This window comes from Pseudomonas sp. PvP009, assembly GCF_017832995.1.
Taxonomy (GTDB): domain Bacteria; phylum Pseudomonadota; class Gammaproteobacteria; order Pseudomonadales; family Pseudomonadaceae; genus Aquipseudomonas; species Aquipseudomonas syringae.
The window spans coordinates 668,796-1,130,168 of record NZ_JAFIBG010000001.1 but is presented as its reverse complement, the minus strand read 5'-3'; the positions used below and the strand labels follow the sequence as shown (position 1 = coordinate 1,130,168).

Here is a 461,373-nt window from a genome sequence, read left to right as displayed (position 1 = left end):
ACCCATCAGCCAATCATTGCCATCGCCGCCTTGCAACTGGTCATTGCCCGCGTTTGCATTTAGAAAGTTGTCACTGGCGTTGCCTATCAGCGTATCTGCGCCTGCACCAGTTATGGCGTTCTCGATAACCGTACCGCGCGCGATTGCAATATTCGATAGACCGCCGTATAGGCTGGAAAAAGCTTCACTTCTCAGATCGACTGTCTGAGCGCCGACATAGGTGCTGACGTTGATCGTGTCGTTGCCGCCCGAATCATAGATCGTGGCCACCAGGCCGGGCACGAAGTCGGTTCCGGTGTTGATGGAAGTCTTGTTGAAACTGTAGGTATTGTCACCTGTGCGGGTAGCGGCGGTGCCGTACAGTGACTGGATGGCTACGATGTCCGCCAGCATGGGGGTAGCGACATAGCCGAAAGAGGCATTGGAATACGTATTCTCGTCCTGGCTGAAGTAGGACATCACCGAGTATTTCCAGCTGTCCTCTTGATAGAAGGCATTGTTGGGGAAGGTCGCGCTCCCGTTATAATTGCCCGCATGGCCCAACCCCAGCGCGTGGCCGATTTCATGAATGTAGGTTTGCTGATAATACAAACCGTATTTCACCCAATCGGAAGCGATGTTGACGCTGCTGTCCGAGATGATGCTGCCCGCATAATTGGAGTTGCTGTACGCACCGCTTTTTTGTTCGCTGAAATTGATCGCAGCGGCAGCGGTGGTTTCCACAAAGTTTAGGCCGCTGACATTGGTCCAGGTTTGCAGCGCATATCGAGCAACAACCTGAGCGCTTGCGCTCAAACTTGCCAGGTTGACAGTGAGCGACCCTCCGGCGTGCACGTCAAAATGGTGCTGGGAACCGCCATAGGCGTCGTGCCAATAGCCATCAGTAAGGTAGTTGGCTTGTTGGTCGAGCGTCAGGTGCCCAAGCGCCGCTTGGTTGGTGGCTGTCTGTTTAGCCGCACCCTGGCCAGTCGCTCCTTCGTCCCAAAGTTGGGTAAGTGCATCGCACATCGAACACATGTAGAAACTCCGGGGCAACGGATGCCTGGCCAAGTTAATTACGCAAGAATCGGGGACGGATAGGGAATGAGTTCAAGCCGCTGAGACGGGTTTGAAAGCTGGCTTCATGACCTTCACGCGCGTTTGCTCCGCCTTGATCTTGATGATCGTGTTGCTCTTCGAGAAGGTACGCCAGGACGCGGTCGAAGACCGTCAATCTCATTGCTGATGAGGTTGTCGGCATGCTTTCTTGCGACTTAAGGCGGTGTTTCCTGGAACCGATGAAATACAGCTGGAGGAGGCTGGAGTAAGCGTTCTGGCTGGGCAGGCGGGCAGGCCGCCCGCCGTTCGAGCGGAATCTACGTCCTTCTCATCACTGTCCCGGCTCGCTATCGCGTTCAATCGGGTCAAGACAAATTCACACATCCACCCGAACCACTGATCTCCGCTCAGCGAACGCTGCAGCAGTGCACACAATGGAGCGGTGGCATTCATGCGTAAAGCCCATTACTGGTGTGCTTGAATATCCTGAAGCGGTAGCAGATCCATGACGTCACAGAACAACTGCCGGTGCTTCCAGTCGTTTCTGTCGCCAATCACATAGAGGCGTCGCTTGGCACGCGTCGCCGCCACGTTCAGCAGGTTAGGTTCTGAAACAGCCCAGTTGCGAGCACCCGCTCCGGCAGTGTTGCCGCCCAATACGACGATGACGATCGATGCTTCCTTGCCTTGCATCGTGTGGATCGTGCCCGACACCAGCTTGCCTCGGAGTATGCGCTTGAGGTTTTGCTGCACAGCCTTGAAAGGCGTGATGACCGAAATATCTGTCGCCTCTACGCCATCGCCATGCAGCCGCTTGAGCAGGTAGCGTAAGACCTGGCCTTCCGCAGGCACCCAATTTCCTTCGGAAGACCCACTGACATGTATCCACCCTGTCGGCAGACTGGCGAGGGTTTCTTTGTCGGCGCGCGGTGCAATCGTTCCATACACCATTGCTCCGTCGTAGGCGATACGGTTGGCGAGTGCATACATAGGCTTGTCGCAGCGGCGATGCACGACCAGTGGCAATCCTACCCACGTCTTGCCGCCGGCAGGCCCGGCCATGCGTCCCCAAGGAGTGGCTTCGTCAGCCAGCACCTGTGCGGATTTTTGATTGGGAATCCAGTGCGCATCAACCCCGTAACGTGTACGCATGTGCTCCAGCACCGCATCGGATACGGTAACGATGGGCTTGAGTTGCAGCGGGTCCCCCACCAGCAACGCGCGTCGGGACCGCCATAGTGCGCCGACTGCCTGTTGCGGAGCGGCCTGACCTGCCTCATCCACGAGTAACCAGCCAATCTCACTGGCACCCAGCGAGCCAAACGAACGGGCGAATGATGCGAAGGTGCTGCTCAACACCGGAACGACCATGAACAAAGAAGCCCACGCCGAACGGATTGCATCGCGCGACAACCCTTGGAAACGCGAACCGGTCAGCAGACTATTGATCATGAATAAATTGGAACGCAGTCTTGACGCCTCAAGCTCGAAGAACGTCTGGTGGAGCTTCAGTGCCTGGATGAAAACCCGCGCACGTGCCTTCCGCCAGCCTTCAATGCGCCAGGGTTCGGCCAGTTCAATGGCATCCCCATCCCCGATAGCGTTGTCTTTTAACCAAGCAAGCAAATGGTCAGCCTGATGAGTGGTTGCCAGTTCCCAGGCATCGCGCGTAAGCGTTTGGTCCTGCTGCTGCGATCCCTGAAGCACTCGGCGCGCGTCAGTGATTTTTCTTTCCGCCTGGACCTTATCGATATCGAGTTGTTGAGTAAGGCGTGTGATCCGCGCGAACTCGGCCTTGGCAACGTCACGTTGGCTTTCCAGCAGTGCCCGAGCGGCATTCCAGTCGCGTCGAGCATTTCCCAGACTGAATACATTTGACCAGAAACCGGGTCTGGGTGGGAGCATCCCAAGCGCGTCAAGACACTTCTTCAGTGCCGTATTGGCGGGACCACCTTCCTCGTTATCCAGGCGCGAGAGTTCATTGGCTACCTCAATCAGCGACTGTTCGAATGACCTGAGTTTTTCGGAGTCTTCGGCAATCTTCTTCCTGGCCTCGAGGATGGCCAGGATCAACTCACGAATCCGACTGGCGTCACGGCATGCTTTGCGTTCTTGCGCCTTGACCGCCTCGTAGTCAGAGACTGCTTGCTGCCACAACGCTTGACGTTGCTCTGGTGAACGGACCGCATTCACCTCGGCACTCACATTGAGCCACCCCCAAAATCCCTTCGGGCCCTTCTCTTCCTCGGGTGGAGCATCTTCGCTCTGGCTCTCGCTGTCGTCAGCGTCTTCCATCTCGGCAGAGGAGGCCGAAAAGAGTGCTTCCACGATGTTGTCGACTTCTTCATCAGGGTCGACCTCCGTCTCGTCTTCTACCTGCGCCGCAGCCTTGTCTTCGCTGCCAAACGGGCGCTGACCATAGAAGTAACGATCTACGAATTTGTTGCGACGCGCCTTACTCCCCAATGCACCGGAAATCAGTCCCCACGCAGGCTTATCCGAGACAAGTTCCCCCAGCTCGGCGAAATACTCTGCTTCTGGCAGCCAACTTTCGTCAATCTTGTCTCTCTGCGGCAGTTCCAGTGTCACATTTTCCACGGCACCGTTGTTGGACGAAGCGACTACGATTTCGAAGCCATACAGTGCGGGGTTGAGCCTGAAACTGTATTGCTGCCTGCCACCGTCGTTGGCAGCTTCGCGTCCGTCGCTTGCGAATGCATCGGAAGCACGGCGTAGCTTGGCAAACGCATCGGCGCGGCTGGTGATAATCGCTGCAATAAGGTCGCGCAACAGCGTCGTCTTGCCCGTTCCAGGTGGGCCGTTGACGCCAAGCAGCCCTTGACCATCGGCCAGGGTGGACTGGATTGTGTTGACGGCCAGCTGCTGGGAATGCACCAGGCCCAAATGGTGCTCGGTGGGCCAACAGCTACTGGCGTAGGCATCCGGCATCAGTCGCCCCATCAGTGGCAACGATGCACGCTTATCATCCATATGCAGGCGAAGCTCGGGATCGTGATAGCGCAGGTACTGGTCCAGTGGTTCGCTTTTCACCCCTCTGGAGATCGCATCGGCGACATCGGCAAGATCGTCCAGCAAAAAGCTGTTCAGTGGATCGTCTTCCGACTCGGGCTTGTCGGGCTTGACGGGTTGTGAGCGAAAGCGAAAATGGTGGTGGTCCATCTCACCAAAAAAGTCCCCCAGCCCCAGAAACTGGAGGGTCCAGTGAGTCAGTTCACGCAAGTCTGCGCTTGATACCTCACCTTCGAACAGGCTGTTAGCACGCTCCCTGACGGTCTTTTGGTCGGTCTCGAACCCTCTGGTCCAGTCCTTGCCGGTCAATACCCGCCCTAGAAACCACGCTTCACTCGAAAGCACGAGGCTGTCATCGACCAGTCGGCCCGCCATCGTGAATTTTGCCGCAAACACGGCTGACTCGCGAAACCCGGGCTCCTGGTAGCCCTGATCGGCGCCGTACATCGCATCGAGCTTCTCGGCAACGAGACGGCTGTCGTAAAGATGAGCATAGAGCGTGTGGCTCCATATGCGCTTCTTGGGCAGTTCCTGTGCACTGACGCTACTTTCCGGGGTCCACGGAAGCAGCGGGCGCTGAATTGACGTGTCATGGATAAACGCTTCGTATCGATTAGCGCGTTTTTTCAGCTTGGGTGCTGATTGTGGTTGCAACAACTCGACCGCATGCCAGTACCGGACGATGCTTTCTTGATCCATCAAAATGACTTCCCCTGACTCACTGATCGGGCCTTTTTAGGTGTTAGAAGGCGCGGTATTGCGTGATAGTAAAACGATTGGGTACCGGTGAATGCAACTCAAACATCGAAGTCATTGCAGTAGACCGGTACTGACTTTCCCCACCCCCGCCTCTCCCGGCACCCGCGCCTTGGCTTCCTGCGCCGAAACGGGCATCACCAGATACTGCCGATACTCCCTGAACGCCTCCAGGGCAGAGGCATCCCGAGGGCGATAGTCCTCGCCACTGCTGCGCTGCTGATTCACGACACAGGTTCTGCCTATCGCGCTCATACACGCATCATTGGCGGCTTTTGAGACCGGATCGAACAAGGCGAACGCCGTGCCTGGCTGGTCCACATCGTTATACAGCGGATGAGCCACGTTCTCGAAGTCGTTTCCCTCGACCAGCAGCTGTGACGATGAGGTACGCGACATGATTGCGCCTTGATAGGTCATGCGCTGGAAAACGTTGTTGACCAGTTGGGCACGAACCTGCGCATTGTTCATGCCGCCTGAATGGGGTGCTCTGCCAGAGGTATCGTGTACATAGTTTCTCGACAGCGTCAGCGTGTCCTGACTGCCGAGGAACAGCCATACCCAGTAATGATGGCCATCGCAGGTAGACGAGTAAGGCGTTTGGCCGTCGAACTCATTGCTGGAAATGGTGACGTGTGACGCAGTGCCCCAGCCCGTAACAATCATCTGTCTGCCGATCCGCGCAAAGGTGTTGTGATCGATCCACACGCCATCAGCCTTGTTCAGGGTCAGCGCATCGCCGCCCCATACGACACGTGGATTGATATCCGAAAGCGTCAGGTTGCGAACGATCACGTTATGCGCGCCGTCGCCAATGAACAGCCCAGCGCCCTGAATGCCTGCCTTGTCGCCGAGCCCGATCAATGTCTTGTTGGAGCCGACTTTCAGTGGTTTCAGCCCCGCGTTGTCGTAGGTCACCATGACACGTGGCCTTGATTGGCAGAAGTTGTTGGCGCCATTCAGTGCAAGTTGCTCACCACCCTGCGGGCACGGCTTCACTACGCAGCCAGGCTCGGTGGTTGTGGTATTGCCGTTGGCAATCACGCTCGCGCGGAAGTCGAACGTGTGGTCCAGGACAATCACTCGCGGTGTGTCATCGGTGCAGGCACCGTGCGAGTCATGCGACGCACAGAGTGCTGAGCGAAGTTCATCCAGCGTGGAGGGATGCACGGCAGCCGCGGAGCCTCCGCCGGTCACATCCTTGGCGAAACCTTCAGGAATGTCTGCTGCCCGCACGCATTGCGCGCCTGAAAACAGCAGAACCAGAGTGGCGGCGATCTTCAGATAGCCGCTTTGCAAAAGAGATTGCAGGGGCGTCATCGGTTGAGCTTCCCGTCATGCTCGCGGGATTCGCGAGGACAATCTGGATGCTAAACGGACTGCGGCATGGTCTGCTCCGGTTCCATGGTGCTGGTCAGCCTCTGTTCAGGCACCCTGGCTCACGAAAACACCCGCTCCATCCTGACGCTGTCAATCCCGCGCCCACAACACTCATGATCTTCAAGGGTGTACGGCCAAAGCACGTCCATGGCGGGCCTGTTGTGCAGGAATGATTAAAGTGCCTGGCGAAATATGTCCTGAATCTGCTCGAGATCGGCAGGACGCGGATTGGTCAGGCCACAGGCATCTTTCAGGGCATTAGTGGCCAACAGTGGGAAGTCTTCCTCCTTGACGCCCAGCGCAGCAAGACCTGCCGGAATTTCCACGGCAGCCGACAATGCATGAATGGCGTCGATGGCGGCCTGCGCGCCTTCTTCTGGAGACAGCCCACGGATATTGCTGCCCATGGCGTGCGCAACGTCGGTCAGGCGGGCAGCGCTGACGCTGGCGTTGAAGCGCTGCACATGGGGCAGCAATACGGCGTTGCACACACCGTGGGGCAAATCATAAAAGCCGCCCAACTGGTGCGCCATGGCATGCACATAGCCCAGTGACGCGTTATTGAACGCCATGCCGGCCAGAAACTGGGCATAGGCCATGTTCTCGCGGGCGGTGATGTTTGCCCCGTTGTTGAATGCGTCGCGCAAATTGTTGGCGATCAGCGCCATAGCCTGTAACGCACAGGCGTCAGTGATCGGGTTGGCAGCCGTGGAGACATAGGCTTCGATTGCATGAGTCAAGGCATCCATGCCAGTGGCGGCAGTCAGCGACCTGGGCATGGCGACCATCATGTCGGGATCATTCACCGACAACAGCGGCGTGACGTTGCGGTCGATGATCGCCATTTTTACGTGCCGCGCTTCATCGGTGATGATGCAGAAGCGGGTCATCTCACTCGCGGTTCCGGCGGTGGTATTGATGGCGATCAGCGGCAACTGCGGTTTAGCCGAACGGTCGACGCCCTCATAGTCACTGATGTGCCCTCCGTTGCTGGCGCACAGGGCAATACCTTTTGCACAGTCGTGGGGCGAGCCGCCGCCAAGCGATATGACGAAATCGCACTGGCGCTCCTGCAACAAGGCAAGACCGTTCTCGACATTGGCGATGGTCGGGTTGGGGCGGGCACCGTCGTACACCACCGAGTCGATGCCCTGCTCCACCAGCAGCCCGGCGACCTGACTGGCCACTCCGGCCTTGGCGAGGCCTGCATCCGTGACGATCAGCGCCTTGCGAAATCCGTATTTGCGTATGGCGAGCATGGCTTCGTCAATGCAGCCAGTGCCGATGATGTTCACAGCGGGGATGAAAAAAGTGCTGATCATGACGGACCCTCGTGGGTAGCGCGGATGCTGGGGTGATAAACCAAGCATCCGCCTGGCGCGAGGTACAACCATTGACCCAGCGCAACAAAGCAGTCAAACGCCAGACCGTTGGTCGCAGACTCTTCGCCACTGCGCACAGAACGGCTATTTTCAGCCAATAAAGCCGTCGCTCTTGAGGAGCGTTTCCAGGCAATGCTCGCTAAGGCCGTAGAACGTCTTGAGCTCCTGAATACGCGCCAGCAACTGAGCCGGATCGACCGGCTCGGTACGCTTGACCGCGAGGATCATCTTGTTTTTGTTGGTGTGCTCCAGCGAAATGAACTCGAACACTTTGGTCTCGTAACCACATGCCTCCAGCAACAGCGCGCGCAGGCTGTCGGTGACCATTTCTGCCTGCTGGCCCATGTGCAGACCGTATTGCAGCATCGGCTTCAACAGCGTCGGGCTCTGGATCTGCAAGCGGATCTGTTTGTGGCAGCACGGCGAGCACATGATGATCGAGGCGCCGGAGCGAATGCCCATATGAATGGCGTAGTCTGTCGCGATATCACAGGCGTGCAGCGCGATCATCACGTCCAGCGCGCTGGGCGCCACCGTACGCACGTCACCCTGCGCAAAGGTCAGCCCCGGATGATCGAGCTTCGCCGCCGCCTCGTCGCACAAACTGACCATGTCTTCGCGCAGTTCGACACCGGTCACCTGCCCTTGCGCCTGCAAGGTGTTGCACAGGTAGTCGTGGATGGCGAAGGTCAGATAACCCTTGCCTGAGCCGAAGTCCGCAACCTTGATCGGCTGATCGAGCTTGAGCGGCGATGAGCTCAGTGCATGGGAAAACACTTCGATGAACTTGTTGATCTGCTTCCATTTGCGCGACATGGCCGGAATCAGCTCATGCTGGCGATTGGTCACACCCAAGTCAGTCAGGAATGGCCGGGTAAGCTCCAGGTAGCGTTTCTTCTCGCGGTCATGCCCGGCCGAAGGAGCCTGGCGCTCCTGCTGAGCCTTGCTTTTGAACAGCGTCGTCTTGCCCTTCTTGCTGAACTCCAGCTGCACCTCGTCGGTCAGCGACAAAAGGTGCGCGTTCTTGAAGGACGCCGGTATCAGGCTGGCAATGACAGCCACCGCTTCAGCAAGCGAAAAATTCTTGGTGATGTCGCGAGTCTTGTAGCGATACACAAAGCTCAGGCACGGTTGTTCCTTGACGGTCAGCGGCTTGATGATGATCCGCTGCAGATCAGCCTCGCTGCCCACGTATTTGGCCAGGACCAGCTTGATCAGCGAGTTCTGCGACAGGCTGGTCTCCAGCAGGCCGAGGAACTGCGCGAGATGATCGGTCGCAGCGATGGGTGACGTGGAGGTAATGACTGACATTGAAAATGTGCCTCAAGCGTCCCGTCCGGGACTCGAAAAATCAGGCCTGTATTTTAGGCGTGTCAGCGCGTCATGGGCACCCCTATTTTTCAGGGACTACACACACTGTTCGCACGTGCCTACATCCCCTGAAGAAACGCACATAAACGGTAAAGTAATCCTTGCCAAAAACGATGAACCGCTACTTGCGCGGCATAAAAACATCTTTATAGTCGGTTTGGCTGATTATAAATAATCAGACCAACCCTCTAGAGCTTTTTGCTCGACTGAAATAACTCGCACAAGGAACGTGCATTATGTTGACTCCAGCAGCACTTTTGGAAAACGAAGACATCGCACGGGTTACCTTGAAACCCGTCGAATACCTGAACGTTATCTTTGATGATGAAAAAAGTGGTGGCCGTAGCGCCGGCCTTGTTCTGACCAAGGAAGACATTCTTAGTCTGAAACGCTACGAACGACACGCCCTTAATATTCCCACGTCACTTTCGCGCGTCGAACAGCAATTGGGTTTTACCAAAAGTGGCATTCCCGGGCTTGAGCCTGAAGACATGCTCAAGACCTACAAGGCCATTAACAGTCACGGCAAAAGCTGGTCGGGGATCGAGGATGGCATCAAGCGTACCGGGTTCAATATTGACCTGTTTGCCGCGCAGTTCTCGGTACAGGGTCAGCAGATCATCGACCGCATTGAAAAGATGGATTTTGCCAGACAGATTGATCTGACTGTTGCCGATTTGATCATTGAAGAGGTCCGCAACACACCTCCGGTACCCCTGGAAAAAAACGATCAAAGGGTCTGTAGCACGCTGGCTGAATTTCTGAAGAAAACGGCGTCACAAATAAAAAACCATCAGCACGCTGCCGAAACACTGGAGCAACACATCGATACGTTCAGCTCCGTATTAAGCGTCACGCTCATTCCCGGCATCAACGACAAAGTGAAACTGGCTGCGCGCTCAGACCTGGACCAGCAAATCAAGGAGCTGGAAAAAGATATCGAACAACTGACGACGGACATCGAGCAGAAAAACAAGGAGCATAAAACCGCACTGAATACTATTGCCTGGGGTGGTTTCGGCGGCCCCATCGGGGTCGCTATCACAGGAGGTATTTTTGGCGCCAAAGCGGAAAAGATCCGAAAAGAAAAAAATCGTATGGTTGCTTCAAAGGCTCAGAAAGTTCAACTGCTCAAGGAAAAAGTTCCTTTGACAGCCGCCGTGCGCAGCCTGCAACTCATGTTTGATGATATGTATATTCGTATGTTGGACGCTCACAAAGGCGCCACCCACCTGAAAGACCTCTGGTTACTGTTAGCCACGTACATAGAACGTTCCGCACATGAACTGGCGGCCATCAAAGACGATCAGGCACTGCTGATTTTCGCCATGCAGTTTCAAGGCGTCGTCATGCCGTGGCTGGAAATAAAAGGTAAAACGACTGAGCTATTAAAGATATTTGATAGCGCGCTGGACCAGTTTAAACGCGAACAGCAACCCGCCATTGGCATAGGACGATAACCATGAGCACTGAACGCCTGGATGAGCTGTTAATCCTCACCCCCCCTGACAATGAAGTCATGGAAACAGCCCGTCAGAATATTCTTGCGCAAGTGACCGCGCTGAAGCTGGACTTTTTGCCGGTCATGAAAGAAAAAATGCTGCCGCTTCAGGCCGCATTGATGAGTGCAGACAAGGTCTATGGCCAGGAACTGGCCACTGTCACCGTACAGTTGAATAACATAGACCTGAAGCCGATCAATCAGAAACAACAACTGATTGAAGCCGACGCAAGGCTCAGCGACACACAGAAACAACAAGCGATCAGCCTGCTGAACGGGCAGCGCATTCGGCAGGTATCGAATCTCACAGACGTCGTGCGCCGCAGCGCTCAAGCCATTGCCGAACACAGCGATGATGTGGCGCAGATAAACCTGACGCTGGAAAGCAACCGTTTGCTGGAAACACTTCAGCAACAGATCGACAGCATGACCCAACGCTCAGCCACGCAGGAAAGCGCAATGGCGTTAATCGCTGCAGACCGGCGCCTGCTTGACACAACGATCAAGACATTTGAAAAGTACAACATCGCCGATCAGTTCAAGGAAATGCTGCCTACTCCAGAGGAACTCAAGCTGGTCACCATGACCTCTCCGGAACTCGCGTTGATCAACGCCGGGATTGCCAGACTCGGAAAACTGCTCGACAAGGTCAGCAGCGCCCTGAACTACCTTGACCTCGTTGAAGAACGCGACAGACTGAGGTCTCGCTATAACGCTCTGCTTGACGATTCCCGCACGGCTCTCCGAGAAGCACAGGCAACCCGAGAAAAACTCGACGAGTTGACAGCGCTCGCCGGCGTTGCTCAGAGCAAAACGCTTTGGGTACAAGAGGCGAAAAAGGTTTATCAATCGCTCTACCATTTTCTGGATCAGATAACGTCGCCAGCTGATACTTCGACGTCGATCAGCCAGCAGGTCGAACACCTGCAGACTTACATAAAATCGTTTTACAACGTAAAGCGTATCGTCTGACCCGCAAGGGTTTCAAGAAAGGCAGGTGTCGTTGAACTCGACGCCTGCCTTTTGGCCTTACCCCAGCACCACCAGCCGATTGGGCAGCTCATTTCTGCCGTGGGTTACCGGAACGTGATCGGCAAGCAACTCGCCGCAGGCGTGAATACACCCCAGAAATCCCTGCAGAATCTGCCCGTCTCGAACCTGTTGAGTGAACACGTCGACCATCGCTTTCCAGGTGTCGTCGTGCAGACGACTGGCGATGCCATGATCGACCAGAATTTCGACATAACGCTCGGCCTCGCTGATAAACACCAGAATGCCGGTGCCGTCATGGGTCTTGTGCAGGTTCTGTTCGAGGAACTGCCGACGCGCGAGGTTGCCGGCCCGCCAGCGCCGCACCGAAAGCGGCACCAGCAACGCTGAGACCTTCGACAGGTGGCACACCAGCGCCACAATAATGAACGTGCTCATCTGCGCCAGCATCAACTCGTCCGCGCTCAGCCATTGAAGGCAGTAATTGATCGTGCCCGGCAGCAACAGACCGATCAGCCCGGCCCAGATCAGCGGCATGTAGGCATAGTCGTCAGCACGAGCGGCCAGCACCGTGACCAGCTCGGCGTCAGTGCGCTGCTCGACGCGGTCAATCGCTTCGGCAACCTGCCGCTGTTCGTCTTTGTTCAGTAAAGCCATGGTTCCCTCATTCCGAATCAATCAACTACCAGTTGCCTGAAGCACCGCCGCCGCCGAAACGTCCGCCACTGCGATCAGCGGCTCTTTCACGGGCAGGCCGGGTGGCGCCGCCGCGTCTGACACTGATGATTACAATCCCCAGCACGATGAGGGTCAACACGATTCCGATCAGCCAGACCTGGTCGTCATTGGTCTGCTCGTCAACTTCGGACATCTGTCTTTTCGGTTCAGGATAATCGGGTATCTGCCCGCCCAATGCCGCGATAACCGCGCGCGTACCGCGCTCTATACCGACGGCAAACCGGTTGTCGTCAAACTCGGGGGTCATCAGCATGTCGATGATCAGAGAGGCCTGGGCGTCATTGAGACGATCCTTCAGCACATCGCCGACCTCCATGAACACCTTGCGCTTGTCGCGATAGACCACCAGCAGAACACTGTCATCCTTGCCATGCAGCCCCAGGCCCCAGGCGTCACCGAGTCGAGAGCCGAACTCTTCGATGCTCGTGCCCTGCAGATCAGCGAGGGTTACGACCACCACCCGCTCCCCGGTCGCCTTTTCATGGGCGCTCAGAAGTCTGGCCAGACGAACCGTAGTCTGGCTGTCGAGCATTTGTGCGGCGTCCACCACACTGCCGGTCATCGGCGGAAAAACCAGTGCTGATGGCTCTGCCTCGGCACGCAATACCCCTCCCAACAGCATCACCACGTACAACAACCACTGTGAAACAGACTTCAAAATCCAGACCTCCGGTGTTTTTTTGAATCCATTGAAACGACGCGCCTTAGCCAAAACACAAGTTCCCCGGCATAATCCATCGCCAACACCTGATGCGGTCATTATTTGATCGAACAGGGTCTGTACAAAAATCAATCAAACCGCCATTTTCGTACACACCTTGGGGAGACTTCGTACAGTGAAGCGGATGGCAACTATCCTGGCATCCCGTGCGAACCATAACGCCAAAGGTCCATAACCCAAAAACTGGCTGTCGGACATTAAACGCGAGTTACTGACAAAAGCCTTGAGAAATCATTCATGAATAAGCTGTGTTTATTAGGTTTGCTGGTCGGTATGGCCAGTCAGTCGGTGATGGCCCAGAACGCTGCCGCCACGGACAATACAACGCTTCAGGCCAAGAATGCCTTCATCGGCAAACTCATGAAACAAATGACTCTGGACGAAAAGATCGGTCAGTTACGACTCATCAGTATCAGTTCGGAAATGCCACAGCCGCAAATTCTCAAGGAAATTGCCGCCGGAAGAATCGGCGGCACGTTCAACTCCATTACCCGTTCGGAAAATCGTCCGCTGCAGGAAGCCGCAGTCGCCAAGAGCCGTCTGAAAATTCCGATGTTCTTTGCCTATGACGTGGTTCACGGCCATCGCACGATTTTCCCGATCAGCCTGGGCATGGCCGCAAGCTGGGACATGGACGCCATCGCACTGATGGGCCGGGTCTCGGCCAAAGAAGCCAGTGCCGACAGTATCGACATGACCTTCGCCCCCATGGTGGATATTTCCCGCGACCCTCGCTGGGGCCGCAGTTCCGAAGGGTTCGGTGAAGACACCTACCTGGTGTCACGCATTTCCGATGTGATGGTCAGGTCCTTCCAGGGCAAGAACGTCGCAGCCAACGACAGCATCATGGCCGCCGTCAAACACTTCGCCCTGTATGGCGCGGTAGAAGGCGGACGCGACTACAACACCGTGGACATGAGCATGACGCGCATGTACCAGGACTACCTGCCGCCCTACAAGGCCGGCATCGATGCCGGCGCCGGCGGCATCATGGTCGCACTCAACTCGATCAACGGCGTGCCGTCGACCTCCAACAAATGGTTGATGCAGGACCTGTTGCGCAAGGACTGGGGCTTCAAGGGCGTGACCATCAGCGACCACGGCGCGCTCAAGGAACTGATCGACCACGGCGTGGCCAAGGATTTCCGCGAGGCCGCCAAGCTGGCGATCAAGGCGGGCATCGACCTGAGCATGAACGACGCGGCCTATGGCGAGCAGTTGCCCGGTCTGGTGAAAGACGGCGAGGTTTCCATGAAGGAAATCGACAGCGCCGTGCGTGAAGTGCTGGGTGCCAAGTACGACATGGGCCTGTTCGCCTCGCCTTACGGTCGCATCGGTGTCGCTGCCGAAGATCCGGCCGACACCTATTCCGATGACCGCCTGCACCGTGCCGAAGCTCGAGATGTGGCGCGCAAGACGCTGGTGCTGCTGAAAAACCAGAACGAGACACTGCCACTGAAGAAGCAAGGCACCATCGCAGTGATCGGCGGACTGGCGCAAAGTCACCTCGACATGCTCGGCAGCTGGTCGGCAGCGGGTCGTCCCAACCAGTCGGTGACGGTGTATGAAGGGCTGGCCAACGCAGTCGGCGACAAGGCCAAGCTGGTTTACGCGCGCGGTGCCAACGTCAGTGACAACGAACACGTCCTCAACTACCTGAACTTCATCGAGAAGGAAGTAGAGATCGACCCGCGTCCGGCCCAGGAAATGATCGACGAAGCGGTCAAGGTCGCCGAGCAGGCCGATGTGATCGTTGCCGTGGTCGGCGAGTCGCGTGGCATGTCGCATGAATCGGCCAGCCGCAGCAGCCTGAACATTCCGGGCAAACAGCGCGACCTGATCAAGGCGCTCAAGGCCACTGGCAAACCACTGGTGCTGGTACTGATGAACGGCCGTCCGCTGGTTCTGGTCGACGAACAGGAACAGGCCGACGCCATGCTCGAAACCTGGTTCCCGGGCACCGAAGGCGGCAACGCAGTGGCTGATGTGCTGTTCGGCGACTACAACCCGTCGGGCAAGCTAGCCATGACGTTTCCTCGCTCGATCGGTCAACTGCCGGTCTACTATGCGCACCTGAACACCGGCCGTCCGTATCACGAAGGCAAGCCAGGCAACTACACCTCGCACTATTTCGAGGAGCCCAATGGCCCGCTGTACCCGTTCGGTTATGGTCTGAGCTACACCCAGTTCGACGTCTCGGACATCACGTTGTCGGACGCCAACATGACCCGCAAAGGCAAGCTGACTGCCAGCGTGACCGTGAAAAATACCGGCAAGGTTGCCGGTGCAACTGTTGTGCAGTTGTACCTGCATGACGTAGCGGCGTCGATCAGCCGTCCGGTAAAAGAACTGAAAAACTTCGAAAAAGTGATGCTCGAGCCCGGAGAAGAAAAAGTCGTAACCTTCACCCTCAGTGAAGACGACCTGAAGTTCTACAACACCGAGCTTAAGCACGTGGCAGAACCTGGCGAATTCAAGGTCATGATCGGCCTGGACTCGCAAGCAGTGAAAGAAGCGACCTTCAATCTGTTGTAAACCCTGCGCGTGGCGCGTTCGTGAGCATTCGCTCGGGAACGCGCCAGCAGGGTTCAATCAGGCTGCGACATGACGCTCAAGCATCGCTACTGGCGCATTACCCTGTACGTGCTGCTGATTCTGGCCGGTGCAGCCCTGTGCGCCGGGCTAGCGATGCGTCAGGCGCAGCGTCACGCAATGTCGGAAGATGCCGCACGTGCCGAAGGACAGTTGGCACTGTATGCCAATACCCTGCACACCCTGATCGAGCGCTATCGCGCCCTGCCCTCCGTGCTGGCGCTGGACCCGGAAATTCGTGCCGCGCTGAGCGGCCCGGTAACCGGTGAGGTGCAGAACGCACTCAACCTCAAGCTGGAAAAAATCAACAGCGCGGCTCATTCGTCGACGCTGGAGTTGCTCGACCGGCATGGTCTGGCGATTGGCGCGAGCAACTGGCGTACGCCCAATAGCTATGTCGGCCACAACTACGCTTTTCGACCCTACTTCCTGCAAACCCGCGCCAAGGGCACCGGGCGCTTTTATGCGGTCGGTGTGACCACCGGAATTCCGGGGTACTTTCTGTCCAGCGCGGTCTTGAACGATACCGGTGGGTTCATGGGGGCAATGGTCGTCAAACTGGAGTTCCCCAGCCTTGAGCAGGAATGGGATCAGGGTGAGGACCTGCTGCTGGTCAGCGATGAGAAAGGCATCGTATTTATCGCCAATCAACCAGGCTGGCGTTATCGCGAGCTGCTGCCGATCTCGATGGAAGACCGTGCCACCCTGTTGCGCACCCGCCAGTACGACAAGCAGGTATTGTCACCGCTGCGCAGCCGGGTCATCGACAGCTTCAGCGAAAACAGCCATTTGAGCCGTGTCGACGGCCCGTACGGCACGACGGATTATCTCTGGCAGTCGCTGCCCCTTACCGACGAAAACTGGACCCTGCACCTGTTGCGCAAGCCGCCCCCCTCCAGTGAGGACGTTCGCAATGCAGGACTGGCCGCCGCAGGCATCTGGCTGGCGCTGGTATTTCTGAGCCTGTTTCTCTATCAGCGCTGGCGACTGGCGCGATTGAGGGAGCGCAACCGGGATGAACTTGAGCGCCTGGTGCAAGCGCGCACGCGTGATCTGCAAACCGCGCAGGACGGTCTGGTGCAGTCGGCCAAACTGGCGGCGCTGGGGCAGATGTCGGCAGCACTGGCCCACGAAATCAACCAGCCGCTAACCGCCCAGCGCATGCAACTGGCGACCCTGCGACTGCTGCTCGATCAGGGCCGCATCGATGAAGCCTGCAAAGCGCTGGTTCCCGTCGATCAGCAACTGACACGCATGGCCGCCTTGACCAGCCACCTGAAGACCTTCGCGCGCAAGAGCCCCAGCGGCCTGCGCGAGAGGCTGGACCTGGCCACGGTTGTCGATCAGGCTTTGCTGTTGCTTGACCCGCGCCTGCGCGAGGAACACGTCGACTGCGTCCTTCATCTGGCTCGCCCGGCATGGGTGCGCGGCGACGCCATCCGCCTGGAACAGGTAATGATAAACCTGCTGCGCAATGCACTGGACGCCATGCGCGAGTGCCGCTCCAGGCATCTTGAAGTGCGTATCGACGCCGTCGACAACTATTGGCGGCTCAGCGTCAGGGACAACGGAAGCGGGATCGCCGCGGAAAATCTGCCCAGCATTTTCGATCCGTTCTTCACCACCAAACCGGTAGGCGACGGCCTGGGCCTTGGCCTGGCTGTGTCGTACGCCATCATTCATGAACTGGGCGGGCAACTGACGGCGCAAAACCATGCGGACGGTGCCGAGTTCTGGTTCAGCTTGCCCAACGACTTTCTGGAGGCCTGACCCGGCATGTTGAATTCGGTCATCGTGGTAGACGACGAGGCGCCCATTCGGCAAGCCGTCGAACAATGGCTGACGCTGTCGGGGTTCGAGGTGCAAGTCTTCGCCCGCGCCGAAGAGTGCCTGGCCCACCTGCCTGAGCACTTCCCCGGCGTCGTGCTGACCGATGTGAGCATGCCAGGCATGAGCGGCCTGGAGCTGCTGACCCGGTTGCAAGGCGCAGACCGCGACCTGCCGGTCATCCTCCTGACCGGCCATGGCGATGTGCCGATGGCCGTGGAGGCGATGCGCGAGGGGGCCTATGACTTTCTGGAAAAACCGTTCAGCCCGGAAACCTTGATCAGCAACCTGCGGCGCGCCCTCGAGAAACGCCAACTGGTGCTGGAAAACCGCCGCCTGCACGAGCAGGCCGATGCCAGAACCCGGCTGGACGCCACGCTGCTCGGCGTATCACCCGGCATGCAGACACTGCGCCGCCAGGTGCTGGAACTGGCGCAACTGCCGGTCAACGTGATCATTCGCGGGGAAACCGGCAGCGGCAAGGAACTGGTGGCGCGCTGCCTGCACGATTTCGGTCCGCGCGCCGCCAGACCTTTTGTTGCACTCAACTGCGCGGCCATCCCGGAACACCTGTTCGAAGCCGAGCTGTTCGGCCACGAAAGCGGCGCCTTCACCGGTGCGCAGGGCAAGCGCATCGGTCGCCTGGAGTATGCCGACGGCGGCACGGTGTTCCTCGATGAAATCGAGAGCATGCCGATGGCGCAACAGGTCAAGCTGCTGCGCGTTCTGCAGGACAAGCGCCTTGAGCGGCTGGGCTCGAATCAGAGTATCGACGTCGATCTGCGAATCATTGCCGCGACCAAGCCTGATCTTCTCGAAGAGGCGCGTGCCGGGCGCTTCCGCGAAGATCTGGCCTACCGCCTCAACGTTGCCGAGCTACGCTTGCCGCCGCTGCGCGAGCGCCTTGAAGACACCGCGCAACTGTTCAGCCACTTCGCCCGCGCCGCCGCCGAACGCGTGGGCAGGGAACCGCCCGCGCTGGACGCAGCTCATCTGAGCCGCCTGCTGGGCCATGACTGGCCAGGCAACGTGCGCGAGCTGGCCAATGCCGCCGAACGGCAGGCTTTGGGTCTGGAGCACGCCCTGCCGCAATCTGATACCCAATCGGCAGGGCACTCGCTGGCGGCGCGTCAGGAAGCCTTCGAAGCACAATGCCTGCGCGCTTCGCTGGCCCGTCATAAAGGCGACATCAAGGCGGTGCTCAATGAGTTGCAACTGCCGCGGCGGACGCTGAACGAGAAGATGCAGCGCCATGCTCTGGTACGCGAAACGTTCCTCGAATGAGGGCTGCGCACATTCCGTACAGCTTGTTCCGGCGATAACCGAACATTTCCAGCAGCGCCGGGTCTGCATACTGTTCACGGCTATATGAGGTCGTGATGGCTGGATACTTGCGAGGCATGATGACATCATGGCCGTCTGGTTACCCAGCTCACTTTGACAGTCCGAAAGATGGGGCATTTTCTACCGTGAATACTCCCCTCGACCTCCCCTTGGGAGGCGGCGAAATGGGTCGGTTTATCCGAGAGACGGACTGGTCGACGTCCGCGCTGGGACCCAAGCATGCATGGCCCGCAGCGCTACTGTCTTCAATGAATCTGATGCTCAGTTGCCCGGACAGCATGTACCTGCTCTGGGGACCTGACTACACCCTGTTTTTCAATGACGCTTACTCTGGGGTCCTGCCGATTGCCACCCAACAGGCGCAGGGGCAGCCCATTGCCTCGGTCTGGGGCGATGCCTGGGAAGCCGTGCGGCCGCTCGCCGAGCAGGCGCTGGCCGGACAAAGCCGCCGGTCTGACAATATTCAGCGCACCATCGTGCGCAATGGCAAGCCCGAGCAGACCTGGTGGTCGCTGTCCTATTCGCCGCTGTATGGCGATAGTGGCCTGATCGAAGGTGTGTTCTGCCGGGTCAACGAGACCACGTTGCAGGTCATGGCCGAAGTCCGTCAGTCGGAGAACGAAGCGTTCACCGACCGTGTGCTGTCGAGCATCAACGACTGCATCAAGGTGCTGGACCTCGATTCGCGCCTGACCTTCATGAGTGAAGGCGGTCAGCACATCATGGAAGTCAGCGATTTCAATGCGATTCGCGGCTGCCCCTGGCCTGACTTCTGGCAGGACCAGGGCAATCTGGACGCCATTGCTGCGGTCGACGCGGCACGAGCGGGCCAGAACGCCAGCTTCACCGGCTCGGCGCAGACCCTGGCGGGCACCACCAAGTGGTGGCATGTGCAGGTCAGTCCGATTTTCGGCAAGGACGGCAAACCGGAGAAGATTCTCTGTGTTTCCAGGGACATGACCCAGCTCAGAGACGCTGAAGAAGCCCTGCTGTCGCTCAACGAGACCCTTGAACAGCGCGTGGTGGAACGCACCCAGGACCGTGATCGCATCTGGCGGCTGTCGACCGACCTGATGCTGGTGGCGCAGTTCGACGGGATCATCTCGGCAGTCAATCCGGCATGGACGCAAGCACTCGGCTGGTCGGAAGAGCAACTGCTCGACAGCCAGTTTCTGGCACTGGTGCACCCTGAAGACGTGGACAACACGCTGGCCGCCATGAGCGGGCTGGAGAGCGGCCGCACGATTCCGCACTTCAAGAATCGCTATCGCCATCAGGACGGCTCGTACCGGACCATCTCCTGGACTGCCGTTCCGGACAAGCAATTCATCCATGCCGTCGGCCGTGACATTCAGGCCGAAGAAGAGGCCAATGAAGCGCTGCGGCTTTCGCAGGACGCCCTGCATCAGGCGCAGAAGCTGGAAGCCATCGGTCAACTCACCGGTGGCGTGGCGCATGATTTCAACAACCTGCTGACCGTGATCCGCTCCTGCAGCGACCTGCTGAAGTCATCGAACCTTGAAGAGCACCGCCGTGTGAAGTACGTCGAGGCCATCTCCAGCACGGTCGACCGGGCCGCGCGCCTGACCGGCCAGCTGCTGGCGTTCGCCCGCCGTCAGGCCTTGCAGCCGGAAGTGTTCGATGTGTGCAAGAGTGTGGCGCGCATCGGCGAGATGATGGACACGCTGACCGGCGCGCGTATTCAGGTCAGCATCGACCTGCCTGCCGGACCGTGCTTTATCTTCGCCGACGGCAGCCAGTTCGATACTGCGCTGGTCAACATGGTGGTCAACGCCCGCGATGCAATGTCCGGCGCGGGTAAGCTGATCATAAAGGTTGAATGCGCTGCCCACTGCACTGCAGACCAGCCGGCCTCACACAGCGCGGGTGACTATGTAAAGGTATCGCTGACCGATACCGGCGCAGGTATTGCCAAGGAAAAACTGGGCCTGATCTTCGAACCGTTCTATACCACCAAGAGTGTCGGCCAGGGCACCGGGCTGGGTTTGTCGCAGGTATTCGGGTTTGCCAAGCAGTCGGGCGGTGAAGTGCTGGTTGAAAGCGAGCTTGGCAAAGGCAGCCGCTTCACCCTGTGCCTGCCCAGCGCACAGGATCAGGAAGTCGTCCAGGAAGACCATCACCACACGCTCACCCCATTGCCCGGGCTATGCGTGCTCATGGTCGAGGACAATCAGGACATCGGTACCTACACCCGTCCCATGCTTGAGCAACTGGGCTTTCAGGTACTCTGGGTCAGCAGTGCCGCCGAAGCGCTGAAAGAGCTTTCCGGCAACCCGGAAAACTTCCATGTGGTGTTCTCGGACATCGCCATGCCGGGCATGAGTGGCCTGGAGCTGTACGCCGAAATCGAAGCGCGCTACCCGTGGATGCCGGTGGTTCTCACCACCGGGTACAGCACTGAGTTCGCGACGATCGCTCAGGACGAAACACATCGCTTCGACCTGTTGCAGAAACCCTATTCCAGAGACGATCTGGCGGCGATTCTGCACAAGGCCGTGAGCCGTAGCGGCGAACACTAAGGGGATGGATTCGCATCAATTCATCACGCCAGCGGATTCACTGATGCCTGATACGCATGAGTGAATCCCGGCACTCCCGACGCATAAAACCAAGACAACACCGGTTGCCTTGATTCAGAATCACGCAAAACATCGCAACACTCTTAGAGCAGGGAGCATTTTCGAGATGATCGTCGGTATTGATCTGGGCACCACCAACAGCCTGGTGGCTGTATGGCGCGACGGCAGCAGCGAGCTGGTGACCAACGCATTGGGAGAAACACTCACCCCCAGCGTTGTCGGGCTGGACGACGACGGGCAGATCCTGGTCGGCAAGGCAGCCCGCGAACGCCTGCAGACCCACCCGGAAAAAACCACCGCCCTGTTCAAGCGCTACATGGGCAGCGCCCAAGAAATTCGCCTGGGATCTGCTACTTACCGCCCCGAAGAGTTGTCATCGCTGGTGCTCAAAAGCCTGAAGGCTGATGTCGAGCGCGCGTTTGGCGAGCCTGTCACCGAAGCGGTGATCAGCGTCCCGGCCTATTTCAGCGACGCGCAGCGTAAAGCCACGCGTATCGCCGGGGAGCTGGCGGGGCTCAAGGTCGAGAAGCTCATCAACGAGCCAACAGCGGCGGCACTTGCGTATGGCCTTCACCAGAAGGAAGGCGAAACCTCGTTTCTGGTCTTCGACCTGGGTGGCGGTACCTTCGACATCTCGATACTCGAACTTTTCGACGGCGTGATGGAAGTGCGTGCCAGCGCGGGCGACAACTTTCTGGGGGGTGAAGATTTCGATCAGGTCATGGTCGAGCACTTTGTGAACCTGCACCGCGATGAGCCGGACTTCCCGTCAACGGAGCTGATTGCCCCGGCCTTGCGGCGCGAAGCCGAGCGGGTGCGCAGGGCTTTGGGCCAGGACGGGAGTGCCGACTTCGTATTGCGTCACGCCGACAGGGAATGGCGAAAAACCATTACTCAAGAGCAAATGAGCGATTTTTATGCGCCCCTGCTCAACCGCCTTCGCGCGCCGGCCGAGCGTGCGCTTCGAGACGCGCGGATACGCGTCGCCGATCTGGATGAGATTCTGCTGGTGGGCGGCACCACGCGCATGCCACTGATCCGCAAGCTTGCCGCGAGCCTGTTCGGGCGCTTCCCTTCCATTGCACTCAATCCCGATGAAATCGTCGCTCAGGGCGCAGCGGTGCAGGCGGCGCTCAAGCAACGGGACGCAGCGCTGGAGGAGATCGTCCTGACCGATGTGTGCCCTTACACACTGGGGATCGAGACCATCACGCAAGTTGGCAATCGCTATGAAAGCGGTCATTACCTGCCCATTATCGAACGCAACAGTGTCGTACCGGTCAGCCGGGTAAAAACGGTCCAGACCGTCAGTGATGATCAAGAGCACGTTATGGTGCGGATCTTTCAAGGCGAAAGCCGCATGGTCAAGGACAACATCGCCCTGGGCGAGCTCATTATCCCGATCCCCAAGGCGAAGGCCGGCGAAGTGGCGCTGGATGTGCGTTTTACCTATGACAACAACGGCCTGCTGGAGGCCGACGTGATGACACAGTTGACCGGGGAACGTCACAAGCTGGTCATCGAAAACAACCCAGGCGTGATGACGCCTGATGAAATACAGGAACGCCTTCAGGTACTCGAAGCGCTCAAAGTCCATCCGCGCGAACAGCAGGCCAATACTCATCTGATCGCCAGACTTGAACGCCTGTATCAGGAATGCCTGGGCAGCGATCGAGAACTTATCGATCACTGGACCACCCAGTTCCAGCATGTGCTGGAGACGCAGGACGAGCGGCAGATCAGCGAAATTCGCAAGCAACTCAAACAGGAAGTCGACACGTTCGAGCAGGGCGCAAGATGATCGACTGTTGGTCCGTACTTGAGCTGAATAACGATGCCGACGAGCGCAGCATCAAACGCCAATATGCCCGGTTACTGAAGGTCAACCGCCCAGATGAAGACCCGGTAGCCTTCCAGAATCTGCGTGATGCCTATGAAGAGGCGCTGCAGCGGGCACGATCGCGCGCAGATGAAGACGACCAACCTGTCATGCTGCGCCAGCCCTTGCCTGCCCCGCTTCTGACAACGACCGTTATCGAGCAGTCCGATGGCATGGACTGGCTTCAACAGGTCAGGCAAACCACAGCGCAGAACCTGCCCGAGCAACAGCAGCTCGCCATGGAGCATGGACAGGCGGAGCGCTTTCAACAACTGTTGCTGCTGGAGTGCCTGAACGACTCGGCGCGTCGCGTCGAATTGATCAAAGCTGCATTTCAGCATCTGCGCTGGCTGACGGTATGGCAAAGCATTCATATCAGCAGCTACCAGCAGCACGCCTTGGCCGAGGCGATATTGCGCGAGGCGTTCGAAGCGTTCAGCGCACTCATCGAGAGCGGGCAGCATGAGCGCTTCATTGAAGAACTTCAGACGCTGGAGCAGCAGCCCTGGCTGACAGAGCTGGAGCGTCGCGAGCATTTGCAATGCAGGTGCATGGTCTTGCTGATTGCCAGCCACCATGTGACCTCTGACCTGCTGGAACAGACGCGCGCGGTATTTGGCTGGAACCTGCAGCAAAACCTTCACCCCGGTCCTGAAGACCTTTGGCAGACACTGCGCCAGCGATACGAAGAAGTGGAGTACGCCGAGCATCTGCAACGCCTGCTCGATGCCAAACCGAGTACTGCCGAAGGCAAGGCCGCGCACTTGATGTTCAAGCCGCCACGTCTGGCTGCGCGGATCCGTACCGCAGTCAAGCAAGACGCTTCGGTGTGGAACGCCTGCGCGCATATTCAGGAGCAGTTGACCGTCCACTACCCCGACGTCCTCAAGCGCTACCCCGAAGCAGACCTGAATGCCTGGAAACTCATGCGTGAGCAGAGCGACTTCACGCCGCTCATCTGGGTCTACATCGGCGCGTTTCTGCTGGCGTTGCTGGCGCCTCCACTAGCGCCTGAAGGCACGGAATACAATCCGGGAACGCGGGTCCTCGTGCTGTTCCTGACACCGCTCTGGACAACCGTCGGCTTCTTCATCTTTATCTGCGTATGGCGTCCGCTGATGATTCTGGCAGAGCCTGCCGATGCCTGGCTGAGCAGCAAGTTACTGCCCAAGGTGCTGAGCTGGCCCGGTGCCCAGGCGCTGGTCTTGCGGCATGGCCTTCCGTTTTTGTTTCTAGGCCTTGTCCATGTGCTCGACGGCCCGCGCACGCTGCTGGTTTATCTGCTGCTGGCGGTGCTGTGGGTCGCCCTGTCGCCCTATCGCTACCTGTTTCAGACAGCGCCTGCCCGGCAGAAGATTCGACAGTTTTATGCAAGACACACGGTCATGGTGATCATTGGCACGCTGAGCATCGTCATGGCAGCGCTGTTGCTCTCCTCTAAACTGAGCGCTTGAGCGGTCTTCTGTCGGCAATCCACCAGAACACCCTGCTGCAAGCGCTTCCATCGGCAAGAATCCGCTTACCCCTGCCGGGCAGATAAGCGGATTCTTGCTCATAAAAGTCGCCCGACCGCTCTAGAACAAGCCCTCATGGTCTGGCACAGCTCCTGCTATGTAACACGCAGGGCATCCAATGCCTCCTTCCAAAAATAATGAAAAACAAGGAACACCATGGAAACTTCCAATCCCGCCTCCCATGGGTCGGCTGCTACTGCCGCTGGCCAGAAAACCACCTCCAGCCGTCTCAAATCGATTTTCAGTGGTTCGGTCGGCAACATGGTCGAGTGGTACGACTGGTACGTCTACGCCGCCTTCTCGCTGTACTTCGCCAAAGCCTTCTTTCCCAAGGGCGACACCACCGCCCAGTTGCTCAATACCGCTGCGATCTTTGCCGTCGGCTTTCTGATGCGGCCTATCGGTGGCTGGCTGATGGGGCTTTACGCTGACTACAAAGGCCGCAAGGCTGCGCTGATGGCATCGGTGCTGTTGATGTGCTTCGGCTCGCTGATCATTGCCCTGACACCAGGCTATGAAAGCATCGGCGTCGGTGCTCCGATCCTGCTGGTGTTCGCCCGCTTGCTGCAGGGCCTGTCTGTCGGCGGTGAATACGGCACGTCCGCCACCTACCTCAGCGAAATGGCCACCAAGGAACGTCGCGGCTTCTTCTCCAGCTTTCAGTACGTCACGCTGATTTCCGGCCAGCTCATCGCGCTGGGCGTGCTGATCGTTCTGCAACAGACGCTGACCACGGAGCAACTGTATGCCTGGGGCTGGCGTATCCCGTTCGTCATCGGTGCACTGTGCGCAATCGTCGCGCTGTTTTTGCGTCGCGGCATGGAAGAAACCGAGTCGTTCACGCGCAAGAAGAAGGAAAAGCCCAAGGAAAGCCTGATGCGCACGCTGATGCGTCATCCAAAGGAACTGATGACCGTCGTGGGTCTGACCATGGGCGGGACGCTGGCTTTCTACACTTACACCACTTACATGCAGAAGTATCTGGTCAACACCGTCGGCATGAGCATCACCGACTCGACGTCGATATCAGCGGCAACACTGTTTCTGTTCATGCTGTTGCAGCCGGTGGTCGGTGCGCTGTCCGACAAGATCGGGCGTCGTCCGATCCTGATTGCGTTCGGCGTACTGGGAACGCTGTGTACCGTACCGATCCTGACCACGCTGCATACCATTCAGACATGGTGGGGTGCGTTCTTCCTGATCATGGCGGCACTGATCATTGTCAGCGGCTACACCTCGATCAACGCAGTGGTGAAGGCAGAGCTGTTTCCGACCGAGATCCGCGCGCTGGGCGTCGGCCTGCCTTACGCCCTGACAGTATCGATCTTCGGCGGCACTGCGGAATACATCGCGCTGTGGTTCAAGAGCATCGGTATGGAGACCGGTTACTACTGGTACGTCACTGCCTGTATTGCCTGCTCGCTGCTGGTGTATGTGTTCATGAAAGACACGCGCAAGCACTCGCGTATCGAAACTGACTGATAAGGATTGCGAGGACTCTCGTGCCCAGGCTCCGCTCTCATCGTTATATACAAATCTCGTGGGAGCGAGCTTGCTCGCGAAGAGGCCGGTACAGTCTTCAGAAATAGAGCGTTATGACTGACTCTTCGTGAACAATGGGGATCGCCGCCCCGTTCCACTCCATTTTTCGGGCTTATCGAGACGTGTGTATAACGCTGAGGACTCCGCGCAGGCAGAAGAGTCATTCAGGCTCACTTAAAACGATCAATATCATCGCCCGCATTGATACATCAGCCGCTACAAAACAATCCATTACATGCAGCACCTGCAACAGAGTGTTACAGGGCGGTGCGCTACTTAGCCAACTTTCAGCAATAACCGCTTGAATAAACTGCGCTTTAAATTTGTCAAGAGCCTTTATTACAAGACTTTTCAAGAATTGCACCACAATAATGCAACCCCCGCTGAAAGGCCCGAAATCAGAGCATCACAGCCAACTATCATTTTCAGCGATGATCGCTAGCAATCCTATTAACTTCTTAATAATCCGCTGGCGCGTAGCATTGCCTCCATACCGGGATGACAACTCACCCGACACGCATTGGAGACATCATCATGAAAACCAACACACTGATCTTTGGCCTGGCTATCTCTGTTCTGGCTTCGAGCGCATTTGCACTTCCAGCCACCAACGTTCAGAGCGACCTGTCCAGCACCACCCTCGTTGCTGAAGGCGGCACCAAACACACTAACGTCGGCTCGATCCGTGTATCTGCGGACGGCGCAGATCATGTCGGTGCCAACCGTCTCGCCGCTGATGGCGCAGACCGCGTCGGTGCCAACCGTCAGGCTGCCGATGGTGCAGACCACGTCGGTGCCAATCGTCTTGCTGCAGACGGTGCAGATCGCGTAGGCGCCAACCGTCTGGGCTGATCGCTCACGCAACACCCCCAAAGCCCGGCTGATGTCGGGCTTCTTCATGTCTGGCTCAGAATGAAACACGCACGCCCCTCTGGCATCCTCTGCAAATGCGCAGCACTATGCTGACATCCACTATTGAGCCCATCAGGAACCGAGCATGTCAGACGCTATTCACTCCTACGAGCCATCCAAGGGTCACGGCCTGCCGCACGACCCGTTCAACGCGATTGTAGGCCCACGCCCGATTGGCTGGATTTCGTCGCAGGATGCCAACGGCAAACTCAACCTGGCACCTTACAGCTTCTTCAACGCGTTCAACTACGTGCCGCCGATCATCGGCTTCTGCAGCGTGGGTCGCAAAGACAGCCTCAATAATATCGAGCAAACCGGCGAGTTCGTCTGGAACCTGGCGACCCGCTCGCTGGCCGAAGCCATGAACCAGAGCTGCGCGCCGGTGGCGCCGGACGTCAGCGAATTCGAACTGGCAAACCTGACCCCACTGGCCTCGCAGATCGTCTCGGTGCCGCGTGTACTCGAAACGCCGGTGTCGTTCGAGTGCAAGGTCACACAGATCATTCAGTTGCAGCGTGCCGACAAGGAGTTGGTGCCAAGCTGGTTGATTCTCGGCGAAGTGGTGGCGGTGCATATCGACAAGTCGCTGCTCAAGGACGGCGTTTACGACACTGCCGCCGCCGAGCCGATTCTGCGCGGCGGCGGCCCGGCGGATTACTTCCAGCTCGGCCCGGAAGCGCTGTTCAAGATGTTCCGCCCAGGCGCCTGATCAGGCGTCAGCCCACACCGGTTCGCCCTCTGCATCGATATCGACCAGCCGCTGCAGCTCTTGCACAGCGGCCAAGTCGGCATCATCGGCGGTCTTGAATTTCTGGTCCGGCAGCAGCGCATGGAAGCGCGGTGCGCCGCCGGCGCCCAGCGCCTTTACGGCAATCGCCGCGTTATACCCCTGCTCGGACGGCATGACTGCCGAGACCACTTCAAACCCGTTGTATTCCTTGCGTGCCATGTCTCTCAACCCTGCCAATACGTCAAAGCGCGAATTCTAGCGCGTCTTTCGGCTCGTCCGACACGCGGCATGCAGCGATAAAGCCGCCGACGCAAAACCCAACCTTGTCCTACACTCTAATCAGTCCTTTCAAACTGCTCTGTAGCCGAGGTAAGGAGTGCGTCATGAAAGCAATAACAAGAAAGTGCATGGTTGTCGCAGGCGCTCTGGCGGTATTGGCTGTCTACAGCGCCGGTGCCTATCGTAACGAACTGGCGCGCCAGGCCCCCTATGTTTCCAGCTGTACGTTTGGCCATTGCGTGCCAACCGATGCAACCTTCAGCGCCTTGCGATGAGACTCGCGCCGTGTGAATTGCATTGCCATTGCACAAAGGCAGCTATCGATTAGCAAGCTATCGGATTAGACTGGCCAGACTCTCCCGCCACACTTGCGGCGGGTCAACACTGCCATCAGGTTTTGCCTTGACCAGTCTTAATCAAACGCCTCCGGCCATCCGCAGCATCCTGTTTGCGTTGATGATGGCAGTCCTGCTCAGCGCGCTGGACCAAACCATCGTCGCGGTGTCGATGCCCGCCATTTCCGCGCAATTCAGGGATATCGATCTCCTGGCCTGGGTCATATCCGCCTACATGGTGTCGCTTACCGTGGCCGTGCCGATCTACGGCAAGCTCGGCGATCTTTACGGGCGACGTAAACTGATGCTGTTCGGGCTGGGGATTTTTACCCTGGCTTCGCTGTTCTGTGGCCTGGCGCAGAGCATGGAACAACTGGTGCTGGCGCGCGTCCTTCAAGGTATCGGCGCTGGCGGGATGGTTTCGGTCAGCCAGGCGATCATCGCCGACATCGTTCCACCTCGCGAGCGCGGCCGTTATCAGGGTTACTTCAGCAGCATGTACGCCGTGGCCAGCGTCGCCGGGCCGGTACTCGGTGGCCTGATGACCGAATACCTGTCCTGGCGCTGGGTGTTCCTGATCAATCTGCCCCTGGGAGCAGCCGCGCTGATCGTCGCGTATCGGACCCTCGTCGGCTTGCCAGTCCCGCAACGCAAGCCGATTATCGATTACCTGGGTACCGTGCTAATGATCATCGGCCTGACAGCGCTGCTGCTGGGGATTACCGAAATTGGCCAGGGGCATGGTCTGGGCGACACCGAGGTTCAGTTGTTACTGGGCACGGCCCTGCTGACACTGGCCATTTTCGTCTGGTACGAACGTCGCACAGCCGAACCCTTGCTGCCCATGCATCTGTTCACCAACAAGAGTGCCGTGCTGTGCTGGTGCACCGTGTTCTTCACCAGTTTTCAGGCCATTTCCCTGATTGTTCTGATGCCGCTGCGTTATCAGACCGTTACCGGGGGCGGCGCAGACAGCGCCGCCCTGCACTTGCTTCCACTGGCTATCGGCATGCCGATGGGTGCCTATTTCGCCGGGCGACGCACCGCGCATACCGGGCGTTACAAGCCACTGATCCTGACCGGTGCGCTGTTGATGCCGGTTGCGATTCTGGGCATGGCCTTCACGCCGCCGCAATCGCTGATAGTGATGAGCCTGTTCATGATCCTCACCGGTGTTGCGACCGGTATGCAGTTCCCCACCTCATTGGTCGGCACCCAGAATTCGGTTCAGCTCCGGGATATGGGCGTGGCCACCAGTACGACCAATCTGTTCCGCTCACTGGGTGGTGCAGTGGGCGTGGCACTGATGTCGGCGCTGCTGCTGGCCATGTTGCAACACACCGGAGTCGGCCAACTCGGCGCAGGAGCACTGGGTGGCGAAGGCGGCTCCGGCAATGTCCTGCTCGACAGCCTTAACGCGGCAACCGGCCCGGCGCTGGAAACTCTGCGCGCCGAACTGGCAGTGACCTTCAGAAATCTGCTGATCACCAGTGCGGCCATTTCGTTGCTCGGTCTTGCGGCAGCCGCGGTGATGCCCAATACGTTGCTGCGAGGACGGGACTGATCGGCCTTTCAGTTTCAGGAATGCATCCCGGCCCAAAACCATTGCGTTTTCTTGCTCTTTATATGGGCAAACGCAGGCATGAGTTCACCTTCGTCGAAGTGTCGACGTGAGCCTGACTGTGCACTGCTGAACCAGTTGCCGGAGCGAGGGCAAGCTTGCCCGGCATTGACCGGCGGCAGCGGCTTTTCGTCGAATCGCGCATACCACTGCGCGGTGGTTTCATCGGTAAAGCCAATCCCTGGAACCAGGTAGGGATGAAGATTGCCGGTGTCCTGCAGGCGAATCGGCTTGATCATCCTGTTGACCGTCACATAAGACTGCGGCGGCGGCAGCCCTCTCCCGCCCAGCTCGGGCACCTCACCGGCGCGGATGATCAAGCCATTGCGATAGGTGTGGAACACGATCTCGCTGTGAGCGCTCATCTCGCCGCGCATTTTGTCGCTGCCTCCCAGCTGCCTGACGAACGCATCGCCAAGCACGGTGTACCAACTGACGCCCTTTATGCGGTCCAGCAGACGCAGGCTTTCAATGTGCGGGCCGGGATCGACCATCAGCCCGCTAAAATCCTGAGCAAGCCGAAATTCCCGGGGCAAATACTGATGGCCGTCGCACGGCAAAACGCAGGCAAGACCACCAAAGCCGTGCTCGGCCTGCAGTTCGCTGCTGAGGTACCTGATCCACTCCTCGTACTGTTTCAAGCCGTCGGGCTCGGTCAGATATGACCAGGGCAGAACCATTTTCAGACATGATCGATCGTTGTCGGCCTGGCCCTCTGAAGTGTTCATCACGAACAGGCTGTAGGTGGCGACTTCAGCCTGAGTGGCGCTGGCGATAGACCAGATGAACTGCTCGTCTGGCGGGCTCTCGACAATCTGGCGCCGGGTCGAAGCGAACCCGGAGCCGCTCAGGCGACGCATGCGTTTGAAGAGTTGCCATTTGAGTCTGTTTTTGAACGCTTCGTAAAAGCGCAAAAAGCAGGCTTCGACGCGACGCTTCATCTCCACAGTGTGGCCATTGCGAAAATACAGCGTGGTGATCAACCCCAATCGTATGACCGGTGTGCCCAATACTGAATCCATGGCCACACGTTCAGATTGTTGCGTGATCCTGGCCAATAACCCCACAGCGTCAGTTGCAGTGTCCGACATGCCCTGCCCTCCCATCAGTCGCCGGGGTCAGGTTTTTGCGCGTACCTGCATGCCCTTCGCAGGTATCGGTCACGCCAGAGATGTCCCCGCTCATTGGGTAGCCATGGCCCTGCCTGCCCGAGTAGACATCAGCGTAACTGGTGATGATTTCAGGGCACATAGGCGCAAGATTCGGCAAAAACATGCAACCTTCCTCTCTTCTGATCTTTCAGGAGGCGAAGAGTGAAGGGAGTTTTCCTGCGGAGCAATACTCGGAATTTACTTTGGGAAATCAGCTACATGTATCAGGAAATGTCCTACTTGCTTCCTACAATATCTTGTCAGATCAACGCTCGCTGATGCTTGCACGGCGAGCGCAATCGGTAAATACAGGTAAACGATCGGTAAACACACTATATAAGAGGCACGGATTGGAGTTAGGCTCTGCACAGCATCGCTGGCAGGCGGAACCGGCGGGTGCCGCCGCCGGTCATGTTCAGTCAGGCGCCAACTGTCGAGCGGTTGCTGTCGATCAGCAACGTCGGGCTGAAACGCAGCATGTCCAGGCACACGTCGACCAGTTGCTCGGCCTCTGCGGGCAGCGAGAAGCTGTCCGGAACCAGCAGCCATTGGTAAATGATGCCGTTGACGTAGGCAAACAGCGCCACGGCAGCCCGGGCGGTGTCCAGCCCTTTGGGTAATTGCCCCTGGCGCACGGCGTTGTTCAGCCCCAGGGTGATACGGTCGTGGCACTGTATGGCGTTGTCCTGACGCTGACGACGGAAATCACACATCTCGTCGGTAAACTCGCACTTGTGAAAGAGGATTTCATTGATGCGACGGGTTTTCGGGTCCAGTGCGAGTTCATGAAACAGGTGAATCAACAGATTTCTCATGCAGCCCAGCGGGTCTTCCTCGTCCTCGCTCTGGCTGGCCTCGGCCATTTCGTCAAGAGGCTCCTGAAGGCTGTCGAGCATAGCCTGCACCAGATCGGCCTTATTGTTGAAGTGCCAATAGATGGCGCCTCGCGTCACACCGGCAAGGGTGGCAATGTCGGCCAGCGTCGTGCGGGCGACGCCTCGCTCATAAAAAGCCTGCTCGGCAGCCTCCAGAATCTGGCTGCGAGTGATCTGAGCTTCCTCTTTGGTGCGACGAACCATGGCAATAAGACCTCAAAAAATTCACCTCAGGCATGCGTCTTGCGTCATGCCTCGAGATATGACCGGGCGGCATTTGTCTCGCCTTGTCCCGAATTGGCTCCCGGCTCCCTGAATACTGGCCGAATGCGCACGGCAGGTGTTTACAAACAACCGCGAATGTAAGTATATTCCTTAGCATGCTACTTATCTAGCCGAAATATTTTTTAACACTTCAACGTACTGTTGAGAAAACAGGCTCCTGCCCCGAGGATCTTCATGCAATTCAAGCCAGCTGTTACCGTTCTGGTCACTGCCATCGCCCTGGCAACCCTGCTCAGTGGCTGTAGCAAGAAGGAACAGGCCGCCCCGCCTGCGCAAACCCCTCAGGTAGGCGTCGTTACCATCAAAGCACAGCCGTATACCCTGACCACCGAGCTGCCGGGCCGAACCACCGCATTCCGCGTTGCCGAGGTTCGCCCTCAGGTCAACGGCATCATTCTCAAGCGTCTGTTCACCGAAGGTGGGGATGTCAAAGCCGGTCAGCAGCTCTACCAGATCGATCCGGCTGTCTATGAAGCCAACGCCAACAGCGCCAAGGCCACCCTGCAGTCCGCCAAGTCGATGTCCGATCGCTACAAGCAACTGGTCAGCGAGCAGGCAGTGAGCCGTCAGGAGTACGACACGGCGCTGGCATCCACCCAGGAAGCTCAGGCAACCCTGCAGACCGCCCAGATCAACCTGCGCTACACCAAGGTGCTGGCTCCTATTTCCGGTCGTATCGGTCGCTCTGCGGTGACTGAAGGCGCACTGGTGAGCAGCGCGCAGACCGACGCGATGGCAACCATCCAGCAACTCGATCCGATCTATGTCGACGTGGTGCAGTCATCTGCCGACATGCTCAAGCTGCGCAGCGACCTGGATAGCGGCAAGCTGCAGAAAGCCGGTGACAACGCGGCCAAGGTCAAGCTGACCCTGGAAGACAACAGCGTCTACGCCCAGGAAGGCAAACTGGAATTCTCCGAGGTATCGGTTGACCAGACCACCGGCTCCGTAACCCTGCGTGCGGTGTTCCCGAACCCTGAACACCGTCTGCTGCCGGGCATGTTCGTTCATGCGCAGTTGCAGGCTGGCGTCAATTCGAAGGCCATCCTGGCACCGCAGCAAGGCGTAACCCGTGACCTGAAAGGCACGCCGACCGCCATGGTAGTCAACCAGGACAACAAGGTTGAAATGCGCACGCTGGTGGCCAATCGCACCGTGGGCAGCGACTGGCTGATCGAAGACGGCCTGAAAGAAGGTGATCGCGTCATCACCGAAGGCTTGCAGTACGTCAAACCAGGCGCCGAAGTGAAAGTCGCCGAAGCGACCAACGTCAAAGGAGCAAACCCGGCACCTGCCCCGGCCACTGATAAAGCCGCAGGCAGCAAAGGGGAGTAACCCATGTCGAAATTTTTTATTGATCGACCCATTTTTGCCTGGGTTATTGCCCTCGTGATCATGCTGGTCGGTGCGCTGTCGATTTCCAGCCTGCCGATCAACCAGTACCCGAGCATCGCACCGCCCGCCATCGGTATCCAGGTCACCTATCCGGGCGCGTCTGCCCAGACGGTGCAGGACACTGTGGTCCAGGTGATCGAGCAACAGCTCAACGGTATCGATAACCTGCGTTATGTCAGCTCGGAAAGTAACTCCGACGGCAGCATGACCATCACCGCGACCTTCAATCAGGGCACCAACCCGGATACGGCGCAGGTCCAGGTGCAGAACAAGCTCAACCTCGCGACCCCGCTGCTGCCGCAGGAAGTGCAGCAACAGGGTATCCGCGTCACCAAGGCAGTGAAGAACTTCCTGATGGTGATCGGTCTGGTGTCGGAAGACGGCAGCATGGGCAAGGAAGACCTGGCCAACTACATTGTGTCGAACATGCAGGACCCGATCTCCCGGACCTCCGGTGTGGGTGACTTCCAAGTGTTCGGTTCTCAGTACGCCATGCGTATCTGGCTGGACCCGGCCAAGCTGAACAACTTCCAGCTGACCCCGGTAGACGTGAAAAACGCGATCACCGCACAGAACGTTCAGGTGTCGTCCGGCCAGTTGGGCGGCCTGCCATCGATCAGCGGCCAGCAGTTGAACGCTACGATCATCGGCAAGACGCGTCTTCAGACCGCCGAGCAGTTCGGCAATATCTTCCTCAAGGTCAACACCGACGGCTCACAGGTTCGCCTGAAAGACGTCGCTACAGTCGGCCTGGGCGCAGAGAACTACAGCACCGATTCGCAGTTCGACGGCAAACCGGCTTCCGGTCTGGCGATCAAGCTCGCCACCGGCGCCAACGCACTGGACACCGCCAAGGCCATCCGCGCGACCGTTTCGTCGCTGGAGCCATTCTTCCCGCCTGGCATGAAAGTCGTGTACCCGTATGACACCACACCGGTGGTGAGCGAATCGATCAACGGCGTGGTGCACACCCTGATCGAAGCGATCGTGCTGGTGTTCCTGGTGATGTACCTGTTCCTGCAGAACTTCCGCGCAACCATCATCACCACGATGACGGTTCCGGTGGTCTTGCTGGGTACGTTCGGCATCCTCGCGGCTTTCGGTTTCACCATCAACACCCTGACCATGTTCGGTATGGTGCTGGCCATCGGCTTGCTGGTGGACGATGCGATTGTGGTGGTGGAAAACGTCGAGCGGGTCATGGAGGAGGAAAAGCTCTCCCCGCGCGACGCCACGATCAAATCCATGACACAGATTCAGGGCGCACTGGTCGGTATTGCCCTGGTGCTGTCGGCGGTTCTGTTGCCAATGGCGTTTTTCGGTGGCTCCACCGGGGTGATCTACAAGCAGTTCTCGATCACCATCGTCTCGGCCATGGCCCTGTCGGTCGTGGTTGCGCTGATCTTCACCCCGGCGCTGTGCGCCACCATGCTCAAGCCCATCGATCACGAGAAGCACGGGCAACCGAAACGTGGTTTCTTCGGCTGGTTCAACCGTACCTTCGACCGTAGCGTTCTGAGTTACGAGCGCGGCGTCGGCAACATGCTCAAGCACAAGTGGCCTGCGTACCTGGGTTACATACTGATCTGCGCGGGCATGGTGTTCATGTTCATGCGTATTCCGGCTGCGTTCCTGCCGGATGAAGACCAGGGCGTTATCTTCGCCCAGATCCAGACACCGGCCGGCTCCTCGACCGAGCGTACGCAGGAAGTCATCGATCAGATGCGTGAGTACCTGCTGACCAAGGAAAGCGGCGCAGTGAAGTCGGTGTTCTCGGTAAACGGCTTCAACTTCGCAGGCCGCGGTCAAAGCTCGGCGATTGCGTTCGTGATGCTCAAGCCGTGGGAGGAGCGTGATTCCAACAACAGCGTCTTCGAACTGGCCAAGCGGGCTCAGGGCTATTTCTTCAGCCTGCGCGACGCGATGGTGTTTGCGGTCGTCCCGCCTTCGGTACTTGAGCTGGGTAACGCCACCGGCTTCGATGTTTACTTGCAGGATCAAGGCGGCGTGGGTCACGACAAGCTGATGGAAGCGCGTAACCAGTTCCTCGGTATGGCCGCACAGAGCAAGATTCTGGCGGGTGTGCGTCCCAACGGGCTGAACGACGAACCGCAGTACCAGTTGATCATTGACGACGAGCGCGCCAGCGCTTTGGGTATCACCCTGTCGGACATCAACAACACACTGTCCATCGCGTTGGGTGGCAGCTACGTCAACGACTTCATCGACCGTGGCCGTGTGAAGAAGGTGTACATCCAGGGCGATGCAGGTGCGCGTATGACGCCTGAAGACCTGAAGAAATGGTACGTGCGCAACAGCGCGGGTGAGATGGTGCCGTTCTCGGCCTTCGCCAGCGGCAAATGGTCCTACGGCTCGCCGAAACTGTCACGCTACAACGGCGTGGCGGCAGAGGAAGTGCTCGGTACTCCAGCCCCTGGTTACAGCAGCGGCGACGCGATGAACGAAGTCGAGGCGCTGGCCAAGAAGCTGCCGCAGGGCATCGGCATCTCGTGGACCGGCCTGTCTTACGAGGAACGCCTTTCCGGTTCGCAGGCCCCTGCCCTGTATGCCCTGTCGTTGCTGGTCGTGTTCCTCTGTCTGGCGGCGCTGTATGAAAGCTGGTCGATTCCGATCGCGGTCATCCTCGTGGTGCCACTGGGGGTTATCGGTGCATTAATGGCAACCAGCCTGCGCGGTCTGTCCAACGACGTGTTCTTCCAGGTCGGCTTGTTGGTGACGGTGGGTCTGGCGGCGAAAAACGCCATTCTGATCGTCGAGTTCGCCAAAGAGCTTCACGAACAGGGCAAGAGCCTGGTGGACGCGGCGATCGAGGCCTGCCGCATGCGTCTGCGCCCGATCATCATGACTTCCATGGCCTTCATCCTCGGCGTCGTACCGTTGGCGATTTCCACGGGCGCAGGTTCGGGTAGTCAGCATTCGATCGGTACTGGCGTAATTGGCGGTATGATCACCGCAGTTATTCTGGCGATCTTCTGGGTGCCCCTGTTCTTCGTAACGGTTTCAGGGCTCTTCAAGAGCAAGCAGAAACATATTTCACACGATGAGGCTGGCCAATGAGCAAGTCATTGATCTCACTTGCAGTTACCGCGTTCATTCTCGGCGGCTGCTCTTTGATCCCCGATTACAAGCAGCCGGAAGCACCGGTCGCGGCACAATATCCGCAAGGGCCGGCGTACTCGCCGGTCGAAGGCGCCAAAATGGCCGCCGCGGAACAAGGCTGGCGGCACTTCTTCAATGACCCGGCGCTGCAACAGCTGATTCAGACTGCACTGCTCAACAACCGTGACCTGCGGGTTGCGGCGCTGAACATCGACGCCTACCGCGCCCAGTACCGTATCCAGCGCTCGGACCTGTTCCCTGCCGTTTCGGCCACGGGTAGCGGCTCACGTCAGCGCGTGCCAGGTGACCAGTCGCAAACCGGTCAGCCCGGCATCACCAGCAGCTACTCGGCCACCCTGGGTGTCAGCTCTTACGAACTGGACCTCTTCGGCCGGGTACGCAGCCTCAGCGAGCAGGCGCTGGAGACCTACTTCGCCAGCGAGGAAGCACGTCGCAGCACCCAGATCAGTCTGGTGGCCAGCGTCGCCAATGCCTACATGACCTGGCAGGCCGACAAGGAACTGCTCAAGCTGACGCAGGACACCCTGAAGACCTACGAAGAAAGCTTCCGTCTGACCTCGCGCGCCAGCGAAGTCGGCGTGTCTTCGGCACTGGACCTGAGCCAGTCGCGCACCGCCGTCGAAAGCGCGCGCGCCAAACTGGCCCAGTACCAGCGCCTGGTTGCCCAGGATCAGAACAGCCTGGTGCTGCTGCTCGGCACCAGCCTGCCTGACAACCTTCCGGCCAGCCATTTGCTCGATTCCGACATGCTGACCGAAATGCCCGCAGGCCTGCCGTCCGACCTGCTGCAGCGTCGTCCGGACATTCTCGAGGCCGAGCACTCGCTCAAGGCGGCCAACGCCAACATCGGCGCGGCACGTGCAGCGTTCTTCCCGAGCATCAGCCTGACGGCCAGTGCCGGGACCAGCAGCAGCGAGCTGTCCGGCCTGTTCAAGGGGGGATCGGGCGCCTGGCTGTTCCAGCCAAGCATCAACATTCCGATCTTCAACGCCGGTAACCTGCGCGCCAGCCTGGACTACTCGAAAATCCAGAAGGAAATCAACGTCGCCAACTACGAGAAGGCGATTCAGACCGCCTTCCAGGAAGTGTCCGACGGCCTGGCTTCACGCAAGACCTATGACGAGCAGCTCCAGGCGCAACGTGACTTCGTCGCGGCCAACCAGGATTACTACCGTCTGGCCGAGCGTCGTTACCGGATCGGCATCGACAGCAACCTGACCTTCCTCGACGCCCAGCGCTCGCTGTTCAGTGCGCAACAAACGCTGATCACCGATCGCCTGTCGCAGCTGACCAGCGAGGTCAACCTGTACAAGGCCCTCGGCGGCGGCTGGTATGAAAGAACCGGACAGACCGAAACCATCTCCAAGGAGAAGCCTTCGGTTCAGCTGTTCTGATTGACAGCGGCAGACAAAAAAACCACCTGATCAGGTGGTTTTTTTTTGGCCGGCACACACCTGCGATCAATGATCCTGATGCAGGTACTTAGGCTCTTTGGGCAAACGCAGACTGAACAGGAACGCTACCGCCATCATGGCTGTCACGTACCAGTAAAAGCTGTTTTCCATTCCGGCACTCTTGAGTTTCAGTGCAACCCACTCAGCCGAGCCGCCGAACATTGCGTTGGCCACCGCGTACGCCAGACCCACGCCCAGCGCACGAACCTGAGGCGGAAACATCTCGGCTTTGACCAGCCCGCTGATCGAGGTGTAGAAGCTGACGATCGCCAGCGCCAGGGTAATCAGCACAAAGGCAATAAACGGGTTGGTGGTGGTCTTGAGCGTCATCAGGATCGGCACTGTGAACAGCGTACCCAGCGCGCCGAACAGGAGCATCGAATTGCGACGGCCAATGCGGTCCGCGAGCATGCCGAAGAACGGCTGCATGCACATGTACAGAAACAGCGCACCGGTCATGATGTAGCTGGCGGTCTTGGCTTCCATGCCCCCGGTGTTGACCAGGTATTTCTGCATGTAGGTCGTGAAGGTATAGAAAATAAGCGAGCCACCGGCGGTGTAGCCCAGCACTGTGATGAAGGCAGCAGCATGATGCTTGAACAGTGCCGCAATACTGCCCGCGTCCTTGTCCTGCCGGCTTTCGGCCGTGGTGGTTTCATTGAGGGTGCGACGCAACAGCAAGGCGATGACCGCAGCGCCAGCACCGATCACGAAGGGGATACGCCAGCCGTAGTCACGCAGTTCTTCGGTGGTCAGGAATTGCTGGAGGATGACCACCGTCAACACCGCCAGCAATTGCCCGCCGATCAGGGTGACGTACTGAAACGAAGCATAAAAGCCGCGCTGGCCGCGCAGCGCCACTTCACTCATATAAGTGGCCGTGGTGCCGTACTCGCCACCCACCGACAGGCCTTGCAGCAGGCGCGCCATCAACAGTAAGGCCGGCGCCCAGGCGCCAATCGAGGCATAGGTCGGCAGGCAGGCGATGATCAATGATCCGGCACACATCATGGTGACCGAAATCAGCATGGAGTTCTTGCGGCCATGTTTGTCTGCGACACGACCAAACAGCCAGCCGCCAATCGGACGCATCAGAAAGCCAGCGGCAAATACACCTGCGGTGTTGAGCAACTGAACGGTCGGATCATCGGAAGGGAAGAAAGCCGGTGCGAAATAAATCGCGCAGAAGGCGTAGATATAAAAGTCGAACCATTCGACCAGGTTGCCGGATGAGGCGCCGACAATGGCGAAAATTCTTTTGCTTCGCTCCTCGCCGGTGTAATGCGGTGCTTTTGATGTTGTAGTCATTATTTTCCCCAAGCAGAACTGTCCATAAGAAACAATCTGTAACACCGTCTTTAATCGAGCACAATAAGTCAGGCCAATTCAGCCGACTGGAATAGCGGGATCGTTGAGAATCCGGGCGTCCAGACGAACAACAACCCGGATCATCGGCCTGCCTTTTCGTGGAGGCTGACAAACGATCCGGGTTGCTGGACAACAGGTTGAAGCGGGAGGGCTTACCGCTCGATGGCCAGCGCAAGCCCCTGCCCGACGCCGACGCACATGGTTGCCAGGCCTCTGCGCCCGCCGGTTTTCTCCAGATGATGCAGCGCCGTCAGCACCAGCCGCGCGCCGCTCATGCCCAGCGGATGGCCTAGGGCAATCGCCCCGCCGTTGGGATTGACCTGCGGCGCATCGTCCGCCAGACCCAGCTCGCGCAGCACCGCAAGCCCCTGGCTGGCAAATGCTTCATTGAGCTCGATGACATCGAAATCGGTCACCGCCAGCCCCAGACGCTCGACCAGTTTACGCACCGCTGGCACCGGGCCAATGCCCATCACCCGAGGTGCAACCGCGGCGCTGGCCATGCCGAGCACGCGGGCGCGGGGCGTCAGGCCATGCTTTTTGACTGCTTCGGCCGACGCCAGAATCAGCGCAGCAGCGCCGTCGTTGACTCCGGACGCATTACCGGCAGTCACCGTGCGGTCCGGGCCATTGACCGGCTTGAGTTTGCTCAGGGTTTCCAGACTGGTATCGCCACGCGGATGCTCATCCTTGTCGACAAGGGTTTCGCCCTTTTTGTGCGCGACTCGCACCGGCACGATCTCTTCCTCGAAAAAGCCCGCAGCCTGGGCAACGGCAGTGCGTTGCTGGCTGCGCAGGGCGAAAGCGTCCTGATCGGCTCGAGAAATCCTGAAGTCGGTTGCCACGTTGTCGCCCGTCTCGGGCATTGAGTCCACGCCGTACTGTGCTTTCATCGCCGGATTGATAAAGCGCCAGCCGATGGTGGTGTCTTCCAGCTTCATGTTGCGCGAAAACGCGGCATCGGCCTTGCCCATCACGAAGGGCGCGCGGGACATCGACTCGACGCCTCCGGCGATGGCCAGCTCGATTTCACCGGAAGCGATGGCCCGGAAAGCGGTGCCGATGGCGTCCATACCGGACGCACACAAACGATTGAGGGTGACGCCCGGTACACTTTCCGGCAGCCCGGCCAACAGTGCGGCCATGCGCGCAACGTTGCGGTTGTCCTCGCCAGCCTGATTGGCGCAGCCAAGGAACACTTCGTCGATCTCTTCCCAGTTGACCGAAGGGTTGCGCTCCATCAACGCCTTGATCGGCACCGCAGCCAGGTCGTCTGCACGCACCGAAGACAACCCACCACCAAAGCGACCGATGGGCGTACGAATCGCATCGCAAATAAATACATCACGCATCACGCTTCTCCTGCGACCTGACCATGAGCCGCGGCAGTTCGTGCTTCCAGATCACGCAGCGCCGTCAGCTCGACGTCAGTGGGCTCTTCGGACACAACAACGGTGTCGGCAAAGCGGATCTCCCAGCCGGTTGCTGCAATGACCTGCTCGCGGGTCACGCCAGGGTGCAGCGTGGTCACGACGAACTCGTGGGTGCCGGCTTCCGGCTCCATGATGCACAGGTCGGTGATGATGCCCACTGGGCCGGCACCGGGCAGGCCCAGGCGTTTGCGCGAGTCGCCACCTTCGCCATGGCCGACCGAGGTGATGAAGTCCAGCTTGTCGACGAACGAACGCGCCGACTGCTTGAGGATGATCAGCACTGACTTGGCCGACCCGGCGATCTCCGGCGCACCACCGGCGCCCGGCAGACGCACTTTTGGATGATGATAATCGCCGACCACGGTGGTATTGATGTTGCCGAAACGGTCGACCTGCGCCGCGCCGAGAAAACCGACATCGACGCGACCGCCCTGCAGCCAGTAGCGAAAGATTTCACTGGTGGAGACCACTGTGTCGGCGGTTTCAGCCAACTCGCCATCGCCGATAGACAACGGCAACACCGTGGGCTTGGCACCGATCGGGCCGGACTCGTAGATCAGCACCACGTCAGGCGCAGAGGTAAGACGTGCCAGATTCGCCGCCTTCGAAGGCAGGCCGATGCCGACGAAGCACACAGAACCATTACGCAAGCGACGGGCTGCGGCAACGGTCATCATTTCACTGGTGGAGTAAGTCATTATTTGGCCTCCGAAGCGCGAGCCAGCTTGCTCTGGAATTCACTGAAGTCTGCGGTGCCGTGGATGTATTCATCGATCCACGCCGTGAAGGTCTCCCGGTCTCGGGCGATCGGGTCCCAGGCCTGATAGAACGGGTTGTCACGCTCGTAGTAGCCATGCGCATAAGACGGATGCGCGCCGCCTGGCACCAGGCACACCGCGCTCAGCGCCCAGGTCGGCAGCACGCAGGAATTCATAGGCGCCTTGAGGTCATCGACGATTTCTTCCACCGTCACAATGCAACGCTTCGCAGCCAGTGCGGCTTCTTTCTGCGCACCGAGAATGCCCCACAACAGCACGTTGCCCTTGCGGTCGGCTTTCTGTGCATGAATCACGGTTACGTCGGGACGTACCGAAGGCACCGCTGCCAACACTTCGCCGGTGAACGGGCAGGTGACCGTCTTGATCAGCGGGTTGACCTTGGGCAGGTCGGACCCGGCGTAGGCGCGCAGCACCGCGAACGGCAGACCGGACGCGCCCGCCACATAAGCGTTGGCGAGGTCGGCATGGCTGTGCTCTTCAATTTCCATCGCGCGCGGCCACTGCTTTTCAACGGCATCGCGCAAACGGTGCAAGGAGCCAACGCCTGGGTTGCCGCCCCACGAGAAAATCAGCCGCTTCGCACAGCCGGCACCGATCAACTGGTCGTAGATCAGATCGGGCGTCATGCGCACAAGGGTCAGGTCTTTTTTACCCTGACGGATGATTTCATGCCCAGCGGCCGTGGGGATCAGATGCGTGAAGCCTTCCAGCGCAACGGTGTCGCCATCGTTGACCAGTTGCTTCACCGCATCGCGTAGAGAAAGAATGTCTGCCATGAGGTGCTCCGAACCCAACATCACGTTCAATGATCAGCGCGAAGACCTGCGCCGGAATGAAAATGAGGTTATGCCTGAGCAAGAAGGCAAACAATCCGATAATCGACTAAACGTTCGGTAATCGAACGAATTCAATCCGTCTAAAATACGGCAACGTCAGGTAAACAGCTGCGTACTCAGGTCGCGACTGGCATCGAGCATGATCGGCAGAAAGCGTTGTTCCAGCTCGCTGCGTGCCACACGTCCGGCGCTGGTACTGACATTCAGCGCAGCCAGCACCTGGCCCGATGCATCATAGACCGGTACGGCGATCGAACGCAGCCCCTGCTCCAGTTCCTGATCGACTATGCACCAGCCTTGTTGCCGAACCAGCTGCAGACATTCGAGCAAGGCCTCCGGCGTGCGAATGGTGCGGCTGGTCTTGGGCTGCAGATCGACATGGTCAAGGTATTCATGCAGCGACACGTCATCCAGTGCGGCCAGCAGAATGCGGCCCATGGATGTGCAGTACGCGGGAAGACGACCGCCCACGGAAAGGTCGACCGAGATGAGTCGCTGCGTGGTCGCAGAGCGCGCTATATAAAGAATGTCGTCGCCTTCCAGAGTCGCCATATTGCACGCCTCGTGCAGCTGGTCGCTCATACGGTCCAGATAAGGCTGCGATGACGTTGCCAGTGGCGTCGATGACAAATAGGCGTGGCCCAGCGTCAATACTTTGGGCAGTAGCGAGTAGGTACGGCCGTCAGTGGTCGCATAACCGAGCTTGATCAGGGTGTGCAGACAACGACGCACTGCCGCACGGGGGATCTCGGTGCGGTGGCTGATCTGCGCAATGGTCAGGTGTCTCTTACGCTCCTGAAAGGCATGAATCACGGCCAGCCCGCGCGCCAGCGAGGTCATGAAATCCGGGTCACCGGTCAGCGCCTGAATGCGCTTTGCGGGCGACGCCACGATGGGCGGTGCCAACGAGGCAAAAGATTTACGCAGTTCGTCGTTCATTGAAACACCTTATGTAACTGCCTTTCAGGCCCTGTAAACCGTAGGTTTCAGCTCTTTTCAGAGGAGCGAAGCCCGCCCTCATTTGTGCGATTATCGAACAGGTGGCCGATAATCGCAATTGACCCCATGTAAATATACTTATACCTTTACCTCTGCCACGAAGTGACTTCTTGGAAATACTGGTCAGGTACCCACTGAGAAGTCCAAGGCAGCGGCCTTGCTCACCAAGCAAGGCCGTTTTCATTACTCAGGCGCATCCCTCGTGCCCGATGCTCGCGACCCCCACCTCTTCATCTCGTTCTCGGTCGGTGCCTGCCACGCGACTCCACACATCCTGCATATAAAAGACAGTGAATTTCTTCGCCAACATTTTGTCGTCGAACGTGAAAACTGTTTTATAAAACTTATGTCATATAAATGGCTCACTGAAACTTCGGAACAATCGTACAAAAAAACCAGACATGTGAACTCATTCAACCTCTGTTGTTGACGTAGCAGAAGTTCTTGGAGATAGTATCTGGCAGTTGGTTGGCAATACCCTCGCAACGATTGATCCATTGACCCGATTTCTGCCTCGACTGTCCTGTCGAAGCGTTGTCACGGTGCACCATCGCAGCGAGACCATCAGCAAGCCTGCCAGCGCAAGCCCTGTGCTTGAAATCAAACGTGTGTCGCTACGACAGGTGTTTCTCTCTGGTGCACGTAGCCGCAGACAACAACAGGCATGTCCAGTAACCCTTTCGCGCAATCGCCCGAACAGGCCGCTGACTGTAGTTGGTATACAGCCAGACTGGAGTGAACATACTTGCAATGTTTTGCGTCATCGCCAGAGCCCATTCGACTCGATCAGGTATTAAAGTGACTAAAGATGAACTGCGCGCGGAACTTGAGCGCCAGGAACAACGCTACAAGGATGTCTACGGCGGTGAAATCACCACCTACGCCGCGCAACCTGAACCGGAACGCAAGCCTTGGCGCAAAAGAGCCAGCCTGCTGGACCAGGCGTTCAAGCAAGAACTGCAAAAAATGGAAGAAGGCCTGAAAGAAGAGCCATGACAGCGCAGGGCCGATAATCCCTGCCCGATACGTTTCTGACTTTCAGCCCCCGGAATTACACGCCTTACTGCCTCATTGAACATTCAACGGGGCGGCGCTCATGCGTCTTTTTTTTGGTTTGAGGCGACACCACGTGGTGACGACAAGTCGTTCGGTATTTTTTCTGTCATAATCGCGCCCCCTTCAGACCCGGTCAGAAAACCTACATGATCGATTTATTCAGCGGGCTTGATGCCTGGGTGCTTGTGAGCCTGTTGCTCGCCCTGGCTTTCGTCCTCACCTTCGAGTTCATCAACGGCTTTCATGACACCGCCAACGCGGTGGCGACAGTCATTTACACCAAAGCGATGCCGCCTCATCTGGCCGTGCTCTTTTCCGGTGTATTCAACTTTCTCGGTGTGTTGCTGGGCGGCGTGGGCGTTGCCTATGCCATCGTCCACCTGCTGCCGGTCGAACTGCTTATCAACGTCAACACCGGACATGGCCTGGCCATGGTGTTCTCGCTGCTGGCGGCGGCGATTACCTGGAACCTCGGCACCTGGTACTTCGGCATTCCGGCCTCCAGTTCGCACACGCTGATCGGCTCGATACTCGGTGTGGGTCTGGCCAATGCGCTGCTCAACGATATCCCGCTAGCCGATGGCGTGAACTGGCAGAAAGCGATCGATATCGGCGCTTCGCTGGTGTTCTCGCCGCTGGCCGGCTTTATCGTTGCGGGCCTGGTACTGATTGCCCTGAAATGGTGGCGTCCGCTGTCGAAGATGCACAAGACCCCTGACCAGCGCCGCAAGCTGGATGACAAGAAGCACCCGCCGTTCTGGAACCGTCTGGTGCTGGTCATCTCCGCCATGGCGGTCAGCTTCGTACACGGTTCGAATGACGGCCAGAAAGGTATTGGCCTGATCATGCTGGTACTGATCGGTATCGTGCCCAGCCAGTTCGTGCTTGACCTCACCAGCACGACCTACCAGATCGAACGCACCCGCGATGCGACCCAGCACCTGAACCAGTTCTATCAGCGCAACAGCAGCACGCTGGGCGAATATCTGGCTATGGGTAAAGCCGAAAAAGGCGACCTGCCGTCCAGCTCTGCCTGTAATCCGAAGCAGACCGAACCTACCATCGACGCGCTGCTCGACCGCCTGAAGGGCGTGTCCGACTACCATGCGCTGGCCCCTGAAAGCCGCATCGAAGTTCGTCGCTACCTGTTGTGCCTGGACGACACCGCCCGCAAGGTCGGCAAACTTCCGGACCTGTCAGCGCGTGAAAAGTCCGACCTGGAGAAACTTCGCAAGGACCTGACCACCACCACCGAGTACGCACCGTTCTGGGTGATTCTGGCGGTCGCACTGGCGCTGGGCATCGGCACCATGGTCGGCTGGAAACGTGTGGTACTGACGATCGGCGAGAAGATCGGCAAGCAGGGCATGACCTACGCACAAGGCATGTCGGCGCAGATCACCACCGCCTGCGCGATTGGTCTGGCCAACGTGTTCAGTCTTCCAGTGTCCACCACGCACATTCTGTCGTCGGGTGTAGCCGGCACCATGGTCGCCAACAAGAGCGGTCTGCAAGGCGGAACCGTGCGCACCATCCTGCTGGCCTGGGTGCTGACCCTACCGGCAACGGTCGCCTTGTCCGCAGCGTTGTTCTGGCTGGCTTCCAAGGCCCTGGCCTGATCTAGGCTCTGTACGAAAAGTCGGCGAGCGAAGGTCAGGCGAGGCAAAAACAGGCGAGGAAGCGGAGTCTACGTGTTGTAAATGAGCATTCCGAGCCTGTTTTTAACGAAGCATCACCGAGCGCAGCCACTTTTCGTACAGAGCCTAAAACCCTTCGGGCGGTGCATGCCTTGCACCGCTCAAGGGTTTGACTCACTCATCCTCTTGTTCCCCCTCCTCCTCAAGCCCTTCACCAGGCGCTTGCGCTTGCTGCAGCTCGCGCCACAGTGCTGCGGCACCGTCGAAATCAGTGCCGTTTTCAGCAGTCAGTTCAGCAGGGTCATAGCGGCTCAGGCAGCCTTCGCCAAGCGTTGCCGGAGCGGTGGAAGTGGCTTTGTCGAGAGGATCGGTCATTAGCTGTCACCTTGCGCGTTGCACCCTTGCCGACAGCTGAGTCGGGAGCGCGACAGACGCGCTCCGGAAAAGATAGATCAGCCGAAGACGACTGTCTTGTTGTCGTGAACCAGAACGCGGTCTTCCAGGTGAGCGCGCAGGCCGCGCGCCAGCACCATTTTTTCCACGTCGCGGCCGAAACGCACCATGTTTTCGATGCTGTCACGGTGACTGACGCGCACGACGTCCTGCTCGATGATCGGACCGGCGTCGAGCTCTTCGGTCACATAGTGACAGGTCGCGCCGATCAGTTTGACGCCGCGCAACGAGGCCTGGTGATAAGGCTTGGCCCCGACGAACGATGGCAGGAAGCTGTGGTGGATATTGATGACCTGATGGGCATATTCACGGCACAACTGCGGCGGCAGGATTTGCATATAACGCGCCAGAACCACGACATCAGCCTGGTGATGACCGACCAGACGCGATACCTCGGCGAATGCAGGCTCCTTGTCTTTCGGGTCCACCGGAACATGGTAGTAAGGGATGTTGTGCCACTCGACCATGCTGCGCAGGTCCTGGTGGTTTGAAATCACACAGGCGATGTCGCAGTCGAGTTCGTCACTGTGCCAACGGTGCAGCAGGTCGGCCAGACAGTGCGATTCGCGACTTGCCATGAGCACGACGCGCTTCTTCTGCGCCGAGTCGGTAATGCGCCAGTCCATCGAAAACTCTTCGGCAATCGGCGTGAAGGCTTCACGGAAGCCGTCCAGGTCAAAAGGCAGGGTGTCGGCACGGATCTCGTGACGCATGAAAAACCAGCCGCTGAGATTGTCCGAATGATGACTCGCTTCGGTGATCCAGCCGTTATGGGACGCCAGAAAGTTACTGACTTTGGCAACGATGCCTACACGGTCCGGGCAAGCAATCACCAGACGAAAAGTGCGCATTGGGGGAAACTCCAGAACTTCGCAAAGCCGCTATTCTAGCGGCTGCGCAGCAAAACTGCAGTATCTCTGTTGCCTGAATTCAGATGCCGAAAAAGCACACCGCCAAGGCCAAAGATTGCACCTTGCCAGTATGCGTTTTCCGGGTGCCCATCGCTAAACAAAACCTGTAATAAGAAGGGCTTTATAGGGGCGATCTTTTGAAGGAAGCGTGACGCGCTCCTAGTTCAGACGTCTGTAGGACGCGTGTATATTGCTAAATAATTCAAATAAAACTTTTATTTAATGTTTACTTGCTCATTTACAGTGACTATTATTGCCGCACTGTATCCCTGCAACCCTCACAACATAAGGTCTCCTCATGTCCCTGATCAACGAATACCGCGCTACAGAAGAAGCCATCAAAGAACTGCAAGCCCGTTTGAAGAACCTGTCGCAGGACGACAAACTGCAAACCGAGCTGGAATTCGAAGGCAAACTGCGCACGCTGATGGGCGAATACCAAAAGTCGCTGCGTGACATCATTGCCCTGTTGGATCCGGATGCCAAGGTAAACAAGGCCCCCCGTGGCGGCGCTGTTAAACCTGCCGGCACCAAACGCGCGCGCAAGGTCAAGCAATACAAGAACCCGCACAACGGTGAAGTCATCGAAACCAAAGGTGGCAACCACAAGACGCTGAAAGAGTGGAAAGCCAAGTGGGGCAGCGACGACGTTGAAAGCTGGGCCACTTTGCTGGGCTAAGCTTCACCAGATCGCGGTTCATTGCGATTGCAAAAACGCCAGCCTGCTGGCGTTTTTTATTGCCCGGTATTTTTATACGCCCAGACGGTTACTCAGCTTGTTGGCGTAATCCTGCCACTGCCGCAACACCTCTAACTGCTCTGGCGCGGCACTAAGGGAGCATTCTACCCAAGCGGCCGTAAAGTCATGCAGGGTGTTGGGAGCGCCCCATTCCGGGCTGCGCAAGCGCTGCTGACAGAAATCCCGCCAGCGTGTTTGCTCTTCGCCACTCAAGGTGTCAGGAAAGTTACGAGCGCGATACCGGAATAACAATTCAGGCAATCGGGCATCATCAAACGGCCAGGCGTCACGCGCCAGTTGTTCGGGCTCGGCCTGCCGAACTTGCTCACACAGTCGACGATCACGGTCACCTATAAAACCGTCATATAACTGCTGTTCGGGATCTTCACTTGCGACGAAGTCGTCCTTGCCGTAAACGGCCGCCAGTTTATCGTGCCAAACTTCGCGGCGTTCACTCAATTGCGCTGCGCGTGCCTGATAGCCGGCCATGTCCAGTTGCAGCCGCTGCTGATCTTCGCTGCGCAGCACCCCCAGCGGCGCGATCACCGGGCAACGGTTTATATGCAAGAGTTTGAGCGGCACGGGCAATTCGCCGTCGCCCAGCGCGTCGTGCCGCGTATATAAACGCCGCTTGAGTGTTTCAGCGCCCTCATGCAACAACGGTGAATGATCCAGGTGCAGATCACACACGATCAGCGCGTTGCGATTATGCGGGTGCCAGGCCAACGGCAGCACCACGCCCAGGTAATTGCGCGCCGCAGAAAAGCGTCCCGAAATATGCACCAGAGGCTGCATCAGGCGAACCTGTTCCTGGACTTTCTGTTTGCTGCGCAATGCAAACAGATAGTCGTAAAGCTTCGGCTGCTTTTCACGAATCAAACGTGCCAGCGCAATAGTTGCACGCACATCGGATAACGCGTCGTGTGCCTGCCCGTGATCAATACCATTGGCAGCCGTCAGCCGCTCCAGTTTCAGCGTGACCCGGCCGTCCTGTTCCGGCCAGACAATGCCATCGGGGCGCAATGCGCAGGCAGCCCGCACAACATCAATCAGATCCCAGCGACTGTTGCCCCCCTGCCATTCGCGCGCATAGGGGTCGAAGAAGTTGCGATAAAAACTGTAGCGCGTGACTTCATCATCAAAACGCAAGGTGTTGTAACCCGCGCCACAGGTTCCCGGAGCAGACAGTTCGGCATGTACGCGCGTCATGAAATCGGCCTCGCACAGGCCTTTTTCTGCCAGCGTGGCCGGGGTGATTCCGGTAATCATGCAGGCGGCAGGATGAGGCAGGATGTCATCGCTGAGCTGGCAGTGCAGATTGACCGGAGGCGCTATTTCATTGAGGTCGGTATCCGTGCGAATTCCGGCCATCTGCAGCGCACGGTCATTGCGCGGGTTGATACCGGTGGTTTCGTAGTCGTACCAGAAGATGCTGGAGGTCACGGGCTGATCCTGAACAAAAGACCCGCGAAGTGTAGGGCGTGACAGGTGTCATTGGCTAATCGGGTAGTATCCGGCGCACCGGGAAATGTTTTCTTACAGCCCGCGTATTGAATGGTCGGTTGCTTAGCTCCGCTGCGGTAGCTAGCATCAGTTTTGGTTTTCAGGCGCGTCCTTCCGACAATGTCATCCCGCCCCGCTTCGCCAAGGAGTGCAGCGCTGCCCACGCCGTTGGACACGCGCATTGAAATCGAGACGCCAGAAGGCATCGATATGCTTCTGCGCCCTGCCGGGCTGGTTTCCCGCGCATTGGCGTTCGGCATCGACTTCGCCATTCGCGCAGCCCTCCTCGGCGTGTTCTTTGTACTTCTGCAGCTGTTCGACAAGCTCGGCATGGGTCTGGCCGCTCTGGTGTTTTTTCTGGTGAACTGGTGGTACATGGTGCTGTTTGAAGTACTCAACCAGGGACGCACACCGGGCAAGCGCCTGCTCGGGCTGCGCGTGGTGCATGACGACGGCACGCCCATAGACTGGTCTTCTTCGCTGATCCGCAACCTGCTGCGCTTCGTCGACATGCTCCCGCTGGGCTACGGGCTGGGGGCGATCACTTGTCTGAACCATCCGCTATTCAAACGGCTGGGTGATCTTGCCGCCGGAACGCTGGTGATTTACAGCGACCGGCCGGTGGCGCGCCCTACCCTGCCGCAGGCCGAACCGGTCATGGTGCCCTTTGCCCTGCGTCTGGATGAACAGCGCGCGCTGCTCGGCCTGGCGGAGCGGCAGGCTGAACTTTCCAGCGCGCGAACCCAGGAACTCGCAGCCATCCTCGCCGAACCCTTGCGTATCCCCGCCGACACGGCGGTCGCTCATGTAAACGGCATCGCCCGCAACCTGCTGGGGCCGACATGAAGCAGAGCCTGTTTGAAACCCGCCATCAGCAGGAGTGGCAACGCTTCGAGCAGCGCCTGACGGCCCTTGAACAGGGCAAGGGCGATCTCGGCGGCGGCGCGAACTTTCCCGTCGATTATCGGCGCCTCTGCCACCACTTGGCGCTGGCACAGGAGCGTGGCTACAGCAGCCATTTGGTCGACCCCTTGCATCAGTTGGCCATGCGCGGTCATCAGCAACTTTACCGCCACCGCAGCACTGCCGGGGTGCGATTGCTGAGCTTCGTTCTGGGCGACTTTCCGCGACGCGTACGGACTGAGTGGCGCTTTGTACTGGTTGCCAGCCTGCTGCTGTTCGCCAGCCTGATCGGCATGGCGTTGCTGGTGTATGGTTTTCCACAACTGATCTACAGCGTCGTCAGCCCCGAACAACTGGCAGACATGCAGAGCATGTATGACCCGTCGGCCAGCCGGGTCGGTCAGCCCGTCGAACGGGGTTCCGATACGGACTGGATGATGTTCGGCTACTACATCATGAACAACATAGGCATCGCTTTCCAAACCTATGCAAGCGGCTTGCTGTTCGGGCTGGGCAGTCTGTTCTTCCTGCTCTTCAATGGGCTGATGACCGGCGCAATCGCCGGGCACCTGACAGACATCGGTTACGGGCAGACCTTCTGGCCCTTCGTCATCGGTCACGGCGCCTTCGAGCTGACGGCCATCGCCCTCGCCGGGGCGGCGGGCCTCAAACTGGGCTGGGCCTTGCTGGCTCCGGGAAGACTGACGCGCAGTGCCGCACTGCGCATCGCCGCGCGGGCCAGCATGCAGCTGGTCGGCGGGGTGATCCTGTTTCTGCTGATCGCAGCCTTCATCGAGGCGTACTGGTCATCGATGACCTGGCCCGGGCCGCTTCTCAAGTACCTGACTGGTGCCGTCCTGTGGTTGCTGGTGGCCGCGTATCTGACTCTGGCGGGACTTACACCTCATGCGCCTGACTGAGTCGACTGTTGCCATACGCCCTCGCTCGCCGTGGGAGGCCATCGACCTGGGCGTGCTGCTCGCCGGGCGGCACCGCGGTGTGCTGATGAGCAGTTGGGCAATCGTCACCCTGCCCCTTTTCTGTGTCCTCAGTGCACTGTTCTGGGATTACCCCACGGCCGCCATCCTGCTGTTCTGGTGGCTCAAACCTGCGTTCGAGCGGTTGCCGCTGCTGATCCTTTCGCAGTCACTGTTCGGTGCCACGCCGACACTGCGACAGGCCCTCAAGGCCTGGCCGGCGACCCTGAAGGAGCAACTGCTGCCCAGCCTCTTGTGGCGACGTCTTTCCCTGAGTCGCAGTTTCCAGCTGCCGGTGCAGCAACTGGAGCATCTGGCAGGTACCGAACGCGCCCTGCGCATCGGCCTTCTCAGCCAGAAAGACCTGCGCGCCGCACAGTTGCTCACCATCGTTGGCGCACACCTGGAATACGCACTGTGGATAGGCCTGCTGGTCCTGCTCTACGCCCTGATACCGCAGCAAATCCAGATCGACTGGCACTGGATGAGTCTGCTCGACGTCGAAAACCAATGGCTGTGGATCGACCATCTGACCAACCTCTTCTATGCCCTGGCGCTGATACTTTGGGAGCCTGTGTATGTCGCCTGCGGCTTCACGCTGTACTTGAATCGCCGCACGGTTCTTGAAGCCTGGGACATAGAACTGATCTTCCGGCGCCTGCGGCAGCGCCTGATCGGTACGGCCTATGCCGTGTTAATGGGCGTCGGGCTGCTGCTTTCGGCAGCGCCAGAACCGGTCTGGGCCGATCAGCCAAGCTACAGCTGCCCATTGCCGGAATCCGCCCCTGCGCAATCCGCTCCGTCCGTGGCGGCGCCCGACACGCCGCGCCTGACCCGCCAGCCCCTGACCAGCGAAGCGGCACGCAGCCAGATCCACAACGTTCTGCAACAGCCGCCCTTCCGCAACCCCCGGACCGAAACGGGCTGGCGCTTTCCTGAAAAACAGAAAGGCCAGTCTGCGGCGCGGGACACGCGTGATCAGAGCTGGCTGATGACCTGGCTCAACCGGCTTCTGCGCGCAGCGAGCGCCCTGGCCAGCCTGATTGAAGTACTGCTGTGGGGCGTGGTCATCGGGCTTGTGGGGCTGGTGATCTTTCGTTACCGGGACTGGTTCAGGACCTTCGTTGGCCGGAAGACCGACAAGGCCAAAACCACCCGCCCGGCACCCGAGCAGCTCTTTGGTCTGCAAGTGAATGCCGAAAGCCTGCCCGATGACATTGCCGGCCGGGCCGAGCAGCTCTGGAACAGCCAGCCTCGCGAAGCGCTGGGTCTGCTGTACCGCGCTTTGCTCAGCCGCTTGCTGAGCGACTATCGATTGCCCTTGAGAAATGCTGATACCGAAAGTCAGGTACTCGAACGTATCGCCGCGCTCAACCAGCCGCTGCTGAGTGAATTCAGCCGCGCGCTGACCGCACACTGGCAAAACCTCGCCTACGGGCATCGCCTGCCACCGGCGCATGCCCGACAGGAACTCTGCGATGGCTGGCGTCGCCTGTTCAACCAGGCACCGCAGCCATGAGCCGCCGTACCGGACTGCTGATCGGGCTGCTGGTCCTGTTGCTGCTGGCAGGTGGCGCGCTGTTTCTGAGCACTCAGCTCGAGCGCTACGAGAAAACGGTCGATCAGGGCCCCTCGCCACAGGCCAAGGCCAATCCCTGGCTGGCGGCCGAACATTTTCTGCGTGGCCTCTCTGTCACAGTGAATACCGTCGATACGCTGGCCCAGCTTCCCGACCCGAGTCAGAGCACCCAGACCCTGCTGCTACTCGATGACCGGGAAGACATGACGCCGACGCAAACTCAAAAACTGCTGGACTGGGCCGAAGCAGGCGGGCACCTGCTGTTTGTCGCCGAACAACTCTGGGACGAACAAAAAGGCCGCAGCGGTGACTTGCTGCTGGACAGTCTGCAGATTCATCAGTACCTCACCAAAGACATCAATGCCAAGGAACAGCAACTGACCGACGCTCAGCCGCCACTGCCCATCCCGCTGATGACGCCCGCCCCCAAGCACAAGAAAATGCCCTGGCCAGAGCTGACCCGCCTGTACCTGGAAAACGAGAGCGCCCCGGCCTACATGAGTTTCGATCCGGCGTTTCACCTCGAAGACCCGGAAGATCACGCTCAATCCTGGGCCAACAGCGCCGATGCCACGCACCTGCTGCAGATAAGCCGGGGCACTGGGCTGATCACGGTTATCACGGACGCCAACCTGTGGAAAACCCGCTCGATCGGCCACTATGACAATGCCTGGCTGCTCTGGTATCTGACGCAGGACAGCCAAGTGACCCTGGTGCTGCAAACCGAACACGACAACCTGCTGAGCCTGTTGCTGCGCAACTATCCTCAGGCGCTGCTGACGCTGGCACTGCTGATCGGCCTGGGTCTGTGGCACATCGGTCTGCGCGAGGGCCCGTTGCGCAGGCCCGCACCACTTGCACGCCGCCAACTGACCGAACACCTGCGCGCCAGTGCCGAGTTCCTGCGCAAACACACCGGGCAGCAGACGCTGATCAAACGCCTGCAACAGGACATCCTGCGTCGCGCCCGCCAGCTGCATCCCGGTTTCGAGCGGCTGGTCGTTGCCGAACAATGGCAAGTGCTTGCACGCCTGACCCGTCAGCCCACAAGCGCCATCAGCGACGCACTGCGCCCTCGCCCGCCGCAACGCCTGTCACACAGCGAATTCACCCGCCAGGTAGCCCACCTGCAAACAATCAGGAATGCCCTATGAGCGATCAAACACCCGCCCCATCAGGCAGCAGCACCGAGTCACTTGCCGAGCCCGCAGCCGAATCCACCACCCAGTTGCAGCAGCGGCAGCGTGCCAGCCAGCTGGCTCAGGCGTTGCGCAATGAGCTGCAAAAGGCCGTGATCGGACAAAATGCGGTTATCGACGATGTGTTGACCGCGCTGATCGGTGGCGGACATGTGTTGCTGGAAGGTGTTCCGGGGCTTGGCAAGACGCTGCTGGTTCGGGCGCTGGCCAGTTGCATCGGCTGCGAATTCGCCCGCATCCAGTTTACGCCGGACCTGATGCCCAGCGATGTCACCGGTCATGCGGTATACGACATGCAGACCGAGCAGTTCAAGCTGCGCAAGGGGCCGCTGTTCACCAACCTGCTGCTGGCCGACGAAATCAACAGGGCACCGGCCAAGACCCAGGCGGCTTTGCTCGAAGCGATGCAGGAGCGGCAAGTCACCCTTGAAGGGCGCGCCCTGCCGATCCCGCAGCCGTTCATGGTGCTGGCGACCCAGAACCCCATCGAACAGGAGGGCACCTATCCATTGCCTGAAGCTGAACTGGATCGTTTCATGCTCAAACTGCGCATGGATTATCCCGAAGCGCAGGAAGAGCTGAACATGGTACGTCAGGTCACCCGCTCGTCCCGGGCTGACATGCTGGATGTGCGACCGCTCAGGGTCATCATGCAGGCCCGCGAGGTTCAGGCGCTGCAACGCATTGCCAGCGAACTGCCCATCGATGAGCAAGTGCTGGACTACGCCGTGCGACTGGCACGCAGCACGCGCACCTGGCCAGGTCTGAGTCAGGGCGCAGGCCCTCGCGCTTCGATTGCGCTGGTGCGTGGTGGGCGGGCCCGAGCCGTGTTGCGTGGCGGCGAGTTCGTGACCCCGGACGATATCAAGGGCTGTGCACTGGCAGTGCTGCGACACCGGGTCAGGCTGTCGCCTGAGCTGGACATCGAAGGGCTGTCGGTGGATCAGGTGCTCAGGCAGATCCTCGACCAGGTCTCGGCACCGCGCCTGTGAAACAGGTCCTCAAGCCGTCGATAACGCTGCTGCGCTGGCTCGGCGGACTGATGGGCGTGGCCTTGCTGCTCGGAACGTTTCATGCGCTGGGCATCGAGTATCCGGCAAAAATCGACGACCTTTACTGGGGGGCATTGCTGGCCCTCGTCGTCGTGAGCGTGCTTGATGCAATCTGGCTGCTCAGAAGCCCCTCGCCACGCGTGCAGCGCGAGCTGGCGGGCAGTCTGACGCTGGACCGCTGGAACGAAGTCCGGCTCGACGTGCAGCACGACAATCGCAGACCCGTGATCGTGCGGCTATTCGATCATGTGCCGCACGGGCTGGAACACGAAAACCTGCCTCAGTCCCTCACCCTGGCCGCACGCGGTAAAGGCAGCATCGGCTATCGCCTGCGCCCGTCAAGCCGGGGTCACTTTACGTTTGAGCAGTGCGAAATCAGCCTGCCGGGAACGTTGCGCCTGTGGACGACACGACGCTACCTGGCAGTGCCCGGCACCACGCGGGTCTATCCGGATTTCGCCCGCCTCTGCGGCGGTCAATTGATGGCGGTGGATAACTGGCTGAGCCAACTGGGCATACGCCAGCTACAACGCCGCGGGCTGGGCATGGAATTCAACCAGTTGCGTGAATTTCGCGAGGGCGACAGCCTGCGCCAGATCGACTGGAAAGCCACCGCCCGCCAGCGAGCGCCCATCGCACGGGAATACCAGGACGAGCGGGATCAGCAAATCGTTTTCATGCTCGATTGCGGACGTCGGATGCGCAGTCAGGACGGCGACCTGTCTCACTTCGATCACGCCCTCAACGCTTGCCTGCTATTGAGTTATGTCGCGCTGCGTCAGGGTGATTCTGTCGGTATTGCGACCTTTGCCGGCGAGCAGGATCGTTATCTGGCGCCGGTGAAGGGGCCTGGGCAGCTGAATCGGGTGCTCAACACGGTCTATGACCTGCAGACCACCCGGCGCCCCGCTGACTACAGCGCCGCCGTGCGCCATCTGATGGTTCGTCATAAAAGACGTTCACTGGTGGTGTTGATGACCAACTTGCGTGATGAAGACGATGAGGAACTGCTGGCCGCTGCCAGGCAGCTCGGCAAACAGCATCGGGTACTGATCGCCAGTCTGCGCGAAGAAGTCCTCGACGGCCTGCGCCACTCGCCGGTACACACCTACGATGAAGCACTGAGTTATTGCGGGACGATCGACTTCCTCAATGCCCGCGCTTCGCTGCACGATCGTTTGAGCGCGCAAGGCATCGTGATCATGGATGCGCGGCCAGGAGAACTGGGCCCACAGCTGGTCAACCGTTACATGAGCTGGAAAAAGGCAGGTACGTTATGAACGACGCCCTGCCCGTCAGGCAGCAGCCTCAGGCAGAGGCTTCGTAGGAGGGGTAAAAACAGAAGTACTGTCGCAACAGCTGCACGAACTCCAGATACTCTGTCGAGACCTGACACAATTCAAAACCGGAGTCATAGCTGCCTGGTGTCTCGTCTTCGTGACACCAGAGGCACCTGGCGCTCACATCGATGGGCTGTCCGACGTTGCCATTCGGTAGTTTCAGGCACAGATCGAATCTCGCGCCCACCAGCACCGGCAGACTGCTGATAAGCATCAGCCCCTCACCGGACACATTCCCCAGACACCCCACCAGCTTGCCGGTATGACGATTGAAAACCTGCAAATAATCCTGCAGTTGATGACGTTCGATTTTCCGCTCTTTATACATGGCAGGCTGCCTTCCGAGACCGATGCTGCGACCACGCGGCACCGTGTGTTCGTTGCGGACTTCTAATGCGCTGCACGACAGAGGCTATCCAGGAAACAGTCTCGACCCGGAGCCCTGCAGCTCGTCCGCTTTGTGACCTCAGCCTAGCTCACAATTATTCGAAATCCACCCGAACACAGCACCTTCCATTCAAACGAGGGTAATTATTTCGATACAGGAGCGTTTCGAACAGGTACAGGTATGGGTCTGGCAGGTTGAGCCCTGGGGTAAAGACCTGTTTGTGCCAGCGTGTCGAGTCTGGCGCGTGCACGGAAGGCGTATTCACTTTCTGGATACTGCGCCATCAGGAATTGATAGGTCTGTGCCGCATCGACATACAATTTCTGCCGTTCCAGGCACTGGCCGCGCAACATCGACACTTCCGGCTGGACATAACGGCGCGAGCGGCTCTGGCGTTCGACCTTGGAGAGATCGAGCATCACCCGATCACAGTCACCTTCCTGATAGGCACGGTAAGCGTGATCAAGGTTGGAATTCATCGCCCAGCGGGTGCAACCGCTGAGCGCAGTCAGTAATACAACAATCGTTACAATACGCATGGGACTCTCCTGTTCTCTGCCCTGTATCGGCGTCACAGCCTGTTTCTTCAGGCCAATAGAGCGCCGGTTGTCAGCCGATTGCCCTCCCCGCCCCTGACACGGTAGTGCAAAGGAACAATGACTAAAGACCCAGACAGGAGTAGCCTCTCGCTGCGCTTCAATTAAGGAGTTTGTGCATGACCGTTCGCCGCACCAAAATCGTCGCCACACTTGGCCCTGCAAGCAATTCGCCGGAAGTCATCGAACAACTGATCCTTTCGGGTCTGGACGTTGCTCGTCTGAACTTCTCCCACGGTACTCCGGACGAGCACAAGGCTCGCGCCAGGCTGATCCGCGAAATCGCCGCCAGACACGGGCGCTTCGTCGCTCTGCTGGGCGACCTGCAGGGTCCGAAGATCCGTATCGCAAAGTTCACCGACAAGCGAATAGAGCTGAAGGTCGGTGACAAGTTCACCTTCTCCACCGCTCATCCGCTGACCAGTGGCAACCAACAGATCGTGGGTATCGACTACCCGGATCTGGTCAAGGATTGCGGCGTAGGCGACGAGTTGCTGCTCGACGATGGTCGCGTGGTCATGCGCGTCGACACCCAGACCGCTAACGAACTGCACTGCACCGTGCTGATCGGCGGCCCGCTGTCCGACCACAAAGGCATCAACCGTCGTGGTGGTGGCCTGACGGCGCCGGCACTGACCGAAAAAGACAAGCAGGACATCAAGCTCGCTGCCGAGATGGACCTCGACTACCTGGCCGTTTCCTTCCCGCGCGACGCCGCCGACATGGAATACGCTCGCCAGTTGCGCGACGAATCCGGTGGTACGGCCTGGCTGGTGGCCAAGATCGAACGCGCCGAAGCCGTTGCCAACGACGAAGTGCTGGATGAACTGATCCGCGCCAGTGACGCGGTCATGGTCGCTCGTGGTGACCTGGGCGTTGAAATCGGTGATGCCGAACTGGTCGGCGTACAGAAACGCATCATCCTGCACGCTCGTCGCCACAACAAGGCAGTGATCGTTGCCACGCAGATGATGGAGTCGATGATCTCCAGCCCAATGCCGACGCGTGCCGAAGTGTCCGACGTGGCCAACGCCGTGCTCGACTACACCGACGCTGTGATGCTGTCGGCCGAAAGTGCTGCAGGCTCCTACCCGATCGAAGCGGTTCAGGCCATGGCCCGTATCTGCATCGGTGCTGAAAAGCACCCGACCGGCAAGACTTCCAGCCACCGTATCGGTCACTCCTTCACCCGTTGCGATGAAAGCATCGCGCTGGCGGCCATGTACACCGCCAACCACTTCCCGGGTGTGAAGGCGATCATCGCACTGACCGAAAGCGGCTATACCCCGCTGATCATGTCGCGCATCCGCTCTTCGGTGCCGATCTACGCGTTCTCTCCGCACCGTGGTACTCAGGCGCGTGCAGCGATGTTCCGTGGTGTCTACACCGTGCCATTCGACCCGGCAGCCCTGCCGCCAGGTCAGGTCAGCCAGGCCGCAGTCGACGAACTGCTCAAGCGTGGTCTGGTCGAGCAAGGTGACTGGGTCATCCTCACCAAGGGCGACAGCTACCACACCATCGGCGGCACCAATGGCATGAAGATTCTGCACGTCGGCGACCCATTGGTCTGATCGCAGCACACGGCAAGCCAAGGCCCCGTCTCGCAAGAGTCGGGGCCTTTTGCGTTGGGTCAGCCCTGCGAATCATGTAATTATCGTGCCGAAGAACGAGAGCTGTAACTGACGTCACTCTTACTCCCGCGCCACAAACACATCCGCCAGCAACTGATTACGCGGCAGACCTGCCAGATAAAGGCGCTTGGCGAATATCTCCACGCTGTCGGCACTGCCGCACACCAGCGCCATCGCGTGCCGCGACAACAGGCGCAGTTCAACCAGGATTGCCTGTAGCGTCTGCGGGGTAACCAGCTCTACATGCAGCAGGGGATGACGTTCAGCCAAGGCGTGCAGTTCATCGGCCAGGTAGTGCTCGTGGCTGCCGCGGGCCAGATGAATCACGCGTATCGCGCCCTGATGGTCCTGGCGCAGCGCCTCGCGCAGTACACCCCACAAGGGCCCGAGCCCGGTGCCGGCGGCCAGCAGCAACAAGGGTTTTTCCTGCCAATCAGGGTCGTAACGCAGCGCCCCGCCACGCAACTCGCCGAGCCTCAGGGCGTCACCGACCTGCAACTGGCGGGCGACGTCACGGAAGGCCCCGTGCTGCAGGCAGTCAATGTGAAACTCCAGAAATGCATCCTCACCGGGAAGGCTCGCCAGCGAGTAAGGCCGCGCAACACCGCTCTCGGTCCACAACACCTGGTGCTGCCCGGCGCTGTAGCGCAGCGGTCTCGCTGGCTCCAGGCGCAAACGCAGCACCGATGCAGAGAGCCAGTCGCAGCCTGCCACCGTGGCAGGCAGGCCATCACGCTGTGGGTCAAACACCTCGACAGCCAGATCCGCCGTCACTCGGCACTGACAGGCAAGCCGCCAACCCTGCTGGCGTTTTTCGACAGGCAGCGCGTCGGGCAAAGCGTCTTCAGGCTCGCCCTTTACGACGCGCACCAGACACGCATGGCAACTGCCGGCACGACAGCTATAAGGGACCGGAATACCGGCATGGTTCAGGGCGTCGAGCAGATTGCTGGCCGATGCCACCGACCAGCTAAGCTCACCCACATGCAATTGAGGCATCAAAACGGCCTGTGCAGAAAATAACGGCGATTGTACAGACTGGCCTGTCGGGCGGGTTATACTGCCGCGCCTTTTTGCGCCCGCTATGGCCAACCTGACAGCTCTGGTTCAAGCCGCAGTTCCAGACTGCCGCCGATAGCGTAATTGAATGTTCCCGTCCTTACAGAGGAGCGCGCCGCATGACCGTGATCAAGCAAGACGACCTGATTCAGAGCGTTGCAGACGCACTGCAGTTCATTTCCTATTACCACCCCGTAGACTTCATCCAGGCCATGCACGAGGCGTATCTGCGTGAAGAGTCGCCTGCCGCTCGTGACTCCATCGCCCAGATCCTGATCAACTCGCGCATGTGCGCGACCGGTCATCGCCCGATCTGCCAGGACACCGGCATCGTCACGGTTTTCGTGCGCGTGGGGATGGACGTTCGCTGGGACGGCGCCACCATGGGCCTGGACGACATGATCAACGAAGGCGTGCGCCGCGCGTACAACCTGCCTGAAAACGTGCTGCGTGCCTCGATCCTTGCCGATCCGGCAGGCGCTCGCAAAAACACCAAGGACAATACCCCGGCCGTCATTCACTACTCCATCGTCCCGGGTAACACCGTGGAAGTGGACGTCGCGGCAAAAGGCGGCGGTTCGGAAAACAAATCGAAGATGGCAATGCTCAACCCGTCCGACTCGATCGTCGACTGGGTTCTGAAAACCGTTCCGACCATGGGCGCAGGCTGGTGTCCGCCGGGCATGCTCGGCATCGGCATCGGCGGCACCGCAGAAAAGGCCGCGGTCATGGCCAAGGAAGTGTTGATGGAGTCCATCGACATTCACGAACTGAAAGCCCGCGGCCCGCAGAATCGTATCGAAGAGATGCGTCTGGAGCTGTTCGAGAAGGTCAACCAGCTGGGCATTGGCGCTCAGGGCCTGGGCGGCCTGACCACCGTGCTCGACGTCAAGATCATGGATTACCCGACCCACGCCGCGTCGCTGCCGGTGTGCATGATCCCCAACTGCGCCGCCACCCGCCACGCGCACTTCGTGCTCGACGGCAGCGGCCCTGCCTCGCTGGAGGCTCCATCGCTGGACGCCTACCCGGAAATCGTCTGGGAAGCCGGCCCATCGGCCCGCCGCGTCAACCTCGATACCCTGACCCCGGAAGAAGTACAAAGCTGGAAACCGGGCGAAACCGTTTTGCTCAATGGCAAGATGCTCACCGGCCGCGATGCAGCGCACAAGCGCATGGTCGAAATGCTCAACAGGGGTGAAACCCTGCCGGTAGACCTCAAGGGGCGCTTCATCTACTACGTCGGCCCGGTTGATCCGGTACGCGAAGAAGTCGTCGGCCCGGCCGGCCCGACCACGGCCACCCGGATGGACAAGTTCACCCGGCAGATCCTCGATCAGACCGGTTTGCTGGGCATGATCGGCAAATCCGAACGCGGCCCGACCGCCATCGAAGCGATCCGTGACCACAAGGCCGTGTACCTGATGGCCGTTGGTGGTGCTGCCTATCTGGTGGCTCAGGCGATCAAGAAATCCCGCGTCGTGGCCTTCGCCGAGCTGGGCATGGAAGCGATCTACGAGTTCGAGGTCAAGGACATGCCGGTGACCGTTGCGGTAGACAGCACCGGCGAATCCGTTCACATAACCGGCCCGCAGATCTGGCAGAAGAAGATCAGCGACAGTCTGGCGGTGGAAGTGCAGTAAATACTGGATAAAACCCGTCTCATTGAGGCGGGTTTTATCGGTTTATGGTCAGCGCCAGGTTTGCGCCGCGCCGCTCCGTATATAGGCGTTCAACGGCATTTTCCTCATCATTTGTTCGTCAGCTGTAAAAGGGGCGTCGTCAAAAACGTAAGCTCTAAAATGATCCAGTAAGTCTCCGTACTCTTGATCAGATCGGCCTATTACGTCTGTAAACAGACCAGGGCCTACGATGTTTGACAATACTCGCACCCTTGCGTCTGCATCATCGTTCCAAATTAAATTAAAGCCGATCCCCGACAGCCCCATAGGATCTGGATAGAGCCCGCTGTTTAAAGCACTGTTATACCGTTTGACACCTTCGTCCATCATATCGTGTAATACGCCAGCACCGGCATGAGCGGCAAACGAGCTATTATTAACCATGAAACTGTCAACCGAATATTCAGATTCCCAAGGCACATGAACCGGGTTCAGTGTTAGAACTTCGTTCTGCTCAGCAAGCAGTGATTGATCTCCCAACGGCGTCATATCCTCGGTATCTGCGCCGGTATAAACATCATCAACGTCTGAATAAATTCCGCCCAACTCATGAACGGTATGCATCCGTAAAACGTCTACCGCGAATGCGTAATTCTGATTGTTTTTTCGGAAATCTTCATAAGCCACGTAAAGCGGCTGCTCCTTGAACCGCTGGAAAAAATCGGACCCAGCGAGCGGGACCACTTCCGATTTCAAATCTTTTTCGATTTCAGAGTAAATATCCGGCCTGCTCGTTTCCAGATGCAACTTCACTTTATACCCCCACGCCATTTCAACGGTTCTGTTGATATTGCTGACCTGAGCCTTCAAGGCATCCCGGTTTTCACCTATCCAGATCTGGTGAATAGTTTTTGGAACAGGTTCAGGTTGCTGGCCCTTCGCATCAACGTAAACAAGCGGATTATTTCTGACCATCCTGTACAGATTCAACCCATCCACATCCCCCGCCGGGTCCGGATTGATCCACCTTTGCAACCAAGGCGCGTAATACCTGAGCCCGTAATAATAAAGCCCACTGGTGTCACGCTCTTTACCCGAGTACCTAACTGTTTTGTACTTGGCCTCCACTGCACTACGCGCCGCCCACCAGGCCGTGCCGCCAAAAGGGTAATAACTTTCCTGGCTGATCAGACCGCCTTGCTGATCAAGCTCCAGCGTGCTTGAGCCCAGATGATCACCCAGGCTGTAACGCACCTGATCGTTCGCAATAGCGCTTGGTTTTCCAGCTTCCCAGTGCAACACCCGCACACTGTTGCGACCCGCCTGAGCCGTAACGACATGAAGGATTTCGCCATCGGCCGTAGTACGAATTTCCAGCCCCGGCAGGTAGCGCACTTCATTGATCAGTGTGCGACCTGATGCCTGAGCAGTACTGATCTTGCGACAACGTTGACCCTGGCCGTCATAGACATAGCGTTCCTCATCGGTCGACCCGTCTTCACGTTGCACAGTGGTGATGTGCTGCAACTGATTACGCGCATCCCAGCCCATAACCTGCCCGCGAACCAGTTTCAGCATGTTGCCGTTGGCATCAAAACTCGTAGCGAAATCCACTTCTCCTTCAGCGTCGGGCAGGCTGCGATTGCTGTCGGGATCAACGTGCATGTTGCGGGTGAAGTTGTGCGCGCCTTCGTGGCGCATTTGCAGCAGGTTACCCGCAGCGTCGTAGCTGTAACGCTGTGTGTAGTTGCTGACCTGACACGGATCATCCGTCGGCAGAGATTGCAGGCCCGGCAACGCCGGGCCATGGCTGGCACCGTTTCTGACTTCACGGCCGCTGGCTTCGATCAGTTGATACAGCGTGTCGTACTCGAAGCGACTGATCGGTTCGATAAGCTGGTTGTCACAATAGCGGTCTGGCTGGGACGCATCGTTGACCACCAGAACATTACCGACCGGGTCATAGCTGTAAATCAGCTTTTGCAACAGCGCGCCATCCGCCGCCATCGCGTTGAGCGCAGCGAGCCGACTGTCCTGCGGATTATATTGGAAATGACTGACAACACCATTGCCCGCCGTTTCCTGCTCGACTTGGTCAAGCGCGTTGTAACGTATTTCACTGACCAGCGTCTGCGACTGTGCGGCACCGGCCAATGTCAGTTCAGCAGCTTTCAACTGCCCAGCGACGGTCATGCCAAAGGCCTGCGTGTTGCCCATGGCATCGGTCTGCACGAGCACTTCGCCCAGCGCATTGAAACCCCAGCGGGTTTGCAGCCCGACAAGCTCAAGCAGCGCATCTCGCTCTGCTTCGGCCAGCGGCCAGTCCGGACTTTCAGGCGCTTGCAAAAAATGCCGTTTCTCACACAGCGCAGCGCCAAGCAGGCCGTAATCATGCAGCAAACGCGAGCCTGCCGTATCGTCATGGCGAATCAGTTGATTGCACTGGTTATGCTCAACGGCGTCGGCGCCACCATAGGCCAGGCGTTCGACGACAAGCCCCTGCTCTGTCACAGAGACAGAACGCAGCGAACTGTCGTATTCCATCAAGCGCTGAGTGCCTCGCCCGTCCCGGCTTTCAAGCAACTGCCCTGCCTCGCCCATCAGGTTCAGTCGCCAACCCGAGTCGACGCTTTCGCTCAGCAAGGCCGCTCCGGACAGACTGAACCTGACCAGCCGATTTGCCGGGGTCTGCGCTTCGGTTTCCGAGCGACTGAACAGACGCGGATCACGACCGACAACCGGACGCCCTGCCCAGTCATAGCGCTGATGGGTCACCCGCGCGGAAAGAGCCTGCCCGGCCACAGTTCGACAGAACTGCACGCTACGCACGGCCAGCGCACGTGGTTCAATGACCACCAGTATCGGCGTATTGCTGTGCACAATCGAACTCATGACCTTCATCCATGAAAGTTTGATAAGAACACTATTCCTGCCTGACAGGATCAGTGCACGGACGTGCAGCACGAAAAATCAAGCTCATACTTCAAGTACAGACCAGACACCTTCGCGCGACCACAGCATCCTGCATCTACTTAACATAGCCTCGCGCCTTCATTTTTGAAACAACCTGCTCTCTTCCGAGAAAAAGCCCTAAAAACGCAATATTATCTGCATTATTACGCAGGATGCGGTCCCGGACACCCGGGTACTTTAAGCGGTTAACGTTGATATCTTGAAGACTACGGGTTGCAAACAGACCTGTTACATCACCGGTCGTCAGCTTACCTTCGCTAATCATGCTATCAATATTCGAAAATATGACGTGATCATGCTGCCCTGCTGTAACATGACTTGCCGACTCTAACATGCTCTGCAAATGCTCATCCACGTCACCGGATGTTAGCTGCTCAACACCTTCATCCCGATTGACGCTCGCATTCATATAAATGTAATCCTTCGAACGCCTCTGCGTGGTATGGGAAATTTCATGGCCCATTACCAGCGCGGTTCCCAGCACATGAAAATCCAATACCTCACGCCCTAAAAATATTCTTTTGTGTGGGTCGTTTGAAAAGGTAAGACCCTGATTACCTGGCTGCCTGCCAAAGACGGCAAACTGATTAAACCCGTGCCCTGCCGTATAATCCTGCACCACGTCGTTCAAACTCGCGTACTGACTGGCCATTTCGGGCATTTGTGCCAATGATGTATACCCCATGACATTCCAGACGACGACTTTTTGCGTTTCGGTTAAATCTCCGCTATTAAAAACACGTTGACTCTCCTTATAGGCCACTTCAACAACCTCAAGGGCATGACCCAGCTTATCTGTCGGAGGCTTCTTCAACAGTTTTATATTTTCTCTGCCTCGAGCGATGAGGGTGAGGCCACTTGAACTGGCCTGCTGCTCGTAAGCGTCTTGAAAGCCCTGATAAGGTCGATGTTGCAAACCTGCTATATCTTTATTTCGTAACGGACTATTCCCAACCATTGCATAAAAATTCAACCCATCCACAGCCCCCGCCGGGTCCGGATTGATCCACCGCTGCAACCACGGCGCGTAATACCTGAACCCGTAATAATAAAGCCCGCTGGCATCGCGCTCTTTACCCGAATAACGCACTGTTTTGTACTTGGCCTCCACTGCACTGCGCGCCGCCCACCAGGCCGTGCCGCCAAAGGGGTAATAACTTTCCTGGCTGATCAGACCGCCTTGCTGATCAAGCTCCAGCGTGCTCGAGCCCAGATGATCACCCAGGCTGTAACGCACCTGATCGTTCTCAACAGCGCCCGGTTTTCCAGCCTCCCAGTGCAACACCCGCACGCTGTTGCGACCCGCCTGAGCCGTAACGACGTGAAGAGTTTCTCCATCGGCCGTGGTCCGAACTTCCAGTCCCGGCAGGTAGCGAACTTCATTGGTCAGTGTGCGACCTGATGCCTGCGCGGTGCTGATCTTGCGACAACGTTGACCCTGGCCGTCATAGACATAGCGTTCGTCATCGTTCGGTGCGTCTTTACGCTGCACAGTGGTGATGTGCTGCAACTGGTTACGCGCATCCCAGCCCATAACCTGCCCGCGAACCAGTTGCAGCAGATTGCCATTGGCATCAAAACTCTTAGCGAAATCCACATCCCCGTCATCGTCCGGCAGGCTGCGATTGCTGTCCGGTGCAACGTGCATGTTGCGGGTGAAGTTGTGTGCGCCTTCGTGGCGCATTTGCAGCAGGTTACCCGCAGCGTCGTAGCTGTAACGCTGTGTGTAGTTGCTGACCTGGCAAGGTTCGAGCGTCGGCAGAGGTTGCAGACCGGGTAGCGCCGGACCATGGGTAGCGCCGTTTCTGACCTCCCGCCCCGTGGCTTCGATCAACTGATACAACGTGTCGTAACAGTAACGGTTTATCGGCTCGATAAGCTGGTTGTCGCAATACCGGTCTGGTTGCGAGGCATCGTTGATGAGTAGAACGTTACCTGCCGGGTCATAGCTGTAGTTCAGTTTTTGCAACACTGAGCCGTCGGCAGATAGCGCACTGAGCTCAGTCAGCCGACCGTCCTGTTGATCATACACATAGCGACTGGCCACACCATTTCCTGCGGTCTCCTGCTCGACCTGATTGAACGCGTCGTAGTGAATCGCACTGACCAGCGTTTGCGGCTGTTCCGTATTGGCCAGGGTCAGTTCAACAGCGCGCAGTTGCCCATCCGCACCGTGACTGAAACGCTGGACGTTACTGTTGGCGTCAGTCTGCACCTGCGCTTCGCCCTGCGCGTTGAAAGCCCAGCGCGTCTGCAGGCCGACCGGCTCGAGCAGTGCATCACGATCAGGCTCGGCAAGTGGCCAGTCCGGGCTGTCGGGCGACTGCAGGAAGTACCTTTTTTCGCTCAACGCCCTACCCGACAGTCCATAGTCCAGCAGCAAGCGCGAGCCTGCCGTATCGTCATGGCGAATCAGTTGATTGCACTGGTTATGCTCAGCAGTGGCAGGCCCGCCATAAGTGAAGCGTTCGGTCATTCGGCCTGATTCGTTGATCGCCAAAGGGCGCAACAGCCTGTCGTATTCGATCTGGCGCGGGTTGTCACGTCCGTCACAGCTGTCGACTAACTGCCCCGCTTCGCCGTTCAGGCTCACCCGCCAACCTGAGTCGACACTGTTCGATAGCAGCAAAGCCCCGGACAAGCTGACGATTTGCATCAGGTTCACAGGCGCGCAGACACCATCTTTCAAACGACTGGAAAAACGTGGATCGCGACTGGCGATCAGTCGCCCGGCCTTGTCGAAATAGTGCTGCGTCACCCTCGCGTCAACAGGCTGACCATCAGCGCCACGATAGAACTGCACACTGCGTACCGGCAGACCCCGTGAATCGCTGACCGCCAATTGCGGCGTGTTGGTGTGCGTGATCGAGCTCATCCTTGAAACCTCTACCCGCCGTTAGTGACGCCCTTCAACCATAACAGCAGACAAACGGAAGCACGCGGCTTGGTCAAGAACCAATAGGCATAACCGTTGGGTAGTCAATCGCCAATGAATATACCTTCAGCGCCGGGCGCTAATACTTTGTTTTGATGAGAAATTTTTGGTGTTGTTGAGGGTTGACTGACACTTTTGTCAGCTAGACGCGAGCGCCATGGTAAACAAGGCTGGGTCATGACCACTGGAGAGCCGGACATGACCGAGCACCCCTTCTCCCTGTTACGCAACCTGGCCCGTTTTCAACTTCGACGATGAGCGCTATCTGCCGTTCGAGGGCACTGGCGCAATCTCTCGCTGGACCCTGAGCTTTTCCAACCCGGCGGCGCAGCGCGCTCGATCACCGACATTATCGTGCACATGCGCTACACGGCGAAAAGCCGTTAACCGACTGGGAGCAAGCTCCATGGAAGCTCAATCGCAAAATCAATCGCCGCCGTCCCTGCAACCGGCTGTAGCCACTCCGTCATTACCCAAAGGCGGTGGCGCGATTCAAAGCATCGGCAAGGGCTGGGGAGCCGTTGGCACTAGCGGCGCGGCGTCAATGGAAATCGCCCTGCCGATCAGCCAGGGCCGCGGTTACGCGCCCGCCCTGTCGCTGAGTTATCAGAGCACTTCCGGCAACGGCGTATTCGGACTTGGCTGGAACCTGAACACCAGCAAATTGGCGCGTCGTGCCAGCAAGGGCGTACCGAACTACACCGACGACGACCTCATTTTCGGCCCCGGAGGCGATGTCTGCCTGCCCGAACGCGACGACAGCGGCGCACTGGTTTCGAGTCAGGTCAGCCGCTACAACGGTCATGATTTGAATGCGACTTATCAGGTGGTGCGTTACTTCAGCCGAGTCGAAGGGGCCTTTGCGCGCATCGAGCATTGGCGCGTGGACATTGCAGATCCCGGCTTCTGGCTGATCCACGGCGCCGACGGCAGCCTGAACCTTTATGGCAGGAGGACCTCGTCGCGCATTGCCGACCCGGCAGACATGAATCGGGTTGCCGAATGGTTGCTGGATGAAAGCATGAATGCCGTCGGCGAACACATCCTCTATGAGTACAAGCCCGAAGACCATCAGGGCCTGGCGGAGGATCACCCGAGAAACTTCCGCGCCCAACGCTACCTGAGCCGGGTTCGCTACGGCAATGCCAAGGCGCACCCCGTACTTTACCTGTGGCAGGAAGATTCGCTGGACGGTTTGCTATGGCATTTCGACCTGATATTCGACTATGACCAGCGCGACACCCGCAGTGACCCGCCCCCCGAATACGATGAGCAATTTACCTGGCCGGTGCGCAGTGATCCGCATTCAAGTTTCGCCTATGGTTTTGAGCTGGGTAATCTGCGCCTGTGCCGGCAGGTTCTGATGTTCCATCACTTCCCGGATGAGCTCGGAGAAGCCCCGCTGCTGACCCGGCGACTGCTGCTGGAGCATTATCAGACAGCTCTCGGCTACAACCTGCTGAGCGCAGCGCATTCGCAGGCATGGGATGGTACGGACTGGCGGCGCGTCGATCAGCAACCTCCTGTGCAATTTCAATACACCGATTTCAGTCTTGAGTCAGGCATCTACACGCCGCTGGAGCCCATGGCCGGTTTGAATGACGGCCAGCAATACCAGTTGGTCGATCTGTCTGGCGACGGCTTGCCCGGCATTCTGTATCGAGACGACAAGGCGTGGCTTTATCGCGAACCGGTCCGTGATACCGCTGGCACAGCGGACGCCGTTGCCTACGGAACCTGTCAACCGCTACCCCGCATTCCCACGGCTGATTCAGCCACACCGGTACGTCAGGCCCTCACGGATCTGACCGGCGACGGGCGGCTGGACTGGATTGTCGCCCAGCCGGGAATGGCCGGATTCTTTACGCTCAACCCTGATCGAAGCTGGTCGAACTACGCCACGTTCTCGGCTTTTCCTACAGAGTTTTTCCACCCGCAAGGCCAGATGGCGGACCTGGTCGGCGACGGGCTGTCAGATCTGGCCTTGATTGGCCCACGTAGCGTTCGCCTGTATGCCAACCGTCGAGCCGATGGATTCGCCGCAGCAGTGGACATCCCTCACCACGAGGATCGCCTGCCATTGCTCAGCGACAGTTCCACTGAACTCGTGGCGTTCAGCGACCTTCTGGGTACGGGGCAACAACACCTGATACGGATCCGGCACAACGAGATCCGCGTCTGGCCAAACCTGGGCCGAGGCCGGTTCGGCAAGGGCCAGTTGTTTGCCACCCTGCCCTACACCTATGAGGCCTTTGATTCGAGCCAGGTGCGGCTGGCCGACCTGGACGGTTCAGGTGCCAGTGACGTGCTGTACCTGCAAGCCGATGGCTTTCAGGTCTTCATGAACCGGGGCGGGAACGGTCTGGCCGCGCCCTTCGATCAGCCCTGGCCGGAGGGCGTGCGTTATGACCGGCTCTGCCAGTTCAGTGCGGTCGATCTGCTGGGCCTGGGTTTCTCCAGCCTGGTGCTGACCGTACCGCACATGGCGCCACGGCACTGGAGCCTTTATTACGCGGAGGACCGGGCAGGCTCGGTGCGCAAACCGTATTTGCTGAAGGCCTCGGATAACAATCTCGGTGCTGCCGGAGAAGTCAGCTATCGCAGTTCGGCGCAGGAATGGCTGGACGAAAAAAACGAGCTACGGACCGCAGGCAGCGTTGCTGTCTCGGAATTACCGTTCCCGGTCCATGTGGTCGTCAGGCAAACCATGCAGGACAAGGTCACTGGCAATACGCTGACTCAGTTGTTCCGCTATCGACAGGGTTTCTATGACCCTCGCGAACGGGAGTTTCGCGGCTTCGGCCTGCTCCTGCAGACCGACACCGAAACGTCGTCGCAGGATCAGGAAGACTTTACCGCTCCGGTATTGAACAAGACCTGGTTCCACACCGGACGCTATCCTGCCAGACCCTGCACCGACCATGACCGCAGCGACCTACTGGCACGCCTGCCCGGCGAGCATGTGTTGTCCCGACTCGACGCCGCAACCCAGACAGAGCTGCCAATAACGGACGCGGATGACGCGACCTTGCAGGAAATGGCGCGAGCGCTGAGCGGCTCGGTACTGCGCAGCGAAGTCTTTGGACTCGACGCCAGTCAACGTCCCACCGTGCTGTATTCGACCCGGTCATGCCGCTATCTGGTTCGCCAACTGCAGGCATTGAGCGCACATCGATCCTACGCGTCGATGCTGCCACTGAGCCTGGAAGTCATCACCTATCGTTACGAGGCCGATGAACTGGAGGACCCGATGTGCGAACACAGCCTGAACCTGGCGTGGGACCGCTACGGCTCGACGCTCCACTCAGTCAGCGTCAACTATGCGCGGCGCAAGAAACCGGGTGACGCGCCACCCTTTGCGGACCCTCACCAGCAACAATGGTGGGAGGCGTCACACGACGACGCCCAGCAACAGTTCTACCTGAATGAAATGCATGCCGAAGCAATCCACCTGGACAGCCCGCAGAGCTGGCGTCTGGGGCTGCCTTACCGCACACGCGGCGACGCCATGCTCATTCCGGCAAGCGCCTTGACGCCTGAGCAGATCAGCTACGAACAGTTCGCCGATCCGTCCGGGCCCTTCGCAACCTTGCCACGTACGCTCACCAGTCTGTCGGTGCAACGCTACATCGGTTGCGGCGATGGCGAGGCGACCTTTCAGGCGCTGGCTGACGCCGTTGAAACGGCTGAACTGGATGATCATGCACTGAGCGCCTACGAGCGGGTCATGGACAGCGTCACTCTGGCCGAAAAACTCGTCGAGATCGGTTATCAGCAGATGCCAAGCTTTCTGCCAGCAGACAGCCTGAATCTATGGTCGGTAAAACGCGGCTTCGCCACCTACGCCGGTCAGGAGCACTTCTTTCATCCCACTCAGTTCAGGCCCACGCGCAGTCACGGCTGGAGTCTCGTCGAATACGACGCCTACCATCTGTTCGCGACTCGCATCACCGACCCGGCAGGCTGCGTCACTACCGCTGAATACGATTATCGTGTGCTGCAACCAAAACGAATCATCGACCCCAATCAGAACAGTCAGGAAGCTGATTACGACGCCTTCGGCAGAGTATGGGCAACCAGCTTTTACGGCACGGAACTGGGTGAGGCAGTCGGTTTTCCTCCACTCAATCGCGCCGGGCATTATTGGGCTTCTGCCGGCGAGGTAGCGCTGCAACCCGAATACGCTCTGGGCAGGCAAGCCAGCGCGCTCTATTACGACGGCAACACGGCTCTGGGGCAGGTCCACATCCCGCTGGCCACCGCTGCCCTCGCGGCAGACCGCTACCCGGAAGACCTGGACAGGCAGATCCGCATCAGCATGGCGTCGATAGACGGCTTCGGTCGCACGCTGCAAACCCGTCAAAAGGTGGAGGACGGCAACGCCTATTCAGTCGATGAATGGGGCAATCTCGAACTGGTCGGCGGTGAACCGAAAATTGTCCACGCATCACCGCGCTGGCGTGTCAGTGAACGTGTGGAATACAACAATAAAGGCTTGGCGGTGCGCGTTTACCGGCCGTATTTCGCCAACAGTCATCTGTATGTGAACGACGCATCGATACGCTCACAAAACATTGTCGACAAACAGTTCTACGACCCGCTGGGGCGTCCGACCATCACAATCACCGCCAAAGGCTGGATGCGCCGACAGACCTATCGGGTCTGGTACACCATCAGTGAGGACGAAAACGATACAGCCGAGGAAGTGCTGGCCGCGAGAAAGGCAGCCGAGCGTGGTTAATAGCGCGGTACATTCCCATACGCCGGAACTGCTCGTTTCCGAGGTTCGTGGGCTGGTCGTGCGCCAGGTCCTCTTACATCGAACAGAAGCCGCAGAAGCCGCCGCAATGCGGGTTACCAGGCGGTGTTTCGACCCGGCAGGCAGAATGATCGCCGCCACTGATCCACGTCTGGCCGACGCCAACCGGAGCACTGTCTACAGCCTTGGCGGCAACGCGTTGGCCACCGAGAGCGTCGATGCCGGCTGGCGAGTTGCGCTGTTCGGCGAGGCTGGCCAGGTCTTGAATGGCTGGGACGCTCGCGGTAACGAGCGGCAGTTAGAGTACGACCTGCTGTTACGCCTGAGAAACATCATCGAACAAAATCGGTGTGCTGAGCGGTTCACCTATGGCCAGACAGATGCGGCAGGACACAACCAGTGCAATCAACTGGTCCGCCATGACGATACGGCGGGCTCGCGCTTGCTGCAGGATTACAGCCTGCATGGCTCGGTACTCAGTGAAACACGACATTTCCTGCTCGCCGCAGAAGCAGCGGACTGGCCATCAGCCGAGCCTGATCGTAATGAGCTGCTGGAGCCGGCCGGCCTTCAGACCTGTCGCGTTTTCAACGCACAAGGTGAAGTGCTGACGCAGACCGATGCCAGTGGTAATAGCAAGCTTTCGACTCATAATCTGGCCGGTCAGCTGCACAGCACAGACCTGATATTGAACGACAGCATGCATGCGCGGACGCTGGTCAGCGCGATTCGCTATAACGCCTTCAACCAGGTCGAACAGGAAACAGCGGGCAATGGCGTAGTCAGCTTTTACGCCTATGATCAGCAGGACGGCAGGCTGATCGGGCTGAGCGCCATCTCTGCTGACGGCACGCTGCTGCAGCAACTCAATTACAGCTATGACCCGGTGGGCAATATCCTGCTCGTCAACGATGCCTCGCAACCAGACCGGTATTGCGACAACCAGCTTATCGAACCGATCAGCCGTTACCGTTACGACACGCTGTATCAGTTGATCGAAGCCACTGGCCGGGAGGTCAGAAACGGGGCCAGCCATGGTCCGGCGCTACCCGGTCTGCAACCTCTGCCGACGCTCGATCCTTGCCAGGTCAGCAACTACAGACAGAATTACAGCTACGACGCAGTGGGCAATCTGCTGCAAATGCGCCACGAAGGCGCACACAACTTCACCCGCAACATACACGTTGCACCGGACAGCAATCGCAGCCTGCCGGACGATGACGGGGATGTGGATTTCGCTACGAGTTTTGATGCCAACGGCAATCTGCTGCAACTGGTTCGCGGGCAGGTTATGGGCTGGGATGCGCGTAATCAGTTGCAGCACATCACCACTGTGCAACGTGAAGATGGGTCGAACGATGACGAACGCTATGTCTATGACGGCCAGGGTCAACGTTGTCGCAAGATCAGCACCGCGCAGGCATCAGGTCGCACGCTGATCAACGAAGTGCGCTACCTGCCGGGGCTGGAAATTCGTACTACGGCCGATGGAGAAATCCTTCATGTCGTTACGACTCAGGCGGGTCGCAACAGTGTGCGGGTCTTGCACTGGGAAGCTGGAAAACCCGATGCCATTGCGAACGATCAGGTGCGTTACAGCCTGGGTGATCATCTGGGCTCAAGCACGCTGGAGCTTGATCAGCAAGGCGGCCTGATCAGCCAGGAAAGTTATTACCCCTTTGGCGGCACGGCCTGGTGGGCGGCGCGTAGTGCAGTGGAGGCCAAGTACAAAACAGTGCGTTATTCGGGTAAAGAGCGCGATGCCAGCGGGCTTTATTATTACGGGTTCAGGTATTACGCGCCGTGGTTGCAGCGGTGGATCAATCCGGATCCGGCGGGGGGTGTGGATGGGTTGAACGCCTATAATTTCGTATCGAACAACCCCGTCATGTTAATAGACAAGGATGGGAGAGTAGGCGAGCGAATCGCCGCAGCATACGCACCAAACGAACCCGCCCTTCCTTCATACTTTAAAGACACCTACTTATCCGAAGCCTCTAACGATCAAATGATTGCGGACGCCAGAGCCGGAGCGCTGTGGAATGACCCTCCCAGGTTCCTGGGAGCAGGGTACGCATACGAACCTGCCTGGTACTACAATGCCAACCTGCAGCAGCGTATAGACTTGTTGAATGAGCGCTCATGGATGAGCCACGGCATCGTTACAACACTATTCAACCATGATCATGACCCTGTCAAAAAACCCTACGAAATAACATCCAGACACTGGAATAACGTTGATGAATTCACGAACACTTACACACCCGAGAAATGGATGATTCAATCCAATTTTAAAGCCAGCAAATCGAATGACTACCATGCGAGCGATGTTATTCGATATCAATATGAGACCGTGTCAAAATCATTGGGTTTCTTTGGAGTGTTACCTTCCCGTGTAGAAAACCAATACGTTATGAACACAAAAACCCTCAGCACCACCTCTGGGCTGGAATCCAGCACTCCTCACCTGTTAGACCTCTACCTCAATGAAACGCCGATCGGTAAAGGGACAAGTATTTCACTGACCGAGTTTCAAATGGAGGCAATGTGGGTGCAGCGCCAAATAGACCCCGTACTGGATCCGATCAGCCATTTTACGCTCGGAGTGAAACCCATCAATCATTTTAAACTGTAGACTCGCGCCACCGCCCCCAATATTAATAACACTTGGTACTTGCAACCGCAACTCAAAGCAATTCCATCCTCACTTACAAGGCAGCCCCCCTGATAATGCACAGAGGCCGAAAGGGTCTGTACGACCATTCTGACAAAAAGTAAAGATGTTTCAGTCAACACCGAAGGCTGCTGACCACCACGTTCGATAAAAATAAAGATTACGCTGCCGAAACATATGGATACCTGTATGCAACGTAAGACCGATCGAACGTGGAGATTTGAAACATGGCATTTGATGCGTACATCAAAATCGAAGGCATTCCAGGCGAAGCGCTGGATGACCGCTACAAGGACTGCATCGAGATCACCGGGTATGGTTTCGGCATGCACCAAAGTACCTCCGCCACGGCGAGCTCTTCAGGAGGCGCCTCGTCGGGTCGGACGTCCTTGAGTGATTTCACGTTCACCAAATCACTCGACAAATCGAGCTGCAAGCTCATGGAAAGTTTGTGCGCGGGCAAGCACCTGAAGGAAGTCGTCTTGTCACTGCATCGTGCAGGCGGAGACAAGGTCAAATACTTTGAAGTGCTGCTGGAAGAAGTCATCATTTCCAACTACACCCAGCATGCCAACGATGGCATCCCCAGCGAGACCATCAGCCTGAACTACGGAAAAATCAAAACCACCTACACCCAGCAGAAAAGATCTGACGGTGCCGGTGGAGGGAATGTCTCAGGTGGCTGGAACCGTATCAACAACAAGGTCTATTCCTGACTTCTTGAAAGCGCACGTATCAAACGTCACGACATGATCAAGGAAGGACTATGGCACGGCCATTTTTTACCGCCGCCTGGGCGGCTTCGCAACATATTTATGATCCGGTAGCGCCGGAAAAGCGAGTGGCAGAGGTGATTGGGGGGTTCGTCGCACAGAATATAAATAATCCTGATGCGTTGGCAAGATGGAAAAACACCTGCGCAGTCAGAATGAGCTACATTCTAAATTACACAGGAGCAAAAATTCCAAAAACACCAGATCAGACAGTCTCCGGAGAAGATCGAAATCAATATTTCTTCCGCATCACTGATCTCAAAAATTTTCTGATAAGAAATTGGGGCAAACCAGAGATAGTCAAATACCCGCCCTCTGATAGCGGACCATTGGCCAACAAAAAAGGCATCATAGTATTTGAAATATCAGGCTGGTCAGACGCTCGAGGACATGCAACTTTGTATGACGGGAGCATCTGCTATGACCATTGCTATTTCAACGAACCTGGCGTTAACTATCGGACAGATCAAGCAAATTTCTGGAGCCTTACATAATGCGTTCGTTTCGTGCAGCAATTCTGATTTTCTTAACGCTCGATACGCCTAGTATTTATGCATCTATTACGCCAACGTCACCAGAGGGAATGTACCGCACTCATGCACAAAACTATAAAGACCTTGTTCTTGCCACCTGCATCGCCAGCGCTTACAACTATAATGAAACCGTCGGGATAGATGCCGGCAGCAGTGTAACCGCGCTACGCGAATGGGCCAATTATGACTGGGAAAAAAGCCCTGAAAAGCTTAGAGAACTTGTGGACAATTATCTCGTTAGAGACTATACAAATCCACTGGTTGAGTCCGAAATAAAAGGCGTGAAATTCGATTTACTTAAGTGCCTTGATCTTTACCATAGCAAAGAGCTAGACGCATTGACAAAAAAGGTCGTAATCAACCCTACGTATACCGACATACAAGACTATAAAAAACACTAGGCAGCACAAGGAGCTAAATGCCATGAGGCTATTTCTTGCAACCACGAAACTACTTCTCTTGTTAGCAACATCCAACTGCTTTGCCTACACCCCCACCTCATCGCCCGAAGGGATGTACAGAACTTTTGAAAAAAACTACAAGGACATGGCGCTCGCCACCTGCATAACCACCGCTTATAAATACGACGTAAACGTCGGAATTGACGCGGGCAGTAGTGTCAGTGCGATGCGTGACTGGACCTACTATGACATGGAAAAAAGTCCTCTTGCCGTCAAGGCCCTGGTTGAAAAATACCTCGCCAGAGACTACACAAACCCTTTGGCCGAATCCCAGATCAAGGGTATAAAATTCGACCTGCTGAAATGCCTGGACATGTATCACAGCAAGGAACTGGACGCGTTGACGAAGAAGGTCGTTACAGATCCAAATCATACCTACATGCAGAATATCAAAAAGCCTTAACGACCCCCTTCATGCAACAAGCCTGTCCGGCAAACGCTGCACAGGCTATTTTCATTACAAGCACCCTACTCCGCACATTATCTATAGGGCGGAGACATATCATGCTGATTCACTGTAATCCGATAGCTTCTTAAGGTCTCGCCCTCGGTGATGTACTGCTTGCTGAAATACTGATAAACAGCCCTTGTCACTTCCCCCGCCTACACCGAAAACATCTTCAGAAAACCCACTTCGATAATTCTTGTAGGAATTATCAGCAGGACGCCTCCCTTCCAATTGAAGGAAATTTCCGAGAAAATCCCGGCCTCTTGCGCTTGGCTATTCAGGTCTCTAGCCTTCATCGATCGCTGCCCAATCAGCGATCAGGTTTGGTAGACCTGAGTGACCTGTGCGCAATGCGCCACCTTCTCAAGGCGCATTTTTTCGGCCTGCGTTTATGGTGGCCGTGCGCTTGGCGTCTTCGGACGCACCGGCTTGCCTGGTCACCGGTCTACCAACCTGCGTACGGCCGCCACCCTGATCGTTTGGTAGCGAAAGGGGCGGCTCCTTTCATTGATCAGGAGTTGCAAACATGCCCGATAAAATCGTCCCCGACCCTCCCACCGCCCTGTTCACCGTCAACGCATCCGTCAGCCAGGAGGAAGCGCTCAACTACGCTTCGGATCTGCTGCGCTGCATCATTACGACGGCCTATGAGTCCGGCGACAGCACTCAGGGCACCAGCCGTGATCTGGCGTTTTCGGTGTTGCACATGGCCGAGATGGCCAAAGCCATGGTTGACCGCTCACTGGAATGCATCGTTTGACCAGATGACAAGCCGGGGCCACGATCGGCCCCGCGCAAACCTCAGTTACGCTGATCCAACAAGTTCACCACCAGCCGGTCGATCCAGCCCCACAAGCGCTGCTTGACCCGTCGCCACAGCGGTCTGGCTTTCCAGTCTGCCAGCGTGGTTTCGGCGCTCAGGGCGAAGTCTTTTTCGAAGCTGGCGACCACGTCGCGGGTCAGTCCGGGGTCGAGGGCTTCGAGGTTGGCTTCCAGGTTGAAGCGCAGGTTCCAGTGATCGAAGTTGCAAGAGCCGAGACTCACCCAGTCGTCGATCAGGACCATTTTCAGGTGCAGAAAGCAGGGCTGGTATTCGAACACCTTGACCCCGGCGCGTAACAGGCGCGGGTAGTAGCGTTGACCGGCATAGCGTACGGACGGGTGATCGGTGCGCGGTCCGGTCAGCAGCAAACGCACATCAACGCCACGCGCTGCCGCCCGGCGCAAGGCGCGGCGAACTTTCCAGGTGGGCAGAAAGTAAGGGGTTGCCAGCCAGATCCGCTTTTGCCCGGTGTTCAGCGCACGCACCAGCGATTGCAGGATGTCGCGGTGCTGGCGGGAATCGGCATACGCCACGCGGCCCAGGCCCTCACCGGTTGTCGGGGCCTTGGGCAGATGATCAAGGCCGAAGTTTTCTTTCGGACGCCAGGCGAAACGCCGGGCGTTGGCGTGGAACTGCCGGTTGAACAGCGCCTGCCAGTCAATCACCAGCGGCCCGGTGATTTCGACCATCACTTCGTGCCACTGGCTGGCGTCCTTGTCCGGCTCCCAGAACTCGTCGGTCACACCGGTGCCGCCCACCACGGCCAAGGCCTTGTCCACCAACAGCAGTTTGCGATGGTCGCGGTAGAAGTTACGCACGCCGCGCCGCCAGTGGATCGGATTGTAGAAACGCAGAATCACACCGGCATCGGTCAGTTGCTTGCGCAGGCCGGCGTCGAAGGCTTTTGAACCGAAGTCATCGAACAGGCAGCGCACGATCACGCCACGCCTGCCCGCCTCGACCAGCGCGCGCACGATGGCGTCGGCGCAGGCCCCGGCTTCGACGAGGTACAACTCCAGATCGACCTGCTGCTCGGCGCGATCAATGGCTGCGATCATGCGCGGGAAGAACGCAGGACCGTCGATCAGCAATTGAAAGCGGTTGTTTTCACGCCACGGAAAAATCGCACCGTTCATATCAGCGCGCCGTGAAGATCAGGACAGCCCCGACCGGGACCGAGAGGCTCACCGCCGACAATCCTGCGGCATTGCGCAAAGCCTTGAAATCCGGGGCCATATCGAAATCCTGGGCATGGATCACCAGCGGCTCGAGCGTCACGACCTGAAAGCGCCGCTCGTCGAGACGCGTCGCCAGCAGCTCGGCGTTATAGCTGTGGGTCTTGCCACGCAGGCTGACGGTCAGAGGTAAACGCAGTTCCAGTTGCGCGCCGGGCGCGAGGTCGTTGATCGGGCGCATGTCGAGTTGCGCATTGATCTGAGCAGTCGGAAACTTGCGCACCTGAAACACCTGCTCTCGAAGGCGCTCGTCGCGCAGAGGGATGCCGGTGCTGACTGAATCGGTTTCAACTTCCACTTCAGCCAGCCCCTTGGCGTCGACTTTGCCGTGCAGCACGAGAAAGCGATGCACTTCGGCAGTATCGGCATTTTTGGTCGAGGTGAACGAGAGTCGCGACGACTCGTTATCCAGATACCAGTTCGCATGGGCAGGTAACGCCACTGCGGCCAGCAGGACCAGCAGCAGGCGATTCATAGTGAGCATGCAGACTCCAGACTTACAATTGAGGGCCACCTTATCCGCCTGTCTGACCTCTGGCAAACGACTGCGTTCGGCGGCACCCCATCAAGCCCTCATGGCAGCAGGCGACAGCCCTGTCGCTCACCCTGCCACGACGCGCTGCTGGTGCGTCCCAGGCCGCTGGCAATGACCCGTTTCTGACTGCTGTCGTCGACCAGGGTGCTGGGCAGATACTGCTTGATGTAGCCCTGGCAATACGCTTCGGAATTGTTCATGACGTACCTGCATGAGCAATATTCCTTGGCGGTGTAGGCACTGATGATGGTCGGAAATGCCTGCAGGTTCACACGGTACTGCCAGGCGAGTACGGCAAGTGCGGCAACGATCAGCAACAGCAGGCTGCTGAAGGGACGGCGCAGGATGAACATTCGACGCGTGCTCATTGACCGCCCTCCTTGCCAAACGCGGCCTGTACGCGCTTGAGCATCTCATTGTGGTTGTAGGTACTGTCGCGGTCATCGGCATAGCGCACGATCACCAGCTTCTGATCGGGAATCACATACAGCGCCTGCCCCCAATGCCCCAGTGCCGCGAAGGTGTCAGGGGGAGCGTCCGGCCACGGTCCTTTGCCGCCATCGGCAGTACGGTTGAGCCACCATTGGCCTCCGGGCACTTCAACGCTGGCATCCACGCCTGCACCGGCAAACGGCATCAGCGCGAAGTCCATCCACTCCTTGTTGAGCAGTTGCCGATCCTGCCATTGCCCGCCGCGCTGCATCAGCAGGCCGATGCGGGCCAGATCGCGGGCGGTCATGTAGGCATAGGAAGAGCCTACAAATGTACCCGCGCCATCGGTTTCCCAGACGGCACTGCGAATGCCGAGCGGGTCGAACAGCGCGGTCCATGGATAACCCGGATAAGCCTTATCGCCGACCATCTTTTTCAAGGCCGCAGCCAGGACGGTGCTGTCGCCGCTGGAATAAAGGTAAGTCTTGCCGGGGGGTTGGGCAGCGCGGCGATCGGCGGTGAAGCGTGCCATGTCGTCACGCCCGCGGGTGTAGAGCATGGCGACCACCGAGGAGTTGAGCGGAGCGTATTCGTAGTCTTCCTGCCAATCCAGACCTGACGCCCAGTGCATCAGGTCTTTGATGGCGATCTCGGGGTGCGCCTTGAACGGCGTGTAGAACTTCGCCACCGGATCATTCAGTTGAAAGCGTCCTTCTGCAAACGCAACGCCCAGCACCGTCGCCATGACGCTTTTGCTGATCGACCAGGTCAGGTGCGGCGTTTGCGCAGTGGTTACACCGCCGTAGCGCTCGTACACAACTTCGCCATCACGAATCACCAGCAGCGCATCGGTGCGTATGCCCTTGCGCGTGGCGTCGTCACGGGGCGGGAAGGCGTAAGCCTCAAGCTCTTCGATGGCCGCCGATCGCGGCACAGACTGAGCAGGCCATTGCTCTGTCGGCCATGGTTGAGCAACGACGCCCTGGGCACTGAAGCCCAGGATTAGAACCAGACACAGACTGACAAATCCACGCGGCATGACAGGGCCTCTACAGAATAGTCCGCATACCGTATCAGCGTTTCATGACAGTCAGCCATTACCTCGGGAGCAGACGCAGAGCGTCACAAATCTGCGCCGCCCTGCAACCCTCAAGACCGGACACAGGGGAAATGGCCCCAGCATCCCCCGTCACACAACCATCACCAAAGCTTCACAGGCATGACACGCCATCTCCCTAGCCTGCAAGTACGGCAAAGCGCCTGGACAAATCAGTCAACCAGCCCTTTCTGCATCTGCAAGGCTGGCTCATGGAGATTCGTATGACCCAGATCGCCCGCATTCGTGACAACACTTCTGAACGTCGTCTTCAGGCCGAGCGCCTGATTGGAGCGCGCGCCTTGCAGGAAGCACAGGCGTTGCGTTTCAGTGTGTTCAGCGAAGAGTTCAACGCCCGTCTCAACGGCGCTGAACAAGGCCTGGACATCGACGATTACGATGTTCACTGCTCGCACATCGGGGTACGCGACCTGAACACCGGGCGTCTGGTTGCCACGACCCGGCTGCTCGACCATAAGGCCGCCAACACGCTGGGGCGCTTCTACAGCGAAGAAGAGTTCAGTCTGCACGGGCTGGTCAATCTGCAAGGGCCGATCCTCGAACTGGGCCGCACCTGCGTCGATCCAACCTATCGCAACGGCGGCACCATCGCGGTGTTGTGGAGCGAACTGGCCGAGGTGCTCAACGAAGGCGGTTACAGCTACCTGATGGGCTGCGCGAGCATCCCGATGCAGGACGGCGGTATTCAGGCCCATGCGATCATGCAACGCCTGCGCGAACGCTACCTGTGCAACGAGCACCTGCGCGCCGAGCCGAAGAACCCGCTGCCGACCCTCGACATCCCGAGCAATGTTATCTGCGAGATGCCACCGCTGCTCAAGGCCTACATGCGTCTGGGGGCCAAGATCTGCGGCGAACCGTGCTGGGACGAAGACTTCCAGGTGGCCGACGTGTTCATCCTGCTCAAGCGCGACGACCTGTGCCCGCGCTACGCCCGCCACTTCAAGGCGGCCGTGTGATGAGCCGGTTACGCGGCTACGCCCGCGTAGTCCGGGTGCTACTGGTCGTAGCGCTCGGATTGACGATTGCCAGCGCGTTCGCGATCCTGGAGCGCACCAAGGTCGGAGGTTCGATGGAGCGCAGGCAGCGCTGGAGCCGCTGGTTCATGGCACGCCTGACCAACGCCCTGCCGTTTCGCGTCACCGTGACAGGTCAACTGCCAACCCAGCCCATGCTGTGGGTCAGCAACCATGTGTCATGGACCGACATCGCCCTGCTCGGCATGCTCGCACCGCTGTCGTTTCTGTCGAAAGCCGAAGTACGGACCTGGCCGGTAGCGGGCTGGCTGGCGCTAAAGGCCGGTACGCTGTTCATTCGTCGCGGATCGGGCGACAGCCGTTTGATCCAGAAGCAGATGTGCAATCACCTGCAACAAGGCAACGCACTGCTGATCTTCCCCGAAGGCACCACCACAGACGGCAAAAGCCTGCGCACCTTTCACGGTCGCCTGCTGTCCAGCGCCATCGACGCTGGCGTGCCAATCCAGCCGGTGGCCATTGGTTACTCACGTGACGGCAAACCGGACCCCATAGCCCCGTTCATTGGCGACGATGACTTGCTGTCGCATCTGCGCCGACTGTTCGCCAACGAGCAGAGCGATGTGCATATCCACCTGCTGACACCGATCCCGACCGCTGACCAGGAACGTGCCGCACTGGCCTTCAAGGCCCAACAGGCCGTTCAGGTGGCGTTGTTTGGCGAGCCGCCGGCTCAGCCGAGCGAAGTGGTTTCGCGTCCGGCCAGAGCGGCCTGAGCGAAATCTTCGAGTAGCGGATAGAACTCGGCGAAATCCGCACTCAAGGGCTGGTACAGCGCCTGCAGTTCCTGCATGCCGCCGGCCAGCCCTTCGGGTTTTGACAAGCGTCGGGATATGCCGCTCAAAACCTGCTCCAGCACCTCGAAATCCCGATACGACCCCAGCCAGTCCTGCGCGGCCATGCGCGGTGCGATCAGCGCCAGCCGCTCGGGCAATTGCGGCTCGGCAGCCAGCGTGCCATAGACTTTGCGGGTGAATGCGTCCAACGGCAGGTCGGCATAACGATGCCAGTCGCGCGCCAGGCAATGATCGAAAAAGACATCGAGCATGATGCCCGCATAACGCCGTCTCTGGAGCGGAAAGCGGGCAATGGAAGCCTTGATCAGCGGATGACTGTCAGTGAAGGCGTCGATGCTACGGTGCAGACGAATCGCCGCTTCGAGTTCCGTAGGAAAACGTCCCGGCAGCGGACCTTTGACGAAGTCGCCATACAGGCTGCCAAGCAATTGAGCGGGCCGGTGCCCGCCAAGATGAAGATGTGCCAAGTAGTTCATGGCTGCAAGCCTAGGCCGCTTTCGGGCCCGCTGTCCATATATCGTTATAACCCGATATAGCGATTTCACCGATCCTAAGCACATAATCATATTTGTATATCGCGAAATACAGATATAAGGTTCGCTCTATCGCGATATAACGCTACACCGCCTGTGAGAACGACATGCCTATCGACCTCGACGACATAATAAAAGCCCTGGCCCACCCGGTCCGCCGAGAAATCCTGACCTGGCTGAAGAACCCCCGCGCAAGCTTTCCCGCCCAGGAATACTCGATCGAACACGGCGTGTGCGCCGGACAGATCGATCAGCGTGCGGGATTGTCACAATCCACTGTCTCGGCCCATCTGGCGACCTTGCAACGCGCTGGTCTGATCAGCAGCAAGAAGGTCGGCCAATGGCATTTCTTCAGACGCAACGAAGAAGTCATACAGGCATTCGTTCAGGCGCTGGTTGAAGAACTGAACAACCCGACCTGATTTTCCAACGTTTACCAGGAGCTGCCACGTGCCTCTTTCGCTACTCATTCTGGCCCTGAGCGCCTTCGCCATCGGCACCACCGAATTCGTCATCATGGGCCTGCTGCCCGATGTAGCGGCCGACCTTGGCGTATCGATCCCCGGCGCAGGCTGGCTGGTGACCGGCTACGCGCTGGGAGTCGCCGTTGGTGCGCCGTTCATGGCCATGGCCACGGCAAAACTGCCGCGCAAGGCCGCGCTGGTCACGCTGATGGGGATTTTCATCATCGGCAACCTGCTCTGTGCGCTGGCCAGTGACTACAACGTCCTGATGTTCGCCCGCGTGGTGACTGCACTGTGTCACGGTGCGTTCTTCGGCATCGGCTCGGTGGTTGCCGCAGGTCTGGTGCCCGCCAACCGGCGTGCCTCAGCGGTGGCCTTGATGTTCACCGGCCTGACCCTGGCCAACGTACTGGGCGTACCGCTGGGTACTGCACTGGGTCAATACGCAGGCTGGCGCTCGACGTTCTGGGCCGTCACGGTCATCGGCGTGATTGCGCTGATCGGCCTGATCCGCTTCCTGCCGACCAACCGCAATGAAGAAAAGCTCAACATGCGCGCTGAACTGGGCGCCCTGCGAGGGGCCGGCATCTGGCTGTCGCTGACCATGACTGCGCTGTTCTCGGCGTCCATGTTCACCCTGTTCACTTACATTGCTCCGCTGCTCGGCGAAGTCACCGGTGTATCGCCCAACGGCGTGACCTGGACCCTGCTGCTGATCGGTCTGGGCCTGACCGCCGGCAACGTGATCGGCGGCAAGATGGCCGATCGCCACCTGTCGTCCACGCTGATTGGCGTATTCGTCTCGATGGCGGTGATCTCCACCGTACTCAGCTGGACCAGCACCGCGCTGATCCCGACTGAAATTACCCTGTTCCTCTGGGCAGTCGCAGCCTTCGCTGCCGTCCCGGCCCTGCAGATCAACGTGGTGACGTTCGGCAAAGCCGCACCGAACCTGGTTTCAACCCTGAACATCGGCGCCTTCAACGTCGGCAACGCGCTGGGCGCCTGGGTCGGTGGCAGCGTCATCGCCCACGGTCTGGGCCTGACCAGCGTACCGCTGGCTGCCGCCATCCTGGCCGTGCTGGCGCTGCTGATTACCCTGATTACCTTTCGTCAGACCGGCAACCCCGATCTGGCCCCTGCTACGCATTGATCAATTACGAGGATTAGACACATGACGACTATCTTTGACCCGATCACCCTGGGCGATCTGCAACTGCCCAACCGCATCATCATGGCCCCACTGACGCGCTGCCGTGCCGATGAAGGCCGTGTGCCGAACGCGATGATGGCCGAGTATTACGTTCAGCGCGCCTCGGCCGGCCTGATCCTGACCGAAGCCACTTCCGTCACCCCAATGGGCGTGGGCTACCCCGACACCCCGGGCATCTGGTCCAACGACCAGGTGCGTGGCTGGAGCAACATCACCAAGGCCGTGCACAACGCCGGTGGCCGCATCGCCCTGCAGTTGTGGCACGTGGGCCGTATTTCCCACCCGGCCTACCTGAACGGTGAAACGCCGGTCGCGCCGAGTGCCATCGCCGCCGAAGGCCACGTCAGCCTGATGCGCCCGATCACCCCATTGCCAACCCCGCGCGCGCTGGAACTGGCGGAAATCGGTGACATCGTCGAGGCCTATCGCGTCGGTGCGGAAAACGCCAAGGCTGCGGGCTTCGACGGCGTGGAAGTGCATGGCGCCAACGGCTATCTGCTTGAACAGTTCCTGCTGACCGGTAGCAACCAGCGCACCGACGAGTACGGCGGTTCGGTGGAAAATCGTGCGCGTCTGCTCCTCGAAGTGACCGACGCAGTCATCGATGTCTGGGGCGCTGGCCGTGTAGGTGTTCACCTCTCGCCTCGCTTCGACATGCACGACATGAGCGATGCAAATCGTACTGAAACCTTCAGCTATGTGGCCAAAGAGCTCGGCAAGCGCGGTATCGCGTTCATCTGTGCCCGTGAGCATGATGCTGAAGACAGCCTCGGCCCACAGTTGAAGAAGGATTTCGGCGGCGCCTATATCGCCAATGAAAAATTCACCAAGGACACGGCCAACGCCTGGCTGGCAGAAGGCAAGGCCGACGCCATTGCCTTTGGCGTGCCGTACATCGCCAACCCCGACCTGCCTGAGCGTCTGGCCAGCGATGCGCCTCTGAATGAAGCCCATCCGGAGACGTTCTATGCCAAAGGGCCAGTCGGCTATATCGACTACCCACGGATGTAAGCCGCTGTCGTGAAAGCAGAAACCCCGATTCGCAGGAATCGGGGTTTCTTTGTATCTGCACCTGAATTTTCTGGCCTGCGCTCCCTGGTCGACCTGCCGCACTGACGGCGGCAGATAGTGCCAGGGTCAACGGCGTGCGTTGAGCTGCTGCGACAGGTTCTGAATCTGGCTGGTCAGGGTATTGATGTTACGAGTCACCTGAGCACGAAACGCATCGAACTCGGCCGTATTGGCTTGCGCTGAAGGAGCCGGGCGGTTTTCCTGTTCGCTTTTCAGCACCATCAGGTCCTGTTCCAGGCGCTCTACAGCGGCAGACGGGTTGCCCTGCTTTTTCAACGTGGCGACATCGGCTGCCACGCTTTTGATCTGCGCATCCAGCTTGCCCTGATCCGCCTGAGCGGTCTTTAGGTCAGGCAACGCCGCCTTCAGGGTGGTCAGTTCAGCGACGACGCTTTTGAGCTGCTCCTGCAACTGCGCGTTTTCACTCTGCTGCTGGGCGGTTTGCGCGGCCATCTGCTCCAGACGCTTGTCGAGACTGCCCTGCTGGCCTTCGACACCTTCACGCTGTTTGTCCTGATCTTCCAGTTGCGCTTCGAGCAACTTGATACGCTGCTTGAGCGCCTCGCCATCACTGGAAAGCGCTTCGGTCGCGACGACCTTGCCGGAAATATCCTGCAAGCGCCCGGCTGCTTCTTCGCTGATGCGCGCAAAGCTTTCCTGAGTCGCTACCAACTGCTGTTCCATCAGGGAAACCTGCTGAAAGCTCCACCAGCCCAGACCGCAGAAGGCGATGAACAACGCACCGACCAACGCCCACAAAGGCCCGGTGCTCGGCGCCTTGACCTTGACTACAGGCGTGGTGCGCGAATAGACGGTGGTGCGCTCGCGTGCGCCATTGCTCGGCGCGAAGTCGTCGTCATCGTCCTTGGCGCTCAGGCTGGGAACGTCATCGACGTCGTCGTAGGGATCGTTGCGCATGAATAACCCTTCAGGAAGCTGTTAAATCAAAGTTGGGCAGTATAACAACAGCGCAGAATCAATCTCACTGTGCTACTGCCGCATTCAGATGGCGTGCTGTGCCTGCCACCAGCCACAGAATTCATCCAGCGCCGCCCACAGGCTGACCTGAGGCTGATAATCCAGATAATGCCTGGCGCGGCTGATATCAAGCGTAAAATCCGTGTTCATGACCTGCATGCCCACTCTCGACAGGGTAGGTTCAGGTCTGCCCGGCCACAGCATACAGGCAGCCTCATTGATCGCCGCGGCGCTGTAGGCCAGCCCGTACGAACGATAACGGGTAGCCTGCGGCAAGTGCATCTGGCGCATCACGTAATTGATCGCGTCCCACAGCGGGACCGGCGTGCCATTGCTGATGTTGTAGGCCTTGCCCAGTGCCGAACCCGTTGCCAGCAAGCTGCTCAGCAGGGCTTCGTTAAGGTTCTGCATGCTGGTGAAGTCCACCACGTTCAAGCCATTGCCGACGATCGACAGGCGCCTCTTGCGCTGCATGTGCAGCAAACGCGGGAAAATGCTGTTATCGCCCGCGCCGGTGACAAAGCGTGGCCGCAGGGCAATGACTTCCAGCCCGAATTCTTCGGCACCAAAGACTTTTTGCTCGGCCAGGTATTTGGTGGCCGCGTAGTGATTGTGAAAGCGCTTGGGCACCTGCTCTTCCTTGATCCCGCGGTGCGAGTGCCCATCAAAGTAGATCGACGGCGAGGAAAGATGAACCAGCCGTCGCACCCTTTGTTTCAGGCAGCCCTCGACGATGTTTTCAGTGAGCTGCACGTTGCCCTGCATGAAATCCTGGCGACGTCCCCACGTACCGACCGAGCCTGCGCAATGCACGACCGCTTCCACGTCATCGCACAATGCGCGCACCAGATAGGGATCGGCGAGGTCGCCCTGGATAAACTCGGCACCGCGCCTGACCAGGTGCTCGACACCTTGGGCACGACGGCCATTAATCCGCACGCTCATGCCCTGCTCAAGGGCAAAACGCGCAAAGCGTCCGCCGATGAAGCCGCTCGCGCCGGTGACCAGAATCTTCATTTACCGCTCCATTAACGCGTCTGCAGGAAAGGAAACCCTGCCTGCATGGATTACACATGATCCTGTTGACGATCAGTCTTCGCTCAGCGGCACCAGCCAGTGAGCCGAATGTTGCGCAAGATGTTCGGTGAGGCGCGTCAGAAGCTGCCCACCATTGCGCCAATGATGCCAGTAGAGCGGCACATCGATGCAACGGTCCGGCAGCAATTCGAGCAGCGTGCCGTTGCGCAACTGGTCGCGCACCTGCAACTCGGGCGCCAGCCCCCAGCCCATCCCCGCCTCGATCATACGGATGAAACCCTCGGAGGACGGACACAAATGATGCTCGAAGCCGTCCTGAACACCCAGCAGTGCCAGATAACGATGCTGCAGAAGATCGTCCGGCCCGTATACCAGAGCTGCGGATCTGACGAGCGCTTCAGGGCTGACGCCGTCCGGAAAGTGGCGGGCGATGAACGCCGGACTGGCCAGCGCCCGGTAGCGCATGGCCCCCAGTAACTGGCTACGGGCCCCGGCCACCGGACGCTCGCTGCCACACAGGCAGGCCGCTACCTCACCGGCGCGCATACGCTTAAGGCCTACGTCCTGATCTTCGACAACCAGATCCAGCAGCAAACGGTGTTGCGTACAAAACGCGCCAATGGCTGGCGCCCACCAGGTTGCCAGACTGTCGGCATTCAAGGCGATGCGCAAACGCTCGGGCATGCCCTCCTCGTCCAGTGCTGGCACCTGACTTTGCAGGTCGCGCTCCAGCAAACGGACCTGCTGCACGTGATTGAGCAGCCGCCGGCCAATGTCGGTAGGGCTCGGCGGCGTGGCGCGCACCAGCACCGGCAGGCCTATGCGTGCCTCCAGCAATTTGATGCGTTGCGAGACCGCTGACTGGGAAAGTCCGAGCACCTGAGCGGCACGCTCGAAGCCGGCTTGCTCGATCACGGCCGCCAGCGCCGACAGCAATTTATAGTCGAACATCAGTTTTCCTAATGAGCGATGAAGATTATTGGTTTTCCTTATATCTCTCCACCCATAAGAATGGCCATCTGAATCTGCTCAACGGAACATCCTTATGTGGCAAAGCTACCTCAATGGGCTGCTGATCGCGGCAGGCCTGATCATGGCTATCGGAACTCAAAATGCTTTTGTGCTGGCTCAGGGCCTGCGTCGTGAACATCATGTGGCCGTGGCGATGCTGTGCATCGTCTGCGACGCCATCCTGGTAGCGGCAGGTGTGTTCGGCCTGGCCAATGTACTAGCACAGAATCCAACCCTGCTGGCGGTGGCGCGCTGGGGCGGCGTGATATTTCTCAGCTGGTACGGCCTGCAGGCATTGCGCCGCGCCTGCTCGCGGCAAAGCCTGGAGCACAGTGCAGCGGTCGGCAGAAAATCGCTGCGCACCGTGTTGCTCAGCGCATTGGCCGTCACCTTGCTGAACCCGCACGTCTATCTGGACACCGTGTTGCTGATTGGCTCGCTGGGCGCGCAACAGGGCGTACCTGGCGCGTATGTCGCCGGCGCAGCCAGCGCCTCGCTGCTGTGGTTCTCGAGCCTGGCCCTGGGCGCGGCATGGCTGGCTCCCTGGCTGGCGCGCCCTGCCACCTGGCGCATGCTGGACCTGATGATCACGGTGATGATGTTCAGCGTGGCCTTCCAGTTGATCCGCTCAGCCTGACGGATTTCATGACCGCAGAGTCAAACGCGTGGGAACCTCTATCCCACACAGTTGTTGCGTGGTTAAGGCGCAGACCCGGTGCTATGATCCGGGGTCTGCGCCGCAAAAGAGTAAAACTCCCGGTGCATGCTGTATCTGGCCGCCCGTGATCGGCCGTGCGACTACCGCAATTGACCTGAAAGGAGATAAACCATGGCTTTTGAATTGCCGCCACTGCCCTACGCCAAAGACGCTCTGGTGCCGCACATTTCTGCGGAGACTCTGGAATATCACCACGACAAGCATCACAACACCTACGTCGTGAACCTGAACAACCTGGTGCCTGGCACCGAGTTCGAAGGCAAGACCCTGGAAGAGATCATCAAGACCTCCTCGGGCGGTATCTTTAACAACGCCGCTCAGGTCTGGAACCACACGTTCTACTGGAACTGCCTGGCCCCTAACGCTGGCGGCGAGCCTACCGGCGCTCTGGCCGAAGCCATCAACAAGGCATTCGGTTCCTTCGACAAGTTCAAGGAAGAGTTCAGCAAGACTTCCATCGGCACTTTCGGCTCCGGCTGGGGCTGGCTGGTGAAGAAGGCTGACGGTTCCCTGGCATTGGCCAGCACTATCGGTGCCGGCAACCCGCTGACCAGCGGCGACACCCCGCTGCTGACCTGCGATGTGTGGGAACACGCCTACTACATCGACTACCGCAATCTGCGTCCGAAGTACGTAGAAGCGTTCTGGAACCTGGTCAACTGGGACTTCGTGGCCAAGCAATTCGCAGCCTGAGTCCAGCGTCATCGAAAAAACCCGGCCTTGCGCCGGGTTTTTTATGTTTTGCAGCCTGTACAGGCCGCTCACCAGACGCCTGTTTTACCGACGGCGTCGAACACCGGCCTGCCCGTCAGGCGAATCGCAAATCTTTTTTCGCCTGCCGCTCGTACTTTGTGTATTGTCAGAAAACGCTAGCTGACTCGTACCCCAACGTAATTCTCTATGACGTAATTCTTTACAGTGTTCTGCTCTAGTTACCTACATGGCCACCCGACACATTGAGGTGGCTTTGGCCAGCAGGTGCAAGGAACGCGAAGATCAGCAAGGCGCACCGGTTGTGACAAGGTCACAGCGTGCGGGTCTGGTTTTTCGAGGGTCATGAGGCAATATGCCCTGCGACACGAACTAAGGAACGGCCATTGAAGCTGGAACTCAAGAACAGCCTGTCGGTAAAGTTGCTGCGCGTTGTGCTGCTTTCGGCGCTTCTGGTAGGCATCCTGCTCAGCTGTGCGCAAATCGTCTTCGACGCCTACAAGACACGTCAGGCCGTGGCGAGCGATGCCGAGCGAATTCTCGGCATGTTTCGCGATCCTTCGACGCAGGCCGTCTACAGCCTGGACCGCGAGATGGGCATGCAGGTCATCGAGGGCCTGTTCCAGGATGACTCGGTACGCATGGCGTCCATAGGGCACCCCAACGAAAGCCTGCTCGCCGAGAAAAACCGGCCACTGAAAACCTCCTCTACCCGCTGGCTGACAGACATCATCCTCGGCCAGGAGCGCAGCTTCACCACTCAACTGGTAGGCCGCAACCCCTACAGCGAGTATTACGGCGACCTGCGCATCACGCTGGACACCGCCAATTACGGCGAAAGCTTTCTGGTCAATGCCGGAATCATCTTTATCGCGGGCGTGCTGCGTGCGCTGGCAATGGGGCTGGTGTTGTATCTGGTCTATCACTGGCTGCTGACCAGACCGCTGTCAAAGATCATCGAACACCTGATCGCGATCAATCCCGACCGCCCCAGCGAACACCAGTTGCCGCTGCTCAAAGGCCACGAGAAAAACGAACTGGGAATCTGGGTCAACACCGCTAACCAGTTGCTGGCTTCCATTGAGCGCCACACTTACCTGCGCCATGAGGCCGAGAACAACCTGCAGCGCATGGCGCAGTACGACTTTCTCACCGGCCTGCCCAATCGACTTCAATTGCAGACCGGACTGGACAGGATTCTGGAAGACGCGGGACGCCAGCAACACAGAGTGGCGGTTCTTTGTGTAGGTCTGGATGACTTCAAGGGCATCAACGAACAGTTCAGTTATCAGTCCGGTGACCAATTGCTGCTCGCCCTCGCTGATCGCTTGCGCGCGCACAGCGTAAGACTCGGCGCCCTTGCGCGCTTGGGCGGCGACCAGTTCGCGCTGGTCCAGTCCAACATCGAGCAGCCTTACGAGGCGGCTGAGCTGGCGCAAAATATTCTGGATGAGCTGGAAGCACCGTTCATCGTCGGTGATCAGCAGATTCGACTGCGGGCAACCATCGGCATCACGCTGTTCCCGGAAGACGGTGACAGCACCGAGAAGCTGCTGCAAAAAGCCGAGCAGACCATGACGCTGGCCAAAGCCCGCTCACGTAACCGGTATCAGTTCTACATCGCCAGCGTGGACAGCGAAATGCGTCGCCGCCGCGAACTCGAAAAAGACCTGCGCGAAGCCCTGCCACTCAATCAGTTGTACTTGGTCTATCAACCACAGATCAGCTACCGCGATCACCGTATCGTCGGTGTGGAAGCACTGATCCGCTGGCAGCATCCGGAGCATGGCCTGGTGCCGCCGGACGTTTTCATCCCGCTGGCCGAACAGAACGGCACCATCATCGCCATCGGGGAATGGGTGCTGGATCAGGCCTGCCGCCAACTGCGCGAATGGCTCGATCAAGGCTTCACCGATTTGCGCATGGCAGTCAATCTGTCGACCGTGCAACTGCATCACGCCGAACTCCCCCGCGTGGTCAACAACCTGCTGCAGATCTACCGCTTGCCACCGCGCAGCCTGGAACTGGAAGTGACCGAAACCGGGCTGATGGAAGATATCAACACCGCCGCCCAGCACTTGCTGAGCTTGCGCCGTTCCGGCGCCTTGATTGCCATCGATGACTTTGGCACCGGCTATTCATCCCTGAGCTACCTGAAAAGCCTCCCGCTGGACAAGATCAAGATTGACCGCAGCTTCGTGCAGGACCTGATCGATGACGACGATGACGCCACCATCGTGCGAGCCATTATCCAGTTGGGCAAAAGCCTGGGCATGCAAGTCATTGCCGAAGGCGTGGAGACCGTTGAGCAGGAGGCCTATGTGATGACCGAGGGCTGTCACGAAGGCCAGGGCTATCTGTACAGCAAGCCGCTGCCGGGTCGGGAGTTGCTGGCTTACCTCAAGCAGTCGCGTCAGGACCACGCCGCCAGCCTGTGAGCAGGCTTGCACGCTTCCGGCCATTCAGGTCATCTTGAAACCGACTGTTACAACCTGCCGGATGCCTGAACACGCCCACACAGGCGTTTTGCCTTTACATCGAATGCAAATCTTTCGCATTATGTCGCAGATTTTATGGGCGCACCCCCGCCATCACCTTTATCGACGCAGGATTCCGTCATGATTCGTATGCCTCTGGCAACCGCTAGTCTGTTGGCCATCGCTATCTCTCTCGCCGGTTGTGGCGAAGGCAAGGACAAGGCTGCCGCCCCGGCACCCGAGCCAGCCGCGGCTCCGGCGACGCCGGCTGTGACGCCCGCGGCCCCTGCTCCGGCAGCCGCTGCCCAGACTGACGATGCGGCGGCCAAGGCTGTGGTCGCGAACTACGCCAACATGGTGTCCGCCGTGTTCGACGATGCCGAGGCCGGCGCGAAAAAACTCAGCACTGCCGTCGACGCATTTCTGGCCAAACCCAACGATGAAACCCTGAAAGCCGCCCGTGAGGCGTGGATCGCTGCGCGTGTGCCTTACATGCAGAGCGAAGTCTTCCGCTTCGGCAACACCATCATCGACGACTGGGAAGGACAGGTTAACGCCTGGCCCCTGGACGAAGGCCTGATCGACTATGTGGCCAAGGATTACCAGCACGCGCTGGGCAACCCGGGCGCCACTGCCAACATCATCGCCAACACCGAAATTCAGGTCGGCGAAGACAAGGTCGACGTGAAGGAAATCACCTCCGAAAAACTCGCCAGCCTGAACGAACTGGGCGGTTCCGAGGCCAACGTCGCCACCGGCTACCACGCCATCGAATTTCTGCTCTGGGGCCAGGACCTGAACGGTACCGGCCCTGGCGCCGGCGCACGTCCGGCCAGCGATTACCTGCAAGGGGCTGGCGCAACCGGCGGCCACAATGACCGTCGCCGCGCCTACCTCAAGGCCGTCACCGACCTGCTGGTCAGCGACCTTGAAGAAATGTCCGGTAACTGGAAAGCCGGCGTGCCCGACAACTACCGCGCCACGCTGGAAGCCGAATCCGGCGAAAGCGGTCTGCGCAAAATGCTCTTCGGCATGGGCAGCCTGTCGCTGGGTGAACTGGCGGGCGAGCGCATGAAAGTCGCACTGGAAGCCAACTCCAGCGAAGACGAACACGACTGCTTCAGCGACAACACGCACAACTCGCACTTCTACAACGGCAAGGGCATTCGCAACGTTTACCTGGGCGAGTACACCCGTACTGACGGCACCAAGGTCAGCGGGCCGAGCCTTTCGTCTCTGGTCGCCAAGGCAGACCCGGCCACGGACGCCACCTTGCGCGCCGACCTGGACGACACTCAGGCCAAGTTGCAGGTCATCGTCGATCATGCGAACAAGGGCGAGCATTTCGACCAGTTGATCGCTGCCGGCAACACAGCTGGCAATCAGGTGGTGCGTGACGCCATCGCCGCGCTGGTCAAACAGACAGGCGCTATCGAGCAGGCGGCTGGTAAGCTGGGCATCACCGACCTGAACCCGGACAACGCCGATCACGAGTTCTGATCAACCGCGTTTGTTGCAGTAACGATCAATGCCGGTCAGTTCGCTGACCGGCATTTTTTGTGTCTGATCGACAGGCATCGTTTGCAACTGCCGTGCGCGTTGACCTGCAACATGGGCAGACTTCCAAGCATCAATACAACGTATCCGCAATACGCCCCGGCAACGCCTTGTCATAGGCTTCACCGTCGATCTGCTCCGCCGAAACCGCTTTGAGGATCTGCCCGGCAGTGGGTAGCGCACTGCGTTCGATGTGCTTCGCCGGGTCCCACAAACCGGACCTGATGGTCGCCCTGCTGCACTGGAAATACACGCTGGTCACTGAAATACGCAGGACAGACCTGGGCAACTGGCTCTTCACTGCGAAGCGCGACAGCAACTCGGGCTCAACCGATATCTGTGCGGTTCCGTTGACGCGCAGGGTTTCACCCACGCCGGGTATAAGGAACAGCAGCGCGACGCGCGGATCGTTGACGATGTTGCGCAGCGTATCGATGCGGTTGTTGCCGCGTCGGTCCGGCAGATAAAGCGTCTTGCTGTCCTCGATATACACCAGGCCCGCCTGATCTCCACGTGGAGAAGCATCAAGCCCGTCAGGGCCGGCAGAGGCAAGCACGGCGAACGGTGCCTGCTCGATGAAAGGCCGGTAGACCTCGTGAATGTGGTCAACTTCCTTGAGGAGCGAAGGAGGTGCGATCGGACCATAGATCGCTTCCAGTGCCTGGATGGTGGTCACGAACGCGCTGTTGTCCGGGTTATTCATTGGATAATCTCTGCTGGCCGTTGGTGTATGAATGCTGCCAGCGTCATGTGACTGATCGTGTGAAGCAGCCTGCGCAGCATAGGCAAAAACATCAGGACCCGACCAGCCTCAAAGATTCGTAACATCACATTGCACAACACGTCGCAAACGATAATCCCTCTTATTCAAACCGCACGAGGCTGATAAGCTTGCACGCCCCGATTTTTCGCCCCGTTGCAGGATGTTTATGAGTACGCGGCTCCGTCTATCACTTGCCTTGCTCACGACCCTGGTCCTGAGCGCATGCGATGACGCCCCGCGTTTCACGCATGCCGAGCCGGGAGAAGCCTTGTCGGGTGGCAGCGCCACCGTGAGGAAGAGCGACCAGAACGCGTTCTCGATGCCCTCGGCCAACCTGGCCCCAGTGCGGCGGCTGGACTTCAGCGTCGGCAACAGCTTTTTCCGCAGCCCGTGGGTGATTGCGCCGTCGACTACCACGGCTCGCGATGGGCTGGGGCCGTTGTTCAACACCAATGCCTGCCAGAACTGCCACATCAAGGACGGTCGCGGTCACCCGCCGGAGGCTGGCGACAGCAATGCCGTGTCCATGCTGGTCAGGCTGTCGATTCCCGATGACCCGGCCTATGCCGACCTCATAAAGCGCAACGGCGTGCTGCCCGAGCCGGTTTACGGCGGGCAATTGCAGGACATGTCGAACCCCGGCGTTGCGCCCGAGGGCAAGGTGCGGGTCGAGTACGATGCGCTGACGGTCGAGTTTCGCGATGGCACGTCAGTCGAGCTGCGCCAGCCGACCCTCAGGATCACCCAGTTGGGCTATGGCCCCATGCACCCCGATACTCACATCTCGGCACGCGTAGCCCCGCCAATGATCGGCCTGGGCTTGCTCGAGGCCATTGCCGATGATGCCATCCTTGCCAATGCCGACCCCGACGACAAGAACGCCGATGGCATCTCGGGACGTCCCAACTGGGTGTGGGACGACGCTCGGCAAAAAGTGGTGATGGGCAGGTTTGGCTGGAAAGCCGGACAGCCCAACCTCAACCAGCAGAACGTGCATGCCTTTTCCGGTGATATGGGGCTGACCACCAGCCTGCGCCCTTTCGATGACTGCACGCCGGCCCAGACCGATTGCCTGGCTGCACCCAATGGCAATGGCCCGGATGGCGAACCGGAAGTCAGCGACAACATCCTGCGCCTGGTGGAGTTCTACACCCGCAACCTGGGTGTTCCGGCGCGTCGCAAGGTCGACGACCCTCAAGTGCTGGCAGGCAAGAACCTGTTTTTCCAGGCGGGCTGCCAGCAATGTCACACACCCGCTTTCAAAACCCGTAGCGACGCCGCCGAACCCGAGCTGGCCAATCAGGAGATTCGCCCGTACAGCGACTTGCTGCTGCACGACATGGGCGAAGGGTTGGCCGATAACCGTACCGAGTTCCAGGCCACCGGTAGTGAGTGGCGCACCCCGCCCTTGTGGGGGCTTGGCCTGACCGGCACGGTAAGCGGACACACCCAACTGTTGCACGACGGTCGCGCGCGTAATGCGCTTGAGGCGATACTGTGGCACGGCGGCGAAGCCCAGGCGGCACAGCGCCAGGTTCTGGCTTTTGACACACAGCAACGTGAAGCGCTGTTGGCCTTCCTGAATTCGTTATGATTGCGCCCTTTGCAGAATCTTCCTGTTCACACATCTTCCTTTCAGAAATAAGGAGCCGGACATGTTCCGACCCAAGTTGTTGCTGACCAGCCTTGCGGCACTTGCCTTGGGTGCCTGCTCGCCATCCGACCCTCAGGCGGTGACGTCCGCAGCGATTGCCAAACAGGTCATCCTGCCGACCTACAGCCGTTGGGTGGAGGCTGATCGTCAGTTGGCAGCCAGCGCATTGGCGTTCTGCCAGGGCAAGACTGATCTGGCCACAGCCCGCGCCGACTTTCTGAAAGCACAGAAGACTTGGGCCGAGTTGCAACCGCTGTTGATCGGCCCTCTGGCCGAAGGCAATCGCGCCTGGCAAATACAGTTCTGGCCAGACAAGAAGAATCTGGTGGGCCGTCAGGTCGAGCAACTGGTGACTGCACAGCCGCAGATCACCGCTCAGGAACTGTCCAAGGCCAGTGTCGTGGTGCAGGGTTTGTCCGCCTACGAATACATCCTTTTCGACGCTGACATCGACATGGCCAACGCCGAGCAGAAAGCGCGCTATTGCCCGCTGCTGATGGCCATCGGTGAACGCCAGAAGCTGCTTGCCGAAGAAATACTCAACAGCTGGAACAGCACCGACGGCATGCTCGCGCAACTGAGCAAGTTCCCCAATCAGCGCTACGCCGACTCCCACGAAGCGATTGCCGAACTGCTGCGGGTTCAGGTCACCGCCCTCGACAGCCTGAAGAAGAAGCTCGGCACGCCACTGGGTCGTCAGAGCAAAGGGCAGCCGCAGCCCTTCCAGGCAGATGCCTGGCGCAGCAAGTCGTCGCTCAGCAGCCTGGAAGCCAGCCTGATCAGCGCCGAGACGGTGTGGACCGGTGTCGACAACAAGGGCTTGCGCAGCCTGCTGCCCGCCGAGCAGAAACCGCTGGCCGACAAAATCGATGCCGCCTACGCTAACAGCCGCAAATTGCTGTCGGAACTCAAACCGCCGCTGGCCGACCTGCTGGCCACGGATGCAGGACGCCAGCAACTCAATGCGTTTTACGACAGCCTGAATGCCGTACACCGCCTGCACGAAGGCGAGCTGGCCAAGGCCCTCGGCATTCAATTGGGTTTCAACGCCAACGACGGCGATTGATCAAGAGGTAGAGGTGATGTTGCGACGTCAGGCCATGGCGCTCGGCAGTCTTCTGCGCAGCGCCTGCACGCTGGGCGGCTGGACCCTGTTCAAGCAAAAGAACACACGCCCCTTGTTGCTTTCCGCTCGCGACGATGGCGACGGCAAGCACTATGCGGTGGGTTTCAAGCTCGACGGAACGCAGGTATTCGCGACCCGGGTGGGCCAGCGCTGCCACGACATCATCAATCATCCCGACCTGCCACTCGCGGTGTTCATCGCCCGTCGCCCAGGTACTGAAAGCTACCTGATCGACCTGCGCGATGGCCGCTTGCTGCAAACCATCGTGTCGCAGCCCGACCGCCACTTCTACGGCCATGCTGTGATTCATCGCGACGGCGAATGGCTGTATGCGACGGAAAACGATACCCGCGATCCAGGCCGCGGTTTATTGGGCGTCTACCGCTTCGTCGACGAGCGACTGGTGCACTCGGCCGAGATCCCCACGCATGGCATCGGCCCGCATCAGGTCTCCTGGATGCCGGACGGTGAAACGCTGGTGGTCGCCAATGGTGGCATTCGCACCGAAGCGGAAAGCCGGGTAGAGATGAACCTCGATGCCATGCAACCCAGCCTGGTCATCATGCAGCGTGACGGTACCTTGCTCAGCAAGGAAGCGCTTTCCCAGCAGATGAACAGCGTGCGCCACATGGGCATTGCCAGCGATGGCACCATCGTCGCGGGTCAACAGTTCATGGGCGACAGCCACGAGTTGGCCGAACTGCTGGCCATCAAGCGTCCAGGCCAGCCATTCCAGGCGTTTCCGGTGGCAGAAGAGCAATTGCGCGCGATGGCCCACTACACCGCCAGCGTCGCAGTGCACAGTGACCTGCGACTGGTGGCCCTGACGGCACCCCGCGGCAACCGCTTCTTTATCTGGGATCTGGACAGTGGCGCATTGAAACTGGATGCGCCGTTGCCGGACTGTGCGGGAGTCGGCGCTGTAGCCGACGGCTTTGTCGTGACCTCAGGCCAGGGACGCTGCCGCTTCTATGACTGTCGCAAGGCGCAACTGCTGGCCCAGCCCTTGGACCTGCCAGCCGGGTTGTGGGACAACCATCTTCATCTGGCTCAGGTGGGTTAGGTCAGGGAGCCCAGGGCTTCAGTTTTTGATCCCGGTACCCTGCGCCAGGCTGTACATGAACAGCAACAGGTCGTGATCCGGCTGTACGTTCACCAGATTCTTCGCCACGCGTGGCAGTGGGCAGTAGCCCTCGCCATGCTGCGTGGTGAGGATGCGGGTAGACGGTTGTTCAAGCGCCGCCACGGCGACCGTGGCAACTGCCAGTGCACCGAAGATAAACAGACCTCTTGCCATTTCTAGCTTCATGACTCTAAACCTTTGATAGAGCTGCCAAACGCTGCCTGGTAAAAGTAGATCAACTTCTGCCAGTCTGCAGCGCTGAATGACGAATGGCGTCGTAGCTGCTTCATATCGTGCTGGGCTGCGCCTTGAGCGGTAAGGCGGCGACGGCCCTTCTCGAGATCGAGCAAGGCGACCTCGACGTTGGCGTCCGCCCCTTCCCCCGTCACTCGCACGAAAATGTGCTTGATGTACAGACAGCTGTGCTGCCAGCGGCCCAGGTGCATGCGGGCCAGAGTGGCTGCCACTTCCTTGAGCACACGCTCATAGAACAGCTCGCCGTGACGCTCGCGCCCTCCGGCAGCCTGCCACTTTTCAATTTCCTCGAAGCCTTCCAGCGCTACGGTGACCAGCAATGCCCGCCAGGCGTTGTCCTCGCCGCGTTCGGCACCGCAAAACACCACTTCGGGGACGACGACGCCAAGTTTGCGAAGACCTTCAAGCGCCTCGCGCTCGCGCAGTACGGTGGGCCGGCCCAGCGGGTGCAGCAGGCTGCGGTAGATGTGACCTGTCTGACGTTTGGCATAGAGGGTCTGTCCATCGTCCATGACCAGCCGCTGCACACCACTTTCTCCACCGCGACGCACATTGGGTTCTTCAACCCATTCGCCACGCTGGCTCCAGAACTGATCGAACTCGTTCTGGATCGGGTTCACAACTGGTTCTTTCACGGACTGCAAACCCATCTTTTTACCTTTTACGTAGGACATAGACTCGCCACATGGCGTACATGGGCAGGAAATCCATTCGGTTCTGAATGCGAAATCCTGCCTGCTCAAATTCGGTTTCTGCGGTAACAACAGGTAACACAAAACGATTCTGGTAACTTTCCCGCCCGGTTTTTTGCTGGCGTTTGTTCTCGAGGCGCGCACGCTTCCATGCCTTGAAATTGCCATCCACCCAGAGGGAGACGATCACGCTGTCACGGGTTACGCGTTGAAACTCGCGCAATAGAGCCATCCGGTCGCTGGACTGACCGACGTGGTGCAACAAGCGCATGCAGAAGATGCTGTCTACTGCGTTATCAGGCAGGTCGATGGCAAAGGCAGATGTCTGCAAAGGTTGTACCCTTTTTACAACGTCTGCCGGCTGCGAGGCACAAGCGGTACTGAGCATGTCCGCAGAGTTATCGGCACCGATGATCGAGCGGTTCGGCTTCTCGGCCAATAGCGGCCAGAAGCGTCCAGCACCACAAGGCAGGTCCAGCACCAGGCCCGGGTCCCCGGCCATGTGCAGCGCCTTTCTCGCCAGCTGTTCATCGCGATGATGCGACAGCTTGCGCCAGATACCGTCCTGATGCTTTTCGAAGTACTGGCGGGCGTGTGTCTTGTCGTACTTTCGGGAAAACTCGAGTTCGATGCGATCGCTCATGAGAGCAGCTCCTGATGTTGATGGGCGCCAAACTAAAGGCACGGCCGTCACCGTCAGGTCATCTGAATGTGAAAAAAATGTTACCTTTTAACGTCAGGTGTTTCGAGATTTTACAGAGAGTTAGAGGCCGTGTGTGGCCAATCGACGAAGTGCAGTCGATTGGCCGCTACACAATGAGGCCGGTCTACTCGGGAGAAAGGTCAGGGTTTGATCACGTTGAGCGTTACCTTGAACCGGCAACCATGAGGTTCCATAGGGGTGAGATCGACGCTCCATCCCTGATTGGTACAAATGCGCTGCACCAGCGACAGCCCGAGGCCCAGCCCCTCTCCGCGCTGCTCGTTGCCACGTACGAAAGGCTCGAACATTGCCTCGCGTTTTTCCTCGGGAATGCCCACACCACTGTCTTCCACGGTGAAGCTTTCGGCGTGCAGGGTCAGCGCAATGAATCCGTGATCGGTGTAGTGCAGCGCATTGCGCAGCAAGTTGCCCATCACGGCATGCAGGAAGGTCGCGTTGTAACGAATATCGGACAGCTGGTCATCGGCAGGTGGCGTATAGGTCAACTGCAGCCCCTTGCTCTCTATCGGGTCACGCCACTGGGAGATCAATTGCTCGGCCACCCCGACCAGCGTGGCCTTGGGCGTCATGGCCGGGTCTTCGCGCTGGGTGCGAGCGAGCATCAGGAAGGTTTGCACCAGATCGCGCATTTCTTCGCAGGCACGCCCGATACGCTCGACCTGACGACGGCCTCGCAGATCGAGCGCAGGGTTTTCCAGCAGCAGCTCACAAGAGCTGGCCAGCACCATCAACGGCGTACGCAGTTCATGGCTTACGTCGCTAGTGAACATGCGCTCACGAATCAACGCCTGCCGCAAGCGACCCAATGTTGCGTCGAAGGCCACCGCCAACTCGCCGACTTCGTCAGCGGCATAGTCGGGCGCCAGTGGCGGTGCCAGTCCAAGCAACTGGTCACGGTGACGAACCTGCCGGGCCAGACGTACTACAGGCGCCATGACCCGGCGCGCCAGCACCCAGCCCAGAAACACCGCCAGCCCCAAGGCCAGAACGAAACCGACCAGCACGACGGCGAACAGCACCCGCTCACGCTCTTCAAAATCGCTCTGATCCTGCAACAGGGCGTAATGCCGGCCATCCACCACCTCGATCATGGCGTGGTAGGACAACGGCCCACGGAACACCTCATGGAAACCTGGCTCAAGGTGACGAATATCCTTGGGCAGGTCGAAGTCGCCCGGACCGTTGGTGAAATAGAACAACTGGTCGGGCTTGGGCCGGTGGCTCCAGTCGCTGACACTGTCCATCAGCATCAGACGATTGAGGTCACCACCGAGGCCGGCGGAAATCAGCTTTTCTTCGACCAGGTGGACGGTGGAGATGATTCCGATGGCGAACGACCCGGCGACCAGTGCACTCATCAATGCGAAGGCAATGATGATCCGTTGCGCAAGACTCTGTTTAAACTCCATCCCGGCCCTCGGCCAAGCGATAGCCCACGCCATGCACGGTCTGCAACAGCGGTTTGCCAAACGGTTTGTCGATCACCTGACGCAACTGGTGCACATGGCTGCGCAGGCTGTCGCTGTCCGGGCAGTCATCGCCCCACAGCGCTTCTTCCAGAATCTCGCGACGCAGCACGTGCGGGCTCTTCTGCATCAGCACGGCGAGCAGCTTGAGGCCGACCGGGTTGAGCTTGAGCATGCGCCCCTCACGCGTGACCTCGAGGGTGTCGAGGTCATAGACCAGATCGGCCACCTGCAAGGTACGCCGCCCGCCGCCTTGGGCACGGCGCAATACCGCTTCGATCCGCGCGGCCAGTTCAGACAGGGCAAACGGCTTGAGCAGGTAGTCGTCAGCACCGGAGCGGAAACCCTGCAGACGGTCGTCCAGCTGATCGCGGGCGGTGAGCATGATGACCGGCGTGTCGCGCCGGGCATCTTCGCGCAGACGCTTGCACAAGGTGTAGCCGTCGATGCCGGGCAGCATGATGTCGAGAACGATCAGGTCGTAGTGCTCGGTGGCTGCCAGATGCAGTCCTGAGAGGCCATCCTGGGCGCAATCGACGGTATAGCCTTTCATGCCCAGGTAATCGGCCATGTTCGCCAGGATGTCGCGGTTGTCTTCAACCAGAAGAATTCGCATAAAACACTCTCATATGCAGTTTGGGCTGGCGCAGCTTAAGACGAAGTGGGCGTGAGGGCCAGCGCCGAAATGGCATGACGTTTTTTTCACCTATGATTGATAAGGCTCATGACACACTTTGAGACGAACCGTCGCACACAATAATCGCGGCATGCCCTTCAAAGATCTGGATTCGATATGTCGAAAACCGTCGCCCCACCCTACTCCCGTTCGATCAACCCGTGGATTTACCTGGGTATCCCTGTCGCCGTAGCGCTGATCCTCATGCTGCTTGAACTGACGTCACTGGACATGGACATCGCCAAACTGGCCTTCGATCCCGTCAGCGGACAGTTCATCGGCAGGCACAGTTATTTTCTCGAAGACGTTCTCCACGACCGCGCCAAACAACTGGTCATGGTATTCGGCGCGGTGGCCATGATCGGCTTTGCGGCGTCCTTCAAAGTACAGCGCCTGATCCCATGGCGCAGGGAGCTGGGTTGCCTGGTGCTGTCCATGGCGCTTTCAACCGCCTTCGTTACCCCGGTGAAAGTGGTGACGTCAGTGCAGTGCCCCTGGAGCCTGAAAGAATTCGGTGGTCAGGAAACCTACAGCGAACTGTTGAGCCCACGCCCTGCGACCGATAAACCGGGACGCTGCTGGCCGGGCGGTCATGCGGCGACCGGCTTTACCCTGTTCGCGCTGTTCTTCGCTTTTCGCGACCGTCGTCCACGGATGGCGAAAATGGGCCTGGCTCTGGCGTTCGGCCTTGGAACGGTGTTCTCTGTCGGGCGGATGCTGCAAGGTGCGCACTTCTTTTCCCATAACATCTGGACCGCAGTGTTCTGCTGGCTGATCTGTCTGGGGGTTTATTACTTCGTGCTTTACCGCCCCGAACCCAAGGGGCTCGAGAACAGCAAGGTACAGCCGACGCATTGATTGATCCGGCACACAAAGACCATAAAAAAACCCCGCACAAGGCGGGGTTCTTTATGGGTGTAACGCTGGGGGTAAAGCTGGCTTACATCATGCCGCCCATACCACCCATGCCGCCCATGTCCGGCATGCCGCCGCCTGCTGGCTTGTCGTCAGGCACGTCAGCGATCATCGCTTCGGTGGTGATCATCAAGCTGGCGATGGAGGACGCCGCCTGCAGAGCAGAACGAGTCACTTTGGCCGGGTCAAGGATACCCATTTCGATCATGTCGCCGTATTCGCCGGAAGCAGCGTTGTAACCGTAGTTACCCGAACCCTGCTTGACCTTGTCGACAACAACGCTTGGCTCGTCACCGGAGTTGGCAACGATCTGGCGCAGAGGCGCTTCGACTGCACGACGCAGCAGAGCGATACCGACGTCCTGATCAGCGTTGTCGCCTTTCAGACCTTCGATAGCCTGCAGGGAGCGAACCAGTGCCACGCCACCGCCAGGTACCACGCCTTCTTCAACGGCTGCGCGGGTTGCGTGCAGGGCGTCTTCAACGCGGGCTTTCTTCTCTTTCATCTCGACTTCGGAACCGGCACCGACCTTGATCACTGCAACGCCGCCAGACAGCTTGGCCAGACGCTCTTGCAGTTTTTCCTTGTCGTAGTCCGAGCTGGTGTCGCCGATTTGCTGGCGGATCTGGGAGATACGCGAGTCGATATCGGTTTTCACGCCAGCACCATCGATGATGGTGGTGTTTTCTTTGTTCAGGATGACGCGCTTGGCATTACCCAGGTGTTCCAGGGTAGTGGTTTCCAGGCTCAGGCCGATCTCTTCGGAGATAACGGTACCGCCAGTCAGAACAGCGATGTCCTGCAGCATGGCCTTGCGACGATCGCCGAAACCTGGAGCCTTGACGGCTGCAACTTTCACGATACCGCGCATGTTGTTGACCACCAGAGTCGCCAGCGCTTCGCCTTCAACATCTTCGGCAACGATCAGCAGAGGACGGCCAGCCTTGGCGACTGCTTCCAGAACCGGCAGCATTTCGCGAATGTTGGAGATCTTCTTGTCGACCAGCAACAGCAGCGGGCTGTCTAGCTCGGCAACCATGGTGTCCGGCTTATTGATGAAGTACGGGGACAGGTAACCACGGTCAAACTGCATGCCTTCTACAACAGACAGCTCGTTTTCCAGGCCCGAACCTTCTTCAACGGTGATAACGCCGTCTTTGGTCACTTTTTCCATGGCTTCGGCAATGATGTCGCCGATGGAGTGATCAGAGTTGGCCGAGATGGTGCCGACCTGGGCGATTGCCTTGGTGTCGGTGCATGGCTTGGACAGCTTCTTCAGCTCGGCAACAATGGCGATGGTCGCCTTGTCGATGCCGCGCTTGAGGTCCATCGGGTTCATGCCGGCAGCGACAGCCTTCAGGCCTTCGTTGACGATGGCCTGAGCCAGAACGGTAGCGGTAGTGGTACCGTCGCCTGCATCATCGTTGGCACGGGAAGCAACGTCTTTGACCAGCTGCGCGCCCATGTTTTCGAAACGGTCTTTAAGCTCGATTTCCTTGGCAACCGAAACACCGTCTTTGGTGATCAGCGGAGCGCCAAAGCTTTTCTCGATGATAACGTTACGGCCTTTAGGGCCCAGGGTCGCTTTAACTGCGTCAGCCAGGACGTTTACACCGGCGAGCATTTTTTTGCGGCCAGAATCGCCGAATTTAACTTCTTTAGCAGCCATGATCATTATTCCTTGAATACTTAGTAGTAACGGAAGTCAGCGGGAGCACTCAGCCTTCGACGACAGCAAGAATCTCGTTCTCGCTCATCACCAGCAGGTCTTCGCCGTCTACTTTCACTGTGTTGCTGCCGGAATAAGGGCCGAACACAACCTTGTCACCCACTTTCACAGCCAGCGCACGTACTTCGCCGTTGTCCAGCACGCGGCCGGTACCCACAGCAACGATCTCGCCGCGGTTAGGCTTTTCAGCAGCCGAACCTGGCAGAACGATACCGCCGGCAGTTTTCGTTTCTTCTTCACTGCGACGGATGACGACGCGGTCATGCAGAGGACGAAGCTTCATTGTCGATCTCCTGATTATGTTTGTTTGATCGTCCGGTGAGTGCACCGGCCGGTTTAAATCCGGACTTGCCGGTTACGGTTCGACGCGCGAACCGCAGAATACGGTCTGGCCTTCAGGCCAGAAACCTTGCGGTGACCCATACATAAGGGCGAGCAAAGTGATTACAAGTCTTGGGTTGAATTTTTTTACACCCGAACCGGCTGGTCAAAACGAACGCGGCACCCTGAGGTGCCGCGCTGCCGGGGGGTGTGGAAGATTACTTGTCGCGATGCTCGAACTCGCCTTCGATGACGTCGGGCTCGCGGGTAGGCTGGTGAATCGCCGTCGGGCGATGACTCGACGCACCGTGATTGGCATGCGTCTGCAAATCATCGGCGAAGGCCCGCTGACGCATGGCCTGATCCTGGGCGCGCTGGCGGACCTTGTTGATCAGCAGACGACGGGTGATCGGCAGCAGGCAGATCACACCCAGAATGTCGCTGATGAAACCGGGCAACAGCAGCAGACCGCCGCCCACGGCAACCATCAGGCCTTCGAGCATTTCCTGGGCAGGCAACTCGCCACGCGCCAGGCTTTCGCGTGCACGCAGCGCCGTCGCGAAACCGGCCACGCGCATCACGAACAAGCCGAGCATCGACGTCGCGACGACCAGCAGAAAGGTCCAGAGAAAGCCGATGGACATCCCGACACGAACCAGCAGAAACAGCTCAAGTACCGGGAACAATAGAAACAGCAGCAAAAAAACACGCATCAAATGAGTTCCTCAAGGGAAGAATGCCTTCCGAGTAGACCGTATGTGATGTCAGAAGGTCGTTAATTCAAGCTCCCTGCATCTGGCTTACCGCTAAATTATGCGCACAAGTGAGCTGAACCAGGCCTTCACAAACGTGTATCGGTGTATTTCAGGGCTGGCGGCCCACCCGAGACGAACGCGCAAAAACAGCCTATAACGTGCTCTGGCTATGGCATAAGCACTCGCAACCCGCCAGTGATGCCATGGAAACGATCAACTGTGATTGGGCACGCATATGGAATTGAAAGACAAGCTGATAATCATCACCGGCGGCTGCCAGGGGCTGGGCAGAGCCATGGCCGAATACCTGGCCGGTAAAGGCGCCAACCTGGCGCTGCTTGACCTCAATCAGGAGAAACTCGATCAGGCCGTCGCCGCCTGCGAAGCACTCGGGGTCAAGGCTCGCGCCTATCTGTGCAATGTTGCCAATGAAGAACAGGTCGTCGACACGGTCAGCAAGGTCGCCAAGGATTTCGGCGCCATTCATGGCCTGGTCAACAACGCTGGCATTCTGCGTGACGGCCTGCTGGTCAAGGTCAAGGATGGCGAGATGACCAAACTGAGCCTTGCGCAATGGCAAGCAGTGATCGACGTCAACCTGACCGGCGTATTCCTTTGCACCCGCGAAGTGGCGGCGAAAATGATCGAGCAGAAGAGTCAGGGCGCGATCATCAATATCTCGTCGATTTCACGTGCGGGCAATATCGGACAGACCAACTACTCGGCAGCCAAGGCCGGTGTGGCGGCTGCGACGGTTACCTGGGCAAGGGAACTGGCGCGCTACGGCATTCGAGTGGCAGGCGTGGCGCCGGGGTTCATTGAAACCGAAATGACCGGCAGCATGCGCCCCGAAGCACTGGAGAAGATGACCTCGGCTATCCCGCTCAAGCGCATGGGCAGACCGGACGAGATTGCACACTCGGTGGCTTATATTCTGGAAAACGATTATTACAGCGGACGCATCCTTGAGCTGGATGGCGCAATGCGAATCTAGTCAGCCCGTAAAAGCAGCAGGCGACGCACAGGGTGTGCGTCGCCTGCCCTTCGCTTACCAGCTTACGCCGAAGCCAGCGGTGTAGCGTGTCTTGTCGACATCGCCATTGCTCGAACCACTGATGACATTCTTCTCGGCTTTCAGGTTAAGCGACGCCCAGTCGGTCACCTTGTAGCGCAGCCCCGCTTCGACATCCAGCGAGTAGTCGGCGACGGCGCTCAGCGGCTTGCCCAGCTCGCCATTGGTGAAGAATTCGACCTTCTTGCCAATCAGGTAGCGGTTGTAATCCCACGTGCCGGCAACGGAATAGAAGTTTTCCTTCTCGTCGTTGGAGAACTCGAAATCGGTACGGTTAAGCAGCGCACCGACCTTGAATGCACCCAGTTCGTCATCCCACAGCTGGTAACCTGGACCGGTACCGACTACGCGCTGACGAGACAGATCCTCGACCTTGTCGCGTTTGTAGCTGACGCGACCATCCCAGAAAAATTTCTCGGTCAGGAAGCGGTCCAGCGAGTACTCGGCGCTCCAGTTGTCAGTGCCGACTACGTCGTCGGTGGTCTCGCGGTTGTAATCGCCCTTGGCGTTATGACGCCAGTCGCCATGGCGAGCCGAGGTCTTGAAGGCGACGTTGTAATCATTGGTATCGTTTTCGGCCTGCTGGAAATCCAGCGCCGCATCAATGTTGCCTTTCCAGACAAGATCCGTGATAACCGGCTTGGGCTTGATGATCTGATGGATACTTGCCAGCTCGACGGTTTTGGGTGCATCGCCATTGGCCAGCACGACCTTGCCATCATCCGCTGCCTGCAGCGAATTGGAGACTTCGCCGCCATGCTCATCCTGCTTGACCAGCAACGGCTGATCGCTTTTCAGGGTCTTGACCTGTTTCCAGTCCAGCGCGATGGCACCACCGTATTCGGTCTGCAGCAATAATTTGCCGCCGTCGAACACCTTGATTGTGCCGGTCAGGCGGTCGCCATTCTTCAACCAGACGGTATCGGCAAGCAATGGAGTGGAAACAGCAGTGATTGCAAGGCACAACAGGGTTCTGGACAACATAAGCGATAACTAGGCTCTGTAAGGCGGGAATCGGGCATTTTCCTGCGGGGGAGGTGACGGGACGATCCATGTACCACCAAGCACGGTGGTAACTGACAGCCCGAACCACCAAAAGTTCACTGAACGACAATCAATAGCGTTTTATACAGGATTATCGCGTGACAGACCCGGACTTAACATTACTTTACCCTGCGGGACAATCGCCGAACGAGGCGCGACGCACCGCCCTCTACCTGACGATGGCGCAGATACCGGAAGGCAAAGTGGTCGCTTACGGGCAGCTCGCCGAACTGGCCGGCCTGGGCCGAGCGGCACGCTGGGTGGGTCGTACGTTGAGCCAGTTGCCGGGCGGTTCTTCGCTGCCCTGGCATAGGGTTTTGGGCGCCGGTGGTCGGCTCAGTCTGCCGCCTGGCAGCGTTTCCGGTGACGAACAACGGGCACGTTTGCGCGCCGAGGGCGTGACCATTGTGAATAATCGGGTTGATATGCAGCGCCATGGCTGGCGTCCCCTATAGCACAGCGGTTAGAGTGCGCCCTTTGTTTTCGTAACCTGAGGCAGATTCCAGCCCATGCCCCGTAAAACCTGGCGCGCCGCGCTCGCCGCATATGCCAGCCCGTCGACATTAGTGTTACTGCTGCTCGGATTCGCTGCGGGCATGCCTTATATGCTGGTCTTTTCGACATTGTCCGTGTGGTTGCGCGAAGCCGGTGTCGCGCGCGAGACCATCGGCTATGCGAGCCTGATCGGCCTTGCCTACGCCTTTAAATGGGTCTGGTCGCCATTGCTCGACCAATGGCGTCTGCCCTTGCTCGGCAAGCTGGGACGTCGTCGCTCCTGGCTGGTGCTTTCCCAGAGCCTGGTGATTCTGGGCCTGATCGGCATGGGCTTCTGCGACCCGCAAAAGCATCTCTCGTGGCTGATCGCGATTGCCGTGGTGGTCGCCTTCTCGTCCGCCACGCAAGACATCGCCATTGATGCCTATCGCCTGGAAATTGCCCAGGACACCCAACAGGCTGCCCTGGCCGCCAGCTATATGTCCGGCTACCGGGTCGCTGCACTGCTGGCGACTGCGGGTGCGCTGTATTTCGCCGAGGGCTTCGGCTCGACGGGCTTTGCCTACAAGCATTCGGCGTGGACCGGCACTTATGTGCTGTTCGGACTGCTGATGCTGCCCGCCCTGGTCACCACACTGATCATGCGCGAACCGCCGGTGCCGCTGCGCACCCAGCTGTCGGCAGCGCGCTATGGCTTTACGCACCAGCTGGCCTCGGTGTTCGTGCTGATTGTGCTGCTGGTCTCCGTACCGGCAATGTTTACCCAGCTTTACAATACCGACTTCGCCAGCGTGCTGTTCAACGGCACCAGCTGGATGGACCTGTTGCTGGAAGACCGGGCGTTTTTACGCGCGATTCTCTACACGCTTCTGACCATCGCCTGCCTGTCCTCGATGGGTCGCCGCGGACTGGCACCGGTGCTCACCCCGATCAACGACTTCATCATGCGCTACCGCTGGCAGGCGCTGCTGTTGCTGGGCCTGATCGCGACCTACCGGATGTCCGACACGGTGATGGGGGTCATGGCCAACGTGTTCTACATCGACCAGGGCTTTACCAAGGACCAGATCGCCAGCGTCAGCAAAATCTTCGGCCTGATCATGACCCTGCTGGGGGCCGGTATCGGCGGGCTGCTGATTGTGCGCTTCGGCATCATGCCGATCCTGTTCATCGGCGGACTGGCCTCGGCTTCGACCAATATCCTGTTCCTGTTGCTGGCGGACATGGGCCCGAACGTGAAGATGCTGATCCTCACCATCTCGCTGGACAACCTCAGCTCCGGGCTGGCGACATCGGCGTTCGTCGCCTACCTGTCGAGCCTCACCAACCTGAAATTCTCTGCCACGCAATACGCCTTGCTCAGCTCCATCATGCTGCTGCTACCGCGCCTGCTGGGCGGCTATTCCGGTGTGGTGGTGGAAAAGTACGGGTACCACAACTTCTTCCTGATCACCGCGCTGCTGGGCATTCCGACGCTGGTGATGATCATCCTGCAATGGAACCGAGAGATACGCACGGCGAAGACCGAGCCACCTCAAGAGGCTTCCGTTATCGACAAGCCCTGATCTCTGGCTACCTCATCAAGGAACAACATTGGACACTGAAAACAAAGCACGCGCTTTCAACCCCGTTCCCCTGATCCTTATCAGCCTGGGGATCTGGCTGCCGATCATCGGCACCCTGCTGAGCTCCTACCTGTCACAGGATCCCGCGACCCCTTCCGGGCCAATGGCCTTCGGTGGCGCGGTGGTTCTGCTCGCGCAGGTGGAGATCTTCGCCATCATCTTTCTGCTGGTTTATGCGTTCGCCGTAAAACCGTGGAGACTCTCCACAACCATACGTACGGTGTTCTCGATCAACGCAGTCGCCGCCGTTGTCGCGGCAATCGGCATTATCGTTACGCTGGCCAATATAAGCCTGCAGTAATCGCCGACTAAAAAAGCCCTGACGCTCACGCGCCAGGGCTTTTTTCATATCACGCGCCCTCCCCTTACAGTCTTTCCTCCTGGCGCCTCTCATTACACCGTAAGAAACGCACTACAGCTTTTTATGAATTGGCCGACGACATTGCTAGCCATTCCTCACTACCTCACTGCGGCATCAAGAGTAATGTCGCCCGGTAATGGCCCTTTGCAATTTAACTGTGTGCCCCCGGAAAGAAGTCTATAGACTCACCCACCTCTCTATATCAGCACTCTCGCCCGGAACGAGCGGCTGGTTTTATATAACGGAGCAACAATGTTAAAGGATCTAACGGCGCTGTTTGCGCCACAAAACCGTCGCCTGATCAAGCTGACGACCGTTGCCCGTGACGAACAGGAACTCCTGCTGGAACGTTTTTCCGGTACTGAAAGCCTGTCCGAGCTGTTCAGCTTCGAGTTGTCGATGATCAGCCGCGATGCCGGTCTGGAGCTCAAATCGCAGATCGGCCAGCCTGCACAACTGGCAATAGAACTGGCCACCGGCGAGTCGCGCTTCATCAATGGCTATATCAGCACCTTCAGCCTGGAAGGCAGCGACGGCGGTCTGGCACGTTACAGCGCCACACTGAGCCCTGGCTGTGGATGCTCTCGCGGCGCGTCGACTCGCGCATATTTCAGGAACAGACCATCGAAGCCGTTATCCGAACGGTATTTGCGGCCTATGGTGCGTTGCCCGATTTCGAGTTTCAACTCAGCCAGCCACTCAAGACGCACAGTTACATCACCCAGTACCGTGAAAGCGATCTGACCTTTGTATTGCGCTTGCTGGAACACGAAGGGCTATTCTTCTATTTCGATCACAATCAGGAAAAGCACACGCTGATCATTCTTGATCACTCGCGCGACCTCTCGCCCCTGCCGCAACAGCCGAGCATTCGTTATCACAGTGCATCCGTTACCGAGACAGCGGATTCGATTACCGAATGGCGCAGCCATCGACGTCTGCAATCGGGGCGCATGTCCATTCAGACTTTCGATTACAAGCAGCCGCGCAATTCGCTGCCGGTTGGCATGCCGAGTCTCAACGAGCAGGGCAACGTCGATTCGTATGAAGTGTATGACGTGCTCGATCACTACAGCCATGGCACCTTCAATGACGGTGAACGCCTGGTACGTCAGCGTCTGGAGGCCATTGAGGTTCAGGGCAAGACATTCACTGGCAACAGTAACTGCCGCGCCATGTACCCTGGCCACACCTTTGAGCTGACCCAGCATTTTGATCATGACCGCGGCTCCGCTGAAGATCGTAGTTTTCTGCTGATAACGGTCAAGCATGAGGGCAGCAACAATTACCTGTCGGACGAAGGCGCGGGCTACACGAACGAGTTCGTGTGCATTCGCCACAAGATTCCCTACCGTCATCCGATCACCGTCCCGCGCCCAAGCATTAACGGCCCGCTGAGCGCCATCGTGGTCGGGCCGGAAGGTGAGGAAGTGTTCACTGACGAGCTGGCGCGGATACAGGTCAGGTTCCATTGGCAGCGCGGCGACAGCCTGCCGCAAGGCACCACGTGGTTGAGGGTGGCGATGCCCAGTGCCGGCAGCGGCTTCGGGCATCAGTTCATGCCACGCATTGGCCAGGAAGTGTTGGTGACGTTTCTGGCAGGCGATATCGACCGGCCTCTGGTGACGTCGGTGCTCTACAACAACATTAATCTGCCGCCACGCTTCAGCAAGGCCTCGGGGCTGCCCGGTAATCGCACACTGTCGGGGATCCGCACCCAGGAACACAAAGGCAGCGGCTTCAACGAACTGCTGTTCGATGACACGCCGGGCTCACTGCGCGCACGCATGGGCACGACCCATCAGGCCACCGCCCTCAACCTGGGCAAACTGACCGACCCGCGCACTGACGGCACCGCCCAGCCACGCGGCAACGGCGCAGAACTGCGCACCGATGCCGCCATCGCCCTGCGCGCCGCGCAAGGCATGTTGCTGACCACCTACGCGCGTACCGACGCAAAAGGCTCACAGCTGGATCGCGAAGAGCTGCTCAAACTGCTGGCCGAGTGCGGCGAGCTGTTCAAATCCCTCGGCGAAACCGCAGCCGCACGTGGCGGACAGGCGGTGGATGTCAAAGGCATAGAAGCCTTGCGCCAGTCGCTCGACCAATGGCCCGCGCCGGACAATAACGGCCTGGGCGACCCGGTACTGGCCATGACCGCAGCAGCAGGCATCGCCAGCGCCACACCACGCTCGCAGGCTCACTACGCTGGTGAAAATCACGACACCACCGCGCAGGACAACCTGCAATTGACCAGCGGCGCGGCCATGCACCTGCAAGCGGGCAAAGGGCTGTCAGCTTTCGCCCAGGACGCAGGCATCAGCGCCATTGCCAACCGCGGCAAAGTACTGGTTCAAGCGCAGGAAGACGACATCGCCCTCAATGCCCAGAAAAACCTGCACGTCTCGGCCGTCGAAGGCGAAGTGGTCATCACCGCGCCGACCATCCGCCTGGTCGCCGATGACGGCAGTTATATCAAGATTGGCGGCGGCGTCGAGATCGGCTCGCAAGGCAAAGTCACTGTGCACGCCAGCGAGCACGACTGGATCGGCCCCAAGACCGACAGCGCTGCGATCCCCTCTTTCGGCCGCGACCCCGCCGCCCAGCAGGTCACCTTCCACTACCCCGGCCACAGCGAACAAAGCCCGCGGGCAGCAGCGGATCACTCGTATGAAATCAAACTGGAAGATGGCAGCCTGGTGAAAGGAATGACGAACGCAGACGGACTGACCGAGCGCGTGGAACGCGAAATGATGCATCAGGCGCAAGTATCGGCACTGCGCAGCGGCACCCCGAAAGGAGGTGCGCAATGAACGGCGCCGATGAATACGCCGTTGCCCAAGGCAATACGCGCCTGATCCCCAACCTCAACACCACCTGCAAAATGGAAGTGCCCGGCGATTTGCCAGGCGTAGTGATCTTTCTGCACGGTGTGAATGACCCGGGGGCTTCTTATGAGTCGGTGGAGACGGGGTTGTGTCAGGGGGTTAATGAGCGGCTGGATCGGCCAGATCTGGTGGCGGGGCGGTATGGGGTAAGGTACAACGAAGCAAAAAAAGCGCCCTACGAGGAAAGGGACAGTGATCAGAAAGCCATGCTCGATGATCCTGACACCTATCTTTATCGGCGCGACGCATCTGACCCGAAAACCCATAGCCTGTTGATTCCCTTTTATTGGGGACATCGGGCAGCACCCGATCAAATAAAGCGTGATGACGCGGGCGATCCGTTCAGAATGCGTAATCAGTTTCAGGACATCAACGGCAACCGTCTGGACCGCCACTTTGCCAAGGCGGGAGGTTTTATTGCCAACGCGACCAATAACATACCGGATGTCTATGGTGAAGGTTTTAGGCCCAATCTGAAAAGCATCGCTCTGGAAACGTTTAAGCCAGACAACGCTTTATATTTTGGTCACTCGCCAGCGCGGCACTATTGCGTATTGGCGGCTCACCGTTTGGCTATGCTGATACGCGAGATCCGTCGCGTGTCGCCTGACGAGACAATAACAATCATGGGCCACAGCCAAGGCACGATAGTCACCTTGCTGGCGCAAGCGTTGCTGGTAGATGGAGGAGACCGTTGCGCAGATACTTTTATCATGGTTGATACGCCTTATTGTGTGTTGCCTGGTAACACTCCCAAAGACCAAGACACATTTTCAACGCTAGTTGGGATCGTAACTGCGATAACAAATAAGCCACACACACAACCAGCCATGTCAGAACTCAGGGACGCTAAAACCTACTGCGGCAGAAGCGGTTCGCGATGGTCACCCACTCAAGGTATCCGCAAAAATAAAGTGGGCAGCATGACAGTCTTTCCCGAGCGAGATAACCGAGGAAAGGTGTATCTGTATTTCTGCCCGGATGACACCACTGTCTCACTGGATGACGTCCAAGGCATCGGGACCTATGGAATGCCTGATGCTCTACCTGATGGACGAATGGCAATGATGGTGCTCCAGCAACTACGCTTCTATCAACGCATGTGGACCAAGCGCCATCGCTATGGTGAGCCGATCCTGATCGGCAACACGCCACAACCCGAACTCATGCGTGCCTCAGGCGAAGCTCGATACCCAGGTAGCTCATTTGGAGCCGGTATGATTGCCCGCGCGCCCATCCCGGAAAGGCAAGAACGCCTTATTAATGCCGAAGCGCTGACTCCGCCTCATGAACCAGAAATGTTCGGCGGCGAAGCGGAAACTGGCACACCAACAACTTCAGGCTTGGATAGACCAGACGACGTTGGCAAAAGCGTTGCGTTAGGGAAGGACGCCGCTACGTTCTTATGGATAGAAATGCCCACTGAATATGACGGTCCAAAAGTGACGAAGCGCCAAGCATTAGAACGCTTCAACGCGCTTTCTGATGATCCAGAAAAAAAAACCCGCCAAGTACGGGTAGGAAGACCCAGAAACTATGCCAACGTTTTAACAGGGTATATTTACCAAAGGGAAGAAACGCCAAAAGAAGCTCGAGATCGTATGGAGAAAAACCGTGATGCATGGAGCGAAAACTCCTATCACTCAGGCATACTACGTAGCCCGGAAAATCATCGCTGGGTGACTGCAATGGACATCGCTATTGGCCAAGCTAAATGCTTGGATGATCCGGCAATGCGTGATGTGCTGGTGGCGATTGCGGATTGGAAGATCGACGAGGCGCAATTTTCCACAATTAGTGAGTCACCAGGCTGGGAAAGGCTCAGTGAGGAAGCTCAGGATTTAGTCAGGGCTAGCTACCTGTACTATGAAGAAGGGGAGTTCCCTTCAACGGATCTAGTTTCACTAACTCCGCCGCAACTTATCCAGAGCGCTCCTAAATCTCGGGATGCCCAATGATCGATCGTCCACAAAGTATGCTACTTCGCCCGAAATTGAAAAGATATTTCTGGGTAACCGTAGTTTTGCAGGTCCTTTGGCTTGGATTTGTCCTGCTTGCCTACCTAAAAGCACAGGAAAACGATATGCAACTTCGTGACATAAACCCAGTAATGCGGTGGGGCATCGCAGGCATTTTAGGCTTGGTTTTGCTGGTCTATAGCGGACACTGGTGGGGGAAAGCCATCGCCCATGAGAAAGCTGAGCTGGCAGCTTATAGAACAGAGGTTACAGCTCAAAAGAACGAGCAAATGGCAACTCAGCAACGGACATATTCGCTGGAAATAAGAGGAGCGGGAATTGCCATTTTTCACGATAGCCAATCAGAAATTTGGAGTTTCATAAAGAAGAAAAACAATAATTTTACATCCATCTACTCCAATGACGCCAAGGACTATGATGCCTCGCTTGACTCACGCAAAATTAGCAGAGATATAAAAATTCGTGCAGCTTTCCAGCATTCGGCTGGCGACGCGATCGCCTATTGGCCAATACCCGTGTTCGCACTGGGGCCTCCGAATCTATTCGATAAAGCCTATAGAGCTGCAGGCTTGATCAACTCTGGCCGAAATGCAGCAACACTGGGAGTTGCGCTGTTTCTCTGGCAGGACGATGAAAGCACTACCCATGCACAGGCCATGATCGAACGACTATTTAATTTTTTCGACGACAATTCACAGGTGCCACAGGCCCTCATCGCAAGCAGAGATGGGGATATTACTCGTGACGTTTATCGAAAGCCTGGGACACCGGCACTGCAAAACGCCCAAGTAGTACCGACAATATTCGAAAGTATGACCGGACTGCTGGTCGCTCGTTCGGACCGGGTGGACAGGTATATTCGCCCTTACGCGACTCAAGAACCCGAAGACAATCAAAACAAAAATACTGACCTGGGCAAACTGTGGGCTTTCTACTGGGAACAGCCGCGAAAATTTAGAAAAATATATGAGGATGCAGAAAAGGCCAAAGGGGTTAAAGCTCCACTCGCCCCTGGTACGATATCGACCGCCTACTGGCAATCCCAACTCCCCAACCTCTGGAAAACCATCAGCAATCGCGGCCCCGGCAACTTCGAGCCCTCCCCTTGGCTGCCGATCCGTTGGGGTCAGCATCAGGTCAAGGAGTTCGACGCTGCGCCTGTTCTCGGCTATCTGCACCGCCCGATCAAGGCGCCCATGCAGGATGAAAACGGCAAGCGCCTGAAACCGGCCTTGCAAGCCAAAGCGCTGCAAGCCGCTTGGGTGCAGGCGCTGGATACCTTGCCAGATGGTCAGAAACCTGTGCGGGTGTTCTATGACAGCACCAACAACCCGGAAGCCGAAATTGCCCTGAACAACGCCCTGCACGACCTGAACAAGGACGGCCACGGTCTTGAGCTGGGCAATGTCGAAGAGGGCTACGACATCGGTCGTCGTCTGGGCAATACCGGGGTCAGCGGTGCGCTGGTCGAGATCAATCTGGCGACCATCGCCAGTTACAAGGATGGCGGCGTCAGCGCCGTGGTCTATGCCGGCACAGATGGCAGCCTGACCGTACAAATGGTCCGCCCGCCCGACGAAGCCCGTAAAGCGAAGAACAGCCAGAACCGCGGCGCAGACCCGTTCACCTTCGGTTCGCCAACCGGCGGAGCACCTGCAGAGTGAGTTATCCCGTCTGCCTGGGCGACGCGACCAGCAGTGGTGGCCGAGTGGTGTCCTGCCAACTGGCAGGCACCCACACTCTCAACGGCAAGCCTCCGGCCGTGCTGGGCGACAAAGCCACCTGCCCGCTTCATGCGGGTGAGTTCGCCTTTATCGAAGGCCACCCCACCCGAAAGCTGAACGGCATCCCAGTGGTCCTGCACGGCCATCGACTCGCGTGCGGCTGCCAGGGTGTGGCCAGCCATGCCATGAATGTGCGAGTGGTTTAGGGGTTTTATTTGTGATCAGGCTATGCAATGGAAGCACAGGAAAACCATATGGAATTGCGTGACATACATTCAGTAACACGCTGGGGTGTGGCAGCGGTTTTAGGCATCACGCTCTTCGCGTACAGCGGACACTGGTGGGGCAAAGCCGTCGCACATGAAAAAGCCGAGCTAGTCGCCTACAAATCCAAAGTGATGAGTCAGGCATCAGAACAGCAAGAGGCGCAAAAACGAAATTATTCGCTAGAAATACGCGGAACGGGCATCACCGTCCATGACTGGCATCAATCGTCAATCTGGCGAGAAATAGTCGCGAAGAACAACAACTTTGTATCCATATACCCATCATCCCCCAAAGAATACGATTCAGGCCTGAGCTCGCGCGAGATCACTAGAAGCATAAACACACGCGTGGCGTTCCAGCACTCCGCTGGAGAATCTGTTGCGTATTGGCCTGTCCCAACATTTGCGATCGCGCCTCCCAAACAGGCCTCAGACATCGGGGCTGCAGAGAACATAATGAGTGGTCGAAACGCAGCGACGCTTGGGGTCACGCTCGTTTTGTGGCAAGACGCTGAAAATACTACTCATGCCCAAAAAATGATTGAGCGTTTATTCCGCTTTTTTGACGAAAACCCCAAGGTGCCTGAAGCGCTAATCGTAAGTGAAGATGGTGATGTCACGCGAAACGGCTTACGCGTGGCTGGTACTCCAGGTCTGCAAAATGCCCAAGTAGTACCTACGGTGTTCGAGAGCATGACCGGACTGCTGGTCAGCCGATCCGAAAGAGTAGATCGATATATTCGTCCCTATGCGACCGGCGAAACGGAAGACAATCAGAACAAAAATACCGATTTGGGCAAGCTTTGGGATTTCTACTGGAATCGTGATGACGCATTTATGGAACAGTATGAAAACGAACAAAGCGCCAAAGGAATTGTAATTCCCAAATCTCCCGGCACCATGTCCACCTCCTACTGGCAATCCCAACTCCCCACCCTCTGGAAAACCATCAGCAATCGCGGCCCCGGCAATTTCGAGCCCTCCCCCTGGCTACCAATCCGTTGGGGTCAGCATCAGATCAAGGAGTTCGACGCTGCCCCAGTGCTCGGCTATCTGCACCGCCCGATCAAGGCGCCCATGCAGGATGAAAACGGCAAACGTCTGAAGCCGGCCTTGCAAGCCAAAGCGCTGCAAGCCGCCTGGGTGCAGGCGCTGGATACCTTGCCAGATGGTCAGAAACCTGTGCGGGTGTTCTACGACAGCACCAATAACCCGGAAGCCGAAATCGTCCTGAACAACGCCCTGCACGACCTGAACAAGGACGGCCACGGTCTTGAGCTCGGCAATGTCGAAGAGGGCTACGACATCGGTCGTCGTCTGGGCAATACCGGGGTTAGTGGTGCGCTGGTCGAGATCAATCTGGCGACCATCGCCAGTTACAAGGATGGCGGCGTCAGTGCCGTGGTCTACGCCGGCACCGATGGCAGCCTGACCGTACAAATGGTCCGTCCGCCCGATGAAGCTCGTAAAGCGAAGAACAGCCAGAACCGTGGCGCAGATCCGTTCACCTTCGGCTCGCCAACCGGCGGGGCACCTGCAGAGTGAGTTATCCGGTCTGCCTGGGCGACGCCACCAGCAGTGGTGGCCGAGTGGTGTCCTGCCAACTGGCAGGCACCCACACCCTCAACGGTAAGCCTCCAGCCGTGCTGGGCGACAAAGCCACCTGCCCGCTTCATGCGGGTGAGTTCGCCTTTATCGAAGGCCACCCTTCCAGAAAGCTGAACGGTATCCCAGTGGTCCTGCACGGCCATCGACTGGCGTGCGGCTGCCAGGGTGTGGCCAGCCATGCCATGAATGTGCGAGTGGTTTAGGGGTTTTATTTGTGATCAGGCTATGCAATGGAAGCACAGGAAAACCATATGGAATTGCGTGACATACATTCGGTGACCCGCTGGGGCATTGCAGGGATTTTAAGTGCGGTTCTGCTTAGCTACAGCGGGCATTGGTGGGGCAAAGCTATTGCCAATGAAAAGCATGAGTTGGCAGCTTACAAATCCCAAGTGATTGCTAAAAATGCAGAGCAACAGACTTCGCTGGCACGAACATACTCACTAGAAATACGAGGCGTAGGCATAGCAGTCAATGACTGGCATCAGTCGTCTGTCTGGCGAGAAATTGTTAAAAAAAATAACAACTTTTCATCGATATTTCCTTCACAAGCCAAAGCCTACGATCCATCGTTAAGCTCGCGAGAGACGACTGCGGATATCAATACTCGGGTGGCTTTTCAGCACGCGGCAAGCCCATCAGTAGCTTACTGGCCAATTCCCGTTTTTGCGCTTGGGCCTCCAAACCCTTACAAGAAAGCCTACCGCGCTGCAAGTATTATCAACTCAGGCCGCAATGCGGCAACGCTAGGAGTCACACAGTTTCTCTGGCAAGAAGACGAAAATACCAACTACGCACAAGGTATGATTGAGCGGCTGTTTGGTTTTTTTGAAGATAACCCGAAAGTGCCGCAGGCACTTATCGCAAGCGAAGACGGAGACGTAACGCGGAACTTATATCGCGAACGCGGTACTCCAGGCTTGCAAAAAAATACTCAAGTAGTGCCAACAGTATTCGAAAGCATGACAGGCCTGCTGATTACTCGCTCGGACCGGGTGGATCGCTACGTTCGTCCTTATGCGATTAACGACGCAGAAGACAACCAGAACAAAGATACCGATCTGGGCAAGCTTTGGGCTTTCTACTGGGAGCAGCCGCGTAAATTCAGAAAAGTCTATGAGGATGCGCAGAAGACCAAAGGAATTAAAGATCTATTAGGCCCAGGCACCATATCAACCGCCTACTGGCAATCCCAACTCCCCACCCTCTGGAAAACCACCAGCAACCGTGGTCCCGGCAACTTCGAGCCGTCCCCTTGGCTGCCGATCCGCTGGAATCAGCATCAGGTCAAGGAGTTCGATGCTGCGCCGGTACTCGGCTATCTGCACCGCCCGATAAAGGCGCCCATGCAGGATGAAAACGGCAAGCGCCTGAAACCGGCCTTGCAAGCCAAAGCCCTGCAAGCAGCGTGGGTACAGGCGCTGAACACTTTGCCCGACGGTCAGAAACCTGTGCGGGTGTTCTACGACAGCACCAACAACCCGGAAGCGGAAATCGCCCTGAACAACGCCCTGCACGACCTGAACAAGGACGGCCACGGTCTTGAGCTGGGCAATGTTGAAGAGGGCTACGACATCGGTCGTCGTCTGGGCAATACCGGGGTCAGCGGTGCGCTGGTCGAGATCAATCTGGCGACCATTGCCAGTTACAAGGATGGCGGCGTCAGCGCCGTAGTCTACGCCGGCACCGATGGTAGCCTGACCGTACAAATGGTCCGTCCGCCCGATGAAGCCCGTAAAGCGAAGAACAGCCAGAACCGCGGCGCAGATCCGTTTATCTTTGGTTCGCCTTAGCGGTCACTAAACACTCTCAATCGTAAACAAGGAAGAAAATATGTATACGCATTTTTGTAGGGCCTTTGTAGGGATAAATTTAGTCGCGGCATTGATTTTAATGGGAGGCTGTACGCAGGACTCCGTATCCCCGTGTGACGAACTGATTGGCGACTACGCCGCGAAGCCTAAAAATAAGCCGAAGTTTCGTATCGAGAAGAACGGCGAGAACTTCACGCTCACGCAAAGTGACGCAGGCACCCAGGTCAGTGAGCCGCTCACCCCCTTACCCAACGCCGAAATAGTGGAAATGTTTGAAGGCAAAATAGTACCGCCTCGCTGCATTCTCACCGCTGATGGTATGAAGATAATGAAGCTCCCCGCTGGCAGCGGCGTTAATCCCACAGAGGATCCCGATCGGAAACTTTCGCATTATCCCGAGCCCACCCCATTCCTCATGGGCATATCTGCGGGAGTAGCGGCTGTACTGGGTCTTTACCCCGTACCTCACCAAGAAAAACTCAAAGATATCGACGAGGAAGATGAGGACGACGACGGTTACATTTACAGTAAATAACCTACAGTTCGTGCCGGGGAGCCAAAAGGCATGTTCATCGTCGACGGATAAGGGATACCAGAGCATCACTGCTGGAAAACAATCATGGAGCGAAAATGAACGCTGTGAATAAAGAAAGCACCGGGCACCACGTTCTGCTTGCGATTATGGGATTAGGTGTCTGGCTGCCCATTATTCTTATCGCATTGCTATTTTGTGTAGTCCGTCTGTCCACCGGTTTGGGCGAAGGAATACTGGCAGTTGCCGTTACGCTTGGTTTACTGATGAATACAGAAGTCGTAGCGACCATTATTTTCTTCATCTACGCATGCTGGGCAAAGCCATGGCGATTTTCGAAAAAATGGCGAATCAGTTTTTACATCCATGCCTTAGTCTCTGGAATGACGACACTTTTGATTATCACCTTGGAAATAGCGTTTTCCTGATCCCGCCCCCCCCAAAGAAAAGCCCCGACTCTCACGAGCCAGGGCTTTGCCTTACCGCACAAACCACTATTCCTGAACCATCCGCACAATCCGCTGCGGCAGTGGGATCTCGATGCCTGCGTCCTTCAAGCGGTCGCGCGCTTCGATGTTGAACATCGACGTCACGTCGCCCATATCGCCACTGCTGGTCCAGACACGCAGGGACAAGGTAATCGCGTTCTCCCCCAGCGCTGCCACGACAGCCTGCGGGGCCGGGTCCTTGAGTACGCGCGGGTCGTCGGCCATGTCCAGCAGGACCTGCAAGGCCTTCTTGAGATCGGCATCGTGGCTGACGCCGATGTCGAAGGTGATCTTGCGGGTCGGCTGTCGGTTGGTGTTGGTGATGATGCCGTTGGACAGGTTGCCGTTGGGAATGATCACGGTACGGTTGTCGCCGGTGCGCAGCACGGTGTGGAAGATCTGGATGTTGTCGACGGTTCCCGACACACCCTGGGCTTCGATCCAGTCACCGATACGGAACGGGCGGAACAACAGAATCAGTACGCCACCGGCGAAGTTCGCCAGGCTGCCTTGCAGGGCCAGACCGATCGCCAGACCGGCAGCACCGATCGCCGCCACGAACGAGGTGGTTTCCACGCCGATCATCGACGCGACGCTGACCACCAGCAGGATTTTCAGAATGACGTTGGCCAGGTTGCTGACGAAGCCTTGCAAGGCCAGATCGGCGTGTCGCAAGGCCAGCAAGGCGCCCAGTTTGCCGGTCAGCCGGTTGATCAGCCACCAGCCTACGCACAGTGTGACGACTGCCAGCAGCAAGCGGCTGCCGTACTCCATGATCATCGGAATCCAGGCCTGCGACGCTTGCCACAGATGACCGACTTCTGCGTTTAAATCCATCGTTATCTCCTTACTCGTCACGAACTGCGATCAAAACTACGGCGGCCTGCCGTCATTTCAATGCTCAGGGCGATTCGGACTGGCGGGGGAACGCAGGGTTCCCCGGCTTTCAATGCAACGATCAGTCGCGGAAGTTGTTGAATTGCAACGGCATGCCCGAATCATAGGCACGCAACGCTGCGATGGCTTCTTGCAGGTCGTCGCGCTTCTTGCCGGTCACCCGCACCTGCTCGCCCTGAATGGCGGCCTGGACCTTGAGTTTGGCTTCCTTGATGTGAGCGACGATTTTCTTCGCCAGCTCCTTGTCGATGCCTTCACGCAGGATGACTTCCTGCTTCATCAATTTGCCGGAAGCATAAGCGTCCTTGATCTCGAGGCACTTCGCGTCGATCTTGCGTTTGACCAGCGCCAGCTTGAGGATTTCGATCATGGCCTCCAGCTGGAAGTCTGCTTCTGCGGTCAGCGTGACGGTCAGTTCCTTGAACTCGAACGTGCCTTTGCCTTTGAGGTCGTAGCGACGGTCCAGCTCTTTGATAGCGTTGTCGACGGCATTCGTGACTTCGTGTTTATCCAATTCGGACACTACGTCGAACGAGGGCATGTATGTTCTCCAGATAAACGGCGTGCGCACAATTCGGGCACGCATGACTTGACGGTGTGAAAGAACGCTCATTATAACGAGACTTTTCCGGCGTTCACTGTGAGCCTTCCATGCACATCCTTGTTTTCACCTTCTGCAGACCGCTTCAGCGCCATAACGTGCCGCTGTGATGGCGGTGACATGGCATGTTCTCGGCGCGGGCAGCCTGGGCAGTCTCTGGGCGACGCGACTGGCACGCGCGAATCTGCCGGTTCGGTTGATCCTTCGCAACGCGGATCGGCTGGCCGCCTATCAAGCCAATGGCAGCTGCGTGACGCTGGTCGAGAACGATATCGCCCATGCGTACCCGGTCGAAGCGCAGACCGCCAACCATCGACAGCCCATCGAACGGTTGCTGGTGGCCTGCAAGGCTTACGAAGCCGAGCAGGCTGTCGCTCAGCTGGCTCCGCGATTGACGGCGCAGGCCGACGTCATCCTGTTGCAGAACGGCCTGGGCAGCCAGGACGCTGTGGCGGCGCAAATCCCCCACGCGCGCTGCCTGTTCGCGTCCAGCACCGAAGGCGCGTTTCTGGAGTCGGACTGGCGTGTCAGGTTTGCTGGCCATGGTTTCAACTGGCTGGGTGACGCATCCAACCCGACAGCCCCCGCGCTTCTGCAGGATTTGCACGACAGTGGCATTCCCCACGAATGGACGCCGGACATCCTGACCCGCCTGTGGCGCAAGCTGGCAATCAACTGCGCGGTCAACCCGCTGACGGTCCTGCACGCCTGCCGTAACGGCGGCCTGCTCGAGCACGCCTGCGAGGTCGCCACGCTGTGCGCCGAGCTCAGCGATCTGCTGGGCCGCTGCGGCCAGTCGACGGCTGCGCAGGAATTGCATGCGGAAGTGCTGCGGGTCATCCAGGCGACCGCTGCCAACTACTCATCCATGTACCAGGATGTGCTTCACGGGCGACGCACCGAAGTCAGCTACCTGCTGGGTTACGCATGCGCAGCCGCAGCGCGTCATGGCTGTCCGGCCCCGCACCTGCAGCAGTTGCAGACGCGTCTGACCGCTCATCTGGCAAGCAAGGGTTTGCGTACCGACTAGCCCGCGCTACCCTGCTCGCATCACCCGTCACTGCGACTTGCCCAATGCCCTTGCGCCAACGCCTGGAAAACCTGCCCGTCGGCCAGAAACTGCTGGCCGCCCTGCTGGTCCTGATGACCACTGTACTGCTGGTCGCCAACCTGACCTTCATCAGCGCGGCCTACTACATCTCTCAGGAGGCGATGGCTCCACAGGCCCTGCAGACCATCGGTCGGCTGATCAGCAGCGCCAACCTCAACGAGCGGGCCTTGTACTCGCCGAACGAGGCGCGCGCGCTGCTCAAGGAGCTGAGAAGCTACGGGCCGTTGCGTGCCGCAGCCCTGTATGACAACAACGGCGAGCGGCTTGAACAGATGCATCAGGGCGAAAGTCTAGAGCTGCCCAAGCACTTCAAAGACATGGACAGCTGGCGTCTGACCGAATTTCGCAGCACGCAGGTCATTACCGTACCGAAGGGCGACGAGCCGCCAGGGCACTTGTTGCTGGTTGCCAGCAGCGAGCTGCCTCCTGCGTTCTACACCGGCACGCTGACTGCCAGCCTGGGCATTCTGGTGTTCAGCGTGCTGCTGTGGCTGGTGGTAGCGCGGCAGATTCGGCGCCTGATTACTGAACCCATTTACCAACTGGAAGAACTGTCCCGCCAGGTGACCCGCGAAGAGAACTACGCACTCCGCGCAGAACCCGGTAACGAGGATGAAATCGGCAGCCTGGCCGAGGCGTTCAACACCATGCTGTCGCGTATCGAAGCACGCGAACAGCAACTCAAGCGCGCGCGCGACGACTCGCAGGAAGCCTACGATCAGGCTCAGGGGCTGGCCGAGGAAACCCGCCACACCAACCGCAAGCTGGAGCTGGAAGTCCAGGTGCGCAGCAAGATCGAGAAGAAGCTCACCGGCTTCCAGAACTACCTCAACAGCATCATCGACTCGATGCCCTCGGCGATGATCGCACTGGACGAACAGCTGTACGTCACCCAGTGGAATCAGGAGGCGACGGCCTTGTCCGGGACGACCCTGGACGAAGCGCTGAACCAGCCGATCTTCCTGGCCTTCGAGCCGATGCGCTCGTTTCTGCCGCAGATCAAGCACACCGTCGAGCGCCATAGCGTGACCAAGATCGAGCGCGTGACCTGGATCAAGAATGACGAGTCCCGCCACTACGCGCTGACGTTCTACCCGTTGACCGGTGATGCCGGGCGCGGTGTGGTGATCCGGATCGATGACATCACCCAGCGCATATCGCTGGAAGAAATGATGGTGCAGTCGGAAAAAATGTTGTCCGTCGGCGGTCTGGCAGCAGGCATGGCGCATGAAATCAACAACCCGCTGGGCGCCATTCTGCACAATGTGCAGAACATCCGCCGGCGGCTGTCTCCGGAGCTGCCGAAGAACATCGAGCAGGCCGAGGCCGACGGCGTCGATCTGGCGCAGGTCAACCATTACCTGGAAAGCCGCGAAGTGCCGAAACTGCTCGACGGCATTCAGCAGGCCGGTGCCAGGGCTGCAAAAATCGTCAGCCACATGCTCAATTTCAGCCGCCTGAGCAGTCGTCAGTTATCGCCCTGTGATTTGCCGGCCTTGATCGATCAGGCCGTGGAGATCGCCAGTAACGACTTCGATCTGACCATCGGTTTCGACTTCAAGGGCCAGCACATCATCCGTCAGTTCGACCCCGAACTGGGCCCGGTGCCGTGCATTGCCAACGAGCTGGAGCAGGTGCTGCTGAACCTGCTGAAGAACGCCGCGCAGGCCATCCACCAGCGGCCGGAGAGCGAAGAGCCCGGGCGCATTACCCTGCGCACGCGCCTCAATCCGCCGTGGGCCGAGATTCAGGTCGAGGACAACGGCATCGGCATGTCAGAGAACATCCGCAAGCGTACGTTCGAGCCGTTTTTCACCACCAAGGAAATCGGCCAGGGCACCGGGCTGGGCCTGTCGGTGTCCTACTTCATTGTCACCAACAACCACAAAGGCCAGATGGAGGTACATTCCTCTCTCGGCACAGGCACCTGCTTTACGCTGCGTCTACCGCTGGTGGCCAACCAAGTGAGCGTTCAGCAGCAGGTCATTTCAAAATCCTGATCAGGAATCGCATCAATGGGCTTTCGTTTGTCGAAGATTTACACGCGTACCGGCGATGCCGGTGAAACCGGTCTGGGCGATGGCCGTCGGGTCTCCAAGGATCATCCGCGCGTCGAGGCCATCGGTGAGGTCGATACGCTCAACAGCCAGCTGGGACTGTTGCTGGCGGGGCTGATCGATGAAGCTCAGCGCGTCCCGGCCCTCAACGAAGTGATCGAGGTACTTGCACCCTGCCAGCACCGACTGTTCGATCTGGGCGGCGAACTGGCCATGCCGACCTACAAGGCGCTGAACGAAGCCGAGGTCGAGCGACTGGAGGCCGCCATTGATGTCTGGAATGAGGAGTTGGGGCCACTGGAAAATTTCATTTTGCCAGGCGGTTCATCGCTGATCGCCCAAGCGCACATCTGCCGTAGCCTGGCGCGCAGTGCCGAACGTCGCTGTCAGCATCTGAATGCCGTCGAGCCGCTGGAAGGCGCAGGGCTGGCGTACATCAACAGGCTGTCGGACTTGCTGTTCGTCGCAGCCCGATTGATCGCCAGAAGACAGGGCATTGCAGAGATCCTTTGGCAGCCCGCACCCAAGCCGGTTTGATGGGCATATCCATTAAACGGAGCAGCACAGACGACATCCTCACGCCAGCGTCCTGTCGTTAGGTATAGGTCTTGCGGGAGTGAGCGAGGCTGCGATCCGCATTGCTCACGAAGACGTCGGTCCAGACGCCCCATTTTCAGGGGTTTTACTGGCTTCTTCGCGAGCAAGCTCGCTCCCACGGCCTACGGCCAGAATCAAGAGCAGACATGTGTATAACGCTAGTTACTCCGCGTGGGCATGCCGTTCTGGACGCTCTGTGTCCTCTTCTGAGCGTCAGACGATCTCGTCAGGCCAGAACGCGCGAATCCCGGCCACGCCCTGTGCGCCGCTTTCCCAGGCCTGTTGACGCTCGGCAGGGCCTACGCCGCCCAACAGAAAGACCGGCCTGTTGAAACCCGCAATCAGTTGCGTTGCCTGCGGCCAGCCAAGCGGCTGCGCATCGGGGTGGGTCAGGGTTGGCTGAACGGGCGACAGGGTGACGAAATCCACGCCCATCTGCTCTGCCAGTGCCAGCTCTTCGGCGTTATGGCATGACGCCGCCAGCCAACGGTTCTCAGGGAACGGACGCCCGCGACTGGCGTACTTGCGCAGTTGCTCCGCCGTCAGGTGCCAGCCGGCGGACGGAAAGTCGCCCAGCCACTCCAGAGGCCCTTTGAGCATGAGCTGCGCCTTGCCGGCACACAGGCCCGCCGCATCCACGGCCAGGTCACGGTACTTCGGGTCGTAACCACCCGGCGCACGCAACTGGACCAGCTTGATGCCGCCAGCGATGGCTTTCTGCATGCCGCGCAACAGCTCGATATTGTCCAGCCCCTCAGGGGTGATCAGGTACTCGCCGGGCAAACGTGCCGCCGCGACGATCGGCTGATTGGCGGCCGGAAACTCATAATTGGCCAGCTCACGCGGGCTGGCCCAGACCAGCGGCTGCCCTTCTGCACCATGCGCCTGGCCAGTGAAGGCCGAGACTTCCCAGACGTCCAGCAGCACCTGCTTGTCCGGATAGTCGTGACAGACCTTGATCAGCGGACGTGCCGCCGTCACCAGGATGCCCAGCTCTTCCTGCAATTCACGTGCGAGCGCGGCCTGGACAGTCTCGCCCTCCTCGACCTTGCCGCCAGGAAACTCCCAGAGGCCGCCTTGATGCTGAGTGTCGGCACGCCGGGCAATCAATACGCTGCCGTCAGCGCCACGAATGACAGCGGCGGCCACATGAACTCGTTTCACGATCAGGACTCCTCCAGACCGGCCTGCTGCCAGCGTTTGAAGGCAGGCCACTGGTAAATGGTTTCGATGTACTTCAGCGCTTCTTCAGGCAACTCGACACGGTAACTGCGCAAGCGAATGGCTACCGGGGCAAAGAACGCGTCGGCAATGCTCGGCTTACCGAACAGAAACGGACCGCTTTCGGCCGCCGCAGTGCGGCATTCGGCCCACAGTTCGACGATACGGTCGATGTCGTTCTGGGTATCGACCGGAATCACTTCCAGCGCCTGATCCTGGCGCAGGTCCATCGGCATGTTCGAACGCAGGCTGACAAAGCCGCTGTGCATCTGCGCGCAGGCAGAACGTGCCTGGGCACGCGCAGCGGTATCACTCGGCCACAGGCCAGCGTCCGGAAAACGTTCGACCAGGTATTCGCAAATGGCCAGCGAATCGATGATCGTGCCGTGCTCGCACTGCAGCGCAGGGACCTTGCCGGTGGGTGAATACTTGAGAATGTTCGCGCGGGTGTCAGGCTGGTTCAGGCGGATGACCTGATCGGTGAACGGAGCACCGGTCATTTCCAGCACCAGCCAGGGACGCAGCGACCAGGAGGAGTAGCGTTTGTCGCCGATAATCAGATGCAGGCTCATGGTTCAGCTCCATTGAGCCCGGCGCGAAGACAGGATGCCGGCGCGCCGGGCATTGAATCAGGTGCGATATTCCGCGTTGATCTTCACGTACTCGTGAGAAAGATCGGTGGTCCAGATCGTTTCGCTGCAATCGCCGCGACCCAGCTCGATACGGATGGTGATTTCTTCTTCGGCCATCACCGCCGAGCCTTGCTCTTCGGTGTAGGTCGTAGCGCGGCAGCCCTGACTGGCGATGCACACGCCACCGAGGAATACGTCGATCTTGCTCACGTCCAGATCCGGCACACCGGCACGGCCGACAGCCGCCAGGATACGTCCCCAGTTCGGGTCGGAGGCGAACAGCGCCGTCTTGATCAGCGGCGAGTGGGCCACGGCATAACCGACGTCCAGGCATTCCTGATGATTGCCACCACCGTTGACTTCAACGGTCACGAACTTGGTCGCACCTTCTCCGTCACGCACAATGGCCTGAGCGACTTCCATGCACACATCGAACACCGCTTTCTTCAACGCCTCGAACAACGGGCCTTTGGCCTCGGTGATTTCCGGCAGATCAGCCTGACCGGTGGCGATCAACATGCAGCAATCGTTGGTCGAAGTGTCGCCATCGATGGTAATGCGGTTGAACGACTTGTTGGCGCCGTCACGAATCAGGTCCTGAAGCACGCTCTGCGCCACTTTGGCGTCGGTGGCGATGTAACCGAGCATGGTCGCCATGTTCGGGCGAATCATGCCTGCACCCTTGCTGATGCCGGTCACAGTGACGGTCACGCCGTCATGGCTGAACTGACGGCTGGCGCCTTTGGGCAGGGTATCGGTGGTCATGATCCCGGTCGCCGCAGCGGCCCAGTTATCCACAGACAGATCATCCAGCGCGGCTTGCAGGGCGCCTTCGATCTTTTCCACCGGCAACGGCTCACCGATCACGCCCGTCGAATAGGGCAGCACCGCCGAAGCATCGACGCCGGTCAGTTGCGCCAGCTTTTCGCAGGTACGCCGCGCCGCCACAAGACCTGGTTCGCCCGTGCCCGCATTGGCATTGCCGGTGTTGGTCAGCAAATAACGCACAGTGCCCTGGACGCGCTGTTTGGCCAAAATAACCGGCGCTGCGCAGAACGCATTCAAGGTGAATACGCCGGCCACGCTGGAGCCTTCGGCACAGCGCATGACCACAACATCCTTGCGCCCCGGGCGTTTGATGCCGGCAGAAGAAATGCCAAGTTCAAAACCGGGAACCGGGTGCAACGCAGGCAAAGGACCAAGACCAACAGCCATCGGGGTGCTCCTCATGGAGTGTGGCGCCGTCCGCATCGGTACGGCGATCAATGAAAAAACGCCGCGACGGGCAAGCCGGTCGCGGCGCAGGTATTACACAGTCAAAGGCTTAGTTGATCTGGCCGTGACAGTGCTTGAATTTCTTCCCCGAACCACACCAGCACAGCTCGTTGCGGCCCAGTTTCTGGTCGTTGCGAACCGGCTCGGATGCAACGGCAACAGGCGCTTCGCCACCCTCTTCATCGAGCAGCGGCTGCTCGATGCCCGGTGCAGGCGCGTGTTCGAACTGCATGCGACTGGCCAGCTCTTCGGCGTCCTGACGCAGGCGTGCTTCTTCTTCCTCTGGATCTTCGCGGCGAACCTGAACATGCGAGAGCACACGGATGGTGTCGCGCTTGATCGAATCCAGCAGTTCCTGGAACAGCGTGAAGGACTCGCGCTTGTATTCCTGCTTCGGGTTCTTCTGAGCGTAGCCGCGCAGGTGGATACCGTGACGCAGGTGGTCCATGGTCGACAGGTGATCTTTCCACAGGTCGTCCAGCACGCGCAGGAGGATCTGCTTCTCGAAGGAGCGCAGAGCTTCGGCGCTGGCCTGGTCTTCCTTCTCGTTGTACGCCACCAGCAACTGCGCCATGATTTTTTCGCGCAGGCTGTCTTCGTGCAGGTTGTCGTCTTCGTCGAGCCACTGCTGGATCGGCATTTGAACCGCGAAGTCGGTATTGAGCGCCGATTCCAGGCCGGCAACATTCCACTGCTCCGGCAGGGACTGTGGCGGAATGTGCTGGATGATCAGGTTGTTGAGCACTTCCTCGCGGAAGTCGGCAATGGTCTCGCCAATGTTCTCGGCGGCCAGCAACGTGTTACGCATGTGATAAATCACTTTACGCTGTTCGTTGGCCACGTCATCGAATTCCAGCAACTGCTTGCGGATGTCGAAGTTGCGACCTTCCACCTTGCGCTGCGCTTTTTCGATGGCGTTGGTCACCATGCGATGCTCGATGGCCTCACCGGACTGCATGCCCAGCGCCTTCATGAAGTTCTTCACCCGGTCAGAGGCAAAGATGCGCATCAGGCTGTCTTCGAGCGACAGGTAGAAACGGCTGGAGCCGGTGTCGCCCTGACGGCCGGCACGACCGCGCAGCTGGTTGTCGATACGGCGCGATTCGTGACGCTCGGAGGCGATGACGTGCAGGCCGCCCGCTTCGATCACCTGCTGATGGCGCTTCTGCCAGTCAGCCTTGATCTGTGCGATCTGCTCGGGAGTCGGGTCTTCCAGGTTGGCAACCTCGACTTCCCAGTTGCCGCCCAGCAGGATGTCGGTACCACGACCGGCCATGTTGGTGGCGATGGTCAACGCACCCGGACGACCGGCCTGCGCAATGATTTCCGCTTCCTTTTCGTGGAACTTGGCGTTCAGAACCTTGTGCTCGATACCTTCCTTGTTGAGCAGACTGGACATGTGCTCGGAGGTTTCGATGGTCGCCGTACCGACCAGCACCGGACGGTTTTCCGCGATGCAGGCCTTGATGTCGGTGACGATGGCGGCGTACTTCTCTTCCGCCGTCAGGTAGACCAGGTCGTTGAAGTCCTTACGCGCCAAAGGCTTGTTCGGCGGGATGACCATGACGGCCAGGTTGTAGATCTGGTGGAATTCGAACGCTTCGGTGTCGGCCGTACCGGTCATGCCGGACAGCTTGTTGTACAGACGGAAGTAGTTCTGGAACGTGGTCGATGCCAGGGTCTGGCTTTCAGCCTGAATGTTCAGACCCTCCTTGGCTTCGATGGCCTGGTGCAGACCTTCGGACAGACGACGGCCCGGCATGGTACGGCCGGTGTGTTCGTCGACCAGCAGCACCTGACCGTCCGAAACGATGTATTCGACGTTGCGATTGAACAGCTTGTGCGCACGCAGACCGGCATAGACGTGAGTCAGCAGGCCCAGGTTATGCGCCGAGTAGAGGCTCTCGCCTTCGGCCAGCAGGCCGACTTCGGTGAGCATTTCCTCGATGAACTGGTGACCGGCTTCGTTCAGCTCGACCTGACGGGTTTTCTCGTCAACGGTGAAATGACCCGGCTTGGTGACTTCGCCTTCCACTTCCTCGATATGCTGCTCGAGCTTGGGGATCAGGCGGTTGATTTCGGTGTACAGCTTGGAACTGTCTTCAGCCTGGCCGGAGATGATCAGCGGCGTACGCGCTTCGTCGATCAGAATCGAGTCGACTTCGTCGATCACGGCAAAATTGAGTTCACGCTGGAACTTGTCGTCCATGCTGAACGCCATGTTGTCGCGCAGGTAATCGAAACCGTATTCGTTGTTGGTGCCGTACGTGATATCGGCAGCGTAGGCGGCGCGCTTCTCTTCTGGCGGCTGGAATGGCGTAACGATGCCTACGGTCAGGCCGAGGAATTCGTACAGCGGACGCATCCAGTTGGCATCGCGGCGTGCGAGGTAGTCGTTCACGGTAACGACGTGAACGCCCTTGCCGGACAATGCGTTGAGGTAGACAGCCAGCGTACCGACCAGGGTTTTACCTTCACCGGTGCGCATTTCCGCGATCTGACCTTCGTGCAGGGTCATGCCGCCGATCAACTGAACGTCGAAGTGGCGCATGCCCATGACGCGCTTGCCCGCTTCACGAGCGACAGCAAAGGCTTCCGGAAGCAATTGATCGAGGGTCTCGCCTTTGGCTATGCGGGCCTTGAACTCTTCGGTCTTGGCGCGCAGTTGCTCGTCCGAAAGGGCCACCATTTGCTCTTCGAAGGCATTGACGATCTGTACCGTCTTGAGCATGCGTTTTACTTCACGCTCGTTCTTGCTTCCAAAAAGTTTTTTCAACAAAGGCGCAAACATATCGACAGGATCTTCCACACATAGGAATGGAGGGCGGCCCCGTGAGTCGCCCGTGCAGCCCAGATGGCCGCATGCGAACGAGCATTCTACCCGGAAACGATGGTGAGGAAAGTGGCGTTATTCCACGATGCTGGCACAGCGCTGTGACGGGGCAGGTTTACAATGGGGCCATTTTCAAGCACTTCAACCCGTTAGCCGGGGAAGTTACTCATTGATTTGCATATGAAAGCACGGAAATGCCCTGAAAAGCAGCCGTCAGAACGCTTTCTGTTAAGATGTTCATCTTGTTACCCAGGCATCCCTCCATGGCCTTTCGTCCTCTGAACGCCCGCCCGCCCGCGGTTTTGCTGCGTGAAGCCAAGCCCCTGAAGGCTATATTTCGCCACGCCGAGCGACTCAGCCACTTGCAGCGCCTGCTCGAAAGCCAGCTGCAGCCTGCGGCCCGCGAGCATTGTCGCGTGGCCTCGTGGCGCGAAGGTACCTTGTTGCTGATCGTGACGGATGGTCATTGGGCCACGCGCCTGCGCTACCAGCAGAAACGCCTGCACCGGCAAATGATGGCCTTCGACGAATTCATCAACCTGACCCGCATTGTGTTCAAGGTGCAGCCGCCTGAAGCGCCACGCGGAGCCGCCACGCACACGATCGACCTGTCGGCAGTGGCTGCCGAAAACATTCAGGCCACCGCTGAAGGCATCACCGATCCGCGCTTGCGTGCCGCACTGGAACGGCTGGCCAGCCATGCGAAGGACAGGAAGTAGCCCTGCCTGATCGCTGCACGCCCTCCGCGAACACTGACTATCCCTGAAAAAGCCCATAAAAAAAGGCCACCCGAGGGCAGCCTTTAAAGAACAAAAGGAAAGAGAGTAAAGCTTGCTTACACCGCCGCGACAGGGCGCATGTAAGAAATAGGTGCCGTACTGGCATCCTCGAAAGTCACCACTTCCCAAGCGTCTTTCTGCTCGATCAACGTGCGCAGCAGACGGTTGTTCAGTGCATGCCCCGATTTGAAACCCCGGAACTCACCAATCAGGCTGTTGCCCAGCAGGTAGAGGTCACCGATGGCGTCGAGGATTTTGTGTTTGACGAATTCGTCCTCGTACCGCAGGCCGTCTTCGTTCAGTACACCGTCCTTGTCGACCACGATGGCGTTTTCCACGCTGCCGCCGAGTGCGAGGTTGTGCTTGCGCAGGTACTCGATATCACTCATGAACCCGAAGGTCCGGGCACGGCTGACTTCCTTCACGAAGGAAGTGCTGGAAAAGTCCACGCTTGCACTCTGGGTGCGGTCACGGAAGACGGGGTGATCGAAATCGATCTCGAAACTGACCTTGAACCCTTCGAAAGGCACGAAAGTAGCGCGTTTACCGCCCTCCTCCACTGTGACTTCACGCAGGATACGGATGAATTTCTTCGGCTCGTCCTGTTCTTCCAGGCCTGCCGATTGAATCAGGAATACGAAAGGGCCTGCGCTGCCGTCCATGATAGGAACTTCGGAGGCAGAGAGCTCGACGTAGGCGTTATCGATGCCAAGGCCAGCCATGGCCGAGAGCAAGTGTTCTACCGTGTCGACTTTGACATCACCATTGACCAGAGTGGTCGACAAAGTGGTGTCACCGACGTTTTCCGCACGCGCAGGAATCTGCACGACGGGATCAAGGTCAGCTCGGCAAAACACAATGCCGGTATTCACAGGTGCGGGCTTGAGGGTCAGGTAAACCTTCTCCCCGGAGTGCAGGCCTACACCTGTGGCACGGATAATATTTTTCAGGGTGCGTTGTTTTATCATGGCATGGGCCGCTTCAGCGCAAGTTGCGAACTGGTATCAACAAAGGCTGGCGATGATAGCAGACCATGCCTTTGCTGAACACCAATCACCCTAATACCCCTGATACATTTCATCAATCGGCCTGACGACGCAGGAAAGCCGGGATGTCCAGGTAATCGAGATCATCGTTAGGGTTCATCTTCGCCGCGGCTGTAGCGCCTGCGTGTGCCTGGTTGCGCATCACGGTAGGACGATCCAGGTCACGGTAGTTGACCGACGGTGCTTCCTGGCGGGACGCCTGCTGTGCAGGAGCCTGCTGGGTAGTCTGCAGCGTGTTGTCGATGACCTTGACAGGTTTCTCGATTTTCGCGCCCAGGCCGGTGGCTACCACAGTCACGTGCAACTCGTCACGCATGTCCGGATCGATAACAGTACCGACCTTGACCATCGCGTGCTCGGAAGCGAACGCTTCGATGATGCTACCCACGTCCGAGTACTCACCCAGAGACAGGTCAGGACCGGCAGTGATGTTGACCAGGATGCCGCGAGCGCCCTGCAGGTTGACGTCTTCGAGCAACGGGTTGCGGATGGCCGCTTCGGTCGCTTCACGTGCACGGTTAGGACCGCTGGCGCAGCCAGTGCCCATCATCGCCATGCCCATTTCGCTCATCACGGTACGCACGTCGGCGAAGTCGACGTTGATCATGCCCGGACGCTTGATGATGTCGGAGATACCGCGAACGGCACCGGCCAGTACATCGTCAGCCTTGGCGAAAGCCGACAGCAAGCTGGCGTCTTTACCGAGGATGGTCAGCAGCTTCTCGTTGGGGATGGTGATCAACGAGTCGACGCTTTCGGACAGCATGCGGATGCCTTCATCGGCGATCTGCATACGCTTGCGACCTTCGAACGGGAACGGACGGGTCACGACTGCGACCGTCAGAATGCCCATTTCCTTGGCCACTTCAGCAATGATCGGTGCTGCACCGGTACCGGTACCGCCGCCCATGCCAGTGGTGATGAAAACCATGTTGGTGCCCTGCAGAACTTCTGCAATGCGCTCACGATCTTCCAGTGCGGCCTGACGACCGACTTCAGGGTTCGCGCCAGCGCCAAGACCCTTGGTCACGCCGGTGCCCAGTTGCAGAATGGTCCGCGCGCCAATGTTTTTCAGCGCTTGAGCATCGGTGTTGGCGCAGATGAATTCCACGCCTTCGATGTTGCTCTTGACCATGTGATTGACAGCGTTGCCGCCACCACCGCCTACGCCGATAACCTTGATAACCGGGCTTTGCGGGACGTTGTCTACGAGTTCGAACATTTTCTCTCTCCTTCCGCTTTCTAGTTAGTTTTGCCTACTGCCTGCCGATACTGCTGGTGAAGCCCTGAATCTGAATCTGTGAAACCGTTAAACGTTGAAACTTAGAAATTTCCCTGCACCCAACGCTTGATACGCTCAAGCACCGGTGCCTTGGTTTCGTCGCTGTAACTGCTGTTGCCGACAATCCCGGACAGCGAAATGCCATCCGATTGTTTTTGCAGCCCGTACATCAACAGGCCTACGCCGGTTGAGTAGATCGGGTTGCGCACGACATCAGCGAGCCCTTTGACGCTGTGCGGTACGCCCAGGCGGACCGGCATGTGGAAGATTTCCTCGGCCAGTTCGACCGCACCTTCCATTTTCGCTGTGCCCCCGGTCAGCACGATGCCGGCCGGGATCAGATCTTCGTAGCCGCTGCGGCGCAGTTCGGCCTGGATCAGGGTGAACAGCTCGTCGTAACGAGGCTCTACCACTTCGGCCAGGGCCTGACGCGACAGCTCGCGAGGTGGACGGTCGCCCACGCTCGGCACTTTGATGGTTTCGCCTGCACCGGCCAGCTTGGCCAGCGCACAGGCATAACGAATCTTGATTTCTTCGGCGTACTGGGTCGGAGTGCGCAACGCCATGGCGATGTCGTTGGTCACCTGGTCGCCCGCAATCGGGATGACCGCCGTGTGGCGAATGGCGCCTTCGGTGAAGATCGCGATGTCGGTGGTGCCGCCACCGATGTCCACCAGGCATACACCCAGTTCTTTCTCGTCATCGGTCAGCACGGAATACGCCGAAGCCAGTTGCTCGAGAATGATGTCGTCGACTTCCAGACCGCAGCGACGTACGCACTTTTCGATGTTCTGCGCCGCGTTCACCGCACAGGTCACCACATGAACCTTGGCTTCCAGACGTACGCCGGACATGCCCAGAGGCTCACGCACGCCTTCCTGGTTATCGATCACGTAATCCTGAGGCAGGGTGTGCAACACACGCTGGTCGGCAGGAATGGCCACCGCCTGAGCAGCATCGAGCACACGCTCCAGGTCCGCAGCGCTGACTTCGCGATCACGAATCGCCACGATGCCGTGCGAGTTCAGGCTGCGAATGTGGCTGCCTGCAACGCCCACGAATGCCGAGTGAATACGGCAGCCGGCCATCAATTGCGCTTCTTCGATTGCGCGCTGGATCGACTGCACGGTCGATTCGATATTCACCACCACGCCCTTCTTCAGGCCGCGGGAGGGATGGGTACCGATACCCACGATTTCCAGCGAGCCATCGGCCGCGACTTCGCCTACCAGTGCCACCACCTTGGAGGTACCGATATCCAGCCCGACGATCATTTTGCCGCTTTGCACATTTGCCATGGTCCTGCCTCTTATCAATTCTTCGCGACGGCGGGTTTTTCCGTCGCCGGCGCTGCCTGTTCGCGCCAACCGACCGCAAGGCCGTTGGAGTAACGCAAGTCGACGCGCGCGATATTCGTTATTTGGTCTTTCAGCGTTTTGTCGTAAATCGCGATGAAGCGGCGCATTTTTTCGACAAGGTGGTCGCGTCCAAGCAACAACTCGATACCCGGGCCAGCACTACCGGCACCTGTGGTCAGGAACCAGCTGCCACGCTCGCGCAGCTCCAGGCGCACGATGGAGAAGCCCAACGGGCGCAACATCTGACTCAACACCTGATACTGCTGCATCACCTGCTGCTGGGCCCGCTGCGGGCCGAACAACTGGGGAAGATGTTCGTAATTGGACAGTTCACGCGGTGTGAAAGCCTGCCCTTGGTTATTCAACAGCGCTTCATCGCCCCAACGGGCAACCGGCAACTGCTCTTCAAGACGAATCACTACCTGATCCGGCCATACACGACGGACCTCGGCGTGCGCGATCCATGGCATCTGCTCAAGCTCGGTGCGCATGGCAGCCAGATCGATCTTGAAAAAGCTCGACGCCACATAAGGCGCAATCCGCTGCTGCACAGCCTGCTGGCTGATGTAACTCAAATCGCCCTGCACGTTGATGCGGGTAATCGGGCGGTCGGCGTACGGCAGCAGACGCTGTGCTGCCTCATAAGTACCGAAGCCCAGAACCACCAACAGCACAGGCCAGAGCAGACGCTTCAGAAAACTGAAGTTGGCCTTGGGCAGGCGCGCCGACAAGGGCTCCTTGGCCACCATACGGCTGGCGCCGCGCGGCACCGGCTTGTTGCGGCCGGGTGCAGGTGGCTGAGGACGTGTCGACGGGCCGTACATGCCTTAACCCCTCGCCTGAACGCTGTCGGCCAGGATCGCCAACACCAGTTGTTGAAAATCCAGACCTGCCGCACGGGCCGCCATAGGCACCAGACTGTGATCGGTCATGCCCGGTACAGTATTGACTTCCAGTAACCAGAACTTGCCTTGTGCGTCCTGCATGACATCCGTGCGCGCCCAGCCTGCAATGCCGATGGCATCGCAAGCACGTGCTGCAAGTTGTTTGAGTTCCTGTTCCTGCGCATCGCCAAGTCCGCACGGAATCCGATACTGAGTATCGGACGCCAGGTACTTGGCATCGTAATCATAAAAACTGTGAGGAGTGCCCAGGCCGATGGGAGGCAACACCTGGCCACGCAGAGACGCGACAGTGAACTCAGGTCCCTGAATCCATTGTTCGACTAATACTTGCGAATCGTAGGTACTGGCGGCTTTCCATGCGGCGATCAATTCATCGACGCTGTTCACCTTTGCCATACCGATACTTGAACCTTCATGGGCCGGTTTGACGATCAAAGGCAAGCCCAGTTCCGTCGCGGCGCAAATACAATCACTCTCGTTTTCAAGAACGGCATGCAGCGGTGTGGCGAGGCCGAGACTCTGCCAGACCTGCTTGGTGCGCAACTTGTCCATCGCCAGTGCAGAAGCCAGTACGCCACTGCCGGTATAAGGGATTTCCAGGCATTCCAGCAGGCCTTGCATGGTGCCGTCTTCACCACCACGTCCGTGCAGAACGATAAAGGCACGGTCGATTTTCTCGCTGACCAGTCGCTGCAGGAAATCATCGCCCACATCAATGCCGAACGCATCCACGCCTGCCTCGAGCAACGCGCTGAGCACGGCGTTACCCGAGTTCAGCGAGACTGCCCGCTCGGCACTCTTGCCACCGAAGAGCACGGCGACACGGCCGAAGCTTTTCGGCTCAAGTGTCGAGCGCAGGGAAGACTGGGCGACGGCTGTCATTTCAGCTTCCCTTCGGTGGAGGCCACTTTGGCACCGGCGAACAGCGGGCTCTTGAGCAGTTGCGGTGCCAGACCGGCAATGTCGCCAGCGCCCTGACACAGCAGAATGTCGCCCGCGCGCAGCAACGGTTTGACCAGCGGCGCCAGCTCGACACCGCGCTCGATGTAGATCGGGTCCAGTTGGCCGCGCTGACGAATGCTGTGGCACAGGTTACGACTGTCCGCACCGGGAACCGGCTCTTCACCGGCCGGGTAGACTTCCATCAGCAACAGTACGTTGGCGTCCGCCAGAACCTGCACGAAGTCATCGTACAGATCGCGTGTGCGGCTAAACCGGTGCGGCTGGTAAACCATGACCAGACGACGATCAGGCCAGCCACCACGCACCGCACTGATCACAGCTGCCACTTCACGCGGGTGGTGACCGTAGTCATCGACCAGCATCACGTTGCCGCCATCGACCGGCAGCTCGCCGTAGACCTGGAAGCGCCGACCAACGCCCTGGAAGCCGGAAAGCCCCTGAACGATGGCCTCGTCGCTGACGCCCTCATCGGTAGCAATGGCGATGGTCGCCAGCGAGTTGAGTACGTTGTGATTGCCGGGCATGTTCACCGACACATCCAGCGGCTCGCGGTCGCGGCGCAGTACGGTGAAGAAGGTCAGCATGCCGTCCTGACGCACATTGATTGCACGTATATCGGCGGACTCGCTGAAGCCATAGGTCAGCGTCGGGCGCTTGACCAGCGGCAGAATTTCACGCACCACCGGATCGTCGATGCACATTACCGCCAGCCCGTAGAAAGGCAGGTTGTGCAGGAACTCGACAAAGGTCTTCTTCAGTTTGTTGAAGTCGCCTTCGTAGGTCGCCATGTGATCGGCGTCGATATTGGTGACCACTGCGACCAGAGGTTGCAGGTGCAGGAAGCTGGCGTCGCTTTCATCGGCTTCGGCGATCAGGTAGCGGCTGGTGCCCAACTGAGCATTGGTGCCCGCTGCATTCAGACGGCCGCCAATCACGAAGGTCGGGTCCAGGCCGCCGGCAGCGAATACCGAAGCGATCAGGCTGGTGGTGGTGGTCTTGCCATGCGTACCGGCAACGGCAATGCCGTGGCGATAACGCATCAGCTCGGCGAGCATCTCGGCACGCGGTACAACCGGGATGCGGCGCTCCAGCGCAGTGGCCACTTCCGGGTTGGAGGTGTTGACGGCACTGGACACTACCAGCACGTCGGCACCGATGGTGTTCTCGGCACGATGGCCAATGAAAATCTGTGCGCCAAACGATTCCAGGCGTTCGGTCACGGCCGAACCCTTCAGGTCGGAGCCCGAGACTTCGTAGCCCAGGTTCAGCAGCACCTCGGCAATCCCGCACATGCCGACACCGCCGATACCGACGAAGTGGATACGACGGATACGGCGCATTTCAGGTTGTGGCATGGCACGTTGATTCTCAACCATGGGCCACCTCCACACAGATGTTGACGACGGTGCTGGTTGCATCAGGCCTGGCCAGGCTGCGTGCAGTACGGGCCATGCTGTTCAATTGTTCGGGTTGCATCAAAACCTCTTTCAGGCGTGCTGCCATCTCGGCGGCGCCAGTTGTCGCTTGCGGCATGACGAAGGCTGCGCCTTCGCGAGCCAGATAGTCAGCGTTACGTGACTGATGGTCATCAATCGCGTGGGGCAGCGGTATCAGCAACGACGGCAGGCCGGCGGCGGCCAGTTCGCTGATGGTCAATGCACCTGCGCGGCAGACCACCAGATCGGCCCAGCCATAGGCTTGGGCCATGTTCTGGATGAACGGCGCAACCTGCGCCTCGACGCCCGCGTTGCGATAGCGCTCGGCGGTAACTGCGTCATGATTCTTGCCCGACTGATGAAAGACTTCGGGCTGGATGTCCTGAGGCAGCTGGGACAGCGCCTCGGGCAACAATTTGTTCAACGGCTCTGCGCCCAGGCTGCCACCCAGTACCAGCAGACGAGCCTTGCGTCCGGCCAGTGCCTGACGCGGTGTTTCCAGAAACAGCTCGACACGCACCGGGTTGCCGGTGGTGCGACGCTTGGACGACTCCGCAAAGGTGTTCGGGAACGCTTCGCACACCCGGCTGGCGAACGACGCCAGACTGCGGTTGGCGGTACCGGCCACGGCGTTCTGCTCGTGAATGATCAACGGTACGCCTGCCAGCTTCGCCGCCAGGCCGCCGGGGCCGGTGACGTAGCCACCAAAGCCGACCACGCAGACCGGTTTCACCTGACGTACGACCTTGCGTGCCTGCATCAGGGCCTTGAGCAACATGAAAGGCGCTTTGAGCAGCGACAAGCGGCCCTTGCCACGCAGACCGGTGACGTTGATCAGGTGCAGCGTCAGACCGGCCTGCGGTACCAGTTCGTTTTCGATACCGCGCGGCGTGCCCAGCCAATGGACCTTGTAGCCGCGTGCCTGGAACTCGCGCGCGCAGGCCAGCGCCGGGAATACATGCCCGCCGGTCCCGCCCGCCATGATCAGCACGTTAGCGTCCATTGGGCGTGTCCTCGGCGAAGTCGCTTTCCTTGAACTCGGCTTCTTCACTGCCCATGTTGTTGCGCGATTCCCACTCGATGCGCAGCAGCAGCCCGAGGCTCGCGCAGCAGATCACCAGCGAGCTGCCGCCGTAGCTGAGGAACGGCAGGGTCAGGCCCTTGGTGGGCAGCAGACCGACGTTCACACCGATGTTGATCAGGAACTGACCGATCCACAGGAACGACAGACCGTAGGCCACGTAGGCACCGAAGAACTGCTTGGCGCGCTCGGCCCACATGCCGATGTACATGCCGCGAATACTGACGAACAGGAACAACGCGACGGTGATCAGCGAACCCACGACGCCCAGCTCTTCTGCAAGGACCGAGAACACGAAGTCGGTGTGCGCTTCCGGCAGGTAGAACTGCTTCTGCACGCTGTTGCCCAGCCCGACGCCGAACCACTCGCCGCGACCGAAGGCGATCAGCGCCTGGGTCAATTGGTAGCCGGAGCCGAACTGGTCAGCCCACGGGTCAGTAAAGTTGGTCAGACGCGCCATCCGGTAAGGTTGGGCCTGAACCAGCACCACAACAGAGGCAACCGCCAGTACCACCATCAGCGAGAAGCGGAACAGGCCGACACCACCGAGGAACAACATGGCCGCCGCGGCGCCCATCATTACCACGGTCGCACCGAAGTCAGGCTCCATGAGCAGCAGACCGGCCATCGGCAACAGCACAATGAACGGCTTGAAGAAGCCCATCCAGCTTTCGCGAACTTCCTGCTGCTGACGAATCAGGTAGCCGGCAAGGAAGATCACCACAAACACCTTGGCGATTTCCGACGGCTGCACGTTGAACGCGCCGAAGCCGATCCAGCGCATCGAACCGTTCACCTCGCGCCCGATCCCCGGCACCAGCACCAGCAGCAACAGACCGAACGCGCCGAGCAGCATCATCCAGCCCAGACGCTGCCAGGTGGCGACCGGGATCATCATGGTCACGCCGCAGGCACCCAGGCCGATCAGCAGATAAACCAGGTGACGGGTCATCATGTACAGCGTGTTGCCCGACTGCACTGCGGCCACTTCCGACGAGGCAGAGGTAATCATCACCAGGCCAAGGCCAAGCAGCGCCAGGCAGCCGACCAGCATCGGGAAGTCCAGGTCGATGCCGCGCCCGCTGATCAGTGGCGATGGATAAGGCTTGATCACACCGAAGATCATGACAAGCACTCCACTGCCTGCGCGAACACACGTCCGCGCTCTTCATAATTCTTGAACATGTCCAGACTGGCGCATGCAGGAGAAAGCAATACGGCGTCGCCACGCAGAGCCAGTTTTGCGCTGTGCTCGACAGCCGCCTGGACGGTGTCGACACGCACCAGCGGAACGGCGTCGCCCAATGCCTGGGCAATCAGTTCGGCATCACGTCCGAGCAAGACCGCCGCGCGGCAATGCTTGGCGACTGGCGCACGCAAGCCGCTGAAGTCAGCGCCTTTGCCATCGCCGCCGGCGATCAGCACCAGCTTGCCGTCAATATCCGAGCCCAGCCCTTCGATGGCCGCCAGTGCGGCGCCCACGTTGGTGGCTTTGGAATCGTTGTAGTAATGAACGCCATCGTGCTCGCGCAGCCACTGGCAGCGATGCTCAAGGCCGGTGAATTCACGCAGGCTGGCGAGCATGGCGTCGAACGGCAGGCCGACTGCATGCCCAAGCGCCAAGGCGGCGAGCGCGTTGGCCTGATTGTGTGCACCGCGCACTTTCAGCTCACGCACCGGCATTAGGTTTTCAAACTGGAACGCCAGGTACTTTTCGCCGCTCTCTTCACGCAGGCCGAAACCATGGAAGTCGGGCTTGTTGAGGCCGAATGTCCAGCACGGCAGGCCTTCACCAATCAGCGGACGGGACAGCGCATCCTGACGATTGACCACCACTTGCCGCGCGCCACGGAAAATCCGGTGCTTGGCCAGGTGGTAAGCAGGCAGACCGTTGTAGCGGTCCATGTGGTCTTCGCTGATATTCAGCACGGTCGCCACTTCAGCATTGAGCTGGTCGGTGGTTTCGAGCTGAAAGCTGGAAAGCTCCATCACGTAAAGCTCGACATCGTCGCTGAGCAGGTCCAGCGCCGGAGTGCCGAGATTGCCGCCCACCGCCACACGCTTTCCAGCGGCAGCGGCCATCTCACCGACCAGTGTGGTCACGGTGCTTTTCGCATTCGAGCCGGTAATGGCAATCACCGGCGCCTTCGCGTAACGCGCGAACAGTTCGATGTCGCCCGACAGTTTGACGCCACGTGCGTGAGCCTGCTGCAGGGCCGGGGTTGCAAGGGCCAGACCGGGGCTGACATACAGCTCATCGGCACGGCAGAGGAAATCCACGTCCAGCTCGCCACAACGCACTTCCACCTGCGGATAGTCGCGACGCAAGGTCGCCAGCTCAGGAGGATTCTCCCGCGTGTCGGCCACGGCAAAGGACACGCCCTGGTTCGCCAGGAAGCGAACCAGGGACATGCCGCTTTTGCCTAGACCCACGACAATGCGGAAGCGGTCGGAAACGATCAGGGACACTCGTTCTACCTCAGTTTCAGCGTGGCAAGGCCAATGAGCACCAGAATCACGGTGATGATCCAGAAACGGACGATCACACGTGGCTCGGGCCAGCCTTTGAGTTCAAAGTGGTGGTGGATCGGCGCCATGCGGAATACGCGGCGACCGGTAAGTTTGAAAGACGCAACCTGAATGACCACTGAAAGGGTTTCCATCACGAACACACCGCCCATGATGAACAGGACCATTTCCTGACGAACGATCACCGCCATGGTGCCCAGAGCTGCGCCGAGTGCCAGAGCACCGACGTCGCCCATGAATACTTGCGCCGGGTACGTGTTGAACCAGAGGAACCCCAGCCCGGCACCAATCAGCGCGCCCGAGAACACAATCAGCTCGCCCGCCCCCGGTACGTAGGGAATCAGCAGGTATTCAGCAAATTTCACGTTGCCCGACAGGTAGCAGAAAATGCCCAGGGCACCGCCCACCATCACCGTCGGCATGATCGCCAGACCGTCCAGCCCGTCAGTCAGGTTGACTGCGTTGCTGGAGCCGACGATCACGAAATAGGTCAGCACGATGAAACCGATACCCAGCGGGATGCGCACATCCTTGAGCATCGGCACGATCAGCGTGGTTTCAGTCGCCGACGGCGCAGTCGTATAAAGGAAGATCGCGGCACAGAGGCCGAACACCGACTGCCAGAAATACTTCCAGCGGCTCGGCAGGCCACGCGAATTCTTTTCGATCACCTTGCGGTAGTCATCGACCCAGCCGATGGCGCCGAACAGAAAGGTCACCAGCAACACAACCCACACGTAACGGTTGCTCAGGTCAGCCCACAGCAACGTACTGATACCGATGGACGAGAGGATCAACGCGCCGCCCATCGTCGGCGTACCCGACTTGGAGAGGTGCGACTGCGGACCATCGTTACGCACGGACTGACCGATCTGACGCATCTGCAGGGTACGGATCATCCACGGCCCGAGGCACAGCGACAGCGTCAGTGCAGTGAGCACGCCAAGGATCCCGCGCAATGACAGGTACTGAAAGACCGCGAAGCCTTTGTAGAACTGTTGTAAAAACTCGGCCAACAGCAGCAGCATTAATGTTTCTCCAGGCTAGAACCGCACAAGGCAGCCACGACGTGTTCCATCGCAGCGCTACGCGAGCCCTTGATCAGTAAAGTGGTATCAGGGTCCTGCTCGGCGCCCAGCGCCGCAATCAGTTCAGCCTGACTGGCAAAGTGGTAAGCGTGCTCGCCGAAGGCGCTGACGGCGTGAGTCATCAGCGGGCCGACGGCATACAGCGCCGACACCTTGCCAGCGGCATAGGCACCGACTTCGCGATGACCCTGCTCGGCCCAGTCGCCCAGCTCGCCGATATCGCCAAGCACCAGTACGGTACGACCGGTGAAGCCGGTGAGGATGTCGACGGCCGCGTTGATCGAGGCAGGATTGGCGTTGTAGGTATCATCGATGACGCGCGTGCCATTGCTGGCGATTTGCGCCACGGCACGGCCCTTGACCGGCTGCACGCTGTTCAGTCCGGTGACGATCCCTTCCAGCGGCACACCCATTGCGCAGCTGGCAGCCGCAGCGGCCAGGGCATTGGACACGTTGTGTGTGCCGAGCAGGTTCAACTGAACCCGGGCAGTGCCGAGCGGGCTGTTGAGGGTGAAAGCCGGGCAACCCCGCGCATCACGGCTAAGCTCGCTGGCGTACACATCCGCCGCAGAGTCGGTCAGTGCGAAGGTCAGGACATTGCGATTGCCAGCGCGCTTGCGCCAGATCGGGAAGGCCTTGTCTTCCAGGTTCAAGACTGCCGTACCACCCGCGTCGAGACCTTCCAGAATCTCGCCCTTGGCTTCGACAATGCGGTCCGGGCCGCCAAACTCGCCAACATGGGCGGTTCCGGCGTTGGTGATCATGGCGACGTGCGGCTTGGCGAGGCTCACGGTGTAGGCAATCTCGCCAACCCGCGACGCACCCAGTTCGATCACCGCCGAGGTGTATTCGGGGGCCAGTTCCAGCAGCGTCAGTGGAACGCCCAATTCGTTGTTCAGGTTGCCTCGGGTCGCGAGCACAGGCCCGCGCGTGCGCAGGATGCTCGCGAGCATTTCCTTGACCGTGGTTTTGCCACTCGACCCGGTGACGGCAGCAACCGGCCGGTCGACGAACGCATTGCGATTCATGGCACCCAGTTGGGCAAGTGCCTTGCGGGTATCCAGCACGACCAGTTGCGGCAAGGCGGCGCCCTGCACTTCGCGCTCGACCAGAGCACCGACCGCACCTTTGGCAGCCACTTGATCGAGGTATTCATGACCGTCGAAACGCGGACCGGTCAGGGCCACGAACAGCTGGCCAGGCTCGATGCCACGGCTGTCGGTGCTGACGCCGGCAAAGCTGCAGTCGCCGCCGACCAGACGGGCGTCGAGTGGCACAACCAGTTCGCTGAAGGTCATTGGCTTAAGCATTCGCAGGCTCCCATACAGCAAGCGCGCTGGCGGCTTCTTGCAGGTCGGAGAACGGCTGCCGCTGACCGTTGATTTCCTGGTAGTCCTCGTGGCCCTTGCCGGCAAGCACCACGACGTCATCGGCATTGGCGCTGGCAATCAGTTCGGCAATGGCCTGACCGCGACCTTCGATGAAACGCACCTTGTCCGCAGCAACGAAGCCAGGGCGTATATCGTCAAAAATACTGACAGGCGATTCTGAGCGCGGATTGTCATCAGTGACCCATACGCCGTCGGCCAGACGCTCGACCACTTCAGCCATCAGCGGACGCTTGCCACGGTCACGATCACCGCCGCAGCCGAACAGGCACAACAAGCGGCCCTTGGCGTGCGGGCGCAGTGCTTCGAGTACTTTTTCCAGCGCGTCCGGGGTGTGCGCGTAATCCACGACGACCAGGGGCTTGTCGGCACCACCCAGACGCTGCATGCGTCCGACCGGGCCTTCGAGTTTCGGCAGCGCCTTGAGAATTTCGTCCAGCGCGTAATCCAGGCCCAGCAATGCACCGACCGCAGCCAGCACATTGCTAAGGTTGAAACGGCCCAGCAGGCTGCTGCGCAGGAAGTGTTCGCCCTGAGGCGTGACCAGCGTGGCACGCACGCCATCGTCATCGAACTTCGCATCGCGGCAATACAGGTAGGCCGTGCTGTCCAGCTGGCTGTAGGTGATCAGGCGCGACTCTTGTTTGACAGCGGCCAGTTCACGGCCGAAATCGTCATCCAGGTTGATCACCCGGCATTTCAGATCAGGCCATGCGAACAGCTTCGCCTTGGCGGCAGCGTAGGCCTCCATGGTGCCGTGATAATCCAGATGGTCACGGGACAGATTGGTCAGCACCGCCACATCAAAGGCCAGCGCCGCAGCGCGCCCCTGATCAAGACCGTGGGAGGAGACTTCCATCGCCACTGCGCGCGCGCCGGCCTGTCTCAGGTCGGTCAGCGTTGCCTGCACGGCAATCGGATCAGGCGTGGTGTGGCGGCCGCTTTGCAGCGAACCGTAGAAACCGGTGCCCAGTGTACCGACGATCCCGCAGCGTTGACCGAGGGCATCAAGCGCCTGAGCCACCAACTGGGTCACGCTGGTCTTGCCGTTGGTGCCGGTAACACCCACCAGATTCAGACTGCGGCTCGAATCGCCATAGAAGCGACCAGCGATCGCGGACAACTGCGCGGCGAGCCCTTTTACCGGAATCAGCGGCACGTCAGTGATCGGCAAAACGATCGACCCTTCGACTTCATAGGCTACGGCAGCTGCGCCACGCTTGAGCGCGTCGGCGATGTGCGCGCGGCCATCGACATTGATGCCCGGCACTGCCAGAAACAGGTCGCCCGGACGCACATTGCGGCTGTCGAGAGTCAACTCGCGAATCAGCGCATCGCGGTCGGTGTGAGCGAAAAGCTTGCTCAGATTAAAGGCCATCAACCACGCCCTCCTTTGGCTGCCGGTGCGGCGTTGACTTGTTCAGGCGGCGCAAGGTTGTCCGGCGTCACGTTCATCAGACGCAACGTGCCAGACATGACCTTGCTGAATACCGGGGCCGAAACCAGACCACCGTAGTAACCACCCTTGCTCGGTTCGTCGATGACAACCACGATGGCATAGCGCGGGTTACTCATCGGGCCGAAACCGGCGAACAGCGAGCGATAGGAATTTTCCGCGTAGCCCTTGGTGCCGATGGACGTCTTGCGCGCCGTACCACTCTTGCCGCCGACGTGATAGGACGGCACACGGGCGCGATAGACGCCGCGCGGGTCCTCGATAACCTGCTGCAACATGCCCTGCAGAGTCTTCGCGGTTTTCTCCGGAATGGCCTGGGTCGATTCCGGCTCTTTATCTGTTTTGAGGATGGTCAACGGCACGATGCGGCCGTTGTTGGCCAGCGCACCGTAGGCATGCACCAGCTGCAAGGCAGTGACCGACAGACCGTAGCCATAGGACAGCGTGGCGGTTTCGGCCTTGCGCCATTCGCGGTAGTTGGGCAGGTTGCCGACGCGCTCGCCAGGGAAGCCGAGGCCGGTGTACTGACCGAACCCGACGCGCTGCATGGCACGGAAGATCGCCTCACCGCCCACATCGAACGCGACCTTGCTCATGCCGACGTTACTGGAGTTGATCAGAATGCCGGTCAGATCGAGGATCGGGCCTTCGGTCTTGGTCACGTCACGAATCGTGTATTTGCCGATCTGCAGGGTGCCCGGATAAACCTCGACCTTGTCGGTCGGCTTCCAGCGGCCACTGTCCAGCGCTGCGGTCATGGAGATAGGCTTCATGGTCGAACCGGGTTCGAACACGTCGATGATCGCCCGGTTGCGCATGGCGGCAGGCACCATGGTGCGGCGGTTGTTCGGGTTGTAGGTCGGCTGATTGACCATCGCCAGCACCTCACCGGTCTTGACGTCCATGATCACCATGCTGCCGGCCTTGGCCTCGTTCTCGACGATGGCATTGCGCAGTTCACGGGTGGCCAGGTACTGCAGGCGCAGGTCAATAGATAAAGCCAAGGTCTTTCCGGCCTTGGCATTCTTGGTCACCTGAACATCCTTGATCAGTCGGCCGCGCCGGTCCTTGATGACCTGACGCTTGCCGGGCACTCCGGCGAGCCAGTCGTCATACGCCAGCTCGACGCCTTCCCGGCCATGGTCGTCAAGGTCGGTAAAGCCGACCATGTGTGCAGTAACATCGCCGGCAGGATAAAAGCGGCGGAACTCTTCGATGCCGTAGACACCGGGCACTTTCAGGTCGATGACCGACTGACCCTGCTCTGGCGTCAGGCCACGCACCAGGTAGATGAATTCCTTGTTCGCCTGCGAGTCCAGGCGCTCGGTCAGTGCCTTTAGATCCTGACCCAGGGCGGCGGCCAGCATCGGCCACTTGGACTTGTCCTGCTGCATTTCACGCGGGTTGGCCCACAGCGTGGTCACCGGCGTACTGACGGCCAGCGGCTCGCCGTTACGGTCGGTGATCAGGCCACGGTGCGCCGGAATAGGAATATGCCGAAGGCTACGTGCATCGCCCTGTTCCTTGAGAAAGGTATGGTCGATGACCTGCAGGTCGACGATGCGCCAGCAAATGGCGAGCACGAGGGACACCAGCAGCCCTACGACTACGCGAAAACGCCACGGATAAAGAGCGCCATCGAGCTTCATCATGGCGCCACCATGCGTACTTCGGCAGCGCTCGGGATGCGCATCTTCAGCTGTTCGGTGGCCAGAGTCTCGATACGGCTATGTGCAGTCCAGGTGCTCTGCTCAAGAATCAGCCGCCCCCACTCTGCCTGCGCCTTGTCGCGCACGCTCATTTCCGAATACAGCGAGTTGAGCAGTTGACGATTCCAATGTGCACTATAGGAAACGCCAATCGCCGAAATCAGGACGGCAATGAACAGCAGCAGCATAATGAAACTGCCGCCGGGCAGAGGCTTCAGAAACAGACGGCTCACCTGAGCTTCTCCGCTACACGCATGACAGCACTGCGCGAGCGCGGGTTTGCTTTGGTTTCGACATCTGAGGCGAACTGGGCCTTGCCGTGAATTTTGATTTTCGGTTCGAACGGTTTGTACTGAATCGGCAGATTGCGCGGCATGTTGTCGGCTTCGCCCTTGGCGAGCTTGCGCATGAACAGCTTGACGATGCGGTCTTCCAGCGAGTGAAAGCTGATGACGACCAGGCGGCCACCCACTTCCAGCGCATCCAGTGCCGCTTCGAGGCCGGCTTCCAGATCGCCCAATTCGTTGTTTACGTGAATACGCAGGCCCTGAAAGGCACGCGTTGCAGGATTCTTGCCCTTTTCCCAGGCAGGGTTGGCGACCTTGAGCACTTCTGCCAGATCAGCTGTGCGCTCGAAAGGCTGGACTTCGCGACGCGCGACGACCGCGTTGGCCATGCGCTTGGCAAATCGCTCTTCGCCGTATTCCTTGAAGACGCGGGCAATTTCTTCAGCCGGGGCAGTCGCGATGAACTCGGCAGCACTTACGCCACGGGTAGGGTCCATGCGCATGTCCAGAGGACCGTCGTTCATGAAGCTGAAACCGCGCTCGGGATCATCCAGCTGCGGGGACGACACACCCAGATCCAGCAGAATGCCACTGACCTTACCCGCCAAACCGCGTTCCTGAGCCTCGGATCCCAATTCGGCAAAGCTGCGCTGCACAATGACAAAGCGGCCGTCTTCGGCCGCTAGCGCTTGCCCGGTGGCAATCGCTTGAGGGTCCTTGTCGAATCCTAGAAGCCGACCATCTGGGCCCAGCTGGCTGAGTATCAGACGACTATGCCCGCCACGTCCGAACGTGCCGTCCAGATAGCAGCCATCGGCGCGCACCGCGAGAGCCTCCACGGCTTCTTCGAGCAGCACGGTGATGTGGGTAAAGCCGCTATTCATAGTCACAGGATCAAATCACGTAATTCGTCGGGCATCGCGCCAGGTTTTTGAATGGCAGCCAGGTCAGCATCAGCAAGAGCATTCCAGGCGTCCTCGTCCCACAGTTGAAACTTGTTCAGCTGGCCCACCAGCATTACGCGCTTATCCAGCTTCGCGTACTCGCGCAGGCGCGGCGGTACCAGAAAACGCCCACTCCCGTCGAGTTCCAGATCGACAGCATTACCAATCAGAAGCCTTTGCAGACGGCGGTTCTCTTCACGAAACGTCGCCAGATCACGAAGTTTTGCTTCTATCAGCTCCCATTCGGAAAGCGGATAAAGGCAAAGGCATGGATCAACAGCATCAATGGTCACGATAAGTTGGCCGGCGCTACGCGAATCCAACTCGTCACGGTACCGGCTCGGCATAGCGAGACGGCCCTTGGCATCGAGATTGATCGCATTGGCACCACGGAACACAGGCGCATTCTCCGAATATTAGCTTTTTGCGCTAAAAAAACCCACTTCGTGCCACTTTCTGCCACTTGCGCACACTATAGGAACGCGGCCACCACACCGTCAAGGCACGGTCTTAAGGAAAACCCTTACATTTCGGAGATTTAGGAGAGGTATTGGGGATAAAAGGGTAATTCTGAGAAGGATCCGACGGATAAATCCCACACAGCTCAAATCGTTGCGATTCAAAGTTAATGTGATTTATGAGCTGTAAGATTTTTTTGGTATTACGGAGGGGTTTTGCTGCTTGAAACGAAGGGGAAGAAAAAAGGTGGAGAGTCGATCTGTAAGCCGGGTTCTGTCGAGAACAGTCATTCCTCTACGACGGCCATCACTGGACGCCTTTAGCAACCTACCCGGTTCCAGCGCGGGCCACGCCTAGGAACCCTATTTGGTCTTGCTCCGAGTGGGGTTTACCTTGCCACGAACTGTTACCAGACGTGCGGTGCGCTCTTACCGCACCTTTTCACCCTTACCGGCACCGAAGTGCTTAGGCGGTTATTTTCTGTGGCACTTTCCGTAGGCTCACGCCTCCCAGGCGTTACCTGGCACTCCGCCCTATGGAGCCCGGACTTTCCTCCCCCCCTTGTTGCGGAACAACAAGAGGCAGCGACTGTCCAATCGACTCTCCGCCGACAAGGTTAGCGGCACACGCCATCAAGAACAAGCTTTAATAGCATGCGTGTCCCCCTTACCCCTTTCAAAAGCAGGCCGCTACTCCTTCTGCTTCTCCAGCGCCACCTGATACAACAGGTTCTTGCGCACGCCGGTTATTTCGGCAGCCAGCGCCGCGGCACGCTTGAGCGGCATCTCTGCAAGCAACAGATCCAGCACCCGACGAGCCTCCTCACCAATGACGTCCTCGTCATCCGGCGGCGTCCAGCCAGCCACCAGCACTACGCACTCGCCACGTTGCTGATTACTGTCGGATTCGACGAATGCCCGTAGCTCACCCAAAGGCAGACCCTTGAGGGTTTCGAAAGTTTTGGTTATTTCACGCGCCAGCAACGCCTGACGATCAGCACCGAACACCAGCTCCATATCCTGCAGACACTCCAGGATGCGATGCGGCGCCTCATAGTAGATCAACGTGCGCGGTTCTTCTTTGACACGCTCGAGCCTGGCCTTGCGACCCGCAGACTTGGCAGGAAGAAAACCCTCGAAAATGAATCGATCCGACGGCAGCCCGGCCGCAGACAAAGCCGCAATCAAGGCGCAAGCACCCGGCACCGGTACGACCTGCACACCTGCGGCACGCGCCTGGCGCACCAGGTGATAACCGGGATCGGAGATCAGTGGCGTGCCCGCATCGGAAATCAGTGCGACGTCATCACCGGCCAGCAGACGCGTGATGAAACGACTACCCTCATCACGTTCGTTATGTTCGTGACAGGCAGCCAATGGCGTGGAGATGCCGAAGTGCTGCATCAGACGTGCGGAATGACGCGTGTCTTCAGCTGCGATCAGCGCGACGTCGCGCAACACCTTCAAGGCCCGCACACTCATGTCGTCCAGATTGCCGATAGGAGTCGCCACTACATAAAGCGAACCCGGAGTGGAATTCGAAACAACCGGAACAGTCAAAACGCAAACCTCGCAGGTTAAAACAGGTGCTTGAAAAAAATGCATTGTACAGGCTGCGGCCCGGCGGAACGGTTCGCGCGTCAGGATGCCGACAAAAAAGGAATGAAAACATGTTCAGACCCGAGCAAGAAACGCGGCGCACCTCTCGAATTGAACGATTTGGCCGCCAGATGACCTTAACGCGACTGATATCACGGCTTTAAATACCTTCGACATCGCACCCCGGCCAGCGCTTGGGTACAATCCCCCGTTAATTCGCTCGAGTTTCAGGAACATACCAATGATCGCTTGTCTGCGGCTGCTCTCTGCCCTCTGCCTCGCTGCCCTCCTCGCAGCCTGTGCCAGCTCGCCCTCGTCCAGCCTTGGCGAGCTGCCTCGAACCCCTGATGCCAGCATCGAGCAATTGCTCGAGCAGGCTGCCAGCGCCAAAACACCCGAGCAGGCCGCAACGCTGCGCTTGAGCGCTGCTGATCTGGCCAGCCGCCAGAACGACGCAGGACGCGCCGCGCAAATCCTCGGACAGGTGCAAATCGATCAACTCAAGCCCGGCTTGCAGGTTTTCGCCAGCACACTGTCCGCTGAGCTGGCGATGGGCCGCAATCAGCCCAAGGCAGCGCTGACCGCGCTGAATCATCCAAGCATGCAACGCTTGGGCGAACTGTCGGTCGAGCAGCAGATCCGCACTCATATGGTCAAGGCGCGCGCCCTGGAAGCCGATGGTCAGGCACTCGCAGCCGCCAATGAACGTGTTTACGCCGGCCCGCTGCTACAAGGCGCAGACGCCAGCGCCAACAATGACGCGATCTGGACACTGGTCTCCGCCCTGCCTGCCGAGCAACTGCAGAGCACAGCCACCGACGACATGGGCGGCTGGCTGAATCTGGCTCGCTCGATCAAGGGCGCAGGCACGCTTGAGCAGCAACAGACTGCCATCGACAACTGGAAAGCGCAGAACCCTAAACACCCTGCTGCACAGCAACTGCCAACCGCCCTCGCCCAGCTGCGCGCATTGACCAGCGAGCCGATTACCAAAATTGCCCTGCTGCTGCCGCAGGACGGTCAGTTGGCCGCAGTTGCCAAGGCGTTGCGCGAAGGCTTCATGGCCGCGCACTTCCAGGCTCAGCAAGCAGGCGAGAATCCTCCGGCCATCCAGGTCTTCGACAGCTCGCGAATCACCTCGATGGACGAGTTCTACCGTCAGGCTCAGGCCGCTGGTGTGCAACTGGTCGTCGGTCCGCTGGAAAAGAACCTCGTCAAACAGCTGAACAGCCGTCAGCAGTTGCCTATCACCACCCTGGCGCTGAACTACAGCGATACCAGCAATGAAGGCCCGGCGCAGTTGTATCAGTTCGGCCTGGCCGCAGAAGACGAAGCCCGCGAGGTTGCACGTCGCGCCTGGGCAGACGGCAAGCGCAGCGCCGTGGCGATGGTTCCGAAAGGCGAATGGGGCGACCGCGTGCTGGATGCCTTCCGCAAAAGCTGGCAGGCCAAGGGCGGCACGCTGATCGCTGCAGAGCACGTTGATCAGCCTGTAGAACTGGCACAGCAGGTCGCCGATCTGTTCCAGCTGCGCAACAGCGAAGGCCGCGCGCAGCGCCTGCAAAGCACGGCCGGCACTCAAGTCGCCGCTCAGCCAAGCCGTCGCCAGGACATCGACTTCATGTTCCTCGCCGCGACCCCACAGCAAGCGCAGCAGATCAAACCCACCATGGTCTTCCAGTACGCAGGTGACGTTCCGGTCTACGCCACTTCGCACCTGTTCACCAACAGCAACGATCATGCGCAATACATGGACCTCAATGGCGTGCGCTTCTGCGAAACGCCATGGCTGCTGAACGCCGAAGACCCGCTGCGCCAGCAGGTCACCGCGCAATGGCCACAGGCTGCAGGCAGCCTGGGTCGTCTGTATGCGATGGGTATCGACGCCTACCGCCTGGCACCGCGCCTTGCCCAGCTCAAGGCGATGCCTGACAGCCGCATTGACGGGCTGTCCGGCAGCCTCAGCCTGAACCCTGGCCGTCGCGTCGAACGTCAGTTGCCATGGGCCGAATTCGTCGACGGCAAGATCCAGCGCCTGCCGGACACCGCTCCTTGATGCAACGCAGCACCCGCCAGCAAGCAGGGCGCGAGGCCGAAGCCTTCGCCCTGCAGTTTTTGCAACAACAGGGGCTGCGCCTGATTGAACAAAACTGGTTATGCAAACGCGGCGAGCTTGATCTAGTCATGCTTGACGGCGATACAGTAGTATTCGTCGAAGTTCGCTACCGTCGCCATTCAGGATGGGGTGGTGCCATGGAAAGCGTCGATTTTCGCAAGCAGGGGAAACTCGTCACCGCCGCACAGCTTTTTCTACAGCATGCAACGGCCTGGTCCAATCACCCCTGCCGTTTCGACGTGATCGCCATTGAAGGCGAGCCCGGCAAGGCTGCACCGTTGAACTGGATCAAGAGCGCTTTTGACAGCTGACCTGGCACAGTGAAGCAGCAGCCCGACTTGAGTCATGACCTGCAATACGCTGCAGCCCTCACCGATTTCGCTATTTGTTTTGCCGGCTGCACACCTTGTGTGCCGGATAGCTCCCGGGAGAACCCGGCGCATCCGTCCCGCCGCCGTACGCTCTAATTAAGGTCACATTGATGGACATGCAATCCCGAATTCGCCGGCTGTTCCAGGCCAGCATCGAAACCAAGCAACAGGCGATGGAAGTCCTTGCACCCTTTATCGAGCAAGCCAGTCAGGTCATGGTCAATGCCCTGCTCAACGAGGGCAAGATGCTCGCGTGCGGCAACGGCGGCTCAGCTGGCGACGCACAGCACTTTTCCTCGGAACTGCTCAACCGCTTCGAACGTGAGCGGCCGAGCCTGCCGGCAATTGCACTGACCACCGACAGCTCGACGATCACCTCGATCGCAAACGATTACAGCTACAACGAAATCTTCTCCAAACAGATCCGCGCGCTGGGTCAGCCGGGCGATGTATTGCTGGCTATTTCTACCAGCGGCAACTCGGCGAATATTATTCAGGCCATCCAGGCCGCACATGATCGCGAAATGATTGTCGTAGCATTGACGGGACGCGACGGTGGCGGCATGGCCTCACTGCTATTGCCTGAGGATGTGGAGATCCGCGTACCCGCCAATGTCACGGCACGCATACAAGAAGTCCATCTGCTGGCGATCCATTGCCTTTGCGATCTGATCGACAGCCAACTGTTCGGGAGTGAAGAATGACCCCTAATCGTCTCAGCCTACTGGTTCTGACACTGTGCCTCAGCATCACCGGATGCAGTTCGGTGATCACGGCCACTCGCGAAAAACCGATCGAAGACGATCGCGGCACGCGCACCTTCGGCAGCAAGATCGATGACTCGCTGATCGAGACCAAGGCAGCCGTCAACATCTCCAAGGCCAGCCCTGACCTCGCAGAGGGCTCGCACATCGTCGTGACCAGCTTCAACGGCATCGTGCTGCTGGCTGGCCAGACACCGCGTGCCGACCTCAAGGCCATGGCCGAACAGGCCGCCAGCGCCGTTCAGCGCGTCAAGAAGGTCAACAACGAACTGCAGGTGATGGCACCCTCCTCGCTGCTGGCGCGCAACAACGACGCCTGGCTGACCACCAAGGTCAAAAGCCAGATGATCGCTGACGCATCCATCCCCGGCTCACGCATCAAGGTGGTGACCGAGAACGGCATCGTGTTCCTGCTGGGCCTGGTAACCCAGGACGAAGCCAATCGCGCCACCAACCTGGTACAGGGCGTCTCCGGCGTACAGAAGATCGTCAAACTCTTCGAGTACATCGACTGACGGGTAACCGGCAGGCATGAAAAAGGCGATCCGAAGATCGCCTTTTTTATTGCCCGTTTTTTACTTCACGACCTTCAGACTCGGCCTGCCACTCGGACGCGGCGGTTCGCTGTCTGGCGGAGGCGTATCGTCTTCGATCTCGATCTCGATTTCTTCACCCTCTTCCATGGAAGGCTCCAGATCGAAAACCATGCCCTGACCGTTCTCGCGGGCATAAATACCCAGGATGGCAGCGACAGGTACATAAAGCGTGTGCGGCACACCGCCGAAGCGGCCTTCGAAGCTCACCGCTTCGTTATCCATATGCAGATGACGCACGGCACTTGGGGAAACATTCAGGACAATCTGCCCGTCATTGGCAAATCCTTGTGGGACCTGCACAGCCGGGTAATCCGCATTGACCAGCACATGCGGGGTGCAATCGTTATCGACGATCCACTCATAGAGAGCACGAACAAGATAAGGGCGACTGGAGTTCATTAACGGCTCCTTAAGCCTTAGCGCATTTCACGTTCGGCATCAGACAGACTCGTCTGAAAAGCCTCACGCGCAAATTGGCGCTCCATATAATCAAGCAACGGCTTGGCAGGCCGCGGCAATTCAATACCCAAAATTGGCAAACGCCAGAGTATGGGGAGTAGACAGCAGTCAACAAGACTTAGCTCGTCGCTCATGAAAAAAGCTTTTTCCGCGAACAACGGGGAAACCCCGGCCAGACTCTCGCGAAGCTCCTTGCGCGCCTGAACACGAGCGGGCTCTTTGCTGCGCGTATCCAGGATCAGGTCGACAAGGCCGCACCAGTCTCTCTGAATACGATGGATCAGCAAACGGCTATTGGCACGGGCAACCGGATAGACGGGCAGCAGAGGCGGATGTGGATAGCGCTCATCCAGGTACTCCATCACCACGGTCGACTCGTACAACGCCAGGTCACGATCAACGAGGGTCGGCACACTGCCGTATGGATTTACTTCAATCAGCTGCGGCGGATGACGACCTGCCACCACTTCAATGATTTCGGCGCTGACACCCTTCTCGGCGAGCACAATGCGTACGCGATGAGAATAGTGGTCGGCGGGGTCGGAGTAGCAGGCCAACCGGTTGGTCACGCCCATGGCGATCCTCCTCGCTTGTTAAAATTTATCGGACAGACGAACGAACGCGCTTGAAGGGCGCATCCGATAATGAACGCAACAGGACAGGTGTTCGTCGCGGGCCACAAGATAGCTCATTTACGCGATGTAAATTCCGTAATCTTCGTCGACAGGCGGATAAATTTCACAATATCGACGTAAAACGAGCAACGCAAAAACATCCTGACCGTAAAAATCACGCCCATAAAAAAACGTCCAGCCCCGCGAGGGGATGGACGTTCTTTCTTTGAACGAAGAGCGTGTTAACGCTTCGAGTACTGCGGACGCTTACGCGCTTTACGCAGACCGACTTTCTTACGTTCAACTTCACGAGCATCGCGAGTCACGAAGCCTGCTTTACGCAGAGCGCCACGCAGTGTCTCGTCGTACTGCATCAGAGCGCGAGTGATACCGTGGCGGATTGCGCCAGCCTGACCACTCACACCGCCACCGATAACGGTGACGTAGATGTCGAACTTTTCAACTGTCTCGGTCAGTTCCAGCGGCTGACGAACTACCATGCGGGCAGTTTCGCGGCCGAAGAAATTATCCAGGGAGCGGTTGTTGATCGAGATGTTACCAGTACCCGGACGCAGGAAAACGCGAGCGGTTGCGGTCTTGCGACGGCCAGTGCCGTAATTTTGAGTCGCCGACATAATGAACTATTCCGTTAAAACTTCAGTTCTTGGGGCTGCTGAGCAGTATGAGGGTGTACAGCGCCCGCATAGACTTTCAGCTTACGATACATGTCGCGACCCAGCGGGTTCTTAGGCAGCATGCCTTTGACTGCGGTCTCGATCACGCGCTCAGGAGCTTTGGCGATCAGCTTTTCGAAGTTGATCGACTTGATCCCGCCCGGAAAACCGGAGTGTGAGTAGTAGATCTTGTCGGTGGTCTTGGCACCAGTAACGCGGATCTGCTCGGCATTGATCACGACGATGTAGTCGCCGGTATCAACGTGCGGAGTGTATTCCGGTTTGTGCTTGCCACGCAGACGGCTCGCGATTTCGGTGGCCAGACGACCCAGGGTCTGACCAGCAGCGTCGACGACGAACCAGTCGCGCTTAACTGTTTCCGGTTTAGCAGTAAAAGTTTTCATTCTTTATAGCCTCAGGGGCCGCCCTGAAAATTAGACGGCGGATCTTACTGAATAGTGCGTACTTTGACAAGTCAAAGGCAGCCGGAAACAGACGCTATCGGGGGCTCGGGTCAGCGCGTCCGTTATACGGCAAGATTCTTCGGCAGACGGCGCATCACTTCCACTGCAAAGAGCTGGCGGATTATACAGACTGTAAAAATAACCTCAACCGGATTTTTTGTTCACATTCTGTTTATTGCCTGCGGGGCGTGGATTGGCGGATATTTACCCTCTTAGCACAAAGCCATCATGGGTGCCCTGCCAAGGGCCCCCACGTAACGAGGCTGGACAGTTCTGGCAAAAAATAAGACGATCCAGCCGTTGCTTGACCATTTACCCATATAAGAATAACGATTATGCCGATCCAACACGCCACTCTTCTGCGCCGCGTAAGCATCCTGACCACGGACAAGATGTTTGCCTCCACTGTCATGCAGGCCAAGGATTTCTTCCACTTGGCGAGCCTGCGCTACAGCAAGCAACTGGGCAATGGCCTGGTACCCGCCTTCGAAACGCGCCTGGTCAGCCCGGACGGGCTTTCGGTCAGCAGCTTCAGCGATGTCACCCTGCCGGTCGACGGCGCGCTCTGCCAGAGCGACATCATCGTCATCCCGGCCTTCTGGGACGATTTTGAAACCCTCTGCCAGCGTTACCCACAGATCCTGCCGTGGTTGCGCGAGCAGCACGCCAACGGTGCCGTACTCTGCGCCGAAGCCACCGGCGTCTACTGGCTTGCCGAAGCCGGCTTGCTGGACGGCAAGGAAGCGACGACCTACTGGCGCTTTTTCAGCGCATTCGCCGAGCGCTATCCCAAGGTCCTGCTCAATCAGGAAAAGCACCTGACCGACGCCGACAACGTGTATTGCGCGGGCGGCACGACCTCGGCCTGCGATCTGTACATTTATCTGATCGAGCGCTTCTGCGGCGCAAATGTCGCCCAGGCCGTCGCCCGCGACATCCTCTATGAAGTGCGTCGCACCTACTCGCCGGGGCGAATCGGTTTTGGCGGTCAGAAGCTTCATCAGGACGTGGTCATTCTGCAGATCCAGCACTGGCTGGAAGAGCACTTTGCCGACAAGTTCCGCTTTGAAGACGTGGCCCGTGAGCACGGCATGAGCATTCGCAATTTCATGCGCCGCTTTCAGACCGCCACAGGCGACAAGCCGCTGCATTACCTGCAACGGCTGCGGATCGAAACTGCAAAGGGATTGCTGTCGGGGACGCGCAAGAGCATCAAGACCATCAGCTACGAAGTGGGCTACGACGACGCCAGCTTCTTTGCCCGACTGTTCCGCCAGCACACCGAGCTGTCACCCAATCAGTATCGGCAACAGTTCGAGGGTCAGAGGGAGAAGCTATAAGCTGCAAGCTGCAAGCTGCAAGCTGCAAGAGCCTGGGCTTTTAGCTTGCGGCTTGCAGCTTGAAACTTGCCGCTGCGACTAGGGCTTGTGCGCCCGCGAGAGGAACTCGTGGGATTGCATTTCCAGCAGACGGCTGAGGGTGCGCTGAAACTCGAACATCAACCGGCCACCGGTGTACAGGTCCTTCAATTCGACCTCGGCCGAGATGATCAGCTTGACGTTGCGATCGTAGAACTCGTCGACCATGTTGATGAAGCGTCGGGCGATGTCGTCAGTGGCGACGTCCATCTGCTCGACGCCGCTGATCAGCACGGCATGGAAGATCTTGCCCAGCTCGATGTAGTCGTTCTGACTGCGCGGGCCGTCGCACAACTCACGGAAGTCGAACCACGCCACATCGTCACAGGTGCGCAGCGCACGGATCTCGCGGTTTTCGATCATCAACACATCGTTTTCGATGGTTTCCGCGCAATCCGGAGTCAGCGCCTTGAAGCTTTTACGCAGGCTCTCCTGTGCAACTTCGTTGAGCGGGAAATGGAACAGTTCAGCCTGCTCCAGGTGACGCAGACGGTAATCGACGCCACTGTCGACGTTGACGATGTCGGTGTTCTGCTTGATCAGCGCGATAGCCGGCAGGAAGCGCGCCCGCTGCAGGCCGTCCTTGTACAGGCCGTCCGGAACGATGTTGGAAGTGGCCACCAGCGTCACGCCATTCTTGAACAGCTCTTCCATCAGCGTGCCGAGGATCATGGCATCGGTAATATCGGAGACAAAAAACTCGTCGAAACAGATGACCCGCGCCTCATCGGAAAAACGCCTGGCGATGATCGTCAGCGGGTTTTTCTCGCCCTTGAGGGTCTTCATCTCTTCGTGCACGCGCTTCATGAAGCGGTGGAAGTGCGTACGGACCTTGTCCTGAAACGGCAGTGCGTCGAAGAACGTATCGACCAGATACGTCTTGCCGCGGCCTACGCCACCCCAGAAGTACAGCCCCTTGACCAGCGTCTGCTCTTTCTTGCCGAACAGTTTGCCGAACAGGCCGGGCTTGCTGTCGTGAGCGGCGATCAGATCGTCGTACAGGCGCTGCAGATGACGCACAGCGTTTTCCTGCGCGGCATCGTGAAAGAAGTCCGGGCGTTTCAGATCAGCTTGATATCGTTCTAGGGGCGTCATAATTCGTTAGCAAGGCAACAAAAACGGGTCGTCACTGTAGCGACGACCCCGGGGATTGGCAATCAGTCCTGTTGAGAAGCGAGCGCCAGCTTGAGTGTTTCGATGGCGCTGTCGCGCGCGGCAGCGTCGGCGAATACCGGACTGTCCGCCACGCAGGCGCCGTCCAGCCACAGCGTGAAGCGATCGTCTTCGCTGCGCAGGTCCAGTTCGCCGCCCTGCTGCAACTGCTTGCTGACCACGCCTGCCGCCTTGCCATCGGCAAAATTGCGCGACAACAGCAACTGCTCGCCATCGGCTGCCAGCATACGGAAACGGAAGCTGCCGTCGTCTTCACGGAAGCTGACGAAACGAGCGCCCTTGCTGGCCTTCTTCTTGCCGGTGTCGGCGTTCTGCACCACGGTACGGAACGACCGAAGGCCTACCGCCTCGCGCAGTTCCTCAAGGAACGGGGTGGCGACACGTCGGGCTTTCTGCGCGCCAGCGAGCAGGATGTCTTCCAGATCGGCAGGACGCTCGATCAGCCCCAGGTACTTTTCACGGGGCTCGCTCAGCTGCGCATCCAGCAACGTGAACAGACGATTCTTGGCTTCACCCCAACCCAGGCCCTGCAACAGGTCAGCGCGGAATTCGGCGCACTGCTCGGCCGTCGAGAAGGCCTGATACAGAGTAAACAGATGCGAGGTGTCCGGGTCTTTCGCTTCGCCTGGGGCACGCGAGTCGGTGACGATACGCGATATCGCGCTTTTCATGTCCTTGGCACCGCTGAACAACGGGATGGTGTTGTCGTAGCTCTTGGACATCTTGCGACCGTCCAGACCTGGCAGCGTAGCCACGCTCTCTTCGATCAGTGCCTCGGGCATGACGAAGAATTCCTTGCCATTGCCGAACAGGTGATTGAAACGCTGACCGATGTCACGGGCCATTTCAACGTGCTGAATCTGGTCGCGACCTACCGGAACCTGATGCGCATTGAACATCAGGATGTCGGCAGCCATCAGCACCGGGTAGCTGTATAGACCCATGGTGATGCCTGCGTCCGGGTCTTCGCCACCTTCCACGTTCTTGTCCACCGACGCCTTGTAGGCGTGGGCGCGATTGAGTAGGCCCTTGGCCGCGACGCAGGTGAGCAGCCAGGTCAGTTCCGGGATTTCAGGAATGTCCGACTGGCGATAGAAGGTCACACGATCGACGTCCAGCCCCGCCGCCAGCCAGGTCGCGGCGATTTCCAGACGCGAGCGCTGAATGCGCAGCGGGTCATCGCATTTGATCAGCGCGTGGTAGTCGGCCAGAAAGTAGAACGAGTCGAAATCGCTCTGACGGCTGGCGACAATGGCCGGGCGAATGGCGCCCGCGTAGTTGCCCAGATGGGGAGTGCCGGTGGTCGTGATACCGGTCAGGATACGAGTGGTCATGGCAGGTCGCTTATCAATAGGATGCAATACGGGCTGCAATCAGCTGGAAAGTCGCGGCAGGAGCAGATCTTTCAGATCAGTAAGCTTGCCGTGAAAAAAGTGTCCGCATTCTGCCACTTTCAGCAGCTCATGGGGACGTTGCAACGCGGCGGACCATGCATAGACCGTCTCTGGGTCGATCACTTCGTCGTTCTCCGGCTGAATGATCGTCAGCGGGCAAGCCTTGGGCAGTACGCTCTGGTCCTCGAGGCGCGACGCCGCAGCCGCAATCAGAAACAGATGCGTGAGCTTTTCACCCTGCGCTTCCAGCCTGCCACCCAGGTTTGCAGCAACGTAGCCGCCAAAGGAAAATCCGAACAGGGTCATCGGCAGATCAGGATGTTGCGCCCGCAGCCATTGGGCGGCAGCCTGGGCATCATCGATCTCGCCTGGCCCGGCAACCGAGGTACCGGCACTGGCACCGACGCCGCGATAATTGAAGCGCAACGTGATCAAACCCTGATCGCGTGCGGTACGCTGCAACGTCGAGACGACTTTATTGAGCATCGTTCCGCCCTGTATCGGGTTAGGATGACAGATCAGTGCAACACCTCGGGCGTCGGGGACATCCTGATACAGCGCTTCGAGCTGGCCTTCAGGGCCATCGATAAATAATGGGGTTTCACGCATGAGCAAAACAGAACTCCGTGACCTCGAAATAGGTCGACTCGTCTAGCTGATTGTCTGCGGCATGCATATCAACGATACGTCGCGGGTATACAGCGCAGGTTCGAGCCGTTAACGTAAAGCAAAGCCGTTTATAGAGGAAGGACTCGTGGAACACTCGCTCTTAGTCTGGTTGTTGCCGACGCTCGCCCTGGTGGCCGGTGTCGTCATTGGTTTTCTGGTGGCACGCCTGCTGCCCAACACCGTTCCGAACAGCACCCAGCGCCAGCTGGATGACATTCAGGAGCGTTTCGACGCCTATCAGAACGAGGTAGTCACGCACTTCAACAGCACGGCCAATCTGGTCCAAAAGCTTTCACAGAGCTATCAGGACGTTCAGGAACACCTTGCCGAGGGCGCCAACCGTCTGGCTCTCGACGAGCTGACCCGCCAACGCCTGCTGGCCGCCCTGCACCCTGAGGCCAATCATGCGCACCGCGATCATCGCGACCGCCTGACCCCGCCACGCGACACTGAAACACCCAAGGATTACGCGCCCAAGTCGCCCAACTCCCCGGGCATGCTGGATGAGCATTACGGCTTGAAGAAGTAAGCTTTCGCAGCCACACAAAAAGCCCGCCGCAGAGAGCATCTGCGGCGGGCTTTTTTTGTAGGATCGAAACTGCAATCCCTTGCGGAGGCAAGCCCCCTGCCAAGGGATATGAATCAGATCGCGCCGCGGCTGCGCAGCAGATCCAGCACCTGCCTGACGCTTTCTTCGACGTTGAGTGTCTGTGTGTCGATCACCAGATCGGCATTCAGCGGCACGTCATACGGGAAGGACTCGCCAGGGATATTGTCGCCATCAGCGGCATACAGGCCCTGCGGATCACGCTCGCGGCAGACCGTTGGCGACGCCTGTACATAGACGGTGAGCAGGCGATCCTTGCCGATCAGCGCCTTGGCGCGCTCACGCCCTTCGGCATCCGGAGCAACGAATGCGGCCAGGGTCAACAGGCCGGCTTCGTTGAACTGACGCGCCACATGCGCGGCACGGCTCCAGTTCTCGGTACGACCTGCACGATCCTGTGGCAAGCCCTTGTTCAGGTCATGACGCAGGTTCTGACCGTCCAGTACATAGACCGCACGGCCCATGTCGAACAGCTTGCGCTCGACCGCATAGGCCAGCGTGCTTTTGCCCGCGCCGGAAAGGCCGCTGAACAACACGGTGGCCGGCTGCTGACCGAAGCGCTGCGCGCGCTCCTCAGTGGAGACGTGGGCCAGTTCGCCATGGTGCTGCGAGCCGCCACCTGAAACCGGCTTGGCGATGATCATGCCCGCCGCAACGGTGCCATTGGTCAAACGATCGATGACGATGAACGAACCCGTGGTGCGGTTGCTGCTGTAGCCGTCCAGCGCGATGGGCGCATCGAGGCTGACCTTGACACGGCCGATCTCGTTCAACTGCAACGAGCTGGCAGGGCCTTCCTCCAGTGTGTTCACATCGACCCGGTGGGTGATGCTGGCAATGGAGCCTGGCACATAGCTGGTGGCGCGCTTGATGTCGTACTTCTTGCCCGGCAGCATCGGTTCTTCGGCCATCCACACCAGTATGGCATCGAACGCATCGCTGACCTGCGGAACATTGTCGGCATGCACCAGCAGGTCACCACGGGAAATGTCGATCTCGTCTTCCATGGTCAGCGTCACCGCCTGACCCGGCCCCGCCTGCTCCAGCTCGCCTTCAAAGGTGACGATGGACTTCACACGGCTGCTCTTGCCCGACGGCAGCACGACGATCTCGTCGCCCTTGTGCACGATGCCGCTGGCCAGCGTACCGGCGAAACCACGGAAGTTCAGATTCGGACGGTTGACGTACTGCACAGGGAAACGCAGGTCCGCATAATTGCGGTCGCTGGCGATTTCGACCGTTTCGAGAATTTCCATCAGCGACTGGCCGGTGTACCAGGGCGAACACTCGCTCTTGTTCACCACGTTGTCGCCCTTGAGCGCCGACATAGGTACAAAAGCCATGGTGGTCGGCTTGAACGCGATGCCGTCGGCAAACTTCAGGTAATCGGCCTTGATCGACTCGAAAACGCTTTCATCGAAGCCGTTGAGGTCCATCTTGTTGATGGCGACGACGATATGCTTGATGCCCAGCAGCGAGGCGATATAGCTGTGACGACGGGTCTGGGTCTGCACGCCGTAGCGGGCGTCCACCAGAATGATCGCCAGGTCACAGGTCGACGCACCCGTGGCCATGTTGCGGGTGTACTGCTCGTGGCCCGGAGTGTCGGCGATGATGAATTTGCGCTTGGCCGTGGAGAAATAGCGATAAGCGACATCGATGGTGATGCCCTGCTCCCGCTCGGCCTGCAGGCCATCCACCAGCAACGCCAGATCGACGTCATCACCCGTGGTACCGGACTTCTTCGAGTCACGGGTGATGGCTTCCAGGTGATCCTCGTAGATCATCTTGGAGTCGTGCAGCAAACGCCCGATCAGCGTGCTCTTGCCGTCATCGACGTTGCCACAGGTAAGAAAGCGCAGCATTTCCTTGCGTTCGTGCTGGCCCAGGTAGGCGAGGATGTCCTCGCTGATCAAATCAGATTGATGCGACATGTGACACCCCTTAGAAATAACCCTGACGTTTCTTTTCTTCCATCGAACCAGCGCCGTCATGGTCAATGACCCGGCCCTGGCGTTCGGAAGTTCGCGTCAGCAACATTTCCTGAATGATGTCGGTCAGGCTGGTCGCTTCGGACTCGACGGCACCGGTCAGCGGGTAGCAGCCCAGGGTGCGGAAACGGACCTTTTTCTTGACGATGCGCGACTTCTCTTCATCGGTGAGATGCTCGAGGATGCGCTCGTCGTCGATCATGATCAGCGTGCCGTTCTTCTCGATAACGTCGCGCTCGGCGGCGAAATACAGCGGCACGATCGGGATGCCTTCAAGGTAGATGTACTGCCAGATATCCAGCTCGGTCCAGTTGGAGAGCGGGAACACACGGATCGACTCACCTTTGTTGACGTTGCCGTTGTAGACGTTCCATAACTCGGGACGCTGGTTTTTCGGGTCCCAGCGGTGCTTGCTGTCGCGGAACGAGTAGACGCGTTCCTTGGCCCGGGACTTCTCTTCGTCGCGTCGGGCACCGCCAAAGGCGGCGTCGAAACCATGCTTGTCGAGCGCCTGCTTCAGGCCCTCGGTCTTCATGATGTCGGTGTGTTTGGCGCTGCCATGGGTGAACGGGTTGATGCCCTGCGCCACGCCATCGGGGTTGATGTGGGTGATCAGGTCCAGGCCCATTTCCTCGACCATCTGGTCGCGAAAGCGATACATCTCCTGGAATTTCCAGCGGGTATCGACGTGCATGACCGGGAATGGCAGTTTACCGGGGAAGAATGCCTTGCGCGCCAGGTGCAGCATCACGGCGGAATCTTTGCCGATCGAGTACAGCATCACCGGGTTATCGAACTCGGCGGCGACCTCGCGGATGATGTGGATGCTTTCCGCCTCCAGCTGTTTCAGATGCGTCAGTTTGTCAACCATGGCTACTCACGGATTGCGTTCGTTATGGACCGGGAAACCCCGGGGCGGCCAGCGGGCCGTATTCGAGCCGGGCACTTTAACATGCGTGATATCGCTAATCAGCGATGCAACTAGATCGAAACGATCTATGCATATGCCCTGCTGTTTGATCGTTCAAATCGGATTCGGACAGTCGATAAAGATATGCTCGAGCGCAAAGCGCCGCGCCAGGTAGTCGCCCAGTGCCTGAACGCCATAGCGCTCGGTGGCATGATGGCCGGCGGCGATGAAGCTGATGTCGTTCTCTCGTGCGCTATGAAACGTCTGCTCCGACGCTTCGCCACTGAGGAACAGGTCGACGCCCTCAAGCACCGCCTGATCGATGTAGTTCTGCCCCCCACCCGTGCACCAGCCGACACGGCGAATCATCTGACTGCCTTCGATGAGCAATGGCTCACGCCCCAGCGCGTCCTGCACGCGACGAGCGAAATCCCGCGCAGTCATGGGTTCGGACAGCGAACCGATCAGCCCGACCACGCGCGGGTTTTCGGGGTCCAGAGGACCTTCGACCGTGATGTCCAGTTGACGCGCCAGTTGCACGTTGTTGCCCACCTCGGGATGCACATCCAGCGGCAGGTGGTAGGCCAGCAGGCTGATGTCATGCTTGAGCAAAGTTTTCAGGCGACGCTGCTTCATGCCGACGACACACGGGTTTTCGCCCTTCCAGAAATAACCGTGGTGGACCAGAACCAGATCAGCCTGAGCGTCGACTGCCGCGTCCAGCAGGGCCTGACTGGCCGTCACGCCACTGACGATGCGCATGACTTGCGGCCGCCCTTCGACCTGCAGGCCATTGGGGCAGTAATCCTGAATCCGGGCACTGTTCAGATAGCGGTCGGCTTCTTCGACCAGGGTGCTCAGGGCAACAGCCATAAAAGACTCCTAAATATGCAGTTCAGAGCTGCGTTGTACTCGTATAATGCCCGCCATTATGGCGCACCCGTGGCAAAACTTTCTGCGCCCGCAACCATCAGGACTTGTTAAATGTTCAAGGCACTGCGTTTTTTCGGCTGGCCATTGCTGGCTGGCGTGCTTATCGCCATGCTGATTATCCAGCGCTACCCGCAGTGGGTCGGCCTGCCGAGCCTGGATGTCAATCTGCAGCAGGCCCCACAGACCACCAATGTCATGCAAGGTCCGTCTTCCTATGCCGACGCGGTCATTGCCGCAGCGCCCGCGGTGGTCAACCTCTATACCACCAAGATGGTCAACAAGGGCAACAACCCGCTTTTCGAAGACCCGCAATTCAGACGTTTCTTCGGCGACAACACGCCCAAGCAGAAGCGCATGGAATCGAGCCTGGGTTCTGGCGTCATGATGAGCCCCGAAGGCTACATACTGACCAACAACCACGTCACCACCGGCGCGGACCAGATCGTGGTCGCGCTCAAAGACGGCCGCGAAACCATTGCCCGGGTCATCGGCAATGACCCGGAAACCGACCTGGCGGTGCTCAAGATCGACCTGAAAAACCTGCCGGCGATTACCATCGCGCGCTCTGACAGCATCCGCATCGGCGATGTGGCACTGGCGATCGGCAACCCGTTCGGGGTCGGCCAGACCGTGACCATGGGCATCATCAGTGCCACCGGGCGCAATCAATTGGGCCTCAACACCTACGAAGACTTCATTCAGACCGATGCGGCCATCAACCCGGGTAACTCGGGCGGTGCGCTGGTAGACGCCAGCGGCAATCTGATCGGTATCAATACCGCGATCTTTTCCAAGTCCGGCGGCTCGCAGGGCATCGGCTTCGCCATTCCGACCAAGCTGGCTATGGATGTCATGAAGTCGATCATCGAGCATGGTCAGGTCATTCGTGGCTGGCTGGGCATCGAAGTTCAACCTCTGACTCAGGAACTGGCCGAATCCTTCGGGCTGAAGGATCGTCCAGGTATCGTCGTGGCGGGCATCTTCCGCGACGGACCGGCGCAGAAAGCCGGGCTGCAACTGGGCGACGTGATCCTGAGCATCAATGGCGAACCTGCCGGCGACGGTCGTCGCTCGATGAACCAGGTGGCGCGCACCAAACCCAAGGACAAGATTGCTATCGACGTGATGCGTAACGGCAAGGAAATGCGCCTGAGCGCCGAAGTCGGCCTGCGCCCACCGCCCGCCCCGACACCCGTGGCCGCGCCGGAGTGACGCCAGCACCTGGAAGTGCGGTACAACGCAGATCTGTGACGCCGGGAATAAAAGGTGTCCACGCTTCTGCCCAAAGGGCGTGAGAGCGAGGTGTTTTCGAGCCATGTGAAACACTCACACAGGTCCGGGTTGTCTTCAAGCCATGTGAAACACTCACACAGGTCCGGGGTGTCTTCAAGCCATGTGAAACACTCACACAGGGCCGGGGTGTCTTCAAGACATGTGGATTACTCACACAGGTCGGCTGTGTTTCGAGCCATGCGAATGCCCTGCGGCACTGATGACCTTGTGGGAGCGAGCTTGCTCGCGAAGACGGTGTTTCAGTCGATGCATTTTCGGCGCTTGTGCAGCCCCTTTCGCGAGCAAGCTCGCTCCCACAGGGCCGTGGTGCTTTCGGGCCATGTGAAACACTCACACAGGGCCGGGGTGTTTTCAAGCCATGTGGATTACTCACACAGGTCGACGGTGTTTCGAGCCATGCGAATGCCCTGCGGCACTGATGACCTTGTGGGAGCGAGCTTGCTCGCGAAGACGGTGTTTCAGTCGATGCATTTTCGGCGCTTGTGCAGCCCCTTTCGCGAGCAAGCTCGCTCCCACAGGGCCGTGGTGCTTTCGAGCCATGTGAAACACTCACACAGGTCCGGGTTGTCTTCAAGCCATGTGAAACACTCACACAGGTCCGGGGTGTCTTCAAGCTATGTGGATTACTCACACAGGTCGGCTGTGTTTCGAGCCATGCGAATGCCCTGCGGCACTGATGACCTTGTGGGAGCCAACTGCTCGCGAAGGCGGTGTTTCAGTCGATGCATTTTCGGCGTTTGTGCAGACCCTTTCGCGAGCAAGCTCGCTCCCACAGGGCCGTGGTGCTTTCGGGCCATGTGAAACACTCACACAGGGCCGTGGTGTCTTCAAGACATGTGAAACACTCACACAGGGCCGGGGTGTTTTCGAGCTATATGGATTACTCACACAGGTCGGCTGTGTTTCGAGCCATGCGAATGCCCTGCGGCACTGATGACCTTGTGGGAGCGAGCTTGCTCGCGAAGGCGGTGTTTCAGTCGATGCATTTTCGGCGTTTGTGCAGCCCCTTTCGCGAGCAAGCTCGCTCCCACAGGGCCGTGGTGCTTTCGGGCCATGTGAAACACTCACACAGGGCCGGGGTGTTTTCGAGCTATGTGGATTACTCACACAGGTCGGCTGTGTTTCGAGCCATGCGAATGCCCTGCGGCACTGATGACCTTGTGGGAGCGAGCTTGCTCGCGAAGACGGTGTTTCAGTCGATGCATTTTCGGCGCTTGTGCAGCCCCTTTCGCGAGCAAGCTCGCTCCCACAGGGCCGTGGTGCTTTCGGGCCATGTGAAACACTCACACAGGGCCGGGGTGTTTTCAAGCCATGTGAAACACTCACACAGGGCCGGGGTGTCTTCAAGACATGTGAAACACTCACACAGGGCCGGGGTGTCTTCAAGACATGTGGATTACTCACACAGGTCGGCTGTGTTTCGAGCCATGCGAATGCCCTGCGGCACTGATGACCTTGTGGGAGCGAGCTTGCTCGCGAAGACGGTGTTTCAGTCAATGCATTTTCGGCGCTTGTGCAGCCCCTTTCGCGAGCAAGCTCGCTCCCACAGGGCCGGGGTGTTTTCGGGCCATGTGAAACACTCACACAGGTCCGAGGTGTTTTCGAGCTATGTGGATTACTCACACAGGTCGGCTGTGTTTCGAGCCATGCGAATGCCCTGCGGCACTGATGACCTTGTGGGAGCGAGCTTGCTCGCGAAGACGGTGTTTCAGTCGATGCATTTTCGGCGCTTGTGCAGCCCCTTTCGCGAGCAAGCTCGCTCCCACAGGGCCGGGGTGTTTTCAAGCCATGTGAAACACTCACACAGGTCCGAGGTGTTTTCGAGCTATGTGGATTACTCACACAGGTCGGGGATGTTTTCGAGCCACGTAGATGTTCTGCAGCAGCGCTGATCTTGTGGGAGCGAGCTTGCTCGCGAAGGCGGTGTTTCAGTCGATGCATTTTCGGCGTTTGTGCAGACCCTTTCGCGAGCAAGCTCGCTCCCACAGGGCCGGGGTGTTTTCAAGCCATGTGAAACACTCACCCAGGTCCGGGGTGTTTTCGAGCCATGTGGATTACTCACACAGGTCGGCGATGAGTGACAGCGCAGAGTCAGCCCGTTTTCGGGCTGACCGATCCGCTGCTCAGATGTCGCTCAGACCTTCCAGCAACGCTTGATGCTGCTCTGGCGTGCCGATGCTGATGCGCAGGAACTGGGCGATTCGCTGCTGTTTGAAGTGGCGGACGATGACGCCCTGCTCGCGCAGTTTGGCGGCCAGTGCTGCGGCATCATGTTGCGGGTGGCGGGCGAAGATGAAGTTGGCTGCCGATGGCAGCACATCAAAGCCTTTGCGCTGCAACTGCTCGACCAGTACCTCGCGACTTTCGATGACCTTGTTGCGGGTTGTCTCGAAGTGCTCGCGATCCTCGAAGGCAGCCGCCCCGCCCACATTGGCCATGCGGTCCAGCGGATAAGAGTTGAAACTGTTCTTGATCCGCTCCAACGCCTCGATCAGGTCAGGATGCCCCACCGCCAGGCCGACGCGCAGACCGGCCAGCGAACGCGACTTGGACAGGGTCTGGGTGACCAGCAGGTTCGGGTAACGATCGACCAGCGTAATAGCTGTCTCGCCACCAAAGTCGATATACGCTTCATCGACGACCACCACCGAGTCCGGGCTGGCCTTGATGATCTGCTCGACCTTGTCCAGACCGAGCAGGCAACCGGTCGGCGCATTCGGGTTGGGGAAGATGATCCCGGCATTCGGCCTGGCGTAGTCTTCGGCACGAATCTGGAACTGCTCATCCAGCGGGACCAATTCGTGATCGATGCCATACAGGCCGCAATACACCGGATAGAAGCTGTAGCTGATATCCGGGAAAAGCAGCGGAGCATCGTGCTGAAACAAGGCGTGAAAAATGTGCGCCAGCACCTCGTCCGAGCCGTTGCCCAGGAACACCTGATTGGGCTGCACCTTGTAGTAATCGGCGACAGCATGCTTGAGCAGATCGCTGTTGGGGTCCGGATAAAGGCGCAAATCGTCGGTCAGCGCGGCGCGCATGGCGTCGATGGCCTTTGGCGAAGGGCCATACGGGTTTTCATTGGTATTGAGCTTGACCAGGCGGGTCAGCTTCGGCTGTTCGCCCGGCACATAAGGCACCAGATCGCTGACAAAAGGGCTCCAGAATTTGCTCATTATTTGCCGTCCTCTGTGTTGCCTGCTTTCCAGTCAGGGTCAGTGATTCGATATTCGGCACTGCGCGCGTGGCCGCTCAGAGACTCGCCACGAGCCAGCACGGACGCTGTCTTGCCCAGCTCGGACGCACCTTGCGGCGAGCAATAGATGATCGACGAGCGCTTCTGGAAATCGTAGACGCCCAGCGGCGAGGAAAAACGCGCCGTGCCGGAGGTCGGCAGCACATGGTTGGGACCTGCGCAGTAATCGCCCAGCGCTTCGGAGGTGTGGCGCCCCATGAAGATCGCACCCGCATGACGGATCTGCGGCAGCCAGGCTTCCGGATCGGCGACCGACAGTTCGAGGTGCTCGGGCGCGATGCGATTGGCGACTTCGATGGCCTGGGCCATGTCAGACACCTTTATCAGGGCGCCGCGACCGTTGATCGACGTTTCGACGATGGCCGCCCGCTCCATGGTCGGCAGCAGACGGGTGATGCTGGCCGCCACCTTGTCGAGAAATTCGGCATCCGGACTGACCAGAATGGCCTGGGCATCTTCGTCGTGCTCGGCCTGGGAGAACAGGTCCATGGCGATCCAGTCAGGATCGGTCTGGCCGTCACACACCACCAGAATCTCGGAAGGACCAGCGATCATATCGATCCCCACCTGACCGAAGACGTGACGCTTGGCGGTCGCCACATAGATGTTGCCAGGGCCAACAACCTTGTCGACTTTCGGCACGCTTTCAGTGCCGTAAGCCAGCGCGGCAACAGCCTGCGCCCCGCCAATGGTGAACACCCGGTCGACCCCTGCAATGCAGGCAGCAGCCAGCACCAGTTCGTTGATTTCACCACGCGGCGTCGGCACGACCATGACCACTTCGGTCACACCTGCCACCTTGGCCGGTATGGCGTTCATCAATACCGAAGACGGATAGGAAGCTTTGCCACCCGGCACGTACAGACCTGCACGGTCCAACGGCGTGACCTTCTGGCCCAGCACCGTGCCGTCGGCCTCGGTGTAGCTCCAGGAATCCTGCTTCTGCTTTTCGTGGTAACTGCGCACACGCTCGGCGGCCTTTTCCAGGGCTTCGCGCTGAACCGGGGTAATGCGCGTCAACGCCAGTTCCAGGCGCTCGCGGGGCAGGATCAGGTCGGCCATCGAGGCGACCTGCAGCCCGTCGAACTTCTGGGTGAACTCGACCAGCGCCGCGTCGCCACGCTCACGCACCGCCTTGATGATGTCGAGCACGCGCTGGTTGACCGAGTCGTCAGACACACTTTCCCAGCTCAGCAGATGATCCAGATGTCGTGCGAAATCCGGGTCAGCAGCGTCGAGTCGGCGAATTGCAGTGGGAGTGGTCATAGCGGGGCCTCAATAATTGGCGGATGCTCAGGAGCCTAAAGCTACCAAGCTATCCGCGCAGGCACCTGAGAAATTTGGCTATGACACGGATAGCTGGACGCAACTCAACGTTGCGTGAAGGGATCAGCTACGGTGTCGCGACTCCACTGCCTTGCGCAGGGTGTCGATGAGAGCCTGAATACGTGCGTGCTGCATCTTCATGGAGGCCTTGTTCACCACCAGACGCGAGCTGATGGTCGCGATCAGCTCCTGGGGCTCCAGGCCGTTGGCGCGCAGGGTATTCCCGGTGTCGACCACGTCGATGATCTTGTCTGCGAGGCCAATCAGCGGTGCCAGCTCCATGGAGCCGTACAACTTGATGATATCGACCTGACGGCCCTGCTCTGCGTAGTAACGCTTGGCGACGTTGACGAACTTGGTCGCCACGCGCAGACGACCCTTGGGCTCGACCGCACCGATGGCACCCGCGGTCATCAGCTTGCACTTGGCAATCTGCAGGTCCAGCGGCTCATACAGGCCCTGACCGGTGTATTCCATCAGCACATCCTTGCCCGCGACACCCAGGTCGGCGGCACCATGCTCGACATAGGTCGGCACGTCGGTGGCACGCACGATCAGCAGGCGCACATCGGCCTGAGTCGTGGGGATGATGAGCTTGCGGCTCTTGTCCGGATTCTCGGTTGGCACTATGCCGGCTTCAGCGAGAAGCGGCAGAGTGTCGTCAAGAATGCGGCCCTTGGACAGTGCGATGGTCAACATGGGAAACGTAAGTCCTTATCAGGAAACTTTTGTCACGACGCAAGCGGCGCATGACAACCCTCAGGCCTGTTGACCTGAAGTGAAACGAATCAGAAATTACACCCGCGACAGAACAGGCGGCCCTGATGCCAGTGGCATCAGGACCGCATGCTGCTAGCCCGGAACGCGGCGGATCTTGGCACCCAGCATTTGCAGCTTCTCTTCGATGCACTCGTAACCACGGTCTATGTGGTAGATGCGGTCGATCAGCGTGTCGCCCTGGGCAACCAGCGCCGAGATCACCAGACTGGCCGATGCACGCAGGTCGGTCGCCATGACTGGCGCGCCCTTGAGCACTTCGGTGCCGGTAACAATGGCGGTGTTGCCTTCAACCTGAATCTGAGCGCCCATGCGGTGCATTTCATACACGTGCATGAAGCGGTTTTCGAAGATGGTCTCGATGACCGCCCCCGTGCCTTCGGCAATCGCGTTGAGCGAGATGAACTGCGCCTGCATGTCGGTCGGGAACGCCGGATAAGGCGCAGTACGCACATTGACCGCCTTTGGACGCTTGCCGTGCATGTTCAGCTCGATCCAGTCTTCACCGGTCGTGACTTCAGCACCCGCTTCCTGAAGCTTGAGCAGCACAGCTTCGAGGATGGTCGGATCGGTGTCCTTGACCTTGACGCGACCGCCGGTAACGGCAGCGGCCACCAGGTAGGTGCCGGTCTCGATACGGTCAGGCATGACCTTGTAGGTGGCCGGGCCCAGACGCTTGACGCCATCGATGGTGATGGTATCGGTACCTGCGCCGTGAATCTTGGCACCCATTGCAATCAGGAAGTTGGCCAGATCGACAACCTCTGGCTCGCGCGCGGCGTTCTGCAGCACGCTGCGACCGTTGGCGAGGCTGGCAGCCATCATGATGTTTTCAGTACCGGTCACGCTCACGGTATCGAAGAAGAAGTTGGCACCGCGCAAGCCACCCTCGGGTGCCTTGGCCTTGATGTAGCCACCTTCGACGTCAATGATCGCACCCATGGCTTCAAGGCCACGGATGTGCAGGTCGACCGGACGCGAACCGATGGCACAGCCACCTGGCAGAGCCACTTCGGCCTCGCCGAAGCGAGCGACCATCGGGCCCAGCACCAGAATCGACGCACGCATGGTTTTCACCAGTTCGTACGGCGCGACCAGAGTCTTGATGGTTCGCGGGTCGATTTCGACACTGAGCTTTTCGTCGATCACAGGCTCGATGCCCATGCGACCGAACAGCTCGATCATGGTCGTGATGTCGTGCAGGTGCGGCAGGTTCTGAACAGTGACGGGTCCGTCCGCCAGCAACGTGGCGGCAAGGATCGGCAGGGCAGAGTTCTTTGCCCCGGAAATGCGAATTTCGCCATCAAGACGAACGCCGCCGGTAATAATCAGTTTATCCATTAGAGTCTCGACACCAATTGGCTCAGGAACGCTCGGCCCATGCAGCGCGGCTGAAAAATTTCATGGTCACCGCGTGGATGCTGCCATCGGCAATCCAGGGGTTCAGATGGGTATAAATCTGTTGCTGACGTTTGACCGGGCTCAGGCCGGCCAACTCGTCGCTGATGATATTCAGCTGGAAGTTGCAGCCTTCGCCTTCGACTTCCACTTTGATTTCCGGCAGCTTTCCTTCAAGGAAGCTTTTAACTTCTACGGCCTGCATGCTTAACCTCGATCGGCGCTGTACGCGCGCGGGTCTGGCATCATACAAAAAAAGCCCATGTTATGCGAAGCCCGACAAGCAGGTCCCGGATAAAGGGCTTTTTCGATAGTGCTTTTCAGTGGGCGTCCAGCAGCTCGGTCAAACCTGATACGCGAGCTATCTGGCGCATGTCTTCGGGGAGCGAGCGCAACGTCATGGACTTGCCCGCATCCCGGGCATCGCGCATGAACGCCAGCAACAAGGCCAGGCCGACGCTGCTGGACTTCTCGACACCCGAGCAGTCCAGCGTGAGGTCTGCCAGATCACCGGATTTGATCAGTGCCGCACCCTGCTTGCGCAGTTGCGGCCCTGTGCGGTAATCCAGCACACCAATCAGCCTGAGCTCACCCGGCCCGACAAGGCGAACGGCAGATTCGGTCATTGCACCGGCTTCTGCGTAGCATCGACGGTAGATTTGGTCTTGGCCACTTCGCCAGCCCAGTTGTTGATGGTGGTGTCCAGGTTGTTGCCGTTGCGCTGCATCGCATCAGCGAACTGATCACGGAACAGTTTGCCGATATTGATACCGTTGATGACAACGTTACGCACTTTCCACTCGTCGTTCAGCTTGACCAGCGTGTAGGACACCGGATAAACCGCGCCGTTACTGCCCTTTACCTGCATGTCAACGCTGGTGCGGTCATTGCCTTCGTCCTTTGCAGGTGCGACGGTGATGCCCTGATTGTTGAATTCAAGCAAGGCATTGCCATAGAACTGCATCAGGCTTCGCTTGAAGTTTTCCTCGAAACGCTTCACCTGTTCGGGACTCGCCTTGCGGGAATACTTCACGGTCATGATGCTTTTGGAGATGCCATCGGCATCCACGACAGGACCGACGATGCGGTTCAGTGCATCGTAGAACGCGCTTGGGTTGGCTTTGTACTGCTCGCGATTGGTCGCCAGGTCACTCAACAGTTCCTTGGTGGTGCGCTCCACCAGGTCATGAGCCGACGGGGTGGCCGCGGCATTCGCCAGCATTGGCAGAGTGGCCAGCAATACCAGCAGGCCACGGCGCAGAATAGAGATCATTTGAAGCTCCTCACTTGGCGTCTTTACTAACAGTATTGAGCAGGAATTTTCCGATCAGGTCTTCCAGCACCAGCGACGACTGCGTGTCATGGATAGTCCCGCCATCCTTGAGCAGCTTGTCATCGCCACCGACGCTGAGACCAATGTATTTTTCACCCAGCAAACCGGCCGTCAGAATCGACGCAGTCGAGTCCGAAGGCAGGTTATCGACCTTCTTCTGAATTTCCAGTGTGACGCGACCGGTAAAGGTATCGCGATCCAGATCGATCGCCGTCACCTTACCGATCGTGACGCCAGCCATGCTTACCTTGGCTCTGACAGTCAAACCGGCAATATTGTCGAAGTAGGCATAAAGTTTATAGGTGTCGGTGCTTGCGCTCGTGCTCAGACCACTGACTCGCAGGGCCAGCAGGAGCAGAGCCAGTATCCCCGCCAGCAGGAACAGACCGACTCCGGTTTCGATGGCACGGTTTTGCATCAGAAATCTCCAAACATCAAAGCGGTCAAAATAAAGTCCAGTCCCAGCACGGCCAACGAGGCGTAAACGACGGTTCTGGTCGTCGCGCGACTGATCCCCTCGGAAGTAGGCTCGCAATCGTAACCCTGGAAAACGGCAATCCATGTCACCACGAAGGCAAATACGACGCTTTTGATCACCCCATTGAGCACATCGTTCGTGAAAGAAACGCTGTTCTGCATGTTCGACCAGAAAGAACCGTCATAGACTCCCAGCCAATCGATCGCCACCCAGGAAGCACCCCAGATACCGACCACGCTGAAAATCATCGCCAGAATCGGCAGCGAGATGAACCCGGCCCACAGACGCGGCGCAACGATGTACTTGAGCGGGTCGACACCGATCATTTCAAGGCTCGACAGCTGCTCGGTGGATTTCATGTTGCCAATCTCGGCGGTCAATGCCGACCCTGCACGACCGGCGAACAGCAAGGCCGTCACCACAGGACCAAGCTCACGCAGCAGGGTCAGGGCAACCATCTGGCCGACCGCCTGCTCCGAACCGTATTTGGTCAGAATGCTGAAACCCTGCAGCGCCAGTACCATGCCGATAAACATGCCGGACACCACAATGATGACCAGCGACATGACACCTACCGAATACAGCTGCCTGACCAGCAATTGAAAACTGCTGCCCGCACCGCCGCGACCGAGCAAGGCATGCACCAGAAACAGACCGGAGCGCCCCAGAACAGTAACAATATCAATGGCCGACCGCCCCAGCAGGCGAACCCGGTCCATCAGTGACTTATTGCGCATCAGCGCTTCCCCAATAGATCTTCGCGAAAATCCGGCGCCGGATAGTGGAACGGTACAGGACCGTCAGGCTCGCCGGTCATGAATTGACGAATACGTGGATTGTCCGAGGACATCAGTTCCTGAGGCGTACCCTGCCCCAGCACCTGCCCGTCGCCGACAACATATAGGTAGTCGGCAATGCTCGCAGTCTCGCTGAGGTCATGCGACACCACGATGCTGGTAATACCCAGCGCGTCGTTGAGCAGGCGGATCAAACGCACCAGCACCCCCATCGCAATCGGGTCCTGCCCGACGAAGGGCTCGTCATACATGAGAATCTGCGGATCAAGAGCGATTGCGCGCGCCAGCGCGACACGACGCTTCATGCCGCCCGACAATTCGTCCGGCATCAGCTCCACCGCGCCGCGCAGGCCTACGGCCTGAAGCTTGAGCAGAACGATGTCGCGGATCATTTCTTCCGGCAGCTCGGTGTGCACGCGCAGGGGAAAGGCGACGTTTTCGAAAACATCCAGATCGGTAAACAGCGCACCGCTCTGAAACAAAACGCCCATCTGCTTGCGGGCATCGAACAGATCACTGCGCGACAGCTCCGGCAGATTCTGGCCGTTGACCCACACCTGCCCTTCGCTCGGGCGCAACTGGGCACCCATCAGGCGCAGCAGGGTCGTCTTGCCGCAGCCTGACGGCCCCATGATCCCGGTGACCTTGCCGCGCGGAATACGAATATCAACGTTATTGAAAATGCTGCGCGCACCGCGTTTGAAAGACACACCTTTCAACTCGACCGCATAGGCGTCATCAGGACTCATCTAAACTCCTTGCGATACAGCTTCCACCCCGAGCCGCCGGTTTTTGAACACCGAGAGGCTGCCCAGGCGTGCCGAACAGGCCGCGAACTATATCACCGCAGCCACCCGCCCCCAAGAAGAGAACCGAGCGGTTCAGGTATTCGCTGAATTATTCTGTACCACAATGTTATGGCCACAGGCTTGAATACAGACACGCAGGTGCGTAGGAAATTCGTTTAAAAACAACACAACGACGATCAGACGTGAGGGAATCGTTCATTACAGCTATAATCGCCGCCTTTCAGCAGGCTGATCCTCTCCAGACATGAACCAATCCAGTGACCTGATCCAATCGGCGCAACGCACCATTCGCCTTGAGATAGAAGCCATACAAGGCCTGCTTGAACGTCTTGACGGCGACTTCGTGCGCGCGTGCGAAATGATCCTCGCCAGCAAAGGGCGTGTGGTCGTGGTCGGGATGGGCAAGTCCGGACACATCGGCAACAAGATCGCTGCCACACTGGCGAGCACCGGCACCACCTCGTTTTTCGTGCATCCGGCCGAAGCCAGCCACGGCGACATGGGCATGATCACCCGCGATGACATCATCCTGGCCCTGTCGAACTCCGGCAGCACCAACGAAATCGTCACCCTGCTGCCACTGATCAAGCGCCTGGGCATAAAGATGATCAGCCTGACCGGCGACTCCGAGTCCATTCTGGCCAAGGCTGCCGACATCAACCTCAACGCGCATGTCGTGCATGAGGCCTGCCCGCTCAACCTGGCACCGACGTCCTCGACGACCGCCGCACTGGTCATGGGCGACGCTCTCGCCGTGGCACTGCTCGACGCACGTGGTTTTACCGCCGAAGATTTCGCATTCTCCCATCCGGGCGGCGCATTGGGTCGCCGCCTGCTGCTCAAGGTCGAGAATGTGATGCACTCCGGCGAATCACTGCCCAGCGTGCAACGCGGCACTCTGCTGCGCGACGCGCTGCTTGAAATGACTCGTAAAGGTCTGGGCATGACGGCTATCGTCGAAGCCGACGGCACACTGGCCGGCATCTTCACTGACGGAGACTTGCGCCGGACATTGGACCGGCCTGTCGATATACGCCAGACCATCATCGATGAGGTCATGACGCTTCATGGCAAGACCGCCCATGCCGAGATGCTCGCTGCCGAGGCGCTGAAGATCATGGAGGACAACAAAATCAGTGCGCTTGTTGTCGTAGACCAGAACGACCGTCCGGTTGGCGCATTCAACCTGCAGGATCTCCTGCGCGCAGGCGTCATGTAATGGAAACCGAAACAATGACCCAGGATCTCATGCAACGCGGCAAGGCCATCAAGCTGGCAATCTTCGATGTCGATGGCGTGCTGACAGATGGCCGCCTTTACTTCATGGAAGATGGCAGCGAGATCAAGACATTCAATACTCTCGACGGCCAAGGCATTAAAATGCTGATAGCCTCGGGGGTCACCACGGCGATCATCAGTGGCCGCAAGACCGCGATAGTCGAGCGCCGGGCAAAGAGCCTGGGCATTGAACACCTGTTTCAGGGACGTGAAGACAAACTGGTGGTACTGGACAAGTTGCTGGCAGAACTCAACCTGAGTTACGAACAGGTCGCCTATCTGGGTGATGATCTGCCAGACTTGCCCGTCATCAGACGCGTCGGTCTGGGCATGGCAGTGGCCAATGCTGCCGGCTTTGTACGCGAGCACGCACACGGGATAACCAGGGCGCGAGGCGGCGAAGGTGCAGCGCGCGAATTCTGCGAACTGATTCTGAGTGCGCAAGGCAACCTTGAAGCGGCTCACTCCGCCTATTTATAGAAGCCATTATGTTCACTAAAAAAATTCGCAAGTTCCTGCTTCTCGGGGTACTGGCGCTGCTGCTGGCAGCGGTCGGTTACTGGAACATCAGCCCGGAAAGCTTCATGGACCAGCCTGATGCGTCGCTTGACGACACGGCGATCGACTACTATGCGATCAATACTCGCAGCGTGCAGTACCTGCCAGACGGCACACTTCAGTACGACATGACCTCCGACAAGGTCGAGCATGTGAAGGCCACAGATGTGAGCCTGCTGACGACACCCAATCTGAACATGTACCGCGGCGGAGCATTTCCGTGGCACGTGCAAAGCAAGCGAGGTGAAGTTTCGTCCGACGGCGATCAGGTCGAGCTGATGGATTCCGTTCGTGTTGAACGCACCGATGAAAAACAGCGCACGACCATTATTACCAGCAGCCGCATGACCGTATTTCCTCAGAAGGAATATGCGCAGACCGACCAAGACGTTAGAATCGACGGCGCGGGCGGTGTCACTACGGCCAAGGGAATGAAAGCGTATTTGAAAGACAGCAGGATGGACCTGCTGTCCAACGTAAGAGGACAGTATGAGGCTCGTTAAAACTCTTCCTTTATTGCTCGGCCTGGGCGCAGCACTGGGAAGCGCGAGCGCCTGGTCCCTGCCAACCGACCGAGATCAGCCTATCCACATCCAGTCTGACGATGCTCAGCTCGATGACAAGAAAGGCGTGGCGACTTACAAGGGCAATGTCATCATCACTCAGGGCTCGATGAAAATCACGGGCAACACCGTGACAATCACGCGTAATGCCCAGGGCGAAGTCGACGTCTTCACCTCCGTCGGCAACCTGGCTTACTACGAGCAGAAGCCTGCCGTAGACAAACCGATCGTGCAGGCCTATGCCGTCACCATCCAGTATTACGCTGGCCAGGACCGTATCGTCCTGATCGACAAGGCCAAGGTCATCAATGATGGCAACACCTCGGAAGGCGAGAAAATCGTCTACGACACGGTTAGACAAGTCGTCACCGCCGGTCGGGCCAATGGCGGCGCCAAGGTGACTACACCACGTCCGCGTATCGACATGGTCATCCAGCCGAAAAAGAAAACCGATCAACCTCAGAAGGCCCAGTAAATGGCGACGCTCAAAGCCCAGCATCTGGCTAAAAGCTACAAAAGCCGGCAGGTCGTGCGCGATGTGAGCATTTCCATCGACAGCGGCCAGATCGTCGGCCTGCTGGGCCCGAACGGCGCCGGCAAGACCACCTGTTTCTACATGATAGTGGGTCTGGTCCAGGCTGATCAGGGTCGTGTGCTGATTGACGATCTGGATGTCAGCCATCAACCCATGCACGGTCGCGCCCGCGCGGGCATCGGCTATCTGCCTCAGGAAGCCTCGATTTTCCGCAAGCTGTCGGTGTCCGACAACATCATGGCGATTCTCGAGACCCGCAAGGAGCTCGATGCCGGTGCGCGCCGCAAGGAACTGGAAAGCCTCCTGCAGGAGTTCCACATCACCCATATCCGCGACAACCTGGGCATGAGCCTGTCCGGCGGTGAACGTCGCCGCGTGGAAATCGCTCGAGCCTTGGCCACCGCACCGAAATTCATCCTGCTGGATGAACCGTTCGCAGGTGTCGATCCTATTTCGGTAGGCGACATCAAGCAGATCATTCACCATCTCAAGGCCAAGGGTATCGGTGTACTGATCACTGACCACAACGTCCGGGAAACGCTGGATATCTGCGAAATGGCCTACATCGTCAACGATGGACAGCTGATTGCGGAAGGCGACTCCGAGACCATTCTGGCGAATCAGCTGGTGAAAGAGGTCTACCTCGGCCACGAGTTCCGCCTTTAATCGACTGCCCCGTTGCGCTTCGCAGCCGATTGATGCCTAAGCAGTGTATTGACAACATTTTATTTGTCATACCACTCTAGGCAAACGCACAGGTTTCAGGCATATAATTTGCTTAAGTTGGCGCCACGGCGCCTGTAGTAGATGGCGCATGCGCGCCGGCGAATAAGGTGTTTAGCCCCTGCCATGAAACCATCGCTAGTCTTGAGAATGGGCCAGCAGCTGACGATGACACCGCAGCTGCAACAGGCAATCCGCTTACTTCAGCTTTCCACTCTGGATCTCCAGCAGGAGATCCAGGAAGCGCTGGAGTCAAACCCTATGCTGGAACGGCAGGAAGAAGGCGACGACTTCGACCACTCCGATCCGCTTGCCGACAACATCGAACAAAAGCCCAACCCCGACGTTCAGGAACCGACTTATCAGGAATCCGCGCCTACCGTGGATAACCTTGAAGAAGGCGAATGGAACGAACGCATTCCCAATGAGTTGCCCGTCGATACTGCATGGGAAGACATCTACCAGACCAGCGCCAGCAGCCTGCCAAGCAATGATGATGACGAGTGGGACTTCACCACACGCACCTCTGTGGGCGAAAGCCTGCAAAGCCACCTGCTGTGGCAACTGAATGTTGCGCCGATGTCCGACAAGGATCGCCTGGTGGCGGTCACGCTGATCGACTGCATCAACAACCAGGGCTACCTCGACGAGACGCTCGATGAGATTCTCGAGTCGTTCGACCCCGAACTGGACATAGAGCTCGACGAAATCGAAGCGGTACTGCACCGCATCCAGCAGTTTGAACCTGCCGGCATCGGCGCACGCAACCTGAGCGAATGCTTGCTGCTGCAACTGCGCCAACTGCCGGCGAAAACACCTTGGCTGACAGAAGCACAACGCCTGGTCAGCGACTACATCGACCTGCTCGGAAGCCGCGATTACGGCCAGCTGATGCGGCGCATGAAGCTCAAGGAAGACGAGCTGCGCCAGGTCATCGAGCTGGTGCAGAGCCTCAACCCGCGTCCAGGCTCGCAGATCGAATCCACCGAAGCCGAATACGTCATTCCGGACGTCATCGTGCGCAAGGACAACGAACGCTGGCTGGTCGAACTCAATCAGGAGTCGGTGCCACGCCTGCGCGTCAATCCGCAATACGCAGGCTTCGTGCGACGCGCCGACACTAGCGCAGACAACACCTTCATGCGCAATCAGTTGCAGGAAGCACGCTGGTTCATCAAGAGCCTGCAAAGCCGCAACGAAACACTGATGAAGGTCGCCACGCAGATCGTCGAACATCAGCGCGGTTTTCTCGAGTACGGCGACGAGGCCATGAAGCCGCTCGTCCTCCATGACATTGCCGAGGCAGTGGGCATGCACGAGTCGACCATCTCGCGGGTGACCACGCAGAAATTCATGCACACCCCACGTGGCATTTACGAGCTGAAATACTTCTTCTCAAGCCATGTGAGCACCTCCGAGGGCGGCGAATGCTCGTCCACGGCAATTCGCGCAATCATCAAAAAACTGGTTGCGGCGGAAAATCAGAAAAAGCCGTTGAGTGATAGCAAGATCGCTGGTTTACTGGAGGCACAAGGCATTCAAGTAGCCCGTCGCACAGTCGCCAAGTACCGTGAGTCTCTCGGGATCGCCCCTTCCAGTGAGCGTAAGCGACTGATGTGATACAGGCCGAGCCACAGCGTCCCAGTGGCAGGTGCCATGCCTGCCTCTTTATGCACTGGCAAAGGAGAAAGCTGTATGCAAGTCAACATCAGTGGACACCAACTGGAAGTGACCAAACCCCTTCGTGAATACGTTGAGCTCAAGCTCAAGAAGCTCGAGGGGCATTTTGACAAGATTACCAACGTGCAGGTCACGATGACGGTCGAAAAGCTCAAGCAGAAGATCGAAGCCACGTTGCACATCCATGGTGGAGAGGTCGTTGCCAATGCTGAACATGATGACATGTACGCTGCCATCGACCTGCTCACTGACAAGCTAGATCGACAATTGCTCAAGCATAAGGAAAAGCAGCAAAGCATCCTCAAAGGTGCGGCCGCTCGCTAACGCCCATTTAATGATCCGAATCGAAAATATCCTGACCCCCGGCCGTTCGCTCGTGGACGTGCCGGGTGACAGCAAAAAGCGTGTACTCGAAGACATCGCCAATCTGATCGCTCGTGAAGTACCGGGCATGGATTTCGAGACGGTGCTTGGAAGCCTCGTTGCCCGCGAAAAGCTGGGCTCGACCGGTTTTGGCAACGGTATTGCCATCCCTCATTGCCGCCTCCCCGGCTGTGAAGACCCCGTCAGTGCGGTCATTCACCTCACCAACCCTATCAACTTCGATGCTATCGATGGCGCACCAGTGGACCTGCTTTTCGTGTTGCTGGTCCCGCAAGCCGCCACCGATGCACACCTGGAGCTGCTGCGCCAGATCGCAAGCATGCTTGACCGCGCCGATGTGCGTGAACGCCTACGCAGTGCCAAAAGCGGTGAAGCGCTTTATCAAGTGGTGCTGGACGTGCAGAACGGCCACTGACCATGCGCATGATCATCGTCAGCGGCCGCTCCGGCTCAGGCAAGAGTACGGCGCTCGATGTGCTGGAAGACAACGGTTTCTATTGCGTCGACAACCTGCCAGCCGGCCTGCTGCCGGAACTGGCCGAGCGCGCGCTGATCAACACCGAACTGGCTGAACCGCTGCTGGCAGTTTCCATTGATGCACGCAATCTGCCCAGCCACCTCACACGCTTCCCGCAGATGCTGGATGAAGTGCGTTCACGCAATATCCAATGCGACGTGCTTTACCTGGACGCCGACGAAGCCACCCTGCTCAAGCGTTTCTCAGAAACCCGACGTCGCCATCCGCTGAGCACAGCGGACCGCTCGCTGGCTGAGGCGATACGGGACGAGACCACCCTGCTCGGCCCGATCATCGACCTGGCCGATCTGAAGATCAACACCACTCACCTGAACCTGTACCAGCTGCGTGACGCACTGAAACTGCGCCTGCTGAACAAGCCCGAGCCGGGTACGGCGTTCCTGATTGAATCGTTCGGCTTCAAGCGTGGCATGCCTGTCGATGCAGACCTGGTATTTGACGTGCGCTGCCTGCCCAACCCTTATTGGAAGCCTGAGCTGCGCGACCATTCGGGCCTGGAACAACCGGTTATCGACTACCTGTCCGCGCAGGCCGATGTAGAAGAGATGTTCCAGGATATCTTCGCTTACCTGAACAAATGGCTACCCCGGTTTGCAGCCAGTAACCGTTCTTACGTTACCATTGCCATCGGCTGCACCGGCGGACACCACCGTTCGGTCTACCTGACCGAGCGGCTCGGTCAGGTCTTGCAACAATCACTCAAGAACGTTCAGGTTCGCCACCGCGACCTCAGCTGAAGGATTTTCACTGCGATGCCCGCTCGTCAAATCACCATCATCAACAAACTGGGCCTGCACGCCCGCGCCGCCGCCAAATTCGTCGGCGTCGCGGGCAAGTTCCCCTGCAAGATCAGGGTCGGCCGTACTCCGGAGAGCATGGTCGACGGTAAAAGCATCATGGCCGTGATGATGCTGGCTGCCGGCAAGGGCACCGAGATCCACCTGCACACCGAAGGCGAATTCGAACAGGAAGCGCTCGATGGCCTGGTCGAGCTGATCGACAACCGGTTTGATGAGGGCGAATAAGCCCTCGGACAAACGCGGTATCCGTCACCACCAGCCTTGCACGCGTATCCAGTTCAGCCCATGGACAATCAGGAGCGCCATACCCGCCAACAACAGCACGCTCCCGACTGCCAGACGAAATAACCGCACATTGCTGAGCATGAGGAGTTCTGAGCGCATAGGCTGCCTTGGATGCGGTTGCCAGGCTCAGGCCAGGGCGGCCTGATAACGGCGAGACACTTCATCCCAATTGATCACGTTATAGAACGCATTGATGTATTCGGGACGACGGTTCTGATAGCGCAGGTAGTAAGCGTGCTCCCACACGTCCAGCCCCAGAATCGGCGTGTTGCCGTTCATCAACGGGCTGTCCTGATTACCGCTGCTTTCCACTACCAGCTTCTTGTCAGGCGTGACGCTCAGCCATGCCCAGCCACTGCCAAAACGGGTCAACGCAGCCTTGGTGAATGCCTCCTTGAAGCTTTCATAGCCGCCCAGTTGCTCATCAATGGCCGACGCAACAGCGCCTGAAGGCAAGCCTCCCCCGCCCGGCACCATGACTTCCCAGAACAACGAATGATTGGCATGGCCGCCACCCTGATTGATTACCGCTGGACGCAGGTTTTCAGGCAACTGCTGGACGCTGGCGACCAGCTTCTCCACAGACCAGTCGGCGAACTCCGTGCCTTCGACTGCCGCATTGAGGTTGTTGATGTACGTCTGGTGATGCTTGGTGTAGTGGATTTCCATGGTTTGCGCATCGATATGCGGTTCAAGGGCATCGTATGCGTAAGGCAGTGCAGGCAAGGTGTATGGCATTTCAATGTGCTCCGTAGAAAAGTCCGGAAGGGGCTGCAGAATGGCGCTGCAGCGCAGAGCGCGTATGCTCGCTGCTGCTGTTCAGCAACCGGTGAGTGCGCGGGTATTCGCCATGTTCGCTGATGAAACTCAGCAGCTCGGCGTAGGTTTTGCTGCTGTGGCGCAAGGCCGCCTCGCGCAGGGCGGGCGGGAGTCGTTGATCTTGCAGGGTCCGCAACAGGTGCTGGTGGATGGCGCACAGGTACTCGGCGCTCTCCTCCGGCTGACCCAGACTCAGGTGCAGATCCGCCAGGTTGTGATGGGAGATCACACACGCCGCGACGGCTTCGTCCACGTCCGGCCACCGCTCGAACAGCACCTGCGCCAAGGCCAGCGCCTGAAGGTACAGCTCACGGGCTTCGACCCACTCACCGAGACTGAAACAGCGATTGGCCTGTTCAATGGTGCGTTTCCAATGCTGCATGACATACCTCCAGAGGCGCAGGCTGGCCGGATCAACTGATCCTGACGGCCACAGCACACCTTCAAATGATATTCATTATTAAATGAGATTTTGACTCAACACAAGCGAGTTGATGAGATTGATTCTTGAGGAGGGGATGATGCAAGGCCGCAAACGCTGTCGATCGCTCTTGATCATGGAGCGAAGCGCAGTCGGGATGTGTGACACGGAATGTCGAGAACTGCGCGCCAAAGCCAATGCGGCATTGGCACGCGTTCAGTCAGGTGCGGGGCTGACGAGGCAGGCTGATCAGCTACCCGCTACGGTCATTCGCTCGATGAGTACCGAGCCGGTGCGGATGTTGCTGCGCAGCTCAAGATCGCTGCCGACGGCGACGATCTGCTTGAACATGTCGCGCATGTTGCCGGCAATGGTCACTTCCTGAACCGGGAACTGAATCTCGCCATTCTCGACCCAGAAGCCTGCCGCGCCGCGCGAATAGTCGCCGGTGACCATGTTCAGGCCACTGCCCATCAGTTCGGTCACCAGCAAGCCGCGTCCCATGCGCCGAATCAGCGCAGCCTGGTCGTCCGAACCGTGGGTAACGAACAGGTTGTGCACACCGCCCGCGTTGGCAGTGCTCGGCATGCCCAGCTTGCGGCCGGAATACGTGCTCAGCACGTAGGAAACCAGATCCCCACCTTCCACGAAGGGTTTGGCGAAGGTCGCCAGACCATCACTGTCGAACGCCGAACTGCCCATCGCATGCTTCAGGTGCGGGCGCTCATCGATGGTCATCCACTCGGGGAACAGGCGCTGACCCAGCGCGCCTTCGAGGAATGACGATTTGCGGTACAGGGTGCCGCCGGAAATCGCACCAAGAAAGCTGCCGAACAGGCCGCCTGCCAACTCCGCAGCAAACAGCACCGGCACTTCACAGGTCGGCACAGGACGCGCGCCCAGACGGCTCGCTGCACGCAACGCAGCCTTGCGGCCAATGCTTTGTGCATCGGCCAGCAGCTCGCCCTGGCGGTTGACGTCATACCAGTAATCGCGCTGCATCTGGCCTTCGCCCTCGGCGATCATCACACAGCTGAGGCTGTGCCGCGTTGACGCATAGCCACCGATGAAGCCATTGCTGTTGCCGTATACCCGGCAGCCCTGATGGGTATTGAGCGTGGTGCCATCGGCGTTCTTGATGCGGCTGTCGGCATCGAAGGCCGCCGCTTCGCAGAGCAACGCCTTCTCGATGGCTTGCTCGGGCGTGATGTCCCAGGTGTGATAAAGGTCAAAATCCATGACCTCTTTGGCCATCAGCGCAGCGTCGGCCAGCCCGGAGCTTTCATCTTCGGAGGTGTGTTCGGCAATCGCCAGTGCAGCGGCGACCGTTTCACGAATCGCGTCGGCGCCGGTTGCCGACGTGCTGGCCGAGCCCTTGCGCTGCCCGACATACAGGGTGATACCAAAGCCCTGATCGCGGTTGAACTCGACGGTTTCGACTTCACGCTGACGGACCGATGTCGACAGCCCCTGATCCACCGACACGGCGACTTCGCAGGCGCTGGCGCCCTGACGCCGGGCTTCGGCGATGATCTGCTCGACCTGTTCCTGCAGCTCGGGCAAGGCTTGTGGGCCGACGCTTTGGGTTGCACTCATGACTTTCTCCATCAAATTCTTCTTTCAGCACAGGCCGAATACCGACCGGGCCGGACAAGCGGCCCACGACTGGTTATCATGGCGGCGTTTCTTTGCGGACTGCCCCCATGGTTGATTCTTACGACGACTCCCTCGACGGGGAGAAAAGCAAAACCCAGGTCAAACGAGAGCTGCATGCTCTGGTCGACCTCGGCGAGCGACTGACAACACTCAAAGCCGATGTGCTGGCCAAGCTGCCGCTGACCGACGCTTTGCGCAAGGCCCTGGCCGAAGCGCCCAAGCACACGGCGAACATCGCGCGAAAGCGGCATATTCTGTTCATCGGCAAGCTGATGCGCGATCAGGACCAGGAAGCCATTCTGGTGTTGCTGGACCAACTCGATGCCTCCACTCGCCAATACAATGAACGTTTCCACAATCTGGAGCGCTGGCGTGATCGCCTGATCGCGGGCGATGACGCCGACCTCGAGAAGTTCGTTGTCGAATACCCCGATGCCGACCGTCAGCAGCTGCGTTCGCTGATCCGTCAGGCGCAACACGAAGTTGCACGTAACAAACCGCCGGCCACCAGCCGCAAAATCTTCAAATACATCCGTGAGCTGGACGAACTTCAACGCGGTCTGCGTTGATTTCATCCTCGGGGCCGGCAGCAACAAGCAGCCGGCCCCGACTCACGTTCAGCTACCGGTGCCACCCACAGTGATCGCGTCGATTTTCAGCGTAGGCTGACCCACACCGACCGGCAGCGACTGGCCATCTTTCCCGCACGTACCGACGCCGCTGTCCAGCGACAGATCGTTACCCACCATCGACACCCTGCTCATGGCTTCCGGCCCGTTACCGATCAAGGTAGCCCCTTTGACCGGCGCAGTAATCTTGCCGTCTTCGATCAAATAGGCCTCACTGGTCGAAAACACGAACTTGCCGCTGGTGATATCCACCTGACCCCCGCCCAGGTTGGCGCAGTAGATGCCGCGCTTCACTGAGGCGATGATTTCCTGCGGATCGCTCTGCCCGCCCAGCATGTAGGTGTTGGTCATGCGCGGCATCGGCAGGTGGGCATAGGACTCGCGACGGCCGTTGCCGGTGCGGGCCACGCCCATCAGGCGTGCATTGAGCTTGTCCTGCATGTAGCCCTTGAGCACGCCGTTCTCGATCAGCGTCGTGCATTCGGTCGGTGTGCCTTCGTCATCGACACTCAGCGAGCCACGACGCCCCGCCAGGGTGCCGTCGTCGACGATGGTGCAGAGTTTCGACGCAACCATCTCGCCCATGCGCCCGCTGTAGGCCGAACTGCCCTTGCGGTTGAAGTCGCCCTCAAGGCCGTGGCCGACCGCTTCGTGCAGCAGCACACCGGACCAGCCGGAGCCGAGTACCACCGGCAAGGTGCCTGCCGGTGCGGGAATCGCTTCCAGGTTGACCAGTGCCTGACGCAGGGCCTCACGGGCATAGCCCATGGCGCGATCGTCGGTCAGGAAATAACGGTAGTCGGTACGCCCACCGCCACCATGCCCGCCCCGCTCGCGACGGCCATTCTGCTCGACGATGACACTGACGTTGAAACGCACCAGCGGGCGTACATCGGCGGCCAGGCTGCCATCCGCGGCGGCCACCAGGATGCGCTCCCAGACACCGGCCATGCTCACCGAAACCTGCTGGATACGCGAGTCCAGCGCACGCGTCGCAACGTCGATGCGCTTGAGCAACTCGACCTTCTCGGCGCGGCTCAGCACTTCCAGCGGGTTATCCGGGGCATACAACTGCGCCACGTCCTGCGAGGTGAAAGCCTGCACGCGACCATTCTGGCCAGCGCGAGAAATGGAGCGCGCGGCCTGTGCAGCGGTGCGCAGGGCCTCGGGGGTGATCGCGTTGCTGTACGCAAAGCCGGTTTTCTCACCCGACTGGGCACGCACGCCCACGCCTTGATCAAGATTGAAACTGCCTTCCTTGACGATCCCGTCTTCGAGCGACCAGGACTCGGAGATCATGCCCTGAAAATACAGATCGGCCGCGTCGATTCCTGGCCCGGCCAGATCGCCCAGCACGGACTGCAGGCTGTCGAGGCTCAGGCCGCCGGGTGCCAGAAGGTGTTCGCTGACTGAGGACAGATCACTCATATTCACTCCGAAGCAGGCCGCATGGCGTCCTGCGAAAAAAAGCGCCGGTGACTGGACACCGGCATCCGCGCCCGTATGGACGCCTGTTCTTCACTGTCGCGTGTGGCCAGCAGCACCGCTTCACCCTGCGCCTGCTCGGCCAGTACGCGGCCCCATGGATCAACGATGGCCGCGTGTCCGTAAGTCTCGCGAGGCCCCGGATGGACCCCGCCCTGTGCCGCCGCCAGCACGTAACACTGGGTTTCGATGGCACGCGCGCGGATCAGAATGTCCCAGTGCGCAGCACCCGTTACCGCAGTGAACGCTGACGGCGCGGTAATCAGTTCAGCACCGGCCTCACGCAGCGCGGTGTACAACTCGGGAAAGCGCAGGTCATAACAGACGGTCAGCCCTAGACGCCCCACAGGCGTATCGGCTACCACCACCCTGCTCCCATGAGCATAGTCATCCGATTCACGATAGCGGCCACGGTTGTCAGCGACATCCACATCGAACAGATGCAGTTTGTCATAACGCGCCACCTGCTCACCGTGCTCATCGATCAACAGCGAACACGCCGTCACCTTGCCGTCCGGCCGCTCATCCGGCGGCAGTGGCAAGGTTCCGGCAACAATCCATAACTTGAGGTCGCGAGCGGCCAGTTTCAACCATCGCAGGATCGGCCCGTGCCCCTGAGCCTCGGCACGCCCGATATCGGCGACGTCGCGGCGCCCCATTGCGACGAAGTTTTCGGGCAGTACCGCCAGCCGCGCGCCACCTTCGGCTGCCTGTTCCAGCAGACGTCGGGCGCTGGCCAGATTGGCCAGGACATCGCTTTGGCTGACCATCTGAATCACCGCGAAGGACATGGCAACCCGCTCCTGAATGACATGGCCACCACTGTACTCCATGAGACGCTATTGGGGCTTTTCAAATGGCTTGTCGAACGTGATCTTCGGCTCTTTCCAGGGCCCTTCGACCTTGTATTGCACGCTGGCGAAACGCGCAACCCGGTCGCCCAGCAGCTTGTCGACCAGAAACAGCGCCCCGCCAATGGCGGGCGCGCCGACAATCAGTGCAGCGATAGGCAGATTATTGGTCACCGGCAAGGTCACCAGCAGCTTCGCATCGACACGATCGCGAACCATGTCCAGCGTACCGTTGAGTTCCAGATTGCTCGACGGCCCGGTCAGGGTGATCGGGTTGCGCGTCACATAGACACCGTCGCTGGCGACCAGCAGCCCTTTGACCCGGTCGTAGCTCAGGCCTTTGCCCAGCAGGTCGGAGAAGTCCAGGCGCAGACGCCGGCCGATGGAGTTGAAATTCAACAGTCCGAACACCCGCAACGCCTGAGCACCGCCCTCGACTTCGACGAACTGACCTCTGTTCAGCGTGGCATCCAGGCTACCGGAATAGCGCTTCAGACCGACCCAGGCAGGCGAACCCGGCCAGCGTCCGTCCACGTTCATCTCGAAGCGTTCACTGGTGACAGTGGGTGCGAAGTTCCAGGCCTTGAGCACATCCGCGAGGTTCTTGCCCGCCAGACGGCCTTTGAACGAACTGCTGCTGGCCCCGGGCGTACCCTCCCAGGTAGCGTCACCCTCCAGCAGAATGCCTTTGAGCCCCAGGCTCATGTCCGAAATGCGCATGCCGGCAGACGTTGGCCGGGTTTTCAATGCCCAGGCCCCGAGCAACTGATCGCCCTGAAACAGCTGGGAGATCTTCACGTCCAGCGCAGGGATATTGTGCGGGTCGATATCCGCCAGAGGATCAGGCGCGTTTTCCACCACGGTCGCTGTCGGGTCGGATGCAGGCAGTCGAACGTAGAGCATGTTGACGCCGATCGGTGCAGACTTGGCGTCGGGCAGCGTTGCCGTTCCCTTGGCCAGCGCGCTGTCCAGCGACAGGGCCCAGGCTGCCGCGCTGCGCTGCAACTGGACACGCACGTCATTGAGTGTGGTGCCCATCGCGGTCAGTTTGCCGATCTGCAGATCAACGCTGTTAAGCAGTTGTTTTGCGTTGCCGCCCGGATCATTCCCCGTGTAGCGAGCGGCCAGTTCCTGCCAGGGCGCGATGTCCAGTTCGGACAACTCCCCGCGGATCCGCAAGCCCTTGGCGTCCGGCACGATCGCCCCGCCGCGCCCCAGATAAAGCTCGCCACGACCTTCGGCAAACTTGCCACTCGGTGCTGCGAACGCAAAGTTGGCCTGATCGTTATAGGCCGCGCCGAGCCTGCGCTCCGCGCCTTGCAGGGTCATGCGGAATTCGCTGGGGCGCTCCTGCTCGGCGGTCTTGCCAAACGGTGCGGGCAAGTCGATCGCCACGCCCTTGAGCGTGGAGTTGATTACCAGCGGGCTGTCCTTGCTGTCCAGAATCAGCTGCAACTGATACGGCAGGTCACCGGAGACCGGCAACGGCTGGGTCACGTTCAGCCAGTCGGTGAGCCGCTTCACGGTGATTTGCCCGTTCGCCACAATGCGCGTCACGTTGTCGCCAGGCTTGCCCTCGGCGGCGATCTCTGCGGTGACAGGGCGATCGAATGCCTGGGCCTTGATGCCCTTGCCGCTCAGCCCGCTGGAGCTGTCAAAACGGAAGTCGCCTTTCAGGCGGGTCAGCTCCAGCACCGGGTCAGCCAGTTTCAAGCGCGCATTGTCGGTGCTGAAGTCCACCACGACCTTTGGCTCGACGCCCTTGGCCAGCGGTATATCCAGCTTCAGCTTGCCGTCCAGCGGGCCCTCGCCCTGCCAGCCGGCAAACGTGCTGCCCGTACCGATGGGCGCCTGCTGGAGAATCTTCAGGCCGTCGACCAGGTTTCCGGAGAAATTACCGTCCACCAGCAGGTGACTGTCCTGACCTGACGGCACATGAGGAATATTGACCAGCACATTGCTGACCTTGGTATCCAGCAACTGCCCTTTGCTTGCCTTGACACGTACACCGCTGTTTTCGACGTAGACCTTGCCATCCACCCCGGTCAGCGACGGCCAGCCCGGCTGGAACGCCAGTGTTGCGTTGCTGACATCGAAGAACAGACTAATGACACGCGCCGTATCGGGCGAGTTCTTGTTCAGCGACCCTTGATACTGGAAGAACCCCTGCTTGACCGCGCCACTCACCACGGCGGTGCGCAACCAGTGATCAAGCTCAGGACTGAGCGCGGTCGGCAGGTACTTGCTGGTGTAACGGCCGTCGCCGTCAACAATGCCGACCCGCAGGTCCATGTAGTCTTCCTGATCATGATTGAGATGAATTTTGATCAGAAAGTCCGCCGCAATCTTGCCTTCGTCGCCGAGCACCTTGATGTACGGGGCGATCAGCGTGAACGCCTGGTCATCCAGTTTCCAGGTCAGACGGGCATTGGCCTTCTGGTAACGCCAGGGTTTAGCGAAGATCGGGTCCAGGTGCAGCATGAAGTCGTCGGTGTCGAGGCGCAGCTCGCCCTGCCCCAGATCACCGCTGATGGCACCGGTGACATTTCCGGCCGCAGGCGCCCCGCGATACGCGTTGAAACCCACCTTGTCCAGATTGGCGGCAAAGCTCAGGCGCTTGTCGCCGACTGCCTGCGGCCGGTAGTCGAGCAGCACGTTATGCAGCCCGCCTGTCACCTTGAGGCCGTCGACCACTGCCATGGCCTTGTCAGGCAGGGGCGCGAGCGAGTCGATCAGCGGCGTGACAGGCGTCAGGTCCAGACGATCCGCCTGTACATGCCAGAGCTCTTCGCTGTCAGGGGTCGCGGCGGTTTGCGTCAGTTGCACACGGCTTTCCCAGCGCGTGTCGCCAAGGCTCATCGCCAGTGAATCGAGGTTCAGGTCGAAACCTGTATCAGTCCGTGCAAACCATGCGTTCAGCGCAAGGTTATCGATCGTCGACGGTTTGCGACCGGCATAAACGCCTTTGACCTGCGGTGCATTGAGACGCGTGGTCGCGCTTTGCACGGTGCCCTTGCCCCAACTCAACCAGACCTCGCCGCCGGCCTGCAGCTTCGACAGTGTCCATTCGCGAGTGAGGCTTTTCGGCAGCCACTTGGCCCAGTCGCTTTGCGGCAGGCTGGCGTAGACGTCGGCCTCGCCGTCCTTCCACTGACTGGCCTGGATGCGCGAGCGCACGTTGAGCGCGACCGGCTGACCATCCGGCAGGGTCAGGCGTGCGTCAAGTCGCTGGGCGTAGCTGCCGGTGTCCAGACTGAGGTTTACATAGGTGAGGGTCAGCGGCGCGGCGTCAAACGGTTGCACCGTGACCTGGCTGTCGAGCAACGACAAATGCGCGACCATCTGCATCTGCCTGAGCACCTGCTCGGGGTCGAACGGGCTGTCGTTGTGCACCGGCAAGCCCTGAACCGACCATGCGCCGTCCTTATCCTGCCTGAGGCTGAACTGCAGGCCGTCCACCTCGAGATGAGCGATGCGCACGTCACGCGCCAGCAGGCTCTCCCAAAGGTCAGGAACAACCCTTACGCGATCCAGACGAAGGGCACTGGCACCCTCGCCGACCATCACGTCGTGGGCCAGCAGTACCGGGGCAAAGCGGCTCCAGCTGCCCTCCAGGCTGCCGATGCTCAGCGGTATGCCCAGCGCGCTGCTGGCACGGGTTTCCACGTCGACACGGTATTCGGCAACCAGCGGCGTCAATTGACGGCCGAGGCTCACGTACAGCGCCGCAAGCACCAAAATCAGTGCGCACAGGCTCAGCCCCCAGCGGGTCAGGGTTGCGACGAGGCGAGGAAGACGTCCCATCTCAGGAGGCCCTCCACTGCGGGGTGCAAGGAGCAGAGTCGGCGAACGGATTCCGGCTCGGATGCGCAGGTGCGGTCAGGTACAGGTTTTGCTCATTCGCCACGCATCATTCTCGATAAAACGGCATACCTGCCAGAAACCCTTAGGGCACTTGTCATAGATTTCAAACGATCAGCACCCTCAGAGCAGCACCACGTCGTATTGTTCCTGCGAGTACATGGTTTCTACCTGAAAACGGATAGTGCGGCCAATAAAGCTCTCCAGTTCAGCCACGTTGCCGGACTCCTCGTCGAGCAGGCGATCCACCACGCGCTGATTGGCCAGAACACGATAGCCCACTGCCTGATAGGCCCTGGCCTCGCGAAGGATTTCCCGGAAGATTTCGTAGCAGATGGTCTCGGGGGTCTTCAGCTTGCCCCGCCCTGCGCAGCAATGACACGGTTCGCACAGCACCTGTTCGAGACTTTCGCGGGTGCGCTTGCGGGTCATCTGCACCAGACCCAGTTCGGTGATGCCGATGATGTTGGTCTTGGCGTGATCGCGTTCCAGCTGCTTCTCAAGCGTGCGCAGCACCTGACGCTGGTGTTCACCGTCTTCCATGTCGATGAAATCGATGATGATGATGCCGCCCAGATTGCGCAGGCGCAGCTGCCGGGCGATGGCCGTGGCAGCTTCCAGGTTGGTCTTGAAGATGGTTTCTTCGAGGTTGCGATGCCCCACGAACGCGCCGGTGTTGACGTCGATGGTGCTCATCGCTTCGGCTGGATCGATTACCAGATAGCCGCCCGACTTGAGCGGCACCTTGCGCTCGAGCGCTTTCTGGATTTCGTCCTCGACCCCATAAAGGTCGAAGATCGGCCGCTCGCCCGGATAGTGCTCGAGCCTGTCGGCGATTTCCGGCATCAGCTCGGCCACGAACTGAGTGGTTTTCTGAAAGGTTTCCCGCGAGTCGATACGGATCTTCTCGATGCGCGGGCTGACCAGATCGCGCAAGGTGCGCAGCGCCAGGCCCAGATCTTCGTAAATCACCGTGGGTGGGCTGACCGTCTTGATCTGCTCGCCGATCTGATCCCAGAGCCTGCGCAGATAGCGGATGTCCATCAGGATTTCATCAGCCCCGGCGCCTTCGGCAGCGGTGCGCAGAATGAAACCTCCAGCTTCCTTGATACCTTCCTGGGCAACACAATCGCTGACCACTTTCTTGAGTCGTTCGCGCTCGGCTTCGTCCTCGATCTTCAGCGAGATGCCCACATGCGCGGTGCGCGGCATGTACACCAGATAACGCGACGGAATGGAGAGTTGCGTGGTCAGCCGTGCGCCCTTGCTGCCGATCGGGTCTTTGGTGACTTGCACGACAAGGCTCTGGCCATCATGTACCAGCGACGCGATGCTCTCGACCGCAGGCCCTTCACGCATGGATATTTCCGATGCATGAATGAACGCCGCGCGATCCAGACCAATGTCGATGAACGCCGCCTGCATGCCGGGAAGCACCCGCACAACCTTGCCTTTGTAGATATTGCCGACGATGCCGCGACGCTGGGTGCGCTCGACGTGCACCTCTTGCAGAACCCCGTTTTCCACTACGGCCACGCGCGATTCCATCGGCGTGATGTTGATCAGAATCTCTTCACTCATGACTTGTCACCTTCCAGGCATTGCCAGCAGGGTATGCCGAAATGGCCAAGCAGTTCTGCGGTTTCGCACAGGGGCAGACCCACCACCCCAGAATAGCTACCTTGCAGACCCTCGACGAAAATCGCTGCCAACCCCTGGATGGCATAGCCGCCAGCCTTGTCGGCGGGCTCACCACTGGTCCAGTAGGCTTGGGCTTCATGGGTTTGAATCGGGCGAAAGCGCACACGACTGGTAACAATACGGGTTTCGCTGCGTTGCCGATCACAGAGCGCGACAGCCGTCAGTACGTCATGCTCGCGCCCGGACAGGGCCATGAGCATGGCCAGCGCATCCGCTTCATCGACCGGCTTGCCGAGAATGCGTCCATCGAGCACCACCGCCGTGTCGGCCCCGATCACGCATGCCTGTTGTTCGGCTGACAGCACGGATAGCCCGGCCTGAGCCTTGCCCAGCGCAAGACGCTCGACATAGGCAGCCGGGGTTTCATGGTCGAAAGGAGTTTCGTCGATCTGAGCGCTCAGTACGGTAAAGGGCACACCGATCTGAGTCAGAAGTTCGCGGCGGCGCGGCGAGCCAGAAGCCAGATAAAGCGAGGGCATAAGGACATCTCCGTGTCTGTGCGGGTGAGCGCGAACAACGCAGCGAGGCGTCGCGCTCACCTTGCGCTTAATTGATTTTCAAACGTTTGCGCAATCCACGCAGGCCATAACTGATCCAGGGCCACAACAGAGCGCTGACCAACGCGGGCAGCACCAGCGCCAGCGTAGGCTGACGGTTGCCGGTCAGCGCACTCAGCCAGAGTTGCGCAAGCTGCGCCAGACCGAATACCACCAATAGCACCAGGCACTGTTGCCACATCGGAAACATGCGCAGGCGCTGCTGCAAGGACATCACCAGAAAGGTAATCAGACTGAGGATCAGGGCATTCTGGCCAAGCAATGTGCCGTACAGCACATCCTCCATCAGGCCCAATATCCAAGCGGTGGTCATACCGTATTTGTGCGGCAGCGCCAGAACCCAGAAGGTCAGCAGCAGAGCCAGCCACAGCGGCCGGAAGATTTCCATGAATTGCGGCAGCGGCGAAACGCTCAGCAGCAGACCGATCGCAAACGTCAGCCAGACCACCCAGCCGTTGCGCCCGGAAACATGACTAACCATCGATAGGCTCCCGGGCAGTGGAAGGTCTGGAGGCAGGCGGCTGTGACGCCGCAGGCCGGGCGGCAGGCCTTGCAGGTGTCGCGGGCGTTGCCGCCGGTGCAGGTGTCGCCGACTGCGCCGCCGGCTTGTGCGTCAGCGTGCTGCCCGGAAAGACCGGAACGAATGCCTGCGGCCACATCGGGAAAGCCGGTGTCGGCGGCGGCAGTGTTGCCATCACGGAAGGCTCGACGCCCTTGTCGAGGGATTCCTGTGCTTGCGCCGCATCGGCAGCGCGCTCTTCCGGCGAGCGGCCGTCAGAGAACACCAGCAACAAATAGCGACTGCGATTCAACGCGGCGGTTGGCACCGCACGAACGATCGCGAACGGCTGGCCGGAGTCGTGAATCACCTCCTTGACCGTCGCCACCGGGTAACCGGCCGGGAAACGCTGACCAAGGCCCGAACTGACCAGCAGATCGCCTTCCTTGATGTCTGCGGTATCCGCCACATGCCGAAGCTCCAGACGCTCCGGGTTACCGGTGCCACTGGCGATGGCACGCAGACCGTTGCGGTTGACCTGCACCGGGATGCTGTGGGTCGTGTCAGTCAGTAGTAGAACGCGTGAGGTATAGGGCATCAATTCGACCACCTGCCCCATCAGGCCGCGCGCATCGAGCACAGGCTGGCCGAGCACCACGCCGTCGCGTTCGCCCTTGTTGATGATGATGCGATGGGTGAAGGGGTTCGGGTCCATGCCGATCAACTCGGCGACCTCGACCTTTTCGTTGACCAGCGCCGAAGAGTTCAGCAGCTCACGCAGCCGAACGTTCTGCTCGGTCAGTGCCGCCAGCTTTTGCAGGCGACCTTGCAAAAGCAGGGCTTCAGTCTTGAGTTTTTCGTTTTCGGCGATCAGCTCTGTGCGGCTGCCGAACTGACTGGCGACGCCTTGATACAGACGCTGTGGCAGGTCGACGATCCAGTAGGACTGCATGAGCACCATCGACATCTGGCTGCGCACGGGCTTGAGGATCGTAAAGCGGGCGTCGACAACCATCAACGCAACCGACAGAACGGCCAGCACCAGCAGACGTACACCCAGCGACGGGCCTTTTGAGAAAAGCGGTTTAATAGGCCGCTCCTCCGGGGCATGCGATCGTTGGATCGAACTTCGATTGGCAATTATTCATGCGGTATGTAACCGGCCTGGACAAATGAAAGAGATAGGCACCCTGTTTCGGCGTCAGCCTGATGCATACAGGTAGCATATCCGCCACCTGCATACAAAAGACTCCGTGAAAGGCACCCCGGCGAATTATTCGCTGGAGAGCAGATCCATGGTGTGCTTATCCATCATTTCCAGCGCACGGCCACCGCCACGCGCTACACAGGTCAGCGGGTCTTCGGCGACGATCACCGGCAGACCGGTTTCCTGCGCCAGCAACTTGTCCAGATCACGCAGCAGCGCACCACCACCGGTCAGGACCAGGCCACGCTCGGCGATGTCCGAGGCCAGTTCCGGAGGCGATTGCTCCAGAGCGCTCTTGACCGCCTGAACGATGGTCGCCAGCGACTCCTGCAGTGCCTCGAGCACTTCATTGGAGTTCAGGGTGAACGCACGTGGAACGCCTTCGGCCAGGTTGCGGCCACGGACGTCGACTTCGCGCACTTCACCGCCCGGATAGGCAGTACCGATTTCCTGCTTGATGCGCTCGGCAGTCGATTCGCCGATCAGGCTTCCGTAATTGCGGCGCACGTAGGTGATGATCGCTTCGTCGAAACGGTCACCGCCGACCCGTACGGATTCGGCATACACCACACCGTTCAGGGAGATCAGGGCGATTTCGGTGGTACCGCCGCCGATGTCGACAACCATCGAACCGCGAGCTTCTTCCACCGGCAAACCGGCACCGATTGCAGCGGCCATCGGTTCTTCGATCAGGAATACTTCGCGTGCGCCTGCACCCAGGGCCGACTCGCGAATGGCGCGACGCTCGACCTGAGTGGATTTGCACGGAACGCAGATCAGCACACGAGGGCTGGGCTGCAGAAAGCTGTTTTCATGAACCTTGTTGATGAAGTACTGCAACATTTTTTCGCAGACGCTGAAGTCGGCGATAACGCCGTCTTTCATTGGACGAATGGCTGCGATGTTGCCTGGAGTACGGCCCAGCATGCGCTTGGCTTCGGTACCGACGGCCACGACACTCTTCTGGTTGCCGTGAGTACGAATGGCAACGACAGAGGGTTCATTCAGAACGATACCGCGCTCACGCACGTAAATAAGGGTGTTGGCAGTGCCCAGGTCGATGGATAGATCACTGGAAAACATGCCACGCAGTTTCTTGAACATGGGAAAGGGACCCTAGGGAACGCGTGGTAAAAAAAGTGCGGCAAACTCTAACAACGACAGGGATTTTGGGCAAGGAGCCAATATGCTAAATTGGCGGTTTTCCGAACACCACCCTCGACGTTAGCGGCTTGAGACAGTAATAACGCGATAGTGTTCCGCAATTGGCAACAAAGCAAATCCATAAGCATTCCACTGGAGATACCCCATGGCGCTTGAACGCTCCGACGTGGAAAAGATCGCTCATCTGGCCCGACTGGGCCTCAATGACGCCGATATCCCGCGTACCACCGAAGCACTTAACAATATTCTTGGGCTGGTCGATCAGATGCAAGCGGTCGACACCATTGGCATCGAGCCGCTGGCTCACCCGCTGGAAGCCACCCAGCGCCTGCGCGAAGACGCCGTCACCGAGCGAAATCGTCGTGACACTTACCAAGCCATCGCACCAGCGGTCCAAGACGGGCTGTATCTGGTTCCGAAAGTCATCGAGTAAGGGAAAGCGCCTGCATGCATCAAATGACTCTGGCCGAGATCGCTCGCGGACTCGCCGATAAAAAGTTTTCTTCCGAAGAGCTGACTCGCGTTCTGCTGTCGCGCATCGCGACGCTCGACCCGCAGCTCAACAGCTTCATCAGCCTCACCGAAGACCTGGCCATCACCCAGGCGCAGGCGGCAGACGCGCGCCGTGCAGCCGGTGAAAACGGCCCGCTGCTCGGTGCCCCGCTGGCCCACAAGGACCTGTTCTGCACCCAGGGCATCCGCACCAGTTGCGGCTCGCTGATGCTCGACAATTTCAAGGCACCCTATGACGCCACGGTGGTTTCGCGTCTGGCATCGGCCGGTACAGTGACGCTGGGCAAGACCAACATGGACGAATTCGCCATGGGCTCGGCCAACGAATCCAGCCATTACGGCGCGGTGAAAAACCCGTGGAACCTGGAATGCGTCCCTGGCGGTTCTTCGGGCGGCTCGGCAGCTGCTGTTGCTGCACGTCTGTTGCCCGCCGCGACCGGCACCGACACCGGTGGCTCGATTCGCCAGCCTGCAGCGTTGACCAACCTCACTGGCCTCAAGCCGACCTACGGCCGCGTATCGCGCTGGGGCATGATTGCCTACGCATCCAGCCTCGATCAGGCGGGACCGATGGCACGCACGGCCGAAGATTGCGCACTGCTGCTGCAAGGCATGGCCGGTTTCGACCCGCAGGACTCGACCAGCATCGACGAGCCGGTTCCGGACTACTCCGCCAGCCTCAATACCTCGCTCAAGGGCCTGCGTATCGGTGTGCCGAAAGAATATTTCAGCGCAGGCCTCGACCCACGCATCGCGCAGCTGGTGCATGAAAGTGTCAAGGAGCTGGAAAAGCTCGGCGCGATCGTCAAAGAAGTCAGCCTGCCGAACCTGCAGCACGCGATCCCGGCCTACTACGTCATCGCGCCAGCAGAAGCCTCGTCCAACCTGTCGCGCTTCGACGGGGTGCGTTTCGGCTACCGCTGCGAAGACCCGAAAGACCTGACTGATCTGTACAAGCGCTCTCGCGCCGAAGGCTTCGGCCCGGAAGTCCAGCGACGCATCATGGTTGGCGCCTACGCGCTGTCGGCGGGTTACTACGACGCCTACTACCTGCAGGCGCAGAAAATCCGTCGCCTGATCAAGAACGATTTCATGAGTGCGTTCGCCGATGTCGACGTGATTCTCGGCCCGACCACGCCCAACCCGGCCTGGAAAATCGGCGCCAAGACCAACGATCCGATTGCCGAATACCTGGAAGACTTCTACACCATCACCGCCAACCTGGCGGGCCTGCCTGGCTTGTCCATGCCTGCGGGCTTCGTCGACGGTCTGCCGGTCGGCGTGCAGCTGCTCGCTCCGTATTTCCAGGAAGGCCGTCTCTTGAATGTGGCGCATCAGTATCAGCAAGTCACCGACTGGCACACTCGCGCACCTGAAGGCTTCTGAGGAGAAACACATGCAATGGGAAGTCGTCATCGGGCTGGAGATTCATACCCAGCTTTCGACCCAATCAAAGATTTTTTCCGGTAGCGCGACCACGTTCGGCTCCGAGCCCAACACGCAGGCCAGCCTCGTCGACCTGGGCATGCCTGGCGTATTGCCGGTGCTGAACAAGGAAGCCGTGCGCATGGCCGTCAAGTTCGGCCTGGCAGTGAACGCCGAAATCGGCCAGCACAACGTGTTTGCCCGCAAGAACTACTTCTACCCGGACCTGCCCAAGGGCTATCAGATCAGCCAGATGGAGCTGCCGATTGTCGGCAAGGGCCACCTGGACATCCCCCTTGAAGACGGCACCGTCAAGCGCATCGGCATCACCCGTGCGCACCTGGAAGAGGATGCGGGCAAGAGCCTGCACGAAGACTTCCAGGGCATGACCGGTATCGACCTGAACCGTGCCGGCACCCCGCTGCTGGAGATCGTTTCCGAGCCGGACATGCGCAACGCCAAGGAAGCCGTGGCTTACGTCAAGGCCATCCACGCGATTGTCCGCTACCTGGGCATCTGTGACGGCAACATGGCAGAAGGTTCGCTGCGCTGCGACTGCAACGTATCGATTCGTCCGAAGGGCCAGGTCGAGTTCGGCACGCGTTGCGAGATCAAGAACGTCAACTCGTTCCGCTTCATCGAAAAAGCGATCAACAGCGAGATTCAGCGCCAGATCGATCTGATCGAAGACGGTGGCAAGGTTATCCAGCAGACGCGCCTGTATGACCCGAACACCAACGAAACCCGCGCCATGCGCAGCAAGGAGGAAGCCAACGATTACCGTTACTTCCCCGACCCGGATCTGTTGCCGGTGATCATCGAGGACTCGTTCCTAGAAGAAACCCGCGCCACCTTGCCAGAGCTGCCGCCGCAGAAACGCGAACGCTTCCAGAGCCAGTTCGGTCTGTCGACCTACGACGCAAGCGTACTGGCTTCGAGCCGCGAGCAGGCTGACTACTTCGAACAGGTAGTGAGCATCAGCGGTGACGCCAAACTGGCAGCCAACTGGGTCATGGTCGAGCTGGGCAGCCTGCTGAACAAGCAGGGCCTGGAGATCGATCAGTCGCCGGTCAGTGCAGAGCAGTTAGGCGGCATGCTCAAGCGCATCACCGACAACACCATTTCCGGCAAGATCGCGAAAATGGTCTTCGAAGCAATGGCCAATGGTGAAGGCAGCGCCGATGAAGTCATCGAAAAACGCGGTCTGAAGCAGGTCACCGACAGCGGCGCCATTGAATCGATGCTCGACGAGGTGCTGGCAGCCAACGCGGAACAGGTCGAACAGTATCGTGCCGCGGACGAAGCCAAACGCGGCAAGATGTTCGGCTTTTTCGTCGGTCAGGCGATGAAAGCCTCCAAAGGCAAGGCCAACCCGCAGCAGGTCAACGAACTGCTGAAGGCCAAGCTGGAGGGCTGATCCTCGTCACTCTCGTTCCCACGCTATGCGATCAGCGTTATACACGAGTCTTGTGGGAGCGAGCTTGCTCGCGAATAGGCCGGTACAGCCTCTAGAGACAGGGCGTTTGGACCAAGGTCTTCGTGAGCAAGCTCACTCCCACAGAGGTCTTTATTCACATCGCGATTGCGGTCAAAGACCCCGCCTTCTGGGCTCTTCATGACTTGTGCATAACGATGAGCGCTCTGTGTGGGAATGCAGTTCCGGACGCTCTGCGTCCGCTGTCGAGTACGCGCTGCGACACCGGGTTATGACGCGGAGCGTCACGAAATGCATGCCGACATGGAGCCTTGGCACGAGCGTCAACCACAACTACTCCGGCACTCAGGAACCCACCCCATGCGCCGCCTTATTTTTGCCTGCAGCCTGCTGACGTTATTGGCAGGATGCGCTAATCACATCATCGACCCCCATGGTTATGACGAGACCGGCACCGCCGCTTATTACGGCGCCCGCCATCATGGCAACCGCACTGCCAGCGGCGAACCGTTCAATCAGAATGCGCTGACCGCTGCGCATCGACAGCTGCCTTTCGGCACGCGCGTCAAAGTCACCAACCTCGACAACGACAGGTCGGTAGTGGTACGCGTCAACGATCGCGGCCCTCACACGCGCGGCCGTCTGATCGATGTCTCTCGCGAAGCGGCCGAACAACTGGGTATGCTGCGCAGCGGGACAGCGCCAGTCCGCGTACAGGCCCTGGATTAACCCCAGCTCTCGATCACCTCCGATAAGGACACTCGTATTCTCCAGCTATCGGCCTTGCCCGCCCCCGCGCTCATCCAGATGCTCAGTGGCTTGTTATTGCTGCTGATCGGGGCAGAACTGTCAGTGCGCGCAGCGGTGCATCTGGCGGCGATTTTCAAGGTCCGGCCACTGATCGTCGGCCTGACCGTCGTGGCAATGGGCACCAGCGCGCCGCAGATGGCAGTAAGCCTGCAAGCCGCGTTTGCCGATAACACCGACATCGCTGTGGGCAGTGTCATCGGCGGTAACATTTTCAATGTGTTGGTGATCCTTGGCCTGTGCGCGCTGATCATTCCGTTACGCGTTGCCCGTCAGGTTTTGCACGTCGACATTCCGCTGATGATTGGCGCCTGCCTGCTGGCTATCGGCCTGTCCTGGAGCGGCGAATTCAGCAAACTGGACGGCGCAGTGCTGCTTGCCGGATTGCTGTTCTGCCTGATCGTCATCATCCGCCAAGGCGGTCATGCGCCGCGTCACGGACAGGCCGAGACAACCGAAAAACCTCGTACCTTCACGCGCATCCTCATGCTTGCCAGTGGCTTGCTGCTGTTGACCGCTGGCGGACACCTGCTGGTCGACGCGTCAGTGGTGATTGCCATACACCTGGGGCTTTCCGAACGCATCGTCGGTCTGACCATCATTGCCATTGGCACATCATTGCCGGCACTGATGACGTCGCTGATCGCAGCGTTTCGTGGTGAGCGTGATATTGCCGTGGGCAACGTGATCGGCAGCAACCTGTTCAATCTGCTGGGCGTTCTGGGGCTGACCGCACTGGTCGCCCCGGTGCCGCTGACGATCTCGCCAAATGCACTGGTGTTCGACCTGCCGATCATGCTCGGCGTGTCGTTGCTGTGCGTGCCGCTGTTCTATTCCGGATACCGGATAGACCGTCTGGAAGGCCTGTTTCTGCTGTCGTTGTACCTGACCTACGGGCTGCATATCCTGTCGATCAGCACCGGTATGGCGCTGGCCGAACGGCTTGAAAGCAAAATGCTCACGCTGGTGTTACCTGTGCTGGGCGCTGTGGTTGTCTGGGGCACAATTCGCGCCTGGCGACGCCAGCACTGACCTCCAACCCGCATTGATACAAGGAGCAAGGCCATGACAGACAAGACGATCAGCGAAGGCGAACAGATCCGTCGCCAGGTGATGGGCGATGTCTACGTCGACCGCGCGCTGGGGAATGCCACCGAGTTCAGCCAGCCGCTGCAGGATTTCGTCAACGAGCACGCCTGGGGCAGCGTCTGGAGTCGCGAGGGCCTGCCGCTGAAGACCCGTAGCCTGATCACCCTGGCCACCCTCACCGCCCTGAAATGCCCGCAAGAACTGAAAGGCCACGTTCGTGGCGCACTGAACAATGGCTGCACGGTCGAGGAGATTCGCGAAGCGCTGCTGCACTGCGCGGTGTACGCCGGCGTGCCAGCGGCCATCGACGCGTTTCGTGCGGCGCAGGAAGTGATCGACAGTTACGTCAAAGCGGATTAAATCCAGCCGCCCCATTGCAGGATGAAAATCCCCACGTTGGTCGTGACTGCTGCCGCCAGCGTGGTGATGACGATGATCGCAGCGGCCAGTTCGTAATTGCCGTTGGCCGTGCGCGCCATGATGTAGCTGGCTGCCGCTGTCGGGCTGCCGAAATACAGGAACAGAATCCCCAGTTCAGCGCCGCGAAAACCCGCCAGCCAGGCGGCCAGCGTGCACAGCACTGGCAGCGTGATCATCTTCATGACGCTGGCACTGATAGCCAGCTTTCCACTCTTGCGCAACGAAGCCAGCGACAACGTGCCGCCGATGCAGATCAGTGCCAGCGGCAGGGTCATCTGGGCCAGGTAGCTGCCAGAGGTTTCCAGCCATTTGGGCAGGCCGATGGCGAAGTAAGCGAAGGGTGAGGCGATGATCACGCTGATGATCAGTGGGTTGGCCAGCACGCTTTTGAAGATGCTCCAGGGATCGGACTTGATCACCGGGCTGTAAACCGCCAATACCACCGTCGATAACGTGTTGTAGAAGACGATGACCAGCGCGGCGAGAATGGCGCCCAGTGAAATGCCAGGAGGCCCGTACATGCTGGCCGCCAGGGCCAGACCGATAACCCCGTTATTGCCACGAAACGCGCCCTGGACGTAGATCCCGCGCTCTTCGTGCGGGCAGCGCCAGATCGCCCAGCACCAGGCGAATGCAAAACTCAGAAGCGTGGCGATGCTGAAAAAAATCAGCAGTTTGGGCTGCAGGGCGGTGCGCAGGTCGGCGTGAATAATGCCCAGAAACAGCAGCGCAGGCATGGTGACGTTGAACACCAGACCGGAAGCCGCAACGATGAAACCATCATTGATCGCGCCGATTCGCCTGAGGAACACGCCCAGAAACAGCATGGCAAACACCGGGGCGGTGATGTTCAGGGTTTCGAGAAAAATAGCCAGCATGCAACGCGTCCGGTCCCGTCGTTAGGTAGCTCATGATAGGCCACCGACGGCGAGCATGTTGCACGGAATTTCCGAAACCCTGATCCCCCACCGCGACTGCCGCTTCTCAGACGATGCGACTGACTTCCTTCACAGGCTGGAGCTTGCGCTCGAAAACCGAGACCCCGTCCAGATCGCGCAGTGCCACGGTCATCTCACCGGTCTGCCCGTCGATATTCACTTCGCCAAAGAACTGAAAACCCGCAAACGGCGAGGTGTTCTGCGCAGGGGGCGCCTTCTGGAACACCAGCTCGGGACCAAAGGTCTTGTCCAGCACGTTGGGACCATAGCTACCGGCATTCAATGGCCCGGCGACGAACTCCCAGAACGGGTCGAAGTCCTGAAATACGGCCAGATCCGGCTGGTAATGATGCGCGGCGCAGTAATGCACGTCGGCCGTCAGCCAGACACAATCGCGAACCTTCTGCGCGCGCAGGTACGCCAGCAATTCGGCGACCTCCAGCTCACGCCCCAACGCCGGGCCGTCATTGCCGTTGGCGATGGCCTCCCAACGCTGTACGCCGGGGCTGACCTCGCCATCCGGCACGCCCAGACCAATGGGCATGTCCGCCGCGATCACTTTCCACTGCGCACGCGATGCAGTGAGCTCGCGCTTGAGCCAGTCCAGTTGCTCACGGCCCATGAATGCGGTGGTCGGACCCGGCTTGTCGGCCAGGTTGGCATCGTTGCCGGCGCGGTAACTGCGCATATCGAGGACGAACACGTCGAGCATCGGACCGTAGGGAATCTTGCGATAAATGCGCCCGCCGTTGTCGGCTTCCTGCAAGCGCAGCGGCGCATATTCCAGGTAAGCCTGGCGGGCACGCGAGGACAGCAGGCCGATGTCCTTGACCTTGTAGCGATCATCGAGCTGTTTGCTGGGCGACCAGTTGTTGGTCACTTCGTGATCATCCCACTGCCAGATCTGCGGCACTTCGGCGTTGAAGCGGCGCAGGTTTTCATCCATCAGGTTGTAACGGTAGTTACCCCGGTATTCGTCGAGGGTCTCCGCTACCTTGCTCTTCGCCTCGGTGGTGATATTGCGCCAGACGCGTCCGCCCTCCGTGGTGAGCTGCTCCGGCACCGGGCTGTCGGCGTAGATGGTGTCACCGCTGTGGATAAAAAAGTCCGGCAAGCGCAAACGCATGGCTTCGTAGATACGCATGCCGCCGATATCGGGGTTGATGCCAAAGCCCTGCCCCACCGTGTCGCCGCTCCAGACGAAGCGGATGTCGCGGCGCTGCTGCGGCGTGCTGCGCAGATGGCCGAACCATGGCTCGCTGACGACACCGCTCTGCGCATCCTCGAAAGACACCCGGTAGAAAATCGCCTGATCGACCGGCAGCCCGCTCAACTCGACCCGCGCGGTGAAGTCGCTACGCTGATCGGCCAGCGCCGACACCACACGGCGTGGCTGGGTGAACATGCTGCGTGTGTCCCACTCGACGACCATGCGCGAGGGCCGGTCGCTACGGCTCCAGACGATCGCCTTGTCGCCGAACACATCGCCGGACTGCACGCCATCCATCATCTTCGGACGATCCTGCACCGAGGCGATGACTGCCGGCGCAACACCTGGTAACAGCAGACCTGCACCTACCGTTCCGACGGCCTGGATGACACGGCGACGCTTGAGATCGAACTGGCTCACGGTTATCCCCTCGCTGACAGGCAAAAAAGCACCGTAACAGGGGAATATTGGCGCTGTATGACAACGCAGTAGATCAAGCGCATGGCAGACTTCAAAAACTTCCGGCGCCCGGTAACTGGTAAACTCCCGCGCCTTATTCCAGCCCGAGGCGCTCAGCATGTCTTCCTTGAATCAGGCGCTCAGCGTCGCCCTCGATCATCGCCAGGCGTTGCTTGACCAATTGCATGGGCAGGGCACGGACTGCTATCGACTGTTTCACGGCAGCCAGGAGGGTGCCAGCGGGCTGACAATCGACCGCTACGGCCCGCAATTGCTGGTGCAGAGTTTTCACACCCGCCTGGATCGCGATGCCCTGCTGGCATTGCATGAACAGGTCAACACGCGCCTGGGCCTGGACACCCTGCTGGTCTATAACGATCGCTCGCAAGGCAACTCGCGCGTGGATCGCCACGACACCGTGTACAAGGCTGAAGAAGCAGCGCTGGCCGATCATGTCGGCCACGAATGGGGGCTCAATTACCGGGTCCGCGGCCGACATGCAGGCCAGGACCCACTATTGTTTCTGGATCTGCGCAACACACGCGGCTGGGTCAAGCAGCACAGCGCCGGCAAAAGCGTGCTGAACCTGTTCGCCTACACCTGTGGCGTCGGTCTGAGTGCTGCGGCCGGTGGCGCGAGTGAAGTGTGCAACCTGGACTTCGCCGAGGGCAATCTGGCGGTGGGTCGCGAGAATGGTGCGCTCAATCCGCAACTGCCGCCCATGCAATTCATCCAGTCGGATTATTTTCCGGCGATCCGCCAGTTGGCCGGGCTGCCCATTGCCGCGCGCCGCAGCCAGCAATTGCCCAGCTACGTGAAACTGCAACAGCGCCAATATGATCTGGTCCTGCTCGACCCACCGGCCTGGGCCAAGAGCGCGTTCGGCACCGTTGATTTGCTGCGCGATTATCAAAGCCTGCTCAAACCTGCGCTGTTGACCACGGCGGACGATGGTGTGCTGATCTGCTGCAACAATCTGGCGAAAGTCAGCATGCAGGACTGGCGTGAGCAGGTACTGCGCTGTGCCACCAAGGCCGGGCGTCCGGTGCGCGACTGCCAGGAGATGCGCCCAGCCGCAGACTTCCCGTCTCAGGATAATCAACCGCCGCTGAAAACGCTGATCCTGCAACTCTGATCCGGCGCTTGATATCGTAAAGTACAACCGGAAAGTTCCTACAAGCCGCGATGGCAGTGCCTTCGGAACCGAACAGGCATGCCATACTCCAAGGGCTTCCAAAAGAGAGAGACGCCGCTGCCCATGTCCAGAGGATTGAAACGCACACTTGGCTCCCTGCTGGCTGTGATCGCGCTCTACAGTTTGCTGGGATTTTTCATTCTTCCCGGCGTCGCTCTGCGGATCGCGAACCAGCAACTGGCCAATTACGCCACGGTGCCAGCAAAGCTCGAACGCCTGGAATTCAACCCCTTCACCCTGGAGCTGACACTTTGGGGCCTGAACATCGGTACGCCGGGGAAGGAGCAGGTCGCGTTTGAAAAGCTTTATGCCAATCTGCAAATCAACAGTCTGTGGACGCGGGCTCTGCATCTGCAACGCGTCGAGCTGATCAAACCGCGCACCGAGTTGCTGTTCGACAAACAGGGCAAGCTCAATCTGGCACAACTGTTCAAGCTGCCCGCCAGCGAACCGGCAAAGGACGAACCCGCCACTAAGCCATTCCCACTGCGTATCGACGAAATCAAACTGGCGGGAGGCTACGTTCACTTCCAGGACCTGCGCCCCAGCCAGCCCATCGAGTTTCTTTACGACGCGCTGGATTTCGAGCTAAAGAACCTCAGCACTCTGCCTGAAGACAATGCCGACATGACCCTGGTCGCAGCGGGTCCGGACGGTGGGCAGATCGACTGGGTCGGCCGTATCAGCCTGATCCCGATCGCCTCCGAGGGCACGCTGAAAGTCACTGACAGCAAGATGAAGCTGTGGTGGCCTTACGTGCGTGATGCCTTGCCGCTGGCGCTCGAGGACGGCGTGCTGAATTTCAGCACGGCCTACACACTGAATCTGTCCAAGGAAACCGAGCTGAAGTTGACCAACGTGTCAGCCAGTGTCGCGCCTTTCGCGCTCAACGCTCCCGACGGTCGCCCGCTGGTACGCCTGCAACGCCTGGACATCAGCGAAACATCGGTCGACCTGGCAAAGCAGCTGGTTACCGTAGGCAAGGTGCGCAGCCAGAAGCTGGAAACCTGGGCCGCGCGTGAAGCCGACGGGCAACTGGACTGGCAAAAACTGTTTGCCAGCCAAGCGGGCAAGCCCGCAGCAGCGCACACCCCGGCTGTGGACGAAAAAGCCGCCGAGCCAGCCCCGGCCACCGAGACCACAGCCAAAGCCAGCGCTCAACCTGTGGCGCAGAGCAAACCCTGGCAGGTCCTGTTGCGGGATGTGCAGTTGCGCAACTACATGGTCCATCTGGCAGATCGCGTGCCTCAAGAGCCGGTCGCGCTGGACGTTGGCCCGCTGAATCTGGACATCCAGAATTTCGACAGCCTGAACAAGGCGCCCTTCACGCTCAAGCTTGATACCGGGCTGGGTAAACAGGGCAATCTCACTGCCGCCGGTGACGTGAACCTCAACCCGGTCAGCGCACGACTCAACGTAACCACCCGCGACATCGACCTGCGCCTCGCCCAGGCCTACATCAGCCCGTTCATTCGTCTGGAGCTGCGCAGCGGCATGCTCGGCAGCGATCTGGCGGTCGACCTGAAAAGCACCGAGCCACTGGCGTTCAACGTCACCGGTAAAGCGCAGGTCAATCAGTTGCACACGCTGGATACGCTCAAACAGCGCGACTTCCTGAAGTGGCAGCAACTGGCGCTGGAGGGCCTGGACTACCAGCACGGCAAGGGCCTGTCGATTGCCAAATTGAACATGGATCAGCCTTACGCGCGCTTCATGATCAATGAGGACCGGACCACCAACATCGACGATCTGTTGATCCCGCAGCCAGCCGACGCAGCTACCGGCAAGACCGCCGCCCAGCCAAAGGCAGCCAAAACCCAAGCCGCAGGCAAGAAGGAAAACCCGCTGGCGATCTACGTGGGTGAAGTGAATATCAACAATGGCTCGGCAAACTTTGCCGACATGACCCTGACCCCCAACTTCGCCACCGCCGTGCAGCAGCTTAACGGTCGTATCGGCACCATCGACAACCGCAAGCCTACACCGGCACCGGTGGACATCGAGGGCAAGGTCGACCGCTATGCGCCGGTGACCATCAAGGGCAGCCTCAACCCGTTCGACCCGATGGCCAGTCTGGATATCACCACCAGCTTCAAGCGCGTCGAGCTGACCAACCTGACCCCTTACTCCGGCAAATTCGCAGGCTTCCGGATCCGCAAGGGCCGGCTCAATCTCGACCTGCACTACCTGATCACCAAGGGTCAGCTCAAGGCCCAGAACAAGGTGCTGGTGGAGCAGTTGCAACTGGGTGAGCGGGTCGACAGCCCGGATGCGCTGGACCTGCCTATTCGTCTGGCGGTCGCACTGCTCAAGGATACCAAGGGGCGCATTTCCCTCGAGCTGCCCATCGAAGGCGACCTGAACAACCCGCAGTTCAGCGTCATGCCGATTGTCTGGCAGACCCTGCGCAACCTGGTACTGCGTGCCGCGCAGGCCCCGTTCAAGATGCTCGGCGGGCTGGTTGCCGGTGGAAGCTCCGAGGACCTCGGCAGCGTAAGTTTCGCGCCAGGCGCCAGTGACTTGTCGGCAGAGGCGCAAAAGGCCCTGGACAAGCTCTCGGTGGCGCTCAAGGAGCGTCCGGACCTGAAGCTGGAGATCGAAGGCACCAGCGCCGCCAGCAGTGACGGTCCATTGATCGCCCAGCAAAGGCTGGAACGCGAATACCAGTACACGTATTACAAGATCCTCCAGCGACGCGGCGACAAGGTTCCAGCCAAGGCCGGCTTGATAGAGGTCCCGGAAGAGGAAAAGGCGCCTATGCTCGAAGGTATCTACAGGACACGCCTGAAACAGCAACCGCCCGCTGAATGGACCAGTCTGGGCAAGGAACAACGTGCTGCCCAGATGCGTGCCGCCGTACTCAAGTTCTGGAGCAGCAACGAGGTGCTGCTGCGCGAACTGGGCCAGAGCAGAGCCAGCAGCATCAAGGATTACCTGGTGGACAAGGGCAAGCTCGAAGACGCTCGCGTGTACTTCGTCGACGCGCAACTGGGCCAGGCCCAACCGGATGGTAAAGTCATCAGCCCCCTCCACCTCGACAGCGAATGAAGCCTTTGGCACACACCCGAATCAAACGACTGATCAACCTGACCCTCGCCGCCATGGCCGGGTCAGTTGTCGCATCAGCGTATGCCAGTTCGACCCTGCGTTGCGGCAGCCAACTGGTGAGCACCGGTGACCGGGCGTTCGAAGTCCAGCAGAAGTGCGGCGAACCGGTCAGCCAGGAAGTGCTCGGCACTCAGGAAACCTTCAATAGCAATTATCGAAGGTCCGAAGCCGTGCGGATCGAGGAGTGGATATACGGTCCTGATAACGGCATGTATCAGTACCTGCGCTTCGAAGGCGGGCGCCTGGTGGGCATCGAGAGCAAACGCCGCAACTGATCCCCCCTGCTTCCCTTGATCTGTTTCGTAGCGCCCATAGAAAAGGCCCCGACTCTTCAGTCGGGGCCTTTAATGGCTACATCCTTGTAGCCTCGCATGAACCTTCCATCAATCAATGACTGCGGCTGTTCATGAGCAGTATTCGATTACTCGGCTTTCAGGCCAGCAGCCGATACGTCTTTAACGCCTTTGATCTTCTTGGCGATAGCGACGGCAGTAGTTTTCTGAGCTTCAGTCACTTTTACCATGGAGGACAGGGAAACCACGCCTTTGTTGGTCTCAACCTTGATGTCCGAGCCTGGGATGCCTTTTTCGGTCAGCAGGTCGGCTTTGACTTTGGTGGTGATCCAGGTATCAGAAGTATCTTCTTTGACTTCTTGAGTAGTGGTGTTAGCTGCCAGAACCATTGGCGCTTGGGCCGAGGTCTGTGCGAAAGCAGCGTTGGCCATGGTCAGAGTCAGGGCAGTAGCGGTAGCAGCGGCAATAGCGAACTTCTTCATACGATAACTCCTGTTTTTCTCAAAATCTGCACCAGCATGTGGTGGCAGGGTTAACAGGTATATCGCAAGCGGTGTGCCAAAAATGAGACAGCTAAAATAACCTTTAAAATCAATTGCTTATGTTTTTCTCTATTTTGCTGAGTCGTGCAGATTGCCCGTTCGTGCAAACCCGGGCTTGCAAGATGCATGTTTGCACCGAGCAGTTTGCATGCTCCATTGGTAAGCCTCTAATTGCGCTCATAAAAAAAGGACTCCGAAGAGTCCTTTTTTACATGCCGCTCAGATCAATCAGACGCCCGACGCTTTCGCTGCGGCTACGTCTTTGATAGACAGCTTGATACGGCCGCGGTTATCCACGTCCAGTACCAGTACTTCGACTTCCTGACCTTCCTTGAGGATGTCGGTCACTTTCTCTACGCGAGCATCGCTCAGCATCGAGATGTGAACCAGACCGTCCTTGCCCGGCAGGATGTTGACGAATGCGCCGAAATCGACGATGCGCTCAACCTTGCCGACGTAGATCTTACCGATTTCCGCTTCTGCGGTGATGCCCAGAACGCGCTGACGTGCTGCCTCAGCCGCTTCCTTGGACTCGCCGAAGATCTTGATCGAGCCGTCGTCTTCGATGTCGATCGAAGCCTTGGTCTCTTCGCAGATGGCACGGATGGTTGCGCCACCCTTGCCGATCACGTCACGGATCTTGTCGGTGTCGATCTTCATCGCGATCATGGTCGGAGCGTTGGCCGACAGTTCGTTACGCGACTGACCGATGATCTGGTTCATCTGGCCGAGGATGTTCAGGCGAGCTTCCAGGGCCTGGCCCAGGGCGATCTCCATGATTTCTTCGGTGATGCCTTTGATCTTGATGTCCATCTGCAGCGCGGTAACACCTTTGGAGGTACCGGCTACCTTGAAGTCCATGTCACCCAGGTGGTCTTCGTCACCCAGGATGTCGGTCAGAATCGCGAACTTCTCGCCTTCCTTGACCAGCCCCATGGCGATACCGGCAACCGGCGCCTTCATCGGCACACCAGCGTCCATCAGAGCCAGGGAAGCACCGCAGACCGAAGCCATGGAGCTGGAGCCGTTGGACTCGGTGATTTCCGACACGACGCGGATGGTGTACGGGAACACGTCAGAGCCTGGCAGCATGGCCTGGACACTGCGACGGGCCAGACGGCCGTGACCGATTTCACGACGACCTGCGCCGCCCATGCGACCACACTCGCCCACCGAGAACGGAGGGAAGTTGTAGTGCAGCATGAAGGGGTCTTTTTTCTCGCCTTCGAGGGTATCGAGCAGCTGTGCGTCACGTGCAGTACCCAGCGTGGCAACGACCAGCGCCTGAGTTTCGCCACGGGTGAACAGTGCCGAACCGTGAGTCTTTGGCAGAACGCCGACTTCGATGTTCAGAGGACGAACGGTGCGGGTGTCACGGCCATCGATACGCGGCTTGCCGTTAACGATGTTTTCGCGAACGGTGCGGTATTCGATTTCGCCGAAAGCGGCTTTGACTTCGCTGGCAGACGGGCTGCCTTCTTCCACGGCCAGTTTGGCAACGATCTGATCTTTCAGCTCGCCAAGACGCGCATAACGGTCGGCTTTGACGGTGATGGTGTAAGCCTGGGAGATCGCTTCGCCGAACTCGGAGCGGATAGCGCTCAGCAGTTCAGTCGCTTCAGGCTTAGGCTGCCAGGCCCAGGTAGGCTTGGCGGCTTCGGCAGCCAGTTCCTTGATGGCGTTGATCACGACCTGGAACTCGTCATGCGCGAACAGCACAGCGCCCAGCATCTGGTCTTCGGTGAGCTCTTTGGCTTCCGACTCAACCATCAGAACGGCTTCGGAAGTACCGGCAACGACCATGTCCAGGCTCGAAGCCTGCAGCTGCTCGTAAGTCGGGTTCAACAGGTAGCCGGTGCTTTCGTGGAAAGCAACGCGGGCAGCACCGACCGGACCGTCAAACGGGATACCGGAGATGGCCAGGGCAGCCGAAGTACCGATCATCGCAGCGATGTCCGGATCGATTTTCTTGCTGGTGGAGACGACGGTGCAGACGACCTGCACTTCGTTCATGAAGCCTTCTGGAAACAACGGGCGGATCGGACGGTCGATCAGGCGCGAAGTCAGGGTTTCTTTCTCGGAAGGACGGCCTTCACGCTTGAAGAAACCACCAGGAATCTTGCCGGCAGCGTAGGTTTTTTCCTGATAGTGCACGGACAGAGGGAAGAAGCCTTTGCCAGCGTCAGCCTGTTTGGCGCCGACCACAGTCACGAGTACGCTGACGTCGTCGTCAACGGTGACCAATACTGCACCAGAGGCTTGACGGGCGATACGGCCTGTCTCGAGGGTTACGGTCGATTGACCGAACTGAAACTTTTTGATTACCGGGTTCACGGTTTCCTACCTTTCTTTGTGGCTCTTGGGGAACTGGTTTCTTGCGAATTCTTGGGCAGCGCGGGGAATCGGCCCCTTCCACAGCCCAGATAAAACTTGAGGCTGGGAGCCTGCCAGAACCACCGGGAAAACCCGACGGATCGTGACAGACAACCAACCTCTAGCAACGTCGTTATTAGCGACGCAGACCCAGACGACCGATCAGGGCGCTGTAACGGCTAACGTCCTTACCTTTCAGGTAATCCAGCAGCTTGCGACGCTGGTTTACCATACGGATCAGACCACGACGCGAGTGGTGGTCCTTACCGTTGGCCTTGAAGTGGCCTTGCAGTTTGTTGATGTTGGCGGTCAGCAGTGCAACTTGCACTTCTGGCGAACCAGTATCACCAACAGCTTGCTGGTAGTCGGTTACGATCTGAGCTTTTTCTTCAACGCTGAGTGCCATGTGGGCAATCCTTTTGTGCAAGGAAGCGTTTCCGGAGAAACGTTTCCAACAGGCCGAGGACAGATCCTCGTATTAAAAAATGAGGTATGACCGTGCCTGTTGACAGCCATCCTCGTTCCACCCCACTCGCCGGCAAGCCGACGGCTGGACTGGTTTCGGTCACTCTGACCGAATCAGGCGACGCGGCGCAATGCGCCCGTCTTCGGCGACTTCACCGATACCGATGAAGCGACCTTCGTGATCCTGCACGCGAACCATACCGAATTTCGGTGCGTCCGGCGCGCGTACTGGCTGACCATGCAACCAGTAAAACGAACTGTGTTCCGAAAACTTCAACAGCGGCCAGTCCAGTAGACCGCTGTCCGATGGCATCAGGAAACGGTCAACCGCTTCATTGCCGCCGTCGGCATGCACCTGCTCGAGCTCTTCCAGCGTCACTGTCTGAGCCAGCGTGAAAGGCCCGGCCTGGGTACGACGCAGCTCTGCGACATAAGCACCACAACCAAGCTTCTCACCGATATCCTCGACCAGCGTGCGGATATAGGTGCCTTTGCTGCAATCGACGGACAGACGTGCTGTGTCACCTTCGCAAGCAAGTAATTCCAGGCGCGCAATAGTAACAGAACGGGGCTCGCGCTCCACTACTTCCCCTGCACGCGCCAGCTTGTAAAGTGGCTGGCCATCACGCTTGAGGGCCGAGTACATGGGAGGTATCTGACTGATTTGTCCGCGAAAATGCGGCAGAACCGCTTCAATATCGTCACGACCAACGGTCACCGGACGCGTGAGCAGAACCTCGCCTTCGGAGTCGGCAGTGGTAGTGGTTTTACCGAGTTGCGCCAGGGTCTCGTAGGACTTGTCCGAATCGAGCAGGTACTGAGAGAACTTGGTCGCTTCACCAAAGCACAACGGCAGAACGCCCGTTGCCAGAGGATCAAGGCTGCCGGTGTGCCCGGCTTTCTCGGCATTGAGCAGCCAGCGAACCTTTTGCAGAGCGGCGTTGGAAGTGAAACCCAGTGGCTTGTCGAGCAGGATGATCCCGCTGACATTGCGGCGTATACGCTTGACCTGAGCCACTCTTTATTCCTCGGTACTTTCAGGCTTTGCATCCGGCGATGCAGGGCCTTCCTGATGCTGGCCGTCTTCTGCCACGGCACGCTCGATCAGTGCCGAGAGATGCGCGCCACGCACGACGCTTTCGTCATAGTGGAAATGCAGTTGAGGCACGCTGCGCAGCTTCATCTCACGGGCCAACTGCATACGCAGGAAACCTGCAGCAGCGTTGAGCACCTTGATGGTCTGCGCGATTTCTTCCGCGCTGTCCTGGCCCATGACGGTCATGAAAATCTTCGCATGACCCACGTCACGGCTGACGTCTACGGCGGTGATGGTGACCAGACCCACGCGTGGGTCCTTGATTTCGCGACGGATCAGCTGCGCCAGTTCGCGCTGCATCTGATCGCCGATACGTTGGGTACGGCTGTATTCTTTTGCCATGCTTGTTACCTGTTACTGATCCGGGACCAAACCCTGACAGTCTGAAAGCGGCAAACGCCCGGCCTGACACTTGCCAGACCGGGCGTTGCGTTTAGAGCCCATGAGGAAAGCAGAGCATTTACATGCAAGGCTTCCACCATGACTCCTGAAGCTCGCGATTTAGAGGCTGCGAGCCACTTGGACCTTCTCGAAGACTTCGATCTTGTCACCGACCTTGACGTCGTTGTAGCTCTTGACGCCGATACCGCATTCCATGCCTGCACGTACTTCGGCAGCGTCGTCCTTGAAGCGGCGCAGGGATTCCAGCTCGCCTTCAAAGATAACGATGTCTTCACGCAGAACACGAATCGGACGGTTACGGTAGACAGTGCCTTCCAGAACCATACACCCTGCGATCGCGCCGAATTTCGGCGAACGGAACACATCGCGGACTTCGGCGATACCCAGGATATTCTCCCGGACGTCGCTGCCAAGCATGCCGGTAAGGGCTTTCTTGACGTCTTCGATGATGTCGTAGATCACGTTGTAGTAACGCATATCCAGACCTTCCTGCTCGACGATCTTGCGCGCGCCAGCGTCGGCACGCACGTTGAAGCCGAACAGTACTGCGTTGGAGGCCAGTGCCAGGTTGGCGTCGCTCTCGGTGATACCACCGACACCGCCACCGACCACGCGCACTTGCACTTCGTCGTTACCCAAGCCGTTCAAGGCGCCGTTCAACGCTTCGAGGGAACCGCGTACGTCAGATTTGAGGACGATGTTGAGCGTCTTCTTCTCTGCCTGACCCATGTTCTCGAAGATGTTTTCCAGCTTGCCAGCGTGAGCACGGGCCAGTTTGACTTCGCGGAACTTGCCTTGACGGAACAGAGCCACTTCACGGGCTTTCTTCTCGTCCGACAGCACGCTCATCTCGTCGCCAGCGTCCGGTGTACCGTCCAGGCCGAGGATCTCGACAGGGATGGAAGGACCTGCTTCTTTGACCGGCTTGCCGTTCTCGTCGAGCATGGCGCGGATGCGGCCGAAGTTCGAACCGACCAGAACCATGTCGCCCTGACGCAGCGTACCGTCCTGAACCAGAACAGTAGCGACCGGACCACGGCCCTTGTCCAGACGGGACTCGACAACAACACCACGGCCAGGGGCCGACGGAGTTGCCTTGAGTTCCAGGACTTCGGCCTGCAGGAGAACAGCTTCCAGCAATTCGTCGACGCCAGTACCCATCTTCGCGGAAACCGAAACGAAAGGCGTATCACCGCCCCACTCTTCGGAGGTCACACCATGGACCGACAGCTCGCTGCGGATACGATCGAGGTCAGCACCAGGCTTGTCGATCTTGTTCACCGCAACAACCAGCGGAACGCCAGCCGCAACAGCATGCTGAACAGCTTCGATGGTCTGAGGCATCACGCCGTCGTCAGCTGCAACAACCAGAATCACGATATCCGTTGCCTTGGCACCGCGGGCACGCATGGCGGTAAACGCAGCGTGACCAGGGGTGTCGAGGAACGTGACCATGCCGCGTTCGGTTTCAACGTGGTAGGCACCGATATGCTGGGTGATGCCGCCGGCTTCGCCAGCTGCAACCTTGGCACGACGGATGTAGTCGAGCAGCGAGGTCTTACCGTGGTCGACGTGGCCCATTACGGTCACAACCGGTGCACGGGAGAACGACTCACCTTCGAACTTCAGCGATTCGGCCAGGGAATCTTCCAGGGCGTTGTCGCTGACCAGCGTGACCTTGTGGCCCAGCTCTTCGGCGATCAACTGGGCAGTTTCCTGATCCAGTACCTGGTTGATAGTCACCGGGGTGCCCATCTTGAACATGAACTTGATGACTTCAGCAGCCTTGACCGACATCTGTGCCGACAATTCGCCGACAGTGATGGTCTCGCCGATGGCAACGTCACGGATGACCGGGCCGGTAGGGCTCTGGAAACCATGCGCGTTACGCTTCTTCAGCTTGCCCTTGCCACGACCACCACGACGGAAGCTGTCGCTTTCTTCGTCGGTAGTGCGAGGAGCAACGCGAGGGGCCGGAGCCTTCTCCTTGACCGAAGCACGATGCGGAGCGTTTTTACGCTCGCCGTCGCCGCCACGGGCGTTGCGGTCGTCAGCACGAGGCTTGTCAGGGCGACGTTGTTCGTCACGCTTGCGAGCATCGGCAGAAGGCGCTGCGCTGGCCGGTGCCGGAGCAGCAGCTGCTGCTGGCGATGCTTCGCGCACAGGCTCGGCGGCGGCAACAGGCTCGGCAGCAGCCGAAGCAGGCTGGCTAGCAGCAGGCTGATTGCGCGCATCTTCTTCAGCGCGACGCTTGGCTTCTTCTTCAGCCTTTTGACGAGCGGCGTTTTCTACCGCACGGCGTTCGTCCATCTCGCGCTTGCGCTCGGCTTCGATCTCTTCCGGGCTACGCTGCACAAAGACTTTCTTCTTGCGCACTTCAACGCTGATGCTCTTGCTGCCAGCAACGCGCAGGGTGCTGGTGGTTTTGCGCTGCAAGGTAATCTTGCGAGGCTCTTCCACCTTGGCCTTGTGACCGCTTTTCAAGTGCGTCAACAAGGCTTGTTTTTCGTTATCGGTCACAACTTGCTCGGCGGCGGTGTGCGGCAGACCTGCCTCACGCATCTGCTGTAACAGGCGCTCTACCGGTGTGTCGACCACTTTGGCCAGTTCTTTCACCGTGACTTGCGTCATGCACTTCTCTCCTCAGGCCGCGCCCAATTACTCGAACCAGTGGGCTCGGGCGGCCATGATCAACTTGCCGGCACGATCATCGTCAATGCCGTCGATGTCGAGCAGGTCATCTATAGACTGCTCGGCCAGGTCTTCGCGGGTAATTACGCCGCGCACCGCCAGTTCCATCGCCAAATCCTTGTCCATACCCTCAAGCGAGAGCAGGTCTTCGGCCGGATGGGCGTCTGCCAGCTTTTCCTCTGTAGCGATGGCTTTAGTCAACAAACGATCCTTGGCACGAGCGCGAAGCTCGTTGACGATGTCTTCGTCAAAGCCGTCGATGTTGAGCATTTCTTCCAACGGTACGTAGGCAATCTCTTCCAGGCTGGTGAAGCCTTCATCAACCAGCACCTGTGCCAATTCTTCATCGACTTCGAGTTCTTCGATGAAATTGCGCAGGATGTCACCGGTTTCAGCTTGCTGCTTGGCCTGGATGTCCGATTCGGTCATTACGTTCAGGGTCCAGCCAGTCAGCTGACTGGCCAGACGCACGTTCTGACCGCCACGACCAATAGCCTGGGCCAGGTTGTCCGCTCCCACTGCGATATCCATTGCATGCGCGTCTTCATCTACGATGATTGCCGCTACTTCTGCAGGGGACATTGCATTGATCACGAACTGCGCCGGGTTATCGTCCCAAAGAACGATATCCACACGCTCGCCACCCAGCTCGCCGGAAACAGCCTGAACTCGCGAACCGCGCATGCCGATACAGGCACCTTGCGGGTCGATTCGTTTATCCTTGGAGCGAACAGCGATTTTCGCACGAGAACCCGGGTCACGGGAGGCAGCCATCACCTCGATCAGACCTTCGGCAATTTCCGGCACTTCAATGCGGAAAAGCTCGATCAGCATCTCTGGCGCAGTACGCGACAGAATCAGCTGAGGGCCACGGTTTTCGGTGCGAATTTCCTTCAGCAGAGCACGGACGCGAACACCGACCCGGAAAGTTTCCCGGGAAATGATGTCTTCACGAGCCAGCAAGGCTTCGGCATTGTTACCCAGGTCAACGATGACATTGTCACGCGTAACCTTTTTAACAGTACCAGAAATGATTTCACCCAGACGCTCGCGGTAGGCGTCGACTACCTGAGCACGCTCGGCTTCGCGAACTTTCTGCACAATGACTTGCTTGGCGGTCTGCGCCGCGATACGACCGAATTCGATGGAATCGATTTTTTCTTCGATCAGGTCGCCGGCAACAGCACCCGGCTTTTTCGCCTGGGCCTGATCCACGGCCAATTCGTAAGCAGGATCGTCCAGATCTTCGTCTTCGACAACTGTCCAGCGACGGAAAGTCTCGTAGTTGCCTGTCTGGCGATTGATCTCTACACGCAATTCTACTTCATCTTCAAAACGTTTCTTGGTAGCAGTGGCCAGAGCCAGCTCCAGCGCTTCAAAAATGACACTTGCCGGAACGCCCTTTTCATTGGACACCGACTCAACAACCAGCAGTACTTCTTTGCTCATCGTACGCCTCGCCTTTCGCAAGCCATTGGATCCGCGGGATCCGCAGTAACCGGCACGTCTCAGTCAAACGTGGGAATAATGTTGGCCTTGTCGATCATGTCGATCGGCAACAGGAACTCATGGTCTTCAACCTGCACCACGACATCCTGCTCCTCCACCCCGCGGAGAAGGCCTTGAAAGTTGCGTCGACCTTCGAAAGGCGAACGCAGCTTTATTTTCACTTGTTCCCCGGCGTACGAAGCAAACTGCTCAATAGTGAACAGCGGGCGCTCCATGCCAGGAGAAGATACTTCGAGGGTGTACTCGGTGCTGATTGGATCTTCTACGTCCAATACACCGCTGATCTGGCGACTGACGATTGCACAGTCGTCGACCAGAACGCCCCCTTCCTTGTCGATATAAATGCGCAGCACCGAATGCTTGCCCTGGGAACTGAAATCGATTCCCCAGCATTGGTAGCCAAGGGCCACGACCACTGGGGCCAACAAGTCCTGCAACTGTTCTAGCTTGCTCGACACCTGAACCCCCTCGTGCATGCTTTAGAAATAAAAAAATGGGCAAAAGCCCATCCCTGAAAACGCCGCTGAACATCGACGTCATGTACTGTCCAGCTAACAAAAAGCCCCTTAAAAGGGGCTCCGCTAAAACTGGTTGCGGGGGCTGGATTTGAACCAACGACCTTCGGGTTATGAGCCCGACGAGCTACCAAACTGCTCCACCCCGCGACAAAGCTGGGGCGGAAGTATACGACCGATCCATTGCTGGGTCAATCCAACATCCACCTACAAGAAAGCCCGCTAGTGCGGGCTCTCCTGTTAATTGGTACCGAGAAGGGGACTCGAACCCCTACACCCTATGGGCACAACCACCTCAAGGTTGCGTGTCTACCAATTCCACCACCTCGGCATTACAACTCTTTTGGCGACCTCACGAACATCGCCGAATTCTGTATTACTTCTTCTCTGGGGCTTGAGGTACGTCAGCTGGAACAGCGGCTGGCTTTTGCCCTTCGAGAACCGGCACATCATCTGCTGCCGGCTTTTGCTTCACTTCCAGTACTGCAGGGTCTGGCAAACCTACTTGAGTCAGCTGTTGAGCTTTCTCTTTAGCAAAGTAACCTAACCCCAAGCTGGTTATGAAAAAACATGCCGCAAGTATAGCAGTAAACTTACTGAGAAAGGTAGAGGTTCCTTGACCTCCGAAGACAGTATTTGATGCACCTGCTCCGAACGACGCGCCTGCGTCGGCACCTTTACCCTGCTGCAGCAATACCAGAGCGACAACGCCCAGAGCGCCCAACAGGTGAAAAACGATTACGACTGTTTCCAGCATTTTTTCAGTTTCCCGCGGCGCGACAGATCGCACCGAACTCATCTGCATTCAGGGAAGCTCCACCAATGAGCCCCCCATCGATATCCGGCATGCTGAAGAGCTCGACCGCATTGGCCGCCTTCACGCTGCCGCCATAGAGAAGTCGCACGCCTTGTGCGACTTCGGCATTCTCTTGTGCCAGTTGCGCACGGATTGCTGCGTGCACTTCCTGGGCTTCCTGAGGCGAAGCAGTCAATCCGGTGCCAATGGCCCAGACCGGCTCGTAGGCAATAACAGCGTTGACCAGTGCGTTGACGCCAAACTCGGCGATGACGCTGCTCAGCTGACGCCCTACCACTTCAAGCGTTTGCCCCGCCTTGCGCTCTTCCAGGGTTTCACCTACGCAAAGCACAGGTGTCAGACCTTTCGCCTGAATCGCCGCAAACTTCTTGTTCAGAACATCCTCTTGCTCGCCAATCAACTGACGACGCTCGGAGTGCCCGACAAGTACCAGTTTGCAACCTGCATCAGCCAGCTGACTCGATGCAACTTCACCCGTCAGCGCGCCCTGCTCAGCCTGAATGGCTGCATCCTGCGCACCAACGATGATCGACGTTGCCTTGAGCCCTTCGACTACCTGACAAGTAAACAGACTGGCAGGCATTACGGCGATATCGACGCTGCCTGGCAAAGACTGCTTGCACAAACCCTCGATCAGCTCAGCGACGCTGGCGCGGGTACCGTGCATTTTCCAGTTACCAGCTACCATTGGGCGACGCATGCTACACCTCGTGGGTCAAAGTGGGCGCAGATGTTACCCAACAGTTCCGACACTGGCAAGCCGAAATCAGGCGCAAACTTCAGTAACCAGTTTTGCGAGTTCTTCGGCGTACGCCCTGACCTGCGTTTCGTCCTCGCCTTCGACCATGACGCGCACCAGCGGCTCGGTACCCGATTTGCGCAGCAGTACCCTGCCACGCCCGGCCATCTGCTCGGTGACGCGGGCGCAGGCCTCCTGGACCGACGGATGCGTGACCGGGTCAACACCCGACCCGGCGAAGCGTACGTTGATCAGGATTTGCGGGCACTTTCGCAATTTCAGACGCGCTTCGGCCAGGCTCACACCACTGCGACGCAGGGCCAGTATCACCTGCAACGAGGCAATAATCGCATCACCGGTGGTGGCGTGCTGGAAACAGACGATATGACCGGAGTTTTCACCGCCTATCTGCCAGTTGCGCTCTAGCAGCTCGGCGATCACATAGCGGTCACCGACATTGGCCCGAACAAAAGGAATACCCTGCTCGGCCAGGGCCAGCTCAAGCCCCAGGTTGCTCATCAATGTGCCGACGACGCCGCCCTGCAAGCGACCCCGCTCATGCAGGTCGCGGGCGATGATGTAAAGCAATTCGTCGCCATCGACGATGGTCCCGGTGTGATCAACCATCAACACGCGGTCGCCGTCACCGTCGAAACCGATGCCCATGTCCGCATGCTCTTCAAGCACGGCGGCCTGCAGGGCTTCCATGTGCGTGGAGCCGCAGTTCTTGTTGATGTTGAGCCCGTCAGGTTGCGCGGAAAGCACCACCACCTGCGCGCCCAGCTCACGAAACACGTTGGGCGCCACCTTGTAGGTCGCACCGTGGGCACAGTCGATGACGACCTTGAGGCCGGCGAAGTCAGTGCTGGTAGGCACGCTGCTTTTGCAGAATTCGATGTAACGCCCGGCCGCATCGTTGATCCGCGAGACCTTGCCGAGGTTCTCGGACTCAGCCACGGTCATCGGTGCGTCGAGCAGCTCTTCGATCATCATTTCGATCTCGTCAGGCAGCTTGGTGCCCTGACCGGAGAAGAACTTGATGCCGTTGTCGTAGTGCGGATTATGCGAGGCGCTGATGACGATGCCAGCCTCGGCATGAAAGGTACGTGTCAGATAGGCGATGGCCGGTGTCGGCATCGGGCCCAGCAAAAGAACGTCAGCGCCCGCAGCGGAGAGGCCGGCCTCGAGGGCCGACTCGAACATGTAGCCGGAGATGCGCGTGTCCTTACCGACAAGAATCCGGCAGGCGCCCATCTTGCGAAACGCCATGCCGGCGGCCCAACCCAGTTTCAGCATGAACTCGGGCGTGATCGGGAATTGCCCTACACGACCGCGAATGCCGTCGGTTCCGAAATATTTTCTGGTAGTCATGGATGCCCCACTGTTGTTATTCAGCTGCTTCGACAGCTGCGATCATGCGCACCACGTCAGCCGTTTCGGCGACATCATGCACACGCAGAATTCTTGCCCCTTTGGCCATCGCCAGAACCGCCAAGGCGAGCCCGCCGGACAGACGCTGGTCGACGGGACGCCCCAGCACAGCACCGATCATGCTCTTGCGCGAAACACCCACCAGCAAAGGCCGGCCGAGCGCGTGCAGCGCTTCCATATGCTTGAACAGGCTCAGATTGTGCTCCAGTGTCTTGGCAAAGCCAAAGCCCGGATCGAGAATGATCTGCTGCTGACCGATGCCAGCAGCGACGCACTGCTTCATGCGCTCAGCCAGGAAGGCACAGACCTCGCCCACCAGGTCATCGTAGTGCGGGTCATTCTGCATGGTTCCGGGCTCGCCCAGCATATGCATGAGACAGACCGGCAAACCGGTGCTTGCGGCCGCCTCAAGCGCGCCTGAGCGCTGCAGCGAGCGAACGTCGTTGATGAGACCGGCACCCAGGCCAGCCGTCGCCAGCATGACCTCAGGCGTGGAGGTATCCACCGAGATGATCACATCCAGCTCGCGCGCGATGACCTCGACCAGCGGGGCCACACGCTCGACCTCTTCCGACGCAGAGACAGGACGCGCGCCCGGACGCGTTGACTCGCCACCGACATCGATAAGCGTCGCGCCAGCCTGCACCATTGCCTCGGCGTGACGCAGCGCCGCATCGAGCTGGCTGTAGCGGCCGCCATCGGAAAATGAGTCTGGGGTTGCGTTGAGGATGCCCATCACGTGCGTATGGGCCAAATCAAGAACCCGGTTGCCGCAAGGCAACCGGGTTGGGTACAGCGCAGATGTCATGTCAGACCTTAGTGCTCGGCAGCAGGGCCGCCAATCGGAGTTTCTGGACGAGGGTCAGGCGTGATCGGCGTACCGTTGGTACCCGAACCTCCACCCCAGTCACGCGGCTCACGCGGAGTACGGCCGGTCATGATGTCGTCGATCTGGTCGGCATCAATGGTTTCGTACTTCATCAGCGCGTCGGCCATCGCTTCCAGCTTGTCGCGATTATCCGTCAACAGCTGCTTGGCGGTGCCATAGCAGTGGTCGATGATGCTGCGCACTTCGGAGTCGATAAGCTTGGCAGTATCGCCGGAAACACTGGAGTTCTGGCTGCCACCACGCCCCAGGTAACCTGCATCTTCATCTTCCGAGTACATCAGCGGGCCAAGCTTTTCAGACAGCCCCCACTTGGTCACCATGTTCCGGGCAATCTGGCTGGCACGCATGATGTCATTGGAGGCACCGGTTGTGACGCCATCGAAGCCCAGAGTCATCTCTTCAGCAATACGACCACCATACAGCGAGCAGATCTGGCTGATCAACGCACGCTTGGACAGGCTGTAACGGTCTTCTTCAGGCAGGAACATCGTCACACCCAACGCACGACCGCGCGGAATGATGGAAACCTTGTAGACCGGATCATGCTCTGGCACCAGACGACCAACGATAGCGTGACCCGCCTCGTGGTAAGCCGTGTTGCGCTTTTCCTTATCGGACATGACCATCGATTTGCGCTCGGCGCCCATCATGATCTTGTCCTTGGCCAGTTCGAACTCTTTCATCTCCACAACGCGCTTGCCGGAGCGAGCCGCGAACAGCGACGCTTCGTTGACCAGGTTGGCCAGGTCCGCACCGGAGAAGCCCGGCGTACCGCGAGCGATAACGCCCGGGTTGACGTCTTCGCCCATTGGCACCTTGCGCATGTGAACCTTGAGGATCTGCTCACGGCCACGAATGTCCGGCAGACCTACAACTACCTGGCGGTCGAAACGACCTGGACGCAGCAGCGCCGGATCCAGTACGTCAGGGCGGTTGGTTGCGGCAATGACGATGATGCCGTCATTCATTTCAAAACCGTCCATCTCGACCAGCAACTGGTTGAGAGTCTGCTCACGCTCGTCATGACCACCGCCCATGCCGGCGCCACGATGGCGACCGACCGCGTCGATTTCGTCGATGAAGATGATGCATGGCGCGTGTTTCTTGGCTTGCTCGAACATGTCGCGAACGCGGCTCGCACCAACACCCACGAACATTTCGACAAAGTCGGAACCGGAAATCGTGAAGAACGGGACCTTCGCTTCGCCGGCAATGGCCTTGGCGATCAGCGTCTTACCAGTACCTGGAGGGCCGACCATCAGCACGCCCCGCGGAATACGACCGCCCAGGCGCTGGAACTTGCCCGGATCGCGGAGAAATTCGACCAGTTCGCCGACTTCTTCCTTGGCTTCGTCGCAACCGGCAACGTCAGCCAGGGTCGTCTTGACCTGATCTTCTGACAACAGACGCGCCTTGCTTTTGCCGAAGCTCATCGGGCCGCCCTTGCCGCCCGCCCCGCCCTGCATCTGGCGCATGAAGAACATGAACACCGCGATGATCACCAGTATCGGGAAGCTGGCCACCAGCAACTGAGTCCAGATGCTCTGCTGCTCAGGCTGCTTGCCTTCGATCACGACGTTGTTGCTGACCAGATCACCGATCAGGCCATTGTCCGGGATGTTCGGGCGGATGGTCTTGAAGGTGTCGCCATCGCTGCGCTTGCCCGTAATGACGTAGCCGTCAACAGAAACCTTCTCGACCTTGCCATCCTTGACCTGCTGGATGAACTCGGAATAGTTGAGGTTCTGCGGCTCGTTCGGGCTGGAGAAGTTGTTCATCACCGTCACAAGGACAGCCGCGATGATCAACCACAGGATCAAATTCTTTGCCATATCGTTCAATTAGCTACCCTCTGAAGCAAGCTCCACGCAGCAAGCGTGCCTCGCATGATATTCACCGGCCTAACTTACTACAGAACCTACAGATACGGCAGACACCGTCTGTAACCCTTTGTGAAACTTTGACAACATAATGTTCAGTCATGCTGCATCGGTAACGCCATTTGAAAAAAGCTATCGCGCCTTGTCAAAAACGTTCGATGCTGGCCGCGCCATCAATGCCGCGAAAGCCGCGAGCCAGCAGGTATTGCTCGCGGGACCTGTCGCGGGACGACGACGGCTTGCGCATCTGCACCTTGTCGAACAGCTTGCGGATATCCTTGTGGTAGACATCGAAGCCTTCACCCTGGAAGACCTTGATCAGAAAATCGCCACCGGGACGCAGTACCCGACCAGCAAGATCGAGCGCCAATTCGCAGAGAAACATTGCACGCGGCATATCTACAGCGCTCAATCCACTCATATTGGGGGCCATATCGGAAATCACAAGGTCTACCTGCGTATTACCGACTGCCTCGAGTATCTGCTCAAGAATCGCATCCTCGGTAAAATCCCCCTGAATGAAGGTCACATCGGGGATGCTGTCCATTTCAAGGATGTCGGAAGCGATCAGACGACCTTGACCGCCGATCAGACGACTGGTCACCTGCGACCAGCCTCCCGGCGCCGCGCCGAGGTCGATCACGGTCATGCCCGGACGGATGAGTTTGTCCTTTTCCTGGATCTCGAGCAGCTTGTAACTGGCACGCGAACGGTAACCGTCCTTCTGTGCCATTTTGACGTACTTGTCGTCGAAGTGTTCTTTGAGCCAGTTATGGCTTGTCTTGGAACGGGCCACGGGGCACCTCAAAAATAAACGAGTCGTGATTAACTGGGCGGTCCCGGACTCGCTCGGGTAAACTGGCCGCCGCTTTTAAAAGATCAGACGCAGAGGTCAGATTATGCCGCTCACTCCAGAGCAGAAGAAACAATACAAATCCATTGGCCACCATCTGAAACCGGTATTGATCGTGGCTGACAATGGTTTGACTGAAGGTGTACTTGCAGAGCTTGAACGCGCGCTGAGCGATCATGAGCTGATCAAGATCAAGCTCAACATCCTCGACCGCGAAAGCCGTCTCGGTGCCATCGCAGAACTGTGCAAGGCCGGTTCTGCCGACCTGGTTCAGGTCATCGGCAAAATGGCGTTGATCTATCGCAAGAACCCAAAGGTAAACAAGCAACTGTCCAACGTCCACCGCGCACACGGATAAAAACAGAAGTCAGGGCCGCCAAAAGCGAGCCCTGACTCTTTTTTGCCGCTGAAAGCACCCGTAAAAACGGGCGACAGCATCAGATATGACGCACTTCGACGATTTCGTACTCGATCACGCCACTCGGCGTTTTCACGACAACGACATCACCCTCTTCCTTGGCAATCAAGGCACGGGCAATGGGCGAGCCCACTGAGATCTTGCCTTTCTTGATATCTGCTTCGTCCTCACCCACGATCTGATAGACCACGCTTTCGTCAGTCTCGACATTGGCGATTTCGACTGTCGTGCCGAAGATCACCTTGCCGGTGTGCGGAATAGTCGTGACGTCGATGATCACAGCGTTCTGCATGCGGCCTTCGATATCACGAATACGCGCCTCGACCATCCCCTGCTGCTCGCGGGCAGCATGGTATTCGGCGTTTTCCTTGAGGTCGCCCAGTTCGCGCGCAGTACCGATGTCCTGGCTCAACTTGGGACGAATCACCTTGGTCAGGTGGGTCAGCTCTTCTTCCAGGGCGCGAGCGCCCTGGACGGTCATTGGGTATTTGATCATGCCTTCAATCCTGCATGGAGATCCTGCAAACGACGTACGGTCTTCTCCGGACCGAACTTGAGCGCTTCACAGATCGCTTCGCCTGCTGCAATGGTAGTGGTGCAGTAAATCTTGTGCTGCAGGGCGTTGCGACGGATGGAGTAGGAATCCGCGATCGACTGGCGACCTTCGGTGGTGTTGATGATCAGAGTGACTTCGTCGTTCTTGATCATGTCGACCACATGCGGACGGCCTTCGGTCACCTTGTTGACGCGACGCACTTTCAGGCCTGCCGCCTCGATCAGCTTGGCGGTGCCTGCGGTGGCAACGATCTCGAAACCAAGATTGATAAGGTCACGAGCGACCGCTTCAACCAGAGGCTTGTCATCGTCACGTACGCTGATGAACGCGGTACCGCCAGTCGGCAGCACTTCGCTCGCGCCCATCTGGGCCTTGGCAAACGCTTCGCCAAAGGTATCACCCACACCCATCACTTCACCGGTCGATTTCATTTCCGGGCCGAGGATCGGGTCAACGCCAGGGAATTTGGCAAACGGGAACACTGCCTCTTTCACGCTGTAGAAGTTCGGAATGATTTCCTTGGTGAAGTTCAGCTCTTTCAGGGTTTTGCCTGCCATCACGCGGGCAGCGATCATCGCCAGGGAAACACCGATGCACTTGGAAACGAACGGCACGGTACGCGATGCGCGCGGGTTGACTTCAATGACGTAGATGTCTTCGCCCTGAAGTGCCAGCTGCACGTTCATCAGGCCGACAACGCCCAGTTCAAGCGCCATCTTCTTGACCTGCTCGCGCATCTCGTCCTGGATGTGAGCCGGCAGCGAGTACGGCGGCAGCGAGCACGCGGAGTCACCGGAGTGAACGCCCGCCTGCTCGATGTGCTGCATGATCGCGCCGATCACCACGTCAGTGCCGTCGCAGACCGCATCGACGTCCATCTCGATTGCGCAGTTCAGGAAGTGGTCCAGCAGCACCGGGCTGTCGTTGGACACCTGAACCGCTTCGCGCAGGTAACGCTTGAGTTCGTCTTCCTGGTAAACGATTTCCATCGCACGGCCACCCAGTACATAGGACGGACGCACCACCAGTGGATAACCGATCTTCGCTGCGGCACGAATCGCTTCGTCTTCGCTGCGCACAGTGGCGTTTGGCGGCTGACGCAGGTTCAGACGCTCGACCATGTGCTGGAAGCGCTCGCGGTCTTCGGCACGGTCAATGGCATCGGGACTGGTGCCGATGATCGGCACGCCGGCAGCTTCAAGAGCACGCGCCAGCTTCAGAGGCGTCTGGCCACCGTACTGGACGATCACACCTTTCGGCTTCTCGACACGGACGATTTCCAGCACGTCTTCCAGGGTGACAGGCTCGAAGTACAGACGATCCGAGGTGTCGTAGTCGGTGGAGACGGTCTCCGGGTTGCAGTTGACCATGATGGTCTCGTAACCGTCTTCACGCAGCGCCAGCGCGGCGTGCACACAGCAGTAATCGAACTCGATACCCTGGCCGATGCGGTTCGGGCCGCCGCCCAGGATCATGATCTTGTCACGCGTCGACGGGTTGGCTTCGCACTCTTCCTCGTAGGTCGAGTACAGGTACGCGGTGTCGGTTGCGAACTCGGCTGCGCAGGTGTCGACGCGCTTGTAGACCGGGAACACTTCGAGCTTGTGACGATGCGTCCGCAGGTTCTTCTCGGTAACGCCCAGCAGCTTGGCCAGACGCGCGTCGGAGAAGCCCTTGCGCTTGAGACGGAACATCACGTCACGGTCGATTGCCGACAGACCCAGGGTCTTGATCTTCTCTTCGTCCTTGATCAGGTCTTCGATCTGCACCAGGAACCATGGGTCGATCATGTTCATGGCGAAGATTTCTTCGACCGTCATGCCGGCGCGGAAGGCGTCGGCGACGTACCAGATACGCTCGGCGCCCGGCACAGTCAGCTCGCGCTTGAGCGTGCTCATGCTTTCCGGATGGCTCAAGTCCAGCTTCGGATCAAGACCGCACACACCGACTTCCAGGCCGCGCAGGGCTTTCTGCAGGGATTCCTGGAAGGTACGGCCGATGGCCATGACTTCACCGACCGACTTCATCTGAGTGGTCAGACGTGCATCGGCCTTGGCGAATTTCTCGAAGGCAAAGCGCGGCAGCTTGGTGACGACGTAGTCGATCGACGGTTCGAACGACGCCGGGGTCTTGCCGCCAGTGATTTCGTTCGACAGCTCGTCAAGGGTGTAGCCCACTGCCAGCTTGGCGGCAACGCGAGCGATAGGGAAGCCGGTCGCCTTGGAAGCCAGTGCAGAGGAACGCGATACACGCGGGTTCATTTCGATCACGACCATGCGGCCGGTATTCGGGCAGATGCCGAACTGAACGTTGGAACCACCGGTTTCAACGCCGATCTCGCGCAGCACTGCCAGCGAGGCATTACGCAGGATCTGGTATTCCTTATCGGTCAGGGTCTGTGCCGGCGCTACGGTGATCGAGTCACCAGTGTGCACACCCATCGGGTCGAAGTTCTCGATCGAGCAGACGATGATGCAGTTGTCCTTTTTGTCGCGGACAACTTCCATTTCGTACTCTTTCCAGCCGATCAGCGATTCGTCGATCAGCAGTTCCTTGGTTGGCGACAGGTCCAGACCACGGGCGCAGATTTCCTCGAACTCTTCACGGTTGTAAGCGATACCGCCGCCGGTGCCACCCATGGTGAACGACGGACGGATGATGCAAGGGAAGCCGAGCTTTTCAAGAACTGCGTTGGCTTCTTCCATGCTGTGCGCGATACCGGAGCGCGGGCACGCCAGGCCGATGGACTTCATCGCCTTGTCGAAGCGCGAACGGTCTTCTGCCTTGTCGATGGTGTCAGCGTTGGCGCCGATCATTTCAACACCGAACTTCTCCAGAACGCCTTCGCGCTCCAGATCCAGTGCGCAGTTCAGAGCCGTCTGGCCACCCATGGTTGGCAGCAGTGCGTCCGGACGTTCTTTTTCGATGATCTTGGCAACGGTCTGCCACTTGATCGGCTCGATGTAGGTGGCGTCAGCCATGGCCGGGTCGGTCATGATGGTGGCAGGGTTGGAGTTCACCAGGATGACACGGTAACCCTCCTCACGCAGAGCTTTGCAGGCCTGGGCGCCGGAGTAGTCGAATTCACAGGCCTGGCCGATCACGATGGGGCCGGCGCCGAGAATCAGGATGCTTTTAATATCTGTACGTTTTGGCATGGGTTGTCACTCAAATCCGCAGGTCAGTCGGCAAGCCGTCTTGAACATTTGTCTGAGGTGGCCTGGGCGGCAGCGACCGGACATTGAGTCCGGGGCCGCCCTGGGCACCTGCGTATTACAGTCTCAAGGCAACCGGTCAGCGGCGCTTGGCCATGGCTTCGATAAAGCGATCGAACAAAGGCGCGACGTCGTTCGGGCCCGGACTCGCTTCAGGGTGACCCTGGAAGCTGAATGCGCTCTTGTCGGTCAGTTCGATACCCTGCAGGGTGCCGTCGAACAGCGACTTGTGAATGGCGCGAACGTTGCTCGGCAGGGTCGCCTCATCCACCGCAAAACCGTGGTTCTGGCTGGTGATCATGACCACACCGGTGTCCAGATCCTGGACTGGGTGGTTGGCACCGTGGTGGCCGTGGCCCATCTTCACGGTCTTGGCACCCGCGGCCAGCGCCAGAAGCTGATGGCCGAGGCAGATGCCGAACACCGGAATGTCGGTTTCCAGCACTTCTCTGATCGCCTTGATGGCGTAGTCGCACGGCTCCGGGTCACCAGGGCCGTTGGACAGGAAAACACCGTCCGGCTTGTAGGCGAGCACTTCACTGGCAGGCGTTTGCGCCGGCACCACGGTTACACGGCAACCGCGCTCGACCAGCATGCGCAGGATGTTCACCTTGACGCCGTAATCGTAGGCGACCACGTGATAAGGCAGCTCGGAGGCGGCAATTTCAGGGTGGCTGTCGGTTTTCAGATCCCAGACGCTGGAACGCCACTCGTAGGTGTCCTTGGTGCAGACTTCCTTGGCCAGGTCCATGCCCTTGAGGCCCGGGAAGCTGCGGGCAGCGGCGATGGCCGCCTCTTCGGTGATGTTATCGCCGGCCAGGATGCAGCCGTTCTGGGCGCCTTTCTCACGCAGGATGCGGGTCAGGCGGCGCGTATCGATGCCGGCGATGGCAACGACGTTGTTGGCTTTCAGGTAATCACCGAGGGACAGCTTGTTACGCCAGTTGCTGGCGACCAGAGGCAGGTCGCGAATGACCAGACCGGCAGACCAGACGCGATTCGACTCTGCGTCTTCAGGGGTGGTGCCGGTGTTGCCGATATGCGGGTAAGTCAGGGTAACGATCTGCTGGGCGTAGGAAGGATCGGTAAGAATTTCCTGATAGCCTGTCATTGCGGTGTTGAACACCACCTCACCAACGGTCTGACCGTCGGCTCCAATGGCTTCGCCGCGAAAAATGCTGCCATCAGCAAGGGCGAGTATGGCTGGCTTAGTCAAGAAGACCTCCCGTAAATAAAACCTGAAAGGGCGATCGCAGGCTGCAAAAAAGCGGAATGACGTAGTTACGTCACCCCGCTTTCTTATGGAATCATCTGCGCGCTTTTAGTGGACACACTAAAGCTGTAGCTTACAGAAAAGGCCCATTTTGGTCTACCACCAATGAGCCTGAAATGCGGGAAAATGCGACAGGGCCACGAATGACCCTGTATGAAATCAATGCAGACCCAACACATCCTGCATGTCGTAAAGCCCTGGCGCCTTGCCGTCGAGCCACATTGCAGCCCGCACAGCACCCTTGGCGAAGGTCATGCGACTGGATGCCTTGTGCGCGATCTCGACCCGCTCACCGTCCGCTGCGAACAGCACGGTGTGATCACCCACAACGTCACCGGCACGAATGGTCGCAAACCCGATGGTCTGACGATCACGCGCGCCGGTCTGGCCTTCACGACCGTAGACCGCGACTTTTTCCAGATCGCGACCCAGCGCATTGGCAACCACTTCACCCATACGCAAAGCGGTGCCGGACGGCGCATCGACCTTGTGCCGATGGTGCGCCTCGGTGATTTCGATATCGACCTCATCACCCAGAACGCGTGCAGCGGTGTCGAGCAGCTTCAGACACAGGTTCACACCGACGCTGAAATTGGCAGCAAAGACGATTGGAATGTCTTTGCCCGCCTCTTCCAGACGCTGCTTTTCTTCCGCGCTGAAACCGGTGGTACCGATAATCATCGCCTTGCCTGCCTTGCGACAGAACGCCAGATTTTTCAGCGTCACCGATGGATGAGTAAAGTCGATCAGAACGTCGAACTCGTCCGCCACCTTTGCCAGATCACCTGACAACGGCACGCCGATACGACCCAGCGCAGCCAGTTCGCCCGCATCAGCGCCCACCAGCGTGCTGTCAGGACGATCGATAGCGGCGGTCAGCCCGGCGCCCGGCGCCTGCTGAACCGCCTCGATCAAGGTCTTGCCCATACGCCCGGCGGCGCCTACTACAGCAATACGTCGCATGCCCTGCTCCCGTTGATAGCCTTACAGATCGCCGAAGAAACGCTTCACACCCTCAAACCAGCCACTGGCTTTCGGAGAATGGGACTCGTCGTTTTCAAGCGAGGTGCGGAACTCTTCAAGCAGCTCGCGCTGGCGCTTGCTCAGGTTGACCGGGGTTTCGACTGCAACACGGCACATCAAGTCACCGGCACCACCGCCACGCACTGGAGCGACGCCCTTGCCACGCAAGCGGAACTGCTTGCCGGTCTGGGTACCTTCGGGGATTTTCAGTTTGACGCGACCGTCCAGCGTAGGCACTTCAAGCTCGCCACCCAGCGCTGCATCGGTAAAGCTGATAGGCACTTCGCAGAACAGGTGCTTGCCGTCACGCTGGAAGATCGCGTGCTCGCGCACATTGATCACGACATACAGGTCGCCGGTCGGACCACCCTGAGTACCCGCCTCGCCTTCGCCAGACAGACGAATGCGGTCACCAGTATCAACACCTGGCGGCACTTTGACGGAAAGCGTCTTGGACTCTTCGACGCGACCTTCGCCATGGCAGGAATCGCACGGATCAGAGATGATCTTGCCGTGGCCGTGGCAGCGCGGACAGGTTTGCTGCACAGAGAAGAAACCCTGCTGCATGCGCACCTGACCAATGCCGCCGCACGTAGGGCATGTGACAGGCGAAGAACCTTTCTTGGCACCGCTGCCGTCGCACGGTTTGCAGTTGACCAGCGTCGGGACGCGAATATTCACGTTAGTACCGCGAACCGCCTCCTCCAGATTCAGCTCCAGCGTATAGCGCAGGTCGCTGCCACGCTGAGCGCCGCCACGACCACCGCCGCCACCGGCACGGCCGCCACCAAAGAAGTCGCTGAACACATCGCCGAAGATATCGGAGAAGTTGGCGCCACCGGCGCCGCCGCCAAAACCACCGCCGCCACCCATGCTCGGATCGACACCGGCATGGCCATACTGATCGTAGGCTGCGCGCTTGCTGGCGTCGGAAAGCACTTCGTAGGCTTCGTTGGCCTCTTTGAACAGCTCTTCCGATGCTTTGTCATCAGGGTTGCGGTCAGGGTGATGCTTCATCGCCAGACGGCGATAAGCCTTCTTCAGATCCGCCTCGCTGGAGCCTCGCTCCACTCCCAACACTTCGTAATAATCACGCTTTGCCATAATTCTTCCGCACTCTTGAGGACGTTCGGCGAAGGCTCTCCTGAGCCGCACCAAACTCGTTGAGCCCCATACAGGCCCGGACCCAACTCACGTCGATTCAACGATCCTGGTCTTCGTTCAGCAGCCAGATGCATCCGGCCGAGAAAGCGGCAGAATGATTCGCCACGCAGGAGCGTCGCGATCTTGCCACGTGGCGTGCGGAGCAACTCCACACGCCGAAATTTTTGCCTGTTCCAGACACGCCAACGCGGGAGCAAGCTCCCGCGCGGCGACATCCTACCAGTCAGCGCTCGAAAGAGGTCAACCGGCTTTCAAGTGAGCCTGCGCTTACTTGTGGTCTTTTACTTCTTCAAACTCGGCGTCGACGACATCGTCAGCCTTGGCAGTTTCTTCAGCTGGCTTGGCCGCAGCGTCCGGGTTTTCAGCCTGCTCGGCGTACATCTTCTGAGCGATTGGCGCGGAAACCTTCGACAGCTCTTCGACCTTGGCTTCAATGGCAGCCTTGTCGTCGCCTTTGATAGCGGCTTCCAGAGCAACCAGTGCAGCTTCTACCGCAGTCTTCTCTTCAGCGGTGACCTTGTCGCCCGCGTCAGCGATCATCTTGCGAGTCGAGTGGACCAGCGCATCACCCTGGTTACGGGCAGAGGCCAGCTCTTCGAACTTGCGATCTTCTTCGGAGTTGACTTCAGCATCGCGAACCATCTGCTGAATTTCTTCCTCGGACAGACCGGAGTTGGCCTTGATCACGATGGACTGCTGCTTGCCGGTGGCCTTGTCTTTCGCGCCAACGTGCAGGATGCCGTTTGCGTCGATGTCGAAGGTCACTTCGATCTGTGGCACGCCACGTGGAGCAGGTGGAATCTCGGCCAGGTCGAACTTGCCCAGCGACTTGTTCTGACCGGCTTGCTTACGCTCGCCCTGCAGGACGTGGATGGTTACCGCGTTCTGGTTGTCATCGGCAGTCGAGAACACCTGGGATTTCTTGGTAGGAATCGTGGTGTTTTTCTCGATCAGCGCAGTCATCACGCCGCCCATGGTTTCGATACCCAGAGTCAGCGGGCTGACGTCCAGCAGCAGAACGTCTTTGACATCACCGGCCAGGACTGCGCCCTGAATGGCAGCACCCATGGCAACGGCTTCGTCAGGGTTGACGTCTTTACGTGCTTCTTTGCCGAAGAACTCGGTCACCAGCTTCTGAACCAGCGGCATACGCGTCTGACCACCGACCAGAATCACGTCGTTGATCTTGCTTCTGTCGATGCCAGCATCTTTCAGCGCCATTTCGCATGGAGCGATGGTGCGCTGAACCAGGTCTTCAACCAGCGATTCCAGCTTGGAGCGGGAGATCTTCACTACCAGGTGCTTAGGACCGGTTGCGTCTGCAGTGATGTACGGCAGGTTGACTTCGGTCTGGGTGCTGGAAGACAGCTCGATCTTGGCTTTTTCGGCAGCTTCTTTCAGACGCTGCATGGCCAGCGGATCACCCTTGAGGTTCATGCCGCTTTCTTTCTTGAATTCGTCGACGAAGTAGTCGATCAGACGAATGTCAAAGTCTTCACCACCCAGGAACGTGTCACCGTTGGTGGCCAACACTTCGAACTGGTGCTCGCCATCGACTTCAGCGATCTCGATGACCGAGACGTCGAAAGTACCGCCACCCAGGTCATAAACGATGACAGTGTGGTCGCCCTTGGCCTTGTCCATACCGTACGCCAGCGCAGCTGCGGTAGGTTCGTTGATGATGCGCTTGACGTCCAGACCGGCGATACGGCCAGCGTCCTTGGTCGCCTGACGCTGACTGTCGTTGAAGTAGGCCGGAACGGTGATGACCGCTTCGGTAACCGCTTCACCGAGGTAGTCTTCGGCAGTCTTTTTCATTTTCTTCAGGATTTCAGCGGAAATCTGAGGAGGCGCCATTTTCTGGCCATTCACTTCAACCCAGGCGTCACCGTTGTCAGCCTTGACGATCTTGTAAGGGACCATCTGGATGTCTTTCTGAACGACATCCTCTTCGAACTTGCGACCGATCAGACGCTTCACCGCGTACAGGGTGTTGTGCGGGTTGGTGACCGCCTGACGCTTGGCGGACTGACCGACCAGGATCTCGCCATCATTTGCATAGGCGATGATCGAAGGTGTAGTACGAGTACCTTCAGCGTTCTCGATAACCTTGACGTTACCGTTTTCCAGAATGGAGACGCAGGAGTTGGTAGTCCCCAGGTCGATACCGATAATTCTGCCCATCTTTGACTCTCCCGAAACTTGCAAAACTTGGATTTGGTTGCCGCCAGTGCGTTGACACCGTGCGGTAGCTCTTAAACGCTTGACCTTTAAATGGGGGCCTTACAGCTGATTTCAAGCCTGCTCGTTGATTGACGGCGTTGCAGGCGATGGTGCCTTGCTGACCACGACCATGGCCGGGCGCAGCAGGCGACCATTAAGCTGATAACCCTTCTGAAATACCTTGAGCACCGTGTTGGGCTCAACGTCGGCACTTTCCTGCATGGCCATCGCCTGGTGCTGGTCGGCACTGAACGGTTGGCCGTGCGGATCGATGGCTTCCAGCTGATAACGCTTGAGGGTGTCCTGGAACATCTTCAAGGTCAGCTCGATGCCTTCACGCATCGGGCGAATGCTTTCATCGTCCGGACTGGACAGATCAAGGCCTCGCTCCAGACTGTCGATGATCGGCAACAGATCACCGGCAAATTTTTCCAGCGCAAACTTGTGCGCCTTTTCAACATCCTGTTCGGCACGGCGGCGGACATTCTGCAGATCCGCAGCCACGCGAAGGGATTGGTCCTGCGCAGCGGCCAGTTGCTCTTCGAGCACCTGCACACGGGTTGTCAGTTCATCGCCCGCGCCCGCCTCGGCAGCCTGATCCTGAGCCTGCGCATCCAGATTCTGTTCGTCAGCCATACATCTTCTCCTCTAAAAACGTCCGCGATCCCGATTCGCGCTTCTGCCCACCTATATGGGATCGGATTTTCCGGCTTCAAGGGTTTCTTGTGATCGAGATACGCATTCCCTGACAAATAATCCGGATTCCGGCCCGGCAAAAAATGGCGCATTGACACAAGAGAGACTAAAAACCACTGAAAACCGATCAAATCGAGCTAAGCAAGGGCATTGTCAGCCACAAATAAAACACTGTATAAATAACCAGACAAACAGCCCGGGAGCCGCTCAATGCTGGTGCACCTTTCCGTACACAACTACGCCATTGTCGAACACCTTGACCTTGAACTGGATCGAGGCATGAGCGTCATCACCGGCGAAACCGGCGCTGGCAAGTCGATCATGCTCGACGCCCTGGGCCTGACCTTGGGCGACCGCGCCGACAGCGGCGTGGTCCGGCCAGGCGCCGATAAGGCCGACATCCTGGCCACGTTCGACCTGGGCGATATTCCCGAGGCACAGACCTGGCTCAAAGAGCGCGACCTGGACAACGACGGCCCCTGCATCCTGCGCCGGGTCATCACCGCCGAAGGTCGGTCACGCTCCTATATCAATGGCTCGCCTTGCCCTCAGGGCGACCTGAAGGCGCTGGGCGAACTGCTCATCGATATTCACAGCCAGCATGAACACCAGTCGCTGCTCAAGACCGACACCCACCGACGCCTGCTCGACGAATACGCGGGTGCGACCGATCTGGCCCGTCAGGTTCATCTCGCGGCCCAGCGCTGGCGGCAGACGCGGCAGGAGCTCGAGCGCCTCTCCAATTCGGGTGACGAGCAACGCGCACGGCATCAGTTGCTGAGCTATCAGCTCGAAGAACTGGAAAGCCTGAGCCTGGGCGAAAACGAGCTCGAACAGCTCGAACAGGAACACAAGGACCTGACCAACGCCGAAAGCCTGCTGAGCATTTGCCGACAAGTGGTCGAGCAGTGCAGCGAAAGCGATTCCGGCAACGTGCTCAATGCCCTGACCGCCAGCCTGCATCGCCTTGGCAGCGTCGACCATTCCCCGTCCGCCCTGAGCGAGGCCACAGGACTGCTGTCCAGCGCGCAGATACAGGTAGAAGAAGCGGTAGGCGAGCTGAATCGCTTTCTGGATCACTTCGATGCCGACCCTGCCCGCCTGCAACAGCTTGAAGAACGACTCGATGCTATCTATACGCTGGCGCGCAAGCACCGCATCCAGCCAGGCGAAGTGGCGACACTGCAACAAAAGCTGCTGGATGAAATAGAAACGCTGAATGCCAACGACGAATCCATCGAACGGCTGGAGCATGAAGTGCAAGCATTCGCGCGGCACTATCAGGATAAAGCCCGCGAGCTGAGCGACCTGCGTCACAATTCGGCGACGAAACTGGCCAGCGCCGTAGAACAGGAAATTCATCGTCTGGGCATGCCCGGCGGTCGTTTCCAGATCGACCTCAAAGCCAACGCCAGCGTAGAACCCTCGTCTCACGGCCTGGAGCAGGTAGAGCTATTGGTCAGCGCCAACCCCGGCCAACCATTGAAAGCGCTGGCGAAAGTCGCGTCGGGTGGTGAGCTGTCGCGCATCAGCCTGGCGATTCAGGTTATCACTGCGCAAACCTCACGGGTGCCGACGCTGGTATTCGACGAAGTGGATGTGGGGATTGGCGGACCGACCGCCGAGATCGTGGGGCAACTGCTGCGTCGCCTGGGCGAGCGCGGCCAGGTCATGACCGTCACTCACCTGCCGCAGGTCGCGGCGCAGGGCCATCAGCACCTGTTCGTGCATAAGGTGCGGGACAACGACGCAACGCGCACAGCCGTATCCAGGCTCAGCAAGACTGAACGTATAGAAGAAGTCGCCCGCATGCTGGGCGGCATCGACCTGACCAAGGAATCTCTGGCGCACGCCAAAAAGATGGTCGTTACGGCTAAAAGCTGAGCGATAGAAAGCACAAAGGCGACCGCGGTCGCCCCTGTTGCTGATTACGCCTTCTTGTTACGGACGTAGAGCACCAGATTGTGGTCCACCAGGTCAAAGCCGTGTCTTTCGACAATGGCTTTCTGAAGCTTCTCGATTTCTTCGTCGAAGAATTCGATCACCTCACCCGATTCCACGTTGACCATGTGGTCGTGGTGGCCGCCATCAGCCAGCTCGAACACAGCATGACCGCCGTCGAAATTGTGGCGCACCACCAGTCCAGCGGACTCGAACTGAGTCAGAACACGGTAAACCGTGGCCAGACCGACGTCCTCGCTGGCCTCCATGAGAGCCTTATAGACATCCTCGGCACTCATGTGGCGTTGCTCTGCAGAATCGAGCATTTGCAGTATTTTGACCCGCGGTAAGGTTACCTTGAGTCCTACTTTACGTAGTTCGTTATTTTCAACCATGGTCAGCTTTCTCGCAGACGCTGCTTCGCAGCTTCTCTTAATGCAGGTATGATCGGAGTTTACGTTGTCCCAGCCAAGATAGTGGAAGTCGCCCACCGATGCAAAACACCAAGCTCTTGCTAACCAGTTTCACCTTCGTGGGACTGCTCGCACTCGCCGGTTGTTCATTCCCCGGGGTTTACAAAATCGACATCCAGCAGGGTAATGTCGTCACGCAGGACATGATAGACCAGTTACGCCCCGGAATGACCCGGCGGCAAGTACGGTTTATCATGGGCAACCCCCTGTTGACCGACACTTTCCACTCCGATCGGTGGGATTACCTGTACAGCCTGCAGCCAGGTGGCGGTGAACGCCAGCAGGAGCGTGTCAGCCTTATATTCAACGGCAATGACCAGCTCGTGAGCCTGTCTGGCGACTTCATGCCCGGCGTCAGCCGCGATGAAGCCATTCTCGGCAAGGGCAGCGACACCACTGCCCCGGCAGAGAACCAGCCAGTGCAGCAGCCTGAGGAACCGGCCAAGCCAGGTTCGTTGCTGGATACAATCCAGAAGGACGTGGACAGCGTCGAGACAGTACCGGTCCCGACCCAGGAGCCGCTGGACACCAACACCCGGTAGTCCAAAGGGCCCAACAAAAAGCCCGGCATGCCGGGCTTTTTTGTGTCTTCCATTCAGCCCGCGTTCAGCCCGAACTCATCCTGTAGGCGTTCTTTTCTCACGCGCCTTGGCCGCGCGCAGACGTCTGATCTCCATCGGGTCGGCCACCAGCGGACGATAGATCTCTATCCGCTCCCCCGCCTCCAGCACCCGCGCAGCAGGATCAGCCACCACCTTGCCGAAGATACCGACGGCGCATTGGCTCAGATCCAGCTCGGGAAACTCCTTGTCCATACCGCTGAGCGCCAGCGCGTGGCGTACCGAAGAGCCGACCGGCACATCGACCGTCTTCAATACCTGGCGCTGCACTGAGGCGTAGACCACCTCTATCTGAATCGATGCGTCAGCCATGCAGCTCTTTCGCTCGCTGGCAGAATGCATCCACCAGCGTGTTGGCTGCCTGATTGAACAGCGGCCCCAGCGTGGCGCGAACGATGGTGCCGGCATAATCGAAGGACAGATCCAGACTGATCTTGCAGGCTTTCTCGCCCAGCGGCTTGAACGTCCAGACACCGTGAAACTGTTCGAACGGCCCTTCGACCAGGTCCATCACGATCGACTCGCCGGGAACCAGCGTGTTGCGCGTCATGAATTTCTGGCTCAAACCACCCTTGGCGATCTCCAGGCTGGCGCGCATCTGCGCCTCACTGGCTTCAACCACGGTAGCGGACGAGCACCAAGGCAGGAACTCGGGATAACGAGCCACATCATTGACCAGGTCATAAAGGAACCTGGCCGGGTACGGCAGTAAAGCAGAGCGTTGTATATGCGTAGTCATGTGAGCGTCATTTCCAGAGCTGAGCGGCAAACACCACAAGAATGCCGAGCGGCGCCACGTAGCGCATCAAAAAGTACGTCAGGTTGAAGAGCAGCGGACTGCGAATCGACAATTCGTCGCGCACCGTCTCACGGCCCATCACCCAACCAGCGAATACTACAAAACACAACCCACCCAGCGGCAACATGATCCGCGAAGTGAAGAAATCAATGACTCCGAAGAAGTCCAGGCCAGTCGATGCGCCCCATTGATAGAGGTGGAATGCGCCTCCATCGTTCACGAAAAACTTGGCTTTTTGCCAGATATTGAACGAGAACACCGTACCCAGGCCCACAAACCAGCAGGTAAAGGCCAGCCAGAACGTCACCCAGGCGCGGCGAATACGGGTGCGCTCGACCAGGTAGGCAACCATCGGCTCTAGCAACGAAATCGCCGAACTCCAGGCTGCAACGGCCACCAACACGAAGAACACGATGCCCATCAACTGGCCGAACGCGACATTGCCGAATGCATAAGGCAGCGTGACGAACATAAGGCCCGGCCCCTCGCTGGGGTTCAGGCCTGCGGCGAACACGATCGGGAACAGCGCAAGGCCGGCCAACAGCGAAACGAAGGTATCGAGCAACGCGATGCCGACGACAGTGCTGCTGATCGACGCGCCTTTGGTCATGTACGCGCCGTAGACCATGATCGAGCCGACACCGACGCTCAGGGAAAAGAACGCATGGCCCATCGCAGGCAGCAAGCCATCCAGCACCTTCTCGGGATTGAAGTCGAACATGAAATGCACGCCTTCCATGAAATGCCCGGTGGTCAGGCTATAGCCCAACAGCGCGAGCATCAGCAGGAAAAGCATTGGCATCATGATGCGCAGACTCTTCTCCAGCCCGGCCTCGACACCTTTGCCGATCACCACCGCCGACAGCAGCATGAAAATCGTGTGCCACAGAATCAGGCGCCATGGGTCGGCAATCACCGCACCGAAATACGCACCGACCTGATCCGGCGACACACCCTGAAAGTCGCCGCGCCCCATGTCGATGATGTAATCCAGCGACCAGCCGCCCACCACACTATAAAAGGAGAGAATCAGCAGCGCCGTGATCATCCCGGCAAACGCCCCCCAGGACCAGCGCGGCGAATGACCCGCTTCCTGCGCCAGCGTCTTGAGCGCATTCGCAGGACTGAGCCGGGAACGACGGCCAATCAGCGTCTCGGCGATCATGACCGGAATACCGATCAGCGCGATGCACGCCAGAAAAACCAGTACAAATGCACCGCCGCCATAGGCACCGACCATGTACGGAAATTTCCAGATACTGCCCAGCCCCACAGCAGAGCCGGTGGCAGCCAGGATGAACACCCAGCGACTTGCCCAGCTACCGTGGACCGAAACCTTGTCCGTCGACATTATCGAAACGCCCAGCCAAAAAAGATCGCGCATTGTCCGGGATTCAACCTTTGTGCTCAAGCACGCGCTTTCCCGTAGCCGACATTGATGCAACTGCCTATAATGCGCCCCCTATGGCTAAGCTCAAGAAACACCCTACAGGGACCATCGCGCAAAATAAGAAAGCGCGTCACGATTACTTCATCGAACACAAGTTCGAGGCCGGTCTGGTCCTGTCTGGCTGGGAAGTAAAAAGCCTGCGTGCCACCAAGGTACAGCTGGTCGACAGTTATGTGCTGCTCAAGGATGGCGAGGCCTGGCTGATGGGTTGCCACATCACGCCTCTCAAGACTGCCAGCACACACGTCATCGCTGACCCGACACGCACCCGCAAACTGCTGCTGAACAAGCGCGAGCTCGAAAAGCTCACCAGTTCGGTTCAGCAGAAAGGCTATGCCTGCGTCGCCCTTTCCGTTTACTGGAAGGAGCACCTGGTCAAGTGCGAAATTGCGCTGGGTAAAGGCAAGAAGGAATACGACAAGCGTCACACCGAACGCGAACGCGATTCGGACCGTGAACTCCAGCGTGCCGTGCGCTCCAAGGGCAAGGAAGACTAGTTCCCGGCGCTGGCGTGTGCCAGATGTCCTGACCCGGACATTTGGCACTTCATATCGACCCCTTTACCCGCACACACCGCTCCACTCCCCCGCCTCAACCCGTTCGATACCTCAAAGCGAAGATCGCCTCATTTTGGTGCTTGAATGCGCAATGTGGCTATTTCGCAGTATTCCGAAAATAAAATAGAACGCCTGCGTTACACCACAGTCAATCCTTTAGGCCCAGCTACTAAACGGGCTTTCAAACCCCTCGGGCGACGGCCTCAAACACCGGCCATACCGAGTCCACAGGTTACAAGGAGAGACACATGAAGCGTACCGCCCTCACTGGATTGTTCCTCAGCGCCGCCCTGTTGGCTTCGCCGGTTTTTGCCGCCGATGATCTGTGCGCAGCGAACATCAAGACCATCGAAAACGCTAATACTTCGTCCAGCACCAACTTGAGCCCAGAAAACAAGACAATGCTCGAGACGACTGTGAAGAACGCCAAAGCGGCCCAAGCGCAGAACGACGAGAAAAAATGCGTCGAGATCACCACCAAGACGCTCACTGCCCTGAAAAACACCGGTTCGGGCAGCGAAGGCACCAAGTAAACCTTCGAGCAGGCCAGCCACCCAGGCTGGCCTGAACGATTGCAGCAGACGGGTCGACGTGTCACGCCAATTGGCGTACACTGCGCCCCAGCGATTGCGAAAGCAGTCTCGGGGCCGATTTGGATTCGACGCCGGTGATGAAACTTTAGGTGCATGCCGAGTTGGTAACAGAACTCGTAAATCCACTGTTGCAACTTTCTATAGTTGCCAATGACGAAACCTACGGGGAATACGCTCTCGCCGCGTAAGCGGTGCTAGCCTTCCTTCTGGTAGCTTCGGCTCCAGCAATCATCAGGGGATGCCTGTAAACCCGAAATGATTGTCATATAGAACAGGATCGTCGCCTAGTACGTTGTGGACGAAGCGACTAAAACTTACACAACTCGCCCAAAGCACCCTGCCCGTCGGGTCGCTGAGGGTTAACTTAATAGACACGGCTAAGCATGTAGTACCGACAGCGGAGTACTGGCGGACGGGGGTTCAAATCCCCCCGGCTCCACCAAATTGCAAATGAAGACGCCCTAGGGCGTCTTTTTTTGTGTCTGTGATCCAGAAAATACAGGGGTTTCGACGCTTTTGGAGTGCTATTGATATTGGCGCTCCAAAGGGTACTCCATGCACCTGATGCGAACTTCTGGAAGCGCACGGGCAAGCGGCTAGCACCGCGAATGATGACCCAAGAAGCACTGGGGGGCAGCGATTCCATGGAAACCGAGTCATCCACATGGCTCTTCAAAGGACCCGCCCCTCCAGGCGGATCCAGCCAGGGATATTATGAAGAGCGGATCGTGTAGCTAATGTGCAAAATGATATCGGTCAGGCTTTCCAGCAGCGCCTTCTGTTTCGTTTCGGCCTGCGGGAAGCTGATTATCATGCTGCCCTCCCTGATATCTGCACCTTCAAACGGTAACCAACGCGGGTCATTAAAGTCGGACTGAAACTGACCGCTGTCATTCACGCCTCGCGAGATTGCCATGTTGTCGCAGCCCGGCGGTAACTCGTTCACACCACCGGTATAATTGAGTACCGCCTGAACATCCTGATAAGGTCCTAACAAGGCGGGCAGTGATACGCTGACCTGCTTGATTCGGCGCTGATCTCCCAGCCCGCTGGGGTAGTCATCAACTATATTCATATCCGCCAGTGTAATTGACGCCGTTAACGCGCCGCTTTCGTCCAGCCTGACACGCTCGGCGCTGCCCTCTGGAGGCGTGTCACCGTTCAGCAACGCCGACACCGCAGCTGACAGCTCAAACTGATCGGATTCTGTCAATGTGCTGCGATAAAAATCAGCCAGCGAAACAGTGCGTGTGACTTCAAGAGCACGTTTAGACCACTTCATCCGTGCGGCTTCCAACTGCGCCAGATTGAGCATAAGTCCCTCGCCACAGGTAAGTCCGGCCCAGGTACCCTGCCATCCACCACCGCGAATGTAGGTATCGCTCTTACCACTCTCCCAGTGCCACGCCTTTTCGGTCATCAGGCAACGAGATACAGCCAGGTCGTAAAACTGGAAGTAAATGGTTGCCAAACGACCACGCAGCCAGCTGTATAGAGCGCTATTACTAAACTTGGTCTGCAGAAAGTCTAACTGCGCCTGTGCGTGTCCTTGTTGCATCTCCAGGTGAATTTTCTGCAGTTCAGCAGACTCTATGCGTACCTCCAGAGCCGCCAGTTAAGCCTCCATCTGATGGATATCACCTTCTGCATTGTTGCGCTGAATCTCCCACTCCTCACGCCGGCGACGGTACATCTCTTCCTGAGCAATGCGTAAACTCGTTATCATCAACACATCGGACGCCATCGTAATACCAATGCCGACCGCATTGCCTACACCTTCATACTTCATACCGCCATTGGCGAGCCCGAAGATATTTGGCGCAAGGCCTGCAGCAGCTGCGGTCATATGCGCAACCTTTGCTCCAGCCGCAACCGATTGTGAAGCTACTTGCATCCCTATGGACAAACGTTCGCGAGCATTAATGTTTTCATCATGCATGCGGGAATAACTGTCGAATCGCTTCCGTGCACTGTCTTTGGCTTTAGAAAGGACCGCTTTTTCAGCCTCGAGCTCTCTGAGCATGCCTTCTTGTACGCGGATACTGCTGGCCATCAACTCAGTGCCCTGGTTTTGCAATAAGGCATTCAGTGATTCTGCATCCTGACGCTCGAGCACACCCTGCACTGCATTACCAAACTGAATAAGTTGAAATACCAGCCCGCGAGCACTTTCCAGCATCGGATCGAACCGCCAAAGAGGGAGAGAGGTGACGGGGAGCTCTGAACCGCCACTACTTTCTGCGGCCACGGCAGCGTTGAGCAAAGCCTTTGGATCCGCCGGCTTGGCAAACAGCGGCAACAGTAACGGTTGGCCGTCCAGCGTCAGGTTATGCCGCAAGTTGTACATGCGTTGGCGCAACGTTAACCAGTAGCCCTGCATCACCTCGTTGACTTCAGGCAGGAACAATGAACTTGCAGCGGCCGTGTTTGTAGGTGCCATAGCCTTAAGGGTTAAGGCTCTCCCTTCGCGCAGTAAGCTCAATACGGTTACGTGTTGCTCAGCCAACGCCTGAGAGGATGCCTCGCCTAGCGATGGCTCAGTCCACTGCGCATTGGCGCGGATGTAGGGCTGTTCACCCAGCAGGTTCAGAGCCTGGCTGTACCAGACTTTTGCCTCAGTGAGGGTATCTCGCTCAAGCTTACGGTAGGCAGAGTCGCCTCGAGCAATAAGCAAGTCCAATGCCCGCATGAAGGTAGCGACCTTGTAATGCATAGGGTCATTTTGCGCCACTGCGTCAGGATCTACAGCTTTGAGCGGGGCATCGTTCCAACAGGTGTCCTCTTGAAGTGGGCGCACGTTCCAGCTACGGTCGACATGCTGACCGCGAACAACATAACCCGATGGGCTCCATACATAGCGCAACCATTGATCAGCCAACGTGAATTGTTGTTCTTGCATGAAGCGTTGCGCCGACATCATTGGGGTGTAGTAGAACAGCTCCCAGAAGTACAGGGCGTTGGCGCCTGAGAAGTCCATCGGTACGGTGCTATTATCACGCCCCGTAACGCTGTGGACAATATACGGAGCAAGAGGCGACGTGCGCCCGGGTCTCGCGATATCGACATCCCTCACGTTAGGTACGTAACCGATCCAAACGCTTTGGTTATTAGCTTTGTTGAAGTCTGCGCCTTGATACTGTATCCGCAGATGAATATCCGACGGTACAAACCAGCCGCGGTCAGGGCATGGAACAAACAGCTCCACTGGCGTTATAGCCTGATCACTAAGATTCCCCGACCACGCGAGATAATTATCATCAACCTCAGCAAATGATTGATAATACATCCTTACCCATTTTTCATCGCCGTGTTGCGCTTGGTCATAGACGGGCAAATTAAGAGTCACAAAAAACCCCTCGCCCAGCTGAGGTTCCTGAATCTCTTGCGTCTCGTAGCTAAGAATAGTGTCGATACCTGAAGCAGCCCGCTCCACCAACTGTCGGGCGAACAGTGTATTGAGACGTGTGCGATATGCATCAATCTGCATGTATTGGGCGTTATCGGAAGTGGTTTTTAGCTGAATGAGATTTTTGACATCCAGAGAAGGGCGAAACAGGCGCAGTGTGTAGTGAGCGCAATCGCTTTCACGAACCTTAAACTTCACGGCCAGGGTAATCTCAGTGCTCTCGCCCCATGAGCTGGTGACAGGCACTTCAAGTAAATTGAACTGATAGATATTGGTTTCACCCAACGCCAAATCCTCGGGATGTTGAGCATAATCCGCAACCGAAAAACGACTAGCAACTACTCCATCTGTAATTTCTACGCAAATATCTTCTTGTGAAGCAACGATATCGTCAGTACTTTCAAACTCGCTCAAAAAAGGAAATATACTATAAGAAAACCAAAAATCAAATCTAACAAAAGGAATGGCCGTCTGATTAGAGCCCGGCCTGAATTCTGATATTTTATATATTACATACCCATCATTCGAAGCTTCAGACCTCGTACCAACACCTAATGAAACATATGTGTCCGAGACAACGTCATACGCCTTAGCCTCTTTGAGGCTACCATACTGCACGTCATATTGCAGAGGGAATACCAAATAAATGAAATTTGCGCTTCTGAAGACATGGAAGTCGTAATCAACAACAAAATGCACACCATGAAAGAATACAAACCCACCACCATTTGCCAATACAATCTCCCTATAAACCCGGTATTTCCAACCAGCAAGCCTATGTTCAACTGAAAATCTGGGCGATAAGCCAAGAACTATGCCACTATTGCTCGATCCATCCTGAACAGTTATATTGCTAGCATCACCTACCATTTTAAAGTCGTTTACCTGCTCGCTGAAAAAGCTTAGCTTTTTATCGACGTCCAGTGCCTGCGCATAAACGTTAACAACGAAGGTAGCGCTTTCACTGTCCAACTGGTGCCTAATGTACTCAGCGAACGTTACTGCATCAGCATAGGCCTTATGATTTATCGACATGTCCTCATACACATAGAGCAGACTTTTATCGGGCGCCTCTTCCGAAGCGGAAGTCGCCGGTATTTTTGTGTATACCAATACCGTCATGGCTTCATCTTTTTGAAAGTTGCTGCAATATAAACCTAGTGACGTATTCTCCAGATCGAACCGGCTTAGCTCATCGGTAACATCAACCATTTTTGGTGAAGTCCAATTACCGTCGTAACGCAGGTAAGAAATATTGATGGCGTACTCAAAGACCCCTGCATTATCCAGTGCACGGTACGTATTGGGCGGTGTCACGTCTTTTCGCTCTAGCCAGCAGAGATAAAGGCGCGATTTGTAGATCACTGGCCGAATACAGTCTCCCCACGGCTGTGCGGCACATTCTATCTTGCGCCAGTCCGTCCAGGCGTTCGCCGCTAACTGACCGTCTTCACCGCGCCGGCCTTCGTCCGCGCTGCGCCAGTAGAATTCACGCACTTCGCTCTGGTTAGTTCCGATGAAGTAGGTCTTCCCCTCGTGGACGTCCAGGTTGTCGTGATAGCCACTGATCACCCTGAGATTGGCCACCTCCTCAAAACTATTGAGGTAGGTGTTGAATGCGTCCCCGACCGTATCGGTATTGAGTTGCGCCTGCCCCAAAGTTTGCAGCATCGTATTCATCATGCCGCTTTGGCCCAGACGCACCGTGGGATCGACGTAGTTCTCCGGGTAGTAGACTAACTTAGCCGCGCCTGCCCAGGTGCTGTAGCGCTGGTTATAGCGCTCCCAGTCGGTAAAGAATTGCCCCGTCACTGCCGCTTTATCAACAAGACCTTGTGACTCGGCTGCACTTAGGGTCCGCTGTATAAATGTCTGCAAGCTCACGATGGCTTCCGCCACCCGAGAGGCCATCACCTGTGGCCCGTTAAGGTTGTCCAATAGCAGATATTGATAGAGTCCTTCACGAGACTTATTGGCGACTTGAGCAATCAACCCAGACTTGAGCAGATAACCACACAGGGCGGCGCTGAGTCCGGAGGCCAAAGCGGCCTCCATGCCTTTCGTCTCGTTTTGCGATAGTCCGGCTGAGAACGCATCTGCAACGCGCACCCAGTCGTCCCATGACGGCTGATTATCTGCCGTATAGCTCAGCGCAAGAAGCTCCCCAATATTCACGGGTGTCACACCAAAGGCGGCGCTCAATGCCGCCCACTGCAACACAGCGTCGATCTCCGACCACGCATTCAGCTGTGTGTCTGAAGCGGCTTGAGCCTGGGAAAATGCTTGCTCAGTAGCCTGCTCGAACCTTGCCGCATCGTCATTCATCGCAATGGCAAGATCGGCCGGGGTAAGGGTATCCGCCACAAAGGCTGCCAATAAGGTAGACGCACCATCACCCAGGCTTTTTAGCCAGGCACTAAAGTTACAGAGCGCTTGTAACGTCGCCAAAGCACGCGGCAACACCACAGTCTCTGGTACTGGACCCAAGAGCCGAGCAGGACTGGCTACAAACAATGAAAAGGCTTGGGGGTTGATACCTGTGGCGTGATAAATCAGCGCCAATTGCGCTAGTCCGTAGCAAAAGGCAACGGCCTTCACATCGTTGGTCGCCGCCCCGTCCCAGAATTGATCCACGGTCCACTCAGCGGGCCGGAGGCCATTGGCCCAGGCAAGAACCGACTCAGCCACTGCGGCGGACGGTAGCGCTAAAGACGAAACCAAAACGGGTGCAAGAAGAGAGATACGTTTAGCCAACGTATCGGCGTCACCGTTAGCGTCTATCACTCGCTTGACTTCGTCCAGTAGCGCCGAAATTTCGGTGCTGGCCACCTGTATAAATGTGGGGCGCGTTAGCAGCTCAACGGAGGCAACGGACAGTTTTCGCGCGTTAAGCCACTGCGTCAGGCTGTCGACCTTTTGCAGCCAACCTGACCAAAGCTGAGTATTCTCTAGCTCGGAGGTGAGCCTGGGCAAGTCAGCAGCTTTTAGTAATTGCCTTAGCTCCGCCACACTAAGCCCATGCAGTCGGGCCCAACGACTCAAGGCGTACATCGCTGAAAGATTTTTCAGCTTAAGAGTAAATGTGCCTGTAGATACGCTATTGTCGAATACACTTAGCAACGTAAAAAGACCCACGTCATCAACGTTGAACGCGCGTTTCAAAACAGCTTTTTCAAAAGAGTGGTCGGCAGCGTTATCCGGCAGCAGGTTTATCTGGGTCGTCGACGGCGCGAATGGCTCGCCATTGAGCGGTGGACTATTAAACACCTGATCGAACAGGCTTTGATTGTCGTCATACCCCGATTGAGACAACAATCCTCCGCAGAGCACCAACGCTTCTTCAGGCTCAACGCCATAACGCTGTACGCAGCGCTGAACCTGGAACAGAAGCTGCAATGTCCCATCGGTAATGTTATTAGGATTTACGCTATTGACAATAGTTTCCAACGCTCTAGGATGCATCCCTGTGGCACGCCACAGGCGTATCGCCTTATTCAACTTAAGCAAGTAAGCTACCGCCGAGCGACTGATACTTACATCATACGCAACAGGAGCACTAACAAATAAGCCGTCTTGGCGATACCTTTCCAAATAAAGCGTAAAGCTACCCTCTGGAACGCCCGACGCTATCTGAACGACACACGTGGCTCCCGCATCCGGTGGAGTCCAGTCAGGATTATCAAATAGAGTTCCCCCGTCATTTAAATGTACCCGAAACGCTTTAAAAGCCTGATGAACATCATTGTAACTAAACCTCAGTTCATAGGCACCATTTCCTTTAGGGAACAACCAAGCAAAGTCTAATGTATAATGCTGACCGCACTGCAAACGGTAGACCGCGCCATCAATCATGGTCGTGAGCACATTATCGACGTATTCGCCTTCTCCGCCTCCGTCTTGCTCACCCTCCCAGTCAATGGTTGTAAACAGCGTCACCTCTTCGTCACTGAGCCCGTAATAACGACGCAAACTCTGCGGGTTCAGCAGGTACTCTTCAGGTAAGTCTCCAAAGTTTTTAGCGTATAACGCTGCTGCATTTTCCGACGTGACCTCCTCCGTCAAAATAGTGTACAACTCAGGAGGCATATCAAAGGCCATTCCCGCCATAGTAGCCCCTGAGAACAAACCCGTTACCCTAGGATTAGCCGCTAACTGCTTGAACTTAGGGTCCTTCTGTATACGACTCTGACGCAGACGTGCATGGGGGTGGTGATACGGGGTCGAGGCACTGAGTCGAAATTCAGCCAGGGCTTCCAATACCGCATTTTGATCATCAACCGCCATCTCCTTGCCGGCCAAGGTCATTAATACCTCATTGGAGAGCGAGAGTGCAGAAACCTCTTTGCTCATATTGCTCTGGCTGAGTAATACCCCCTTTAGGTCGGGCCGGCGCCTATCAATGTGATAAGGCGACTCTTCCGGGTACAAGCCGCAAGCATTCCGGTAGAGAGCCGAAAGGTAGGCCGCGGGTGAGAACATCGATGACACGGAGCCTGGTGAAGTGTAGGCACTGGCGCGATTACCAAACTGCTCTTCATAATCACGTAGCGACTCGCCCGGAGGGTTGATGCCCAAGCGCACTGCGTTTTTCAGCAATGGAGAGGATCGAACCAGCAAGCATTTCTCGTAAATGAGCGCCGCCTCTCGCTCCTCTCGGGCAGCCTCGTACAGTTCATCGACCTCACTGGATAATAACTTGCGAGTCGATAGCTTCTGACGGAAGGCTGCGACGGATGTCAACGCCTGCGCAGCCAGTGAATCCAGCCCCGCACGCGCTGACAAGCGTTTTATTTTGGACATTCTATTAAGACCCATGGAAATATCCTTATAATTAAATTCGCACACATGGCTATGTGTGGGGCTATGAAAGCACTGTCACAATCACAGTCGGAAATACATGGCCACCTCTCAGAGTGAGGGGGCTGGCGCTCAAGTGTTGTTCATGATAGCTGAGCGTAGTCATGAACTAATCTTTAGCAACATGAATCCATTAAACTCATGATGACCGGTTGAAACCGGACGCTCGTCTTTTAGGCGAGAATGCTTTAGGCGAGCAGGTTTTATAGATCGATATAGCTGATGACGTCGCGCTTATTCCAGTGTCCTGTTTTCTAAATAACTCACTTTATGTTTAATGTTTCAAGCGTCTCACGTCTCCGTGGGCTTTATTCAACGTTTCCTGTCACTTTGCGTTGCAAAACGTATCGGATTGGCTGAGCAATTCGTAACGCTGTGAACCTCGGATAAATACAGATCCTGGGTGGAAAAGATTATTTACCTGGCTCGCGTCGATGGAATTCCTGTGGCACCAGGGCTGATCCATCTCAACAGCAGAGAGCTGGAGGCAATCTTCGTATTGCCCATATTCATGGACCAGGGCGAAGCGCCCATGCTGTCTACACCTGACCATCGGACTACACCTGGCTGCGCAAACAACTGTAGATCAGACCGGCCGCTGCCCTGGCCATCATTCAACAAGGCCCGCGCGCACCGTCCACAGCAAGACCAGCGGCCATCCCCCCTCATCTGGCAATGAGGTATAGTGGCCATATATCATCACCCCTCTCAATCAAGGCGTGTGCCGTCGATAACGGTTCGGCTGGCATAAGTATGGAAGCTGCACATGCCGCAAAGAAGAAACCTGAAAAACTCTATTTTCGTCCCCTTGAAGCTGTCTCAATTGATCGGTCTTTTCAGTTGGGTTATCAGTTGGTGCCTGAATCCGTCCATTGATCGATCACTGGATATATTCATCTGCTGCGCGCTGGCGGGGGCAGCGCTGTCGATTATTGTCACGTCCAATAGCAGGAGCATGCTGGCATGGCGTCTGTTCGGCATCATTTACATGGCATCGCTGACCTTTCTGTTCAATGAACAGGTCGAACGCATGGGCGTGGAAGCATCGATGTGGGGGTTGGTGGTCACCTCCCTGCTCATCACAGGAATGAGCGTATTCTTCGTCAAGTTCATTGATTACATCGCTGCGGCGGCGTTGATCTGGTTGATCATGTGGCAAATGGACCTGACGGCTGTTGGCGTCAACCATGCGCCGTTGTTTTATGTGTTCCTGATCAGCTCGACCTTGCTGGGCGGCTGCCTCAATGCAACTTTCCTGAGCCTGGTCATGCAGACCATGGCAGCCAGGGACCGTTATCAGGAACTGTCCGAAACCGACGCCCTGACGCATGCGCCCAATCGCCGCGCACTGGTTGCCAGTCTGAATACTGCGCTGGCGTCCGCTGAAAAATCGTCGTTGTGGTTTGCCATGATTGATCTGGATCACTTTAAAAGTATCAACGACACCCATGGTCACGACGTGGGCGACAATGTCCTTGTTGGTTTTGCGACACTCCTCAAAAGCACAAAGGGACTGATCGCCTTTGGGCGTTTGGGTGGGGAAGAGTTTGGCGTGATCTTATCGGCGGCGAACGCCACAGACGCTGTACACGCACTGGAAGAGTTGTTGATGCTCGCGCAAAAGGATGAGACGGTTCAAGTCCTCTATTCATTCAGTGGCGGTGTGGCGAGTTTGTCGCGGGTTGAAACGCTCAGTGACCTGTTGAAAGAGGCCGATGATAACCTGTATCACGCCAAGCGCAGTGGCAGAAAATGCATTTCCTTTGAGGGCAATATTGTCTCCGCAACTGCGCTGAGCCTGACAAAATACAATCGCGTCCTGGAAACCAGTTAATCCTCGCCCCTCCCGGCGCAGTGTTCAGTCTGTTTCGGCTAACCCATCTGATGTTGGCCGAACGGTAGTTGCAACACATGGCGGGATAAATCCGCCAGAAAAGCGGGGCCGGCCCGCAAATCGGCAGCATGAGGGCAGAAATCGCCTCCCACCAAAAAAAACGTAAAATAATACCGATCGATTGAAAAATCGGCTTGAAAATTAGAGCGGTACAGACGGGATTATGGCTCAGCGCTTTCCTGACTAAAACGCTATTGCAAAAGAATATATTATTCCAGAGAATATTTTTTTTACGGGCTTGGGTGCTCTATAAAACGGCGTTGGCATCCATACAAGCGCTGCACAGTTCAAGCTCTCAGGATCCGGAAAGTAGTCATAAAGTCCGCATAATACTTCAGGCTTGCACACAAAAGGAATGGTTGCATTCCTTAGAAGATGCTTTAGAAGTTTAGCGCTGTCTGATTGTACAAACTGCTCCAGATCAACATCGTTATGCAAATGATACTCCGGTATTCTAGGACCTCCAAATATTCCCTTATAGTCTTTCAGCATGGCATTTTTTATGCAGGCCGCCTGGAGATATGCAGCAACCGATACGCCCTTAACTTTTTTTGCTTGAATGCCGACAATATAAAGAGAGTCGCTTTTTTTATGCGTTGAAAAATCATCATTATTCTGTATTTCCTTATGGTCCTTTTTTGTTATTACAGTGTCCTCTTTCGATACGGGCCTGACATATAAAGACCCCACAACCCCGAACTCTACATGCTCCGCAAGAAAACAGGTTCCGGGATTTGTCTGGATTCTTTTTTTGATTTGACTTGGTGAGGCAAGCTGATCTTCGCTGAATGTTTCTTTTTCTATTTCATATAGGGACTCTACATCCTGAATGAGCATTTCCCTTACCCTTACGGGCGAAAAATAGTCAACAAACATATCAATGGTGATTGCTGTTATTATCACATCCGCTATCAAAGCGGAATAGGCCAATCCATGATCAGCCACCTCCAAATCAAAAACAAATAAAGCGAAAAATAACGTTATTATTGGCTGTAGAAAGCCGACAGCTCTATTGACCAAATACAGCCTAATTGACTGCTTCCACCTTTTATGCTTTCGACAATAAACCGCCAAGGATAGGGTTGCTATAAATACAACCTCCAAAAATAAAAAGACCACACCTGCATCAATGCTTTCATAGCTAACCAACGCCAGAACAGAAATAAAAATTATTAATTTTAGCTTGTCAGAAGCTTTATCAAACATACCCTGTCGAAACGCATTGTTTTTATTTGCCATCACGAACTACCTTTTCTGGCCTTGACGGAGAAAATAAAGCACGTAAAAAATAAGAATAAATTTCGAGCTTTGCAAATATTGCTTATAGACTTTGTCCCTGTTTAACCGGTCACCCGTGCCTTGTTAAACCGAAGAAAACCTTAAAGCTCCTGGCTTCAAAAAGTACCGCGAGCCCCGTTGGTGGCCCACCTATTAAGTAGGTGAACTTCGCTGACATTGAGCATGCTGGAAAAATCAAACCGCGCCACAAGGGTGCTTTTGCTGATCCCGGATGCTGTGCTCGGACTCTCTCAGGAACCCGCCTGTAGCGAGGTCCGGGGGCAAGGGTCGCAGCACCGCGCATCCGTTTTTATTGAGGCCCTGTTAAACATTCCCGTCCCGCCGCACCTTCGAATACCGATCGATATCCTCCCGCAGCGTCCAACCCTGCCCCTGCCAATAACGCCCGGCCGCTTCATTACTCTTCATCACGTCCAGATGACATTTGTAAATACCCAGCGCTTCCAGACACTCGAGGCAGCGTTCGACCAACTCATAGGCGATACCGCGCCGGCGATACTCGGGCAGCACAATCAAATGCTGCAGATAACCGCGGCGTCCGTCATGCCCGCACATCACACCGCCGCACAAGGCGCCGTCCGCCTCGGCGACGAAGCTCATACCGGGGTTGCGTTCGAGGTAGCGCGCGGTGGCTTCGCGTGAATCGGCGTCGCGCAGGGAAATGCCCGGTGTGCTGCGCATCAGTTCGATGACCGCGTTGTAATCGTCCAGGGTCATGCTGCGAATCGTGATCATGGGCTAAGCGGCCTGCCGTCTCATGGGCTGCACAGGTTAGCAGAGCCGATTGATGCCTTGATGACAGCGCTGCCAGAGTCTGCCTATCGCCCCGTAATGTTCTTTCTATTAGAAATCTTCGTGAAGAAGGCTAATCTGCATAAGCATCGGCGAAAGTCGTGCGGTTTCACCCTGATAAGGAAATAACAATGAGCTCAAGTTTGCGACGCACGTTGTGGGCTCGGCTCGCAGCAATCTGATGATCGCTGTGCTGCGTATCTGTAGAGCTGGCCTGATCGTTAAACGAACGGCCGGCATGAACCCAGTGCTGTTGAGTTCCGTCATCACTGTCGGAGGTCCCACAAGTGGACTGGATGGCCGGATGCAAATGACAAAAAGGTGTATCAAGCATGTCAACTGAATCGAAATGCCCCTTCAACCACGCTGCCGGCGGCGGCACCACCAACCGTGACTGGTGGCCCAAGCAGCTGAATCTGAAGATCCTGCATCAGCATTCCTCGCTCTCCGACCCGATGGGCGAGAGTTTCGACTATGCCAAGGAGTTCAAGAGCCTTGACATCGAAGCGGTCAAACAGGACCTGCGCAACGTCATGACCCAGTCTCAGGACTGGTGGCCGGCAGACTTCGGCCACTACGGCCCGCTGTTCATTCGTATGGCCTGGCACAGCGCCGGTACCTACCGCACAGGCGATGGTCGTGGTGGTGCAGGTGCCGGTCAGCAACGTTTTGCGCCGCTCAACAGCTGGCCTGACAACGTCAGCCTGGACAAGGCGCGCCGCCTGATCTGGCCGATCAAGCAGAAGTACGGCCGCAAGATCTCCTGGGCTGACCTGATCGTACTGACCGGTAACGTCGCGCTCGAATCCATGGGCTTCAAGACCTTCGGTTTCTCCGGTGGTCGCGCGGATGTCTGGGAACCGGAAGAAGACGTGTACTGGGGTTCCGAGACCACTTGGCTGGGTGGTGAAGAACGCTACGGCGTGCAGAAGAAAATGCAGCAACCGGGCGACGGCACGCTGGTGGCCGAGCCGGAGAATCACGCCAACGAAGAAAGCCGTACCGCCAGCGGCGAACGCAATCTGGAAAACCCGCTTGCCGCCGTGCAGATGGGCTTGATTTACGTGAACCCTGAAGGCCCTGAAGGTGTACCGGATCCGGTTGCTTCGGCAAGGGATATCCGTGAAACCTTCGGTCGCATGGCGATGAACGACGAAGAGACCGTGGCACTTATTGCCGGTGGTCACGCCTTCGGCAAGACCCACGGTGCCGGCCCTGCCGACAACGTAGGTCCTGAGCCTGAAGCAGCCGGCCTTGAAGAGCAGGGTCTTGGCTGGAGGAACAAATTCGGCAGCGGTAAGGGTGGCGACACCATCACCAGCGGCCTGGAAGTGACCTGGACTTCGACGCCGACCAAATGGAGCAACGAGTACCTCGAAAACCTCTTTGGCTTCGAATGGGAACTGACCAAGAGCCCGGCAGGTGCGCATCAGTGGACGCCGAAGAACGGCGCTGGCGCCGGCAAGATCCCGGATGCCCACGATCCATCCAAGCGTCATGCACCGAGCATGCTGACCTCTGACCTGGCGCTGCGCTTCGATCCGGCTTACGAGCAGATCTCCCGCCGCTTCCTGAACAACCCCGAGCAACTGGCAGACGCGTTCGCCCGTGCCTGGTTCAAGCTGACTCACCGTGACATGGGCCCGCTTGCCCGCTACCTCGGCCCGGAAACACCGGCCGAAGAGCTGCTGTGGCAAGACCCGATTCCACACGTTGATCATGCGTTGGTGGATGATCAGGATGTGGCCGCACTCAAGGCCAGGATTCTCGCTTCGGGCCTTTCGGTCTCGCAGCTGGTATCGACGGCCTGGGCGGCAGCGTCTACCTTCCGTGGCTCGGACAAGCGCGGTGGTGCCAATGGCGGCCGTCTGCGTCTGGCTCCGCAGAAGGATTGGGCGGTCAATCAGCCTGCGCAGCTGGCGGGCGTGCTGAAGACCCTCGAGGGCATTCAGAGCGAATTCAACGCGGGTCAGTCGAACGGCAAGAAGGTTTCAATCGCAGATCTGATCGTCCTGGCGGGTAACGCAGGTGTCGAGCAGGCTGCGAAACATGCAGGTCAGCACGTCACTGTTCCGTTCGCACCGGGCCGCGCTGATGCGTCTCAGGAGCAGACCGACGTTGAGTCGTTCAGCTTCCTCGAGCCGATCGCCGATGGTTTCCGCAACTATCAGAAGGGGCATTACAAGGTCTCGGCAGAATCGTTGCTGGTCGACAAGGCGCAACTGCTGACCCTGACTGCACCGGAAATGACTGTACTGCTGGGCGGCCTGCGGGTCTTGAACATCAACGTCGGACAGAGCAAGCATGGCGTCTTCACTGATCAGCCAGGCACCCTGACCAACGACTTCTTCAAGAACCTGCTGGACATGGGCGTGGAGTGGAAAGCGACCGCGGGTGGCACTGATACCTTCGAGGCCCGTGACCGCAAGACTGGCGCAGTGAAATGGACCGGCACCCGTGTCGATCTGGTCTTCGGCTCGCATGCTCAGTTGCGTGCGATTGCCGAGGTGTATGGCAGCTCCGATGCCCACGAGAAGTTCGTCAAAGACTTCGTGGCAGTCTGGACCAAGGTGATGAACCTGGACCGCTTCGACCTGGCCTGATGTGTTTGATGTGCTGAGTTGAAAAAACGCCTCCCTTGTGGAGGCGTTTTTTTTGCTGCGATCTAGCAAAGGGCGCTGGTTTTATCAGCGGCTCATCATGCTTGCCGCCTGCTCCGTCGCTTCGGTCGTTCTGGTCGCCAGCTTGCGGACTTCATCCGCCACCACCGCGAAGCCTCGCCCTGCTTCACCGGCGCGTGCAGCCTCGATTGCCGCATTGAGCGCCAGGAGGTTGGTCTGGCTGGCAATGCTCTGGATAGTGCCAACTATCTGGGTCAGTTGAGCGATGTTCTCTTCCAGGTTTTTCTGATGCTGTGCTTCGGTATCGCGAAGAGCGTCCTGCTCATGCTTCAAATGCACATCCACCAACGCCCCCACCACCCTCAGCGGAACACCTTCGGGATTCCGGCGAGTCTGGCCGCGCGCACGGAACCAGCGATACTCCCCGGTTTTCATCTTCAGGCGGTACTCGATATCGAACGGAGTCTTGCCAGTCCGGTCATTCAAATGCGCACCGAACGCCGTCAGGCTTCGTTCCTTGTCTTCAGGGTGCAGCCGTGACGCCCAGCTATCCAGTACGTCGGGAAACTCTTCCACCGTTTCAAAACCCAGCAGACGCCTGAACTGTGGAGACCACCAGAAAGGATTGCGCGCATTGACCGGGTCGCCGGCAATGACCTCCATGTCCCAAAGACCGTCGGAGAGCATCTCTCGAGCCAGTTCGAATCGGGTAATGATCACATCGTGTTCCAGATCACGCTCAAGCTCATCATGGATATCCCGCAGAGATCCGGCGACCCGCAACGGCGTTCCGCGTGCGTCCCTTAACGTTTCGCCTTGGGCATAGAACCAGCGATAAGTGCCGTCCTTCATCGCCAGACGATTCTTGACGCGATACGGTGTATTGCCGGAACGGTCATTCAGGTGTTTGGCAAATGCATCCAGCGTGGCTTGTTTATCCTGAGGATGAAGCCGGTCTGCCCAGCTCGCCAATACGTTGGGGAAGTCGCGCTCATCGTTGAAACCGAGAAGCGTGCGCAGTTGCTGCGACCACCAGAATCGATTGTTCGGGTTGACCGGATCGCCCGCGACCACCTCCATGTCCCAGAGGCCCTCGCTCGACGCGCGGTTGACCAGATCAAAGCGGGTTTCATAAGCGGCGGCCGAGGCAGAGGCTTCGCCCAGCAGGTGGCGGGCGGTTTCCAGTTCTTGCTCAAGCGCGGCAATACGTTGCTCGTCGAGGCGACGCTGGGCGCTCAGCGAGCTCCAGCATTCGAGTACCGCGCTTTTTTCAGCACATCCCCCTACTGAGGGCTCAGTGCCGCCCTTTAGCGAGGAGATCAGTTGCTGAAGGGCTTTTTTGTCACGACGGGGGCTGAACAGGTGAAGCATGCTGTGGGCTCTCAAAGTAGGAGAAGTTGGCCGAGTCCCTGGCACGTCCCGTCTTTATCGTCCTACCGCCCGGTTTCTGTAATGCCAGATTGCAATCAGATAATGGTCACTCGTTCCAGAATCAACTTCACAGCCTGCTGATCGGTTTGCGCCCCTGCCACCGACTCCACTACCCGGACGCAGAGCGTCCAGAACGGCATTCCCAAGCTGGAGCGTGAGGAACGATAGTCTTGTAACTATCGTGCCAAGGACTACTGCAGCTTCACGCCCGCGGCGCAAACCTGCGCAACGCAACCACACCCAACACAGCCGACAACACCGACCCGATCAGCACGCCCACCTTGACCTCGTCGACCAGTTCCGGCGTGCCCGGGAAGGCCAGTGCGCCAATGAACAGGCTCATGGTGAAGCCGATACCACACAAGGCTGCGACGCCATACAGCTGGCCCCAGTTGCTGCCGTCCGGCAAGCGGGCCAGGCCTGCGCGAATCGCCAGCGCGGCCATGGCGAATATGCCGACCTGCTTGCCGACCAGTAGCCCCAGCGCAACGCCAAGCGGGACCGGGTCCACGAGCTTGTCGGCGGTTATGCTCGACAGTGATACGCCAGCGTTGGCAAAACCGAAGATCGGTACGACGGCAAACGCCACCCAAGGGTGCAGCTTTTCCTCCAGATGCAGCAGTGGCGAGCGAGCCTCTTCATCGGGTTTGCCCAACGGGATGCACAGCGCCAGCGCGACGCCCGCGAGGGTGGCGTGGATACCGGACTGGAGCATGAAGAACCACAGCAGCGCGCCTACAACCAGGTAAGGCAGCAGTTTTTTAACACCCAGACGATTCAGCGCGACGAGCACGGCGATGGAGCCCAGCGCTGCGAGCAGCATGGGAATGGAGAGATCGCTGGTGTAGAACAGCGCGATGATCAGCACCGCGCCGAGGTCATCAAGAATCGCCAGTGCAGACAGGAAGATCTTCAGCGACAGCGGCACGCGCTTGCCCAGCAGTGACAGCACACCCAGGGCGAATGCGATGTCGGTCGCTGCCGGAATGGCCCAACCGCCGATGGTGTCTGGCAGCCCCCAGTTGAACGCCACGTAGATCAGCGCCGGAACCACCATGCCGCCCAGCGCCGCAAAGCCCGGCAAGGCCCTCTGGCTCCAGGAGGCGAGCTGGCCGGCGAGCACCTCGCGCTTGATCTCCAGGCCAACCAGCATGAAGAAGATTGCCATCAGGCCGTCATTGATCCAGTGCGAAACCGACAACCCGGCGAACACAGCGTGCAGCGCGGCGAAGTAGCTGTCGGCCAGCGGTGAGTTGGCAACGATCAGGGCCGCCAGCGCAGCCGCCATCAACACCAGCCCGCCTGCGGATTCAGCAGCGAAGAAACGCGTGATGAACGCCAGCGCATTCGGGGATTCGATACGGGGGGTGGGTTTATGCATGACGGCTCCGCGAGGGTACAGCGCAAAAAGGCCGCAACCTTACCATCCGCAGAGCCTGTTGAAGGCCAGGTAAACCTGAGGATACAAATTAACGTTTCCCGGCCGAATACGCGCTGAAAAACGTCGTTGAACAACGCCTGTCGATCAGACAGGCGCCCTGCTCATGTCATTTCTTGACCGTTTCTTCGAGCGTAAAGCGGCCAAACGGGTTCTGGCCCAAGTGCTCGATGTTCTTGCGCGACACGTTGATGTAGGGGCTGTGGTAGAGGTCGATCCAGTTGACGCCCGCATCGTGGTTGATCAGATGATCCACGCTGACCTTGCATCTGAATTCGGCCATGCAAAAGCTTGGGGCCAAAAACCGTGTGCAGGGGGTGGTGCGTGCCGTTCACTACCGTTTACTCGACCACTGACCGGTTTATCGGCCAAAACCTATCATTTTCTATAGTTATGAGACGCAAGACGCCGCGCTATGGTGCACCCAAACTATCCAGCAGGGACCGCCGACATGGCAGATATGACGATCAAGGAAGGTTTTGCGCCCTTTGGCGACTATCAGACGTGGTATCGCATCACAGGCGACCTGCACAGTCCCGACACTCCACTGGTCATTCTGCACGGCGGTCCCGGTTGTACGCACGACTACGTCGATTCGTTCAAGGACATCGCCAGCACCGGCAGGGCCGTTATCCACTACGATCAGTTGGGTAACGGGAAGTCGACCCACCTGCGCGAGGTGAAGCGCGACTTCTGGACAGTCGATCTGTTTTTGAGCGAACTCGACAACCTGCTTGAGCACCTGGGCATCGAAAACAATTACGCATTGCTGGGCCAGTCGTGGGGCGGCATGCTGGCTTCAGAGCATGCCGTGCGTCAGCCCGAAGGGCTGAAGGCGCTGATCATCGCCAACTCCCCCGCAGACATGCACACCTGGGTAAGTGAGGCCAACCGGCTGCGCGAGGATCTGCCAGCTGAGGTCCAGGCCGCGTTGCTCAAGCACGAAAAAGCGGAAACGTTGAAAGACCCGGAATACCTGAAAGCCTCGCGAGTGTTCTATGACCGTCATGTCTGCCGCATCACACCGTGGCCGGAGGAGGTAAAACGTACCTTCGACGCGATTGACGCCGATCCGACCGTCTACCACGCCATGAATGGTCCTACCGAGTTCCACGTCATCGGCACGATGAAGGACTGGACCATCGTCAATCGCCTGAAGCTCATCAGCGTTCCTGCCTTACTGATTTCCGGGAAGTATGACGAAGCCACACCGCTCGTCGTGAAGCCCTACGTGGATAACGTCCCCGATATCAGTTGGTCTGTCTTCGAAGATTCCAGTCACATGCCCCATGCAGAAGAACGAATGGCCTGCATGGGACGCGTCGCAGGTTTTCTGGACACGTTGGTGGAACACGTTGAAGAGTCCGCAGCTTGACGTCGAGGCCTGATGGATTCGCGCGCTGAGAATTGCAGTATTAGAGTGAATACTTTAATGACGGTCACTCAAATAATGGCTAACTTTATTCACAGTGTTACTGGAACTTTTCACACTACGCGATTGCCCGGCAGCAAATAATGGCATGAAGCCATTATGAAATAACTTTCATCCCCCTTTTGTTAAAGCTCTCTCGTTTTCAGCAGAAAAACAGTCATTGGAAGGAACGTATTTGCCTTCCGCCTGTTTTGCCGCTGGAGGCAACCATGAACCTCAGATCGTTAAGCATTTCACGCAGGGCTTCCCTGTGTTTTGGCGTCATCACCTTGCTGTTGATCGGTCTGGGCGCCTTCTCCTACGTACAGATCGGCCACCTGCGCATAGCCGAGCAGAACATAGAAGAAAACTCACTGCCCAGCATTCAAGTCGTCGACGACATTCAGATCGCCCTGCTTCACGCTCGCCTGGAAAGCATCAGGATGCTTGCCAGCAATGATCCGAGCGTACACGCCACCGCAGAAGCCAAGGTTCGGGAAGCGATCGAGGCGCTGCGTGCCAATAGTGACTTCTATCAAAAACACCTGCTGTCAGGCGAAGCCGACCGGGCGCAATTCGAAGAGGCCAATAACAAGATGGGCGTCTACATTGATGGCTTGAAACAGGTCGTCGCACTGGACAGCGCTGATCACGACAAAGCGGTCTCCCTCGCCAACGGAGAGCAGGCCCAAAAGGCCGCTGCCTATCAGGAAAAACTCACTGTGCTACGTGGGCACAATGCTGAAGAGGCGGTCGTCTCCGGGAAAGATGCCACTGCAGTCTACGACCACAGCGTCAACGTGTTGATGATTGTGCTGATCGCAGCGTTCCTGCTTACCGTGGTACTCGCGATTGCACTGACACGCAGCATTGTCGACCCGATCAGCGTCTCGCTGAAACTGGCGGAAGACATCGCCGCCGGTGACCTGACCAGGCAATTGAGCGTTAGCGGCAGCGATGAAGCCTCACGCTTGATGACGGCCCTGAATACCATGTCGGGGAATCTACGCACCACCATTCATGAAATTTCCGGTGCGTCTGCGCAACTGAGCACCGCCGCCGTCGAAATGACGTCGATCACCGAAAGTGCCGACCGCACACTGCAGCAGCAGAACAGCGAAATCGAGCAGGCAGCTACTGCGGTAAACGAAATGAGTGCTGCCGTAGAAGAGGTCGCTCGTAATGCTACCTCGACCTCGCAGGCCGCCCAACAGTCGAGCCTTTCCGCTGACCTGGGTAACCAGCGCGTTGCTGAAACCCTGACAGCCATGCACAACCTGACGGGTCTGGTCGAGGGCTCTTCTGCACAAGTCACCGCGCTGGCAGGTCAGGCTCAGAACATCAGTAAGGTGCTGGGCGTAATTCGCGGCATTGCCGAACAGACCAACCTGCTGGCACTCAACGCAGCCATCGAAGCCGCGCGTGCCGGCGAACAGGGTCGCGGCTTCGCTGTGGTAGCCGATGAAGTACGGGCTCTGGCGCACCGCACACAGACGTCCACGCAAGAAGTCGAACAGATGATTTCAGCGATTCAGGCCGGCTCTTCCGCCACGGTCGAGTCCATGCAAAGGAGCACCCAGGAAGTTCACAGCACTCGTAAGACCGCAGAAGACGCCGGGGAGTCGCTGCGCCAGATCACCGACTCGGTACTCGAGATCAATAACCGTAACTTGCAGATCGCCGCGGCCTCCGAACAACAGGCGCATGTAGCGCGCGATGTCGACAGAAGCCTGGTCAGCATTCGTGACCTTGCCGTGCAGAGCAGCGAAGGCACCCGGCAGACCCTGATCGCCAGTACCGAACTGTCGCAGTTGGCGGTCAACCTGAATGATCTGGTGCTGCGCTTCAAGACGTAACCCAGACATCTACGCCGACCGGACATGACAGAGGGCAGCAGATTCGTCTACTGCCCTTCTTTTATAGAGTCAGTAGCGTTCGGCAAAAAACCTGCAATGACTCCTCCCCTCCCCAGCCTCTCCGTTCAAAACCTGTAACCCGCGCAACCCTGCTGACAGACTTTCAGGCGCATCGTCTTCCTTAGTTGAAACAGGATTCCTAAAGACCCTGTTCACGAGCCCGGACTATTTGAAAAAGCCCGCAACGTTGACAGCGGCATTAAAGTCATTCGATAGTTGGCGGCGAACAACAAAATATTTCATGTAAGCCACGATCAGGTATGACACGATCACTTCCTGCACGGGATCGGCAGCGCCCGGCGTACTGCCAAGGCCGCATCAGTGTTTTTTATGACCAGGGTGAGACATTTTGAACAACAACCTGACTTCCGCAGAGCTGGCAGTCATCAGTGAAATCGAGGCCACTTCCAGTCTGTTAAGGCTGGTAACCCGGCTGACCGGGCTAAGATTTGCGGCCATTGCCAAAGTCACCGAGGCCAGCTGGACCGCATGCGCTGTTTACGACGAAATTCAGTTCGGGCTGGAAGCCGGTCATCAGCTCAAGCTGGAGACCACGTTCTGCAATGAGTTGCGTCTGCACCGCCAGCCTATCGTAATCAACGAAGTCGCGACCGACCCTGTCTACGCAGAGCATCCCATTACTAAAATGTACGGTTTCCAGAGCTACTTCTCGTTGCCGATCATTTTTCCTAACGGCGATTTCTTCGGCACCCTGTGCGGCCTGGATACCAAGCCTGCGCCACTCGATGACGCCAATACCCTCGATACCCTGAAAGTGTTTTGCACGCTGATAGCCAGCACCCTGTACGCGCACTATCAACTGCAGGAAATGCAGGAGATACAGGAAGTCACCGCTTAAGGCATGGAATGCCTCAAACGCGCAGTTGCCGCTCCATGATCAATGTGCGCTCCTCTCCCTCCAGATGCTCCCGCACCAGGCTGAAGCCCAGCGCCAAGTAAAACCCCTGCGCAGTCAAGGATGACGGTACAACCATCCGCGCCGCGCCCGCCTTGCGTGCGACAACCTCCAGCTCGGCCATCAACAAACGCCCGATCCCCTGCCGATGCCTGTCAGGGTCGACAAATACCGAGCGCACGACCTCGCCCTCCAGACTCGCAGTGCCTCTCACCACGTGACCCTCTGACGCCACGAACACTTGCCGCTGTTGCATGAGCTGCTCGATCGCAGCCGGGCTGAAACTCAATTGCACGCGCTCGATCACACTGGCGGGATAGTCCTTGGCATTGCTGGTTCGCAAGGCCGCCAATACCACGCGGCTGATGGCATCAGCGTCCGCCATGCGGGCGGGTCGCACCTCGATGTTCATGGTGTGGCTCCTGATTACCTTGCAATGGGTGAGCTCATTTTCAGAGAGAGCAGGCAAGCAACACACGCCTTCATAAGATGAAGCCTTTGCTCACTCAGCACGTAAAAAACGTAGCCGAAGAGCCTGCATGACGGCACTCGATTTACTTATTTTCGGCCAGTCGACGAATGGTAGCACTGGCAACATACCGTAAATAAAAGGCCAACCCCTCGCCGTGTGCGGCTTGAACAACGATAGCGTTCAAAAAATCCGATCTGCGGCCGATTAATCGGTATCTCGCCGCTGTGGTCGGAATCTTTTCGTCTGTTAAAGTGAGTTTCGTGATGTCATATAGTCATCATCGAGTACCCATTGAGAATCATCATGAACGCCAGTGCCCCCATTCCCCTGAATGAAACGCAACGTCTGTTGCGCATACGGGAGCTGTGCGTACTTGAAGATACGTCCGATGACGTATTCGATGAAATCGTCGCGATGACCGCTGCATTTTTCGAGACACCGATTGCCCTGATCTCGATCGTCGATGAGCATCGTCAGTGGTTCCGCGCCAGGGTGGGCCTGAATGCCCGTGAAACACCGCGTAACGTGTCCTTCTGCGCCTACACCATCCTTTCCGACACGCTGTTCGAGATTCCCGACGCGACGCTCGACCAACGCTTCGTGAACAACAGCCTGGTCACCGGCCACCCTGACATTCGTTACTACGCAGGCGCGCCACTGATCACCGATGACGGCATTGCCCTGGGCAGCCTGTGCGTGATCGACACCAAGCCGCGCGAGCCGATGAGCGAGTACCAGACGCAGATGCTCAAGCGCTTTGCCTCACTGGTCATGAAGCGCATTGTCGGCCTCAGGCTCAGTTGCTTCATTGATCAGCCCACCGGCTTGTACAACCGCTCGCGCCTGCAGGAAGATATCAGTCAGGCAGTGGCATCCAGTGTCGATTATCAGTTGGTCGTGGTGGACATGATTACCTCGGCGTTCCTCAACGACATCGTCAAGGCCCTGGGTTACAGCTTCTCGCAGGATCTGGTGACGGCGATCAAAAGCCGACTGGAGTGCCTGCTGCCGCCGACCTGTTCCCTGTACAAGGTCAGCCCTACGCGCTTCGGCTTTCTGTTGGCTGGCGATCGCACGCCCGAACACCTGTTTCGCACCATCCTCAAAGACTTCGAGACGCCCGTTGAGTGCCGGGGCATTCCGGTACAGATGCAGGTCGGCCTGGGAGTCGTGACCCTGAACCGCAATCCGGCCGAAGAACAGGACTGGATGCGCATGGTCATCAGCGCCGCCGACGATGCCCGCGACCGCGATCTCGGCTGGGCGATGTATGAACCGCACTTCGACGCCGCCCAGCAGCGTGCTTTCAAACTGCTCAGTTCGTTGACCGGGGCGGTGCACGCTGACGATCAACTGCGTCTGGTCTACCAGCCGCGCATCGACCTCGACTCCGGCCTGTGTACGTCGGTAGAGGCCCTGCTGCGCTGGAATCACCCCACGCTCGGGGCCATCGGGCCTGCCGAGTTCGTGCCGCTGGCCGAGAAGACCGCGCTGATGCGCCCGCTGAGCCTTTGGGTGCTGACCAGTGCTATCGAACAGGCCGCTCGCTGGCAGCAACAGGGCTTCGATTTCCGTATTGCGATCAACGTGACGCCCGAAGACCTCACCGGCCCTGCGTTCACTGACCGGATGATCCGTCTGCTGGGCAAGCACAAAATCGACCCTACCCGCTTCGAGCTGGAGTTCACTGAAGGCGCGTTGATGCACAACCCGGCAGAAGTACGCCACCAACTGGAGCGCATGCGTCAGATGGGCATGGATGTGGCAATCGATGACTTCGGCACGGGCTACAGCAACTGGAATTACCTGCGGCAGTTGCCTGCGACGACGGTCAAGCTCGACCAGTCGCTGATCCGCAATCTGGCGTCCGACAAAACCGATCAGCGTCTGGTCAAGGCATTGATCGGTCTGGCCAAGAAGCTCGGTTACTGGGTCGTGGCCGAGGGCATCGAAACCGATGAGATTCGTCGCCTGGTCAAGCAGTGGGGTTGCGATGAAGGCCAAGGCTACCTGATCGCCAAACCCATGGAAGCCGAGGCTCTTCTGAACTGGATCGGCCCGAACCAACGCCTGCAGAGTGCTGCCCAAGCCGCAGAAGCGGCAATCGTGCGCGACAAACGGTTATAACCTTAGAACACATCTTCATAACCGTTTACACCACAAGCCGTTATGCTGCCCGCCACTTTTTGCCTATGCGTTTGCTTGAAAAAGGTTGGATATGGAAGCGGGTGGTCTGGGTTTCGTCGTTGCAGGGCTGGTAGTCGGATTCATCGTTGGCATGACCGGAGTCGGCGGCGGCTCGCTGATGACGCCGATACTGTTGTGGTTCGGCATCAATCCGGCCACGGCGGTCGGCACCGACTTGCTGTACGCGGCGATTACCAAATCCGGCGGGGTTCTGGTCCATCGCAAGAACGACAACATCGACTGGAAAGTCACCGGGCTGCTGACCTTGGGCAGCGTGCCGGCGGTGCTCATGACGCTGTGGTTTTTGAGCACCCTGCATACCGCTCCCGAGGCGCTTAACGCGATTATCAAACAGGCCCTCGGGTTTGTGCTGCTGCTGACCGCACTCGCCGTGCTGTTCAAGAAAAAACTGCTGGCCTTTGCTCACCGACGCGGGGACGGCTACTCGTTTTTCAGCGGCACCAGCCTGACGGTACTGACCGTCATTACCGGTCTGATCCTCGGCACCATGGTCGCACTCACCTCCATCGGCGCGGGTGCGTTGGGCACGGTGGCGTTGTTCATCCTCTATCCACTGCTGCCGACCCGGCGTCTGGTGGGTACGGAGATCGCCCACGCGGTGCCTCTCACGCTGGTTGCAGGTCTGGGTCATGCGAGCATGGGCAACATGAACTGGGAACTGCTGGGCTGGCTGCTGATGGGCTCACTGCCCGGCATCTACCTGGGCAGCCACATGGCAGGCCGCGTCTCCGATGACCTGCTACGGCCCTTCCTGGCCATCATGCTGGGCACGATCGGTTTCAAGCTGGCGTTCTGATCGGCGCTTATCCATCAGCCTGTCACATTTCTGAGTCAGGCTTGCCCACGAACACAGCCTTGAAAGCTGCAGAGCCCGTTTGCTTGCAGCCCGTGCACAATCATCGGGAATTGTAATTTTTTGTAGCGAGACACCGATTTTCGGCGCAGGATTTCGGGCGTCTGCTTTAGCGCCGATGACCCGGCACAGACTTACCCTCACAGAAAGGAGATGCCAACAATGCTCATCCGAATTGAAGAAGGTGTATATGGCGACGCTTGGGTTGTAATACTGGACGACTATCCGGTCAAATGCCGGAGCTGGCAGGAAGCCAGAGAATTTGCCGACCGCATGAAATCCAGAATCGACGCGCCTCATTCGCTGCCGCATATGGCACGCCGCGCCGCGGCTGAAATAAGCGTTCAGGCGGCCGCCCGCTAGACCGACTCCCTCCCCTGCGAATCACTCGACACAGCGTTGCCAGACAATGGTCGACGCTGTTTCACCTTGTCATGACGCCGCTTGAATTATCGAACCACTTCTCGTTTCCATGACATCCGTTTCACATCCCCTTCACGTCCGGCTGCGTAAATTGACCCTACTCCTTTGATGAATCCCATTTGGCCCACCCCGTTGTGGGCCATTTTTTTGCCTGCAGAAAAGTGCCGGTGCTCTCGCGCTGATCCGGCAGGATTACTCCCCTTGCGTTGCCGGCGACGATGACACAGCCAGCACCGGGCTGCTCAATACGCCAGCATTCAGCTCTGCCAGCCGATCACTGCCGGTGCCATTGGCCACGTCATTGCTCCAGCTTGCTGCCGAAACCGCCATCCAGCCCAACACAAACAACGCAGCTGCCTGTAACGCCCACTTGGTCATGATCGACATACGCTTTCTCCTTGTTCACGTCTGGATGGCAAGCATGTAAACACCTCACCATTGCAGAAGAATTGCAGAGTTTTTTATTTTTGCCAGCCGACATCTCACCTTTGTGAGCAAAGGTGCTGAAAAACAGGAGGGAACACTCTAGAAGGAAAAATACCCACGCCCGCAGGCGGGGTATTTTTGAAAAGCGGGGTCAGTACTTGGTGCTTTGCTGCTCAGGTCTGGCCGGTGTGTCCACATGACGCGGACCCGCAATCAGCAGAGCCAGCACGCCAACGATTGGCACGGCAACAACGACAATGATCCACATCAGCTTGTTGCTGGATTGTGTCTTGCTCTTGCGAATACGCAGTACTGCCCAGATGTCCGAAATCACGATCAGGGCGGTCAGCGCTGCGAACAACCACAAATGATTTTCCGATATCCAACCCATTTGAAATCTCCTGCACCATCAACGAAGGCAGCCAGACCGGCTGCCCTACTGTAGAAGAGGTCAAAAAGGACCTTAAAGTTCAGAGAATATTTCGGATTGTGACCGGTTACTCAGCGCCAACGCAGAGCGTCCCGAACCTCGTACCAACGCAGAGCATGGGCACGACAGGCGTATTCCGACACAGATCGTTCCTCCCGCTCCAGCGTGGGCATGCCGTTCGTGACGCTCCGCGTTACCCTCCAGTCAGGTAATCGGTGCCGGATTGAAGAGCGTAATGTCGTTGTGCAGCCGGTAATGCTCGGTCCAGGTCTTCTTCTTGCCGCTGGCCACGTCCAGGTAGAAGTGGAAAAGCTCCCAGCCCAGGTCCTCGATGCTCGCGCGTCCGGTCGCGATGCGTCCGGCGTCTATGTCGATCAGATCAGGCCAGCGCTGGGCCAGCTCGGTGCGGGTCGAGACCTTCACTACAGGCGCCATCGCCAGACCATACGGAGTACCGCGTCCGGTGGTGAATACATGCAGGTTCATGCCGGCAGCCAGTTGCAAGGTGCCGCAGACGAAGTCACTGGCCGGTGTCGCGCAGAAGATCAACCCCTTGCTGCTGACACGTTCGCCTGGGCCAAGTACGCCGTTGATGGCGCTGCTGCCCGACTTGACGATCGACCCCAAGGACTTCTCGACGATGTTCGACAACCCGCCCTTCTTGTTGCCCGGCGTGGTATTGGCGCTTCGATCTGCCTCACCTTTGGCCAGATAGCGGTCGTACCAGTCCATCTCCCGCACCAGCGCCTGTGCGACGTCCTGATCCTGTGCGCGGGAGGTCAGCAGATAGATGGCATCCCGCACTTCGGTCACTTCGGAAAACATCACCGTCGCACCGGCGCGAAGCAGCAGATCGGATGCATAACCCAGCGCCGGGTTGGCGGTAATGCCGGAAAACGCATCACTGCCGCCGCACTGCATGCCCAGAATCAACTCGGACGCAGGAACCGTCTCGCGACGCCGCAGATCCAGCTTTTTCAAACGCGTCTCGGCCAGCTCCATGATCTGCTCAATCATTTCATTGAAACCGTGGCTGGAGTCCTGCAGCCGATACAGCCAAGGCTCGCTGAGGTCCACCGAGCTGTCGCCTTCATGCATGACCTGCCCGGCCTGCAATTTCTCACAGCCCAGGCTGATCACCAGCGCCTCGCCACCCAGATTCGGGTTGCGTGCCAGATTGCGCACCGTGCGGATAGGGATGTAGGCATCGGTGGCCGTAATAGCCACGCCGCAGCCATAGCTGTGGGTCAGCGCCACGACGTCATCGACGTTCGGGTACTTGGGCAACAACTCGTCACGGATACGCTTGACCGCATGGTCGAGCACACCGGTCACGCACTGCACGGTGGTGGTGATGCCGAGAATGTTGCGAGTTCCCACAGTACCGTCAGCGTTGCGATAGCCCTCGAAGGTGTAACCCTCGAGCGGCGCCTGCTTTTCCGGCACCGCATCGGACATCGGCAGGCTGTCCAGCGCCGGCGCGGAAGGCATGCGCAGCTGGTCTTCCCTGACCCAACTGCCGCGCGGTATCGGTTGCAGTGCATAGCCAATGGTGTGGCCGTAACGAATCACGGCCTCGCCCACGGCCAGGTCAACGGTACTGACCTTGTGGCTCTGCGGTACGTTATCGACAGTGACCAGGCCGTTGTCGAATTCGGTTCCGGCCGGTACACCCTGGTCGTTGACCACAACCACGACGTTATCCAGCGGATGCAGCCGGATATAACGTGGCGAATCGGCATGTTGAATCAGGTTCATCACGGTTTCCTCAGGATTTTGCTTCGGAAAGGTCGCTGACCGAGTCGTTCAGCAATGGCCCCTTGGCAGGCGGCTCTTTCAATTCCACACGCTTGATTTCACCCACGATGAAAATGTAACTGATCACCGCCAGCAGCGCGTTGGCGCCCACGAACACCAGCGCCCATTTGAACGAGCCGGTGCTGCTGATGATGTAGCCAATCACGATCGGAGTGGTGATCGATGCAATGTTACCGAAGGTGTTGAACAGGCCGCCGCTCAAACCGGCGATCTGCTTGGGCGATACGTCGGACATCACAGCCCAGCCCAGCGCACCCACGCCCTTGCCGAAGAATGCCAGGGCCATGAAGCCCACGACCACCCATTCGATATCGACATAGTTGCACGTCACGATCGAGGTCGACAGCAGCAGACCACCGATGATCGGCGCCTTGCGCGCGAAGGTCAGCGAATGGCCCTTGCGCAGCAGGTAGTCGGAAATGATCCCGCCCAACACCCCGCCGATGAAACCGCAGATCGCTGGCAGAGACGCGATGATGCCGGCCTTGAGGATGGTCATGCCGCGTTCCTGAACCAGGTACACCGGGAACCAGGTCAGGAAGAAGTAGGTGATGCCGTTGATGCAGTATTGGCTGAGGTAGATACCCAGCATCATGCGGTTGGTCAGCAACTGGCGGATGTAATCCCACTTGGGACCGCTGCTGGCTGTTTTTTGCGTGCCTTTACCCTTGTCCTGATCCAGATCGACCAGCGCGCCATTGCTGGAAATGTGCTCCAGTTCGGCCTCGTTGATCATCGGGTGATTGCGCGGGCCGTAGATGACCTTCATCCAGATCATGGAGAACACGATACCGAACGCGCCCATCACCACGAACACGTGCTGCCAGCCGTAGGTGTAGACAATCCAGCCCATCAGCGGAGCGAACAGCACGGTGGCGAAGTACTGCGCCGAGTTGAAGATCGCCGAAGCAGTGCCGCGTTCGGCAGTCGGGAACCAGGCGGCGACAATGCGCGCGTTGCCCGGGAAGGACGGCGCTTCGGCCAGACCGACCAGAAAGCGCAGCATGAACAGCGCAACGATTGCCGTGGAGACGCCAAACTCGCCCACATAGCCTTGCAGCAGGGTGAACAGCGACCAGGTGAAAATGCTCATGGCGTAGACTTTCTTCGACCCGAAACGGTCGAGCAGCCAGCCACCGGGAATCTGACCGGCCACGTAGGCCCAGCCGAATGCGGAGAAGATATAGCCCAGCGTGACGGCACTGATGCCCAGGTCTTTCTGAATGCTGGAACCAGCGATAGCGATGGTGGCGCGGTCGGCATAGTTGATCGTGGTGACCAGAAACAGCATCAACAGGATCAAATAGCGGACGTGCGTCGGCTTGGACTTTTGCATGGTAGAGCTCCCACTGATTATTTTTTTACGCGGGTAAAGCTGTTTTTTGGGTGTAGCGTTACAGGCCCCTTGGCAGCGTCACGGCGACGACCTCTGCCACCTGTAAGGGTCATGCAGTGCAACGAAAAAACCGCTGATCGCTCAGCGGCTTTGTCGTGGCAGATGTTATTGCTTGCCTTGCTTGTCCATCAGTGCAGCGAGCATGTCGCACTCGTCAGGCGTCAGATCGGTCAATGGCGCGCGCACCGGACCTGCGTCATAACCGGCGATCTTCGCGCCGGCTTTGACGATGCTCACAGCATAGCCAGCCTTGCGGTTGCGGATTTCCAGGTAAGGCAGGAAGAAATCGTCGATGTACTTGCCGACCGCCTGATGATCGTCGCGGGCGATGGCGTGGTAGAAGTCCATCGCCAGTTTCGGTACGAAGTTGAACACTGCGGACGAATAGACTGGCACGCCCAGCGCCTTGTAGGCAGCGGCATAGACTTCAGCGGTCGGCAGGCCGCCCAGGTACGAGAAGCGGTCACCGAGACGGCGGCGGATCGAAACCATCAGTTCGATATCACCCAGGCCATCCTTGTAACCGATCAGGTTCGGGCAACGCTCGGCCAGTTGTTCCAGCAGGGTTGGCGTCAGGCGGCAGACGTTGCGGTTGTAGACCACCACACCGATCTTCACCGATTTGCACACGGCTTCGACGTGAGCGGCAACGCCGTCCTGGCTGGCTTCGGTCAGGTAGTGCGGCAGCAACAGCAAGCCCTTGGCGCCCAGACGCTCAGCCTCCTGAGCATACTCGATGGCCTGACGAGTCGCACCGCCTACACCGGCCAGGATTGGCACGCTGGTGGCGCAGGTGTCGACGGCAGTCTTGATGATTTCGGAGTATTCGCTGGCAGCCAGGGAGAAAAACTCACCGGTGCCGCCCGCGGCGAACAGAGCGCTTGCGCCATAAGGGGCCAGCCACTCGAGACGTTTGATGTAGCCAGCGCGGTGGAAGTCGCCTTGGGCATTGAAATCGGTAACCGGGAAGGACAGCAGACCGGATGAGAGGATGGACTTCAGTTCTTGTGGATTCATTATTCGAACACCCTGGAGGACATAATTGTTAGAGGATCACCGGGTCAGCGCCGATGTCGTAAGTCATCGTACAACTGATAATAAAATCACTCAACAGGGATTTTCGGGTTTTTTCAGAGGGAGAGGACGAGGTCCGGTTTTGATTTTTACGCTGCCACGCAGATGTGTGACGCGGAGCGTCAAGACCGGCATCCCCACGCTGGAGCGTGCCCAACGATAGTCAACACCGCAGCCATTGCCGCAAAAGTGCTTTTCTACCACGATGGCACGGACGACGCAGAGTGCGACGTAAGTGACAGGGCGAAGGAACCCGACGAAGTCGGGCCGGAAACGGAGCCAGGGACTTTGCTCACTTTGGTCCCTCAAAGTGAGTCGCCGAGGGGCGAAAAGGTGACCTGAGTCGAACCTCGATCCACCAGACAATGAAAAACCGCCGTGTGACGCAGAGCTTCACGAACTGCATTCCCACGCGGAGCATGGGAACGATAGTCAACCGTCCAACTTTTTGGGGTCAGTTCAGAACGTTCTGCGTCCTCTTTTTAAGCATCAAGCCCGCTGCGATTCAGCCTCTTCGTGCGCATGGCGCAGGCGTTCGCGGCTGTTGGTGAGGTGCAGGCGCATGGCGGCGCGGGCCGCATCGGAGTCCTGGCGGGCGATGGCGTCGAAGATTTCTTCGTGCTCGCGGCTCAGCCGATCCATGTAGTGCTGCTGGTCATCATGCGCCAGACGCGCCGAATTCAGCCGGGTACGCGGAATGATACTGGTGCCCAGGTGGGTCATGATGTCGGTGAAGTAGCGATTGCCGGTCGACAAGGCAATCTGCAGATGGAACTGGAAGTCCGACGCCACGGCATCGGTGGCGTGTGCCGCGCTTTCATTGAGCGCGTCCAGCGCCGAACGCATGGCTGCCAGTTGTTCATCACTGCGCCGCTGGGCTGCCAGGCCTGCCGACTCGACTTCAAGGCTGATGCGCAGTTCGAGAATCGCCAGTACATCACGCAGGGTGACGATGGTCGCCGGGTCAATCCGGAAACCACTGGGGCTTGGCGTGTCGAGCACGAAGGTACCGATGCCGTGACGGGTCTCGACCAGACCGGAGGCCTGCAGACGCGAAATCGCCTCACGCACGACCGTCCTGCTGACGCCCTGCTCTTCCATGATTGCGGATTCGGTGGGCAGTTTGTCGCCGCGCTTGAGCTGACCGCTGCGAATACGCTCGGACAGCTCTGTCACCAACTCCTGCGCGAGGCTGCGGTGTTTTCTGCGGGCGCGGGGCAGAGCGCTTTGATTTTCCATCCAACATCGATCTCTGGACTGCTAAACATGGGCTAATCATAGCTCAGCGGTTGTATGATCACACCCTCAAAAGCGCCGTGTCCCCTATAGCATCAACCTCAAAACGTTGCTGATCACGCTTGCTCGATCAATTTACCGCCCTCGACACGCACATGCCGGCCATGGAAGCGTTTCAGGCTGCTGCGGTGCCCGACACTGATCAGCGTCATGCCCGGTAGCCCGTCGATGACTGCCTGGTGCATGGCCGCTTCGTCATCTTCGTCCATGGCCGAGGTGGCCTCGTCCACATACAGCCAGTTCGGCGCGACCAACAGCGCGCGAGCGAACGCCACCCGTTGCTGCTCGCCCGGCGAGAGGAAACGCTGCCAGTGATTGCTTTCGTCCAGACGCGGTATCAGATGCTCCAGACGGCACTGCTCCAGTACCTCGGCAAAGCGCAGGGCCGGGTAATGTTCGGCAGGTTGTGGATAACTCATCGCCTCACGCAATGTGCCGATGGGCAGGTAAGGCCGTTGCGGCAGGAACAGCGCCGTGCCGGTGGGCAAGCGGATCTGCCCCGAACCCTCGGGCCAGAGACCGCCCAGCGCCCTCAATAATGAGCTTTTGCCACTGCCAGAACGACCGCTGAGCATCACCCGCTCTCCCGCGCCGACCTGCAGACTGGCGTCGCTCAGCAATTGACGCCCACCGGCGATGCTCAAGCCCAGATTGCGCAGGTCCAGCGTGTCGTTGGCGTGAATTCTTTCGATGGCCGGCTGCCGACCTTCATTGTCAGTCATGGCCTGGCGGAAGCTGAGCAGACGGTCGCTGGTGGCGCGCCATGACGCCAGCGTGCTATAGGCGCTGATGAACCAGCTGAAGTTCTCCTGCACGTTGCCGAATGCCGAGTTGATCTGCATCAGATCGCCCAGCTCGATCTTGCCGGCGAAATACCGTGGCGCGGCCACAATGAACGGAAAGATCAGCGCAATCTGCGAATAGCCCGAGGTGAAGAACGTCAGCCGTTTCTGGACCTTCATCGAGGCCCGGAAGTTATTCCAGATCATCATGAAGCGCCCGCTCAGGCGCTGGTTTTCATTGCGTTCACCCTCGGACAAGGCAATGCTTTCGGCGTTTTCGCGTACACGCACCAGCGCGAAACGCAGGTCTGCCTCGAATCGCTCCTGCTGGTTGTTCAACGGGATCAGCCGCTTGCCGATCCAGTGTGTCAGCAGGCTGCCCACCAGTGCATAAAGCATGGCCGCCCAGAACATATAGCCGGGAATGGTCACGCCGAACAGCTCGATACTGCCCGACACGCCCCAGAGAATTACCGAAAACGACACCAGACTGACCACCGAGCTCATCAGTCCCAGCCCCAGGCTGAGCGTGCTGGTGGTGAACTCATTGAGGTCTTCGGACAGACGCTGGTCAGGGTTATCGGTGTAACCACCCTGCTCCAGCTGGTAGTAGTTCTTGTCGGCGAGCCAGCGCGCGAAGTGTTGCTCCGTCAGCCAGCGACGCCAGCGGATGGTCAGCAACTGGGTCAGGTACAGGCGATAGACCGCAGCCAGAATGGCGATCGCGGCGATGCCGCTGAAGTACAGGATCAGGTGGGTGAACGCGGCAAGATCCTTGTTTTGCAAAGCGTTGTAGAAGTCTCGGTACCAACTGTTGAAGAACACCGAGACCTGCACGCTGAACAGCGACAGCGCGATCACCGAGACCAGCAGCAGCCAGGCAGTGGTCTTTTCCTCACTGCGCCAGTACGGCGTTATCAGCTTCCAGACGCGGGGTAGAAATGCTCCTTGCACAGTATCGTTGACGGCAGAATATTCAGCATTGCGATTCATGTGGTTCAGGCTCGCTCTCTTTGAACGTACGATGCCTGAGCACAATGAAGCAAAAAAACGCCTACGCGATCACTATGAAAAAACCTTCATTAACGCCGCACGGGGCGCTTCTGCAACTTGCGCTGCAAGGTCCGGCGGTGCATGCCCAGCGCCCGCGCGGTCGCTGAAATATTGCCCTCGTGCTCGGTCAGCACGCGCTGGATATGCTCCCACTGCAGGCGATCCACCGACATCGGATTCTCGGGGACCAGGGTGTCGAGGTTGGCGTGCTCGGACAGCAGGGCCGCGAGTACGTCGTCAGCGTCAGCCGGTTTGCACAGGTAATTGCACGCGCCGCGCTTGATCGCTTCGACCGCCGTGGCAATGCTCGAATAACCGGTGAGAATCACCACGCGCATGTCCGGGTCCATTTCCAGCAGCTTGGGCAGCAGCACCAGACCGGAATCGCCGTCCATCTTCAGGTCCAGCGCGGCGTATTCGGGGATGTCCTGTTGCGCCAGGGCCAACCCTTCTTCAGCCGAGCCGGCGGTGCTCACGCGAAACCCACGACGGCTCATGGCCCTCGCCATCACACGGGTGAACGTCGCGTCGTCATCGACCAGCAACAGGTGCGGCAGCTCTTCGCCTTCGACCTGGATGTCATCGTCACTCATGCTTCTTCTCCTCGCGTATCTCGGGGCAGGCGCAGCTCGGTGAGCGTACCGCCTTCTTCATGACTGTAGAGCTTCACCGAGCCACCCGCACGGGTGACGCTGGCCTTGCTCAGGAACAGACCCAGGCCGAAACCTTTGCCCTTGGTAGTAAAGAACGGTTTGCCGATCTGTTCGGCAATCGCCAGCGGCACACCCGCGCCATGGTCGCGAATGCTGATGCAGATTTCTGCACTGTCCCAGTCCAGATTGACTTCAAGGCCATCGGGGCAGGCATCGGCAGCGTTGTTGAGCAGGTTGAGCAGTGCCTGGGTCAGATCCGGCGGCGGCGCCAGCATCGGCGCCTCGCCTTTGCCCAATTGATAGAAACGATAACTCACTTCCGGGCGCATCAGATGCCAGCGGTTGAGGGACTCGTCCAGCCAGCGGGTGGCGGGCTGATATTCGACAGCCATGCGCCGATTGGCTTCGGCGGCGCGCACCAGTTGCTGCAGGGTCTGCTTGCACTGCTTGACCTGCTCCTGCAGCACGGACAGGTCATCCTGCAACGCAGGGTCGCTGTGATCCTGGCGCATTTCCTTGAGCAGCACGCTCATGGTTGCCAGCGGCGTTCCCAATTCATGGGCTGCCCCTGCGGCTTGGGTCGCGACGGCGAGCAACTGCTGATCACGCAGTCCTTCTTCGCGACGCTCGGCACGCAGTTGCTCCTGGCGACGCAACTCTTCTGCCATCTTCGCAGCAAAGAAGGTAATCACCGCAGCGGCCAATGCAAAGCTCAGCCACATGCCGTAGATCTGCATGTTTTCCCGGGCGATGGAGTCGGTTTCCAGCGGATAGGAACGCACCATCAGCAAGGTGTACATGCTCAGCGCAAAGCCGGACAGAATCAGCGAGTAACGCCACGGCAGCGTGGCGGCGGCAATGGTCAGCGGCACCAGATAATAGGAAACGAACGGGTTGGCCGAGCCACCCGAGTAATACAGCAGCGCACTGTGGATCAGGAGGTCCAGCGCCAGTTGCAGTGCATATTCCAGCTCGGTGAGCGGCAGCGAGGTGCGCAGACGAATGACCGTCAGCCCGCAGAGCACCAGCGAGCACCCCAAAGTGATCGACAGCTGCAGCCACGGCAATGGTAGAAAGTCGAACAGCCAGGCCATACCGACCGAGCCGGCCTGCGCGGCCAGCACCAGAATACGGATGAATGTCAGGCGCCACAGATTTTGCCGTGTGGCTGAAAGCATTTGAACGGGGGCGAGCATGAGCTCTCCTGATGAGTGCTCCAGGCGGATCGTAGCGAGTATAACCAAGCGGGAGGCAAAACTGGAAAAGTGCGTCAACGCACCGCACACCGAAGCACTCGGCCGTCGCAGGAACCGGACCAAAGCGCTACAGTCACAACACTTTGCGCCGCCCGACCACCGTCGGAGGCCGTTTGATAACAAGGAGCTCTCATGTTCAACCTTCGCCCTGCCGCCACCCTCGTCGCGCTGGCTGCTGCTTTGTCCAGCCTGCCCGCCATGGCTGAAGAAGTCCGTTACAACCAGATTTCATTGCGCGCCGAGGTCAATCAGGAGGTGCAGCGCGACCTGATGCTCGTCACGCTGTACACAGAAGCGCAGGACAGCGATCCGGCCAAACTGGCTGCGCAGATCACCGAGACGCTGAACAAGGCGCTGGGACAGGCGCGCCAGGTCAAGGACGTGAAGATCCGCCAGGGCAGCCGCAATAGCTACCCGGTCTACGACGATAAAGGCCAGAAGATCACTGGCTGGCGTGAACGCGCCGAACTGCGCCTGGAAAGTGCAGACTTTGCCGTGCTGTCCAAGCTGACCGGCGAGTTGCTGACCGACCTGAAAATGGGCGGTATGGACTTCTCGATTTCGCCATCGACGCGCAAGACCAGCGAAGACGCCCTGCTCAAGGACGCCGTGACTGCGTTCAAGGCTCGTGCACAACTGGTCACCGAGGCGCTGGGCGGTACAGGCTACAAGCTGGTCAACCTGAACCTGAACACCTCGGGCTACCCGCAGCCGTATCTGCGCGCGCCGGTCATGATGATGGCCAAGTCGTTGCGTGAAGACGCAGCACCGACGCCCGACGTCGAAGCAGGCACCAGCCAGGTCAGCGTCGCGGCGGATGGTGTGATCGAAGTCGCGATTCCTTGAATGACAGGGCGGTAGTGCCGACTACCGCCCTTTTCCACGCCCCACCTCCTCCTTTCTCCCTTTCTTCCTCGGCAATCTCCTACGTTTGCTGATGCGCTGCCTGATTGTCGGTGAGCTCGCGGCTCGCGAAACTTGCCGTCTCACTTTCGAACACTGTCGCCCTGGCTGAGTGACCCGGCCAACGCGCGCATTGCCATCAAGGAATCAAGGATGAATCCCCCGCATAACGCTTCCCGTAACCCTGCGGCTGTCATTGATCAGAACATGAATACCTACCGCGAGCCGCTTCCAATCCCCTTAAGATTCGAAGCCGGTGAAGGCGACGAACACACACATACTCACGGTGCCATCGAGAGCGTTCTCGAATCTGCCGGCTTCAGACCTGAGGAAATCCGCGCGATCTATTTCGGCAACTGGCTGCGCGACTATTCGCAATTGCTCGATCCAAAAATCGTCAGGGCGACAAGCATGCCGAAAAGCTTCCCTGACCTGCTTTCGCGTGACGCACTGACGCGTATCGTGGACGTACTGGCAGTCAAGGAATTCACCGATCTGATGAAGACAGACCGCTCGCGCTTCGTGGTGACCGCAGAGCGACTCGGCGTCTATCGCCCTGCTGAACACATCGACAACCCCAGAACCCTTGACCCCAAGCCGGCCAATCCAAAAGAGCGCGACGCCGACTTCGACGCCTGGGTGCTGCCCGACGATCCGCTATTGAAGGTCGACCCCGACACCTCAATGAAGCGCTACATTCAGCGCTCGGTGCCGGTGATGGCTGCGGGGCTGGAATCGGCGGTCAATGGCGGCCCAGGGTCTACCGACGGTCTACGTGACATGGGCGCGGCGCTGCACATTCTCGAAGACTTCTTCGCCCACTCCAACTTCGCCGAACTCAGCCTGATCAAACTCGGCCATGAGCGCATTCTGCCGTGGACGTCAGAAGCAGACTGCAAGCACCGTTTGCCTCTGGTAACCGGTACGTTCGGCGGCAGCGATATCATCGCCAGCCTCGCTGAGCCGCTTGGCAGGATTATGTTCTCGACAGACGAAAAGCCGTTCGAAGCGATCAAGGCTGGAGAACGTTACGAGCGCGACCAGATTATTCAGATCGTTCTGGGCGAGCACCCTGACCCGCGACTGCTCGCGGGTTACGAGGCCTTTCTCGACGCGCGCGACCAATGGGCCAGCCAGCCGTTCTCCGAACAGGTCGAACAGTTCTACGCTTTCATCGGTACGCCAGGGCGATTGCTGGGCAATGCATTCGGCGTCGTCATGCAAAGTCTGGCCATCTGGCTCGGCAACAGCGTCGACGACCTGCAGACCCTGCTTGATGAAGACCCCAATAGCAGCGGCTCGACCGATCCGTCACATTCGCAACTGGCCAAGGATCATGCGCAACACCCGCTGCACACACTTGCCGCAAGCCTGGCAAGAACGGCCGTGCTGCAAGTAGGTCAGGCAGTTCTGGGCCAGTGGCATGGCAAGGAAGGCGCCGAACATCCGGTCCAGGTTGCAACGCGGTTCTTCACTCACCCCATAGACTGCGATTGGCAGGACTCGATTGTCCGGGAATGGGCCGAGGCCAATCCCGAACAGGTCGAGCGGGCGACGCTCAAGAGCGAGCTGGACCAGTCCAGACTTCAATTGCAGCGCAGCGCGCAAAATGACTTGCAGCGTTTCAGCCAGGACGGCAGCGATTTTCTGAGCGTGTTTTTTGAAAGTGTTTCACTGGCAGACCTTTGGACGAGGATTACCGGCAAGTAAGCGTATTGTCCGACCCCGACCAAGTACGGCACTATCCGTTGTCTATCTGATTGTCGACTTTCAAGCACGGTTACTGCCGTACCACGCGAGGGATCCATGGGACACACACTTTTCAAACCGCTGCTGTTGACCACCGCGCTGCTGGCCTGCGCACCTTTGGCCCAAGCGGCAAGCACGCTGGTGTATTGCTCTGAAGCCAGCCCTGCCGGTTTCGACCCCAGCCAGTACACCAGCGGCACCGACTTCGATGCCTCGGCCGAAACCGTTTTCAACCGTCTGACCCAGTTCAAGCGTGGCGGTACGGAAGTGGAGCCAGGCCTGGCCACGCGCTGGGACGTTTCGCCGGATGGCCTGACCTACACGTTTCACCTGCGCGACGGCGTGAAATTCCACACCACGGATTATTTCACCCCGACTCGTACGTTCAACGCCGATGACGTGCTGTTCACGTTCAATCGTCTGCTCGATGCCAACCACCCGTTCCGCAAGGCATATCCTTCCGAGTCGCCCTATTTCACCGACATGGGCCTGAATACGACGATCAAGAGCGTCGAGAAAGTCGACCCGCTGACCGTCAAGTTCACCCTGAACAACATCGATGCGGCCTTCGTGCAGAACCTGGCCATGAGCTTCGCCTCCGTCCAGTCTGCCGAGTACGCAGACAAACTGCTCAAGGAAGGCAAGGCCGAGGACTTGAACCAGAAGCCCATCGGCACTGGCCCGTTCGTCTTCAAGCGCTACCAGAAGGATTCGCAGATCCGTTACGTCGGCAACACCGAGTACTGGAAGCCGGAGGATGTAAAGATCGACAACCTGATCTTCTCGATCAGCAGCGATGCCGCCGTGCGTCTGCAGAAGCTCAAGGCCAACGAATGCCAGGTCAGCGGCTATCCCCGTCCGCAGGACATCGAGGAGATGAAAAAGGACCCGAAACTCAAGGTCCTCAGCCAGCCCGGCTTCAACCTGGGCTTCCTGGCCTACAACGTCACGCATCCGCCGCTGGACCAGCTCAAGGTGCGTCAGGCGCTGGACATGGCCATCGACAAACCGGCGATCATCAAAGCGGTTTATCAGAGCGCAGGCCAACTGGCTGAAAATGCCCTGCCGCCGGGTCAGTGGAGCTTCGATCCGACCATCAAGGATGCTCCGCACGACCTGACCAAAGCCAGACAACTGCTCAAGGAAGCAGGTGTGGCGCCGGGTACCAAAATCGACCTGTGGGCCATGACCGTCCAGCGCGCGTCGAACCCCAACGCACGCATGTCAGCACAGATGATCCAGTCCGACTGGGAGAAGATCGGTATCAAGGCCAACATCGTCAGCTATGAATGGGGCGAATACATCAAGCGCGCCAAGGCCGGCGAACATGACGCAATGATCTACGGCTGGACCGGTGACAACGGCGACCCCGACAACTGGCTCGGCGTGCTTTACAGCTGCGCAGCCGTCAAAGGCAGCAACTACGCCAAATGGTGCGACCCGGCTTACGACAAGCTGGTGCAGCAGGCCAAGCTGACCAGCGACCGCGATGAGCGCATCAAGCTCTATCAGCAGGCTCAGCACATTCTCAAGCAGCAGGTGCCAATCACCCCGATTGCCAACTCCAAGGTGTTTCAGCCAATGCGCCAGGAAGTGCAGGACTTCAAGATCAGTCCCTTCGGCCTGACACCCTTTTATGGTGTCAGCCTGGGAACAGTAAAGTAACAACACGGCTCCAACCGGGTGCATTTTTCTCACCCGGTTGCGCCTTATTGGTGCGCGAAACAATCGAAAAAGCGTCGCGCAAACGATCAACTCTCAAGAAAGTTACACTTTCGCGACATTCCTGTACGATCGTGCCACTCTTTGTCGCTTCTTTCGCCTCACTGTCTTGCTTTGGGTATGGCCCCTGCATAAGTATCGGACGGATCGGCTCACGAGGTCGTTCCCTCTAATCAAAAATGACAACAACTGAGGCAACCATGCTCAAACACGCGGTCATTCCGTTTCTGATCGGCGCCAGCCTGCTCGCCAGCGCACCTTTCGCTCACGCTGCATCGAATCTGGTGTTCTGTTCCGAGGGCAGCCCTGCCGGCTTCGATCCAGGTCAATACACCACAGGTACTGACTTCGACGCCTCGGCAGAGACCATCTTCAACCGCCTGAGTCAGTTTGAGCGCGGCGGCACCGCCGTAGTGCCGGGCCTGGCGACCAAATGGGACATCTCCGAAGATGGCCTGACGTACACCTTCCATCTTCGCGAAGGCGTCAAATTCCACACCACGCCGTACTTCAAGCCGACCCGTGAATTCAATGCCGATGACGTGCTGTTCACGTTCAATCGCATGATCGACAAGGACATGCCTTACCGCAAAGCGTATCCGACCGAATTCCCTTACTTCACCGATATGGCGATGGACACCAACATCACCAAAATCGAGAAGATCGACGACCACACCGTCAAGTTCACTCTGGGCAAGGTCGACGCCGCGTTCATCCAGAACATGGCGATGAGCTTCGCGTCCATCCAGTCCGCAGAATACGCTGCCAAGCTGCTCAAGGAAGGCAAGCCGGAGCTGATCAACCAGCAGCCGATCGGCACTGGCCCGTTCGTGTTCAAGAGCTACCAGAAAGACTCCAACATCCGTTACACCGGCAACAAGGACTACTGGAAGCCTGAAGACGTCAAGGTCGACAACCTGATCTTCGCCATCACCACCGATGCTTCGGTGCGCATGCAGAAGCTCAAGAAAAACGAATGCCAGATCACCGCTTATCCGCGCCCTGCCGACCTCGAACCGCTCAAGGCCGACAAGAACCTGAAGATGCCCGATCAGGCAGGCTTCAACCTGGGTTACATCGCCTACAACGTGATGCCTGAGATCAAGGGCGAAGACCATCCAAACCCGTTGGCTCAGTTGAAAGTGCGTCAGGCACTGGACATGGCGGTCAACAAGCAGCAGATCATCGACTCGGTTTACCAGGGTGCAGGTCAATTGGCGGTCAACGCCATGCCGCCGACCCAGTGGTCCTATGACACCACCATCAAGGACGCCAAGTACGATCCCGAGAAAGCTCGCCAGTTGCTCAAGGAAGCCGGCATCAAGGAAGGCACCGAAATTACCCTTTGGGCGATGCCGGTTCAGCGTCCTTATAACCCGAACGCCAAACTGATGGCCGAGATGCTCCAGTCCGACTGGAAGAAGATCGGTATCAACGCCAAGATCGTCAGCTACGAATGGGGCGAGTACATCAAGCGTGCCAAGAATGGCGAGAACGGCGCCATGCTGATTGGCTGGAGCGGTGACAATGGTGACCCGGACAACTGGCTCGGCACCCTGTTCGGCTGCGACGCCCTGAATGGCAACAACTTTGCCAAATGGTGCGACAAGCCGTTTGACACGCTGATCCATAAGGCCAAGGAAACGTCCGATCAGGCCAAGCGCACCAAACTGTACGAACAGGCGCAACACCTCCTGAAAGACGCCGTGCCAATGACGCCTATTGCGCACTCGACGGTCTATCAACCCATGCGTACCAGCGTGCAGGACTTCAAGATCAGCCCGTTTGGCTTGAACTCCTTTTACGGTGTGAGCGTGAGCGGCAAGTAAACGCGACTGTTTGCTGCGCCGCTCACCCGGCGCAGCAAACCGCTCTACTTGAATATAAGCCCCGAGCGATGGGTTGAAAAAGTGCCGATAACGGCATTCTTCTACTATCACTAAGATATTTCCTACGAGCTTTGCAGCCTTCGAGCCTATATACCGCGGACCTCTGACGACTTACCGTCGAAGGGCAGCGGCAATGGCAGGAAGCCCGTCGCTTCGTGTCCAGGTGCGCCGGGCATGTCGTGCGAAGTTGCGTGGGGCGACGCCTTTGGGCCAGTTAGACATTCGAGCCTCGGCTCATCCTTCGAGGATAGGGATCATCATGCGTAAAACTCTTGCGATGACGTCGTGCCTGGGACTGTTGGCACTGGCCCCGTTTGCCCAGGCGGCAAGCAATCTGGTGTTTTGCTCCGAAGCGAGCCCGGCCGGCTTCGACGGTGCGCAATACACCTCCTCCACCGATAACGATGCATCCGAGCCGATCTACAACCGACTCACCGAATTCAAGCAAGGCGATACCACCGTGGTTCCAGCGCTGGCGACTTCCTGGGACATCTCGGAAGACGGTCTGGTCTACACGTTTCATCTGCGCGAGGGTGTGAAGTTCCACAGCAACAAGAACTTCAAGCCCAGCCGTAACTTCAACGCCGACGACGTGCTGTTCACCTTCAATCGCATGCTCAAGCCCGATCATCCGTTCCGTGTCGCTTACCCGACCGAGTTCCCCTACTTCACCAGCATGGGCCTGAACAAGAAGATCAAGTCCGTCGAGAAGACCGACCCGCTGACCGTCGTGTTCACCCTCAATACGGTCGATGCGGCATTCATCCAGAACATCGCGATGAACTTCGCCGGCATTCTCTCCGCCGAGTACGCCGAGCAACTGATGGCCAAGGGTGACGTGCGCGACATCAACCAGCAGCCTATCGGTACAGGGCCATTCGTGTTTCAGCGTTATCAGAAGGATTCGCAGATTCGCTACAAGGGCAACAAGGATTTCTGGGACCCGAGCCGGGTGAAAATCGACCAGTTGATCTTCGCCATCGTGACCGACGCCTCTGCGCGCATGCAAAAGCTCAAGGCCAACGAGTGCCAGGTCTCGGTCAACCCGCGCCCGGCGGACCTCGCCAGCCTCAAGGCAGACAAAAGCCTGCAGATCATCGAGAAGCCTGGCTTCAACCTCGGCTACATTTCCTACAACGTGCGCCACGAACCTTTGGGCAAGCTGGAAGTGCGTCAGGCGCTGGACATGGCCGTCAACAAGAAGGCGATCATCAACGCGGTTTATCAGGGCGCAGGGCAACTGGCAGTCAACGCCATGCCACCGACCCAGTGGTCCTATGACACCACCATCAAGGACGCGCCCTATGACCCGGAAAAAGCCAGGACCCTATTGCGTGCCGCGGGCATCAAGGAAGGCACCGAACTGACCCTGTGGGCCATGCCGGTTCAGCGCCCTTACAACCCCAACGCCAAGCTGATGGCAGAAATGCTTCAGGCCGACTGGGCCAAGGTCGGCATCAAGGTCAAGATCGTCAGTTACGAATGGGGCGAATACCTCAAACGCACCAAGAATGGCGAGCACGATATCTCGCTGATCGGCTGGACCGGCGACAACGGTGACCCGGACAACTGGCTGGGCACGCTTTACAGCTGCGCGGCGATTGGCGGCAACAACTACTCGATGTGGTGCGACGAAAAATACGACCAACTGGTCAAGGCCGCGGTTGCGACCACTGACCGCGCGAAGCGTACCGACCTGTACCAACAGGCGCAGCGCTACCTCAAGGAGCAGGTGCCGATCACACCGGTTGCCCACTCGACCGTCAATCAGCCATTGCGCGCCGAGGTCAGGGACTTCCACGTCAGCCCGTTCGGTCGCAATAACTTCTCAGGCGTCAGCATCGTCGATTGATCGAAAAAACCGCACGCCCTCGTCGTCTTGTGTTACGGCGAGAGCGGGCACTTGCGCGTCGATACCTATAACAACGCAGGACCCAAAGTCCTGCACCACCAAAAGCCAGGCTCAAAGAACTGGCATATAAAAAAGTAATAAAGGGAGCTGCACATCGTGAAAACAACTAGCACTGCGTTATTGGCATTGTCTCTCTCGTCGTTTGGCGCACTGGTTCAGGCTGAACCGGCAAGCCAGGCGTTCGTACCGACCGAGCTGAGTTCAAAGAATGCACAGGCCGATGCCAACGGCTTTATCGAAGATCAACACCTGACCGGCACGACCCGTAACTGGTACGCCAATGAACTCAAGCGCCGCGGCGAAGTGTTCCGTTACAACGACAACGGCGTTGCCGAGCAGACCTCGCGTCGCATCAACTGGCAGCAGGGCACGATCGTCAACTACACCTCCGGTTATACGCAGGGCGTTGTAGGTTTCTCCACCGAACTGGCGCTGTACAACGCCATTGCGCTGGACCGTGATACCGATGACTTTGCCGGCAACTCAAACCGTACCCTGGCACACAGCGACGGCGATGCAGTCGGTCAGTGGAGCAAGATGGGCCTGGGCAACGTCAAGGCGCGGGTTTCCAACACCGTCCTGACCATGGGTCGCCAATCGGTGAACACCCCGGTCATCGCCTTCATCGGTAACCGCGCACTGCCGTCCAGCTTCCAGGGTGTTGCCGTACAGAGCGATGAGCTGAATAACCTGTCCTTTCAAGCAGGTAGTTTCGACCGCGTGTCGCCACGTATGGAACAGAGTCTGGACAAGTTCCGCTCCGAGTACGGTGATCGCAGCCAGACCGCCGACCGTCTGGACATGTTCGGCGCTGACTACAAGCCGACCGACAGCCTGACAACCAGCTTTTATGCATCGAACCTGGAAGACTTCTGGCACCAGTACTACTTCGGCTTCACCCACGAACTGGGTGACAGCAAGGCACTGGCGCTCAGCACCAACCTGAACTACTACAAAACCAAGGACTCGGGTCAAAGCAAACAAGGCCCTATCGACAACGATACCTACAGCCTGTCCTTCACCGGTACGCATAACGCTCACAGCATCAGCCTTGCCTATCAGCAAGTGTCTGGCGATGAGTACTTCGACTATGCGCACGATACCAACGCGATCTTCCTGGCCAACTCCCTGCTCTCGGACTTCAACGGTCCGAACGAGAAGTCCCTGCAGATCGCCTATGTACTGAACATGGCCGAATACGGCGTGCCCGGCCTGAAATTCAACATCTACCAGGCACGTGGCTGGGACATCGACGGTACCAAATACAAAGGCAACGTCTATGGCGACGTCCAGACAATCAATGGTGTCCGGACAGCGAGCGGCGTAAACGCAATGGACGGCGAGACTCACTACGAATACGGTATCGGTTCATCGTACTCAGTGCAGTCCGGCCCGCTCAAGGCTACCGCTATCCGCGCCACGTACACCACTCACCGCGCCAGCGAGAATCAGGCTGATGGCAACATCAACGAATTCCGCCTGGTGACCACTGTTCCGTTCAACATTCTTTGATTCGCTGAAAACCGTTCGGGCGCAAGGCAGCAGCCTTGCGTCCGAACATCACCATCGGCGTCAACTCTATGGAGGGTTCACAATGAAACTGTTATCGCTACGCAACTCGATTGCCCTGGCCCTGCTCAGCGTCGCCGTCAGTGTTTCGGCAAAACCCCTGGTGGTCTGCACCGAAGCCAGCCCCGAAGGCTTCGACATGGTACAATACACGACAGCAGTGACGGCCGATGCAGTGGCCGAAACCATGTTCAACCGCCTCGCGGATTTCAAACCCGGCACCACGGAAGTGATTCCTGCACTGGCTGACTCTTGGGAGATCAGCGACGACGGCCTGACGTACACCTTCCACCTGCGTAAAGGCGTCAAGTTCCACACCACCGATTACTTCAAACCGACCCGCGACATGAATGCCGACGATGTGCTCTGGAGTTTTCAGCGTCAGCTGGACCCGAAGCACCCATGGCATGACAAATCGAGCGTCGGCTTCCCCTACTTTGAAAGCATGGGCTTCAAAGAGCTGCTGAAAAGCGTCGAGAAAACTGACGACTACACCGTCAAGTTCACCCTGACCCGCCGCGAAGCGCCATTCCTGGCCGACCTCGCGATGGCCTTCGCCTCGATCTACCCGGCTGAATACGCCGACCAACTGTTGAAAGCCAACAAGACCGGCGACCTCAACAGCAAGCCGATCGGCACCGGCCCGTTCATCTTCCAGCGCTATGCCAAGGATGCACAGGTACGCTTCAAGGCCAACCCGGACTATTTCCGCGGCAAGCCGCCTGCCGATGCCCTGATTCTGGCCATCGCCACCGACAACAACGTGCGCCTGCAGAAGCTCAAGGCCAACGAATGTCAGATCGCGCTGTATCCGAAGCCGGACGACGTGCCGAGCATCAAGAAAGACCCGAACCTGAAAATCGACGAGCTGGAGGCAATGACCACCGGCTACATTGCGATCAACACGACCCACAAGTACCTGAGCGACGTGCGCGTCCGCAAAGCCATTGACATGACGTTCGACAAGAACGCTTATGTCAACGCGGTGTTCGGCAAGGGCAATGCGCTGGTAGCGGTCAACCCGTATCCGCCGACTCTGCTGGGTTATAACAAAGACCTGAAGAACCCACCGATCGACCTCGACAAGGCACGCGCCTTGCTGAAGGAAGCTGGCGTGCCGGAAGGCACCACGTTTACTCTGTTTACCCGCAACGGCGGTGGTCCGACCAACCCCAACCCGATGCTCGGCGCACAAATGATGCAATCCGACCTGGCGAAGATCGGCATCAAGATCGACATTCGCGTCATGGAATGGGGTGAAATGCTCAAACGTGCCAAGAATGGCGAACATGACATGGTGTCTGCAGGCTGGGCAGGCGACAATGGCGACCCTGATAACTTCCTGACTCCGATGCTGAGCTGTGAAGCGGCGAAAAACGGCGAGAACTATGCACGCTGGTGCAACGCCGATTTCCAGAAGCTGATCGATAAGGCGCGTGAAACAGTGAACCCCGACGAACGCGCAGGGCTCTATGAACAGGCCCAGGCAATATTCAACAAGGATCAGCCGTGGATCAGCATGGCTCACACCAGAATGTTCACGGCTATGCGTAAAAATGTGGAGGGCTACCAAATCAGCCCGCTCACAACCAACAACTTCGCCACTACCCAGGTGAAGTAGAAAAATAATCCGGCGAGCTCATAACCCGAGACTCGCCGGAGCACGCCTAACCGGCTGATGAGGTACACACCAAGATGTTTAGTTTTATCGCCCGCCGAGTGGGGTTGCTGATACCCACTTTCTTCGGCATCACCTTATTGACCTTCGCCTTGATTCGTCTGATTCCGGGCGACCCGGTCGAAGTCATGATGGGTGAGCGCCGTGTCGATCCGGAAATGCACGCTCAGGCCATGGAACGTCTGGGTCTGAACAAACCCCTCTACGCCCAGTACATCGATTACATCGGCAAGCTCGCCCAGGGTGACCTCGGTGAATCGTTGCGTACACGCACCAGTGTCTGGTCCGAATTCACTTCGCTGTTCCCGGCAACCCTGGAGTTGTCGCTGGCGGCGCTGATTTTCGCGGGTATTCTCGGCCTGCTGGCCGGGGTGATCGCCGCACTCAAGCGAGGGTCCCTGTTCGACCATGGGGTCATGGGGATTTCCCTCGCCGGTTATTCCATGCCGATCTTCTGGTGGGGCCTGATCCTCATCATGTTCTTCTCGGTAACGCTGGGCTGGACGCCGGTTTCAGGGCGGATAGACCTGCTGTACGACATTCCGCCGGTCACCGGCTTCATGCTGATCGACACGCTGCTAAGTGACGAACAGGGCGCGTTTCTCGATGCTCTGCACCACATGATTCTGCCAGCCATCGTGCTGGGCACCATCCCGCTGGCGGTGATCGCCCGGATGACCCGCTCGTCGATGCTCGAAGTACTGCGTGAAGACTATGTGCGTACCGCTCGTGCCAAAGGCCTGTCGCCCGCCCGCGTGGTATTCGTTCACGGTCTGCGCAACGCGTTGATTCCGGTACTGACCGTGTTCGGTCTGCAAATCGGTACATTGCTGGCCGGTGCGGTACTGACCGAAACGATCTTCTCCTGGCCGGGTATCGGCAAGTGGTTGATCGAAGCCATTGGCGCCCGGGACTACCCGGTCGTGCAAAACGGCATTCTGCTGATCGCCTGTCTGGTGATCCTGGTCAATTTCGTGGTGGATATCCTCTACGGCTTTGCCAACCCACGCATTCGTCACCAGCGCTGAGATCATCGATATGAGCACCCCTACTCCTGCGGTAGCAGTCGATCAAAGCCTGCTTTACCCATCCCCGTACAAAGAATTCTGGCAAGCCTTCTCGAAAAACAAAGGCGCGGTTGCCGGCCTGCTGTTCATGATCCTGATCGTGTTCTGCGCCCTGTTCGCGCCCTGGGTTGCCCCCCATGACCCGAGCGAGCAATACCGCGACTTCCTGCTGACGCCTCCGGTGTGGCTCGAAGGCGGTCAATGGCAATTCATCCTCGGCACCGACGAATTGGGCCGCGACCTGCTGTCGCGTCTGATCCAGGGCTCGCGCCTGTCGCTGCTGATCGGTCTGGCATCGGTGGTCATGTCGCTGATCCCCGGCATTCTGCTGGGTCTGCTGGCGGGCTTCTTCCCTCGCGTGCTCGGCCCTTCGGTCATGCGCCTGATGGACATCATGCTGGCCCTGCCCTCACTGCTGCTGGCTGTGGCCATCGTGGCGATTCTCGGCCCTGGCCTGATCAACACCGTGATCGCCATCGCCATCGTGTCGCTGCCTTCCTATGTTCGTCTGACCCGCGCTGCGGTGATGGGCGAGCTGAACCGCGACTACGTGACGGCCGCCCGTCTGGCCGGTGCCACCCTGCCGCGCCTGATGTTCATCACCGTGCTGCCCAACTGCATGGCACCGCTGATCGTTCAAGCCACCCTGAGCTTCTCTTCGGCAATTCTCGACGCCGCAGCGCTGGGCTTCCTGGGTCTGGGCGTACAGCCACCGACGCCTGAATGGGGCACCATGCTCGCCTCGGCGCGCGACTACATCGAACGTGCCTGGTGGGTCGTGAGCCTGCCCGGTCTGACCATTTTGCTCAGCGTGCTGGCAATCAACCTGATGGGCGACGGTCTGCGCGATGCGCTGGACCCGAAACTCAAGAACGCCGCCTGAGGAGATTCGCATGTCACTTCTTGAAATCAAGAATCTCAACGTCCGCTTCGGCGACACCAAGGCCGTACCTGTTGTGGACGGCCTGTCCCTAAGCGTCGAAAAGGGTGAAGTACTGGCCATCGTCGGCGAATCGGGTTCCGGTAAATCGGTGACCATGATGGCGCTGATGGGGCTGATCGATTCCCCCGGCATCATCACCGCCGATGCGCTCAACTTCGACGGCAACGACCTGCTCAAGCTCAACTCGCGGCAGCGTCGACGCATCATCGGCAAAGACCTGGCGATGGTCTTTCAGGACCCGATGACCGCTCTGAACCCCAGCTATACCGTGGGCTTCCAGATCGAGGAAGTGCTGCGCCAGCACCTGAACATGTCGGGCAAGGCCGCACGCCAGCGTGCACTGGAACTGCTGGAAAAGGTCGAGATCCCTGGCGCCGCCGCGCGCCTGAATGCCTACCCGCACCAACTGTCCGGTGGCATGAGCCAGCGTGTGGCGATTGCCATGGCGATTGCTGGCGAACCGAAACTGCTGATCGCCGACGAACCGACCACCGCCCTGGACGTGACCATTCAGGCGCAGATCATGGAACTGCTGCTGAGCCTGCAAAAAGAGCAGGACATGGCACTGGTGCTGATCACTCACGACCTGGCTGTGGTGGCTGAAACCGCCCAGCGTGTCTGCGTGATGTACGCCGGTCAGGCTGTCGAAGTCGGTCAGGTGCCGGGGCTGTTCGATGTTCCTGCCCATCCGTACAGCGAAGCCTTGCTGGCCGCCATTCCCGAGCACAGCATGGGCGCTGAACGCCTCGCCACGCTGCCGGGCATGGTCCCGGGCCGCTATGACCGTCCACAGGGTTGCCTGCTGTCACCGCGCTGCCCGTACGTGCGCGACAACTGCCGAACCGAACGCCCTGCCCTTGATCCCAAGGCGCACAGCCTGGCACGCTGCTTCTATCCCTTGAATCAGGAGGTGGCGTAATGAGCGTCGTACTGACCGCCCGCGACCTTACCCGTCACTACGAAGTCTCCCGCGGCCTGTTCAAGGGCACAGCGCTGGTGCGTGCGCTTAATGGCGTGTCCTTCGAACTCGAAGCCGGCAAGACCCTGGCTGTGGTCGGCGAGTCCGGCTGTGGCAAATCGACACTGGCACGCGCGCTGACGCTGATCGAAGAGCCTTCATCCGGCTCGCTGAAAATCGCCGGCCAGGAAGTTGCCGGGGCCAGCAAGGCCGAGCGCAAGCAGTTGCGCAAGGACGTGCAAATGGTCTTCCAGAGCCCTTATGCATCGCTCAACCCAAGGCAGAAAGTCGGGGATCAGCTTGGCGAGCCGCTGCTGATCAACACCAACCTGTCAGCCGCCGAACGCCGCGAGAAAGTGCAGGCGATGATGGCCCAGGTCGGTTTGCGCCCTGAGCACTATCAGCGCTACCCGCACATGTTCTCCGGCGGTCAGCGTCAGCGTATCGCGCTGGCACGGGCGATGATGCTGCAACCCAAGGTGCTGGTAGCGGACGAGCCGACTTCAGCGCTGGACGTGTCGATTCAGGCGCAGGTACTGAACCTGTTCATGGACCTGCAGCAGGAATTCAACACCGCCTATGTGTTCATCTCCCACAACCTGTCGGTGGTGCGTCATGTCGCCGATACGGTATTGGTGATGTACCTGGGCCGGCCTGCGGAAATGGGTCCCAAGGAAGAGATCTACAACCGTCCGCTGCACCCGTACACCCAGGCGCTGCTGTCGGCGACCCCGACCATCCACCCGGACCCGCTCAAGCCGAAGATCAAGATCGTCGGCGAGCTGCCCAACCCGCTCAACCCGCCAAGCGGCTGTGCCTTCCACAAGCGCTGCCCGTATGCGACCGAGCGTTGTGCAGCCGAAGTGCCAGAGCTGCGCCTGGTGGATAACCGCCAGGTGGCTTGCCATTACGCCGAGCAATTTGTAGCGGCGTAGCTACAAGCTACAAGCTACAAGCTACAAGCTACAAGCTACAAGCTACAAGCTACAAGCTACAAGACTATCGTGCCCACGCTCCAGCGTGGGCACGCAGTTCTGGACGCTCTGCGTCCGATCTTCGCTAGTCAATACACGTCCCGCCGATACCGCCCTTCCTCGATCAGTTCGCTGACTGCCTGCTCGCCCAGCACCTCGTTCAACACTTGATCCACGCCCGCCGCCATACCCAGCAAGCTCCCACAGATGTAAATCGCTGCCCCCTCATCGAGCCACACACGCAGTTCATCGGCCGCTTCGCGCAAGCGATCCTGCACGTAGATTTTTTCTGCCTGATCGCGGGAAAAGGCCAGGTCCAGGCGCGTCAGATGACCAGCCTGCAGCCAGCCCTGCAATTCGGCGCTGCAATGGAAGTCATGCGCCCGGTTACGTTCGCCGAACAACAACCAGTTGCGCACCTGCCCTTGAGCGATACGCGCCTTGAGCAGGCTGCGCAAACCGGCCAGCCCGGTGCCATTGCCCAGCAGGATCAATGGCACCGGCTCGGCAGGCAGATGAAAGCTGCTGTTGCGGCGCACACGCAGGCTGACGGCACCGCCAACGGCACAATGCTCGGTAAGCCATCCCGAGCCCAGCCCCAGGCTGCCGTCGGCATGCACTTCCTGACGCACGATAAGCTGCAGGCAGCCGTCCTGCGCAATTGAGGCAATCGAATATTCGCGTACAGAGACTGGTACCAGCGCATCGATCAACGCCTGCGCATGCAGCCCCACCAGATGCGAACGGCTGTGCGGTAACTGGCAGCTTTCCAAGGCCTGCGCGAGCGGCTCCTGCAAGCCATCCACGCTTACCCATGCGCCCGGATCGACACCCAGCCCGGCCAGATACGGCTCGATTACCCGCAGCGTGTGGCGCGGCATCACCTCGACCAGATCCCCCGCCTGCCAGTGCGCAGAGGTTGGCGGCGTCAGGTCCAGCAGGTAAACCTTCGAACCACTGCTGCCAGCGTTCAATAGCACGCGCCGGGCCAGTGTCCAGTTATCGAAAACCGGTGTCTGCCAGTGTGCCGCTGGCACGCAACCGGTCAACTGCGCCAATTGCTGTTGCCAGTATTGCAGGGCTGCCGGATCGGCGCTGTCTACTTCAACAAGCGGGAACAGGCTGCGCCCGCCCCGCTCGGTCAACCAGCCGTGCAAACGATGGGCAAAGCCGCAGAAGTGTGGGTACTGCCGGTCGCCCAGCGCCAGAACGGCATAATCGAGCTGGTCCAGTGAAAGCGGGCGACCCAGCAGCTTGCGCTCGAAACGTCGGGCACTGTCTGGGGCCTCTCCGTCACCAAAGGTACTGACGACGAACAAGGCATTGTGACTTCGGCATAACTCGTCTTCGCTCAGATCGCCCAGCCGCTTCACGCGCACCGACAATCCTGAGGCCTGCAACTGGCCAGCGGTCTGCCAGGCCAATTGTTCGGCAAAACCACTTTGACTGGCGAAACAGACCAGCCAGGATGCGTCATCATCGTGGTCATCACCCTGAACCTCGCCGCGTGCACGCTCGATATCACGCTTCTTGCGACGTCGATCCAGGTACAGCAACCAGCCGGTAATGAAGAACAGCGGCATCAGCAACGATGCGCCGGTCATGATGAGTCGACCGACGAGCCCGAAGTAGCTGCCGACGTGCAGCGCGTAATTGCTGGCCAGCAGTTGCGCACCGAAACTGCGTTCGGCATAGCGTACGACCGAGCTGACCTGACCATTGGCCGGATCAAGAGTGATGGTGTTCAGCGCACGCGGGTGCGGAGAATCCTTGAGCAGGTAAAACACGGTGGCAGGTTGACCGCCCGCAGCAGGCAGGCGCAGGTTATAAGCCAGCAAGTCCGGCCCTGCAGCCTTCTGGATACTGTCCCAGACCGCCACATAATCGACCGCCAACGGTAACCTTCCCGCAGCCTTGGGTGGCGCAGCGACGCCTTCTTCGAGCGGCGAATCCCCGATCAGTTTATTCAGGCCGTTGCTCACCCAGTCATACGACCAGGTGAGTCCCGTTATGGCGAACAACAGGTAGAACAGCAGGCACCAGGTGCCGAAGATCGAATGCAGGTCCCAGTTGAAACTGCGGCCTTTCTTCGCCCAGTCAACGGTCAGCCAGACCCGCCAGTTCCGCGCTGCGCGAGGCCAGCGCAAGTACAGCCCGGACAGGCAAAAGAACACCAGAATCAGCGTACACGCCGCCGTAACCTGCTTGCCCGCCTCGCCCATGGCCAGATAACGGTGCAGCTTCAGGACAAAGTCGAAAAACCCCTCCCCTACCGCATTGCCTTTCAGCTCACCCGTGTAGGGGTCGAAATTGCGTTTGGGGCCTCGACGCTCACCCGTTTTGGGCGTGAAAAATACCTGGGCGGCACGATTGCCGGTGGTTTCGACGCGCAGGATAGCGACCGTCAGGCCGGTCGCGGCCTCCAGCCTGCGCACCAGCTCAACAGGTGGCAGCGTGGCACCGCGCGGCTCGACCAACAGCACATCCGGATTAAGCGCGTCGAGAATTTCGTCCTCGAACGAATACAGCGCACCGGTCATCCCCATGAGGGTCAACACCAGACCTGCCGTGATCCCGAAGAACCAGTGCAACTGAAACAGGACTTTCTTCAGCACGCTCGCCACTCTCACTCATATTTTGCGGCGCAATTAATGCACTGACGGCCATGACCTGTCTATCTGTAACGTGTCTTTTGCCCCAAACCAAAACCCCGCCAGGCATGGCAGGCGGGATGATGCCGGCTGATCAACTGCGCCAGCTTCTGCGCAAATCGATCAGATAGTTGTTTAGCGCATCCGCCTGACGGCTGAAGTGCTCGACGCGCTTCTCGATCACTGCGGTTTCAGGCAGGCGGCTGCTGGCCAGGACACGTTTCAACGCTTCGAGCAATTTACTCATCTCGCGAACGTAGTCGGTCTTGCAGAGCTCGACCGAGGCGAGCCCCGAGAGCTGGCCGCGTTTGCTCACTTCGGTTTCCAGCGCTGCGCGAGTCGCGTCAGTCGTTTCCTGCAGTCCTGTCATCTGCGTCTGAAGTCGTTCCCTCAGAGCAATCAGATGATCATAGTCGACGGCCGCGTCCAGCAGATCCAGAATATTGGAAACTCCGGCGATACCCGCTTTAACGGAGCCGATCAACGGATTCAGGGGATCGACATCCGCCAGCCTCTCCAGAGAAGCGACCAGCGGCTTTAACTTGTCGAAAAAGCTGAGGCTTTCGACATCTCTAATGAGATCGTTGACCGCTGCGGCCTGCCGTACAACTTCCGGCAGGCGCGCATGCTCAGTTTCCAGCCTGGCCTCCAGTACAGCGATTTCCTGCTCAAGGGCAGGCGTCAGGTGCTCTACGCCATCGACCCGCACAGCCTCCAGATTGATGAGTGCCCTGTCCAGCGCCTTGGCCTGGCTGCTCAAAGAGGCCTCCCTTGTATCCAGCAGCAGGCTGATCTCCTCGTTGAAGTCAGCGATTGCAGCGCTGCTTTTAGCGTCTTCAGGATCACCTCTCAACTTCTCGACAGCCTCAAGAAAAGGCAGCATCTCTTCGCTGTTGTACATATGCGGAACAAGCGTCAGTGTATCCAGTGCTGCCTTGTCGACATGACCGACCTCACTGAGCAGGCTGTGCAAGGCCTCGTTCATGACCGGTAAATAAATATCACCCAGCCTATCGGCCTCGCGCTTGAGTTTTTCACGACTGGCAATAATGATTTCCATATCAGGTTTGGGCAGTTGAGCGGGCATAGCAAGTACATGAACATTCATAACAGCATTCTCTTTAACGTTAAGGTGGGCAACACTCACGCAACGGGTTCGTCCAGTGCATTGTTAAAAGCGGTCAACAGATCGAAGGCCTGGACCTGAATCTCCCTCCAATTGCTCATGAGGGTTTGGAAGCGGGAAACGAAACTGACCAGGTACAAGGCGTTATTGGTATTTTTAATACGATCGTAGGAGGCGTCGACCAGCTCTTCCAACAATACCCACAGGCTCTCTATATTACTGACGCTACTGGCCGCCCCGTCGACTCTGGCTTTCAAATCCTGCAGACTGGTTTCGAAGGCCATCAAGTCGCTCAACAACGCGTTGGATTGTTTTATCTGCTTCTCTATCTGGCGTTTTTCTTCAATCAGACGATCTTTTTCATCGAGAGCCTTCGATGCCTTCGGGCCAAAGATGGACAGGGAAACAGCCCCGCCGACAAGTCCCCACCAGAAACCGATCCACTTGTATTCGCAGTACTCTTCGTACTCGGCAAGTTTATGATTGATGCGTCCGTTGAGCTGATCGACGTCCGCAGTAAGCCGGGCAATTTCGTCATCAGTGTCGCCGGAGCCGGCCAACCTTATTTTCAACGCCACGCCGGGCGCTATCTCGTCTTTTAGACGACGCTTGAAATCGGTCACCCCGACTCGGGTTCGCGTGGTGCTGGCACTATGGTCCTTGATATGTACCTTGAGTTCATCGACCAGCGACAACAGCCCGGGCAGTCTCTTGCTGTCCTGGTCCATCAGTGCAACGGGGGGCATTGCATCAATCTGCGACGGCGTCAGGTCCCCCACTTGCAGGGTCTGGTAGGAATCGAGTCCTTTGATGAAATCCACCACATCCGTTGCGATGGCGATCAGATTGCCCGAGAAAACGTACAGGTCGCTGCCGACTTTCTGCATGGCGGTTTCAATCGCCGACCAGCTCCTGGCATGGGCTTGAATACCGAGGTACAGCTCGACGATCGCTTCTGCCCCAAGGCCGGGAATGCCGTTGTCCTGCCCCCCTGTCAGCTGGCTGACTTCGTCCAGTGTGGTCGGCAGTTCCAGGCCCGTATTGACATAACGCCTGATGCGGCGAACATCTTCGTTGGTAATCAACAAGCCCGGGGCACGCGCCACCTCTGCGCCCCGACTGGTCAGGGTATCCATCAAGTCCTTGCTGACACGACTGACTTCTTCGACGCTGTGTGCTTCGCCGTCCGTAAATTGCGGTTCAACGGTCGTAACCATGATTAATTTCCTTATTATGTAGAGCCTGTTTTGCGCCGACTATAAATCGGTGCTTCAAGGTCATTGGAAATTAACAAAGGGTATCGACTTCACACAGTGAGCAGAACGGACAACACCTGTAGGAATAAGCAACACATTCTGCTGGGTCTATTATATTACCCCGCAAACGTTTAATAACACGCCCCTCACTTACTGCACGTTTCAGCGCACCGAGACTTATATAATTATTTTTTACGGGCAAAAAAAAACCCATTTTCATGGGTTTTTTTTGACGCAAGGAAATTACAGGTAGAACGACTTCAGCGGCGGGAAGCCATTGAATTCCACTGCGCTGTAGCTGGTGGTGTAGGCGCCGGTGGACAACCAGTACATACGATCACCGATGGCCAGGTTGAGTGGCAGGCCGTACTTGTAGTTTTCGTACATGATGTCGGCGCTGTCGCAGGTAGGACCGGCGATGACCACCTCTTCCATTTCGCCTTTCTTCTCGGTCCAGATCGGAAACTTGATGGCTTCGTCCATGGTTTCGATCAGACCGGAGAACTTGCCCACGTCGGTGTATACCCAACGCTCGACCGCGGTACGCGACTTGCGGGCAACCAGTACCACTTCGCTGACCAGGATGCCGGCGTTGGAGATCAACGAACGGCCCGGCTCGAGAATGATTTCCGGCAGGTCATCACCGAAGTCTTCCTTCAGGAAGCGGATGATCTCTTCGGCGTAGGTTTCCAGGCTGTTGGTGCGGGTGATGTAGTTGGCCGGGAAGCCGCCACCCATGTTGATCAGCTTGAGAACGATGCCGTCTTCTTCTTTCAGACGCTCGAAGATCACTTTGACCTTGGCAATGGCAGCGTCCCAGACGCTGATGTCACGCTGCTGCGAGCCGACGTGGAACGAGATGCCGTAAGGCACAAGACCCAGGTCGCGGGCAAGAATCAGCAGGTCCATGGCCATGTCGGTCTGGCAGCCGAATTTGCGCGACAGAGGCCAGTCGGCCGTGGTCGAACCTTCGGTCAGGATGCGCACGTAGACTTTCGAGCCCGGTGCCGCCTTGGCAATGTTACGCAGGTCGGCTTCGGAGTCGGTGGCGAACAGACGCACGCCCTTCTCGTAGAAGTAACGAATGTCCTTGGATTTCTTGATGGTGTTGCCGTAGCTCATACGCTCCGGGCCGACACCACAGCTCAGGACCTTGTCCAGCTCGTAGATCGACGCGATGTCGAAGCTCGAACCCTTTTCCTTGAGCAGATTGATGACTTCAACGGCAGGGTTGGCCTTGACCGCATAATAAACCTTGGCGAATTCGAAGCCCGCACGCAGGTCGTCATATGCCTTGCTGATGATGTCAGTATCAATGACCACGAACGGGGTTTCTTGCTTGTCAGCGAACGCCTTCATTTTCTTGAAGGTTTCGGCTGAGTAGTAGTCTTCGACATTGATCGGCATGCTGCTGGAACTCCTATTGGCAAACGGTATTGGTCAATGGGTACAAATGAACGCCCTCCGTATCCCCACTTTGGTTCGCCTACTTCCCAAGGCATGTCGCCGAAAGCAAAAAGGCCCTGAAGGGCTGCCTTCCTGGCCTTGCTGTCTCGTCGTCAGTACTTGAGCCGGATGGATCGTTTCCAGCATGGACGTTCGGCGCGAACTTTAGGACCTGAGGGGCCGGATATCAACAAAAAATGTCGCGTTTTTGCACAGGGCTTTTGAGTTGCCTTCCCAAAGACCTGTTTAACCGACCTGCATGACAGGCAGATGTTCCCCACCTCCGTCGCCATTGCCTTTTCGCAGCGCTCCAGGCCATCACCTTTTCAACGCCAGGCAAAGCGAATCAGCCTGTCAGTTCTGTCAGTAGACGGATGCAGAGGACGCGCGCTCAATAAATAGCTCAGACCGCCTTTTCAGGTAACGATCATGGATGACCGACAGCCTCACGCCGCCAGCTCCGTTGCGCCCGGTGCAGTTCAAGCAGAAACCCGATGGCAAGCCTTCGGCTTCGGCTCTGCCGAAAGCCATCGCCAACGTCACGCCCGTGCCAGGGCACACACCAACTTTCAGCCGACTAACATTTATGTAACGAAAGGCGATCGGCTGGAAATAACCGCAACCAGTCTGTACATGAATCTGGTGTCTGCAGTGATCGGGGTGCCCGAACTGGATACACCCACCCCGTACCCGCTGAAACGTGGCCTGAACGTCCTTGTCGCTACCAACACAGGCCTGCTGGGCTTTACCAATCTGGACCCGCTCGGTCACGTGATTCTGGATATAGCAGGACAGTACAACCATGTGCCGTTTTTCAGAATGGACATGACCAACCTGGAATGGGAACAGCAGATGGCGCAATACAGCAATGCGCCCGTCGTGCTGCTGACCAGCCCCAGGGCCATCATCGTGGTGCGGTACAACAGCGCTCGGAACTATCTGTCCAATCCAGAGGAATTGATGGCCCGTTACGACAAGGCCATCGAGGCTCAGGACCGGATTTCGGGCGTCGAACAGTACGGCACTGAAGAATGGTCGCTGGACCCCAGCAAACATTTTTATGTAGAGGCCGATAAGGGTTACATGTTTGCTAAAAACGGCCATATGGGGTTTAACGGGGCGACTCCCCTGGCCCAATTACTGTCAACCCTCTCTGACGACGGTTGGGGGCCTTGGCACGAAAGCGGTCATCAACGGCAACTCGCCCCCATGACATGGGGCAGCGGCACTGGAATGACAGAGGTGACGGTCAATCTCTACTCGATGGCGACCCAGGAGTTTTTTTGCGGGCGTGCCCATAACATCGACTCCAGGTACACGGCCGTAAAACAATACCTGCTCGGCACAGTGCGCGAATATGACGACATCAAAGACGTCATGCAAAAACTCGTGATGCTCTGGCAATTGCGTCTTAGCTTCGGTACTTCGTTTTACCCGCAATTGCACCAGCGCTATCGGCTCATGAACAACCCGCCCACCGTCAACGACGATAAAGCGCAGCGCTTCATCGTCGAAACCTCGCTGCTGAGCCATCTCAACCTGGCGGAATTCTTTGATCGCTGGGGATTGTACCCAACCCCTGCAACCCTCAACCAGATCGCCGACCTGCCCGCATTGACACTGGCCATTTGGGAAAATGACGCTGAGACGACGATCCCAATCGACCTGCCGTTACTCACTTATATCCCGGAGCTCGCCCATATCCTGTCCAGCGTTCACGCCACCTTTCAAGACCGGATAAAGTTTACCGTTGCCGAGCAATGGTACACGCCATACCGTTACGAGATAACGCTCAACGGAGCGTTAGTGGCGTGGGTAGACAATGGCGAATGCGTGGGTTGTGAAGCGCGTATCGAAGAAGGCATCGCCTACGTGGAAGCCAGCACACCCATCTCCGAAGGGGACGAAGCGTCGGTCAAGGTGGTTGCTGGGGGCAAGCTATACGCTGTGGCCAGTACGGCATCACGCCCCATCCTGCTGTTCAATATCAAGGCATTGTTTACCGATGACCGTTGCACTGAGCTCAGCCCCGGCATTACCCAGCCAAGGCTTGACGTTCTTTTCTCCAATCTGGATGAAGACCGGACCGATGAACTGCACGGTCGCCTATTGAACCGTGCACAACGGTTACTCCTGCAAAAAACCATAAGAAGCGTGATCGTCAGTGCAGGACTTGTCCAGGTGACGTTCGAGGGTGAGGCTTTCAAGAGTCATGATTATACGATTATCTTCGGAGCCCCTCCTTATGCGACGCTTGAAAAAGGCTACCCCAACGGCTCCGAACTAATCGATAACACCTGGATACGCCCCGGCGGCGTAGGCCATCAAGAGGTGACCATCACGGCAGCTGGAGGCATCGGGAAAACCTATACCCTGTTCTCCGGCAACGTCGAGCAGGCAAAAATCGCCCTGCCTATCCGCCAGCTCTTCACGGACTCTACGATGACCCGACTGGTAGCAGGTGTCGATCAGGCAAGCGTTGATGCCCTGTACATGACCGTCAACGGCAACCCGCTCATCAGCGTGACAAACCGGGCAGCGTACCGTTCTTATCTGGCCATTGCCCAGAGCCTGTTGTTACGACTGACCGTCGCGAAGGTCGTCAGAACAGATGACCTGCTGGAGGTGTATTTCGAGGGCGACACGTTCAAAAAGCATAACTACAAGCTTTTCGTCAACGACCTCTATGCCTCCGAGATCACCCAAGGCAACGCCTACTATTCAAGTGTGTCCAACCGGGTCTGGACCAGCAACAAGAAGTTCGGGGGTAATGACCACTGTAAAGTGATCGTCGAGTATCAGGGGGTCGTGACAACGTTGTATGAGAGCGATGCTGCAGACGCCATGACGGCGTCTGCATTGCAGGAAAGCGACGCCACCCAATGTGGCCTGGAGAAGTTCCAAGTGTGAACATTGCCGCCAGCCATGACGCTGGCGGCAACGCAGCCGGTCAGGAAGCCACTTGCTCGGCTGGCGAAACAATACTGGTCTTCATGCCACGCGAACGGCCCGAGCTCAGATAAGCCGCAATGGACTCTTGCGTCACTTCACCCAGGAACACGTTCTCGGCATCCAGCACCGGCAGCCAGGCACGGTTGAACTCGTACATGCGCGACAGCAGGATGCGCAAATGTTCGTCGTAAGCGGCAGTGGCGTTGAATTCACGCAGGAACTGCGCGCACGTGCCCTGCTGACGGTGCAGGTCACGACGACGCACATAGCCCATTGCCTTGTTCTCGCTGTCGGTGACAACGATATAGCGACGGTCGTTTTCGTCCATCACTTCCAGTGCGTCGGCAACCGGAGTTTCCGGGCTGACCGACGGCGCGTTGTCGGCCGCATCTTCGGCCTTGACCAGCAGCAGACGCTTGAGAGTGCTGTCCTGGCCGACGAAGCTGCTGACGAAGTCGTCAGCCGGATGAGCGAGCAAGGTGTCCGGGTGATCGATCTGCAGCAGTTTGCCGCCACGGAAGATAGCGATTTTGTCGCCCAGCTTGATGGCTTCGTCGATGTCGTGGCTGACCATGATCACGGTCTTGTTCAGCGCGCGCTGCATCTCGAAGAACTCGTTCTGGATCATCTCGCGGTTGATCGGGTCGACCGCACCGAACGGTTCGTCCATCAACAGCAAAGGTGCGTCGGCTGCCAGGGCACGGATCACGCCGATACGCTGTTGCTGGCCGCCGGACAGTTCACGCGGGTAACGATGCAGGTACTGCTTGGGCTCCAGTTTGATCATGCTCATCAGTTCGCGAGCACGGTCATGGCAACGCTGCTTGTCCCAACCGAGCAGCTTGGGCACGACCACGATGTTTTCTTCGATGGTCATGTTCGGGAACAGACCGATCTGCTGAATCACGTAGCCGATGTTGCGACGCAGGGTCACTTCGTCAAGACCAGTGGTGTCTTCGCCATTGATCAGCACTTTGCCGGAGGTTGGCATGATCAGGCGGTTGATCATTTTCAGCGTGGTGCTCTTGCCGCAGCCCGACGGGCCGAGGAAGACGCAGATTTCGCCTTCGTTGACCGTGAGGCTGACCGAATCGACAGCCTTCACTTCTTTGCCGTTGCTCTGGAAAGTCTTGGAGAGGTTCTGGAGTTCGATCATTTCAGTAATCCTTTTGGAGTCAGCGTGCGTTGCAGCCATTGCAGGAGAAGGTCGGCGATAATGGCCAGAATGCTGACCAGTACCGCGCCGACGATCAGCATCGACATATCGCTGCGGCTGATAGAAGCAAGAATGAGTACACCCAGACCACCGGCACCGATGGTCGCGGCGATGGTCATGACACCGATATTCATCACCACGGCGGTGCGCACACCGGCGAGAATCACAGGCACTGCGATAGGCAGCTCGACCATGCGCAGACGCTGGCCGAAGGTCATGCCGATGCCTTTGGCGGCTTCGCGGATACCCGGTTCTACGCCTGTGAGGGCCAGATAGGTGTTACGCATAATCGGCAGCAGCGAGTAAAGGAACACCGCGGTAATCGCCGGCATCGGGCCAAGGCCCTGGCCGAACTTGGAGTAGAACGGCAGCAGCAGGCCGAACAGGGCAATCGACGGCACGGTCAACAACACCGTGGCGCTGGCCTGCAAAGGGCCCGCCAGCACTGGAAAACGCGTCATCAACACGCCCAACGGCACACCGACGACAATCGCCAGGGTCACGGCGATGCCAACCAGCGTAATGTGCTGCCAGGTCAGGTGCAGGACCTGTGCCCAGTCCAGATGGGAGAAGGCGCTCAAGAAACTCATATCGTCTCCTTCCTTAATTCAATGGGTGCTGACGCAGAAAATCTGCAGCAACCGCGGATGGGCTTTCATGGCCGACGTCGACACGAGCGTTGAGGTCGATCATGGTCTGGTTGTCCAGCAGATCAGCCAACGGCTTGAGCAGCGTCTCGATGTCCGGATGCTTATCCAGATATTCCTGACGAATCACCGGCGCCGCGGTGTAGTCCGGGAAGTAGTGCTTGTCGTCTTGTAGCACTTTGAGCTTGAACGCGTTCAGGCGACCATCTGTGGTGTAGACAAGCCCTGCGAACACCTGACCGTTCTGCAGCGCGGTGTACACCAAGCCCGAGTCCATCTGCCGAGTGTTTTCACGCCCCAGATTCATGTCGTAATGCTTGACCATGCCGACCAGGCCGTCGGACCGGTTGGCAAACTCGGTGTCCAGCGCGACCAGATGCCCTTCTTTGGCTTCGTCTTTGAACACCTTGGCCAGGTCGGACATTGTGTTGACCTGCGGGTACTTGTCAGCAATCTTCTGCGGCAGCGCCAGCGCATAGGTGTTGTTGAACTTCGACGGCGAAAGCCAGATCAGGCCTTTCTTTGCATCGACTTCCTTGACCCGCGCATAGGTCTGAGCGCTGTCGAGTTTTTCGTCGATGTGGTTGTAGGACACCAGCGACACACCGGTGTATTCCCACAACAGATCCAGCTGACCACTTTCCTGTGCGCTGCGCGCCAGATTGCTGCCCAGGCCGCCAGTGATTTGCACGTCGTAGTTCTTGGTCCGCAGGTATTGTGCGGTCAGTTCAGCGAGGATGGTCTGTTCGGTGAACACCCGTGCGCCGACACGCAACAGCGGCTTTTCTGCAGCTTGGGCCAATGCCGGAAACAGCAAGGCAAAGCCTAAAAACAAGCATATTCTTTTCATGAGATTTCCTTCGCTCAGCGAGCCAGTCCGCGTTCCAGCCAAAGACGACTGGCCAGTATCACCAGACCATCGAGCAGCAGCGCCAGCAGAGCGGTACACGCCGCACCCAGCACCAATTGCGGTTGGTTGTTCAACGCAATGCCCGGGAAAATCAGACTGCCAAGGCTATTGGCACCGATGAGAAACGCCAGCGGCGCGGTCCCGACATTGATCGCCAGTGCGACCCGCACGCCACCGATGATGATCGGTACAGCGTTGGGCAACTCGACACGCCACAGCACCTGGCGCGGAGTCATGCCAATACCGACGGCAGCTTCCTTGAGTGAACCCTGTACGTTTTTCAGGCCTTCGTAGGTGTTACGCACGATCGGCAACAGCGAGGCGAGAAACAGCGCGAAGATCGCCGGCCCGCTGCCGATCCCGAGAATCCCGAGGGCAATGGCCAGAACGGCGAGAGGAGGAACGGTGTTGCCAATATTGAATATCTGCATGAAGCGTTCGGCGCGTCCAACCATACTCGGTCGGCTGAGGGCAATGCCCGCAGGGATGCCGACCACCAGGGCCGCCAACATTGAAACCACAACCAGAATCAGATGAGCCTGAAGATAGAACAGCAGGTCATCCTGGTATTGCTTGATAGTACTAACGCCGATCCAGTGGATCAGCAGGGCCAGGAGTGCGATCGCAACCGCACCTCCCAATAGCCCCTTGCCATAGCGATTTGCCACAGGCGGACTCCTTATTTCAGTCGGCGAACGCGTTGACCTGGACGTCCGGGGAGGACGCCGGCAATAACGTTCGCGAAGAGCAGCGGGTGGGTCGCCGGTAAGGGTTTAACCTCGGCGAAAACACAAGCCATAAGCGCAGCTTCGTCAAACCAACATGCTGATGAATCAGCCCCTTGCGTTGGCTTCGTTGCGAGCCTTGACGGGGGAGTGGACGTCTCCACGACATGAAAGGTTCCCACACGAGACATTATCTAGCCATCGTTTATTGTCTGAACGGTTCGGTTATTGCCGCGAGTTGAGCTATAATCTGCGCCCTTTTTCAATCCCATCCCAGGCGATTTCCCATGACCCAACAGGCCGCCGAAGTCGCGAAACGCCGCACTTTCGCCATTATTTCCCACCCGGATGCGGGTAAAACCACCATCACGGAAAAACTCCTGCTGATGGGCAAGGCCATTTCCGTCGCCGGTACGGTCAAGTCGCGTAAATCCGACCGTCACGCCACCTCCGACTGGATGGAAATGGAGAAACAGCGTGGTATCTCCATTACCACGTCCGTGATGCAGTTTCCGTATCGCGACCACATGATCAACCTGCTCGACACCCCGGGCCACGAAGACTTCTCCGAAGACACCTACCGCACCCTGACGGCGGTCGACTCTGCTTTGATGGTCCTCGACGGCGGTAAAGGCGTCGAGCCGCGCACCATCGCGCTGATGGATGTCTGCCGTCTGCGTGACACGCCTATTGTCAGTTTCATCAACAAGCTCGACCGTGATATCCGCGACCCGATCGAGCTGCTCGATGAAATCGAAGCGGTCCTCAAGATCAAGGCGGCACCGATCACCTGGCCGATCGGTTGCTACCGGGACTTCAAGGGTGTCTACCACCTGGCCGATGACTACATCATTGTCTACACCGCGGGTCACGGCCACGAGCGCACCGAAACCAAAATCATCGAGAAGCTCGATTCGGACGAAGCCCGCGCCCACTTGGGCGATGAATACGAGCGCTTCGTCGAGCAATTGGAGCTGGTACAGGGTGCCTGCCACGAATTCAACCAGCAGGAATTCATCGACGGTCAGCTGACCCCGGTGTTCTTCGGTACCGCGCTGGGCAACTTCGGCGTCGATCATGTACTCGATGCCGTGGTGAACTGGGCGCCCAAGCCGCTGGCACGTGTGGCCAACGAGCGCACCGTCGAGCCGGCGGAAGAGAAATTCAGCGGCTTCGTGTTCAAGATCCAGGCGAACATGGACCCCAAGCACCGCGACCGCATCGCCTTCATGCGTATCTGCTCGGGCCGTTACGACAAGGGCATGAAGATGCGCCATGTGCGCCTGGGCAAGGACGTACGGATCGGCGACGCGCTGACGTTCTTCTCATCGGAACGCGAGCAGCTGGAAGAAGCCTACGCCGGCGACATCATCGGCTTGCACAACCACGGCACCATCCAGATCGGCGATACCTTCACCGAAGGCGAAGCGCTGGGGTTCACCGGTATTCCGCACTTCGCACCAGAGCTGTTCCGTCGCGTACGCCTGAAGGACCCGCTCAAGTCCAAGCAACTGCGTCAGGGTCTGCAACAGCTGGCCGAAGAAGGCGCCACGCAGGTGTTCTTCCCGCAGCGCAGCAACGACATCATCCTCGGCGCCGTCGGTGTGCTGCAGTTCGATGTGGTCGCCAGCCGTCTCAAGGAAGAATACAAGGTTGAATGCGCCTACGAGCCAATCACTGTGTGGTCAGCCCGCTGGATCGACTGCGACGACAAGAAGAAGCTCGAAGAGTTTGAGAACAAGGCGGTGGAAAACCTCGCAGTGGACGGCGGCGGTCACCTGACCTACCTCGCTCCTACCCGCGTGAACCTGGCGCTGATGGAAGAACGCTGGCCCGACGTGAAATTCCGCGCCACCCGCGAACACCACTGACCGGCTGATGGCATCGCTGTGTGACGCAGAGCGTCACGAACGGCACTCCCACGCTGGAGCATGAGGAACGATAGTTTTCTAACTATCGTGCCGATGCTCCGCGTCGGCACGCCGTTCTGGACGCTCCGCGTCCTCTCTCGACCGGCATTCGCTGATCTGGATCAACCATTCAGCGCAAAATGAGAATTAATCTCAATAGAGCCTTGCTATTATCCCGATAGGAATTATTCTCATCTGACTTACACAGGAGATGAGACATGACCTATTTGATCGATGCATGGCTGGACAGACCCCACCCTTACCTGAGAATTCTCCATCGCGAGACGGGGGAAGTGTGTGCCGTACTGGAAGAGGAAGCGCTGGAGGAGTTACGCGATCAGGGCGATCTGGATGTGTGCAGTTTGAGTTCCAGCGAGCCATTGGTGCTCAAGGAGCTGGTGAGAAACCTGTTTCTGTTCTGCTACGCGCGGGCGTTGCGCCCCATGGGTGAGTTGCACTGAGCATGAAGCATCAGCACAACTGCGTCGCTGAACGAATCGGCTCGATCCGTTCAGCGACTACCTGCATCGACCGGGTCGCTTACAGAACGTCCAGCAGTTCCACATCAAACACCAGCACGCTGTGCGGTGCGATGCTGCCTACGCCCTGAGCGCCGTAAGCCAGCTCGCTCGGCACGTGCAGACGCCATTTGCTGCCGGCGTTCATCAGTTGCAGCGCCTCGGTCCAGCCAGCAATCACGCCGCTGACCGGAAATTCGGCCGGCTCGCCACGATCGTAGGAACTGTCGAAGACGTTACCGTCGATCAACGTGCCGTGGTAGTGAACGCGTACCTGATCTTCACGGGTTGGCTTAGGGCCAGTGCCAGCGGTCACGACTTCGAATTGCAGACCCGAAGCCAGCGTGGTCACGCCTTCGCGCTTGGCGTTTTCAGCCAGGTAGGCCTTGCCGGCGCCTGCGGCCTGCTCAGCCTTGGCGGCTGCTTCAGCCTGCATGATTTCGCGGATGACCTTGAAGCTGGCGGACATTTCTTCCTGACCGACACGGCTTGGCTGACCGCCAAACGCATCGCGCAGGCCTGCCACGATGGCTTCCAGATCGACGCCCGGTGGCGGGTTGTCGCGCAACTGATCGCCCAACTGACGGCCAATGCCGTAGCTGACGCGGGTTTCGTCGGTGGACAGATTGACTTCGGACATGACACTGCTCCGTAGAGGGGCACGCAGTCGGTATCACGCAAAACCTGAACGGCAATCACGCTATACGCTGATGCGCCCCGAACCAAAAGGCCGAGCAGCCTAGCACAATTGCCGCTGTAGCCCCTACCGCAGCAGCAATCCGCAGTTGGCGATCAGGACCATGAAGAATGAAACGAGATCGGCAGGCGCATTTCAGAGCGGTCATTGACAGGCATGCCACACAGCTCGTCATGGACCACGCAATGGACCAGGTAAAAAGGCACCACCGGTATTTCCTTGAGCAAGTCCCGGGCGTGCTCTACCGAGCGAAGATGCAGGGTCTTGCCCGCTGGGTCCTTGAGCATCACCGAAGTGCCATTCATGCGCACATCCAGTAGATAGATGCCGCCTTCGATGGAGATCAGGTTCAGCTCATCGACCCGCCCGGCCTGGGCGTGGCCGATAAATTCCTGATAATTCATGATCGAACCTCCTGCGCAAACGCCTGATGCATCGGAACGGACGTTTTACAACACACAGCGCCGACATGCCAGAAACGATAATGCCCGCCCCTGTCATTCAGCGTTGTCTCAGTGCTTGGTGACCTTGTCCAGATAGCCCATCGCAAACGCCGATATCACGAACGTCATATGGATAATCACGTACCACATCAGGTATTCGGGCTTGATGTTGGTGGCATCCATGAACACTCGCAACAGGTGGATGGAAGAAATCGCCACAATCGATGCTGCAACTTTCATCTTCAGCGAAGACGAATCCATGGTGCCCAGCCAGTTAAGCTTTTCCTTGTCCTCGTCGATGTCCAGCTGTGACACGAAATTCTCGTAGCCGGAGATCATCACCATCACCAGCAAGCCACCGACCAGCGCCATGTCGATCAGCGAGAGCAGCACCAGAATCAGGTCTGCTTCGGCCAGCGAGAAGATGTTGGGAATGACGTGAAAGATTTCCTGGAAAAACTTCAGACACAACGCCAACAGGCCAAGGGACAGGCCGAAATAGATCGGCGCCAGCAGCCAGCGCGATGCGTACATGGCATTTTCAAAAAAACGTTCCATTGATACTCGCAAGGTGTTTTAAAGGAGCGGGCGAGTATATCAGCGGTAATGCGCCGCTCTGAGCATGCGACAAAATAACGCACAGCGGCAGTTAGCGCGTTGCTGAGGAACCGAATTGAAGCCTAGGCTCTGTACGAAAAGTCGGCGAGCGAAGGTCAGGCGAGGCAAAAACAGGCGAGGAACGGCCGGGGTCGCGTTCGACTCTACGTGTTGTAAATGAGCATTCCGATTGGACTCGCATCCGAGCCTGTTTTTAACGAGGCATCACCGAGCGCAGCCACTTTTCGTACAGAGCCTAGAACAGCGACGAGCTTTGACAGACCATCCTGTCGCTATCAATACGGCGCAGTTCAGCCTGGACATGCAGGGCCCAGATGGGTACGTCATCGGCACATTGATAACCATGCAACGACAGGCTTTCGATAACGCTGGTGAGCACCGATTGCGCTTCGGGCAAGCCTCTGAAAGGCCCCTGGGACTTGATTGCGGAAGGCTGTTCTGCAGCCATTCCGGCCGCGAAGAGCACCATCCACTGTCCGCTGTCACTGCGCAGAGGCCGGATGACACACTCGATACGGGTCATCAGCCCCATGCATTCTCGGGTAAGGCAAAGGCTACGCTGCATGATGCGCTCCTGATCAGCAACAGTATTCATCCTTCTCGTTTAGCAGGATGCACGCCAATCTCCTTGGCCACTGCGATCACCTCAAGACTAGAAGAAAACCACCCCGCGAGAAACTATCCCTGATGAACGGAGCACCGGGCGGCCCTCACCGCCCGGCGCCTGCGCTTTCAGACCTTGAGTTCAGGCTGCAACTGCGCAGGCTCCTTTTCCAGCTCTTCCTTGAGATCTTCGTCGCTGAGCATCTCTGCGATATCGCGCAGACGCTCCACCACGCGTGCATTGACGCTGCCCTCAGGGAACTCGCCATGCTCGTCAGGCGCACCGGCGGGTTCGCCAACCAGCAGGCTCAGCGCCTCATCGGCCTGACGCACCGCATAGATATGGAATTGCCCGGCACGTACAGCCTGCACTACACGCTCGTCCAGCATCAGCGTGGTGACGTTGGCCTGCGGAATGATCGCGCCCTGCTCGCCTGTCAGCCCCCGGGCTTCGCAGAGGCGGAAGAAGCCCTCGATCTTTTCATTGACCCCGCCCACCGCCTGAACTTCGCCAAACTGGTTGATGGAACCGGTAATCGCGAAGCACTGCTTGAGTGGCGTGCGTGACAGCGCCGAGATCAGCGTGCAGACCTCGCCCAGCGACGCACTGTCGCCGTCCACGTAACCATAGGACTGCTCGAGCGCGATGCTCGCGGAAATCGCCAGCGGGAATTCCTGGGCATAACGACTGCCGAGGTAGCCGGTAAGAATCATCACGCCCTTGGAGTGAATCGGCTGGCCAAGGTTGACCTCGCGCTCAATGTCGACGATCCCGCTGCCGCCCGGGTAAACCGTGGCGGAAATGCGCGCGGGCACGCCGAAGGCCGAGTCTCCGACTTCCAGAACCGTCAGGCCGTTACACTTGCCGACTGCCGCGCCGTCAGTGTCGATCAGGATCACGCCAGCCATCATGTCATCGAGAATCCGCGCCGAAACCCGCCCGGTACGGGTGGCCTTGGCCTTGAGCGCACGCTCGATATGCCCGGCGTCGGTCTTGTCGTCGTTGGCCAGCTGGCGGATGAAATCGGCCTCGCTGACCAATTGAAACAGGTCGCCGATACGCGCCGACAAACGCCCCTGATGCTCGGCCAATCGGGCGCTGTAAGTCGCCAGCCGCGCCACTGCGTCGGCGGTCAAAGGCGCCATGCCCTCTTCCGAGGTGCGGGTCTTGAGCAACTGAGCGAATTGCTCGAGCGTTTCGTCGACCATCGGAATCTCTTCATCGAAGTCGACCAGCACCCGGAACATCTCCTGGAAGTCAGGATCAAGGTCTTGCAGGGTGTAGTACAGCGAACGCGAACCGATGATGATGATTTTGACGTTCCACGGGATCACCTGCGGCGTCAGGCTCACGGTGGCAACGCGGCCAAGCTCGCCCAACGGCGACTCCATCTTCAGCTTGCGCGATTGCAGGGTACGCTTGAGCGCATCCCAGACGAACGGCTCGCCCAGCATCTTCTCGGCTTCCAGAATCAGGAAACCGCCGTTGGCGCGATGCAGCGCGCCGGGGCGCAGTTGCCGATACGTGGTGTACAGCGCGCCCTGATCGGTGCTGTATTCGATGCGCCCGAACAGGTTGTCATAGGTGGGGTGCTGCTCGAAAACCACCGGCGCACCGCCATCACGAGTATTCCCGACCACCAGACTCGGGCTGTACTGCTCTTCCAGCAGCTTGCGCGCCTGGGCGTCGGTCTTCGCGTCATCGACCAACTGCTCGACCAGCGTCTTGAGCAGGTACACCTGCATGGCCTGCAGGTAGGCGCAGACCGCAGCGTTCTCGGCGTATTTTTCCGAGAGCGGTGCCAGCAAGGGTTGCAGGGTCAGGGTGATGGTTTCTTCATTCAACTGACGCAGCTGATTGTTGGACTCGCGCTTCCACTGCGGCAGGCTGGCCAGCTCTTCGTTGAGACGCTCCTCGAGCGCGGAGATATCTTCGTGGAAGCGCTCGCGATCCGCTTCGGGCAGTTGCGAAAACTCGGCCTCGTCCAGCGCCTTGCCATCGGCCATCGGCGTGAACGCGATGTTGGAACTGTCGCGATACAGCGCGATGTCCTTTTCCAGTGACAGGCGCTCGATAACGTCCAGAGCACGGTCGTAACGCTGATTGAACGCACGGTCGATCGAGCTTTTCTTCTGCTGGTAAGACGGGTGCTCGAAAACCGCCGGGAAGGTCACCAGCAGGTTGTCGATCAGGCCGCCGATGTCGGCGGTGAACTCATGAGCTGTGCCTGGAGGCAGCTCCAGTGCCTTGGGCTCGCGGGGCTCGTCGAAATTGTTGACGTAGACCCAGTCCGACGGCGTCTGCATCCGCTTGCCTTCAGCCTTGAGGTAGCGTTTGACGAACGAAAAGCGCCCGGTGCCGGGCTCGCCCATGACAAATACGTTGTAACCGGGGCGCGGCATGGCAACGCCGAACTGCAGGGCCTCTACGGCTCTCTCCTGGCCAAGGACACCGCGAAAAGGTTCGAGCTCATGGGTGGTCGCAAAGCTGAATTGCTCAGCGGAAAACGGACGGGTCAGCGCGTTGGGCGCCAGGCGTAGGTTGGCTGCGACAGAATCGGGCATCAGTAATCCTTACATCAGGCGGGGCAGATGTCGGCATTCTGGCGCTCGCTGTACACGACTTGCAAGGCAGGAAAGAGCCGAAAAGCATTTGCGTGGGTGCTGCCATGAGCCACGTCCTTAAAAAAGCCGTTTTCAAGCAATAATCTGTAATCGATGACGGAACCCTTGGAACGTGCCTAAACTCCAAACTGCACAGGTGGTTGTTGGTTGGCCGTCTGTCTTGATGTAACGACTCAAGAAACTCGACCCTTGGCTGAACTAAAAAGAGAAAAAGCTATGAAACGGATTCTTCTTGGAACGCTCTTCGCCGCTGTATCGATCAACGCTATGGCTCAAGCACCAGGCGGTCCTGACTGCGGTTGGGGCAACATGCTGTTTGAAGGTCAACGCGGTACTCCAGCTCACTTCCTGGCTTCGACCACCAACGGTACTTCGGGTAACGCCACCTTCGGCATGACCTCCGGCACCAACGGCTGCTCCACCAACGGCGCACTGACCTATGGCGGTAAATCCTGGCTTGCCATGAACGGCATGATGGATGAACTCTCCAAGGACATGGCCATGGGTCAGGGCGAAGCACTGACGACCTACGCTGTGGTACTGGGCGTTGCACCAGAAGACCGCGAGCACTTCGCCGCCGTCACTCACGAGCACTTCTCGCAAATCTTCAGCAAGGCCGACGCCACTGCCGAAGACGTTCACACCAACACCGTCAATGTTCTGAAAAACGATCCGACTCTGGCCAAGTACGCTACTCAGGCTTAAAGTCGTTCGCCCGCCCTTTGTTCGCAAAGGGCGGGATTCCCTTTTCTGACTAGTTGCCCTCTATGCTCAAACGTCTTGTATCGCTGGCGCTGTTCGTCTGTGCCCCTTTTTTGTCCGCGGCACCTCATGCCAGCGCTGAACGTTTGCAGCAATTGGCCAATGAACCGTTCTGGATTTCTCTGGGTCACTACGAAGCCGGCAAGCTCGGTGGCTGGCGCAGCTATGTCACAGACCCGAAATTCTTTCTCGCCGCCAACGGTGCACACGACCCGCAGGCGGAGCTAAGCGCAACACTCGACGCTATTTACGCACCCGTCAGTAACGAACAGACCCACGCCCAGTGCGTGTACCCGGCACGCACTCGCTGGCTGCGTGACCAGTTGCACCTGACGAGCCTGCCGACCCCGGACTGCAAGGAATTCAAAGCCTGGTACAAGGATGTGGCCCCGGACAGCACGGTGCTGATTTTCCCGGCCGCTTACCTCAATAGCCCCTCGTCGATGTTTGGCCATACGCTGCTGCGCATCGATCCGGCCAGCGCGAAAACCAATAACACCACCTTACTGAGCTACGCGATCAACTTCGGTGCCTACATCGAAGGCATGGACAACAGCATTCTGTACGCGTGGAAAGGTCTGGCAGGCGGCTATCCTGGATTGTTTGCGCTAGTGCCGTATCAGGAAAAACTGTCGGAATACCGCAGCCTGGAAAACCGTGACCTCTGGGAATACCGGCTGAACCTGACTGCGGAAGAAACCGGGCGCATGGTCGAGCACGTCTGGGAGCTGAAACAGATCCGCTTCAGTTATTTCTTCTTCGACGAAAACTGCTCGTACCGGCTGCTGGAATTGCTGCAGGTCGCCCGCCCGGGCCTGAAGCTTACCGATCAGTTCGGCCTGACCGCGATCCCGACCGATACGGTCAAGGCGATCAAGGCCGCCGGGCTGGTGGAGAAGATCGACTATCGCCCGTCACGCGAACGCGAACTGCTGAGCCGCGCCGAACCGCTCGATGCAGACGAGCAACAGTGGGTATTGAAGGTCAGCGCCGACCAGAAGCAACTGCAGAACAGCGAGTACCTTGCGCAGCCCAAGGAACGCCGCGCGTTGATTCAGGACGCCGCGTATCGTCTGGAACGCTACCGCGCCAACGGCCTTGAGCGCGATACACAACGCTCGCAACGCAGCTTCGAACTGTTGCAGGCGATCAACCAGAACCCGCCGCCACAACTGGACATCCCGCGCCCCGGCCTGCCGGAAGAAGGCCATGAATCACGCACCTGGCAGCTGGGAGCGGGCACACGCGGTGACAAGGCGTTTGCCGAATATGGCCTGCGCATGGCCTATCACGACCTGAACGACAACGCCTATGGCTTCCCGCTGGGTGCGCAGATCGAGATTCTTCAGCTCAAGGTGCGTCAATACGAAGGCAATGACTGGCAGGTGCAGCAACTGGACCTGGCGACCATTCGCTCACTGACTCCGCGCACTGAACTGCTGAAACCCTGGTCATGGCAAGTCACCGGCGGCCTGGAACGGGTTCTCGGCAAGCACGGCGACGAAAACCTCGTCAGCCATGTCAACGGTGGTGGCGGCGGCACCTGGCAACTGGCCGATGACATGCTTGGCTTCGCACTGGGCACCGTGCGGGTCGAACACAATAACGATTTCGCCGAATTCATCTCCCCCGCTGCAGGCTTCAACACGGGCGTGCTGTGGCGCAACCCGCTGGGCAACCTCAGCCTGGAAGCCAAGGGCGACTATTTCACCAATGGCGAAGTGCGCCGCAGCGTCAGTCTCAACCAGCAATGGGAGCTGTCCCGCAACCTCGGCCTGCGCCTGAGCGCCCAGCGTGAATTCAGCCAGATGAGTTCGCCACAGAACGAAGTGATGCTTGAGGTGAAGTGGTATCACTACTGACCGGATCAGTAGCGAGTCGCCGGCAGTGTGCGTCGAAAATAAAAGCACACTGCCATTACACGCTCCCTACATCGCTTTTACAAATAACTCACAAATTACCTTCTAGACTCCTCTCATAAGCAGAGGGAATCACCATGAAGCGGTATTGGCTGTTGTTGTCGCTGGCCATCGTGCTGGCGGGTTGTCAGTCCACCCGTGACCAGATGCTGGCGGAGGGTTATCCGCCGGGTTTTGCAGACGGCTATCAGGACGGCTGCAGCAGCGGCAGGGATGCAGCAGGCGCCACTACCGGCCAATTCCGCAAAAACGTGCCCCGTTACTTGAAAGACAAGCTCTACGCCCAGGGCTGGACCGATGGCTTTCGTCAGTGCGAGACCTCGCAGGACAATCGCGACCGGCTCGATCCCGGCCAGGTCTTCAATGAGCGTGACCGCGCCTGGGAGCGGGAAAAGACCCGCAGTGCCGCCAAGGCCTACCGCCCGAACTGACCCACAAAGCCTGGAAAATCGACGAAACCAATGATGCCCTGCTGTGGCCCAAAGCCTATTAGGGAGGACATTTCATGAGCCGCGCATTCGTAAACGAAGACAACGCTGCCGCCGAGGCCGAGCAACCGGTAGAGCGGCTGGTCAGTACACAGATCAACTACGTCACGGCCGAAGGCCTGACCATGTTGAAGAAACACGTCAGCAGCCTGCAGGCGCAGCACAGCACGCAAACCGCGTTGGGCGAAGCGGCAGACAAGCAGCGACTGGCCGATCTGGAACGGGACCTGCGCTACTTCAACCAGCGCCTGCAAAGCGCGCAGGTCGTCGCACCGGCCGTGTCGACCGAAAAAGTGCAGATAGGCAGTTGGGTAACGTTCGCGGATGAACAGGACAACCAGCAGCGCGTGCATCTGGTCGGAGAGGATCAGGCCGATGCAGCCAAAGGACAGATCAATTGGGGGTCGCCACTGGGCCGCGCCCTGATCGGTGCGCAGAAAGGCGATGAAGTGTTGTGGCAGCGCCCGGCGGGCGATCAGTCGATTGAAGTGCTGCTGATCGAACCTGACGCGTGAGCCAGGCCGACCAGCGGCAACGCCGCTCCTTGCAAGGAGCGGCGCCTGCCTGAACGCTGATCAGGCCAGCTTTTTGTGACGCACACGGTGCGGTTGGGCAGCCGCTTCGCCCAGACGCTTCTTGCGATCGGCTTCATACTCGGTGTAGTTGCCTTCGAAGAAGATCGCTTGCGAATCGTCTTCGTACGCCAGGATGTGCGTGGCTACACGGTCAAGGAACCACCGATCGTGAGAGATCACAATGGCAGCGCCCGGGAAGTCCAGCAGCGCTTCCTCCAGTGAACGCAGGGTCTCCACGTCGAGGTCGTTGGACGGTTCGTCGAGCAGCAGCACATTGCCGCCCTCTTTCAGGGTCAGCGCCAGGTGCAGACGACCACGCTCACCACCGGACAGGTCCTTGACGAACTTCTGCTGATCGCCGCCCTTGAAATTGAAGCGACCGACGTAGGTACGCGACGGAATCTCATAGTTACCGATACGGATCACATCGGAACCGTCGGACACTGCCTGGAACACCGATTTGCTGCCGTCAAGGTCATCACGGCTCTGATCCACGCAGGCCAGCTGCACGGTTTCACCGACTTCGATGCTGCCCGAATCCGGCTGCTCCTTGCCCATCAGCATGCGGAACAATGTCGACTTACCGGCACCGTTGCCGCCGATCACGCCAACGATAGCGCCTTTGGGCATGGAGAACGACAGGTTGTCGATCAGCACGCGGTCGCCATAGCCCTTGGTGACGTTCTTGAACTCGATAACCTTGTCGCCCAGACGCGGACCGGCCGGGATATAGATCTCGTTGGTCTCGCTGCGCTTCTGGAATTCCTGCGACTGCATCTCTTCGAAGCGTTGCAGACGCGCCTTGGATTTGGACTGACGCGCCTTGGCCCCCTTGCGGACCCATTCCAGCTCGTCTTTCATGGCTTTTTCGTGAGCGGTCTGCTGCTTGGATTCCTGCGCCAGGCGGTCCGACTTGGCTTCAAGCCAGCCGGAATAGTTGCCCTCGTAAGGAATGCCCGCGCCGCGGTCGAGTTCCAGAATCCAGCCAGCCACGTTGTCCAGGAAGTAACGGTCGTGCGTGATCGCAACCACAGTTCCCGGGAAGTCGTGAAGGAAATGCTCCAGCCAGGCGACCGAGTCGGCATCCAGGTGGTTGGTCGGTTCGTCGAGAAGCAACATGTCCGGTGCCGAGAGCAGCAGGCGGCACAGCGCGACACGGCGCTTTTCGCCACCGGAAAGGACCGAAACCTTCGCATCCCAGGCCGGCAGGCGCAGCGCGTCGGCGGCGACTTCCAGCTGACGCTCCAGGTTATGGCCATCGCTGGCCTGCAGGATCGATTCGAGCTTGGCCTGCTCGGCCGCCAGCTTGTCGAAATCAGCGTCCGGCTCGGCGTATTCGGCGTAGACCTGATCGAGACGCGCCTGAGCGTCCTTGATCACGCTGACCGCCTCTTCGACGACCTCACGGACCGTCTTGTTCGGGTCAAGTTGTGGCTCCTGCGGCAGATAACCCACATTGAGCTCCGGCATCGGACGCGCTTCGCCATCAAACTCGGTGTCGACACCCGCCATGATTTTCAACAGCGTGGATTTACCCGAACCGTTGAGGCCCAGCACGCCGATCTTGGCACCGGGAAAGAAAGACAGAGAGATGTTTTTCAGGATTTCACGCTTCGGCGGCACAACTTTGCTCAGCCGATGCATGGTGTAGACGTATTGAGCCATGAAATGAAAACCTAGCGTCTGTAATGAGGACCGATTTGGGTAACGAGCTTAAAGCTCCGGCCGGAAAAAAGCTTTTATTTGTCCTTGAGACTTGCCGCGAGACCGTTCCGAGCCTTGAATAAACTCAGTTGGAAATATATCGGGGCAGTGCTGGCAAATATAAAGCCTGATCGATATTGCAAAAAGTGGAGTCACTCATGCAGGAGTCGGTGGATACCACACGTTGCGCAAAGCTACCCGAATGCTGCGTGCAGGGCAAACGATACGGCCCAATGGGACTGGCACTTTGCCACAACTAAAGGCATGCTAGCCGCCCTCTTTGGGCGACCGCCTATTTTATCTAAAGCACCACTGCTTCAGTCCAGCAGTCAGGAACAGCGATTTGCCCACTTCAACGCCTCTGTCGTCATCAAGTGTCGCTACAGACAGTGCGACCAGGCCTCTGCGTGGGTCAGTGAAAGGCATTCTGGCGGGCCTGGTTCTGGTGGTGCTTGCCCTGTTGCTCTGGCAGCTGATCGAGCAATTTCATCAGACTCAGGAGCGCCAGCGTCAGCGCAGTCTGGAGTACAGCGTCCAGTTGTCAGACCGGATGAGTCTGAACATGGCGCTCAAGGCGCAGATCGCCATGAACCTGCTGGACGAGGCGCTATCCTCGGGGGAGCGGCTGGAGCAGCCGACGACGCTGGTGAACCTGCGCACTGCCCTGCCCGCACTGCGCAGCGTCGCTCGCCTGAATCGGGAGGGTGAAATTGTCAGTGACAGTGCCGAGGCCTCGCGCGACGGTGAGTTTCTCGAACAAGCCATGAAGCAGGCGCGCGGTCGCCCCTACTTCTATACCGGCTCCGAAGACGGCAACCAGATTTATATACTGATTCGCCTGGGCAACGGGGTGAGCGGCGACTACTGGGCAGTGCGCGTGGCACCCGACGCCTTGAAAGAACTTGCCAGCCAGCCGGCGCAGAACTTTCAGCACCTGTGGCGTCTTGAACAGCGCAAGACGCAGCGGGTCATTATCCATGAACAGGTGCCGGCCAACGAAGCGGACAGTGGTCTGTCCGATACCATTCTGCTGCAGCCGCTGAGCAACAGTGACTGGCAACTGCGGGGACTGTTCGACACCTACAAGGCCCGCAGCGAACTGCTTGCGCCACTGATCGGCAAGTGCCTGATCGGCCTGCTGCTGTCGATCCTGCCGCTGATCGCGCTGATCAGCCTGCGCCGACGCCAGCGTCAGATGCTGCAGAGCAGGCGCCGCTACCGGGATATCTTCGAAGGCGCGGGCGTCGCGATATGTGTCATGGACATGTCCGGCCTTCAGGAGCAACTGGAAGCACTTGAGGTCAGGACCGGCGAGGACTTCGAGCGTCTGCTCAAAAGCCAGCCAGCCTCGCTCAAACGCCTGTTGCAGCAATTGCGCATCAGCGAACTCAACGAAGTTGCCTTGAGCCTGCTGGATATTGAGCACCGCGAACAGGCATGGCAACCATTGATCGAGGGCGAATCACGCTCGCGTCCGGGCGTCGGCATTCCGATCATTCAGGCGGTTCTCGCCGGGCAGCCACGACTGGAACTGGAAATCTGCCTGACCCGCGCAAGCGGTGAGGATCAGCACCTGTGGCTGGTCATGCGCCTGCCCGAGACACGCAGCGACTTCGATGCGGTGATTCTCAGCATTGGCGACATCACCAGCCGTAAACAGGTCGAGCTGTCATTGCTGGACCGCGAGAGCTTCTGGTCCGACGTGGTAAGCACCGTACCGGACCATTTGTACGTTCAGGACGTACTCAGCCAGCGGGTGATCTACAGCAACCACCACTTCGGCTACACGCTGGGTTACAGCAAGTCAGAACTGCACGCCATGGGCGAGTTCTTCTGGGAAGTCCTGCTGCACCCTGAGGACGCCCGAAACTATCAGGACATGCGCCTGCGCCAGCGTCACCACGGGCACAATGAATTACTGCAACGCGTGCTGCGCTTCCGGGACCGCGAGAGCAACTGGCGGTCTTTCGACATTCGCGAGCAGGCGCTGGCCTGGGACGCAGAAGACCGGGTCACCCGTATCATCGGCATTGCCAAGGACATTACCGAGCAGGTCGCGTCCAGCCAGTCACTGCGTGACAGCGAACAGCGTTACCGCATGCTCGCCGAAAGCATCAGTGATGTGATTTTCTCCACCGACGGCCGGCTGGCAGTCAACTACGTCAGCCCTTCGGTAGAACGTGCGCTGGGCTACAGCGCCGAGTGGATCCTGCAGAACGGCTGGTCCGCCGCTATTGCCAACCCCCAGCAAATAGTCGGTTTTGATGCGCTCATGGACCGCATCGACAAGGTCCTCGACAAACCTCAGGAACTCGCCAGGCTGCGCGAAGAAGTCACCATCCGAATGTTCCTGTTCGACTGCCTGCGTGCCGACGGACGCAAGATCCCGGTGGAACTGCGCGTGGTTCTGGTGTGGGGCGAACACGGCAATTTCGAGGGGATCTTCGGCGTGGGCCGGGACATCAGTCAGCAGCGTCGGGCCGAGAAAGACCTGCGCATGGCTGCCACCGTATTCGAGCATTCGACATCCGCCATTCTGATTACCGACCCCGCTGGCTATATCGTGCAGGCCAACGAGGCCTTTACCCGCGTCAGTGGCTATGAAGTGGCTCAGGTGCTCGATCAACTGCCGGGCATGCTCACCGTGGAGTCCGAACAGGAAACCCGGCTGCGCCACATCCTCAGGCAGTTGAACGGACAAGGCACGTGGGAAGGTGAAATCCGGCTCAAGCGCCGTAATGGCGAACACTACCCGGCCTGGGTCGGCATTACCGCAGTCCTCGACGATGAAGGCGACCTGGCCAGCTACGTGTGCTTCTTCAGCGATATCAGCGAGCGCAGGGCCAGCGAGGATCGCATACACCGTCTGGCCTACTACGACGCGCTGACTCACCTGCCCAACCGCACCCTGTTTCAGGATCGACTGCATTCGGCGCTGCAGCACGCCGAGCGCCAGCAGGCCTGGGTGGTGCTGATGTTCCTCGACCTCGACCGCTTCAAACCGATCAACGACTCCCTGGGCCATGCCGCGGGCGACCGGATGCTGCAGGAAATGGCCACGCGCCTGCTCGCCTGCGTATCGGTGGATGACACCGTGGCCCGCATGGGCGGGGATGAATTCACCCTGCTGCTGGAACCGGATGAAACCCGCGAAGCCGCGCTGAATCGCGCGATTCACGTTGCCGAACGCATTCTGACCAGCCTGATAACGCCTTTCGTACTCGAAGGCCGCGAGTTCTTTGTGACCGCCAGTATCGGCATCGCCCTCAGCCCGCAGGACGGCAAGGAACTGAGTCAGTTGATGAAGAACGCCGACACAGCGATGTATCACGCCAAAGAGCGCGGCAAGAACAATTTCCAGTTCTATCAGGCAGACATGAACGCCACCGCTCTGGAGCGTCTGGAGCTGGAAAGCGACTTGCGCCACGCCCTGGAGCAGAAGGAGTTCACCCTCTTCTACCAACCGCAGTTCAGCGGCGACGGCAAACGCCTGACGGGCGCAGAAGCCCTGCTGCGCTGGCGCCATCCACGTCGCGGGCTGGTACCGCCCAACGACTTCATCCCGGTGCTCGAAGAGCTCGGGCTGGTCGTGGAAGTCGGCGATTGGGTTCTGGCCGAAGCTTGCCGCCAACTCAAACACTGGCATCAGGCCAGGGTTCGCGTGCCCAAGGTGTCGGTCAACATCTCGGCACGGCAGTTCTCGGACGGTCAGCTCGGCAAGCGTATCGCCCTCATACTCGAACAGACCGGCCTGTCACCCGCCTGCCTGGAGCTGGAACTGACCGAAAGCATCCTGATGCGCGAGGTCAACGAGGCCATGCAGATCCTCGATGGCCTCAAAAACCTTGGCCTGAGCATCGCCGTCGATGACTTCGGCACCGGCTACTCGTCGCTGAACTACCTCAAACAGTTCCCGATTGACGTGCTGAAGATCGACCGCACCTTCGTCGATGGCCTGCCATCCGGCGAGCAGGACGCCCAGATCGCCCGCGCCATCATCGCCATGGCTCATAGCCTGAACCTCTCGGTGATCGCCGAAGGCGTGGAGACCCATGAACAACTGGAGTTTCTTCGCGAACACGACTGCGACGAAGTCCAGGGCTACCTGTTCGGCCGCCCGATGCCCCCTGCGCAGTTCGAAGCGCAATTCAGCAATGATGCGTTGTTCATGCTGGATTGAATGCGGGCCTCGCGCCCCGGCCATCGTACATTTGAACGATAGCCGAACCCTTGAATATGAGTAGACTTGAGCCACTGCCTCGCACAGCGTCGATGACAGCGAGCGCTCTACCCATAATAAAGAACACAAGGGGGTAGCATGATCAGCGATACAACATCCCTGGACAGTGTTTCCTGTCAGGTCGTTGAAGCCTTGAACAAGGTGATTCTCGCGCTTCAGACCGAGGTCAGCAGCGCGTCGATCTCTACGTTTCATCAACAGGCGCTTGAGCGGGCGGGCGCGCTGGTGCCGTTCGACAAGGCCTGGTGGGGAAGATCCACCTGGCGTGACAACTGGCCCGTCGAGCACAGTTCCTTTTTGCTCGGCCTGCCCACCGGCTATCCCGCCGAGTGGGAGCAACTCAAGACCTCGGATGCCAGCGTCGGCAGAATGCATCAGACCCAAGGCGTCTGTCAGGTCATTCACTGTACGGCAGCGGATGCACCTCCCGCGCTGGCCGAACTCGGACGCCAGTACGACCTTTGTTTCGCTCTGGGCATTGTCCTGACCGACCCGCACACCCAGCAGGGCGTGCATTTGACGCTGTTTCGCTCGGCTGACCACACGCCCTTTTCGCCCTTGGACAAACGCCTGATCGAGTGGCTGATGCCGCATCTGATCGCCGCTGAACAGGCCAGTTACCTGCGCACGCTCACGACCCTGCGCGAGACTCAGGGGGCTTACGATGAGACCGCCATGGCAGTAAGCGATCGTTACGGCGTGCTGCTTTCCATGGAACCTGCGTTCTCGTCGATGCTCGGCTCGGAATGGCCTGACAGACCGTCCAATCGTCTGCCCCGACAGTGCAACCCTCAAGAGGGTTATTCGAGTCAGAACCTGCACATCACCTCGCAGCCGGTGGGCGACCTGGTTCTATTGACGGCGCGCCGACGCAGCAGTCTGGAACTGTTGAGCACGCGCGAACTTCAGGTCGCCCGAGGCTTTGCGGTCGGACAGACGTACAAGGAAGTCGCTCGCAACATCGGTATGTCGCCCTGCACCGTCCGGCACCACTTGAGAAAGATCTACAACAAGCTCGGTGTCACCCGTAAAGCACAGATCGCTCAGTTGCTGCATTTGACTGACGGCTGACGCCAACGCGTTCCAGCCCATTTCCGGTTTTTCCAATAACTGCCACCCCGCAAGGGAGGGCCGTGCTCGCCCATAAAAATAACAAGGCACTTACCGATGTCATTAAAAAACTACTTCCTTAGCGCTTCAGGGCTCGCCATGGCGATCCTGTGGTTATCGTCCACAGCGTGCGCCACCGAGAATGCTGCACCTACGACAGCCGCCGGCGTTTTCGACTTTGGCGCAGGCTTCATGCCGCCCACCACCCCCAATGGCACCGTCGGCATGCGCATCAGCAACTACCGGGCGAATGTCATCAAGGACAGCCACGGCAATGACAGCCCCAACGATTTCCAGATCAACGTCCTGGCAATCGGCCTCGCTTATTTGCGAATGACCGAGCAGGAGTTTTTGGGGGCCCGCTATGGTTTCGCGGTGGTGCCGATCTTCTTCAAGATGGATGCAGACCTGGGCGTGAACGCCGGGGGGCAACGGGTCTTCAGCGACAGTGCATCGCTGTTTCGTCAGGCGGACCTGCAAGTGGTGCCGATCATCCTGGACTGGAAGCTCGGACCGGGGCTGGGCATCAATGCCCAACTGATGTTTCAGGCGCCCACCGGGGACTATGACAAAAACCGTCTGGTCAGCCCTGGTACTCATCACTGGACGGTTTCTCCGCTGTTGAACGCGACCTACATTTCACCCGGTGGCTTCGAGGTTTCCTCGAGTTTCCAGATCGATATAAACGCGCGCAACCCCGACACCGATTACCGCAGTGGCGTTGAGTACCGACATGAGTTTGCAGTGGGCCAGCATGTGGGCGACTGGACCGTCGGCATTGGCGGCTACTACTACCGACAGCTGTCGGACGACGACGCGCCGGGACTGACCCGCGGCAATCGCGCCCGAGTACTCGCCGCAGGCCCTGCAGTGAGTTACTTCAAACCCGGCGCCGGTCTGCCGCCCATCTGGTTGCACGCCTACAAGGAGTTCGACGCCCACAACCGTGCCGAGGGCTACACCGTAGCGCTGCGTACCGGCATCAGCTTTTAAGTGGCGTGCGCAACGCGACGACACGCTTTCAATCCTGGAGACGATCGATGAAAGACCTGCACGAATTATTCAATACGCTGGACGGCCGAGGCCTGGCAACACTGGTACGCAATGGCGAGGTGAGCCCCGGCGAGCTGCTGGAAACCGCTATTGAGCGAGTAGAACAGGTCGAGCCAGGCCTGAACGCCGTCAGCGAAAGGCTTTACGATCAGGCGCGCAGCCAGGCGAGCGGGAGCAGCGTCAGACAGGGCGTCATGGCAGGCGTACCAACGCTGGTGAAAGACATGTTCACACCGATGAATGGGGCTCGCATGACCAGTGGCTCGCATGCGCTGGGCGAGTTTCGCTCAGACATCGACTGCGAAATCGTCAGCCGGCTGCGTCAGGCAGGCTGCCAACTGATCGGGACAACCACCGCGCCTGAATTCGGCGTGTCCTACAGCACCGAATCGCAACGCTTCGGCGCGACCCGCAATCCCTGGAATCCGCAATACAGCGCGGGCGGTTCCAGCGGGGGTGCAGCAGCGCTGGTTGCGGCGCGCGCCATCCCTTTCGCCCATGGCAACGATGGCGGCGGCTCGCTTCGCGTACCGGCCTCCTGCTGCGGCGTATTCGGCTTCAAGCCATCGCGTGGCCTGCTGCCGTCCGGCCCGATGGTCGGCGAGGGCTGGGCAGGCCTGAGCACAGCCCATGCGATCACCCTGTCGGTAGGCGACAGCGCCGCCCTGCTCGACGCCACTGCCGGGAGTGACCTGGGGGCTCCCTATGCGGCGCCCATGCCGGCGACGCCGTTTGCACACGCCGCGGGACGCGATCCCAGGCGCCTGAAAATCGCTCTGATCTCGGCAATATCACCCTGGCCCGCCGAACCGGAAGCCCTGGCTGCACTGCAGCACACGGCGGCCTTGCTAGAGGCGCTAGGGCATTGCGTGGTCCCGGCGACGTTGCCGATCCAGCTGCCTGAATTCCTCGATGCGACGTTCGACATCATCGGTTCACACACCCAGGGCTACCTCGATCTGTTGGGCAAAATGCGCGGTTTCCCGGTTTCTATGGACGAACTGGAGCCGCGCACCCGCGTCATTCTGCGCGAACGCGGGCAACTGTCGGCGACACGCTACATTTCCGCGGTCGAATCGATGCATGCACTGGGCCGGGCGATGGCCGGCTTCTTCGAAGAGTACGACATTGTCCTCACCCCGACGCTCAACCGCGCGCCGCCGCGCCTGGGAGAACTGGCCTTCGACGACGACAGCCGGTCCCTGCAGGACTTCATCGCGCTTTCGCACAGCTACTCGCCCTACACGGCGATCTTCAACGCAACAGGCCAGCCGGCCATGTCCGTGCCCCTCTACTGGACAGCCGATTCGCTACCGCTGGGCTCTCACTTCGCCGCGCGGTTTGGCGACGAACTGACCCTGCTGAGCCTCGCCGGGCAACTGGAGCGCGCCCAGCCGTGGGCCGCACGCAGGCCGCCTTTGAGCGCTTATACGGGTTGATGCGAAGGGATTTTGCCAGCGACGCAGGTAAGGCCACCGGCGTGGTCTTGCCTGCAGAAGCCCATAGAACCGAGGATGCAGCGCATTTTACTGCGCTGCGTGAACCCCTTCACTGTTCAAGATGACTGCCTTTCATATGCCAGATAAAACCCGATGGGGTAGAATAGTCGCCTTTTCCGCCATGCCCCCTTGAGGACTGCCATGTTCAGCCGTGATTTGACTATCGCCAAGTACGACGCCGATCTGTTTGCCGCCATGGAGCAAGAAGCTCTGCGTCAGGAAGAACACATCGAGCTGATTGCCTCGGAAAACTACACCAGTCCGGCCGTCATGGAAGCTCAAGGCTCGGCCCTGACCAACAAGTACGCAGAAGGCTATCCAGGCAAGCGCTACTACGGTGGTTGCGAGTACGTCGACATTATCGAGCAACTGGCCATCGACCGCGCCAAGGAACTGTTCGGCGCTGACTACGCCAACGTTCAGCCACATGCGGGTTCGCAAGCCAACTCGGCGGTCTACCTGGCCTTGCTGCAAGGCGGCGACACCATTCTGGGCATGAGCCTGGCTCACGGCGGTCACCTGACCCACGGCGCCAGCGTTTCGTCCTCGGGCAAACTGTACAACGCCGTTCAGTACGGCATCGATGCCAACGGCATGATCGATTACGACGAAGTCGAGCGCCTGGCTGTCGAGCACAAGCCAAAAATGATCGTCGCCGGTTTTTCTGCCTACTCGCAGATCCTCGACTTCCCGCGCTTCCGTGCAATCTCTGACAAGGTCGGTGCCTACCTGTTCGTCGACATGGCTCACGTAGCCGGTCTGGTCGCCGCAGGCGTCTACCCGAACCCGGTGCCATTCGCCGACGTCGTGACCACCACCACACACAAGACCCTGCGCGGTCCACGTGGCGGCCTGATCCTGGCGCGCGCCAACGCCGAGATCGAGAAGAAGCTGAACTCTGCAGTATTCCCTGGCTCCCAGGGCGGTCCGCTGGAGCACGTCATCGCAGCCAAGGCCGTGTGCTTCAAGGAAGCGCTGCAGCCTGAGTTCAAGACCTACCAGCAGCAAGTGGTGAAGAACGCCAAGGCCATGGCCGGTGTGTTCATCGAGCGTGGCTTCGACGTCGTCTCCGGCGGTACCGAGAACCACCTGTTCCTGCTGTCGCTGATCAAACAGGACATCTCCGGTAAAGACGCCGACGCCGCTCTGGGTCGCGCCTTCATCACCGTCAACAAGAACTCCGTACCAAACGACCCACGCTCCCCGTTCGTCACCTCCGGCCTGCGCTTCGGCACCCCGGCAGTGACCACTCGCGGCTTCAAGGAAGCAGAGTGCAAGGAACTGGCCGGCTGGATCTGCGACATCCTGGCTGACCTGAACAACGAAGCCGTGATCGACGCGGTTCGCGAAAAGGTCAAGGCCATCTGCGCCAAGCTGCCGGTTTACGGCGCTTGATAAGCCTGGCTTAAGCGCAGCACCAAAAAGCCCCGACTCGTGAGAGCCGGGGCTTTTTGTTGGACGGTTCACTGTATGGGCAGAAGCTCAGCCGCTATTCGTCTCCTCACCCACATACCCTCTCGAACCCCGCCCGAATCTTCTCCTCCGGCAACTCATCGGCAATGAACACAATCACGCTCTCGCGTTTTTCGCCTTCGGCCCACTCGGTGTCCCAGTCGAAGCCATACAGTTTGAGCACGCCCTGAAACACCATCTTGCGTGGTTCGTCTTCGATGTTGAGCACGCCCTTGTAACGCAGCAATTGTTTGCCGTGATCTTCCAGCAGTTCGTTCATGAACTCGCTGAGGCGGTCCAGGTTCAGCGGTTTTTCGCTGCGCAGGACCAGGCTGCTGATCCGGTCAGCGGAATTGCCGGCCGGGGCCAGCGGGCGCAGGATCATGCCGCCGCCGAGGTCGGCATTGAGGTTGAAGCCGCGTACGTCGAGCAGTTCGGCGAGGTCGATCCTGCCGTGCGCGACAATACGGATCGGCGCACGGCGGTTGATGCGGGTCAGGCGTGCACTGAGGGCCTCGAAGGCTGCGTCGTCAACCAGATCACGCTTGCTGACCAGCAACCGGTCGGCAAAACCGATCTGCGCCTGGGCGATGGTTTGCGCCAGGTGGGTATCGGCATGCGCGGCGTCGACCAGGGTAATGATGCCGTCGAGGATGTAACGCTCGCGCAGCTCTTCATCGATGAAAAAGGTCTGCGCGACCGGCGCGGGATCGGCCAGCCCGGTGCATTCGATCACCAGCCGGTCGAACGCGATCTCGCCGCTGTCCAGACGCTCCAGCAACAGGTAGAGCGCCTTGGTCAGATCAGTGTGGATGGTGCAGCACACGCAACCGTTGGACAGGGTCATGATCTGCACAGGGTCGGTGCCGAGCAACTGGCTGTCGATGCCTGCATCACTGAATTCGTTTTCGATCACGGCGATTTTCAGGCCGTGTTCGGCCTTGAGCAGGTGGCGCAGCAAGGTGGTCTTGCCGGCGCCCAGAAAACCGGTCAGCACGGTCACGGGGATGGGTTGCAACTCAGTCATAAGGCTCCTGGCGTGAGGCATTCAGCTGAAATGAAAACGCGCCACAGGTGATGGCCTGCGGCGCGTCGGATCAAACCATAACGCAGATCAGCGGATCAACAGCACTTCGGACCGGCCTTACCGCCGTAACGGGCCTCTTGCCGCTCCCGAAAGAACTGCTCGTAGGTCATCACCGGCTTGTCCGGATGAGTGTTCTGCATGTGCTCGACATAGGTGTCGTAGTCCGGCATGCCCACCATCAGGCGCGCAGCCTGACCGAGATATTTGCCGAGGCGACTCAGGTCATTGAACATGGGCAAATCCTCTGTGGGTAACCATCATCACACCTGCGACGCTGGCGGCATGGCCTGGAACGGAGCTTCCTTGTCGGTGCGCTCCTTGGTGCTCCAGGCCGCACGGCCGACTTTAATGGCGTAGAACAGAATGCTGACCACCACGAACAGGAACAATATGGTCAGCCCGGCGTTGGTGTAAGCGTTGAAGATAACGTGCTGCATCTGGTCCATGGTTTTGGCCGGGGCCAGAATCTGACCGGCATCGGCCGCCGCGCTGTATTTCTTGGCCAGAGCCAGGAAACCTACCGCAGGGTTGGCGTCGAACAGCTTGATCAAACCAGCGGTCACGGTGCAGATCAGTAGCCAGACAGCGGGCAGCATGGTCACCCAGACATAGCGCTGACGCTTCATCTTGATCAGCACCACGCTGGCCAGCATCAGAGCGATACCGGCAAGCATCTGGTTGGAGATACCGAACAGCGGCCACAGGGTATTGATGCCGCCCAGCGGATCGATCACGCCCTGATAGAGCAGATAGCCCCACAGTGCCACGCAACCGCCGGTACCGATGGCGTTGGCCGTCCACGACTCGGTGCGCTTCAGGGCCGGAACGAAGCTGCCCAGCAAGTCCTGCAGCATGAAGCGTCCGGCACGTGTACCGGCGTCGACGGCGGTCAGGATGAACAGCGCCTCGAACAGAATCGCAAAGTGGTACCAGAACGCCATGGTGTTTTCACCCGGCAGCACCTGATGAAGGATCTGCGCGATACCGACGGCCAGCGTCGGAGCACCACCGGCACGGGCCAGAACAGTGTTTTCACCGATGTCTTTCGCGACAGCGGTCAGTTGCTCCGGCGTGATGGCAAAGCCCCAGCTGGACACGGTCTGCGCAACGGTCACCACGTCACTGCCGACCACCGCAGCCGGGCTGTTCATGGCGAAGTACACACCTGGCTCGATCACCGAAGCGGCAACCATCGCCATGATGGCCACGAAGGACTCCATCAGCATGCCGCCGTAACCGATGTAACGGGCGTTCTTCTCGTTATCCAGCAGTTTGGGCGTCGTGCCCGACGAGATCAGTGCGTGGAAACCCGACACTGCACCGCAGGCAATGGTGATGAACAGGAACGGGAACAGTGCGCCCTTCCAGACCGGGCCTGTGCCGTTGGTGAACTGGGTCAGGGCCGGCATTTTCAGCTCGGGCGCCAGAATCAGGATGCCGATCGCCAGTGCCAGAATGGTGCCGATTTTCAGGAAGGTCGACAGGTAGTCACGGGGCGCAAGCAGCAGCCAGACCGGCAGCATGGCCGCTACAAAGCCATAACCGACCAGCATCCAGGTGATCTGCACGCCGGTAAACGTGAACATCGGCCCCCAGGTCGGATCCGCCGCAACCATGCCGCCGACCCAGATGGAGCCGAGCAACAGAATGACGCCGACGATGGAGATTTCACCAATGCGTCCTGGACGGATGTAGCGCATATAAATGCCCATGAACATCGCGATCGGGATCGTCGCCATGACCGTGAACATGCCCCACGGGCTCTCAGCCAGGGCCTTGACTACGATCAGCGCCAGCACCGCGAGGATGATGATCATGATCAGGAAACAGCCGAATAGTGCAATGGTGCCGGGAATACGGCCCATTTCCTCGCGGACCATATCGCCCAACGAGCGTCCGTCACGGCGCGTCGAAAGGAACAGGATCATGAAGTCCTGCACCGCACCGGCCAGCACCACGCCGGCAATCAGCCAGAGCGTACCGGGCAGATAGCCCATTTGCGCTGCCAGTACCGGGCCTACCAGCGGGCCTGCGCCAGCAATGGCTGCAAAGTGGTGACCGAAGAGGATGTGTTTGTTGGTCGGCACATAGTCCAGACCGTCGTTGTTGACCACCGCCGGTGTCGCGCGCAGCGGATCGATCTGCATGACGTGAGTGGCGATGAAAAGACTGTAGTAACGATAGGCAACCAGGTAGATAGCTACCGCGGCGACCACGATCCACAAGGCGTTGATCGCCTCTCCGCGACGCAAGGCCACGACCCCAAGGGCACATGCCCCGACAATTGCGACGATGAGCCAGGGAACATGGCGCATCAGACTATTATTATTTTTCATTTTTTTATTCCAGCAGAGTTGACTAGAAGGCAAGCCATGCGAGTTTAGCGCCGGATCAGCGAAAGACCACCCCCAACCAAGGTCTAGGTCGAAATTTGATCAATTGCGGCAGATACCCGGCATAGAGGGCTGGAATGGCCTCGACAGATGGCGTTCCGATCACAAAACAGCGATGCAGAACTGTTCTGCAATTGCTTTCCGGTCTATCGTGCATGGACAACAGAATCGATCAGATAACGACCTGCCCGCTGACTCCGGTGGCGGTCACCAAGAGAGTTCATTCGATGACCGACTCACCCGAAGATCGCCGTCGTTTCAAACGCATTGCCTTTGATGCCAAGACCGATCTGAAGCAAGGCGACAAAAGCTGGAAAGTGCAACTGGTCGACCTGTCCCTCAAAGGGTTGCTGATCGACCGGCCTGATCCGTGGAACGGTGATCAGACGCAGCCCTTTGAAGTCGACATCATTCTGAGCAACGATGCCCATGTGAAAATGGATGTCGAAATCACCCATGACAACAACCGGCAACTGGGATTCGTTTGCCGGCACATTGGGCTGGAGTCAATCAGCCACCTTAGGCGGCTGGTCGAATTGAACCTCGGAGACCCCGAGGAACTGGATCGGGAACTGGCAGCCTTGATCGAACTGCAGGAATAATCCTCAGGGCGAGGTCACTCGAACAGCGCATCGAGGGCCTGTTCAAGTCGCGTAACGGCAATGATCTGCAAGCCGGGCGGCGCTTCTTTCGGCGCGTTGCCCTTGGGCACGATGGCGCGCTTGAAGCCGTGCTTGGCGGCCTCCTTGAGGCGCTCCTGGCCGCTGGGCACCGGCCTGACTTCACCGGAAAGCCCCACCTCACCGAACACCAGCAAGTCATGCGGCAGCGGGCGATTGCGCAGGCTGGACATCACCGCTGCCATCAAGGCCAGGTCGGAGGCGGTTTCCAGCACTTTCACACCGCCTACCACGTTGAGGAACACGTCCTGATCGTGAGTAGGAATGCCACCGTGGCGATGCAGGACTGCCAGCAGCATGGCCAGACGATTCTGATCCAGTCCCAGCGTTACGCGGCGCGGGTTGGACATGTGACTGTCGTCTACCAGCGCCTGCACTTCCACCAGCATCGGTCGCGTGCCTTCCCAGGTGGCCATGACCACACTGCCCGGCACTTCTTCCTGCGCACGAGTGAGAAAGATCGCCGACGGGTTGGAGACTTCTTTCAGGCCCTTGTCGGTCATGCCGAACACGCCCAGCTCATTGACCGCGCCAAAGCGGTTCTTCACCGCTCGTAACAGGCGCAGGCGACCGTCCGACTCGCCCTCGAAATACAGCACGGTGTCGACCATGTGCTCAAGCACACGCGGACCGGCCAGGGCGCCTTCCTTGGTGACGTGGCCGACCAAGAAGATCGCCGTGCCGCTCTGCTTGGCGTAACGCACCAGCAAGGCGGCGCTTTCACGAACCTGCGACACGCCGCCAGGGGCCGACTGCAGCTGTTCGGTGAAAATCGTCTGGATCGAATCGATCACCATCACCTTGGGCTTCTCGACCTTGGCGGTGGCAATGATGGTCTCGATGCAGGTTTCGGTCATGACCCGCAGCTTGTCCTGCGGCAGGCCCAGGCGCCGGGCGCGCATGGCGACCTGCTGCTGGGATTCCTCACCGGTGACATACAGCGCAGGCATGCGCTGGGCGATGTTGCACAGCGTCTGCAAGAGGATTGTGGACTTGCCGATGCCGGGGTCGCCGCCAATCAGCACCACCGAACCGTCAACCAGACCGCCGCCGAGTACCCTGTCCAGCTCGGTGGAGTTGGTGGAGAAGCGCGGGATTTCTTCGACGCTGACCTCCGCCAGGGTCCTGATCTGCGCCTGCGAACCGGTCCAGCCAGTACGCCCGGTGGGCGGCGCGGCGGCACCGCTTTCAATCATGGTTTCGACCAGTGTGTTCCAGGCACCGCATTCGCTGCACTGGCCCGCCCACTTGGGAAATGTCGCGCCGCACTCGGTGCAGCCGTACAAGCGTTTGGCCTTGGCCATCACAACCCCAGTCGTTAGAAAACGCCCATGATAACGCAGGTTGCAACACCTGCCAGTCGCTGGGCGACGACTGCTTTTGAAAACCGGATAAAACTTACATGGACGACTCCGGTCGATTGAATGTGGCACGGGCGGCAACAGTACGTCTGGGCTACACTAATCCGGATCAAATTTATCTGCTACAAGGAATTACCCCATGAGCGTGCTTAAGGAATTCAAGGCATTCGCGGTCAAAGGCAACGTAGTTGATATGGCCGTCGGTATTATCATTGGCGCGGCATTCGGCAAGATCGTTTCCTCGTTCGTCGGCGATGTCATCATGCCGCCGCTGGGCCTGCTGATTGGTGGCGTGGACTTCAGCGACCTGGCCGTCACCCTGCGCCCCGCACAAGGGACTGCACCTGCGGTACTGCTGGCGTACGGCAAGTTCATCCAGACCGTCCTCGACTTCATCATCGTCGCGTTCGCGATCTTCATGGGCGTCAAGGCCATCAACCGCCTGAAACGCGAAGAAGCCAAGGCACCTACCCTGCCGCCAACACCCTCCAAAGAAGAAGTCCTGCTGGGCGAGATACGCGACCTGCTCAAAGAGCAGAGCAAACCGGCAGCGCCCATTACCGTGGATCCTGCGCGTACGCTTTGATTGAGTAAGGCCTGCACCTGCAGGCCATCGGCCCTAACCATGATGGCACTGACGACGCAAATTGCGACGTAAGTGACAGGACGAAGTCGGGCCGGAAACGGAGCGAAAGGCTTTGGTCACTTTGGCCCCATCAAAGTGACTCGCCGAGGGGCGAAAAGGTGACCTGAGCCGACCCCCTATTTACCTGACATCAAAAAACCGCTGTGTGACGCGGAGCGTCACGAACTGCATGCCGAAGCGGAGCGTGAGGAGAGATAGTTATGTGACTGTCGTGCCAATGCTCGGCACGACAGCCATCGTTAGCCGCCAACCCTCACCAATACGTCTCAACCGCCACCTGCCCAGGCTTGCGTGACAGGCTCAAGCGCATCTCGCGCTGCTTGAGAATCGCCCGAGTGTCATCGATCATCTGCGGATTGCCGCACAGCATCACCCGCGAATGCTCCGGCGTGAGAGCAATGCCGGCCGCGCGCTCCAGCTCCCCGTTTTCGATCAACTGCGTGATACGTCCATTCAATGCGCCCGGATGCTGCTCGCGGGTCACCGTGGCCAGAAACAGAAACTTGTCCGCGTATTCAGCCAAGTACTCACGCTGCATCAGTTCGGCAATCAACTGCTGATAAGCCAGCTCGCGCGACTCACGAACGCTGTACACCAGAATCACCCGCTCGAACTTCTCCCAGACCTCGAAATCCTGAAGGATCGACAGAAACGGTGCGACACCCGTCCCTGTGGATAACAGCCAGAGATCGCGCCCATCGACAAAGCGATCCAGGGTCAGATAACCAAACGCCTGCTTTTCCACCAACAGACTGTCACCCTCACGCAAGCGGCTCAACTCGCTGGTGAACTCGCCATCCGGCACCACGATGGAAAAGAACTCCAGAAACTCGTCATGCGGAGAAGAAACCATCGAGTAGGCACGCCATACCACCGTGCCGTCGGCCTTGGTCACCCCGAGACGCGCAAACTGTCCGGCACGAAAGCGAAAACCGGGATCACGCGTGGTGCGCAGGGTAAACAGGTTCGCGGTCAGCGGCGTGACACGCTGCAGTGTCTGTCGGGTGAATTTGTCGTCACTGACGGTCATGGTGCGCTTTGAACTCCTGAATATGGAAAGCAGAGCCCAGTGTCCCGCAAAGCAGGCTCGATAAACACCGGCTATTTGTGATGGATTACCCGGCAACGGGCTCTGCCGCTTAGAGTATTTGGTTCTTGGATCAGCCCTTGCAGGGTCGAACGTCCACAGAGCCGATTACCCCGACCCTTCTCGCGCGGGGGTTTCAGCCGACAGCCCCGAAACACACTGCCAAGTGCCATCAGCCCATCCGTCCGGCTGATCCGCAGCCTGACGGATTGCGGTCTATTTGTTCCTAGACTGGATAAACACCCAGCAAGGTCTGTACACGTACTGCAAGGAGGCTACATGAACACAATGGACATAAATTTCTCACAGCCCTCGCCAGCAAAAAACCTGACTCAGAGAGAAATCGAAGTCCTCAAATGGTCCGCTGAAGGCAAAACAGCTGGCGACATCGCAATGATCCTCTGCCTGAAGGAGCGCACCATTCACTTCCACATTGCCAGCGCCATTCAAAAAATGGGCGTTTGCAACAAGACGGCTGCCGCCGTACAAGCCGCACTCAGCGGGATGTTCTGACAAAACGGGCAATCACCGCGTAATCAGACAGGTATCGAAACGAAAAAATACGTAAAATCGTCTGTCTCAGCGAGCCCACCTGTCATCGGGCTCACTGACATACCTTCGATTGCACAGAGTTCTCCCGCCAATGCCCCTGCTCATCAGTCCCTTCGCTGAACTTGATCTCATTCGCCAACCCGAGCAACAGGATGAGCCCCTGCAGGCCTTCGATGCCGCTGACGAGTACCTGCTCAATCATGTTGCACAAACAGGGCTGAGCCTGCCAAGCCGGGTTCTGGTGCTCAATGACAGTTTCGGCGCGCTGGCGGCAAGTCTCGCGCCGCATGCCACGGTGATCAGCAGTACCGACTCGTTTCTGGCGGCACAGGCGCTGGAAAAGAATCTGGCGCGCAACGGCATGAGCTACGACGCAGTACCGCACATTCCGGCCAGCGAAGCGTTGCAGGGGCCATTCGACTGGGTGCTGATTCGTGTGCCCAAGACCCTGGCGCTGCTCGAGGAGCAACTGATACGCCTGCAAGGCCAGCTGGCCCCCGGCGCACGGGTTATCGCTGCAGCAATGGTCAAGCATTTGCCGCGTTCGGCTGGCGACTTGCTGGAGGAATATGTCGGACCGGTCCAGGCCTCGCTGGCAGTGAAAAAAGCCAGGCTGTTGTTTGCCACGCCACAGCCTATGGAAGTGCGGAGCTCGCCCTACCCGACGCGCTACCGGCTGGATGAACCGGCCATCGAACTGCTCAACCATGCCAATGTGTTCTGCCGCGACGGGCTAGACATCGGCACCCGCGCTTTCCTGCCGCATCTGCCAAAAAATCTTGGCACGGCACGGGTCGCGGACCTGGGTTGCGGTAACGGCGTACTGGCCATCGCCAGTGCGCTGGACAACCCGCAGGCGCACTACACGCTGGTCGACGAGTCGTTCATGGCCGTGCAATCGGCAGCCGAGAACTGGCAAGCGACGCTGGGTGATCGCGACGTACGGATTCAAGCAGGCGACGGTCTGGAGATGCAGGAGCCTGATTCGCTGGATGTGGTGCTGTGCAACCCGCCCTTCCACCAGCAACAAGTGGTCGGCGACTTTCTTGCCTGGCGGATGTTTCTTCAGGCCCGGGCCGCACTGGTGACTGGCGGGGCGCTGTACATCGTCGGCAATCGCCACCTGGGTTATCACACCAAGCTGTCGCGCTTGTTCCGCGGCGTCGAACAAGTCGCCGCTACGCCGAAATTCGTGATCCTGAAAGCCCGCAAGTAACCCACGCCCACGGCACAAAAAAAGACCCCCTTGCCACGCGAGTGGCAAGAGGGTCGCAAAACGTGTCCGCAGACACGAACGGGAATTCAGTATCAGTGTGTCGTCAGGCCCGCTGCGCTCATGAACATGCGCATCAGGCTGGCCACGATGAACAGCGCGAATACGCTGCCCGCCCAGATTCCGACCAGCCAGGCCAGTCGTTGCCAGAGCGGCTTGCTCAGCGCCGGATCAGGATCGTGCATGGAATTTTTACCAGACATCGTCATTCTCCTCGGTTCGGACTAGTGATAACCGTCTGCAGCCGTCACCTTGCCGCGGAACACGTAATAGCTCCAGAAGGTGTAGCCCAGGATGAACGGAATGATGAACAGCGTGCCCACCAGCATGAAGCCCTGGCTCTGCGGCGGCGCGGCGGCGGTCCAGATCGATACCGAAGGCGGGATGATGTTTGGCCACAGACTGATGCCCAGACCGCTGTAACCCAGGAAGATCAGCAACAGGGTCAGCAGAAACGGCGTGTAGTGGGCATTGCGGGCCACCGCCTTGAACAGACCATACATGGTCACCAGCACCAGAATCGGTACCGGCATGAACCAGAACAGGTTGGGCATGCTGAACCAGCGATGCGCGATATCAGCGTGGGCCAGCGGCGTCCACAGGCTGACCACGCCCATGACCGCGAGCACCGCAAGGGCCAGAGGACGCGCCAGATCATGCATCGCCTTCTGCAGCGAGCCTTCGGTTTTCATGATCAGCCAAGTGCAGCCCAGCAGCGCATAGGCGACGATCAAGGCCAGCCCGCAGAACATCGGGAACGGCGCGAGCCAGTCCAGCGAGCCCCCGGCAAACTGGCGATCGACCACCGGAATACCTTCAATGTAGGTACCCAGCGCCACGCCCTGGAAGAAGGTCGCAGCCAGCGAGCCGCCAATGAACGCCTTGTCCCACCAGTGGCGCTTCAGTTCGGTCGCCTTGAAGCGGAACTCGAATGCCACGCCACGGAAAATCAGGCCCATGAGCATGAACATCAGCGGCAGGTACAGCGCAGACAGGACCACCGAGTAGGCCAGCGGGAATGCACCGAACAGTGCCGCACCGCCCAGCACCAGCCAGGTTTCGTTGCCGTCCCAGACCGGCGCGACGGTGTTCATCATCACATCGCGGTCGGAACTGTCTTTCATGAACGGGAAGAGAATCCCGATACCCAGATCGAAGCCGTCCATCACCACGTACATCATGATGCCGAAGACGATGATGATGGCCCAGATCAGCGGAAGATCGATACCCATGGCTTAAATCCCCTTGCCGTGACGGTCAAGATTGTCGCCATCTTCTTCGCCTTCAACAGCGGCGGAGAGCGGACGGGCCGGTGTACGTTGCTGGCCGGGACCACCGTGAGGCACATGTTCGACATAGGCCTTCGGCCCTTTGCGAACCAGACGCATCATGTAGCCAAGGCCTGTGCCGAAGAGCACGAAGTAGACGACCACGAACAGCACGAGGGTGATGCTCATCTGCGCCACGCTGTGCCCGGACGAAGCATCGGCGGTACGCATCAGGCCGTACACGACCCACGGCTGACGGCCGATTTCGGTGGTGAACCAGCCGGCGAGAATCGCGATCAGGCCAGACGGCCCCATCCACAACGCCAGGTACAGGAACGGACGCGAGTTATATAGCGTGCCGCGCTTGCGCAGCCACAGGCTCCACAGGCCGGTGAAGATCATCAGCATGCCAAGGGCGACCATGACCCGGAACGACCAGAACACGATCGTCGAATTAGGGCGATCCTCGGGCTTGAACTCCTTGAGCGCAGGCACCTGCTTGTCGAGACTGTGGGTCAGGATCAGGCTGCCCAGGTACGGAATTTCCACCGCGTACTTGGTTCGTTCTTCCTTCATGTCGGGAATGCCGAACAGGATAAGCGGGGTCGGTTCGTCACCGACGTTCTCCCAGTGACCTTCGATGGCCGCAATCTTCGCAGGCTGATGCTTGAGCGTATTCAGACCGTGGAAGTCACCGACGACAGCCTGGACAGGCGCGACCAGCAGGGCCATCCACATGGCCATCGAGAGCATCTTGCGCACCGCAGGTGTGTCGCGGCCCCGCAACAGGTGCCAGGCGGCCGACGAACCGACGAAGAACGCCGTCGCCACGAACGCGGCAATGGCCATGTGCGTCAGGCGATAAGGGAACGACGGGTTGAAGACCACGGCGAACCAGTCAGTGGGAATGATCCGACCGTCGATGATCTCGAACCCTTGCGGCGTCTGCATCCAGCTGTTGGACGACAAAATCCAGAAGGTGGAGATCAGCGTGCCGATGGCAACCATTACCGTGGAGAAGAAGTGCAGTCTGCGGCCGACACGGTTCCAGCCGAACAGCATCACACCGAGGAAGCCCGCTTCCAGGAAGAACGCGGTCAGTACCTCGTAGGTCAGCAGCGGCCCGGTCACAGCACCTGCGAAGTCTGAGAAGCGGCTCCAGTTGGTGCCGAACTGGTAGGCCATGACAAGCCCGGAAACCACGCCCATGCCGAAGTTGACTGCAAAAATCTTCGACCAGAAGTGGTACAGGTCACGGTAGACGTCATCGCGGGTCTTCAGCCACAGACCTTCGAGCACAGCCAGGTAACTTGCCAGACCGATGGTGATGGCAGGAAACAGGATGTGGAACGAAATCGTGAATGCGAACTGAATCCGGGCGAGATCTATAGCCTCTAAACCGAACATAAGATGTTCCTCTCTCAGATGAAACGTGCTGCCGGCCACAAGCCAACAGCGATTGCCCCCACGGTAATGAGTGCTTGTGTTTCTTTATTCTGGCGTTTCCAAAAGCGAAAACGCTGGTCGATGCACTGATCATTGCCTTAACGCAATGACGCAGATCAATCGACCATCAAAGAGTAGTCCTGTTCAGCCATTAAAGTTGTGTGGTCTATTGTCGCGTGGCGGTTTGTCTCACCTGCAGAGCAAGTGCAGACGCGGAGCCCTTCCGGACACCTATCGTTCCTCACGCTCCGAGTGAGAATGCAGCTCGTGACGCTGCGCGTCACATCTGCGCCGCGCCGCCTGCACAAGAGGACGCAGAGCGCCACCCACTGCATGCCAATGCAGAGCATTGGCACGATAGGCAGTTGGCTGTGCGTTTACTGTTACAACAGCTTATCCAGCGTGATCGGAAACTCGCGGATCCGTTTGCCGGTGGCGTGATAGATCGCGTTGGCAATCGCTGCCGGTACACCCACGATGCCGATCTCGCCGACGCCCTTGGAACCCAGCGCGTTGACGATGTCGTCGTGCTCTTCGACAAACAGCACGTCGATATCACCAATGTCAGCGTTCACCGGGATGTGGTACTCGGCCAGGCTGTGGTTCATCGGACGGCCCAGGTCGTGGTCAAGCATCGCCTCTTCCTGAAGCGCCATGCCCATGCCCCAGACAACGCCACCCAGAATCTGACTGCGCGCCATTTTCGGGTTCACGACCCTGCCCGCTGCGACGGCACTGACCACACGATTGACCTTGATAGTGCCCAGATCCTCGTCGACCAGCACTTCGACGAACACCGCCGAGTGCGTGGCTGCCGCATAGGCTTCGCGCTTCTTGTCCGGCTCGGCGTCGACTTGCACCTCAATGACACCATGGGCCTGAGACGCTGCCAGTTCAGCCATCGATAGCGCCTGATCGCCGACATACAGCTTGCCCGCTTCGAAGCGCACCTCGTCCGGCGTCACAGAAGCGAATTGCGGATGCAGCCCTTTGGCAACTTCCAGTACCTGACGCTGCAACGCCTGGCAGGCCTGTTGCACTGCAGTACCGACTGAAGACACCGTGAACGAGCCGCCCTGCAACGGCGCAGTCGGCAACGAAGAGTCGCCCAACAGGAAGCTGACGTTATCCACCTCGATACCCGACGACTCTGCAGCGATCTGCGTCATGACGGTATAAGTGCCGGTGCCGATGTCGGTGGTAGCACTGCTGACCACCAGCTTGCCGTCCGCTTGCAGGCGCGCCTTGGCGCTGGCCTTCATCTGCATGGCCTCCCAGACACCACCCGCCATGCCCCAGCCGACCAACTGACGGCCCTGACGCATGCTGCGGGGCTCAGGGTTGCGGCTGGACCAGCCAAAGCGTTCGGCACCCTGGGCGTAGCATTCGCGCAATTCCTTGCTCGAATACGGCTTGTCTTCGTTGCCGTTGCGCTCGGCGTAGTTGGTCAGGCGCAGGCGCACCGGGTCGATGGCCAAGGCGTAAGCCAGTTCGTCCATGGCGCATTCCAGGCCGATCATGCCCAGGGCAGCACCGGGCGCACGCATGTCGAGCGGCGTAAAGACGTCCAGCGGGACCAGTTTGTAGGTCAACTGCACGTTGTCGCAGTGGTAGAGCATGCCGCTCCACTCCACGACGTGCTCGCTGAAGTCCTCGAAACGCGAAGTCTGCCCGATGGCCTCATGACCGACCGCCAGCAAACGACCGTTGGCAGCCGCGCCCAGACGCAGGCGCTGAACAGTGCGCGGGCGATAACCGAAGGTGAACATCTGCTGCCGGGTCAGAGTCAAGCGCACGGAGCGCTTGAGGTGCAGTGCAGCCATCACCGCCAGCGGCAACTGATACTGCGGGCGCAGGCCAGAACCGAAAGCACCACCGACAAAGGCGGCCAGCACACGGATCTTGTCCTTTTCCAGGCCGAAGACCTTGTGCAGGTAGTCCTGACAGTTTTGCGTGCCTTGGGTCTTGTCGTGAATCTGCAAGCTGCCGTCGGCCTGATACAGGACGGTCGATGCATGCGGTTCCATCGGGTTGTGGTATTCGCTGGGCGTGCTGTACGTCACGTCCACGCTCAACGCCGAGCTGGCAAGTTCACCTTCGAAGTTGCCACGCGGCGGCGGCAATTCGGCAGGCGCTTTGTAGGCCGTATCGAGCATGGCCTGCAAATCGGTCTGGTGCTCCTGCTGCTCGTATTCGATACGCACCAGCGAGCCGGCGTGCCGCGCCAGCTCCAGCGTATCGGCGACGACCAGCGCGAGTGGTTGGCCGCTGTACATCACGTTGTCGTTGTAAAAAGGACGAAACGGCGAACCGTCGGCCGAATCGGCGTCCTCATAGTTTTCGTCGTAACTGGCCAGCCACGGACGATTGGTGTGGTCAATGACAGCGACCACACCCGGAACCTTCAACGCTTCGCTTGTATCGATGCTGGCGACGCGACCGTTGGCGATGGTGCTGGAGACCACGCTGCCATACAGCAACCCTTCTTCAGGGTATTCGCCGGCGTAACGTGCGCCACCGGTCACTTTCAATCGGCCGTCGACGCGGTCCACAGGCTTGCCCATTGGCGAAAATGGCTGGTTCATTGGGCGCTCCCTCCTGTTGCGGCATCGCTCAAGGCACGGATGATCGCGCGGCGGGCCAGTCTGACTTTGAAACCGTTGTGCTCCAGAGGCTGGGCATCTTCAAGCATGGCGTCTGCGGCAGCGGCGAAGTTTTCGCGGGTGACCGGCTTGCCGACCAACAGTGCCTCGACCGCTTTGTCGCGCCACGGCTTGTGCGCGACACCGCCCAATGCCAGACGCACGTCGCGAATCACGTCGCCGTCCAGATCGATGGCGGCAGCCACCGATATCAGGGCAAACGCGTAGGACGCACGGTCGCGGATCTTCAGATAAGCGTTGTGGCTGACAAAGCCGTTTGCAGGCAGCTCGACGGCGACAATCAACTCATCGTCAGCCAACTGATTGTCACGTTGCGGCGCATCACCCGGCAGGCGATGGAAATCCGCGAACTCGATAGTGCGGCGACCGGCACGTCCCTGAACGTGCACCACGGCCTCCAGCGCAGCGAGTGCCACGCACATGTCGGACGGGTGAGTCGCGACGCAGTCCTCGCTGGCACCAAGGATCGCGTGAATGCGATTAAGGCCCGTGCGCGCCGGGCAGCCACTGCCCGGCTCGCGCTTATTGCACGGCACGCCGGTGTCATAGAAGTAATAGCAGCGGGTGCGTTGCAGCAGGTTGCCGCCGGTACTGGCCATGTTGCGCAGCTGCGGCGAAGCACCGGCCAGCACCGCTTTGCTCAACAGCGGGTAACGCGCCTCGATCAGCGGGTGGTAGGCCAGGTCGGCGTTGCTGACCAACGCACCGATCATCACACCGCCCGAGGCGGTCTCACTGATATCCCTTAAAGGCAGGCCAGTGATGTCGATCAGGTGCTCGGGCGTGGCGACGTTTTCTTTCATCAGGTCAAGCAGATTGGTGCCGCCCGCAATGAAACGCGTGGCCGGTCCGCTCAGGTTGACCGCCGCAGTGATGTCGGTCGGCTTGCTGTAGGTAAACGGATTCATGCATTCACCTCCGGCTTCGGCGCTGCATTGTGGAACTGCGGCAGCGCCTCTTCGACGGCGGCGAGGATATTGCTGTAGGCACCGCAGCGGCACAGGTTACCGCTCATCAGTTCCTGAATCTCGGCACGCGTGCTGGCGCGCCCCTCATTGGCAAGCCCGACTGCCGAGCAGATTTGCCCGGGCGTGCAGTAGCCGCACTGGAACGCATCGTTCTTGATGAACGCCTGCTGCATGGGGTGCAACTGGTCGCCATCGGCCAGGCCTTCAATGGTGGTCAGCTCGGCGCCGTCACACATGATCGCCAGCGTCAGGCAGGCATTGATGCGCGTGCCGTCGCGCAGTACGGTACACGCACCGCACTGGCCGTGGTCGCAGCCTTTCTTGGTGCCGACCAGATCGAGCTGATCGCGCAGCAGGTCAAGCAAGGTGGTCCAGGGCAGCACATCCAGTTGGCGGAGCTGTCCGTTCAGGGTCAGGGAAATCGCGTGGGTGGCGAAGTCCTGGGGGTTCGGGGTCGTTGCACTCATGGAAACCTCACGGTAGGCGGTCACTTAGCGCACTTTTTATGCGTCTTAAGGGGTGGGACTTCGCGAGGTTTGCAACGTTCAGGCTTTCTTGATGAGCGTACTTGTCATCGAAAGGCCGTCATCCACAGGCAGCCATCCCGCCAAGCTGCTGGTATGATGCGCGGCTTTTTCCGACCCGCAAAAATCAAACGGGCTGCCCTGCAGTCTGTGCATTGCTGTTGGAGTCGATCATTCACGACGCGCGCCGCGTCACGGAGAGCCAGACATGCTGGAAAGGCTGTTTCAACTCAAGGCACACAACACCAACGTGCGAACCGAGATTCTTGCGGGCGTCACGACTTTCCTGGCGATGGCTTACATCCTGTTCGTCAACCCGAGCATCCTCGGCGAAACCGGCATGGACAAGGGCGCGGTATTCGTCGCCACCTGCCTGGCAGCGGCCATCGGCTCGACGGTGATGGGCCTGATCGCCAACTACCCGATCGCCCTGGCACCGGGCATGGGCCTGAACGCCTTCTTTACCTACACCGTGGTCCTGCACATGGGCCACAGCTGGCAGGTAGCGCTGGGCGCGGTGTTCATTTCAGCGGTGATGTTCTTCATCCTGTCGATCTTCCGCATCCGTGAATGGATCATCAACAGCATTCCCCTGCCCCTGCGTTCGGCGATTGCGGCCGGTATCGGCCTGTTCCTGGCGCTGATCGCCCTGCATAACGCCGGAATCGTGGTCAGCAACCCGGCGACCATGGTCGGCATGGGCGATCTCAAGCAGCCAGCCCCGGTACTGGCGACGCTGGGCTTCTTTCTGATCGTGGCCCTGGACTACCTCAAGGTTCGCGGCGCCGTGCTGATCGGCATCCTCGCGGTGACCCTGGTGTCTATCGCCCTGGGCTTCTCGCCGTTTGGCGGTGTGGTGTCGATGCCGCCTTCGCTGGCACCGACCTTCATGCAACTGGACATCATGGGTGCGCTGGACGTCGGTCTGGTCAGCATCATCTTCGCCTTCCTGTTCGTCGACATCTTCGACAACTCCGGCACCCTGATCGGCGTGGCCAAACGCGCCGGGCTGATGGGCAAGGACGGGCACATGCCGAAGATGGGCCGTGCGCTGATCGCCGACAGTACTGCCGCGATGGCCGGCTCACTGCTGGGCACCTCGACCACCACCAGCTACATTGAGTCGGCTGCGGGCGTCAGCGCCGGTGGCCGCACAGGTCTGACTGCCGTGGTGGTCGCCGTGCTGTTTCTGCTGGCGCTGTTCTTCGCTCCACTGGCCGGCAGCGTGCCCGCCTTCGCGACCGCACCCGCGCTGCTGTTCGTCGCCGTGTTGATGGCGTCCGGCATGGCGGAAATCGACTGGGATGACATCACGGTCGCAGCGCCAGTAGTCATCACTGCTCTGGCCATGCCATTCACCTACTCCATCGCCAACGGCATTGCCTTTGGCTTCATTTCCTGGACAGCGATCAAGCTGCTGTCGGGACGCTGGCGCGAGCTGAATTCGGCGCTGGTGATCCTGTCGATCCTGTTCGTGATCAAGCTGGGCTGGTTCAACGCATGAGTGTTCCCTTCGACCCTGCGAGCTACGACCGTCAGCTCGAAGAAAAAACCGTCCGCCTGCGCGAGTTGCTGGCGCCGTTCGATGCACCCGAGCCGCAGGTGTTCGACTCGCCACGCGAACACTATCGGTTGCGCGCCGAGTTCCGCCTGTGGCGCGAAGACCAGAAGCGCTACTACGCGATGTTCGCGCCGGGCGACAACAGGACACCGATCCTGCTCGAAGGCCTGCCGATCGCCAGCGAGCGCATCAACGCGCTGATGCCGGTGCTGCGCGAGCGCTGGGAAGCCAGCCCGACGTTGAACCACAAGCTGTTTCAGGTGGACTTCCTGACCACGCTGGCAGGCGACGCGATGATTACCCTGTGCTATCACCGCCCGCTGGACGCCGAATGGCAGGCCGCAGCCGAGCAACTGGCCGCCGAACTGGACGTCAGCCTGATTGGCCGTTCCAAGGGTCAGAAGCTGGTCATCGGCCATGATTACGTGACCGAGAAGCTCGACGTGGCTGGCCGCACCTTCAGCTACCGGCAACCGGAAGGCGCTTTCACCCAGCCCAACGGCACGGTGAACGGCAAGATGCTCAACTGGGCCTTCGATGCGCTGGGCGAGCGGCAGGACGACCTGTTGGAGCTGTATTGCGGCAATGGCAACTTCACCCTGCCGCTGGCCACCCGCGTGCGCAAGGTGCTGGCGACCGAAATCAGCAAGACCTCGGTCAATGCGGCGCTAAGCAACCTGGATGACAACGGCGTGGACAACGTCACGCTGGTGCGCCTGTCCGCCGAAGAACTGACCGAAGCCCTGAACGAAGTGCGCCCGTTCCGCCGTCTGCACGGTGTGGACTTGAAGAGCTACGATTTCGGCAGCGTGTTCGTCGACCCGCCCCGCGCCGGCATGGACCCGGACACCTGCGAACTGACCCGGCGCTTCGAGCGCATTCTGTACATATCCTGCAACCCGGAAACCCTGGCTGCCAACATCGCCCAACTGCACGACACCCACCGGGTCGAGCGCTGCGCACTGTTCGATCAGTTTCCGTACACCCACCACATGGAATCGGGTGTGCTGCTGGTTAGGCGCTGAGGCCCCTCTGACTGACTATCTTGCCGACGCTCTGGACGCTTCGCGTCCTATCCTGAACATGCGGCGCGGCGCAGATCTGTGACGCAGAGCGTCGAGAACTGCATTCACACGCTGGAGCGTGAGGAACGATAATCCGACTATCGTGCGGCGCTCTGCGTCGCATGCCTTTCTGGACGCTCTGCGTCCTCTTGCGACGCGGAGCGTCGTGAAATGCATTCCCACTGGAGCGTGAGGAACGAGAGTTCTTTCATGCCCGTCAACTGCGAAACTGTCAGAATATTTATTAGCTTCCTATCGATACGCTGGGGTATAAACCAAAAACCTGAATCAGCTGCTTCAATGGGATCCTTTTTCTTGAGCTCCGAGTCTTCCGCGCCTTCTGCCCCGGTCAAGTTGTCCAGCCAGCCCGGTTTCGTCAGTTTTATCCTCTCGCGTCTGATGGCCGTGTTTGCCATGCAGATTCAGGCGGTGGTCGTTGCCTGGCAGGTTTATGACATGACCCGCGAGCCAATGGCGCTGGCCTATGTGGGTCTTGCTCAGTTCATTCCCATGTTGCTGCTGTTGATGCCTGCCGGGGATCTGATCGACCGCTACAACCGCAAGATCATCCTGATGCTCAGTTGGGGGGTGCAGGCGATCTGTGGCGTCATTCTGCTGGTGTTCTCGGCGCTGAAGCTGCAAGACCTGCGGCTGATCTACGGCGCGCTGATGCTGTACGGCTGCGCCCGCGCCTTTACCGGTCCGGCGCTGCAAAGCCTGTTGCCGCAGATTGTCCCGCGCGACCAACTGGCCTCGGCCATCGCCACCAACAGCGTGATCATGCGCTGTTCGACCGTCGGTGGCCCGCTGATCGGTGGCTATCTGTACTGGCTGGGCGGCGCAGAGCTGACGTATTCGGTCTGCGTCGCAGCATTCATTGCCGGCATCCTGTTTCTGGCCCCCGTGGCAACGCCCTTTGCCGGTAAACCGGTGGAACTGGGCTCCAGCGCCTGGGGCCGGTTCACCGCTGGTATTGCCTTCATTCGCTCGCGGCCGATCATCCTTGGCACCATTTCGCTGGACCTGTTCGCCGTGCTGCTCGGCGGCGTGGTGGCGCTGCTGCCGATCTACGCCCATGAAGTGCTGCACCTCGGGCCGCAAGGGCTGGGCATGTTGCGTGCGTCGATGAGCCTGGGTGAACTGGGCGTCGGCATTTACCTGAGCATGCGCCCGTTGCAGCGCAACGTCGGCATGACCATGTTTCTCGCCGTCGGCCTGTTCGGCGTAGCGAATCTGGTGTTTGCACTGTCGACCCTGTTCTGGCTGTCGTGCCTGGCCCTGCTGATTGCGGGCGCGGCGGACATGGTCAGCGTATTCATCCGTTCGGCGCTGGTGCAGTTCTCGACGCCGGACAACATGCGCGGCCGGGTCAATGCGGTGAACATGCTGTTCATTGGCTCCTCCAACGAGCTGGGCGAGTTCCGCGCAGGCACCAGCGCCTCGCTGGTCGGCGCAATCCCTGCCGCAATTATGGGGGGTGTCTGCACGCTGGGCGTGGTCGGCGCCTGGATGACGGGCTTCAAATCGTTGCGCCAGGTCGACCGTTTTGCCGACGCCTCGCCGCCGGACGTGCTCAACGCGCAGCCCGTGAAACAGGCCTGACAGCGGCAGGTTTCAGCAAAACACAGCCACGGCACAGCTTGCGCGAACCAATCAGTCCCGTTACACCTCTATACCCTCGCATTCTGCACACGACGCTGGCCGGAACGCCGGAACGCCGGACTGGCGTATTCGCGTATCAGCAGCGACACTCATTGCACGAAAAGAAGAGGGATCCGACATGCTCTGGAAAAAAGGCCGACGCAGCGACAACGTAGTCGATGCGCGCGATGGCGGCAGCAGTGGCGGTGGTGGCGGTGGCATGCGCATCGGCGGCAAAGGGCTGGGTATCGGCGGCATCGTGATCATCGTCGCCATCGGCCTGCTGACAGGCCAGGACCCGATGCAGATTCTCGGGCAACTGACCGGTCAAGTGACCGAGCAGAGCGCCCCGCCCAGCGCGCAAACGCGTGAAGCGCCGCCGGCCAACGACCAGCAGGCCGAATTCGTGCGCAGCATCCTTGGCGATACCGAAGACACCTGGCGCGCCGTATTCGCCCAGAACGGTCGCGAATACAAGGACCCTACGCTGGTGCTGTTCAGCGGCCAGGTCAACTCCGCCTGCGGTCGCGCCACTTCGGCAACCGGTCCGTTCTATTGCCCGGCTGACCAGCAGGTCTACCTGGACATGGAGTTCTTCCGTGAAATGGCCCAGCGCTTTTCCGCCGCTGGCGACTTCGCTCAGGCTTACGTGATCGCCCACGAAGTCGGGCACCATGTGCAGACCCTGCTGGGCATTTCCGCCAAGGTCGACAAGGCTCGCCAGTCCGGGCAGAAAATGGAAGGTGCCAACGGTTTACTGGTCCGCCAGGAGCTGCAAGCGGACTGCTTTGCCGGTGTTTGGGCCTACAACGCACAAAATCGTTTGAACTGGCTCGAGCCGGGTGATATTGAAGAAGCATTGAACGCGGCCAACGCTATCGGCGATGATCGCTTGCAACAGCAAAGCAGTGGTCGAGTCGCCCCAGACTCCTTCACTCACGGCACGTCTGCACAGCGTGTACGCTGGTTCAAGGCAGGCTTTGCCCAAGGTCAAATCAATCAATGCGATACATTCGCCGCCAAGAGTCTCTGAGCACATGATTAAACCGCTTCTGGTCCTGTTGTTGAGCACTGCCTTCGTGAGCCTCGGGGCGCATGCCGAGGATCAAGCGGTCAATTCCATCAGCCCGGATCGCCTCGCCATCAATGGTGCCGAGGCGACCCTCGGGTTGAGCCAGGAGTGGGTACATCCCAAGCCGAAGATCGAACGCGTGGTGATCGTCCTGCACGGTCGCCTGCGCAACGCGCAAACCTACCTGCGCAGCATCGAACGGGCGGCCAACCAGTCCCGAGAGCGCGGCAAGACCTTGCTGATCGCCCCGCAATTTCTGGATGAAAGGGATATCGTTGCGCACCACTTGCCTGACTCGATCCTGCGCTGGCGCCAGAACAGCTGGATGGAAGGCGCGACCTCCACCGATCCCAAGCCGGTCAGCTCGTTCCTGGTGCTGGACCACATCCTCAAGCGCCTGAGCGACAGCAAGCTGTTTCCCAACCTGAAGGAAATCGTCATTGCCGGGCACTCCGGTGGTGCGCAGGTGGTGCAGCGCTACGCGATGATCGGCGGCAAGGAAGACGCGCTGCTGCAACGTGAAGGGGTGAAGCTGCGCTACGTGATCGCCAATCCGTCGTCCTACGCTTACTTCGACGCGGAACGGCCTGAACCGGTAACCGCGCAAAGCTGCCCGAACTTCAACGACTGGAAATACGGCCTCAACAAGATGCCGTTCTACTCGGGCAAGGAAAAGCCGGCTGACATCGAAAAGAATTACGTGAAGCGCGACATCACTTACCTGATGGGCGAGCTGGACACCGACCGCAACCACCCGGCGCTGGACAAGACCTGTGCCGCCGAAGCGCAAGGCGCCTACCGCCTGATTCGTGGGCAGAACTACTTCAACTATCTGCAGAAGCGTCACCCGGAAGGGTTGAACCAGCGTTTGGTGATCGTGCCGAAAGTAGGCCACAACGGCGACGGGATCTTCACCTCACCGCAAGGCCAGGCGGTGCTGTTCAAGCCGTTTTGAGTGATCTGGATATAACTATCGTCCCCACGCTCCGCGTTCAGCGCTACATACAAGGTTTAGACCGCCTGGAATAAAGGGCTTCCAGGCTTCTGCCCAAAGGGCGTAGGAGCGAACCGGGCGACGCTTAGTTCGTTCGCAAAGACGGTGTTTCAGTCGATGCATTTTCGGCGCTTATACAGCCCCCTTCGCGAACAAGTTCGCTCCTACGGCCTTCGGCAAGAATCAAAAGCAGACTTGTGGATAACGATGAGCGCTCCGCATTGGCACGATAAACAGCTCAGATCATCCCAGCATCCCGCGCAGCACTGTGCAATCCTGCGCATGCCAGTCAGTCAGCTCTGGCCAGGGATTGTCTTTCAGGTTGACCAGAATGGTCTTGGCGCCCGCCGCACGGCCGCAGTTCAGGTCATGCATGTAGTCGCCGATCATGACCATCTTCTCCGGCTCGACACTCCAGCGAGTGGCCAGCTGCAGTAAGCCTGCCGGGTCCGGTTTTGGCGTCGCCTCGTCGCGGCCCAGCACATCCTCGACGGCAAAGCAGTCCTCCAGGCCGATAGCCTTCAAGGTGATATACGCCAGCTCCTGAGCGTTACGGGTGAGTATGCCCAGCTGATAGCCGCGCGCCGACAACTCGCGAACCAGTTCGACCGCGCCCTCGGCAGGCTGCGAAGCCAGAGCCAGCTCGCGTTCATGCTCCAGCAGCCAGGCGTGCTTGGCCGCCGATTCCTCAGCGGGCAACGCAGCAAGATGCCCAAGAATGTCGTCGTCCTGGGGGATGCCCAATTCACGTTTGATGGCCGGGAAGTCGTGGATAGGGACGGTCAAGGTACCGTCCATGTCGAATACCCAGTGCCGTATACCTTCGAGTGTCATGCCCAATCCTTACGATGGCGGATCAGCCCTTCCTGACTGACCGATGCGACCAATTGCCCGTCGCGGTTGAAGATACTGCCGCGCGAAAAGCCGCGCGAGTTGCCTGCCCAGGGGCTGTCCATCGCGTAGAGCAGCCAGTCATCGGTGCGCAGGTCGTTGTGGAACCACAGCGAATGGTCAAGGCTGGCAACCTGCATGTCGCGCTGCCAGACGGTTTTGCCGTGTGGCAGCAATGAGGTGGTCAGCAAGTTGAAGTCAGAGGCATAGGCGAGCATGTAACGATGCAGCGCCTGCACGTCCGAGAGGCTGCCATCGGCGCGGAACCACACGTATTTCACGGGCTCGCCGGGCTTGGGATCGTAGGGATCCTCGGAGGTCACCGGGCGGAACTGGATCGGCTTGGGGCGCAGAAACTTGTCGTGCATCGCTTCAGGAATCAGGTGCGCGCGGCGGGTCAGCAACTCCAGCTCGGACGGCAGGTCTTCCGGGCCGACAATCTGCGGCATCGTCGCCTGGTGCTCGAAGCCCTCTTCGTCGTACTGGAACGAAGCGCTGCAGGTAAAAATCGGCTTGCCCTTCTGAATGGCAGTGACGTGGCGCGTGCTGAAACTGCCGCCGTCACGTACGCGGTCCACCTGATAGACCACCGGCAAACCGGCATCGCCAGGACGCAGGAAGTAGCCGTGCAGCGAGTGAACATGACGGTCCTCTTCGACCGTCTGACTGGCGGCGGACAGCGACTGACCCAGCACCTGACCACCAAACAATTGGCGAAAGCCCAGATCCTGGCTATGCCCGCGGAACAGGTTTTCTTCAATCGCTTCCAGCGTCAGCAACTCAACCAGATCATCCAGCACTTGGCTCATTCTCATTCCTCTCGTACATCGACTTTGCACTGGTACGGCAACAGCAGTCGCTGCATTTTCCGACAGGCCTCGGGCCCATCCCACTGGAACGGAATGATACAGACTTAAGATGGTTGGCTTAATTCAATCTGCACCCTGATCAAGGCTTCAGCGTCTTGAGCCACTGCTCATGGCTGATCCGGTACAGCACGTGCGGCTTGAGCGGGTGGCCGTCCTCAAGGTTCGGGTGATCGAAACTGCCGGACTCATCCTGCTGCATACCGATTGCCTGCATCACCTTTTGTGACGGCTGATTATTGACCGCCGTGAACGACACGATCTCCTTCAGCTCCAGGCGCTCGAAACCACAGCCCAAGGCGGTCCAGGCCGCCTCGCTGGCAAAGCCCAGGCCCCAGTGGTCATAAGCCAGGCGCCAGCCGATCTCCACGGCCGGTGTAAAAGGCGCCTTGAAACCCACCACATGCAGCCCGGTAAAACCGATGAACTCGCCGGTGTCCTTGCGCTCCAGCGCCCAGAGCCCGAAACCCAGTTCGGCAAAATGACCCCGCAGCCGCCCGATCATGGCAGCACTTTCAAGGTGGCTCAGGGGCTTCGGAAAATAGCGCATGACGCGAGGGTCCGCACTCATCCGGGCGAACGCCGGCAAGTCATCGTCACGCCACTGCCGCATCCGCAGTCGGGCGCTATCAAGCTTGAGTATCGGTTCCATCGATTCTCCCGTGTCACGAGACATTAATGGGCTTCAGTGCAGCCGTCCGCTGCGCCACACAACTGGGCGTGCGGATACTTTACTGGCACTATCGGGCTTCGGCCCTTCAACGGACGCAAAATGTCCCTACCGCTTATCTACCACGAAGACTACAGCCCGGAATTCCCGGCGGATCATCGCTTCCCGATGGACAAGTTTCGTTTGTTGCGCGATTACTTGATCGACAGCGGCCTGACCAGTGACGTTCAATTAATGCGTCCCGAGTTGTGCCCGGCGGACATTCTGGCGCTGGCTCATGACCCTTCCTACATCAGCCGCTACCTTAGCGGTGATCTGTCGCGCGAAGACCAGCGGCGTCTCGGACTGCCGTGGAGCGAGGCTCTGGCACGCCGAACCATCCGTGCGGTAGGCGGCTCGCTGCTGACGGCCGAACAGGCTCTCAAGCATGGCCTGGCCTGCCATCTGGCGGGCGGCACCCACCATGCGCATTATGACTACCCGGCGGGTTTCTGCATTTTCAATGACCTGGCGGTGATCAGTCAGTACCTGCTGCAAAGCGGCCGCGTGGACAAGGTCCTGATCTTTGACTGCGATGTGCATCAGGGTGACGGCACGGCGCGCATTCTGGCCGATACCGAGGATGCCATTACCGTCTCGCTGCACTGCGAAAAGAACTTCCCGGCACGCAAGGCGCAGAGCGACTGGGACATCCCGCTGCCAATGGGCATGGGCGACGCCGACTACCTGAACGTGGTCGACGACCTGCTGAACTACCTGCTGCCGTTCTACAAGCCGGACCTGGTGCTGTACGACGCAGGCGTGGATGTCCACAAGGATGATGCGCTGGGCTATCTGCAGCTCACCGACCAGGGGCTGGCCAATCGCGACGAAGCGGTGCTGCGTCACTGCCTGAGTCGCGACATTCCGGTCATGGGCGTGATCGGCGGTGGCTACAGCAAGGACCGCCAGGCACTCGCAAGGCGCCACGGGATCCTCCATCACAGTGCGCAACGGGTCTGGAACGACATGGGCCTGTGACCCTGCGCGGTACTTCGCCTCAGTCGCAGCGCATGACGTGCGCCACACCTTGAAAGAACGCTCGGGTAGAATGCCCCACCCCTCTGCCATCGATCTTCGCTGACCATGACCGACCTCGCCTCCTCCGCTTCCCGAACCGTCGCCATCATCGGAGGCGGCCCTGCGGGGTTGATGGCAGCAGAAGTGTTGAGCCAGGCCGGACTGAGGGTCGACCTGTACGACGCCATGCCGTCGGTCGGGCGCAAGTTTCTGCTCGCCGGGGTGGGCGGTATGAATATCACCCACTCAGAGCCCTACCCGGCTTTTCTGGCGCGCTATGCCGAACGTTCGCCGATGATCGCACCGCTGTTGCGCGGCTTTGACGCTGATGCGCTGTGCCAGTGGATTCATGCACTAGGCATCGAGACCTTTGTCGGCAGCTCGGGGCGCGTGTTTCCCACAGACATGAAAGCCGCCCCCCTGCTACGCGCCTGGCTCAAGCGGCTGCGCGATGCCGGTGTCACGATTCATACGCGGCATCGCTGGTCGGGCTGGAACGCTGATGGCAGCCTGCGCATTACTCATGCTGACGGTGAACTGGCGATCAAGCCGGCAGCCACGTTGCTGGCGCTGGGCGGCGCCAGTTGGGCGCGGCTGGGGTCTGACGGGGCCTGGCTGCCATGGCTACAGGCAAGACAGGTCGAGGTTGCGCCTTTGCAGGCCGCCAACTGTGGTTTCGAGGTGAGCACCTGGAGCGACCTGCTGCGTGACAAGTTTGCCGGTGCGCCGCTGAAAAATATCGCGATGGGCCTGCATGGTCATGCCCTGCGCTTGGGCGAATGTGTGCTGACCGCGACGGGCGTGGAAGGCAGCCTGGTGTATGCGCTGTCGGCGCAGATTCGTGAACAGATCAACCTTCACGGTTCAGCGGTTGTGGATATCGATCTGCTGCCCGGCAAAGCGCTGACAGACATTCAAAAAGCCCTGAGCAAACCCCGCGGCTCGCGCTCGATGTCCAAGCATCTGCACAGCCAGTTGGGGCTGGACGGCGCCAAGGCAGCGCTGTTGCGCGAGCTTGCGCCTCGTGAAGCGTTTGCCGATCCGCAGCTGTTGAGCGAGGCCATCAAGGCGCTGCCACTGCCCCTGATCAAACCGCGCCCCATTGATGAGGCCATCAGCACCGCAGGGGGCGTTACCTTCGAGGCCATGGACGAGCGTCTGATGCTCAGGCAACTGCCCGGCGTATTCTGCGCCGGTGAAATGATCGACTGGGAAGCGCCGACCGGCGGCTACCTGCTGACCGCCTGCTTCGCCAGCGGCCGCGCTGCAGGGTTGGGGATGGTCGAGTGGCTGCAATCGCGCTGATCATGATCGTCGCCACGCTCCGCGCTTATCGTTATGTAAAAGTCCGCTTTTGATTCTGCCCGCAGGGCGTAGGAGCGAACCGGGCGACGCTTCGCTTGTTCGCGAAGAGGGTGTTTCAATCGATGCATTTTCGGCGATTATGCAGGCCCCTTCGCGAACAAGTTCGCTCCTACGGCCTCCGGCCAGAATCAAAAACGAACTTGTGTATAGTAATGAGCGCTCCGTCCGCTTTGAATGCGCACTGCGCTTCAAGGCTTCTTCTTGCGCGGACCCGTGTTGAAGACCGGTACTTTACGCACCGGTTTGACCACCGGCGCAGGCTCGGACTCGCCGCTGTCGACCCATTTGCCCAGGTTGCGCTTGCTGCCCGACACCTTGGGTTTCTTCGGTTTCTTGGGCTTTTTCAGGATCTGGCCGCTGGCATCCGTGCTCGGCACGCGATGCTCCGGCTCGAAATCCTGCTCTTCCTTGCGCTCCAGGGTCTGGCGGGTCAGCACTTCGATGGCTGACAGCAACTCAACCTCATCGGCACACACCAGCGAAATCGCCTCCCCCGTCAGCCCCGCACGGCCGGTGCGGCCAATACGGTGGATGTAATCCTCGGCCACGATCGGCAGGTCCAGGTTGACCACGGTCGGCAGGTCATCGATGTCCAGACCGCGCGCCGCCACGTCGGTGGCCACCAGAATCTTCACTTCGTTGCTCTTGAAGCGGTCCAGCGCACGCTGGCGGGTGGCCTGCGGCTTGTCGCCGTGAATGCCGTCGGCGTTCATGCCCAAACCCTGCAAGCGATCCACCAGTTGATCGACGCCAACCCGGGTCTTGGCGAACACCAGCACCTGCCCCCAGCGATGCTTCTTCATCAGATGGATGAACAGATCCGCCTTGCGTTTCTTGTCGACGGTCACGACCCATTGCTTGACCGACGACGCCGCGACGTTGCGCGGGCTGACTTCGATGGTCAGCGGGTCATTGAGCATCTGCGCGGCTAGCAGACGAATCTCGTCGGAGAAAGTCGCGGAGAACAGCAGGGTCTGGCGCTGCTTGGGCAACACCGCATAGATACCGCGCAATTCCTCGGCAAAGCCCAGGTCGAGCATACGGTCAGCTTCATCGAGGATCAGCGTCTGCAACTGGGAGAACTTGACCGCGTTCTGGCGGTGCAGATCGAGCAAGCGGCCTGGGGTCGCGACCAGCACGTCCACGCCCCTGCGCAGCTTCATCATCTGCGGGTTGATGCTCACGCCGCCGTAAGCCGCGTAGGTGGTCAGCGGCAGATGCTCGGCGTACTGACGAATGCTTTCATGAACCTGATCGGCCAGCTCGCGGGTCGGCGCCAGCACCAGCGCGCGAATCGAATTGGGCGCGACTTTCGGGCCTTCCATGGTCAGCCGTTGCAGCAGCGGCAGGGCAAAACCTGCGGTCTTGCCGGTGCCGGTCTGCGCAGCAGCCATCAGATCGCGGCCCGCCAGTACCGGAGGAATTGCCTGAGTCTGTACAGGCGTCGGAGTCTGGTAACCGAGCGCTTCAAGGGCGCGCAGCAAGGGTTCGATCAGGCCGAGGGAGGCGAATGTCATGGAAATACCGTAGGAAAGATTCAACGCAAGGCGCGCAGTTTAACCTGTCCGGCGCGCCTCGGTTAGCTTGTGCGTGTCGATACGGCCTCTCGCGGCGGCGACCGGCGCCATTGCGGCAGGCCAATCAGCACCACGGCACTGATGATCACCACCATGGCCATGCACTCTTCGACACCAATCGTTTCGCCAGCGAACACCACGCCAAGCATCACTGCCACGGCCGGATTGACGTAGGCGTAGCTGGTCGCCGCTGCCGGGCGCACGTTCTTGAGCAGGTACATATAAGCGCTGAACGCGACGATAGAGCCGAACACCACCAGATACAGCAGCGCGCCCCAGCCCGCCGCCGTCGGCATATGCGTTAGACGCTCGCCACTCAAGGCACTGCCGATCAGCAGCGTCGCTCCCGCCGTGATCATTTCCGCCGCACTGGCCATCGGCCCCTTCGGCAACGGCAGGTGCTTGCTCAGCACCGAACCAAACGCCCAGGCGGCGGCGGCAAAGATCACCACGGCGGCGCCATAAGGGCTGGCCTGCAAATTGGAGCCGAGGTTCAACAGGCCGATGCCGATCAGGCCCAGCACGATGCCTGCCCATTCAAGGTTAGTGGTGCGATTGCCCCAGAACAGCCCGAACAGCAGGGTAAACAGCGGCATGGTCGCCACCGCCAGCGCTGCCACACCTGACGCAACGCCTGCGTGTTCGGCCAGGGTCACACCGCCGTTACCGCAGGCCAGCAGCAGGAAGCCAATCACGAACGCGGCTTTCCACTCAGCCCAGGTCGGCGCCGGCACGCCGCGAAACCTTAAAAAGCCGTACATCAGGCAGCCAGCAATCAGAAAGCGCACACCGGCCATCATCAACGGTGGCCATGATTCCACGCCGATGCGGATCACCAGATAGGTAGAACCCCAGATCAGGTACAAGGCCAGAAAGGCGCCGATGAGCAAGGGCGAAACGCGAACGGATTGAGGCATGGCTAGGCTCTTGGATCATTGTTATGGTTGACCTATTGTATGAAGGCCGAAGTCGGATATTAAGCAGACAAACCTGTTTAAAACGCGCTGAAACTTACGATTCAATGCTTGTCAGGCCTGCTTTCCTTTTATTTTAAAAACGCCCATCGCTCGGTACGAGGCACGCCATGACCCTGGATAAATACGATCGGATTCTGCTCGATGAGCTGCTGAAAAATGGCCGGGCGTCTTTTGCGCAGCTGGCGAAACGGGTCAACCTGTCCGCGCCCGCGGTCGCGGAAAGGGTCGCCAAGCTGGAAGCCAGTGGCGTGATTACCGGTTACGAGGCCAAGGTCGATCTGTCGAAAGTCGGACTGCCGATTCAATGCATCATCGAATTGCGCATGGGCAGCCATGGCAATCAGCAGGCCTATAAGGACCTGTGGAAAGTCCCCGAACTGATCCAGTGTTATCGGGTGACGGGCGACCCGTGTGTGATCATGCGCGCGGCGGTCGATTCGATGCCGCACCTGGAAGACCTGATCAACCGCATCGCCAAGTTTGGCTTCAGCAAGACGTCAATCGTGCTGTCGACGGCAGTGGAGCGCAGCCTGCCGGCCGATTACTTGATCAACAACGGCAAACAGGAGCACTGACAGTTCAGACGCCGCGCTGGCGCTTCAGCGTTTCGCTGATCTTGGCGGCGGGGACTTTCTGCAGGGAACACAGCATCTTGTGAGAAATGGCAGAGATGCCGTGGGTCTGGCGCAATTCGTTGGTCAGGTACGCCGTCAGGTTGGCCGCCATTTCCGCATCCGCCATCGCCCGGTGAGCCTTGCCGGTGTCGGGCAGGCGCGCATAGCGGGTCAACGTGCCGAGCTTGTGGTTCGGTGCGCCGGGCATCAGCCGTCGGGCCAGCAGCAGCGAACAGGCAAAGCTCTGTTCGCGCGTGCGCTCGATACGCGACAACTCGTAATCCCAGAACTTCTGGTCGAACGAGGCGTTGTGCGCCACCAGCGGTGTGGAACCGACGAAATCCGCCACATCGCCCATCACCCGCTCGGCGCTGGGGGCGGTACGAATCATGTTGTTGCTGATGCCGGTCAACCCTTCGATGAACGCAGGAATACGCACGCCCGCATTCATCAGGCTCTGAAAGCGCTCGACGATACGCCCCTGCTCCATGATCACCACCGCAATCTCGGTCGCCCGGCAGCTATGGCCCGGGGAGATACCGGTGGTTTCAAAGTCGATGACTGCAATACGTTCCAACACTGGCCTGGCCCTGTAAATTCATTTCAACAACAACGCGCCTTCGATCGGCACGTAACGGCTGGCGGCGCGGATCAACGAGTTCGCGGTCAGCCCCGGTACGCCGTAGGCGACCGCCTCGACCCCATGCTTGCTGATCACGCGTTCGAGCAACATGTCAAAATCGCCATCACCCGACGCCAGCACGATTTCGTCCACTTGCGGCGCGAAATCCATGATATCGATGGTGATGCCGACATCCCAGTCCCCTTTGGCCGAACCGTCGCTACGCTGGATGTACGGCTTGAGCCTGACCGTGAACCCCAGATTGCGCAGGATCTGCTGGAACTGCTGTTGTTTGCTGTCGCCACGATCGATGGCGTACGCAAACGCGTGAACGATCTCGCCGCGCTTGCTGATATCCGCCCACAGGGCGGCGTAATTGAAATGACAGCCATGCGCCTGGCGCACGGTGTAATACAGGTTCTGCACGTCGGCGAACACCGCGATCTTCTTCACCGCAATTCCTCATGGCGGGCAACATGCCCACGGGTTACAGCGATCCGGAACGTGAATCGGCGCCCAGTATGCCAGTTTGAGGAAGGAATTGAGGTCGACACAACGATTATCGTTCCCACGCTCCAGCGCTCATTGTTATACACAAATCTTTAAGAGCCCGGAAAACGTGACTTTCGAGCTTCTGCCCGCAGGGCGTAGGAGCGAACTTGTTCGCGAGACGGTGTTTCAGACGATGTATTTTCGACGGTTATAAAGCCCCCTTCGCGAGCAAGCGAAGCGTAGCCCGGCTCGCTCCCACGGCTTGCGGCCAGAATCAAGAGCAGACTTGCGTATAACGATGAGCGCAGAGTCCAGGCACGATCAGCGACCTTGCGGGCACCTATCGCTCCTCACGCTCCAGCGTGGGAGCATGAAGAACGACCGTCACATCCTCAAACGAACGAATCATCGTCCGAGAAACTGTCGCCACCATCGTCGAAACTGTCGTCAGCCGTGTACTGCTGATCCGGCTGTCCCCAACCGCTCTGGTCATTGGACAAGCCGGTGTCCTGAGCCTGTGGCGCGTCGTGAATGACTTCGACGATCTCCTGCGGCTGGCTGTGGTGGCTGAACATGCTGCTGATACCTTCTGCCAGCAACACACCGCCCGCTACACCGGCCGCAGTCTTCAGCGCACCGCCAAGAAAGCCACTGCCGGCAGCCGGAGCCGGCGCGGCATAACCACCCTGCGGCGCTGCGGGCGCAGGTGCAGGATTGAAACCACCACCATCACGCCAGCCGCCACTGGAAGGCTGACTCGGTTGCGGCTGCGATGCACGCGGGGCGCTGCTGCCAAAGATACTCGACAAAAACCCGCCACTCGCTGGCGCGGATGAGGCTTGCCCCTTGGCCTGCTGGAGCTCGGCCTGCAACTGCTGAATCTGCTCGTCGCGCTGTTTTACCTGCTGATTGAGCTGATTGACCGCCGCTTCCTGCACCAGAATCGCCTGCGTCATGTAATACGGCGCAGCGGGCTGGCGGGTCAGATGCTCCTTGATACGCGCCTCGGCCGCAGCATCTCGCGGGGCGGATGCCGTTTCAGCGTCTTTCAGTTTCGAGAAAAGACCGTCAATCAGGGTTTGCTCTTCGCTGTTCATGACCACCTCACTGAGTTGCCACTGGAATTCTTCCCTGCCGCAATGGCAGGACCATGTGCAGAAAATGGGGCCTCATCGATGCGCTTCAATGACATGAAGAAAAAGATAACAAGGCGTGCGCCGAAAACCACTGCGCTTGGTTCGACAGGGGCCATGGGCTAAAGTGTGCACCTGCTTTTAGCCTGCGATCTATCTCCATGAACCCGTTGAACATCATCCAGGATTCGCTTTATTTCTTTCGGCGCAATCTCGGCAGTATCGCGCTGCTGTGCCTGCCTGTCGTGATCCTTGAAGTGCTGGCCAAACAAGCGCTGGGCAGCGCCATGTCCGCCGACACGTCACCTGCCTATGCATTGGTGATCGGGCTGTTTTTCTACCCTGTCTATACGGCCGCGCTGATCCTGTTTCTCGACGCACGCAGCCGTGGCGAGGACGTACACACCCGCGATGTACTGGCCATGGCCGTGCGCCTGTGGCCGACCTTCGCCGTGCTCTCGGCCATGAGCACCCTGCTGATCATGTTCGGCCTTTCACTGTTCGTCGTACCCGGCATCTGGGTGATGATCAAACTGGCGTTCAGCGAGTACCTGCTGGTTCTGCGCAAACTCACGCCGTTCATGGCCATGCGCGAAAGCATGCAGATGACCACCGGACACTTCACGCGCATTCTGGTGTGTGTCCTGAGCGTCTATATTCCCCTGTGGCTGCTCGAGGGCGCCAGCCTGTACCTGTTTCCGGAACCGCAAAGCGCAGCGGTTTCCGTAATCACCGACAGCATCGGCAGCTTCCTGCAGTTGTTCACCACCATCGTGACGTTCCGCCTGTTCATGCTGATCAGCGAGCCCGCGCACCGCGCCTGAAGCAAAGGCTGACGTCAGGCGCGTCGATTCGGTATGCTCAATGCCGAATCCCTCACTGAGCGCCAGGCGCCCCAAGTCGAGCCGATGCCCCGTTTACTGCTACGTCTGACCCTGTACGGCTTGCTGCTGGTCGCCGTATTGCTGTTACTGGTTTTCCAACTGACCTGGCGTCCTCCAGCCCGTGAATTACTCACGGCCAGCTGCAACCCTGCGGTCGAGGCACCGAAACTGGTGCCGGGGCAAGCGCTGAAAGTCATGACCTGGAACATCCAGTACCTGGCGGGTAAACGTTATGTATTCTGGTATGACATGGCCGATGGCAGCGGCCCGGATGAACGCCCGACCCATGAAGACCTTGCCTACAATCTGGATGAAGTGGCGCGGGTCATCCGTGACGAACAGCCCGACATCGTGCTGCTGCAGGGCGTCGACGATGGCGCCAAGAACTCCGACTATCAGGATCAGCTGGCGCTGATCAAGGAACGTGTCGCGGACCTCTACCCGTGCAGCACGCAGGCCTTCTACTGGAAGTCAGAGTTCGTACCCAACCCGCATATCTGGGGCAGCGTCGGCAGAAAACTGGCGACCCTCAGCCGCTTCCACATCGACAGCGGCGAACGTATACAACTGCCGGTGCCCGACGCCAACATCATCAGCCGTCAGTTCCAGCCAAAGGATGCCTTGCTGGTCAGCTACCTGCCCTTGCGTGACGGCGGCAAACTGGCCGTCATCAATACCAGCCTGACCACCGCCAGACACGCCGGCGACACCGCACAAAAACAGGTCGCGGCCACTGAGACGCAGCTGGACAAGCTGGAAAGCGGCGGCACGCCCTGGCTGATCGGCGGCGACTTCAACCTGCTGCCGCTGGGCCAATACCAGCGCCTCCCCGAACAGCAGCGCCTTGGCTACGCCGCCGACAGCGAACTGCACGAGCTGTGGGACAAATACCCGATGATCCCCGACAACGCCGAATCCAGCGGCATCGACCGCAGCAAATGGCTGACGCACTTCCCCAACGACAGCCGCATCAACGGGCCGGACCGGACGGTGGATTATCTGTTCTACAGCCCGAGCCTGAAGCGGGTCAGTGCGAGGGTGCGGCGGGATGATACGTTGCTGATATCTGATCACCTGCCGGTGATCGGGCGGTTTTTGTTGCCGGTGGTGCCTTGAATGGACAAAGCGCACTCAGGCGTCAAGGGTGCTCAACATCCGTCCTCAGCATCGCGTCGAGTGCTTGCTGAAGCTTCGATGCGCGCTCCGCGCATGGTGCCGCCTTCATGCTCATTGTCCGCAAATATGGGCTCGTAACCTTTTCCGGTGAACGTAAAGAATTTCGTTTTCCCATCAGCCTTCAACTGGGCCAGGGCTACGCTTACCAACGCGAGAGACCGATCGTCAGGCTCAAGCGCGCGGTCATGTCCATCAAACTCGATGCCCATAAAGTCCGCCCTATCCGCATCATCCGTGTAACAGCGCGCGACGAGGGACAAGGTGCCTTCCGTGAAGTAGTACATATCGTACTCGTAGTAATAGTCGTAGAAGCCGTCCTTATCCTGCTCGCTGGCGTCGATGTGGTGATGCCGCTCCATGAGGATTGAACCCGGCCCTTGGGATGTCCACTGAGGTTCGAGCTCGCGTTTACGGTTGTCATCCCGTGAGAAGACGGTTTTCATACAGCGCTTGATAAGGGATTTGAAAACAAATCTGGCAGTGTTCAATGGCTTTCCCTGGTTACCCGATTGCTCGGCGACTTTCCGCGATCGATTCCTGAGTATTCGCGTGGTTGAAAATACCGGAGCCAAGCGAAAATGGCAGCCCTATAGCCGTCGATAAGCTGGCGAGTGGCCGAGCATCTGAATGTCGTCCTTCAGCGTTCGACAGGGTCAAAACAGTTTGAACCGTTTCTCAGCGCGCTCGCCTAATGATTAGCCCATGGATACTTCCATGGACGACGTGCCAATACCGGCATACACCAAAGGGTGATCAACATGGCTAAAGACGACAAGAAAAGTAAAGGCGAAGCCTCGAAAGCCAGCAAGGACTTGAAAGACAAGAAGGCATCACCTGCCAAGAAATCTGAAGCGGCCTCGACGCTTTCCAAGTCTTCCGAAAAGAAAGACAAGAAAAAAGACGCCGAGCCAAAGAAAGCGGCCAAAAAAGCTGACAGCAAGCCAGAAAAGGCCAAGAAATCAGACAAGGTTGAAAAGGCTGAAAAGCCGGCTAAAAAGAAAAAGTGACATCTGCTGCCTGCCAGGGCGTTGCGCCCTGGCGTTCTCTGGCAACGTTTTAACCGATACGCCGATACGTTAGGCTGCCAGAATAAAGAGGTGTACAGCCCCTATCTAGCGTGCCGTTTTCGAAATAGCTCACTTTTCTTGCGTGGTATCAAAGACCTCAAGCGCACGGTAAATTTTGCTCAAGATCTCTTCTCACTTTACGTTCCAAACGTACCGGGTAGGCTGAGCATTGCGTAACGCCATGAATGTTGCGATGGAGCTTTCTGATTCTCGGGCGGAGGCAATGCTGCAGTAGCGCAGGTAGACGGTGATGCCTCGAAAGAAGCGCTCAATTATGTCTATTCAGGAGCTTGAGGCTGGCGTGAAATGGATATGAAATCGTGGATGCTTCGCCAGCCAAGCTTTTACCGCAGCGTGCTTGTAGGTCGTTTAGTATCGACGATCAGATGGAACTGGAGGTGCCTAGACGTTTCTTTATTAATCTTCTTGAGAAAGTCTTGATGCCAGTGCTTACGCTCAATGCTGCTGATCAATTTCGCTTAGAGGTAATCCAACGGCGAATAACATGAGCGGGCCATAGCGAGTGTAGTCATGAGATTTAGTCTGGTTATAACTGATGGTCAGAGGCAAGCTCGGCTGTGTTCGCTCAGCGACTGAACCTGGCTTTTCTCATCGCAGCACGACATCAGAGCCTTGTCCGGCGGAGTCAAATGGAACTCGATCAAATCCCAGAATTCCTCCTCGAACCACGGATCGCTGAATGACTTGAAGGTGCTCGTCAGGTAAGGTTTTAAATCATTGGCAACCTATAGTTTTGGACGGTAGTCGAGGAAATACCCGCTACCCTCGCCATGCTCCGACAGTTCCAGCGCGGCTCTACGATGCTGGCTCGGCTGATCTGTTCCAGAACGCGACGAACCGCCTCTACAGGCAAAGATGACTTGCGTCCACGCTCAGGTTCGTCGACCAGTACGTCCAGTCGACGAGCCTGGAAACGCCGGCACCAAAGCGTGATCGTTGGGCAGAAAAAGCCCGTCAACCGTGCAATGTTGTCTCGGGTTTCGCCTTCGGCAGCCAGCAGGATTATCCGTGCTCGCCGACCCTCTCGCTGAGTGGTGGTTGCGGAGCGAACGTCCCGTTTTAGTTCGATCGCTTTCGGGGCTAAGCGTGATGTCCAAAGCACTCACGATAAACTATACAAGGCTAGAATGACATCTGAAGTGTAGCCGAAAACCGCGAAAATCCATTTCGCTAATAGTACACTAGATTCTATTTTATAGTGTCATATATGTAAGAGCCTAAAACAGACCCCGCAGCACCAAGACATATTGCTGTTAATCCGGAGATTGCAAGGGACCAGACAGGGTGCACCTTAATAAAGTCTGCCAACTTGTAAAAAAGATCTTTTTGTATCTTTTTTATTTCATGCTGGCATTTTTCTATGGTTTCGCTTGATACTTTATCTCGGCGAATTCTCTCCACGCAACTGGAGCATAGAATTGGTTTGTGGCATGAGTAGACGGCATCTGTTTTTATGCCATTCATGTCAAATATACAGCCTCGTGTCTCATCGTGTGTAAAATTGGTATGCTCTATGTTTTCGGGTATGCGATCTCCATTCCTTTTGTATACTAATGTATAAGAGTAAAACAAACGATAAACAATGTTAACTAGTGGAATATTTGATGCATTAAGTATGTCTTTCATTTCGTAGAATGAGAGCACTACCCTGTTGGATGTCAAGCGCCGAGAGTACCAGTTCTCTTCAATTGGCACATTAACTATAGATACTAAGAAGTCGCCTTTAAATCTTTCAGGCAGAACTTCTTCTAACGCCTTATCTGTGAACTCCCAACCTCTACCGTCAGACTCACAGTTTAATGAGTAGTTTTCTATTTCGTCACATATTTCAAATATTTCGGACCTCCACTCCTTTAGTTTTTTCTTGTCAAACTCTGCTGGCATGTGACCAATCGTTGCAACGGTTATTTTTATCTTGGACATTGCTCTTCCTTGGCTAGTTTTAAACCCATCTTATACTGCTGATGTATGAATATTAGATTGTGATTGATGTGACGTAGGTTTCGGCTCCTGAAGCTAATGCCTTTATTATAGGGTGTCAGCTAGCATTGTAGTTATTTTTCAAAAATAGACTCTAGCAGTGTAATCCGGTCGAATGATAAAAACCACCCCACGCTCTTATCCAAATTCTTTTTTCTTAGTATAGCTCTAGATTGCTGCTTCAGAAATAACTTATTTTTCTTCCGCGACTTCAAACGCCTCACGCGTACGTTGGATTTCGTTCAACATTTCTTCTCCCATTACGTTCCAAAATTATCGGGTCGGCTGAGCATTGCGTACGCTATGAATGTTGTGATGGAGCTTTCTACCTCTCTGGCGGAAGCAAAGCTGCCTTCGCGCAGGTAGACGATGACGCCTCGAAAGGATCGCCCAAACATGTCCATTCAGCAGCTTGAGGTTGGAATAAAATGGATATGAAAGGCAAATACTTCTGCCAGCCAAGTTTTCATCCCGATGCCTAAAGGCAACCCCGGCTGGGTTTGCTTCAGCGACTGAACCTGGCTTTTCTCATCGCAGCACAACACCCAAGTCTTGTCCGGCGGCGTCAGATGGCCCGATCAAATCCCAGAACTTCTCCTCGAACTGCGGATCGCTGGATAACTTAAACTTTCGCGTCAGGTGAGGCTTTAAATCGTTGGTAGCCTGTAGTTTATAGACGGCGGTCGAGAAAACAACCCCTGCCTTTATCATTCACCAAGAGCTCCAGTGCGACTCTCCGATGCAGGGTCGGTTGGCCTGTTCCAGAACGCGGCGAACCGTCTCAACATGCATTGCGAAAAGCGATTTTCGCAGACAGAACACTAGCATCCTGAATAATAAGTCTCTTTTTTCAGATAGCCAATATATCGTAATATCACTGCTTCTTCGCTTGCCGAATGAAACCCTGCATATCGTAAATATCTAGTCCATCCGGAGTTATTTCATACACCGCGCCGAATTTGTCTCCCGTCTTGATATATCTGTCTTTATCTACCTGCTTTTCAAGACGAAATCGCCCTGAACTGCCATCACCATTGTGTCTTTCCAGATAATATTTACTTCCATCCCGGACAATGGAGAGCTGAGCATCAAGAAAATCTGGAGAACCTAAATCGTCTAGCCATCTACCCACCACCAAGTTTGCAGCGTTTGAGACCGAAGTTAAAGCCCAGAACAGACTCAATAGGATTACTTTCTTAAACTTTCCACTCATGACATACTCCTTCGTTATTTGAAAGCAGTTCCTGGCCTCAGGCATCGGCAGTGGCCTGGGACATTTCGGCTCGCTGCATCAATCCCAAAATTACACATTAAACCTACTCATCACACATAGCTATTTCCGCTCGCAACTTGTTCGCTGTAACAAATCCAGCAAGCTGCACTAGTGTCGCAACTACTATACTCAACAGGCACGCACCACGAATAGAAAGCAAAGCCCATACAAGAAAACCAGAACACTTCACGCATTGAAGAAAAGCCATGTCACCGACAGCACCTGCAACAGACGCAACCAGAAGTAAAATAACAACCAGAAAAATATTAGAAATAACCTCTTGCTTTAAATCAGTTAGCGCACGCACAACCTTCACATAAGCCTGCGAACTTCGCAATCTTAACTTCTTAGGAACGTCTTTCATAACACCTTCAACATAGTTAAAGAACGCCAGAGACATAGCCCCAAACAGAGCAGCTAAGGCAAACAGAGCGGTATTGACATTATTAAATACAGCGCTAGCCCGCCCCTCACTACCCCACAACGAAAAATATGAGAGACCAAACGATGCAAAAAACACAAAAAATACACGAAGCACACTATCGCCTCAAAAGACTAATTATTTTAGAGTATGTCTCAGCGACCAATTTAGCATCGCTATCAAAACGTCCTGGCGCGGGCTTGCCAGTTTCAAGCTCCAATTGCTGTTCTTGCATAACTACTTCGTCCGCCGGCACTTCAAGATCAATCTTAACTACAGCCGACATACTCTTATAGACCTTCTTGCCACCTCTATCCCCTTCAGTCGTGACACTCCATTTACCCTCGCCCTCTTCAATGTAATCTATATAACCTCCAACAGGAGCTGCTGGAACCTTAAGATCACCATATTCATTACTCAGTATAACCTTCACTTCATCCTGATCAAAAAGCTCCTTCATAGCCTTAAGAGCGTCCCGGGCTTTTACGTTAGTCTCCAAAATATTGGGAGATATAAGATCCAATTCAACCTTGTAGACTTTTTTATGAGTATTTATAACATTCCAGAATTCGCCCTTCATAGTTTTAGGCTCGATAAAAATAGAATAATTATATTGATCTAAGACCGCAGACTTTAACCCAGCATGAATGGCATTCATTATCTGATCCTCAGTACCAAATCGCCAATCATGCTGTACAAAAATATATTGACCAACCACATCGACTATTGTAATTATCGGAACCCAATCATCTGCATCATGAGGTACAATATCGCCAGGTATTTTATCGCCAACTTTGGTGATTTTGTGCTTAGCCGTTTTACCGACTAAAAATCTGCGCTTCGGAAACTCGTCACCCGAGGGTTCCACATATGAAAAACCCACAAAACCATAGCGAACCTTGTTTTTAAAAAACTCACGCCCATCATCTTGAAGGGCAGGAACAACAACGGCCCCCTTGGGGTTTGGTAGAGGTTCAGAAACGAGAGCACCCTGCTTATTTTTGATTAACGAGTAACGCAGCACCAAAAACGACTTGAATCCTTTCACAAAACACCCTTTAAATTTACGATCCATTCTTATCAAGCAAGCTACGTTATTTAGCAGTTGATATCAATATGAAACCAATCAAAATCTGGGGCACATCACATGGGCTTGTAGACATAGCATGTCTGCACTACCCCTGCCGAGCTACTAATACATTCTGGCTCGTCATAGGTAGCCTATCGACGCACCCACTACTCGAAAAATGCGCGTGATCTCGAAGTTGCACACGGAGCTACCCTCACGTCCCCCTCGGCTTAACCCGCGCCGTCGCCTCAGCCACCAACGGATCATCCGGCCAGTAATGCTTCGGATACCGCCCTTTCAAGTCCTTCTTCACGTCTATATAGGTAGATCGCCAGAAGTTAGCCAGATCCTGCGTCACCTGTACCGGGCGGCGTGCCGGGGACAGCAGGTGCAGTTTCAGCACCTGCCGTCCATTGGCAATGCGCGGTGTATCGGACAAACCAAACAGCTCTTGCAGCCGCACCGACAGAATCGGCGGATGTTCGCTGTAGTCGATACGAATATTTGAGCCAGAGGGCACTTGCAGGGTCTGGGGTGCCATTGCCTCCAACTGTTGCGGCAATGGCCATGGCAGGAGGTTGCGCAGGATGGAGGACAGGTCGAGCTGGCTGAAATGGCTGAGCCGGGTAACTTTGCCCAGGTAGGGCATCAGCCAGTTTTCGAGTGTCGCCAGCAGTTGCGCGTCGCTCAGATCAGGCCACTCGCTCGCTGAGTTTTTCTCGATATCCAGACTGCGCAACAGCGCAATACGCGCTTGCCATTGACGCAGTTCCGGCGTCCAGGGCAGCAGTTCCAGGCCTTTGCGACGCACCAGCGCCAGCAGTGCATGGCTGCGGGTTGCGTCGTCGAGGCCGGTCAGTGGTTCGCGACTGATGATCAGTTCACCGACTTTGCGCTGTCGTTCGGCGCGGAATACACCTTCGCGTTCGTCCCAGTCGATCTGGTCCACGCTGATGACCTGCTCGGCCAACACCGAATCGAACAGTGCCGGATCGAACTCGGCGGCGAGGTAGATGCGTTCTTCGCGCTGGCCCTGACGACTGCCCAAATCCGCGATGACCAGCCACGGCTGTTTCATCAGCGCATCCGCCTCGGCGAACAGGGCTGCGCGACCATTGGCCAGTCGGTATTCGGCGCCGCCCGCTCGGCGTTGCTGTGCGACGCGATCCGGGTAGGCCAAGGCCAGCAAGGCGCCCAGCCAGCGTGAGTGATCCGGATCGCTGACCGGGCTGTTCGCTGCGCCGCGCAGATACCCGCGATATTGCCGCGACAGTTGTCTGGCCCGCTGTACCCCGCCTTGTGCGCCGCGCGCCGCGCGTTCGGTGCCGGCCAGCAGGGTCAGGCGGCTGTGCAGGTCCGCGCCAGCGCCGCGCAAGATATCGCGCTCGCCCAGCAAGGCCGCCACGTCGCACGCCAGTTCGCCCAGCCCTAGCGCATGGCCGCGCAACAGCAGATGGGCGATGCGCGGATGAGCAGGCAGCTCAGCCATCGCCTGACCGTGTGGCGTCAGGGCTGGCGGCTGACCCGGCTGATTGTTCAATGCCTCCAGGCGCACCAGCAAATCCTGCGCCTGTGCATAAGCCGCGGCAGGCGGTACGTCGAGCCAGACCAGTTGCGCAGGCGTGACGCCCCAGCGAGCCAGTTGCAGTGCGAGCCCGGCGAGGTCCGCCTGAAGAATTTCTGCCGCCCCGTAGGCGGCCAGTTGATCGTGTTGCGCTTCGGACCACAGCCGGTAACACACGCCCGGCTCCAGCCGCCCTGCCCGTCCGGCGCGCTGGGTGGCGCTGGCACGAGAGATGCGTTGAGTCTCCAGACGCGTCATGCCGCTGCCCGGATCGAAACGCGGCACCCGCGCCAAACCGGCATCGATCACCACACGCACGCCGTCGATGGTCAGACTGGTTTCCGCAATGTTGGTCGCCAGCACCACCTTGCGCGTGCCCTTGGGAGCGGGTTCGATAGCCGCGCGTTGCGCATTCAGATCAAGCTCGCCATGCAGGGGGCAAAGCAGAATGTCGGCGCGCTCACCCAGTGCTTCCGCCAGTTGCTGGTTGACCCGACGAATCTCGGCCTGCCCCGGCAGAAACACCAGCAGGCTGCCGGACTCGCTGCCCAGCGCATCCAGCACCGTCTGCACGACACGCGGTTCGACAAACTCACCGGGCTGAAAAGGCCGCCCCCACTGCATGCTCACCGGAAACATCCGCCCGTCACTGCGTACCACCGGCGCATCGTCCAGCAACGCCGCCAACCGCTCGCCTTCCAGCGTGGCCGACATGAGCAGAATCTTCAGCGGCTGATCGTCGCGAAACAGCTCCCGGCCATTGAGGCTCAGAGCCAGAGCCAGATCGGCATCCAGACTGCGTTCGTGAAACTCATCGAAAATCAGCAGCCCCACACCTTCCAGCGCCGGATCGTCCTGCAAACGACGCGTGAGTATCCCCTCGGTGACCACTTCAATACGCGTCTTCGGGCCGACCCGGCTTTCCAGACGAATCCGATAGCCCACCGTCTCGCCGACCTTCTCGCCCAGCTCGCTGGCCAAGCGCTCGGCAGCCGCTCTCGCCGCCAGGCGCCGAGGCTCCAGCATCAGAATGGTCTGCCCGGCCAGCCAGGTTTCCTCAAGCAGCGCGAGCGGCACGCGCGTGGTCTTGCCCGCGCCGGGAGGGGCTTCGAGTACGGCTTCATGGCGTGTGGACAAGGCCTGGCGCAAGGCCGGCAGGACGGCATCGATGGGTAACGAGATCATGGGGGCTCCCGGAGAGATGCGGGGGAGTATACCGGGGTGGGGTTGGGGAATCAGGCGGCGTGTTTTAGCTGAACGGCAGTAGCCAGAAACACTGCCGCCAGCATGCCTCACGCCGAAAAGTCAGGTCTTGAACTCGTTACCGTTCTCATCAATAAGGCCATTGTCGTATTTCTTGCGCAATTCAGGATCGGACAAAATCCTGAACGCATTTGAAATCACTTTGAAACGCTCAGTCGCCTCAGCCTCGTTACCGACGTTCTTATCAGGATGATTCTTCAGCGAGGCTTTCTTGTAAGCCTTTTTGACTGCGGAGAGGTCCGCCGTCATGTCCGAGAGGCCCAGGTGCTCGTACAACTGCTTGACGGGTGGCTTGGCGGGGGCGGAATCGTCCACCTTCGCGGACGCGCCAGCAGCAGGTGTTTTGTGGGGCCGCTCTGTTGACGGCCGCTGAGCGCCTGAATTGGGCTGAGCTTTCGGCGGTGGTGGGTTGGCCTGGGGGCGAGCGCTTGGAGGCGTTTGTGGGCGTGCTTGCTGTTGAGTGCTTTCAGGTCTCCAGGATGGTCCCGGTGTGGGTCGTCGCACGCGATCGGTGCTTTGCTGACGAATCTCGTTGATCACCTGGTCAGCGATGTCGTTCATCAGTTTGTTCAGCTTCAAGTTGCTGGAGAAGAATGCGTAGTTCGCCTCACTGTTGTGCTTGCCATGCTCAGGTTCGAGACTGGCCATCGCGTCGGCCAGCGTCTTGCCCAGAGAGAACAACATCTTGCCCTGACTGTCGCTGACGCCCAAAAAGCTCATCACGTTGCGCATCGACTGGTCGCGCTCCCAGACAACGCTGGCCACGTCGAAAGCAGCTCGCGCCAGATTGAATCGGCCTCCCCCTTCGTGCGTCTCGACATGGGTCACCGGTTCCTTGCCGAGCAATGCGTCGAGGATCACCTCGAGGCCTTTCTGCTGGCGCTCGTTGAGCCGGCTTTTCTGCTCCAGCAATGAGCTGTTGACCTGCAACGCCACTTTGCCAGCGATATGGCTGACGACGTTCATCGCGCGGTCTATCGTTGGCTTTGTCGAATCGCTGAGCGCCACACGCGCCAACGAAGATGCAAGGTTGGTGAGGTTGATCATCTGCTTCTCCGGAAACTCATACCGCCTTGGTGGCAAGCAACGAGATCCGGTTCCACAGGATGTGCAACTCTGCACAGGTGCAGAACGCTGACGCGAGCATCAGTCAGGTGTGTGCATTACGGTCAGCCCGCCTTGGCCGCCATCGCCGTCACTTCCACCCGCATGCCCTCAACCGCCAACGCCGCGACGCCCACCGCTGCGCGCACGGGCCAAGGTTTTTTGAAGAAGCGTTTGTACACTTCGTTGAAGGCAGCGCGGTCGGCCATGTCGGTCAGGTAGATGGTCAGGTGCATGACCCGGTCCATCGAGCTGCCGGCGCGTTCGAGGGCGTCTTTCAGGGCTCGCAGGGTGCATTCACTCTGCTCGGTGATGCCACCCAGTTCCAGGCTGCCGTCGGGATGGGTCGGGATCTGGGTGCTGACCAGCACGCCGTTGAAGTCGGCGACGTCCGAGGAGATGGACTCCGGATCTGGATCGGGGGTGAAGGTGATGTCTGCGTTTGCCATGGGATCTCTGCTTTGCAAAGGATGGAAAACGCCAAGCCTACGCGAGCGACAGGTGGGGGTCGAGCCGTGGGCTTTGGCGCGGAAAGTTGAAATGCGCCGCGTTGCTCTACAGAATCGCGCCCGGACCCGGCCATGCTGTCGGGCGTTTAGGGTGAAAGGGGTTGCCGTTGAACGAACAGAGATTGTCCATGCGCCTTGAGCGTGTGGCGACGCATGTGCCACCCGGTGCACGACTGGCTGATATTGGCTCGGATCACGGCTATCTGCCGGTGGCGCTGCTGAACCGGGGTGTTATCGCGGCAGCGGTGGCTGGCGAGGTGGCGTTGACGCCGTTCTGCGCAGCCGAGCGTACCGTGCGCGAGAACGATCTGGAGGATCAGGTCAGCGTGCGCCTGGCCGATGGTCTGGCAGCGATCGAAGCGGAAGACGCGATCACCGCGATCAGTCTCTGCGGCATGGGCGGCGAGACGATTCGCGACATCCTTGAAGCGGGCAAGGCGCGCCTGAGCGGTCAGGAACGCTTGATCCTGCAACCCAACGGCGGCGAGCAACCGTTGCGTGTCTGGCTGATGAAGCATGACTACCGCATCGTCAGCGAAGAGGTGCTGCGGGAAAATCGTTTCGACTACGAAATCATCGTCGCCGAACGCACAGGCCCCGTTAAGTACACGGCTGAGGAGTTGTATTTCGGCCCGCTGCAGATGCAGGCGCGCAGCCCGGCGTTTCTGCTCAAATGGCAGCGTTTGCTGGGCAAGAAGCACAAGACGCTGCGCAACTTCAAACGCGCGCAGCAAGCCGTGAACCAAGAGAAGCTGCAGGACGTTGCGCAACAGGTCCGCTGGATTACCGCGTTGCTGGCCTGAAAATCGAACTCATGACCGAACCGGCTCTCAAACCCGCATGATCCGCAGGTCAGGCTTTAAGGGTGCCTGCATCTGGTTCAGGCGTCAGCGCTGCAATGTGTGACGCGGAGCGTGAGGAACGAGAGGTGTCCGGGAGAACACTTCTGGTGCGTATAACCGGCGCGTCTTCTACACAACCATCGACGGGAGTAAAACGACCATGCATTCCGAAGCACTTTCCTGGGGCCACGGGCCTCGTCTGTTCGAAGTCTTCCTTGAGCCGACCTGCCCCTTTTCGGTGAAGGCCTTCTTCAAGCTCGATGAGCTGCTGGCTCAAGCCGGAGAAGACAGGGTCACGGTCAAAATCCGCCTGCAGTCGCAGCCCTGGCACATGTTTTCAGGTGTCATCGTGCGCTGCATTCTGGCGGCTGCGACCCTTGAAGGCGGCAAGCAAAGCGCCAAGGCGGTCATGGCGGCGGTTGCGTCACACCGTGAGGAATTCGAGTTCGAACACCACGCCACCGGCCCGAACATGGACGCGACGCCCAACGACATCATCGCGCGCATCGAGCGTTACAGCGGCCTCGCGCTGGCAGAGGCATTCGCCAATCCCGAGCTTGAGCAGGCCGTGAAATGGCATGCCAAATACGCTCGCCAGAACGGCATACACGTCTCGCCGACCTTCATGATCGACGGTCTTGTGCAGCCGGGCTTGAGCAGTGGCGACCCGGTATCGAAGTGGGTCGCGGAGATAGGTTGAGCGACGAGCTCAACCCAGCGCATCGATCCGCTCATTGATCCACTCGCGGCTGCGCGCCAGCGCCTTGCGCGCCAACGTGGTCGGGAAGTGGATGAAGCCGTGCGGCGACTCGGGCATGAGGTGCATTTCGACCTCTGCCGAGTTGGCCCAGCGCTCGGCCATTTGCAGTGTGTCATCCAGCAGCGGGTCGATCTCTCCGACGAACATCAGTGCGGGCGGAAGGCCTGTCAAATCGCCATACAGTGGTGACAATGGCGGTTCACGGCGTTTATCGTCGCTTCGATCAGGGGTGAGCGCGCGCATGGCGCCGACCATGCCCGGACCATGCAGCACCAGCGTCTCCGGCCCTGCGGTACGCACGCTCTTGGTCCCCGTCAGGTCGTAAACGCCGTAGTACAGGACTGTACCCACTATGCGCTTGAGCAGATCAGGTCGGCTTTTCAATTTCAGGAGGGTGGCTGCAGCAAGATGCCCGCCAGCGGATTCGCCGACCACGATAACCGGCAGGCCGGCAAACTCTTCGCAGTCCTTCCCCAACAGCCAGCAGGCGGCAGAAAAGCAGTCCTCCATCAGGCCCTCGATGGGGGTTGTCACAGCAAGTCGGTAATCAACCGAAACAATGGCCACGTCGCAGGCACTGACCATGCCGACGTTGAGATCATCGTTCATCTGGGCATTGCCGATCACCCATCCGCCGCCGTGGATATCGAACACCACGCCCTTGGGTTTGCCTTTGGGGCGGATGATGCGCACGGGCACAGCTACGTTATCCGAGCTGACCGTTCTTTTCTCGATGCGAAGGTCATGGCCTCCCGGTTTCAGGGCGCTGCCGATCTGCGCCGCACGCAACAGCGCCTGAATCAACCGGGGCGTGACGCGATTGCGAATCTGGAAACGCGGCATCCGCGCGAGGGTTTTATTAAACCGTCGTACTTCTACCAACTCTTGCTCACTGGAAAGCCAAGGCTGTTTTGTGTCCAATTTCTGCTCTCTTGTCAGGCTGACGTATGCGGGGGCGCGCAACGCGATTTGCCCCACCTGTACCTGAGAGGCTCTCAGTCGTAGAACGGTTCAACGGATGCCCGACTGCCCACGAAAAAACTGTCCGCGACCAGCCGCAACGGTTGCAGGTCCAGGTCACTGGCTTTATCGCCGATCAGCTGTTGGAAGTGGCGATACACCGCGGCGTACTCGCCCTCCTCCGAAACAGCCTGGCGCACGCCGTCGATACTCAACAGCGCACCGCCGTTGTCCAGGCGCAACGTGCCTTCGGCGCAGCGAATCTCGATGCTCCACAGCTCGTCGTGACCATGGTCGAAATCGAACTCGGCGCGGATATCGAGATGGCGCGTGTCGGACATTTTGATGGACGCAGCGATAGGCGACTGGCAATTGCTCGGCACGCGCAGTTCGGCAGACTCGACGAACAATGGCAGTGGCAGCAGGTGCGTCACGATCGACAGGGCATTGATACCCGGATCGAACACGCCAAGGCCACCGGGCTGCCAGATCCACGCCTGACCGGGGTGCCATTTGCGCACGTCTTCTTTCCAGTCGATCTGCATGCTCTGCAGGGTGCGGGTGGACAACCACTCACGCGCCGCTTCGATACCCTGCGCGTAACGCGAATGCCAGGCGAACAGACCGCTGACGCCCTGCTCTTGCACCTGGGTCACCAACGCCATCGCCTCACCCAGGGTCGCGCACGGCGGCTTCTCGACCAGCACGTGTTTGCCGGCAGCCAACGCCTCTTGCACCAAGGCAAAGCGACCTTGCGGGGGCGTACAGAACGCAATCGCGTCGACCTGCGGCCCGCTCGCAAGCAGTTCGCCCAGGGATTTGAAATTCTCTACCCCGGCGCACGGCTGGCCTTGCGTAGCCACGGCCACCAGATCAAATGCGGGATTGGCGTGGATGGCAGGGACGTGTTGATCCTGCGCAATCTTGCCGTAACCCACCAGACCGAGACGAATCGGTTGCATACATGACTCCTGAGTTTTTGTAGTTATCGTGCGGCACAGTAAACCAGATGTTAATCGTGGTCGGTAAGGGGCATCGGCGCGGGAGCTGTTTTCCTGGCCGATCTCACATTCGATAATCTTCAGCGCCCGCTCAGGCCCCTTCGTGAGCAAGCTCACTCCCATCACTACGATTCAGCCGTTCGGGGCGCTTCGCATCCCATTTGGTTTAACTTCACGGCCGCAGAACCACGCTATCACTCAATAGTCTTAGCCTTGCAGTCATTGCCTTGTATAGTTGCCCTCTTCATCTCAGGAGCTTTCCATGCGCATTCCTTCTCGCTTGATCGGTGGCGTTCTGGTCGCCACGTTGCTGACTCAGATTTCCGCCTGCGGCAGCATTTTCTATCCTGATCGTCGTGGTCAGATCGATGGCAAGGTTGACCCGGCCATTGCGGCGCTGGATGCTTTCGCGCTGCTGTTCTATATCGTTCCGGGCGTGATTGCGTTTGCGGTGGACTTCGCCACCGGCGCGATCTATTACGGGCCCGGCGAGCATGCGCAGATCGATCCGCAAAAGCTGCAAAAGGCGCTCAAGGCAGATGGCAGTGTCGACAACACCAAGCTGCAAGCCATCATTGAAACCGAGCTGGGCCGTTCCCTGCCGTTGAACGATCCACGCCTGATCCAGCACAAAGGCAGCGTCGAGCAACTGGCAGCACTGGGCCTGGTCCCGGCTGCCTGATATCGATCCCGTTCAAGGAAGCGTCATGAGCACCACTGCCGAACATTCCCGACTGCTGCGGCTCGCGACGCGGGCCTCGCTGGCGGTCGCCACGACGCTGATCCTGGCCAAGGGCGTTGCCTGGTGGCTGAGCGGTTCGGTGAGCCTGCTGGCCGGTCTCACCGACTCGCTGCTGGATGGCGCCGCCTCGTTCCTCAACCTGCTGGCGGTGCATTACGCATTGCGCCCTGCCGATGACGATCATCGCTACGGCCACGGCAAGGCGGAAGCGCTGTCGGGCATGGCGCAGGCGTTGTTCATCACCGTCAGTGGTGTGCTGATTGCCGTCCAGGCCGTCGAGCGCATCCAGAACCCGGAGCCGCTGGGCGCACCGCTGCTGGGCATGGTGGTGATGGTGGTTTCCATCGCGCTGACGATCGCACTGCTCACTCTGCAATACCGGGTGATCAAGGCGACCGGCTCGGCAGCGATCCGCGCTGATTCGCTGCACTACCGTTCAGACCTGCTGCTTAACGCCAGCATTCTGGTGGCGCTGACGCTGGCGTATTTCGGCTGGCAGCAGTTGGATGCGTATTTTGGTCTGGGCATCGCGGTGTATATCTTGTGGAGCGCCTTTCAAATCGCCCGCGAAACGATATCGGTGCTGATGGATGCGGAATTGCCCGCCGATGTCAGTACTCAAATGCTGGTACTGGCGTGCGAAGTGCCGGGCGTGCTCGGGGCGCATGATCTGCGTACACGAATCTCTGGCAATCACTGGTTTGTGCAGTTGCACCTGGAGCTACCGGGTAGCCTGACGCTATCGGTCGCCCATGCAATTTGTGATCAGGTGGCTGACGCCATTCACAAGCAATTCCCGAAGGCCGAGGTGTTGGTACACGCCGACCCTCAGGAAGTCGTCAAGCAGGCCAGCGCCTGACCGCCATCAGTTGACGCTGTAACCTCGCCCCGCCAGACACGCGCCCATCGAGCGACGATACAGATCGACCACGTCGGGCGGCGGCTGGCCGGTGACATTGGCCGGGTCGAAACCGCTTTGCTCCGCAGCCCAGCGGTAGCACTGGTATTTATCCAGCTCGACCTGCTGCGGGCTCTGCCCGTTTGCAGGGTAGGCCACCGGATCGTAGCCATTGCCCTGCTGTTCGGCCGGCGGAGCCTGATACACGGCTTCGTTCTGCGGCGGATTGACCACCACGTAGTCCTGACTGTCCGGCTGGTAGGCGTAATAGGTGCCGGCAGCCAGAAACAGCAGGCTGCTGCCGATCCATACTTCCTGAGAGTAGGACGGTAGTCTGCTGACACGCACGCCGTAGGGAGGTGTCACCACGACATAACGCGGGCCTTGCGGGCGATACCAGTAGCCACCCGAGTAGTAATAGTCCTGACCACGATAGGGAATACGCGAGTAGCCACCCGGTACGCGATCTATCGCATAGCCAGGCCGATATTGCGGACCTGGCCCCCAGCCATTGCCGTGCCCATCGGGACGCCCTTCCCAACGGTCATTGGGGCGAACGTTGCCGGCCTGCCAGTTGCGGTTATTGCCGCGTGGAATGTCCTGGTAATAGCCCTGACGCGGCGGCTGGGTTTGCCATGCCTCTTTCGGGCCGCTCTGGATCGGCAGGTTGTCCTGGGCTTGGCGCAACTGCTGACGCTGCTGGTTTTGCTGCTGCTGAATCTGGCGCTGCTGATCACGCTGTTGCTGCTCGATCTGCTGTTGCTGCTGGCGCTCGATGTTGCGCTGCTGAAGCTGCTGTTGCTGGATCTGCTGCTGTTGCTGACGCTCGACCTGACGCTGCTGATTCTGCTGCTCCTGAATCTGGCGTTGCTGATTGGTCTGCTGCTGGTTGATCTGCTGTTGCTGCTGACGCTCGACCTGGCGCAGCTGGTTTTGCTGCTGTTGGATCTGCCGCTGCTGGTTGATCTGCTCTTGAGCACGCTGCTGTTGCTGCTGACGCTGCTGCGCGTTTTCACCAGGGCTGCCGTAAAGCGGATTGCGCGGTGGTTCATCACGTTCGTCGGCCAGCGCCTGAGCACCGATGCTCAGACACAACAGACTTACACCCGCAAACTGCCAGATGCCAGATTTCATGCTTTCCTCACTAGAGCGCGGGTTGACGTCATTAAGACTGTTTAAGCGTAGCGCCGTTCTGCGCACTTTATCAGCAGACAAAGAAAAGGGGACCAAATGGCCCCCTTGAGATACTTCGTCCTGGCGCAGCGCTTTTGACGCTGGCTCACCTCATGCCGTCTTCTGGACAGTATGTAGCCCGGGGGCCTGACACACCCTATTGGGTGGAAGGCCGCGACTGGCCTGATTCGGCGGGTCGCGCTGGACGCTGTGTCCGGGCAGTGATTCTGTTTAAAAGAATAGGCCTGAGGCCGAGGCAGAAGATTGCTAATATTGCGGATTAAAACATTACTTGCGCAATTTTTGACTTCAGATGAATAATCCAGCGCAATTGAATTGATAATGGGGTGCATCGTGAGCAAGCTCGACAGATACGACCTGAGCATTTTGGCCGAATTGCAACGGGACGCACGGATATCCAACCAGGAATTGGCCGAACGCATTGGTCTGTCGCCGTCACCCTGCTCGCGCCGGGTCAAGCAACTGGAAGACGACGGTTATATCGTGCGCCAGGTTGCCCTGCTGGATCGCAAGAAACTGGGTCTGAACCTGACCGCCTACGTGCTGATCGGCATGGACCGACACACACCCGAGCGTTTCGAGAACTTCGAACAGCAGATCCGCAACCTGCCTCAGGTACTGGAATGCAGCCTGGTGACCGGCATGGACGCGGACTATCAACTGAAAGTGGTGGTGCCGGACATGGATCACTATCAGAAACTGCTGTTGGGCCATCTGACCCGCATCGAAGGTGTGACCAGCGTCAAATCGAGCTTTGTGCTCAATCAAGTGCTGGCCAGCACCGAAATGCCGCTGACTCACCTGCGTAACTGAGCGGGCACCTGCATCACAGTTTTGCGGCGACTTCCCTGTACTGGCCCTGATCCAGGCCCTCCAGCGTCCAGTCGCCAATCCTGACCCGCACCAGCCGCAGGGTCGGCAAACCGACTGCAGCAGTCATGCGCCGCACCTGCCGATTGCGCCCTTCCTTGATCACCAGCTCCAGCCAGCTTGTCGGCACGCTCTTGCGAAAGCGCACGGGCGGGTTACGCGGCCATAGTTGCGGTTCATCGAGCTGCCGCGCTTCGGCGGGTAAGGTCGGCCCGTCGTTAAGCTGGACACCGTCGCGCAACTGCTGCAATTGCTCATCGCTCGGCTCGCCTTCGACCTGCACCCAGTAGGTCTTGGCCAGCTTGTGCTTGGGATCGGCAATGCGCGCCTGCAACTGGCCGTCGTTGGTCAATAGCAGCAAACCTTCGCTGTCGCGATCCAGGCGCCCGGCCGGATAGATGCCGGGGATCTTGATGAAGTCCTTGAGCGTGGCCCGCCCCTCCTCATCGCTGAACTGGGTCAGTACATCGAAAGGCTTGTTGAACAGGATCAGCTTCGGCTCGGCCGGTGGCGCTTTGGCGACACGCCGGGCAGCACCTGCCGGTTTGGAGGCAGGACGGCGGGAATCGGGGCGTTGGGTGCGGGACATGAGAATTCGGCAATCGGAAAACAGAAAGGGCCACTTTAGTGGCCCTTTGTGCAAATACCAATCTATTAACGGCAAGCCATCAACGGAATGGCGGCTCGTCGAAGCTGCGCAGTTTGCGTGAGTGCAGCGAGTTCAGCTCGGTGCGCAGCAGGTCCAGCGCAGCGATACCGATCTTCAAATGCTGGCTGACCGCACGTTCATAGAACGCATTCGCCGAACCCGGCAGCTTGATTTCGCTGTGCAAGGGCTTGTCGGATACACACAGCAAGGTGCCGTAAGGCACACGCAGGCGATAACCCTGAGCGGCAATGGTGCCGCTTTCCATGTCGACCGCCACTGCGCGCGACAGGTTGATCAGCGGACGTTCCTGAGCCCAGCGCAGTTCCCAGTTACGGTCGTCATAGGTCAATACCGTGCCGGTGCGCAGGCGCTTCTTGAGCTCTTCGCCGCGCTCGCCGGTAATCTGCGCAGCCGACTCCTGCAGGGCCAGTTGCACTTCGGCCAGGGCCGGAATCGGGATATGCGGCGGCAGCACACGGTCGAGAATCCCGTCGCGACGCATGTAGGCGTGAGCCAGCACGTAATCGCCGATGGTCTGCGACTGACGCAGGCCGCCGCAGTGACCGATCATCAGCCAGCAATGCGGACGCAGCACGGCGAGGTGATCGGTGATGTTCTTGGCGTTGGACGGGCCGACGCCGATATTGACCAGCGTCACGCCGTGACCGTCTTCGGCGATCAGGTGGTAGGCCGGCATCTGATAGCGGTGCCAGACCACGCTGGCGACGATGGCCTGGGCTTCGTCCTGGCCCATGCTCTTGTCGACTACCACGTTACCCGGCAGGACCATGCGCACGAAACGCGGGTCTTCGCGGAGCTTTTCCAGGCCGTGCAGAATGAACTGGTCGACATAGCGATGGTAGTTGGTCAGCAGAATCCACGGCTGCACATGGCGCCAGTCACTGCCGGTGTAATGCACCAGACGGCGCAGCGAGAAATCCACCCGCGCAGCGTCGAATAGCGCCAGTGGCAGCGGGTCGACATTGGCCCAGTCGTAAAGGCCGTCGGCAATGCCATCGGTGGCAGCCGACAGGTCGGTGCTCGGGAACACCCGTGCCAGCGCCGCAGCGGTGACGCCCGTGCCGGCCAGCTCATCGCCCTGCTCGACCACGTAAGGATAAGGAATGCTCTGCTCGCTCATGCCGACTTCGACCGTTACGGTGAAATCGTTCATCAGCGGGACAAGTTGTTCGAGCAGGTACTTTTTGAAAGCCTTGGGCTGCGTGACGGTGACGCTGTAAGTACCCGGCAGCTGCACCTTGGCGTAGGCACGCGTGGTCACCGGCACTTCGCCCTGGCATTTGTAGACCAGGCGCAGTTCCGGGTAGCTGAATTGCGCGCGCTCTTCGGCGGTGGGTTCGACGCGGTCTTTCAGGTAGCGCTTGAGCGCCTGACTCAGCGCACTGGTGGCGCGTTCATGCAGCTCGGCGAGCCGTTCTACAGCCTGCTCGGCGGTGTCGACAACAACAAAGGCTTGGGTCACGATTCATGTCCTGTCTGATCTTGCAGACGTGCATCGTAACGGGTTCGCGTGCTCATGCCACCTGCGGCGAGGCCCTTTGCAGCAATGTTTCTACGTCGACGCCCTTGGGCAATGCGCCATACACTCGCCCGCTGGACACCAGTCGACCGGCAATGAAGCCGTCACTGACCGCCGCGTTACCCGCTTCCAGCAGCAACTTGCCCTGCAAGGCGATGGCGATGTCTTCGGTCAGTTGACGGGCGCGGTACTGGATGTCGCCGGTGTCCCGAAACGCGGCCTTGAGCGTGTCGATGTGCGCCGCGAGATGCCGGTCGCCATGCCCGTCGCCCAGTTCGTCGAACAGCGCATCGAGTGCGCCGGGCTCTTTGGACAGGGTTCGCAGCACATCCAGGCATTGCACGTTGCCGGAGCCTTCCCATGTCGAGTTGACCGGCGCTTCGCGGTACAAGCGGGGCAGAATGCTGTCCTCGACATAACCGGCGCCGCCCAGGCACTCGGCGGCTTCGTTGATCATGGCCGGGGCGCGCTTGCAGATCCAGTATTTGCCCACTGCCGTGACCAGGCGCACGAAACGCTTTTCGTGATCATCATCCTGGTGGTCAAGCGCGCGCCCCATCCGCAGGGTCAGGGCCAGCGCGGCCTCGCTTTCCAGTGCCAGGTCAGCCAGCACGTTCTGCATCAACGGCTGCTCGGCGAGCAACCGACCACTGACCGCTCGGTGCGCGCAATGATGCGTCGCCTGGGTCAGCGCCTGACGCATCAGGGCACTGGAGCCGATCATGCAGTCGAAACGGGTCATGGCGACCATTTCGATGATGGTCGGCACGCCGCGCCCTTCCTCACCGATCATCCATGCCAGCGCGCCGCGAAACTCGACTTCGCTGGAGGCGTTGGACCAGTTGCCGAGCTTGTTTTTCAGCCGCTGAATGTAGAACTCGTTACGCGTATCGTCCGGCCGGTGGCGCGGCAGCAAAAAACAACTGAGGCCCTTGTCGGTCTGCGCCAGGGTCAGGAAGGCATCGCACATGGGTGCCGAGCAGAACCACTTATGCCCGACCAGCTCGTAGGCCTGGCCGGGGCCGCCTGCCCCCACCGGGAACGCACGCGTGGTATTGGCGCGCACGTCGGTGCCGCCCTGCTTCTCGGTCATGGCCATGCCGATGGTCGCGCCGTTCTTGTGCGCAATGCCCACGTTGCGTGGATCGTACTCAGTCGACAGCACCTTGGGCAGCCAGATTTCAGCCAGATCCGGCTGGAGCCTGAGCGCAGGCACGCTGGCAAAGGTCATGGTCAGCGGACAGCCGCTGCCGGGCTCAGCCTGGGTGTGCAGATAGCTCATGGCCGCACGCGCCACGTGAGCACCGGGCTGCGGCTTGGTCCACGGCAACGATGGGATGCCATGCGCGATGGCCGTGCTCATCAACTGGTGATACGCCGGGTGGAATTCGACCAGGTCGATGCGATGCCCGTAGCGGTCATGGCTGGCAAACTCGGGCTTGTGCTGGTTGGCCAGAAAGCCCGCTGCCATCAGCGGGCCACCTGCCAGCGCACCATAGGCGTCGATACGCGGCTGCGCCCAGCCCGCCCCGAATCGGCTGCTCCAGTCCTGAAGCGGCACGTCGATACGATAAAGGTTTGCCCCGTCGAGCAGCGGCGGTTGATTGGTGACTTCGTGGGTTTCGGCGAATTGATTCAGGTTCATGAGTCATCTCCTGCCTGCGTACACACGCAATATGCACACAGTGAACCACGCACCCGGCCCTCGCAAAAGTGCCGTAGCCGCCTAACCGCCGGCGCTTTCAGCTGATGACGCTATAAGGCCGCTTATATGCCCCATTGAGCCTTGAGTTCAGGCGCCCTGCGCACTGCGCCCGGCACGACCATCAGCATCGGGACGCTCAGCGTGAAACAGCTGCCCTTGCCGGGTTCGGAACGATGACTCAATTCGCCGCCCTGCAGCTCGACCAGTTTCCGGCAGATCGCCAGGCCGATGCCCAGCCCGCCGTATTCCCGGGTCATGGAGCCGTCGACCTGAAAGAAATGCTGATACAGCCGGGCTTCGTCCAGGCGGCTGAAGCCGATACCGCTGTCCATCACTTCGACCCGCAGGTAGAGGCGCTCCAGGTCCTGCGGATGACCGCTGAAACGCACCTGCACAGCACCCTTGCGGGTGAATTTGATCGCGTTGTCCACCAGACACTCGATGCACTGGTAGAGCTTGCTCGCGTCGCCGCGAAGGTTCGGCGGCAGTTTATCGTCCAGATCGAGCGTCAATATCAGGCCCTTGGCCTGAGCCGCACCGCTGAAGCGCTCCTCCAGCCTGTAGGCCAGATCCTCGGGCGCAAACGACTCGCAGTCGGCGTACAGCACACCGGCCTGCAGCTCGGTGAGGGTCAGGATGCCATTGATCATGCTCATCATGTCGCGCGCCGAACTGGCGGCAGTTTGCTGATACATCTCGAGTTCGTCGTCCATGTCCAGCGTCTGCATGACCTCCAGCGACCCGATCACGCCGTTCATCGGCGTGCGCAACTCATGGGTGAGCGTGGCGAGGAACTCGTCCTTCAGCCGGTTGCTGTTGGCCAGTTGCTGGTTGAGACGCTCAAGATCCTGACCGGCAGCCAGCAAGGTTTGCGCCTGTTGCCGGCGGGCGTGGTTGATACGGTCGGCCAGCGCCATCGACAGGAAGGCCATCTCCAGCACCGTGCCGATGTGCGAGGCGTACATGGTCAGGAAGGTATTGGGCAGATAGCCGAGCAGCATCAAGCCGAAGATCAGTCCGCTGACCATGAACACCGACCAGGCGAGCACAAAATAGCGCCCGACACGCTCGCCCTTGATGACCGCAACGATACCCGCCAGATAGATCGTCAGGGCGCCTGCCATGACCAGCTGAGCCGCGCCGCGCAGGGCCGGCCCGTAGCTGAGGAACAAGGCCATGCCCATGACCAGTACGGCAGCGCCGATGACCGCCAGCAGCAGGCGGTCCAGCCAGCGGCTCAATTGTGCCGTACCCAGAAAGCTGCGCGAAAACTGGCAGGCGAATAACGTCGCCAGCGATATCAGGAAGGGGGTCGACGCATTCGCCCACCAAGGGCTGTCAGGCCACAGGTATTCGATGGCAACGCCGTTGATCGACATCTGGTAAAGCCCGAACGAGGCGACGTAAAGCAGGTAATACAGGTAATCCACCTCACGAACGCTGAGGTAGATGAACAGGTTGTAGACCAGCATGCCCAGCAGCACGCCGTAGATCAGACCGAAGACGTAAACCTTGGAGGGCTGCGCATCCAGATAGGCGTGGGTGGACCAGAGGTAGAGCGGTGCCTGAACAGCGCCTTCGCTGCGAATACGCATATACAGGGTTCGCGTCTGGCCAGGCGGCAGGTCCAACTGAAAGAGGTAGTTGTTCTGGGCGAACTGACGGCTGGAGAACGGCAGCATATCGCCGGTATGCCAGGCTCGAGTCGGCTGCCCGTCGGCATCCGGGCCGTAGAAGTCAATGTGGTCCATTGGCGGATAGGCCAGTTCCAGCAGCCAGTCGTTATGAATGCTGGCATCTGTGGGGCGATACGTCAGTTCGACTTTCAGCCAGAAGGCGGAACGTGAATAACCGGCGTTGAAGGTTCCGGCAGGCACGGGCTGAAAGGCACCGGCGTGAGAGGCGGCGCTGACGCTTTCGATGGTCGCCTCGCCGGTCGGGTCCTCGAATACCTGAATGGCACGGCCCAACGAAAGAAAACGAGTGTTTTCATCAAACTCGACTGCATGACTCTGCAACGGCAGCCAAAGAGCCAGAATGATCAACAGATAGCGCATTGAAGCCCCAAGGTAGGTCGTCGCGTTCAATCCATCCATTGATTACGACGTCCCGCAAATTTCTATCCTTGAAACAGGCTAATGATTCAAACACACCATTGAACGTGCACATGTACCGGCAGACATCAATAAACAACCGAACCGTCACTCGTCAGCCTTGCCAATCAAGCATAGCCGCTAATAGCTTAAAGACAGTATCGCGATCAAAATCAAGGTAATAGCTCTGTATCGGTGACTGCAGAGCAAACATGAGTACTTTTTAAGGTTTTGTCGAGCCTGCGGTTGTCGCCGCTTGACCTTGATCCACAAGAAAAAACCGGCACCCCGAGCGGCCCGCGAAAGGTTTAGTGATAAGCTCGCGCACCATGAATATCTATAGCTCTCGCCCCGTAGTCCTTTGCCTGTCCGGCCACGACCCTAGTGGCGGCGCCGGTATGCAGGCCGATATAGAAGCCCTGCTCGCCCAAGGCTGCCATGCCGCTCCGGTGATTACCGCGCTCACCGTGCAAGACACGGTGAACGTCAGTGATTTCCGCGTACTGGATCGCGAATGGGTGATGGCACAAGCCAATGCAGTCCTCAATGATTCGAGCGTAGCAGCCGTCAAGCTGGGCATGCTGGGCTCACTGGAAATGGTCGATACGGTCGTCGATCTGCTTCTGGCTCACCCGCATTTGCCCATGGTCTGTGACCCGGTGTTACGCGCTGGCGGCGGCGGCAGACTGGGCAAGGACGAGGTCGGCTACGCCATGCGCGAGCGCCTGTTGCCGCTGTCGACCATCGCCACGCCGAACCTTCCGGAGGCCCGCATCCTTGCCGAACTTCCCGAAGGTACTGCAGATGAATGCGCCTACAAACTACTGCCGTTTTGTGAATATCTGTTGATCACTGGCGGTCATGGTGATGAACAGCAAATCCATAACCGCCTGTACCTGCGTGGCGGCCAGACCCACACCTTCGTCTGCGAACGTCTTCCCGGCAGTTACCACGGCTCTGGCTGTACCCTGGCCAGCGCACTGGCCGGGCGCATCGCTCAGGGACAAGAACTGGTCAGCGCGGTGAAATCGGCACTCGACTACACCTGGCGGACCCTGAGGGATGCCGAACAGTTGGGCCGGGGGCAATTCGTGCCACGTCGGCTGCCGCTGGATTTTTGCTCGTAACACATCGCCATGAGGGTCGATTCATGAAACTGCGTGGCCTGTATGCCATTACCGACAGCCAGTTGCTGTCCGGAAAATTCCTGTCGTACGTCGAAGCTGCGCTGGACGGCGGCGTGACGCTGCTGCAATACCGCGACAAGAACAGTGACGAGTCCCGCCGTCTGCGCGAAGCGACCGAACTGCTCAAACTCTGCGAACGCTACAAGACCCGGCTGATCATCAACGATGACGCTGAGCTGGCTGCGCGCCTGGGGGTAGGCGTGCACCTGGGGCAGTCGGACGGCTCGCTGCCCGATGCCCGCGCCCTGCTGGGGCACAAGGCGATTGTCGGGGCTACCTGTCATGGCCGCGTGGAATTGGCCGAGCAAGCCAAGGCTGATGGCGCGACGTACGTGGCATTTGGCAGGTTCTTCAATTCACAGACCAAACCCGGTGCCCCCGCCGTACCGCTGGACCTGATCGCTCAGGTGCGTGCCCGGGTCCACCTGCCGATCGCGGTGATTGGCGGCATTACCCTGGAGAACGCGCCGCAACTGGTCGAGCACGGCGCCGACCTGCTCGCCGTGGTGCACGGTTTGTTCGGCGCTGAAAATACTCAGGAAGTGACCCGCCGGGCAAAAGCTTTCACGGCGCTGTTGTAGAGCGGAATCGTTGTGGGGGCGAACCGGGCGACGCTCCCACAAGTACGTGGATCCTCATTCGCAGCCGCGCTTCATTTGATATAGTGCGTGTTCCTGCGCCTTCTCTGGCTCATGCCACCCAATAAAGCAGCCCACCCTGAAGCTGCCCGCCTCGGCTGACCCCAGCGTAGACACGAATTCCCCGTTTCAAAGCAGAGACCCGATCATGTCCCGTTCCGAAACACTGTTCGCCAACGCCCAAAAACACATCCCCGGTGGCGTCAATTCGCCGGTTCGCGCCTTCAAGAGCGTGGGTGGCACGCCGCTGTTCTTCAAGCACGCTGCGGGCGCCTACGTGACTGACGAAGACGACAAGCGTTATGTGGATTACGTCGGCTCCTGGGGCCCGATGATTCTTGGCCATAGCCACCCCGACGTGCTCGATGCCGTGCGCAGCCAGCTGGAACACGGCCTGTCCTACGGCGCACCGACGGCCATGGAAACCGAAATGGCCGACCTGGTCTGCGAACTGGTGCCGTCCATGGAAATGGTCCGCATGGTCAGCTCGGGCACTGAAGCGACCATGAGTGCGATTCGCCTGGCCCGTGGCTTCACCGGCCGCGACAGCATCCTCAAGTTCGAAGGCTGCTACCACGGTCACTCCGACAGCCTGCTGGTCAAGGCAGGCTCCGGCGCGCTGACCCTGGGCGTGCCCAGCTCGCCCGGCGTACCTGCGGCCTTCGCAAAACACACCCTGACCGTGCCGTTCAACAACCTCGACGCCGTGCGTGACCTGCTGGCCGAAGTGGGTCAGGAAGTAGCGTGCATCATCGTCGAGCCAGTGGCTGGCAACATGAACTGTGTGCCGCCCGCGCCTGGCTACCTGCAAGGCCTGCGCGACCTGTGCGACGAGCACGGCGTGGTGCTGATTTTCGATGAAGTGATGACCGGTTTTCGGGTAGCCCTCGGTGGCGCCCAGGCTTACTACGGCGTGACGCCCGACCTGAGCACCTTCGGCAAGATCATCGGTGGCGGTATGCCGGTCGGCTGCTTTGGCGGCAAACGCGAAATCATGTCGCACATCGCACCGCTCGGCCCGGTCTATCAGGCCGGCACCCTCTCGGGCAACCCGCTGGCAATGGCGGCCGGCCTGACCACCCTGCGTCTGATCAGCCGTCCCGGCTTTCACGACGAACTGAGCGACTACACCCGCCGCCTGCTCGAAGGTCTGCAACAGCGCGCCGATGCCGCAGGTATCCCGTTTGTGACGACTCAGGCCGGCGGCATGTTCGGTCTGTACTTCAGCGAAGCCGAAGAAATCGTCACGTTCGAAGACGTGATGACCAGTGACTCCGAGCGCTTCAAGCGCTTCTTCCACCTGATGCTGGACGGCGGCGTGTACCTCGCGCCGAGCGCATTCGAAGCGGGTTTCACTTCTATCGCCCATGGCGATGCCGAGCTGAAGCTGACTCTGGATGCCGCAGAAAAGGCATTCGCTGCGCTGAAATAAAATCGTCAGGCATCACTCGCGCAGGGTGTCAGTGAACCGGCGCGAGTGATGGCTACGAATGAAACTGAACGTTAAGTCCGTATTTTGCTTCTACAATGCAATGCGAACACTGCACCTACACGCTGACGACAGCCCTCTTTCAGGTAATCCGCCCGAAAAAAGGACGTTTTAAAGCCGTGCAGCAGAAAATCCGTAAAGACTTTGTAAGGTTGGCTCTGCTTATTTCATAATGCGCAGCCAGCACGTTTAGCTGGTCGGGCATGCCCGCACCTTTTTCAGAGGTAAGTCGACTCCCATGAACCGCACCGGCCGCACCCTTGTATTGGGCTGCCTGTTGCTTGTCTATCCCCTGCTGGCAAGTGCCGGCGGCAACTCGTTGTTAGTCCCGGCGATGGGTCGTTGCACCCTCAATACCCAGCCAGAGAACCTGCCTGCAGCGCTTGAAGCCTGCCAGCAGGCCGCCAAGGGTGGGGACGCACAGGCGCAGTACGAGTTGGGTGAGTTCTATTACGAGGGCAAAAATGCACCTCGCGATTTGCCGCAGGCGCTGAATTATTTCGAGCAGGCTTCACTGCAGGGCCATGCCCAGGCGCAGTACCAACTGGGCTTGATGTTCAGCCGTGGCGAAGGTGTGCAGGCCAACAACATTCAGGCCTACGTCGTGCTGAAAATGGCCGCGGTCAATGGCTCGGAAGAGGCGCTTGACGCTGCCGACGAAGTCTCGGCAAAGATGCCGCGTGACGAGCTCGAAGTGGCCACTCAGGTACTGGGGCAGATTTTCCGCAAGTACCTGCTTGAACTGCAGACCGCCGAAGGGCGCAGTCCTTTCTCTCCGTTGCCCTGATCAGGAATCTTTCAGGGCAATCGCGATTCACACCTGCAACGCTTACTTTTCCGGCATCGGCATGGGGAACGGCATCACATTGCTGGTGCCGCGTGCTTCGCTGATCTTCGGTGTGCCCATGCGTTCGACTTCATCGATGCGCACAATCGAATGCATGGGCACGAAACTGCGCACCACGCCTTCGAACTGGGCCTTGAGCTTCTCTTCGCTGGGGTCCACCACAACGGTCGTGCGCTCGCCGAAGACGAACTCTTCAACTTCCAGAAAGCCCCACAGATCACTTTGGTAGATCTGCTTGGCGTACATCTCGAACACCTGTCCCTGGTTGAGGAAAATCACCTTGTAGATTGGAGCTTCGCGTTTGGTCATAACGGGCGGGTAACGATCAGAGATGAAAAAGGGGCACGGACTATAGCATGTCCGCCCGCCTCGTCGGACAGCCGACGCTAGGAACCCGAGCCCTTCATCCTTATAATGCGCGGTTCACTGACACGGTTGATCATCACGCATGGCCAAAAAGCTTTATATCGAAACCCACGGTTGCCAGATGAACGAGTACGACAGCTCGCGCATGGTTGACCTGCTGGGCGAACATCAGGCCCTGGAAGTCACCGCTCGCGCGGAAGACGCCGACGTGATCCTGCTCAATACCTGCTCGATTCGTGAGCGCGCCCAGGACCGGGTGTACTCCCAGCTCGGCCGCTGGCGTGAGCTGAAGCTGGCCAATCCGGAAATGGTCATCGCCGTCGGCGGCTGCGTGGCCAGCCAGGAAGGCGCAGCCATTCGCGATCGCGCGCCCTACGTGGACGTGGTGTTCGGCCCGCAGACCCTGCACCGCCTACCGGAAATGATCGACGCCGCACGCGTGACCCGCTTGCCGCAGGTCGACGTCTCGTTCCCGGAAATCGAAAAATTCGACCACTTGCCCGAGCCGCGCGTCGATGGCCCGAGCGCGTACGTGTCGGTGATGGAAGGCTGCAGCAAATACTGCACGTTCTGCGTGGTGCCCTACACCCGCGGCGAAGAAGTCAGTCGTCCGTTCGACGATGTGCTGAGCGAAGTGATCCACCTGGCCGAAAACGGCGTGCGTGAAGTCACCCTGCTGGGGCAGAACGTCAACGGTTATCGCGGCACCACCCACGACGGCCGCGTTGCTGACCTGGCGGACCTGATCCGCGTAGTCGCCGCCGTCGATGGCATCGACCGCATTCGCTACACCACTTCGCACCCGCTGGAATTTTCCGACAGCCTGATCCAGGCCCACGCGGAAGTGCCGGAGCTGGTCAAACACCTGCATTTGCCCGTGCAGTCGGGCTCCGACCGCATTCTGGCGGCCATGAAGCGCAACCACACCACGCTGGAATACAAGTCCCGCTTGCGCAAGCTCAGGGCCGCGGTGCCGGGCATCAGTATCAGTTCCGACTTCATCGTCGGCTTCCCCGGCGAGACCGAAAAGGATTTCGACAACACCATGAAGCTGATTGAGGACGTCGGTTTCGACTTCTCGTTCTCGTTCGTCTACAGCCCGCGTCCGGGCACGCCCGCTGCGGACCTCAAGGACGATACGCCGGAAGCCCTGAAGAAAGAGCGACTGGCCGCGCTGCAACATCGCCTGAACCAGCAGGGTTTCGAGATCAGCCGGCAGATGGTGGGCAGCATCCAGCGCATTCTGGTGACCGATTACTCGAAGAAAGACCCAGGCGAACTGCAGGGGCGCACCGAGAACAACCGGATCGTCAATTTTCGCTGCGACAACCCCAAATTGATCGGGCAGTTTGCCGATGTACACATCGATGATGCGCAGCCTCACTCGTTGCGCGGCTCGCTGCTACAGTAAAGCTTGAGTGTCGCCGCAGAAACGAATCGCCGAATGAATTCGTTTCTGCGCGGTCCCTACCATTGAGCACGGTGAATCCCTGGCGCAGCCTTTAACAAGGCAAAGCTTTCGCACAACCAGCGCTAGGGGTATTCTTCAATACATCTCAATTGCCGCCGGACGGCCATTAAACGACCTTGAACGCACCCATAGAACCTCATCGTTTCACCCTCGAGCCTTTCGAGGCCCATCGTTTCGCCAACTTGTGCGGGCAACTCGACGAGCACTTGCGCCTGATCGAGCAACGCCTGGACATCGAGATCCGCAATCGCGGCAATCAATTCGAGCTCATTGGCGACCCCAAACAAAATCATTCCGCCGAGAACCTGCTGCGCCGTCTGTACCGGGAAACCAAAGGTACCGAACTGACGCCGGACATGGTCCACCTGTTCCTTCAGGAATCGGGGGTGGACGGCCTGGATAATCACCCTGCCGCCGAAGTCGGCGTCTCGCTGCGCACCAAAAAGGGCATGATTCGCCCGCGCGGCCTGAACCAGCAGCGTTACGTCAAGGAAGTCCTCAGCAACGACATCAACTTCGGCATCGGCCCTGCGGGTACCGGCAAGACCTACCTGGCGGTGGCCTGCGCGGTGGATGCACTGGAGCGCGAGCAGATTCGACGCATCCTGCTGGTGCGCCCGGCGGTCGAGGCTGGCGAGAAGCTGGGCTTCCTGCCCGGCGATCTGGCGCAGAAGATCGACCCGTACCTGCGCCCGCTGTATGACGCGCTGTACGAGATGCTCGGTTTCGAATACGTCGCCAAGCTGATCGAGAAACAGGTCATTGAAGTGGCACCGCTGGCTTACATGCGCGGACGCACCCTTAATAACAGCTTCATCATTCTCGACGAAAGTCAGAACACCACCGTCGAGCAGATGAAGATGTTCCTGACCCGTATCGGCTTCGGCTCCACGGCCGTGATCACCGGAGATATCACCCAGGTCGACCTGCCCAAGGGCACTCGCTCCGGGCTGACGCATGTCATCGATGTGCTCAAGGACGTGCCGGGCATCAGCTTCACGCATTTCAAACCCAAGGATGTGGTTCGCCACCCGCTGGTGCAGCGCATCGTCGAAGCCTACGAGCGTTTCGACGACCGCCTCAGCGATGGTCCGTCGGGCAACAACAGTTACCCACGGGACAAACACCGCGATGCTTGAGCTGGACCTGCAGATTGCAAGCGAGACAAGCGCCCCTGACGAAGCCCGATTCCGCCTCTGGTGTGAAATGGGCTTGCGTCAGCGCAGTGCCGACTCCGAGCTGACCATCCGCCTGGTTGACGAAACCGAAGGCCGTGAGCTCAATAACACCTGGCGACACAAAAATTACGCAACAAACGTGCTTTCATTCCCGGCGGACGTTCCAGACGACATGCTGGACATCCCGTTGCTGGGCGATCTGGTCATCTGTGTTCCGGTTGTCAACCGTGAAGCCGTTGAACAGGGCAAGTCCATCGACGCGCATTGGGCGCACATGGTCATTCATGGCTGCCTTCATCTGTTGGGTTACGACCACATCGATGATGAAGAAGCCGAAGAAATGGAAGCACTGGAACGAACGTTGCTTGAGGAGCTGGGCTATCCCGATCCTTACGCTGACGACGAAAGTGCCGACCTTCCCCATTCAGACACACCAAGCAAGGACCACGAGTAAGGGCTATGAGCGAAGACCGATCGAGCAACGGGCAAAAGTCATGGTTGGGTAAACTGACCCAGGCCTTTGTCCATGAGCCGAAAAACCGCCAGGAGCTGCTTGAGCTGCTGCGCGAAGCCCACCAGAACAAACTGCTGGACAGCGAAGCGCTGGCCATCGTCGAGGGCGCCATTCAAGTGGCTGACCTGCAAGTGCGCGACATCATGGTGCCGCGCTCGCAGATGATCAGCATCAAAGCGACCCAGACACCCCGTGAATTTCTGCCTGCGGTCATCGACGCTGCGCACTCGCGCTATCCGGTGATCGGCGAGAGCCACGATGATGTGCTCGGTGTGCTGCTGGCCAAGGATCTGCTGCCGCTGATCCTCAAGGCCGACGGCGACAGCGATGACGTCAAGAAGCTGCTGCGTCCGGCCACCTTCGTGCCCGAGTCCAAGCGTCTCAACGTGCTGCTGCGCGAGTTTCGCGCCAACCACAACCACATGGCCATCGTCATTGACGAATACGGCGGCGTGGCGGGTCTGGTGACCATCGAAGACGTGCTGGAACAGATCGTCGGCGATATCGAAGACGAGCATGACGTCGAGGAAGACAGCTACATCAAACCGCTGCCCAGCGGCGACTTCCTGGTCAAGGCCCTTACGCCGGTCGAGAATTTCAACGAATTCTTCGACAGCACGTTCTCGGACGACGAGTTCGATACCGTGGGCGGTCTGGTGATGAATGCCTTCGGCCATCTGCCCAAGCGCAACGAGATCACTGAAATCGGTGCCTATCGTTTCCGCATCCTGAGCGCTGACAGCCGTCGCATTCATTTGCTGCGCGTGACGCCCATTTCACGTCCGTAAACACTTGATGCTGCTTTAAGGAATCTACATGCGCTGGATAACCCGCCCCGGCTGGCCCGGTAACCTGCTGGCCCTGGCGGCTGGCGGGCTCACGACCCTGGCCCTGGCGCCTTTTGACCTCTGGCCTCTGGTGCTGGTGGCAGTGGCGATGTTCTATCTGGGCTTGCGCGACCTGAACCCGCGCCAGGCACTGGCCCGCGGCTGGTGCTATGGCTTCGGTCTGTACGGCGCCGGCACCAGCTGGATCTACGTCAGCATTCACACCTACGGCGGCGCGTCCGTGTTGCTGGCAGGGCTGTTGATGCTGTTGTTCATCGCCGCCATTGCCCTGTTCTTCGCCCTGCCCGCCTGGGTCTGGGCGCGCTGGCTGCGTCGCAATGAGGCACCGCTGGCCGATGCGCTGGCCTTCGCAGCGCTATGGCTGTGGCAGGAAGCGTTTCGCGGCTGGTTTCTCACCGGCTTCCCGTGGCTCTATTCCGGCTACAGTCAGCTCGACGGCCCACTGGCCGGGCTCGCCCCCGTCGGCGGCGTATGGCTAATTTCGTTCTCGCTGGCGATGACTGCTGCACTGTTGTGCAACCTGCACCGCCTGCGTGCACGCAAATCGTTTCTGGCCATGGGCGTGGTGCTGTTGCTGGCCCCGTGGGTCATAGGCCTTGCCCTCAAGGGGCACGCCTGGACATCGCCGTCCGGCGCGCCACTGAAAGTCGCGGCAATGCAGGGCAACGTCGAACAAAGCATGAAGTGGGACCCGCAAAAGCTCAACGATCAGTTGGCGCTGTACCGCGACATGACCTTCCGCTCGCAGCAGGCAGACCTGATCGTCTGGCCGGAAACCGCCGTGCCGGTGCTCAAGGAAAGCGCAGAAGGCTATCTGTCGATGATGGGCAAGTTCGCTTCGGACCGCGGCGCGGCGCTGATCACCGGCGTACCGGTGCGTGAACCGACCGGGCGCGGTGAGTATCGTTATTACAACGGCATCACGGTCACGGGTCAGGGTGACGGCACCTACTACAAGCAGAAGCTGGTGCCGTTCGGTGAGTACGTGCCGCTGCAGGACCTGCTGCGGGGGCTGATTTCCTTCTTCGACCTGCCAATGTCGGACTTCGCGCGCGGGCCGAACGATCAGGCGTTATTGCAGGCCAAGGGTTATCACATCGCGCCGTTCATCTGCTACGAAGTGGTCTATCCGGAGTTCGCCGCAGGCCTGTCGGCGCAAAGCGACCTGCTGCTGACGGTCAGCAACGACACTTGGTTCGGCACCTCGATCGGCCCTCTGCAACACTTGCAAATGGCCCAGATGCGCGCCCTTGAAGCGGGTCGCTGGATGATCCGCGCCACCAACAACGGCGTGACCGCGCTGATCGACCCGTTCGGCAAGATCACCGAGCAGATTCCGCAGTTCGAACGCGGCGTGCTGTACGGCGAAGTGGTGCCCATGCATGAACTCACGCCGTATCTGCACTGGCGCTCGTGGCCGCTGGCAATTGTCTGCCTGCTGCTGTTTGGCTGGGCGTTGATGGCAGCACGGATTTCCAAGACCGTATGACTGCACGAAGCCGGTTTCATCTGCCCGCGGGTGAAATCGGCTTCAGATGATCATTGCCCCTTCCGATAAATCCACGGATACACCAGCAAGCCTGCGGCTTCATTGAGCAGCACCCCGCTCTGCGTGAACACGCGACTTTCAGGCAGCCAGCCACCAAAAGGCCTGGCGTTGTCGACCCCCAGAAAGCCGACCGGCGCACCCACCACCGTGAAACCCGCCTGCTCGAAGCTCCAGCGTGCCCGCGGCATATGCCAGGCCTGAGTCACCAGCACCACGCGCTTGATACCTTGCGGCTGCAGAATTGCGGCGCTCATGGTCGCGTTTTCCCACGTGGTGCGGCTCAGGCCCTCCTGCCAGCGCACCGCTACAGCAAAATCATCCTGCAGCGACTGCGCCATGATCGAAGCCTCGCTGGGCGGCTGGTCAAAATGCAGGCCGCCAGAGGTCAGTATCGGCAGTCCGGATTCTTTCGCCAATCGAGCTGCCAAACGCAAGCGCTCGAGTCCAAGACCGGTGGGCGTGTCTGTCCCCCAGGTCGGCGAGTTGCGCTCGCGCCCATTGCCCAGTACCACAATGGCATCCGCCTGCTGCGCCAGTGTCGCCCACTGCTGTTGCGGCAAGGGAGGGACCTGCTCCAGCTTACGAGCGGCAAACTCTACGGCGACCGGCAGGCTCATCAGCCACAATCCGCCAAGGCCGACCGCGAAAAAAGTCGCAGCCAGACGCGGCCGCGTGCGACGCAACCACCAGCCAAAGATCAGCAGGACAAACAGAATGCCGGGCGGCAAAAGAAGTGCTTTGAGCAGGTAGCGCAGCGGCATCGGGACATCTCCATGAGTGCCCGCAGCCTAGAATGTTTGCAGACACGCGACAATGTCTGAAGCAGGAAGCCCGAGGTAGCCAGCCACTTTTCGTACAGAGCCTAAGAGTTACGGCCCAGCCGCACTGATGCCTTGGCTCGTCGCCGGTCCTTCAGCCAGACGATGGTGGCTGACGCACGGGGCGACCTGCCATGCTCCGCAGTAATCAGACCGCTGCTCGTAGACGTGTCCGCGACAACTGCGCCTGCTTCCCCGGAACCTTTTTCGAGATAGGCTTCAATCAACTGGAACTCGGCACGACTTAGCCCCTTGAGCTCAAGCTCGGCAGGCGACTCGTTCCGGAGCCGGACCGAGGTACTCGCCGTCTCGAGTGCAAGACCGAGACGGTCGATCAGACGCTCATACAGCCGGGTCAGGCTTACAACATGCTGCAACTCTGTCATCCGCTCACCTCATCGAAGATAATCATCACCCTCGCGTTTGAGCTTAGCGCTGCTGCAAGAACCGGTAGGGAACAACGACCAACGGCCAGATGAGGTTGTCAGCCGGGCGTTGAGCCCACAAGTGGAGCAATCAGGGTTTCCCTCGATAGACGGCCCTCATGTATGCTACTGCGCTTCCTGTAATTCCACTTCCGCGCTCTTGAGCCCGAACGCACCGCACAGACAGTTGCAATTGTCCGCCACGCGGTGCCGACCTGACTCGGCGAAGCAATGAAGAGGTCAAGGGTCACTAATCCTTAGTAAAAAGTAGCCATGCACGAACTCTATCAGCCCCGTGAAATCGAAGCCGCCGCCCAAACGTTCTGGGATGAGCAAAAGTCTTTTGAAGTCAGTGAACAGCCAGGCAAGGACACTTTCTATTGCCTGTCGATGTTTCCTTACCCGAGCGGCAAGCTGCACATGGGTCATGTGCGCAACTACACCATTGGTGACGTGATCTCCCGCTACCAGCGCATGCTGGGCAAGAATGTTCTGCAGCCCCTGGGCTGGGACGCTTTCGGCATGCCGGCTGAAAACGCCGCCATCGACAACAACGTCGCACCGGCCAAGTGGACCTACGAAAACATCGACTACATGAGGACCCAGCTCAAGAGCCTGGGTCTGGCGGTTGACTGGTCGCGCGAAGTCACCACCTGCAAGCCTGATTACTACCGCTGGGAACAATGGCTGTTCACTCGCCTGTTCGAAAAGGGTGTGATCTACCGCAAGAACGGCACCGTGAACTGGGACCCGATCGACCAGACCGTACTGGCCAACGAGCAGGTCATCGATGGCCGTGGCTGGCGTTCCGGCGCGCTGATCGAAAAGCGCGAAATCCCGATGTACTACTTCAAGATCACCGCGTACGCCGATGAGCTGCTGGAAAGCCTCGACGAACTGCCGGGCTGGCCTGAACAGGTCAAGACCATGCAGCGCAACTGGATCGGCCGTTCGCGCGGCATGGAAGTGCAGTTTCCGTACGACCAGGCCTCGATCGGCGAAGCCGGTGCCCTGAAAGTCTTCACCACCCGCCCCGACACCCTGATGGGGGCGACCTACGTCGCGGTGGCGGCTGAACACCCGCTGGCAACCCTGGCCGCGCAAGGCAACCCCGCACTGCAAGCGTTCATCGATGAATGCAAAGGCGGCAGCGTTGCCGAAGCCGACGTTGCCACGCAGGAAAAGAAAGGCCAGGCGACCTCGTTGTTCGTCGAGCATCCACTGACCGGCGAGAAACTGCCGGTGTGGGTCGCCAACTATGTGCTGATGCACTACGGCGATGGCGCGGTCATGGCCGTACCGGCGCACGATGAGCGTGATTTCGAGTTCGCCACCCAGTACGGCCTGCCGATCAAGCCCGTGGTCCGCACCAGCGCCGGCGATCAAACGCCTGCCCCATGGCAACCGGCCTACGGTGAGCACGGCGAGCTGATCAATTCCGGCGAATTCACCGGCCTGACTTTTCAGGACGCGTTCGACGCCATTGAAGCCGCGCTGGTCAAGAAATCCCTGGGCCAGTCCCGTACCCAGTTCCGCCTGCGTGACTGGGGCATCAGCCGCCAGCGCTACTGGGGCTGCCCGATCCCTATCGTGCATTGCGACACCTGTGGCGACGTGCCGGTCCCGGAAGACCAGTTGCCGGTTGTCCTGCCGGAAGATGTCGTGCCCGACGGCGCAGGCTCGCCATTGGCGCGCATGCCCGAGTTCTACGAATGCAGCTGCCCGAAATGCGGCGCACCGGCCAAGCGTGAAACCGACACCATGGACACCTTCGTCGAGTCCTCGTGGTACTACGCGCGTTATGCGTCGCCGCATTACGAGGGTGGACTGGTCGAGCCGAACGCTGCCAACCACTGGCTGCCGGTGGATCAGTACATCGGCGGTATCGAACACGCGATCCTGCACCTGCTCTACGCCCGCTTCTTCCACAAGCTGATGCGCGACGAAGGCCTGGTGACCTCGAACGAACCGTTCAAGAACCTGCTCACCCAGGGCATGGTCAACGCCGAAACCTACTTCCGCATGGAAACCAGCGGCAAGAAGACCTGGATCAACCCGGCCGACGTGACCCTCGAAAGAGACGCCAAGGCAAAGGTGATCAGCGCCACACTGACCAGCGACGGCCTGCCGGTGGAAATCGGCGGCACTGAAAAGATGTCGAAGTCGAAGAAAAACGGCATCGACCCGCAGACCATGATCGACCAGTACGGTGCCGACACCTGCCGTCTGTTCATGATGTTCGCCTCTCCACCCGACATGAGCCTGGAATGGTCCGACTCGGGCGTCGAAGGTTCGCATCGTTTCCTGCGCCGCGTATGGCGTCTGGCTCAGGCGCATGTGGCTCAAGGCCCGTCGACCGGCCTGGACGTTGCGGCATTGTCCGATGAGCAGAAAGCTGTACGCCGCGCGATTCATCAGGCGATCAAACAGGCGAGCCAGGATATTGGCCAGAACCAGAAATTCAACACCGCTGTCGCGCAAGTGATGACGCTGATGAACGTGCTGGAGAAGGCCCCGCAGAACACACCGCAGGATCGCGCACTGATGCAGGAAGGCGTGGAAACCGTCGCCCTGCTGCTGGCACCGATCACGCCGCACATCAGCCACGAACTGTGGACGCAACTGGGCCACAATGAGCCGGTCATCGACGCGGGCTGGCCTGCATTCGACGCACATGCGCTGGTGCAGGACAGTCTGCAACTGGTGATTCAGGTCAACGGCAAGCTGCGCGGTCACATCGAGATGCCTGCCAGTGCCAGCCGCGAAGAAGTCGAAGCGGCTGCACGCGTCAACGAGAACGTATTGCGCTTCACTGATGGCCTGACCATTCGCAAGGTGATCGTCGTGCCTGGCAAGCTGGTCAACATCGTCGCAAGCTGATTGGATCGGGCGCCCGGCAAACGCAGGGCGCCGAACATATTTCCAGGGCACGCACTGGCGGCCCAAACGGATTCAAGGGGAGCATCAAGATGATCAAACGCAATTTGCTGGTGATGGGCCTGGCTGTTCTGTTGAGTGCCTGTGGCTTCCAGCTGCGTGGCACCGGTACCACCGAGCTGGCGATCAAGGAGCTGGATGTCAGCGCCCGCAACGCCTATGGCGAAACCGTGACTCAGCTCACTCGCCTGCTGACCAGCTCTGGCGTCAAGGTCTACACCGGCGCGCCTTACAAGCTGATGCTGACCAACGAAGCCGAGACTCAGCGCGCCATCAGCTACTCGGGCTCGGGTCGCTCGGCTGAATACCAGCTGACCACCACCCTGACCTATGAAGTGCATGGCGACAGGGATCGCTTCCTGCTTGGCGATAAAGTCACCGCAGACCGTTCCTACGTTCACGACGGCAACAACCTGACCGGTTCCGATCAGGAAGCCTCTCAGGTTCGTCAGGAAATGCGCAACGACCTGATCCAGAAACTGATGGCGCGCTTGCAGCAACTGACCCCTTCGCGTCTGGACGAACTGCAGACCAAGGCCGACGCAGTTGCCAAGGCCGAAGCCGACGCACTCGAGGCTGCTCAGCGAATCCGCGACGAGACACCTCAGCAGTCGCCTGTCGAAGTTCCAGCCAGATAAGTGTTCGGGGCCGGTTTTCCGGCCCCGACATCCTCTGAATCATGAAACTCGCCCCCGCCCAACTCGGCAAGCACTTGCAAGGCACACTTGCGCCCGTCTATGTGATCAGCGGTGATGACCCGCTGCTCTGCCAGGAAGCAGCTGACGCCATTCGCGCGGCCGCACGCCAGCAAGGCTTCGATGAGCGGCAGGTATTCAGCGCCGACGCCAGCTTCGACTGGGGCACATTGCTCCAGGCGGGTGCCAGCATGTCGTTGTTTGCCGAACGCCGCCTCCTGGAGTTGCGTCTGCCCTCCGGCAAGCCCGGCGACAAGGGTGCTGCGGCGCTTATGGAATATTGCGCCAGACCCGCCGAAGACACGCTGCTGCTGATCAGCCTGCCCAAGCTCGATGGCAGTGCGCAGAAAACCAAATGGGGCAAGGCCCTGGTCGAGGGTGCGCAAACCCAGTTCGTGCAAATCTGGCCGGTGGACATCGGCCAGCTGCCGCAATGGATTCGCCAGCGCCTGTCGCAGGCGGGTCTGGCGGCGACTCAGGACGCCGTCGAACTGATCGCAGCCAGGGTCGAAGGCAACCTGCTGGCCGCCGCGCAGGAAATCGAAAAGCTCAAGCTGATGGCCGAAGAAGGCCAGATCACCGTCGAGACCGTGCAAGCGGCGGTGGCAGACAGTGCACGCTTCGATGTGTTTGGCCTGACCGATGCCGTCCTTAATGGCGAGGCCGCCCATGCGTTGCGCATGCTCGAAGGGCTGCGTGGCGAAGGGGTCGAAACGCCGGTGATTCTCTGGGCACTGACCCGCGAACTGCGCGCCCTGGCCAACATGTCTCAACAATTCAGCCAGGGCGTGCCGCTGGACAAGGTGTTCAGCTCGGCACGTCCGCCGATCTGGGACAAGCGCAAGCCACTGATGAGCAAAGCCCTGCAACGCCACTCGGCAAAACGCTGGAGCCAGCTGCTCATGGATGCGCAACGCATCGATGCGCAGATCAAAGGCCAGGCCGCAGGCTCGCCATGGAGCAGCCTGAGCCGGCTGGCGCTGCTGATGGCAGGGCAACGATTGGCACTGCCTGCGGAGTAGACCTCATGTGCGACCTGCCTACTGGCCTGTTTGAAGTCGTCGCTCGTGCCATGTTCTATCCGGTCGGATGGCCAATCGTAAAACTCCTGACGCTTGGCAAATACCCTGTAAAAGGCTCCTGGTTTGCGGAAACCCCAGCAGCAAATTGGGCGACAGGCATGGGAGTTGCCACCCTTGCAATCATCATGATGGCGCTACTGCATCAGTTTGATTTTTGATCAAACTGGCGAGCAAGCCCGCTCCCAAAGGTCTTCATTCAATCAGCCAATTGCGCGCTCAGCGCCATAGCACACGACTATTAGACACACGCGCCGTTCTGCCCGATGATTCGCAGCGTTTTACAACACCCATCAGGAGCACCCGCCATGAGCAAGCCAAAGCGGCCGAACAAGGCCAAATCCATCATCGCCCAGCCTTTGTTCCGCAGTCGTCAGGAACAACCCGCCAAGGGCAAAGGCAGCTACCGCCGCGAAGCCTTCCAGTCTAAAAGCTGGGAGGCTTCCTGCTTTATGGCAGCCTGATATCGAGCAACATTTCCGGGGCGCTTTCAACCGCTTAGCCGTGTTATGGTCTGCACCTAACGGTAATACCCTTGGACTCAAGCATGCCTTCTCGTTTTACCCATCGCCCGCAGCTGCGCCAACTCATCGCTGCCTCCAGTCTTGTTGCCCTGGTAGCCTGCGCAGAAAAACCCACTGCAGCCGATGCCACGCCTCTTCAATCCAGCAAGGTGCAGACAAACGCTCCTGCCGTAGCGCCTACGCCAGCGCTGGTCGTTGATGACAACCTCACGATTCAGCCCGCCGTCAGCTTCAGCGAATGGCAGGCCGGCTTTCGTGCCCAGGCGTTGAAGGCAGGTATCCGCGCGGACGTATTCGATCTGGCATTTGCCGGCGTCACCCCCGACATGAGCGTGGTCAAGGCCGACCGCAGCCAGCCTGAATTCAGCCGCCCGGTCTGGGAATACCTCGACGGTGCCATCTCTGCCGCACGCGTACGCAAGGGTCAGGCGCTGCTTTCGCAGTATGCCGATGACCTGCAGAAGATCGAGCAGCAGTACGGCGTGGATCGTCAGGCGCTGGTCGCGGTATGGGGGATGGAAAGTAATTTCGGGTCGTTCCAGGGTACGCAATCCGTCATACGCTCATTGGCAACGCTGGCCTACGAAGGCCGTCGTCCCGGCTTTGCACAGAGCCAGTTGCTGGCCGCGCTGGAAATCATCCAGCATGGCGACATCACCCCGGACAAAATGCTCGGTTCGTGGGCCGGTGCGATGGGCCAGACCCAGTTCATCCCGACTACCTACAACACCCATGCCGTGGATTTTGACGGCGATGGCCGACGTGATATATGGAACACCCCTGCCGATGCCCTCGCCTCCACCGCGCACTACCTGCAAAGCTCCGGCTGGCAGCGTGGTCAGCCCTGGGGCTTTGAAGTGGTGCTCGGCTCGGGATTCGATTACTCGCTGGCCGACTCGACGACCCGCAAAAGTCTTGCTGAATGGCAGCAACTGGGCCTGAAACAACCGGACGGCTCAGCCATTCCGGTCGCTGCCAGCCAGCAACAAGCCGCCTTGCTGTTGCCGGCCGGTTATCGCGGGCCAGCCTTTCTGGTGCTGGACAACTTCCGCGCGATTCTCAAGTACAACAACTCGACTTCCTACGCACTGGCGATCAGCCTGCTTTCCGATCGATTCAAGGGCGCGGGCTATGTAGTGGGCAGCTGGCCACGCGGAGACCTGCCGCTGAGCCGCTCAGAGCGCATTGAGCTGCAAACCCTGCTCTCGGCACGCCAGTACGACGCAGGCGCGCCAGACGGCATTATCGGCGCCAATACACGCAAGGCCATCCGCAGTGCGCAGCAGTCGTTCGGCTGGCCAGCCGACGGTTACCCGACGCATGAATTGCTGGAAAACCTGCGCAAGCCTGTCGGGCAGTAATCGGGAGGACGCAGAGCGTCCAGAACGGCATGCCAACGAAGAGAGTCGGCACGATAATCAACCGCAAAAAAGAAGGGCCAGGTATCACTACCTGGCCCTTCTTTTTTTTGCGCCGTGTTGTTGTCAGAGCATCGCTTTAGCGATCTTGGCCTGCTCGTCGGCGTGGTACGAAGAGCGTACCAGCGGCCCGGAGGCGACGTTCTTGAAGCCCATCTTGTAGCCTTCCTCGGCGAACCAGGCAAAGGTGTCCGGGTGGACAAAGCGCTGCACGGGCAAGTGATTGCGCGAAGGCTGCAGGTATTGACCCAGGGTCAGCATGTCGATGTCGTGTTCGCGCATGCGCTGCATGACTTCGATGACTTCTTCGTCGGTCTCGCCCAACCCCAGCATCAGCCCGGACTTGGTCGGTACATGCGGGACCATCTGCTTGAAGCGCTGCAGCAGGGTCAGCGACCACTGGTAGTCCGACCCCGGACGCGCAGCCTTGTACAGACGCGGTACGGTTTCCAGGTTGTGGTTGAACACATCCGGCGGCTCGGCGGCGGTGATTTCCAGCGCCACATCCATCCGGCCACGGTAATCCGGTACCAGCGTTTCGAGCTGCACGCCCGGCGACAGCAGGCGGATTTCGCGGATGCAGTCGGCGAAGTGCTGAGCACCGCCATCACGCAGGTCGTCACGGTCCACCGAGGTGATGACCACGTACTTCAGGCGCAGGTCGGCAATCGCGATGGCGAGGCTTTTCGGTTCGTTGACGTCGAGCGGCTTCGGACGGCCGTGGCCCACGTCACAGAACGGGCAACGACGGGTGCAGATGTCGCCCATGATCATGAACGTTGCAGTGCCACCGGAGAAGCACTCGCCCAGGTTGGGGCAGGATGCTTCTTCACAGACGCTGTGCAGCTTGTGCTTGCGCAGCAATTGCTTGATACGGTCGACTTCAGGAGAAACCGGGATACGCACGCGAATCCAGTCAGGCTTCTTCGGCAGGTCTACCGTCGGGATGATCTTGACCGGGATGCGCGCAACCTTTTCCGCTCCGCGAAGCTTGACGCCCGCTTCGACTTTCGGACGGGCCACTCGCTCGGAAACATCCAGCGTCGGGATCAGGGTTTGCACGGTGTCAGTCATAATGGTTTATTCCGCCCGTAAGGGTCGCCTGCTCAGCGTAGTCGAGGTGTTTGACGAGCTGCGCACGCAGTCGGGCACTTACCTCGGAAAATTCTATCTGCCCAGCCTGATCGCTCAGTTGGGTCATGGCCAGTCCTGCGTATCCGCAAGGGTTGATGCGGCGAAACGGCTCAAGGTCCATGTCGACATTCAACGCCAGACCATGAAACGAACAGCCGTTGCGAATGCGCAGACCGAGCGACGCTATTTTCGCGCCGTCAACGTATACGCCAGGGGCATCAGCCTTGGCTGCTGCCTTGACGCCGTAGTCGGCGAGCAAGGCGATGAGGGTGTTCTCGATCCGGGTGACCAGATCGCGAACGCCGAAACCAAGGCGCCTGACGTCGAGCATCAGGTAAGCCACCAGTTGGCCCGGGCCATGATAAGTCACTTGGCCGCCACGATCGACCTGTACGACAGGAATATTACCCGGCAGCAGCAAATGCTCGGCCTTGCCGGACTGTCCCTGGGTGAAAACCGGCGGATGCTGGACCAGCCAGACTTCATCGGCAGCCTCGCGGCCACGCTCGTCGGTAAAGCGCTTCATGGCGTGCCAGGCGGTTTCGTAATCGATCAGGCCCAGATCACGAAAACCCAGCGTAGCCGCCATCAGAGCACCATGTGCACGAAACCCGTAGCGCGCAAGGCACTATTGATATCGCGCAACTGGTCTTCGCCGGTAGCAACAATGTGCAGTTGCACAGTGGTGTATTTGCCATTGCTGCTCTGACGCTCGGCGAGCGTCTTGAGGTCGACCTTGGCGTGCTTTTCAAGCACTTCCATCACGGCCGCCGTAAAGCCCACACTGGTGTCACCGATCACCTTGATCGGGTAGTCATTGCAGGGAAATTCGATTTTGTGCGACTTGATGTCGGTATCAGTCATGGCAGTAAAGGTCTCACAAGCCGTGACGACGGACACGCGGCCCGCTCAGATCATGAGCAGGCCGCGAGAAGGTCGGCATTGGTTACTGGATCAGTTGAACAAGCCGTAGAAGAACAGGCGGATGCTATCCCACACGCGGCGGAAAATACCACCCTCCTCAACCCCATCGAGCGCAATCAGATTGGCGGTGTGAACCACCTGATCGTCTTTCTTGACCTCGACCTTGCCGATCACGTCGCCCTTGGCGATTGGCGCAACCAGTTGCGGGTTCATGGTCATGCTGGCAGACAGCTTCTTCATGTCACCTTTTGGCATGGTCATGCTCAGATCTTCAGCCAGACCGGCCTTGACCTGACGCTCGGTGCCTTTCCAGACAGTGGCCTGGGCCAGCTCGGTGCCCTTCTGGTAGAAGTTCTGGGTTTCGAAGAAACGGAAGCCGTAGGTCAGCAGCTTCTGGGTTTCAGCTGCACGAGCCTGTTCGCTGTTGGTGCCGAACACCACGGCGATCAGACGCATGCCGTCACGTACTGCCGACGACACCATGCAGTAGCCAGCTTCATCGGTATGACCGGTTTTCAGACCGTCAACGGTCTTGTCGCGCCACAGCAGCAGGTTGCGGTTAGGCTGCTTGATGCCGTTCCAGAAGAACTCTTTCTGCGAGTAGATCGCATAGTGAGCCGGGTCTTCGTGAATGATCGCGCGTGCCAGGATCGCCATGTCGTGAGCCGACGAGTAGTGCTCAGGGTTCGGCAGACCGGTCGGGTTCATGAAGTGGCTGTTGGTCATGCCCAGATCGGCAGCAGTCTTGTTCATCATGTCGGCAAAGGCATCTTCGCTGCCGGCAATATGCTCGGAGATCGCGACGCTGGCGTCGTTGCCCGACTGAATGATGATGCCGTGCAGCAGATCGCTGACCGTGACCTGGCTGCCGACCTTGATGAACATCCGCGAACCGCCCGTGCGCCAGGCGTTTTCACTGATCGTCACCGGATCGTTTTCGCCAATCTGGCCGCGACGGATTTCCAGGGTCGCGATGTAGGCGGTCATCAGCTTGGTCAGACTCGCAGGAGCCAGACGCTGATCACCGTTGTTCTCGACCAGGACGTTGCCGCTGGTGGCATCCATCAGCACGTAGGCCTTGGCCGCCAGTTGTGGTGCAGCAGGCGTCATCTGCTCTGCCGCCCACACAGTCGGGGTGATGATCAGTGGAACAAGCAGGCACAAACGTTTTGCAAAGGTGGTGATGTTCATCCGTCTCTCGAGAATCCTAATGGGCAAACATGCCCTTGCGGGCAAAACTGAACAGACCGGCGAAGCGAAACGCCTCGGTACGGCTCGTGGCGCCAGGCTGTAACCCTGGCTGACAAAGTCGCCTGTTCGACACACGACCTTGTGGGCAGTTACCTGCAACGCTTGCCCTGAAAGCAAATCTGCGCCGCCTGCGACTGCATACCGTCCCCCATTATTGCCGGAGAACGGTTGTCGAAAAACTTACTGATCCGATGTCACTACGCTCGGCTGGCCCAGATTGGCCGACCTGACGCTGTTTTGCAGCTGCTGGGCTTCACCCTGCGTGTCGATCGGTCCCATCCGCACTCGATAGAGCGTTTGCTGATTGCGCGCTATCGAGCTGACGAACACCGGCGCTCGAACCATCCCGCTCAATTTCGACCTCAGGAGTTCCGCAGCGTCCGGGTTGGCGAAGGCTCCCACCTGGAGAAATAGCCCAGCGGCTTGTCCTGAAGCGTTTTTTTTTGCGTCAACCTGCATAGGCACGACGGGTGCAGCGTGCTGCTGAGGGGGTGGTGTGTACTGCTCGACGGTGCCGGTCGAAGTGGACAGCGCAGGCGGCGTCGCCTGAGCAACGACCTGCGGCTGATTGAGCAACAGCGGCGCCGGACGGCCTCGTTGCGCCCACCATTCCTGCGGGTCGATACCTTCGACCTTGACCCGTGCAGTGCCGGTTTCGGCATAGCCGAGCTTTTTAGCGGCCGCGTAGGACAGGTCGATGATGCGGTCGGAATAGAACGGCCCGCGATCGTTGACGCGCAGGATCACCGTGCGATTGTTGTCCAGGTTGGTCACTTTGACGTAGCTGGGCAGCGGCAGGGTCTTGTGCGCGGCACTCATGCCGTACAGGTCATACACCTCGCCGTTGGCGGTGTTCTGACCATGAAACTTGGTGCCATACCAGGAGGCTGTGCCAGAAGCGACGTAACGCTTGGCATCGCTCATCGGAAAGTAGGTCTTGCCCAGCACGGTATACGGGTTGGCCTTGTAGGCGCCGGTGTGCAGGGTTGGCGTTGCATCAGGGATACGCGAGACATCCACGTCCCACCACGGCGCCCCGTCCTTGTGGGCACGGTTGATGTCCAGCCCCGGCATCGAGCGCACCACGGCGCCGCCCTTGGGCGACGGTGAGGTTGTCGTGCGCGATGGCGACGAGCAACTGGCGACCAGCACTGCCAGGCCAGTCAACGCCAGAAGCTTGAATGATTGAAGAATCGGCGATGCCCGCATTACTTGACGCCTCGAGCTTGAACCAACGATTCAGACAGCTGATATACGGCCATGGCGTACATCACACTGCGGTTATAACGAGTGATTGCATAAAAATTGTTCAAACCCAGCCAGTATTCAGGACCATTGTCGCCTTCCAGACGAAACGCCGTCACCGGCATATCGTCGCGCAGCGCATCATGACTCGCCCAGCCCAGCTGTCGCAACTCCCCGACCGACATTACCGGATCAAGCGCAGGGCTCAACCCCTCGTCAACCCGGTCGCCACGCGCCGTGGCACGACTGACCACCGGCTGACCGGCCACCCAGCCATGACGCTTGAAATAGCTGGCGACACTGCCGATGGCATCGTCCGGGTCGGTCCAGATGTTGATATGACCGTCACCGTCGAAATCCACCGCGTAGGCGCGGAAGCTGCTCGGCATGAACTGCGGCAGCCCCATTGCCCCGGCGTACGAACCCTTGAGCGTCAGAGGGTCGACCTGTTGCTCGCGAGCCAGCAGCAGAAACTCGCGCAATTCCTTGCGGAAGAACTGGGCGCGTGGCGGGTAATCGAAGCCAAGCGTCGACAAGGCGTCGATCACCCGGTAATTACCGGTATTGCGGCCGAAAAAGGTTTCTACACCAATGATCGACACGATGATCTGCGCCGGCACGCCGTATTCCTGCTCGGCGCGCGCCAAGGCTGCCTCATGCTGACGCCAGAAGTCGACACCGCGTGCGATGCGCGTATCGGTGATGAACATCGGCCGATACTCTTTCCACTGTTTGACCCGTTCGGCCGGGCGGGAAATCGCATCGAGGATGGCCTGCTTGCGCTCGACCTCGCGGAACAGGCTCATCAACTGCTCACCGGCAAAACCATGATCGCGAGTCAGCTCACCGACGAATTCCGCCACCTGGGGCGAACCGTCGTAGTCGCCCGCCAGTGCCTCTTGCACCGATCCAAGGATGCCCACCAGACCGACCACCGGAGCATATCGAGCCCAGTTACGCATTACTTGCATTGAATAGTTCACCTTAATCAAACTTGAGCGATCCATTTACGATGTGTATGGATCGACATCAAAACTCCAAACGCTGACAGTAGGGTCACGAGCGAAGTTCCGCCGTAGCTAATGAAGGGCAAAGGCACCCCCACCACTGGCAGCAGGCCACTGACCATACCGATGTTGACGAAAACGTAAACAAAAAATGTCATGGTCAACGCGCCGGCCAGCAGTTTGCCGAATAATGTCTGCGCCTGTGCGGTGATCACAAGCCCGCGACCGATCAGCAGCATATAAATGATCAGCAACGCACAGATGCCCACCAGGCCGAACTCTTCACCCAACACTGCAATGATGAAGTCGGTATGGCTTTCCGGCAAAAAGTCGAGGTGCGACTGCGTGCCGAGCAACCAGCCTTTGCCGAACACGCCGCCCGAACCAATCGCAGCCTTTGACTGAATGATGTTCCAGCCGGTCCCCAGCGGATCGCTTTCCGGGTCCAGAAACGTCAGTACGCGCTGCTTCTGGTAGTCGTGCATGAAGAAGAACCACATGGCCACCGCCGCCGGTACGGCCGCCGCCAGTACACTGATGATCCAGCGCCAGCGCAAGCCGGCCATGAACAGCACGAAGGCACCCGACGCCAGAATCAGCAGAGACGTTCCCAGGTCTGGCTGGCGCACAATCAGAATGAACGGCACACCGATCAGGGCGAGACTGACCGCCACGTGCTTCAAATGCGGCGGCAGCGTGCGCTTGGACAGGTACCAGGCGATGGTCGCCGGCATGATGATCTTGAGAAACTCCGAAGGCTGGAAGCGGATCACCCCGGGAATGTTGATCCAGCGCGTCGCGCCCATGGCGTTGTGGCCCATGACATCCACCACGACCAGCAGCAGGACGCCGATGACATACAGCACCGGCACCCAGCGCGCCATGAAGCGCGGCTCCAGCTGGGCGATCACCACCATCGCCACCAGACCGATGCCGAACGAACTGGCCTGTTTGATCAGCAGATCCCAGTTCTTGCCGCTGGCCGAATACAGCACGAACAGGCTGCCCGCAGCCAGCGTCAGCAGCAGTATCAGCAGTGGGCCGTCGATATGAATGCGCTGCAGAAACGTGGCGCGGCGACGCATCACGTCTTCACTGGACAGGATGCGGTCGAAATTACTCTTCACGGGCCGCAGCCTCCAGATTCAGGGAACCGGCGTACTCGGGTTTGAGATGGCCGTTTTCGTCGAGCAGCCAGGCGTCCAGGACCTGACGTACGACGGGGGCAGCAACGCCGGAACCGGACTCACCGTTCTCGACCATCACTGCAACAACGATTTTCGGATTGTCGGCCGGGGCGAAGCCGACAAACAAGGCGTGGTCGCGGTGACGTTCCTGCACCTTGGTGCGGTCGTATTTCTCGCCCTGCTTGATGGCCACCACCTGGGCCGTACCACTCTTGCCGGCAATCCGGTACTGCGCACCGATGGCGGCCTTGCGCGCCGTACCGCGCGCGCCGTGCATCACCTCCTGCATGCCGTGATTGACGCGTCCCCAGTTGGCCGGGTCGCGCAGCACGATGTCCGGCATCGGGTTTTCATCCACAGGTGCCTTGCCTTCGATGGTTCTGGCCAGGTGAGGACGGTTCCACACCCCCTTGTTGGCCACCAGCGCGGTCGCCTGGGCCAGTTGCAACGGCGTTGCCTGCATGTAGCCCTGACCAATGCCGAGGATCAGCGTCTCGCCGGGGAACCAGGCCTGCCGGCGCGTGGCGCGCTTCCACTCGCGGGAAGGCATCAGCCCGGGAGATTCTTCGAACATGTCCAGCGAGACCTTCTGCCCGATACCAAACTTGTTCATATAGGTCGCCAGTCGATCAATGCCCACCTTGTGCGCCAGATCGTAGAAGTACGTGTCATTTGAACGCATGATCGCCGTATCCAGATCGACCCAGCCATCGCCGGTGCGGTTCCAGTTGCGGTACTTGTGATCGTAATTGGGCAGCTGGTAATAGCCCGGATCGAACACCCGTGAGCCAGGCGTCACTGCACCGGTATCCAGCCCGGCAATCGCCACCGCAGGCTTGATGGTCGAGCCCGGCGGGTACAGCCCTCGCAGGATGCGGTTGAACAGCGGCCGATCGATGGAATCGCGCAGCTCGGCATAGGCCTTGAAGCTGATGCCGGTGACAAACAGGTTCGGATCGAAGCTCGGCGCACTGACCATCGCCAGCACTTCACCGGTGGCCGGGTCAAGCGCGACAACCGCGCCACGACGCCCGCCCAGTGCGGCTTCGGCGGCTTCCTGAAGCTTGATGTCCAGGCTCAGGACGATGTCCTTGCCCGGAATCGGGTCGGTGCGCTTGAGCACACGCAGCACGCGACCACGGGCGTTGGTCTCGACCTCTTCGTAGCCAACCTGACCATGCAGCTCGGGCTCGTAAAAACGCTCGATACCGGTCTTGCCGATATGGTGCGTGCCGCTGTAATTGATCGGGTCGAGGCTCTTGAGCTCTTTTTCGTTGATGCGCCCCATGTAGCCGACCGAGTGGGCAAAGTGCGGACCTTGCGGGTAGTGCCTGACCAGTTGCGCAACCACTTCGACGCCCGGCAGGCGGAACTGGTTGACGGCGATCAGGGCGATCTGCTCTTCGCTCAGCTCGAACAGGATGGGCACCGGCTCGAATGGCCGACGCCCCTGTTTCATGCGCTTTTCGAAGATGATGCGGTCGTCGGGGGTGAGCTGCAGGATCTCGACAATGGTGTCGAGCACGCTGGACCACTCGCCTGCGCGTTCACGGGTCATGCTGAGACTGAAACTGGGCCGGTTATCGGCGACCACAACGCCGTTGCGGTCGTAGATCAGCCCACGGCTGGGCGGAATCGGCTGAACGTGAACGCGGTTGTTTTCCGAAAGCGTGGAGTGATACTCGTACTGGATGACCTGCAGGTAATACAACCGGGCAATCAGCACGCACACCAGCAACACGACCGCCACTGCTCCGAACACGACCCTGCCGCGCACCAGGCGTGCGTCCTTTTCGTGGTCTTTGAGGCGGATCGGTTGAGACATTTAGGCCGTATTCACAGTAAAGACGGTGCTACTTGTGATAAGGGTGCCCGGACAGGACCGTCCAGGCGCGATACATCTGCTCGCCGATCAGGATGCGCACCAACGGGTGCGGCAGGGTCAGCGGCGACAGAGACCAGCGTTGTTCACTGCGGGCACAGACTTCAGGCGCCAGCCCCTCGGGGCCGCCGACCATCAGGTTGACCGTACGCGCATCTAGACGCCAGCGATCGAGTTCGACCGCCAGTTGTTCGGTGCTCCACGGTTTGCCCTGCACTTCCAGCGTGACAATCCGCTCGCCCGGCTGCACTTTCGCCAGCATCGCCTCGCCTTCCTGACGGATAAAGCGCGCGACGTCGGCGTTTTTGCCTCGGGTATTGAGCGGGATTTCCACCAGTTCAAGCGCAAGCTCGGAGGGCATCCGCTTGGCGTATTCGTGCCAACCTTCTTCCACCCACTTGGGCATGCGCGAACCCACAGCGATCAGACGCAGACGCACATCAAAGCCTTATTCGTTGCCCGGTGTGTGGTGCGCAGCGCTGGCAGCACGGCTTTGTTCGGCACCTTGCCACAAGCGCTCAAGGTCATAGAACTGGCGTGCCGCAGCGGTCATCACATGGACAATCACATCACCCAGGTCCAGCAGAACCCAGTCGCTGTCGCCCTTGCCTTCTTCGCTCAGGGACTTCAGGCCGGCAGCCTTGACCTTGTCACGGACGTTATCGACCAGTGCGTTCAACTGACGGTTGGAGGTACCGGTGCAGATCAGCATGTAGTCAGCGATGCTGGTCTTGTCGCGCACGTCGATGGTCAGGATGTCGGCACCCTTGACCTCTTCAAGGGCTGCAATCGCAACATTGATGACGTCTTCACTGCTCATTTTTTGCTTTGTCATATAAAACTCATTCAGCTCGTATGTGTGGGACCGTCCAGACGCTTGTCGATCAAAGCAGTTTCAGGACGACCCATCAGTGTTCGGCGCGCGGTAAAGTCCGCGTGCATCGATATAGGCCAGTACCGCGTCTGGCACCAGAAAACGTACCGACTTACCGCTGGCCAGCAGTTGACGGATCTGGGTGGCAGACACCGATAAAGGCGTCTGCCAGACGAATGTAATCTGTCCACCCGGCCCTTTCAGGGCCTTGGGATCGCTGACTGCGCGGGCCGCCAGCAGATTGCGCATGGCATCCGGCGACTCGCTGTCCGCATCCGGGCGTTGCAGCACCACGATATGGCAGTGCTCCAGCAGTTCTTCCCATCTGTGCCAGGTCGGCAGCCCGCAAAAGGCATCCCAACCCAGCAACAGGAACAACTGGTCGCGAGGCGCCAGTTCGGCGCGCATCGATTCCAGTGTGTCGAGGGTGTACGACGGTTTGTCACGTTTCAGTTCACGGTCATCCACCGTCAGGGGCGACACACCCGCAACGGCACTCTGAACCATCGCCAGACGATCCTCGGCGGTGACGCTCGGCATGTCACGATGCGGAGGCCTGGCGCTGGGCGTCAGGCGCAACTCATCGAGTTCCAGCAGTTCGGCCACTTCGAGCGCACCGCGCAAATGACCGATATGAACCGGGTCGAACGTGCCCCCAAGCATGCCGATACGTCTGGGCAGCGCGGTCATGGGGCTATTCAAGTCAGGCTTGTCCGCGCAATTGGCCGTCACCGATCACGATGTATTTCTCGCAGGTCAGCCCTTCAAGACCGACAGGACCGCGGGCGTGCAGCTTATCAGTAGAAATGCCGATCTCGGCACCCAGGCCGTATTCGAACCCGTCAGCGAAGCAGGTCGGCGCATTGACCATGACCGAACTGGAATCGACCTCGGCCATGAACCGGCGCACCTGACTCTGGTGGTCCGAAACGATGGCATCGCTGTGATGCGAGCCGTAATGGTTGATGTGCTCGATGGCTTCATCCAGCCCGGACACGACGCGAATAGACAGAATCGCGTCCAGGTACTCGGTGTGCCAGTCGTCCTCGGTGGCCGGGATCACGTCGATCAGCTCACGGGTACGCTCGCAACCGCGCAACTCGACGCCCTTCTCGCGAAACTGCGCGGCCATCGACGGCAAAAAGTCGGCTGCAATGGTCTGATCGACCAGCAGGGTTTCCATCGCGCCGCAGATCCCGTAACGGTAGGTCTTGGCGTTGAAGGCGATCTTCTGCGCCTTGGCCAGATCGGCGTGGGCACTGACGTACACATGGCAGATGCCGTCCAGATGCTTGATGACCGGCACCCGTGCGTCGCGACTGACGCGCTCGATCAACCCCTTGCCGCCACGCGGAACGATGACATCGACGTACTCAGGCATGGTGATCAGCGCGCCAACGGCTGCGCGGTCGGTGGTTTCAACCACCTGCACGACAGCAGCGGGCAGCCCGGCCTCGGCCAGGCCACGCTCGATGCAGGCCGCGATGGCACGATTGGAATGAATGGCTTCGGAACCACCGCGCAGGATGGTTGCGTTTCCGGACTTCAGGCACAGACTTGCAGCATCGATGGTCACGTTCGGACGTGACTCGTAGATGATTCCGACAACACCCAGCGGCACGCGCATCTTGCCGACCTGAATACCTGACGGCCGATAGCTCATGTCGCGGATCGCACCGACCGGGTCTGCCAACGCTGCTACCTGACGCAACCCGACGATCATGCCGTCGATACGTGCGGGGGTCAGGGCCAGACGCTCGAGCATGGCCGGCTCAAGGCCGTTCGCCTGACCATTGGCCAGGTCCAGCGCATTGGCGGCAGACAGCTCGGCGCGAGCTTCGTCCAGAGCGGCAGCAGTGGCCTGCAGGGCGCGATTCTTCTGCGCAGTGCTGGCACGGCCGATCACTCGCGAAGCTTCGCGGGCGGCGCGACCCAGGCGGGTCATGTAGTCAAGAACGGACTCAGTCATTGGTCTCAGAGGTCTTGGCAAAGAGGAAAGCGGCTGATTATAGCTGTCGTGCCGCCCGAACGACAGCGCAGACAGGCGGATGGTCGATATCAGTGCGCAGATTTTTCGTCACCGTGGCAGGCGTTGCCGGCGGCCATGCGCAGGCTGGCACCCTGCATGGGCATAACGGCTTGTCATGATTCGGTCACGTTCAGAAACAACAAAGCGCCTAATCCAGACACATTCAGCTGCAATTAAAGTTGCGCTTGTTATTATCGGGCTCTTTCTCAATGTACCCGCCCGACTATGCCCACAGCTCTCCCCGACCACTTCTTTCATCGCGATGCCCAGGTGCTGGCGCGCGCTCTGCTGGGCAAGGTCATTCGCCACAAGGTAGGCGACCTGTGGCTGGCCGCGCGGATCATCGAAACCGAAGCGTACTACTGCGCCGAAAAGGGCAGCCATGCCTCGCTGGGCTATACCGAGAAACGCAAGGCGCTGTTTCTCGACGGTGGGCACATCTATATGTATTACGCACGCGGCGGCGATTCTTTGAATTTCAGCGCCGAGGGGCCGGGCAATGCCGTGCTGATCAAATCGGCGTTTCCCTGGACCGACGCAACCAGCGACGAAAACGCGCTGGCGCAGATGCAACTGAACAACCCCGACGCCAGCGGCGCGATGCGCCCGGCGCAACGGCTTTGCGCTGGCCAGACGCTGTTGTGCAAGGCGCTCGGCTTGAAAGTCCCGGTGTGGGACGCCAAGCGCTTTGACCCTGAAAAATTGCTGGTCGAGGACATCGGTCAGACACCCGAACGCATTATCCAGACCACCCGACTGGGCATTCCTGCCGGGCGCGATGAGCACTTGATGTATCGCTTCGTGGATGCCGGTTACGCCCGTTTCTGCACACGGAACCCTCTCAGACGCGGTCAGGTCGAAGGCCGCGACTACTTATTTCTCGATCAAGGAAACTGACCGATGGGCGATCTGCTCAATGGAATGACTGGCTGGCTGACCGCAAATCCTTCCTGGGTGGCTGTCGCGATCTTTTTGGTGGCCTTCATTGAATGCGTCGCGATCGTCGGGATCGTCGTGCCGGGCACGGTCATCATGTTTGCCATCGCCGCCCTGGCGGGCAGCGGCATACTGCCGTTGAGCGAAGTGCTGTTGCTGGGTTTTCTCGGCGGGCTGCTGGGTGACGCGGTGTCGTACTTCGTAGGCCGGCGCTTTCATCAGAATATTCGTCAATTGCCCGGCTTGCGCACGCACCCGGAGTGGATGGAAGGTGCGGAAAAATACTTCCACCGTTACGGCATTGCCAGTTTGCTGGTGGGACGCTTCATCGGCCCGTTGCGTCCGATGCTGCCGATGATCGCCGGCATGTGCGACATGCCGTTGCCGCGCTTCGTGGCAGTCAGCGTGCTGGCGGCGGCAGGCTGGTCGATTGCCTACCTGATGCCGGGCTGGGCGGCAGGCGCAGCGATTCGCCTGCCACTGCCGGAAGGCTTCTGGCCCGAGGCGGCCGTGGTTGGCGGCGGCCTGGCCGTCCTGTTCGGGCTGAGCATCCAGAGCAGTATTCGCCAGAAACGCTACGCAACCCGACTGATTTCCGCGCTCAGCCTGATGCTGGTCGCAGCGCTGTTCTTCGGCTTCCCGTTGTTGGCCGACTTCGACAACGGCCTGATGACGCTCATCCAGGAACACCGCAGCGAAGCCACGCAGCACATCGTGGTGTTCGTCACCAGCATCGGCGATTTCAGGGCGCAGTTGCTGGCCGCCAGCCTGCTGATCATCGTGCTGGCGGTTGCCAGGCAATGGCGCCACGCAGCCTTTGCTCTGACCGCCACACTGGGCACCGCAATCGCCAACGGCATCCTGAAAACATTTTTCGCCCGCGCTCGCCCGGAAGTGCTGTTAGAGCCGCTGACGACGTACAGCATGCCCAGCGGTCATAGCTCGGCAGCCTTTGCGCTGTTCATGACCCTGGGAGTGCTGGCCGGACGTGGCCAACCCGTACGGCTGCGCCTGACCTGGATGCTGGTCGCTGGTATTCCGGCTCTGGCAATCGCGCTGTCGAGGGTTTACCTGGGCGTTCACTGGCCTACCGATATTCTCGCCGGCATGCTTCTGGCGTTTTGCGTTTGCGCCGCCAGCCTGGCGTTCATTCAACGCAAGGCCCCCTTGCCGGCCATGTCGGTGCGCGTCTGGTGGCTCGTCGTGCCCGCCATGACCGCCTTGCTGGGTATCTTCGCCGTTCGTGCCCTGTCGCATGGCGTGCTGCGTTACCAGTATTGATCGACAGACCTGATCGCGCCCGCACAGGACGGGTGCGACACTTCTTAAATCTGGCACCTTGCCAGTGCTCTTTCGAGGCGTTGACTACACTCTTCAGGGACAAATGAGTGTGCGATGGCGTGATCGAAGGAGTGTTGATGTCTCCACTGGATGGTTATACGGCGATGCCCTCCCGGCAACGCGGCGCGATCGGCCTGATGGCGGCGCTGACCATGGGCCTGGCATTGCTGTGCACGCTGACCGTTATCGACAGCGGCAGGCTGTATCTGGAAAAGCGCTCGTTGCAGCGGGTTGCGGACATTGCCGCACTGGAAGCGGCGGGCCGTAGAGGCACGTGCAGCGGCACAGCCGCCTCGGCGCCCGATTTCGCTAATCAGAGCGCCACGCGCAACGGCTTCGTCCCGAATACCGATGGCCGCACCCTGGTGACTCGCTGCGGAACACTCACCGTGGACGTCGCAGGGCCTCGCGTATTTGTCGCCGACTCGACGCAGGCGCTGGCTATCCAGGTGGTCGCGGCTCATCCGGTGCCGCGCAGCATTGCAGCCGGCATTGGCGCACTGTTCGAAAAGACGCCTTCCCCACCCAATGTGACGATCAGCGCCACCGCCGTTGCCGCCAGTGCCGCGCCGCTGGCGGCGCTGACCATTCGCAGTGCGGGAGTCACTGTGGACAGCACCGGTGCCGCCCTCCTCAACCCGGTGGTCGGCAGCCTGCTGGGGGGTACGTTGAACCTGAGTGTTGCCAACTGGCAAGGCATCGCAGACACCAACCTGAGCCTGCTGAGCTACCTGAACAGGCTGAAAACCGACCTCAGCCTCACGGCGGTTGGTTACAACGATGTACTCAACACCTCGGTTTCGGTCAGTCAGTTGCTGCAGAGCGCAATCAATGTCATCAGCCCCAACGCAACACTGGGCGGTGCCGCCGCCATTCAGGGCCTGCAAGCCTTGAAGCTGGCCTCCGGAGCGACCACAGTGCTGCTGGGTGATCTACTGTCCGTGCAAAGCGGCGCGGACCTCGCCGCACTGAATACCAACCTGCGGCTGATGGACCTGGTCCAGGGCCTCGCGCAACTGGCCAACAAAAAGAGCGGCGTTCTGACCGCGACCCAGGTCAATATCGCCGGGCTCGCGCAGGTCACCACACGCATTCAGGTCATCGAGCCGCCTCAGCTGTCGGCAATCGGCGACCCGAGCAAGATCGACCCGCTCGACCCGCGAAACGGTGCAAATCGGATTTACGTGCGCACGGCACAAATGCGCGCACTGGTGTCGATCAACCTGCCGGTGCTCGGCACGATGACCTCGCTGGTCAATACCGCGGGTTCGGTGATTGGCAGCCTCACGCCGATCCTCAACAGTGCACTGAGCCTGAACCTCGCCGGGCTGGGGACCTCGGCCACCTGTGTGCTGGGACTCACCAGTTGCATGGTGACTGACTTCAAATTTCTGACCGACAGCTCGTCAAGCGCAGGCCCGAGAATCGACATGAGCCTGTCACTGGCCAGCGCCGACAGCTACGTCAGCGGTTTTACCTGCACCAGCAACGCCAGCAAAACCCTCAGCGTCAAGACCGACGCAGCGCTGCTTAGCGCCAAGATTGGCTCGATCGAGAGTCCATCTGCCTTCCCCGCCAGCACTGATCCGGCGGCCATCACCGCCCTGCCGGTGCCAGTCATCGATATCGGCACCATGACCTGCCAGAAGGTCGCCGGGCTGCTGGGTAACTGCACCGCGCGCAAGCCTTTCGGGGGTGGCGGTATCGGCCTGACCTTCGACAACGTCAGCCAGTCGGCACTGGGCAGCTCGACGGTGACCAGCACGACGTTCAGCTCGCCCAACCTGCCGGAGATCAGCAGCGCCCCGTTTTACCTGACACGCGTTGCGCACACCAAACCGAGCACCTTGCTCAACGGCACGGCTTCAAGCGTCAAAGTGAATGTATATAAACCGGCGACCAGCAATGTGCTGGGCAACGTCATCACCGGTGCGGCCGCCACACTGAACAGCCTGACCCTGGCGCTGGATGCGATTGTCGACGACACCCTGACACGCTTGCTCACGTCGGTCGTCGACCCGCTGTTCGAATCACTGGGTGTGGGCATGGGGGCCACCGACGTCGGCACCAACCTGAGCTGCAATCTGGGTCAGGCGACGCTGGTGATTTAGCTACCGGTCTGATCGGCGTTGAAGATCGGCAGCTCGATCTGGAATCGAGCGCCCTCACCGACGTTGGCGACGCTGAGCTGGCCGCCCATCTGGTCGACAATGCCGTAACTGACGGACAAGCCCAGGCCAGTGCCGACACCTACCGGTTTAGTGGTGAAAAACGGCTCGAAAATGCGTTCCAGCAACCGCGGATCGATGCCCCCGCCGTTGTCCTGGACCGCCAGGCGGATAATATTTTCATCGCGCTCGGCCTCGACACTGATCCACGGCTCGAAATCCCGGTCCTTTTCCCGGCGCGACAACAAGGCATCACGGGCGTTGACCATCAGGTTGATCAGCACCTGCTCAAGCTGATCGACATGGCCGCGAACCCGCACCGCGTCGATCATCCCGCCGACCCGAAGCTGCACGCCCTTGCCTTTCATGCCTTCAGCCAGCATCGAGATGGTGCCTTCGACCGCCTGAGCCGGATCGAACAACTGCTCTTCTACTTCAGAGCGGCGACCGAATACCCGCATGTGATCGACCACACGGGCAGCGCGCTGCACCTGAGTGTCAATGCGATTGAGCTTTTCAGTGAGGTATTCAATGTCCACATCACCCCGGCCCAGACGCTTGAGAACGTTGACCACGGCCATGCGCATGACGTTGAGCGGCTGGTTGATCTCATGGGCCAGACCGGTGGACATCTCGCCAAGCGTTGCCATCTTCGCGCTCTGATTCAACTGCATGCGCGAGCGGCGTACATCGGTGTTGTCACGCCCCACCGCCTGCACTTCGACCAACGTGCCGTGCTCATCGAATACCCCTCGGTCGGCCCATATCCACCAGGCATACTCGCGTCCCGGCAGCTCGATACAGATTTCTTCGGTACTCACCGGTGCTTCCGGAGTCAGTTGGCCGATACGCTTGATGAACGCCTCGCGCTGCTCGTCCGACAGCCAGTCTCCGAGGTTGATTCCGGTCAATTGCTCGGGTGTGCACTCCATATAGTTGGCCAGCGGCCGGTTGCCGAAACTCAACACCAGGTCCGGCGTGTAGCGGCAGATCATCGCCGGCGAATCCTCGACCAGAATGCGGTAACGCTCCTCGCTGCGCCGTATATGCTCTGCGGCCAGGGTGGCCTCGGTCACGTCCAGCCACAGCCCCACCGCCTCCACCGGCATGCCGAGGTCGTCACGCAGCAGTCGCGCCTCGTCCAGCAGCCAGTGGTATTGGCCGTTCCTGTTGCGCAACCTGAAACGGCGGCTGACGAAGCCTTCACGCAGCAGTTGCCGGTTACGCTCGAACCAGATGTCGTGGTCTTCGGGATGGATGTATCCCGCCAGTTGCCCATCGACGCAATCGGCCAGCGTCCAGCCCAGCAAAGGCGTCAGGCTGTCACTGAAAAAGGTTGGCTCCAGGTTGCCGTGATCGTAACGCTGCACGTAAATCACGGCGGGCGAGCTGGCAATCAGGTTATCCAGCCGGGCATGCGCGGCGGCGGCCTCGGTTTCCTGATTCTTGATATCGCTGACGTCCAGCATGAACCCCAGCACACGCTGAACCTGGCCCCTGATCAACGCCTGCCCCTGGATACGAAACCAGAGGGTTTCCTGAGTGGGGTCATTTTGTGCCAGACGTACACAGAGCAACAGCGACGTGCCTTTGTCGCGCAACTGCGCGAGACGACTGGACAGCTCCTGTCGATCGGCGGGATGAATCAGTGCCAGCCAGTCCTGACGCGACAGGCTCTCGACCCGGTCGCCCAGACGCAGACTGCGAGCCAGCTGCGGTGCCAGCAGAACCTCGTCACGATCCGGCAGCAATTCCCACCAACCGGTGCCCAGCAGGTCCTGAAGCACCGCCAGGCGTTCGACATGGTGACGGTTATGTTGCTCGGACATTCGAAAAAGAACCGGCCCGGCCAAGGCCGAGCACAGGTTGAGCCACTCGCGCTCGCCAAGGTCCGGAGCCTGCTGCTGCGCGTTATAAAATCCGAACATCAACCAGGCCTTGGCAACGTTATCGCGGCTGTGGGGGATCAGAAAACCGTCAGCGTTACCGAAAGCACTTTGCAGCGCTCCCTCATCGACAGTGCCGCCAAACCTCAGTTGCTGTGTAGCGTCGACATTGAATCGATCCAGCGCAGTGCCCAGCCGCTGCCCGACCTGCCACAACTCGGGCGCCGTATGCGCGCTGTACTGACAATAAACACGCCAGCCGACACCGCCGGCCTCCGGTAACACCAGCGCCACACAGGGGATGCGCCACAGCTGCGCGAGCTCCTCCAGTTGCTCGCTCACCACCGTAGTCAGGCGTTCGACGTTGCACGCTCGCACACGCTCAGCCATCTGCCCGGCAAACCGCAAGCACTGCTGGCGGCTCCGCGCGGCACTGGCCTCCTCCATCAGGTCGCTGATATCCAGCAATTGCAAGAGCCAGCCCTTGCCATGCGCCTGCACCCAGCCTCTGGCGTGCAAGGTGTGTGCATCGTCCCCTTTGAAGTCCAGGTCGAGCATGTGCCCCAGCCAGTCACGCGGCACCCCTTCGATGACCAGTGCACTGTTGGGTAGCAGCAGACTCATCAAACGCTGAGCCGCCGGCAGTGGCGCAGCGACGTCCAGCCGGGCGAGCAAGTGCGGGCTGATGCTTTGTATACGGCCTTCGTCATCCAGCAGCAGATAGAGATCCGCACCGATCGGACCGGGCTCGCTCGATACAGGCAAGGGCTGCGGCACCTGCGTTGCTTCACCACGGCCCAGCCAACGGCTCAAACGATTCTTTTCAAGGGACAAGTTGCAGACTCGCTTGTGCAGTCAGGTTGTTCGGCAAGCGTGGAACCTCGCCAATGCCTGGAAGAGTCAACAAGGGCAGTACTTGAGCCAGTCGGGTCTTGGGGTACTGGATGGTCACGGTCAGAATGCCTGCGCTATAGGTCACGCTGGTATGGTTGATATTGAATCCCAGCGCAGGGGGTATCCACGACAACTGGTTCATGACCACACTCTGAGCATGACTCTTTAACAAATCGTTATAGCCGGTAACTGTTGGACTGAGGGCCACACTTCTGCGCACCGCTTCACTGGCGGCGGCATTGAATGACTGGACCATGAGCAACGGCAGGCTATAACTCACCATGCCGTAGAACACCGCAAAGAAAATAACGAACACCGCAGAGAATTCAATAGCGGCGGCCCCCTGTTGACGACGGGGCAAGGTATGTTGCAGAACAGTTTTCATATCGACGTCTACCCTGACATGTAGTGCATCAACACAGCATAGATTCTTTCCCGATAACAGGATGTCTTCGGCGTGATGAAATTATTTTTCCTGGTGATATGGTTTGCAATTTGCGCCGAACAGGATGCGCGTTGCAAGCAGATTTCCAACGGGCTGACACTCGGCGCCGCAGCGCTGGCTATTATCTACCTGGCGTTGACCGGTATGACCTGGCTAGGCTCGCCTGCGCGGGAGGCCTTGCTGGCCGTGACCTTGGCATTGGCGCTGACATTGCCCGGCTATGCACTCGGCAAGTTGGGTGCCGCAGACGTCAAACTGGTGACGGCGTTGGCGCTGGCCTCGAACAGTGCCTATCTACTGGGTACGTTTATTGGCGCCGGGGTTGCCATGGCGACCTGGCTTATCGTCGCAAAGCGTGCCTGGCCCCCGACACAGCAATGGGTTACGCAACGCTATCGGTATATGAACCCCACGGCGCCAGATAAATATCCTTTTTCACCTTTCTTGTTCGCAGGCTTACTCCTGAGCACGGCACTGCTCCACTAGTCGACTAACGCTGCGGGAAAATTTTATTGCTATGTACATAGTCAGAAAGTACGACTACGGTTAAGTCATCGCGATGGCGTACTGTCATCAATACCCGCACTGATCGAATAACGCCGAGTCATGTTTTGCTGAATGGATCGGGGCGCCGTCAACGGCCCCCTAACAGCATGGAGTTGCCTGTGGATAACGACCCGCTCACGAAAGTTCTGGTGGTCGATGACCAGCCCCTTATCGTTGAAGAACTCTGCGAGTTTCTGGAAAGCAGCGGCTATGAGTGTGTGCGTTGCCACTCAAGCCTTGAGGCCATCGAGCGTTTCAGCGCCGACAGCACCATCGGCATCGTACTCTGTGATCTGGAAATGCCCGGCATGAACGGCATCGAGATGGTCGAAGCGATGAAGATGACTGGCGGTAAGACGCACCTGTTCGAGGCCATCATGCTGACCGGCCAGGCCGAGAAGAAAGACGTCATCAAGGCGCTTCGGGCCGGCATAGCCGATTACTACCAGAAGCCGGTTGATCTGGAAGAATTGCTCGAAGGTGTGCAGTTGCAAGTACAAGCCCTGCACGAGCGGCAGAAAAACCGTCAGCAACTGGGCCTGCTCAACGAGAAGCTCCAGTTCCTGGCCGCCTCCATCGACGACCTTTACAAGAATCTGGACAGCGTCCAGAACAACCCCCAACCCGCGCGCAAAGCGCGTGACCGCCAGGAACGTGACGGGCAGATGCCGGTGGCACTGGCCAAGTTGTCACCTCGCCAACTGGACGTGGCTCGCCTGGTCAGTACCGGGCTGACCAATTACCAGATCGCCTGCGAACTGGGCATAACTGAAAACACTGTAAAACTCTATGTGTCGCAAGTACTGCGCCTGACGCACATGCACAACCGCACACAACTGGCGCTGGCATTTTCACCGGGCAAATCGGCGGAGCGGCACAGACAGATCGAAAGCCAGGACTGAGCAGGAATCAGGCTTCGATTTCGGTCCGCACGACGTGATAAGGCACGTCGACCAGCACCGAGTGCACGCGATTGCGGCCCGCATGCTTGGCGCAATACAACGCAGTATCCGCCTGCGAGGCAAGGCTCAGGCTGTCGTCATGGGCACCGAGGGCAACCACGCCGGCGCTGAAGGTGCAGAACAGATCGGCGGGCTGCGCCGGATAATGGATCTCTGCAAAACGATGGCGAATGTCATCCAGTACCCCGTGGGCGCTCTGGATATCAGTGTCCGGCATGACAATAGCGAATTCTTCACCACCGTAACGACCGATGAAGTCGGTTTTGCGCAGGCGTTGTTTGAGAAACAGCGCAAGGCTCTTGATCACACGGTCCCCCATCGGGTGCCCGTGGCTGTCGTTGACTCTCTTGAAGTGGTCGATATCGAGCATGGCAAAGCACAGCGGCTTGCCTTCACGTCGCGAACGAAAGCTGCAATCTTCCAGCAGTTGCAAAATATGCGTGTGATTGTAAAGCCCGGTCAGGCTGTCACGGACCATGCGCGCCTTGAGGTTTCGCGCCCTGGCAGCGCGGTTGCGCACGGTGGTGATCAGGTGACGGGGTTTGATCGGCTTGGTCAGGAAGTCGTCGCCGCCTTCGCTCATGGCATCGAGCTGCTTGTCCTGATCGTCTTCGGCCGACAGATAAATGATCGGCACGCTGACGTAACGGTCGTTATGGCGGATGACCTTGGCCAACTCAGTGCCGGTACAGCCCGGCATGTACATATCGAGGATGATCAGGTCAGGCTGAAACTCGGCCAGTTCGGACATCGCCTGAATCGGATCAAGCAACACCCGCGTCACGATTCCGGCAGCGTTCAGAACACGCTCGGTGTGCAGCGCCTGCGCGCGCGAGTCGTCGATGATCAGCACTTTATAAGGCTCGTATTGAGCCACGCAGGTCAGGACTTCAATTTTTTCCAGCAGACTCGACGCTTCCAGCGCGCCGGTCAGAAACTCTTCACCACCGGCCCTGACCGCGGCCAGACGGGTGGGCGTATCGGTTTCATTGACACTGAAAAACAGCAGCGGAAGCTTCTGCTCCAGCCCTTCCTGAGCCTGGGAGGCCAGTTCAAGCCCCTTGCCGGGTCCGCTGAAATCGACGTCCATGACAATCGCTGCCGGGTGCCGCTGTGCCATTGCCCGCTGAAACTCGGCGACATTGTGCAGCGACAGCGCTGCCAGACCGAAGAACTCCAGCTGCTTGGCCAGGCGCTCGGCCCGCTCGTGATCCTGAAGCACTATATAGACGGGCTTGCGCAACGGTGGCAGCGCCGTTTGCTCGAAACGATCGCCATGGCGCAGCCCGGTTCGGGAAAGGCGCTGCATCAGGCGATTGAGATCGGTGATGACACGACTGTTGAGACGACAGCGATTGGCTTCCACCACATCCAGGGCCTGACTGATCTCCTGTGCCAGAGCGCTGTGTTCAGCCTGCTCGAAGCGCTCGGCAAAGCGCGAAAGACGCTGCGTGGACTCCTTGAGCTCGGCCATATCGCCGACCGACCATTCGGCCTTCTGCAGACGTTGCCACGTCTCTAGAATCTGGCGCGCCTGGTGAATGACCCGCTGGGCAAAGTGGTGCTTCAGGCGATCTCGGCTAGGGTCTTCAGGGTAGGTCATATTCAGACTACTGTGGTTTTGCTGAGCGATACGGCTGATGGCGCTATGCTAGCACCTCCGTTACAACAGAACAGCGTCGTAAGTCACTTATTTGACAACATTTTGATGGCGCATAGCCAGTATGCAAAATCAATCGATGCATAGACTGCGCCTATGATCGTTACAGTTCAAATCTCAAGATAATGTCTGTAAGCCGCACCTTGAGGTAAGGTTGCGGTCGAACGCCTCGTGAAGCATTCAACTCAAGATCGAAAGGACCCTACCATGCTGGATTGGAAGAACCGCGCAGGCAGCGCGGGTGCGCGCACCGCAGACACTTCATCGACCAAACGCCGCGGTTACCTGGGTAACCTGTTCTACAGTCGCGCGCTGGGCGCCCTGATCTTGATCTACCTGCTGGTCGCACTGGCAGTCGGCTGGTACTGGAGCAAGGAGCCTGCGCTGTTCCCGGTGCAACAGAATGCGCAAGCCGCCGCCGAGCGCGAAGGCAAACAGATGGTCATCGGCTACACGACGGTTGAAACACTCAAGACCGTAGCAGGCACGTTGCTTAGCAAGCCCGGTGGCTACCTGTCCAACGATCGCATGCCACCAGGCCTGTGGCTGGACAACATCCCGAGCTGGGAATACGGCGTGCTGGTTCAGGTGCGTGACCTGAGTCGTGCGCTGCGCAAAGACTTCGCCCGCTCCCAGTCGCAATCGGCTGAAGACGGCGATCTGGCGCGTGCCGAGCCGTTGTTCAACTTCAACAATCGCAGCTGGCTCCTGCCGTCGAGCGAGTCGCAGTACGCCGAGGGGATCAAGTCCCTGAGCCGCTACCAGGCACGCCTGTCCGATCCCAACCAGAAGAGCGCGCTGTTCTATGCCCGCGCCGACAACCTGAACAACTGGCTGGGCGATGTCGGCACCCGCCTGGGTTCGCTGTCGCAACGCCTGTCGGCCAGCGTTGGCCGGGTCAAACTCAACAGCACGCTGAAAACCGAAGCCGCTGTGTCGGTCAAGCCCGGTGAAGTGCCGCAGGTCGATGAGGAAATCGTCGAAACGCCATGGCTGGAAATCGACAACGTGTTCTACGAAGCACGCGGTCAGGCCTGGGCGCTGTCGCACCTGCTGCGCGCCATCGAGGTTGATTTTGCCGATGTACTGGCGAAGAAGAACGCGACGGTCAGCGTGCGCCAGATCATTCGTGAGCTGGAAGCCTCGCAAGAGCCGATGTGGAGCCCGATGATTCTCAACGGCAGCCCGTTCGGCGTGTTCGCCAACCACTCGCTGGTCATGGCCAACTACATCTCGCGTGCCAACGCCGCAGTCATTGACCTGCGCCAACTGCTGAATCAGGGCTGATGTCCATACCTGCCAACGAGGCCGCGCACCGCGCCGCCTCGGATGCCGAGCAGATCGCCTGGGTCGACGAACAGGATCGACTGCTCGGTTCGCTGGTCCGCGCCGACTTGCGTGAACGCGGGCTGATAGGACGCGGCACTTATATTCTGCTGTTCAACAGCCAGGGTGAACTGTGTGTGCACCGACGCACGTTGAGCAAAGCGATTTATCCCGGCTACTGGGACGTAGCCGCAGGCGGCATGGTCCAGGCGGATGAAAGCTATGCGGCCTCTGCCGCGCGAGAACTGGAAGAAGAGCTAGGGGTCAGTGGCGTGCCGCTGCAGGCCCACGAACAGTTTTTCTTCGATCAGCCGGGCAACCGGCTCTGGTGTGCAGTGTTTTCAGCCGTGTGGGACGGGCCGTTGAAACTGCAACCTGAAGAGGTCCTGGAGGCGCGCTTCATGCCCATCGCCGAAGTGCTGCAAGAGGCTGAGCACAATCCCTGGTGCCCTGACTCCCTGGCAGCGCTGAAACGCTACCTCAAACAGATAGAGAACGAGCAGTAAGCGAGTGTTCAGAAATTGGCGCATCCAGCCCCTTAGCAACCGGCCGGTTTGCCGTTACACTGCGCGACCTTTTCAAACTGGACCGGCCCTGCCGTTTCAGTAGCGCTGCCCCTGCCAGAGTGGGGCTTCGCGGTCGATGGCTCGTACGAGCCCGACCCATCTTCAGTCCTCAACAAGAGGATGTTTGCGTGGCTAAAAAAGCCGCTTCTCTCGCCGCCCTGGGTGGCCTGGTATTTTCAACCGACGCTGGGCGCCACTGCCCCGATTGTCGTCAACCCGTTGCCGAGTGCACCTGCAAACAAACGGCCATCCCCGAAGGGGACGGCATTGCCCGTGTACGTCGTGAAAGCAAGGGCCGGGGCGGCAAGACCGTCACCACCATCAGCGGCGTCCCGCTGGCCGAAGAACCGCTCAAAGAGCTGGCCAAGGCCCTCAAGCAGCGCTGCGGCACCGGCGGATCGCTCAAGGAAGGCGTGATCGAGATTCAGGGTGATCACGTAGAACTGCTGTTGGCAGAGCTGATCAAAAAAGGCTTCAAGGCTAAAAAGTCCGGCGGCTGAACCCGCGAATCAAATCGTCATTTCCACTCATTACAATGCGCCCAGCTGGCTACTGGCTGGCGCTACGACTTCTTTATAGGGGACTTCGATGTCCGTACGACGCACACGCAAAGACGATGGCAGCCAATGGACCGTTGCGGACAGCCGCAGCGTTTATGGCATTCGCCATTGGGGCGCGGGTTATTTTGCAATCAACGAAGCGGGACGCGTTGAAGTCCGTCCCAACGGGCCGGACAGCTCGCCCATCGATCTTTACGAACAGGTCGACAACCTGCGCAAGAGCGGCCTGTCGCTGCCGCTGCTGGTGCGCTTCCCCGACATCCTGCAGGACCGCGTGCGCCAGCTGACCGGCGCGTTCGACAGCAACATCGCGCGCCTGGAATACCAGAGCCAATACACCGCGCTGTACCCGATCAAGGTCAACCAGCAGGAAGCGGTGGTGGAAAACATCATCGCCACGCAGAACGTCTCCATCGGCCTGGAAGCGGGCTCCAAGCCTGAACTGATGGCCGTGCTGGCACTGGCGCCCAAAGGCGGCACCATCGTCTGCAACGGTTACAAGGACCGTGAGTTCATCCGTCTGGCGCTGATGGGCCAGAAGCTGGGCCATAACGTGTTCATCGTCATCGAGAAAGAGTCCGAAGTCGAACTGGTGATCGAAGAAGCCGCCGAGCTGAAAGTCGCCCCTCAGGTCGGCCTGCGCGTGCGCCTGTCTTCCCTGGCGTCGAGCAAATGGGCGGATACCGGTGGCGAGAAATCCAAGTTCGGCCTGTCGGCTGCGCAATTGCTGTCGGTGGTCGAGCGTTTCCGCAAGGCCGGCCTGGATCAGGGCATCCGCCTGCTGCACTTCCACATGGGCTCGCAGATCGCCAACCTGGCCGACTATCAGCACGGTTTCAAGGAAGCGATCCGTTACTACGGCGAACTGCGCAAGCTTGGCCTGCCGGTGGACTACATCGATGTGGGGGGTGGTCTGGGTGTCGATTACGATGGCACGCACTCGCGCAACGCCAGCTCGATCAACTATGACATGGACGACTACGCAGGCGTGGTGGTCGGCATGCTCAAGGAATTCTGCGACGCGCAAAGCCTGCCGCACCCGCATATCTTCTCGGAGAGCGGCCGCTCGCTGACCGCCCACCACGCCATGCTGGTGGTGCAGGTGACCGACGTCGAAAAACACAACGACGAAGTCCCGGAAATCGCCGACAAGGCCAGCCTGCCGGAAACCGTGCAATGGCTGGTCGACCTGCTCGGCCCGACCGACATCGAGATGGTCACCGAAACCTACTGGCGCGCCACGCACTACATGAGCGACATCGCGGCCCAGTACGCCGATGGCAAGATCAGCCTGTCGGAAAAGGCACTGGGCGAGCAATGCTACTTCGCCGTCTGCCGCCGCCTGTACAACTCGCTGAAAGCCCGTCAACGCTCCCATCGTCAGGTGCTGGACGAGCTCAACGACAAGCTGGCCGACAAGTACATCTGCAACTTCTCGGTGTTCCAGAGCCTGCCAGACACCTGGGCCATTGGCCAGGTACTGCCGATTCTGCCCCTGCACCGCCTGAATGAAGAGCCGGTGCGCCGTGCCGTGCTTCAGGACCTGACCTGCGATTCGGACGGCAAGATCAAGCAGTACGTCGATGAGCAGAGCATCGAGACCAGCATGCCGGTGCATTCGCTGAACGAAGGCGAAGACTATCTGCTGGGGATCTTCCTGGTGGGTGCCTACCAGGAAATTCTCGGCGACATGCACAACCTGTTCGGTGATACCGACTCGGTGAACATCTACCAGAACCCGGACGGCAGCGTTTACCACGCCGGCATCGAAACCCACGACACCATCGAAGACATGCTGCGCTACGTTCACCTGTCGCCGGAAGAACTGATGACCCATTACCGGGACAAGGTCGCCAGCGCCAAGATCACCCCACGCGAGCGCACCTACTTCCTTGATGCCTTGCGCCTGGGGCTGACCCGCTCGTCGTACCTGTCGTCCTGATCCTCGCGCGGAGCCAGATCTAACTGCTTGTCATGCCAATGCTCCGCATTGGCATGCAGTTCGTGACGCGGAGCGTGAGGGACGAGAGGTGCCCGTAACCACCGCCGCCCATGCCCCGCGCTTATACAACCCACCCATTCGACGTAATCCCCCACCAACATCTGCTGTAGGCAACGTCCTGTTCTACCTGCAGACCTCTACCCTGCCCGGCTTCTGCGCGAGAATCTGCGGTCGCATTCCCGGTAGAGAAGCCCTCCATGCCCGACCCCGACAGCGCGCCGTTCTTTTATCTGGAGATTGCCCGCCTGCAACGCCGTTTCACCGTCGTATCATTCAGCGCAACCGAAGCGATCAGCCAGCCGTATGCCATCGAGCTGGAAATCCTCGGCGACGGCTTCGATCTGGACCTGACCAGCCTGATGTACAAGCCTGCCTGGCTGAGCTGCGGTGGCGAGCAGGGTTTTCCGGGGCAGAGTTTTCAAGGACAAGGCTTTCACGGTCAGATCCACGGCGCGACCCGCAAGCACTACCACCCCGGCCCGGCCTGTTACACGCTGCTGATGGGGGCTCGACTGGCCTGCCTCGGACTGCGTCAGCACTCACGTATCTTTCAGCACATGACTGCCACGCAGATCATCGCCCAGGTGCTGGAAGAACATGGTTTGAAGAACGCCTTCCGCTTTGACCTGCAGACAGAATGCATAGAGCGCGAAAGCTGCGTGCAGTATCAGGAATCCGACCTGCAACTGGTCCAACGGCTGTGTGCAGCAGAAGGCATTCACTACCATTTCGTCCACTCGCGTCGCCGCCACCTGCTGGTATTTGGCGCCAGCCCTTGGGAGACCGGGTTAACAGCACCTGCCCTGGCACCGCGCCCTGCCATCGCGCCACTGCAGCGTGGCTGGATCATCGGCAGCGACGGCGAACCGGCAAGGACCGATGCGTCAGGTCGGGTGCACGTGCGCCTCGAATGGGACTGGCAACGTCCGGAGGGCCCCGACGCGGGCTGTTGGCTGCATCTGGCTGCGGGGCTGGATGTTGAGTGTCGGGGTGGCATGGCAGTGATAGTGAGCTTTTGCGCAGACGATAAACGCCCGCCGCAGATCACCGGCTGCCTGTCAGCGCTGGCAGACGATGGCGGCCACAGATGTGATCAGGCACCTGCCGATAACGTCGAGATGCACCTCGACTGGCAGCTGATCACCGGGCCAGACCGGCAACTGCAACTGGCGGACGGGACCCGCGTAGAACTGGCTGAAGGCAGCACACTGACCGTCGATGCCGGGGCAAGCACGGTACAGATCGATGACAGCGGTCTTACGCTGAGCAGCCCGCGCATCAGCTTCGCCAGCCCACCGAGTGATCCGCACGCCACTGAATGACGTAGCAGCAACTGTGCGGCACTGGGACGAAGCGTGACGGTCTCAGGCATATCCGACTTACCTTCCAGAGCCCCTCCGCTATGATCCGAGTGATTTTCCTGACACTGATGACCGGTGCCGTACTGGCAGCCTTGTCCGGCTGCTCGCCTTTGAAGCTGCTCAATACGTTGAACCCCAGCGGCCCTGTCGATCATGTCTACAATCTGGCTTACGGGCCAGATCCACGTAATACGCTGGATGTCTACACGCCCAAGGCAAAACCGGCCAAGGCACCGGTCGTGGTGTTTTTCTATGGTGGCAGCTGGAACAGCGGCTCGAAGGCCAATTACGCATTCGTCGGCGAAGCGCTGGCCGCACGAGGCATGGTGGTGGTTATCGCCGACTACAGGCTGTATCCACAGGTACGTTACCCAAGCTTTCTGGAAGACTCGGCCAAGGCGCTGGCCTGGGCGCACAAGCATGCGAACACCTACGGTGGCGATCCGAGCCGCCTGTACGTGATGGGCCACAGCGCGGGTGCCTACAACGCCGCAATGCTCGCGCTCGACCCGCGCTGGCTGGCTCGCGAAGGGTTGTCGCCCTCCATCCTCAGCGGCTGGATCGGGTTGGCCGGGCCTTACGACTTCCTGCCCATCGAGAACCCGGACGTGAAGCCGGTGTTCTTCTTCCCCAATTCACCGCCCGACTCGCAACCCATCAATCACGTCACGTCCAGCGCACCACCGGCATTGCTGATGGCCTCGAACACCGACTCACTGGTCAACCCCAAGCGCAACACGGGCGGCCTGGCCAGGTCGTTGCGGGAAGCCGGCGTGCCGGTGCGCGACCTGTACTTCTCGCGCACCAACCACGGCACGCTGGTCGGCGCATTCGCCAAATTGCTAAGCGGTCTGGCACCAGTGGTCGACGAGGTGGACATGTTCGTCAAGCACACGCCGCAAACGGCGTCTGAAAAGAACGCAGCAACCGGGTCGAAAGCTCAGTGAACGAACCAGCCGTCACTGCGTGTCAGCCGCCAGGCAATGGTCCCCAGACTAAGGCCGCGCAGCAGGGTAAAGGCCAGGAACGTCAGCCATAGGGCGTGGTTGCCGTGGCTGGAAGCCAGATAAGCCAGCGGCGCGATGCACGCTGCGCTGAAGAGCATCGCGTTGCGCATTTCCCGCGCACGCGTGGCACCGATGAACAGGCCGTCCAGCAAATAGCTCCAGACGGCCAGCAACGGCATCAGCGCCAGATACGGCAGATACGTCATCGCAGTGGCGCGCACCTCCGGGATATCGGTCTGCAGGCTGACGAAGCCATGCCCAGCCACCAGAAAGAACAGCGCGAACACTACGCTGGAAATCAGTGACCAGCCCCCAGCGACCACCAGGGAGCGGCGCAACGTATCCCGGTCCCGCGCGCCGATGGCATGGCCGCACAGCGCTTCGACCGCATGCGCCAGCCCATCCAGGGCATGGGCAGTCAACAGCAGGCCATTGAGCAGCAAGGCATTAGCGGCGACCGTCGCATCCCCCAGGCGAGCGCCCTGCACGGTGATCAGGAACATCACCGATTGCAGCGCCAGCGTGCGCAGAAAGATGTCCCGGTTGACTGCCAGCAAGGGCCGCCAGTTGCTCCACAGCCGCAAGGCCGACCAGACGATCCGCCCAGGCCAGGCGCGCAAGGTGTTGCGCGCCAGCAGCAGACCGAGCACCACGCCCGTCCACTCCGCGAGTACCGAAGCACGTGCCGAGCCGACCACGCCCCAGTCCAGCCCCATGACGAACCACAGATTGAGCACGATGTTGACGGCATTGGTCACCAGCAAAATCGCCAGTGGCGCCCGAGCGTTCTGCGCGCCAAGAAACCAGCCGACCAGCGCATAACTGGCCAGCGCCGCAGGCAGGCCGAACAGTCGGGTATGGAAGAAATCCAGGGTCATTTGCTGCAGATCGGCAGACGGCTGCATCATCGTCAGCGCCAGATGGCTGAACGGCAACGCGATCACACCCAGCAGCAACGCCAACCCGACAGCCAGCAGCAGCCCCTGCAACAGAATCCGGCGCAAGGCAGCGCTGTCACTGCGCCCTGCCGCCTGTGCGGCAAACCCGGTGGTGCCCATGCGCAGAAAGCCCATGGCCCAGGCGAGGAAGGTATACAGCGTGGCGCCCACCGCCACGGCGCCCAGTTGATGGGCGTGGGGCAAATGACCGATCACCGCGCTGTCGACCAGCGCCACCAACGGCACGGAAATATTCGACAGAATCATCGGCGTCGCCAGCGCCCAGACGCGACGATGGGTTGAGCGATGACGCCAGTCAGTGAGCAACGTAGACATGAGAACCCCCGGCAAGGCGGGCATTGTAGCCAGATCAAACGCAGGGTGTCCCAGCGTTTCGATACGTCCGGAAACGGTACTCATGCCTCGAAAGCGGCGGCGTTATCGTTGCGCACGCTCCAGTGGGAATGCATTTCGTGACGCTCTGCGTCACCCGCTGCATGCCAACGCGCAATGGCACGGATAGTCAGTCCGTTCGATAGATGACCTTACGGGTCAATCTGACAGTAATACTTGTCATCACGACTGTTATATAGTCGCATCCTCTCTACCGTTGCCGATGAGTGCCCCCATGTTAAACAAAGGATTGTTTCTGGCTTGCGCGCTTGCGCTGCTGAGCGCCTGTGATTCTTCTTCCACGGATAAACCCGCGCCCGCTACGGCCCCCACGACCCAGGCAACGGTCACCGACACAAAGCCCAAACCCGCAGTCGACCTCGCCGCGCTGAGCAAGCGCTACGCAGACCGCGAACTGACGGTCATCGATGTGTCGGAAATCCAGGTCGACGGCGCAAGCACCCTGTCGGTGAGCTTCTCGGTGCCGCTCGACCCCGAGCAGAAATTCGACGAAAAACTTCACCTGGTGGACAGCAAGAGCGGCAAGGTCGACGGTGCCTGGGAGCTATCTGACAACCTCATGGAATTGCGCCTGCGCCACCTGGAGCCGCAGCGCAAACTGGTCCTGACCGTCGATGCCGGTCTGCTGGCCGTCAACAAGGCCAAACTTGCCGCCGAATACATCAGCCGTCTGGAAACCCGCGACCTGCAGGCCTCCGTCGGTTTCGCCAGCCGTGGCAGCCTGTTGCCGACCCGTCTGGCCGAGGGCCTGCCGGTGATCGCGCTGAACGTCGACAAGGTGGATGTCGAGTTCTTCCGCATCAAACCCGACTCGATGCCGAACTTCCTCGCCCAGTGGGACGGCGCGTCGAGCCTGTCCAGCTACAGTTCCGAAGAGCTGCTGCCCATGGCCGACCTGGTCTACAGCGGCCGCTTCGACCTCAAGCCCGCGCGCAACACCCGTGAAACCCTGCTGCTGCCGATAGCCGGTATCAAGCCCCTGCAACAGCCAGGTGTCTATCTGGCGGTGATGCGCGCCTCCGGCACCTACAGTTACTCGCAGCCGGCCACCCTGTTGACGCTCAGTGACATCGGCCTGTCGGTGCACCGTTACAGCAACCGTCTGGACGTCTTCACTCAAGCGCTCGAGGGTGGCAAGGCGCTGGGTGATATCAGCGTCGATGTGTATGACGACAACGGCAAGGTCGTCGCCCAGGGCAAGACCGACAGCGACGGTCACGCGCAACTGCCGTTGCCGGCCAAGGCTGCCGTGGTACTGGCGCACAAGGACGAACAGACCAGCATGCTGCGCCTCAACAGCTCGGCGCTGGACCTGGCCGAGTTCGATATCTCCGGCCCGCAGGCTCACCCGCTGCAATTCTTCATCTTCGGCCCGCGCGACCTGTATCGCCCCGGCGAAACCGTGCTGCTAAACGGCCTGCTGCGCGACAGCGACGGCAACACCGTCAAGCCGCAGCCCGTCACCGTCGAAGTGCGCCGTCCCGATGATCAGGTCAGCCGCAAATTCGTCTGGGAAGCCGACAGCAATGGTTTCTACCAGTATCAATTGCCGCTTGCCGACGAAGCCCCCACCGGACGCTGGCAACTGGTGTTCGAGCTGGGCGACGGCAAGCCGCAGCTTTACGAATTCAAGGTCGAAGACTTCCTGCCCGAGCGTCTGGCGCTGGAGCTCAAGGGCAGCGACACGCCGGTGGCGCCTGCTGACAACCCGCAATTCGATATCACTGGCCGCTACCTGTACGGCGCCCCCGCTTCGGGCAATACGCTGACCGGTCAGGTCTATGTCCGCCCGCTGCGCGAGGCGGTGCCGAAGCTGCCGGGTTATCAGTTCGGCTCGATCACCGAAGAAGACCTCAAGCATGATCTGGAGCTTGAACCCGTCACCCTCGATGCCGAAGGTCATTCGACGCTCGCCGTGCAGAGCGAGTGGGCGCAGGCCAAATCGCCGCTGCAACTGATTCTGCAAGCCAGTCTGCAAGAGTCTGGCGGGCGGCCGATCACCCGTCGCCTGGTGCAGCCGATCTGGCCTGCCGAACACCTGCCCGGCGTGCGTGCACTGTTCGGCAGCAGCACTGGCAGTGACGACTACGACGACGAAGCCAAGGGCGAAGCGCAGACCAACGGCGACGGCCCGGCCGATTTTGAAATCGTCATGGCCGACGCGGCTGGCAACAAGCTGGGCGCTGACAACGTGAAAGTCCGGCTGATCCGCGAGCGCCGCGATTACTACTGGAACTACTCGGCCGACGACGGCTGGAGTTACCACTTCAACGAGAAATTCCTCAACCTGAACGAAGAAACCGTCAGCATCTCCAAGGACGCCACCGCCAAGGTCAGCTTCCCGGTCGAATGGGGTCCTTACCGTGTCGAGGTGGAAGATCCGTCCACCGGAATGGTCAGCAGCCTGCGCTTCTGGGCCGGTTATCGCTGGCAGGACAACACTGACGGCGGCGCGGTCAGGCCGGATCAGGTCAAGCTGGCGCTGGACAAACCAGCCTACAACGATGGCGACACCGCGAAAATCACTGTCACCCCGCCGGCTGCGGGCAAGGGTTATCTGCTGGTCGAGTCCAGTGAAGGGCCGCTGTGGTGGCAGGAAATCGACGTGCCTGCCGAAGGCAAATCGTATGACATCCCGCTGGACAAAAAATGGGCGCGCCACGACCTGTACGTCACCGCTCTGGTGATACGTCCCGGTGAACGCAAGGCCAATGTCACACCCAAGCGCGCCGTGGGTGTTCTGCACCTGCCGCTGGACCGGGCGCAGCGCAAGCTGGCGCTGACGGTCACCGCGCCGGAGAAAATGCGCCCCAGACAACCGCTGACCCTCAAGGTCGCCGCCAAAAATGCTGACGGCAGCGTCCCCAAACAAGTCCACGTGCTGGTGTCGGCGGTGGACGTCGGCATCCTCAATATCACGAGTTACGCAACGCCCGATCCGTTTGCCAGCCTGTTTGGCCGCAAGCAGTACGGAGCAGACCAACTGGACATCTACGGTCAACTGATCGAAGCCGGCCAGGGGCGACTGGCAAGCATGGCGTTCGGTGGCGATGCACTGGCGAAGGGCGGCAAACGTCCGGACACCAGCGTCACCATCGTGGCGTTGCAAAGCGCGCCGGTGACGCTCAATGACGCCGGTGAAGGTGAAGTCAGCGTTGATATACCGGACTTCAACGGCGAACTGCGAATCATGGCTCAAGCCTGGACCGACGACCGCTATGGCATGGCCGAGGCGAAAACCGTGGTTGCTGCGCCGATCATCGCCGAACTGTCGACGCCGCGCTTTCTTGCCGGTGGCGACCAGACCAGCGTGGCGCTGGACGTCTCCAACCTGTCGGGCAAGGCACAGAAGCTGGACGTGAAAATCAGCGCTGAGGGACAGTTGGGCATTCCGGGCGGCGACCAGAGCAAGCCCCTGCAGCTCAAGGAGGGCCAGCGCGTCACCCTGAAGGTTCCGGTGCTGGCGCAAGGCGGCCTGGGTCAGGGCAAAATCAAGGTGCTGGTCGAAGGTCTGGACCTGCCGGGCGAAAACCTGCCGGCCTTTACTCGCGAATGGACCGTCGGTGTGCGCCCTGCCTACCCGGCGATGCTCAAGCATTATCGCGCCACGCTCAATGATCAGCCCTGGAGCCTGCCGGAGGGCGCGCTGGAAGCGTTCGAACCGGCCGGTCGTGAGGCGCTGCTGTCATTGTCGAGCCGTCCGCCCTTGAACCTCGGCGAACAGATTCGCGCATTGAAAGCCTACCCTTACGGCTGCCTGGAACAGACCGCCAGCGGCCTGTACCCGTCGCTGTATGCCGATGTCGCAACCCTCAAACGCCTGGGTCTGACCGGCGAAACGGATGCCGAACGCAAGCGCAAGGTCGAGATCGGCATCGAGCGGCTGCTGGGCATGCAACGTTACAACGGCAGTTTTGGCCTGTGGGGCTCGGACAGCGACGAGGAATACTGGCTGACGGCGTATGTCACCGACTTCCTGCTGCGCGCTCGCGATCAGGGCTTTGCCGTGCCCCCGGATGCGCTGAAGAAAGCCAGTGAACGCCTGCTGCGTTATCTACAGGATGCCGGCCAGATTCAAGTCAATTACAGCCAGAACGCCGAACATACGCGCTTCGCAGTGCAGGCCTATGCCGGGCTGGTGCTGTCGCGCAGTCAGCAGGCACCGCTCGCGGCCTTGCGCAGCCTGTTCGACCGCCGCAGCGACGCGCGCTCCGGCCTGCCGTTGGTGCAACTGGCAGTCGCGCTGGAGAAGATGGGCGACAAACCCCGCGCCGACCAGGTCCTGATGGCGGGTCTGGCCGCCAGCCGCAAGAATGAATGGCTGGCTGACTACGGCAGCTCGCTGCGTGATCAGGCGTTGATACTGGCATTGCTGGAAGAAAACGACCTCGCCAAAGACAAACGTGATGAGCGCCTGTTCGCCCTGGCCGATGAGGTGGCCGCCAATCGTTACCTGTCCACGCAGGAAAGCAATTCACTGTTCATGGCTGGCCGTAACCTGCTGGGCAAACCGGAAAAGGACTGGACCGCCAGCATCGCCAGCGGCACTCAAACCCGCGAACTGAGCAACCGGCAGCCGGGCCTCAAGCTGGACGGTTCGCTGCTGGCCTCGCCGCTTTCGGTGCACAACCAGAGCAGCGAAGCGCTTTACCAGCAACTGACCGTCTCCGGTTATCCCACCCAGACGCCTGCAGCGGGTGGCGAAAACCTGAGCATCCGCCGCGAGTACCTGAACCTGAGCGGCGCACCGCTGAACATCGGCGCCTTGAAAACCGGGCAACTGGTGCTGGTGCACCTGGAGATCGGTGCCAAACAGCGCGTGCCGGATGCGCTGGTGGTGGACCTGCTGCCTGCAGGCCTGGAGCTGGAAAACCAGAACCTGGCGCAAAGCGCGGCGAGCCTGGAAGACGCCAGCGAGGACGTGAAAACCATCCGTGAGTCGATGGAAAACGCCGGGATCAAACATCAGGAATATCGTGGCGACCGCTACGTGGCAGCTCTGGACATCGAGGGCAGCAGCACCGTGCACCTGCTCTACCTGGCGCGAGCCGTCACCCCGGGCACCTACCGCGTACCGCCGCCGCAGGTCGAATCCATGTACCGCCCGAACTGGCAAGCCCTGGGCGAAGCGCCAGCGCAGATGGTGGTGAAGGGGAAATGATCGCCAATTGATTGGAATGCATGACAGTGGAAGCAAGCTTGCTCACAAAGGGGCCGACGCACCACAGCTCCAGTAGGAGCGACCGGGGCGGCGATCCGCATTGTTCGCGAAAGGGCCGGTACATCCGCTGAAGATGTATCGCCCGTACCAGAGCCTTCGCGAACAAGTTCGCTTGTATGGTAAGACTTGAAGGGAGGAGGAGGGACTTAGTTCGCTTCTGACTGTTCGCGCAGTACAGACCCGTAGGAGATTTCACCCCTCCTCCTTTCACCCAAGCGCCGATAAAGAATGCTTAAGGCTCACAACCTACGATAGAAACAAGCCTGCGCCTCTGGGTGGCCCCTTCAAGTCTGTAAACCTTATCCCCGAGGAGGCGTTATGGCAATGCGGGTTACTCTGGAAAAACCGATCATCGGTGTAGATGTCGCCAAGAATGAGCTGGTGATCTACCACGATCAATATGATCGACTTGAGGCAATCCCCAATACCAAAGTCGCCATCACCCAATGGCTGAAGGCCTTGGCGAGCAGCCGCGCCATCGCCATCGAAGCCACTAACGTCTATCACGTCCTGTTCGCGGATGCGGCCCACGAAGCAGGCTGTGACGTTTATATGGTGGATGGCTATCAGCTCAGTCATTACCGTAAAGGCGTCAACATACGCGCCAAAACCGATGCCCAAGATGCTCGTTTGTTGGCCCGATACCTGAAAAACGAGCTTGATGAGTTGCGGCCCTGGATACCTGCGAGCCCGCTTTATCGGCAGCTTCTGAGCCTGTTCCGACGTCGTGCAGCCTTGGTTCAGGCTCGTACTGGCCTGGTACAAAGCTGGACCAACGAGCCTTTTCTGAGAACAGCGTTCACCAATCAGGTCAACTCGATGAAACGATTTGAGGCGCTCGTTGAAAAGAAGATTCGCGATGTACTGCAGGAAGCCGGGCTGATGAGGCAGGTCAACCGCTGTATGAAAGTAGAAGGGATCGGCTTTCTGACTGCAGCTCGTTTGGTCACTTCTTTTCAGCGAGGCGAGTTCAGCGGAGCGAACGCCTTTATCGCGTTTCTTGGGCTGGACCTGAGAGTATCCAAATCAGGGCAAAGTGATGGACCTCGTCGATTGACCAAACGCGGCGATCCAGAAGCCCGACGGTTGCTGCACAACGCGGCTATGTCCGGGAGCCGTACGCCGGCCTGGAAGCCTTTTTATGAAGAGCAGAGAAAGCGTGGCTTTAGTACAACTCAAGCGCTGGTCATGCTCTCCCGAAAGTTGGCTCGAGTAGTCTTCGCTCTGTTAAAGAACCAGAGCGAATATCAAACAAAAGTGGCTTGAGGGCTTTCCCAAAACCATAGAATCTCCTACAAAAGTAAAAAGTGTCTCAGATGTGCGCCACAGAAACGATCGAGGCACCCTACACAACTGCAACGACACACCGCAGATCCAGTGGGAGCGAGCTTGCTCGCGAAGGCGTCGCCCCGTTCACCCACCATGGCGGCGGGTTAGCCTTTCAACGCATCAATGAATGATCCAGCTCAGCAACCAGAGGCCCAGCGCCAGCCAGATGATGCCAAGGATGATCGAAGCGCGCATGAAGGCGCGGACCGCCGAGTACAGCAGCATCAGGCCGATGACCAGTGCGATGATGCTGATCAGCGAGGTGTCCATGCCCAGCGTGCGGGACAAGCCATCGACAAAATTTCCCCCAGCATGGGTAAACCCGTTGAACAACCACGCCAGACCGTCGACAAAGAAGCGAATGATCGCGCCGATGGCCTGCCCGAGCCATTCAAAAAAGCCTTCTACCTGCATATCTACGTCCTGATTGGGGTCGTGAAGAAAATGGTCTGTCCGCTTTGGCTGTCGCAATGCGTGTCAGGTTCCGTGGATCATAAAGGCTCTTTGCGTTGAAACCTGAATTTCTTCTGCGCCTGCCGCGAACATTCAAGTGGCTGGCGGGCGCAATCATGCTGCTGATCGCCCTCCTCTGGCTGGCCGACCGACTCTGGCCGCTGCCACTGCCCAGGGACGATCTGGCTCGCGTCGTCCTGGCCGAGGACGGCACACCGTTGTGGCGCTTTGCCGACGCCAACGGCGTGTGGCGCTACCCGGTCAGCAACGAGCAGGTCTCGCCCTACTACCTCGAAGCCCTGCTGACCTACGAGGACCGCTGGTTCTACAGCCACCCCGGGGTGAATCCGCTGGCGCTGTTACGCGCCACCTGGCAAAACCTCAGCGGTGCCCGTGTAGTCTCGGGCGGCAGCACACTGTCGATGCAAGTGGCGCGGTTGCTCGATCCGCATTCACGCACGCTGTCCGGCAAGTTTCGTCAGCTGTGGCGTACGCTGCAGCTTGAGTGGCACCTGTCCAAGGATCAGATCCTCAGTCTGTACCTCAATCGCGCCCCGTTCGGCGGCACACTGCAAGGCGTCGCAGCCGCCAGTTGGGCCTATCTGGGCAAGTCGCCGCAGAACCTGACCCGCGCCGAGGCGGCATTGCTGGCGGTGCTGCCACAGGCGCCAAGCCGCCTGCGTCCTGATCGTCACCCGCAGCGCGCGCAACAGGCCCGCGACAAGGTGCTGAGGCGCCTGGCAGAGTTTCAGGTGTGGCCGCAAGCAAGCGTGAACGAAGCCCTGGAAGAGCCTTTATGGCTGGCACCGCGACAGGAACCGAGCCTGGCGCCGTTGCTGGCCCGACGCCTGAATCGCCCCAACAGCCCGCCACTGATCCGCACCACGCTGGACGCGTCACTGCAACGGCGCATGGAAGACCTGCTGATGGGCTGGCGCGCACGCCTCCCGGAGCGAACGTCGGCGGCGATTCTGGTGGTCGAGGCGGAAAACATGGCCGTGCGCGCGTACGTCGGCTCGGTGGACATCAATGACGCCAAGCGCTTCGGCCATGTGGACATGGTCACCGCCCTGCGTTCGCCGGGCTCGACGCTCAAGCCGTTCCTGTACGGCATGGCCATGGACGCCGGGCTGATCCACTCCGAATCCCTGATGCAGGATGTACCACGGCGCTATGGCGACTATCGACCGGGCAACTTTTCGAGCGGTTTCGGCGGGCCGGTGGCGGCCAGTTCGGCGCTGTCGATGTCCCTCAACCTGCCTGCAGTGCAGTTGCTGGAGGTCTACGGGCCGAAGCGCTTCGCCGCCGAACTGCGCAATGGCGGCGTGCCCCTGACCCTGCCGCCGCTGGCGGAGCCGAGTCTGGCGCTGATTCTTGGCGGCGCAGGCAGTCGGTTAGAGGACTTGGTGACAGGCTACAGCGCCTTCGCGCGCGGCGGGCGCAGTGCCGATGTTCGACTGCAACCGCAGGACCGACTGCGTGAACGGCGGATGATGTCACCGGGCGCTGCATGGATCATTCGACGCATTCTCAGTGGTCAGTCGCGCCCGGACATCGACCCGCGCGCCGAGCTGGTACAGCGCCCGCAACTGGCCTGGAAAACCGGCACCAGCTATGGCTTCCGCGATGCCTGGGCGATTGGCGTCGGGCCGCGTTTCCTGGTGGGCGTCTGGATCGGCCGGCCGGATGGCACACCGGTGCCAGGGCAGTTCGGGCTGGCTTCGGCGGCGCCGCTGATGCTTCAGGTGCACGATGTGCTGGTCAATCGCGACAGCCAGCGCGGGATCGCCGCACCGGTGCAACCCGTGCCGCAGAACGTCGGTGTGGCCGCCATCTGCTGGCCGCTGGGTCAACCGATGAGCAAAAGCGACCCCAATTGCCGTCGCCAACGTTTCGCCTGGACGCTGGACGGCACCACGCCGCCCACCCTGCAAGCGGCCGACCAACCGCTTGGGCTGGGTTTGCAGGAGCGTGTCTGGGTCAATGCCAAAGGGCTGCGCGTTGCGGCCAATTGCCCGGACGCCCAAGCGCAGGACATCGCGCTGTGGCCTGCGCCTCTGGAGCCCTGGCTGCCCAGAGCAGAGCGACGCGATGCTCGCCTGCCACCCGCTGACCCGGATTGCCCACCGCATAACCTGAACCTGGCGCCCCCGCTGAGCATTGTCGGTGTGCGTGAAGGCGACAACCTGCGCCTGCCTGCCGCCAGTCGTCAGGCTTTACGCCTCACGCTCTCAGCACTCGGCGGCAGTGGCCATCGCTGGTGGTTTATCGATGGCAAACCTCTGGCAGACACCGACACCCGGCAAGACTTCACCCCCACCCTGAGTAAACCGGGGCGTTATCAGTTAAGCGTGCTGGACGAGAGCGGCCAGACGGCGCGGGTTGAATTCAGCGTAGTGGAGTAAACGCAGACGGGTGTGACGCAGAGCGTCACGAAAGGCATTCCTACGCTGGAGCGTGAGGAACGACAGGCCGCTGACTTCGTGCCCATGCTCCAGCGTAAACATGCTTTAGGGCGCGAGCCTGTCGTCACAGAACCTGAAAAACCTTCGGCTCGGGAAACAGGTTGTTGAGGGTTTCCAGCAAACGGACGTGATAGATCGGCTTGCGGAACAGGTCGAGCACGTGCAAACGCAGCAGGTCGCTGACGTCATCCATGTCGGCGTGGCCGGAGGTGACGATAACGGGCAAATGCTGGCGTGAGGTGTGATCGCGCAGGTGACGAATCAGCTGGATGCCGCTTTCCTCCGGCATCCGCAGGTCAGTGATCACCAGCGCGATATCCGGGTGGAGGGTCAACTGATGCAAGGCCATCTTGACGGAAGACGCCGTGAAACAGCAGAACCCCTCACCTTCAAGCAGTTCTGCCAATTCCTCGTTTGCGTCCTCTTCGTCATCAACCAGAAGCAGTTGTTGGCGGATGGGGTGGACAGCCATGTGGTTCTCTCAACAGGGTGAACTCAGGGCACAATAGTAAACTACTCCGCCGCTTTGCCACCCAGCACGCCAATAATTTTATTGAATTGACCTTTAACAGCGTCGCCCATCGGCGTCACCATCGCAAACAGCACCAGCGCCACCATAGCTACAATCACAGCGTACTCAATCGCCGATGCCGCCTCCTTGTCCTTCAGAAAAGACTGAATTCGAGTGTAGACGCTGACATACAACTGGGTAAGGAACATCTCATTTCTCCTTGCGCCTTCAGTGGCGCCAATAAACCTTCGTGCGCATGTATCTCCTCGCAATATCAGCATTGCCTTCAATCAAAAAACCCACAATCTCAACAAAGCATTAACCGGAAAGTAATAGGTCTGGCCAACCCGTTGCGCAGACTGCCGAAACAGCTATGCCATTCATCCGAAAGCATTTTTATACCAAAGCAGAATGGCGCTTTGGTTGCCATGAGCTACCTTCACATAACGGACATTTGACCTCGTCCTCTATTACCTGCTGGTGAAGTTGCCGCACCGCGTGTGTTGAAGTTGTCCTGCGATGACAAAGGGAAAAGTTGCCATGAGCAGTCGCATTACCCTGGTGCTTGCTGTCCTGTTTTTGTTGGGGGCGTTGATTGCCGGGTATCTGGGGATCGCCGTCAGCAAACCAACTGAGGCACCTGCAGTTGTCATTCCGCCCAGCGAACCTGTCACCACCGAAACAGCGATCCAGACGCCGCCGACTCCTCCCGTCGAGGACGCTCTGCGTCACAACGTCGTGGTATTGGCCAGGGATATCCCTGCCTATACCGCAATCACGGCCGATGACCTGACCATCGAGCGCCTCAAGGTCGCCCCACCCGGCAGCTTTGAAGCCATCGACAAGATCGTCGGGCGCAGCAGCTGGCGCACGCTGACCGCCGGAAGCTGGCTTACGGAGAGCAACTTCGAAGCAGGCGGCACCCTGGCGCGAATGATCCGGCCACACGAGCGGGCCCTGGCATTACAGGTCGATGAAGTGACGGGCGCCTCCGGGCAACTCAGCCCCGGCGACTACGTGGATGTGCTGCTTTACCTGCCTGAGGACGTGAGCAATCCGAATCGGTCGAGCCAGGTCGTGGTGCCTGCCCTGCGGATTCTCGGCGTTGGCGGGCTGCTCGGTCCGGACCGCAACGGCAAGCCGGTGCAGAACATCAACGCTGACGAACGCCTCAAACAGGAGCAGCAGCGGATCAACGCGCGAACCGTCACGGTCGCAGTGCCGCAGGCCCTGGTGGCGCGTCTGATGCTGGCGTCGCAAACCGGTGTCCTGCGTCTGGCCGTGCGCAGCGCCGACGAGGGCAACCTGCAGGATTACTGGGCCAACGAAGCCAGCGGCCCTGACGCTGCCGAGCGACTCGATTCAGCCAACCGCCAACTGGTCAGCTTCAGACAACTGAGCCTGGGGCCGGCCAGCGCGCCAACAGCAGGCGCAACCCCGCGTACGTCTCGCGCTGTCGAGGTCATACGCGGTAACCAGATCACGCAACAAACTCCCTGATTGAGCAAGGATTGCATTTGATGAGCTGTTGTTCCGTGCCAGTTATAAAACCCCGTTTGCTGGCGTTAGTCATCGCAGCACTGTGCGCGCCAGGCGCGTGGGCCGCTTCGGGCAGTTGTGCCGGCCTTGCCGCGATGCCGGCGGCCGTGGAAATCGACCAGGGCATTCAACAGGAGGTCCGCTCTGCGGTGCCCATCACCCGCATCGCCGTGGGTGATCCGAAAATCGCCGACGTGCACGTCAACGGCACCGACGGTTTTCTGTTGACCGGCGTCGCACAGGGGACGACCAGCCTGATGGTCTGGACGGCCTGCGCAAGTGCGCCGCGCCAGAGCATGGTCTTCGTGCGTGGCCGGGCGACGACCGCCATGGTCGAGAGTGTCACCGCGCCGTCTGCCGATGCGCAGTTACCCAGCCAGGTGCAGACCGACATCCGTTTTATCGAAGTCAGCCGCACCAAACTCAAGGAGGCCAGCACCTCGATCTTCGGCAAGGGATCGAACAACTTTCTGTTTGGCGCGCCCGGCACAGTGCCGGGTGTCAACGTCACGCCCGGCACCGTCAGCGGCACAAGGCCAAACATTCCGCTGAACAACAGCAATTTCAATATCGTCTGGGGCGGTGGCAGCAGCAAGGTGCTGGGCATGATCAATGCCATGGAAAACAGCGGCTACGCCTACACCCTGGCACGCCCCAGCCTGGTCGCCCTCAACGGGCAAAGCGCGAGTTTTCTGGCCGGCGGCGAATTCCCGGTGCCGGTGCCCAATGGTGAAGGCAACGGTATCTCCATCGAGTACAAGGAGTTCGGCGTGCGCCTGACCCTGACCCCGACTGTCGTGGGCCGCGACCGGATTCTGCTGAAGGTCGCGCCGGAAGTCAGCGAGCTGGATTTCTCGGCCGGTATCACCATCGCCGGGACCACCGTGCCAGCCCTCAACATCCGCCGTACCGACACCAGCATTGCGCTTGCCGACGGCGAGAGCTTCGTGGTCAGCGGCTTGATCAGTTCCAGCAACAGCGGTTCGGTGGACAAGTTTCCCGGCCTCGGCGACATCCCGATTCTCGGTGCATTTTTCCGCAGCTCGCAAATCCAGCGCGACGAGCGCGAACTGCTGATGATCGTCACCCCGCATCTGGTCCAGCCACTGGCCGCCAACGCCCGACTACCGTCGCTGCCGGGTGAGACACTGCGCACCTATGACCCGAGCTTCCCGCGTCTGTATTTTCTGGAAAACGGCGATTTCGACCGCCGCGACGGGTTATCCAAATGAGCCAGAGCCTGAGCCAGACCTTCCTGGCAATCACCCGTAACAATACCGACCTGGAGTGGCTGCAAAGTGCCCTGGGTTCGTTGGGCCAGGTGGTCAGTGCCGGTACGGGCAGCCTCGACGACCTGCTGGCGCTGGTGGACGTGACGTTCGCCAGCGTGGTGTTCGTCGGCCTGGACCGTGAGCATTTGATGACCCAGAGCGCCCTGATCGAAAGTGCGCTGGAAGCCAAACCGATGCTGGCCATCGTTGCGCTCGGCGATGGCATGGATAACCAGCTGGTGCTCAATGCCATGCGCGCCGGGGCCAGGGATTTCGTTGCCTATGGCTCTCGCTCCAGTGAGGTCGCCGGTCTGGTCAGACGTCTGAGTAAGCGCCTGCCCGCCGTGACGCCCAACCCGAACATGAGCGGCCTGTCGGTGCTGTATGGCGTACAAAGCGATGACGACGGGGCCTTGATCGCGACGCACCTGGCGATGGTCGTGCACAAGAGCGGGCAGCGCACGCTGCTGCTGGACCTCGGCCTGCCACGCGGCGACAGCCTGTTGATGCTCGGCCTTGAATCGACCTTCAGCTTCGGTGACGCCCTGCGCCACTTGCGCAGGCTCGATGCAACGCTGATCGACAGCGCCTTCACCACCAGCGAAAGCGGCCTGCGCATTCTGGCCTACAGCGAAGCCGACGATCATCTGGAACAGTCCAGTGCCGCCGAGCTTTATATGCTGCTCAGCGCGCTGCGCCAGCATTTTCAGCACGTGGTCGTGAACCTGGTAGGTCAGCCGGACAGCGAGGCCTTGCGCTCGCTGGTCAGCCATTGCGATCAGTTGCTGTGGTACACCGACCAGAGCGTGCTGGGCTGTCGACGCAACCTGACGGTGCTCAACAACTGGCGCGAAAAGGGCATGAAAATGCAACACGCCGGCCTGCTGGTCGATCGTTATCAGCGCTCGGTCGCGCCCAATTCCGAAACCGTGAGCAAAACCTTCGGCCTGCCGGTGCTGGCGGTGCTGCCGCTTGCGCCGGAGTTGCGCCTCAACGCCAAGAATCAGGGCGTGACGCTGTTCGAACTGGCGTCACGCGACGCGCTGTGCTCCGGGCTGCGGCGGCTTGGCGAGCATCTGGCACGGCATGCCGAGGCACGCGAGAAACCCGATCAGGGCTGGCTCGCTCGACTGTGGGGGAACCGGTAATGGCGGAGAAACTGTTTGGCGTCTCATCGCGCACGCAAGGCAAGCCTGATGACGGGCAAGGCCTGAAACTGGTGCTGCACCGCTACATCATCGACGGCATGGAAGAAAGCGGCAAAAGTCTGCTCGAAGGCTCACGACCGGCCCTGGCGCAATTCGTCATCGACAAGGTGGCCGAATACGTCGCACGGCTACGGCTGGCCATCTCGCGTTACGAAATGGAGCGCCTGGCTGAAGAACTGGTCGACGAACTGACCGGCTTCGGGCCGCTGGAGGTGCTGCTGCGCGACACCTCAGTGACGGAAATTCTGGTCAACGGGCCAGGCAAGGTCTTTGTCGAGCGCGATGGCGTGCTGCACCACACCGACCTGCGCTTTATCGATTCGCACCACGTCGAGCGCGTGATGCAACGCATCCTGGCACCACTCGGGCGGCGACTGGACGAGTCTTCACCGATGGTCGACGCACGCCTGCCCGATGGCAGCCGGGTCAACGCGATCATTCCGCCCATTGCGCTGGACGGACCTTGCCTGTCGATCCGGAAATTCCGCAAGGACATGCTCAAGAGCGCCGACCTGGTGGCCATGCAGACCATCGATCAGTCGATTTTCGAGTTCTTCCAGGAGGCCGTCGGCAAGCGCTGCAACATTCTGGTCAGCGGCGGCACCGGCACGGGCAAGACCACCATGCTCAACGTGCTGAGCCAGTTGATCGACAGCAATCAGCGTCTGGTGACCATCGAGGACGTTGCCGAGCTGCAGCTCAGTCACCCGCATGTGGTGCGCCTGGAAACCCGCCCGCCCAACGCTGAAGGGCATGGGGAGGTGCGCGCCAGCGACCTGATCCGCAACTCGCTGCGGATGCGCCCGGACCGCATCATCCTCGGTGAGATTCGCGGCGTCGAAGTGCTGGACGTATTGACCGCAATGAACACCGGCCACGACGGCTCGATGAGTACCGTGCACGCCAACAATGCACAGGATGCCCTGCTGCGTCTGGAAACGCTGGTGGGCCTGACCGGGCGGCTGATCCCGGAAAAGACCCTGCGCCAGATGGTCTGCGCGGCGCTGGATGTGATTATCCAGCTGACGCGCCTGCCTGACGGGCGCCGCTGTGTCAGTGAAGTGGTGGAAGTGGTCGGCATCCGCGATGACATCTACGTCACCAATACCCTGTTCCGTGTTGATCGCCGCACCGGGGTCGGCTTCATGCGCGAAGCGGCCCACGCCGCTGGCGACAAGCTGCGGCCCGGCTACTGACATGCTCAAGGAGTCGGCATGAGTGCGTCTCTGGTACTGGGCCTGATCTCCTTGCTGCTGTTTATTGCGTCCATTCGCATGTTCTACCTGGCGCTCAATCAGGGAGCCAGTGAACGGGTCAGGCAGCGGCTGATGGCCGGACAAGTACGGCCCGTGGCCGAAAAGACCGGCTGGAGCTACCTGGATCGGGCCTTTTTGCGCGCCGGGCTGGGACAGCCGACCAAGCGCATGGGCCTGGCCTTGTCGCTGTATGCGCTGCTGATACTGATCGGCTACGCAACGGCCGGAGTCGTCGGTGCGCTCAGCGTGCTGCTGGCGGTGCCTCTGACACTGCGTATGTTCGTTTCATGGCGCTATGAGGTGCGCGTTCGCCGCATGATCCAGCAACTGCCGCAATTGCTCGACCATACCGTGCGCAGCCTCAAGTCCGGCAGAACCCTGGCCGACGCGGTGCTGCACGGCATCGACGCCACCGACCAGCCGCTCAAGGACGGCATGAGCCGGATCGAGCGTAACGTACAACTGGGGGTCAGCCTGCCGGATGCGGCAAGGGACTTTGCCGAACTGTATGAGCGCGACGAATTTCACCTGTTCGCCATCGGCTTGCGGGTCAATCACCGCTACGGCGGCAATGCCAGCGAGCTGATGGAAAACCTGATCAAGCTGATTCGTGATCGGGAACAGGCCGGTCGCCAATTGCGCGCAATGACCGGCGAAACCCGAATGACTGCCGTGGTACTGGCCCTGCTGCCGATCAGCATGGCCGGTTACTTTCTGGCGGTGAACCCCAACTATCTGCTGCATATGTGGGACGACGAAAGCGGCAAGATCATGCTGAGCGCGGCCTTCGCCCTGCAGGCCACGGGGTGCGTGATGTTGTGGCGCATGTTGAGGAGCATTTGAGATGGAACTGTTATTCGCCGCCATGATGCTTGCCGCTGTCGCATTTGTGCTGTTGTCCGGCGTAGCGCGTCAACGTCGCAATGAACGCCTGGTGGCCAGACGCTTGAGGGGCGAGGTGATCCGTGAGAGCCGCATCGGCAGCCTGTTGCGGTTGCTCGGTGACACCCGCCTAGGTCAACGCAGCATCAGCCTGGATTCGGAAACCCAGATACTGCTCAACCGCATCGGCTGGCGGCGCGCCAGCAAACGCTCGTTATTCGCGGCCTGCCAGGTCGGCGTCCCGGTCGGCCTGATGGTCATTGTCATCCTCGGCCAACTGCTGTTTTTCAAAGGCATCCAGCAACCGCTGATCGCGCCGATCTTTGCCTTGGGCGCCGGCTATCTGCTGCCCAAGCGGATTCTGGCGGCCGTGGCTCGGCGCCGTCAGAAACAAGTGGTGGTGGAAATCTCTACCTTTATCCCTTTGCTGCGCATCTTGTTCGAGTCCGGCATGGCGGTCGAGCAGGCGCTTCGGGTGCTCAGCAACGAAGGCAAAGACCTGCTGCCGGTGCTGTCCGAGGAAATTCGCGTGGTGCTGATGCGCGTTGATTCCGGCCTGGAACTGGGCGAAGAACTGAGAAAAACCGCCGCCCTGCTGGACGTCGACGAGTTGAGCGACACCTGTGTGATCCTCAATCAACTGATTCATCAGGGCGGCGGCGCATTGAAGTCTCTGCTCACGCTCAAGCAACTGATCGATGACCGACGCCTGACCCGCCTGCAAGAATACATTTCCAAACTCTCGGCAAAGATGTCGGTGGTCATGATGGTGTTTCTGTTCCCCGCCCTGCTGATTGTGCTGGCCGGGCCAGGATTTATGGCGATCAGCCGCGCACTGGGCAGTTGACCCGGTGTTACCCGTGCACGAAAGGACGCATTGCAATGAAACCAGTGATCATATTATTCGGGCTGCTGTTGCTGGGCGGATGCGCCAGTGATGGTCGCCCCCTCTGGACACAGACCACGGCTCAGCCGGGCCAGTGCCCCAAGCTGACCTCGGATCAGGAGTTCTCCCTGAATCTGGCTCAGAACATGGCCGATGAAGGCCGCCTGCATGCCAGCCTTGCCAACCTGGAAAGCCTGCCCGACAGCCTGGGCGAGGTTCGCCTGCGCAAGGCCCGGGTGTTGCGGCTTTTGGGCAGCAACGAGGCCGAGCCTCTGTACCGCAGCCTGCTGGGCACCTGCCGGGCAGCCGAGGGTGAGCATGGCCTCGGGCAACTGGCCGCAGCGCGCGGCGACAACGCGCTGGCACAGCAACACCTGCTGATGGCCAGCAAGCTGCAACCGACCGATGAAAAGATCCGCAATGACCTGGGCGTCGTCTACCTCAACCAGCTGAAACTGGAACAGGCACGCTTTCAGTTCCTGACGGCAATGGAGCTCAAACAATCGGACTCGCTGGCGGCGGTGAACCTGGCCACGCTGCTGATCTATCAGAACAACTGGACGCAAGCCGCCGAACTGGCGTCGCGGGCCGGGCTGACGCCTGAACAGGTGACCGATGCCCAGGCGCGTGCCGAGCAATTGCGAAAGCCCCCTGCCGCTCCTCAAGCATCTGCACGGCCCATTGCGAGCCTGACAGGGCAAAATGATCGTCAGTCCCAGGAGGTACGACCATGAAACGCATCATACTCACCGGGTGTGTACTGCTGTTGAGCGCAGGTGAT

At 58.9% G+C, this 461,373-nt stretch carries 392 protein-coding genes, 2 tRNA genes, 2 other RNA genes and 8 pseudogenes (2 of these 404 running past the window's edge); 189 read left to right on the top strand and 215 right to left on the bottom strand.

Annotation, left to right across the window (positions count from 1 at the left end; genetic code table 11):
• The 5 genes from JOE29_RS05010 to JOE29_RS04990 all read right to left on the bottom strand — a co-directional run.
• On the bottom strand, positions 1-1,017 hold the 5' portion of the coding sequence (locus JOE29_RS05010; RefSeq protein WP_210078899.1) for a DUF4214 domain-containing protein. It extends 1,341 nt beyond the left edge of the window; only the first 1,017 of its 2,358 coding nucleotides appear in the window; it begins with the start codon at positions 1,015-1,017; the stop codon falls past the left edge of the window.
• Positions 1,018-1,503: 486 nt separating this feature from the next.
• Positions 1,504-4,767, bottom strand: a complete 3,264-nt coding sequence (locus tag JOE29_RS05005) for an ATP-binding protein (RefSeq protein WP_210079997.1) — start codon at positions 4,765-4,767, stop codon at positions 1,504-1,506.
• Between the two features lie 111 nt (positions 4,768-4,878).
• The gene (locus tag JOE29_RS05000) at positions 4,879-6,144 is read right to left on the bottom strand and encodes a right-handed parallel beta-helix repeat-containing protein (protein ID WP_210078897.1); all 1,266 of its coding nucleotides are present in this window, start codon (positions 6,142-6,144) and stop codon (positions 4,879-4,881) included.
• Between the two features lie 233 nt (positions 6,145-6,377).
• Positions 6,378-7,526: an L-threonine dehydrogenase gene (gene yiaY / locus JOE29_RS04995; protein WP_010424090.1), complete on the bottom strand. Its 1,149-nt coding sequence runs from the start codon at positions 7,524-7,526 to the stop codon at positions 6,378-6,380.
• Positions 7,527-7,676: 150 nt separating this feature from the next.
• Positions 7,677-8,897: an SAM-dependent methyltransferase gene (locus JOE29_RS04990; RefSeq protein ID WP_210078895.1), complete on the bottom strand. Its 1,221-nt coding sequence runs from the start codon at positions 8,895-8,897 to the stop codon at positions 7,677-7,679.
• A gap of 296 nt (positions 8,898-9,193) precedes the next feature.
• On the opposite strand from JOE29_RS04990, the gene JOE29_RS04985 reads away from it, so the two are divergent.
• The gene (locus JOE29_RS04985) at positions 9,194-10,417 is read left to right on the top strand and encodes an alpha-xenorhabdolysin family binary toxin subunit A (RefSeq protein ID WP_074997116.1); all 1,224 of its coding nucleotides are present in this window, start codon (positions 9,194-9,196) and stop codon (positions 10,415-10,417) included.
• Positions 10,414-11,430 (top strand): alpha-xenorhabdolysin family binary toxin subunit B, encoded by a 1,017-nt coding sequence (locus JOE29_RS04980; RefSeq protein ID WP_210079996.1) that lies wholly within the window; start codon positions 10,414-10,416, stop codon positions 11,428-11,430. Before JOE29_RS04985 ends, JOE29_RS04980 begins: the two co-directional genes overlap by 4 nt.
• Positions 11,431-11,487: 57 nt before the next feature.
• Here the strand turns inward: JOE29_RS04980 and JOE29_RS04975 are convergent, their stop codons facing one another.
• Positions 11,488-12,105: a TPM domain-containing protein gene (locus tag JOE29_RS04975; RefSeq protein ID WP_003395896.1), complete on the bottom strand. Its 618-nt coding sequence runs from the start codon at positions 12,103-12,105 to the stop codon at positions 11,488-11,490.
• 25 nt (positions 12,106-12,130) lie between these two features.
• A complete protein-coding gene (locus JOE29_RS04970; protein WP_044312284.1) occupies positions 12,131-12,808 on the bottom strand; it encodes a TPM domain-containing protein in 678 nt (225 codons plus the stop codon).
• Positions 12,809-13,144: 336 nt separating this feature from the next.
• Between JOE29_RS04970 and bglX the strand changes: the two genes are divergently transcribed.
• From bglX to JOE29_RS04935, 7 genes are all read left to right on the top strand, one after another.
• On the top strand, positions 13,145-15,442 hold the full coding sequence (gene bglX / locus JOE29_RS04965; RefSeq protein ID WP_057407192.1) for a beta-glucosidase BglX: 2,298 nt from the start codon (positions 13,145-13,147) through the stop codon (positions 15,440-15,442).
• Between the two features lie 69 nt (positions 15,443-15,511).
• Positions 15,512-17,269 (top strand): ATP-binding protein, encoded by a 1,758-nt coding sequence (locus JOE29_RS04960; RefSeq protein WP_003425219.1) that lies wholly within the window; start codon positions 15,512-15,514, stop codon positions 17,267-17,269.
• 6 nt (positions 17,270-17,275) lie between these two features.
• Complete coding sequence (locus JOE29_RS04955; protein ID WP_210078892.1) at positions 17,276-18,610, top strand: sigma-54 dependent transcriptional regulator; 1,335 nt, start codon at positions 17,276-17,278, stop codon at positions 18,608-18,610.
• A gap of 224 nt (positions 18,611-18,834) precedes the next feature.
• Positions 18,835-21,210 carry a PAS domain-containing protein gene (locus tag JOE29_RS04950; RefSeq protein ID WP_210078890.1) on the top strand — a complete coding sequence of 792 codons (2,376 nt, stop codon included), beginning with the start codon at positions 18,835-18,837 and terminating at the stop codon, positions 21,208-21,210.
• Positions 21,211-21,376: 166 nt separating this feature from the next.
• On the top strand, positions 21,377-23,071 hold the full coding sequence (locus tag JOE29_RS04945) for a molecular chaperone HscC (protein WP_004416350.1): 1,695 nt from the start codon (positions 21,377-21,379) through the stop codon (positions 23,069-23,071).
• A complete protein-coding gene (locus JOE29_RS04940; RefSeq protein ID WP_074997119.1) occupies positions 23,068-24,603 on the top strand; it encodes a J domain-containing protein in 1,536 nt (511 codons plus the stop codon). Before JOE29_RS04945 ends, JOE29_RS04940 begins: the two co-directional genes overlap by 4 nt.
• Before the next feature lie 216 nt (positions 24,604-24,819).
• On the top strand, positions 24,820-26,145 hold the full coding sequence (locus JOE29_RS04935; protein ID WP_003395916.1) for an MFS transporter: 1,326 nt from the start codon (positions 24,820-24,822) through the stop codon (positions 26,143-26,145).
• A gap of 220 nt (positions 26,146-26,365) precedes the next feature.
• On the opposite strand, the gene JOE29_RS04930 is transcribed toward JOE29_RS04935, so the two are convergent.
• Positions 26,366-26,560 (bottom strand): hypothetical protein, encoded by a 195-nt coding sequence (locus JOE29_RS04930; protein WP_161937034.1) that lies wholly within the window; start codon positions 26,558-26,560, stop codon positions 26,366-26,368.
• A gap of 179 nt (positions 26,561-26,739) precedes the next feature.
• Between JOE29_RS04930 and JOE29_RS04925 the strand changes: the two genes are divergently transcribed.
• Together JOE29_RS04925 and JOE29_RS04920 are read left to right on the top strand one after the other, a co-directional pair.
• Positions 26,740-27,057 carry a hypothetical protein gene (locus JOE29_RS04925; protein ID WP_003395917.1) on the top strand — a complete coding sequence of 106 codons (318 nt, stop codon included), beginning with the start codon at positions 26,740-26,742 and terminating at the stop codon, positions 27,055-27,057.
• 145 nt (positions 27,058-27,202) lie between these two features.
• Complete coding sequence (locus JOE29_RS04920) at positions 27,203-27,826, top strand: flavin reductase family protein (protein WP_003406312.1); 624 nt, start codon at positions 27,203-27,205, stop codon at positions 27,824-27,826.
• Here JOE29_RS04920 and JOE29_RS04915 read toward each other — a convergent pair whose 3' ends face one another.
• A complete protein-coding gene (locus JOE29_RS04915; protein WP_003406313.1) occupies positions 27,827-28,066 on the bottom strand; it encodes a hypothetical protein in 240 nt (79 codons plus the stop codon).
• Between the two features lie 164 nt (positions 28,067-28,230).
• Between JOE29_RS04915 and JOE29_RS04910 the strand changes: the two genes are divergently transcribed.
• Both JOE29_RS04910 and JOE29_RS04905 read left to right on the top strand, forming a co-directional pair.
• A complete protein-coding gene (locus JOE29_RS04910) occupies positions 28,231-28,401 on the top strand; it encodes a hypothetical protein (protein ID WP_004416346.1) in 171 nt (56 codons plus the stop codon).
• Positions 28,402-28,528: 127 nt separating this feature from the next.
• The gene (locus tag JOE29_RS04905; RefSeq protein WP_004389716.1) at positions 28,529-30,025 is read left to right on the top strand and encodes an MDR family MFS transporter; all 1,497 of its coding nucleotides are present in this window, start codon (positions 28,529-28,531) and stop codon (positions 30,023-30,025) included.
• A 14-nt stretch (positions 30,026-30,039) separates the two neighbouring features.
• Here the strand turns inward: JOE29_RS04905 and JOE29_RS04900 are convergent, their stop codons facing one another.
• From JOE29_RS04900 to JOE29_RS04890, 3 genes are all read right to left on the bottom strand, one after another.
• Positions 30,040-31,173, bottom strand: a complete 1,134-nt coding sequence (locus JOE29_RS04900; RefSeq protein ID WP_210078882.1) for a DUF3396 domain-containing protein — start codon at positions 31,171-31,173, stop codon at positions 30,040-30,042.
• Positions 31,154-31,357, bottom strand: coding sequence for a hypothetical protein (locus tag JOE29_RS04895; protein WP_080268406.1), 204 nt, complete (start codon positions 31,355-31,357; stop codon positions 31,154-31,156). The genes JOE29_RS04900 and JOE29_RS04895 overlap by 20 nt, the downstream gene beginning before the upstream one ends.
• Positions 31,358-31,652: 295 nt before the next feature.
• On the bottom strand, positions 31,653-32,312 hold the full coding sequence (locus JOE29_RS04890; RefSeq protein WP_003395927.1) for a TetR family transcriptional regulator: 660 nt from the start codon (positions 32,310-32,312) through the stop codon (positions 31,653-31,655).
• A 255-nt stretch (positions 32,313-32,567) separates the two neighbouring features.
• On the opposite strand from JOE29_RS04890, the gene JOE29_RS04885 reads away from it, so the two are divergent.
• From JOE29_RS04885 to JOE29_RS04875, 3 genes are read left to right on the top strand one after another with little or no spacing between them, the layout of a single operon-like run.
• Positions 32,568-33,728, top strand: coding sequence for an efflux RND transporter periplasmic adaptor subunit (locus JOE29_RS04885; RefSeq protein ID WP_004389713.1), 1,161 nt, complete (start codon positions 32,568-32,570; stop codon positions 33,726-33,728).
• Positions 33,729-33,731: 3 nt separating this feature from the next.
• The gene (locus JOE29_RS04880) at positions 33,732-36,866 is read left to right on the top strand and encodes an efflux RND transporter permease subunit (RefSeq protein WP_010424049.1); all 3,135 of its coding nucleotides are present in this window, start codon (positions 33,732-33,734) and stop codon (positions 36,864-36,866) included.
• On the top strand, positions 36,863-38,323 hold the full coding sequence (locus JOE29_RS04875) for an AdeC/AdeK/OprM family multidrug efflux complex outer membrane factor (RefSeq protein ID WP_003395934.1): 1,461 nt from the start codon (positions 36,863-36,865) through the stop codon (positions 38,321-38,323). The genes JOE29_RS04880 and JOE29_RS04875 overlap by 4 nt, the downstream gene beginning before the upstream one ends.
• Positions 38,324-38,389: 66 nt before the next feature.
• On the opposite strand, the gene JOE29_RS04870 is transcribed toward JOE29_RS04875, so the two are convergent.
• From JOE29_RS04870 to pcaR, 5 genes are all read right to left on the bottom strand, one after another.
• Positions 38,390-39,691, bottom strand: a complete 1,302-nt coding sequence (locus JOE29_RS04870) for an MFS family transporter (RefSeq protein WP_003425192.1) — start codon at positions 39,689-39,691, stop codon at positions 38,390-38,392.
• Between the two features lie 212 nt (positions 39,692-39,903).
• On the bottom strand, positions 39,904-41,103 hold the full coding sequence (gene pcaF, locus JOE29_RS04865; protein WP_057407196.1) for a 3-oxoadipyl-CoA thiolase: 1,200 nt from the start codon (positions 41,101-41,103) through the stop codon (positions 39,904-39,906).
• On the bottom strand, positions 41,103-41,885 hold the full coding sequence (locus tag JOE29_RS04860; protein ID WP_170963814.1) for a CoA-transferase subunit beta: 783 nt from the start codon (positions 41,883-41,885) through the stop codon (positions 41,103-41,105). Before JOE29_RS04860 ends, pcaF begins: the two co-directional genes overlap by 1 nt.
• Positions 41,882-42,739, bottom strand: a complete 858-nt coding sequence (locus tag JOE29_RS04855) for a CoA transferase subunit A (protein ID WP_003395944.1) — start codon at positions 42,737-42,739, stop codon at positions 41,882-41,884. Before JOE29_RS04855 ends, JOE29_RS04860 begins: the two co-directional genes overlap by 4 nt.
• A 156-nt stretch (positions 42,740-42,895) precedes the next feature.
• Positions 42,896-43,738 carry a pca regulon transcriptional regulator PcaR gene (gene pcaR, locus JOE29_RS04850; RefSeq protein WP_003363842.1) on the bottom strand — a complete coding sequence of 281 codons (843 nt, stop codon included), beginning with the start codon at positions 43,736-43,738 and terminating at the stop codon, positions 42,896-42,898.
• An 858-nt stretch (positions 43,739-44,596) separates the two neighbouring features.
• Here pcaR and JOE29_RS04845 point away from each other — a divergent pair.
• Both JOE29_RS04845 and JOE29_RS04840 read left to right on the top strand, forming a co-directional pair.
• Entirely contained in the window at positions 44,597-44,794 is a 198-nt protein-coding gene (locus JOE29_RS04845; RefSeq protein ID WP_002554967.1) for a hypothetical protein, read from the top strand.
• A gap of 206 nt (positions 44,795-45,000) precedes the next feature.
• Positions 45,001-46,473 (top strand): inorganic phosphate transporter, encoded by a 1,473-nt coding sequence (locus JOE29_RS04840; protein ID WP_003425186.1) that lies wholly within the window; start codon positions 45,001-45,003, stop codon positions 46,471-46,473.
• Positions 46,474-46,665: 192 nt separating this feature from the next.
• Here JOE29_RS04840 and JOE29_RS04835 read toward each other — a convergent pair whose 3' ends face one another.
• Together JOE29_RS04835 and purU are read right to left on the bottom strand one after the other, a co-directional pair.
• Positions 46,666-46,866, bottom strand: a complete 201-nt coding sequence (locus JOE29_RS04835) for a hypothetical protein (protein ID WP_003425184.1) — start codon at positions 46,864-46,866, stop codon at positions 46,666-46,668.
• 77 nt (positions 46,867-46,943) lie between these two features.
• A complete protein-coding gene (gene purU / locus JOE29_RS04830; protein ID WP_003413243.1) occupies positions 46,944-47,795 on the bottom strand; it encodes a formyltetrahydrofolate deformylase in 852 nt (283 codons plus the stop codon).
• A 358-nt stretch (positions 47,796-48,153) separates the two neighbouring features.
• On the opposite strand from purU, the gene mvaT reads away from it, so the two are divergent.
• The gene (gene mvaT / locus JOE29_RS04825; RefSeq protein WP_002554971.1) at positions 48,154-48,534 is read left to right on the top strand and encodes a histone-like nucleoid-structuring protein MvaT; all 381 of its coding nucleotides are present in this window, start codon (positions 48,154-48,156) and stop codon (positions 48,532-48,534) included.
• A gap of 72 nt (positions 48,535-48,606) precedes the next feature.
• On the opposite strand, the gene sbcB is transcribed toward mvaT, so the two are convergent.
• Positions 48,607-50,037 carry an exodeoxyribonuclease I gene (gene sbcB / locus JOE29_RS04820; protein WP_122220113.1) on the bottom strand — a complete coding sequence of 477 codons (1,431 nt, stop codon included), beginning with the start codon at positions 50,035-50,037 and terminating at the stop codon, positions 48,607-48,609.
• A 180-nt stretch (positions 50,038-50,217) separates the two neighbouring features.
• Here sbcB and JOE29_RS04815 point away from each other — a divergent pair, with 180 nt between their 5' ends.
• The 6 genes from JOE29_RS04815 to JOE29_RS04790 are packed head-to-tail and all read left to right on the top strand — an operon-like array spanning position 50,218 to position 57,087.
• On the top strand, positions 50,218-50,943 hold the full coding sequence (locus JOE29_RS04815; protein WP_003425180.1) for an RDD family protein: 726 nt from the start codon (positions 50,218-50,220) through the stop codon (positions 50,941-50,943).
• Positions 50,940-51,920, top strand: a complete 981-nt coding sequence (locus JOE29_RS04810) for a stage II sporulation protein M (RefSeq protein WP_210078880.1) — start codon at positions 50,940-50,942, stop codon at positions 51,918-51,920. The genes JOE29_RS04815 and JOE29_RS04810 overlap by 4 nt, the downstream gene beginning before the upstream one ends.
• Positions 51,907-53,496: a DUF4129 domain-containing protein gene (locus JOE29_RS04805; protein WP_210078871.1), complete on the top strand. Its 1,590-nt coding sequence runs from the start codon at positions 51,907-51,909 to the stop codon at positions 53,494-53,496. The genes JOE29_RS04810 and JOE29_RS04805 overlap by 14 nt, the downstream gene beginning before the upstream one ends.
• Positions 53,493-54,710, top strand: a complete 1,218-nt coding sequence (locus JOE29_RS04800; RefSeq protein WP_122220110.1) for a DUF4350 domain-containing protein — start codon at positions 53,493-53,495, stop codon at positions 54,708-54,710. The genes JOE29_RS04805 and JOE29_RS04800 overlap by 4 nt, the downstream gene beginning before the upstream one ends.
• Positions 54,707-55,747 carry a MoxR family ATPase gene (locus tag JOE29_RS04795; RefSeq protein ID WP_003418672.1) on the top strand — a complete coding sequence of 347 codons (1,041 nt, stop codon included), beginning with the start codon at positions 54,707-54,709 and terminating at the stop codon, positions 55,745-55,747. The genes JOE29_RS04800 and JOE29_RS04795 overlap by 4 nt, the downstream gene beginning before the upstream one ends.
• Positions 55,744-57,087, top strand: a complete 1,344-nt coding sequence (locus tag JOE29_RS04790; protein WP_004416314.1) for a DUF58 domain-containing protein — start codon at positions 55,744-55,746, stop codon at positions 57,085-57,087. Before JOE29_RS04795 ends, JOE29_RS04790 begins: the two co-directional genes overlap by 4 nt.
• Positions 57,088-57,115: 28 nt before the next feature.
• Here JOE29_RS04790 and JOE29_RS04785 read toward each other — a convergent pair whose 3' ends face one another.
• Positions 57,116-57,475: a PilZ domain-containing protein gene (locus JOE29_RS04785; RefSeq protein WP_003345371.1), complete on the bottom strand. Its 360-nt coding sequence runs from the start codon at positions 57,473-57,475 to the stop codon at positions 57,116-57,118.
• Between the two features lie 203 nt (positions 57,476-57,678).
• Positions 57,679-58,074, bottom strand: coding sequence for a lipoprotein (locus JOE29_RS04780; protein ID WP_003345370.1), 396 nt, complete (start codon positions 58,072-58,074; stop codon positions 57,679-57,681).
• Positions 58,075-58,250: 176 nt separating this feature from the next.
• On the opposite strand from JOE29_RS04780, the gene pyk reads away from it, so the two are divergent.
• The gene (gene pyk / locus JOE29_RS04775) at positions 58,251-59,702 is read left to right on the top strand and encodes a pyruvate kinase (RefSeq protein WP_003345368.1); all 1,452 of its coding nucleotides are present in this window, start codon (positions 58,251-58,253) and stop codon (positions 59,700-59,702) included.
• Positions 59,703-59,822: 120 nt separating this feature from the next.
• On the opposite strand, the gene JOE29_RS04770 is transcribed toward pyk, so the two are convergent.
• A complete protein-coding gene (locus tag JOE29_RS04770) occupies positions 59,823-60,761 on the bottom strand; it encodes an iron-sulfur-binding ferredoxin reductase (RefSeq protein ID WP_210078862.1) in 939 nt (312 codons plus the stop codon).
• Between the two features lie 179 nt (positions 60,762-60,940).
• Here JOE29_RS04770 and JOE29_RS04765 point away from each other — a divergent pair, with 179 nt between their 5' ends.
• Positions 60,941-62,464 carry a fumarate hydratase gene (locus JOE29_RS04765; RefSeq protein WP_003418683.1) on the top strand — a complete coding sequence of 508 codons (1,524 nt, stop codon included), beginning with the start codon at positions 60,941-60,943 and terminating at the stop codon, positions 62,462-62,464.
• A 48-nt stretch (positions 62,465-62,512) separates the two neighbouring features.
• Here JOE29_RS04765 and JOE29_RS04760 read toward each other — a convergent pair whose 3' ends face one another.
• Together JOE29_RS04760 and JOE29_RS04755 are read right to left on the bottom strand one after the other, a co-directional pair.
• Positions 62,513-65,335, bottom strand: coding sequence for an RHS repeat-associated core domain-containing protein (locus JOE29_RS04760; protein ID WP_210078860.1), 2,823 nt, complete (start codon positions 65,333-65,335; stop codon positions 62,513-62,515).
• Between the two features lie 136 nt (positions 65,336-65,471).
• A complete protein-coding gene (locus JOE29_RS04755) occupies positions 65,472-68,291 on the bottom strand; it encodes an RHS repeat protein (RefSeq protein WP_210078858.1) in 2,820 nt (939 codons plus the stop codon).
• Between the two features lie 466 nt (positions 68,292-68,757).
• Between JOE29_RS04755 and JOE29_RS04745 the strand changes: the two genes are divergently transcribed.
• From JOE29_RS04745 to JOE29_RS04710, 7 genes are all read left to right on the top strand, one after another.
• Positions 68,758-73,092, top strand: coding sequence for a SpvB/TcaC N-terminal domain-containing protein (locus tag JOE29_RS04745; protein WP_210078856.1), 4,335 nt, complete (start codon positions 68,758-68,760; stop codon positions 73,090-73,092).
• Entirely contained in the window at positions 73,085-75,745 is a 2,661-nt protein-coding gene (locus JOE29_RS04740) for an RHS repeat-associated core domain-containing protein (RefSeq protein WP_210078854.1), read from the top strand. Before JOE29_RS04745 ends, JOE29_RS04740 begins: the two co-directional genes overlap by 8 nt.
• Before the next feature lie 266 nt (positions 75,746-76,011).
• The gene (locus JOE29_RS04735; RefSeq protein ID WP_003345343.1) at positions 76,012-76,500 is read left to right on the top strand and encodes a type VI secretion system tube protein Hcp; all 489 of its coding nucleotides are present in this window, start codon (positions 76,012-76,014) and stop codon (positions 76,498-76,500) included.
• Between the two features lie 50 nt (positions 76,501-76,550).
• Positions 76,551-77,051 (top strand): type VI secretion system amidase effector protein Tae4, encoded by a 501-nt coding sequence (locus tag JOE29_RS04730; RefSeq protein ID WP_080337829.1) that lies wholly within the window; start codon positions 76,551-76,553, stop codon positions 77,049-77,051.
• Positions 77,051-77,491, top strand: coding sequence for a type VI secretion system amidase immunity protein Tai4 (locus JOE29_RS04725; protein ID WP_210078852.1), 441 nt, complete (start codon positions 77,051-77,053; stop codon positions 77,489-77,491). The genes JOE29_RS04730 and JOE29_RS04725 overlap by 1 nt, the downstream gene beginning before the upstream one ends.
• 22 nt (positions 77,492-77,513) lie before the next feature.
• Positions 77,514-77,954 carry a type VI secretion system amidase immunity protein Tai4 gene (locus JOE29_RS04720; protein WP_044312112.1) on the top strand — a complete coding sequence of 147 codons (441 nt, stop codon included), beginning with the start codon at positions 77,514-77,516 and terminating at the stop codon, positions 77,952-77,954.
• Between the two features lie 571 nt (positions 77,955-78,525).
• A complete protein-coding gene (locus JOE29_RS04710) occupies positions 78,526-78,759 on the top strand; it encodes a DUF3077 domain-containing protein (protein ID WP_003313478.1) in 234 nt (77 codons plus the stop codon).
• Positions 78,760-78,800: 41 nt separating this feature from the next.
• Here JOE29_RS04710 and JOE29_RS04705 read toward each other — a convergent pair whose 3' ends face one another.
• From JOE29_RS04705 to JOE29_RS04690, 4 genes are all read right to left on the bottom strand, one after another.
• A complete protein-coding gene (locus tag JOE29_RS04705; RefSeq protein ID WP_003313479.1) occupies positions 78,801-79,958 on the bottom strand; it encodes a phosphatidylserine/phosphatidylglycerophosphate/cardiolipin synthase family protein in 1,158 nt (385 codons plus the stop codon).
• A 1-nt stretch (position 79,959) separates the two neighbouring features.
• Complete coding sequence (locus JOE29_RS04700) at positions 79,960-80,541, bottom strand: YceI family protein (protein ID WP_024665063.1); 582 nt, start codon at positions 80,539-80,541, stop codon at positions 79,960-79,962.
• Between the two features lie 89 nt (positions 80,542-80,630).
• Positions 80,631-80,960, bottom strand: coding sequence for a hypothetical protein (locus JOE29_RS04695; RefSeq protein WP_003395271.1), 330 nt, complete (start codon positions 80,958-80,960; stop codon positions 80,631-80,633).
• Positions 80,957-82,063 carry a serine hydrolase gene (locus JOE29_RS04690; RefSeq protein ID WP_210078850.1) on the bottom strand — a complete coding sequence of 369 codons (1,107 nt, stop codon included), beginning with the start codon at positions 82,061-82,063 and terminating at the stop codon, positions 80,957-80,959. The genes JOE29_RS04695 and JOE29_RS04690 overlap by 4 nt, the downstream gene beginning before the upstream one ends.
• 281 nt (positions 82,064-82,344) lie before the next feature.
• On the opposite strand from JOE29_RS04690, the gene olsB reads away from it, so the two are divergent.
• Positions 82,345-83,100 (top strand): L-ornithine N(alpha)-acyltransferase, encoded by a 756-nt coding sequence (olsB, locus tag JOE29_RS04685; RefSeq protein WP_003424385.1) that lies wholly within the window; start codon positions 82,345-82,347, stop codon positions 83,098-83,100.
• On the top strand, positions 83,100-83,894 hold the full coding sequence (locus JOE29_RS04680; RefSeq protein WP_003313485.1) for a lysophospholipid acyltransferase family protein: 795 nt from the start codon (positions 83,100-83,102) through the stop codon (positions 83,892-83,894). Before olsB ends, JOE29_RS04680 begins: the two co-directional genes overlap by 1 nt.
• On the opposite strand, the gene JOE29_RS04675 is transcribed toward JOE29_RS04680, so the two are convergent.
• A complete protein-coding gene (locus JOE29_RS04675; protein ID WP_210078848.1) occupies positions 83,852-84,451 on the bottom strand; it encodes an ACP phosphodiesterase in 600 nt (199 codons plus the stop codon). The two genes, JOE29_RS04680 and JOE29_RS04675, sit on opposite strands and share 43 nt — an antisense overlap.
• A gap of 164 nt (positions 84,452-84,615) precedes the next feature.
• On the opposite strand from JOE29_RS04675, the gene JOE29_RS04670 reads away from it, so the two are divergent.
• The 3 genes from JOE29_RS04670 to JOE29_RS04660 are packed head-to-tail and all read left to right on the top strand — an operon-like array spanning position 84,616 to position 87,196.
• Positions 84,616-84,930, top strand: a complete 315-nt coding sequence (locus JOE29_RS04670) for a helix-turn-helix transcriptional regulator (RefSeq protein WP_003313487.1) — start codon at positions 84,616-84,618, stop codon at positions 84,928-84,930.
• Between the two features lie 28 nt (positions 84,931-84,958).
• Positions 84,959-86,125 (top strand): MFS transporter, encoded by a 1,167-nt coding sequence (locus JOE29_RS04665; protein ID WP_099315055.1) that lies wholly within the window; start codon positions 84,959-84,961, stop codon positions 86,123-86,125.
• Positions 86,126-86,146: 21 nt separating this feature from the next.
• A complete protein-coding gene (locus JOE29_RS04660) occupies positions 86,147-87,196 on the top strand; it encodes an alkene reductase (protein ID WP_010423896.1) in 1,050 nt (349 codons plus the stop codon).
• 126 nt (positions 87,197-87,322) lie between these two features.
• Here JOE29_RS04660 and JOE29_RS04655 read toward each other — a convergent pair whose 3' ends face one another.
• From JOE29_RS04655 to JOE29_RS04645, 3 genes are all read right to left on the bottom strand, one after another.
• Positions 87,323-88,174: a hypothetical protein gene (locus tag JOE29_RS04655; RefSeq protein WP_003345326.1), complete on the bottom strand. Its 852-nt coding sequence runs from the start codon at positions 88,172-88,174 to the stop codon at positions 87,323-87,325.
• An 84-nt stretch (positions 88,175-88,258) separates the two neighbouring features.
• Entirely contained in the window at positions 88,259-89,251 is a 993-nt protein-coding gene (locus JOE29_RS04650; protein ID WP_044312119.1) for an NAD(P)-dependent oxidoreductase, read from the bottom strand.
• A 72-nt stretch (positions 89,252-89,323) separates the two neighbouring features.
• Positions 89,324-90,223: a LysR family transcriptional regulator ArgP gene (locus JOE29_RS04645; RefSeq protein ID WP_003395283.1), complete on the bottom strand. Its 900-nt coding sequence runs from the start codon at positions 90,221-90,223 to the stop codon at positions 89,324-89,326.
• Positions 90,224-90,317: 94 nt separating this feature from the next.
• On the opposite strand from JOE29_RS04645, the gene JOE29_RS04640 reads away from it, so the two are divergent.
• The 4 genes from JOE29_RS04640 (at position 90,318) to JOE29_RS04625 (ending at position 95,689) form a co-directional block, all read left to right on the top strand.
• Complete coding sequence (locus JOE29_RS04640) at positions 90,318-90,920, top strand: LysE/ArgO family amino acid transporter (RefSeq protein WP_210078837.1); 603 nt, start codon at positions 90,318-90,320, stop codon at positions 90,918-90,920.
• A gap of 192 nt (positions 90,921-91,112) precedes the next feature.
• The gene (sodB, locus tag JOE29_RS04635) at positions 91,113-91,694 is read left to right on the top strand and encodes a superoxide dismutase [Fe] (RefSeq protein WP_003313497.1); all 582 of its coding nucleotides are present in this window, start codon (positions 91,113-91,115) and stop codon (positions 91,692-91,694) included.
• Positions 91,695-92,098: 404 nt separating this feature from the next.
• Positions 92,099-94,150: a GGDEF domain-containing phosphodiesterase gene (locus tag JOE29_RS04630; RefSeq protein ID WP_004416251.1), complete on the top strand. Its 2,052-nt coding sequence runs from the start codon at positions 92,099-92,101 to the stop codon at positions 94,148-94,150.
• Between the two features lie 180 nt (positions 94,151-94,330).
• Positions 94,331-95,689, top strand: a complete 1,359-nt coding sequence (locus tag JOE29_RS04625) for an imelysin family protein (RefSeq protein WP_210078834.1) — start codon at positions 94,331-94,333, stop codon at positions 95,687-95,689.
• A gap of 130 nt (positions 95,690-95,819) precedes the next feature.
• Here JOE29_RS04625 and JOE29_RS04620 read toward each other — a convergent pair whose 3' ends face one another.
• A complete protein-coding gene (locus JOE29_RS04620) occupies positions 95,820-96,449 on the bottom strand; it encodes a pyridoxamine 5'-phosphate oxidase family protein (RefSeq protein WP_103362652.1) in 630 nt (209 codons plus the stop codon).
• A 226-nt stretch (positions 96,450-96,675) separates the two neighbouring features.
• Between JOE29_RS04620 and JOE29_RS04615 the strand changes: the two genes are divergently transcribed.
• The 3 genes from JOE29_RS04615 (at position 96,676) to JOE29_RS04605 (ending at position 100,352) form a co-directional block, all read left to right on the top strand.
• On the top strand, positions 96,676-98,103 hold the full coding sequence (locus JOE29_RS04615) for a di-heme oxidoredictase family protein (RefSeq protein WP_074907262.1): 1,428 nt from the start codon (positions 96,676-96,678) through the stop codon (positions 98,101-98,103).
• 61 nt (positions 98,104-98,164) lie between these two features.
• Positions 98,165-99,229 (top strand): imelysin family protein, encoded by a 1,065-nt coding sequence (locus JOE29_RS04610; RefSeq protein ID WP_003413318.1) that lies wholly within the window; start codon positions 98,165-98,167, stop codon positions 99,227-99,229.
• 16 nt (positions 99,230-99,245) lie between these two features.
• On the top strand, positions 99,246-100,352 hold the full coding sequence (locus tag JOE29_RS04605) for a DUF1513 domain-containing protein (protein ID WP_210078832.1): 1,107 nt from the start codon (positions 99,246-99,248) through the stop codon (positions 100,350-100,352).
• Positions 100,353-100,370: 18 nt separating this feature from the next.
• On the opposite strand, the gene JOE29_RS04600 is transcribed toward JOE29_RS04605, so the two are convergent.
• The 5 genes from JOE29_RS04600 to colR all read right to left on the bottom strand — a co-directional run bounded on the left by JOE29_RS04600 (position 100,371) and on the right by colR (position 104,165).
• On the bottom strand, positions 100,371-100,598 hold the full coding sequence (locus JOE29_RS04600) for a hypothetical protein (protein ID WP_201418405.1): 228 nt from the start codon (positions 100,596-100,598) through the stop codon (positions 100,371-100,373).
• Positions 100,595-101,317, bottom strand: a complete 723-nt coding sequence (locus JOE29_RS04595; protein WP_122254925.1) for a lipopolysaccharide kinase InaA family protein — start codon at positions 101,315-101,317, stop codon at positions 100,595-100,597. Before JOE29_RS04595 ends, JOE29_RS04600 begins: the two co-directional genes overlap by 4 nt.
• Positions 101,318-101,321: 4 nt before the next feature.
• Complete coding sequence (locus tag JOE29_RS04590; RefSeq protein ID WP_210078829.1) at positions 101,322-102,002, bottom strand: class I SAM-dependent methyltransferase; 681 nt, start codon at positions 102,000-102,002, stop codon at positions 101,322-101,324.
• A gap of 200 nt (positions 102,003-102,202) precedes the next feature.
• Positions 102,203-103,492 (bottom strand): HAMP domain-containing sensor histidine kinase, encoded by a 1,290-nt coding sequence (locus JOE29_RS04585; protein WP_210078828.1) that lies wholly within the window; start codon positions 103,490-103,492, stop codon positions 102,203-102,205.
• Positions 103,482-104,165, bottom strand: a complete 684-nt coding sequence (gene colR, locus JOE29_RS04580; protein ID WP_002555020.1) for a two-component system response regulator ColR — start codon at positions 104,163-104,165, stop codon at positions 103,482-103,484. Before colR ends, JOE29_RS04585 begins: the two co-directional genes overlap by 11 nt.
• A gap of 177 nt (positions 104,166-104,342) precedes the next feature.
• On the opposite strand from colR, the gene JOE29_RS04575 reads away from it, so the two are divergent.
• Entirely contained in the window at positions 104,343-105,083 is a 741-nt protein-coding gene (locus JOE29_RS04575; RefSeq protein ID WP_003348163.1) for a phosphatase PAP2 family protein, read from the top strand.
• Positions 105,084-105,165: 82 nt separating this feature from the next.
• Here JOE29_RS04575 and groL read toward each other — a convergent pair whose 3' ends face one another.
• From groL to JOE29_RS04560, 3 genes are all read right to left on the bottom strand, one after another.
• Complete coding sequence (groL, locus tag JOE29_RS04570) at positions 105,166-106,809, bottom strand: chaperonin GroEL (RefSeq protein ID WP_003413326.1); 1,644 nt, start codon at positions 106,807-106,809, stop codon at positions 105,166-105,168.
• A 49-nt stretch (positions 106,810-106,858) separates the two neighbouring features.
• On the bottom strand, positions 106,859-107,152 hold the full coding sequence (locus JOE29_RS04565) for a co-chaperone GroES (protein ID WP_003304675.1): 294 nt from the start codon (positions 107,150-107,152) through the stop codon (positions 106,859-106,861).
• Between the two features lie 256 nt (positions 107,153-107,408).
• On the bottom strand, positions 107,409-107,903 hold the full coding sequence (locus JOE29_RS04560) for an FxsA family protein (RefSeq protein WP_210078827.1): 495 nt from the start codon (positions 107,901-107,903) through the stop codon (positions 107,409-107,411).
• A 277-nt stretch (positions 107,904-108,180) separates the two neighbouring features.
• Here JOE29_RS04560 and JOE29_RS04555 point away from each other — a divergent pair, with 277 nt between their 5' ends.
• Positions 108,181-108,939 (top strand): SDR family oxidoreductase, encoded by a 759-nt coding sequence (locus JOE29_RS04555; RefSeq protein ID WP_210078826.1) that lies wholly within the window; start codon positions 108,181-108,183, stop codon positions 108,937-108,939.
• A 54-nt stretch (positions 108,940-108,993) separates the two neighbouring features.
• On the opposite strand, the gene JOE29_RS04550 is transcribed toward JOE29_RS04555, so the two are convergent.
• Positions 108,994-110,001, bottom strand: a complete 1,008-nt coding sequence (locus tag JOE29_RS04550) for a DUF481 domain-containing protein (RefSeq protein WP_003395309.1) — start codon at positions 109,999-110,001, stop codon at positions 108,994-108,996.
• 158 nt (positions 110,002-110,159) lie between these two features.
• Between JOE29_RS04550 and JOE29_RS04545 the strand changes: the two genes are divergently transcribed.
• From JOE29_RS04545 to JOE29_RS04490, 14 genes and pseudogenes are all read left to right on the top strand, one after another.
• On the top strand, positions 110,160-110,516 hold the full coding sequence (locus JOE29_RS04545) for an MGMT family protein (protein WP_210078825.1): 357 nt from the start codon (positions 110,160-110,162) through the stop codon (positions 110,514-110,516).
• Between the two features lie 54 nt (positions 110,517-110,570).
• Positions 110,571-112,121, top strand: a complete 1,551-nt coding sequence (locus JOE29_RS04540) for an AmpG family muropeptide MFS transporter (RefSeq protein WP_003413328.1) — start codon at positions 110,571-110,573, stop codon at positions 112,119-112,121.
• 28 nt (positions 112,122-112,149) lie between these two features.
• A complete protein-coding gene (locus JOE29_RS04535; RefSeq protein ID WP_024665049.1) occupies positions 112,150-112,482 on the top strand; it encodes a hypothetical protein in 333 nt (110 codons plus the stop codon).
• Between the two features lie 312 nt (positions 112,483-112,794).
• Positions 112,795-113,103, top strand: a pseudogene (locus tag JOE29_RS25640) (contractile injection system protein, VgrG/Pvc8 family); the annotation flags it as partial.
• Positions 113,049-114,524: pseudogene (gene tssI / locus JOE29_RS25370) on the top strand (type VI secretion system tip protein TssI/VgrG); the annotation flags it as partial. The pseudogenes JOE29_RS25640 and tssI, both read left to right, overlap by 55 nt.
• A 171-nt stretch (positions 114,525-114,695) precedes the next feature.
• Positions 114,696-115,355, top strand: coding sequence for a DUF2345 domain-containing protein (locus JOE29_RS25365; RefSeq protein ID WP_245226793.1), 660 nt, complete (start codon positions 114,696-114,698; stop codon positions 115,353-115,355).
• Positions 115,352-117,388, top strand: a complete 2,037-nt coding sequence (locus JOE29_RS04525) for a DUF3274 domain-containing protein (protein WP_099315048.1) — start codon at positions 115,352-115,354, stop codon at positions 117,386-117,388. Before JOE29_RS25365 ends, JOE29_RS04525 begins: the two co-directional genes overlap by 4 nt.
• Positions 117,385-119,073, top strand: a complete 1,689-nt coding sequence (locus tag JOE29_RS04520; RefSeq protein ID WP_210078824.1) for a DUF2875 family protein — start codon at positions 117,385-117,387, stop codon at positions 119,071-119,073. The genes JOE29_RS04525 and JOE29_RS04520 overlap by 4 nt, the downstream gene beginning before the upstream one ends.
• On the top strand, positions 119,070-119,339 hold the full coding sequence (locus tag JOE29_RS04515) for a PAAR domain-containing protein (protein ID WP_003424462.1): 270 nt from the start codon (positions 119,070-119,072) through the stop codon (positions 119,337-119,339). The genes JOE29_RS04520 and JOE29_RS04515 overlap by 4 nt, the downstream gene beginning before the upstream one ends.
• 48 nt (positions 119,340-119,387) lie before the next feature.
• Entirely contained in the window at positions 119,388-120,944 is a 1,557-nt protein-coding gene (locus tag JOE29_RS04510) for a DUF2875 family protein (protein WP_099315046.1), read from the top strand.
• On the top strand, positions 120,941-121,210 hold the full coding sequence (locus tag JOE29_RS04505; protein ID WP_017278174.1) for a PAAR domain-containing protein: 270 nt from the start codon (positions 120,941-120,943) through the stop codon (positions 121,208-121,210). Before JOE29_RS04510 ends, JOE29_RS04505 begins: the two co-directional genes overlap by 4 nt.
• A gap of 48 nt (positions 121,211-121,258) precedes the next feature.
• Positions 121,259-122,800: a DUF2875 family protein gene (locus JOE29_RS04500; protein WP_074997145.1), complete on the top strand. Its 1,542-nt coding sequence runs from the start codon at positions 121,259-121,261 to the stop codon at positions 122,798-122,800.
• 40 nt (positions 122,801-122,840) lie between these two features.
• Positions 122,841-123,356 (top strand): hypothetical protein, encoded by a 516-nt coding sequence (locus JOE29_RS04495; protein ID WP_103694556.1) that lies wholly within the window; start codon positions 122,841-122,843, stop codon positions 123,354-123,356.
• A gap of 95 nt (positions 123,357-123,451) precedes the next feature.
• Positions 123,452-123,781, top strand: coding sequence for a hypothetical protein (locus JOE29_RS04490; protein WP_010439161.1), 330 nt, complete (start codon positions 123,452-123,454; stop codon positions 123,779-123,781).
• A gap of 66 nt (positions 123,782-123,847) precedes the next feature.
• Here the strand turns inward: JOE29_RS04490 and JOE29_RS04485 are convergent, their stop codons facing one another.
• Together JOE29_RS04485 and JOE29_RS04480 are read right to left on the bottom strand one after the other, a co-directional pair.
• On the bottom strand, positions 123,848-124,678 hold the full coding sequence (locus tag JOE29_RS04485; protein ID WP_003413348.1) for a mechanosensitive ion channel family protein: 831 nt from the start codon (positions 124,676-124,678) through the stop codon (positions 123,848-123,850).
• 121 nt (positions 124,679-124,799) lie between these two features.
• On the bottom strand, positions 124,800-125,279 hold the full coding sequence (locus tag JOE29_RS04480; RefSeq protein ID WP_003304827.1) for a YajQ family cyclic di-GMP-binding protein: 480 nt from the start codon (positions 125,277-125,279) through the stop codon (positions 124,800-124,802).
• 169 nt (positions 125,280-125,448) lie between these two features.
• Here JOE29_RS04480 and JOE29_RS04475 point away from each other — a divergent pair, with 169 nt between their 5' ends.
• The 3 genes from JOE29_RS04475 to JOE29_RS04465 are packed head-to-tail and all read left to right on the top strand — an operon-like array spanning position 125,449 to position 129,044.
• Positions 125,449-126,369: a putative 2-dehydropantoate 2-reductase gene (locus JOE29_RS04475; RefSeq protein ID WP_210078823.1), complete on the top strand. Its 921-nt coding sequence runs from the start codon at positions 125,449-125,451 to the stop codon at positions 126,367-126,369.
• Between the two features lie 44 nt (positions 126,370-126,413).
• The gene (locus JOE29_RS04470; RefSeq protein ID WP_003313532.1) at positions 126,414-128,450 is read left to right on the top strand and encodes an ATP-binding protein; all 2,037 of its coding nucleotides are present in this window, start codon (positions 126,414-126,416) and stop codon (positions 128,448-128,450) included.
• Positions 128,451-128,465: 15 nt separating this feature from the next.
• A complete protein-coding gene (locus JOE29_RS04465; protein ID WP_003418771.1) occupies positions 128,466-129,044 on the top strand; it encodes a cob(I)yrinic acid a,c-diamide adenosyltransferase in 579 nt (192 codons plus the stop codon).
• A gap of 273 nt (positions 129,045-129,317) precedes the next feature.
• Here JOE29_RS04465 and JOE29_RS04460 read toward each other — a convergent pair whose 3' ends face one another.
• The 4 genes from JOE29_RS04460 to secA form a co-directional block, all read right to left on the bottom strand.
• A complete protein-coding gene (locus tag JOE29_RS04460; RefSeq protein WP_210078822.1) occupies positions 129,318-130,268 on the bottom strand; it encodes a Nudix family hydrolase in 951 nt (316 codons plus the stop codon).
• A gap of 2 nt (positions 130,269-130,270) precedes the next feature.
• Entirely contained in the window at positions 130,271-130,897 is a 627-nt protein-coding gene (locus JOE29_RS04455; protein ID WP_003313535.1) for a glutathione S-transferase family protein, read from the bottom strand.
• Between the two features lie 57 nt (positions 130,898-130,954).
• Positions 130,955-132,172 (bottom strand): bifunctional glutamate N-acetyltransferase/amino-acid acetyltransferase ArgJ, encoded by a 1,218-nt coding sequence (gene argJ / locus JOE29_RS04450; RefSeq protein WP_003340710.1) that lies wholly within the window; start codon positions 132,170-132,172, stop codon positions 130,955-130,957.
• Between the two features lie 109 nt (positions 132,173-132,281).
• Entirely contained in the window at positions 132,282-135,023 is a 2,742-nt protein-coding gene (gene secA, locus JOE29_RS04445; protein ID WP_003418776.1) for a preprotein translocase subunit SecA, read from the bottom strand.
• A 305-nt stretch (positions 135,024-135,328) separates the two neighbouring features.
• Here secA and JOE29_RS04440 point away from each other — a divergent pair, with 305 nt between their 5' ends.
• Positions 135,329-135,784 carry a DciA family protein gene (locus JOE29_RS04440; RefSeq protein ID WP_003313540.1) on the top strand — a complete coding sequence of 152 codons (456 nt, stop codon included), beginning with the start codon at positions 135,329-135,331 and terminating at the stop codon, positions 135,782-135,784.
• A gap of 116 nt (positions 135,785-135,900) precedes the next feature.
• Here the strand turns inward: JOE29_RS04440 and lpxC are convergent, their stop codons facing one another.
• The 18 genes from lpxC to rsmI all read right to left on the bottom strand — a co-directional run bounded on the left by lpxC (position 135,901) and on the right by rsmI (position 155,334).
• Positions 135,901-136,812, bottom strand: a complete 912-nt coding sequence (lpxC, locus tag JOE29_RS04435; RefSeq protein ID WP_003364012.1) for a UDP-3-O-acyl-N-acetylglucosamine deacetylase — start codon at positions 136,810-136,812, stop codon at positions 135,901-135,903.
• Between the two features lie 112 nt (positions 136,813-136,924).
• Positions 136,925-138,112 carry a cell division protein FtsZ gene (gene ftsZ, locus JOE29_RS04430; RefSeq protein WP_002555041.1) on the bottom strand — a complete coding sequence of 396 codons (1,188 nt, stop codon included), beginning with the start codon at positions 138,110-138,112 and terminating at the stop codon, positions 136,925-136,927.
• A 101-nt stretch (positions 138,113-138,213) separates the two neighbouring features.
• Positions 138,214-139,470, bottom strand: a complete 1,257-nt coding sequence (ftsA, locus tag JOE29_RS04425) for a cell division protein FtsA (RefSeq protein WP_003424486.1) — start codon at positions 139,468-139,470, stop codon at positions 138,214-138,216.
• Between the two features lie 14 nt (positions 139,471-139,484).
• The gene (locus JOE29_RS04420; RefSeq protein ID WP_003395370.1) at positions 139,485-140,354 is read right to left on the bottom strand and encodes a cell division protein FtsQ/DivIB; all 870 of its coding nucleotides are present in this window, start codon (positions 140,352-140,354) and stop codon (positions 139,485-139,487) included.
• Positions 140,355-140,357: 3 nt separating this feature from the next.
• On the bottom strand, positions 140,358-141,317 hold the full coding sequence (locus tag JOE29_RS04415; protein ID WP_003424491.1) for a D-alanine--D-alanine ligase: 960 nt from the start codon (positions 141,315-141,317) through the stop codon (positions 140,358-140,360).
• Complete coding sequence (murC, locus tag JOE29_RS04410; RefSeq protein WP_003418785.1) at positions 141,314-142,774, bottom strand: UDP-N-acetylmuramate--L-alanine ligase; 1,461 nt, start codon at positions 142,772-142,774, stop codon at positions 141,314-141,316. Before murC ends, JOE29_RS04415 begins: the two co-directional genes overlap by 4 nt.
• The gene (gene murG / locus JOE29_RS04405; RefSeq protein ID WP_044312133.1) at positions 142,767-143,837 is read right to left on the bottom strand and encodes an undecaprenyldiphospho-muramoylpentapeptide beta-N-acetylglucosaminyltransferase; all 1,071 of its coding nucleotides are present in this window, start codon (positions 143,835-143,837) and stop codon (positions 142,767-142,769) included. Before murG ends, murC begins: the two co-directional genes overlap by 8 nt.
• Positions 143,827-145,038: a putative lipid II flippase FtsW gene (gene ftsW, locus JOE29_RS04400; RefSeq protein WP_162832611.1), complete on the bottom strand. Its 1,212-nt coding sequence runs from the start codon at positions 145,036-145,038 to the stop codon at positions 143,827-143,829. Before ftsW ends, murG begins: the two co-directional genes overlap by 11 nt.
• Entirely contained in the window at positions 145,038-146,384 is a 1,347-nt protein-coding gene (gene murD / locus JOE29_RS04395) for a UDP-N-acetylmuramoyl-L-alanine--D-glutamate ligase (protein WP_137984158.1), read from the bottom strand. The genes ftsW and murD overlap by 1 nt, the downstream gene beginning before the upstream one ends.
• A gap of 5 nt (positions 146,385-146,389) precedes the next feature.
• Positions 146,390-147,472: a phospho-N-acetylmuramoyl-pentapeptide-transferase gene (gene mraY / locus JOE29_RS04390; protein WP_003313553.1), complete on the bottom strand. Its 1,083-nt coding sequence runs from the start codon at positions 147,470-147,472 to the stop codon at positions 146,390-146,392.
• The gene (gene murF, locus JOE29_RS04385; protein ID WP_046266529.1) at positions 147,472-148,842 is read right to left on the bottom strand and encodes a UDP-N-acetylmuramoyl-tripeptide--D-alanyl-D-alanine ligase; all 1,371 of its coding nucleotides are present in this window, start codon (positions 148,840-148,842) and stop codon (positions 147,472-147,474) included. The genes mraY and murF overlap by 1 nt, the downstream gene beginning before the upstream one ends.
• On the bottom strand, positions 148,835-150,298 hold the full coding sequence (locus JOE29_RS04380; RefSeq protein ID WP_003424508.1) for a UDP-N-acetylmuramoyl-L-alanyl-D-glutamate--2,6-diaminopimelate ligase: 1,464 nt from the start codon (positions 150,296-150,298) through the stop codon (positions 148,835-148,837). Before JOE29_RS04380 ends, murF begins: the two co-directional genes overlap by 8 nt.
• On the bottom strand, positions 150,298-152,025 hold the full coding sequence (locus tag JOE29_RS04375) for a penicillin-binding protein 2 (RefSeq protein ID WP_010427469.1): 1,728 nt from the start codon (positions 152,023-152,025) through the stop codon (positions 150,298-150,300). Before JOE29_RS04375 ends, JOE29_RS04380 begins: the two co-directional genes overlap by 1 nt.
• Complete coding sequence (gene ftsL, locus JOE29_RS04370) at positions 152,025-152,318, bottom strand: cell division protein FtsL (RefSeq protein WP_003340690.1); 294 nt, start codon at positions 152,316-152,318, stop codon at positions 152,025-152,027. Before ftsL ends, JOE29_RS04375 begins: the two co-directional genes overlap by 1 nt.
• Positions 152,315-153,256: a 16S rRNA (cytosine(1402)-N(4))-methyltransferase RsmH gene (gene rsmH / locus JOE29_RS04365; RefSeq protein WP_080271076.1), complete on the bottom strand. Its 942-nt coding sequence runs from the start codon at positions 153,254-153,256 to the stop codon at positions 152,315-152,317. Before rsmH ends, ftsL begins: the two co-directional genes overlap by 4 nt.
• 2 nt (positions 153,257-153,258) lie before the next feature.
• Positions 153,259-153,714: a division/cell wall cluster transcriptional repressor MraZ gene (mraZ, locus tag JOE29_RS04360; protein ID WP_003406034.1), complete on the bottom strand. Its 456-nt coding sequence runs from the start codon at positions 153,712-153,714 to the stop codon at positions 153,259-153,261.
• 307 nt (positions 153,715-154,021) lie between these two features.
• Positions 154,022-154,379, bottom strand: an RNA gene (gene rnpB, locus JOE29_RS04355) — RNase P RNA component class A.
• Positions 154,380-154,464: 85 nt separating this feature from the next.
• Positions 154,465-155,334, bottom strand: a complete 870-nt coding sequence (gene rsmI, locus JOE29_RS04350) for a 16S rRNA (cytidine(1402)-2'-O)-methyltransferase (RefSeq protein WP_016568902.1) — start codon at positions 155,332-155,334, stop codon at positions 154,465-154,467.
• A 280-nt stretch (positions 155,335-155,614) separates the two neighbouring features.
• Here rsmI and JOE29_RS04345 point away from each other — a divergent pair, with 280 nt between their 5' ends.
• The 4 genes from JOE29_RS04345 to JOE29_RS04330 all read left to right on the top strand — a co-directional run bounded on the left by JOE29_RS04345 (position 155,615) and on the right by JOE29_RS04330 (position 159,139).
• The gene (locus JOE29_RS04345) at positions 155,615-157,429 is read left to right on the top strand and encodes a penicillin-binding protein activator (RefSeq protein ID WP_057406667.1); all 1,815 of its coding nucleotides are present in this window, start codon (positions 155,615-155,617) and stop codon (positions 157,427-157,429) included.
• Positions 157,426-157,800 (top strand): YraN family protein, encoded by a 375-nt coding sequence (locus JOE29_RS04340; protein ID WP_177205290.1) that lies wholly within the window; start codon positions 157,426-157,428, stop codon positions 157,798-157,800. Before JOE29_RS04345 ends, JOE29_RS04340 begins: the two co-directional genes overlap by 4 nt.
• Positions 157,801-157,970: 170 nt before the next feature.
• Entirely contained in the window at positions 157,971-158,564 is a 594-nt protein-coding gene (locus JOE29_RS04335) for a phosphoheptose isomerase (protein ID WP_003418801.1), read from the top strand.
• Positions 158,561-159,139: a BON domain-containing protein gene (locus JOE29_RS04330; RefSeq protein WP_003313570.1), complete on the top strand. Its 579-nt coding sequence runs from the start codon at positions 158,561-158,563 to the stop codon at positions 159,137-159,139. Before JOE29_RS04335 ends, JOE29_RS04330 begins: the two co-directional genes overlap by 4 nt.
• A gap of 60 nt (positions 159,140-159,199) precedes the next feature.
• Here the strand turns inward: JOE29_RS04330 and JOE29_RS04325 are convergent, their stop codons facing one another.
• From JOE29_RS04325 to rplM, 4 genes are all read right to left on the bottom strand, one after another.
• Complete coding sequence (locus JOE29_RS04325) at positions 159,200-159,619, bottom strand: ClpXP protease specificity-enhancing factor (protein ID WP_003418802.1); 420 nt, start codon at positions 159,617-159,619, stop codon at positions 159,200-159,202.
• 17 nt (positions 159,620-159,636) lie between these two features.
• Positions 159,637-160,254, bottom strand: coding sequence for a glutathione S-transferase N-terminal domain-containing protein (locus tag JOE29_RS04320; RefSeq protein ID WP_003424513.1), 618 nt, complete (start codon positions 160,252-160,254; stop codon positions 159,637-159,639).
• Between the two features lie 281 nt (positions 160,255-160,535).
• Positions 160,536-160,928 (bottom strand): 30S ribosomal protein S9, encoded by a 393-nt coding sequence (gene rpsI, locus JOE29_RS04315; protein WP_002555064.1) that lies wholly within the window; start codon positions 160,926-160,928, stop codon positions 160,536-160,538.
• Positions 160,929-160,942: 14 nt separating this feature from the next.
• Positions 160,943-161,371, bottom strand: coding sequence for a 50S ribosomal protein L13 (gene rplM / locus JOE29_RS04310; protein WP_002555065.1), 429 nt, complete (start codon positions 161,369-161,371; stop codon positions 160,943-160,945).
• Between the two features lie 494 nt (positions 161,372-161,865).
• Here rplM and JOE29_RS04305 point away from each other — a divergent pair, with 494 nt between their 5' ends.
• Positions 161,866-162,771 (top strand): GlxA family transcriptional regulator, encoded by a 906-nt coding sequence (locus JOE29_RS04305; RefSeq protein ID WP_161633437.1) that lies wholly within the window; start codon positions 161,866-161,868, stop codon positions 162,769-162,771.
• Between the two features lie 78 nt (positions 162,772-162,849).
• Here JOE29_RS04305 and zapE read toward each other — a convergent pair whose 3' ends face one another.
• The 3 genes from zapE to JOE29_RS04290 form a co-directional block, all read right to left on the bottom strand.
• Positions 162,850-163,944 carry a cell division protein ZapE gene (gene zapE, locus JOE29_RS04300; protein ID WP_003340671.1) on the bottom strand — a complete coding sequence of 365 codons (1,095 nt, stop codon included), beginning with the start codon at positions 163,942-163,944 and terminating at the stop codon, positions 162,850-162,852.
• Between the two features lie 62 nt (positions 163,945-164,006).
• Positions 164,007-165,356, bottom strand: coding sequence for a tryptophan--tRNA ligase (locus JOE29_RS04295; protein WP_044312137.1), 1,350 nt, complete (start codon positions 165,354-165,356; stop codon positions 164,007-164,009).
• A gap of 39 nt (positions 165,357-165,395) precedes the next feature.
• The gene (locus JOE29_RS04290; RefSeq protein ID WP_004411662.1) at positions 165,396-166,025 is read right to left on the bottom strand and encodes a thioesterase domain-containing protein; all 630 of its coding nucleotides are present in this window, start codon (positions 166,023-166,025) and stop codon (positions 165,396-165,398) included.
• Between the two features lie 145 nt (positions 166,026-166,170).
• On the opposite strand from JOE29_RS04290, the gene JOE29_RS04285 reads away from it, so the two are divergent.
• Complete coding sequence (locus JOE29_RS04285) at positions 166,171-166,614, top strand: DUF1043 family protein (RefSeq protein WP_003340664.1); 444 nt, start codon at positions 166,171-166,173, stop codon at positions 166,612-166,614.
• Positions 166,615-166,727: 113 nt separating this feature from the next.
• Here the strand turns inward: JOE29_RS04285 and cysN are convergent, their stop codons facing one another.
• The 3 genes from cysN to JOE29_RS04270 form a co-directional block, all read right to left on the bottom strand.
• Entirely contained in the window at positions 166,728-168,626 is a 1,899-nt protein-coding gene (cysN, locus tag JOE29_RS04280; RefSeq protein WP_210078821.1) for a sulfate adenylyltransferase subunit CysN, read from the bottom strand.
• A 10-nt stretch (positions 168,627-168,636) separates the two neighbouring features.
• The gene (gene cysD, locus JOE29_RS04275) at positions 168,637-169,554 is read right to left on the bottom strand and encodes a sulfate adenylyltransferase subunit CysD (RefSeq protein WP_003313577.1); all 918 of its coding nucleotides are present in this window, start codon (positions 169,552-169,554) and stop codon (positions 168,637-168,639) included.
• Positions 169,555-169,707: 153 nt separating this feature from the next.
• On the bottom strand, positions 169,708-170,466 hold the full coding sequence (locus JOE29_RS04270) for a Nif3-like dinuclear metal center hexameric protein (RefSeq protein ID WP_003364071.1): 759 nt from the start codon (positions 170,464-170,466) through the stop codon (positions 169,708-169,710).
• 111 nt (positions 170,467-170,577) lie between these two features.
• Here JOE29_RS04270 and algW point away from each other — a divergent pair, with 111 nt between their 5' ends.
• Complete coding sequence (gene algW / locus JOE29_RS04265) at positions 170,578-171,738, top strand: Do family serine endopeptidase AlgW (protein WP_003340656.1); 1,161 nt, start codon at positions 170,578-170,580, stop codon at positions 171,736-171,738.
• 2,204 nt (positions 171,739-173,942) lie between these two features.
• Here algW and hisC read toward each other — a convergent pair.
• The 10 genes from hisC to JOE29_RS04215 form a co-directional block, all read right to left on the bottom strand.
• Positions 173,943-174,995: a histidinol-phosphate transaminase gene (gene hisC, locus JOE29_RS04260; RefSeq protein ID WP_044312139.1), complete on the bottom strand. Its 1,053-nt coding sequence runs from the start codon at positions 174,993-174,995 to the stop codon at positions 173,943-173,945.
• A complete protein-coding gene (gene hisD / locus JOE29_RS04255) occupies positions 174,995-176,341 on the bottom strand; it encodes a histidinol dehydrogenase (RefSeq protein WP_003424521.1) in 1,347 nt (448 codons plus the stop codon). Before hisD ends, hisC begins: the two co-directional genes overlap by 1 nt.
• A gap of 123 nt (positions 176,342-176,464) precedes the next feature.
• Entirely contained in the window at positions 176,465-177,100 is a 636-nt protein-coding gene (hisG, locus tag JOE29_RS04250) for an ATP phosphoribosyltransferase (RefSeq protein WP_002555077.1), read from the bottom strand.
• 153 nt (positions 177,101-177,253) lie between these two features.
• Positions 177,254-178,519: a UDP-N-acetylglucosamine 1-carboxyvinyltransferase gene (murA, locus tag JOE29_RS04245; RefSeq protein ID WP_002555078.1), complete on the bottom strand. Its 1,266-nt coding sequence runs from the start codon at positions 178,517-178,519 to the stop codon at positions 177,254-177,256.
• 22 nt (positions 178,520-178,541) lie between these two features.
• Complete coding sequence (locus JOE29_RS04240; RefSeq protein WP_002555079.1) at positions 178,542-178,781, bottom strand: BolA family protein; 240 nt, start codon at positions 178,779-178,781, stop codon at positions 178,542-178,544.
• 115 nt (positions 178,782-178,896) lie between these two features.
• Entirely contained in the window at positions 178,897-179,202 is a 306-nt protein-coding gene (locus tag JOE29_RS04235; protein WP_003313585.1) for an STAS domain-containing protein, read from the bottom strand.
• Positions 179,199-179,849, bottom strand: coding sequence for an ABC transporter substrate-binding protein (locus tag JOE29_RS04230; protein ID WP_003395243.1), 651 nt, complete (start codon positions 179,847-179,849; stop codon positions 179,199-179,201). Before JOE29_RS04230 ends, JOE29_RS04235 begins: the two co-directional genes overlap by 4 nt.
• A gap of 10 nt (positions 179,850-179,859) precedes the next feature.
• A complete protein-coding gene (gene mlaD, locus JOE29_RS04225) occupies positions 179,860-180,327 on the bottom strand; it encodes an outer membrane lipid asymmetry maintenance protein MlaD (RefSeq protein ID WP_003313587.1) in 468 nt (155 codons plus the stop codon).
• Entirely contained in the window at positions 180,327-181,124 is a 798-nt protein-coding gene (mlaE, locus tag JOE29_RS04220) for a lipid asymmetry maintenance ABC transporter permease subunit MlaE (protein WP_003313588.1), read from the bottom strand. The genes mlaD and mlaE overlap by 1 nt, the downstream gene beginning before the upstream one ends.
• A complete protein-coding gene (locus tag JOE29_RS04215) occupies positions 181,124-181,933 on the bottom strand; it encodes an ATP-binding cassette domain-containing protein (RefSeq protein WP_003313589.1) in 810 nt (269 codons plus the stop codon). The genes mlaE and JOE29_RS04215 overlap by 1 nt, the downstream gene beginning before the upstream one ends.
• A 304-nt stretch (positions 181,934-182,237) precedes the next feature.
• Between JOE29_RS04215 and JOE29_RS04210 the strand changes: the two genes are divergently transcribed.
• The 10 genes from JOE29_RS04210 to JOE29_RS04165 all read left to right on the top strand — a co-directional run bounded on the left by JOE29_RS04210 (position 182,238) and on the right by JOE29_RS04165 (position 189,277).
• Positions 182,238-183,212 carry a KpsF/GutQ family sugar-phosphate isomerase gene (locus JOE29_RS04210; RefSeq protein WP_003313590.1) on the top strand — a complete coding sequence of 325 codons (975 nt, stop codon included), beginning with the start codon at positions 182,238-182,240 and terminating at the stop codon, positions 183,210-183,212.
• A complete protein-coding gene (gene kdsC, locus JOE29_RS04205) occupies positions 183,212-183,751 on the top strand; it encodes a 3-deoxy-manno-octulosonate-8-phosphatase KdsC (protein WP_210078820.1) in 540 nt (179 codons plus the stop codon). The genes JOE29_RS04210 and kdsC overlap by 1 nt, the downstream gene beginning before the upstream one ends.
• An 8-nt stretch (positions 183,752-183,759) precedes the next feature.
• Positions 183,760-184,332, top strand: coding sequence for an LPS export ABC transporter periplasmic protein LptC (gene lptC, locus JOE29_RS04200; protein WP_003400249.1), 573 nt, complete (start codon positions 183,760-183,762; stop codon positions 184,330-184,332).
• Positions 184,319-184,867, top strand: a complete 549-nt coding sequence (lptA, locus tag JOE29_RS04195) for a lipopolysaccharide transport periplasmic protein LptA (RefSeq protein ID WP_003424523.1) — start codon at positions 184,319-184,321, stop codon at positions 184,865-184,867. The genes lptC and lptA overlap by 14 nt, the downstream gene beginning before the upstream one ends.
• A complete protein-coding gene (lptB, locus tag JOE29_RS04190) occupies positions 184,868-185,593 on the top strand; it encodes an LPS export ABC transporter ATP-binding protein (protein ID WP_003313594.1) in 726 nt (241 codons plus the stop codon).
• A 183-nt stretch (positions 185,594-185,776) separates the two neighbouring features.
• Positions 185,777-187,270: an RNA polymerase factor sigma-54 gene (locus JOE29_RS04185; protein WP_003340639.1), complete on the top strand. Its 1,494-nt coding sequence runs from the start codon at positions 185,777-185,779 to the stop codon at positions 187,268-187,270.
• Positions 187,271-187,345: 75 nt separating this feature from the next.
• The gene (gene raiA, locus JOE29_RS04180; protein ID WP_002555091.1) at positions 187,346-187,654 is read left to right on the top strand and encodes a ribosome-associated translation inhibitor RaiA; all 309 of its coding nucleotides are present in this window, start codon (positions 187,346-187,348) and stop codon (positions 187,652-187,654) included.
• 10 nt (positions 187,655-187,664) lie between these two features.
• The gene (gene ptsN / locus JOE29_RS04175; protein ID WP_004401031.1) at positions 187,665-188,129 is read left to right on the top strand and encodes a PTS IIA-like nitrogen regulatory protein PtsN; all 465 of its coding nucleotides are present in this window, start codon (positions 187,665-187,667) and stop codon (positions 188,127-188,129) included.
• A gap of 2 nt (positions 188,130-188,131) precedes the next feature.
• The gene (gene rapZ / locus JOE29_RS04170; protein ID WP_044312141.1) at positions 188,132-188,989 is read left to right on the top strand and encodes an RNase adapter RapZ; all 858 of its coding nucleotides are present in this window, start codon (positions 188,132-188,134) and stop codon (positions 188,987-188,989) included.
• 15 nt (positions 188,990-189,004) lie between these two features.
• Positions 189,005-189,277 (top strand): HPr family phosphocarrier protein, encoded by a 273-nt coding sequence (locus JOE29_RS04165; RefSeq protein ID WP_003313599.1) that lies wholly within the window; start codon positions 189,005-189,007, stop codon positions 189,275-189,277.
• A 186-nt stretch (positions 189,278-189,463) separates the two neighbouring features.
• Here JOE29_RS04165 and JOE29_RS04160 read toward each other — a convergent pair whose 3' ends face one another.
• From JOE29_RS04160 to pmbA, 3 genes are all read right to left on the bottom strand, one after another.
• Positions 189,464-190,075 (bottom strand): superoxide dismutase, encoded by a 612-nt coding sequence (locus JOE29_RS04160; protein ID WP_003395233.1) that lies wholly within the window; start codon positions 190,073-190,075, stop codon positions 189,464-189,466.
• Between the two features lies 1 nt (position 190,076).
• Positions 190,077-190,538 carry a tetratricopeptide repeat protein gene (locus tag JOE29_RS04155; protein ID WP_044312143.1) on the bottom strand — a complete coding sequence of 154 codons (462 nt, stop codon included), beginning with the start codon at positions 190,536-190,538 and terminating at the stop codon, positions 190,077-190,079.
• Between the two features lie 288 nt (positions 190,539-190,826).
• Positions 190,827-192,173 carry a metalloprotease PmbA gene (pmbA, locus tag JOE29_RS04150; protein WP_003313601.1) on the bottom strand — a complete coding sequence of 449 codons (1,347 nt, stop codon included), beginning with the start codon at positions 192,171-192,173 and terminating at the stop codon, positions 190,827-190,829.
• A gap of 107 nt (positions 192,174-192,280) precedes the next feature.
• On the opposite strand from pmbA, the gene yjgA reads away from it, so the two are divergent.
• A complete protein-coding gene (gene yjgA / locus JOE29_RS04145; RefSeq protein ID WP_003364101.1) occupies positions 192,281-192,802 on the top strand; it encodes a ribosome biogenesis factor YjgA in 522 nt (173 codons plus the stop codon).
• Positions 192,803-192,850: 48 nt separating this feature from the next.
• Here the strand turns inward: yjgA and tldD are convergent, their stop codons facing one another.
• The 8 genes from tldD to mreB all read right to left on the bottom strand — a co-directional run bounded on the left by tldD (position 192,851) and on the right by mreB (position 204,127).
• Positions 192,851-194,290: a metalloprotease TldD gene (gene tldD, locus JOE29_RS04140; protein ID WP_003413412.1), complete on the bottom strand. Its 1,440-nt coding sequence runs from the start codon at positions 194,288-194,290 to the stop codon at positions 192,851-192,853.
• A gap of 2 nt (positions 194,291-194,292) precedes the next feature.
• Complete coding sequence (locus JOE29_RS04135) at positions 194,293-195,138, bottom strand: carbon-nitrogen hydrolase family protein (RefSeq protein ID WP_210078819.1); 846 nt, start codon at positions 195,136-195,138, stop codon at positions 194,293-194,295.
• Positions 195,139-195,186: 48 nt separating this feature from the next.
• Positions 195,187-199,002: a YhdP family protein gene (locus JOE29_RS04130; protein WP_210078818.1), complete on the bottom strand. Its 3,816-nt coding sequence runs from the start codon at positions 199,000-199,002 to the stop codon at positions 195,187-195,189.
• Between the two features lie 180 nt (positions 199,003-199,182).
• Positions 199,183-200,640: a ribonuclease G gene (rng, locus tag JOE29_RS04125; protein WP_003364105.1), complete on the bottom strand. Its 1,458-nt coding sequence runs from the start codon at positions 200,638-200,640 to the stop codon at positions 199,183-199,185.
• Entirely contained in the window at positions 200,637-201,239 is a 603-nt protein-coding gene (locus tag JOE29_RS04120; RefSeq protein ID WP_074951651.1) for a Maf family protein, read from the bottom strand. The genes rng and JOE29_RS04120 overlap by 4 nt, the downstream gene beginning before the upstream one ends.
• Before the next feature lie 67 nt (positions 201,240-201,306).
• A complete protein-coding gene (mreD, locus tag JOE29_RS04115; RefSeq protein WP_003364106.1) occupies positions 201,307-201,798 on the bottom strand; it encodes a rod shape-determining protein MreD in 492 nt (163 codons plus the stop codon).
• Positions 201,791-202,906 carry a rod shape-determining protein MreC gene (gene mreC, locus JOE29_RS04110; RefSeq protein ID WP_074907226.1) on the bottom strand — a complete coding sequence of 372 codons (1,116 nt, stop codon included), beginning with the start codon at positions 202,904-202,906 and terminating at the stop codon, positions 201,791-201,793. Before mreC ends, mreD begins: the two co-directional genes overlap by 8 nt.
• A 183-nt stretch (positions 202,907-203,089) precedes the next feature.
• Positions 203,090-204,127 carry a rod shape-determining protein MreB gene (gene mreB, locus JOE29_RS04105; RefSeq protein ID WP_002555108.1) on the bottom strand — a complete coding sequence of 346 codons (1,038 nt, stop codon included), beginning with the start codon at positions 204,125-204,127 and terminating at the stop codon, positions 203,090-203,092.
• Between the two features lie 205 nt (positions 204,128-204,332).
• Between mreB and gatC the strand changes: the two genes are divergently transcribed.
• The 6 genes from gatC (at position 204,333) to JOE29_RS04075 (ending at position 209,816) form a co-directional block, all read left to right on the top strand.
• The gene (gene gatC, locus JOE29_RS04100; RefSeq protein ID WP_210078817.1) at positions 204,333-204,620 is read left to right on the top strand and encodes an Asp-tRNA(Asn)/Glu-tRNA(Gln) amidotransferase subunit GatC; all 288 of its coding nucleotides are present in this window, start codon (positions 204,333-204,335) and stop codon (positions 204,618-204,620) included.
• A gap of 14 nt (positions 204,621-204,634) precedes the next feature.
• Positions 204,635-206,086 (top strand): Asp-tRNA(Asn)/Glu-tRNA(Gln) amidotransferase subunit GatA, encoded by a 1,452-nt coding sequence (gene gatA, locus JOE29_RS04095; protein WP_003395221.1) that lies wholly within the window; start codon positions 204,635-204,637, stop codon positions 206,084-206,086.
• A gap of 10 nt (positions 206,087-206,096) precedes the next feature.
• Positions 206,097-207,542: an Asp-tRNA(Asn)/Glu-tRNA(Gln) amidotransferase subunit GatB gene (gene gatB / locus JOE29_RS04090; protein WP_003313612.1), complete on the top strand. Its 1,446-nt coding sequence runs from the start codon at positions 206,097-206,099 to the stop codon at positions 207,540-207,542.
• Between the two features lie 378 nt (positions 207,543-207,920).
• Positions 207,921-208,289, top strand: coding sequence for a septal ring lytic transglycosylase RlpA family protein (locus JOE29_RS04085; RefSeq protein WP_003307318.1), 369 nt, complete (start codon positions 207,921-207,923; stop codon positions 208,287-208,289).
• 78 nt (positions 208,290-208,367) lie between these two features.
• Entirely contained in the window at positions 208,368-209,399 is a 1,032-nt protein-coding gene (locus JOE29_RS04080; RefSeq protein ID WP_003340605.1) for a calcium/sodium antiporter, read from the top strand.
• Between the two features lie 33 nt (positions 209,400-209,432).
• Positions 209,433-209,816, top strand: a complete 384-nt coding sequence (locus JOE29_RS04075; protein ID WP_003340604.1) for a carboxymuconolactone decarboxylase family protein — start codon at positions 209,433-209,435, stop codon at positions 209,814-209,816.
• Here the strand turns inward: JOE29_RS04075 and JOE29_RS04070 are convergent.
• Both JOE29_RS04070 and JOE29_RS04065 read right to left on the bottom strand, forming a co-directional pair.
• A complete protein-coding gene (locus tag JOE29_RS04070) occupies positions 209,813-210,754 on the bottom strand; it encodes an AEC family transporter (protein WP_016568918.1) in 942 nt (313 codons plus the stop codon). The two genes, JOE29_RS04075 and JOE29_RS04070, sit on opposite strands and share 4 nt — an antisense overlap.
• A gap of 106 nt (positions 210,755-210,860) precedes the next feature.
• Positions 210,861-212,444: an alkaline phosphatase D family protein gene (locus JOE29_RS04065; RefSeq protein WP_024648076.1), complete on the bottom strand. Its 1,584-nt coding sequence runs from the start codon at positions 212,442-212,444 to the stop codon at positions 210,861-210,863.
• A 157-nt stretch (positions 212,445-212,601) separates the two neighbouring features.
• On the opposite strand from JOE29_RS04065, the gene JOE29_RS04060 reads away from it, so the two are divergent.
• The 3 genes from JOE29_RS04060 to JOE29_RS04050 all read left to right on the top strand — a co-directional run bounded on the left by JOE29_RS04060 (position 212,602) and on the right by JOE29_RS04050 (position 217,061).
• A complete protein-coding gene (locus JOE29_RS04060; RefSeq protein ID WP_210078816.1) occupies positions 212,602-213,618 on the top strand; it encodes a class I SAM-dependent methyltransferase in 1,017 nt (338 codons plus the stop codon).
• Between the two features lie 123 nt (positions 213,619-213,741).
• On the top strand, positions 213,742-216,726 hold the full coding sequence (locus tag JOE29_RS04055; RefSeq protein ID WP_210078815.1) for a DUF748 domain-containing protein: 2,985 nt from the start codon (positions 213,742-213,744) through the stop codon (positions 216,724-216,726).
• Positions 216,723-217,061 (top strand): DUF2845 domain-containing protein, encoded by a 339-nt coding sequence (locus tag JOE29_RS04050; protein WP_003340594.1) that lies wholly within the window; start codon positions 216,723-216,725, stop codon positions 217,059-217,061. Before JOE29_RS04055 ends, JOE29_RS04050 begins: the two co-directional genes overlap by 4 nt.
• Before the next feature lie 146 nt (positions 217,062-217,207).
• Here JOE29_RS04050 and JOE29_RS04045 read toward each other — a convergent pair whose 3' ends face one another.
• From JOE29_RS04045 to rlmE, 16 genes are all read right to left on the bottom strand, one after another.
• The gene (locus JOE29_RS04045) at positions 217,208-217,561 is read right to left on the bottom strand and encodes a BON domain-containing protein (protein ID WP_003313621.1); all 354 of its coding nucleotides are present in this window, start codon (positions 217,559-217,561) and stop codon (positions 217,208-217,210) included.
• A gap of 288 nt (positions 217,562-217,849) precedes the next feature.
• A complete protein-coding gene (pnp, locus tag JOE29_RS04040; protein WP_210078814.1) occupies positions 217,850-219,955 on the bottom strand; it encodes a polyribonucleotide nucleotidyltransferase in 2,106 nt (701 codons plus the stop codon).
• A 175-nt stretch (positions 219,956-220,130) separates the two neighbouring features.
• A complete protein-coding gene (rpsO, locus tag JOE29_RS04035) occupies positions 220,131-220,400 on the bottom strand; it encodes a 30S ribosomal protein S15 (protein WP_002555121.1) in 270 nt (89 codons plus the stop codon).
• Positions 220,401-220,559: 159 nt separating this feature from the next.
• Entirely contained in the window at positions 220,560-221,477 is a 918-nt protein-coding gene (gene truB / locus JOE29_RS04030) for a tRNA pseudouridine(55) synthase TruB (protein WP_004416157.1), read from the bottom strand.
• 3 nt (positions 221,478-221,480) lie between these two features.
• Positions 221,481-221,897 (bottom strand): 30S ribosome-binding factor RbfA, encoded by a 417-nt coding sequence (rbfA, locus tag JOE29_RS04025; protein ID WP_003424544.1) that lies wholly within the window; start codon positions 221,895-221,897, stop codon positions 221,481-221,483.
• 159 nt (positions 221,898-222,056) lie between these two features.
• Positions 222,057-224,588, bottom strand: a complete 2,532-nt coding sequence (infB, locus tag JOE29_RS04020; RefSeq protein WP_003395204.1) for a translation initiation factor IF-2 — start codon at positions 224,586-224,588, stop codon at positions 222,057-222,059.
• A gap of 27 nt (positions 224,589-224,615) precedes the next feature.
• Entirely contained in the window at positions 224,616-226,097 is a 1,482-nt protein-coding gene (gene nusA / locus JOE29_RS04015; RefSeq protein WP_003340582.1) for a transcription termination factor NusA, read from the bottom strand.
• A gap of 59 nt (positions 226,098-226,156) precedes the next feature.
• Positions 226,157-226,615, bottom strand: a complete 459-nt coding sequence (gene rimP / locus JOE29_RS04010) for a ribosome maturation factor RimP (RefSeq protein ID WP_002555126.1) — start codon at positions 226,613-226,615, stop codon at positions 226,157-226,159.
• A gap of 130 nt (positions 226,616-226,745) precedes the next feature.
• Positions 226,746-226,822: transfer RNA gene (locus JOE29_RS04005), tRNA-Met, on the bottom strand.
• A gap of 95 nt (positions 226,823-226,917) precedes the next feature.
• Positions 226,918-227,003: transfer RNA gene (locus tag JOE29_RS04000), tRNA-Leu, on the bottom strand.
• Positions 227,004-227,048: 45 nt separating this feature from the next.
• Complete coding sequence (secG, locus tag JOE29_RS03995) at positions 227,049-227,429, bottom strand: preprotein translocase subunit SecG (protein ID WP_003313628.1); 381 nt, start codon at positions 227,427-227,429, stop codon at positions 227,049-227,051.
• A 4-nt stretch (positions 227,430-227,433) separates the two neighbouring features.
• Entirely contained in the window at positions 227,434-228,189 is a 756-nt protein-coding gene (tpiA, locus tag JOE29_RS03990; RefSeq protein WP_058444171.1) for a triose-phosphate isomerase, read from the bottom strand.
• Between the two features lie 66 nt (positions 228,190-228,255).
• Positions 228,256-229,599, bottom strand: a complete 1,344-nt coding sequence (glmM, locus tag JOE29_RS03985; RefSeq protein ID WP_210078813.1) for a phosphoglucosamine mutase — start codon at positions 229,597-229,599, stop codon at positions 228,256-228,258.
• Positions 229,600-229,615: 16 nt separating this feature from the next.
• Positions 229,616-230,467: a dihydropteroate synthase gene (folP, locus tag JOE29_RS03980; RefSeq protein ID WP_122255260.1), complete on the bottom strand. Its 852-nt coding sequence runs from the start codon at positions 230,465-230,467 to the stop codon at positions 229,616-229,618.
• A gap of 8 nt (positions 230,468-230,475) precedes the next feature.
• Entirely contained in the window at positions 230,476-232,380 is a 1,905-nt protein-coding gene (gene ftsH, locus JOE29_RS03975; protein WP_003313633.1) for an ATP-dependent zinc metalloprotease FtsH, read from the bottom strand.
• A 193-nt stretch (positions 232,381-232,573) separates the two neighbouring features.
• Positions 232,574-233,224 carry a 23S rRNA (uridine(2552)-2'-O)-methyltransferase RlmE gene (gene rlmE, locus JOE29_RS03970; protein ID WP_003313635.1) on the bottom strand — a complete coding sequence of 217 codons (651 nt, stop codon included), beginning with the start codon at positions 233,222-233,224 and terminating at the stop codon, positions 232,574-232,576.
• A 103-nt stretch (positions 233,225-233,327) separates the two neighbouring features.
• On the opposite strand from rlmE, the gene JOE29_RS03965 reads away from it, so the two are divergent.
• Entirely contained in the window at positions 233,328-233,639 is a 312-nt protein-coding gene (locus tag JOE29_RS03965) for a YhbY family RNA-binding protein (protein WP_003340569.1), read from the top strand.
• Between the two features lie 79 nt (positions 233,640-233,718).
• On the opposite strand, the gene greA is transcribed toward JOE29_RS03965, so the two are convergent.
• From greA to grpE, 7 genes are all read right to left on the bottom strand, one after another.
• A complete protein-coding gene (gene greA / locus JOE29_RS03960; RefSeq protein WP_003340567.1) occupies positions 233,719-234,195 on the bottom strand; it encodes a transcription elongation factor GreA in 477 nt (158 codons plus the stop codon).
• Positions 234,192-237,413: a carbamoyl-phosphate synthase large subunit gene (gene carB / locus JOE29_RS03955; RefSeq protein ID WP_003340565.1), complete on the bottom strand. Its 3,222-nt coding sequence runs from the start codon at positions 237,411-237,413 to the stop codon at positions 234,192-234,194. The genes greA and carB overlap by 4 nt, the downstream gene beginning before the upstream one ends.
• Positions 237,414-237,549: 136 nt before the next feature.
• Positions 237,550-238,686, bottom strand: a complete 1,137-nt coding sequence (carA, locus tag JOE29_RS03950) for a glutamine-hydrolyzing carbamoyl-phosphate synthase small subunit (RefSeq protein WP_003395184.1) — start codon at positions 238,684-238,686, stop codon at positions 237,550-237,552.
• A gap of 216 nt (positions 238,687-238,902) precedes the next feature.
• Positions 238,903-239,706 (bottom strand): 4-hydroxy-tetrahydrodipicolinate reductase, encoded by an 804-nt coding sequence (gene dapB, locus JOE29_RS03945; protein WP_210078812.1) that lies wholly within the window; start codon positions 239,704-239,706, stop codon positions 238,903-238,905.
• A 21-nt stretch (positions 239,707-239,727) separates the two neighbouring features.
• The gene (gene dnaJ / locus JOE29_RS03940; RefSeq protein WP_003395180.1) at positions 239,728-240,870 is read right to left on the bottom strand and encodes a molecular chaperone DnaJ; all 1,143 of its coding nucleotides are present in this window, start codon (positions 240,868-240,870) and stop codon (positions 239,728-239,730) included.
• A gap of 327 nt (positions 240,871-241,197) precedes the next feature.
• Entirely contained in the window at positions 241,198-243,114 is a 1,917-nt protein-coding gene (dnaK, locus tag JOE29_RS03935; RefSeq protein ID WP_003313641.1) for a molecular chaperone DnaK, read from the bottom strand.
• 111 nt (positions 243,115-243,225) lie between these two features.
• Positions 243,226-243,789 carry a nucleotide exchange factor GrpE gene (gene grpE / locus JOE29_RS03930; RefSeq protein WP_003313642.1) on the bottom strand — a complete coding sequence of 188 codons (564 nt, stop codon included), beginning with the start codon at positions 243,787-243,789 and terminating at the stop codon, positions 243,226-243,228.
• A 270-nt stretch (positions 243,790-244,059) separates the two neighbouring features.
• Here grpE and recN point away from each other — a divergent pair, with 270 nt between their 5' ends.
• Positions 244,060-245,733 carry a DNA repair protein RecN gene (recN, locus tag JOE29_RS03925; protein ID WP_137983072.1) on the top strand — a complete coding sequence of 558 codons (1,674 nt, stop codon included), beginning with the start codon at positions 244,060-244,062 and terminating at the stop codon, positions 245,731-245,733.
• Between the two features lie 44 nt (positions 245,734-245,777).
• Here recN and fur read toward each other — a convergent pair whose 3' ends face one another.
• Positions 245,778-246,185 carry a ferric iron uptake transcriptional regulator gene (gene fur / locus JOE29_RS03920; protein WP_003313643.1) on the bottom strand — a complete coding sequence of 136 codons (408 nt, stop codon included), beginning with the start codon at positions 246,183-246,185 and terminating at the stop codon, positions 245,778-245,780.
• Positions 246,186-246,283: 98 nt separating this feature from the next.
• On the opposite strand from fur, the gene JOE29_RS03915 reads away from it, so the two are divergent.
• The gene (locus JOE29_RS03915; RefSeq protein ID WP_003395171.1) at positions 246,284-246,805 is read left to right on the top strand and encodes an outer membrane protein assembly factor BamE; all 522 of its coding nucleotides are present in this window, start codon (positions 246,284-246,286) and stop codon (positions 246,803-246,805) included.
• A 75-nt stretch (positions 246,806-246,880) separates the two neighbouring features.
• On the opposite strand, the gene JOE29_RS03910 is transcribed toward JOE29_RS03915, so the two are convergent.
• From JOE29_RS03910 to JOE29_RS03900, 3 genes are read right to left on the bottom strand one after another with little or no spacing between them, the layout of a single operon-like run.
• A complete protein-coding gene (locus tag JOE29_RS03910) occupies positions 246,881-247,195 on the bottom strand; it encodes an RnfH family protein (RefSeq protein ID WP_057406267.1) in 315 nt (104 codons plus the stop codon).
• Complete coding sequence (locus tag JOE29_RS03905; protein ID WP_003340547.1) at positions 247,188-247,622, bottom strand: type II toxin-antitoxin system RatA family toxin; 435 nt, start codon at positions 247,620-247,622, stop codon at positions 247,188-247,190. The genes JOE29_RS03910 and JOE29_RS03905 overlap by 8 nt, the downstream gene beginning before the upstream one ends.
• Positions 247,623-247,629: 7 nt before the next feature.
• On the bottom strand, positions 247,630-249,033 hold the full coding sequence (locus tag JOE29_RS03900) for a sodium-dependent transporter (protein WP_024648070.1): 1,404 nt from the start codon (positions 249,031-249,033) through the stop codon (positions 247,630-247,632).
• Between the two features lie 113 nt (positions 249,034-249,146).
• On the opposite strand from JOE29_RS03900, the gene smpB reads away from it, so the two are divergent.
• The 3 genes from smpB to ssrA all read left to right on the top strand — a co-directional run bounded on the left by smpB (position 249,147) and on the right by ssrA (position 250,724).
• A complete protein-coding gene (smpB, locus tag JOE29_RS03895) occupies positions 249,147-249,629 on the top strand; it encodes an SsrA-binding protein SmpB (RefSeq protein WP_003313649.1) in 483 nt (160 codons plus the stop codon).
• Between the two features lie 308 nt (positions 249,630-249,937).
• Positions 249,938-250,222, top strand: a complete 285-nt coding sequence (locus tag JOE29_RS03890; RefSeq protein WP_003313650.1) for a hypothetical protein — start codon at positions 249,938-249,940, stop codon at positions 250,220-250,222.
• A 110-nt stretch (positions 250,223-250,332) separates the two neighbouring features.
• Positions 250,333-250,724: a transfer-messenger RNA gene (gene ssrA / locus JOE29_RS03885) on the top strand.
• Between the two features lie 270 nt (positions 250,725-250,994).
• On the opposite strand, the pseudogene JOE29_RS03880 reads toward ssrA, so the two are convergent.
• Positions 250,995-258,503: pseudogene (locus JOE29_RS03880) on the bottom strand (neuraminidase-like domain-containing protein).
• An 808-nt stretch (positions 258,504-259,311) separates the two neighbouring features.
• Here JOE29_RS03880 and JOE29_RS03875 point away from each other — a divergent pair.
• Positions 259,312-260,379 carry a GGDEF domain-containing protein gene (locus JOE29_RS03875; protein ID WP_210078811.1) on the top strand — a complete coding sequence of 356 codons (1,068 nt, stop codon included), beginning with the start codon at positions 259,312-259,314 and terminating at the stop codon, positions 260,377-260,379.
• A gap of 243 nt (positions 260,380-260,622) precedes the next feature.
• Here JOE29_RS03875 and JOE29_RS03870 read toward each other — a convergent pair whose 3' ends face one another.
• Positions 260,623-261,678 (bottom strand): hypothetical protein, encoded by a 1,056-nt coding sequence (locus JOE29_RS03870; RefSeq protein ID WP_210078810.1) that lies wholly within the window; start codon positions 261,676-261,678, stop codon positions 260,623-260,625.
• Positions 261,679-262,041: 363 nt separating this feature from the next.
• Positions 262,042-262,473 (bottom strand): GNAT family N-acetyltransferase, encoded by a 432-nt coding sequence (locus tag JOE29_RS03865; RefSeq protein ID WP_210078809.1) that lies wholly within the window; start codon positions 262,471-262,473, stop codon positions 262,042-262,044.
• Positions 262,474-262,862: 389 nt separating this feature from the next.
• Between JOE29_RS03865 and katG the strand changes: the two genes are divergently transcribed.
• The gene (katG, locus tag JOE29_RS03860) at positions 262,863-265,133 is read left to right on the top strand and encodes a catalase/peroxidase HPI (RefSeq protein WP_016568988.1); all 2,271 of its coding nucleotides are present in this window, start codon (positions 262,863-262,865) and stop codon (positions 265,131-265,133) included.
• Between the two features lie 84 nt (positions 265,134-265,217).
• Here katG and JOE29_RS25565 read toward each other — a convergent pair whose 3' ends face one another.
• From JOE29_RS25565 to JOE29_RS03845, 3 genes and pseudogenes are all read right to left on the bottom strand, one after another.
• Positions 265,218-266,522, bottom strand: a complete 1,305-nt coding sequence (locus tag JOE29_RS25565; protein WP_074997237.1) for a PAS domain-containing protein — start codon at positions 266,520-266,522, stop codon at positions 265,218-265,220.
• A gap of 262 nt (positions 266,523-266,784) precedes the next feature.
• Positions 266,785-267,963 carry a Na+/H+ antiporter NhaA gene (gene nhaA, locus JOE29_RS03850; RefSeq protein WP_210078808.1) on the bottom strand — a complete coding sequence of 393 codons (1,179 nt, stop codon included), beginning with the start codon at positions 267,961-267,963 and terminating at the stop codon, positions 266,785-266,787.
• A 166-nt stretch (positions 267,964-268,129) separates the two neighbouring features.
• Positions 268,130-268,252, bottom strand: a pseudogene (locus tag JOE29_RS03845) (ABC transporter substrate-binding protein); the annotation flags it as partial.
• Between the two features lie 19 nt (positions 268,253-268,271).
• Between JOE29_RS03845 and JOE29_RS03840 the strand changes: the two are divergent.
• The 4 genes and pseudogenes from JOE29_RS03840 to JOE29_RS03825 form a co-directional block, all read left to right on the top strand.
• Positions 268,272-268,376: pseudogene (locus JOE29_RS03840) on the top strand (LuxR family transcriptional regulator); the annotation flags it as partial.
• Positions 268,377-268,471: 95 nt separating this feature from the next.
• Positions 268,472-269,395 (top strand): proline iminopeptidase-family hydrolase, encoded by a 924-nt coding sequence (locus tag JOE29_RS03835; RefSeq protein WP_103364879.1) that lies wholly within the window; start codon positions 268,472-268,474, stop codon positions 269,393-269,395.
• Positions 269,396-269,661: 266 nt separating this feature from the next.
• Entirely contained in the window at positions 269,662-271,287 is a 1,626-nt protein-coding gene (locus JOE29_RS03830) for a methyl-accepting chemotaxis protein (protein WP_003424610.1), read from the top strand.
• Positions 271,288-271,696: 409 nt separating this feature from the next.
• Positions 271,697-272,206 (top strand): GAF domain-containing protein, encoded by a 510-nt coding sequence (locus JOE29_RS03825; protein ID WP_003340514.1) that lies wholly within the window; start codon positions 271,697-271,699, stop codon positions 272,204-272,206.
• 13 nt (positions 272,207-272,219) lie between these two features.
• Here JOE29_RS03825 and JOE29_RS03820 read toward each other — a convergent pair whose 3' ends face one another.
• The gene (locus JOE29_RS03820) at positions 272,220-272,675 is read right to left on the bottom strand and encodes a GNAT family N-acetyltransferase (protein ID WP_122255420.1); all 456 of its coding nucleotides are present in this window, start codon (positions 272,673-272,675) and stop codon (positions 272,220-272,222) included.
• 363 nt (positions 272,676-273,038) lie between these two features.
• Between JOE29_RS03820 and JOE29_RS03815 the strand changes: the two genes are divergently transcribed.
• From JOE29_RS03815 to JOE29_RS03805, 3 genes are all read left to right on the top strand, one after another.
• Positions 273,039-274,862 carry an EAL domain-containing protein gene (locus tag JOE29_RS03815; RefSeq protein WP_003395119.1) on the top strand — a complete coding sequence of 608 codons (1,824 nt, stop codon included), beginning with the start codon at positions 273,039-273,041 and terminating at the stop codon, positions 274,860-274,862.
• 91 nt (positions 274,863-274,953) lie between these two features.
• Entirely contained in the window at positions 274,954-275,739 is a 786-nt protein-coding gene (locus tag JOE29_RS03810) for a sulfite exporter TauE/SafE family protein (RefSeq protein ID WP_003400068.1), read from the top strand.
• Positions 275,740-275,958: 219 nt separating this feature from the next.
• A complete protein-coding gene (locus JOE29_RS03805; protein WP_003313743.1) occupies positions 275,959-276,159 on the top strand; it encodes a hypothetical protein in 201 nt (66 codons plus the stop codon).
• Positions 276,160-276,411: 252 nt separating this feature from the next.
• Here the strand turns inward: JOE29_RS03805 and JOE29_RS03800 are convergent, their stop codons facing one another.
• The 9 genes from JOE29_RS03800 to JOE29_RS03760 all read right to left on the bottom strand — a co-directional run bounded on the left by JOE29_RS03800 (position 276,412) and on the right by JOE29_RS03760 (position 286,343).
• Positions 276,412-276,606 carry a hypothetical protein gene (locus JOE29_RS03800; RefSeq protein ID WP_058444145.1) on the bottom strand — a complete coding sequence of 65 codons (195 nt, stop codon included), beginning with the start codon at positions 276,604-276,606 and terminating at the stop codon, positions 276,412-276,414.
• A gap of 190 nt (positions 276,607-276,796) precedes the next feature.
• Complete coding sequence (locus JOE29_RS03795) at positions 276,797-277,036, bottom strand: PLDc N-terminal domain-containing protein (RefSeq protein WP_003340505.1); 240 nt, start codon at positions 277,034-277,036, stop codon at positions 276,797-276,799.
• A gap of 243 nt (positions 277,037-277,279) precedes the next feature.
• The gene (garD, locus tag JOE29_RS03790) at positions 277,280-278,833 is read right to left on the bottom strand and encodes a galactarate dehydratase (RefSeq protein WP_003395112.1); all 1,554 of its coding nucleotides are present in this window, start codon (positions 278,831-278,833) and stop codon (positions 277,280-277,282) included.
• Between the two features lie 10 nt (positions 278,834-278,843).
• Complete coding sequence (locus JOE29_RS03785) at positions 278,844-280,229, bottom strand: MFS transporter (RefSeq protein ID WP_003395109.1); 1,386 nt, start codon at positions 280,227-280,229, stop codon at positions 278,844-278,846.
• 165 nt (positions 280,230-280,394) lie between these two features.
• Positions 280,395-281,306 carry a 5-dehydro-4-deoxyglucarate dehydratase gene (gene kdgD, locus JOE29_RS03780; protein WP_003313748.1) on the bottom strand — a complete coding sequence of 304 codons (912 nt, stop codon included), beginning with the start codon at positions 281,304-281,306 and terminating at the stop codon, positions 280,395-280,397.
• A gap of 546 nt (positions 281,307-281,852) precedes the next feature.
• Positions 281,853-282,602 (bottom strand): FadR/GntR family transcriptional regulator, encoded by a 750-nt coding sequence (locus tag JOE29_RS03775; RefSeq protein ID WP_003313750.1) that lies wholly within the window; start codon positions 282,600-282,602, stop codon positions 281,853-281,855.
• A gap of 113 nt (positions 282,603-282,715) precedes the next feature.
• On the bottom strand, positions 282,716-284,434 hold the full coding sequence (locus tag JOE29_RS03770; protein ID WP_004416099.1) for an ABC transporter ATP-binding protein/permease: 1,719 nt from the start codon (positions 284,432-284,434) through the stop codon (positions 282,716-282,718).
• An 89-nt stretch (positions 284,435-284,523) separates the two neighbouring features.
• On the bottom strand, positions 284,524-285,087 hold the full coding sequence (locus JOE29_RS03765) for a response regulator transcription factor (protein WP_003395104.1): 564 nt from the start codon (positions 285,085-285,087) through the stop codon (positions 284,524-284,526).
• Complete coding sequence (locus tag JOE29_RS03760; RefSeq protein ID WP_004416095.1) at positions 285,084-286,343, bottom strand: ATP-binding protein; 1,260 nt, start codon at positions 286,341-286,343, stop codon at positions 285,084-285,086. Before JOE29_RS03760 ends, JOE29_RS03765 begins: the two co-directional genes overlap by 4 nt.
• A gap of 192 nt (positions 286,344-286,535) precedes the next feature.
• On the opposite strand from JOE29_RS03760, the gene JOE29_RS03755 reads away from it, so the two are divergent.
• From JOE29_RS03755 to JOE29_RS03705, 11 genes are all read left to right on the top strand, one after another.
• Positions 286,536-287,249: an SIMPL domain-containing protein gene (locus JOE29_RS03755; protein ID WP_044312172.1), complete on the top strand. Its 714-nt coding sequence runs from the start codon at positions 286,536-286,538 to the stop codon at positions 287,247-287,249.
• Between the two features lie 210 nt (positions 287,250-287,459).
• Complete coding sequence (locus JOE29_RS03750) at positions 287,460-289,016, top strand: HET-C-related protein (RefSeq protein WP_210078807.1); 1,557 nt, start codon at positions 287,460-287,462, stop codon at positions 289,014-289,016.
• Positions 289,017-289,112: 96 nt separating this feature from the next.
• Positions 289,113-290,720, top strand: a complete 1,608-nt coding sequence (locus tag JOE29_RS03745; RefSeq protein WP_210078806.1) for an ABC transporter substrate-binding protein — start codon at positions 289,113-289,115, stop codon at positions 290,718-290,720.
• A 257-nt stretch (positions 290,721-290,977) separates the two neighbouring features.
• Positions 290,978-292,606 (top strand): ABC transporter substrate-binding protein, encoded by a 1,629-nt coding sequence (locus JOE29_RS03740; RefSeq protein ID WP_210078805.1) that lies wholly within the window; start codon positions 290,978-290,980, stop codon positions 292,604-292,606.
• A gap of 319 nt (positions 292,607-292,925) precedes the next feature.
• Positions 292,926-294,518: an ABC transporter substrate-binding protein gene (locus JOE29_RS03735; protein ID WP_210078804.1), complete on the top strand. Its 1,593-nt coding sequence runs from the start codon at positions 292,926-292,928 to the stop codon at positions 294,516-294,518.
• A gap of 156 nt (positions 294,519-294,674) precedes the next feature.
• A complete protein-coding gene (locus JOE29_RS03730; protein ID WP_003313762.1) occupies positions 294,675-296,090 on the top strand; it encodes an OprD family porin in 1,416 nt (471 codons plus the stop codon).
• An 82-nt stretch (positions 296,091-296,172) separates the two neighbouring features.
• Positions 296,173-297,768, top strand: coding sequence for an ABC transporter substrate-binding protein (locus JOE29_RS03725; RefSeq protein WP_024684386.1), 1,596 nt, complete (start codon positions 296,173-296,175; stop codon positions 297,766-297,768).
• 74 nt (positions 297,769-297,842) lie between these two features.
• Positions 297,843-298,853 carry an ABC transporter permease subunit gene (locus JOE29_RS03720; RefSeq protein ID WP_003313766.1) on the top strand — a complete coding sequence of 337 codons (1,011 nt, stop codon included), beginning with the start codon at positions 297,843-297,845 and terminating at the stop codon, positions 298,851-298,853.
• A 10-nt stretch (positions 298,854-298,863) separates the two neighbouring features.
• Positions 298,864-299,775 (top strand): ABC transporter permease subunit, encoded by a 912-nt coding sequence (locus JOE29_RS03715; protein ID WP_002555194.1) that lies wholly within the window; start codon positions 298,864-298,866, stop codon positions 299,773-299,775.
• A gap of 10 nt (positions 299,776-299,785) precedes the next feature.
• Positions 299,786-300,754 carry an ABC transporter ATP-binding protein gene (locus tag JOE29_RS03710; RefSeq protein ID WP_003424625.1) on the top strand — a complete coding sequence of 323 codons (969 nt, stop codon included), beginning with the start codon at positions 299,786-299,788 and terminating at the stop codon, positions 300,752-300,754.
• Positions 300,754-301,728, top strand: a complete 975-nt coding sequence (locus tag JOE29_RS03705) for a peptide ABC transporter ATP-binding protein (protein WP_017278997.1) — start codon at positions 300,754-300,756, stop codon at positions 301,726-301,728. Before JOE29_RS03710 ends, JOE29_RS03705 begins: the two co-directional genes overlap by 1 nt.
• Before the next feature lie 128 nt (positions 301,729-301,856).
• Here JOE29_RS03705 and JOE29_RS03700 read toward each other — a convergent pair whose 3' ends face one another.
• From JOE29_RS03700 to JOE29_RS03685, 4 genes are all read right to left on the bottom strand, one after another.
• Positions 301,857-304,379 (bottom strand): sulfite reductase flavoprotein subunit alpha, encoded by a 2,523-nt coding sequence (locus JOE29_RS03700; RefSeq protein ID WP_210079995.1) that lies wholly within the window; start codon positions 304,377-304,379, stop codon positions 301,857-301,859.
• A gap of 133 nt (positions 304,380-304,512) precedes the next feature.
• A complete protein-coding gene (locus tag JOE29_RS03695; protein ID WP_210078803.1) occupies positions 304,513-305,526 on the bottom strand; it encodes an alpha-xenorhabdolysin family binary toxin subunit B in 1,014 nt (337 codons plus the stop codon).
• 35 nt (positions 305,527-305,561) lie between these two features.
• Positions 305,562-306,761: an alpha-xenorhabdolysin family binary toxin subunit A gene (locus JOE29_RS03690; RefSeq protein WP_210078802.1), complete on the bottom strand. Its 1,200-nt coding sequence runs from the start codon at positions 306,759-306,761 to the stop codon at positions 305,562-305,564.
• Between the two features lie 282 nt (positions 306,762-307,043).
• Complete coding sequence (locus tag JOE29_RS03685; RefSeq protein WP_003313775.1) at positions 307,044-308,207, bottom strand: type III PLP-dependent enzyme; 1,164 nt, start codon at positions 308,205-308,207, stop codon at positions 307,044-307,046.
• Between the two features lie 468 nt (positions 308,208-308,675).
• Between JOE29_RS03685 and JOE29_RS03680 the strand changes: the two genes are divergently transcribed.
• A complete protein-coding gene (locus JOE29_RS03680) occupies positions 308,676-311,156 on the top strand; it encodes a M60 family metallopeptidase (RefSeq protein WP_210078801.1) in 2,481 nt (826 codons plus the stop codon).
• 40 nt (positions 311,157-311,196) lie between these two features.
• On the opposite strand, the gene JOE29_RS03675 is transcribed toward JOE29_RS03680, so the two are convergent.
• From JOE29_RS03675 to JOE29_RS03660, 4 genes are read right to left on the bottom strand one after another with little or no spacing between them, the layout of a single operon-like run.
• Positions 311,197-312,354: an ABC transporter ATP-binding protein gene (locus JOE29_RS03675; protein WP_003400013.1), complete on the bottom strand. Its 1,158-nt coding sequence runs from the start codon at positions 312,352-312,354 to the stop codon at positions 311,197-311,199.
• Positions 312,351-313,004 carry an ABC transporter permease gene (locus JOE29_RS03670; RefSeq protein ID WP_003396269.1) on the bottom strand — a complete coding sequence of 218 codons (654 nt, stop codon included), beginning with the start codon at positions 313,002-313,004 and terminating at the stop codon, positions 312,351-312,353. The genes JOE29_RS03675 and JOE29_RS03670 overlap by 4 nt, the downstream gene beginning before the upstream one ends.
• A 13-nt stretch (positions 313,005-313,017) precedes the next feature.
• Positions 313,018-313,911: a glycine betaine ABC transporter substrate-binding protein gene (locus tag JOE29_RS03665; protein WP_003313780.1), complete on the bottom strand. Its 894-nt coding sequence runs from the start codon at positions 313,909-313,911 to the stop codon at positions 313,018-313,020.
• A gap of 14 nt (positions 313,912-313,925) precedes the next feature.
• Positions 313,926-314,639, bottom strand: coding sequence for an ABC transporter permease (locus JOE29_RS03660; RefSeq protein ID WP_003340453.1), 714 nt, complete (start codon positions 314,637-314,639; stop codon positions 313,926-313,928).
• Positions 314,640-314,983: 344 nt separating this feature from the next.
• Here JOE29_RS03660 and JOE29_RS03655 point away from each other — a divergent pair, with 344 nt between their 5' ends.
• On the top strand, positions 314,984-316,567 hold the full coding sequence (locus JOE29_RS03655) for a peptide chain release factor 3 (protein WP_003396266.1): 1,584 nt from the start codon (positions 314,984-314,986) through the stop codon (positions 316,565-316,567).
• 257 nt (positions 316,568-316,824) lie between these two features.
• Positions 316,825-317,067, top strand: a complete 243-nt coding sequence (locus tag JOE29_RS03650; protein ID WP_002555214.1) for a hypothetical protein — start codon at positions 316,825-316,827, stop codon at positions 317,065-317,067.
• A gap of 79 nt (positions 317,068-317,146) precedes the next feature.
• Here the strand turns inward: JOE29_RS03650 and JOE29_RS03645 are convergent, their stop codons facing one another.
• The 5 genes from JOE29_RS03645 to JOE29_RS03625 form a co-directional block, all read right to left on the bottom strand.
• A complete protein-coding gene (locus tag JOE29_RS03645; RefSeq protein WP_003340445.1) occupies positions 317,147-317,764 on the bottom strand; it encodes an FKBP-type peptidyl-prolyl cis-trans isomerase in 618 nt (205 codons plus the stop codon).
• A 152-nt stretch (positions 317,765-317,916) separates the two neighbouring features.
• Entirely contained in the window at positions 317,917-318,225 is a 309-nt protein-coding gene (locus tag JOE29_RS03640) for a DUF6482 family protein (protein WP_003313786.1), read from the bottom strand.
• Between the two features lie 108 nt (positions 318,226-318,333).
• On the bottom strand, positions 318,334-318,822 hold the full coding sequence (locus tag JOE29_RS03635) for a TIGR00645 family protein (protein WP_003313787.1): 489 nt from the start codon (positions 318,820-318,822) through the stop codon (positions 318,334-318,336).
• A gap of 295 nt (positions 318,823-319,117) precedes the next feature.
• Complete coding sequence (locus JOE29_RS03630) at positions 319,118-319,447, bottom strand: hypothetical protein (protein WP_004416072.1); 330 nt, start codon at positions 319,445-319,447, stop codon at positions 319,118-319,120.
• A 167-nt stretch (positions 319,448-319,614) separates the two neighbouring features.
• A complete protein-coding gene (locus JOE29_RS03625) occupies positions 319,615-322,050 on the bottom strand; it encodes an ATP-binding protein (RefSeq protein WP_003424634.1) in 2,436 nt (811 codons plus the stop codon).
• A 276-nt stretch (positions 322,051-322,326) separates the two neighbouring features.
• Here JOE29_RS03625 and JOE29_RS03620 point away from each other — a divergent pair, with 276 nt between their 5' ends.
• The 4 genes from JOE29_RS03620 to JOE29_RS03605 all read left to right on the top strand — a co-directional run bounded on the left by JOE29_RS03620 (position 322,327) and on the right by JOE29_RS03605 (position 325,794).
• Positions 322,327-322,815, top strand: coding sequence for a DUF3015 domain-containing protein (locus JOE29_RS03620; protein ID WP_002555221.1), 489 nt, complete (start codon positions 322,327-322,329; stop codon positions 322,813-322,815).
• A 62-nt stretch (positions 322,816-322,877) separates the two neighbouring features.
• Complete coding sequence (locus JOE29_RS03615; protein WP_044312181.1) at positions 322,878-324,734, top strand: DUF4105 domain-containing protein; 1,857 nt, start codon at positions 322,878-322,880, stop codon at positions 324,732-324,734.
• Between the two features lie 134 nt (positions 324,735-324,868).
• Positions 324,869-325,222: a lipoprotein gene (locus JOE29_RS03610; RefSeq protein WP_003313791.1), complete on the top strand. Its 354-nt coding sequence runs from the start codon at positions 324,869-324,871 to the stop codon at positions 325,220-325,222.
• 74 nt (positions 325,223-325,296) lie between these two features.
• The gene (locus JOE29_RS03605; protein ID WP_003340434.1) at positions 325,297-325,794 is read left to right on the top strand and encodes a GreA/GreB family elongation factor; all 498 of its coding nucleotides are present in this window, start codon (positions 325,297-325,299) and stop codon (positions 325,792-325,794) included.
• Positions 325,795-325,854: 60 nt separating this feature from the next.
• On the opposite strand, the gene ettA is transcribed toward JOE29_RS03605, so the two are convergent.
• On the bottom strand, positions 325,855-327,519 hold the full coding sequence (gene ettA / locus JOE29_RS03600; protein ID WP_003399986.1) for an energy-dependent translational throttle protein EttA: 1,665 nt from the start codon (positions 327,517-327,519) through the stop codon (positions 325,855-325,857).
• A gap of 382 nt (positions 327,520-327,901) precedes the next feature.
• On the opposite strand from ettA, the gene JOE29_RS03595 reads away from it, so the two are divergent.
• From JOE29_RS03595 to glyA, 5 genes are all read left to right on the top strand, one after another.
• Positions 327,902-331,738 (top strand): EAL domain-containing protein, encoded by a 3,837-nt coding sequence (locus JOE29_RS03595; RefSeq protein WP_210078800.1) that lies wholly within the window; start codon positions 327,902-327,904, stop codon positions 331,736-331,738.
• Positions 331,739-331,876: 138 nt separating this feature from the next.
• Positions 331,877-332,869, top strand: a complete 993-nt coding sequence (locus tag JOE29_RS03590; protein WP_122232870.1) for a helix-turn-helix transcriptional regulator — start codon at positions 331,877-331,879, stop codon at positions 332,867-332,869.
• A gap of 138 nt (positions 332,870-333,007) precedes the next feature.
• Positions 333,008-333,901, top strand: a complete 894-nt coding sequence (locus JOE29_RS03585; protein WP_074951541.1) for a transporter — start codon at positions 333,008-333,010, stop codon at positions 333,899-333,901.
• A gap of 47 nt (positions 333,902-333,948) precedes the next feature.
• A complete protein-coding gene (locus JOE29_RS03580; RefSeq protein WP_210078799.1) occupies positions 333,949-335,400 on the top strand; it encodes an amidase in 1,452 nt (483 codons plus the stop codon).
• Between the two features lie 201 nt (positions 335,401-335,601).
• Positions 335,602-336,855: a serine hydroxymethyltransferase gene (gene glyA, locus JOE29_RS03575; RefSeq protein WP_058446829.1), complete on the top strand. Its 1,254-nt coding sequence runs from the start codon at positions 335,602-335,604 to the stop codon at positions 336,853-336,855.
• Positions 336,856-336,961: 106 nt separating this feature from the next.
• Here glyA and yjiA read toward each other — a convergent pair whose 3' ends face one another.
• From yjiA to JOE29_RS03560, 3 genes are all read right to left on the bottom strand, one after another.
• Positions 336,962-337,939: a GTPase gene (gene yjiA / locus JOE29_RS03570; protein ID WP_044312185.1), complete on the bottom strand. Its 978-nt coding sequence runs from the start codon at positions 337,937-337,939 to the stop codon at positions 336,962-336,964.
• Between the two features lie 95 nt (positions 337,940-338,034).
• Positions 338,035-338,232: a YbdD/YjiX family protein gene (locus JOE29_RS03565; RefSeq protein ID WP_003313802.1), complete on the bottom strand. Its 198-nt coding sequence runs from the start codon at positions 338,230-338,232 to the stop codon at positions 338,035-338,037.
• A gap of 27 nt (positions 338,233-338,259) precedes the next feature.
• Positions 338,260-340,335: a carbon starvation CstA family protein gene (locus tag JOE29_RS03560; protein ID WP_004416062.1), complete on the bottom strand. Its 2,076-nt coding sequence runs from the start codon at positions 340,333-340,335 to the stop codon at positions 338,260-338,262.
• A gap of 284 nt (positions 340,336-340,619) precedes the next feature.
• Here JOE29_RS03560 and JOE29_RS03555 point away from each other — a divergent pair, with 284 nt between their 5' ends.
• The gene (locus JOE29_RS03555) at positions 340,620-340,994 is read left to right on the top strand and encodes a PilZ domain-containing protein (RefSeq protein WP_003313806.1); all 375 of its coding nucleotides are present in this window, start codon (positions 340,620-340,622) and stop codon (positions 340,992-340,994) included.
• Between the two features lie 14 nt (positions 340,995-341,008).
• Here JOE29_RS03555 and radA read toward each other — a convergent pair whose 3' ends face one another.
• Entirely contained in the window at positions 341,009-342,376 is a 1,368-nt protein-coding gene (gene radA, locus JOE29_RS03550) for a DNA repair protein RadA (RefSeq protein WP_002555235.1), read from the bottom strand.
• A 196-nt stretch (positions 342,377-342,572) separates the two neighbouring features.
• On the opposite strand from radA, the gene mscL reads away from it, so the two are divergent.
• A complete protein-coding gene (gene mscL, locus JOE29_RS03545; protein WP_003313807.1) occupies positions 342,573-343,019 on the top strand; it encodes a large-conductance mechanosensitive channel protein MscL in 447 nt (148 codons plus the stop codon).
• 313 nt (positions 343,020-343,332) lie between these two features.
• Here the strand turns inward: mscL and JOE29_RS03540 are convergent, their stop codons facing one another.
• On the bottom strand, positions 343,333-344,109 hold the full coding sequence (locus JOE29_RS03540; protein WP_003424640.1) for a ferredoxin--NADP reductase: 777 nt from the start codon (positions 344,107-344,109) through the stop codon (positions 343,333-343,335).
• 336 nt (positions 344,110-344,445) lie between these two features.
• Between JOE29_RS03540 and JOE29_RS03535 the strand changes: the two genes are divergently transcribed.
• Complete coding sequence (locus JOE29_RS03535) at positions 344,446-344,679, top strand: helix-turn-helix transcriptional regulator (RefSeq protein ID WP_003340758.1); 234 nt, start codon at positions 344,446-344,448, stop codon at positions 344,677-344,679.
• A 130-nt stretch (positions 344,680-344,809) separates the two neighbouring features.
• Positions 344,810-345,934 carry a methyltransferase gene (locus JOE29_RS03530; protein ID WP_210078798.1) on the top strand — a complete coding sequence of 375 codons (1,125 nt, stop codon included), beginning with the start codon at positions 344,810-344,812 and terminating at the stop codon, positions 345,932-345,934.
• A gap of 92 nt (positions 345,935-346,026) precedes the next feature.
• On the opposite strand, the gene JOE29_RS03525 is transcribed toward JOE29_RS03530, so the two are convergent.
• The 6 genes from JOE29_RS03525 to JOE29_RS03500 all read right to left on the bottom strand — a co-directional run bounded on the left by JOE29_RS03525 (position 346,027) and on the right by JOE29_RS03500 (position 352,803).
• Positions 346,027-346,194 (bottom strand): DUF2474 domain-containing protein, encoded by a 168-nt coding sequence (locus JOE29_RS03525; RefSeq protein WP_002555239.1) that lies wholly within the window; start codon positions 346,192-346,194, stop codon positions 346,027-346,029.
• Positions 346,195-346,215: 21 nt separating this feature from the next.
• The gene (cydB, locus tag JOE29_RS03520; RefSeq protein ID WP_003424642.1) at positions 346,216-347,223 is read right to left on the bottom strand and encodes a cytochrome d ubiquinol oxidase subunit II; all 1,008 of its coding nucleotides are present in this window, start codon (positions 347,221-347,223) and stop codon (positions 346,216-346,218) included.
• A 3-nt stretch (positions 347,224-347,226) separates the two neighbouring features.
• Positions 347,227-348,666 (bottom strand): cytochrome ubiquinol oxidase subunit I, encoded by a 1,440-nt coding sequence (locus JOE29_RS03515; RefSeq protein ID WP_003396216.1) that lies wholly within the window; start codon positions 348,664-348,666, stop codon positions 347,227-347,229.
• Positions 348,667-349,088: 422 nt separating this feature from the next.
• Entirely contained in the window at positions 349,089-351,290 is a 2,202-nt protein-coding gene (locus tag JOE29_RS03510) for a xanthine dehydrogenase family protein molybdopterin-binding subunit (RefSeq protein ID WP_003424644.1), read from the bottom strand.
• Positions 351,287-352,276, bottom strand: a complete 990-nt coding sequence (locus tag JOE29_RS03505) for a xanthine dehydrogenase family protein subunit M (protein WP_058447267.1) — start codon at positions 352,274-352,276, stop codon at positions 351,287-351,289. The genes JOE29_RS03510 and JOE29_RS03505 overlap by 4 nt, the downstream gene beginning before the upstream one ends.
• Positions 352,273-352,803, bottom strand: coding sequence for a (2Fe-2S)-binding protein (locus JOE29_RS03500; protein ID WP_003368718.1), 531 nt, complete (start codon positions 352,801-352,803; stop codon positions 352,273-352,275). Before JOE29_RS03500 ends, JOE29_RS03505 begins: the two co-directional genes overlap by 4 nt.
• Positions 352,804-353,068: 265 nt before the next feature.
• Between JOE29_RS03500 and JOE29_RS03495 the strand changes: the two genes are divergently transcribed.
• The 5 genes from JOE29_RS03495 to JOE29_RS03475 all read left to right on the top strand — a co-directional run bounded on the left by JOE29_RS03495 (position 353,069) and on the right by JOE29_RS03475 (position 359,153).
• A complete protein-coding gene (locus JOE29_RS03495; RefSeq protein ID WP_003396212.1) occupies positions 353,069-354,364 on the top strand; it encodes an NCS2 family permease in 1,296 nt (431 codons plus the stop codon).
• The gene (trmA, locus tag JOE29_RS03490) at positions 354,361-355,446 is read left to right on the top strand and encodes a tRNA (uridine(54)-C5)-methyltransferase TrmA (protein WP_003399943.1); all 1,086 of its coding nucleotides are present in this window, start codon (positions 354,361-354,363) and stop codon (positions 355,444-355,446) included. The genes JOE29_RS03495 and trmA overlap by 4 nt, the downstream gene beginning before the upstream one ends.
• Positions 355,447-355,800: 354 nt before the next feature.
• On the top strand, positions 355,801-357,087 hold the full coding sequence (locus JOE29_RS03485; protein ID WP_044312294.1) for an MFS transporter: 1,287 nt from the start codon (positions 355,801-355,803) through the stop codon (positions 357,085-357,087).
• Positions 357,088-357,265: 178 nt separating this feature from the next.
• Positions 357,266-358,159: a neutral zinc metallopeptidase gene (locus JOE29_RS03480; protein ID WP_010435328.1), complete on the top strand. Its 894-nt coding sequence runs from the start codon at positions 357,266-357,268 to the stop codon at positions 358,157-358,159.
• A gap of 4 nt (positions 358,160-358,163) precedes the next feature.
• Positions 358,164-359,153, top strand: coding sequence for a hypothetical protein (locus tag JOE29_RS03475; RefSeq protein ID WP_003313828.1), 990 nt, complete (start codon positions 358,164-358,166; stop codon positions 359,151-359,153).
• Positions 359,154-359,435: 282 nt separating this feature from the next.
• Here the strand turns inward: JOE29_RS03475 and JOE29_RS03470 are convergent, their stop codons facing one another.
• The 3 genes from JOE29_RS03470 to JOE29_RS03460 all read right to left on the bottom strand — a co-directional run bounded on the left by JOE29_RS03470 (position 359,436) and on the right by JOE29_RS03460 (position 361,601).
• Positions 359,436-360,026 (bottom strand): HAD family hydrolase, encoded by a 591-nt coding sequence (locus tag JOE29_RS03470; protein ID WP_201418515.1) that lies wholly within the window; start codon positions 360,024-360,026, stop codon positions 359,436-359,438.
• Positions 360,023-360,892 (bottom strand): acyl-CoA thioesterase II, encoded by an 870-nt coding sequence (gene tesB, locus JOE29_RS03465; RefSeq protein ID WP_003313830.1) that lies wholly within the window; start codon positions 360,890-360,892, stop codon positions 360,023-360,025. The genes JOE29_RS03470 and tesB overlap by 4 nt, the downstream gene beginning before the upstream one ends.
• Before the next feature lie 139 nt (positions 360,893-361,031).
• Positions 361,032-361,601, bottom strand: a complete 570-nt coding sequence (locus tag JOE29_RS03460) for a GNAT family N-acetyltransferase (protein ID WP_003313831.1) — start codon at positions 361,599-361,601, stop codon at positions 361,032-361,034.
• A 120-nt stretch (positions 361,602-361,721) separates the two neighbouring features.
• Here JOE29_RS03460 and JOE29_RS03455 point away from each other — a divergent pair, with 120 nt between their 5' ends.
• Entirely contained in the window at positions 361,722-362,639 is a 918-nt protein-coding gene (locus JOE29_RS03455) for a histone deacetylase (RefSeq protein ID WP_003313832.1), read from the top strand.
• Between the two features lie 105 nt (positions 362,640-362,744).
• A complete protein-coding gene (locus tag JOE29_RS03450; protein WP_044312189.1) occupies positions 362,745-363,983 on the top strand; it encodes a TIGR03862 family flavoprotein in 1,239 nt (412 codons plus the stop codon).
• 248 nt (positions 363,984-364,231) lie between these two features.
• Here JOE29_RS03450 and JOE29_RS03445 read toward each other — a convergent pair whose 3' ends face one another.
• Both JOE29_RS03445 and yedA read right to left on the bottom strand, forming a co-directional pair.
• Entirely contained in the window at positions 364,232-365,560 is a 1,329-nt protein-coding gene (locus JOE29_RS03445; protein WP_003340788.1) for a DEAD/DEAH box helicase, read from the bottom strand.
• 62 nt (positions 365,561-365,622) lie between these two features.
• On the bottom strand, positions 365,623-366,537 hold the full coding sequence (yedA, locus tag JOE29_RS03440; protein WP_003313834.1) for a drug/metabolite exporter YedA: 915 nt from the start codon (positions 366,535-366,537) through the stop codon (positions 365,623-365,625).
• Between the two features lie 167 nt (positions 366,538-366,704).
• On the opposite strand from yedA, the gene JOE29_RS03435 reads away from it, so the two are divergent.
• A complete protein-coding gene (locus tag JOE29_RS03435; RefSeq protein WP_058447277.1) occupies positions 366,705-367,172 on the top strand; it encodes an Lrp/AsnC family transcriptional regulator in 468 nt (155 codons plus the stop codon).
• Positions 367,173-367,176: 4 nt separating this feature from the next.
• Here JOE29_RS03435 and JOE29_RS03430 read toward each other — a convergent pair whose 3' ends face one another.
• From JOE29_RS03430 to JOE29_RS03420, 3 genes are all read right to left on the bottom strand, one after another.
• Positions 367,177-367,788: a 3'-5' exonuclease gene (locus JOE29_RS03430; protein ID WP_003392086.1), complete on the bottom strand. Its 612-nt coding sequence runs from the start codon at positions 367,786-367,788 to the stop codon at positions 367,177-367,179.
• A gap of 21 nt (positions 367,789-367,809) precedes the next feature.
• Entirely contained in the window at positions 367,810-368,286 is a 477-nt protein-coding gene (locus JOE29_RS03425; protein WP_003313837.1) for an NYN domain-containing protein, read from the bottom strand.
• Between the two features lie 431 nt (positions 368,287-368,717).
• Positions 368,718-369,422, bottom strand: a complete 705-nt coding sequence (locus JOE29_RS03420) for a DUF2076 domain-containing protein (RefSeq protein ID WP_210078797.1) — start codon at positions 369,420-369,422, stop codon at positions 368,718-368,720.
• A 197-nt stretch (positions 369,423-369,619) separates the two neighbouring features.
• Here JOE29_RS03420 and JOE29_RS03415 point away from each other — a divergent pair, with 197 nt between their 5' ends.
• Positions 369,620-370,282, top strand: coding sequence for a YciC family protein (locus tag JOE29_RS03415; protein ID WP_003368738.1), 663 nt, complete (start codon positions 369,620-369,622; stop codon positions 370,280-370,282).
• 33 nt (positions 370,283-370,315) lie between these two features.
• Complete coding sequence (locus tag JOE29_RS03410; protein ID WP_003424663.1) at positions 370,316-371,458, top strand: endonuclease/exonuclease/phosphatase family protein; 1,143 nt, start codon at positions 370,316-370,318, stop codon at positions 371,456-371,458.
• A 122-nt stretch (positions 371,459-371,580) separates the two neighbouring features.
• On the opposite strand, the pseudogene JOE29_RS03405 reads toward JOE29_RS03410, so the two are convergent.
• Positions 371,581-371,961: pseudogene (locus tag JOE29_RS03405) on the bottom strand (hypothetical protein); the annotation flags it as partial.
• Between the two features lie 306 nt (positions 371,962-372,267).
• Between JOE29_RS03405 and JOE29_RS03400 the strand changes: the two are divergent.
• Positions 372,268-372,525: a hypothetical protein gene (locus JOE29_RS03400; protein WP_024663132.1), complete on the top strand. Its 258-nt coding sequence runs from the start codon at positions 372,268-372,270 to the stop codon at positions 372,523-372,525.
• Between the two features lie 192 nt (positions 372,526-372,717).
• On the opposite strand, the pseudogene JOE29_RS03395 reads toward JOE29_RS03400, so the two are convergent.
• From JOE29_RS03395 to JOE29_RS03360, 9 genes and pseudogenes are all read right to left on the bottom strand, one after another.
• Positions 372,718-373,712, bottom strand: a pseudogene (locus tag JOE29_RS03395) (IS630 family transposase).
• 82 nt (positions 373,713-373,794) lie between these two features.
• Positions 373,795-374,529, bottom strand: coding sequence for a hypothetical protein (locus tag JOE29_RS03390; protein ID WP_210078796.1), 735 nt, complete (start codon positions 374,527-374,529; stop codon positions 373,795-373,797).
• Positions 374,530-374,778: 249 nt separating this feature from the next.
• Positions 374,779-375,396: pseudogene (locus JOE29_RS25350) on the bottom strand (IS630 family transposase); the annotation flags it as partial.
• 64 nt (positions 375,397-375,460) lie between these two features.
• Positions 375,461-375,799 carry a hypothetical protein gene (locus JOE29_RS03385; RefSeq protein WP_210078795.1) on the bottom strand — a complete coding sequence of 113 codons (339 nt, stop codon included), beginning with the start codon at positions 375,797-375,799 and terminating at the stop codon, positions 375,461-375,463.
• Positions 375,800-375,902: 103 nt separating this feature from the next.
• Entirely contained in the window at positions 375,903-376,397 is a 495-nt protein-coding gene (locus JOE29_RS03380; RefSeq protein ID WP_210078794.1) for a hypothetical protein, read from the bottom strand.
• A 1-nt stretch (position 376,398) separates the two neighbouring features.
• Positions 376,399-377,355 (bottom strand): hypothetical protein, encoded by a 957-nt coding sequence (locus JOE29_RS03375; RefSeq protein ID WP_210078793.1) that lies wholly within the window; start codon positions 377,353-377,355, stop codon positions 376,399-376,401.
• 208 nt (positions 377,356-377,563) lie between these two features.
• Positions 377,564-380,098: an ATP-dependent helicase HrpB gene (gene hrpB, locus JOE29_RS03370; RefSeq protein ID WP_210078792.1), complete on the bottom strand. Its 2,535-nt coding sequence runs from the start codon at positions 380,096-380,098 to the stop codon at positions 377,564-377,566.
• A 120-nt stretch (positions 380,099-380,218) separates the two neighbouring features.
• Positions 380,219-381,223 (bottom strand): J domain-containing protein, encoded by a 1,005-nt coding sequence (locus tag JOE29_RS03365; protein WP_210078791.1) that lies wholly within the window; start codon positions 381,221-381,223, stop codon positions 380,219-380,221.
• Between the two features lie 122 nt (positions 381,224-381,345).
• On the bottom strand, positions 381,346-381,729 hold the full coding sequence (locus tag JOE29_RS03360) for a RidA family protein (RefSeq protein WP_003340858.1): 384 nt from the start codon (positions 381,727-381,729) through the stop codon (positions 381,346-381,348).
• 167 nt (positions 381,730-381,896) lie between these two features.
• Between JOE29_RS03360 and JOE29_RS03355 the strand changes: the two genes are divergently transcribed.
• Together JOE29_RS03355 and JOE29_RS03350 are read left to right on the top strand one after the other, a co-directional pair.
• The gene (locus JOE29_RS03355) at positions 381,897-382,592 is read left to right on the top strand and encodes a tRNA (adenine(22)-N(1))-methyltransferase TrmK (protein ID WP_280922600.1); all 696 of its coding nucleotides are present in this window, start codon (positions 381,897-381,899) and stop codon (positions 382,590-382,592) included.
• 199 nt (positions 382,593-382,791) lie between these two features.
• A complete protein-coding gene (locus tag JOE29_RS03350; protein ID WP_003313849.1) occupies positions 382,792-383,331 on the top strand; it encodes a thioredoxin domain-containing protein in 540 nt (179 codons plus the stop codon).
• Between the two features lie 9 nt (positions 383,332-383,340).
• Here the strand turns inward: JOE29_RS03350 and JOE29_RS03345 are convergent, their stop codons facing one another.
• On the bottom strand, positions 383,341-384,312 hold the full coding sequence (locus tag JOE29_RS03345) for an alpha/beta hydrolase (RefSeq protein WP_210078790.1): 972 nt from the start codon (positions 384,310-384,312) through the stop codon (positions 383,341-383,343).
• Positions 384,313-384,386: 74 nt separating this feature from the next.
• The gene (locus JOE29_RS03340) at positions 384,387-385,313 is read right to left on the bottom strand and encodes a Gfo/Idh/MocA family oxidoreductase (RefSeq protein WP_057406055.1); all 927 of its coding nucleotides are present in this window, start codon (positions 385,311-385,313) and stop codon (positions 384,387-384,389) included.
• Positions 385,314-385,614: 301 nt separating this feature from the next.
• On the opposite strand from JOE29_RS03340, the gene JOE29_RS03335 reads away from it, so the two are divergent.
• Together JOE29_RS03335 and JOE29_RS03330 are read left to right on the top strand one after the other, a co-directional pair.
• Positions 385,615-386,034, top strand: coding sequence for a hypothetical protein (locus JOE29_RS03335; RefSeq protein ID WP_003340868.1), 420 nt, complete (start codon positions 385,615-385,617; stop codon positions 386,032-386,034).
• A 25-nt stretch (positions 386,035-386,059) separates the two neighbouring features.
• On the top strand, positions 386,060-386,953 hold the full coding sequence (locus JOE29_RS03330; protein WP_057406056.1) for a cation diffusion facilitator family transporter: 894 nt from the start codon (positions 386,060-386,062) through the stop codon (positions 386,951-386,953).
• Between the two features lie 6 nt (positions 386,954-386,959).
• Here JOE29_RS03330 and JOE29_RS25635 read toward each other — a convergent pair whose 3' ends face one another.
• Entirely contained in the window at positions 386,960-387,679 is a 720-nt protein-coding gene (locus tag JOE29_RS25635; RefSeq protein WP_057406086.1) for a DUF6515 family protein, read from the bottom strand.
• On the opposite strand from JOE29_RS25635, the gene JOE29_RS25630 reads away from it, so the two are divergent.
• On the top strand, positions 387,671-388,171 hold the full coding sequence (locus JOE29_RS25630) for a hypothetical protein (RefSeq protein ID WP_050428317.1): 501 nt from the start codon (positions 387,671-387,673) through the stop codon (positions 388,169-388,171). The genes JOE29_RS25635 and JOE29_RS25630 overlap by 9 nt on opposite strands.
• A gap of 336 nt (positions 388,172-388,507) precedes the next feature.
• Positions 388,508-388,999 (top strand): Lrp/AsnC family transcriptional regulator, encoded by a 492-nt coding sequence (locus JOE29_RS03320; protein ID WP_003419292.1) that lies wholly within the window; start codon positions 388,508-388,510, stop codon positions 388,997-388,999.
• A 13-nt stretch (positions 389,000-389,012) separates the two neighbouring features.
• Here JOE29_RS03320 and JOE29_RS03315 read toward each other — a convergent pair whose 3' ends face one another.
• The 4 genes from JOE29_RS03315 to JOE29_RS03300 all read right to left on the bottom strand — a co-directional run bounded on the left by JOE29_RS03315 (position 389,013) and on the right by JOE29_RS03300 (position 395,007).
• On the bottom strand, positions 389,013-389,645 hold the full coding sequence (locus JOE29_RS03315; RefSeq protein WP_004411920.1) for a pseudouridine synthase: 633 nt from the start codon (positions 389,643-389,645) through the stop codon (positions 389,013-389,015).
• 79 nt (positions 389,646-389,724) lie between these two features.
• Complete coding sequence (amn, locus tag JOE29_RS03310) at positions 389,725-391,188, bottom strand: AMP nucleosidase (RefSeq protein WP_003392026.1); 1,464 nt, start codon at positions 391,186-391,188, stop codon at positions 389,725-389,727.
• Between the two features lie 52 nt (positions 391,189-391,240).
• The gene (locus JOE29_RS03305) at positions 391,241-392,890 is read right to left on the bottom strand and encodes an acyl-CoA dehydrogenase family protein (RefSeq protein WP_210078789.1); all 1,650 of its coding nucleotides are present in this window, start codon (positions 392,888-392,890) and stop codon (positions 391,241-391,243) included.
• A 122-nt stretch (positions 392,891-393,012) separates the two neighbouring features.
• Positions 393,013-395,007, bottom strand: a complete 1,995-nt coding sequence (locus JOE29_RS03300) for a 7TM diverse intracellular signaling domain-containing protein (RefSeq protein WP_003392021.1) — start codon at positions 395,005-395,007, stop codon at positions 393,013-393,015.
• Positions 395,008-395,372: 365 nt separating this feature from the next.
• On the opposite strand from JOE29_RS03300, the gene JOE29_RS03295 reads away from it, so the two are divergent.
• The 4 genes from JOE29_RS03295 (at position 395,373) to JOE29_RS03280 (ending at position 399,144) form a co-directional block, all read left to right on the top strand.
• Positions 395,373-396,170 carry a hydroxymethylpyrimidine/phosphomethylpyrimidine kinase gene (locus JOE29_RS03295; RefSeq protein ID WP_210078788.1) on the top strand — a complete coding sequence of 266 codons (798 nt, stop codon included), beginning with the start codon at positions 395,373-395,375 and terminating at the stop codon, positions 396,168-396,170.
• 23 nt (positions 396,171-396,193) lie between these two features.
• On the top strand, positions 396,194-396,811 hold the full coding sequence (gene thiE / locus JOE29_RS03290) for a thiamine phosphate synthase (RefSeq protein ID WP_003313864.1): 618 nt from the start codon (positions 396,194-396,196) through the stop codon (positions 396,809-396,811).
• Between the two features lie 205 nt (positions 396,812-397,016).
• Positions 397,017-398,300 carry a glutamate-1-semialdehyde 2,1-aminomutase gene (gene hemL, locus JOE29_RS03285; protein ID WP_003392017.1) on the top strand — a complete coding sequence of 428 codons (1,284 nt, stop codon included), beginning with the start codon at positions 397,017-397,019 and terminating at the stop codon, positions 398,298-398,300.
• Between the two features lie 295 nt (positions 398,301-398,595).
• Complete coding sequence (locus tag JOE29_RS03280; protein WP_003313867.1) at positions 398,596-399,144, top strand: tetratricopeptide repeat protein; 549 nt, start codon at positions 398,596-398,598, stop codon at positions 399,142-399,144.
• A 42-nt stretch (positions 399,145-399,186) separates the two neighbouring features.
• On the opposite strand, the gene JOE29_RS03275 is transcribed toward JOE29_RS03280, so the two are convergent.
• Positions 399,187-399,513, bottom strand: a complete 327-nt coding sequence (locus JOE29_RS03275) for a DUF1820 family protein (RefSeq protein ID WP_003313868.1) — start codon at positions 399,511-399,513, stop codon at positions 399,187-399,189.
• A 139-nt stretch (positions 399,514-399,652) separates the two neighbouring features.
• On the opposite strand from JOE29_RS03275, the gene miaB reads away from it, so the two are divergent.
• The 5 genes from miaB to lnt all read left to right on the top strand — a co-directional run bounded on the left by miaB (position 399,653) and on the right by lnt (position 405,070).
• On the top strand, positions 399,653-400,981 hold the full coding sequence (gene miaB, locus JOE29_RS03270; RefSeq protein WP_003368786.1) for a tRNA (N6-isopentenyl adenosine(37)-C2)-methylthiotransferase MiaB: 1,329 nt from the start codon (positions 399,653-399,655) through the stop codon (positions 400,979-400,981).
• Between the two features lie 176 nt (positions 400,982-401,157).
• Positions 401,158-402,180, top strand: a complete 1,023-nt coding sequence (locus JOE29_RS03265; RefSeq protein WP_003313870.1) for a PhoH family protein — start codon at positions 401,158-401,160, stop codon at positions 402,178-402,180.
• Entirely contained in the window at positions 402,173-402,673 is a 501-nt protein-coding gene (ybeY, locus tag JOE29_RS03260; protein ID WP_003313871.1) for an rRNA maturation RNase YbeY, read from the top strand. Before JOE29_RS03265 ends, ybeY begins: the two co-directional genes overlap by 8 nt.
• A gap of 5 nt (positions 402,674-402,678) precedes the next feature.
• Positions 402,679-403,521 carry an HlyC/CorC family transporter gene (locus JOE29_RS03255; RefSeq protein ID WP_003368790.1) on the top strand — a complete coding sequence of 281 codons (843 nt, stop codon included), beginning with the start codon at positions 402,679-402,681 and terminating at the stop codon, positions 403,519-403,521.
• Between the two features lie 28 nt (positions 403,522-403,549).
• Positions 403,550-405,070 (top strand): apolipoprotein N-acyltransferase, encoded by a 1,521-nt coding sequence (lnt, locus tag JOE29_RS03250; RefSeq protein WP_074997200.1) that lies wholly within the window; start codon positions 403,550-403,552, stop codon positions 405,068-405,070.
• A 50-nt stretch (positions 405,071-405,120) separates the two neighbouring features.
• Here the strand turns inward: lnt and JOE29_RS03245 are convergent, their stop codons facing one another.
• Together JOE29_RS03245 and JOE29_RS03240 are read right to left on the bottom strand one after the other, a co-directional pair.
• A complete protein-coding gene (locus JOE29_RS03245) occupies positions 405,121-405,891 on the bottom strand; it encodes a YdcF family protein (protein WP_024664303.1) in 771 nt (256 codons plus the stop codon).
• Between the two features lie 101 nt (positions 405,892-405,992).
• Positions 405,993-406,334, bottom strand: a complete 342-nt coding sequence (locus JOE29_RS03240) for a hypothetical protein (protein WP_003313875.1) — start codon at positions 406,332-406,334, stop codon at positions 405,993-405,995.
• 312 nt (positions 406,335-406,646) lie between these two features.
• On the opposite strand from JOE29_RS03240, the gene leuS reads away from it, so the two are divergent.
• From leuS to JOE29_RS03210, 6 genes are all read left to right on the top strand, one after another.
• Positions 406,647-409,253: a leucine--tRNA ligase gene (gene leuS / locus JOE29_RS03235; RefSeq protein WP_046266164.1), complete on the top strand. Its 2,607-nt coding sequence runs from the start codon at positions 406,647-406,649 to the stop codon at positions 409,251-409,253.
• Between the two features lie 89 nt (positions 409,254-409,342).
• Positions 409,343-409,948: an LPS assembly lipoprotein LptE gene (gene lptE, locus JOE29_RS03230; protein WP_003340893.1), complete on the top strand. Its 606-nt coding sequence runs from the start codon at positions 409,343-409,345 to the stop codon at positions 409,946-409,948.
• A 41-nt stretch (positions 409,949-409,989) separates the two neighbouring features.
• The gene (gene holA / locus JOE29_RS03225; protein WP_003368796.1) at positions 409,990-411,027 is read left to right on the top strand and encodes a DNA polymerase III subunit delta; all 1,038 of its coding nucleotides are present in this window, start codon (positions 409,990-409,992) and stop codon (positions 411,025-411,027) included.
• Positions 411,028-411,032: 5 nt separating this feature from the next.
• Positions 411,033-411,245, top strand: a complete 213-nt coding sequence (locus JOE29_RS03220; protein ID WP_046266165.1) for a hypothetical protein — start codon at positions 411,033-411,035, stop codon at positions 411,243-411,245.
• A gap of 147 nt (positions 411,246-411,392) precedes the next feature.
• On the top strand, positions 411,393-411,548 hold the full coding sequence (gene arfA / locus JOE29_RS03215) for an alternative ribosome rescue factor ArfA (RefSeq protein ID WP_002555325.1): 156 nt from the start codon (positions 411,393-411,395) through the stop codon (positions 411,546-411,548).
• Positions 411,549-411,631: 83 nt separating this feature from the next.
• Positions 411,632-412,969: a lytic murein transglycosylase gene (locus JOE29_RS03210; protein WP_003421065.1), complete on the top strand. Its 1,338-nt coding sequence runs from the start codon at positions 411,632-411,634 to the stop codon at positions 412,967-412,969.
• 123 nt (positions 412,970-413,092) lie between these two features.
• On the opposite strand, the gene lipA is transcribed toward JOE29_RS03210, so the two are convergent.
• From lipA to JOE29_RS03150, 12 genes are all read right to left on the bottom strand, one after another.
• Positions 413,093-414,100, bottom strand: a complete 1,008-nt coding sequence (gene lipA / locus JOE29_RS03205; RefSeq protein ID WP_002555327.1) for a lipoyl synthase — start codon at positions 414,098-414,100, stop codon at positions 413,093-413,095.
• On the bottom strand, positions 414,093-414,749 hold the full coding sequence (gene lipB, locus JOE29_RS03200; RefSeq protein WP_003313884.1) for a lipoyl(octanoyl) transferase LipB: 657 nt from the start codon (positions 414,747-414,749) through the stop codon (positions 414,093-414,095). The genes lipA and lipB overlap by 8 nt, the downstream gene beginning before the upstream one ends.
• Positions 414,749-415,024 carry a DUF493 domain-containing protein gene (locus tag JOE29_RS03195; RefSeq protein ID WP_003313885.1) on the bottom strand — a complete coding sequence of 92 codons (276 nt, stop codon included), beginning with the start codon at positions 415,022-415,024 and terminating at the stop codon, positions 414,749-414,751. The genes lipB and JOE29_RS03195 overlap by 1 nt, the downstream gene beginning before the upstream one ends.
• Positions 415,025-415,114: 90 nt before the next feature.
• Entirely contained in the window at positions 415,115-416,275 is a 1,161-nt protein-coding gene (locus tag JOE29_RS03190) for a D-alanyl-D-alanine carboxypeptidase family protein (protein ID WP_003313886.1), read from the bottom strand.
• A gap of 240 nt (positions 416,276-416,515) precedes the next feature.
• Positions 416,516-417,544: a septal ring lytic transglycosylase RlpA family protein gene (locus tag JOE29_RS03185; RefSeq protein ID WP_003391978.1), complete on the bottom strand. Its 1,029-nt coding sequence runs from the start codon at positions 417,542-417,544 to the stop codon at positions 416,516-416,518.
• On the bottom strand, positions 417,544-418,551 hold the full coding sequence (gene mltB / locus JOE29_RS03180; RefSeq protein ID WP_003313890.1) for a lytic murein transglycosylase B: 1,008 nt from the start codon (positions 418,549-418,551) through the stop codon (positions 417,544-417,546). The genes JOE29_RS03185 and mltB overlap by 1 nt, the downstream gene beginning before the upstream one ends.
• Positions 418,552-418,568: 17 nt before the next feature.
• The gene (gene rodA, locus JOE29_RS03175) at positions 418,569-419,672 is read right to left on the bottom strand and encodes a rod shape-determining protein RodA (protein WP_003313892.1); all 1,104 of its coding nucleotides are present in this window, start codon (positions 419,670-419,672) and stop codon (positions 418,569-418,571) included.
• Between the two features lie 31 nt (positions 419,673-419,703).
• Entirely contained in the window at positions 419,704-421,599 is a 1,896-nt protein-coding gene (gene mrdA, locus JOE29_RS03170; protein WP_003399770.1) for a penicillin-binding protein 2, read from the bottom strand.
• Positions 421,600-421,627: 28 nt separating this feature from the next.
• On the bottom strand, positions 421,628-422,095 hold the full coding sequence (gene rlmH, locus JOE29_RS03165; RefSeq protein WP_003313894.1) for a 23S rRNA (pseudouridine(1915)-N(3))-methyltransferase RlmH: 468 nt from the start codon (positions 422,093-422,095) through the stop codon (positions 421,628-421,630).
• A 9-nt stretch (positions 422,096-422,104) separates the two neighbouring features.
• Complete coding sequence (rsfS, locus tag JOE29_RS03160) at positions 422,105-422,491, bottom strand: ribosome silencing factor (protein WP_003340916.1); 387 nt, start codon at positions 422,489-422,491, stop codon at positions 422,105-422,107.
• A 60-nt stretch (positions 422,492-422,551) separates the two neighbouring features.
• Positions 422,552-423,211 (bottom strand): nicotinate-nucleotide adenylyltransferase, encoded by a 660-nt coding sequence (gene nadD / locus JOE29_RS03155; protein ID WP_161420682.1) that lies wholly within the window; start codon positions 423,209-423,211, stop codon positions 422,552-422,554.
• A 22-nt stretch (positions 423,212-423,233) separates the two neighbouring features.
• Positions 423,234-424,499 (bottom strand): glutamate-5-semialdehyde dehydrogenase, encoded by a 1,266-nt coding sequence (locus tag JOE29_RS03150; RefSeq protein ID WP_003421073.1) that lies wholly within the window; start codon positions 424,497-424,499, stop codon positions 423,234-423,236.
• A 285-nt stretch (positions 424,500-424,784) separates the two neighbouring features.
• On the opposite strand from JOE29_RS03150, the gene JOE29_RS03145 reads away from it, so the two are divergent.
• The 3 genes from JOE29_RS03145 (at position 424,785) to JOE29_RS03135 (ending at position 428,947) form a co-directional block, all read left to right on the top strand.
• Positions 424,785-425,456: a DNA-3-methyladenine glycosylase gene (locus tag JOE29_RS03145; protein ID WP_024650513.1), complete on the top strand. Its 672-nt coding sequence runs from the start codon at positions 424,785-424,787 to the stop codon at positions 425,454-425,456.
• A gap of 3 nt (positions 425,457-425,459) precedes the next feature.
• Positions 425,460-426,776, top strand: a complete 1,317-nt coding sequence (locus JOE29_RS03140) for a bifunctional DedA family/phosphatase PAP2 family protein (RefSeq protein ID WP_004416017.1) — start codon at positions 425,460-425,462, stop codon at positions 426,774-426,776.
• Positions 426,777-426,913: 137 nt separating this feature from the next.
• The gene (locus tag JOE29_RS03135) at positions 426,914-428,947 is read left to right on the top strand and encodes a TadG family pilus assembly protein (protein WP_210078787.1); all 2,034 of its coding nucleotides are present in this window, start codon (positions 426,914-426,916) and stop codon (positions 428,945-428,947) included.
• Here the strand turns inward: JOE29_RS03135 and JOE29_RS03130 are convergent.
• Both JOE29_RS03130 and JOE29_RS03125 read right to left on the bottom strand, forming a co-directional pair.
• A complete protein-coding gene (locus JOE29_RS03130) occupies positions 428,944-431,724 on the bottom strand; it encodes a PAS domain-containing sensor histidine kinase (protein WP_210078786.1) in 2,781 nt (926 codons plus the stop codon). The two genes, JOE29_RS03135 and JOE29_RS03130, sit on opposite strands and share 4 nt — an antisense overlap.
• On the bottom strand, positions 431,714-432,169 hold the full coding sequence (locus JOE29_RS03125; RefSeq protein WP_210078785.1) for a TadE/TadG family type IV pilus assembly protein: 456 nt from the start codon (positions 432,167-432,169) through the stop codon (positions 431,714-431,716). Before JOE29_RS03125 ends, JOE29_RS03130 begins: the two co-directional genes overlap by 11 nt.
• A gap of 75 nt (positions 432,170-432,244) precedes the next feature.
• Between JOE29_RS03125 and JOE29_RS03120 the strand changes: the two genes are divergently transcribed.
• Together JOE29_RS03120 and JOE29_RS03115 are read left to right on the top strand one after the other, a co-directional pair.
• The gene (locus JOE29_RS03120) at positions 432,245-432,715 is read left to right on the top strand and encodes an A24 family peptidase (protein ID WP_044312220.1); all 471 of its coding nucleotides are present in this window, start codon (positions 432,245-432,247) and stop codon (positions 432,713-432,715) included.
• Between the two features lie 167 nt (positions 432,716-432,882).
• Positions 432,883-433,677, top strand: coding sequence for a response regulator transcription factor (locus JOE29_RS03115; RefSeq protein ID WP_161632647.1), 795 nt, complete (start codon positions 432,883-432,885; stop codon positions 433,675-433,677).
• A gap of 7 nt (positions 433,678-433,684) precedes the next feature.
• Here the strand turns inward: JOE29_RS03115 and JOE29_RS03110 are convergent, their stop codons facing one another.
• Positions 433,685-435,340, bottom strand: coding sequence for a PleD family two-component system response regulator (locus JOE29_RS03110; RefSeq protein WP_210078784.1), 1,656 nt, complete (start codon positions 435,338-435,340; stop codon positions 433,685-433,687).
• Between the two features lie 264 nt (positions 435,341-435,604).
• On the opposite strand from JOE29_RS03110, the gene JOE29_RS03105 reads away from it, so the two are divergent.
• From JOE29_RS03105 to JOE29_RS03080, 6 genes are all read left to right on the top strand, one after another.
• Positions 435,605-436,684: a DUF2333 family protein gene (locus tag JOE29_RS03105; protein ID WP_103362556.1), complete on the top strand. Its 1,080-nt coding sequence runs from the start codon at positions 435,605-435,607 to the stop codon at positions 436,682-436,684.
• Positions 436,684-437,229 (top strand): NUDIX hydrolase, encoded by a 546-nt coding sequence (locus JOE29_RS03100; RefSeq protein WP_096116599.1) that lies wholly within the window; start codon positions 436,684-436,686, stop codon positions 437,227-437,229. Before JOE29_RS03105 ends, JOE29_RS03100 begins: the two co-directional genes overlap by 1 nt.
• A 188-nt stretch (positions 437,230-437,417) precedes the next feature.
• A complete protein-coding gene (locus tag JOE29_RS03095) occupies positions 437,418-437,789 on the top strand; it encodes a translation initiation factor Sui1 (protein WP_003313912.1) in 372 nt (123 codons plus the stop codon).
• 88 nt (positions 437,790-437,877) lie between these two features.
• Positions 437,878-439,791, top strand: coding sequence for an arginine decarboxylase (speA, locus tag JOE29_RS03090; RefSeq protein ID WP_003340965.1), 1,914 nt, complete (start codon positions 437,878-437,880; stop codon positions 439,789-439,791).
• A 257-nt stretch (positions 439,792-440,048) separates the two neighbouring features.
• Entirely contained in the window at positions 440,049-441,173 is a 1,125-nt protein-coding gene (locus JOE29_RS03085) for a contractile injection system protein, VgrG/Pvc8 family (RefSeq protein WP_210078783.1), read from the top strand.
• An 80-nt stretch (positions 441,174-441,253) separates the two neighbouring features.
• Positions 441,254-442,159: an alpha/beta hydrolase gene (locus JOE29_RS03080; protein WP_017278135.1), complete on the top strand. Its 906-nt coding sequence runs from the start codon at positions 441,254-441,256 to the stop codon at positions 442,157-442,159.
• Here JOE29_RS03080 and JOE29_RS03075 read toward each other — a convergent pair.
• Positions 442,153-443,493, bottom strand: a complete 1,341-nt coding sequence (locus JOE29_RS03075; RefSeq protein WP_003340974.1) for an MATE family efflux transporter — start codon at positions 443,491-443,493, stop codon at positions 442,153-442,155. The genes JOE29_RS03080 and JOE29_RS03075 overlap by 7 nt on opposite strands.
• A gap of 292 nt (positions 443,494-443,785) precedes the next feature.
• On the opposite strand from JOE29_RS03075, the gene JOE29_RS03070 reads away from it, so the two are divergent.
• Together JOE29_RS03070 and JOE29_RS03065 are read left to right on the top strand one after the other, a co-directional pair.
• A complete protein-coding gene (locus JOE29_RS03070) occupies positions 443,786-448,732 on the top strand; it encodes an alpha-2-macroglobulin (RefSeq protein ID WP_210078782.1) in 4,947 nt (1,648 codons plus the stop codon).
• 378 nt (positions 448,733-449,110) lie between these two features.
• Positions 449,111-450,058, top strand: coding sequence for a transposase (locus tag JOE29_RS03065; RefSeq protein WP_210078781.1), 948 nt, complete (start codon positions 449,111-449,113; stop codon positions 450,056-450,058).
• Positions 450,059-450,241: 183 nt separating this feature from the next.
• On the opposite strand, the gene JOE29_RS03060 is transcribed toward JOE29_RS03065, so the two are convergent.
• Entirely contained in the window at positions 450,242-450,535 is a 294-nt protein-coding gene (locus JOE29_RS03060; RefSeq protein ID WP_003307908.1) for a hypothetical protein, read from the bottom strand.
• 95 nt (positions 450,536-450,630) lie between these two features.
• On the opposite strand from JOE29_RS03060, the gene pbpC reads away from it, so the two are divergent.
• Positions 450,631-452,979 carry a peptidoglycan glycosyltransferase PbpC gene (pbpC, locus tag JOE29_RS03055; RefSeq protein WP_074951442.1) on the top strand — a complete coding sequence of 783 codons (2,349 nt, stop codon included), beginning with the start codon at positions 450,631-450,633 and terminating at the stop codon, positions 452,977-452,979.
• A 124-nt stretch (positions 452,980-453,103) separates the two neighbouring features.
• On the opposite strand, the gene JOE29_RS03050 is transcribed toward pbpC, so the two are convergent.
• On the bottom strand, positions 453,104-453,511 hold the full coding sequence (locus tag JOE29_RS03050) for a response regulator (protein ID WP_044312226.1): 408 nt from the start codon (positions 453,509-453,511) through the stop codon (positions 453,104-453,106).
• Positions 453,512-453,552: 41 nt separating this feature from the next.
• Positions 453,553-453,759: a Flp family type IVb pilin gene (locus tag JOE29_RS03045; RefSeq protein WP_003340979.1), complete on the bottom strand. Its 207-nt coding sequence runs from the start codon at positions 453,757-453,759 to the stop codon at positions 453,553-453,555.
• Positions 453,760-454,090: 331 nt separating this feature from the next.
• Here JOE29_RS03045 and cpaB point away from each other — a divergent pair, with 331 nt between their 5' ends.
• The 8 genes in view from cpaB to JOE29_RS03005 are tightly spaced (at most 35 nt apart) and all read left to right on the top strand, a layout consistent with a single transcriptional unit that may run on beyond the window.
• Positions 454,091-455,050: a Flp pilus assembly protein CpaB gene (cpaB, locus tag JOE29_RS03040; protein ID WP_210078780.1), complete on the top strand. Its 960-nt coding sequence runs from the start codon at positions 454,091-454,093 to the stop codon at positions 455,048-455,050.
• 20 nt (positions 455,051-455,070) lie between these two features.
• Positions 455,071-456,321, top strand: coding sequence for a type II and III secretion system protein family protein (locus JOE29_RS03035; RefSeq protein WP_210078779.1), 1,251 nt, complete (start codon positions 455,071-455,073; stop codon positions 456,319-456,321).
• Positions 456,318-457,508, top strand: coding sequence for a pilus assembly protein CpaE (locus JOE29_RS03030; protein ID WP_003421096.1), 1,191 nt, complete (start codon positions 456,318-456,320; stop codon positions 457,506-457,508). Before JOE29_RS03035 ends, JOE29_RS03030 begins: the two co-directional genes overlap by 4 nt.
• Complete coding sequence (locus tag JOE29_RS03025; RefSeq protein WP_003313926.1) at positions 457,508-458,764, top strand: CpaF family protein; 1,257 nt, start codon at positions 457,508-457,510, stop codon at positions 458,762-458,764. Before JOE29_RS03030 ends, JOE29_RS03025 begins: the two co-directional genes overlap by 1 nt.
• Before the next feature lie 18 nt (positions 458,765-458,782).
• Positions 458,783-459,667, top strand: coding sequence for a type II secretion system F family protein (locus JOE29_RS03020; RefSeq protein ID WP_210078778.1), 885 nt, complete (start codon positions 458,783-458,785; stop codon positions 459,665-459,667).
• 1 nt (position 459,668) lies between these two features.
• Positions 459,669-460,553: a type II secretion system F family protein gene (locus JOE29_RS03015; RefSeq protein WP_044312229.1), complete on the top strand. Its 885-nt coding sequence runs from the start codon at positions 459,669-459,671 to the stop codon at positions 460,551-460,553.
• 35 nt (positions 460,554-460,588) lie between these two features.
• On the top strand, positions 460,589-461,326 hold the full coding sequence (locus tag JOE29_RS03010) for a hypothetical protein (RefSeq protein WP_057406072.1): 738 nt from the start codon (positions 460,589-460,591) through the stop codon (positions 461,324-461,326).
• On the top strand, positions 461,323-461,373 hold the beginning of the coding sequence (locus JOE29_RS03005) for a DUF3613 domain-containing protein (protein WP_004415996.1). Its footprint extends 222 nt past the window's final position; the window shows 51 of its 273 coding nt (coding positions 1-51); the start codon lies at positions 461,323-461,325; its stop codon lies off the right edge, out of view. The genes JOE29_RS03010 and JOE29_RS03005 overlap by 4 nt, the downstream gene beginning before the upstream one ends.

Bases quoted from the DNA above. Each gene is read 5' to 3' on its own strand.
- JOE29_RS04230 (WP_003395243.1), bottom strand. From the start codon at position 179,849: ATGATCTCTATTCTGCGCCGTGGCCTGCTGGTATTGCTGGCCACTCTG.
- rsfS (WP_003340916.1), bottom strand. From the start codon at position 422,491: ATGACAAAGCAAAAAATGAGCAGTGAAGACGTCATCAATGTTGCGATT.
- JOE29_RS03905 (WP_003340547.1), bottom strand. From the start codon at position 247,622: ATGACTACGCATATACAACGCTCTGCTTTACTGCCGTACCCGGCCAGG.
- JOE29_RS03695 (WP_210078803.1), bottom strand. From the start codon at position 305,526: ATGAATGTTCATGTACTTGCTATGCCCGCTCAACTGCCCAAACCTGAT.
- JOE29_RS03190 (WP_003313886.1), bottom strand. From the start codon at position 416,275: ATGAACATCACCACCTTTGCAAAACGTTTGTGCCTGCTTGTTCCACTG.
- gatA (WP_003395221.1), top strand. From the start codon at position 204,635: ATGCATCAAATGACTCTGGCCGAGATCGCTCGCGGACTCGCCGATAAA.
- JOE29_RS04950 (WP_210078890.1), top strand. From the start codon at position 18,835: ATGGGTCGGTTTATCCGAGAGACGGACTGGTCGACGTCCGCGCTGGGA.
- JOE29_RS04475 (WP_210078823.1), top strand. From the start codon at position 125,449: ATGGCGGTGACATGGCATGTTCTCGGCGCGGGCAGCCTGGGCAGTCTC.
- JOE29_RS03135 (WP_210078787.1), top strand. From the start codon at position 426,914: ATGTCTCCACTGGATGGTTATACGGCGATGCCCTCCCGGCAACGCGGC.
- JOE29_RS04320 (WP_003424513.1), bottom strand. From the start codon at position 160,254: ATGGGCGTGACCAACCGGTTGGCCTGCTACTCCGACCCCGCCGACCAC.
- JOE29_RS04955 (WP_210078892.1), top strand. From the start codon at position 17,276: ATGTTGAATTCGGTCATCGTGGTAGACGACGAGGCGCCCATTCGGCAA.
- JOE29_RS04795 (WP_003418672.1), top strand. From the start codon at position 54,707: ATGAGCGATCAAACACCCGCCCCATCAGGCAGCAGCACCGAGTCACTT.
- JOE29_RS03420 (WP_210078797.1), bottom strand. From the start codon at position 369,422: ATGAACAGCGAAGAGCAAACCCTGATTGACGGTCTTTTCTCGAAACTG.
- JOE29_RS04645 (WP_003395283.1), bottom strand. From the start codon at position 90,223: ATGTTCGACTATAAATTGCTGTCGGCGCTGGCGGCCGTGATCGAGCAA.
- JOE29_RS03105 (WP_103362556.1), top strand. From the start codon at position 435,605: ATGCTGGATTGGAAGAACCGCGCAGGCAGCGCGGGTGCGCGCACCGCA.
- groL (WP_003413326.1), bottom strand. From the start codon at position 106,809: ATGGCTGCTAAAGAAGTTAAATTCGGCGATTCTGGCCGCAAAAAAATG.
- JOE29_RS04690 (WP_210078850.1), bottom strand. From the start codon at position 82,063: ATGCCGCGTGGATTTGTCAGTCTGTGTCTGGTTCTAATCCTGGGCTTC.
- JOE29_RS04975 (WP_003395896.1), bottom strand. From the start codon at position 12,105: ATGGCTTTACTGAACAAAGACGAACAGCGGCAGGTTGCCGAAGCGATT.
- JOE29_RS04700 (WP_024665063.1), bottom strand. From the start codon at position 80,541: ATGCTCACTATGAATCGCCTGCTGCTGGTCCTGCTGGCCGCAGTGGCG.
- JOE29_RS03220 (WP_046266165.1), top strand. From the start codon at position 411,033: ATGTGCGACCTGCCTACTGGCCTGTTTGAAGTCGTCGCTCGTGCCATG.
- katG (WP_016568988.1), top strand. From the start codon at position 262,863: ATGTCAACTGAATCGAAATGCCCCTTCAACCACGCTGCCGGCGGCGGC.
- JOE29_RS03280 (WP_003313867.1), top strand. From the start codon at position 398,596: ATGAACCGCACCGGCCGCACCCTTGTATTGGGCTGCCTGTTGCTTGTC.
- JOE29_RS03610 (WP_003313791.1), top strand. From the start codon at position 324,869: ATGAAGCGGTATTGGCTGTTGTTGTCGCTGGCCATCGTGCTGGCGGGT.
- JOE29_RS04870 (WP_003425192.1), bottom strand. From the start codon at position 39,691: ATGACTACAACATCAAAAGCACCGCATTACACCGGCGAGGAGCGAAGC.
- JOE29_RS03505 (WP_058447267.1), bottom strand. From the start codon at position 352,276: ATGAATCCGTTTACCTACAGCAAGCCGACCGACATCACTGCGGCGGTC.
- JOE29_RS03675 (WP_003400013.1), bottom strand. From the start codon at position 312,354: ATGATCGAACTCCAGAACCTCTCCAAGACTTTCCAGAGCAACGGCAAA.
- JOE29_RS03715 (WP_002555194.1), top strand. From the start codon at position 298,864: ATGAGCACCCCTACTCCTGCGGTAGCAGTCGATCAAAGCCTGCTTTAC.
- JOE29_RS04660 (WP_010423896.1), top strand. From the start codon at position 86,147: ATGACGACTATCTTTGACCCGATCACCCTGGGCGATCTGCAACTGCCC.
- JOE29_RS04785 (WP_003345371.1), bottom strand. From the start codon at position 57,475: ATGTATAAAGAGCGGAAAATCGAACGTCATCAACTGCAGGATTATTTG.
- glmM (WP_210078813.1), bottom strand. From the start codon at position 229,599: ATGACTACCAGAAAATATTTCGGAACCGACGGCATTCGCGGTCGTGTA.
- JOE29_RS03915 (WP_003395171.1), top strand. From the start codon at position 246,284: ATGCAAAACACCAAGCTCTTGCTAACCAGTTTCACCTTCGTGGGACTG.
- yjiA (WP_044312185.1), bottom strand. From the start codon at position 337,939: ATGACTGAGTTGCAACCCATCCCCGTGACCGTGCTGACCGGTTTTCTG.
- JOE29_RS04920 (WP_003406312.1), top strand. From the start codon at position 27,203: ATGTCAGACGCTATTCACTCCTACGAGCCATCCAAGGGTCACGGCCTG.
- JOE29_RS04050 (WP_003340594.1), top strand. From the start codon at position 216,723: ATGAAGCCTTTGGCACACACCCGAATCAAACGACTGATCAACCTGACC.
- JOE29_RS04615 (WP_074907262.1), top strand. From the start codon at position 96,676: ATGAGTACGCGGCTCCGTCTATCACTTGCCTTGCTCACGACCCTGGTC.
- JOE29_RS03615 (WP_044312181.1), top strand. From the start codon at position 322,878: ATGCTCAAACGTCTTGTATCGCTGGCGCTGTTCGTCTGTGCCCCTTTT.
- lpxC (WP_003364012.1), bottom strand. From the start codon at position 136,812: ATGATAAAACAACGCACCCTGAAAAATATTATCCGTGCCACAGGTGTA.
- radA (WP_002555235.1), bottom strand. From the start codon at position 342,376: ATGGCCAAGGCCAAACGCTTGTACGGCTGCACCGAGTGCGGCGCGACA.
- JOE29_RS04960 (WP_003425219.1), top strand. From the start codon at position 15,512: ATGACGCTCAAGCATCGCTACTGGCGCATTACCCTGTACGTGCTGCTG.
- JOE29_RS03965 (WP_003340569.1), top strand. From the start codon at position 233,328: ATGCCGCTCACTCCAGAGCAGAAGAAACAATACAAATCCATTGGCCAC.
- rodA (WP_003313892.1), bottom strand. From the start codon at position 419,672: ATGCGTCGCCGCGCCACGTTTCTGCAGCGCATTCATATCGACGGCCCA.
- JOE29_RS03655 (WP_003396266.1), top strand. From the start codon at position 314,984: ATGACCCAACAGGCCGCCGAAGTCGCGAAACGCCGCACTTTCGCCATT.
- JOE29_RS04910 (WP_004416346.1), top strand. From the start codon at position 28,231: ATGAAAGCAATAACAAGAAAGTGCATGGTTGTCGCAGGCGCTCTGGCG.
- lipA (WP_002555327.1), bottom strand. From the start codon at position 414,100: ATGACTGACACCGTGCAAACCCTGATCCCGACGCTGGATGTTTCCGAG.
- JOE29_RS03145 (WP_024650513.1), top strand. From the start codon at position 424,785: ATGCCCACAGCTCTCCCCGACCACTTCTTTCATCGCGATGCCCAGGTG.
- JOE29_RS04540 (WP_003413328.1), top strand. From the start codon at position 110,571: ATGCCCCGTAAAACCTGGCGCGCCGCGCTCGCCGCATATGCCAGCCCG.
- JOE29_RS03330 (WP_057406056.1), top strand. From the start codon at position 386,060: ATGAGCACCACTGCCGAACATTCCCGACTGCTGCGGCTCGCGACGCGG.
- JOE29_RS04375 (WP_010427469.1), bottom strand. From the start codon at position 152,025: ATGAAGCTCGATGGCGCTCTTTATCCGTGGCGTTTTCGCGTAGTCGTA.
- JOE29_RS04605 (WP_210078832.1), top strand. From the start codon at position 99,246: ATGTTGCGACGTCAGGCCATGGCGCTCGGCAGTCTTCTGCGCAGCGCC.
- JOE29_RS03910 (WP_057406267.1), bottom strand. From the start codon at position 247,195: ATGGCTGACGCATCGATTCAGATAGAGGTGGTCTACGCCTCAGTGCAG.
- JOE29_RS04915 (WP_003406313.1), bottom strand. From the start codon at position 28,066: ATGGCACGCAAGGAATACAACGGGTTTGAAGTGGTCTCGGCAGTCATG.
- JOE29_RS03605 (WP_003340434.1), top strand. From the start codon at position 325,297: ATGAGCCGCGCATTCGTAAACGAAGACAACGCTGCCGCCGAGGCCGAG.
- JOE29_RS04655 (WP_003345326.1), bottom strand. From the start codon at position 88,174: ATGCGCAACGATCCCTACGACGACGTCGATGACGTTCCCAGCCTGAGC.
- JOE29_RS04075 (WP_003340604.1), top strand. From the start codon at position 209,433: ATGACAGACAAGACGATCAGCGAAGGCGAACAGATCCGTCGCCAGGTG.
- lnt (WP_074997200.1), top strand. From the start codon at position 403,550: ATGCGCTGGATAACCCGCCCCGGCTGGCCCGGTAACCTGCTGGCCCTG.
- murG (WP_044312133.1), bottom strand. From the start codon at position 143,837: ATGGACGCTAACGTGCTGATCATGGCGGGCGGGACCGGCGGGCATGTA.
- JOE29_RS03580 (WP_210078799.1), top strand. From the start codon at position 333,949: ATGAAAGACCTGCACGAATTATTCAATACGCTGGACGGCCGAGGCCTG.
- JOE29_RS04465 (WP_003418771.1), top strand. From the start codon at position 128,466: ATGGGCTTTCGTTTGTCGAAGATTTACACGCGTACCGGCGATGCCGGT.
- trmA (WP_003399943.1), top strand. From the start codon at position 354,361: ATGAGTGTTCCCTTCGACCCTGCGAGCTACGACCGTCAGCTCGAAGAA.
- JOE29_RS04725 (WP_210078852.1), top strand. From the start codon at position 77,051: ATGCGTTCGTTTCGTGCAGCAATTCTGATTTTCTTAACGCTCGATACG.
- tldD (WP_003413412.1), bottom strand. From the start codon at position 194,290: ATGAGTGATCTGTCCTCAGTCAGCGAACACCTTCTGGCACCCGGCGGC.
- ftsH (WP_003313633.1), bottom strand. From the start codon at position 232,380: ATGGCAAAGAATTTGATCCTGTGGTTGATCATCGCGGCTGTCCTTGTG.
- JOE29_RS04470 (WP_003313532.1), top strand. From the start codon at position 126,414: ATGCCCTTGCGCCAACGCCTGGAAAACCTGCCCGTCGGCCAGAAACTG.
- argJ (WP_003340710.1), bottom strand. From the start codon at position 132,172: ATGGCTGTTGGTCTTGGTCCTTTGCCTGCGTTGCACCCGGTTCCCGGT.
- JOE29_RS03510 (WP_003424644.1), bottom strand. From the start codon at position 351,290: ATGAACCAGCCATTTTCGCCAATGGGCAAGCCTGTGGACCGCGTCGAC.
- JOE29_RS03755 (WP_044312172.1), top strand. From the start codon at position 286,536: ATGTTCAACCTTCGCCCTGCCGCCACCCTCGTCGCGCTGGCTGCTGCT.
- JOE29_RS03835 (WP_103364879.1), top strand. From the start codon at position 268,472: ATGGCAGATATGACGATCAAGGAAGGTTTTGCGCCCTTTGGCGACTAT.
- JOE29_RS04650 (WP_044312119.1), bottom strand. From the start codon at position 89,251: ATGAAGATTCTGGTCACCGGCGCGAGCGGCTTCATCGGCGGACGCTTT.
- JOE29_RS03785 (WP_003395109.1), bottom strand. From the start codon at position 280,229: ATGCAAAAGTCCAAGCCGACGCACGTCCGCTATTTGATCCTGTTGATG.
- raiA (WP_002555091.1), top strand. From the start codon at position 187,346: ATGCAAGTCAACATCAGTGGACACCAACTGGAAGTGACCAAACCCCTT.
- JOE29_RS04585 (WP_210078828.1), bottom strand. From the start codon at position 103,492: ATGGAGTTTAAACAGAGTCTTGCGCAACGGATCATCATTGCCTTCGCA.
- pcaR (WP_003363842.1), bottom strand. From the start codon at position 43,738: ATGAACGACGAACTGCGTAAATCTTTTGCCTCGTTGGCACCGCCCATC.
- olsB (WP_003424385.1), top strand. From the start codon at position 82,345: ATGACCCAGATCGCCCGCATTCGTGACAACACTTCTGAACGTCGTCTT.
- JOE29_RS04060 (WP_210078816.1), top strand. From the start codon at position 212,602: ATGTCTTCCTTGAATCAGGCGCTCAGCGTCGCCCTCGATCATCGCCAG.
- JOE29_RS04165 (WP_003313599.1), top strand. From the start codon at position 189,005: ATGCCCGCTCGTCAAATCACCATCATCAACAAACTGGGCCTGCACGCC.
- miaB (WP_003368786.1), top strand. From the start codon at position 399,653: ATGGCCAAAAAGCTTTATATCGAAACCCACGGTTGCCAGATGAACGAG.
- JOE29_RS03685 (WP_003313775.1), bottom strand. From the start codon at position 308,207: ATGCCGATCAATGTCGAAGACTACTACTCAGCCGAAACCTTCAAGAAA.
- JOE29_RS03320 (WP_003419292.1), top strand. From the start codon at position 388,508: ATGGGGTGCATCGTGAGCAAGCTCGACAGATACGACCTGAGCATTTTG.
- JOE29_RS04210 (WP_003313590.1), top strand. From the start codon at position 182,238: ATGAACCAATCCAGTGACCTGATCCAATCGGCGCAACGCACCATTCGC.
- ftsZ (WP_002555041.1), bottom strand. From the start codon at position 138,112: ATGTTCGAACTCGTAGACAACGTCCCGCAAAGCCCGGTTATCAAGGTT.
- JOE29_RS04160 (WP_003395233.1), bottom strand. From the start codon at position 190,075: ATGCCATACACCTTGCCTGCACTGCCTTACGCATACGATGCCCTTGAA.
- rpsI (WP_002555064.1), bottom strand. From the start codon at position 160,928: ATGTCGGCGACTCAAAATTACGGCACTGGCCGTCGCAAGACCGCAACC.
- JOE29_RS03315 (WP_004411920.1), bottom strand. From the start codon at position 389,645: ATGTCCCGCACCCAACGCCCCGATTCCCGCCGTCCTGCCTCCAAACCG.
- JOE29_RS03015 (WP_044312229.1), top strand. From the start codon at position 459,669: ATGGAACTGTTATTCGCCGCCATGATGCTTGCCGCTGTCGCATTTGTG.
- JOE29_RS04055 (WP_210078815.1), top strand. From the start codon at position 213,742: ATGTCCAGAGGATTGAAACGCACACTTGGCTCCCTGCTGGCTGTGATC.
- mrdA (WP_003399770.1), bottom strand. From the start codon at position 421,599: ATGTCTCAACCGATCCGCCTCAAAGACCACGAAAAGGACGCACGCCTG.
- JOE29_RS04525 (WP_099315048.1), top strand. From the start codon at position 115,352: ATGAACGGCGCCGATGAATACGCCGTTGCCCAAGGCAATACGCGCCTG.
- JOE29_RS03475 (WP_003313828.1), top strand. From the start codon at position 358,164: ATGATTAAACCGCTTCTGGTCCTGTTGTTGAGCACTGCCTTCGTGAGC.
- mltB (WP_003313890.1), bottom strand. From the start codon at position 418,551: ATGCAAGTAATGCGTAACTGGGCTCGATATGCTCCGGTGGTCGGTCTG.
- JOE29_RS04600 (WP_201418405.1), bottom strand. From the start codon at position 100,598: ATGAAGCTAGAAATGGCAAGAGGTCTGTTTATCTTCGGTGCACTGGCA.
- JOE29_RS04745 (WP_210078856.1), top strand. From the start codon at position 68,758: ATGGAAGCTCAATCGCAAAATCAATCGCCGCCGTCCCTGCAACCGGCT.
- JOE29_RS03360 (WP_003340858.1), bottom strand. From the start codon at position 381,729: ATGGCAAACGCAGACATCACCTTCACCCCCGATCCAGATCCGGAGTCC.
- yedA (WP_003313834.1), bottom strand. From the start codon at position 366,537: ATGCCTCAATCCGTTCGCGTTTCGCCCTTGCTCATCGGCGCCTTTCTG.
- JOE29_RS04705 (WP_003313479.1), bottom strand. From the start codon at position 79,958: ATGAACGGTGCGATTTTTCCGTGGCGTGAAAACAACCGCTTTCAATTG.
- JOE29_RS04800 (WP_122220110.1), top strand. From the start codon at position 53,493: ATGAGCCGCCGTACCGGACTGCTGATCGGGCTGCTGGTCCTGTTGCTG.
- JOE29_RS04760 (WP_210078860.1), bottom strand. From the start codon at position 65,335: ATGAGTTCGATTGTGCACAGCAATACGCCGATACTGGTGGTCATTGAA.
- JOE29_RS04555 (WP_210078826.1), top strand. From the start codon at position 108,181: ATGGAATTGAAAGACAAGCTGATAATCATCACCGGCGGCTGCCAGGGG.
- JOE29_RS25365 (WP_245226793.1), top strand. From the start codon at position 114,696: ATGACCGCAGCAGCAGGCATCGCCAGCGCCACACCACGCTCGCAGGCT.
- JOE29_RS03745 (WP_210078806.1), top strand. From the start codon at position 289,113: ATGGGACACACACTTTTCAAACCGCTGCTGTTGACCACCGCGCTGCTG.
- JOE29_RS04610 (WP_003413318.1), top strand. From the start codon at position 98,165: ATGTTCCGACCCAAGTTGTTGCTGACCAGCCTTGCGGCACTTGCCTTG.
- JOE29_RS03110 (WP_210078784.1), bottom strand. From the start codon at position 435,340: ATGACCTACCCTGAAGACCCTAGCCGAGATCGCCTGAAGCACCACTTT.
- JOE29_RS03410 (WP_003424663.1), top strand. From the start codon at position 370,316: ATGCTCAATGCCGAATCCCTCACTGAGCGCCAGGCGCCCCAAGTCGAG.
- nusA (WP_003340582.1), bottom strand. From the start codon at position 226,097: ATGAGCAAAGAAGTACTGCTGGTTGTTGAGTCGGTGTCCAATGAAAAG.
- cysN (WP_210078821.1), bottom strand. From the start codon at position 168,626: ATGTCGCATCAATCTGATTTGATCAGCGAGGACATCCTCGCCTACCTG.
- JOE29_RS04595 (WP_122254925.1), bottom strand. From the start codon at position 101,317: ATGGGTTTGCAGTCCGTGAAAGAACCAGTTGTGAACCCGATCCAGAAC.
- JOE29_RS04085 (WP_003307318.1), top strand. From the start codon at position 207,921: ATGCGCCGCCTTATTTTTGCCTGCAGCCTGCTGACGTTATTGGCAGGA.
- JOE29_RS03100 (WP_096116599.1), top strand. From the start codon at position 436,684: ATGTCCATACCTGCCAACGAGGCCGCGCACCGCGCCGCCTCGGATGCC.
- rpsO (WP_002555121.1), bottom strand. From the start codon at position 220,400: ATGGCACTCAGCGTTGAAGAAAAAGCTCAGATCGTAACCGACTACCAG.
- colR (WP_002555020.1), bottom strand. From the start codon at position 104,165: ATGCGAATTCTTCTGGTTGAAGACAACCGCGACATCCTGGCGAACATG.
- JOE29_RS03775 (WP_003313750.1), bottom strand. From the start codon at position 282,602: ATGGAAAATCAAAGCGCTCTGCCCCGCGCCCGCAGAAAACACCGCAGC.
- JOE29_RS03680 (WP_210078801.1), top strand. From the start codon at position 308,676: ATGGATGACCGACAGCCTCACGCCGCCAGCTCCGTTGCGCCCGGTGCA.
- JOE29_RS03305 (WP_210078789.1), bottom strand. From the start codon at position 392,890: ATGAACCTGAATCAATTCGCCGAAACCCACGAAGTCACCAATCAACCG.
- JOE29_RS04970 (WP_044312284.1), bottom strand. From the start codon at position 12,808: ATGCTGTTGGGAGGGGTATTGCGTGCCGAGGCAGAGCCATCAGCACTG.
- JOE29_RS03210 (WP_003421065.1), top strand. From the start codon at position 411,632: ATGCCTTCTCGTTTTACCCATCGCCCGCAGCTGCGCCAACTCATCGCT.
- ettA (WP_003399986.1), bottom strand. From the start codon at position 327,519: ATGGCTCAATACGTCTACACCATGCATCGGCTGAGCAAAGTTGTGCCG.
- JOE29_RS04565 (WP_003304675.1), bottom strand. From the start codon at position 107,152: ATGAAGCTTCGTCCTCTGCATGACCGCGTCGTCATCCGTCGCAGTGAA.
- algW (WP_003340656.1), top strand. From the start codon at position 170,578: ATGTTCAAGGCACTGCGTTTTTTCGGCTGGCCATTGCTGGCTGGCGTG.
- ybeY (WP_003313871.1), top strand. From the start codon at position 402,173: ATGCTTGAGCTGGACCTGCAGATTGCAAGCGAGACAAGCGCCCCTGAC.
- cysD (WP_003313577.1), bottom strand. From the start codon at position 169,554: ATGGTTGACAAACTGACGCATCTGAAACAGCTGGAGGCGGAAAGCATC.
- JOE29_RS04290 (WP_004411662.1), bottom strand. From the start codon at position 166,025: ATGCGTGAAACCCCATTATTTATCGATGGCCCTGAAGGCCAGCTCGAA.
- JOE29_RS04890 (WP_003395927.1), bottom strand. From the start codon at position 32,312: ATGGTTCGTCGCACCAAAGAGGAAGCTCAGATCACTCGCAGCCAGATT.
- JOE29_RS03565 (WP_003313802.1), bottom strand. From the start codon at position 338,232: ATGTTCAATGACCTGAGTCGCCTCGGCAAATATCTCGGTCAGGCTGCG.
- mlaE (WP_003313588.1), bottom strand. From the start codon at position 181,124: ATGCGCAATAAGTCACTGATGGACCGGGTTCGCCTGCTGGGGCGGTCG.
- JOE29_RS03500 (WP_003368718.1), bottom strand. From the start codon at position 352,803: ATGAGTGCAACGACCCCGAACCCCCAGGACTTCGCCACCCACGCGATT.
- JOE29_RS04880 (WP_010424049.1), top strand. From the start codon at position 33,732: ATGTCGAAATTTTTTATTGATCGACCCATTTTTGCCTGGGTTATTGCC.
- JOE29_RS04240 (WP_002555079.1), bottom strand. From the start codon at position 178,781: ATGCAGGCCGTAGAAGTTAAAAGCTTCCTTGAAGGAAAGCTGCCGGAA.
- JOE29_RS04420 (WP_003395370.1), bottom strand. From the start codon at position 140,354: ATGTACGGCCCGTCGACACGTCCTCAGCCACCTGCACCCGGCCGCAAC.
- JOE29_RS03245 (WP_024664303.1), bottom strand. From the start codon at position 405,891: ATGCCGCTGCGCTACCTGCTCAAAGCACTTCTTTTGCCGCCCGGCATT.
- dnaK (WP_003313641.1), bottom strand. From the start codon at position 243,114: ATGGGCAGAATTATCGGTATCGACCTGGGGACTACCAACTCCTGCGTC.
- JOE29_RS04080 (WP_003340605.1), top strand. From the start codon at position 208,368: ATGCTCAGTGGCTTGTTATTGCTGCTGATCGGGGCAGAACTGTCAGTG.
- JOE29_RS05000 (WP_210078897.1), bottom strand. From the start codon at position 6,144: ATGACGCCCCTGCAATCTCTTTTGCAAAGCGGCTATCTGAAGATCGCC.
- JOE29_RS04345 (WP_057406667.1), top strand. From the start codon at position 155,615: ATGATCGCTTGTCTGCGGCTGCTCTCTGCCCTCTGCCTCGCTGCCCTC.
- JOE29_RS03620 (WP_002555221.1), top strand. From the start codon at position 322,327: ATGAAACGGATTCTTCTTGGAACGCTCTTCGCCGCTGTATCGATCAAC.
- JOE29_RS04875 (WP_003395934.1), top strand. From the start codon at position 36,863: ATGAGCAAGTCATTGATCTCACTTGCAGTTACCGCGTTCATTCTCGGC.
- JOE29_RS04070 (WP_016568918.1), bottom strand. From the start codon at position 210,754: ATGCTGGCTATTTTTCTCGAAACCCTGAACATCACCGCCCCGGTGTTT.
- JOE29_RS04730 (WP_080337829.1), top strand. From the start codon at position 76,551: ATGGCACGGCCATTTTTTACCGCCGCCTGGGCGGCTTCGCAACATATT.
- carB (WP_003340565.1), bottom strand. From the start codon at position 237,413: ATGCCAAAACGTACAGATATTAAAAGCATCCTGATTCTCGGCGCCGGC.
- JOE29_RS03865 (WP_210078809.1), bottom strand. From the start codon at position 262,473: ATGATCACGATTCGCAGCATGACCCTGGACGATTACAACGCGGTCATC.
- JOE29_RS03140 (WP_004416017.1), top strand. From the start codon at position 425,460: ATGGGCGATCTGCTCAATGGAATGACTGGCTGGCTGACCGCAAATCCT.
- purU (WP_003413243.1), bottom strand. From the start codon at position 47,795: ATGCGCACTTTTCGTCTGGTGATTGCTTGCCCGGACCGTGTAGGCATC.
- JOE29_RS04520 (WP_210078824.1), top strand. From the start codon at position 117,385: ATGATCGATCGTCCACAAAGTATGCTACTTCGCCCGAAATTGAAAAGA.
- JOE29_RS03415 (WP_003368738.1), top strand. From the start codon at position 369,620: ATGAACCCGTTGAACATCATCCAGGATTCGCTTTATTTCTTTCGGCGC.
- JOE29_RS03150 (WP_003421073.1), bottom strand. From the start codon at position 424,499: ATGACTGAGTCCGTTCTTGACTACATGACCCGCCTGGGTCGCGCCGCC.
- JOE29_RS03075 (WP_003340974.1), bottom strand. From the start codon at position 443,493: ATGTCTACGTTGCTCACTGACTGGCGTCATCGCTCAACCCATCGTCGC.
- JOE29_RS03630 (WP_004416072.1), bottom strand. From the start codon at position 319,447: ATGCAGCGTAGCCTTTGCCTTACCCGAGAATGCATGGGGCTGATGACC.
- tpiA (WP_058444171.1), bottom strand. From the start codon at position 228,189: ATGCGTCGCCCAATGGTAGCTGGTAACTGGAAAATGCACGGTACCCGC.
- dnaJ (WP_003395180.1), bottom strand. From the start codon at position 240,870: ATGGCAAAGCGTGATTATTACGAAGTGTTGGGAGTGGAGCGAGGCTCC.
- rplM (WP_002555065.1), bottom strand. From the start codon at position 161,371: ATGAAAACTTTTACTGCTAAACCGGAAACAGTTAAGCGCGACTGGTTC.
- mreD (WP_003364106.1), bottom strand. From the start codon at position 201,798: ATGGTTAGTCATGTTTCCGGGCGCAACGGCTGGGTGGTCTGGCTGACG.
- nhaA (WP_210078808.1), bottom strand. From the start codon at position 267,963: ATGCATAAACCCACCCCCCGTATCGAATCCCCGAATGCGCTGGCGTTC.
- cydB (WP_003424642.1), bottom strand. From the start codon at position 347,223: ATGGGTATCGATCTTCCGCTGATCTGGGCCATCATCATCGTCTTCGGC.
- JOE29_RS03045 (WP_003340979.1), bottom strand. From the start codon at position 453,759: ATGTTCCTTACCCAGTTGTATGTCAGCGTCTACACTCGAATTCAGTCT.
- JOE29_RS03645 (WP_003340445.1), bottom strand. From the start codon at position 317,764: ATGTCCGAAGTCAATCTGTCCACCGACGAAACCCGCGTCAGCTACGGC.
- JOE29_RS04810 (WP_210078880.1), top strand. From the start codon at position 50,940: ATGAAGCAGAGCCTGTTTGAAACCCGCCATCAGCAGGAGTGGCAACGC.
- rbfA (WP_003424544.1), bottom strand. From the start codon at position 221,897: ATGGCAAAAGAATACAGCCGTACCCAACGTATCGGCGATCAGATGCAG.
- JOE29_RS04485 (WP_003413348.1), bottom strand. From the start codon at position 124,678: ATGGATTTAAACGCAGAAGTCGGTCATCTGTGGCAAGCGTCGCAGGCC.
- mreB (WP_002555108.1), bottom strand. From the start codon at position 204,127: ATGTTCAAGAAACTGCGTGGCATGTTTTCCAGTGATCTATCCATCGAC.
- JOE29_RS04455 (WP_003313535.1), bottom strand. From the start codon at position 130,897: ATGAGCCTGCATCTGATTATCGGCGACAAACGCTACTCCTCCTGGTCG.
- JOE29_RS03350 (WP_003313849.1), top strand. From the start codon at position 382,792: ATGCATTCCGAAGCACTTTCCTGGGGCCACGGGCCTCGTCTGTTCGAA.
- murC (WP_003418785.1), bottom strand. From the start codon at position 142,774: ATGGTTGAGAATCAACGTGCCATGCCACAACCTGAAATGCGCCGTATC.
- JOE29_RS04840 (WP_003425186.1), top strand. From the start codon at position 45,001: ATGATCGATTTATTCAGCGGGCTTGATGCCTGGGTGCTTGTGAGCCTG.
- yiaY (WP_010424090.1), bottom strand. From the start codon at position 7,526: ATGATCAGCACTTTTTTCATCCCCGCTGTGAACATCATCGGCACTGGC.
- JOE29_RS03625 (WP_003424634.1), bottom strand. From the start codon at position 322,050: ATGCCCGATTCTGTCGCAGCCAACCTACGCCTGGCGCCCAACGCGCTG.
- JOE29_RS03560 (WP_004416062.1), bottom strand. From the start codon at position 340,335: ATGAAAAATAATAATAGTCTGATGCGCCATGTTCCCTGGCTCATCGTC.
- JOE29_RS04480 (WP_003304827.1), bottom strand. From the start codon at position 125,279: ATGCCCTCGTTCGACGTAGTGTCCGAATTGGATAAACACGAAGTCACG.
- JOE29_RS04680 (WP_003313485.1), top strand. From the start codon at position 83,100: ATGAGCCGGTTACGCGGCTACGCCCGCGTAGTCCGGGTGCTACTGGTC.
- JOE29_RS05005 (WP_210079997.1), bottom strand. From the start codon at position 4,767: ATGGATCAAGAAAGCATCGTCCGGTACTGGCATGCGGTCGAGTTGTTG.
- JOE29_RS03535 (WP_003340758.1), top strand. From the start codon at position 344,446: ATGAACACAATGGACATAAATTTCTCACAGCCCTCGCCAGCAAAAAAC.
- JOE29_RS03275 (WP_003313868.1), bottom strand. From the start codon at position 399,513: ATGACCAAACGCGAAGCTCCAATCTACAAGGTGATTTTCCTCAACCAG.
- JOE29_RS04295 (WP_044312137.1), bottom strand. From the start codon at position 165,356: ATGACCACTCGTATCCTGACCGGTATCACGACCACCGGCACTCCCCAT.
- JOE29_RS04560 (WP_210078827.1), bottom strand. From the start codon at position 107,903: ATGCGTGTTTTTTTGCTGCTGTTTCTATTGTTCCCGGTACTTGAGCTG.
- cpaB (WP_210078780.1), top strand. From the start codon at position 454,091: ATGAGCAGTCGCATTACCCTGGTGCTTGCTGTCCTGTTTTTGTTGGGG.
- JOE29_RS04625 (WP_210078834.1), top strand. From the start codon at position 94,331: ATGATTCGTATGCCTCTGGCAACCGCTAGTCTGTTGGCCATCGCTATC.
- greA (WP_003340567.1), bottom strand. From the start codon at position 234,195: ATGATCAAATACCCAATGACCGTCCAGGGCGCTCGCGCCCTGGAAGAA.
- hemL (WP_003392017.1), top strand. From the start codon at position 397,017: ATGTCCCGTTCCGAAACACTGTTCGCCAACGCCCAAAAACACATCCCC.
- JOE29_RS03365 (WP_210078791.1), bottom strand. From the start codon at position 381,223: ATGATCAACCTCACCAACCTTGCATCTTCGTTGGCGCGTGTGGCGCTC.
- folP (WP_122255260.1), bottom strand. From the start codon at position 230,467: ATGACATCTGCGCTGTACCCAACCCGGTTGCCTTGCGGCAACCGGGTT.
- murF (WP_046266529.1), bottom strand. From the start codon at position 148,842: ATGCTTAAGCCAATGACCTTCAGCGAACTGGTTGTGCCACTCGACGCC.
- JOE29_RS04045 (WP_003313621.1), bottom strand. From the start codon at position 217,561: ATGAAGAAGTTCGCTATTGCCGCTGCTACCGCTACTGCCCTGACTCTG.
- JOE29_RS04940 (WP_074997119.1), top strand. From the start codon at position 23,068: ATGATCGACTGTTGGTCCGTACTTGAGCTGAATAACGATGCCGACGAG.
- JOE29_RS03375 (WP_210078793.1), bottom strand. From the start codon at position 377,355: ATGGATCGTAAATTTAAAGGGTGTTTTGTGAAAGGATTCAAGTCGTTT.
- lptE (WP_003340893.1), top strand. From the start codon at position 409,343: ATGATCAAACGCAATTTGCTGGTGATGGGCCTGGCTGTTCTGTTGAGT.
- JOE29_RS03690 (WP_210078802.1), bottom strand. From the start codon at position 306,761: ATGGTTACGACCGTTGAACCGCAATTTACGGACGGCGAAGCACACAGC.
- JOE29_RS04620 (WP_103362652.1), bottom strand. From the start codon at position 96,449: ATGAATAACCCGGACAACAGCGCGTTCGTGACCACCATCCAGGCACTG.
- JOE29_RS03890 (WP_003313650.1), top strand. From the start codon at position 249,938: ATGAAGCGTACCGCCCTCACTGGATTGTTCCTCAGCGCCGCCCTGTTG.
- JOE29_RS03070 (WP_210078782.1), top strand. From the start codon at position 443,786: ATGTTAAACAAAGGATTGTTTCTGGCTTGCGCGCTTGCGCTGCTGAGC.
- JOE29_RS04670 (WP_003313487.1), top strand. From the start codon at position 84,616: ATGCCTATCGACCTCGACGACATAATAAAAGCCCTGGCCCACCCGGTC.
- JOE29_RS04510 (WP_099315046.1), top strand. From the start codon at position 119,388: ATGGAATTGCGTGACATACATTCAGTAACACGCTGGGGTGTGGCAGCG.
- lipB (WP_003313884.1), bottom strand. From the start codon at position 414,749: ATGGCGGCTACGCTGGGTTTTCGTGATCTGGGCCTGATCGATTACGAA.
- JOE29_RS03340 (WP_057406055.1), bottom strand. From the start codon at position 385,313: ATGCAACCGATTCGTCTCGGTCTGGTGGGTTACGGCAAGATTGCGCAG.
- JOE29_RS03815 (WP_003395119.1), top strand. From the start codon at position 273,039: ATGAACGCCAGTGCCCCCATTCCCCTGAATGAAACGCAACGTCTGTTG.
- JOE29_RS04640 (WP_210078837.1), top strand. From the start codon at position 90,318: ATGTGGCAAAGCTACCTCAATGGGCTGCTGATCGCGGCAGGCCTGATC.
- JOE29_RS04500 (WP_074997145.1), top strand. From the start codon at position 121,259: ATGGAATTGCGTGACATACATTCGGTGACCCGCTGGGGCATTGCAGGG.
- JOE29_RS03470 (WP_201418515.1), bottom strand. From the start codon at position 360,026: ATGACACTCGAAGGTATACGGCACTGGGTATTCGACATGGACGGTACC.
- JOE29_RS03540 (WP_003424640.1), bottom strand. From the start codon at position 344,109: ATGACCGTCAGTGACGACAAATTCACCCGACAGACACTGCAGCGTGTC.
- JOE29_RS04490 (WP_010439161.1), top strand. From the start codon at position 123,452: ATGAACGCTGTGAATAAAGAAAGCACCGGGCACCACGTTCTGCTTGCG.
- hisG (WP_002555077.1), bottom strand. From the start codon at position 177,100: ATGTTGACCATCGCACTGTCCAAGGGCCGCATTCTTGACGACACTCTG.
- JOE29_RS04710 (WP_003313478.1), top strand. From the start codon at position 78,526: ATGCCCGATAAAATCGTCCCCGACCCTCCCACCGCCCTGTTCACCGTC.
- JOE29_RS03590 (WP_122232870.1), top strand. From the start codon at position 331,877: ATGATCAGCGATACAACATCCCTGGACAGTGTTTCCTGTCAGGTCGTT.
- JOE29_RS03120 (WP_044312220.1), top strand. From the start codon at position 432,245: ATGAAATTATTTTTCCTGGTGATATGGTTTGCAATTTGCGCCGAACAG.
- JOE29_RS03650 (WP_002555214.1), top strand. From the start codon at position 316,825: ATGACCTATTTGATCGATGCATGGCTGGACAGACCCCACCCTTACCTG.
- JOE29_RS04885 (WP_004389713.1), top strand. From the start codon at position 32,568: ATGCAATTCAAGCCAGCTGTTACCGTTCTGGTCACTGCCATCGCCCTG.
- JOE29_RS04815 (WP_003425180.1), top strand. From the start codon at position 50,218: ATGTCATCCCGCCCCGCTTCGCCAAGGAGTGCAGCGCTGCCCACGCCG.
- JOE29_RS03640 (WP_003313786.1), bottom strand. From the start codon at position 318,225: ATGAATTATCAGGAATTTATCGGCCACGCCCAGGCCGGGCGGGTCGAT.
- JOE29_RS03875 (WP_210078811.1), top strand. From the start codon at position 259,312: ATGCCGCAAAGAAGAAACCTGAAAAACTCTATTTTCGTCCCCTTGAAG.
- JOE29_RS04985 (WP_074997116.1), top strand. From the start codon at position 9,194: ATGTTGACTCCAGCAGCACTTTTGGAAAACGAAGACATCGCACGGGTT.
- mscL (WP_003313807.1), top strand. From the start codon at position 342,573: ATGAGCGTGCTTAAGGAATTCAAGGCATTCGCGGTCAAAGGCAACGTA.
- hisC (WP_044312139.1), bottom strand. From the start codon at position 174,995: ATGAGCAAATTCTGGAGCCCTTTTGTCAGCGATCTGGTGCCTTATGTG.
- JOE29_RS03735 (WP_210078804.1), top strand. From the start codon at position 292,926: ATGCGTAAAACTCTTGCGATGACGTCGTGCCTGGGACTGTTGGCACTG.
- pyk (WP_003345368.1), top strand. From the start codon at position 58,251: ATGACCGTTCGCCGCACCAAAATCGTCGCCACACTTGGCCCTGCAAGC.
- JOE29_RS04990 (WP_210078895.1), bottom strand. From the start codon at position 8,897: ATGTCAGTCATTACCTCCACGTCACCCATCGCTGCGACCGATCATCTC.
- secG (WP_003313628.1), bottom strand. From the start codon at position 227,429: ATGCTGGAAACAGTCGTAATCGTTTTTCACCTGTTGGGCGCTCTGGGC.
- JOE29_RS03125 (WP_210078785.1), bottom strand. From the start codon at position 432,169: ATGAAAACTGTTCTGCAACATACCTTGCCCCGTCGTCAACAGGGGGCC.
- JOE29_RS04575 (WP_003348163.1), top strand. From the start codon at position 104,343: ATGTCGAAAACCGTCGCCCCACCCTACTCCCGTTCGATCAACCCGTGG.
- JOE29_RS03435 (WP_058447277.1), top strand. From the start codon at position 366,705: ATGACCCTGGATAAATACGATCGGATTCTGCTCGATGAGCTGCTGAAA.
- JOE29_RS03800 (WP_058444145.1), bottom strand. From the start codon at position 276,606: ATGTCGATCATGACCAAGTGGGCGTTACAGGCAGCTGCGTTGTTTGTG.
- yjgA (WP_003364101.1), top strand. From the start codon at position 192,281: ATGGTTGATTCTTACGACGACTCCCTCGACGGGGAGAAAAGCAAAACC.
- JOE29_RS03760 (WP_004416095.1), bottom strand. From the start codon at position 286,343: ATGCTCGCCCCCGTTCAAATGCTTTCAGCCACACGGCAAAATCTGTGG.
- JOE29_RS04855 (WP_003395944.1), bottom strand. From the start codon at position 42,739: ATGGCAGACATTCTTTCTCTACGCGATGCGGTGAAGCAACTGGTCAAC.
- JOE29_RS04675 (WP_210078848.1), bottom strand. From the start codon at position 84,451: ATGAACTACTTGGCACATCTTCATCTTGGCGGGCACCGGCCCGCTCAA.
- kdsC (WP_210078820.1), top strand. From the start codon at position 183,212: ATGGAAACCGAAACAATGACCCAGGATCTCATGCAACGCGGCAAGGCC.
- dapB (WP_210078812.1), bottom strand. From the start codon at position 239,706: ATGCGACGTATTGCTGTAGTAGGCGCCGCCGGGCGTATGGGCAAGACC.
- JOE29_RS04765 (WP_003418683.1), top strand. From the start codon at position 60,941: ATGACCGTGATCAAGCAAGACGACCTGATTCAGAGCGTTGCAGACGCA.
- rsmH (WP_080271076.1), bottom strand. From the start codon at position 153,256: ATGAATAGCGGCTTTACCCACATCACCGTGCTGCTCGAAGAAGCCGTG.
- JOE29_RS03810 (WP_003400068.1), top strand. From the start codon at position 274,954: ATGGAAGCGGGTGGTCTGGGTTTCGTCGTTGCAGGGCTGGTAGTCGGA.
- JOE29_RS03770 (WP_004416099.1), bottom strand. From the start codon at position 284,434: ATGAATCGCAATGCTGAATATTCTGCCGTCAACGATACTGTGCAAGGA.
- hrpB (WP_210078792.1), bottom strand. From the start codon at position 380,098: ATGATCTCGTTACCCATCGATGCCGTCCTGCCGGCCTTGCGCCAGGCC.
- JOE29_RS03085 (WP_210078783.1), top strand. From the start codon at position 440,049: ATGCCCGACCCCGACAGCGCGCCGTTCTTTTATCTGGAGATTGCCCGC.
- hisD (WP_003424521.1), bottom strand. From the start codon at position 176,341: ATGACCACTCCCACTGCAATTCGCCGACTCGACGCTGCTGACCCGGAT.
- JOE29_RS03025 (WP_003313926.1), top strand. From the start codon at position 457,508: ATGGCGGAGAAACTGTTTGGCGTCTCATCGCGCACGCAAGGCAAGCCT.
- JOE29_RS03480 (WP_010435328.1), top strand. From the start codon at position 357,266: ATGCTCTGGAAAAAAGGCCGACGCAGCGACAACGTAGTCGATGCGCGC.
- murA (WP_002555078.1), bottom strand. From the start codon at position 178,519: ATGGATAAACTGATTATTACCGGCGGCGTTCGTCTTGATGGCGAAATT.
- JOE29_RS04720 (WP_044312112.1), top strand. From the start codon at position 77,514: ATGAGGCTATTTCTTGCAACCACGAAACTACTTCTCTTGTTAGCAACA.
- JOE29_RS03030 (WP_003421096.1), top strand. From the start codon at position 456,318: ATGAGCCAGAGCCTGAGCCAGACCTTCCTGGCAATCACCCGTAACAAT.
- JOE29_RS04590 (WP_210078829.1), bottom strand. From the start codon at position 102,002: ATGAGCGATCGCATCGAACTCGAGTTTTCCCGAAAGTACGACAAGACA.
- gatC (WP_210078817.1), top strand. From the start codon at position 204,333: ATGGCGCTTGAACGCTCCGACGTGGAAAAGATCGCTCATCTGGCCCGA.
- mraY (WP_003313553.1), bottom strand. From the start codon at position 147,472: ATGCTGCTGCTGTTGGCCGAGTTTTTACAACAGTTCTACAAAGGCTTC.
- JOE29_RS03725 (WP_024684386.1), top strand. From the start codon at position 296,173: ATGAAACTGTTATCGCTACGCAACTCGATTGCCCTGGCCCTGCTCAGC.
- JOE29_RS03830 (WP_003424610.1), top strand. From the start codon at position 269,662: ATGAACCTCAGATCGTTAAGCATTTCACGCAGGGCTTCCCTGTGTTTT.
- JOE29_RS04695 (WP_003395271.1), bottom strand. From the start codon at position 80,960: ATGAGCACGCGTCGAATGTTCATCCTGCGCCGTCCCTTCAGCAGCCTG.
- JOE29_RS04735 (WP_003345343.1), top strand. From the start codon at position 76,012: ATGGCATTTGATGCGTACATCAAAATCGAAGGCATTCCAGGCGAAGCG.
- glyA (WP_058446829.1), top strand. From the start codon at position 335,602: ATGTTCAGCCGTGATTTGACTATCGCCAAGTACGACGCCGATCTGTTT.
- infB (WP_003395204.1), bottom strand. From the start codon at position 224,588: ATGACGCAAGTCACGGTGAAAGAACTGGCCAAAGTGGTCGACACACCG.
- JOE29_RS03020 (WP_210078778.1), top strand. From the start codon at position 458,783: ATGAGTGCGTCTCTGGTACTGGGCCTGATCTCCTTGCTGCTGTTTATT.
- JOE29_RS03710 (WP_003424625.1), top strand. From the start codon at position 299,786: ATGTCACTTCTTGAAATCAAGAATCTCAACGTCCGCTTCGGCGACACC.
- JOE29_RS03195 (WP_003313885.1), bottom strand. From the start codon at position 415,024: ATGACTGATACCGACATCAAGTCGCACAAAATCGAATTTCCCTGCAAT.
- JOE29_RS03795 (WP_003340505.1), bottom strand. From the start codon at position 277,036: ATGGGTTGGATATCGGAAAATCATTTGTGGTTGTTCGCAGCGCTGACC.
- mlaD (WP_003313587.1), bottom strand. From the start codon at position 180,327: ATGCAAAACCGTGCCATCGAAACCGGAGTCGGTCTGTTCCTGCTGGCG.
- JOE29_RS03385 (WP_210078795.1), bottom strand. From the start codon at position 375,799: ATGAGTGGAAAGTTTAAGAAAGTAATCCTATTGAGTCTGTTCTGGGCT.
- JOE29_RS03705 (WP_017278997.1), top strand. From the start codon at position 300,754: ATGAGCGTCGTACTGACCGCCCGCGACCTTACCCGTCACTACGAAGTC.
- JOE29_RS03445 (WP_003340788.1), bottom strand. From the start codon at position 365,560: ATGACATTCGCCTCCCTCGGCCTGATCGAACCCTTGCTGCGCGCCCTT.
- speA (WP_003340965.1), top strand. From the start codon at position 437,878: ATGTCCGTACGACGCACACGCAAAGACGATGGCAGCCAATGGACCGTT.
- pcaF (WP_057407196.1), bottom strand. From the start codon at position 41,103: ATGCGTGATGTATTTATTTGCGATGCGATTCGTACGCCCATCGGTCGC.
- JOE29_RS03455 (WP_003313832.1), top strand. From the start codon at position 361,722: ATGTCCCTACCGCTTATCTACCACGAAGACTACAGCCCGGAATTCCCG.
- JOE29_RS04495 (WP_103694556.1), top strand. From the start codon at position 122,841: ATGTATACGCATTTTTGTAGGGCCTTTGTAGGGATAAATTTAGTCGCG.
- JOE29_RS03525 (WP_002555239.1), bottom strand. From the start codon at position 346,194: ATGTCTGGTAAAAATTCCATGCACGATCCTGATCCGGCGCTGAGCAAG.
- JOE29_RS04235 (WP_003313585.1), bottom strand. From the start codon at position 179,202: ATGACCGAATCTGCCGTTCGCCTTGTCGGGCCGGGTGAGCTCAGGCTG.
- smpB (WP_003313649.1), top strand. From the start codon at position 249,147: ATGGCTAAGCTCAAGAAACACCCTACAGGGACCATCGCGCAAAATAAG.
- JOE29_RS04755 (WP_210078858.1), bottom strand. From the start codon at position 68,291: ATGAGCTCGATCACGCACACCAACACGCCGCAATTGGCGGTCAGCGAT.
- JOE29_RS04380 (WP_003424508.1), bottom strand. From the start codon at position 150,298: ATGGCCTTTAATCTGAGCAAGCTTTTCGCTCACACCGACCGCGATGCG.
- fur (WP_003313643.1), bottom strand. From the start codon at position 246,185: ATGGTTGAAAATAACGAACTACGTAAAGTAGGACTCAAGGTAACCTTA.
- arfA (WP_002555325.1), top strand. From the start codon at position 411,393: ATGAGCAAGCCAAAGCGGCCGAACAAGGCCAAATCCATCATCGCCCAG.
- JOE29_RS04440 (WP_003313540.1), top strand. From the start codon at position 135,329: ATGGCCTTTCGTCCTCTGAACGCCCGCCCGCCCGCGGTTTTGCTGCGT.
- JOE29_RS04135 (WP_210078819.1), bottom strand. From the start codon at position 195,138: ATGTCCTTCGCGGTGATTCAGATGGTCAGCCAAAGCGATGTCCTGGCC.
- JOE29_RS03585 (WP_074951541.1), top strand. From the start codon at position 333,008: ATGGCGATCCTGTGGTTATCGTCCACAGCGTGCGCCACCGAGAATGCT.
- JOE29_RS04925 (WP_003395917.1), top strand. From the start codon at position 26,740: ATGAAAACCAACACACTGATCTTTGGCCTGGCTATCTCTGTTCTGGCT.
- JOE29_RS03670 (WP_003396269.1), bottom strand. From the start codon at position 313,004: ATGAGTTTCTTGAGCGCCTTCTCCCATCTGGACTGGGCACAGGTCCTG.
- JOE29_RS04330 (WP_003313570.1), top strand. From the start codon at position 158,561: ATGACCCCTAATCGTCTCAGCCTACTGGTTCTGACACTGTGCCTCAGC.
- JOE29_RS04185 (WP_003340639.1), top strand. From the start codon at position 185,777: ATGAAACCATCGCTAGTCTTGAGAATGGGCCAGCAGCTGACGATGACA.
- lptB (WP_003313594.1), top strand. From the start codon at position 184,868: ATGGCGACGCTCAAAGCCCAGCATCTGGCTAAAAGCTACAAAAGCCGG.
- JOE29_RS03060 (WP_003307908.1), bottom strand. From the start codon at position 450,535: ATGCAGGTAGAAGGCTTTTTTGAATGGCTCGGGCAGGCCATCGGCGCG.
- ptsN (WP_004401031.1), top strand. From the start codon at position 187,665: ATGATCCGAATCGAAAATATCCTGACCCCCGGCCGTTCGCTCGTGGAC.
- JOE29_RS04935 (WP_003395916.1), top strand. From the start codon at position 24,820: ATGGAAACTTCCAATCCCGCCTCCCATGGGTCGGCTGCTACTGCCGCT.
- JOE29_RS03515 (WP_003396216.1), bottom strand. From the start codon at position 348,666: ATGTTCGGTTTAGAGGCTATAGATCTCGCCCGGATTCAGTTCGCATTC.
- JOE29_RS03295 (WP_210078788.1), top strand. From the start codon at position 395,373: ATGAATATCTATAGCTCTCGCCCCGTAGTCCTTTGCCTGTCCGGCCAC.
- JOE29_RS03335 (WP_003340868.1), top strand. From the start codon at position 385,615: ATGCGCATTCCTTCTCGCTTGATCGGTGGCGTTCTGGTCGCCACGTTG.
- ftsA (WP_003424486.1), bottom strand. From the start codon at position 139,470: ATGGCAAATGTGCAAAGCGGCAAAATGATCGTCGGGCTGGATATCGGT.
- garD (WP_003395112.1), bottom strand. From the start codon at position 278,833: ATGAACCTGATTCAACATGCCGATTCGCCACGTTATATCCGGCTGCAT.
- JOE29_RS03080 (WP_017278135.1), top strand. From the start codon at position 441,254: ATGATCCGAGTGATTTTCCTGACACTGATGACCGGTGCCGTACTGGCA.
- mvaT (WP_002554971.1), top strand. From the start codon at position 48,154: ATGTCCCTGATCAACGAATACCGCGCTACAGAAGAAGCCATCAAAGAA.
- rng (WP_003364105.1), bottom strand. From the start codon at position 200,640: ATGAGTGAAGAGATTCTGATCAACATCACGCCGATGGAATCGCGCGTG.
- secA (WP_003418776.1), bottom strand. From the start codon at position 135,023: ATGTTTGCGCCTTTGTTGAAAAAACTTTTTGGAAGCAAGAACGAGCGT.
- grpE (WP_003313642.1), bottom strand. From the start codon at position 243,789: ATGGCTGACGAACAGAATCTGGATGCGCAGGCTCAGGATCAGGCTGCC.
- JOE29_RS03115 (WP_161632647.1), top strand. From the start codon at position 432,883: ATGGAGTTGCCTGTGGATAACGACCCGCTCACGAAAGTTCTGGTGGTC.
- JOE29_RS04835 (WP_003425184.1), bottom strand. From the start codon at position 46,866: ATGACCGATCCTCTCGACAAAGCCACTTCCACCGCTCCGGCAACGCTT.
- JOE29_RS03050 (WP_044312226.1), bottom strand. From the start codon at position 453,511: ATGGCTGTCCACCCCATCCGCCAACAACTGCTTCTGGTTGATGACGAA.
- JOE29_RS04770 (WP_210078862.1), bottom strand. From the start codon at position 60,761: ATGCCTCAATTGCATGTGGGTGAGCTTAGCTGGTCGGTGGCATCGGCC.
- JOE29_RS04945 (WP_004416350.1), top strand. From the start codon at position 21,377: ATGATCGTCGGTATTGATCTGGGCACCACCAACAGCCTGGTGGCTGTA.
- JOE29_RS03720 (WP_003313766.1), top strand. From the start codon at position 297,843: ATGTTTAGTTTTATCGCCCGCCGAGTGGGGTTGCTGATACCCACTTTC.
- JOE29_RS03035 (WP_210078779.1), top strand. From the start codon at position 455,071: ATGAGCTGTTGTTCCGTGCCAGTTATAAAACCCCGTTTGCTGGCGTTA.
- JOE29_RS03255 (WP_003368790.1), top strand. From the start codon at position 402,679: ATGAGCGAAGACCGATCGAGCAACGGGCAAAAGTCATGGTTGGGTAAA.
- JOE29_RS03065 (WP_210078781.1), top strand. From the start codon at position 449,111: ATGGCAATGCGGGTTACTCTGGAAAAACCGATCATCGGTGTAGATGTC.
- JOE29_RS03750 (WP_210078807.1), top strand. From the start codon at position 287,460: ATGAATCCCCCGCATAACGCTTCCCGTAACCCTGCGGCTGTCATTGAT.
- JOE29_RS04325 (WP_003418802.1), bottom strand. From the start codon at position 159,619: ATGAACTCCAGTCGCCCTTATCTTGTTCGTGCTCTCTATGAGTGGATC.
- JOE29_RS03010 (WP_057406072.1), top strand. From the start codon at position 460,589: ATGAAACCAGTGATCATATTATTCGGGCTGCTGTTGCTGGGCGGATGC.
- JOE29_RS03900 (WP_024648070.1), bottom strand. From the start codon at position 249,033: ATGTCGACGGACAAGGTTTCGGTCCACGGTAGCTGGGCAAGTCGCTGG.
- holA (WP_003368796.1), top strand. From the start codon at position 409,990: ATGAAACTCGCCCCCGCCCAACTCGGCAAGCACTTGCAAGGCACACTT.
- JOE29_RS04120 (WP_074951651.1), bottom strand. From the start codon at position 201,239: ATGCCCTCGCTTTATCTGGCTTCTGGCTCGCCGCGCCGCCGCGAACTT.
- JOE29_RS03635 (WP_003313787.1), bottom strand. From the start codon at position 318,822: ATGGAACGTTTTTTTGAAAATGCCATGTACGCATCGCGCTGGCTGCTG.
- rapZ (WP_044312141.1), top strand. From the start codon at position 188,132: ATGCGCATGATCATCGTCAGCGGCCGCTCCGGCTCAGGCAAGAGTACG.
- JOE29_RS03555 (WP_003313806.1), top strand. From the start codon at position 340,620: ATGACCGACTCACCCGAAGATCGCCGTCGTTTCAAACGCATTGCCTTT.
- gatB (WP_003313612.1), top strand. From the start codon at position 206,097: ATGCAATGGGAAGTCGTCATCGGGCTGGAGATTCATACCCAGCTTTCG.
- lptA (WP_003424523.1), top strand. From the start codon at position 184,319: ATGAGGCTCGTTAAAACTCTTCCTTTATTGCTCGGCCTGGGCGCAGCA.
- JOE29_RS03240 (WP_003313875.1), bottom strand. From the start codon at position 406,334: ATGACAGAGTTGCAGCATGTTGTAAGCCTGACCCGGCTGTATGAGCGT.
- JOE29_RS04270 (WP_003364071.1), bottom strand. From the start codon at position 170,466: ATGGCTGTTGCCCTGAGCACCCTGGTCGAAGAAGCCGACCGCTATCTG.
- zapE (WP_003340671.1), bottom strand. From the start codon at position 163,944: ATGACGCCCCTAGAACGATATCAAGCTGATCTGAAACGCCCGGACTTC.
- JOE29_RS03820 (WP_122255420.1), bottom strand. From the start codon at position 272,675: ATGAACATCGAGGTGCGACCCGCCCGCATGGCGGACGCTGATGCCATC.
- JOE29_RS04900 (WP_210078882.1), bottom strand. From the start codon at position 31,173: ATGTCGGACACTGCAACTGACGCTGTGGGGTTATTGGCCAGGATCACG.
- JOE29_RS03765 (WP_003395104.1), bottom strand. From the start codon at position 285,087: ATGAGTGACGATGACATCCAGGTCGAAGGCGAAGAGCTGCCGCACCTG.
- JOE29_RS25565 (WP_074997237.1), bottom strand. From the start codon at position 266,522: ATGCTTCACCTGTTCAGCCCCCGTCGTGACAAAAAAGCCCTTCAGCAA.
- leuS (WP_046266164.1), top strand. From the start codon at position 406,647: ATGCACGAACTCTATCAGCCCCGTGAAATCGAAGCCGCCGCCCAAACG.
- JOE29_RS04895 (WP_080268406.1), bottom strand. From the start codon at position 31,357: ATGTTTTTGCCGAATCTTGCGCCTATGTGCCCTGAAATCATCACCAGT.
- JOE29_RS03185 (WP_003391978.1), bottom strand. From the start codon at position 417,544: ATGCGGGCATCGCCGATTCTTCAATCATTCAAGCTTCTGGCGTTGACT.
- JOE29_RS04805 (WP_210078871.1), top strand. From the start codon at position 51,907: ATGCGCCTGACTGAGTCGACTGTTGCCATACGCCCTCGCTCGCCGTGG.
- sodB (WP_003313497.1), top strand. From the start codon at position 91,113: ATGGCTTTTGAATTGCCGCCACTGCCCTACGCCAAAGACGCTCTGGTG.
- JOE29_RS03805 (WP_003313743.1), top strand. From the start codon at position 275,959: ATGCTCATCCGAATTGAAGAAGGTGTATATGGCGACGCTTGGGTTGTA.
- bglX (WP_057407192.1), top strand. From the start codon at position 13,145: ATGAATAAGCTGTGTTTATTAGGTTTGCTGGTCGGTATGGCCAGTCAG.
- JOE29_RS04415 (WP_003424491.1), bottom strand. From the start codon at position 141,317: ATGACAGCCGTCGCCCAGTCTTCCCTGCGCTCGACACTTGAGCCGAAA.
- JOE29_RS04130 (WP_210078818.1), bottom strand. From the start codon at position 199,002: ATGGGACGTCTTCCTCGCCTCGTCGCAACCCTGACCCGCTGGGGGCTG.
- JOE29_RS04155 (WP_044312143.1), bottom strand. From the start codon at position 190,538: ATGCAGCATTGGAAACGCACCATTGAACAGGCCAATCGCTGTTTCAGT.
- JOE29_RS03450 (WP_044312189.1), top strand. From the start codon at position 362,745: ATGACCGACCTCGCCTCCTCCGCTTCCCGAACCGTCGCCATCATCGGA.
- pmbA (WP_003313601.1), bottom strand. From the start codon at position 192,173: ATGAGTGCAACCCAAAGCGTCGGCCCACAAGCCTTGCCCGAGCTGCAG.
- lptC (WP_003400249.1), top strand. From the start codon at position 183,760: ATGTTCACTAAAAAAATTCGCAAGTTCCTGCTTCTCGGGGTACTGGCG.
- JOE29_RS03740 (WP_210078805.1), top strand. From the start codon at position 290,978: ATGCTCAAACACGCGGTCATTCCGTTTCTGATCGGCGCCAGCCTGCTC.
- recN (WP_137983072.1), top strand. From the start codon at position 244,060: ATGCTGGTGCACCTTTCCGTACACAACTACGCCATTGTCGAACACCTT.
- JOE29_RS03870 (WP_210078810.1), bottom strand. From the start codon at position 261,678: ATGGCAAATAAAAACAATGCGTTTCGACAGGGTATGTTTGATAAAGCT.
- kdgD (WP_003313748.1), bottom strand. From the start codon at position 281,306: ATGAATCCACAAGAACTGAAGTCCATCCTCTCATCCGGTCTGCTGTCC.
- JOE29_RS04780 (WP_003345370.1), bottom strand. From the start codon at position 58,074: ATGCGTATTGTAACGATTGTTGTATTACTGACTGCGCTCAGCGGTTGC.
- JOE29_RS04215 (WP_003313589.1), bottom strand. From the start codon at position 181,933: ATGAGTCCTGATGACGCCTATGCGGTCGAGTTGAAAGGTGTGTCTTTC.
- JOE29_RS03300 (WP_003392021.1), bottom strand. From the start codon at position 395,007: ATGCGCTATCTGTTGATCATTCTGGCTCTTTGGCTGCCGTTGCAGAGT.
- JOE29_RS03530 (WP_210078798.1), top strand. From the start codon at position 344,810: ATGCCCCTGCTCATCAGTCCCTTCGCTGAACTTGATCTCATTCGCCAA.
- tesB (WP_003313830.1), bottom strand. From the start codon at position 360,892: ATGAGCCAAGTGCTGGATGATCTGGTTGAGTTGCTGACGCTGGAAGCG.
- JOE29_RS03460 (WP_003313831.1), bottom strand. From the start codon at position 361,601: ATGGAACCGATACTCAAGCTTGATAGCGCCCGACTGCGGATGCGGCAG.
- thiE (WP_003313864.1), top strand. From the start codon at position 396,194: ATGAAACTGCGTGGCCTGTATGCCATTACCGACAGCCAGTTGCTGTCC.
- JOE29_RS03665 (WP_003313780.1), bottom strand. From the start codon at position 313,911: ATGAAAAGAATATGCTTGTTTTTAGGCTTTGCCTTGCTGTTTCCGGCA.
- JOE29_RS03495 (WP_003396212.1), top strand. From the start codon at position 353,069: ATGCTGGAAAGGCTGTTTCAACTCAAGGCACACAACACCAACGTGCGA.
- JOE29_RS03390 (WP_210078796.1), bottom strand. From the start codon at position 374,529: ATGTCCAAGATAAAAATAACCGTTGCAACGATTGGTCACATGCCAGCA.
- JOE29_RS04550 (WP_003395309.1), bottom strand. From the start codon at position 110,001: ATGTTGTCCAGAACCCTGTTGTGCCTTGCAATCACTGCTGTTTCCACT.
- JOE29_RS04335 (WP_003418801.1), top strand. From the start codon at position 157,971: ATGGACATGCAATCCCGAATTCGCCGGCTGTTCCAGGCCAGCATCGAA.